Source organism: Egbenema bharatensis FJBBOT/2019, assembly GCF_048077055.1.
Classification (GTDB): domain Bacteria; phylum Cyanobacteriota; class Cyanobacteriia; order Elainellales; family Elainellaceae; genus Egbenema; species Egbenema bharatensis.
Map to the genome: position 1 here is coordinate 4,697,304 of NZ_CP182236.1, position 461,373 is coordinate 5,158,676.

Annotated in this window: 401 protein-coding genes, 2 tRNA genes, 2 other RNA genes, 28 pseudogenes and 1 riboswitch (2 of these 434 running past the window's edge); of the genes and pseudogenes, 196 read left to right on the forward strand and 237 right to left on the reverse strand. The window is 50.6% G+C overall.

Going from position 1 to position 461,373, the window contains the following annotated elements; all coding sequences use genetic code 11:
- The 9 genes from ACM1PF_RS21675 to ACM1PF_RS21715 form a co-directional block, all read right to left on the reverse strand.
- A protein-coding gene (locus ACM1PF_RS21675; RefSeq protein ID WP_416666774.1) for a type II toxin-antitoxin system HicA family toxin crosses the window boundary here: on the reverse strand, positions 1 to 53 show its start. 133 nt of this gene lie to the left of the window's left edge; the window shows 53 of its 186 coding nt (coding positions 1-53); the start codon lies at positions 51 to 53; its stop codon lies beyond the left edge, outside the window.
- A gap of 392 nt (positions 54 to 445) precedes the next feature.
- On the reverse strand, positions 446 to 652 hold the full coding sequence (locus tag ACM1PF_RS21680; protein ID WP_416666776.1) for a hypothetical protein: 207 nt from the start codon (positions 650 to 652) through the stop codon (positions 446 to 448).
- A 4-nt stretch (positions 653 to 656) separates the two neighbouring features.
- Positions 657 to 1,034, reverse strand: coding sequence for a GIY-YIG nuclease family protein (locus tag ACM1PF_RS21685; RefSeq protein ID WP_416666779.1), 378 nt, complete (start codon positions 1,032 to 1,034; stop codon positions 657 to 659).
- A 70-nt stretch (positions 1,035 to 1,104) separates the two neighbouring features.
- Complete coding sequence (locus ACM1PF_RS21690) at positions 1,105 to 1,386, reverse strand: GIY-YIG nuclease family protein (RefSeq protein WP_416666780.1); 282 nt, start codon at positions 1,384 to 1,386, stop codon at positions 1,105 to 1,107.
- A gap of 182 nt (positions 1,387 to 1,568) precedes the next feature.
- Positions 1,569 to 1,838 (reverse strand): ParE family toxin-like protein, encoded by a 270-nt coding sequence (locus ACM1PF_RS21695; RefSeq protein WP_416666783.1) that lies wholly within the window; start codon positions 1,836 to 1,838, stop codon positions 1,569 to 1,571.
- A complete protein-coding gene (locus ACM1PF_RS21700; protein WP_416666784.1) occupies positions 1,835 to 2,053 on the reverse strand; it encodes a hypothetical protein in 219 nt (72 codons plus the stop codon). Before ACM1PF_RS21700 ends, ACM1PF_RS21695 begins: the two co-directional genes overlap by 4 nt.
- A 185-nt stretch (positions 2,054 to 2,238) precedes the next feature.
- Entirely contained in the window at positions 2,239 to 2,778 is a 540-nt protein-coding gene (locus ACM1PF_RS21705; protein WP_416666786.1) for a hypothetical protein, read from the reverse strand.
- A gap of 211 nt (positions 2,779 to 2,989) precedes the next feature.
- Entirely contained in the window at positions 2,990 to 3,319 is a 330-nt protein-coding gene (locus ACM1PF_RS21710; RefSeq protein ID WP_416666788.1) for a hypothetical protein, read from the reverse strand.
- A 248-nt stretch (positions 3,320 to 3,567) separates the two neighbouring features.
- Positions 3,568 to 4,194 (reverse strand): Uma2 family endonuclease, encoded by a 627-nt coding sequence (locus ACM1PF_RS21715; protein WP_416666791.1) that lies wholly within the window; start codon positions 4,192 to 4,194, stop codon positions 3,568 to 3,570.
- A gap of 507 nt (positions 4,195 to 4,701) precedes the next feature.
- Between ACM1PF_RS21715 and ACM1PF_RS21720 the strand changes: the two genes are divergently transcribed.
- Entirely contained in the window at positions 4,702 to 5,664 is a 963-nt protein-coding gene (locus ACM1PF_RS21720; RefSeq protein WP_416666794.1) for an integron integrase, read from the forward strand.
- 105 nt (positions 5,665 to 5,769) lie between these two features.
- On the opposite strand, the gene ACM1PF_RS21725 is transcribed toward ACM1PF_RS21720, so the two are convergent.
- Positions 5,770 to 5,955, reverse strand: a complete 186-nt coding sequence (locus ACM1PF_RS21725; RefSeq protein ID WP_416666796.1) for a ribbon-helix-helix domain-containing protein — start codon at positions 5,953 to 5,955, stop codon at positions 5,770 to 5,772.
- A gap of 127 nt (positions 5,956 to 6,082) precedes the next feature.
- Between ACM1PF_RS21725 and ACM1PF_RS21730 the strand changes: the two genes are divergently transcribed.
- Both ACM1PF_RS21730 and glpX read left to right on the forward strand, forming a co-directional pair.
- Positions 6,083 to 6,361 (forward strand): hypothetical protein, encoded by a 279-nt coding sequence (locus ACM1PF_RS21730; RefSeq protein ID WP_416666798.1) that lies wholly within the window; start codon positions 6,083 to 6,085, stop codon positions 6,359 to 6,361.
- A 148-nt stretch (positions 6,362 to 6,509) separates the two neighbouring features.
- Complete coding sequence (gene glpX, locus ACM1PF_RS21735; RefSeq protein WP_416666801.1) at positions 6,510 to 7,544, forward strand: class II fructose-bisphosphatase; 1,035 nt, start codon at positions 6,510 to 6,512, stop codon at positions 7,542 to 7,544.
- 169 nt (positions 7,545 to 7,713) lie between these two features.
- On the opposite strand, the gene ACM1PF_RS21740 is transcribed toward glpX, so the two are convergent.
- The 7 genes from ACM1PF_RS21740 to lpdA all read right to left on the reverse strand — a co-directional run bounded on the left by ACM1PF_RS21740 (position 7,714) and on the right by lpdA (position 15,460).
- On the reverse strand, positions 7,714 to 9,267 hold the full coding sequence (locus ACM1PF_RS21740) for an FAD-dependent oxidoreductase (protein WP_416666803.1): 1,554 nt from the start codon (positions 9,265 to 9,267) through the stop codon (positions 7,714 to 7,716).
- A gap of 120 nt (positions 9,268 to 9,387) precedes the next feature.
- A complete protein-coding gene (gene cobD / locus ACM1PF_RS21745; protein WP_416676753.1) occupies positions 9,388 to 10,569 on the reverse strand; it encodes a threonine-phosphate decarboxylase CobD in 1,182 nt (393 codons plus the stop codon).
- Positions 10,570 to 10,590: 21 nt separating this feature from the next.
- Positions 10,591 to 10,869 (reverse strand): HU family DNA-binding protein, encoded by a 279-nt coding sequence (locus ACM1PF_RS21750; protein WP_106176147.1) that lies wholly within the window; start codon positions 10,867 to 10,869, stop codon positions 10,591 to 10,593.
- A gap of 294 nt (positions 10,870 to 11,163) precedes the next feature.
- Positions 11,164 to 12,507, reverse strand: coding sequence for a hypothetical protein (locus ACM1PF_RS21755; protein WP_416666807.1), 1,344 nt, complete (start codon positions 12,505 to 12,507; stop codon positions 11,164 to 11,166).
- 116 nt (positions 12,508 to 12,623) lie between these two features.
- On the reverse strand, positions 12,624 to 12,893 hold the full coding sequence (locus ACM1PF_RS21760; protein ID WP_416666810.1) for a DUF5340 domain-containing protein: 270 nt from the start codon (positions 12,891 to 12,893) through the stop codon (positions 12,624 to 12,626).
- A gap of 123 nt (positions 12,894 to 13,016) precedes the next feature.
- Positions 13,017 to 13,901, reverse strand: coding sequence for an indole-3-glycerol phosphate synthase TrpC (trpC, locus tag ACM1PF_RS21765; protein ID WP_416666814.1), 885 nt, complete (start codon positions 13,899 to 13,901; stop codon positions 13,017 to 13,019).
- Between the two features lie 128 nt (positions 13,902 to 14,029).
- Positions 14,030 to 15,460 (reverse strand): dihydrolipoyl dehydrogenase, encoded by a 1,431-nt coding sequence (gene lpdA / locus ACM1PF_RS21770; protein ID WP_416666816.1) that lies wholly within the window; start codon positions 15,458 to 15,460, stop codon positions 14,030 to 14,032.
- A 188-nt stretch (positions 15,461 to 15,648) separates the two neighbouring features.
- Between lpdA and ACM1PF_RS21775 the strand changes: the two genes are divergently transcribed.
- A complete protein-coding gene (locus tag ACM1PF_RS21775) occupies positions 15,649 to 15,975 on the forward strand; it encodes a hypothetical protein (protein ID WP_416666819.1) in 327 nt (108 codons plus the stop codon).
- 67 nt (positions 15,976 to 16,042) lie between these two features.
- On the opposite strand, the gene ACM1PF_RS21780 is transcribed toward ACM1PF_RS21775, so the two are convergent.
- Positions 16,043 to 16,645 (reverse strand): sulfite oxidase-like oxidoreductase, encoded by a 603-nt coding sequence (locus ACM1PF_RS21780; RefSeq protein WP_416666822.1) that lies wholly within the window; start codon positions 16,643 to 16,645, stop codon positions 16,043 to 16,045.
- Between the two features lie 181 nt (positions 16,646 to 16,826).
- A complete protein-coding gene (gene rpmF / locus ACM1PF_RS21785; protein WP_416666824.1) occupies positions 16,827 to 17,009 on the reverse strand; it encodes a 50S ribosomal protein L32 in 183 nt (60 codons plus the stop codon).
- 371 nt (positions 17,010 to 17,380) lie between these two features.
- Between rpmF and ACM1PF_RS21790 the strand changes: the two genes are divergently transcribed.
- Positions 17,381 to 18,277: an ADP-ribosylglycohydrolase family protein gene (locus ACM1PF_RS21790; protein WP_416666827.1), complete on the forward strand. Its 897-nt coding sequence runs from the start codon at positions 17,381 to 17,383 to the stop codon at positions 18,275 to 18,277.
- Positions 18,278 to 18,309: 32 nt separating this feature from the next.
- Positions 18,310 to 18,726, forward strand: coding sequence for a hypothetical protein (locus tag ACM1PF_RS21795; RefSeq protein ID WP_416666829.1), 417 nt, complete (start codon positions 18,310 to 18,312; stop codon positions 18,724 to 18,726).
- A gap of 78 nt (positions 18,727 to 18,804) precedes the next feature.
- Here ACM1PF_RS21795 and ACM1PF_RS21800 read toward each other — a convergent pair whose 3' ends face one another.
- From ACM1PF_RS21800 to ACM1PF_RS21815, 4 genes and pseudogenes are all read right to left on the reverse strand, one after another.
- The gene (locus tag ACM1PF_RS21800; protein ID WP_416666832.1) at positions 18,805 to 19,026 is read right to left on the reverse strand and encodes a YbjQ family protein; all 222 of its coding nucleotides are present in this window, start codon (positions 19,024 to 19,026) and stop codon (positions 18,805 to 18,807) included.
- 16 nt (positions 19,027 to 19,042) lie between these two features.
- A complete protein-coding gene (locus tag ACM1PF_RS21805) occupies positions 19,043 to 19,276 on the reverse strand; it encodes a hypothetical protein (RefSeq protein WP_416666835.1) in 234 nt (77 codons plus the stop codon).
- A gap of 17 nt (positions 19,277 to 19,293) precedes the next feature.
- A pseudogene (locus ACM1PF_RS21810) lies at positions 19,294 to 19,607 on the reverse strand (YbjQ family protein).
- Positions 19,608 to 19,760: 153 nt separating this feature from the next.
- Positions 19,761 to 19,919 (reverse strand): hypothetical protein, encoded by a 159-nt coding sequence (locus tag ACM1PF_RS21815; protein WP_416666838.1) that lies wholly within the window; start codon positions 19,917 to 19,919, stop codon positions 19,761 to 19,763.
- 481 nt (positions 19,920 to 20,400) lie between these two features.
- On the opposite strand from ACM1PF_RS21815, the gene aspS reads away from it, so the two are divergent.
- The 4 genes from aspS to ACM1PF_RS21835 all read left to right on the forward strand — a co-directional run bounded on the left by aspS (position 20,401) and on the right by ACM1PF_RS21835 (position 25,220).
- Complete coding sequence (gene aspS / locus ACM1PF_RS21820) at positions 20,401 to 22,188, forward strand: aspartate--tRNA ligase (protein ID WP_416666840.1); 1,788 nt, start codon at positions 20,401 to 20,403, stop codon at positions 22,186 to 22,188.
- A 128-nt stretch (positions 22,189 to 22,316) separates the two neighbouring features.
- Positions 22,317 to 23,006, forward strand: coding sequence for an SAM-dependent methyltransferase (locus ACM1PF_RS21825; protein ID WP_416666841.1), 690 nt, complete (start codon positions 22,317 to 22,319; stop codon positions 23,004 to 23,006).
- A gap of 411 nt (positions 23,007 to 23,417) precedes the next feature.
- Positions 23,418 to 24,497 (forward strand): class II fructose-bisphosphate aldolase, encoded by a 1,080-nt coding sequence (fba, locus tag ACM1PF_RS21830; protein ID WP_416666843.1) that lies wholly within the window; start codon positions 23,418 to 23,420, stop codon positions 24,495 to 24,497.
- Positions 24,498 to 24,668: 171 nt separating this feature from the next.
- Complete coding sequence (locus tag ACM1PF_RS21835; RefSeq protein WP_416666846.1) at positions 24,669 to 25,220, forward strand: pyridoxamine 5'-phosphate oxidase family protein; 552 nt, start codon at positions 24,669 to 24,671, stop codon at positions 25,218 to 25,220.
- A 48-nt stretch (positions 25,221 to 25,268) separates the two neighbouring features.
- Here the strand turns inward: ACM1PF_RS21835 and ACM1PF_RS21840 are convergent, their stop codons facing one another.
- Entirely contained in the window at positions 25,269 to 25,466 is a 198-nt protein-coding gene (locus tag ACM1PF_RS21840) for a hypothetical protein (protein WP_416666849.1), read from the reverse strand.
- 23 nt (positions 25,467 to 25,489) lie between these two features.
- On the opposite strand from ACM1PF_RS21840, the gene ACM1PF_RS21845 reads away from it, so the two are divergent.
- From ACM1PF_RS21845 to ACM1PF_RS21860, 4 genes are all read left to right on the forward strand, one after another.
- A complete protein-coding gene (locus ACM1PF_RS21845; RefSeq protein WP_416666851.1) occupies positions 25,490 to 25,693 on the forward strand; it encodes a hypothetical protein in 204 nt (67 codons plus the stop codon).
- Positions 25,694 to 25,994: 301 nt separating this feature from the next.
- Complete coding sequence (locus tag ACM1PF_RS21850; protein ID WP_416666854.1) at positions 25,995 to 28,217, forward strand: hypothetical protein; 2,223 nt, start codon at positions 25,995 to 25,997, stop codon at positions 28,215 to 28,217.
- 50 nt (positions 28,218 to 28,267) lie between these two features.
- The gene (locus ACM1PF_RS21855; protein WP_416666856.1) at positions 28,268 to 29,269 is read left to right on the forward strand and encodes a hypothetical protein; all 1,002 of its coding nucleotides are present in this window, start codon (positions 28,268 to 28,270) and stop codon (positions 29,267 to 29,269) included.
- 53 nt (positions 29,270 to 29,322) lie between these two features.
- Complete coding sequence (locus tag ACM1PF_RS21860; RefSeq protein WP_416666858.1) at positions 29,323 to 30,618, forward strand: hypothetical protein; 1,296 nt, start codon at positions 29,323 to 29,325, stop codon at positions 30,616 to 30,618.
- Here ACM1PF_RS21860 and ACM1PF_RS21865 read toward each other — a convergent pair.
- Positions 30,605 to 32,305 (reverse strand): sensor histidine kinase, encoded by a 1,701-nt coding sequence (locus tag ACM1PF_RS21865; protein ID WP_416666860.1) that lies wholly within the window; start codon positions 32,303 to 32,305, stop codon positions 30,605 to 30,607. The genes ACM1PF_RS21860 and ACM1PF_RS21865 overlap by 14 nt on opposite strands.
- Before the next feature lie 448 nt (positions 32,306 to 32,753).
- On the opposite strand from ACM1PF_RS21865, the gene ACM1PF_RS21870 reads away from it, so the two are divergent.
- Positions 32,754 to 33,692 (forward strand): phosphoribulokinase, encoded by a 939-nt coding sequence (locus ACM1PF_RS21870; protein ID WP_416666862.1) that lies wholly within the window; start codon positions 32,754 to 32,756, stop codon positions 33,690 to 33,692.
- A 298-nt stretch (positions 33,693 to 33,990) separates the two neighbouring features.
- Here the strand turns inward: ACM1PF_RS21870 and ACM1PF_RS21875 are convergent, their stop codons facing one another.
- Positions 33,991 to 34,545 (reverse strand): hypothetical protein, encoded by a 555-nt coding sequence (locus ACM1PF_RS21875; protein ID WP_416666864.1) that lies wholly within the window; start codon positions 34,543 to 34,545, stop codon positions 33,991 to 33,993.
- Between the two features lie 399 nt (positions 34,546 to 34,944).
- Here ACM1PF_RS21875 and ACM1PF_RS21880 point away from each other — a divergent pair, with 399 nt between their 5' ends.
- On the forward strand, positions 34,945 to 35,523 hold the full coding sequence (locus ACM1PF_RS21880) for a hypothetical protein (protein ID WP_416666866.1): 579 nt from the start codon (positions 34,945 to 34,947) through the stop codon (positions 35,521 to 35,523).
- A gap of 43 nt (positions 35,524 to 35,566) precedes the next feature.
- On the opposite strand, the gene ACM1PF_RS21885 is transcribed toward ACM1PF_RS21880, so the two are convergent.
- Positions 35,567 to 36,910 (reverse strand): APC family permease, encoded by a 1,344-nt coding sequence (locus tag ACM1PF_RS21885; RefSeq protein ID WP_416666868.1) that lies wholly within the window; start codon positions 36,908 to 36,910, stop codon positions 35,567 to 35,569.
- Positions 36,911 to 37,023: 113 nt separating this feature from the next.
- Positions 37,024 to 38,055: an IS701 family transposase gene (locus ACM1PF_RS21890; protein WP_416666870.1), complete on the reverse strand. Its 1,032-nt coding sequence runs from the start codon at positions 38,053 to 38,055 to the stop codon at positions 37,024 to 37,026.
- 82 nt (positions 38,056 to 38,137) lie between these two features.
- Between ACM1PF_RS21890 and ACM1PF_RS21895 the strand changes: the two are divergent.
- Together ACM1PF_RS21895 and ACM1PF_RS21900 are read left to right on the forward strand one after the other, a co-directional pair.
- A pseudogene (locus tag ACM1PF_RS21895) lies at positions 38,138 to 39,004 on the forward strand (HAD-IC family P-type ATPase); the annotation flags it as partial.
- Between the two features lie 383 nt (positions 39,005 to 39,387).
- Positions 39,388 to 40,557 carry a PAS domain S-box protein gene (locus tag ACM1PF_RS21900; protein WP_416666873.1) on the forward strand — a complete coding sequence of 390 codons (1,170 nt, stop codon included), beginning with the start codon at positions 39,388 to 39,390 and terminating at the stop codon, positions 40,555 to 40,557.
- A gap of 166 nt (positions 40,558 to 40,723) precedes the next feature.
- Here ACM1PF_RS21900 and ACM1PF_RS21905 read toward each other — a convergent pair whose 3' ends face one another.
- The 4 genes from ACM1PF_RS21905 to ACM1PF_RS21920 form a co-directional block, all read right to left on the reverse strand.
- A complete protein-coding gene (locus tag ACM1PF_RS21905) occupies positions 40,724 to 43,591 on the reverse strand; it encodes a response regulator (RefSeq protein WP_416666874.1) in 2,868 nt (955 codons plus the stop codon).
- A 131-nt stretch (positions 43,592 to 43,722) separates the two neighbouring features.
- Positions 43,723 to 44,145: a response regulator gene (locus ACM1PF_RS21910; protein ID WP_416666876.1), complete on the reverse strand. Its 423-nt coding sequence runs from the start codon at positions 44,143 to 44,145 to the stop codon at positions 43,723 to 43,725.
- Between the two features lie 458 nt (positions 44,146 to 44,603).
- Positions 44,604 to 45,464, reverse strand: coding sequence for an SDR family oxidoreductase (locus tag ACM1PF_RS21915; protein WP_416666878.1), 861 nt, complete (start codon positions 45,462 to 45,464; stop codon positions 44,604 to 44,606).
- A gap of 160 nt (positions 45,465 to 45,624) precedes the next feature.
- The gene (locus tag ACM1PF_RS21920) at positions 45,625 to 46,077 is read right to left on the reverse strand and encodes a DoxX family protein (protein ID WP_416666880.1); all 453 of its coding nucleotides are present in this window, start codon (positions 46,075 to 46,077) and stop codon (positions 45,625 to 45,627) included.
- Between the two features lie 452 nt (positions 46,078 to 46,529).
- Between ACM1PF_RS21920 and ACM1PF_RS21925 the strand changes: the two genes are divergently transcribed.
- Complete coding sequence (locus ACM1PF_RS21925) at positions 46,530 to 49,130, forward strand: MFS transporter (protein WP_416666882.1); 2,601 nt, start codon at positions 46,530 to 46,532, stop codon at positions 49,128 to 49,130.
- Positions 49,082 to 49,693 carry a hypothetical protein gene (locus tag ACM1PF_RS21930; protein ID WP_416666885.1) on the forward strand — a complete coding sequence of 204 codons (612 nt, stop codon included), beginning with the start codon at positions 49,082 to 49,084 and terminating at the stop codon, positions 49,691 to 49,693. The genes ACM1PF_RS21925 and ACM1PF_RS21930 overlap by 49 nt, the downstream gene beginning before the upstream one ends.
- A 168-nt stretch (positions 49,694 to 49,861) precedes the next feature.
- Here ACM1PF_RS21930 and ACM1PF_RS21935 read toward each other — a convergent pair whose 3' ends face one another.
- From ACM1PF_RS21935 to ACM1PF_RS21960, 6 genes and pseudogenes are all read right to left on the reverse strand, one after another.
- The gene (locus tag ACM1PF_RS21935) at positions 49,862 to 50,935 is read right to left on the reverse strand and encodes an ATP-binding response regulator (protein ID WP_416676755.1); all 1,074 of its coding nucleotides are present in this window, start codon (positions 50,933 to 50,935) and stop codon (positions 49,862 to 49,864) included.
- Positions 50,833 to 51,918, reverse strand: coding sequence for a GAF domain-containing protein (locus tag ACM1PF_RS21940; protein ID WP_416666887.1), 1,086 nt, complete (start codon positions 51,916 to 51,918; stop codon positions 50,833 to 50,835). The genes ACM1PF_RS21935 and ACM1PF_RS21940 overlap by 103 nt, the downstream gene beginning before the upstream one ends.
- A 41-nt stretch (positions 51,919 to 51,959) precedes the next feature.
- Positions 51,960 to 52,391 (reverse strand): annotated as a pseudogene (locus tag ACM1PF_RS21945) (response regulator); the annotation flags it as partial.
- Between the two features lie 24 nt (positions 52,392 to 52,415).
- Positions 52,416 to 52,874, reverse strand: coding sequence for a response regulator (locus tag ACM1PF_RS21950; RefSeq protein WP_416666889.1), 459 nt, complete (start codon positions 52,872 to 52,874; stop codon positions 52,416 to 52,418).
- Entirely contained in the window at positions 52,865 to 55,120 is a 2,256-nt protein-coding gene (locus tag ACM1PF_RS21955) for a PAS domain S-box protein (protein ID WP_416666891.1), read from the reverse strand. The genes ACM1PF_RS21950 and ACM1PF_RS21955 overlap by 10 nt, the downstream gene beginning before the upstream one ends.
- Before the next feature lie 220 nt (positions 55,121 to 55,340).
- Positions 55,341 to 57,380 carry a hypothetical protein gene (locus ACM1PF_RS21960; RefSeq protein ID WP_416666893.1) on the reverse strand — a complete coding sequence of 680 codons (2,040 nt, stop codon included), beginning with the start codon at positions 57,378 to 57,380 and terminating at the stop codon, positions 55,341 to 55,343.
- Between the two features lie 168 nt (positions 57,381 to 57,548).
- On the opposite strand from ACM1PF_RS21960, the gene ACM1PF_RS21965 reads away from it, so the two are divergent.
- Positions 57,549 to 57,833: a hypothetical protein gene (locus ACM1PF_RS21965; RefSeq protein ID WP_416666894.1), complete on the forward strand. Its 285-nt coding sequence runs from the start codon at positions 57,549 to 57,551 to the stop codon at positions 57,831 to 57,833.
- 136 nt (positions 57,834 to 57,969) lie between these two features.
- Here ACM1PF_RS21965 and ACM1PF_RS21970 read toward each other — a convergent pair whose 3' ends face one another.
- From ACM1PF_RS21970 to ACM1PF_RS21995, 6 genes are all read right to left on the reverse strand, one after another.
- A complete protein-coding gene (locus tag ACM1PF_RS21970; protein WP_416666897.1) occupies positions 57,970 to 58,758 on the reverse strand; it encodes an FkbM family methyltransferase in 789 nt (262 codons plus the stop codon).
- Between the two features lie 589 nt (positions 58,759 to 59,347).
- Positions 59,348 to 60,295, reverse strand: a complete 948-nt coding sequence (locus tag ACM1PF_RS21975; protein ID WP_416666899.1) for a GDP-mannose 4,6-dehydratase — start codon at positions 60,293 to 60,295, stop codon at positions 59,348 to 59,350.
- A gap of 145 nt (positions 60,296 to 60,440) precedes the next feature.
- On the reverse strand, positions 60,441 to 60,785 hold the full coding sequence (locus ACM1PF_RS21980) for a hypothetical protein (protein WP_416666900.1): 345 nt from the start codon (positions 60,783 to 60,785) through the stop codon (positions 60,441 to 60,443).
- A gap of 175 nt (positions 60,786 to 60,960) precedes the next feature.
- A complete protein-coding gene (locus ACM1PF_RS21985; protein ID WP_416666902.1) occupies positions 60,961 to 61,950 on the reverse strand; it encodes a hypothetical protein in 990 nt (329 codons plus the stop codon).
- Between the two features lie 35 nt (positions 61,951 to 61,985).
- On the reverse strand, positions 61,986 to 62,381 hold the full coding sequence (locus tag ACM1PF_RS21990) for a hypothetical protein (protein WP_416666904.1): 396 nt from the start codon (positions 62,379 to 62,381) through the stop codon (positions 61,986 to 61,988).
- Between the two features lie 490 nt (positions 62,382 to 62,871).
- Complete coding sequence (locus ACM1PF_RS21995; protein WP_416666906.1) at positions 62,872 to 63,498, reverse strand: hypothetical protein; 627 nt, start codon at positions 63,496 to 63,498, stop codon at positions 62,872 to 62,874.
- A 334-nt stretch (positions 63,499 to 63,832) separates the two neighbouring features.
- Here ACM1PF_RS21995 and ACM1PF_RS22000 point away from each other — a divergent pair, with 334 nt between their 5' ends.
- Entirely contained in the window at positions 63,833 to 65,983 is a 2,151-nt protein-coding gene (locus ACM1PF_RS22000) for a helix-turn-helix domain-containing protein (RefSeq protein WP_416666909.1), read from the forward strand.
- 23 nt (positions 65,984 to 66,006) lie between these two features.
- Here ACM1PF_RS22000 and ACM1PF_RS22005 read toward each other — a convergent pair whose 3' ends face one another.
- Both ACM1PF_RS22005 and ACM1PF_RS22010 read right to left on the reverse strand, forming a co-directional pair.
- Positions 66,007 to 69,054: an MFS transporter gene (locus ACM1PF_RS22005; protein ID WP_416666912.1), complete on the reverse strand. Its 3,048-nt coding sequence runs from the start codon at positions 69,052 to 69,054 to the stop codon at positions 66,007 to 66,009.
- Positions 69,055 to 69,521: 467 nt separating this feature from the next.
- A complete protein-coding gene (locus tag ACM1PF_RS22010; protein ID WP_416666914.1) occupies positions 69,522 to 71,063 on the reverse strand; it encodes an NACHT domain-containing protein in 1,542 nt (513 codons plus the stop codon).
- A gap of 294 nt (positions 71,064 to 71,357) precedes the next feature.
- On the opposite strand from ACM1PF_RS22010, the gene ACM1PF_RS22015 reads away from it, so the two are divergent.
- Together ACM1PF_RS22015 and ACM1PF_RS22020 are read left to right on the forward strand one after the other, a co-directional pair.
- Positions 71,358 to 71,810 (forward strand): GIN domain-containing protein, encoded by a 453-nt coding sequence (locus ACM1PF_RS22015; RefSeq protein WP_416666915.1) that lies wholly within the window; start codon positions 71,358 to 71,360, stop codon positions 71,808 to 71,810.
- Between the two features lie 213 nt (positions 71,811 to 72,023).
- The gene (locus ACM1PF_RS22020) at positions 72,024 to 73,754 is read left to right on the forward strand and encodes a D-arabinono-1,4-lactone oxidase (protein ID WP_416666916.1); all 1,731 of its coding nucleotides are present in this window, start codon (positions 72,024 to 72,026) and stop codon (positions 73,752 to 73,754) included.
- 436 nt (positions 73,755 to 74,190) lie between these two features.
- Here the strand turns inward: ACM1PF_RS22020 and ACM1PF_RS22025 are convergent, their stop codons facing one another.
- Together ACM1PF_RS22025 and ACM1PF_RS22030 are read right to left on the reverse strand one after the other, a co-directional pair.
- On the reverse strand, positions 74,191 to 74,448 hold the full coding sequence (locus tag ACM1PF_RS22025) for a hypothetical protein (RefSeq protein ID WP_416666918.1): 258 nt from the start codon (positions 74,446 to 74,448) through the stop codon (positions 74,191 to 74,193).
- A 569-nt stretch (positions 74,449 to 75,017) separates the two neighbouring features.
- Positions 75,018 to 75,236, reverse strand: a complete 219-nt coding sequence (locus ACM1PF_RS22030; protein ID WP_416676940.1) for a hypothetical protein — start codon at positions 75,234 to 75,236, stop codon at positions 75,018 to 75,020.
- 202 nt (positions 75,237 to 75,438) lie between these two features.
- On the opposite strand from ACM1PF_RS22030, the gene ACM1PF_RS22035 reads away from it, so the two are divergent.
- Complete coding sequence (locus tag ACM1PF_RS22035) at positions 75,439 to 76,293, forward strand: MBL fold metallo-hydrolase (RefSeq protein ID WP_416666921.1); 855 nt, start codon at positions 75,439 to 75,441, stop codon at positions 76,291 to 76,293.
- Between the two features lie 108 nt (positions 76,294 to 76,401).
- Here ACM1PF_RS22035 and ACM1PF_RS22040 read toward each other — a convergent pair whose 3' ends face one another.
- Positions 76,402 to 77,526, reverse strand: a complete 1,125-nt coding sequence (locus tag ACM1PF_RS22040) for a carboxylate-amine ligase (RefSeq protein ID WP_416666923.1) — start codon at positions 77,524 to 77,526, stop codon at positions 76,402 to 76,404.
- 316 nt (positions 77,527 to 77,842) lie between these two features.
- Here ACM1PF_RS22040 and ACM1PF_RS22045 point away from each other — a divergent pair, with 316 nt between their 5' ends.
- Positions 77,843 to 78,958, forward strand: a complete 1,116-nt coding sequence (locus tag ACM1PF_RS22045) for an iron-containing redox enzyme family protein (RefSeq protein WP_416666926.1) — start codon at positions 77,843 to 77,845, stop codon at positions 78,956 to 78,958.
- An 87-nt stretch (positions 78,959 to 79,045) separates the two neighbouring features.
- Here the strand turns inward: ACM1PF_RS22045 and ACM1PF_RS22050 are convergent.
- The 3 genes and pseudogenes from ACM1PF_RS22050 to ACM1PF_RS22060 form a co-directional block, all read right to left on the reverse strand.
- Positions 79,046 to 81,421 (reverse strand): annotated as a pseudogene (locus ACM1PF_RS22050) (phosphoketolase).
- Between the two features lie 505 nt (positions 81,422 to 81,926).
- The gene (locus tag ACM1PF_RS22055; RefSeq protein WP_416666929.1) at positions 81,927 to 82,064 is read right to left on the reverse strand and encodes an SDR family NAD(P)-dependent oxidoreductase; all 138 of its coding nucleotides are present in this window, start codon (positions 82,062 to 82,064) and stop codon (positions 81,927 to 81,929) included.
- A gap of 3 nt (positions 82,065 to 82,067) precedes the next feature.
- The gene (locus ACM1PF_RS22060) at positions 82,068 to 82,946 is read right to left on the reverse strand and encodes a S1 RNA-binding domain-containing protein (protein ID WP_416666931.1); all 879 of its coding nucleotides are present in this window, start codon (positions 82,944 to 82,946) and stop codon (positions 82,068 to 82,070) included.
- Positions 82,947 to 83,235: 289 nt separating this feature from the next.
- Between ACM1PF_RS22060 and def the strand changes: the two genes are divergently transcribed.
- From def to ACM1PF_RS22075, 3 genes are all read left to right on the forward strand, one after another.
- The gene (gene def / locus ACM1PF_RS22065; protein ID WP_416676756.1) at positions 83,236 to 83,796 is read left to right on the forward strand and encodes a peptide deformylase; all 561 of its coding nucleotides are present in this window, start codon (positions 83,236 to 83,238) and stop codon (positions 83,794 to 83,796) included.
- Positions 83,797 to 84,079: 283 nt separating this feature from the next.
- Positions 84,080 to 84,274, forward strand: coding sequence for a hypothetical protein (locus tag ACM1PF_RS22070; RefSeq protein ID WP_416666934.1), 195 nt, complete (start codon positions 84,080 to 84,082; stop codon positions 84,272 to 84,274).
- A 37-nt stretch (positions 84,275 to 84,311) separates the two neighbouring features.
- Positions 84,312 to 85,718 carry a PrsW family glutamic-type intramembrane protease gene (locus ACM1PF_RS22075; protein ID WP_416666937.1) on the forward strand — a complete coding sequence of 469 codons (1,407 nt, stop codon included), beginning with the start codon at positions 84,312 to 84,314 and terminating at the stop codon, positions 85,716 to 85,718.
- A gap of 356 nt (positions 85,719 to 86,074) precedes the next feature.
- Here ACM1PF_RS22075 and ACM1PF_RS22080 read toward each other — a convergent pair whose 3' ends face one another.
- From ACM1PF_RS22080 to ACM1PF_RS22090, 3 genes are all read right to left on the reverse strand, one after another.
- Entirely contained in the window at positions 86,075 to 86,716 is a 642-nt protein-coding gene (locus ACM1PF_RS22080) for a hypothetical protein (RefSeq protein WP_416666940.1), read from the reverse strand.
- Positions 86,717 to 86,863: 147 nt separating this feature from the next.
- On the reverse strand, positions 86,864 to 88,516 hold the full coding sequence (locus ACM1PF_RS22085; protein WP_416666942.1) for a CHAT domain-containing protein: 1,653 nt from the start codon (positions 88,514 to 88,516) through the stop codon (positions 86,864 to 86,866).
- A gap of 118 nt (positions 88,517 to 88,634) precedes the next feature.
- Complete coding sequence (locus ACM1PF_RS22090; RefSeq protein WP_416666944.1) at positions 88,635 to 89,840, reverse strand: NAD(P)/FAD-dependent oxidoreductase; 1,206 nt, start codon at positions 89,838 to 89,840, stop codon at positions 88,635 to 88,637.
- Between the two features lie 264 nt (positions 89,841 to 90,104).
- Here ACM1PF_RS22090 and ACM1PF_RS22095 point away from each other — a divergent pair.
- From ACM1PF_RS22095 to ACM1PF_RS22110, 4 genes and pseudogenes are all read left to right on the forward strand, one after another.
- Positions 90,105 to 90,948 (forward strand): annotated as a pseudogene (locus ACM1PF_RS22095) (YaaW family protein).
- 43 nt (positions 90,949 to 90,991) lie between these two features.
- Positions 90,992 to 91,624 carry a J domain-containing protein gene (locus ACM1PF_RS22100; RefSeq protein WP_416666947.1) on the forward strand — a complete coding sequence of 211 codons (633 nt, stop codon included), beginning with the start codon at positions 90,992 to 90,994 and terminating at the stop codon, positions 91,622 to 91,624.
- 31 nt (positions 91,625 to 91,655) lie between these two features.
- Complete coding sequence (locus ACM1PF_RS22105) at positions 91,656 to 91,928, forward strand: DUF3143 domain-containing protein (RefSeq protein ID WP_416666949.1); 273 nt, start codon at positions 91,656 to 91,658, stop codon at positions 91,926 to 91,928.
- Complete coding sequence (locus ACM1PF_RS22110) at positions 91,925 to 92,254, forward strand: DUF952 domain-containing protein (protein ID WP_416666952.1); 330 nt, start codon at positions 91,925 to 91,927, stop codon at positions 92,252 to 92,254. The genes ACM1PF_RS22105 and ACM1PF_RS22110 overlap by 4 nt, the downstream gene beginning before the upstream one ends.
- A 58-nt stretch (positions 92,255 to 92,312) precedes the next feature.
- On the opposite strand, the gene codA is transcribed toward ACM1PF_RS22110, so the two are convergent.
- The 5 genes from codA to ACM1PF_RS22135 form a co-directional block, all read right to left on the reverse strand.
- Positions 92,313 to 93,578 carry a cytosine deaminase gene (gene codA, locus ACM1PF_RS22115; protein ID WP_416666954.1) on the reverse strand — a complete coding sequence of 422 codons (1,266 nt, stop codon included), beginning with the start codon at positions 93,576 to 93,578 and terminating at the stop codon, positions 92,313 to 92,315.
- 1,239 nt (positions 93,579 to 94,817) lie between these two features.
- On the reverse strand, positions 94,818 to 96,260 hold the full coding sequence (locus ACM1PF_RS22120; protein WP_416666957.1) for a GAF domain-containing sensor histidine kinase: 1,443 nt from the start codon (positions 96,258 to 96,260) through the stop codon (positions 94,818 to 94,820).
- A gap of 249 nt (positions 96,261 to 96,509) precedes the next feature.
- Positions 96,510 to 97,079: a gamma-glutamylcyclotransferase family protein gene (locus ACM1PF_RS22125; protein WP_416666960.1), complete on the reverse strand. Its 570-nt coding sequence runs from the start codon at positions 97,077 to 97,079 to the stop codon at positions 96,510 to 96,512.
- A 475-nt stretch (positions 97,080 to 97,554) separates the two neighbouring features.
- A complete protein-coding gene (locus ACM1PF_RS22130; RefSeq protein ID WP_416676757.1) occupies positions 97,555 to 99,627 on the reverse strand; it encodes an FAD-dependent oxidoreductase in 2,073 nt (690 codons plus the stop codon).
- Between the two features lie 512 nt (positions 99,628 to 100,139).
- Positions 100,140 to 103,757, reverse strand: coding sequence for a DUF748 domain-containing protein (locus ACM1PF_RS22135; protein WP_416666963.1), 3,618 nt, complete (start codon positions 103,755 to 103,757; stop codon positions 100,140 to 100,142).
- Positions 103,758 to 103,933: 176 nt separating this feature from the next.
- Here ACM1PF_RS22135 and ACM1PF_RS22140 point away from each other — a divergent pair, with 176 nt between their 5' ends.
- Entirely contained in the window at positions 103,934 to 104,500 is a 567-nt protein-coding gene (locus ACM1PF_RS22140) for an alpha/beta hydrolase (protein ID WP_416666966.1), read from the forward strand.
- Between the two features lie 145 nt (positions 104,501 to 104,645).
- Here ACM1PF_RS22140 and ACM1PF_RS22145 read toward each other — a convergent pair whose 3' ends face one another.
- The 5 genes from ACM1PF_RS22145 to ACM1PF_RS22165 all read right to left on the reverse strand — a co-directional run bounded on the left by ACM1PF_RS22145 (position 104,646) and on the right by ACM1PF_RS22165 (position 111,276).
- The gene (locus tag ACM1PF_RS22145) at positions 104,646 to 105,167 is read right to left on the reverse strand and encodes a PAM68 family protein (RefSeq protein WP_416666969.1); all 522 of its coding nucleotides are present in this window, start codon (positions 105,165 to 105,167) and stop codon (positions 104,646 to 104,648) included.
- Between the two features lie 8 nt (positions 105,168 to 105,175).
- Entirely contained in the window at positions 105,176 to 105,445 is a 270-nt protein-coding gene (gene rpsO, locus ACM1PF_RS22150; protein ID WP_416666972.1) for a 30S ribosomal protein S15, read from the reverse strand.
- A 247-nt stretch (positions 105,446 to 105,692) separates the two neighbouring features.
- The gene (gene uraD / locus ACM1PF_RS22155) at positions 105,693 to 106,355 is read right to left on the reverse strand and encodes a 2-oxo-4-hydroxy-4-carboxy-5-ureidoimidazoline decarboxylase (RefSeq protein ID WP_416666974.1); all 663 of its coding nucleotides are present in this window, start codon (positions 106,353 to 106,355) and stop codon (positions 105,693 to 105,695) included.
- 18 nt (positions 106,356 to 106,373) lie between these two features.
- Positions 106,374 to 107,423 carry a diguanylate cyclase domain-containing protein gene (locus ACM1PF_RS22160; protein WP_416666977.1) on the reverse strand — a complete coding sequence of 350 codons (1,050 nt, stop codon included), beginning with the start codon at positions 107,421 to 107,423 and terminating at the stop codon, positions 106,374 to 106,376.
- Entirely contained in the window at positions 107,392 to 111,276 is a 3,885-nt protein-coding gene (locus tag ACM1PF_RS22165) for a PAS domain S-box protein (RefSeq protein ID WP_416666981.1), read from the reverse strand. The genes ACM1PF_RS22160 and ACM1PF_RS22165 overlap by 32 nt, the downstream gene beginning before the upstream one ends.
- Positions 111,277 to 111,493: 217 nt before the next feature.
- On the opposite strand from ACM1PF_RS22165, the gene ACM1PF_RS22170 reads away from it, so the two are divergent.
- Together ACM1PF_RS22170 and ACM1PF_RS22175 are read left to right on the forward strand one after the other, a co-directional pair.
- Positions 111,494 to 111,742 carry a hypothetical protein gene (locus tag ACM1PF_RS22170; protein ID WP_416666984.1) on the forward strand — a complete coding sequence of 83 codons (249 nt, stop codon included), beginning with the start codon at positions 111,494 to 111,496 and terminating at the stop codon, positions 111,740 to 111,742.
- Positions 111,743 to 111,813: 71 nt separating this feature from the next.
- Positions 111,814 to 113,372, forward strand: a pseudogene (locus ACM1PF_RS22175) (hydroxysqualene dehydroxylase).
- On the opposite strand, the gene ACM1PF_RS22180 reads toward ACM1PF_RS22175, so the two are convergent.
- Together ACM1PF_RS22180 and ACM1PF_RS22185 are read right to left on the reverse strand one after the other, a co-directional pair.
- Complete coding sequence (locus tag ACM1PF_RS22180) at positions 113,369 to 113,587, reverse strand: DUF6887 family protein (protein ID WP_416666986.1); 219 nt, start codon at positions 113,585 to 113,587, stop codon at positions 113,369 to 113,371. The pseudogene ACM1PF_RS22175 and the gene ACM1PF_RS22180 sit on opposite strands and share 4 nt — an antisense overlap.
- On the reverse strand, positions 113,587 to 113,763 hold the full coding sequence (locus ACM1PF_RS22185) for a DUF6888 family protein (RefSeq protein WP_416666989.1): 177 nt from the start codon (positions 113,761 to 113,763) through the stop codon (positions 113,587 to 113,589). The genes ACM1PF_RS22180 and ACM1PF_RS22185 overlap by 1 nt, the downstream gene beginning before the upstream one ends.
- Positions 113,764 to 114,226: 463 nt before the next feature.
- Between ACM1PF_RS22185 and ACM1PF_RS22190 the strand changes: the two genes are divergently transcribed.
- The 6 genes and pseudogenes from ACM1PF_RS22190 to ACM1PF_RS22215 all read left to right on the forward strand — a co-directional run bounded on the left by ACM1PF_RS22190 (position 114,227) and on the right by ACM1PF_RS22215 (position 119,497).
- Entirely contained in the window at positions 114,227 to 114,691 is a 465-nt protein-coding gene (locus ACM1PF_RS22190; RefSeq protein ID WP_416666992.1) for a DUF411 domain-containing protein, read from the forward strand.
- A gap of 23 nt (positions 114,692 to 114,714) precedes the next feature.
- On the forward strand, positions 114,715 to 115,413 hold the full coding sequence (locus ACM1PF_RS22195) for a GntR family transcriptional regulator (protein ID WP_416666994.1): 699 nt from the start codon (positions 114,715 to 114,717) through the stop codon (positions 115,411 to 115,413).
- Positions 115,414 to 115,940: 527 nt separating this feature from the next.
- Positions 115,941 to 116,476 (forward strand): annotated as a pseudogene (locus ACM1PF_RS22200) (P-loop NTPase family protein).
- A 109-nt stretch (positions 116,477 to 116,585) separates the two neighbouring features.
- Positions 116,586 to 117,167 carry a dCTP deaminase gene (dcd, locus tag ACM1PF_RS22205; protein ID WP_416666996.1) on the forward strand — a complete coding sequence of 194 codons (582 nt, stop codon included), beginning with the start codon at positions 116,586 to 116,588 and terminating at the stop codon, positions 117,165 to 117,167.
- Positions 117,168 to 117,666: 499 nt separating this feature from the next.
- Entirely contained in the window at positions 117,667 to 118,677 is a 1,011-nt protein-coding gene (locus ACM1PF_RS22210) for a glycosyltransferase (protein ID WP_416666998.1), read from the forward strand.
- A 4-nt stretch (positions 118,678 to 118,681) separates the two neighbouring features.
- Positions 118,682 to 119,497 (forward strand): PhzF family phenazine biosynthesis protein, encoded by an 816-nt coding sequence (locus tag ACM1PF_RS22215; protein ID WP_416667001.1) that lies wholly within the window; start codon positions 118,682 to 118,684, stop codon positions 119,495 to 119,497.
- 35 nt (positions 119,498 to 119,532) lie between these two features.
- Here the strand turns inward: ACM1PF_RS22215 and ACM1PF_RS22220 are convergent, their stop codons facing one another.
- The 4 genes from ACM1PF_RS22220 to ACM1PF_RS22235 all read right to left on the reverse strand — a co-directional run bounded on the left by ACM1PF_RS22220 (position 119,533) and on the right by ACM1PF_RS22235 (position 123,415).
- A complete protein-coding gene (locus ACM1PF_RS22220) occupies positions 119,533 to 120,066 on the reverse strand; it encodes a DM13 domain-containing protein (protein WP_416667004.1) in 534 nt (177 codons plus the stop codon).
- A gap of 179 nt (positions 120,067 to 120,245) precedes the next feature.
- Entirely contained in the window at positions 120,246 to 120,920 is a 675-nt protein-coding gene (locus tag ACM1PF_RS22225) for a Coq4 family protein (protein ID WP_416667007.1), read from the reverse strand.
- A gap of 98 nt (positions 120,921 to 121,018) precedes the next feature.
- A complete protein-coding gene (locus tag ACM1PF_RS22230; protein WP_416667010.1) occupies positions 121,019 to 122,512 on the reverse strand; it encodes a glycosyl hydrolase family 57 in 1,494 nt (497 codons plus the stop codon).
- A gap of 165 nt (positions 122,513 to 122,677) precedes the next feature.
- Positions 122,678 to 123,415: a glutathione peroxidase gene (locus ACM1PF_RS22235; RefSeq protein ID WP_416667013.1), complete on the reverse strand. Its 738-nt coding sequence runs from the start codon at positions 123,413 to 123,415 to the stop codon at positions 122,678 to 122,680.
- Positions 123,416 to 123,521: 106 nt separating this feature from the next.
- Between ACM1PF_RS22235 and ACM1PF_RS22240 the strand changes: the two genes are divergently transcribed.
- Positions 123,522 to 124,187 carry a DUF938 domain-containing protein gene (locus ACM1PF_RS22240; protein WP_416667015.1) on the forward strand — a complete coding sequence of 222 codons (666 nt, stop codon included), beginning with the start codon at positions 123,522 to 123,524 and terminating at the stop codon, positions 124,185 to 124,187.
- A gap of 13 nt (positions 124,188 to 124,200) precedes the next feature.
- Here the strand turns inward: ACM1PF_RS22240 and ACM1PF_RS22245 are convergent, their stop codons facing one another.
- Positions 124,201 to 124,620 (reverse strand): universal stress protein, encoded by a 420-nt coding sequence (locus ACM1PF_RS22245; protein WP_416667018.1) that lies wholly within the window; start codon positions 124,618 to 124,620, stop codon positions 124,201 to 124,203.
- A gap of 291 nt (positions 124,621 to 124,911) precedes the next feature.
- Between ACM1PF_RS22245 and ACM1PF_RS22250 the strand changes: the two genes are divergently transcribed.
- Positions 124,912 to 125,169, forward strand: a complete 258-nt coding sequence (locus ACM1PF_RS22250) for a 2TM domain-containing protein (RefSeq protein ID WP_416667020.1) — start codon at positions 124,912 to 124,914, stop codon at positions 125,167 to 125,169.
- 18 nt (positions 125,170 to 125,187) lie between these two features.
- Entirely contained in the window at positions 125,188 to 125,493 is a 306-nt protein-coding gene (locus ACM1PF_RS22255) for a DUF3181 family protein (protein WP_416667023.1), read from the forward strand.
- 72 nt (positions 125,494 to 125,565) lie between these two features.
- Here the strand turns inward: ACM1PF_RS22255 and ACM1PF_RS22260 are convergent, their stop codons facing one another.
- The 3 genes from ACM1PF_RS22260 to ACM1PF_RS22270 all read right to left on the reverse strand — a co-directional run bounded on the left by ACM1PF_RS22260 (position 125,566) and on the right by ACM1PF_RS22270 (position 129,043).
- Positions 125,566 to 125,943, reverse strand: a complete 378-nt coding sequence (locus ACM1PF_RS22260) for a response regulator (RefSeq protein ID WP_416667025.1) — start codon at positions 125,941 to 125,943, stop codon at positions 125,566 to 125,568.
- A 50-nt stretch (positions 125,944 to 125,993) separates the two neighbouring features.
- A complete protein-coding gene (locus ACM1PF_RS22265; RefSeq protein WP_416667028.1) occupies positions 125,994 to 127,877 on the reverse strand; it encodes a response regulator in 1,884 nt (627 codons plus the stop codon).
- 92 nt (positions 127,878 to 127,969) lie between these two features.
- Complete coding sequence (locus ACM1PF_RS22270; RefSeq protein WP_416667030.1) at positions 127,970 to 129,043, reverse strand: hypothetical protein; 1,074 nt, start codon at positions 129,041 to 129,043, stop codon at positions 127,970 to 127,972.
- Between the two features lie 298 nt (positions 129,044 to 129,341).
- Between ACM1PF_RS22270 and panB the strand changes: the two are divergent.
- Positions 129,342 to 130,120 (forward strand): annotated as a pseudogene (gene panB / locus ACM1PF_RS22275) (3-methyl-2-oxobutanoate hydroxymethyltransferase).
- Between the two features lie 42 nt (positions 130,121 to 130,162).
- On the opposite strand, the gene ACM1PF_RS22280 reads toward panB, so the two are convergent.
- The 14 genes and pseudogenes from ACM1PF_RS22280 to corA form a co-directional block, all read right to left on the reverse strand.
- Positions 130,163 to 132,799 carry a GH116 family glycosyl hydrolase gene (locus tag ACM1PF_RS22280; protein ID WP_416667032.1) on the reverse strand — a complete coding sequence of 879 codons (2,637 nt, stop codon included), beginning with the start codon at positions 132,797 to 132,799 and terminating at the stop codon, positions 130,163 to 130,165.
- 127 nt (positions 132,800 to 132,926) lie between these two features.
- Positions 132,927 to 134,156, reverse strand: coding sequence for a Gfo/Idh/MocA family protein (locus ACM1PF_RS22285; protein WP_416667035.1), 1,230 nt, complete (start codon positions 134,154 to 134,156; stop codon positions 132,927 to 132,929).
- A gap of 83 nt (positions 134,157 to 134,239) precedes the next feature.
- A complete protein-coding gene (rnc, locus tag ACM1PF_RS22290; RefSeq protein ID WP_416667038.1) occupies positions 134,240 to 134,965 on the reverse strand; it encodes a ribonuclease III in 726 nt (241 codons plus the stop codon).
- Positions 134,966 to 134,987: 22 nt separating this feature from the next.
- Positions 134,988 to 135,466: RNase P RNA component class A (rnpB, locus tag ACM1PF_RS22295), an RNA gene on the reverse strand.
- Positions 135,467 to 135,555: 89 nt separating this feature from the next.
- Positions 135,556 to 136,329 (reverse strand): hypothetical protein, encoded by a 774-nt coding sequence (locus ACM1PF_RS22300; protein ID WP_416667041.1) that lies wholly within the window; start codon positions 136,327 to 136,329, stop codon positions 135,556 to 135,558.
- 108 nt (positions 136,330 to 136,437) lie between these two features.
- On the reverse strand, positions 136,438 to 136,890 hold the full coding sequence (locus ACM1PF_RS22305; RefSeq protein WP_416667043.1) for a nitrate reductase associated protein: 453 nt from the start codon (positions 136,888 to 136,890) through the stop codon (positions 136,438 to 136,440).
- A gap of 41 nt (positions 136,891 to 136,931) precedes the next feature.
- On the reverse strand, positions 136,932 to 137,849 hold the full coding sequence (locus tag ACM1PF_RS22310; protein ID WP_416667045.1) for an LPS biosynthesis glycosyltransferase: 918 nt from the start codon (positions 137,847 to 137,849) through the stop codon (positions 136,932 to 136,934).
- 155 nt (positions 137,850 to 138,004) lie between these two features.
- Positions 138,005 to 138,727 (reverse strand): ROK family protein, encoded by a 723-nt coding sequence (locus tag ACM1PF_RS22315; RefSeq protein WP_416667048.1) that lies wholly within the window; start codon positions 138,725 to 138,727, stop codon positions 138,005 to 138,007.
- 479 nt (positions 138,728 to 139,206) lie between these two features.
- Positions 139,207 to 141,219: a transketolase gene (gene tkt, locus ACM1PF_RS22320; RefSeq protein WP_416667050.1), complete on the reverse strand. Its 2,013-nt coding sequence runs from the start codon at positions 141,217 to 141,219 to the stop codon at positions 139,207 to 139,209.
- 437 nt (positions 141,220 to 141,656) lie between these two features.
- Positions 141,657 to 142,915 (reverse strand): annotated as a pseudogene (gene fabF / locus ACM1PF_RS22325) (beta-ketoacyl-ACP synthase II).
- 317 nt (positions 142,916 to 143,232) lie between these two features.
- Positions 143,233 to 143,478: an acyl carrier protein gene (gene acpP, locus ACM1PF_RS22330; protein ID WP_416667052.1), complete on the reverse strand. Its 246-nt coding sequence runs from the start codon at positions 143,476 to 143,478 to the stop codon at positions 143,233 to 143,235.
- 201 nt (positions 143,479 to 143,679) lie between these two features.
- A complete protein-coding gene (locus ACM1PF_RS22335; RefSeq protein WP_416667055.1) occupies positions 143,680 to 144,741 on the reverse strand; it encodes an ABC transporter permease in 1,062 nt (353 codons plus the stop codon).
- 92 nt (positions 144,742 to 144,833) lie between these two features.
- Positions 144,834 to 145,349, reverse strand: a complete 516-nt coding sequence (locus ACM1PF_RS22340; RefSeq protein WP_416667057.1) for an adenine phosphoribosyltransferase — start codon at positions 145,347 to 145,349, stop codon at positions 144,834 to 144,836.
- A 227-nt stretch (positions 145,350 to 145,576) separates the two neighbouring features.
- Entirely contained in the window at positions 145,577 to 146,767 is a 1,191-nt protein-coding gene (gene corA / locus ACM1PF_RS22345; RefSeq protein WP_416667059.1) for a magnesium/cobalt transporter CorA, read from the reverse strand.
- A gap of 276 nt (positions 146,768 to 147,043) precedes the next feature.
- On the opposite strand from corA, the gene dxr reads away from it, so the two are divergent.
- The 4 genes from dxr to ACM1PF_RS22365 all read left to right on the forward strand — a co-directional run bounded on the left by dxr (position 147,044) and on the right by ACM1PF_RS22365 (position 152,813).
- A complete protein-coding gene (gene dxr / locus ACM1PF_RS22350; RefSeq protein WP_416667061.1) occupies positions 147,044 to 148,258 on the forward strand; it encodes a 1-deoxy-D-xylulose-5-phosphate reductoisomerase in 1,215 nt (404 codons plus the stop codon).
- Between the two features lie 611 nt (positions 148,259 to 148,869).
- Positions 148,870 to 150,960 carry a protein kinase domain-containing protein gene (locus tag ACM1PF_RS22355; RefSeq protein ID WP_416667062.1) on the forward strand — a complete coding sequence of 697 codons (2,091 nt, stop codon included), beginning with the start codon at positions 148,870 to 148,872 and terminating at the stop codon, positions 150,958 to 150,960.
- Between the two features lie 32 nt (positions 150,961 to 150,992).
- The gene (locus tag ACM1PF_RS22360) at positions 150,993 to 151,682 is read left to right on the forward strand and encodes a rhomboid family intramembrane serine protease (RefSeq protein ID WP_416667064.1); all 690 of its coding nucleotides are present in this window, start codon (positions 150,993 to 150,995) and stop codon (positions 151,680 to 151,682) included.
- Between the two features lie 699 nt (positions 151,683 to 152,381).
- On the forward strand, positions 152,382 to 152,813 hold the full coding sequence (locus ACM1PF_RS22365) for a response regulator (protein ID WP_416667066.1): 432 nt from the start codon (positions 152,382 to 152,384) through the stop codon (positions 152,811 to 152,813).
- Positions 152,814 to 153,029: 216 nt separating this feature from the next.
- Here ACM1PF_RS22365 and ACM1PF_RS22370 read toward each other — a convergent pair whose 3' ends face one another.
- The 4 genes from ACM1PF_RS22370 to ACM1PF_RS22385 all read right to left on the reverse strand — a co-directional run bounded on the left by ACM1PF_RS22370 (position 153,030) and on the right by ACM1PF_RS22385 (position 156,607).
- Positions 153,030 to 153,221: a hypothetical protein gene (locus ACM1PF_RS22370; RefSeq protein WP_416667068.1), complete on the reverse strand. Its 192-nt coding sequence runs from the start codon at positions 153,219 to 153,221 to the stop codon at positions 153,030 to 153,032.
- Positions 153,222 to 153,786: 565 nt separating this feature from the next.
- Complete coding sequence (locus tag ACM1PF_RS22375; RefSeq protein ID WP_416667069.1) at positions 153,787 to 154,242, reverse strand: VOC family protein; 456 nt, start codon at positions 154,240 to 154,242, stop codon at positions 153,787 to 153,789.
- Positions 154,243 to 154,747: 505 nt separating this feature from the next.
- On the reverse strand, positions 154,748 to 155,488 hold the full coding sequence (locus ACM1PF_RS22380; protein WP_416667071.1) for a histidine kinase: 741 nt from the start codon (positions 155,486 to 155,488) through the stop codon (positions 154,748 to 154,750).
- Between the two features lie 747 nt (positions 155,489 to 156,235).
- On the reverse strand, positions 156,236 to 156,607 hold the full coding sequence (locus ACM1PF_RS22385) for a hypothetical protein (protein WP_416667073.1): 372 nt from the start codon (positions 156,605 to 156,607) through the stop codon (positions 156,236 to 156,238).
- A 344-nt stretch (positions 156,608 to 156,951) separates the two neighbouring features.
- Here ACM1PF_RS22385 and ACM1PF_RS22390 point away from each other — a divergent pair, with 344 nt between their 5' ends.
- Together ACM1PF_RS22390 and ACM1PF_RS22395 are read left to right on the forward strand one after the other, a co-directional pair.
- The gene (locus ACM1PF_RS22390; protein ID WP_416667075.1) at positions 156,952 to 157,287 is read left to right on the forward strand and encodes a hypothetical protein; all 336 of its coding nucleotides are present in this window, start codon (positions 156,952 to 156,954) and stop codon (positions 157,285 to 157,287) included.
- A 268-nt stretch (positions 157,288 to 157,555) separates the two neighbouring features.
- A complete protein-coding gene (locus ACM1PF_RS22395; RefSeq protein ID WP_416667077.1) occupies positions 157,556 to 158,758 on the forward strand; it encodes a ferrochelatase in 1,203 nt (400 codons plus the stop codon).
- Between the two features lie 117 nt (positions 158,759 to 158,875).
- Here ACM1PF_RS22395 and ACM1PF_RS22400 read toward each other — a convergent pair whose 3' ends face one another.
- Entirely contained in the window at positions 158,876 to 159,217 is a 342-nt protein-coding gene (locus ACM1PF_RS22400; RefSeq protein WP_416667078.1) for a hypothetical protein, read from the reverse strand.
- A 73-nt stretch (positions 159,218 to 159,290) separates the two neighbouring features.
- Entirely contained in the window at positions 159,291 to 159,878 is a 588-nt protein-coding gene (locus tag ACM1PF_RS22405) for a prolyl hydroxylase family protein (protein ID WP_416667080.1), read from the reverse strand.
- Positions 159,879 to 159,982: 104 nt separating this feature from the next.
- Between ACM1PF_RS22405 and ACM1PF_RS22410 the strand changes: the two genes are divergently transcribed.
- On the forward strand, positions 159,983 to 161,506 hold the full coding sequence (locus tag ACM1PF_RS22410; RefSeq protein ID WP_416667082.1) for a hypothetical protein: 1,524 nt from the start codon (positions 159,983 to 159,985) through the stop codon (positions 161,504 to 161,506).
- A 121-nt stretch (positions 161,507 to 161,627) separates the two neighbouring features.
- On the opposite strand, the gene ACM1PF_RS22415 is transcribed toward ACM1PF_RS22410, so the two are convergent.
- A complete protein-coding gene (locus ACM1PF_RS22415) occupies positions 161,628 to 162,467 on the reverse strand; it encodes a LysM peptidoglycan-binding domain-containing M23 family metallopeptidase (RefSeq protein WP_416667085.1) in 840 nt (279 codons plus the stop codon).
- 354 nt (positions 162,468 to 162,821) lie between these two features.
- Between ACM1PF_RS22415 and ACM1PF_RS22420 the strand changes: the two genes are divergently transcribed.
- Entirely contained in the window at positions 162,822 to 164,024 is a 1,203-nt protein-coding gene (locus ACM1PF_RS22420; RefSeq protein ID WP_416667088.1) for an HhoA/HhoB/HtrA family serine endopeptidase, read from the forward strand.
- A gap of 161 nt (positions 164,025 to 164,185) precedes the next feature.
- Positions 164,186 to 165,564 (forward strand): annotated as a pseudogene (locus ACM1PF_RS22425) (UDP-N-acetylmuramoyl-tripeptide--D-alanyl-D-alanine ligase).
- Between the two features lie 639 nt (positions 165,565 to 166,203).
- Here the strand turns inward: ACM1PF_RS22425 and ACM1PF_RS22430 are convergent.
- Both ACM1PF_RS22430 and ACM1PF_RS22435 read right to left on the reverse strand, forming a co-directional pair.
- Positions 166,204 to 168,594 carry a hypothetical protein gene (locus ACM1PF_RS22430; protein ID WP_416667091.1) on the reverse strand — a complete coding sequence of 797 codons (2,391 nt, stop codon included), beginning with the start codon at positions 168,592 to 168,594 and terminating at the stop codon, positions 166,204 to 166,206.
- A gap of 88 nt (positions 168,595 to 168,682) precedes the next feature.
- The gene (locus ACM1PF_RS22435) at positions 168,683 to 171,238 is read right to left on the reverse strand and encodes a CHAT domain-containing protein (RefSeq protein ID WP_416667094.1); all 2,556 of its coding nucleotides are present in this window, start codon (positions 171,236 to 171,238) and stop codon (positions 168,683 to 168,685) included.
- A 591-nt stretch (positions 171,239 to 171,829) separates the two neighbouring features.
- Here ACM1PF_RS22435 and psb34 point away from each other — a divergent pair.
- From psb34 to ACM1PF_RS22460, 5 genes are all read left to right on the forward strand, one after another.
- Positions 171,830 to 172,000: a photosystem II assembly protein Psb34 gene (gene psb34 / locus ACM1PF_RS22440; RefSeq protein ID WP_416667097.1), complete on the forward strand. Its 171-nt coding sequence runs from the start codon at positions 171,830 to 171,832 to the stop codon at positions 171,998 to 172,000.
- Positions 172,001 to 172,431: 431 nt separating this feature from the next.
- Positions 172,432 to 172,626: a heavy-metal-associated domain-containing protein gene (locus ACM1PF_RS22445; RefSeq protein WP_416667100.1), complete on the forward strand. Its 195-nt coding sequence runs from the start codon at positions 172,432 to 172,434 to the stop codon at positions 172,624 to 172,626.
- Positions 172,627 to 172,683: 57 nt separating this feature from the next.
- A complete protein-coding gene (locus ACM1PF_RS22450) occupies positions 172,684 to 174,996 on the forward strand; it encodes a heavy metal translocating P-type ATPase (protein WP_416667103.1) in 2,313 nt (770 codons plus the stop codon).
- Between the two features lie 13 nt (positions 174,997 to 175,009).
- Positions 175,010 to 175,537: a cupredoxin domain-containing protein gene (locus tag ACM1PF_RS22455; protein WP_416667106.1), complete on the forward strand. Its 528-nt coding sequence runs from the start codon at positions 175,010 to 175,012 to the stop codon at positions 175,535 to 175,537.
- A 44-nt stretch (positions 175,538 to 175,581) separates the two neighbouring features.
- Positions 175,582 to 176,220, forward strand: coding sequence for a DUF305 domain-containing protein (locus ACM1PF_RS22460; RefSeq protein WP_416667108.1), 639 nt, complete (start codon positions 175,582 to 175,584; stop codon positions 176,218 to 176,220).
- 239 nt (positions 176,221 to 176,459) lie between these two features.
- Here the strand turns inward: ACM1PF_RS22460 and ACM1PF_RS22465 are convergent.
- Positions 176,460 to 178,491, reverse strand: a pseudogene (locus ACM1PF_RS22465) (DICT sensory domain-containing protein).
- 120 nt (positions 178,492 to 178,611) lie between these two features.
- Here ACM1PF_RS22465 and ACM1PF_RS22470 point away from each other — a divergent pair.
- From ACM1PF_RS22470 to ACM1PF_RS22480, 3 genes and pseudogenes are all read left to right on the forward strand, one after another.
- Positions 178,612 to 179,366: pseudogene (locus tag ACM1PF_RS22470) on the forward strand (HEAT repeat domain-containing protein).
- A gap of 449 nt (positions 179,367 to 179,815) precedes the next feature.
- Positions 179,816 to 180,757 (forward strand): LysR family transcriptional regulator, encoded by a 942-nt coding sequence (locus ACM1PF_RS22475; protein WP_416667110.1) that lies wholly within the window; start codon positions 179,816 to 179,818, stop codon positions 180,755 to 180,757.
- Between the two features lie 148 nt (positions 180,758 to 180,905).
- Complete coding sequence (locus ACM1PF_RS22480; RefSeq protein WP_416667112.1) at positions 180,906 to 183,119, forward strand: sensor histidine kinase; 2,214 nt, start codon at positions 180,906 to 180,908, stop codon at positions 183,117 to 183,119.
- Between the two features lie 63 nt (positions 183,120 to 183,182).
- Here ACM1PF_RS22480 and ACM1PF_RS22485 read toward each other — a convergent pair whose 3' ends face one another.
- The gene (locus tag ACM1PF_RS22485; RefSeq protein ID WP_416667115.1) at positions 183,183 to 183,833 is read right to left on the reverse strand and encodes a class I SAM-dependent methyltransferase; all 651 of its coding nucleotides are present in this window, start codon (positions 183,831 to 183,833) and stop codon (positions 183,183 to 183,185) included.
- Positions 183,834 to 183,889: 56 nt separating this feature from the next.
- On the reverse strand, positions 183,890 to 184,126 hold the full coding sequence (locus ACM1PF_RS22490) for a hypothetical protein (protein WP_416667117.1): 237 nt from the start codon (positions 184,124 to 184,126) through the stop codon (positions 183,890 to 183,892).
- 307 nt (positions 184,127 to 184,433) lie between these two features.
- Here ACM1PF_RS22490 and ACM1PF_RS22495 point away from each other — a divergent pair, with 307 nt between their 5' ends.
- Together ACM1PF_RS22495 and ndk are read left to right on the forward strand one after the other, a co-directional pair.
- Positions 184,434 to 184,847, forward strand: coding sequence for a hypothetical protein (locus tag ACM1PF_RS22495; protein ID WP_416667119.1), 414 nt, complete (start codon positions 184,434 to 184,436; stop codon positions 184,845 to 184,847).
- 136 nt (positions 184,848 to 184,983) lie between these two features.
- Entirely contained in the window at positions 184,984 to 185,433 is a 450-nt protein-coding gene (gene ndk / locus ACM1PF_RS22500; RefSeq protein WP_416667122.1) for a nucleoside-diphosphate kinase, read from the forward strand.
- A gap of 133 nt (positions 185,434 to 185,566) precedes the next feature.
- Here the strand turns inward: ndk and ACM1PF_RS22505 are convergent, their stop codons facing one another.
- Positions 185,567 to 186,367: a TerC family protein gene (locus ACM1PF_RS22505; protein WP_416667125.1), complete on the reverse strand. Its 801-nt coding sequence runs from the start codon at positions 186,365 to 186,367 to the stop codon at positions 185,567 to 185,569.
- 159 nt (positions 186,368 to 186,526) lie between these two features.
- On the opposite strand from ACM1PF_RS22505, the gene ACM1PF_RS22510 reads away from it, so the two are divergent.
- On the forward strand, positions 186,527 to 187,453 hold the full coding sequence (locus ACM1PF_RS22510) for a hypothetical protein (RefSeq protein WP_416667128.1): 927 nt from the start codon (positions 186,527 to 186,529) through the stop codon (positions 187,451 to 187,453).
- 97 nt (positions 187,454 to 187,550) lie between these two features.
- On the opposite strand, the gene clpP is transcribed toward ACM1PF_RS22510, so the two are convergent.
- Positions 187,551 to 188,162, reverse strand: a complete 612-nt coding sequence (gene clpP, locus ACM1PF_RS22515; protein ID WP_416667130.1) for an ATP-dependent Clp endopeptidase proteolytic subunit ClpP — start codon at positions 188,160 to 188,162, stop codon at positions 187,551 to 187,553.
- Between the two features lie 117 nt (positions 188,163 to 188,279).
- Positions 188,280 to 188,615, reverse strand: coding sequence for a hypothetical protein (locus ACM1PF_RS22520; RefSeq protein ID WP_416667133.1), 336 nt, complete (start codon positions 188,613 to 188,615; stop codon positions 188,280 to 188,282).
- 579 nt (positions 188,616 to 189,194) lie between these two features.
- On the opposite strand from ACM1PF_RS22520, the gene ACM1PF_RS22525 reads away from it, so the two are divergent.
- From ACM1PF_RS22525 to ACM1PF_RS22540, 4 genes and pseudogenes are all read left to right on the forward strand, one after another.
- On the forward strand, positions 189,195 to 190,022 hold the full coding sequence (locus ACM1PF_RS22525; RefSeq protein ID WP_416667135.1) for a photosystem II manganese-stabilizing polypeptide: 828 nt from the start codon (positions 189,195 to 189,197) through the stop codon (positions 190,020 to 190,022).
- Positions 190,023 to 190,640: 618 nt separating this feature from the next.
- Complete coding sequence (locus ACM1PF_RS22530; RefSeq protein WP_416667137.1) at positions 190,641 to 191,417, forward strand: RNA polymerase sigma factor SigF; 777 nt, start codon at positions 190,641 to 190,643, stop codon at positions 191,415 to 191,417.
- 163 nt (positions 191,418 to 191,580) lie between these two features.
- Positions 191,581 to 192,105, forward strand: a pseudogene (locus ACM1PF_RS22535) (SLC13 family permease); the annotation flags it as partial.
- Between the two features lie 383 nt (positions 192,106 to 192,488).
- Positions 192,489 to 194,087, forward strand: a complete 1,599-nt coding sequence (locus tag ACM1PF_RS22540) for an NYN domain-containing protein (RefSeq protein ID WP_416667140.1) — start codon at positions 192,489 to 192,491, stop codon at positions 194,085 to 194,087.
- Between the two features lie 16 nt (positions 194,088 to 194,103).
- Here ACM1PF_RS22540 and ACM1PF_RS22545 read toward each other — a convergent pair whose 3' ends face one another.
- Together ACM1PF_RS22545 and ACM1PF_RS22550 are read right to left on the reverse strand one after the other, a co-directional pair.
- A complete protein-coding gene (locus ACM1PF_RS22545; RefSeq protein WP_416667143.1) occupies positions 194,104 to 195,324 on the reverse strand; it encodes an EAL domain-containing response regulator in 1,221 nt (406 codons plus the stop codon).
- The gene (locus tag ACM1PF_RS22550; protein ID WP_416667146.1) at positions 195,321 to 198,029 is read right to left on the reverse strand and encodes a hybrid sensor histidine kinase/response regulator; all 2,709 of its coding nucleotides are present in this window, start codon (positions 198,027 to 198,029) and stop codon (positions 195,321 to 195,323) included. Before ACM1PF_RS22550 ends, ACM1PF_RS22545 begins: the two co-directional genes overlap by 4 nt.
- 556 nt (positions 198,030 to 198,585) lie before the next feature.
- Between ACM1PF_RS22550 and ACM1PF_RS22555 the strand changes: the two genes are divergently transcribed.
- From ACM1PF_RS22555 to ACM1PF_RS22565, 3 genes are all read left to right on the forward strand, one after another.
- Positions 198,586 to 199,002, forward strand: a complete 417-nt coding sequence (locus ACM1PF_RS22555; protein ID WP_416667149.1) for a peptide chain release factor 1 — start codon at positions 198,586 to 198,588, stop codon at positions 199,000 to 199,002.
- A gap of 181 nt (positions 199,003 to 199,183) precedes the next feature.
- Positions 199,184 to 199,354 (forward strand): hypothetical protein, encoded by a 171-nt coding sequence (locus tag ACM1PF_RS22560; RefSeq protein WP_416667152.1) that lies wholly within the window; start codon positions 199,184 to 199,186, stop codon positions 199,352 to 199,354.
- 22 nt (positions 199,355 to 199,376) lie between these two features.
- Entirely contained in the window at positions 199,377 to 200,339 is a 963-nt protein-coding gene (locus tag ACM1PF_RS22565; protein ID WP_416667153.1) for a GNAT family N-acetyltransferase, read from the forward strand.
- A 170-nt stretch (positions 200,340 to 200,509) separates the two neighbouring features.
- Here the strand turns inward: ACM1PF_RS22565 and ACM1PF_RS22570 are convergent, their stop codons facing one another.
- The 3 genes and pseudogenes from ACM1PF_RS22570 to ACM1PF_RS22580 all read right to left on the reverse strand — a co-directional run bounded on the left by ACM1PF_RS22570 (position 200,510) and on the right by ACM1PF_RS22580 (position 204,361).
- Complete coding sequence (locus ACM1PF_RS22570; RefSeq protein ID WP_416667156.1) at positions 200,510 to 201,427, reverse strand: histone deacetylase family protein; 918 nt, start codon at positions 201,425 to 201,427, stop codon at positions 200,510 to 200,512.
- 258 nt (positions 201,428 to 201,685) lie between these two features.
- A pseudogene (locus ACM1PF_RS22575) lies at positions 201,686 to 203,327 on the reverse strand (cation:proton antiporter).
- A gap of 102 nt (positions 203,328 to 203,429) precedes the next feature.
- A riboswitch (Fluoride riboswitch) is annotated at positions 203,430 to 203,534 on the reverse strand.
- Between the two features lie 113 nt (positions 203,535 to 203,647).
- Complete coding sequence (locus ACM1PF_RS22580) at positions 203,648 to 204,361, reverse strand: response regulator (protein ID WP_416667157.1); 714 nt, start codon at positions 204,359 to 204,361, stop codon at positions 203,648 to 203,650.
- A gap of 708 nt (positions 204,362 to 205,069) precedes the next feature.
- On the opposite strand from ACM1PF_RS22580, the gene ACM1PF_RS22585 reads away from it, so the two are divergent.
- The 8 genes from ACM1PF_RS22585 (at position 205,070) to ACM1PF_RS22620 (ending at position 218,151) form a co-directional block, all read left to right on the forward strand.
- Positions 205,070 to 208,075 (forward strand): PAS domain S-box protein, encoded by a 3,006-nt coding sequence (locus ACM1PF_RS22585; RefSeq protein WP_416667160.1) that lies wholly within the window; start codon positions 205,070 to 205,072, stop codon positions 208,073 to 208,075.
- A gap of 37 nt (positions 208,076 to 208,112) precedes the next feature.
- Entirely contained in the window at positions 208,113 to 209,927 is a 1,815-nt protein-coding gene (locus ACM1PF_RS22590; RefSeq protein ID WP_416667162.1) for a sensor histidine kinase, read from the forward strand.
- Between the two features lie 138 nt (positions 209,928 to 210,065).
- The gene (locus ACM1PF_RS22595; RefSeq protein WP_416667165.1) at positions 210,066 to 210,497 is read left to right on the forward strand and encodes a response regulator; all 432 of its coding nucleotides are present in this window, start codon (positions 210,066 to 210,068) and stop codon (positions 210,495 to 210,497) included.
- 46 nt (positions 210,498 to 210,543) lie between these two features.
- Positions 210,544 to 211,695, forward strand: coding sequence for a 23S rRNA (adenine(2503)-C(2))-methyltransferase RlmN (rlmN, locus tag ACM1PF_RS22600; RefSeq protein ID WP_416667167.1), 1,152 nt, complete (start codon positions 210,544 to 210,546; stop codon positions 211,693 to 211,695).
- 236 nt (positions 211,696 to 211,931) lie between these two features.
- A complete protein-coding gene (locus tag ACM1PF_RS22605; protein ID WP_416667170.1) occupies positions 211,932 to 214,010 on the forward strand; it encodes a tetratricopeptide repeat protein in 2,079 nt (692 codons plus the stop codon).
- Between the two features lie 353 nt (positions 214,011 to 214,363).
- Positions 214,364 to 216,451 (forward strand): PhoX family protein, encoded by a 2,088-nt coding sequence (locus tag ACM1PF_RS22610; RefSeq protein ID WP_416667172.1) that lies wholly within the window; start codon positions 214,364 to 214,366, stop codon positions 216,449 to 216,451.
- Between the two features lie 179 nt (positions 216,452 to 216,630).
- Positions 216,631 to 217,278, forward strand: a complete 648-nt coding sequence (locus tag ACM1PF_RS22615) for a GNAT family N-acetyltransferase (RefSeq protein WP_416667175.1) — start codon at positions 216,631 to 216,633, stop codon at positions 217,276 to 217,278.
- Positions 217,279 to 217,305: 27 nt separating this feature from the next.
- On the forward strand, positions 217,306 to 218,151 hold the full coding sequence (locus ACM1PF_RS22620) for an alpha/beta fold hydrolase (RefSeq protein WP_416667177.1): 846 nt from the start codon (positions 217,306 to 217,308) through the stop codon (positions 218,149 to 218,151).
- A 43-nt stretch (positions 218,152 to 218,194) separates the two neighbouring features.
- Here the strand turns inward: ACM1PF_RS22620 and ACM1PF_RS22625 are convergent, their stop codons facing one another.
- The 4 genes from ACM1PF_RS22625 to ACM1PF_RS22640 form a co-directional block, all read right to left on the reverse strand.
- Complete coding sequence (locus ACM1PF_RS22625; RefSeq protein ID WP_416667180.1) at positions 218,195 to 218,599, reverse strand: type II toxin-antitoxin system VapC family toxin; 405 nt, start codon at positions 218,597 to 218,599, stop codon at positions 218,195 to 218,197.
- Positions 218,599 to 218,841, reverse strand: a complete 243-nt coding sequence (locus tag ACM1PF_RS22630; RefSeq protein WP_416667181.1) for a hypothetical protein — start codon at positions 218,839 to 218,841, stop codon at positions 218,599 to 218,601. The genes ACM1PF_RS22625 and ACM1PF_RS22630 overlap by 1 nt, the downstream gene beginning before the upstream one ends.
- A 23-nt stretch (positions 218,842 to 218,864) precedes the next feature.
- On the reverse strand, positions 218,865 to 222,854 hold the full coding sequence (locus tag ACM1PF_RS22635; RefSeq protein WP_416667183.1) for an NACHT domain-containing protein: 3,990 nt from the start codon (positions 222,852 to 222,854) through the stop codon (positions 218,865 to 218,867).
- A gap of 165 nt (positions 222,855 to 223,019) precedes the next feature.
- On the reverse strand, positions 223,020 to 223,226 hold the full coding sequence (locus ACM1PF_RS22640; RefSeq protein ID WP_416667185.1) for a hypothetical protein: 207 nt from the start codon (positions 223,224 to 223,226) through the stop codon (positions 223,020 to 223,022).
- Positions 223,227 to 223,474: 248 nt separating this feature from the next.
- Between ACM1PF_RS22640 and ACM1PF_RS22645 the strand changes: the two genes are divergently transcribed.
- Both ACM1PF_RS22645 and ACM1PF_RS22650 read left to right on the forward strand, forming a co-directional pair.
- Positions 223,475 to 223,672 (forward strand): helix-turn-helix domain-containing protein, encoded by a 198-nt coding sequence (locus ACM1PF_RS22645; RefSeq protein ID WP_416676759.1) that lies wholly within the window; start codon positions 223,475 to 223,477, stop codon positions 223,670 to 223,672.
- A gap of 124 nt (positions 223,673 to 223,796) precedes the next feature.
- A complete protein-coding gene (locus ACM1PF_RS22650) occupies positions 223,797 to 225,104 on the forward strand; it encodes an NF041680 family putative transposase (RefSeq protein WP_416666339.1) in 1,308 nt (435 codons plus the stop codon).
- Between the two features lie 104 nt (positions 225,105 to 225,208).
- Here the strand turns inward: ACM1PF_RS22650 and ACM1PF_RS22655 are convergent, their stop codons facing one another.
- The 3 genes from ACM1PF_RS22655 to ACM1PF_RS22665 all read right to left on the reverse strand — a co-directional run bounded on the left by ACM1PF_RS22655 (position 225,209) and on the right by ACM1PF_RS22665 (position 226,229).
- Positions 225,209 to 225,673, reverse strand: a complete 465-nt coding sequence (locus ACM1PF_RS22655) for a type II toxin-antitoxin system VapC family toxin (protein ID WP_416667188.1) — start codon at positions 225,671 to 225,673, stop codon at positions 225,209 to 225,211.
- Entirely contained in the window at positions 225,670 to 225,954 is a 285-nt protein-coding gene (locus ACM1PF_RS22660) for a hypothetical protein (RefSeq protein ID WP_416667190.1), read from the reverse strand. The genes ACM1PF_RS22655 and ACM1PF_RS22660 overlap by 4 nt, the downstream gene beginning before the upstream one ends.
- Before the next feature lie 68 nt (positions 225,955 to 226,022).
- Positions 226,023 to 226,229, reverse strand: a complete 207-nt coding sequence (locus ACM1PF_RS22665; protein WP_416667192.1) for a hypothetical protein — start codon at positions 226,227 to 226,229, stop codon at positions 226,023 to 226,025.
- A gap of 229 nt (positions 226,230 to 226,458) precedes the next feature.
- Between ACM1PF_RS22665 and ACM1PF_RS22670 the strand changes: the two genes are divergently transcribed.
- The 3 genes from ACM1PF_RS22670 (at position 226,459) to ACM1PF_RS22680 (ending at position 227,254) form a co-directional block, all read left to right on the forward strand.
- Positions 226,459 to 226,671 (forward strand): helix-turn-helix domain-containing protein, encoded by a 213-nt coding sequence (locus ACM1PF_RS22670; RefSeq protein ID WP_416667194.1) that lies wholly within the window; start codon positions 226,459 to 226,461, stop codon positions 226,669 to 226,671.
- 86 nt (positions 226,672 to 226,757) lie between these two features.
- Positions 226,758 to 226,976 (forward strand): hypothetical protein, encoded by a 219-nt coding sequence (locus ACM1PF_RS22675; protein WP_416667195.1) that lies wholly within the window; start codon positions 226,758 to 226,760, stop codon positions 226,974 to 226,976.
- Entirely contained in the window at positions 226,973 to 227,254 is a 282-nt protein-coding gene (locus ACM1PF_RS22680) for a type II toxin-antitoxin system RelE/ParE family toxin (protein ID WP_416667198.1), read from the forward strand. The genes ACM1PF_RS22675 and ACM1PF_RS22680 overlap by 4 nt, the downstream gene beginning before the upstream one ends.
- Positions 227,255 to 227,640: 386 nt before the next feature.
- On the opposite strand, the gene ACM1PF_RS22685 is transcribed toward ACM1PF_RS22680, so the two are convergent.
- The 12 genes and pseudogenes from ACM1PF_RS22685 to ACM1PF_RS22740 all read right to left on the reverse strand — a co-directional run bounded on the left by ACM1PF_RS22685 (position 227,641) and on the right by ACM1PF_RS22740 (position 235,711).
- The gene (locus tag ACM1PF_RS22685) at positions 227,641 to 227,874 is read right to left on the reverse strand and encodes a hypothetical protein (RefSeq protein WP_416667200.1); all 234 of its coding nucleotides are present in this window, start codon (positions 227,872 to 227,874) and stop codon (positions 227,641 to 227,643) included.
- 200 nt (positions 227,875 to 228,074) lie between these two features.
- Entirely contained in the window at positions 228,075 to 228,293 is a 219-nt protein-coding gene (locus ACM1PF_RS22690; RefSeq protein ID WP_416667203.1) for a hypothetical protein, read from the reverse strand.
- Between the two features lie 12 nt (positions 228,294 to 228,305).
- The gene (locus tag ACM1PF_RS22695) at positions 228,306 to 228,767 is read right to left on the reverse strand and encodes a hypothetical protein (RefSeq protein WP_416667206.1); all 462 of its coding nucleotides are present in this window, start codon (positions 228,765 to 228,767) and stop codon (positions 228,306 to 228,308) included.
- Positions 228,768 to 228,872: 105 nt separating this feature from the next.
- Positions 228,873 to 229,358, reverse strand: a complete 486-nt coding sequence (locus ACM1PF_RS22700) for an allophycocyanin (protein WP_416667208.1) — start codon at positions 229,356 to 229,358, stop codon at positions 228,873 to 228,875.
- Between the two features lie 632 nt (positions 229,359 to 229,990).
- Positions 229,991 to 230,170, reverse strand: coding sequence for a chlorophyll a/b-binding protein (locus ACM1PF_RS22705; RefSeq protein WP_416667211.1), 180 nt, complete (start codon positions 230,168 to 230,170; stop codon positions 229,991 to 229,993).
- Positions 230,171 to 230,269: 99 nt separating this feature from the next.
- The gene (locus ACM1PF_RS22710; RefSeq protein WP_416667214.1) at positions 230,270 to 230,470 is read right to left on the reverse strand and encodes an NblA/ycf18 family protein; all 201 of its coding nucleotides are present in this window, start codon (positions 230,468 to 230,470) and stop codon (positions 230,270 to 230,272) included.
- A gap of 636 nt (positions 230,471 to 231,106) precedes the next feature.
- Positions 231,107 to 231,622 carry a response regulator gene (locus ACM1PF_RS22715; RefSeq protein WP_416667215.1) on the reverse strand — a complete coding sequence of 172 codons (516 nt, stop codon included), beginning with the start codon at positions 231,620 to 231,622 and terminating at the stop codon, positions 231,107 to 231,109.
- Positions 231,623 to 231,841: 219 nt separating this feature from the next.
- Positions 231,842 to 232,036 (reverse strand): hypothetical protein, encoded by a 195-nt coding sequence (locus tag ACM1PF_RS22720; protein WP_416667218.1) that lies wholly within the window; start codon positions 232,034 to 232,036, stop codon positions 231,842 to 231,844.
- Positions 232,029 to 232,583: a pentapeptide repeat-containing protein gene (locus ACM1PF_RS22725; RefSeq protein WP_416667221.1), complete on the reverse strand. Its 555-nt coding sequence runs from the start codon at positions 232,581 to 232,583 to the stop codon at positions 232,029 to 232,031. The genes ACM1PF_RS22720 and ACM1PF_RS22725 overlap by 8 nt, the downstream gene beginning before the upstream one ends.
- Before the next feature lie 210 nt (positions 232,584 to 232,793).
- Positions 232,794 to 235,091, reverse strand: coding sequence for an NACHT domain-containing protein (locus tag ACM1PF_RS22730; protein WP_416667224.1), 2,298 nt, complete (start codon positions 235,089 to 235,091; stop codon positions 232,794 to 232,796).
- 408 nt (positions 235,092 to 235,499) lie between these two features.
- Positions 235,500 to 235,586 (reverse strand): annotated as a pseudogene (locus ACM1PF_RS22735) (type II toxin-antitoxin system VapC family toxin); the annotation flags it as partial.
- On the reverse strand, positions 235,586 to 235,711 hold the full coding sequence (locus ACM1PF_RS22740; RefSeq protein ID WP_416667227.1) for a hypothetical protein: 126 nt from the start codon (positions 235,709 to 235,711) through the stop codon (positions 235,586 to 235,588). The pseudogene ACM1PF_RS22735 and the gene ACM1PF_RS22740, both read right to left, overlap by 1 nt.
- 6 nt (positions 235,712 to 235,717) lie before the next feature.
- Between ACM1PF_RS22740 and ACM1PF_RS22745 the strand changes: the two genes are divergently transcribed.
- A complete protein-coding gene (locus ACM1PF_RS22745; protein ID WP_416667229.1) occupies positions 235,718 to 235,930 on the forward strand; it encodes a helix-turn-helix domain-containing protein in 213 nt (70 codons plus the stop codon).
- Positions 235,931 to 236,192: 262 nt separating this feature from the next.
- Here the strand turns inward: ACM1PF_RS22745 and ACM1PF_RS22750 are convergent, their stop codons facing one another.
- From ACM1PF_RS22750 to ACM1PF_RS22770, 5 genes are all read right to left on the reverse strand, one after another.
- Complete coding sequence (locus ACM1PF_RS22750) at positions 236,193 to 236,558, reverse strand: rhodanese-like domain-containing protein (protein WP_416667232.1); 366 nt, start codon at positions 236,556 to 236,558, stop codon at positions 236,193 to 236,195.
- A gap of 13 nt (positions 236,559 to 236,571) precedes the next feature.
- Positions 236,572 to 236,736, reverse strand: a complete 165-nt coding sequence (locus ACM1PF_RS22755) for a DUF4079 family protein (RefSeq protein WP_416667234.1) — start codon at positions 236,734 to 236,736, stop codon at positions 236,572 to 236,574.
- A gap of 194 nt (positions 236,737 to 236,930) precedes the next feature.
- A complete protein-coding gene (locus tag ACM1PF_RS22760; protein WP_416667236.1) occupies positions 236,931 to 237,917 on the reverse strand; it encodes a hypothetical protein in 987 nt (328 codons plus the stop codon).
- A complete protein-coding gene (locus ACM1PF_RS22765) occupies positions 237,887 to 240,166 on the reverse strand; it encodes a BTAD domain-containing putative transcriptional regulator (RefSeq protein WP_416667239.1) in 2,280 nt (759 codons plus the stop codon). Before ACM1PF_RS22765 ends, ACM1PF_RS22760 begins: the two co-directional genes overlap by 31 nt.
- A 15-nt stretch (positions 240,167 to 240,181) precedes the next feature.
- Positions 240,182 to 242,296: a recombinase family protein gene (locus ACM1PF_RS22770; RefSeq protein ID WP_416667242.1), complete on the reverse strand. Its 2,115-nt coding sequence runs from the start codon at positions 242,294 to 242,296 to the stop codon at positions 240,182 to 240,184.
- A gap of 406 nt (positions 242,297 to 242,702) precedes the next feature.
- Here ACM1PF_RS22770 and ACM1PF_RS22775 point away from each other — a divergent pair, with 406 nt between their 5' ends.
- From ACM1PF_RS22775 to cofG, 7 genes are all read left to right on the forward strand, one after another.
- A complete protein-coding gene (locus ACM1PF_RS22775) occupies positions 242,703 to 244,151 on the forward strand; it encodes a proton extrusion protein PcxA (RefSeq protein ID WP_416667244.1) in 1,449 nt (482 codons plus the stop codon).
- Between the two features lie 11 nt (positions 244,152 to 244,162).
- Entirely contained in the window at positions 244,163 to 245,542 is a 1,380-nt protein-coding gene (locus ACM1PF_RS22780) for an APC family permease (protein ID WP_416667247.1), read from the forward strand.
- A 138-nt stretch (positions 245,543 to 245,680) separates the two neighbouring features.
- Positions 245,681 to 247,090 carry a protein translocase subunit SecD gene (gene secD / locus ACM1PF_RS22785; protein ID WP_416667249.1) on the forward strand — a complete coding sequence of 470 codons (1,410 nt, stop codon included), beginning with the start codon at positions 245,681 to 245,683 and terminating at the stop codon, positions 247,088 to 247,090.
- Complete coding sequence (gene secF, locus ACM1PF_RS22790; RefSeq protein ID WP_416667252.1) at positions 247,087 to 248,034, forward strand: protein translocase subunit SecF; 948 nt, start codon at positions 247,087 to 247,089, stop codon at positions 248,032 to 248,034. Before secD ends, secF begins: the two co-directional genes overlap by 4 nt.
- A gap of 169 nt (positions 248,035 to 248,203) precedes the next feature.
- The gene (locus tag ACM1PF_RS22795) at positions 248,204 to 248,854 is read left to right on the forward strand and encodes a Uma2 family endonuclease (RefSeq protein WP_416667253.1); all 651 of its coding nucleotides are present in this window, start codon (positions 248,204 to 248,206) and stop codon (positions 248,852 to 248,854) included.
- A gap of 95 nt (positions 248,855 to 248,949) precedes the next feature.
- A complete protein-coding gene (locus tag ACM1PF_RS22800) occupies positions 248,950 to 249,690 on the forward strand; it encodes a DUF561 domain-containing protein (RefSeq protein WP_416667256.1) in 741 nt (246 codons plus the stop codon).
- Positions 249,691 to 249,997: 307 nt separating this feature from the next.
- Complete coding sequence (cofG, locus tag ACM1PF_RS22805; RefSeq protein ID WP_416676761.1) at positions 249,998 to 250,966, forward strand: 7,8-didemethyl-8-hydroxy-5-deazariboflavin synthase subunit CofG; 969 nt, start codon at positions 249,998 to 250,000, stop codon at positions 250,964 to 250,966.
- Between the two features lie 3 nt (positions 250,967 to 250,969).
- Here the strand turns inward: cofG and ACM1PF_RS22810 are convergent, their stop codons facing one another.
- The 4 genes and pseudogenes from ACM1PF_RS22810 to ACM1PF_RS22825 all read right to left on the reverse strand — a co-directional run bounded on the left by ACM1PF_RS22810 (position 250,970) and on the right by ACM1PF_RS22825 (position 256,149).
- Complete coding sequence (locus ACM1PF_RS22810) at positions 250,970 to 252,508, reverse strand: serine/threonine protein kinase (RefSeq protein ID WP_416667259.1); 1,539 nt, start codon at positions 252,506 to 252,508, stop codon at positions 250,970 to 250,972.
- Between the two features lie 564 nt (positions 252,509 to 253,072).
- A complete protein-coding gene (locus ACM1PF_RS22815) occupies positions 253,073 to 253,855 on the reverse strand; it encodes an ABC transporter ATP-binding protein (protein WP_416676763.1) in 783 nt (260 codons plus the stop codon).
- Positions 253,856 to 253,898: 43 nt separating this feature from the next.
- A pseudogene (locus tag ACM1PF_RS22820) lies at positions 253,899 to 255,207 on the reverse strand (branched-chain amino acid ABC transporter permease).
- A gap of 126 nt (positions 255,208 to 255,333) precedes the next feature.
- Entirely contained in the window at positions 255,334 to 256,149 is an 816-nt protein-coding gene (locus ACM1PF_RS22825) for a tetratricopeptide repeat protein (RefSeq protein ID WP_416667262.1), read from the reverse strand.
- Between the two features lie 346 nt (positions 256,150 to 256,495).
- Here ACM1PF_RS22825 and ssrS point away from each other — a divergent pair.
- Positions 256,496 to 256,680, forward strand: a non-coding RNA gene (gene ssrS, locus ACM1PF_RS22830) — 6S RNA.
- Positions 256,681 to 256,859: 179 nt separating this feature from the next.
- Here ssrS and ACM1PF_RS22835 read toward each other — a convergent pair.
- From ACM1PF_RS22835 to ACM1PF_RS22865, 7 genes and pseudogenes are all read right to left on the reverse strand, one after another.
- Positions 256,860 to 258,614: a dipeptide ABC transporter ATP-binding protein gene (locus tag ACM1PF_RS22835; protein WP_416667265.1), complete on the reverse strand. Its 1,755-nt coding sequence runs from the start codon at positions 258,612 to 258,614 to the stop codon at positions 256,860 to 256,862.
- A gap of 93 nt (positions 258,615 to 258,707) precedes the next feature.
- Positions 258,708 to 259,531: pseudogene (locus ACM1PF_RS22840) on the reverse strand (SirB1 family protein).
- Between the two features lie 6 nt (positions 259,532 to 259,537).
- Positions 259,538 to 260,071, reverse strand: coding sequence for a cyclic nucleotide-binding domain-containing protein (locus ACM1PF_RS22845; RefSeq protein WP_416667267.1), 534 nt, complete (start codon positions 260,069 to 260,071; stop codon positions 259,538 to 259,540).
- Between the two features lie 20 nt (positions 260,072 to 260,091).
- Positions 260,092 to 261,654, reverse strand: a complete 1,563-nt coding sequence (locus ACM1PF_RS22850) for an FAD-dependent oxidoreductase (protein ID WP_416667270.1) — start codon at positions 261,652 to 261,654, stop codon at positions 260,092 to 260,094.
- Between the two features lie 70 nt (positions 261,655 to 261,724).
- Positions 261,725 to 261,922: a hypothetical protein gene (locus tag ACM1PF_RS22855; RefSeq protein WP_416667273.1), complete on the reverse strand. Its 198-nt coding sequence runs from the start codon at positions 261,920 to 261,922 to the stop codon at positions 261,725 to 261,727.
- Positions 261,923 to 262,435: 513 nt separating this feature from the next.
- Entirely contained in the window at positions 262,436 to 262,684 is a 249-nt protein-coding gene (locus ACM1PF_RS22860; RefSeq protein ID WP_416667276.1) for a hypothetical protein, read from the reverse strand.
- Between the two features lie 365 nt (positions 262,685 to 263,049).
- Positions 263,050 to 263,696 (reverse strand): annotated as a pseudogene (locus ACM1PF_RS22865) (L-threonylcarbamoyladenylate synthase).
- A 45-nt stretch (positions 263,697 to 263,741) separates the two neighbouring features.
- On the opposite strand from ACM1PF_RS22865, the gene larC reads away from it, so the two are divergent.
- Positions 263,742 to 265,307, forward strand: a complete 1,566-nt coding sequence (larC, locus tag ACM1PF_RS22870; protein WP_416667278.1) for a nickel pincer cofactor biosynthesis protein LarC — start codon at positions 263,742 to 263,744, stop codon at positions 265,305 to 265,307.
- Here the strand turns inward: larC and ACM1PF_RS22875 are convergent.
- Positions 265,258 to 265,728 carry an ATP-binding protein gene (locus ACM1PF_RS22875; RefSeq protein ID WP_416667280.1) on the reverse strand — a complete coding sequence of 157 codons (471 nt, stop codon included), beginning with the start codon at positions 265,726 to 265,728 and terminating at the stop codon, positions 265,258 to 265,260. The genes larC and ACM1PF_RS22875 overlap by 50 nt on opposite strands.
- Positions 265,729 to 266,612: 884 nt before the next feature.
- Between ACM1PF_RS22875 and ACM1PF_RS22880 the strand changes: the two genes are divergently transcribed.
- Together ACM1PF_RS22880 and ACM1PF_RS22885 are read left to right on the forward strand one after the other, a co-directional pair.
- The gene (locus ACM1PF_RS22880) at positions 266,613 to 267,404 is read left to right on the forward strand and encodes a WecB/TagA/CpsF family glycosyltransferase (RefSeq protein ID WP_416667283.1); all 792 of its coding nucleotides are present in this window, start codon (positions 266,613 to 266,615) and stop codon (positions 267,402 to 267,404) included.
- Between the two features lie 281 nt (positions 267,405 to 267,685).
- Positions 267,686 to 268,327, forward strand: coding sequence for a hypothetical protein (locus ACM1PF_RS22885; RefSeq protein WP_416667286.1), 642 nt, complete (start codon positions 267,686 to 267,688; stop codon positions 268,325 to 268,327).
- A gap of 264 nt (positions 268,328 to 268,591) precedes the next feature.
- On the opposite strand, the gene ACM1PF_RS22890 is transcribed toward ACM1PF_RS22885, so the two are convergent.
- The 6 genes from ACM1PF_RS22890 to ACM1PF_RS22915 all read right to left on the reverse strand — a co-directional run bounded on the left by ACM1PF_RS22890 (position 268,592) and on the right by ACM1PF_RS22915 (position 271,883).
- Positions 268,592 to 268,708, reverse strand: a complete 117-nt coding sequence (locus tag ACM1PF_RS22890) for a photosystem II protein Y (RefSeq protein ID WP_416667289.1) — start codon at positions 268,706 to 268,708, stop codon at positions 268,592 to 268,594.
- Between the two features lie 85 nt (positions 268,709 to 268,793).
- Positions 268,794 to 268,928 carry a hypothetical protein gene (locus ACM1PF_RS22895; protein ID WP_416667292.1) on the reverse strand — a complete coding sequence of 45 codons (135 nt, stop codon included), beginning with the start codon at positions 268,926 to 268,928 and terminating at the stop codon, positions 268,794 to 268,796.
- Complete coding sequence (locus ACM1PF_RS22900; RefSeq protein ID WP_416667294.1) at positions 268,928 to 269,863, reverse strand: MBL fold metallo-hydrolase; 936 nt, start codon at positions 269,861 to 269,863, stop codon at positions 268,928 to 268,930. Before ACM1PF_RS22900 ends, ACM1PF_RS22895 begins: the two co-directional genes overlap by 1 nt.
- A gap of 424 nt (positions 269,864 to 270,287) precedes the next feature.
- Positions 270,288 to 270,800, reverse strand: coding sequence for an inorganic diphosphatase (locus tag ACM1PF_RS22905; RefSeq protein WP_416676765.1), 513 nt, complete (start codon positions 270,798 to 270,800; stop codon positions 270,288 to 270,290).
- Between the two features lie 135 nt (positions 270,801 to 270,935).
- The gene (locus ACM1PF_RS22910) at positions 270,936 to 271,466 is read right to left on the reverse strand and encodes a DinB family protein (RefSeq protein ID WP_416667297.1); all 531 of its coding nucleotides are present in this window, start codon (positions 271,464 to 271,466) and stop codon (positions 270,936 to 270,938) included.
- Between the two features lie 108 nt (positions 271,467 to 271,574).
- Complete coding sequence (locus ACM1PF_RS22915; protein ID WP_416667300.1) at positions 271,575 to 271,883, reverse strand: hypothetical protein; 309 nt, start codon at positions 271,881 to 271,883, stop codon at positions 271,575 to 271,577.
- A gap of 439 nt (positions 271,884 to 272,322) precedes the next feature.
- Between ACM1PF_RS22915 and ACM1PF_RS22920 the strand changes: the two genes are divergently transcribed.
- The 4 genes from ACM1PF_RS22920 to ACM1PF_RS22935 all read left to right on the forward strand — a co-directional run bounded on the left by ACM1PF_RS22920 (position 272,323) and on the right by ACM1PF_RS22935 (position 276,465).
- Positions 272,323 to 273,801 carry an aminotransferase-like domain-containing protein gene (locus ACM1PF_RS22920; RefSeq protein WP_416667303.1) on the forward strand — a complete coding sequence of 493 codons (1,479 nt, stop codon included), beginning with the start codon at positions 272,323 to 272,325 and terminating at the stop codon, positions 273,799 to 273,801.
- A gap of 127 nt (positions 273,802 to 273,928) precedes the next feature.
- The gene (locus ACM1PF_RS22925) at positions 273,929 to 274,375 is read left to right on the forward strand and encodes a single-stranded DNA-binding protein (RefSeq protein WP_416667305.1); all 447 of its coding nucleotides are present in this window, start codon (positions 273,929 to 273,931) and stop codon (positions 274,373 to 274,375) included.
- A gap of 249 nt (positions 274,376 to 274,624) precedes the next feature.
- A complete protein-coding gene (locus ACM1PF_RS22930) occupies positions 274,625 to 275,827 on the forward strand; it encodes an urease accessory protein UreH domain-containing protein (protein ID WP_416667308.1) in 1,203 nt (400 codons plus the stop codon).
- Between the two features lie 2 nt (positions 275,828 to 275,829).
- Entirely contained in the window at positions 275,830 to 276,465 is a 636-nt protein-coding gene (locus ACM1PF_RS22935; protein WP_416667313.1) for a hypothetical protein, read from the forward strand.
- Positions 276,466 to 276,558: 93 nt separating this feature from the next.
- Here ACM1PF_RS22935 and ACM1PF_RS22940 read toward each other — a convergent pair whose 3' ends face one another.
- The 3 genes from ACM1PF_RS22940 to ACM1PF_RS22950 all read right to left on the reverse strand — a co-directional run bounded on the left by ACM1PF_RS22940 (position 276,559) and on the right by ACM1PF_RS22950 (position 278,693).
- Positions 276,559 to 277,431 carry an Rpn family recombination-promoting nuclease/putative transposase gene (locus ACM1PF_RS22940; protein ID WP_416667315.1) on the reverse strand — a complete coding sequence of 291 codons (873 nt, stop codon included), beginning with the start codon at positions 277,429 to 277,431 and terminating at the stop codon, positions 276,559 to 276,561.
- 60 nt (positions 277,432 to 277,491) lie between these two features.
- Complete coding sequence (gene tadA, locus ACM1PF_RS22945; protein ID WP_416667317.1) at positions 277,492 to 278,013, reverse strand: tRNA adenosine(34) deaminase TadA; 522 nt, start codon at positions 278,011 to 278,013, stop codon at positions 277,492 to 277,494.
- A gap of 149 nt (positions 278,014 to 278,162) precedes the next feature.
- Positions 278,163 to 278,693 (reverse strand): DUF4330 domain-containing protein, encoded by a 531-nt coding sequence (locus ACM1PF_RS22950; protein ID WP_416667319.1) that lies wholly within the window; start codon positions 278,691 to 278,693, stop codon positions 278,163 to 278,165.
- A 227-nt stretch (positions 278,694 to 278,920) separates the two neighbouring features.
- Here ACM1PF_RS22950 and ACM1PF_RS22955 point away from each other — a divergent pair, with 227 nt between their 5' ends.
- Positions 278,921 to 279,412: a CU044_2847 family protein gene (locus ACM1PF_RS22955; protein WP_416667321.1), complete on the forward strand. Its 492-nt coding sequence runs from the start codon at positions 278,921 to 278,923 to the stop codon at positions 279,410 to 279,412.
- 16 nt (positions 279,413 to 279,428) lie between these two features.
- On the opposite strand, the gene ACM1PF_RS22960 is transcribed toward ACM1PF_RS22955, so the two are convergent.
- Positions 279,429 to 279,896: a hypothetical protein gene (locus ACM1PF_RS22960; RefSeq protein ID WP_416667323.1), complete on the reverse strand. Its 468-nt coding sequence runs from the start codon at positions 279,894 to 279,896 to the stop codon at positions 279,429 to 279,431.
- Positions 279,897 to 280,041: 145 nt separating this feature from the next.
- On the opposite strand from ACM1PF_RS22960, the gene ACM1PF_RS22965 reads away from it, so the two are divergent.
- Positions 280,042 to 280,257 (forward strand): DUF2283 domain-containing protein, encoded by a 216-nt coding sequence (locus ACM1PF_RS22965; protein WP_416667326.1) that lies wholly within the window; start codon positions 280,042 to 280,044, stop codon positions 280,255 to 280,257.
- Between the two features lie 84 nt (positions 280,258 to 280,341).
- Positions 280,342 to 281,762: pseudogene (locus ACM1PF_RS22970) on the forward strand (amidase).
- Between the two features lie 12 nt (positions 281,763 to 281,774).
- Here the strand turns inward: ACM1PF_RS22970 and ACM1PF_RS22975 are convergent.
- A complete protein-coding gene (locus ACM1PF_RS22975) occupies positions 281,775 to 282,614 on the reverse strand; it encodes a pentapeptide repeat-containing protein (RefSeq protein ID WP_416667330.1) in 840 nt (279 codons plus the stop codon).
- A gap of 457 nt (positions 282,615 to 283,071) precedes the next feature.
- On the opposite strand from ACM1PF_RS22975, the gene ACM1PF_RS22980 reads away from it, so the two are divergent.
- Entirely contained in the window at positions 283,072 to 284,484 is a 1,413-nt protein-coding gene (locus ACM1PF_RS22980) for a pre-peptidase C-terminal domain-containing protein (protein ID WP_416667333.1), read from the forward strand.
- A 59-nt stretch (positions 284,485 to 284,543) separates the two neighbouring features.
- Here the strand turns inward: ACM1PF_RS22980 and ACM1PF_RS22985 are convergent, their stop codons facing one another.
- Positions 284,544 to 285,497, reverse strand: coding sequence for an NAD-dependent epimerase/dehydratase family protein (locus tag ACM1PF_RS22985; protein ID WP_416667336.1), 954 nt, complete (start codon positions 285,495 to 285,497; stop codon positions 284,544 to 284,546).
- 378 nt (positions 285,498 to 285,875) lie between these two features.
- Here ACM1PF_RS22985 and ACM1PF_RS22990 point away from each other — a divergent pair, with 378 nt between their 5' ends.
- From ACM1PF_RS22990 to ACM1PF_RS23030, 9 genes are all read left to right on the forward strand, one after another.
- Entirely contained in the window at positions 285,876 to 286,151 is a 276-nt protein-coding gene (locus ACM1PF_RS22990) for a DUF1830 domain-containing protein (protein ID WP_416667339.1), read from the forward strand.
- A gap of 542 nt (positions 286,152 to 286,693) precedes the next feature.
- On the forward strand, positions 286,694 to 288,352 hold the full coding sequence (locus ACM1PF_RS22995) for an ABC transporter substrate-binding protein (RefSeq protein WP_416667341.1): 1,659 nt from the start codon (positions 286,694 to 286,696) through the stop codon (positions 288,350 to 288,352).
- A gap of 77 nt (positions 288,353 to 288,429) precedes the next feature.
- Positions 288,430 to 289,443, forward strand: coding sequence for an ABC transporter permease (locus tag ACM1PF_RS23000; protein ID WP_416667344.1), 1,014 nt, complete (start codon positions 288,430 to 288,432; stop codon positions 289,441 to 289,443).
- 12 nt (positions 289,444 to 289,455) lie between these two features.
- On the forward strand, positions 289,456 to 290,349 hold the full coding sequence (gene nikC, locus ACM1PF_RS23005) for a nickel transporter permease (RefSeq protein ID WP_416667347.1): 894 nt from the start codon (positions 289,456 to 289,458) through the stop codon (positions 290,347 to 290,349).
- Positions 290,350 to 290,484: 135 nt separating this feature from the next.
- Complete coding sequence (locus tag ACM1PF_RS23010; RefSeq protein WP_416667349.1) at positions 290,485 to 291,495, forward strand: ABC transporter ATP-binding protein; 1,011 nt, start codon at positions 290,485 to 290,487, stop codon at positions 291,493 to 291,495.
- A gap of 107 nt (positions 291,496 to 291,602) precedes the next feature.
- Positions 291,603 to 292,628, forward strand: coding sequence for an ABC transporter ATP-binding protein (locus ACM1PF_RS23015; protein WP_416667351.1), 1,026 nt, complete (start codon positions 291,603 to 291,605; stop codon positions 292,626 to 292,628).
- Positions 292,629 to 292,774: 146 nt separating this feature from the next.
- Complete coding sequence (locus ACM1PF_RS23020) at positions 292,775 to 296,179, forward strand: ATP-binding protein (RefSeq protein ID WP_416667354.1); 3,405 nt, start codon at positions 292,775 to 292,777, stop codon at positions 296,177 to 296,179.
- 191 nt (positions 296,180 to 296,370) lie between these two features.
- On the forward strand, positions 296,371 to 296,922 hold the full coding sequence (locus ACM1PF_RS23025) for a DUF4242 domain-containing protein (protein WP_416667356.1): 552 nt from the start codon (positions 296,371 to 296,373) through the stop codon (positions 296,920 to 296,922).
- 173 nt (positions 296,923 to 297,095) lie between these two features.
- Complete coding sequence (locus ACM1PF_RS23030) at positions 297,096 to 298,169, forward strand: class I SAM-dependent methyltransferase (RefSeq protein ID WP_416676766.1); 1,074 nt, start codon at positions 297,096 to 297,098, stop codon at positions 298,167 to 298,169.
- On the opposite strand, the gene ACM1PF_RS23035 is transcribed toward ACM1PF_RS23030, so the two are convergent.
- Positions 298,166 to 298,420: a hypothetical protein gene (locus tag ACM1PF_RS23035; RefSeq protein WP_416667358.1), complete on the reverse strand. Its 255-nt coding sequence runs from the start codon at positions 298,418 to 298,420 to the stop codon at positions 298,166 to 298,168. The two genes, ACM1PF_RS23030 and ACM1PF_RS23035, sit on opposite strands and share 4 nt — an antisense overlap.
- A 287-nt stretch (positions 298,421 to 298,707) precedes the next feature.
- On the opposite strand from ACM1PF_RS23035, the gene ACM1PF_RS23040 reads away from it, so the two are divergent.
- Together ACM1PF_RS23040 and ACM1PF_RS23045 are read left to right on the forward strand one after the other, a co-directional pair.
- On the forward strand, positions 298,708 to 299,124 hold the full coding sequence (locus ACM1PF_RS23040) for a hypothetical protein (protein WP_416667360.1): 417 nt from the start codon (positions 298,708 to 298,710) through the stop codon (positions 299,122 to 299,124).
- The gene (locus ACM1PF_RS23045; protein ID WP_416667363.1) at positions 299,114 to 299,269 is read left to right on the forward strand and encodes a hypothetical protein; all 156 of its coding nucleotides are present in this window, start codon (positions 299,114 to 299,116) and stop codon (positions 299,267 to 299,269) included. The genes ACM1PF_RS23040 and ACM1PF_RS23045 overlap by 11 nt, the downstream gene beginning before the upstream one ends.
- 184 nt (positions 299,270 to 299,453) lie before the next feature.
- On the opposite strand, the gene ACM1PF_RS23050 is transcribed toward ACM1PF_RS23045, so the two are convergent.
- Genes ACM1PF_RS23050 through ACM1PF_RS23060 form a run of 3 tightly spaced genes read right to left on the reverse strand, consistent with a single transcriptional unit; the run spans position 299,454 to position 300,339 of the window.
- Entirely contained in the window at positions 299,454 to 299,801 is a 348-nt protein-coding gene (locus ACM1PF_RS23050; RefSeq protein ID WP_416667366.1) for a type II toxin-antitoxin system RelE/ParE family toxin, read from the reverse strand.
- Positions 299,794 to 300,108 (reverse strand): UPF0175 family protein, encoded by a 315-nt coding sequence (locus ACM1PF_RS23055; protein WP_416667368.1) that lies wholly within the window; start codon positions 300,106 to 300,108, stop codon positions 299,794 to 299,796. The genes ACM1PF_RS23050 and ACM1PF_RS23055 overlap by 8 nt, the downstream gene beginning before the upstream one ends.
- Before the next feature lie 27 nt (positions 300,109 to 300,135).
- Complete coding sequence (locus ACM1PF_RS23060) at positions 300,136 to 300,339, reverse strand: hypothetical protein (protein ID WP_416667370.1); 204 nt, start codon at positions 300,337 to 300,339, stop codon at positions 300,136 to 300,138.
- A 151-nt stretch (positions 300,340 to 300,490) separates the two neighbouring features.
- On the opposite strand from ACM1PF_RS23060, the gene ACM1PF_RS23065 reads away from it, so the two are divergent.
- Positions 300,491 to 300,736, forward strand: a complete 246-nt coding sequence (locus tag ACM1PF_RS23065) for a helix-turn-helix domain-containing protein (RefSeq protein ID WP_416667372.1) — start codon at positions 300,491 to 300,493, stop codon at positions 300,734 to 300,736.
- 255 nt (positions 300,737 to 300,991) lie between these two features.
- On the opposite strand, the gene ACM1PF_RS23070 is transcribed toward ACM1PF_RS23065, so the two are convergent.
- The 3 genes from ACM1PF_RS23070 to ACM1PF_RS23080 are packed head-to-tail and all read right to left on the reverse strand — an operon-like array spanning position 300,992 to position 302,885.
- On the reverse strand, positions 300,992 to 301,177 hold the full coding sequence (locus tag ACM1PF_RS23070; protein WP_416667375.1) for a HEAT repeat domain-containing protein: 186 nt from the start codon (positions 301,175 to 301,177) through the stop codon (positions 300,992 to 300,994).
- A gap of 25 nt (positions 301,178 to 301,202) precedes the next feature.
- A complete protein-coding gene (locus ACM1PF_RS23075; RefSeq protein WP_416667378.1) occupies positions 301,203 to 301,550 on the reverse strand; it encodes an HNH endonuclease family protein in 348 nt (115 codons plus the stop codon).
- 12 nt (positions 301,551 to 301,562) lie between these two features.
- A complete protein-coding gene (locus ACM1PF_RS23080) occupies positions 301,563 to 302,885 on the reverse strand; it encodes a DUF262 domain-containing protein (protein WP_416667381.1) in 1,323 nt (440 codons plus the stop codon).
- Positions 302,886 to 303,028: 143 nt separating this feature from the next.
- On the opposite strand from ACM1PF_RS23080, the pseudogene ACM1PF_RS23085 reads away from it, so the two are divergent.
- Positions 303,029 to 303,292 (forward strand): annotated as a pseudogene (locus tag ACM1PF_RS23085) (type ISP restriction/modification enzyme); the annotation flags it as partial.
- A gap of 205 nt (positions 303,293 to 303,497) precedes the next feature.
- Here ACM1PF_RS23085 and ACM1PF_RS23090 read toward each other — a convergent pair.
- Positions 303,498 to 305,243: an RluA family pseudouridine synthase gene (locus ACM1PF_RS23090; protein WP_416667384.1), complete on the reverse strand. Its 1,746-nt coding sequence runs from the start codon at positions 305,241 to 305,243 to the stop codon at positions 303,498 to 303,500.
- Between the two features lie 118 nt (positions 305,244 to 305,361).
- On the opposite strand from ACM1PF_RS23090, the gene ACM1PF_RS23095 reads away from it, so the two are divergent.
- Positions 305,362 to 306,477, forward strand: a complete 1,116-nt coding sequence (locus ACM1PF_RS23095) for a pentapeptide repeat-containing protein (protein ID WP_416667388.1) — start codon at positions 305,362 to 305,364, stop codon at positions 306,475 to 306,477.
- Between the two features lie 78 nt (positions 306,478 to 306,555).
- Positions 306,556 to 307,005, forward strand: a complete 450-nt coding sequence (locus ACM1PF_RS23100) for a MarR family winged helix-turn-helix transcriptional regulator (RefSeq protein WP_416667391.1) — start codon at positions 306,556 to 306,558, stop codon at positions 307,003 to 307,005.
- Here ACM1PF_RS23100 and ACM1PF_RS23105 read toward each other — a convergent pair.
- The 8 genes from ACM1PF_RS23105 to ACM1PF_RS23140 all read right to left on the reverse strand — a co-directional run bounded on the left by ACM1PF_RS23105 (position 307,002) and on the right by ACM1PF_RS23140 (position 311,519).
- Entirely contained in the window at positions 307,002 to 307,376 is a 375-nt protein-coding gene (locus ACM1PF_RS23105) for a DUF1823 family protein (RefSeq protein WP_416667394.1), read from the reverse strand. The genes ACM1PF_RS23100 and ACM1PF_RS23105 overlap by 4 nt on opposite strands.
- A 106-nt stretch (positions 307,377 to 307,482) precedes the next feature.
- A complete protein-coding gene (locus ACM1PF_RS23110) occupies positions 307,483 to 307,902 on the reverse strand; it encodes an ExbD/TolR family protein (protein ID WP_416667396.1) in 420 nt (139 codons plus the stop codon).
- A 33-nt stretch (positions 307,903 to 307,935) separates the two neighbouring features.
- Positions 307,936 to 308,346 (reverse strand): ExbD/TolR family protein, encoded by a 411-nt coding sequence (locus tag ACM1PF_RS23115; RefSeq protein WP_416667399.1) that lies wholly within the window; start codon positions 308,344 to 308,346, stop codon positions 307,936 to 307,938.
- 41 nt (positions 308,347 to 308,387) lie between these two features.
- Positions 308,388 to 309,068: a MotA/TolQ/ExbB proton channel family protein gene (locus ACM1PF_RS23120; protein ID WP_416667401.1), complete on the reverse strand. Its 681-nt coding sequence runs from the start codon at positions 309,066 to 309,068 to the stop codon at positions 308,388 to 308,390.
- A 265-nt stretch (positions 309,069 to 309,333) separates the two neighbouring features.
- The gene (gene ureA, locus ACM1PF_RS23125; protein WP_416667404.1) at positions 309,334 to 309,636 is read right to left on the reverse strand and encodes an urease subunit gamma; all 303 of its coding nucleotides are present in this window, start codon (positions 309,634 to 309,636) and stop codon (positions 309,334 to 309,336) included.
- Positions 309,637 to 309,650: 14 nt separating this feature from the next.
- Positions 309,651 to 309,722 (reverse strand) — tRNA-Gln (locus ACM1PF_RS23130).
- Between the two features lie 316 nt (positions 309,723 to 310,038).
- A complete protein-coding gene (gene mraY / locus ACM1PF_RS23135; RefSeq protein ID WP_416667407.1) occupies positions 310,039 to 311,136 on the reverse strand; it encodes a phospho-N-acetylmuramoyl-pentapeptide-transferase in 1,098 nt (365 codons plus the stop codon).
- 143 nt (positions 311,137 to 311,279) lie between these two features.
- Positions 311,280 to 311,519, reverse strand: a complete 240-nt coding sequence (locus ACM1PF_RS23140; protein ID WP_416667410.1) for a DUF3134 domain-containing protein — start codon at positions 311,517 to 311,519, stop codon at positions 311,280 to 311,282.
- Between the two features lie 274 nt (positions 311,520 to 311,793).
- Between ACM1PF_RS23140 and ACM1PF_RS23145 the strand changes: the two genes are divergently transcribed.
- The gene (locus ACM1PF_RS23145; protein ID WP_416667413.1) at positions 311,794 to 312,381 is read left to right on the forward strand and encodes a PAP/fibrillin family protein; all 588 of its coding nucleotides are present in this window, start codon (positions 311,794 to 311,796) and stop codon (positions 312,379 to 312,381) included.
- Between the two features lie 214 nt (positions 312,382 to 312,595).
- Here ACM1PF_RS23145 and ACM1PF_RS23150 read toward each other — a convergent pair whose 3' ends face one another.
- Together ACM1PF_RS23150 and ACM1PF_RS23155 are read right to left on the reverse strand one after the other, a co-directional pair.
- Positions 312,596 to 312,817: a BrnA antitoxin family protein gene (locus ACM1PF_RS23150; protein WP_416667415.1), complete on the reverse strand. Its 222-nt coding sequence runs from the start codon at positions 312,815 to 312,817 to the stop codon at positions 312,596 to 312,598.
- Positions 312,818 to 312,821: 4 nt separating this feature from the next.
- Positions 312,822 to 313,115 (reverse strand): BrnT family toxin, encoded by a 294-nt coding sequence (locus ACM1PF_RS23155; protein WP_416667418.1) that lies wholly within the window; start codon positions 313,113 to 313,115, stop codon positions 312,822 to 312,824.
- 262 nt (positions 313,116 to 313,377) lie between these two features.
- Here ACM1PF_RS23155 and ACM1PF_RS23160 point away from each other — a divergent pair, with 262 nt between their 5' ends.
- Positions 313,378 to 314,175, forward strand: coding sequence for a PD-(D/E)XK nuclease family protein (locus ACM1PF_RS23160; RefSeq protein WP_416667421.1), 798 nt, complete (start codon positions 313,378 to 313,380; stop codon positions 314,173 to 314,175).
- Between the two features lie 75 nt (positions 314,176 to 314,250).
- Here the strand turns inward: ACM1PF_RS23160 and ACM1PF_RS23165 are convergent, their stop codons facing one another.
- The gene (locus ACM1PF_RS23165; RefSeq protein ID WP_416667424.1) at positions 314,251 to 314,535 is read right to left on the reverse strand and encodes a TMEM165/GDT1 family protein; all 285 of its coding nucleotides are present in this window, start codon (positions 314,533 to 314,535) and stop codon (positions 314,251 to 314,253) included.
- 20 nt (positions 314,536 to 314,555) lie between these two features.
- Positions 314,556 to 315,032 (reverse strand): TMEM165/GDT1 family protein, encoded by a 477-nt coding sequence (locus ACM1PF_RS23170; RefSeq protein ID WP_416667427.1) that lies wholly within the window; start codon positions 315,030 to 315,032, stop codon positions 314,556 to 314,558.
- Positions 315,033 to 315,366: 334 nt separating this feature from the next.
- On the opposite strand from ACM1PF_RS23170, the gene ACM1PF_RS23175 reads away from it, so the two are divergent.
- Complete coding sequence (locus ACM1PF_RS23175; protein WP_416667430.1) at positions 315,367 to 315,909, forward strand: hypothetical protein; 543 nt, start codon at positions 315,367 to 315,369, stop codon at positions 315,907 to 315,909.
- Positions 315,910 to 315,994: 85 nt separating this feature from the next.
- Here the strand turns inward: ACM1PF_RS23175 and rppA are convergent, their stop codons facing one another.
- Positions 315,995 to 316,675, reverse strand: coding sequence for a two-component system response regulator RppA (gene rppA, locus ACM1PF_RS23180; RefSeq protein WP_416676767.1), 681 nt, complete (start codon positions 316,673 to 316,675; stop codon positions 315,995 to 315,997).
- Between the two features lie 386 nt (positions 316,676 to 317,061).
- On the opposite strand from rppA, the gene ACM1PF_RS23185 reads away from it, so the two are divergent.
- The 4 genes and pseudogenes from ACM1PF_RS23185 to ACM1PF_RS23200 all read left to right on the forward strand — a co-directional run bounded on the left by ACM1PF_RS23185 (position 317,062) and on the right by ACM1PF_RS23200 (position 321,845).
- A complete protein-coding gene (locus ACM1PF_RS23185; protein ID WP_416667433.1) occupies positions 317,062 to 318,252 on the forward strand; it encodes a hypothetical protein in 1,191 nt (396 codons plus the stop codon).
- Positions 318,253 to 318,470: 218 nt separating this feature from the next.
- A pseudogene (gene acs / locus ACM1PF_RS23190) lies at positions 318,471 to 320,440 on the forward strand (acetate--CoA ligase).
- Positions 320,441 to 320,661: 221 nt separating this feature from the next.
- Entirely contained in the window at positions 320,662 to 320,883 is a 222-nt protein-coding gene (locus ACM1PF_RS23195) for a hypothetical protein (protein WP_416667435.1), read from the forward strand.
- 623 nt (positions 320,884 to 321,506) lie between these two features.
- Positions 321,507 to 321,845: a P-II family nitrogen regulator gene (locus tag ACM1PF_RS23200; RefSeq protein ID WP_416667438.1), complete on the forward strand. Its 339-nt coding sequence runs from the start codon at positions 321,507 to 321,509 to the stop codon at positions 321,843 to 321,845.
- Positions 321,846 to 321,909: 64 nt separating this feature from the next.
- Here the strand turns inward: ACM1PF_RS23200 and rdgB are convergent, their stop codons facing one another.
- Positions 321,910 to 322,518, reverse strand: coding sequence for an RdgB/HAM1 family non-canonical purine NTP pyrophosphatase (gene rdgB, locus ACM1PF_RS23205; protein WP_416667441.1), 609 nt, complete (start codon positions 322,516 to 322,518; stop codon positions 321,910 to 321,912).
- Between the two features lie 98 nt (positions 322,519 to 322,616).
- Positions 322,617 to 323,066, reverse strand: coding sequence for a hypothetical protein (locus ACM1PF_RS23210; RefSeq protein ID WP_416667444.1), 450 nt, complete (start codon positions 323,064 to 323,066; stop codon positions 322,617 to 322,619).
- Positions 323,067 to 323,353: 287 nt separating this feature from the next.
- Between ACM1PF_RS23210 and ACM1PF_RS23215 the strand changes: the two genes are divergently transcribed.
- Complete coding sequence (locus tag ACM1PF_RS23215; RefSeq protein ID WP_416667446.1) at positions 323,354 to 324,448, forward strand: glycerate kinase; 1,095 nt, start codon at positions 323,354 to 323,356, stop codon at positions 324,446 to 324,448.
- 243 nt (positions 324,449 to 324,691) lie between these two features.
- On the forward strand, positions 324,692 to 325,474 hold the full coding sequence (locus tag ACM1PF_RS23220) for a CAP domain-containing protein (protein WP_416667450.1): 783 nt from the start codon (positions 324,692 to 324,694) through the stop codon (positions 325,472 to 325,474).
- Between the two features lie 59 nt (positions 325,475 to 325,533).
- Here the strand turns inward: ACM1PF_RS23220 and ACM1PF_RS23225 are convergent, their stop codons facing one another.
- Positions 325,534 to 327,687, reverse strand: coding sequence for a hypothetical protein (locus ACM1PF_RS23225; protein WP_416667453.1), 2,154 nt, complete (start codon positions 327,685 to 327,687; stop codon positions 325,534 to 325,536).
- A gap of 665 nt (positions 327,688 to 328,352) precedes the next feature.
- A complete protein-coding gene (csaB, locus tag ACM1PF_RS23230; protein WP_416667455.1) occupies positions 328,353 to 329,408 on the reverse strand; it encodes a polysaccharide pyruvyl transferase CsaB in 1,056 nt (351 codons plus the stop codon).
- A 212-nt stretch (positions 329,409 to 329,620) separates the two neighbouring features.
- Here csaB and ACM1PF_RS23235 point away from each other — a divergent pair, with 212 nt between their 5' ends.
- From ACM1PF_RS23235 to ACM1PF_RS23245, 3 genes are all read left to right on the forward strand, one after another.
- Positions 329,621 to 330,001: a DUF2499 domain-containing protein gene (locus ACM1PF_RS23235; RefSeq protein WP_416667461.1), complete on the forward strand. Its 381-nt coding sequence runs from the start codon at positions 329,621 to 329,623 to the stop codon at positions 329,999 to 330,001.
- Between the two features lie 50 nt (positions 330,002 to 330,051).
- On the forward strand, positions 330,052 to 330,342 hold the full coding sequence (locus ACM1PF_RS23240; RefSeq protein WP_416667463.1) for a DUF3593 domain-containing protein: 291 nt from the start codon (positions 330,052 to 330,054) through the stop codon (positions 330,340 to 330,342).
- Between the two features lie 555 nt (positions 330,343 to 330,897).
- The gene (locus ACM1PF_RS23245; protein WP_416667466.1) at positions 330,898 to 332,955 is read left to right on the forward strand and encodes a protein kinase domain-containing protein; all 2,058 of its coding nucleotides are present in this window, start codon (positions 330,898 to 330,900) and stop codon (positions 332,953 to 332,955) included.
- 19 nt (positions 332,956 to 332,974) lie between these two features.
- Here ACM1PF_RS23245 and ACM1PF_RS23250 read toward each other — a convergent pair whose 3' ends face one another.
- Entirely contained in the window at positions 332,975 to 333,784 is an 810-nt protein-coding gene (locus ACM1PF_RS23250; RefSeq protein WP_416667469.1) for an RMD1 family protein, read from the reverse strand.
- A gap of 31 nt (positions 333,785 to 333,815) precedes the next feature.
- A complete protein-coding gene (locus ACM1PF_RS23255; protein ID WP_416676768.1) occupies positions 333,816 to 334,034 on the reverse strand; it encodes a hypothetical protein in 219 nt (72 codons plus the stop codon).
- A gap of 494 nt (positions 334,035 to 334,528) precedes the next feature.
- Between ACM1PF_RS23255 and ACM1PF_RS23260 the strand changes: the two genes are divergently transcribed.
- The 4 genes from ACM1PF_RS23260 to ACM1PF_RS23275 all read left to right on the forward strand — a co-directional run bounded on the left by ACM1PF_RS23260 (position 334,529) and on the right by ACM1PF_RS23275 (position 338,153).
- On the forward strand, positions 334,529 to 335,716 hold the full coding sequence (locus ACM1PF_RS23260; protein WP_416667473.1) for a hypothetical protein: 1,188 nt from the start codon (positions 334,529 to 334,531) through the stop codon (positions 335,714 to 335,716).
- Entirely contained in the window at positions 335,713 to 336,711 is a 999-nt protein-coding gene (locus tag ACM1PF_RS23265; protein WP_416667474.1) for a pentapeptide repeat-containing protein, read from the forward strand. Before ACM1PF_RS23260 ends, ACM1PF_RS23265 begins: the two co-directional genes overlap by 4 nt.
- A 331-nt stretch (positions 336,712 to 337,042) precedes the next feature.
- On the forward strand, positions 337,043 to 337,915 hold the full coding sequence (locus tag ACM1PF_RS23270) for an oxygen-dependent tRNA uridine(34) hydroxylase TrhO (protein WP_416676769.1): 873 nt from the start codon (positions 337,043 to 337,045) through the stop codon (positions 337,913 to 337,915).
- 73 nt (positions 337,916 to 337,988) lie between these two features.
- A complete protein-coding gene (locus ACM1PF_RS23275) occupies positions 337,989 to 338,153 on the forward strand; it encodes a hypothetical protein (protein ID WP_416667476.1) in 165 nt (54 codons plus the stop codon).
- Between the two features lie 244 nt (positions 338,154 to 338,397).
- Here the strand turns inward: ACM1PF_RS23275 and ACM1PF_RS23280 are convergent, their stop codons facing one another.
- The 4 genes and pseudogenes from ACM1PF_RS23280 to ACM1PF_RS23295 all read right to left on the reverse strand — a co-directional run bounded on the left by ACM1PF_RS23280 (position 338,398) and on the right by ACM1PF_RS23295 (position 344,955).
- The gene (locus ACM1PF_RS23280) at positions 338,398 to 339,225 is read right to left on the reverse strand and encodes a WecB/TagA/CpsF family glycosyltransferase (RefSeq protein WP_416667478.1); all 828 of its coding nucleotides are present in this window, start codon (positions 339,223 to 339,225) and stop codon (positions 338,398 to 338,400) included.
- A 985-nt stretch (positions 339,226 to 340,210) separates the two neighbouring features.
- Positions 340,211 to 343,542 (reverse strand): annotated as a pseudogene (locus tag ACM1PF_RS23285) (glycoside hydrolase family 15 protein).
- Between the two features lie 343 nt (positions 343,543 to 343,885).
- On the reverse strand, positions 343,886 to 344,551 hold the full coding sequence (locus ACM1PF_RS23290) for a 5'-methylthioadenosine/S-adenosylhomocysteine nucleosidase family protein (RefSeq protein ID WP_416667481.1): 666 nt from the start codon (positions 344,549 to 344,551) through the stop codon (positions 343,886 to 343,888).
- Between the two features lie 194 nt (positions 344,552 to 344,745).
- Complete coding sequence (locus tag ACM1PF_RS23295) at positions 344,746 to 344,955, reverse strand: ribbon-helix-helix domain-containing protein (protein ID WP_416667484.1); 210 nt, start codon at positions 344,953 to 344,955, stop codon at positions 344,746 to 344,748.
- Between the two features lie 149 nt (positions 344,956 to 345,104).
- Between ACM1PF_RS23295 and ACM1PF_RS23300 the strand changes: the two genes are divergently transcribed.
- Positions 345,105 to 345,287, forward strand: a complete 183-nt coding sequence (locus ACM1PF_RS23300) for a hypothetical protein (protein ID WP_416667487.1) — start codon at positions 345,105 to 345,107, stop codon at positions 345,285 to 345,287.
- Between the two features lie 58 nt (positions 345,288 to 345,345).
- On the opposite strand, the gene ACM1PF_RS23305 is transcribed toward ACM1PF_RS23300, so the two are convergent.
- The 4 genes from ACM1PF_RS23305 to ACM1PF_RS23320 form a co-directional block, all read right to left on the reverse strand.
- The gene (locus ACM1PF_RS23305) at positions 345,346 to 346,521 is read right to left on the reverse strand and encodes an IS982 family transposase (RefSeq protein ID WP_416667490.1); all 1,176 of its coding nucleotides are present in this window, start codon (positions 346,519 to 346,521) and stop codon (positions 345,346 to 345,348) included.
- Positions 346,522 to 346,667: 146 nt separating this feature from the next.
- Positions 346,668 to 347,069 carry a type II toxin-antitoxin system VapC family toxin gene (locus ACM1PF_RS23310; protein ID WP_416667493.1) on the reverse strand — a complete coding sequence of 134 codons (402 nt, stop codon included), beginning with the start codon at positions 347,067 to 347,069 and terminating at the stop codon, positions 346,668 to 346,670.
- Positions 347,047 to 347,274 carry a hypothetical protein gene (locus ACM1PF_RS23315; RefSeq protein ID WP_416667495.1) on the reverse strand — a complete coding sequence of 76 codons (228 nt, stop codon included), beginning with the start codon at positions 347,272 to 347,274 and terminating at the stop codon, positions 347,047 to 347,049. The genes ACM1PF_RS23310 and ACM1PF_RS23315 overlap by 23 nt, the downstream gene beginning before the upstream one ends.
- Before the next feature lie 379 nt (positions 347,275 to 347,653).
- Positions 347,654 to 347,791 carry a hypothetical protein gene (locus tag ACM1PF_RS23320; protein WP_416667497.1) on the reverse strand — a complete coding sequence of 46 codons (138 nt, stop codon included), beginning with the start codon at positions 347,789 to 347,791 and terminating at the stop codon, positions 347,654 to 347,656.
- Positions 347,792 to 347,913: 122 nt separating this feature from the next.
- Here ACM1PF_RS23320 and ACM1PF_RS23325 point away from each other — a divergent pair, with 122 nt between their 5' ends.
- The 6 genes from ACM1PF_RS23325 to bchB all read left to right on the forward strand — a co-directional run bounded on the left by ACM1PF_RS23325 (position 347,914) and on the right by bchB (position 354,668).
- A complete protein-coding gene (locus tag ACM1PF_RS23325) occupies positions 347,914 to 348,078 on the forward strand; it encodes a ribbon-helix-helix domain-containing protein (protein ID WP_416667499.1) in 165 nt (54 codons plus the stop codon).
- 59 nt (positions 348,079 to 348,137) lie between these two features.
- Positions 348,138 to 348,332 (forward strand): hypothetical protein, encoded by a 195-nt coding sequence (locus tag ACM1PF_RS23330; protein WP_416667501.1) that lies wholly within the window; start codon positions 348,138 to 348,140, stop codon positions 348,330 to 348,332.
- A 130-nt stretch (positions 348,333 to 348,462) separates the two neighbouring features.
- Positions 348,463 to 348,561: a type II toxin-antitoxin system RelE family toxin gene (locus ACM1PF_RS23335; protein WP_416676770.1), complete on the forward strand. Its 99-nt coding sequence runs from the start codon at positions 348,463 to 348,465 to the stop codon at positions 348,559 to 348,561.
- A 61-nt stretch (positions 348,562 to 348,622) separates the two neighbouring features.
- Positions 348,623 to 351,220 (forward strand): efflux RND transporter permease subunit, encoded by a 2,598-nt coding sequence (locus tag ACM1PF_RS23340; RefSeq protein ID WP_416667505.1) that lies wholly within the window; start codon positions 348,623 to 348,625, stop codon positions 351,218 to 351,220.
- Between the two features lie 209 nt (positions 351,221 to 351,429).
- Complete coding sequence (locus tag ACM1PF_RS23345; RefSeq protein ID WP_416667507.1) at positions 351,430 to 352,665, forward strand: LL-diaminopimelate aminotransferase; 1,236 nt, start codon at positions 351,430 to 351,432, stop codon at positions 352,663 to 352,665.
- A 476-nt stretch (positions 352,666 to 353,141) separates the two neighbouring features.
- Entirely contained in the window at positions 353,142 to 354,668 is a 1,527-nt protein-coding gene (gene bchB / locus ACM1PF_RS23350; RefSeq protein ID WP_416667510.1) for a ferredoxin:protochlorophyllide reductase (ATP-dependent) subunit B, read from the forward strand.
- Positions 354,669 to 354,838: 170 nt separating this feature from the next.
- On the opposite strand, the gene ACM1PF_RS23355 is transcribed toward bchB, so the two are convergent.
- The gene (locus ACM1PF_RS23355; protein ID WP_416667513.1) at positions 354,839 to 355,663 is read right to left on the reverse strand and encodes an MliC family protein; all 825 of its coding nucleotides are present in this window, start codon (positions 355,661 to 355,663) and stop codon (positions 354,839 to 354,841) included.
- Between the two features lie 404 nt (positions 355,664 to 356,067).
- On the opposite strand from ACM1PF_RS23355, the gene ACM1PF_RS23360 reads away from it, so the two are divergent.
- Together ACM1PF_RS23360 and ACM1PF_RS23365 are read left to right on the forward strand one after the other, a co-directional pair.
- A complete protein-coding gene (locus tag ACM1PF_RS23360; RefSeq protein ID WP_416667515.1) occupies positions 356,068 to 356,208 on the forward strand; it encodes a hypothetical protein in 141 nt (46 codons plus the stop codon).
- 283 nt (positions 356,209 to 356,491) lie between these two features.
- Positions 356,492 to 358,309, forward strand: a complete 1,818-nt coding sequence (locus tag ACM1PF_RS23365) for an ABC transporter ATP-binding protein (protein ID WP_416667518.1) — start codon at positions 356,492 to 356,494, stop codon at positions 358,307 to 358,309.
- A gap of 262 nt (positions 358,310 to 358,571) precedes the next feature.
- On the opposite strand, the gene ACM1PF_RS23370 is transcribed toward ACM1PF_RS23365, so the two are convergent.
- Complete coding sequence (locus tag ACM1PF_RS23370; RefSeq protein ID WP_416667520.1) at positions 358,572 to 360,476, reverse strand: tetratricopeptide repeat protein; 1,905 nt, start codon at positions 360,474 to 360,476, stop codon at positions 358,572 to 358,574.
- Between the two features lie 135 nt (positions 360,477 to 360,611).
- The gene (locus ACM1PF_RS23375) at positions 360,612 to 362,540 is read right to left on the reverse strand and encodes a protein kinase domain-containing protein (protein WP_416667523.1); all 1,929 of its coding nucleotides are present in this window, start codon (positions 362,538 to 362,540) and stop codon (positions 360,612 to 360,614) included.
- A 318-nt stretch (positions 362,541 to 362,858) separates the two neighbouring features.
- Here ACM1PF_RS23375 and ACM1PF_RS23380 point away from each other — a divergent pair, with 318 nt between their 5' ends.
- Positions 362,859 to 363,026, forward strand: a complete 168-nt coding sequence (locus ACM1PF_RS23380; protein ID WP_416667526.1) for a hypothetical protein — start codon at positions 362,859 to 362,861, stop codon at positions 363,024 to 363,026.
- Between the two features lie 16 nt (positions 363,027 to 363,042).
- Here ACM1PF_RS23380 and ACM1PF_RS23385 read toward each other — a convergent pair whose 3' ends face one another.
- A complete protein-coding gene (locus ACM1PF_RS23385) occupies positions 363,043 to 363,513 on the reverse strand; it encodes a hypothetical protein (RefSeq protein ID WP_416667529.1) in 471 nt (156 codons plus the stop codon).
- A 299-nt stretch (positions 363,514 to 363,812) separates the two neighbouring features.
- On the opposite strand from ACM1PF_RS23385, the gene ACM1PF_RS23390 reads away from it, so the two are divergent.
- Complete coding sequence (locus ACM1PF_RS23390) at positions 363,813 to 364,415, forward strand: hypothetical protein (RefSeq protein WP_416676771.1); 603 nt, start codon at positions 363,813 to 363,815, stop codon at positions 364,413 to 364,415.
- Positions 364,416 to 364,508: 93 nt separating this feature from the next.
- On the opposite strand, the gene ACM1PF_RS23395 is transcribed toward ACM1PF_RS23390, so the two are convergent.
- From ACM1PF_RS23395 to ACM1PF_RS23405, 3 genes are all read right to left on the reverse strand, one after another.
- Complete coding sequence (locus ACM1PF_RS23395) at positions 364,509 to 364,847, reverse strand: P-II family nitrogen regulator (RefSeq protein ID WP_416667532.1); 339 nt, start codon at positions 364,845 to 364,847, stop codon at positions 364,509 to 364,511.
- A 279-nt stretch (positions 364,848 to 365,126) separates the two neighbouring features.
- The gene (locus ACM1PF_RS23400) at positions 365,127 to 366,101 is read right to left on the reverse strand and encodes an S-layer homology domain-containing protein (protein WP_416667535.1); all 975 of its coding nucleotides are present in this window, start codon (positions 366,099 to 366,101) and stop codon (positions 365,127 to 365,129) included.
- Positions 366,102 to 366,229: 128 nt separating this feature from the next.
- Positions 366,230 to 367,099, reverse strand: coding sequence for a DUF1350 family protein (locus ACM1PF_RS23405; RefSeq protein WP_416676773.1), 870 nt, complete (start codon positions 367,097 to 367,099; stop codon positions 366,230 to 366,232).
- 335 nt (positions 367,100 to 367,434) lie between these two features.
- On the opposite strand from ACM1PF_RS23405, the gene ACM1PF_RS23410 reads away from it, so the two are divergent.
- Positions 367,435 to 369,141, forward strand: coding sequence for an ABC transporter ATP-binding protein/permease (locus ACM1PF_RS23410; protein WP_416667538.1), 1,707 nt, complete (start codon positions 367,435 to 367,437; stop codon positions 369,139 to 369,141).
- Here ACM1PF_RS23410 and ACM1PF_RS23415 read toward each other — a convergent pair.
- The 4 genes from ACM1PF_RS23415 to ACM1PF_RS23430 all read right to left on the reverse strand — a co-directional run bounded on the left by ACM1PF_RS23415 (position 369,029) and on the right by ACM1PF_RS23430 (position 373,861).
- The gene (locus ACM1PF_RS23415; RefSeq protein WP_416667540.1) at positions 369,029 to 370,627 is read right to left on the reverse strand and encodes a GUN4 domain-containing protein; all 1,599 of its coding nucleotides are present in this window, start codon (positions 370,625 to 370,627) and stop codon (positions 369,029 to 369,031) included. The genes ACM1PF_RS23410 and ACM1PF_RS23415 overlap by 113 nt on opposite strands.
- Positions 370,624 to 371,775, reverse strand: coding sequence for a hypothetical protein (locus ACM1PF_RS23420; RefSeq protein WP_416667543.1), 1,152 nt, complete (start codon positions 371,773 to 371,775; stop codon positions 370,624 to 370,626). Before ACM1PF_RS23420 ends, ACM1PF_RS23415 begins: the two co-directional genes overlap by 4 nt.
- A 507-nt stretch (positions 371,776 to 372,282) precedes the next feature.
- On the reverse strand, positions 372,283 to 372,768 hold the full coding sequence (locus ACM1PF_RS23425) for a hypothetical protein (RefSeq protein WP_416667546.1): 486 nt from the start codon (positions 372,766 to 372,768) through the stop codon (positions 372,283 to 372,285).
- A complete protein-coding gene (locus ACM1PF_RS23430) occupies positions 372,686 to 373,861 on the reverse strand; it encodes an FAD-dependent oxidoreductase (RefSeq protein ID WP_416667548.1) in 1,176 nt (391 codons plus the stop codon). The genes ACM1PF_RS23425 and ACM1PF_RS23430 overlap by 83 nt, the downstream gene beginning before the upstream one ends.
- Before the next feature lie 84 nt (positions 373,862 to 373,945).
- On the opposite strand from ACM1PF_RS23430, the gene ACM1PF_RS23435 reads away from it, so the two are divergent.
- The 8 genes from ACM1PF_RS23435 (at position 373,946) to ACM1PF_RS23470 (ending at position 379,319) form a co-directional block, all read left to right on the forward strand.
- On the forward strand, positions 373,946 to 374,308 hold the full coding sequence (locus tag ACM1PF_RS23435) for a hypothetical protein (RefSeq protein ID WP_416667550.1): 363 nt from the start codon (positions 373,946 to 373,948) through the stop codon (positions 374,306 to 374,308).
- Positions 374,245 to 374,973 carry a sensor histidine kinase gene (locus ACM1PF_RS23440; RefSeq protein WP_416667552.1) on the forward strand — a complete coding sequence of 243 codons (729 nt, stop codon included), beginning with the start codon at positions 374,245 to 374,247 and terminating at the stop codon, positions 374,971 to 374,973. The genes ACM1PF_RS23435 and ACM1PF_RS23440 overlap by 64 nt, the downstream gene beginning before the upstream one ends.
- Before the next feature lie 77 nt (positions 374,974 to 375,050).
- Positions 375,051 to 375,647 (forward strand): transglutaminase-like domain-containing protein, encoded by a 597-nt coding sequence (locus ACM1PF_RS23445; protein WP_416667554.1) that lies wholly within the window; start codon positions 375,051 to 375,053, stop codon positions 375,645 to 375,647.
- Between the two features lie 170 nt (positions 375,648 to 375,817).
- Positions 375,818 to 376,264, forward strand: a complete 447-nt coding sequence (locus ACM1PF_RS23450; RefSeq protein ID WP_416667557.1) for a hypothetical protein — start codon at positions 375,818 to 375,820, stop codon at positions 376,262 to 376,264.
- A gap of 45 nt (positions 376,265 to 376,309) precedes the next feature.
- Positions 376,310 to 376,675 (forward strand): YtxH domain-containing protein, encoded by a 366-nt coding sequence (locus ACM1PF_RS23455; protein ID WP_416667559.1) that lies wholly within the window; start codon positions 376,310 to 376,312, stop codon positions 376,673 to 376,675.
- Positions 376,676 to 376,686: 11 nt separating this feature from the next.
- The gene (locus tag ACM1PF_RS23460) at positions 376,687 to 377,292 is read left to right on the forward strand and encodes a hypothetical protein (protein WP_416667561.1); all 606 of its coding nucleotides are present in this window, start codon (positions 376,687 to 376,689) and stop codon (positions 377,290 to 377,292) included.
- A 484-nt stretch (positions 377,293 to 377,776) separates the two neighbouring features.
- Positions 377,777 to 378,580 carry a TPM domain-containing protein gene (locus tag ACM1PF_RS23465; RefSeq protein WP_416667564.1) on the forward strand — a complete coding sequence of 268 codons (804 nt, stop codon included), beginning with the start codon at positions 377,777 to 377,779 and terminating at the stop codon, positions 378,578 to 378,580.
- A 109-nt stretch (positions 378,581 to 378,689) separates the two neighbouring features.
- Complete coding sequence (locus tag ACM1PF_RS23470) at positions 378,690 to 379,319, forward strand: precorrin-8X methylmutase (protein WP_416676775.1); 630 nt, start codon at positions 378,690 to 378,692, stop codon at positions 379,317 to 379,319.
- 22 nt (positions 379,320 to 379,341) lie between these two features.
- Here ACM1PF_RS23470 and ACM1PF_RS23475 read toward each other — a convergent pair whose 3' ends face one another.
- Both ACM1PF_RS23475 and ACM1PF_RS23480 read right to left on the reverse strand, forming a co-directional pair.
- Positions 379,342 to 380,031: an ATP-dependent Zn protease gene (locus ACM1PF_RS23475; protein ID WP_416667567.1), complete on the reverse strand. Its 690-nt coding sequence runs from the start codon at positions 380,029 to 380,031 to the stop codon at positions 379,342 to 379,344.
- Positions 380,012 to 380,914 (reverse strand): M15 family metallopeptidase, encoded by a 903-nt coding sequence (locus ACM1PF_RS23480; RefSeq protein ID WP_416667569.1) that lies wholly within the window; start codon positions 380,912 to 380,914, stop codon positions 380,012 to 380,014. The genes ACM1PF_RS23475 and ACM1PF_RS23480 overlap by 20 nt, the downstream gene beginning before the upstream one ends.
- A 470-nt stretch (positions 380,915 to 381,384) precedes the next feature.
- Between ACM1PF_RS23480 and ACM1PF_RS23485 the strand changes: the two genes are divergently transcribed.
- Entirely contained in the window at positions 381,385 to 382,419 is a 1,035-nt protein-coding gene (locus ACM1PF_RS23485; RefSeq protein ID WP_416667572.1) for an AEC family transporter, read from the forward strand.
- Positions 382,420 to 382,452: 33 nt separating this feature from the next.
- On the opposite strand, the gene ACM1PF_RS23490 is transcribed toward ACM1PF_RS23485, so the two are convergent.
- The gene (locus ACM1PF_RS23490; RefSeq protein WP_416667575.1) at positions 382,453 to 382,926 is read right to left on the reverse strand and encodes a hypothetical protein; all 474 of its coding nucleotides are present in this window, start codon (positions 382,924 to 382,926) and stop codon (positions 382,453 to 382,455) included.
- 529 nt (positions 382,927 to 383,455) lie between these two features.
- Here ACM1PF_RS23490 and ACM1PF_RS23495 point away from each other — a divergent pair.
- Positions 383,456 to 384,871 carry a phospholipase D-like domain-containing protein gene (locus ACM1PF_RS23495; protein ID WP_416667577.1) on the forward strand — a complete coding sequence of 472 codons (1,416 nt, stop codon included), beginning with the start codon at positions 383,456 to 383,458 and terminating at the stop codon, positions 384,869 to 384,871.
- A 304-nt stretch (positions 384,872 to 385,175) separates the two neighbouring features.
- Positions 385,176 to 386,197: pseudogene (gene gap, locus ACM1PF_RS23500) on the forward strand (type I glyceraldehyde-3-phosphate dehydrogenase).
- A gap of 134 nt (positions 386,198 to 386,331) precedes the next feature.
- Here gap and dapF read toward each other — a convergent pair.
- A complete protein-coding gene (gene dapF, locus ACM1PF_RS23505; RefSeq protein ID WP_416667580.1) occupies positions 386,332 to 387,174 on the reverse strand; it encodes a diaminopimelate epimerase in 843 nt (280 codons plus the stop codon).
- Positions 387,175 to 387,475: 301 nt separating this feature from the next.
- Between dapF and ACM1PF_RS23510 the strand changes: the two genes are divergently transcribed.
- Positions 387,476 to 387,691, forward strand: a complete 216-nt coding sequence (locus ACM1PF_RS23510; RefSeq protein ID WP_416667582.1) for an Hfq-related RNA-binding protein — start codon at positions 387,476 to 387,478, stop codon at positions 387,689 to 387,691.
- A 280-nt stretch (positions 387,692 to 387,971) separates the two neighbouring features.
- Here ACM1PF_RS23510 and ACM1PF_RS23515 read toward each other — a convergent pair whose 3' ends face one another.
- Positions 387,972 to 388,145 (reverse strand): nucleotidyltransferase family protein, encoded by a 174-nt coding sequence (locus ACM1PF_RS23515; RefSeq protein WP_416667585.1) that lies wholly within the window; start codon positions 388,143 to 388,145, stop codon positions 387,972 to 387,974.
- 103 nt (positions 388,146 to 388,248) lie between these two features.
- Positions 388,249 to 388,321 (reverse strand) — tRNA-His (locus ACM1PF_RS23520).
- Positions 388,322 to 388,438: 117 nt separating this feature from the next.
- Here ACM1PF_RS23520 and ACM1PF_RS23525 point away from each other — a divergent pair.
- Entirely contained in the window at positions 388,439 to 388,828 is a 390-nt protein-coding gene (locus ACM1PF_RS23525) for a DUF4359 domain-containing protein (RefSeq protein ID WP_416667588.1), read from the forward strand.
- On the opposite strand, the gene lnt is transcribed toward ACM1PF_RS23525, so the two are convergent.
- Entirely contained in the window at positions 388,825 to 390,219 is a 1,395-nt protein-coding gene (gene lnt / locus ACM1PF_RS23530; RefSeq protein WP_416667591.1) for an apolipoprotein N-acyltransferase, read from the reverse strand. The genes ACM1PF_RS23525 and lnt overlap by 4 nt on opposite strands.
- Before the next feature lie 53 nt (positions 390,220 to 390,272).
- Complete coding sequence (locus ACM1PF_RS23535) at positions 390,273 to 390,575, reverse strand: hypothetical protein (RefSeq protein ID WP_416667593.1); 303 nt, start codon at positions 390,573 to 390,575, stop codon at positions 390,273 to 390,275.
- Between ACM1PF_RS23535 and ACM1PF_RS23540 the strand changes: the two genes are divergently transcribed.
- Positions 390,574 to 391,911, forward strand: coding sequence for a serine hydrolase domain-containing protein (locus ACM1PF_RS23540; RefSeq protein WP_416667596.1), 1,338 nt, complete (start codon positions 390,574 to 390,576; stop codon positions 391,909 to 391,911). The two genes, ACM1PF_RS23535 and ACM1PF_RS23540, sit on opposite strands and share 2 nt — an antisense overlap.
- Positions 391,912 to 392,048: 137 nt before the next feature.
- Here the strand turns inward: ACM1PF_RS23540 and ACM1PF_RS23545 are convergent, their stop codons facing one another.
- From ACM1PF_RS23545 to ACM1PF_RS23555, 3 genes are all read right to left on the reverse strand, one after another.
- Positions 392,049 to 392,735 carry a uracil-DNA glycosylase gene (locus ACM1PF_RS23545; RefSeq protein WP_416667598.1) on the reverse strand — a complete coding sequence of 229 codons (687 nt, stop codon included), beginning with the start codon at positions 392,733 to 392,735 and terminating at the stop codon, positions 392,049 to 392,051.
- A gap of 326 nt (positions 392,736 to 393,061) precedes the next feature.
- The gene (locus ACM1PF_RS23550) at positions 393,062 to 393,625 is read right to left on the reverse strand and encodes a DUF1499 domain-containing protein (RefSeq protein ID WP_416667600.1); all 564 of its coding nucleotides are present in this window, start codon (positions 393,623 to 393,625) and stop codon (positions 393,062 to 393,064) included.
- Between the two features lie 38 nt (positions 393,626 to 393,663).
- Complete coding sequence (locus tag ACM1PF_RS23555) at positions 393,664 to 394,065, reverse strand: VOC family protein (protein WP_416667603.1); 402 nt, start codon at positions 394,063 to 394,065, stop codon at positions 393,664 to 393,666.
- A 238-nt stretch (positions 394,066 to 394,303) separates the two neighbouring features.
- Here ACM1PF_RS23555 and ACM1PF_RS23560 point away from each other — a divergent pair, with 238 nt between their 5' ends.
- The 4 genes from ACM1PF_RS23560 to ACM1PF_RS23575 all read left to right on the forward strand — a co-directional run bounded on the left by ACM1PF_RS23560 (position 394,304) and on the right by ACM1PF_RS23575 (position 398,514).
- Complete coding sequence (locus ACM1PF_RS23560; protein WP_416667606.1) at positions 394,304 to 395,470, forward strand: pyridoxal phosphate-dependent aminotransferase; 1,167 nt, start codon at positions 394,304 to 394,306, stop codon at positions 395,468 to 395,470.
- Positions 395,471 to 395,589: 119 nt separating this feature from the next.
- A complete protein-coding gene (locus tag ACM1PF_RS23565) occupies positions 395,590 to 396,192 on the forward strand; it encodes a hypothetical protein (protein ID WP_416676777.1) in 603 nt (200 codons plus the stop codon).
- A gap of 23 nt (positions 396,193 to 396,215) precedes the next feature.
- Positions 396,216 to 396,962 carry an ABC transporter ATP-binding protein gene (locus ACM1PF_RS23570; RefSeq protein ID WP_416667609.1) on the forward strand — a complete coding sequence of 249 codons (747 nt, stop codon included), beginning with the start codon at positions 396,216 to 396,218 and terminating at the stop codon, positions 396,960 to 396,962.
- 121 nt (positions 396,963 to 397,083) lie between these two features.
- Positions 397,084 to 398,514 (forward strand): GUN4 domain-containing protein, encoded by a 1,431-nt coding sequence (locus ACM1PF_RS23575; protein ID WP_416667612.1) that lies wholly within the window; start codon positions 397,084 to 397,086, stop codon positions 398,512 to 398,514.
- Positions 398,515 to 398,739: 225 nt separating this feature from the next.
- Here ACM1PF_RS23575 and ACM1PF_RS23580 read toward each other — a convergent pair whose 3' ends face one another.
- Positions 398,740 to 400,020 carry an aminotransferase class I/II-fold pyridoxal phosphate-dependent enzyme gene (locus ACM1PF_RS23580; protein WP_416667615.1) on the reverse strand — a complete coding sequence of 427 codons (1,281 nt, stop codon included), beginning with the start codon at positions 400,018 to 400,020 and terminating at the stop codon, positions 398,740 to 398,742.
- 277 nt (positions 400,021 to 400,297) lie between these two features.
- Between ACM1PF_RS23580 and ACM1PF_RS23585 the strand changes: the two genes are divergently transcribed.
- On the forward strand, positions 400,298 to 400,480 hold the full coding sequence (locus ACM1PF_RS23585; RefSeq protein WP_416667617.1) for a hypothetical protein: 183 nt from the start codon (positions 400,298 to 400,300) through the stop codon (positions 400,478 to 400,480).
- Here the strand turns inward: ACM1PF_RS23585 and ACM1PF_RS23590 are convergent.
- Positions 400,428 to 401,594, reverse strand: a complete 1,167-nt coding sequence (locus ACM1PF_RS23590; RefSeq protein WP_416667619.1) for an aromatic ring-hydroxylating dioxygenase subunit alpha — start codon at positions 401,592 to 401,594, stop codon at positions 400,428 to 400,430. The genes ACM1PF_RS23585 and ACM1PF_RS23590 overlap by 53 nt on opposite strands.
- 262 nt (positions 401,595 to 401,856) lie before the next feature.
- Between ACM1PF_RS23590 and ACM1PF_RS23595 the strand changes: the two genes are divergently transcribed.
- Positions 401,857 to 403,551, forward strand: coding sequence for a GH3 auxin-responsive promoter family protein (locus ACM1PF_RS23595; RefSeq protein WP_416667621.1), 1,695 nt, complete (start codon positions 401,857 to 401,859; stop codon positions 403,549 to 403,551).
- On the opposite strand, the gene ACM1PF_RS23600 is transcribed toward ACM1PF_RS23595, so the two are convergent.
- Together ACM1PF_RS23600 and ACM1PF_RS23605 are read right to left on the reverse strand one after the other, a co-directional pair.
- Complete coding sequence (locus ACM1PF_RS23600; RefSeq protein ID WP_416667624.1) at positions 403,487 to 404,692, reverse strand: MFS transporter; 1,206 nt, start codon at positions 404,690 to 404,692, stop codon at positions 403,487 to 403,489. The two genes, ACM1PF_RS23595 and ACM1PF_RS23600, sit on opposite strands and share 65 nt — an antisense overlap.
- A gap of 59 nt (positions 404,693 to 404,751) precedes the next feature.
- The gene (locus ACM1PF_RS23605) at positions 404,752 to 405,720 is read right to left on the reverse strand and encodes a cupin-like domain-containing protein (RefSeq protein WP_416667627.1); all 969 of its coding nucleotides are present in this window, start codon (positions 405,718 to 405,720) and stop codon (positions 404,752 to 404,754) included.
- A gap of 485 nt (positions 405,721 to 406,205) precedes the next feature.
- Between ACM1PF_RS23605 and ACM1PF_RS23610 the strand changes: the two genes are divergently transcribed.
- Entirely contained in the window at positions 406,206 to 407,462 is a 1,257-nt protein-coding gene (locus ACM1PF_RS23610; RefSeq protein WP_416667630.1) for an MFS transporter, read from the forward strand.
- 112 nt (positions 407,463 to 407,574) lie between these two features.
- Here the strand turns inward: ACM1PF_RS23610 and ACM1PF_RS23615 are convergent.
- From ACM1PF_RS23615 to ACM1PF_RS23625, 3 pseudogenes are all read right to left on the reverse strand, one after another.
- Positions 407,575 to 408,168: pseudogene (locus ACM1PF_RS23615) on the reverse strand (hypothetical protein); the annotation flags it as partial.
- 1,254 nt (positions 408,169 to 409,422) lie between these two features.
- Positions 409,423 to 409,563, reverse strand: a pseudogene (locus tag ACM1PF_RS23620) (DUF4912 domain-containing protein); the annotation flags it as partial.
- A gap of 101 nt (positions 409,564 to 409,664) precedes the next feature.
- A pseudogene (locus ACM1PF_RS23625) lies at positions 409,665 to 412,253 on the reverse strand (DUF4912 domain-containing protein); the annotation flags it as partial.
- A 176-nt stretch (positions 412,254 to 412,429) separates the two neighbouring features.
- Here ACM1PF_RS23625 and ACM1PF_RS23630 point away from each other — a divergent pair.
- Positions 412,430 to 412,864 (forward strand): pre-16S rRNA-processing nuclease YqgF, encoded by a 435-nt coding sequence (locus ACM1PF_RS23630; RefSeq protein ID WP_416667632.1) that lies wholly within the window; start codon positions 412,430 to 412,432, stop codon positions 412,862 to 412,864.
- 133 nt (positions 412,865 to 412,997) lie between these two features.
- On the opposite strand, the pseudogene ACM1PF_RS23635 reads toward ACM1PF_RS23630, so the two are convergent.
- Positions 412,998 to 415,204 (reverse strand): annotated as a pseudogene (locus ACM1PF_RS23635) (glycosyltransferase).
- 739 nt (positions 415,205 to 415,943) lie between these two features.
- Between ACM1PF_RS23635 and ACM1PF_RS23640 the strand changes: the two are divergent.
- Positions 415,944 to 416,681, forward strand: coding sequence for a DUF4079 domain-containing protein (locus ACM1PF_RS23640; RefSeq protein ID WP_416667634.1), 738 nt, complete (start codon positions 415,944 to 415,946; stop codon positions 416,679 to 416,681).
- 87 nt (positions 416,682 to 416,768) lie between these two features.
- Positions 416,769 to 418,196 carry an NCS2 family permease gene (locus tag ACM1PF_RS23645; protein ID WP_416667637.1) on the forward strand — a complete coding sequence of 476 codons (1,428 nt, stop codon included), beginning with the start codon at positions 416,769 to 416,771 and terminating at the stop codon, positions 418,194 to 418,196.
- Positions 418,197 to 418,425: 229 nt separating this feature from the next.
- Here the strand turns inward: ACM1PF_RS23645 and ACM1PF_RS23650 are convergent, their stop codons facing one another.
- Both ACM1PF_RS23650 and ACM1PF_RS23655 read right to left on the reverse strand, forming a co-directional pair.
- Positions 418,426 to 418,563 (reverse strand): hypothetical protein, encoded by a 138-nt coding sequence (locus ACM1PF_RS23650; protein WP_416667639.1) that lies wholly within the window; start codon positions 418,561 to 418,563, stop codon positions 418,426 to 418,428.
- A 1,525-nt stretch (positions 418,564 to 420,088) separates the two neighbouring features.
- The gene (locus tag ACM1PF_RS23655; protein ID WP_416667641.1) at positions 420,089 to 422,752 is read right to left on the reverse strand and encodes a C45 family autoproteolytic acyltransferase/hydolase; all 2,664 of its coding nucleotides are present in this window, start codon (positions 422,750 to 422,752) and stop codon (positions 420,089 to 420,091) included.
- A gap of 356 nt (positions 422,753 to 423,108) precedes the next feature.
- On the opposite strand from ACM1PF_RS23655, the gene ACM1PF_RS23660 reads away from it, so the two are divergent.
- Complete coding sequence (locus tag ACM1PF_RS23660; RefSeq protein ID WP_416667644.1) at positions 423,109 to 423,474, forward strand: hypothetical protein; 366 nt, start codon at positions 423,109 to 423,111, stop codon at positions 423,472 to 423,474.
- Positions 423,475 to 423,558: 84 nt separating this feature from the next.
- On the opposite strand, the gene ACM1PF_RS23665 is transcribed toward ACM1PF_RS23660, so the two are convergent.
- From ACM1PF_RS23665 to ACM1PF_RS23690, 6 genes are all read right to left on the reverse strand, one after another.
- Positions 423,559 to 423,783, reverse strand: coding sequence for a hypothetical protein (locus tag ACM1PF_RS23665; RefSeq protein ID WP_416667647.1), 225 nt, complete (start codon positions 423,781 to 423,783; stop codon positions 423,559 to 423,561).
- A 202-nt stretch (positions 423,784 to 423,985) separates the two neighbouring features.
- Positions 423,986 to 425,668 (reverse strand): efflux RND transporter permease subunit, encoded by a 1,683-nt coding sequence (locus ACM1PF_RS23670; RefSeq protein ID WP_416667649.1) that lies wholly within the window; start codon positions 425,666 to 425,668, stop codon positions 423,986 to 423,988.
- On the reverse strand, positions 425,632 to 427,245 hold the full coding sequence (locus ACM1PF_RS23675) for an efflux RND transporter permease subunit (RefSeq protein ID WP_416667652.1): 1,614 nt from the start codon (positions 427,243 to 427,245) through the stop codon (positions 425,632 to 425,634). The genes ACM1PF_RS23670 and ACM1PF_RS23675 overlap by 37 nt, the downstream gene beginning before the upstream one ends.
- Before the next feature lie 12 nt (positions 427,246 to 427,257).
- The gene (locus ACM1PF_RS23680; protein ID WP_416667654.1) at positions 427,258 to 427,485 is read right to left on the reverse strand and encodes a hypothetical protein; all 228 of its coding nucleotides are present in this window, start codon (positions 427,483 to 427,485) and stop codon (positions 427,258 to 427,260) included.
- Positions 427,486 to 427,490: 5 nt separating this feature from the next.
- Positions 427,491 to 428,504, reverse strand: coding sequence for an efflux RND transporter periplasmic adaptor subunit (locus ACM1PF_RS23685; RefSeq protein WP_416667656.1), 1,014 nt, complete (start codon positions 428,502 to 428,504; stop codon positions 427,491 to 427,493).
- 340 nt (positions 428,505 to 428,844) lie between these two features.
- The gene (locus ACM1PF_RS23690) at positions 428,845 to 429,393 is read right to left on the reverse strand and encodes a hypothetical protein (protein WP_416667659.1); all 549 of its coding nucleotides are present in this window, start codon (positions 429,391 to 429,393) and stop codon (positions 428,845 to 428,847) included.
- A 765-nt stretch (positions 429,394 to 430,158) separates the two neighbouring features.
- On the opposite strand from ACM1PF_RS23690, the gene ACM1PF_RS23695 reads away from it, so the two are divergent.
- Together ACM1PF_RS23695 and ACM1PF_RS23700 are read left to right on the forward strand one after the other, a co-directional pair.
- Positions 430,159 to 430,386, forward strand: a complete 228-nt coding sequence (locus ACM1PF_RS23695; RefSeq protein WP_416667662.1) for a hypothetical protein — start codon at positions 430,159 to 430,161, stop codon at positions 430,384 to 430,386.
- A gap of 100 nt (positions 430,387 to 430,486) precedes the next feature.
- Entirely contained in the window at positions 430,487 to 431,044 is a 558-nt protein-coding gene (locus tag ACM1PF_RS23700) for a response regulator transcription factor (RefSeq protein WP_416667665.1), read from the forward strand.
- On the opposite strand, the gene ACM1PF_RS23705 is transcribed toward ACM1PF_RS23700, so the two are convergent.
- From ACM1PF_RS23705 to ACM1PF_RS23715, 3 genes and pseudogenes are all read right to left on the reverse strand, one after another.
- A protein-coding gene (locus ACM1PF_RS23705) for an IS1 family transposase (protein ID WP_416667667.1) occupies positions 430,988 to 431,691 on the reverse strand; the annotation gives its coding sequence in 2 pieces (ribosomal slippage) (positions 430,988 to 431,353 and positions 431,356 to 431,691; 702 coding nt in all). The two genes, ACM1PF_RS23700 and ACM1PF_RS23705, sit on opposite strands and share 57 nt — an antisense overlap.
- Positions 431,692 to 431,723: 32 nt before the next feature.
- Positions 431,724 to 431,936 (reverse strand): annotated as a pseudogene (locus ACM1PF_RS23710) (SDR family NAD(P)-dependent oxidoreductase); the annotation flags it as partial.
- 97 nt (positions 431,937 to 432,033) lie between these two features.
- The gene (locus ACM1PF_RS23715) at positions 432,034 to 432,561 is read right to left on the reverse strand and encodes a universal stress protein (protein ID WP_416667670.1); all 528 of its coding nucleotides are present in this window, start codon (positions 432,559 to 432,561) and stop codon (positions 432,034 to 432,036) included.
- A gap of 357 nt (positions 432,562 to 432,918) precedes the next feature.
- Here ACM1PF_RS23715 and ACM1PF_RS23720 point away from each other — a divergent pair, with 357 nt between their 5' ends.
- On the forward strand, positions 432,919 to 436,086 hold the full coding sequence (locus ACM1PF_RS23720) for an AAA family ATPase (protein WP_416667673.1): 3,168 nt from the start codon (positions 432,919 to 432,921) through the stop codon (positions 436,084 to 436,086).
- 25 nt (positions 436,087 to 436,111) lie between these two features.
- Here the strand turns inward: ACM1PF_RS23720 and pflA are convergent, their stop codons facing one another.
- Together pflA and pflB are read right to left on the reverse strand one after the other, a co-directional pair.
- Positions 436,112 to 436,888 (reverse strand): pyruvate formate-lyase-activating protein, encoded by a 777-nt coding sequence (gene pflA, locus ACM1PF_RS23725; protein WP_416667675.1) that lies wholly within the window; start codon positions 436,886 to 436,888, stop codon positions 436,112 to 436,114.
- Between the two features lie 223 nt (positions 436,889 to 437,111).
- Positions 437,112 to 439,391 carry a formate C-acetyltransferase gene (gene pflB, locus ACM1PF_RS23730; protein WP_416667678.1) on the reverse strand — a complete coding sequence of 760 codons (2,280 nt, stop codon included), beginning with the start codon at positions 439,389 to 439,391 and terminating at the stop codon, positions 437,112 to 437,114.
- 549 nt (positions 439,392 to 439,940) lie between these two features.
- Between pflB and ACM1PF_RS23735 the strand changes: the two genes are divergently transcribed.
- The 4 genes from ACM1PF_RS23735 to ACM1PF_RS23750 all read left to right on the forward strand — a co-directional run bounded on the left by ACM1PF_RS23735 (position 439,941) and on the right by ACM1PF_RS23750 (position 444,136).
- Positions 439,941 to 441,083, forward strand: coding sequence for a cyclic nucleotide-binding domain-containing protein (locus tag ACM1PF_RS23735; RefSeq protein ID WP_416667681.1), 1,143 nt, complete (start codon positions 439,941 to 439,943; stop codon positions 441,081 to 441,083).
- Between the two features lie 362 nt (positions 441,084 to 441,445).
- Positions 441,446 to 442,156, forward strand: coding sequence for a hypothetical protein (locus ACM1PF_RS23740; protein WP_416667684.1), 711 nt, complete (start codon positions 441,446 to 441,448; stop codon positions 442,154 to 442,156).
- Positions 442,157 to 442,285: 129 nt separating this feature from the next.
- A complete protein-coding gene (locus ACM1PF_RS23745; protein ID WP_416667685.1) occupies positions 442,286 to 442,531 on the forward strand; it encodes a hypothetical protein in 246 nt (81 codons plus the stop codon).
- 234 nt (positions 442,532 to 442,765) lie between these two features.
- Positions 442,766 to 444,136, forward strand: a complete 1,371-nt coding sequence (locus ACM1PF_RS23750; protein ID WP_416667687.1) for an 8-oxoguanine deaminase — start codon at positions 442,766 to 442,768, stop codon at positions 444,134 to 444,136.
- Positions 444,137 to 444,186: 50 nt separating this feature from the next.
- On the opposite strand, the gene ACM1PF_RS23755 is transcribed toward ACM1PF_RS23750, so the two are convergent.
- Positions 444,187 to 445,116 (reverse strand): NAD-dependent epimerase/dehydratase family protein, encoded by a 930-nt coding sequence (locus ACM1PF_RS23755; RefSeq protein ID WP_416667689.1) that lies wholly within the window; start codon positions 445,114 to 445,116, stop codon positions 444,187 to 444,189.
- A gap of 274 nt (positions 445,117 to 445,390) precedes the next feature.
- On the opposite strand from ACM1PF_RS23755, the gene ACM1PF_RS23760 reads away from it, so the two are divergent.
- From ACM1PF_RS23760 to ACM1PF_RS23810, 11 genes are all read left to right on the forward strand, one after another.
- A complete protein-coding gene (locus tag ACM1PF_RS23760) occupies positions 445,391 to 447,352 on the forward strand; it encodes a bifunctional serine/threonine-protein kinase/formylglycine-generating enzyme family protein (protein WP_416667691.1) in 1,962 nt (653 codons plus the stop codon).
- A gap of 161 nt (positions 447,353 to 447,513) precedes the next feature.
- The gene (locus ACM1PF_RS23765) at positions 447,514 to 447,948 is read left to right on the forward strand and encodes a hypothetical protein (RefSeq protein WP_416667695.1); all 435 of its coding nucleotides are present in this window, start codon (positions 447,514 to 447,516) and stop codon (positions 447,946 to 447,948) included.
- 166 nt (positions 447,949 to 448,114) lie between these two features.
- A complete protein-coding gene (locus ACM1PF_RS23770) occupies positions 448,115 to 448,918 on the forward strand; it encodes a hypothetical protein (RefSeq protein WP_416667696.1) in 804 nt (267 codons plus the stop codon).
- Between the two features lie 110 nt (positions 448,919 to 449,028).
- Entirely contained in the window at positions 449,029 to 450,195 is a 1,167-nt protein-coding gene (carA, locus tag ACM1PF_RS23775; protein ID WP_416667698.1) for a glutamine-hydrolyzing carbamoyl-phosphate synthase small subunit, read from the forward strand.
- Positions 450,196 to 450,354: 159 nt separating this feature from the next.
- Positions 450,355 to 451,332, forward strand: coding sequence for a bestrophin family protein (locus ACM1PF_RS23780; protein ID WP_416667701.1), 978 nt, complete (start codon positions 450,355 to 450,357; stop codon positions 451,330 to 451,332).
- Between the two features lie 304 nt (positions 451,333 to 451,636).
- Positions 451,637 to 452,200 carry a Dps family protein gene (locus ACM1PF_RS23785; protein WP_416667703.1) on the forward strand — a complete coding sequence of 188 codons (564 nt, stop codon included), beginning with the start codon at positions 451,637 to 451,639 and terminating at the stop codon, positions 452,198 to 452,200.
- Positions 452,201 to 452,376: 176 nt separating this feature from the next.
- The gene (locus ACM1PF_RS23790; protein WP_416667706.1) at positions 452,377 to 453,177 is read left to right on the forward strand and encodes a sirohydrochlorin chelatase; all 801 of its coding nucleotides are present in this window, start codon (positions 452,377 to 452,379) and stop codon (positions 453,175 to 453,177) included.
- Positions 453,178 to 453,317: 140 nt separating this feature from the next.
- A complete protein-coding gene (gene cobA, locus ACM1PF_RS23795; protein ID WP_416667708.1) occupies positions 453,318 to 454,079 on the forward strand; it encodes a uroporphyrinogen-III C-methyltransferase in 762 nt (253 codons plus the stop codon).
- Between the two features lie 29 nt (positions 454,080 to 454,108).
- Positions 454,109 to 455,053, forward strand: a complete 945-nt coding sequence (locus ACM1PF_RS23800) for an RluA family pseudouridine synthase (RefSeq protein ID WP_416667710.1) — start codon at positions 454,109 to 454,111, stop codon at positions 455,051 to 455,053.
- A gap of 351 nt (positions 455,054 to 455,404) precedes the next feature.
- Positions 455,405 to 455,950, forward strand: coding sequence for a L,D-transpeptidase (locus tag ACM1PF_RS23805; RefSeq protein WP_416667713.1), 546 nt, complete (start codon positions 455,405 to 455,407; stop codon positions 455,948 to 455,950).
- Between the two features lie 155 nt (positions 455,951 to 456,105).
- Complete coding sequence (locus ACM1PF_RS23810; protein WP_416667715.1) at positions 456,106 to 456,900, forward strand: PhzF family phenazine biosynthesis protein; 795 nt, start codon at positions 456,106 to 456,108, stop codon at positions 456,898 to 456,900.
- An 89-nt stretch (positions 456,901 to 456,989) separates the two neighbouring features.
- Here ACM1PF_RS23810 and ACM1PF_RS23815 read toward each other — a convergent pair whose 3' ends face one another.
- Positions 456,990 to 457,676 (reverse strand): glutathione S-transferase N-terminal domain-containing protein, encoded by a 687-nt coding sequence (locus ACM1PF_RS23815; RefSeq protein ID WP_416667717.1) that lies wholly within the window; start codon positions 457,674 to 457,676, stop codon positions 456,990 to 456,992.
- 402 nt (positions 457,677 to 458,078) lie between these two features.
- On the opposite strand from ACM1PF_RS23815, the gene ACM1PF_RS23820 reads away from it, so the two are divergent.
- The 4 genes from ACM1PF_RS23820 to ACM1PF_RS23835 form a co-directional block, all read left to right on the forward strand.
- Entirely contained in the window at positions 458,079 to 458,543 is a 465-nt protein-coding gene (locus tag ACM1PF_RS23820; protein ID WP_416667720.1) for a MarR family winged helix-turn-helix transcriptional regulator, read from the forward strand.
- A 15-nt stretch (positions 458,544 to 458,558) separates the two neighbouring features.
- Positions 458,559 to 459,380 carry an ABC transporter ATP-binding protein gene (locus ACM1PF_RS23825; RefSeq protein WP_416667723.1) on the forward strand — a complete coding sequence of 274 codons (822 nt, stop codon included), beginning with the start codon at positions 458,559 to 458,561 and terminating at the stop codon, positions 459,378 to 459,380.
- Complete coding sequence (locus tag ACM1PF_RS23830; protein WP_416667726.1) at positions 459,337 to 460,182, forward strand: ABC transporter permease; 846 nt, start codon at positions 459,337 to 459,339, stop codon at positions 460,180 to 460,182. Before ACM1PF_RS23825 ends, ACM1PF_RS23830 begins: the two co-directional genes overlap by 44 nt.
- Positions 460,183 to 460,428: 246 nt before the next feature.
- Positions 460,429 to 461,373, forward strand: the 5' portion of a protein-coding gene (locus tag ACM1PF_RS23835) for a COP23 domain-containing protein (RefSeq protein WP_416667729.1). 6 nt of this gene lie beyond the right edge of the window; 945 of the gene's 951 nt are visible here — the first part of the coding sequence; the start codon lies at positions 460,429 to 460,431; the stop codon falls past the right edge of the window.

A 461,373-nucleotide genomic window follows, 5' to 3' on the forward strand; every position in this document is an offset into this window, starting at 1 on the left:
GCCAAATACCACCCATCTTGCTCGATTAGTTTGATTATATCCCTGACCTTCATGCCCTAAGCTGATGGAGGCGGTAGGGGATTGTCAATGGAATTAGGCGTAGCTCAGGCTTCTAGCAATCAAAACGCAGGGTTATGGAACGATCGCAATATCGAGATCGGCATTATCCAACATAGTTCTGCAAATGTTTAACAGCTCTTCCATAACAACCCCAGATGGTTGGTGACTACTATCATTTCTAATTGTCCACAAGTAGCTCCAAAGTGTTGCCTTTTAGCAATCTTGAACATCGACAGACAAGCTCTCAACTATGCCCACAGCAGTAACTGGAGCCGCATAACGGTTCGCTTGAGCGGCTGAAAATAACCTTGAATACAAAATTAGGATCTATCGCTAGTCCGCTCCAAGCGAATTGTTAGACCGCGCAATCCCTAACAACAAAGCTCTACTGTCCACGCCCTGGCTTGCAATCTGCAAAACCCAACGCCTCTGAGTCAAGGAAACTTGCGATCGCCATCTCAATCACTGCTTCAATTGGATACTCAATCTCAGTAGCACGATCAATCAGAGCCATCCGAATTCGCTCAGGCAACCGCCCTAAGATGACTTCAGCGTCAGCCGGAGACAGTTGCTCTTGAAGTTTGGCTTGCATAGCATCACCTTTCAGTGGGAATCTGGGCGTTGTAAGGGGGTTCAGTGGCTCTTAGAATAATGGCTTCTAGCTCCAATAATAGCGCGGGGTTTCCCCAATGCGAAATGACCTGCACTGCGATCCGCACATCTTCATCGTTGTACTTATCAAGCCATGCCCATAAAAAAGCTTTATGCCCACCAGTAAAGCGACCGCGTAAACTCTTGGTTTTTCCGATATAGAGCAGCCCATCAGTCTTGTGCCGAATTGCATAAATACCAGGACGCGCAGGAATACTACTAAACTCACGGCTTAATGGTTGGCACTGCTCAAAGGGGATAAAGGCGATCGCATCTAGAATATTTCGGGCTTGAGCTTGCAACTCAGAATCACTTGTTGGCATGAGAATCAAAACTCTGACCGCACAAAATTATATTCCCAATCTGGACTCAGCGTAAGCATTTGTAGAGTTTCTAGCCATTGAATTTAGGTCGTTGATTGTAGCCGATGTTAGGATCGTTCGCTCTAAACAGCAGAATATATTCTACTTCCTTCGCATTAACCTCTTGATTGGAAGCTGTTTCTGACTCCCAAAGTATTTCTTTTCTAATCACAAAGTCTCTTCTTTGTTCCCTTGTAAAATCTTTTTCAATCAATTTACTATTAGCACTTCCAAAATAGTTAATACTATCTGTCAAATCTTGCCCAATATAAATTTTCCCATTTGGATAAGTTATTTTATAAATTGCTTTCATGCTTCGAGTTGAAACTACAAGAGTAGCTAGTAAATAGCTGATTCACACACAGACAAGCCTCAAGCTGCGTCCCAACCGAAATTCAGCGGTCTAACGATCCCAATCACCCGCCGCAGACAGCTTTAGGATCCCACCGATAACTTCTCGACGGTCGGGTGCATTGGGGTTGTTATGCTGTATTGCTATATCTGCCCTAGCAATCGCTCATACTCTGTATGTGAACCGATCCAAAACCAAATCACTGTATCTCCCTCTACTTGACCAATTGCTCGGTAGTTCTTGTTGATGCGGGCAGAGAAAATTGGAAGTTCTGGATGCACTTTCTTGAAACGCAGGCTTGGATAGCTTGGATCTTGTTGAAACTGACGATAAGCTGTACGGGCTTGTTGTTGAACCTGCTGAGGCAAATCAGCAAACATTTTACGGAATTGAGCGGTAGTACGTGACTTCACAGCTTCTCTGGATCAAGTTCCTGGGTTTCACCATCGTGGTACTCAGCCATTGCTGAAGCAGCAAGCCTGGCGAGAACGTCCTGAGAACGCGAGAATAACTCGTCCCATCGCCTTTCATCCTCAATTTCCTCTAAGATAATTGAGGCAATTGCGTTCTGTTCACTTTCAGTCAAGGTTTGCAATCTAGCAATCGCACGCTCAAGTAACTCAGTCATTGCTATTTTACCCAGAGCACAACTATACCCTCTCTATTATCTCTGTTTTTAGGTAGATTGAGTAACGTCTGAGGATAGGTTGATATAATCACACAATGCAAGGGTAGCATTAGCCCTCTTTTGGGCAAAACACCTCTGTTAGTTCATTGTCTATTACAGTCAGGTGTTAGACTGCTTTGACTGTCTCAAAGAGCTGATATATATAAATATCCGTTCTGATAACTCTTTTTTTTGCTTCTTGTATACTTGGCTAAATAATTGCGTATTTCAAGAACTTCTCTGATGCCTGAAATATATGAGTTATTGTCGTCAGACAGAAAGTTTTCTGTGGAAATTTTAGAATAGCATTCCTGAAAATAGCTTGTGAGATCAGAACAAATTCGAGCAAGAGCTTCTTCATTCAATTCTTTCGACTGACAGATGTATGCTTTGCCAGATATGCCTTTCAAAACAGTAGACTTAGCGGTTTGCATTGAATCAACTGATTCCTTTTGACCGATGTCACCTTCGTTAGCTTTCTTTTTAGTATGGGCAGAATCATTTTTACTTGAAGGCTCCTCAACCACGCCCACTTCCTCAAAGACCGTAATGAAATGCTCAAGAGCTTTGACAATTTCAGGTATAGATATTGCAATAGGATTCTCAGTAAATCCTCCCTTATCATAGACAATGCAGTGATGATCGTCACGGTCTAGCTTTAATGAGAAGTTGAGAGTATATTTCATGATTCTTAAGAAGTTTGTTCTCTAGCTACAATTGTGATTCTGACACTATATGAATTAACTTCCTCATATACCGTTTTTGCGGCAGACCTACATCGAATAATAATCTCAGTCGCATCTGGGACTGCGCGAAGTTGGGCACCCACAATTTGATCTAACATCGGACGAGTTAGATGGCGATCCTTAAATTCCAAAGCGATTTTCTGCTGAGCCATTAATAGTCACCCTTAACAAGGATATTTCTAATTCGGGTTGCTACATTTTTAGCTCCCCTTTCAGTTGGAGCAACAATGTGAATTACACAATCAATTCCGCCGTCTTTACCAAAACGCTTGTCAATACTCTCGGCTGTGAGTGTTGTGCCGTACACATCGGTAAAGTCAACAGTCTCAAAACGCTTGAGCCTAGTCATAAGGCGTTTTAGCTCATCATGTTCAAAATAATAACCCATTCGACTGGGCGTAACTGTCTCGACCGGTTTGAACTCCTCTACCTTAGAGAAATCAAAGAAATCTCTAACCCAGCCGACTACAAGTTGAATCATATTAGTTAGCTCCAGAAGTGCTATGGCTATAACTTATTGTTCCCAACTTTGTAGTTGAGTTAGTTATACACAAGCTCTTTGGAGTAAAGATATGTGAAAAGCATTTGCCACGAGTATGTAAGTTCCGAGGACTGTCCAATCGAATGTTCAAGCAGCATAACGTTCCCAACCAGCGGCGGTAAATAATCCTTGACCCATCACCAGTCGCTTTCGCCCGTCCGCTGCGTTGGGGTTGTTATGCTGCATCGTTACCTATTAGCACTCAAAACTTTCTCAGCCGTTAGTTTTAACTCTGGGAAAGTTCGAGAAACGATAGTCTGACTCTCTCGGAGCTGCTGAATTTCATACTCTCCATCCACTAGTGTACAGATGGAAAGGGTCGGCTGTTTGGGTTTTCCAATGTGTCGAGTACCCCCCAATCCTGCGTAGTCAGCAATCCAATATTCTGGGATACCTAAAGCTGCGTAGTCTTCGACCTTACGAGCATAATCATTCTGCCAGTTGCTACTCACAACTTCCGCCACAAATTTAATTGAGCTGCCTAGAGTTAGAATTGACTGGTCAGACCAAAACGGTTCTTTAATCAATTCATCTCGATCGACAACTGCAACATCAGGTCGAAACGCTGTCATACCAGTATTAGAAGGGCGCAATAGTCCTCGCTGAAGTACAAACCAAGGTAAGCCTGCTCCCTCGATCTGGACACAGATTTTTGCGGTGATGAAGGCAGCAACTTCTTCATGCTGACCTGTTGGTTCCAAATAGAACACCTCTCCATCAATCAGTTCGTAGCGGTTATCACCGCCATACTGGGCAAGGAACTCGTCAAAGCTGAGTAGCTTTTGTTGTATTAGCTGGTTGATCGCAAGAGCCATAGGTCAGCTTAGCCTAATCAATACCTTCAGTCTACCAGATTGGATTTTTGCTAGATGCACAGCGAATTAAGCCTTCCTTTGCCTTGCCTCACGATATTGACAGATCATCAGCTTTCGGCTGAACCTTCACTAAGGCTCTGCGTCATAACTACTGTTTATGCTGACTCCCCTGCCTAAATTCCGTCTAACACCCCGTAGCAAGGTAGTTAGCCAGAATCAAAGTTGCATATCACCTCCTCTGAAGGTAGTTATACCGAATATTGTCCGCATAACTGCCCAAATCGGAATGTTATACAGAACTCTATCGGGCTATCTACCCAAATTCAGGTGTTATACCGAATCAAGTCGTGATAATTACCCTTATAGAGGTATTTATCTAGATCTTGCTCTGCATAATACGCCGACTAAGGGGTGTTATGCCGATCGCTTCAGCAAATCTTCATGGTCAGTACGCAGGCTAAGGATGTAGTATTTAGTACATTAATACTACTGCTCTACCTTCTCGTTATGGAATCCCGACCCAGAAAACTGCTTGACCAAGTCCGCGACGCGATTCGTCTAAAGCATTATTCCTATCGAACCGAGCAAAGCTATGTCGGCTGGATTCGCAGGTACATCTTATTTCACAACAAGCAGCATCCAAAAGATATGGGCAGGGCAGAGGTCGAAGCATTTTTGACCCATCTGGCTGTAGAAGGGCAAGTATCAGCCTCAACTCAAAATCAGGCACTTAGTGCCTTGTTGTTTCTGTATCGCCATGTGCTTAACCAAGATCTGGGGGCATTAGATGCAATTCGGGCAAAACGCTCGAATTATCTGCCTACAGTGCTGACTAAAGGTGAAGTTCGCTCTGTTCTAGACAACATTTCAGGGGTTCATGGGCTGGTGATCAGGGTTTTATATGGCAGCGGTTTGCGGCTCAGTGAAGGGCTAGGTTTGCGAATTAAGGATATTGATTTCGCCCAGCGCCAAATTGTGGTTCGTGACACCAAGGGGAACGAAAGTCGGGTGACCATGCTACCCAATAGTTTAATTGAGCCACTGCAAGAGCACCTTCGCAAAGTCAAGCGTCTACATGAGTTGGACTTAGAGCAGGGCTATGGCTCGGTCTATCTGCCCTTTGCCCTAAAGCGTAAATATCCCCATGCCGATCGCGCCTGGATATGGCAGTTTGTATTCCCTTCGTCGGGGCGATCGCGTGACCCGCGCAGTGGAATCATTCGCCGTCACCATCTGCATGAGAGTGGATTGCAGAAAACGTTAAAGCAAGCTGTTCGTGCAGTTGGCATTGCGAAGCGGGTTGGGTGCCATACATTTCGCCATAGTTTTGCCACCCACTTACTGGAAGATGGCTACGACATCCGCACGGTGCAAGAGTTGCTGGGCCACAAGGATGTGAAAACCACGATGATTTATACCCACGTGTTGAATCGAGGTGGCAAGGGTGTTCGCAGTCCCCTGGATGTCTAAACCCGATCGCCTGCCATTAATTTTCCATTACCTATCTTTGTCTCGTCTCGATCGCGGCACAAATTCTTTCTTATCGATCGCCGCTCTCAACCCAGACTCAAACGGCTAATCCCCTTTTGACTTAGAGGGTTTATACTCTCCGCTTTGTTTCCCCTGCCTTAATCCCAGTTCAATCAGGAACGTTGCAAGGTTAGCAACAGGTCTGCCCTGCTGCTCTGCCCAATCTTCTAATTCTGCATAAGCTGCATCTGGCAGCGTTACCGTGATGCGCTTCATATTCACACTATTCATTTTCACCTTACCTATCCTAAGGGCTTGATCCTGAAGCCTGAAAAAAACATTCTAAAAACATCTTGTAAGATGCTTATAGTATGCAATATGCTAAACCATATCCTCAAAAAATATTTGGAGAAGCCCAATGGCTCCGATATACCTGCGTGTGTTAATTCCCTGTTGGATCCTCGAACAAGCCGAACTGGGTTCGATCGAATATCAGCAAGACCTATGTGCCTACTGCGGATTAGACGAATCCATCCTGACCCTGCCCAACCTGCCACCGATCGGCACCAGCATCACTGTCAAAACCGCCACAGGTGACATTCCCCTCAAAGTGGTTCACCTCAAACTAGAAACCCAGACCAACCTGATTGGAGCTGACCTGGGTGTCGTATTCGCCGTGCCCGAAGACTGTTTCTGAAGCCATTTCCAAAGATGAGTCCGTAGTCCCTGGCTGTTTTGTCGCACTCACCTCGGCCATTCCCCCATTCCCCAGCGATCCCCAGTCTGGTAGACTTTTAGACTAAAAGCTCACTTAAAACGCACAGCAGTTGGGAGGCTAAAATCCGGTGGAAGCAACACTTGGTCTAGAAATCATCGAAGTGGTGGAACAGGCAGCGATCGCCTCGGCTCGCCTGATGGGGAAGGGAGACAAAAATGAAGCGGATCACGTTGCCGTAGAAGCAATGCGGGAGCGGATGAACAAGATCCACATGCGCGGCAAGATCGTGATTGGTGAAGGGGAACGGGATGATGCCCCCATGCTTTACATCGGTGAAGAGGTTGGAATTTGCACTCGTGAAGATGCAGCAAATTATTGCAACCCAGATGAATTGTTGGAAATCGACATTGCCGTTGACCCCTGCGAAGGTACGAACCTTTGCGCCTACGGTCAGCCCGGATCAATGGCCGTACTGGCCATTTCCGAGAAAGGGGGACTCTTTGCCGCGCCAGACTTTTACATGAACAAACTGGCCGCTCCTCCCTCCGCCAAGGGTAAGGTCGATATCCGCAAATCTCCCACGGAAAACCTGAAGATCCTCTCCGAATGTTTGGATCGGGCGATCGATGAATTGGTCGTCGTGGTGATGAAGCGCGATCGGCACAATGAATTGATTAAAGAAATCCGGGAAGCGGGGGCAAGAGTTCGGTTAATTTCCGATGGAGACGTTTCAGCCGCCATTTCCTGCGGTTTCTCCGGAACCAACACCCATGCCCTGATGGGAATCGGAGCCGCTCCGGAAGGAGTGATTTCGGCAGCCGCCATGCGTTGTTTAGGGGGACACTTCCAGGGGCAGTTGGTCTATGATCCGGCGATCGTGAAGACAGGATTAATCGGGGAAAGCAAAGAAGCCAACGTTGAACGCTTGCAGTCAATGGGCATCACCGATCCCGATAAAGTCTATGAATCTGAAGAACTGGCTTCCGGCAGCACCGTTCTGTTTGCCGCCTGCGGTATTACTCCGGGAACCCTAATGGAAGGCGTTCGGTTCTTCCACGGTGGAGCCAGAACCCAAAGTCTGGTCATTTCCAGCCAGTCCAAAACCGCCCGATTCGTAGACACGATCCACATGTTTGAAAAGCCGAAATACATCCAACTGTAATTTGGTTGTAGTAATCCGCTGTAGGGTGGGCACTGCCCACCTTCTCGTGGAGGAATGACGCATCATGCCACCAGGGGGCGCACAGCTGTGCGCCCTTACAGGAGAGCCCCTGGAACCGTTTTGCATTTTCTAAAATCTATCTTTTGGGCTTCAGCCCCCTGAGATTGTCCTAACTTTTCCATCCGTTGCCAGCTTTCATCAACCGCCGATCGGTTTTCCACTGGTCAACTAACCGGGCCAACACCTCCGAAAATGAAGGAGAGAGACACATTGATGGATCGATCGCCCCCAACTTGATCCGCCGCTGCATGGCTAGAGCAATCAGATTGATCCATTCCGGGGCATTCGCTCCCATACCCTGCGCTCCCAAAATCTCCCCATCTGAGCGAACAACCACCTGGCAAAAGCCGATCGCATCCGGCTGAAGATGGGCCATCAACAACGGTTGATAGGACTGCCGCAGTACTCTCACATCACGAGTAAACCGTCGCGCCTGGTGCTCCGTCAGCCCAACTTGTACCAGGGGCGGATCCGTAGGGATCATCCAGGGAATCGCGCGATAGTGAACCGACTTCTTGGGGAAAAACAGGGCATTATGCAACGCCACCTCCGCTTCATGGTGGGCAAAATTCGCCAGCACATATCCCCCTAAGCCTTCTCCACAGGCATACACCCGTGGTTGAGTCGTTTGTAGCTGCGTGTTCACTGCAATGCCCTTCCGGTGATGTTGAACGCCGATCGCCCCCAGGTTCAGAGCTGCCAAATTTGGATAGCGATCGGTGGCCAGGAGTAAGGCATCCGCTGTCAGACGGTGGGTTCCTAAATGCAGTTCAAGGGCGTTCGAGCCTGAGGTCGTCACCTGAGTCATGGTGGTTTCAGTCAGAATATCGATTCCTGCTGCTTCCAGCACTGCTTGCAGGAGGAACGCTCCCTCTCGATCGACCGCTGCGACAATTTGACGATGTGGAGTCACCCACGTAACCTGGGTTCCCAAGTAGTTGAGCTGTTGCGCCAGAACCAAGCCTCTGGGATCTGACCCCACAATGACCAGGCGATCGGGTAAGGTTGACCAGGGATTCTGCCAGAGGGAATCGATCGTACGATAATCCACCGCTTCAATGCCCGCGATCGCTGGAGCCGTCGGAATTGACCCCATTGCCAGCAGGTACGCCTTCGATCGCAAAATCCGCTCATTCACCACTAGGGCAAAATCCTGAGGCGATCGGGTGGTTCGTCGCTGCCGTTCAAACAATCCCTCCCCCACCACCACATCTACCCCTGCTGCTGCCAGTTGAGCATGGGAAGGAAAGACATCTTCATTATTGAATAATTCAGTCGTTCGTTTCTGACTGGTTTGAAGCCACGCCCGCCATTGTTGCGTACCATTCTGCCCTGGCTCTGCTCCAACTGAACCCGCTGATAGAGCCGTCCTCATCTGCCCTCCCACCTGACACCACAGATCGACGAACGAAGATTGGCTCCCTTCCGGTTCCACCAGAGCCACCCGCGACTTTAAGCGACCCGCCTTTGCCGCTACCGATCGCGCGACTAAGCTACCGCCAATGATTACCAGATCGTAGTCGAAGGACATGGGGAGTGGGGAATGGGGAGTGGGGAGTGGGGAGTGAGGAGGGGGAGTCGGAGCGAAGCCTGAACTCTTGTGGGGTAGGCAGCGTTTCGACTGAGCTTTCGACGGCTCGAGTGAGCGTTCGACTGAGCTCACGCCGAAGTCCTCGCCGAACTCCTGAGCTCACGCCGAAGTCCTCGCCGAACTCCTGAGCTCAAGCCGAAGGGCTCAAGCCGAAGTCTTGCCCGCCCAATCATACCCTGTTCCCCAGCCCATTCACTCAACTCTCAATACATCTGCTAATCCCGCCAACAATCTCTGATTCTCTGCCTCAGTTCGTACGGCTACCCGAAAGAACCGATCGCCTAGTTCTGGAAAACTGAGACAGTTGCGAATCAAAATCTGGTGCTGGCGGAGGAGCTGTTCTTGCAGGGGAACCACTGGATGGTCAGACTGGACTAACAGAAAATTGGCGGTGCTCGGTAGCGGATGTAATCCGGGCAAGGCTGCCAATCCCTGTTCAAGCTGCGATCGAGCGGTGTCCAGCCATTCCCAGGTTTGCTGTTGAAAGGCATGATCCTGGAGTACTGCCATTGCTGCTGCTGCCGCCAACACATTCACTGACCACGGATCGCGCCACTGCTGCCACCGTTTCAGCCGATCGGGATGGGCAATGGCGTAGCCCAGCCGTAACCCTGGCAAACTGTAGAATTTGGTCAGCGATCGCAGAATCACCAGATTGGGATAATCCTGAATCACCTGATCCAGGCTGGATTGGCGATCGGGTGGCAAAAAGTCCATAAATGCCTCATCCACCACCACCAGAGAGAATTGCTCCAGCAGGGGCAGAATGGCTTCCTGGGTAAACAGTTGCCCGGTGGGATTATGAGGGTTGTTCAGCAAAAATCCAGCATCATGAAAGGCAGGCAAGGGTGAGGAGTGAGAGGTGGAAAGAAGATCGTGAGTTTGCAAGTCTGAGTTTTGAATCAGCGAAACCAAATCAGAATTAAAAACTGATGCATGAAAACGTTCTTCACACCCCTGATCCCTGACCGCTAAACCGTCCCGTTCAAGGCTCAATGGACAACGGACGATCGCCGCACCAAAGGATTGCAACGCCCGGAAGTAATCCCCAAATCCAGGAGTCAGCAGGTACGTGGTCGATCGCTCTGCCAATTCCCGCCCTGCCCAGGTGAGCAACTCCGCCGACCCATTCCCTGGCAAAATCCAATCCGCACTCACAGGATGCAGATCGCTCAAGGTCTGACGGAGATCCCAATAGTCTGGATCGGGATAGTGGGGCAAGGCAGGGAAATGGGACTGAATTGCCTCGATGGCTGAGGCCGGTGGCCCCAGGGGATTAATACTGGCTGAAAAGTCGAGAATCGCACGGGGAGAACAGCCTGCTAGCGATGCTGCCCAGGACAGATTCCCTCCATGCGACACATTACGAGCCAATTCTTGCACCGATACGACCTATTACTTAGGTGCCACCATTTCCTTAAACAGTTTACCCGCCGAGAAGGCAGGAACTTTCGTTGCCGGAATTTCCATTGCTTCTCCGGTTTTGGGGTTGCGACCTTCACGAGCCTTACGTTCACGAGGCTCAAAGGAACCGAAGCCCACCAGCGTTACTTTGTCGCCGTTGGACACCGCTTCCATGATGGAGTCGATCGCCGCCGACAACACTGCATCTGCCTGTTTTTTAGTGACATTTGCCTTTTCAGCGACTTTATCCACCAATTCACCTTTATTCATGGGTATCTCCTTAAATTGCACTTCAGCGATAAATGAGATGTCAGGATCTCTTCGAGGGGGATTTTCAACAAAATGGCTGAAACTCCCATAAACTCGAATTTTCAATGCTCTATTCTAAGGGCTAGTTCAAAGATATGGATCGATGAAACCTTTAATTTATGTGGATTTGAGGGGTTTTTTCGGAAATTTTTTAACTTCAAGCACAAAATAATCGATTCTAGTCTATGGATAGACAGAAATAGATGGCAAAAAATGCATTGTTCGTAGATCCTTTTGGGATGCGGATAGGCGTTCTTACCCACCTTGTTCTCGCACCTGGCTCCGCCGCCGCACCAGAAAGTCGGGGAGTTCTGGAGGGTGCAGCCGAGGTAAAGCAAGTCCACCTGCCGCAGGAAGATCCTTCGGTTCAGCCGGTAGAACTGCCAGCATCGTATTGAATAAGTCCAAAAGGGCAGGATTGTTTTCGATCGCCCCTGCCTGCTGCATCAAAGTCTGTTCCACCAGATCCCGCAGATGGGAAACCTGCCGTGAATTGTTGCTATAGCGGTCTTTCCAGTACTGCACCGCCGTTTCGTACTCAGTGGCTTGCTGGGCCTGATGCAAAATTTGCTCCTGCATTTCCGCCGTTTGCTGCTCCAGGCTGGTCAAGCGAGTTTGGAGCTGATCACGCTCTTCCTCCACCTGCTGATGGCTTTGCTGCCAGTGGCTATGGAGGCGCACCTGTTGAGCTAGCTGGTTTTCTAAGGTTTCAATCCGGCGATGGGCCAGGGTTAGCTCCTGGGACACAGTTGCCAATTGAGTCGAGAGGGCGATCGACGGTTGGGCTTTGGCCGCGGCATGGGTACGTTCCTGCTGCACTTCAGCTAACTGGGTTTCCAGTTGGGCCCAGTCTGCCTGGTGCTGGCGCAATCGTACCGTGAGATCTTTAATTTGCTGTTGGGCCGTGGCGAGCTGTTCCCGCAGGCTGGCCGTCAGGGTACGTGCCGAAAGGGTTTCTGATTCCAGTTCGGAGATCCGCTGCTGCCGGGATTCCAGATTGGTTTGCAGTTCTCGAATTTGCTGCCCTAAGAGATGGCGATGATTTTGTCCTTCCACCTGATCCTGGGCAATGTAGGATCGCAGTCGCTCCAACTCCTGCTGCTGGGCCTGGGTCATGGATTCGATCGTCGCCATTAATTCTTGAATCGCCTGATCCCGCTGCTGGGTTTCGAGAACCTGCACATCTAGAACTTGCTGCTGTTCTGTCAGTTGTAGCTTCAGACGAAGAATCGCCTGCTGTTGAACATGGGAGTATTGCTCTGTATCGGCTAGCTTTTCTTCCAGGAAGCTCTGATCGTTTAACTGCGATCGCAGCTCCTCTAAGCACACGAGGGACTGATCCAGGGCTTGCTCCAGGTGATGAATCCGGTTCACCCGCTCCCGATCCAGTGTCTGGGCCGCGGATAATTCATCCAGCAGCCCCTGATAATCAGCGGGAGTCAGGGTCAGTCCTAAGTCAACCGGATCAACTATGGACTGAACATTCAGCGGACTGGCAACTCGCTGCTCTAAGGGAGTTCCATCCTGAACTGTATCCTGAGTTCCATCCTGAACTGTATCCTGAGTTCCATCTAAATGCGTTGCGTCTGACTGTCCCACTCCAAACCTCCAAAACCGTACCCACCCTTACCGGAGAAATCCTCTCGCTCCTCAGGTCTAATTCGGCTGGGTACAGTCTACCGAATGAAATTTAAGTTGGCAGAGTTTTTTGGATTTTAGATTTTGGACTTTGGCACCTGATCAGAGTTTTCTGGATTTGCAGTCACATGGTTCAGGGCCCAGCGATAGTCGATCGCCAACTTCGCCCGTTCACAGCTTTCTTCCAGGTGCTTTTGCTGAGACAACGCTTTGCGCAGCGTCACAATCAACTCCTGTACCTGCTCTTGCTGCGGCGAGTTGTGCCCGACGGCCAACATGGTCTGCCGTTCCAGAAGCTGTAACAGTAGCTCGTAGTGGATGTGAGATGGAAGAGGAATAGGTTCCATGCAGCCTGCGGTACGCAAAGTGTGAACTGGTTTTCTGTGAACTATTTTTAAGTATGACCCTAGTATGCACCCAAATTGGCATTAATGCGAGGTTGTTTTCGGAGATGTGCCTATGGGTCAGGATCAACCTGGGAACAATGCGGCGATTGCCTGAGCTGGATCAGGTTGTTTGACCAGAGACTCACCGATTAAAACGGCTCCTGCCCCTGCTTGCTGCACAAACCGCAAATCTTCTGGCGTATGAAGACCGGATTCACTCACAATCAGTGCCCCCGACTTCTGCCAGGTCTCCTGCCTGGACTCCAGTAGATGCCTGGTGGTGTGCAAATCCACCGAAAAATCCTCCAGGTTGCGGTTGTTAATTCCCACTAGCCTAACACCCTCTAACCCTAAAACTCGATCGAATTCCTCCAAAGTGTGGACTTCCACCAGAGCCGCCATGCCTAAAGCTTTGATAATTTTCAAAAAGTATTGCAGATCTCGATCGGGTAAAACCGCCGCAATCAGCAGCACTGCATCCGCGCCATTTAACCGCGCCATGTAGATCTGGTAGGGATAGATGATGAAATCTTTACAGAGTAGGGGCAGATCCACCGTCTGGCGAATCGATCGCAGGTAGGCAAAGCTACCCTGGAAGAACTTTTCATCCGTCAGCACCGAAATGCAGGAGGCTCCCCCCGCTTCATAGGACTGAGCGATCGCCTCTGGATCGAAGTTTTCGCAAATTACTCCCTTACTGGGCGAGGCTTTCTTTACTTCGGCAATCAATGCCGGTTGGGTTCGTCCCTGCCGCAGAGCTGCCACAAAATCTCGCACGGGGGGAGCTTCGGAGATTTTACTCTGTAACTCAACCAGCGGCATCCGTTCCCGCAACAGGTCAACTTCATTCTCCTTATGCCAGACAATTTCCTCCAAAATATGCTGCGGCTCCACTCCGGGCACATTGACCTGGTAGCGCATATATTCAACAGCAACGGCTCGATTGGGAGGACGACGACGAATTTGCATGGGTCAGTGAGTTGGGTAGGTAAATGGGTGAAGGGGTAAAGGGTGAAGCAAAGATGGGAGCCGATGAGAGGCAGCAGGGACAGGAGGGTTTCCCCTACTCCTCACTCTTCACTCCTCACTCCTCACTTTCAAACTTCCATCGCTCGCTTATAAGCCTCATCCAGCACCTCCGACAGGGTGGGGTGAGTATGTACATAGAAAGCGAGTTCATGGACAGAGGCACGTTGAGCGATCGCATTGGCTGCTTCCTGAATCAGGTCAGAGGCATGGAAGCCGAAGATATGAACCCCCAGGACTTCCCCCGTATCTTCCCGGTAGATCACCTTGGCCAGCCCATCGGTTTCCCCCTCGGCGATCGCTTTGGAGTTGCCCTTAAAGTAGGAACGAACGGCGGCCACCTTAAAGCCTTCTGCTTCTCCCAGTTCCTTAGCGGCGGGTTCCGTCAATCCGACGAAGCTAACTTCAGGATGGGTAAAGGCGGCAGCGGGAATACTGCGGTAGTCTACGGTACGCGATCGACCGCAGATGTTTTCAACGGCAATCACCCCCTGGGCTGAGGCCGCGTGGGCCAGCATCATTTTTCCAGTGGCATCCCCGATCGCCCATAGATGCGGGACAGGTTGACCATCGACCAGGACAGCCATTTGATCGTTGACGGGAATAAAGCCGCGGCGATCGAGTTCCACGCCGACGGATTCTAGACCCAAATCCTTAGTGGCCGGAATCCGTCCCGTGGCCACCAGGCAGGCATCCACCTCCAACACTTCCACCACTTCTTTGGTCTTGGCATCCGCCAGTTCAATCACGACCGGAGAACCAGGGGTGACTTTCTTCGCCAGGAGTCCCACTCTCGTTTCAATATCGCGGGGCCCAATCAGCACCCGCTGGGCCAGTTTGGCAATATCGGGATCAAATCCTGGCATCAGTTGATCGAGGGCTTCAATCATCGTGACTTCACAGCCCAGAGCCGTATAGATATCGGCAAACTCCAGCCCAATGTAGCCACTGCCGACGATCGCCACCCAGTCGGGCAGCCAGCCCAGCTTCACGCCATCATCGCTGGTGAAAACAGTCTTGCCATCGGTTTCAATGCCCGGTGGAATGAAGGGAACCGAGCCAGAGGAAATCATCACATCCTGAGCCGTAATGGTTTTCTCCCCGGATGCCGTTGTCACCGTGACTTTTTGAGGCCCGGACACCCGACCACGACCCTGGATGGTTTCCACCCCTAACCGCTTGAGGCTATTGGTCAGGTCATCGCGGATTTTTAAGACTAAATTATTAGCGTGATCGGCGATCGCCTGCTGCTCGTAGGAAACGTTTTGGACTTGAATACCCAGTGCTTTGAGGTGATGGGCATCCCGCAGTTCCCGCACTCGCCCAGAGGCCGCAAGCAGAGCCTTCGAGGGAATACAGCCCCGGTTAACGCAGGTTCCGCCCATATCGGCTTCTTCAATAATGGCGGTTTTCAAGCCAGCCCGCACCGCATGGAGGGCCGCTCCGTGGCCGCCAACGCCAGCACCAATTATCACCAAGTCATAATCAAGTCCGTGACTCACTGTTGCTCTCCCTCTGGGTAATGCCTTAACTCTTAATTTTCTTTAATTTTCGATGTTGACGGGGCAGTTAGACAACACCCCACCCGGATTTATCCCGCATTCATCATAAATCCGCGTTTCCACTATGCAGCGATCGCGCTCTAAATGGGAACCCTAACCAATGATGATCTTGAAGGCAAATCGGTTTTATGGATCGCAGTCAGCCAGAGGGCATTCGGCAGAATCCATCCCAGCAGAAAGCGCGTCATGCTGCGGCTCAAGCATTCATGGAAGCTCTGGATCAGTTGGGACAACAATTGCAGCCTAGCGAAGACGGGCAATCAAGCTTCCCACCCTCTGTCCAAACATCCCCCAGCCAAACATCCCCTGTCCAGGCTAACCCATCGGCTGCTGTTTCTCCAACGGCTCAACCCCCAGGGCATTCACCCGCCCCCGATCCTCCCTCTGCGATCGATCCTCAGGACTGGGAAGAGGCCGCTGCCGATATTGAAGCCTTCATGCAGACCAGACCGTAGGGGCGATTCGCGAATCACCCCTACCCATATTGCATCGCCCCTACCCATCTCCGGAATCTGGTTTGGCTCAACCCCAGCGGCTGCTATACCGTTCCTCCGCCCAGGGTTCTCCCCGGTGATGGTAGCCATTTCGCTCCCAGAACCCCAATTCCATATCCCCTAGAAATTCCAGCCCGTTGATCCACTTGGCACTCTTCCAGGCATAGAGGTGGGGAACGACCAGTCGCATCGGGCCACCATGATCGGGCGGTAGGGGGTCATCAAAGAGGGTGTGGGCAAAAAAGTTTTCTTCCCGCAGAAAATCCTCGATCGCAATGTTGGTGGTATATCCGCCATAGCAATGCTCCATGACGTGAACCGCTTTCGGGTCTACCTCCAGATACTGCATGAAGTCAGTGACCTTGACTCCGCGCCACTTCACATCCAGCTTTGACCAGGTGGTAACGCAGTGAAAGTCTGCCGTAAACTCCTGCTGGGGCATCGCCATGAAATCGTCCCAGGTAAACGTTTTGGGGGTCGCTAAACCCCAGACTTTGAACTCCCAGGATTGAATGTCGATCGTTGGCGTTTGTCCATAGGTGAGGACGGGAAAACCTTTGGCGAGATGCTGACCTGGAGGGACTCGATCTTGCATATCGGGGCCTGGTTTCTGAAAAAATTTGCCCGGCATAGGGGGTAATGCTCCGCCGAAAAAGGATGAGATTGTTCAGTCAACAACAATGTTCAGTCAACAACAATCTGTTCATTCATCATAGGAAGGCGCATCAGAAATAGCAATTGGCACCGTCGTTACGGGACGATGCCTGCGGGTAGGGATTGAGAGAATGAAGGGGTGAGGCAGAAAGCAAAGCCTACTCTTCGTCTTCTTCCACTTCATCTTGAGGATGTCTAAAGCTCCGATTTTCCTTGGGTGAATTCAGAACAGACTTACCCAGGGACAGAGCCTGCTGGGCAGAAAGAGCCGCCTTGCGCTTCCACACGGCTTTACGCTGATCGCGTTTTGATTTCGAGGTTTTCTTCTTAGGGACAGCCATGACCGCTTGCCGAAATTTTTCACAACCTTTCTATACTAGTCTGCCTGCCCCCAATTTGACATAATTCCCTGACGAAGAATTCCTTGACGAATCGATCGAATATTCTAATAATTGAGAATCAATATCAATTAAAGCCAGTAGGGTGGGCACTGCCCACCATTCTCAGATTTGGCTGCAATCATTCTACCTGTTTGACTGGGCGGGCATCTTGCCCGCCCCACAAGAGTTTCAGGTTATTCGGTTCCGATTCCTGATTTTGCTCTTCTGGTCTTCGATCGCATTCTCGCAATTCAATTAGGTTCAGAGATTAACTTAAAGAAAGATTGATCCAGATGTTGACTCAGCATTGATTAACTTTCCCGATTTGACCCATGCAAGAAATCGAGCGTTTTCGTGGCTGTTTATTAGGATTAGCAGCAGGCGATGCTGTGGGAACTACCGTTGAATTTCGATCGCGGGGTTCTTTTGCGCCAATGACCGACATGGTGGGAGGTGGGCCGTTTGGGCTGCAACCCGGACAGTGGACGGATGATACCTCAATGGCTTTGTGTTTAGCGACCAGTCTGGTGGAAGTCGGTGGCTTTGACCCGATGGATCAGATGAATCGCTACTGTGACTGGTACGACAACGGCTATCTCAGCAGCACGGGAGCCTGCTTCGACATTGGCAACACCACCAGTCAGGCATTGTATCAATACAAGTCTTCTCAAGATCCCTTTAGCGGTTCCACCCATCCTCATGCTGCCGGGAATGGTTCCATCATGCGACTGGCTCCCGTGCCGATGTTCTACGCCTCAGACCGCGATCGAGTCCTGCACTTTTCCGGCGAAAGCTCCCGTACGACCCACGGAGCCGCAGAATGTGTGGATGCCTGTCGGCTATTTGGCGATATTTTGCGCCGCGCTCTGTGGGGAACCGATAAGGCCGCCCTCTTGTTTGACAGCGATCCAGACATCGTGACTGCTCCCGCCATTCAGTCCATTCTCAACGGTGAGTACCGGGATAAATCCATGCATGAGATTCAGGGGACGGGCTACGTGGTACAAAGTCTGGAAGCCGCTCTCTGGTGCTTTTGGACGACTGAAACCTACGAACAGGCCATCCTCACCGCTGCTAACCTGGGGGATGATGCCGACACGACAGCCGCCATTTGTGGACAGGTGGCAGGAGCCTACTATGGCGAAGCAGGCATCCCCTCCCCCTGGCTGGAAAAACTCACCCTGCGTCAAGAAATCACTCAACTAGCTGAACAGCTTTATTTGTTCTAGGGTAGTAGGTAAAACCGGATGGAGGACTTCCGATGAGTGAGTTCAATTCTTCAGAAACGCCCAATCCCGATACCTCTGCGATCGTAGAAGTCAGCCCTCAAACTGATGCCATTGTGGAATCAGAAATGGCGGGTGAGTCAGATGAGGTGAAACGCGAAACCAAAGCCCTGATTGAGGCGATTCGCCAACGGGCCCAAACCGAAACTCAGACCGCAGGCGACTTTACCCGCGAAACCTACTTGAGGTTAATTCGGCAAGCCAGAGAGTCGATCGAACAAAATCAGCTTTTCAATCCCGACGAAATTGAGCGATCGGCGGAACGCTTGCGGGAAGAAACAGAGAAAAATTGGAATGCGCTGGTGCATGAAGTAACTGAGTTCAGCGATCGACTGTCGGAAGCGGCCAAGGCAGCCTGGGAAAAGCTGGTTGAGCCGAGCGATCGAACCTGAATCAGCTGGTCTTCAGTTCCATAGGGGGTGGGTAACGTTTGTTGAATGGGCGGGCAAGATGCCCACCCCACAAGAGCTTTAATAGCTTGAATCCTTTGCCACGCCTTTTGCCCTGACTCCTGTGCCATAGGCAATCATTTCGATCGCCACCAACCCTCGATCGCCTGTTTGTCTGCCGATATTGGAAGTCTCCATGCGGACATTAAGCACCTGATTGGCTCCCCACTTTGCCGCCTCTTCCTTCATGCGGAGTAGAGCTTCCCGTCGGCCCCGTTCCAGCAGACTCTCGTAAACGACCATGCGTCCACCCACCAGATTAATCAGGCTGGCGAGGAACGATCTTAAAATAGTCTGCTGAAATTACCACACTACCCACAAACAGGGCAGACTCTCGATCGGCGGGTAATTCTTCCTTGGCACCAAAGCTCACCACCGATAGGTTGCGAAGCTGATATTCTCGTCGCTGCAACCGGCGAAAGTGGGCTTGTTCCCGCTGAGTTCCGACCCCGTAGCCCAAAACCATCAGTCCCAGAAAAATCATAAATTCCATTGGTGATCCCCCCAGAACTACTCAACAAAAACAGCCGTGCCATAGGCCAATAGCTCGGCTGCCCCTTGGGCCACCGAAGAAGTCGCAAACCGAACATTGACGATCGCATTGGCCCCCATCTGATTTGCCTGCTGAATCATGCGGTTCACTGACTCCTGCCGCGCTTCCTGCAACAGTTCGGTATAACCCGTTAACTCGCCACCCACAATATTCTGGAGTCCCGCCAAAATATCTTTACCAATATGCTTGGCCGAATCGTACTGCCCTGCACTAATCCGTAGTGCCGCACAATTGTACGACCGGGAACGCCTTCGAGAGTTGTCAGAATCATAGGAGGTTTCCTTAAAAGTGAGGAGTAGGGGTAGGGGTAGGGGCGAATTGCGTTCGCCCACGCAGGAAGTAGGGGGTAGGGGTGAAGCGCGTTCACCCACGCAGGAAGTAGGGGTAGGGGTGAATCGCGTTCACCCACGCAGGAAATAGGGAATCAGAAGAGAAGAGGATTGAGGATAAAAGGCTCAAAGGTGAAGGAAAGCATGAAGAAAGCTTGATTTGCCTTCTGCCGCTCACTTAAGACCGATCGATTCCCCTGGGTCAACTCATCCGCCAGATCACCCACGAATAAATTGCGGACTATTAAGATCAAGTCCCTTGAAATGGACTCAAACCCTCTCCAGTCTGATTAGTTAGATTGAGCAGACTTTCTCAGGTATCCCGCGATTCATCTACGGGTGATTGGAAATCGCAGCGAAGATCAAAGCACCACAAAGAAATTGACAAACCCCTTCTTGTGGGGTGGGCATCTTGCCCGCCCAGTCACACACCGGCAACTTCCACTTTACTCTCCTGGCTCCTGATTTCTGACTCCTGGCTCCCTACTCCCCACTCCCTACTTCCCATTCCCTACTCCCCCATACTTCCCAAAAACCGATCGATCACACCCTTGGAACTGGATTCTAACCTTGAGCCTTTAAGAACGGGTAAATTGCAAAACTTCTTACGGATTAATCTCATCCTTCCTGAGATGCTTAAACTGGGGTGAAGGGGTGACACGAAACCGCGCATGATACTGGATAATAGAAAAGTTTTGTTTTCAACCTTTCGCCTTTAACCTTTTGCCTTAGCTTATGCGTACCCATTATTGCGGACAACTCCGAGCCGACCACGTTGGAGAGACAGTCACCCTGTTTGGCTGGGTCGATCGTCGCCGTGATCATGGGGGGGTGATTTTTATTGATTTGCGCGATCGCACCGGAATTGCTCAGATTGTCAGCGATCCGGAACGCACTCCAGAGTCCTACGCCATTGCCGATGATCTGCGGAATGAGTATGTCGTAAAGATTGTGGGGCGAGTCTCCCAGCGGCCGCCGGAGTCCTTGAATCCGCGCATTCCCACGGGTGAAGTGGAAATCTACGCCGATCAGATTGAGCTGCTGAATGCGGTACGGAAGCAGATGCCGTTTCAGGTGTCTACGGCAGAAGAAGAGCCGGTGCGGGAAGATCTGCGCCTGAAGTATCGCTATCTGGATTTGCGACGGGAACGCATGAGCCAGAATTTGCAACTTCGCCATGCGGTGATCAAGGCAATCCGACGATACCTGGAGGATGACTACGGATTTATCGAAGTGGAAACGCCGACCCTGACCCGATCGACTCCGGAAGGAGCCAGGGATTATTTGGTGCCCAGTCGGGTGAATCCGGGGGAGTTTTACGCGCTGCCCCAGTCGCCTCAATTATTTAAGCAATTGCTAATGGTATCGGGCTTCGATCGCTACTATCAGATTGCCCGCTGTTTCCGGGATGAGGACTTGAGAGCCGATCGCCAGCCGGAATTCACCCAACTGGACATGGAAATGAGCTTCATGGATCAGGCGGAGATTCTGGAACTGAATGAAGGCTTGATCTGCCACATTTTCAAGCAGGTGAAGGGCATTGAGATCCCCCGTCCGTTCCCGCAGATGACCTATCAGGAGGCGATGGATCGCTACGGTTGCGATAAGCCAGATACGCGCTACGACCTGGAACTGGTGGATGTGTCTGATCTGATGAAGGACTCTGGCTTTAAGGTATTTGCCGATGCCGTGAAGAAAGGCGGGATTGTGAAAATTCTGCCGATTCCCGGCGGAAATGCTGCGATCTCGAATGTGCGGATTAAGCCCGGTGGGGATCTGTTTAAAGAAGCAACCGAAGCCGGGGCGAAGGGATTGGCCTACATTCGGGTGCGGGATGGCGGCGAAATTGATACGATCGGCGCGATTAAGGACAACCTGACCGAAGAGCAAAAGCAGGAAATCCTGAAGCGGACAGGAGCCACGGAGGGTCACTTGCTGCTATTTGGTGCGGGGGATACCGCTACGGTAAATAAAACCCTCGATCGCTTGCGTCAGGTGGTGGCCAGAGAATTGGGACTGATCGATGGGAATAAGCTCAATTTGCTCTGGATCACGGAATTCCCCATGTTTGAATGGAATGCCGATGAGAAGCGCTTAGAGGCTCTCCATCACCCCTTCACGGCTCCCTTCCCGGAAGATGCCCACGATCTCAAAACGGCCCGCGCCAGGGCCTACGACCTGGTGTTGAATGGCGTTGAGGTGGGTGGCGGTAGTCTGCGGATTTACCAGCACGATTTGCAAGAGCAGGTGTTTGAAGCGATTAGCCTCTCGCCGGAAGAAGCCCGGAATAAGTTTGGCTTCCTGCTGGATGCCTTTGAGTATGGTACGCCGCCCCACGGAGGAATCGCCTACGGGGTCGATCGCCTGGTGATGCTGATCGCTGGGGAAGAGTCGATTCGGGACGTGATGGCGTTTCCGAAGACGCAGCAGGCTCGCTGTTTGTTAACCAATGCGCCTTCCGGTGTGGATGCCAGGCAGTTGAAGGAGTTGTACGTTTCTTCGACCTATAAGCCGAAAGCTTAAGGAAGCGGGATAAAGAGGTACAGCGGTGATTCTTAGTTGACTGGGCGGGCAGGATGCCCACCCCACAAGAATGACAGGTTGTGCTGCATCCAGGGGGAAAATCACTTTTGCTGAAGGAGTGATTCTAAATGAAGCTGAATGAAGTGGTGCCCTGGGGCCGATCGCTTGCAGAATATCGGGCAATGTTTAATCTGTCCGAGGCGGAATTACGCCAGCGGATTCTGGGATGCGGCGATGGCCCGGCAAGCTTCAATGCGGAAATGACGGAACGGGGACGCTCAGTGGTTTCGGTTGATCCGATTTACCAATTTTCCGCCGACCAGATCCGGCAGCGAGTGCAGCAAACCTATGAACCGATCATTTCCCAGGTTAAGCAAAATCCCGATCGCTATGTCTGGCAAACCTTTCGAGATGCCGATGCATTAGGTCAGGCCCGTCTGGCCACAATGGAAAAGTTCTTGCAGGACTATGAGGTTGGGAAAGCCGCAGGACGTTATCTGGCTCAGTCCTTGCCTAATCTGGCGATCGCCCATCCCCCCTTTGATCAACCGTTTGAGCTATGCGTTTGCTCCCACCTGCTGTTTTTGTATTCCGATCAGCTCTCCCTGGAATTTCATATCACCGCGATCGATCAACTGCTGCAAGTGGCGCAGGAAGTCCGGATTTTTCCGTTGCTTCAACTGGACTGCCGATTATCTCCCTATCTGGAACCAGTGATGCAGGATTGGAGCGACAAAGGACTGGAGGTGGAGGTGCAAACGGTGGCTTATGAATTTCAGAAAGGGGGAAATCAAATGTTGCGAATTGTTAAGGATTGATTAGGGGTGTGCAGTCCATTGGAGGGGTTGGGCGAAATGTAGGCAGGATGACTGCGCCACGGGGATTTTCGGGTGTTCTGAGGGATGGGAATCACGGGACAGAAGGATGGGGGAATTGGCGATCGGGGCTGTACAAAATGCGCCATGAGCATTTATACTTAACAATATGTAAATCTTAATCGGTTCAACGATAGAGAAATTCCGATAGTAGACCGCTTTGATTTCGCTCGTAGGAGCGTACTAGGCTCTGCTTAGTGCTTTCGGCGTTTTCAGATGGAGTGTTTCTATGCGTTGAATAATGAAATCCTAAGATACATTTCACCTCAGAGGGAAAAGTATCTTAAGATTATCCTAAGGTTTTTGTTGTACAACGCCGAAGTTAGCTGATCACACCAATTAGGAGGAATCCCTATGGCACTTGTGCCGATGCGACTGCTGCTGGATCACGCAGCCGAAAATGGTTATGGCATCCCCGCTTTCAACGTCAACAACATGGAGCAGATCCAGGCGATCATGCAGGCTGCCCATGAAACTGACAGTCCTGTGATTCTGCAAGCTTCTCGTGGTGCCCGTAAGTACGCTGGTGAAAATTTCCTCCGCCACCTGATTCTGGCTGCGGTGGAAACCTATCCTCACATTCCCATCGTCATGCACCAGGATCACGGGAATGAGCCTGCAACTTGCTACTCCGCCATCAAGAACGGCTTCACCAGCGTCATGATGGATGGTTCTTTGGAAGCAGATGCCAAATCTCCTGCCAGCTATGAGTACAACGTGGCCGTTACCAGTGAAGTGGTAAAAGTGGCTCACTCGCTCGGTGTGAGTGTAGAAGGTGAACTCGGTTGCTTGGGTTCTCTGGAAACCGGCATGGGTGAAGCGGAAGATGGTCATGGCTTTGAAGGCAAGCTGGATCACTCCCAACTGTTGACCGATCCGGATCAGGCGGTTGATTTCGTAGAGCAAACCCAGGTGGATGCCCTGGCAGTGGCGATCGGAACCAGCCACGGTGCCTACAAGTTCACCCGGAAGCCGACGGGCGAAATCCTGGCCATCAGCCGGATTGAAGAAATTCACCGTCGTCTGCCCAACACTCACCTGGTAATGCACGGGTCTTCCTCCGTCCCCGAAGATTTGATCGCTTTGATCAACCAGTACGGTGGAGCGATCCCTGAAACCTACGGTGTACCCGTTGAGGAAATCCAGAAGGGCATCAAGAGCGGTGTGCGGAAGGTCAACATCGACACCGATAACCGTCTGGCAATCACGGCAGCCGTTCGTGAAGCATTGGCAGCCGTTCCCAAGGAGTTTGACCCTCGCCACTTCCTCAAGCCTTCCATCAAATACATGCAGAAGGTTTGCGCCGATCGCTATCAGCAATTCCAAACCGCAGGCAACGCCAGCAAGATCAAGCAAGTGCCTCTGGAAATCTTTGCTGCGAAGTATGCGAAGGGTGAACTGGCAGCGGTCACTAAATCCACTGCAAAGGTGTAGGTTGATCTAGCTGTAGCTCCAATCTGTTTTTTCTAGACGCACTGGGTGGACTAAAATCTGCCCAGTTTTTTGTGCAAAAACTTCCCTAATTAATGAAGGGTGCACAGCAGTGCACCCCTACGGGGAACGTTATTCTGAATACCCTTAACCCTAAACGATCGAGGGCATCCAATGGCCAAGCTGTTTGACTGTATTACCGACGAACTGCAAGCTTTTATTACCCAGCAGCGCATCTTTTTCGTGGCGACGGCTCCCCTCAGCCCAGAGGGACACGTTAACCTTTCTCCCAAAGGGTTGGATTGCTTCAAGGTGCTTTCACCCGATCGAGTCGCTTACCTCGACCTCACGGGAAGTGGTAATGAAACCTCGGCTCATCTCCAGGAGAATGGGCGGATTACGCTGATGTTCTGCGCTTTTGAAAGTAAGCCAATGATTCTGCGGCTCTATGGACGGGGTGTGACCATCCTGCCTGACTCGCCAGAGTGGGATGACTTAGCGGCTCACTTTCCCGCCCTGCCTGGAGTTCGCCAGATTATCATGGCAGAGATCGATCGCGTCCAAACCTCCTGCGGCATGGCTGTTCCCCTATACGAGTATCAGGATCAGCGCGAAGAACTCATCAACTGGGCTGAGAAAAAAGGAGTTCAAGGCATCCAGGATTATCATCAACTCAAAAATCAGGTCAGTATCGATGGACTTCCCACCCCTCTCAAACAAACCTGATCTTCTCTCTTCGTTGTGCCCTTTTCGTTGTGTCCTTTACCCTTGCCCTCACTCCTCCTCCTGCTTCGGCACAATTTTCAGGACTGGCAATCGATTGCCCCGAAATAATTCTTCAGTGGTTTGCCCCATTTCTTTCATCAAAGCAGCTAAGGCCTTACCCGCAATCAAGCCAGCTAAAAGGGGAGCCGTGCCCAGTCCGAGTAAGAGTTTAGCGGGGAGGTTGGGGGGGAGGTTGGAGTGTTTCATGGGTGAGGAGTGAGGAGTGAGGAGTGAGGAGTTGGGAGTTGGGAGTTGGGAGTCGGGAGTTGGGAGTCGGGAGTCGGGAGTTGGGAGTTGGGAGTTGGGAGTTGGGAGTTGGGAGTTGGGAGAGTGAGGAAACTGTAGGGTGGGAAATGCCTACTAGAGTCAAAGCTTTCTACCCTTCCCCCGTCCTCTGTACTCTAACGTATCAAATTCTAGATATCAGCCTGTAGGTTAGACTACCCCCCTTGAACCATTTCTATGAACCACTTCTATGAACCATTTTTGTGCTTGCAGGGTGGATGTCCCATTGGCAGGCAGGATGCCTGCGCTACAGAAATCGCATCATTATTTCATCATTGACTCCCCTTCTGACTCCTGACCCCTGACTCCTCTCTTTCCCTCCTCTCTCCTCTCTCCCCACTCCTCACTCAACAAAAACCCGCCATACATCGTTACAATGGCACAGAACCATTTTGCTGGAGTGCGAGTATGCTATGTGCCTAGGATCAGGAGTGCCTGAAGTCGTAGCAAATGTCAAAACCTGTGGAAAAACAGCCTACCTTTAGATCAGCAGCCCATTCAGGAGAACAAACCCTGGATCAATGGATTTACCAGACCATTGGTGCAGACCCCTCCCTGATCAAATTTCACAGGCGGGGCAATAATTTACACATTCTTCATGAAGGAGAAGACTGTCCCGATCGCATTACTCTGCTAAGGCGACTGCTCCCAGCACTGCAACAAACCGATCTCAATACGCTGATTCCGGCGGACGATCCTCAGATTTACCAGATTCAGTTCTATGCCTGTGTGGCGGGAATGTCCCATCCGTCCTGGTCAACCACCATCTACCTGAACCAACTGGAGTCCCATCTGGCGCAGCTTGAAACCGACGAAGTTGCTGCCACTGAAGCACAGAATGATTCCAGCTCAAACTCCTCTCCGTCCCCTCCACCGGGAACGCTATCTACTCCGGGATCAGCCCTGGCAGTATCCAACCGCAGCCTGGCCCGGCAGGGTCATGAAACAGCGATCGCCTCTTACTTGAGTGAAACCCTGAGTCGCCTGGGGGTCGCAGTCCGGGTTAGCGTCAGAACCATTCCCTTCGCTGCCAGTTCTGCCGTTTACTCCACCGACATTACGGACTCTCCCATTACAGCAAAGCGGCTCTGGGTTGCCTGCGATGCTTCCTACAGCCCAGACCCCTCCCTGATTGGGGAGGCAGTGACTCAAAAGCTGCGTGACTTGGAAATTACAGGCTACCGAGATGCAGTGATCCGGTTTCAGGTGTTTGGCGAAACCGAGCCGGATTGGTTTCTGCGGGTAGACTTAACTCCCCCGGAAGAAATGTTGCGGGAGTGGGCCCGATGGGGAGATGTGGAAGCAATTCAACGGTTACTGAACCAGGCGATCGCCCATTTGGGGTATCGATTGTCGGAGGCAGCGTTGAAGGAGCAGACGCTACATCTGGTTTGTAATACCATGCCAGAAGTTGCGGAAGCGGTTCAATCCGTTGAAGCTGCCGCTGCTGCCGCTGTCCTGGCGGAAATTACTCCCCTGCTGGAATCTATTGCCCCCCAGGGGATTCATGCCGCTGCCGTTTATGGACAAATGAACGATCGCAATGCTCCAGAATGGGTGGAATGGCTGAATTTGCCAGCATCCTTTCATCCTGCCCTCAGTGATTCAGCCGTGACGCTGGCCCAACAGGGAGATTGGGAGGCGATCGCCTTTCTGCTGCATCGTTTGCTTAATGCTGAGTTGGATCAATACCTGGCGACGGGCGGCATTCGGCTTAAGCTTCTGCCCAAGCAAGATCTATTGCACATCATGAGTGAGTCCGTGGTGTGTCCGGATCAGCGGCATCTAGGCTATACGATCGCCCGATTTCTGGAACCATTAAAATTACCTGATTTGGCTGGGGTACGCATTTACGGACGACGATCGGGGCAAAAGCATCCCGTCTGGAGCTATGGGGTTGATTTTGTACCGCGTGGCCGGATTGTGCCGGAAGCAACTCCTGAATTTGCTGCCACCGATGCCTATGTGAATGAGCTAATTACGCCCACAGACGACGCGGCAATTCGTCCCGATCTGACTCCAACGGATCTGCGTCAGGCCTGGACAGCTTTCGTTCAGGGCAATTTCAATCGACTGCAAAAAACGCTGCTGCGATCGCGGTTGTTCATTGGTGAAACTAAATCAACTGAATCCAAACTGGCCCTGCCCAATCAGTCCAGCCATCGGGAACTGTCCTCCATGCTGGCTTGGGGAACCCTGGGAGTCTTGTTAGTGTTACAGGTGAACTGGGTTCTGGCCATTATGCTGCGCGAAAGACCAGAACCCACAACCACGGCTGCTGCCCCCACATCGCCTGCCCTAAATCCCGCTTCACCCGTCTCCCCACCCAATCCGCCTGCCTCCGTTGTTTCTTCCACAAAGCCGATCGAGCCGGAAGAAACCTCTGAGTTTCAGCTTCCTGAACTGCGGTTAAACCAATCTGCCAGTGGGGATGAGGATGCCTTTACGCCTGAAGGCTTTACTGAACCTGCTCCAGACAATCCTCCTTCCCCTGAGGCTTCCCCCCTACCACGACTCAACAACCTGATTCCCCTCAGACGAATCCCAGCCCGACTGCCACCCCCCTACCCTACACCCCCCACAATCCAGCCGTTAATCTGGCACTGGCGGAAAGTCTGGCGGCGGAGTCAGAGATTCCCAACTTCAATAGTCGTCAGTTCAATGACAAGTTAGGTCTGTATTATCGGGTACTGGAAGAAACAGGAACGCCTGATGTTCTCATCGTGGGAAGTTCTAGAGCATTGCGAGGCATCGATCCGGCTGCATTGGAATCTGCCCTGGCGGAGTTGGGCTACGAAGATGTGTCGGTGTTTAACTTTGGTGTGAATGGGGCAACCGCACAGGTCGTGGAATTGTTGCTGCGACAAGTATTGACCCCCGATCAGCTACCGCGCCTGATCCTCTGGGCAGATGGGGCACGAGCGTTCAATAGCAATGCTGAAGATGCCACCTATAACGGCATCGTTGCCTCTTCCGCCTATCAGGAACTGGCGCAGGGAATGCTGGTGCTACCAACGGTAAATCAACCAGGACAGACGGGACAAACGGCAGAGGTTTCCGCCGCCAGAGAACAGGGAATTAACATAACGCTGACGGATAGCTACCAAACCCTCGATCGCTGGGCCAGTCGGCAACTCGCCCGGTTTTCCGGACTGTACGAATCCCGCGATCGGCTCAAGCAGCAGTTTCAGCAAGGGTTAACCACCCTCTTTCCTGCCGACACTTCCACTGTTGCCTCTCCCCCTGGCGGAGTTCAACTCGCCCAGACCGATTTGCCCTCAGACTACGAATTAGTCGATGCCAGTGGATTCTTATCGTTGGGCATTCAGTTTAACCCTGCCACCTATTACCAGCAGTATGCCAGGGTAACGGGAGCTTACGATCGAGACTACAGCAACTTTCGCATTCCTGGTGTCCAGCAGGAAGCCTTACTATCAATTTTGCGATACACCCAGGCGCAACAAATTCCGATCGTTTTCGTCAATTTGCCTTTGACTGATGAATATCTTGATTCGACCCGCATGGACTACGAGCAGGACTTTCGAGAATACATGGTGCGACTGGCGTTGGAGCAACCGGGCTTGACCTTCCGGGATCTAGGTAAACTCTGGACAACCCGCTATGATTATTTTTCTGACCCCAGCCATCTCAACCGCTATGGGGCTTATGCAGTGTCGCAGCAGTTGGCTCAAGACCCGCTCATTCCCTGGAACCGATCGCGTTAATCAGCATCGAATCCGCATCAAAAAGCAAGATCAAGAGGTGAGAAAGTAAGGTGATGGGCATTCGTCGCAAAATTGGACTGTTTTTCTGCTTTGTTTGTGCCCTGCTGTTGGGGATGGTGATGCATCAGCATGGCGGAATTACACGATCGTTGACTGCAAATAGTCAGGCTGTTGTTCATCCAGTCTCCGTCGATACTGATCAAGACTTAATCGAGCAGGTGTCCCTTGCTCCGGCGATGGCGCAGTCCTCCCCTGTTGCAGACTCTGGTGCAGGCTCTGGGATCACTCCTGGCGATGTGGCGGCGGCGGGCCCCTATGCAGCAATCGATGAATACCACAATTATCGCTTCAGTGTGAATGGCGATCAGGTGTTTCGGGTGGGAAACCTACCAGGCACCAGTCTCCGGTTTAACGAAACAGACTTGCTGACGGTGCTGCAAAATACTCAGGCGTATTTCCAGACCTATGCTCAAGAAAATCCGGATGTGCAACGAGAAGGGATTTTAGGAACCCAGGGAGTCACCGTATCCGATGTGCTGAACACCCTGGAGTTTATGATCTCAACCCTTCAGGAAGACATTGCCAATCAGCAACCGATTCGCCTCAAAGATCCCAATTTCATCAACACCCATTTTCGGGTGATGGAATGGACGGCCTACAATCCCGATGATCCAGGACAGCGGTTAGTCCGTTTAACCAAATATGCGGTATTCACCCATCCTGGTTCCCGTACCCCCACGGCGACCTACAACATTCCCCTCTACCGATTGGGGACGGATGCTGAAACCGATCGCTTTTACCTGAACTATACGAAGCAGGATGTGCTGGCGGGGATTTACGAACCGGGGGGACGAGAACATGGGCGAGTGGAACCCTTAGCCTATCTGACGCGGGACAGCTTTGAAGATGCACTGATGCAGGGCACGATACTGATTAACTTTACAGACGGAACCTCTGCTTTCTTCAACGTCGATCGCAACAACGGCATCGCCTACGATCGCAGTATTTCCCCCTATCGGCAGGGACGATACTGGTACTTCCGTCCCGTGAATAGCATTCAGGGGTATGGTCATGAATTTGATGCCAAAATTGCGATTAAACCCGGCGTGACCTTTGCCGGAGATGTACTGAATGTCGGCTTAGGTCGGATTATTGTGTTGGAACACAGCACCGGCGGACAGGCTCAATTGCAACTGGGCATTATGGCAGACACAGGGGGAGCATTCATGCCAAACCTGCATCAACTGGATTTCCTGGCAGGCGTTTTCCGCGATCGCAATGAGTTTTATGCCCAGACGAGTTCCCTGCCGGAATATGCCAGGGCGTATATTCTGGTTAAGAAAGACTAATCGGCAAAAGGACTGTAAACCACGTGCCCTTCTCTTCCTGACTGTGAACCGTGATTTTGCCTTGATGCAGTTCCACACATTGTCGCACGATCGCCAGTCCTAACCCTGTCCCGCGAATGGTGCTGACATTGCCTGCCCGATAGAACAGGTCAAAGATATGGGGTTGATCGGTGGTGGGAATACCAATACCGTGATCCTGAATCACAAATGTGGCAACGTCCTCGGAGCAGTTCAGCGTGAACTCGATCGGCTGATGGACAGGAGAATATTTCAAAGCATTTGAGAGGAGATTCAGTAAGATCGATCGAAGTAAGACTGGATCAACCCGAACCGTATTGCATTCGCCCTGACTGTGGAATTGAATGGAATGGGTTAGATCACTAGAGTTGGCAGTGGCTTCTTCGATCAAGTCCTGGCAAAATCGAGATAAGTGAATTGGAGTGGGTTTGAATTCCAACCTTCCAGCTTCTGCTCGGTTAATGGTCAGTACATCTTCCAGCAGCTGCGTCATGTTGTTAATTGCAGTATGACATCGCGTATAGTAGTCTTTCCGTTTCTCTTCGCTGGCTAGATGGCCATACTTCTCCAACAGTTCGATCGAAGTCCGAATCACAGTTAATGGCGTTCGTAGCTCGTGGGACACCATTGATACAAATCGAGACTTCAAATCATTTAACTCACGTTCCTCAGCCAGGGCGAGCCGAGTTTCGTATTCAATTCGTTGGCTTTCCTTAATTTGTTCTTCGCGTGTCCGAATGCTATCCACCATGCATTCAAGTACTTGAGCTAAGATTGTTAACTCATCAGGGAACGGTTCCTGATGGGCAAAGGAAATATTCAGATCGTAGTCCCCCGACCCAATGTGTTTAGCCGATCGCGTCAGTTCATCTAAGTGCTTCGTCAAAATTCCAGAGAGCAAATATAGCAGCACGCCCAGAACACCATAGGCAATCAAGAACGCAATCAAGACACGATCGCGGATGGCTTGCTGAACTTCCAAAATTCGATCGGCTTCAATATCAAGCCCCAGCACCGCTGCTACATTTCCCTCTTCATCAAACAACGGCATCGCCGCCGATAGCCAACTTCCCCATCGATCTGTGTAAATCTCTGGTTCTTCAACCAATCGCCGTTCCCGCAAGACTTCGTGGGCGGCTGCTCCAGCCCGATCGGATTCCAGAAAATAGCTGGAATGGGTGGGATCATATGCAGCCCACAGATCCACCAGATAAATAATTTCTAGCTCCCCTGGCTGAACTGCCGATGGCCCATAGCGTCGATTTTGCTCCGATCGCCCCACCACATAGGTATAGAGCCAGGCTCGCGGTTGAATCCGGTGAACCTGATCAAACCAATCTAGGACGCGCTCATAACGGGGATCATCTGAAAAACCCGCAGCATTACGATCGCCCTCCGCATACAGAGCCAGCAGTTCATCTACATCAACTCCCTCAGCAGCCCCCTGCAAGGTGGAGCGCATTTCAGTACGCAGGTAGGATAGCGTTCGCTCGGTGGCAAAGGCATAGAACCAGAAAAAGGTGCCCGCAAAAACCAGCGTAAACACAACGCTAAACCCAACTAGCAGTTTAGTTCGCAGACTTATTTGAGGCAGGATTTGGGAATTTCCACCTTCGCGCGTCAATCGGCGATGGGAAGGTTGTTCAGGCTGGCGATAGGAGGAGTTCACAAGCTGAATGGCGCAGATTCATGCGCAGGTAGATGGGATACGGCAGTTGGGAGTCGATTTTGGTTTTTAGTGTGGAATGGGTAAACCGTAAAACCGCCAAGTATCAGATGGCTTCAGGAAACCCGATCGCCGTTGTTTCGATCGCCACTGCCTGGGTTGTAGTGCTATGCCCTGAACCTTCTTTGCACCTATCCAGAAACCCGACCCAAGGCTTGAGATTTCAAAACCTCATAGTGAGTTTTTGGATAGGCACTTTATGAAAACTTGATGAAGAATTCAATCTTAGCGTTTTCCGAAGCCTCAGGTCGTACGTGATTTCCTGCTTGAGTCAATAAGAAACTTGACCTTAACACCGATCCCGCAATCTTCCCGAATACCCTTAGAATAATGAAACTGATTCAGCTTTCATAACTGTCGTCCCAGTCCCAACTTTCGCCCAGGAGGTTCCATGCCCGATCGCCCCATTATTCTCGGCATTGTCGGTGATAGTGCCGCAGGCAAAACGACCCTGACTCGTGGCATAGCTCAGATCTTGGGCGAAGAAAATGTCACGATTATCTGCACGGATGACTACCACCGCTACGATCGCAAACAACGGGCAGATCTGGGAATTTCCGCACTTCATCCCGATTGCAACTACCTGGATATTATCCAGCAACATCTCAGCTTACTCCGCACCGGGCAGTCTATTCTGAAGCCAATTTATAATCACAGCACTGGAGCCTTTGATCCGCCAGAGTACATTAAACCCAGTAAGTTTGTCATTGTTGAAGGATTGCTCGGCTACTCCACGCGGGGCATGCGCAATACCTATGATGTCAAAGTATACCTGGCTCCGCCTGAAGATCTCCGGGCTACCTGGAAAATTCGTCGGGATACTCGCAAGCGCGGCTACACAGAAGAACAGGTTAAAGAACAACTGCGCCAACGCCAACCCGACTCAGAGACATTTATCCGCCCCCAACGCCAGTGGGCTGATGTCGTCGTTAGCTTCTATCCTTCCAACGGTGAGACAGATCAGGACAACTTACTGCTGAATGTGCGCCTTATCCTGCGTCCCACCATTCCCCACCCAGACTTCACTGATATTCTGGATTCCGATGGCAACCACCTGGGGTCAGCAGTACGGTTGGAACTCGATCGAGATATGGGCAAACCCGTTGATGTCTTGGGGGTTGATGGCCATGCCAACGCTGAACAAGTGCGGCAGCTAGAGCGGATGCTGTGTAGCGAAGTACCGTATCTGGGCAAATTCTGTAGTGTGGAAGGGAACGATACCCTGGGTAAGGTGGTAGGGACAACGGGCGAAACCCTTCAGAGCTACCCTTTGGCACTGACGCAACTCCTGATTACCTACCACATGCTGAGGGCCATGCACATTCAATAACCGTTCCAGTTGCCCCCTTGGGTAACTAGACTTGCTATGTCCAGAGCATTACCCTGAAAAGATTGCAGATCACCGATGCTTTGCCTGACTCAAACCCCGTTTCAGGTTTCTAGCCGCTCCTGGTGCAAGTTTAACAACCCTGGACTGGAGCACTGGTACCGAATTTCAGGGGTGAAGGCTAGAAGCCTGCACTACGGATAGGCGATCGAGATCTGATATCGTAGGGCAGGCACCTGACTTGCCGCATTTAGATTCTTACTTAGGTTCTTACTGAGCTACTAGAATCGAACTGGCTTACCTAGAATCGAACCCCAACACCTGCCTGAATGGATGTGGCATTGTTGTTGCTCTCTTTGTAAGCATCAAAGGCAATGATGGCATTGCCAAAAACCACTAGATTACTGTAGGGGAAACTGTAGTCTACGCCGGGCTGCAAGACAAAGGCAGACTGATTACCCAGGGGAGATGTACCGTCTTCACTACTTTGTAAAACCATCCCAGCCCCCAGATAAACATCAGTTTGCCAGTCCAGGGGGATGTCGTAGGATACCGTTGGTACAAAGGCGGAGGTGTCACTAATTAAAACCTGACCTCTCAGAGAAATGGGAGCTTCCAGGAAACGATAGCGCACGGAAATTAGACCACCAGAGGTACTGCCGCCATCAATTCCCCCATCGGTTAGCCCTACGGAACCGCCAAACCCAATGTAGCTGCCATAGGCTGCCTGGGCTGATGCGGAGGAAGCGGTCAGCAATACCCCACCCGCCACCAAGCCCCCTAATGCAATCCCCACTAACGTCGTGCGTGCACGCCTCATCAGTCCAGTTTGATTCGAGTCGATCGGATCGTTCATTTCTTAGACTCCTTCGGACACTGCTAATTTTCTCTAGATACTGGTTAATCACCAAACAATAACTTACGACCACAAAAAATGCCACTGGCTTATTCAAGCAAATTACTGGATTTTCGGCGAAATCCTGTTAAAATTCTTTATGGGAAGTGAATTAGCTGAAGCGGAGTCCGATCGCCAGAACTCAGGAAACAGGAAGGGGCATCGAAAGAGGGCATCGGGAGAGGGCATCCAGAGATGCATTCAGAAATAGCAGAAATTGCTTGCAGATGGATCTCGGTTTTAACAAGTTTTCGATAGTCCCTCTGCAAAATAGGGAATGCTAGCCAGTAAGCAAGCTTAGATCTCGTTCATACTACCGTTTACTCCTGCAAAGTTAAAGCTGTCAGCGCACCCTTAATCATGTGGAAATATCTACGATTTGCCATCCTTTCCGCTGTTCTCCTGGTTCCGTTTTCCGGCGATCGAACCCCTCCCGCAGTCGCCCAGGAACATCAGGGTTGCTTCCTGATTGACTTTGACGGGATATTGATCGATTTATCGCAAATTTGTCCGACTCCCCCCCAACTTCAGGTTGCTGCTCCGGCAGGGGAACCACAACTGGGAACGGGAGACATTCAGGTGACGCTACGCTGGACAAGCACAGATGATTTGGATTTAGCAGTGACCGATCCCAATGGTGAGATAGTTGCCTATTACAACCGAGCCGTACCATCGGGGGGGCAGCTTGATGTGGATGCCAATGCAGGCTGCTTTTCTGATCAAACCTCCAGCCCGATCGAGAATATTTTCTGGCCACCGTCCCAGGCTCCCCAGGGCAACTACACCGTTACGGTCAACCTCTTTACCCGTTGTGACAACTCATCCGGGCCGATTCCCTTTAACCTGACCCTACTGGTACAGGGCAACACGGAAACCCTGACGGGCACAGTGGATGACCAAAACCCGATCGCTACTTTTCCATTCTCACTGCCTCGTTGACTGTGATCTGACTGTGTCTGAACCCCACCAGATCTGAACCTGATCAATCCTGGGAATACTTTGCGGACAGATTTCGGATAGCCAGTCGCCAAAGTAACCCAGCCGCAATCAATCCCAAGCCAACCAGCCAGATTTGTTGATCCACCCAAAACGCCAGAAACAGGCAAGACATTAAGCCAGCCCAGGCGATCCATTTCGGATACAGCCGATCTTCGTCCGGAATTTGGAGGGCTGACAGGTCGGTGAGGGCGTAGTAAATCAGAACCGTGAAGGCGCTGAAGGACCAGGTGATTCTGACATCGCCAATCAAAACCAGAGCGGCAATGGCTCCCCCCATGACTAAAATTGCCATGTAAGGGGTTGTGGTTGAGCCGGACTCCCGCACCCGGGCCACGACGCTGGGCATATCATCCCGCCGACCCATTGCCAGCAGTACCCGCGACAAACCCAAAATCAAATTCAGCAACACGCCCAATGTTGCCGTTACAGCACCGATCGCCAAAATCACGGCACTCCCAGGAACCGCAAAATTCCGTGCGGCCACTTCCAGCGGTGCCACCTCTTCCCGGGTCACATTCCCCAACGTTTCCGCCCCGACCGAACCAATGCCGACGATCGCCACGCCCATGTACAGCGTCATGGTCAGAATCAAGGTGGTGATAATGGCTCTGGGAATTGTTTGACTGGGTTCTCGGACTTCTTCCCCCAGGGTGGCAATTCTGCCATAGCCCGTGTAGGCGACAAACATCAGAGCGGTTGCCTGCAACACTGCCCCCAGTCCCTCCGCAAGACCGTCTGGGGTCTCTCCATTAGCCAGAACAAAGGGCGTAAAGTTATCAAATCCAGCTTCAACCACAAGAGGCAAACCCGCCAGGATAAAGAATACGAGGGACAACAGCGTAATGGATACAATGCCGATGTTGACTATATTCGAGCGGCGAATGCCCAGCAGGATCAGCCCGGTCAGAATCACCACGGCAGCTAAGGCAATTGGCACTAGATAGCCCCGAGCGGCTGAAATACCGAGCAGGTTGAGCAAATAACCCGCAAAACCCAGGGCAGCCGTAGCCGCAGAGGCAGATTTGGCAATCAAAAACATCCACCCTGCCGTAAAGCCTAACCAGGGGTTGAGATAACGATAGCCATATTCATAGGCTCCACCGCTGACTGGATGATTCGCCGCAAGCTGGGCACTGTTCAAACCATTACAGGTGGCCACAAAAGCAGCGATCGCTAATCCAATAATCACTGACGGGCCAGCCACTCCAGCCGCAAGCCCCAGACTGACAAAAACTCCTGTTCCCACGATCGAACCTAGCCCCAGAGCGATCGCACCAGTCATGCCAAGCTGTCTTTTGAGCGATTTTGGTTGATTTTGTTCTGCCATTGCAGTTTCCTGTGAATATTCTTCAGCAACCTCAATGAAGGCTAAAAACTAAATTGGGCCATTTTTAGTATGAAATTTACCAATTTTTCTTGTTCAGGACTTACGCAAAGACACTAAATATGAGGGGTGACGCTGCTCAATCGCATAGGTAGAGTGGGTGACTTCAATTGCTCAATCAAATAGTTCGATAGCAACCGCGTTTTGAGTTGGTACAGCGTGGTTCCCATCGCATCTGCTAGCTGTCTCAACCGAGTCCACACCAGCAGGGCACAGGCAATATGGTTCCTTTGAATCCGTTGCTTGCGACACTGACACGCTTCAATGCCCGTGGTTTGCTTGACTTCCCGATGAAACTGCTCAATCTTCCAGCGCACGGCACACACCTGTTGCGTGTCGTCCGTCGAATCTTGAGACAAGTCGTTGGTGGCGACGTACTCCGTCTTGTCGGTAGAGACAATGACACGGAACAGTTTCACCTTCTTGTCTTTGGGGAATCCACGAATTTTGATGGTCTTGCCCCTGTTCGCTTCTGTGGTGCTCCAGTGCAGTTGGTCAATGCGCTTGTAGGGTTCGCTCCCCCCGCTATCATCGACTAAGCGATTGGTCTTCAAGGGGCAGTAGTACATCTTGCCTAACTCCTCAATCAGCGCCATCAGCTTCTTAGCCGCGTACCAACTGTCCATCAAGACGGTACTGAAGGGCAACTGCTTGGCATAGACCGCCCCTTGCACCATGTCTGCCACATGGTCGAGCTTGCTGTTGCCGTCTCCCTCCGGGTTGTACAACCGATAGTCAATCACCCAAAACTGCCCACTCTTGGACTCGACATAGACACAGCTAATCAACCCGATGCCTCGAATCACCCGATGCTCGTTGCCGCTGTACTGCCGCCTGACCAACTCAATCGACTGGCTAAAGCGTTTGTCTAACACCGTGTCATCAAACAACAGGTATCCGTCCGGGTCGCTGACGAGCAGCGGTTTGACCTGCTCCCACAACAACCGGGGAGTCAGCTTCTCCCCACTCAGGTAGCGATTAATCGTGTCATGGCTAAACGTTTGCAGATGCTCAGCCAAGTGAGTCAGTGTAAAGTTCGTCTGACTGCTCAGTAAGTATTGGCAGTAATCGAGTTTGCTAAAGGTCATCAAAGGGCGATCGCGCTCAGCAATAGCGTTACTGTACGGGTTATTCTCTCGATTGGCTAGTCCCTACCCATAGCGGTCTTGCGTAAGTCCTGAAAAATTACGCCTCGTGGAAGCCTTGCAAGAAAGAGGCGAAGTGGTCGCCATGACGGGTGATGGCGTGAACGATGCACCTGCCTTAAAGCAAGCAGATATCGGCATTGCTATGGGGGTTACAGGGACAGAAGTGGCTAAAGAAGCCGCCGATATGGTGCTGACCGATGACAACTTTGCTTCGATCGAAGCCGCTGTAGAAGAAGGGCGTACTGTTTATGGCAACCTGATGAAAACCATTGGCTTTATCTTGCCTGTTAATGGTGGAGAAGCCATGACCATTCTCGTGGGAATCCTTGCTGCCGCCACCCTACCGATTTTGCCGGTTCAGATTCTCTGGGTCAATATGGTGAGTTCGGTTGCGCTCAGTGCCACCCTAGCCTTTGAGCCAAAATCAAAAGGCACCATGGAGCGATCGCCCCTGCCCCCCAATCAACCCCTCCTTACGGGTAAATTACTATGGCGCATCCTGCTTATTTCCTTCTTCAATCTGATCGCTGTTTTTGGCATGTTTGAATGGATTCTGCGAACCACAGGCAATATCAATCTGGCTCGCACAATGTCAGTTCATACCCTCGTTGCGGCTGAAACCTTTTACCTGCTAAGCATTAGCCAATTTATTCCATCTCTATTTTCTTATCTCAAAGATCGCACGCGCACAGTTGCTTATATTCCTGCGATCGGTGTAGTTTGCGTTTTTATCTTTCAGTTTTTCTTTAGTCAGGTGACCATCATCAACCCATTATTTAATACTCAGCCGCTGAGTGTGGCACAAGCCTTGATTTGCATCAGTGCAGGGATTCCGGTCATTGTTCCGGCTTTATTGCTAAAGCGATTCGCTCCTCTGGGCGTTGGATGAGTACTAAGTTTTGTTAGTGAAGCAGCGATCGTACTGTCAATCAGCCTAGCTATCATCCACATTTTTCAGCGTCTACCGGGAGTTCAGGGCTATGTGAAGTAGATTTGTATTTGAGAAAACAAGTTATTTTTACAAAGATTTAAATTGCTAATCTCTATGATAGAGGCAGAATTCGCCCGTTTCTAATCTATTCCCATAGGAAGTTTAAAACCCAGGTGTGAATGATAGGGTAAAGCAAGACATCGGACAATGAAGACACGGCGTAGCGTGAAATTCGGACAAATCAAAGTAAGAATTTGACGAATGAATAACCCAAGAAGGTGAACTGAGAAAAATCCTTCTAAAAGCGTATTCTTCGAAGTAGCGAAACGGTACAGAGCGATATGAGTAATGTGAACTTACTGAGCCATCGGATAGAAAAGATACGCGGACGATTGTCTGCGCTGTATCAAAATGTTAATGCTTCCACTTTGTCCTCTGCGGACTTATTGCCGACTGCTTTAGTTGAGCTAGGAATTGTTTCTGAATCGCTACAGCTAGCAATGGAAGAGTTGGCACGGCAACAGGATCTTTTTGCCAATGTGCAGAAGAAAGTGGAGGGCGGACAGCATCGATATCAAACTTTGTTTGAATTGATTCCTACTCCTTATCTTGTCACGGACTCAGACTTACAAATTCAGGAAGCGAATCGAGCCGCTGCTGAGTTGTTTAATACCCAACAACAGTTTTTAAGTGGTAAATCATTAGCCCATTTAGTATTAGCGGAAGATTTACCTTTACTCCAGGCTAAACTATCTCAAATTCATCAGCGAAATCGCATTGAATTATCTGGACGGCTGCACCGTTACTGTGGGAATTACTTTAATGCAAATTTAACCATCAGTGCCACCACAGACTGGGAGACGGGAGAAAATGTTTTGTACTGGCTGTTGCAGGATGTAACAGAGTCAAAGCGGGTTGAATCAGCCTTACAGAGTGCAGATTATGATGCCTTCAAAGACCGATCGCTGCATTACTACAGTAAAGGAGAAATTATTTCCCTTGAACCAAGCAAAATCTGGCTTGTTGCCAGTGGTGTTGCAAAACTCACAACTTTATCCGATCGCGGCGAAGAAATGTTGATCGGTTTGGTTCGAGATTCAATGATTTTTGGCTCTAGCTTGACTGCCCTTCAAACCTATCAAGCGATCGCCTTATCCAAGATGCAACTGGTTTCAATTCCGTTAACGGAAATTTCTCAGTCGCCTCGTTTAGCACAGTTTCTATTACCATTATTGGAACAACGCCTACGACAAACGGAAAGCTTTTTATCCATTTATGGACAACTCCGAGTTGAAAATCGCCTGAGCCACCTGCTTTCTCTTCTCAAACAAGAAATTGGTCAGCCTGTGGAAGATGGCGTTCGGTTGCGAGTTCGTTTAACCCACCATGACTTTGCTAGCGTTTGCTGTACCACGCGAGTGACCGTGACGCGGTTACTGGGCAAGCTGCAACAGGAAGGCAAAATTACGTTTGACTCGCGCAACCATATTATTGTGAAGGAAGATGTTTAGTTTCCAGTCAGTTTGCTTCCAGATCATTTAGAAATCCCTTTGCTAACTCAGAAATACCAATTAATTAACCCGAAAATCTTGTGGGGTGGGCAGCGTTTCGACTGAGCTCAAGCCGAAGTCTTGCCCGCCCAGTCAGGGAAGTAGAACGATCGCACAGGGGATTCAATTACCTCGGTGACTGAGTTAGCATGGCGATCGTTCTTACTAATTCGTGGGGCTGAACGGGTTTAGTGATGTAGAGTTGAAACCCGGCAGCCAGGGCTTGCTGTTGATGAATTTCCTCAGCGTAGGCAGTCAGGGCAATGGTGACCGGTAAAGTTTCCTGGGCAGCAGTTAAGGCTTGAATGGCTCGCACTAACTCGCACCCATCCATCTGGGGCATTTCAATATCGCTGATTAGAACATCCGGGTTAGTCTGTCTAAACAGATTGAGAGCTTCGATCGCAGAGCTAGCCGCAAATACGGTCGCCCCTGCATAGTTCAGAATCGAGACTAAAAGTTCTAACGCATCTGGATCATCATCTACCGCCAGGATTTGAATACTGCTCAGGGGTTGAAGGGAGGTAGGAGGAATTGATTCAGATGAAGCATTCAAGCGGGAAGCATTGTCGTTCTGACCTGGTTGACTGTTTGGAATCGGTAATTTGATGGTCAGCGTTGACCCCTGCCCTTCTCCAGGACTGCTCGCCTCAACCGTCCCACCATGCATTTCTACAATATGACGCACGATCGCCAACCCTAAACCCAGTCCGCCAAACTGTCTGGTTGTTTTACTGTCTGCCTGCCGAAAGTAATCAAAAACATAGGGTAAAAAACCAGGGGTAATGCCCTTGCCGGTGTCCGTAACCTGAATCTGCGCACAGGAATCGATCGACTGGAGAGAAACCCGAATTCGTCCGCCTTCCGGGGTAAATTTAACTGAATTGGATAACAAGTTCCAGACAACCTGCTGCAATCGGTTAAAGTCACCCGCTATGCAGTTCACCGCCGGATCAAATCGCGTCTGGATCTGAATTGACTTTGCTTCAGCGGCAAGGCGGATGGTATCTAGCGCCCCTTCAATTACCGATCGCAGATTGACTGAACTGATGTCCAGTTGGAGCTTACCCCGCAGAATCCGGGAAATATCGAGTAAATCTTCAATCAGTTGGGTTTGCAGTCTCGCATTCCGTTCGATCGCCTCTAATCCACGATTAATTACCGATTCATCTTTGCCAGGAGATTGCAGTAATTTTGACCAGCCCAGAATGGGATTGAGGGGAGTGCGGAGTTCATGGGAGAGCACCGCTAAAAACTGATCTTTGGCCCGATTGGCATTTTGCGCTTGCTGATATAGTTGGGCATTGTCCAGGGCGAGGGCTGCCCGGTGCGCCAGTTCATTCGCTAAGGTCAAATCAGCCTGGGTATAATGACGATCGGAATCAGATGTGAAGCAAAATGTGAGTGCGCCCAGGATCCGATCCTGCACAATTAACGGAATGGTCATTAACGATCGCAGTTCTGCCGCCTGCATAAACTGAAGATGTTCAGCACTAAGGGCGATGGATTGCAGCCACTCCTCCGTCACATGGGTAATGAACATCGCACTTCCCTTCAGCAAAGCATAGCTCACGGGATGGTGCTTCACAGACATCGGTGGAATGTAATTGACGATCTGATTCATCCACTCTTGCTTCTGGGGATTGCCATGATGCCAGGCCACTCGCTCGATCGTCTGCTCGTGATCGTCCTTCACTACATCAAAAAAGCAGTAGTCTGCCAAAAACGGTACCACCAGTTGCGCAATTCTTGTCAGCGTCGCCTGATAGTTAAGTGATGTCGCTAAGGCAGAACTGGCTTCAGCCAAAAACCGCTGCCCAGCAACCATTTGTTTAATATCATCAATATCGGTTGCTGTACCGTACCAGGACAATACGTGCCCTTGCTCATCCTTGAGGGGAACAATTCGGGCTAAGTGCCAGCGATAGGTTTGATCAAACTGTTTCAGACGGCACTCCACCTCATAGGCTTCCTTCGCCACAACCGCCCGATCGCGGATGAGGGAAACGGGCTGAAGGTCGTCTGGGTGAATTACGTTGCGCCATAACCCAATGCCCGCAGTCAGATCAACCACTCCGGTATACTCTTGCCAGCGTTGATTAAAAAATTGAATCTTCCCATCTGCATCATTGACCCACAGCAGTTGTGGAATGGCATTACACAGGCTGCGGTATCGCCGTTCCTCCAGGGATAGGGCTTGCTCCATCTGCTTGCGATCGGTGATGTCAAACAGTAATCCATCCCAGACGTTGCCATCGATCAGTTGCTCAGGACGGGCACTACCTTGAATCCATTTCGTCTGCCCAGAGGGAGTGATGATCCGTCCCTCCCAGTGCCATGAACAACCCTGCTGTACTGCCGTGCTCATCGAATCTTTGAAGGATGGAAAATCAACCGGATGAATCTGATTCCAGATCACCCTGGCATCCTGAAGTACGGCTTCTGGGGTCAGTTCAAACAATTCACGAATGCCAGAACTGACATAGGTATAGGTAACGGTTTCCGTATTAGCCTCGCAGGAAGTGAATCGACAAATCATGCCTGGGAGGTTGGCAATCAGTCTTTGAAACTGGACTTCGTTTTCGCGCAGAGCCTTTTCAGCTCGTTGTCGCTGCTGTCGTTCTCTTGCTTCCCTCAGGGCCCGCTGTACGGAGGGAACTAGCCGTCCTAACCGTTGCTTCAGCACATAATCCGTTGCCCCCTGTTTGAGTGCTTCGATCGCCACTTCTTCTCCTAGAGCAGCTGAAACTAAAATAAAAGGAATTTCAGGGCAAAGTGCCTGGGCAAAATCTAATGCAGAGAAACCATCAAAGCTGGGCAATGAATAGTCAGAAATAATCAGGTCAAATACATCGGTTTCTAATGCATTCACAAAATCATTGCGGTTATCTACTCTAATAAATTCGCTGAAGATACCTGCATCCAGGAGAGTGGTTTGAATAATTTCCGCATCTAGCAGACTATCTTCGAGTAAGAGAATCCGCAACGAGTTCATTAATTGTTCCACTCCTTGGATGAAGGGATAAATTGTATGAGATTGCGCAGCGTAAATAGGCATAGTCATTAAACCTGACTAGCTCTTTAGTGCGCTAGCCACTAATTTAACAAAATGTACCGACAGCAACTTTATGGATTTGCATGATGAACCGTTTTATCAATGGAATTTAACGTAACGATCGCCGTAATGAGTTGTTCTGGATCAATTGGTTTGGTTAAACAAAACTGAAATCCAGCCGCACGTATGGTTTGATCGTCTTCCTCCACTTGATAGGCAGTCATTGCAATTGCTGGCGGCAGCTTATGATTCGATCGCGCCCTGATTTGGCTCAGCAACGAATAGCCATCCTCTTGGGGCATCGCAATGTCGCTGATGATGAGATCAGGCTGTAAAGCCTCAAATCGGGATAAAGCTTCTTGAACTGAATTAACCGTCGTCACCTCAACTTGGTACGTCTCTAAAATCAGCGAAACTAATTTACAAGCATCGTCATTGTCGTCCACGACGAGCACCCTCAAGCCTTGTAATCGTTGAATCGGTTGAAAACTCACATTTTTCCTACCACAGTTTTTCCCTTGGCTATAGCCTGAAGCGGTAAAGAGCAAATTTACTATGACCGCATCCAGACACATTTGTACCTGTGTATGCCCAGTTCACTATACCTAAAGATATAAAACATCTATCGGAAGAAATAGTTGAATCAAACTGCGATTTTTTTTGATTGTTATTCGTATAACTTTATATATCTCAAGCGATCGCAAAATCAACTAATCAAAATGCAAGCCTGTTCTACCTGAATGAAAGGTCAGAAAAGAACGGGAGATAGAATAACGATCGCATCATGGCATGCAAGAGATTAGACAGAATTTCAACTGAGGAATAGCTTATTGAATAACCTGCCCAACATTTTACTTGGCTGACAGGGCAGGCAAAATGCCCGCCCCACAAGCATTCCAGAGGATCAAACATCAAATAGATATTCCTGATGCCCCTTATCCTAAAACCTGATTTAGGAATTCACGACGACTCCCCCATTGGGATGCAAAATTTGTCCTGAAATGTAGGAAGAATCATTTGATGCCAGAAATACATAGCTAGGAGCCACTTCCTCAGGTTGTCCAGGACGCTGCATCGGAACTTGTGCGCCAAAACTCTTCACCTCCTCTTCAGGAAAGGTTGCAGGAATCAGCGGAGTCCAAATGGGGCCTGGTGCCACTCCATTGACTCGAATCCCCTTTTTCACGAGGGACTGGGATAACGATCGCGTAAAGGCGACGATCGCCCCCTTCGTTGAGGAGTAATCCAGCAGAATGGGATTACCCTTGTAAGCGGTAACGGAAGTGGTGTTAATGATCGTGCTGCCTTCCTTCAGGTTGGGTAGAGCGGCTTTGGTTAGAAAGAACATACTAAAAATGTTGGTGCGGAAGGTGCGCTCTAACTGTTCCGCGCTGATGTCTTCAATGCTTTGTTGAGGATGTTGTTCAGCCGCATTATTCACCAAAATATCTAAATGACCTAACTCCTTGACTGTTTGCTGTACGGCTCGTTGGCAAAACTGTTCATCGCCAATATCACCCTTTAGCGTGATGCAGCGTCGTCCTTCCTGTTCCACTAACTGCTGCGTTTGTTTCGCATCTTTATCTTCGTCCAGGTAAACGATCGCTACATCTGCCCCTTCCTTGGCATAGACGATCGCTACCGCTTTACCAATGCCGCTGTCACCGCCTGTAATTAGAGCAACCTTACCCTGCAACTTACCGCTGCCCCGATAATTGAACTCCCCAGATTTTGGTTGGGGAGTCATTTCTGATTCACGTCCGGGCTGTTGATTTTGATGCTGGGGAGGTTGCAGCTCTTTTGTTTTAGACATAGCTTTCCTGACCTAATATAGGGCAATCTTTGCTTTTACTGTAATTCAGGGGTTTAGTAGATTGCTCCATCAACAGTAGGAAGCATTGTCTGCTTAATTGGAAAGGTTCTACACAACAAAAGAATGTGATTCGCACAACAGATTAATGATTTGGTTAAATCTATCGATTCAGAAAAGTCTCAACTTGAGCCGCTGTATCTGAAGCCCCAGGTTGATCTTCTGGCCGTCGCGTATACCACCAGGCCCAGGCAATTAACACCGCTTGAAACGGTAGCCGTACCCAATAAAGGGCAGGATGATGCGGAATCCCTTCAATGGGGATACTGTTCATTGCCTGATAAATATTGGCAGGAAAAACGGCAATAAACAAGGCAATTAATCCCCAGGCTGCCGCGACGCTGATGAAGGGGATCAGCAGACCAATGCCGCCCAAAATTTCAAACACGCCGCTAATATAAACTAATCCCACCGGAGAGGGAAGTTGAGGTGGAACAATCCGGGCGTACTGATCGGGACGAATGAAGTGAGTAATACCCACAATGATAATGGCGATCGCAAGGACTCCCCGTAGTATTTCCTTCCGTTGTTTGCCTGAATTTTGACTGACCTGCATTGTACTCTCTAACGATGAATGTTTTAGCGGTGTTAGTTCCGACTTTGCATTTGCCTTGCAGATCTTTTATGGGCAGGCAAGACACTTGCGCTACAGAAACCGATTAGCTTGCACTGATTGTGATTGCACTGAATCACTTTCAAAAACAACGAGTTTTGTGCTGATAGATGATATCAATTTGTGCGATCGAATGGGTCTATCAAAAGGGACAGATCTCTTAAAATCTTGAGGTGTCCAAGTAGACAATCAGACTCGTCCACATCGGTTTGATTGACTAAACTTGCTGATTCACATCAGAGGATTGAACCCGATTTCTCACCAAGGGGTGATGTAAATTTGCGCTACGAAAAGCAGGCTTAAGTCTATGGGGATATTTAATTTCTCTATCCAAGTGCTGTGCCGCATAACTCATGCCTCAACAGCTTGGAGAAGATTTGCTTCTAGGAGAGAATATGACTAATACCACGCTGGCATCGGATCTGCTGGGAACAATGCACTGGATAGCACAGGTCCCTGTTACACCCACTGATCCGACCCTTCCACCCGGCACACCCGTTGTGCCACCTGAAACAACCTCCGTTCTATTTTCAGGCCCACAGTTTTTTATCGCGCTAGTTTCGGGGGTTTTACTAGCGTTTGCCTTCCAACTGGTGCTGACCAACCTCTCGGTAGCGGCTGGGGTATCCTACCTGGGGCAGTCCAGTCACTCCAGCAGCTCAGATCATGACGATTCTGGCGGGGGAGGAATCTCGGTTCGTAAAATCAGCATGGGCGTTGGCATCTGGACGCTGATTACCGTGACGATCGCCCTGTTTGCAGCCTGTTTTCTAGCGGTGCAGTTGAGCTTACTGACCACCGTAGGGCTGGGAGCAATTGTCGGCTTAGTGATCTGGGCGGCTTATTTTTCGCTGTTGGTATGGGTCAGTTCCACCACCGTAGGCTCCTTGATTGGTTCTGTTGTAGGGGCTGCTACCTCTGGGTTTCAAGCCCTGCTGGGAACGGCTACTGCGGCGATCGGGAGTCGGGCGGCAAAACAGCAAATGGTGTCCACGGCCGAGGCTGTAACGGCGGCGGTGCGGAATGAATTGGGTTCGGGGATTGAACCAGAGAGCATTCGGCATTCCCTGGAGGATTATGTTCGTCGTCTGCGCCTCCCAGGTTTTGACACCTCAAGAATTCGGCGAGATTTTGAAGATTTGCTCAATGATCCTGAAATTGAAACCCTGGCCCAGGACGATCGCCTCAGCCAGATCGATCGGCAAACCTTTATTGATCTGATTAGCCATCGCACGGATTTCAGCTACGACGAAGTGAATCGACTGGCAGATTTGCTGGAAGCAGCCTGGCGGCAAACGTTGGGTCGGCGGCGCAGACCGGATTCATCAGCTGAACTGACTGAGTATCTGCGTTCCACTCAGCCTGGACAACTGCAAATTGCTGAACTCAATGCCAAGCTCGATCGGCTGTTGGCAGAACAAAGACAGCAATCCCAACCGGGCAGAATGGCTGGCGGGAGCAGTGGCAGCACGGGCGGCATGATGCAGCAACCGCTTCAGATGGGCATGAACGCGCTGATGGGTATGCTGATGGGTCGTACCGATCTGTCGGATCTGGATCTGGAAAAGATCATTGGTCAACTGAAGAATACGACGGGTGAAGTCACCCATCAAGCCGATTCGGTAATGCATCAACTGAAGGGCGATCGTTCTGAGGAAGCCTACAGTCCGGTACGAGCGGATGTGGAAAATTATCTGCTGAACAAACCCTCCTGGCAGATGACGCAAGAGTCGATCGGCAGAGAGTTCCGGGAAGTGCTTTATGATCCCGATGCCGATCCAGGAGCGGTGGCCCAGCAATTGATGAAGCTGAACCGATCGGTTTTTGTAGACCTGCTGCAATCGCGTGGGGTACTAACTCAGGAAAAAATTCAGCGAGTGGCAGATCAGCTAGAGGCGATTCGTCGAGAAGCCCTGACCGCAGCCCGGACGGCCCAGGAACGGGAAATTGCCCTGGATCTACGCGATCGGGTCAAGGCTTATCTGAGCTTTACGCCTAAGGAGCAACTGCATTCCCAGGATACGCTGCCTGCCCTGAAGGCTTTGTTTGAAGATTCAAACGCAGACTACGAAACGCTGTCCCACCGTCTGGCTCCCTACAAACGCAGTGCCCTCCAGCAAGCACTTGTTCAACGTCAGGACATTTCCGTTGAGGAAGCGCAACCCATGCTGGATGCGATGGAACGGACGCGGGATCAGGTGTTGTTTGAGTCTCAATCGCTGGATCAACAGGCGAAACAGCGTTATGGTGAGACGCGGCAGCGCATGGAGGATTACCTGCGGAATACCCATAAGGATGAACTGGATCCAGAACGCATCAAGCAAGATCTGCAAGTGCTAGCATCTGATCCTCAGGTGGGCATTTCTGTGCTGCGTTCCCATGCTTCTGAATTCGATCGAGATACCTTTGTGCAGCTTCTCAGCCAGCGGGATGACATCTCGGAGGCAGAAGCCCAGCGTATGGTCGATCGCATCGAATCCAACTGGTACAACATTACCCACTCCCCGCAGATCGTGGCAGATACCGTTAAAGATACCTATGATCAGACGGTACATTCGATCGCAGATTATCTGCGAAGCACCGATCTGGAGGAACTCAATCCTGATGGCATCCAGCGAGATTTGTCTCGACTGTTGGATGATCCGAAGCAAGGGACGATCGCCTTGCGGCGGCGGCTGGCCCAGATTGATCGAGAAACCCTGGTGCGCCTGTTAAGCCAGCGTCAGGATCTGACCGAAGCTCAGGTTAATCGGGCGATCGATCAAATTCTGGAAGCCATTCAGCAAATCATCCGCGCTCCCCGGCGGTTGGCTTTACGGGCGAAGGAACAGGTGATCAATTTTGAATCGAGTCTGGAAGATTACCTGCGCAATACCGAGAAGGAAGAGCTGAATCCAGAAGGAATTGAGCGAGATCTAAAATTGCTGTTTCAGGCCCCAATATTGGTGTGCGGAATGTCCGCGATCGGCTTGCTCAATTTGACCGGGAAACGCTGATTGCTTTACTGGCTCAACGTCAGGATATGACCCAGCAAGAAGCTGAGCGGGTGGTCGCCCAAATTGAATCGGTGCGCGATCGCATCTTGTCGCAATTGCAGCAAATCCAGGATCGAATTCAGCAGATTATCGATCGGATCTTTGCTCGCATTCGGAATTACCTCAATTCCCTCGATCGGCCTGAACTCAACTACGATGGCATTAAGCAGGACATTCGGACGCTGTTTGACGATCCCCAGGCTGGCTTTGATGTCCTCCGCGCTCGCTTAAGTCAATTCGATCGCAATACGTTGATCGCATTACTGAGTTCCCGCAAGGAAATTTCGGAAGCTGATGCAAATCGGATTGTTGAGCAGATTGAATCCGCCCGCAATAACGTCCTTCAGCAGGCAGAACGGATCCAATCCGAAACGCAGCGTCGCCTAGAAATGGTGAAACTGGAAGCCCAACGCCAGATGGAGGAAACGCGGAAAGCGGCTGAAACGGCTGCATGGTGGCTGTTTGCTACAGCGTTACTCTCGGCGGTGGCATCGGCTGGGGCTGGCTCCCTCGCCACGTTTTAAGGTTTTACTTTTGTGATGCGCTGATGCCCTTTCCCTCCGGGGGAGGGGCTTTTTTGGTGAGGAGTGGGGAGTGGGGAGGGGGGTGTGGGGTGTGGGGTGTGGAGATAGAAAGGGGTAGGCAGTGTCAAGGCTGGTAAAGCCGATCAGATGCGATTTGATTGCAGATCCCTAACTTTGGTTGCGGGTTAGGTGCAAAATGGTGTTGAGCAGTTCAGTGGAATTAACGGGTTTGGCTAAGTGGGATTGGAATCCAGCATCAAGGGCTTTTTGCCGATCCTCCTCTCTGGCATAGGCGGTTAGAGCGATCGCAGGAACGGTTCCACCTTGATCAGTGGGGAGTTTGCGAATGCGGCGGAGGAGCGAATAGCCGTCTTCCTGGGGCATGCCAATATCGCTGATTAAAATATCTGCGGGCCATTCAGCAAAGGCGGTAAAGGCTGAATCTGCTGCTTCAAAGGATTGCACCTCGGCATTATGCTGTCTGAGTAAAAATGACAAAAATTCGCGGGTATCGAGTTCATCATCGACCAGGACAATCCGCAATCCCTGGAGGTCGAGGGTTGAGGGGGCTGTACAAGAACTCTCTGCTTCAGTGTCTTCTGGCTCATCGGGTCTGGAATCCCGTTTCTGGAACGGTAGTAGAACGGTGAAGGTGGCTCCCTGCCCCTCTCCAGGACTTTCAGCGGAAACTGTCCCCCCGTGCAGTTCCACCAGATGATGGACGATCGCCAGTCCTAACCCTAATCCCCCCTGGGTTCGGGTCATGGAGCTATCGGCCTGCCGAAAATACTCAAAAATGTAGGGTAGAAATTCGGGGTTAATCCCTTTCCCCGTATCCTTTACCTGAATCCGGGCTTGATTGCCCACCGTATCCAGGCGAATTTCAATTCGTCCCTCTTCGGGTGTGAATTTGATGGCATTGGAAAGTAAGTTCCACACCACTTGCTGTAAGCGTCCTGGATCCCCCATCACCCATCGGACGTTTGGCTCGATCGTGGTTTCTAGATGAATGGATTTGCTTTCAGCCGCCAGTCGCATGGTTTCGATCGCCGCTTCAATCGGGGAAACTAAATTGACTGGCAGCACCTCCAGGCTGAGTTTGCCCCGGAGAATCCGCGATACATCTAGCAAATCTCCAATCAACTGGGTTTGCAACCGGGCATTCCGCTCAATGGTTTGCAGGGCGCGGGTGGTGGTTTCTGGATCAAACTGGCGCGAACAGAGGAGTTTGGCCCATCCCAAAATGGCGTTGAGGGGCGATCGCAGTTCGTGGGAGAGCATGGCCAAAAATTCATCTTTGACGCGATTGGCTCGCTGGGATTCCTGGTAGAGCCGGGCATTATCAATCCCCAGGGCAATGCGATCGGCCAAACTCTGCAAAAAGTTCTGGTCTTCCATCGTATAGTCTTCCCCCCTCGATCGCGGAACATTGCCAGCGTGCCGACTGCCCGATTCCGAACGCAAAGGGGCGCGACCACAAAGCTTGCAATGCCAACCTGCTCCAGGTAGGGGATGGCGGCGTTAGAGGGGAGGTGCGACTGTAATTCTTCTGGGGAAGTGATTGAAACTGACAGCGGTTCTCCCATATCAAACACCCGGGCGTATACACCTTCATTCACTGGCTGCTGGGCTTCTACCAGTTCTTCAATCAGGGCCAGAGCTTCTGGATTGCGATGGTGTGCTGCTGCCAGATTTAACCACTGGCGATCGTTGGATAACAACCGAATGAGGCAACCATCCCCAATCAGATTGGCGGTGTATTGAGCGGTGGTTTCCAGCACAGACTGAAAGTCCAGAATGGTTTCTGAAAAAGCCTGGGAAATTTCTGCCAGAATTTGGGAATGAATCGCCTGTTTGCGGATCCGTTCTTCTGCTCGCTTGCGATCGCTGACATCCACGTAGGCCCCAATCACGCCGCGCACCTGATTTTGCTCATCCCGGAGGGGAACCGCTTTGCCGTAAATATGGCGAACAAATCCATCCTCAAACACCAGTTCCGCTTCTTCTTCCACGGGCTCCCCCGTGCGTCCTGCCTTTTTCATCGACAATTCCTCAGTGGGAATGTCCTGTCCATTGCGTCGTAATCGAAACGGAAATGGATAGGTGTGTTCCACTGGAATTGCAGACACTGCATCTGCACCAGGTTCCATTCGCATAAACTCGTAGGCAGTGCGATTGGCGGAAATGCTTCGGCACTGCGGATCATGGGCAATCCAAACCCCCACTGGCGTAATTTCTAAAAAAGCCTCCAGTTCTTCCGCCCTGCCCGGGACTGAAGTTCACTTTGCCGCAGTGCTGCCTCTGCCCGTTTGCGCTCCGATCGCTCCCTGAACTCGCGGAGGGCCCGCTGCACTGAGGGAACGAGCCGCCCCAGCCGCTGTTTCAGGACATAATCCGTTGCACCCCGCTTCAAGGTTTCGATCGCTAATTCCTCGCCTAAGGTGGCAGAGACAAAAATGAACGGAATCTCAGGACATTGTTCATGGGCCAGATCCAGGGCGGCAATCCCATCAAAGGAGGGCAGAGAGTAATCGGCCAGAATCAGATCCAGTTCCAACTCTGAGAGGGCGTTCCGAAACTGCTCCTGGGTTTCTACGCGCACCAATTCACACTGAATTCCTCCTTCATTCAGATGGGCCTGAATCAATTCAGCGTCAATTGGACTATCTTCAAGCAAGAGGATACGCAGATGCTGCATAGGGTTTTGATCCTGAGTGACAAACTAACTAGCGCGGAGGGGAGGCAAGGAGCCAGGGGGAGGTTGGTTAATCACTGCCCAAAACAATCCCAGTTCTCTAATGGCATTGACAAATTCATGAAAATCAACGGGTTTTACCACATAGGCATTGCTTCCTAAACCATAGCTGTGCAACAGATCCTGTTCTTCGCAAGAAGAGGTCAAAATTACCACTGGAATCATCCGGAGCTTGGGGTCAGCCTTGATCTGACCTAAGACCTCCAGTCCATCGACTTTGGGCAGTTTCAGATCCAACAAAACGGCGATCGGGTTGCCTTCCATCCGCAGGCGGTACAGCCCCCGCCGAAATAAATAATCCAGAGCTTCTTCGCCATCTCGCACCACGACCACTTCATTGGCCAGACGATTCTGATCCAGGGCAGTCAGAATTAGCTCAATATCATTGGCGTTATCTTCCACCAGCAAGACCCGCTTTAAATCCATGAAGCCACCTCCTGGGACACAGGGAGCGAGAAGTAAAATGTTGCCCCCTCACCGACTGCCCCTTCTGCCCAGACTCGCCCACCATGCCGATGCACAATTCGCTGTACGTTGGCCAATCCCACACCCGATCCTTCAAACTGCTCCGATCGGTGCAACCGTTGAAAAATCCCAAACAGTTTATGAACGTATCGCATATCGAACCCAATCCCGTTATCGCGCACAAATATAATGACTTCATGATTATTATCAGTGTTTGTGCAACCAATTTCGATCGTGGCTTCAGTTTGTTCACGGGTATACTTCACTGCATTTTCCATCAAGTTGTAGAGGGCTAGCCGGAGTAGGGTCGGATCGCCCTTGACGACAGGCAATTCCCCAATCTGCCAGTCAATGTTGCGTCCACAGGTATCTAACTTCAGGTCACGTTGTGCTTCCTGCACAAGCTGATTCAAGTCGATTGTGGCATAGTGCATTTCAGTCCGCCCCATCCGCGAGAATGCCAGGAGGTCATCAATCAAAACTCCTGCCTGCTTGGTGGTGTCAGCAATGATATTCAAATACCGTAGGCTCGTTTCATCCAGGGGGGGAGACTGCGTATGTTTGAGTAGCAGGTCTACAAATCCATGAATATGGCGCAAGGGAGCCCGTAGATCGTGGGACACCGAGTAGGAAAATGATTCCAGTTCTTTATTGGCTGCCTCCAGTTGATCATTGGCGGCTTCCAGTTGGGCCGTCCGTTCCTGAACGCGCTGTTCCAGGGTTTCATTAATTTCCGCCAGCTCATTTTCCAGCCGTTTTCGATCGCTCAAATCCACTACAAACCCAATCACCTTTTGGCGATCGTCCAGCAGGGTTGAACCCAGCAGAATTGGCACTCGCCTACCGTCTTTGCGGATGTATTCCTTTTCAAAGGGGGTACAAACTCCCTTGGCTTGCAGTTCCAATACTGAGTATTTGCTGACCTCAGCATATTCCGGTGGGGTCATTTCCCGCCAGCGAATTTGGTTTTCGTTTAATTCATCCCGCGTGTAGCCAATCATGTCTAAAAAGGCATCGTTGGCTTCCAGAATAGAGCCATCCATATCCGCCACAATCACGCCAATAATATTAGATTCCACTAGACGGCGCACTTTTGCTTCACTGTCGCGCAACTCTTTTTCCAATCGCTTTTGCTCGGTCATATCCAGCGCAATGCCCGCCAGCAGGGTTTGACCTGATGCATTGGTAATGGGAAATTTACAGGACAGCCAGTGGCGTTCTCCATCGGGATGGGGTGAGGTTTCAAACTGTTGCAGGGGTTGCCCGGTTTCTAACACTTTTCGATCGTGTTCTCGCCACTGCGATGTGGCATCAGTTGGGAACAAATCAGCATCAGTTTTACCTAATAAATTTGCCGCATCCTGTCCTAAAAGCTGCTCGAAGGCACGGTTAACAAAGATGTAACGGCCCTCTGCATCTTTGACAAAGGCAGTCGTTGGGCTATAGTTCATGAAATTGCGAAATAATGCCTGACTTTCTTTCAGGGCAACTTCAGCTCGTTTGCGATCGGTAATATCGGCTGCTGCGCAGGTGACTCCTACGATCGATCCATCCCGGAAGCGGAGCGGTTCGATGATCAAATCATAAGTGTAAAGTTGGCCCTTGAGGGTACAGGTGAATTCTTCCCGTGCAGGATCTCCGGTTTCCAGAACTCGTCGTTTGAGTGCGGTGAGAACGTCTGCTTCTGAGTCCGGCAACAAATCCCGATCGGTTTTGCCCAAAATCATATCCGTTGATTGCGATCCGGGCGGGTTATGAATCCACTGATAACGCAGGTTCTGATCTTGCTGAGAGAGGGTAATAAATGAATTACTGAGGGCTAAACGAAAGCGTTCTTCACTGGCTTGAAAATTTAATAAATTGAGTTCGGCTCGTCGTTTTGCTACCCTTAATTCGGAATTCAAAGAACTGATCAGCGATGCGACTAAAATAAATACGCCAAGATATAAAACTGTACCGAAATTGGCAACCTGAAAGGAGTTGAACGGTTCAATAAAAAAATAGTTGGCAAACAAAACCGATAAAAATGCACTCAACAGTCCTGGGCCTAACCCACCGTAGCGCGTTGCAATCACCACAGAGCCATAAAATGTAACAAATATCGCAGGTGCAAATACCTGTCGCAGCAGTACGGTTAGCAAAAATGCCACAAAAACATTGACAACCGTGATGCCATAGTGAAACAGGGGGTGACGAGCTGGAAGCATGGAGTCCACAGAAGCGGCATTTGCTAAAACAACGAACGATTATTGAACAACTGCTACAGGATAATGAGCAACTGTCATTCACCTTAGGGCAGATGTACGCCCTTGAGTATACGTCTTAAGGACTATTTTTGAATCATCCTGGTGTTGATTGGACTTAGGTTGGGAAGACAAAAAAAGGCAGCCCTCAGGCTGCCCTAACCTCAGCAATGAACACTCAAAACTAGGATGGTTGATGGGCCAGAGTCGTCGTCTTGGCTGAATCGGGCAATACTGCTGGGTCATCATCGATCGACAGCAGGAACTCAATTAATGCAGTTTGTTCCTCTGGCGTATATCCAGCCTGGCGATCGACCCAGTACTCATGCCCTCGTCCATCTACATTAGCTCGCTGTAGATCAGAACTGGCCCGGTTCGCTGCCACCATCGGCTCCCGCAAATTGCGATCGAGCAACATCCGTAAACTTGCCCCTGGATCAGGCTGAATGCCGCGCATCAATGTGCCCACACTACCGATTTGTTCTGGATCGACGATCGTGTAATAGCCATCCTCATCTGGTTTCAACGCATTCGCACTGGCTGCGACTCCACCATCGTGCAGGTAGGGCATATGCAGGTACAAGCCAATCAGCTTGATCACCTTGTAACCGCCCTTCGGATCACTCATGGCATAGGCCAGCTCAATGTCCTCCTGCGGGAAAATATCCGTGGGAACTGCCAGCACAGGCGGATCAGAGGGCAACGGCACAGACACATTGGGTGGGTAAGTGTCCGGCGGGACAAAATGTTCGGCAAAGTCCTTAGAGGCAGGGGCACGAACCGGCTGAGTCTTGACTTCCCGTTGAGGAATCACGCGATGGTTAGTAAAGTACCGACCGCTATGGCAACTGGCGCAGTTTGCCTGATCAAAAATGGCGGCCCCTTGCTCCAGGCTGGCCAGAGCAACGTTCGATTCATAGGGAGGAGGAGCCAGAGTGTTTTGCCAGGCAGACATCCCATTGAGTTGGGCAGCCACCGGATAGCCGGGAGAAGCAGCCATCAGCCCATTCTGCATAAATAGCGTTCCCTCTGGGTATTCCGGCATCTGGATCGTTTCATTAATTCCAGGCGAGTTGGGAGTTGGGTCGATTTGATCAACAAATTCACTGGGTTTGGCCCCTTCTGGCAATCGGAGATCCGATCGAGAGGCATTCTGGAACATACTGCCCAGGTAGGTTTCTTCATCAATTCCCAGCACCGCTTCAGCGGCATCGGCAGTGGTCGTAGGATCGGCATTCAAGCCGAACACTGCATTATTTAACGTGGTCAAACCATGAAACCAGCCGATCGAAGCGACACCGCTCCAGGCATAGGGCCAGGCTTCGTGGGTGTAGGAAGAGGGAACCTTGGCGGAATTATTAACCAGATCCCCATTGGAAACAAAATTACCAGGGGGCCAGGATAGCACCGCAGCATCTACGGCATCTTCGAGCAGTTGTGAATCGGGCAGGTAGTCCTGTTCTCCCTCACTATTAATGTAGGCGTGTTGCCCCGATGGAATGTCCGTTGGGTTCACATCGGTTTGACGGAACAGGGCGGACGTATTCGATGCAAACGCCAGCAATGTCCCTAAATTCACATCAATATTGGTTGCACCTTCCGCAATCAGCCCTGTTTCTGGATTGACCGTGGCGTGGCACAATGCACAGGAGATCCCAACCTTGGGTTGAGCATGATCTATATGAGTGACCAAACCTAGAGGGAACGGCGAACCCTCAGGGACATCCAATCCAGTATTAATGACTGTCCCTGCCGCAAAGGTGCGATCGCCCACCGTAATATCCTCATCCAGGGTGACTTGCAGGTTATTCGTGGGTTTCCCCTTGAGGGCCAGAACGGCCTTGGACAAACGGGGAATATTCAGCGGCCCATCCAGAATCCCGATCACATCGGTAAACAGGACTTCATTGCCAAAGGTTTCGGTGTAAAAACTTTTGCGTCCTAAATCCAGTAAGTCCTGCGTAATTTCCACTGCACCGTTGTCTGGAGAGAGTAATTCACGACCCTCTTCCGTTTGCAACAAAGCATCAGCTTCTGTTTCATCCACAACATATCCCAACACATCATAGGAACCAAGACCGCTGGGGGCTGGTTGCGTCTGGGGAGTGTAGGTACTACTGAGCTTCGGTGGCCCTGTTGGCAAAGCCAACTCCGCTTGATAACCAAAGAAGCCTGCAACAACCAGCAAGACCAGCAGAATAATTGTTGTCCTTAGAAATGACATGATATTGCTTCATCTAAACGATCGATACTTTATGTGAATGGAAATACAGAGGGACATAGAACAGTCCCCCTAACAACTGCTGTTCATCCTGCACTTTTCACGTTAGAAAGCTCAGGCGCGAAAGCACTTCTTAACCATATTTGTTGATTGCAGTGATTGCAGAAAACTATGACACTCTCTTCAGAAAGGCACGAACTGCATCGCCATCCACGCGACTTCATCTTAGAAAGGGTGCATCCAGTTATCGTCTATCAGATGATGGAGATATCATACAGAAATAAAAATTCAGAAGGTTCGGATCACATCGCCTCATGGTGGCTCAGTCTCGATCGCTGGAAAGGCTATCTATATCTCAGAAGTATTCTCTGGGGCATCCAGGTTGACGGATGTTTATCGGAGCGATCGTCATCTGAAAACCATCAATCCTTCCCTGATCTAAATACGGTTTGTTAAAGCTTGGTGTAAGGAAGAATGCAAAAATTGCTAAAAAGGGGTTTGGAAATGCGAACTCAACCGAATCTAATTGTTCATGGTACGGATCTGACCTTGTTCAAGCCGAAAATCTCCTAAAGGAATCGATCGGCTTGGTTTAAGCTTCTTTAGGAACCGCCAAGAAGTTAAATGCTTGAAAAGGATACTGCATCGACTCCAGAAATTGCTCACAACTGAGGGCATGTCCCTGAGCAAGCCAATCTTTCATCAAGAAAATGCTATAGGAATGGGTTTGGAAGAAGTCATAGACTGCCGTAGGAGAAACTTCATGGGCATCTAACCCAGACTGGGTACACTCGAAAATAATTGAAGGATGGCAGCGATCGAGGACGGTTTCTCCACCCTGAAGAACCGATAATTCTCCTCCTTCCACATCAATTTTGATGAAGTCAATTGAGCGATCGGAGGGAACAATTTCATCTAAGGTTGTGCAGGGCACCTGTAGTCGTTCGATCGACTGCTGTTCTACTCCATTGGTATGAAGCCGAAGTCCGCTAAACCCCGACTGCTGCGATTGCAAAAAGAATTCAACTTTCCCAACAAAATCGCTGATGGCAGTTTGTAAAATTCGTACTGAAGGAAACTTTTGCTTCAACCAGTGAGACTTATACGGAATCGGTTCGATCGCTATATGCACACCGTGGGGCGAAAAGGTTTGCATCTGGTTCAGCACAGATCCTAAATGTGCGCCAATATCAATACAATTCATTGAATCAGTAATGACCTGAGCCATGACCATTTCCATTCGGGCTGATTCAACGTAAATCTCTTCCAACTCAGGATGTTTTATCCGCTGCGGTAGTTGAGCCATCGATCGGACTGTATAGGCCATTCTCTCTAAAGGCGTGCCAATGCAGCAATGAATCATGTATTCTTTAAATCGCATTTTCATCTCTCCAAGATCTTTACTGCTTCAAGCACGGTGTTAAAAATTGAATCTATAAACCGTCACTTTTGTGAGTGATAACAAGATTCATCTATTGGCTGCACCGTTCTAGAGGCAGAGAACCGTTACTCGGTGGATCTGGGCAAAGGCGAAAGTCTATTGCTGAAAATCTCCTAAGGAACGCGGATTGAATAAAATCGAAAATTTAATCTCCAGAAGGGGCGCACAGCTGTGCGCCCGTACAGAAAAAATCGGAGTTATTTAATTTGCGTCCCTAAGGGGGGTTGAAAAGCATGAAATGTCCTGTGTTTGCTCCCCAACCCTGGGGGACTTCTGACCCAATCGATCGGTCAAAGTCCTCCAAAGTAAGCCCTAGCGGGCATTCAAGCAAGGGGGATTTAGGGGGCGGTTCGGATCGCAACTGGCACTTTTAAACCATCCTCTAAGGAGTAGGATTGCTGTGGAGGAAAAACAGAAGGATTCGCAGCAAACTATTGGCGATAAAGGCAACCAACACAATGAAAATAATTACATTAATCGCGTCGCGTAGGGTTTTCATGGTATCTCGAATCTAAAGTTTAAGGTGGCACTACATTGCGTCCACCATCATGTATGCTACTTCCTTCATGGTGTATTTGGCTTGCCATCCCAGCTTTTCTTTCGCTTTGGCCGCATTCCCCCGGCTCACAGCAATGTCCGTTGGGCGGAAGAGGGTGCGATCGACTTCCACATACTGCTGCCAGTCCAACCCCAGGTAGCTAAACACTTCCGCCACAAATTCCTCTAGCTTATGGGTGGCTCCCGTTGCAATCACATAATCATCGGGCTGATCCTGTTGCAGCATCCGGTACATGGCCTCCACGTACTCCGGCGACCAGCCCCAGTCCCGCTGAATTGAAACATCGCCCAGATGTAGCCTGTCCGATCGCCCATCGGCAATATCCAGGGCTGCCGCCACAATTTTTTGGGTGACAAAGCGTTTGGGACGCAGGGGAGACTCATGGTTAAACAAAATCCCAGAGCAGGCAAACAGATTGTAAGCCTCCCGATAGTTTGCCACCTGCCAGAAAGCGGCGGATTTAGCCACGGCATAGGGACTGCGGGGACGAAAGGGAGTTGTTTCGCTGGCCGGAACTTCGCCCGTATCCCCAAAACACTCACTGGAACTGGCGTTGTATAGCTTAATCGGTCTGCCTATAAACCGAATCGCCTCCAGCAAATTCAGCGTGCCCAGCGTGATACTCTCCATGGTTTCCACAGGCAACTCAAAGGAGAGTCCCACCGAGGTTTGCCCGGCCAGATTGTAAATTTCATCCGGTTGAACTTTGCTAATCACCTGCAACACACTCCGAAAGTCATTCAGAGCCATGGAGCAAGTCTTGACTCGATCGCGGATACCCAATCGCACCAGGTTACGAAAGGTGGAAATTTGAGCATCCCGTGAACTGCCGTAGACGGTGTAGCCTTTACCCAGCAGCAGTTGCGCCAGGTAAGCTCCATCTTGTCCAGAAATGCCGCAAATCAGTGCTGTTTTCATGAGGGAGGAGGGAGGAGGGAGGAGAGAGGAGAGAGGAGAGTCCTTTAGAGTCGTTTGTAGGTGAGCATTGCCCACCGGTCTGAACTCTCGATCCTTAAGATTCCCTCTAATCCGTCTGTTCTCCCATCCCCTGATTGATCCCAGCTTAAGGTTTGCGGATCGTGAAGGAGATCGATCGCGTTGCGGGTGAATCTGGGTAGGCCGGTGGGTGGGTAGGAGGGTGAGCGGGTGGGTGGGTGGAGGAGGGGATGACTGGATCAGGGGTAGGCGGTTGCAGGGGGGCGGCGGCAGTGGTGTCTGGCGATCGAGGTGTGATGGATAGAAGAGATCCTTTGAGGGGAAATTTATCGGCATTGGAAGCTACAGCCAGGAGGGCACCCGCGAACACGAAGGCGGGCATTGGTAGGGAAATACCCTGAATCCACTGGTAAAACTCGGCTGCGCCCAAAAACAATAGAAAACAAACGAGCCAAACTTGCATCGATTTCACTTGATCACTTCCACGGCAACCCTTTTAGGATAAACGAGTGTACTAATGATGGCGCGTGATGGTGCAGAATCCTTTTTATCTGGCAGGCAAGATGCCTGCACTGCGGGGGAATCAGGAATTTGGGGCTGGAATTCCCCTTTGGCTGTTGCTAGGGTCTGGATTGCCGATTGCTGGATTACCGATCGCGTCCTTCTGGTTTCTCCCCGGTCGAACGAACTCGAATCACGCGGCTGAGTAAGTCAAACCAGAAAGTCGCTCCCATTGATAGAGCGATGCCCGTAATCAGCCAGCCCAGGAGCGGACGCAGGATGGGAATCCTCCAGGCTCGACTGTTTCCTTGTTGGGCGGTACGATTCGCTTCACCCCAGCCAATAGGTAAGGGCACCTCGTTTTGGAGTGGACTGACTGCCTCTTGAGTCTGGGTTTGAGTTATGGTGCTGCGAAGGGCATGATCTCTGGATAAGCGATCGACCATGTGGAGCGTATCGGCATTGATGAGGATGGCCGTCAGGAACCCAATCAACAGGGCTATCCCTTTGGCATTTCGACGATACACCCCAGAGGCCCGTTCCATGGACTGATTGAACCAGTGGGCGATTTCTTGTTCAATTTGATAAAACTCCGATTCCAGGCTGTTTGTCTTGCTACGGGCTTGTTCTGCCAGGCTCAGTAGGTTTTGCTTCAGGGGACTCGGAAGTCTGGCGATCGTTCTGACCCATTCAGGGTTTTCTTTATTTAAATGTGCCACCACTTCAGCAGCCCAGGGGGAAAACTTGAGGTCGTAGGGGTCTGACTCGGACAGGATCAGGCGTAAAACCTCCGTCAGGGTAGGCTGGGGAGGTCTACGGGCAATGCTGCGTTTGAGGTAAGCCAATCGTCGCCGCACGACTTCCTTGCAGGGATTTTCATCGGACAAAAGGGCATCTGCGTTGTCAATAAACAGAATCAGTTGTTCGGCAATATGTTCTAAACTGTCCGACAGGGAAGCCCGCCCGTTAATGAAATCATCCACCGATCGATCCAGGTTGTCCTCCAGCTTGTGAAATTCCCTGGACATTAATGATCCATCCCCCAGAGAAAATGGATCATTGCCAATGCTCATCCGCAAATCTTCCAAAACATCGCGCAATGCATCCAGGTGTTCATCCCGGAACTGTTGGGTCACTATCTCGCTGATGGTTTGGCTCAGATCCTGCAAGTTCAGAGTTTGCAGCAGGGCGATCGAAAAGTGTCTGACGGAATGTAGGATGGGCCGCTGGTTTGCTGATCAAAGACATTCCGCGATCGGGTGAGTTGCCGAAATAAGAAAACAATGCCCCTGCTAATGGAGCGAAAGAACTGTGCCAGGGAACCTCTGGCTTCTTGATTTAGACTTTGAATCAGGGGATTGTTGTAGAGTTCGCTCACAAACTTTGGAGCGGTCAGTTCGCTGCGCAGATCGCCCTCCAACAAATTTTCGATCGATTTCCTGAGGTGTTCTGCCCTCCACTGGAGAACCGTCGCAACGAGTTCTTGAATTTCAGAGGTGAGTAAACTCAGGATCAGGTAGATGAACACTAACCCAAGGGCGATTTCAACGACGAGGGGTAGACTCATCTTTACCGCAGGCTCCCAATGGTTCTATACAGGCTCAAAACCCTAGCATAAGGCGATCGATGCGAGAAATTACTTGTTTCGGCAAATAAATTAACTGAATTTGTCCTCTAACCTGCTATAGGTAAGATTCGATCGACTTGAGGGAGCAGTTGGGAGTAGGTTGACTCAGATCTTGCACCGGGTTATCCCACCCGCCCTGCAATGAATTGCGGGCTAATAGCTCAAACCCATTGAAATGGGTTGAAAACCTTCTTTGTCAAGGGTTTTAGTCCGTTTAAACGGACTTCAGCGATTAGCCCCGAATTGATTCGAGGGCGGGGGATTGGGAAAGCCGCAAGATGTGAATTGACTAAAAAAATTGGGGCGATATTTCTACCGCCCCTGCAAGCTGAATCAAGGAGAATAGCCTGAATTAAGGCTGGTGGGCAATGCCCATCCTGCGAGACAGGACGCTCAACGATTCAAAATTGCTGATATTAGTATCATTCGATTAGAGGACACCGTTATCCCTGTCCCTTGCATCTAAGACTGGTTGGCCACCAAATCGCAGTTCTTCTATGGTTCTGCGATCGCTGACAATGTCATGGCGAGGGCTATTGGGCTGCCAGTCGCGCTCATGATCTCTGGGGTTGTACTGGTTCAGCACCCGCATGGTTGGTAGGCTTCGCCCTTCCTGTCCCATCATACCAGGCTGTCTCTGAACCCCAGGCTGCTGAACGCCGGGCTGCTGCATCCCAGGCTGTTGCATGTCGGGTTGGGGAGTTTGAGGCTGCTGAACGCCAGGTTGGATTCCAGGTTGAGGAGTTTGAGGGGGCTGAACGCCAGGTTGCTGGGTTCCGGGTTGCGTCCCTGGTTGAGGCTGTGCCTGTCCGATCTGCTGCGTATCAACCGCTGTGGTGTCCGTCCGTACGGTGATTGCCTGTCCAGGATCGGTGTGGGCGTTGTTGGGCTGCCAGTTTGTGTCATTGTCACGAGGATTGTACTGATTTAACACTCGCATGGTTGGCAGACCTGCTTCAGCCTGTGTAGTGGTGGTGTGCGTTCGGGCATTTGCGACTGGAGCCAGCAAAGCTGAAAGCAACAGTGCTGAAAAACTGGTAAAGATTAGTCGATTCATAAGTGTCTCCCTTCCTTCCGTCTGAAAACATGATTAGCAAGGATTTTGCAACACAATTGAATGAAATGTGCAAACCTGAATTTGCTGCTTCAACTCTTCGATTTCACCATCGGTTGTAACCGTGTAATGACTCGGATTGTGAATGCAAATCTCTTGCCTTTAAGAAAGGTTACAAAGAATATTGGGGAATACGCATTTACCAATCGACGGAGATTGATTTCCGTTTCATCCCGACTTTTGGGGGGAACGATCGCCAGGAAAATGTAGTGTGGATTACATTTTTTCTTCTGTGACTTCTCCCCACCCTCCGCTACACTAAGGAGACTAATTCAGATTGTTCAGATTTGTAGGAGAACCGATCGCAGTGATGCGGAACCATCCGTCCTCAGCAGACCCGTTCATTTACACCTTTAACTCTCCTGTTGACCAGGGGCTGGAACAGGGGGCAGCAGAGCCGCCCGATCGCTACATTGTGTTGGGAGAGGAAAGTGCTGACGATGCGATGATTTCCGTTGAACGGTTGAAATCGATTGAAGAAACCGAGCAACTGTTACAAGCATCCAATCCAAGTCACCCGTGGGCGACTTTAATTCAGGCAATTTTAACTCCCGAATATCTGCATCAGTTTATTGAAATTCTGCGCGATCGATCGCCTCTGCCGGAGTTGGTAACTCACCAACTGTTTCAGCACTTACTCAAGGTCTACCAACATAAAGTCGAACTGCTGATCCAGGCGCAGGGGATTGAAGCGATTGATCCTCGATCGCCCCACCTTAAGCTGGTGAGTTGCCGCAAAACGGGCACGAAGCGGTTGGAATTCGTTTTTAACGATAGCCAGATTAAAACCTACCTCCAACAATCGTTGTCCAGATTCTTTGCCCACGCCGAATTGTGGCAAGAACTGGCACGGGTGATTGGAGCCAACCTGATCCTGCAAGCGATCGCCAGCCTGGAAACTCGGATGGGCACTGAGGTATTTGAAGCCCTGTCTCCTGAGGCATTGAAGCAAGCGATTCAGGACTATCTTGTCACCCTGGAACCCCCTCTGCTACAAGAACGCCTCGACTTTTTTGCCCAGATCTACTGTCCAGATGTGGCCAAAACGATTATTGACGGCTTCAACCTGCCCCATTGCTCCCTCCACGATATTGAAAAGTTGATGGGATTGAAACAACGGCCTCCCGTCAGTAACCAAACCAGTCTCAGTCTTGATCCGGTGACAGTGATTCCCACTGCAATTCCGATCGCCAGCAGCATCCGCGCCCAGCTTCGCCCCGATCTATGGCAACAGGATCCCAACAAGCTAGCCGTTTTCCACTATCGCAGCAAAAGCAATCCCAACAACTACATCGAGCATTACATCACCAATCCCGGCGATATTGCCCTGCTACCGTGGGAAGCTGCCGACCAGATTATTAACAAATTTGGGTTCGATACCGTCAAGCTGCAACTGATCTTTGCGGCGCGGGCCATGGAAGAATACGAACCCTGGAGCAGTACGTTCACCGTCAAAGCCACGGATTTGATTCATCTATTGGGTTGGGATAAAAACCACAGCACCAGCCTCCCAGAAAAGCGCAGTGCCGTTGCCAGTACCGCCTATGCCCTGTCCTGCCTATTAGTCAAATCTGTCTGGATTGAAGGACGCGGGAATCGTACCGTGGATGCCAGCACCCCGATCGGGCGGATGTGGGATGTGTTGATTGACCCCCACGGGCAGATGGATTGGGTCACGGGCAAGATTGAAAAGCCGGATGAGGTTTACATCACCGTCAGTCCGGGTTTATGGACAAAACACTTCCTGAACCGGGCGGGAAGCAAGGCGAAAGAAGCCCTGTATCAATTCGGCTATCTGGCCAAGGATATTCTGCGGATCGATCCTTATCACCATGAAATTGCCCTGCGGCTGGCGATTCAACTCACCCTGGATGCCAGAGTTCGGGTGAGAAACCAGAGTCCCTATGACTATAAGGTGATTAACCTCCTGGAAGAGGTACTGCCTCAAGTTGAAATAGATAAAGCTTTGCAGGACAAACACCGGGCCAGGGATTTGAAGAATCGCTGGAACAAAGCCCTAAAACTATTGAGTAGTCTGGGCTGGCAAATTGAATTTGATCCCGAAACTTACCCCGACTGGCTTCAACCTGGCAGCGATGCCGCCAAACCAGAAGATTGGCGCAAGATCAAGGTCATTGAGCGACTTTTCCAGGCGAAACTCACCATCAAGCCGCCCCATCCCATTCCAACCCTCCTCGCCAAGCTCACCACTGAACCAAAAAAGCCGAAGCCCCCTGCCCTACCTCCCCGTGAGGAACTAACAGGGGAACAAATCAGGCAGGGACGGGAGGCGATCGGCTGGAGTCGTAAACAGTTGGGGGGATTTCTGGATCTCAGTGCTGATTACATTGGCAAGCTGGAACGGGGCGATCGCATCATTACACCAGAACTGGAGGTGAAGATCCGAAGATTATTGAAGCTTGCCTAGCGCAGTAGTAGCTGTGTGTATTTTTAATTCCAGAAATTGAACCCACCAGCAGCCAGAATACCGGCGATCGTCGCGGTTGCCACTGAAGTCAGAGCCGTGCCAAAGAGCCACCAGGCTGCGGATGCTACGGTTTTTTGGACTTCCTCCGCCTGTTCCTTAGCTTGATGCTTTAACTGCTTGAGCTGGGCTTCAACTTTTGTTTGAATCCGTTCTGCCCGTTGCAGCGCACTATCCCGGGCCGCTTCGATCTGATCAATGACTTGGTTGACCTGCTCCTCAGAAAGATCCGTGCGGGAACTGAGGAGATCAACCAGCGTTTCTCGATCGAACTGACTCAACCGATCGCGCAGGGCACTCAATTCAGCTTCGGGATCATCAAACAGTTTGCGGACATCGTGCTGAATATCTTTGTAACTGGATTCCAGAGCATCACGGTATTTGCGAGTTTGGTCAGAAACGGACTGAGCCGTATCCTGAATCTGATCTTTTGCCGATTGCGCTTGTTGAACCAGACGATCGCCGATCGATTCGATTTGTTCAACAATCTGATGGGCATTTTCCTCGGAAATATCTTCCCGTTGCGTCAGGAGGGCAATTAAGGTATTGCGATCGACCTGAGAGAAGCGATCGAGTAACTGTTCTGCTCCAGCTCTGGGTTGCTTGAAGAGCCGCTGTAAATCTTGCTGAATTCCTTCTGGATTAAGTTCTTCTCGATTTGTATGCCGCAGATAATTTTCCAGTTCTGTCTGCAAGTCTTGAACCCGTTCCTGAGTGCGATCGGCCACTCGTTTGGGAGTGCGAATGATCTGGCTAAATGCATCCTGAACCTGATCGATCGCTTGATTAATCTGCTCCTCACTGAATCCATCCTGCTGACTCAATAAGTTCACCAGCGTTTCCCGATCGAGGTGCTTTAACTGGGAACCCAGTTCGGAAAGATTGGCTCCAGAGTCCCGCAATAATTGTCGTAGATCCTGCTGAAGGTTTTCTGGATTTAATTCGTCGAGATTGGTATTGTTCAGGTATTCCCCAATCTGCTGCGTTAGGCGATCGGCTTGTTCTTTAGCTTGTTCCGTCAGTTCCTGGGATCCGTGGAGAATGCCATCTCGAACCGATTCAATTTGATCAATTAACTGATCAACCTGTTCTGAATCAATATCATCTCGTTGCGACAGGATTTGTTCTAACGTGGGGCGATCGATCTGGTTTAATCCAGATCGTAGGGCTAATAACCCGCCTCCGGGAGCCTCCAGCAGCATCTGGAAGGTTTGGCGAATTGCATCTGGGGTCAACTCGGTTAAATTGGTTTCACGGAAATAGGATTCGACCTGTTGCCGAAATTCCTGGGACTGGGATTGCAGTTGCTCCCAACTTTCCCGCGACTGATTCAAAAACCGATCGCGTGACCCTTCTAATTCATTGAGAATCTGCTCGGTTTCCTCCTGGCTCAAATCCTGTCGTCCTGCCAGCAGCATTTGCGTCAGGGTATCCCGATCGAACTGGATTAACCGATTGCCCAAGGATTCATAGCTGGCACCGGGATCCGCCAATAAAGCGGTAAACTCCTGCTGAATTTGCTCGGCATTCAGGGCTTCCTTAGGGGCAGATTGGAGGTAGGTTTCCACCTGATGGCGTAACTGCTGCGATCGTTCCTGGGCTTCGGCTTCCCGTACCTGATCTAAAACTTCCCGTCGAATCAGTTCCAGTTCATCGGCAATGTCATTGATTTGTTCCGATGCGATCCCCTCTCGCCGATTCAGCACCTCGACAAAGTAACGACGGTCTAACCGGGTCAACTGTGGCAGAACGAGGCTGGCATCAGCTTCTGGATCCAGCAGCACCTCCCTGAACCCGCGATCGAGGCTTTCAGGACGCAAATACCAACTAGGCGAATCGAGCAAATAGGTTTCAATATCTGAGCGAATCACCTCAGCCGGTGAAGACGTTTGATTCACGGCTTCCTTTGCCTGTTCACCCCCTTGCTGTCCCAGGGAGCTAAGGGTCTTCTTCAAGGATTCCAGATTTTGCCCAGAAAATCCACTTTGTTCCAGCAGGGTTGTCACCAGGGCACTGGTACCCATTTGTAGGGCGCGTTGCTGTAAGCCTACTCCGCTCGATCGGCTTTGCTCTCCACCAGAAGATTGCCCATCATCCTGACTACGCTCATTTTCGTGTCCATTGCCATTCCCCTGGCTCAACCCCAGGAGTTCAGTTAACCGTTCCCGCAGTTTGCCGGATTCTAAGTCCTCTGGCGTTGCGGTTTTGATCAAATTAAACAGTTCTGAACTATTCCCAGGGAGAACGTTGGTTTGGCTCAATAACTCCAGTGCTTGGTTTGGCCCATTATCCAGGTTCTGACCCAGGTTTGGTTTGGGCAGTTGGAGCGATAAAACGTAATCTTGCAGATTTTCCCGCAGCCGATCGGATGCCAGTTCCGAGGAGAGAACGGATTGCAGCTCGCTCGATATCGTCTTGGCCGAGGCTTCTACCGTATTGGTAATCTGCTTGCTGGCACCCCCACCCCCCAATGCAGTAGACACCAGAGCCATGACTCCCTGAACGCCAGAACTAGCAGTATTTCCCACAGCACCCGCGACGGAACCAACCGCCCGGGAACTGACCCACAAGAGCAGCAAGAAATAAATTGACCAGATCACCACAGCGACGATCGCAGCTAATCCCATGTTTTGAATCAGGGTGAGCTTAATTGCTAAAAAACAAGCGACAAACAGGGCAGTATTAACAATAAACAGCGTTGTGCCACCTACTTTCGCTTCAATCCGACGGATTTTACTGCCCCATCCCTCTGCATCAGTTTCAACAGGATTAATTTCCCCTGAAATGCCAACGGCGATCGTCAAATTGCTCAAGACAAATTGAAAGGCAAATGCCATGGCAATGCCAGCAACTAAGGCAACAAAAAATTGCGTTCCCGAAAGAAATTCTAAAGTCGGAAGTTGGCTAGAAGTATGCACTTGAGCCAATGAAAAATGATTTAAGAATTGAGTCCCATCGGATGGAGGCTGAATTGCTTCCAGACTCATTTCAAATTGCTGAAATGTATAAAACATACGCTTGAACCAATGAATTGCTTACCTGAATGCCAGCCGCATTGGATGTTTGTATTTTGATGAAATGCGATCGTCAATTTTGTACTAATTACTGATCAAAATTGATGCTTTGAAAAAATCAATTTGAGAAAATTACAAAGCGATCGATACCGTACAAAATAACCTTTGACATCTGCTATCAACCTACTGGTTATAACTAGCATTACCCTCTACTCAAGGCATAGGGTTCAGGGCTATCAAAAGAGGGAGGTTTTGTGACGGGCAATTAGTAATCTACTTAACTGAGACATTTTTTCTCATCAGTGGTGTAGCAGTTGATTAGAGAAAATTACAATAGCTAAAATTCTTGTAGGTGGTGTTTTGAATAAACGAGGGGTTCGACAGGTAGGGGCGTTTGCGTAGTGTGTGCTTCGCACTCAGCATTTGTGTAAAAATTTTTATAGTGATGCTCGACCAGGTGATAAGTATTAACAGGCAGTATCGCAGGATTCGGTAGAGGTTGGTGTCGTTGGCGGAGGGTGGGTCAGTGATGATCTTTCCTCTGGAATTAAACGGGGGAATGAGGGCGGTGAGGTGAATAACTGTAGAGTATTTGCTGGGGCTTGTTCACGTACACGATGAGACCCTATCTGAATAGATGTTCTGAGATAGTCCCTTAACAAGGGTTGTAGAAAGAACTGTGAATCCGTTTGTTCAACCAGCGATCGAGCTTTGAGAAGTTTGAGGGATTGAATCAAATCGGTTGTGGTGAATGTGGTGGAGAGGCGCGATTGCAGGTCGGTGAATGATAGAGGTGTTGGTTGAGCCACCAATAAGTGGATGACTGCCTGTGCTGAAGCGATTAATCCCTCAAGCTGTTGATCTAATAGCTCCCGAACATTCTCACAAATCAGGGTATTTTGCCGGAGGAATGCGGTAAGGTTGCCCGCAAACAAGCGCTGAACGGTGGTTGCTACTGTTTCTAATAGGAGAGGATTACCCTGGTAATAATTCACCAATTGCATCCAGTCGGCTGGTGTTCCCTGAAAAATTCCCCTGGAGCTGATGATCTGCTGGATCTCTGCCACCTGCAATCCCGGGAGGGGAAGAACTCGAACGCAGGCATTATCACCAGAGAGTTGCTGAATTTGTTTCGGTTCTTCTCGGCTGGTTAAGAGCAAACAGCTTTGATGTCGTCCCTTCCCCACTTGCTGTAAAAATTCGCCATACGCCTCATAGCCCGATCGATATTCGGTAACTCCAGAACCAGAGGCGGTTTGAGGAGGACATCCTTGCAAAATGGCATCAAAATTATCGAGCACTAACAAACAGCGATCTCGGCTCAAGCTATCCAGGAGGTACAGCATTTTAGCGTGGCTTGTGTTAAGGAGATTAAGCTTGGGGGGAGAGGGGAAGTGTTGCAGGAGATCGTCTGCCAGTTCGCTGAAGGAAAGTGGAGGATGAGGGGGCATGGAGCGTAAACTGCGCCAGATCACGATGTTGAATTCTTGTAGCAGTTGCTCGGTGAGTTTTGTAGCAGCCCAGGTTTTACCGATGCCACCCATACCCAGAAGAGTGACGATGCGGCAGCGGTCTTGGGAAATCCATTGTTGTAAGGTGTCGAGTTCTGCGGTGCGTCCATAGAACCGGGAAACATCGGGAGCAAGTCCCCAACTGGGTGAGGATGGCAGGGGAGGCAATTCTACGACACACCCATCGTTCAACCCCTCAGGAGAAACAGACTGGGTTGTTTCCCTTTTAACGGGTTGAAAATAATCATTGGGTTCCAGAGTCAAATTTAAGGCATTGAAATAGCGAATGAGCGATCGCAAATCCACTCCTGCTTTGCGGTTGTGAATTTTGCTGAGAGTGTGAGGCGATAGCCCCGTAGCTTCACTCAAGGCTTCCAGGGTAGAAGCCTTAGTGGAGTGGGTCGAGAATTGGAGCTTGAGTTTTGCCGCTTCTAGCTTTTGCCATCCCTGAGGGGTTAGGATAACTGTCTTTCGGTAGCGTAGATGAGATGGGGGCATTTTTGGGAACCTAAGCAGTGACGTATAGGCTTACACAGGCTTATATGAGCCTAAATGCAGATTAATGCAACGTCTTGAAAAATTGGTGAAAACCGGAACTTTTACATGAAAGTTAATAATTCGATCGAGTGTATTGGCTCTCAGTGATTTTACTAAAGTGCTTAATGTTGTTGGACTGGAGGGCGATCGATCCTTAAGTTGCCTTAAGTTGCTGCTTAATTTCTCAAACTTCGATGGTGTTTGCAGAGTTGAAGTGGCTTAATAAACATTGAGCAAACTATCAAGGAGAAACAAATGAAAGTCAAGCATTACAGCCCGAACCTGAATGGCAATCAAACCGAAAGACAAGATGAGGTGATTTGTGATGATGCCAACATATATGTAAATGGGTCAAGTACCTTAATCATCGCTAATCTAATCAGCACCGGCGCAGTGTCTATACATTGTAATTCCTCGTCTACCATTATCATTGACCGTATTACCTGCGATTCTCTAGATTTGAATAATAGCTATTCAAGTACCATAAGGTTGTCGGGGATGGACTGCCAAACCATGAGCATTAGTGTCAGTTATTCAAGTACTTTAAATATTCCTTCTGGCACTATTGGCAACCTCACTGGAAGTGTACAATGGACGAGCACTGTCAAAAATCTCGCACAAGTCAAAAATCTAGATGTCTGGGTTGACAATCCTAAGGATAAAGCACCGATATCGCATTTTTTTGCTTCATCCTACTACAATCAATAGTACGGCAAGAAGCAAGGTTCAAAGCAGCAGAGCGACCGGAGAATATAAAGCGTTGGGATTGCATTTATTCCAATGATGATTCTATTTCCAAACTTGAAATAAATCGTTCGAGCACTACCTAATTTAATAACATATGCTGCTCTTACCCAAAAGATTTTTGAGGCTAGAAGCAGCATATGATTTTTTTGAATTTCTTATGAGGTTCATACGTTAATGTACTTCAAAAATATGACTGGGCATGATGTATGGCTAGGTGTATACAATCTTCAAGATGAATTGTATGTTGCCACACTTTTTGCTTGGGGAAAGCGAATCCAGATAAAGAATAATGAGACCTGGGTAATGAGCCAGAAGGAGCTTTCCTGGGGAATATCTGAGTTCCCCTCGTTGGTACAAGTGATTTTTTGGTCTTCCGGCGCATTGGGCAATATGTATACAAGACTAAAATCTGTATCTTCATCTTCAATGGAAGTTTGCATTACGCAAATTGATGAAGATAACTATTATCTCAAACTTGATAATTCTCTTTTTTATCACAACATTGCAATTCCCTATCCTACAGTAGTAGAAAATCCACATTCGCTTAATGAACTTATTTACTACATATCAACTGCCGCTGAACAAAGACTTAAAATTCGTGCAGTTGGGGGTGGATACTCTTTTTCAGATGTTGCTCACACAGATGGGGCATTTCTTTATACACAAAATCTAAACAAAGTACTAGTGCTCGACAGTAGCATGCTTCATGCAGGTTTAAGCCAAGAAAATTTGTGGAAAGTTGAAGCAGGTATTAGTGTTCAGGCATTGAACGAAATTCTTTGGAATGAGGGGAAAGCCCTTATCAATCAAGGAGGGTATGATAAACAGAGTATTTTTGGTGCTCTCTGTACAGGGACTCATGGTAGTGGCATTACTCTTGGTTCCATTGCATCGACTGTTCGTTCCATGCATATCATTACCTTAAATGATAGATGGGAAATACGACAGCTACAAGTTGAACCGTCCAATGGTATTACCAATCGGTCGGCACATCTTAAAAAGTATCCTGACATCGAACTGATACAAGATGATGAAGTTTTCTATTCATGCCTGGTTAGCTTCGGTGTCATGGGCATTACATACTCAGTTGTAATTGAGGTTCGCAACGCATACTGGCTTAAAGAGGATCGTGTCAAACAGTTGTGGAGTAAGACAAAGCAACAAATGCTGAGCGGGTTAGTTCATAATGTTCAGTATCGGCATATAGAAATGCTGGTTAATCCTTACAAGGAAACGGTTGTCTTGACGCTTCGTCAGGAGGTCGATGCAACTACACCATCCGGAGCAAGAAATATTGTACAGTCCGAATTTGCCAAGATTAAGTTTTTAGCTGACAAGATTCAAGCTCTGGCTAACTCAAACCCAGAAGGAATCCCCGACTTGATTGAAGCCGCTCTAGATGGAACAACAGATTCAGATGTGATTAACCGTTGTTATAAAATCTTGAACATTGGACCAGCTAACGAGTTGCCAGTTGTCTCTAGTGAGGTCGGCATTGATGCTACAGATATAAGTAATGTTATTAACGCAGTGGATGACATCATCATCTTCCTCCAAAGGATATCAAACAGTCATAGGCGATATATTACAGCACCATTTGCGCTACGTTTCGTAAAGGCTGATGAAAGCTTCTTAAGTATGGCCTATGGTCGTGACACATGCATGATAGAGACACCTATGCTAAACGAAACCAATGGACTGGACGATACCCTCCACGAACTGCGTGAGCTACTTAAGCAAAAATACGATGGACGACCGCATTGGGGACAACTGCTTGAGATTACGACTGATGAGGTTAAAAAGATGTATCCGAAGTTTGATCTTTTTAAGAGAGTTTACGAAGACTTAAATATTAGTGGAGCTTTCAGGAGTGCGATGACAAAACGAATTGGATTAGATGATTAATTGCTCTTATCGCACTAGTGGGTCATTTGGCATGAGCATCGCCATTCTCAGAAGAGGGAATGGCTTAGATAAGCGGATTTCAGCGATCGAGTAATGGCTATATCCGAGGCAAATGACCCACTAGTGATCGCAGATCTCGTAGGGTGTGTTAATGAAGTGTATCGTACCCTATTTGCTTTCTTTCAAGTCGATCGGTTCTATATCTCGCATCAAAGAGGGTGATCTCATGTTAACGATGAGGGAAAGGACGATCGGATGGGGTGATGGGGGAAGAGACGATTACACGATGCAACAAAAGGCGATCGCGCTTGAAAGAGAAAAGGGGCGATCGTTCACATCCTGAAAAGAGACGATCGGCTTTGAAACTAGTAGAGAGGTGATCGTCGTTTGATTATGAGTGGAAAAACGATCGCGTTTTGAAGAACGAGCGATGCAATCATCTAACAATTTCTGACGATGTATCCTGATCTTCGTTCAGAAGTAAACCGATCTGAGGCTTACAGTCTGTAAATGTTAACGAATCAGGATCGAGAAAATCGGCGAGCGCCATCTCCAGTACCATTTCGATCGAGTAGCCGATCTGCTTTGCATGATTTAGATAAGCACTGCGGATGTGTTCTGGTAACACTGCCAACAACATCAATGCGGCATCATGGCTGAGATGTTTCCTCTCGGTTTGTGGCAGAGCTTGCATGATGATGACCTTTAATCTCTAGTAGGATATCTCGCATTGTATGGAGGTTGAGTCGCATGAATCAGAATGCTCTCTAGCTCATCTCCCAATTTTAGAACATCAATCATTGAGAGTGGTGCGAATGAGATTACAACCTCTCGATGGTCATAATCATCCAACCATGACCAGGTACAGGCTTTATGTCCACCCCTAAACCGATCTCGGAGCTTTTTCGCTTTACCGAGATAAAGCAACCCATGCTGACGATGCCTAACAGCGTACAGTCCAGGTGATAATGGGAGGTCTCGAAACTCGCGGGTAATCAGCGCACAGGATTCAAACGGTATGGACAAGAGTGTTTGCAGCAGTCTTTTAGCTTGCTCCTCAAGTTCATTCAAAATCAGTCCTCAATCTTTAATCTTTTCAACTGATCAACCAGTTTCATTTTAAGACAATGATTGGGAACTGAGAGAACGAGCGATTTCCCGATGAGAAGGCTACACCAATGTAGGATTGCAGCAAGTTGCGATCGCGCTTGAAAGAGAAAAGGGACGATCGGGTGATTGCGAAAAAGGGTGATCGCTGAGAAATTAGCACACCATTTCTAACTTTGCGATCGGGGTGGCAATCGACAAAGCTGATCGTATGCGGATCAAGATAGCCTGCGATCGCGTCTCGTGCCCTGGAATATCTCGCCAAACACTATACTGGGGCAAAGAAGACAAGATAGGGTTTAGGAGCGATCGTCCATCATGCAATTGGAAGACTACTTTGATTTCCTGAGTGACGATGATATTCGCCTTAAACACACCCGCGTTGGGATTGAAACAAGCTTTGCGAATAAGAATAGATTCATTTTCGATCTACTGAATCTATTGCTACGTATTCAAAATCACTCATCAACTTAGAACAAGTTCTGCCAATTGATGAAGCGGAACTGGCCTGGTGATAGACGTTTAAAGTCGGGGCACTTTTTACGCTAATAGAACGAGGTGAAATCGGTTGGTAATTATGAACGCGGTCAACAAACTTGTCCTACCCGCAGGTGGCAAACGTCCAAACTTTGAGAAAGGTTCCATTTTCTTCGTTGGAAATGCAACTGTGATCCTGCGCTATGCTGGTTTTACAATTTTGACCGATCCTAACTTTCTCCATCAGGGCGATCATGTACATCTAGGGTATGGCATTCGATCGAAACGTCGCACCAATCCAGCCATTGAAATGGAAGATTTACCGCCTCTGGATTTAGTCGTGCTATCTCACATGCATGAAGATCATTTCGATCGCGTCGTAGAGCAAAAACTAGATCCCAATCTGCCGATCGTTACAACAGAACACGCTGTTAAAAAGCTTCGTAAAAAGGGATTTAAAGCAACCTATCCCCTAAACACCTGGGAAACTCAGCACATCATTAGAGGAGATGCCCATCTCTATATTACTGCCACACCCGGACTCCACGGCCCCAGACCCCTTCAAGCCCTGCTACCGCCCGTTATGGGAAGTGTTTTAGAGTTTCAAACGATTGCTGAGGAAACGAAGCTTCGCCTTTACATCAGTGGTGATACGTTGATTCACAAAGAGTTCCACGAAATCCCCCAGCGTTATCCAGTTATTGATCTGGCTCTGATTCATTTAGGAGGAACAAAAATTCTGGGGATCTTGTTAACAATGGATGGTAAACAGGGTATCAAGGCGATTCAGATTCTGAATCCCAAGCAGGTCATTCCGATTCACTACAATGACTATACGGTGATGAAGTCCCCGTTAGAGGACTTTGCCAAGGCAATATCTCAGGCTGGGTTAGAGCATTGTGTTCATTACCTGAAGCATGGCGATACCTATGAGTTTCAATTCCCCATTCAATAACGTCTGCTAAGGATCGTGGACTAAGGAACCTGTGCAACGTTTTGCTTCGCTAACTGGGCAGGCAAGATGCCCACCCCACAAGAATTCCAGATTATTAGATTCGCATTCCTAAGATAACCCCGTTCCTTTTGCTGTTTCCTGCACCAGTAAATCAACGATCGCCTTCAGTGAGCTGGTTCGTTCGTAAATTGTTCGCTGGCGAGCAGCACTACTGCCCTGCTGTAAAGTGATTTGCACCAGGGCAGAAACCTCATCCCAGTCCCCCAAATCTTTAAGGGCAGGACGAACAAACTCCAGCAGCGTTTTAATTTGCTCCTGAGCTGAGACATTTTGCTGGGATTCAGTATCAATCAACGTCTCAGATAAGCTGAAACGGGCAGCGTACCAGTTTGCAGCCAATAGAAGCTCCGATCGAACCGGAGTATACGGTTCATTAATCCAGGCTTGCTCGTAGCACGTTTTGACCAGGGCCCGAACTAGCCCAGCGATCATCACCGTTTCATTGATGGTGGTGCAGGCATCGGTAATGCGAAATTCGAGGGTCGGAAACCGTTCTGAAAGCCGGATATCCCAGCAAATTTGGGTCGGAGCTTGAATGGTTTGAGTAGCGACCAATGCATCCACGACCGATCGATATTCCTGATAGGAGGAAAAAAGCTGGGGAGGGCCAGCCATCGGTAGACGATTCGTTAAAGTAGTGCGGTAGCTGGCATGGCCTGTGTCCGTCCCCAGCCAGAAAGGGGAAGAGGCGGATAAAGCCAGGAGTGGAGCTAACCAGGCCCGCGATCGGTTCACGACTTGAACGGCAATTTCTCGATCGGCAATCCCAATATGAACATGGCACCCAAAGGTCACCAGTTCCTGCATCAGGCGGCGATACCGTTGGGTGAGGTTCAAATAATCTGGCTTAGGAGTCACGGGTTGATCCTGCCAGTGGGAAAAGGGATGCGTTCCAGCCGAAGCAATTTGATATCCATTCTGCGCTGCTGCTGCGATCACTTCTCCCCGCAATCGGGTTAGCTGAGAACGAACCTCCTGAAGCGATCGACACACGGGTGTTGCAATTTCAATTTGAGACTGTCGAAATTCAGCTTGTGCGATCGTATCATTGAGATTCTGGTGAATGGTAGCCAAAACCTCTTGTGCATTGGCACAAAGTTGCCGGGTTTGAGGATCAATCACTTGATATTCCTCTTCGACACCAATTGTAAAATCCTCGTTTTGAGGGGACATACCAAGCGTCTCCTTTTGCCCAGATGCCGTTATCTAAATGCCATATCGATCGGTTGAAACATGATGCTTCTATTGCTCAGAAAAGCTTAAAAGTACCAATTGCCGCTATCTACCTTTAGAGATATTGCGGTCAGGAAGTAGCACCAATTTTCTAACTTTCCCGACAGAGATTGCGGATTTTCTGCCTCTTTCGGGAATCAGTTTACCCAAAACATCCTCTAAGGTGGATGAAACAACCGCATGATATTGCTCACAATTGGGCTAGGTAATCTAAAAAGCTGAAAGAGCGATCGTCAAAATGATACAAAGTGAACTTATGGTCTCTAAACTTACTAGTACGAACTCAGCAGTAAAAGCGTCCTTCAGTGATTCCGTCTTAACGCAAGATGATTGCGATCGCGGCGAACAACAATTTATCCAACTTCTGGATACGGAAGCGTTAGATCAAGCGTTAGCAGATCAATCCGTTGATCCCGATGAATTTGAGCGGGTATTGGGGAACGCTATTGAAATTGCTTACGAAAAGGAAAATGTAGAACGGAAATCGATCAACCATGCAGCCCATCGGTTTTTACAGCGCATTCTTTACCGGATTAATCGGCTGAAGCTATTCTGGTATGACGATCTACGCAATTATACGAACGAACGATCGTCTTATCTGAGACAAATTCGCGATCGAATTGAGGATGCTTGGCAGCAGTGGGAAGCATCCCATCTGGATTTGTCTCTCTACCAGGGCATAGATGTCCAACAGGCCTTAGTTGAACGCACCACCAGGGATGTAGATCCGCCTATGTCAAAGGAGGGGCTGTACTTCCAGCAGCAGGTGGAGTTGGCAGGCTACCGTCAGTTGGTGAAAATTGCCTCGCTGGATGGATTAGTGGAAGCCAGTCAGCTTTCCCGGACGCTGGGTGGTGTGGCCAATGAAGTTCATTCGGTTCTGACTCGCCTGTTGGTCGAAGAATACGGTGCGGGTCGTCTGGGGCGAAAGCATTCTTCCTACTTCACAACCATGCTGGAGGAATTGGGGTTACAAACAGAACCGGAAGCCTATTTTGATGATGTGCCGTGGGAAATTCTGGCGATCATTAACCACAGCTTTCTCCTCACCGAACGGAAGCGGTTCTTTTTGCGCTACATCGGCGGCTTGTTGTATGGCGAATTGACTGTTCCTGCATCCTTCCGTTACTATCAGGCAGCCGGTCAGCGGCTGGGTCTATCGGACTCCGCCATGAGCTACTGGAATTTACACATTAAAGTAGATGAACTCCACGGTCAGTGGATGCTGGACGATGTGGCGATACCCTTGATCGATCAGTATCCTGACGATGCCTGGGAAATGGTGTTTGGCTATGATCAGCAGCGGTTCATGAGCGATCGCGCTGGTGCAGCCGTGATACAAGCAGTACAAGCCGCCGATCGGGCAGATTGATTAAACCTTGAAAACCAACTATCTTGTGGGGTGGGCATCTTGCCCGCCCAATAACGGATATGTTATTTGTCGCAGCCCCCTAACTGCTTAATGATGCCATTGCCAATCTCGGATTTCGGGCATATCTTCCCCATACCGAGTAATGTACTGCTTGTGTTCAATTAACTTTTCTTGAACAAATTGCTTCGTGTAGGCCGCCTTGTATCCTAGCTTCGGTACTCGATCGATCACATCGTTGACCAAATGGAAGCGATCGATCTCATTCAGTACAGTCATGTCAAACGGAGTCGTAATCGTTCCCTCTTCCTTGTAGCCACGCACATGAAGATTCTTGTGATTGGTGCGACGATAGGTGAGGCGATGAATCAGCCAGGGATAGCCGTGAAACGCAAAAATAATTGGTTTGTCCGTGGTAAAGATCGAGTCAAAATCCTTATCCGGTAGTCCGTGGGGATGTTCGCTCTGGGGCTGAAGGGCCATCAGATCCACCACATTGACGACGCGCACCTTTAATTCAGGAAATTTTTGCCGCAGCAGATCCACAGCCGCCAGGGTTTCCAGGGTTGGAATATCCCCTGCACAGGCCATCACCACATCGGGTTCACTGCCCTGATCGTTACTGGCCCAGCCCCAAATCCCCAAACCCGTTGTACAGTGCTTGATCGCAGCCTCCATATCGAGGTACTGCAAGGCCGGTTGTTTGCCCGCCACAATGACGTTGATGTAGTGACGGCTCCGCAAGCAGTGATCCGTGACCGATAGTAACGTATTGGCATCCGGGGGTAGATAGACTCGCACCACCGAGGCCTTTTTATTCATCACCACGTCAAGGAAACCTGGATCTTGATGGGTGAAACCGTTATGATCCTGTCGCCAAACGTGGGAGGTCAGCAGATAGTTTAAGGAAGCCAGAGGTCTGCGCCAGCCAATGTCCCGCGTCATGTCGAGCCATTTAGCGTGCTGGTTAAACATGGAATCCACAATGTGGATGAATGCCTCATAGCAGGAGAAGAATCCGTGCCGTCCCGTCAGAATATAACCCTCTAGCCAACCCTGGCAGGTGGTTTCACTCAAGATTTCCATCACCCGTCCAGAGGGATTAAGGTGTTCATCTTCTGGCAAAATTTCCGCGGTTCAGGCGCGATCGGTGGACTCCAGGATCGGATCTAGTCGATTGGAAACCGTTTCATCCGGCCCCATTACCCGAAAGTTACGGCTTTCCTGGTTCAATCTCATCACATCCCGCAGAAAACGACCCATGACGCGGGTGGCTTCCACCGAAGTGGTTCCGGGCTGCAATACCTCTACAGCATAATCCTGGAAGTTGGGTAACTTCAAATCCTTCAGCAGTAAACCGCCGTTAGCATGGGGATTCGCTCCCATCCGCCGATCGCCCCTGGGAGCCAGTTCAGCCAGTTCAGGTTTCAGTCTGCCCGTTTCATTAAACAATTCTTCAGCTTTGTAACTCTTGAGCCAGGATTCTAGCCGTTCGATATTGGTTTTTTGCTTCATATCGGACAGAGGAACCTGGTGCGATCGCCAGAAGCCTTCCACCTTTTTACCGTCCACTTCCTGCGGCCCAGTCCATCCCTTCGGCGATCGCAGAATAATCATTGGATATTCCGGTAAATGGGTAAACCCGTGCGATCGAATATCTGCCTGAATGTCTTTGATTTCCCGAATTACAGTGTCTAACGTGGCAGCCATCAATTGATGCATCGTTTCCGGATCGCTGCCTTCTACAAAGTAGGGCTTGTACCCATAACCGACAAACAAATTTTCAAGCTGTTTCCGAGACATCCGCGCCAGGATGGTTGGATTTGCAATCTTATAGCCATTCAAATGGAGAATCGGCAGTACGGCTCCATCATGTTCTGGATTCAAGAACTTATTGGAATGCCAGCTTGTCGCTAACGGGCCGGTTTCTGCTTCTCCATCCCCCACCACACAAGCCACAACCAGATCTGGATTATCAAAGGCCGCACCGTAGGCATGGGTAAGGGAATAACCGAGTTCTCCCCCTTCATGGATGGAACCCGGCGTTTCTGGCGTGCAATGACTGCCAATTCCCCCTGGAAAGGAAAACTGCCGGAACAGTTCCTTCATCCCTGCCTCATCCTGGGAGACATTGGAATAAAATTCGCTGTAGGTTCCTTCTAAATAAGTATTCGCCACCTGCGCCGGGCCGCCATGACCTGGTCCAGCAATGAAGATCATATCCAGATCCTGCGCCTTAATCACCCGGTTCAGGTGAGCATAGATAAAGTTCAATCCTGGAGTGGTTCCCCAATGTCCCAATAGTCGGGGTTTAATATGTTCTGGCTGGAGCGGTTGCCGTAGAAGGGGATTATCTAACAGGTAAATCTGTCCAACAGAGAGATAATTTGCCGCACGCCAATAAGCATGAATCCTTTGCAAATCTTCCGTGGAAAGGGGCTTGGGGGAAAGGGTTGCTTCTACCATACTCATCCTATAAATACACTTATTTGAATAAACGGCATAGGCAACGATGAGGAGCGAATGAACGAGTGATGAATGAACGGCGATCGTCCCTTTCTGCTGTTTATCCCAACGATTTTTGGTTTGATAACTGATTTGATATTGCTTGAGCGTTTGTCAGTACCCTAGCGTTTTCTGTGCGGGTGCTGCTCTACCTAAAGCAAGGATTTTGTATTAAATAGCAATGTGTAATGCAATTCTATTGACCAATTATTGACCAATTTCCATAGCGCAGGCATCTTGCCTGCCAATGAATCATCTTTAAACACCAGCAAATGAGGGAGTAAACCCTTGCGCCACCTGAGGCTAGTGTCCCACCCCAGTTGGAACTGCGAGAGCTTGGGGATCTGCAATTAAATGGCATCCCATTTTTTGAAAAAATCGGCTGTAAGGGTGCACTGCTGTGCGCCCTTACCGGATGCGTTATTTTGCCACAACTCCCTTACCGCTCCAGGAATTAAATTAGGGATTAAACTTCCGCCGCGATCGCTTGCAGGCGATCGGGTTGCCGTGTTGCCAAAACGACATCGTCACCCTTCTGGGCAAACAACTTTGCCGTCGCTTTGCCACTCCCTTGAGAAGCTCCCGTGATCAGAACCACAGGCATGGTCTACTCCACTCCCCGGCTATTCAAGTTGTTTCTGGCTTTTTCCGCCCGCAGTTCCGCTTCTGCCATCACATCTGCCATTTTTTCCAGCATCTCGCCGGGGAAGTTCTCCAGGACTTTCGTAGACAGGGATACCCGTTTTCTGGAGTCGTCAATGTCAATAATCAGGGCTTTGATGGGTTGTCCCAGCTCAAAGGTAGATTCAAGGGAAGAGACATAGTTTTTGCTGATTTGGTTAATGTGCAGCAAGCCCGTCGTGCCATCAAAGTCTACAAATACCCCAAAGGGCTTCATGCCGACGATCTTGCCCTCTACCAGTTGACCGATTTCGAGCTGGCTGAGACTGGCGGCCTGGGTAGCGAGGCGTTGGGAAAGCACCAGGCGGCGGCGGGCTGGATCGACTTCGATTAAGCTGACGGTTAGAGCTTTGCCAATCAGGGCATCTGGATTATCCCGATCGACCAAATGCGATCGAGGAATAAAGCCCCGGATTCCCTGAACATCCACTGTCACACCGCCCTTGTTCACCCCACTGACTCTCGCTTGAACCGTTTCATTATTCTCTTGAAGATCGGTTAACCGTTGCCAGGCTTTCTTAATTTCCAACTGCCGCAGCGATAGCGTCACCTGACCATCCCCATCCTGCTCACGGATGATCAGAAATTCCCTTTCTTCTCCAGTGGGTAGGAATTGTTCAATATTGGCAACACGCTGGAGGGAGACTTCATCGCCTGGCAGAAATGCTGCCGCCTTGCCCCCAATATCAACATAAACACCATCAGAATCGTAGCTGACTACCTTTCCTCGAATGACCTGTCCTCGCTGAAAGTTGTAGTCATGCTGCTCAAGTGCTTTTGCAAAATCATCAGTGGAAAAGGACAACGTGAGCCTCCTCGAAGTGAACCAAATCTCGATCGCCAGTAAGCAAGTAATGCTCCATGCTTTATCGTACTCTCTACTTCAAGATGTGGCAGGGAAAACGAAGAAGTATGTAGAGGGAGAAGGTTGAGTGGAGAGTGCTCCTTTGACCTTCCGACTTCTGCCTTTCACCTTCCATTTTCCGCCCGCCCCCTCCCCCGACGCACTCCCGATTCACTATTATGGAAATAGGAAAGCAAAATTTAGTAGCATTTATTTACATCGTCAACGCAAGTTTGCCAACCAGGAGATCATGTCTGCACCAGTTTTAGTTGAAAAGAAAAAATTAGCCAACCCTCCCCTCCAGCTACACTACCTGGGCGATCGAGTGCTGCGTCAACCTGCCAAGCGCATTTCCAGGGTAGATGATGACATCCGTAAGCTGGCGAAACAGATGTTGCAGACGATGTACAGCGAGGATGGGATTGGTTTAGCAGCTCCTCAGGTTGGGATTCACAAGCAGTTAATCGTCGTGGACTGTGAGCCAGATGAAGCTGCAACCCCCGCGATCGTCTTAATCAACCCCGTCATTACCAAAGCAAGCCGCGATACCTGCGTCATCCAGGAGGGCTGTCTCAGCATTCCCAAAGTTTTTCTGGATGTGACTCGCCCTGAAGTGATTGAAGTATCCTACAAGGACGAAAATGGCAGACCGCAGAAAATAACGGCGAAGGGGCTGCTGTCTCGGGTGATTCAGCATGAAATTGACCACTTAAATGGGGTAATGTTTGTCGATCGGGTAGACAACACCCTGGCAATGAATCAAGAACTCTCCAAGAATGGATTTTCTGCGAACGCAGTTAAACCTGTGTAAGTATCGCACGGTATCAGTTCCAGGTTGAGTTAAAGTAGTGGGGTAGCGGAATCACGCAAGGTGGTTCTGCCTCCCTTATTTTGGTATGGTTTGGTTTAGACAAAACGCAGGCTCGGATTGTCTCAGACCGCTGTAAAAACTTCATCCGGTTTATGGTGGGATAGAAGGACAGTTTGTCAAGTGTCCTTGTCCCGTTGTCCTTGTCCCATGGTCCTTGCCCTGTTGCTCAAGGTTCCATACCGCCCAGTTGCCCCAGTCTAATCGATTAGTGAGGTGTTGATCAGTGACTCCAAAGAGTGGTGTATTGTTAGGAGGCTCTTGTGTAGCCGCTATTGCCGCGGTTGGTTCTGTTTTTGAGTTATCATCAGGGACTCCTCAGCTTGGAACTCTAGTAACGGGCATTATTCTGACACTAACCATCCCGCTTACGGTCATCCTGTTCTATGCGGCTGTACAAGACGCGAGAGCAAACCAATAACTTCCCCCCATCCCTACCTATTGCGGCATCCTCAACGATGACCGAATCTACCTCTCACGTTGCAGTTCTTCGGCAGGTTCCTTCCCCAGATAGAACCCCATCGGCGATCGTCCTTCCCGCCCCCTACGTGCTTAATCCGGCTGAATCGGTCTTAATCGGCCGCGATCCCCGATGTCAAATTGTTTTGGGTTCACAAGCCTATGGCGGAGTGTCGCGTCAACACGCCCAGTTTGTCCCTGCTCCCAGTTCTCCTTCCGGTTGGCAGATTTGCGATTTGGACAGCGCGAATGGGACTTATATCAACGGTTATCGAATTTATGATTGCCAGCATTTGCAGTTTGGCGATCGCATTACCCTATCCCAGGATGGGCCGCAGTTTGTTTTAGAGCTTCAGCCAAGGGGAACATCGCCGGTTAATTCTGGACTGGCAGCGGCTCCTCCCCCTGCTTCAGCCCCCGTCGCCTTCTCCACCACTCAATCTCCTAGCCGAATTCAGCCACGCCATCCTCCTAGCCCGGATTCTGTCACCTTTAGCCAGCTATTTCCGATCGTTTCCACTGGGCGCGACCTTACCCGCAAAGCCTACCTGATACCGGGGATTCTAACGGTCGTCTTTGTGGTGCTGATGTTTGTCACCAACGGTATTCCGCAGTTATTCAATCTACTACTGGCTGCCTATATTTCTGGGGCTGCTTACTATTACGTCTATCAACTCTGCGGCAAACGCAAACCCTGGTGGGTACTGTCCGCCTCCGCAGTCATGACAGCAGCTTTGCTCTTCAGTCCAGTTTTACTGCTGTTTGTCGTGGTTTTTCGGGGAATCTTGCCCGGCAGTATTCCAGAAGATCCTTCATCGATCCATATTGCTGAATTCTTCGTCAATATGCTGTTTGGGGCGGGTTTGATGGAGGAGTTGCTGAAGGCTATTCCAGTTCTGCTGGCCTACTGGGTGGGGCGAACCCTGCGATCGCCCTGGCGCGAACGCATTGGCGTATGGGAACCCCTGGATGGCATTCTGCTGGGTACAGCTTCAGCAGTAGGCTTTACGCTAATTGAAACCCTGGGGCAGTACGTACCTTCAATCATCCACGATGTCACCCTCCAGGCTGGCGATGGCGGAACGGGACAGTTAGTGGGACTACAACTGCTGATTCCCCGAATTCTGGGATCAATTTCCGGTCACATGGCCTATAGCGGCTATTTCGGCTATTTCATTGGATTGAGTGTCTTAAAGCCGTCGAAGCGGTGGCAAATCCTGGGGGTCGGTTATCTGACTGCATCCGTGCTTCATGCGCTTTGGAACACGACGGGAGCGATTAATTTGCTGGTTCTGGCAGCGGTGGGTGTGGTTTCCTATGCCTTCTTAGCAGCAGCGATCTTGAAAGCCAGGGCACTTTCGCCAACTCGGAAGGAAAACTTTGCAACACGGTTAGATTTGCATTGATCCCATTGCATTGATCCCATTGCATTGATCCCATTGCATTGATCCCAACTGGAAACGACAGGGTTATGGGGGCTGTGGTGGCTGTGGCTGTGGGGGGGAAAGCAATCATTCAAGAATGATTTCGGTACAAATCAATACGAATTCAGGAACTCCACGTAGGTTGCTGCTACTGAAAATCGCTGAGAGCAGCTTTAGTTAGATCTCTGGAATCCAATCTCTGGAATCTGATCTCTGGAAAATTTTTGGGGGCAATCCGAGTCAAACGTCTGGAAAGAACTGCAACGTTGGCGATCGACCGCTGCAAAAAAACGGATTCAAACAAAAAGCTCAGAGTCCAGACCATTTCAGACTCCGAGCTATTGATCATCCGTATGGGGAGCATGAATGATCGCATAGCGGGCAATCACCAAACTCAGTCGAGCTTGTTCAATTTCCGATAGCTCTGTCCAATGATCGGCACGAATGGATTGAAGCGTAGATTCCAGGACTTCTGTTTCAGGCGAGCGCATTTGAAACGCCAGCGGCCGGGCAAATACTTGCAGGTCGTCTTCCCCCCAGTTGGGCAAACACTCTTGCACACACAACACCAGTTGATCGGCCAGAGAGAGGTTTTGTGAAACGACCTGCTGGGCCCGCTGCGCAATAGTTTGTAATAGCTGTTGGGGAACCCGTGCTGCAAATCGCTGGAACAAGGTTGAACTGAGTTCGTCTACTGAGGCATCCTCTACAGCCGATGGAAACGAAGACCACAGTTGCTCAACGCGATCGGACAGGATTTGCCCTTGTTCGGATAAATCTTCCATAGACCAGCCTGCCGCCAACACCTCTTGCTCCAAAGTCTCAAAGTAAGACTCGGCTTCTGGATCCAGTAGATTGTAGGGATAGGAAATGGACTCCGCCATCTCCAGGGTTTCCATCTCAAAAATAATATGCAAGAGTTCCAATTCTGCCAGAGCCGGAATTGAAGATCCAAGAGGACGATTGGGGTGGTTGGTCATTGCTACTACTCTCCTCGAAAGTTGGAAAACAAGCCTTAATTACTTGACATTTGTTAACTACACCTGCATCTCAGCCAGTTCCGTAATTGGCTATACGTTCTAATTCAGTTTTTTTCAGATCTCATCCTTGCTCAGTTTCTCAGTTTCTCAGTTTTGCAGTTGCGAGTTTGCTCCCTCAATCACAAACTCCAGAGCCTGTCCTCGAATATCGCCGAATTTTAGCTGAGTTTTGGATACCAGCGATACTTCATCTCGGTGGATTCGTCGCCATCCATCCGTCCCACCGGGCTTCAAAATCCAGGTTCCATATCGAGAAATATCCTTTAACCAGTAGGTAGACTCATTGCCCCCCGTAGGAGAAGACGTATCTCGGTAAAAAATTTCGGCATGTTCGCGGGAGACTTCTATCCGCTGAAGCACTACATCGTTGCGCTCTCCCCGTCCAACCCGCAGTACGCCGCCTCGCACCGGCCAGATCCGTGGTGGGGTTGTGATCGATCGCAGATAAGCAGGAGGATTGCGCCCCAACCAACTTACTGAAGGATCGGGAATTTCCGTCACCCCTTCAGCCGGTGGACGAATCAGTTCCCCATCAAATTGGGGGTGCATATAAAGGACGGGCAAGGTCCAGGCGGGTTGATTAAACTGATACAGACTGAGGAGTCGCTGCCGGGCAATGGCCACCGCTTCATCAATGGGCGATCGCTGGGCCAGGGTTTTGGCAAATTCCTGAATAAAGCTCACTGCTTCATGGTTGGCGATCGTATCTCGCATTCCCAGAACAGCCGGAACTCCATGATGGATCAGCACTTCTGCCAGACTACTCCGAGGAATAGACTGCTTCCCGTGACGATCGGACTGCGCTCCCCAACAGGCGTTAAAAACAGCCAGCTTCACCTGACACCGCACCAAAACATGGGCTAACTCTGTACCATTAATGCGGGCATCAGGGCGTAAAAAGAGCAATCCACCATCGGGGGCGGGAATCCCATGTCCTTCATAAAACAAGACGTTGTAACTGCCTTGCTCCAGCTTTTCGATCAACTCTGCCGGACTGGGTTGAACCAGGGTCGTGACATGGCAGGGAGCTGGAAGGGCCATATTGCGGGAGTTTGCATTTTCTGCGGCCTGCTGCAAAAGCTGGGCCAGGGCTGCGGCCTCTTGCTCTAGATTGAGCTTTGCGCCAGGTTGAGGCGTACCAAACGATCGACTGGCTTCAAAGTCGGAATCCTGACCCAAAACCAGAAGAATGTTGAGGAACTGATCCGAACGGAGAGGCGGTAGGGGATCAACATCACTGGTGGTGCGACTGAACAAAATTTGCTGGTTGTTGAGCGACACAGCCTGCCTGCCGGAATCGGGCTGCATAATCTCCCAGGGTAGGGTAATCAGTTCTGGATCACGAACCTCCAACCGCAGCCGCAAGGGTAAAGACTGCCCAATTGAAATCCCTTTACTCTGGCTCAGGCTGGTGGAAATGGGCCCCTCAAACAACCACTGCCACAGACTCATCCCCAAATGCTGCATCACGCGCACTGTATAACTCCGCGTTTGTCCCCGGATTTCGCTGTCTTCTAAAGGGGGTAATGAAGGCGGAATAGAAGACACTCCTGTTAGATTATGCGGCGCAAAGAAGCTTTGCCAGAGTTGCCATGACTGATCCAACGAAGCCGTCCAGGGGCGATCGTAGTGGACATGCCCTCCAGGAAAAGGAGCCTCCCACACCCAAATTGCGTAGTGTCGAGGTTCAACGGCTTTGAGGCGTTCGATTGCCAAACTTAAGCAAGGATTCGGAGGCATCTAACTTTAAAAGTTTAAAACGTTAAACATACCAATTTTTGATTTTGGCAGCTAATCCATTCTTATCAGTCTATCTGGTAAGTGATATATGCCACATTTAAGTATGCCGCATGACACTTTAATTGTTTTTCCCAATTCCTGCGATTATCTCTGCCAACATAGCTGCTATTTCCAGGTTAGACAAGTTGGCTACCTGAAATGATGCAGTTTGCAGCGAGGCACCCTGGAGGCAGAGGGCAATTTGCTCGGCCGCCGATACCCCCGATCGCAGAGCAGATTCAATATCATTACCACCACACCAGTCTCCGCCACACACAAGCGGTAGTGGGTCCTCTGTTGCGATGCAGTGATCCGATAGGGATTGCGATGCAAAGGCATACCGCCACCGATGAACCTGCAAGATTGCAGGGGAGGCTAACCAGGGAGCTAAGGCATGCGCTGCGCGATCGAGTAAATGTTGCCCGATCGGCTGCAAATCAGCGGTTTCCAAGTGATCCTGCGCTAACCGGGGCGAACTCTGGACGACGACAACGGGATCAGGGGCTTCTGGCTGCTTGCTACTGTCAATGGCCACCCAGTCCAGATCGGGATCATCCAGGAAGCGCACGGCTTGCCAGGGTGAAGTTGCCGCGATCGATCGTTGGGCAGCCGCGTAAGCAGCAATGGCGGTGATGCAAGGAGCAAACTGAACCGATCGAACCCTTTGCACCAGTTCTGGAACTAGACCCTGCTGGAGTAGCGGTTCCAATAAGGTGAGGGCTTGGGGAGCAGGAATGGTCATTACCAGGGATTTGGCAGACAATGGCGGGAAAGCCTGTTCTCCCACAGGTTCTAATCTCAGATTCCAGAGGGATTCCGGTGTGGTAGTAACTACCTGAACTCGTTGACCGCGCCAAATTTCTAACCCGGAGCCTAATGCCTTGGCAACGGCAGTGATTCCCAGCTTTGCCGCATAACGTGCCTGAGGTTGAGATGGGTGCAGCCCCGTCCGATCGAAGATATGAATCCGATCTAACCAGGGCTGGAGGATTTGATGGGCAGAGCAGCGATCGATCAACTGCTGCGTCAATAAACCCTGAGCGTCTAGATAGCGCACCCCATGATCCGCATGGCTGTTGGGCAACCGTCGTGTCGCCATTCGCCCTCCCAGCCCCCGCGATTTTTCCACCACAATCACGCGCAGTCCTGCCTGCTGTAACCGTTGGGCGCAGATTAATCCAGCTAACCCTGCCCCAATTACTGCTACATCTGCGATCGTTCTATCGGTTGACGGTTGTGCATTAAGCGTTTGCGTTGCTGCGGCTTGCTGTACGGTATTGGCCATAGGTGGAGTGTTTCCTGATGCGATCGGGCTTGAACCTTGTACTGAACCTTGTACTGAACCTTCTAAAGAATTCTGTAGAATATTGAACATTAGGAACAACCCACTCTGATTGAATTGTCTCTTCAATCTAAAGGAGGTTTGCGGCTGGTGAAGTCGTCGGTTTGAGCGTTATCCTAAACAATAAAACCACATACAATTGGTTTGGGATATAGATTTAGATATGGTAGGGTCAAACATTATTCGATCGCGGCGGAGGTACTGGCGTTGGATGAGTTAAGAGATGCCCTGGAATTAGCAACTGAGGAAGAATTACGGTTGCTCACTGAAATTTTATTCCGCCGCAAATTTAATCCCCTGGATTACGTCTACACACCAGAACCCATCAGCATCCAGAGTCAGGATCGTTGGAGTTGGATTGATTCACTGGAAGATCGATTTCGCTTTTTGGCCGCTGATGGAGTCACCATCCTTCGGGGCAAGACTGAGCAAGTCAGCTATCGGCAAGTTCTGCTACAGGTGTGTCGCTATTTGAAAATTCCCTGTAATCACAGCTTTTCAACAGCGGAATTAGAAGCTGAGATTTTTCTATATCTGCTCGATCGGGCCTGGCAAAAACTTCCCGCCAGCGAGCGTAAGTATCTGAACGGGGAGTTGCAACGTGCTCTATCGGAAACGGATCTGGCTGCCCAGCTTCCGCCTGCATACCATAACGATCCCGTTGGTTTGCTGCTCAAAGGGGGGAGTGCTCTAGCGGTGACTTCAGTAGTCCGTCCCATGATTTTACAAATGCTGGCCCGGCAGTTAGCCATTCGAGCTGCAACCTATCAGGTGGCCAAGCAAGCTGCTGTGAAGGGGGGCGGCCATTGCAACGCAGATTCAAACCAAAGTGGCATTACAGTCAGCCTATCGGGGTGTGACTATTAGTGCGGCCCGCTATGGGGCGGTACGAACGCTGTTTACCTTCTTAGGCCCGGCCATGTGGGCCTGGTTTTTTGCCGATTTAGGCTGGCGGGCGATCGCCACAAACTACGGCCGAGTCATCCCCGTCATCTTTACCCTGGCCCAGATTCGCTTAACTCGTACAGAATGCTTCTTTGAGCCTGCCTAGCACCGCTGCATCATAAACCCCTGAAGGAGGAACGGAGGATCGAATGTCAGAGGCAAAGTCGGCTCCGACATCTACTGCTCCAACATATTACACTCGGTTGAACCTGCATCCGTCGGCATCTGCCCAGGAAATCCGTCGGGCTTACCGAGAGTTGAGTAAGCTGTATCATCCCGATACCACGACCCTGCCAGCCGCCATCGCAACGGAAAAATTCCACGAAATTAACGAAGCCTATGCCACATTGAGTAGTCCTGAGCGGAGAGTGACCTACGATCGGAAAATTGGCTATTCCAGGGTTCCCGTCATGCAGTCTCGGCTGGATTTAAACCGTCCTGTTTCCCAGGCGCGCCAGTATCGCTCAACGGCTTATCTTGACCCTACCGATCGCCCCCTGTCCTCTGGGGAACTGTTTGCCCTGTTTATGATTGGCGTCACCTTTATTCTTTGCGTCGGCCTGGTGATTTTCGTAGGACTGACTCGTGGAGACGTAGCGTTTCAGTCTCTCCAGCTTCAGGGGGATGATGCCATAATTTACAACCTGACTGTTTCTCAGGATCAAGCTTCTCAGGATGAGATTGATCAGGATGAGATCGATCAGGATAAGACATACCCGAATGAAGCATATCAGGATGAGACCTATAGCGATCATTCCTCACAAATGCCTAGAATACAGTAGGCTAACTTTATCTTTCTTAAACTTTGTGTTCATGTCACTCCCGCCCGTCGATACTCCTCTGTACAATCACCCGCTACCCGCGATCGAAGACTGGCTCCGTTTGAAGGGATGCCAGCAGGACAAAACTAACCTCCACCACTGGTATGTGCAACGATCGAACTGGGAGGCCGAACTCTGGTTAGAAGTTGACTCACTGGCAGTGCGCTATATCGCAGCGGGATTGGGTGGAAAGGATATCCAGCGATCGTTTAAGTATTCCTTGAGCCGCAAGGATTTGGAAGACGCTATCTTTTCAGGGCCATGATTCTCCATATCACCGATCGCCAGCAGTGGGAACAGGCAAAGGAGAAGGGAATCTATCGCTGCGAGTCTTTAGGAACCGAGGGATTCATTCACTGCTCAACGCCGGAGCAACTCACCGCCGTTGCCAATTCCTTTTTCAGGGGACAGCAGGGATTAGTTTTACTCTGTATTGAGGTCGATCGGCTTCAGGCTGAACTCCGCTACGATCCGGTTGAAAATCAGCTCTTTCCTCACCTTTATGGCCCGCTGAATCTGGATGCTGTTATTCAGGTTTTGGACTTTACTCCCGATGCGATGGGATTTCATCTACCACCAGAGTTGCAATAGGTTGGTTTGGCGAAGAGGAAGTCTGGGCGATCGAGTCAATCAGCCTGTAGTCTCAACGCTATTCCCCTTTCCACTGAGAAACTCCAGGTTCCGTAGAGGCCAGCAGTTTGCCCTGGGAAATAACATACCGTACGGCTGCCCGTCGGCGAATAGCATCATAGGGACTTTCAGCATCCAACACGATCAGGTTAGCTGGTTTACCAACCTCAATGCCGTACTGATCTTGAATATGTAAAGTGTTTGCACCGTTCCACGTCACCATCCGGTAGCAGGCATCAATTTCAGCCGTTCCCGTCATCTGGCAGACATGAACAGCCATATTAGCTACATCCAGCATATTGCCAGTGCCGAGGGAATACCAGGGATCCTGAATGCAGTCATGCCCCAAACTAACATTCTGTCCCAGTTGCCAGAGTTCCTTTACCCGCGTCACGCCTCGCCGCTTGGGATAGGTATCAGTGCGTCCTTGCAGGGTAATGTTGATCAGAGGATTTGCAATAAAGTTGAGGCAGGTACGCTGCAAAAATCCCATCAGCTTAAAGGCGTAGGCATTGTTGTAGGAGCCAAATGCAGTCGTGTGGCTGGCGGTCACCCGCATTCCCATATCGGCTCGAATGGCGCAAGCAGCAACCACCTCTAGAAAGCGAGACTGATCATCATCAATTTCATCACAGTGAATATCAATCAGGCGATCGTACCGCTGAGCCAGGTCGAAAATATGATGGACTGACTGCACCCCGTCTTCGCGAGTCAGTTCGTAATGGGGAATCCCACCCACGACATCTGCTCCGAGTTTCAAGGCTTCCTCCAGCAATGCAGCGTTTTGGGGACTACCGTATACACCGTCCTGGGGAAACGCGACTACTTGAACCGTGATCCAGTCCTTGACCTGATCCCGAACCTCTAGCAAGCCTTTCAGAGCGATCAGGTTTTTCTCGCTAACATCGGCATGAGTCCGTACAAACAAAACTCCCTGCATTGCTTGCTGCTTCAAAGTGGCGATCGCCCGCTGCTTTACATCTTCCAGGGTTAGATCTTGCTTGCGATCGCGCCAAATTTCGATTCCTTCAAACAAAGTTCCACTCTGATTCCAGCGAGGCTCTCCAACCGTTAATGCTGAATCCAGATGAATATGAGACTCTACAAAGGGCGGACTGACGAGCTGCCCCTTTAGCTCCAACTCTAGACGAGCCGCTTGGTTCAACTGAGGGGTAATGGCAACAATCCTGCCACCTGTGATTGCGATATCGACGATCGCAGAGGAACCAGACGGTTGGAGCAGCCTACCGTGACGTAAGGCAATATCGTACACTGGGGAAGACATAGGATAGCCGTAAAAACTGAATACCAGCTATCAGCATAGCTTCCTCCCATATACTGTTGCTGTCAGCAGCGGGACAGTGGGATTTTACCAAAGGTGCGCTGGTGAAGCTTTCAACCAACCTTTTTGGGGCTTAAGCAACTTTAAGGAACTAGCAAGTAGCTATTTGGTCAACTCACCCACCCAGAGCAGATGGCGGGCGTAGTTATATGATATGCCTGACCTAATGTATGTAGTACTAACCTAATATCTATCTATCTATCTATGAGTATTGTCATCCATCAACCTCAGGTAGGGCGATAGAGGGGAAACCAATGCGGGAGATATGCAGGCGGACTCCCTGTAAGCGTAATATCCGTGGGCTTATGTAGGCGCGACTCTATGTATGCGCGACTCTATGTATGCGCGACTCTATGTATGCGCGACTCTATGTATGCGTGCAGGTTTTATTTATGTGTACAGGTAAGTATGCGTGACTTTATGTATGCGTAACCCTTATGTATCAGTAATCTATGGGTGAGGCCTATCTACGTAATATGTAGGGTAAGTATGCGTGAGCTTACGTATGCGTCGCTTATGTATGTAAGGTATGTATGCAGGAATTATTTATGAATTAACAATCGTCAATTAAATGACGTAAGTATGAATTAACTGGGTATGAATTAACTAAGTTGAATTAACTGAACCACAGGTTGGCTAACTATGCGTGTTTAATGGAGTAGATGCGACGTTTTCAATCAACTCTATTCTTAGCTACGAACCCTGACTTCTCCTTTCCTGACAGCTCATCAAAACTTTAAATTCAGCTTCTTGAGCTAGTTTTCTCGATGATGCAATGATTCCATGAGATATCTTTGCCAGGCATCACCCATCAGTATGAACTCTTTTTTCATCAGAGAGAGTGATGGCTAACCATTCCTGGTTGTGATTTCGGGATGGTAGTGGGGTGATGAAACACCATAGGTAAAAGTGAGCTACATCACTGGATGAACAAAATCTTGATCGACGGATAGTAAGGCTGCATCAAGCTTGTCCAAAACCAGTGATTGAATCACTTTGCCCAAAAGCACTTTGCCCAAAACCGGGAGAAGTTACAGGCATTTCAGGCGATCGAGCTGGTTTAATGAATAGAAACGGGCGTGAATCTAGTAACCGTAGAGCGGGCATCTTGCCCGCACAGGCTGGAAGCCTGTACTACGAGAGTGGGTGGATTGCTGTGAGATCTCTGGATCTCTACTGGGGTCAGGAGTCATTGCCCGCTTTGTTACCAAAGTACGGCAGTTTGATCACGTATCGATATCCCTCGGATGCTGAACCCTGAACGGTAATACATCCCCCATGCAGATCCGCAAGTTGACGGCTGAGGGTAAGTCCCAACTGTTGACGAGTTGTTTCAGCTTTACTGGGAGTCACGGTGTTCGCAGAGGTTGGCAGATTGGATGGGTTCTCATGCCAATCATCATCTCCCCACCCCGATAGGGTCGATCGATCGCTGCCTCCCCCTGGGTTTGCCACTGCTAGCTGACTGAGGAGCTGATGGGCCGGAGCCTCCATATGAGGCAACCCTTCCCCTAGCCAGGGATGAGAAGTCCATACAACCAGGTTCAGGTGATTTTGTCGGCGAGAGACGTGAATTCGCACAATGCTTTCTGGGCTGGCAAGTTCCATTACGCTGAAGATCAGGTGGTAAAGCATTTGCCGAACTTTATCCTTATCCAATAACCAGATCCGAGGGCCTGGTTCTACCGTCAGCTGAATCTGTTGATTATGCCGGTGCGCTGCTTGCTTCAAAGTAGCGATGGTTTGCTGGCAAAGCATTTCAATATCGATCGGACTCAATGCCAAAGCAGTGACATTTTCATCCAGCGTGCCCAGATCCATTACTTCATTAATCAGGGAAGACAAATACTGCCCGCTATTATGAATGATGTCAATATATTCTCGCTGTTTCTCCGTTAACGAACCGTAGATTCCCTGACTGAGTACCTTGGCCATTCCCAAAATTGAAGTCAAGGGAGTACAAAGCTCCTGAGTCATTTGAGAAATTAAACGGACTTTAACTGCCGAAACCGAATTCTCTAGCTGAGTTTCAGTGGAATTGACCAGGGCAGCCGTCGAGGAAGAAGCTGGTTTTGGCAATCCCCCAGAGGGCTGTGATGACGTTTGTGTATGGGTGAGAAGCCGATTGCGCTCAAATTCACTAATACTCCAACGAGCGATGAGCTGGAGCATCTCAGCTTCTTTATCAGTAAAGTCACGGGGAGTTAAACCCATGACGGACAGTGTGCCCAGGCATTGTCCATTCGAGGCAGTTAGCGGCACCCCCAGATAGGAGCGAATACCATACCGTTGCACCAGTAAGCTATGGGCAAAGGCAGCGTCAGCCATTGCATCAGGAATCATCAATACCTGTTGACTATCTATCACATAAGTACAAAATGACTCGTGGTGAGGTAGCTGACGGGATGAAGCTAGATCATTCATTAAGCCAATGCGGGACAAACCTACGGCAGATTTGAACCAGAGCCGATCGGCATCCAGCAATCCTAGAATACAGATCCGCGCATCCAAGACATGGGCTGCGGTTTGAGTTGCTTCATCAAAAATTGGGACGCTTTCAGGTTCGAGTAACCCTAGCTCTCGTAATGTAGATAGACGGCGCTGTTCATACGTTGAACCAGGCATTTGATCAAGGCGACAAAACAATCTCGCTTCAGGGCTTATCATTCCAACCCCTTCCATTCCCTAAATTAGGCTTCAAAACGGACGAATGCTATGGACATTCATTACACTCCAGAATGCCCGTCCGATCTGTTTAGCAAACAAAAAATTGTTTAAGACGTTAAACTTCAGCATTTTCATGGCTGCTGAAGAGAGGTGAATTTAAGTTATTCTCCGTAAAATTACGGAATAATATCCTCTTTATTTGTGCTGTTAAGCCGATCGCCACTGGGGAAGTTGTTCATAGTCAGCCTGCTGAAGCTGATGCATATGGTGAAATAACTGCCAGCAGTACTGTTCGGGTAAACCACAGGTTACGGCTCCCCGCAGGACGACATTAAAGTACCAATCGTTGGGGGCGTGTTCTTCAGTCAGCTTTTCAATCACAGTGTAGGTACGAACGTTCGTGTAGGGTTGTCCATTGCACCCGACCGTAATGATCTCGTGGCAATAGCCTTCTTCGCGTTCATCGAGGCGATCGCTTAAACGTAGCGGTAAGCGATACAAAACACCTTCGACCGTTGCCGTAGGATCTTTGACAATATCTAATACACCGCAATTTCGTAGCCGAGATTTGCGGAAAAACCCTAACCGATAGCCCTGGAGGGTGGCTGGGCCAATCACGTAGGAGTGGGTGCGTTCTCCCAAAGATCGTTTCAGATCCACCGGACACATGCAGGAGCCGTAAGCAAAGTAGTAGAAGCACGGTTCAGGTTGATGAAGTTCGTCAAGATCGATCGGTTCTACTAATGTCCTGGTTGAAGGCTTTGCGGGTAAAGTCATGGCTCCATCAAGTTTTGGCGAAGGTGAACGCGATATTCTCATGAATAAACTTTGCAAGCACCATACCAGGTTAAATCAGGGTATTTCTGTGAATGGCATGGTCACTTTGCCACGGTTAACCTCAGTTGAGGTTATTTGAATGAGTGTATTCTAGCAGACTTCCTTTAATATACTCGCTTATTCCGAGGGGGAAGCCGTAGATTTAATCTTTCCTTTGCCTATGGGTTGAATGCCTATGGGTTGAATCTTGCCTGTAGATTGCCTGTAGATTGGAGTTTGACGACGGGGTGTAGCCCATTGCTGTGCCGATCGCACTTTGAGGACTGTGCGATCGGTGGTTCAACAACTAGAGCATCGGTACAGTATTTCTAGAGGCAGGTTGGAAGCCTGGGCTACGGGAAATTTTCCGTTCAGATCTTCAACCCGTTCAGACCTTTAACTCGTCCAGATCAACCCGCATCGCCCCATCTGAGAGTTACCAGACGCGCCAGTCTTCCCAGTCCAAATTAAAGATCGAGGTATCTGGGAATGCCGTGGGGTTGCCGTTCCCCTCTAGCTGCTGTTGCAGTTGGAAGAGCAGTGGTTCGGGATTGGGTAAGTCATCCACCAACTCATAAGGTAAAACTCCCTGGGTCAGGGCAAAGGAAGCTGTGGTTCCCGCTGCCGCTCCTGCTGACCATTCAAAGGAATGCACCCGATAGGCCGCTGCTGCAATAAAGCTCGTGGCAATACTCTTACCCGCCACCAGCATATTGTCCACCCGTTGGGGAATCATGGCTCGCAGGGGAATTTGAGCCGGATAGGCCTGACCGTGGGAGCGACGCACACCTTCCCGTTCTGTATTGCCCGGTGCTTCTGGGGGATAGAAGGACATACAGGGATGAAAGTCGATCGCATACTGGGCAATGCCCACGGCATCGGGATAGATCGTCGATCGGGTGCGGCGAGAGATTTGATCTGGTGGTGTTCCCTGACGAATCACGCTAGCCGCTTCTAACCCCGCCAGAGCCACCCAAAGCTGCCGGAACATGGCAGGAGGGAGGGTTTCTTCGTAGAAGGGATCGCGGTAATCAACGCGAGAAATATCCAGCTCGGAAACGGTGAAACCATCAGCATAACCGTAGGCGGGACGACCAATGATCCGTCGGCCTTCCCGGATGTAGGGATGCTTGGATAAACCGTGTTCCGTACCCATCGGGGCATCAAAACCGCTCAAGAAGCGATGATCGGGAGCCGGTTCCTTCACCTCATCATCTAACTGAGAGTCGGTCGTCCCTTTCACCAGCCAGTAGTAGTAGGCCAGGGCATTTTCTTCCCCACGCCGCAGGGTTTCCGTCCGCAGTCCACCCAGCCAGCCCCCCGGTTCCAATTGTCCCAATGCTTCGAGCTGCTCGTGGGTGTAGATCAAATTATCCCGCGAGGTGCCTGGACGATAATCATTACCCCAGGTCCAGTTCTGCATGGAAATATCGCCTGGTTTGGGAGCCGATACGCCAAAGACGCGCTGCTCCGATCGCGGATCTGGACTGGAGATCCGGCGGTAGGTGAAGACGAAATCGAAATAATTGATATCCCCCCGATCCTGCTCATAGCTGAAGTAGGGTTCATACTGTGGGTAGAATTCCGGCATCTCCTGGGGTTGGGGTTCCTCGGTGCGCTCCATCGCAAAGGTATAGGTGAACCCCTGAGTGCAGTAAGGGTCAGCCGTTTCCGTCGGCGAAGAGGGATTGAGGTGGGAGCGGGGATCCAGCCCTAACCGATAGGGCACATCCGCCAGGGCAATCAGTTCGCCGGTTTCCGTTGCATCAACCACAAACCAGAGGGAATTCCAGTCTTCCTGGCTGAGCATAGCCGATTGGGGTTCGGTGGGCGTATCCTGACGACGCGATCGCCTGCCTCGCCTTTCCTCCTGAGGTTCTCTCACCTTCGGCACAAACTGAATAATTTGCTTGGTGAAGCGAGCGGAATCTTCGTAGCGGTAGGCATCTTCGATCGTTTCGGAGAGGGGATAGGTATTGAGGGGGGATGCGCTAGGGGCGGGGGTATGTTGAATCCCGATCACCGTTTCAATCATGGAACCATCAGCATTGAGTTCCAGATCTTTTACCACAGTGGAAGGAAACCATCTCAGTTCGCCTCTGCCCTGCCGCGCCGCATCCTCCAGCATTTCCGTCAGAATCTCATGGGCGTTGTAGGGCATGAAGCAGGACACGCTGACCCAGCAGTCTCCCGGATTCAATCGTCCATAGCGTTGCTCAATCCGCTCTCGCAGTTGGTTGTATCCCTGGGAGTAAAACAGCAGGGCCCGTTGCCGTTGGGCTTCATCCAGGGCAGAGGTTCCCTGGGAGGAAATTTGTCCCCCCACCCAGTCGGTCAGTTCTGTCATGCAAACGGTGCGTCCGGTCAACAGCGACTCGTAGGCCGTAGCAGTTCCAGCCAGTCCTCCACCGACAATCAGAATTTCACAATCCACCGTTTCATCGGGGGTTCTGGGCAAGCGGGAGAGCAGATCAGAGCCTTCAGTCGTCTGGGCTTGAGCCGTTTGCATCTGAGCCAGGGCGATCGAAGTCGGCAACGTTTCCGGTAGTCCTGTGAAAACTGTACCGAGGAGTAGAGCCATCAAAGGGCGATATATGCGTCGAGTCATCGTGATCTATAGGTCCAACAAGAGATGTCCAACAAGAGATGTCCAACAAGAGATGTTCAACAAGAGATGTTCAACAAAAAAGTTCAACAAACGCTAAATCAATAGTCAACAAACACAAAATCCAGCAAACATTAACAAACAGCTCATCCCATACATCTTCAACTGGATGAATCTTCAACGATTGATTTCACCCCCTGTCGGTGGTGGGATTGCCAATCGAGCCATTTGTCTGGTGAACAATGCCTGAAAAAGGACTATAACATTCCTTTGAGCGGGTGTATCCCCATTCATTTTGCATTTATAGGTCATCTATCGGGCAGGCAAGATGGCTGCGCTACAAATTTAAAGATGGCTGCGCTACGGAAATTCATCAATTTGCATCTTCGATCGCTGGCAGACAAGCCGATCGTCGTTCAATCGATCACCGTCCAATCCTGCAATCGAAATTGATGGTTACGATAGCTAAAATCAATCTGCAAATTTTTAATTTCTCGCTGATTCAGGTGAACATTTAAAACGGCGATCGTGCCATTGATATCGGGATTAAGGACATCACCAGCCAGGGTAAAAGTTCCCTCCGCAAAACCTGTCAGTGGAATGGGAAGATTCAACCAGTGACCGACGAGAGCAACTGGAATCGCTTTTACCTGGAGTTCTCCGGTTTGCCCCTGTCCGACTTGCCCGGAGAAGCTGAGACGAGTTCCATACTGTCGGGGCGGGCGATCGAGGGGTTGATGCACCAGTCCCTGTAGCAGGGCGGAGGAGAAGGAGAGGCTCGTCCCGTCAAACCGTCCATCGGCAATGTGGATCTGGCGAACTCGATAATCTTGCCAAGTCCAATCTTCGCCTTGCAGGTTGAAAGCGATAGATAGTCCGGTTTGGGGGGAATGGTGCAGGGCAATGTGGGTGGCAAAATTTCCCTGTTGCGGTAGGAGGGTGCGGAGATTGACGGCAGGGGAGGACGGCAGGGAGAAAGGTAGAGCCGGAGTCGGTGGAAGAGTCGGTGGTTCCAGCGGGGAAGTGGGCAGAGAATCGGGCAGGGCAGCGGGCAGAGCAGCGAGGAGGGGTTCCCAGGTGGTTTCTGGAAGGCGGGACTGGAGTTCTTCGAGGTTGCCAGAGGTGGTCGAAAGCTGGGCGGTGAACTGCGGTGCAGCGATCGGATCAACTGGAAGCTGAAGCTGGCTGGTGAGATGGTATTCGCCAGTTCCCAGATGGAGGGTGCCTGCCGTTAGGGCAAGGGTGCGATCGCCATACTGCACCGTTCCAACAAAGCGATCGGAATTTGGGGGGGAATTGGTATCGGCATCAGTGCCAGAACCGCGATTCCCAGGGGCATCGGTATCGGACTCCAAACTGGCATAGACAGCTCCAATCGCCGGACGATCGATGATGATTTCCCCTGCTACACGGGGATCGGTCGCATCGGTTAAGTTCAGGGCAAACTGTCCCGATAGGTTGCCGCTAACGGTTCCGAATGCCTCGAAGGGGGAAAGGTTGAGGGTTTCCAGGGGAAAATCTTTCAGCGTTGCGAGCAGGTGATGGGGCTGGGGGAAGGTGGCAGGAGCCGGAATGACCTGAGCGATCGCCTGATCAATCTGCACCGTCAGCATTGCCAACCGTTGCTGATCGTCCAGTACCAGGGCAATGCGATCGCGGTTTCCGGCCAGATCCAGGGAAAGTTGGCGATCGGGCGTGAGGGTGAGAGGGCCGCGCAGATCGGGGTCGAGGGCAAAGTGGTTCAGGGCAAAATTCTGTAGATGCAGCGTTCCATCCAACTGCGGCTGGGTCGGTGTTCCAGTAATGCGTCCCTGAAAGTTCGCTATCCCCTGGATGGGAAGCGGCAAATCGGGCAGGGGTAGGGTTTCCAGGTCATAGTCGTCCAGGTGCAGATGCAAATCGACTGCGGTGATTTGGGGCGATCGATCGGCAAAGTCAGAGGATACCCACCCCCTTGCTTCTAAACCCGCCATTGAAAGCTGCTGAATATGGAGCTTACCGGCATCCCAGCGAAAGGCTGTAGCCAATGGTTGATTCAAGATGGCTATCTCTGAGGAAATGCCCTGCAAAAGCTGAAGCTGACCTGCGGCCTGAATGGTTTCAGGACTCCAATGGGTTAAGGAACCCGCTAGATTCACCTCTCCCGTTAACAAGCCTGAGTAGGCAGGAGATAGGTTGGCCATGTCCCAATCATCACTTTGAATCAAGGCTTGCCATTGGCCCTGATGCAGTTGCCCTGCCGCCTGAATCATGCCTGCATCGGATTGAATTTGGGCCTGAACCGTCCCCTGAGCCGTTTCGATGGGGCGATCGACCGATCCCGTCAGATTTAATTTGCCTGCAACCTGATGCTGATCCATCCCAGCCTGAACCAGGACGATCGGCTGACTTTCAGCAGTAAGCTGCCAGCGTCCCTGGTCTGTCTCTTCCCTGGCGTTCCGCATCTCTGAATGGGGCTGGCTGGGCAATTCTCGAAACCGCAGCGTTCCCCCATCCAGGGCAAAGGTTCCCTGGGCAGGAAAGCTGCCCTGACTCAGATGCCAATTGCCTTGCAGATAGGGAATCTCATTAAAGACTTGAATCTGGGATTGGGCGTTGATTGTGCCGATCGCTGCTGGAAGAGGAATATCGTAGAGTTGGGCAATTTGATCCCCCGATAAATCCCGCACTTCAACGGACAGATCCACATCATCTGGTTCTCCCTTTGCGGCTTTCCCAACCCTGACTTCCCCCTGAGCGACCACCTGCCCACCCAGAGTTGGGCTGAACTGGAGTTCGTGAAAGGTGAGATGTCTGGTACGGGTGTCAAAGGTCAATTGGCCTTGAAAGGCAGATTGGAGGCGATCGGTTTGAATCAGTTGATGGTGATGGGCGGCACCTGAAAAAACGGCGGACTTGAGTGTTCCGGTGATTTGCAAATCGTCTGCCCGAATGCTGCCCCCTACGGTAAACGGTACAGCCAGCTTGAAGGTTTGCAGAATCTCAGCCACGCCCGCCTCAGCCACCTGGGCCCGCAGGTCTAACCCCGTTTGGGAATCGATTGTACCCGTAACCTGGGCGATCGGAATTTGGCCGTAGATAAGGTTGGCGGATTGAACGGTGATCTGCTGGCCCTGGAATTGCACCCGACCATTCACCTGGGTCAACAGATTCGGTTCTCTGCGCACCTGGGCTGCCAGTTGATCGACCCTGGCCGTCCCCCAGAGGGAAGGAAGCTGATCGGGCTGAATCTGGATCTGCATACGGCTGCTGAACGTCCCGGCATCCAGGCGAGCAGAGGGAGGCAGGAGAGGATTGAGGGCCGTGGCCGCTAATTGGTGGCAACGCACCTGGGCGATCGCCGTTTGTTGATTGAGATTGGCTTTCCCGCGAATGCTAAATCGTCCCCCTGCTTCAGCCTGCCCCCTCAAGGCAAACTGGATTGGGGATTCCCGATCGGGCAGAGTTGCCTTTAGATTAACCCACTGGAAAATGACCCGTCGAGGCGCAACTGGAATCCCCTGAGCTTCTGGATTCTGCACCAACGATCGCATCGGTTTCGATCGCGGCATCAATTCCACCGTGGCGTTCCGCAGCCGAACTCGCTCTATTTCGACAAGTTCCTCATCTGACCGGGTCATCCTGGTGTTTAGCCATTGCCCAGCTTCATCCTGCTCTAAAAAAATTGTTGGTTGAATCAGCGTAACGGTGAGCTTTACCTGGCGTTGAGACAGCAATTTCCAGAGATTGAGCTGCATCTCAATGGCTTCAACCTGCATCTGATTGCGATCGATGCCGGTCGGAGGAATAGCAGAGGCTCCTAACCGAATTCCTGTGGGCGAGATGCGCTCAACTGAACCAAGCTGGACTGGGCGATCGATGGCTTGACTGAGCAGATGGGACAGCCTGGGAGTTAGATTTTCCTGGGTATAGACTACGCCCCAGTTAACGCCTGTGACCCCACACAGCAGCACCGATCCACTAAAAACACTGAAAAATAAACCCGTGCGCGATAAGATAAAACGCCAGGGTTTGATTTCGTGGGTTAATTTCATTGAACGATCGCCCCGGTTGTTCTCTGTTGAGTTGAACTGTTCGCTCAGTCTCTAGCCCGTCTAGCGATTCTAAAGTAGGGATAAAAATTAGGCAGCCGTTCTTGATGTTTCTTGATGATGCGCTGGAGGGTGCGCGGCTCAATTAATCCAGGCTTAGTTAATCCAGGATAAATCGAATGAATGGGAACCGTGTGAGTAGATTATTGTCCCGATCGAATCGTATCTTTACTGCCCTTGGTAGCACAATCCTTCTCTGCTTGGCAAGCCTGATCGCTTCACCTGACCCAGCCCATGCTGCCGATGAACTCATTCTCACCTATGGCGTTCTCCAGGCTTCGATCGATGTGGCCGATCTGGAAAGGCTGGCTCAAACGGGGGAAGTGGCCAGGGGGCTGAATTTTTACTTAAACTTTGTCAATTTGGATCCTGAGGTTCTGCGCCTGATCCTGACGACTGAGTTCACGGTTGATCCGATGCTGCTGGATAGTCTGTTCAATTCTGAGGGCGGTGAGTATCTGCTGTCAGAAATGACCCAGGTGATTCATACGCCTTCTCAGCAGGCAAATATTCAGGCGTTGCGATCGGCGATCGTTCTCACATCCCAGAGCCATCAGACAGTGACGCTGTTGGGGATACTACAAAATTACCCAACCCAGCAAGTCTACATTAACGGAGTGAATTTGCTCCGACTGGCGCGTGAGTTGGGGGTAGAAAGACTGACGAGGGAAGTCAGGGATGAGTGACGCTGTTCCCCAATTTACCAGGCCTGGGTTCGTAGAATTGGAGAACCGAGGCGATCGGGGTCGATCGAGCCAATAAAAACAAAAAACAAGTGGGCGGACAAGATGCCCACCCCACAAGAATTTCAGCTTGTTGAATTTGCCTGTCTCAGGATTTCTTTGCTGCGTCTCGCTGTTCCTGACGTGATGACTTCCACGCTCCCGTCATCCGCCCCAGGTTCGTCGTAAATTCTGACCAACCCAGACTACCCCCAGCCTCTTCATCCCAGGATGCAGATATGGCTCCATAGCTTAAACCCAGCACCCCCAACCCAAAGAATCCCAGGCTTACAAGCAAGACTGCATAGGTTGGGAGGTCGTAGATTCCCCTGGAGACAATGAAGTAGCTGACGATGAAGGTGGACATACCCAAAGCAGTGGGGATACCTGAAAATACGGCCATCCGCTTGACCATCCGCCGACTGACGGAGTCTGGAATCCCGGCAGAGACAGGGGTACGAGTACGCGCTGATTTTTCTGCTTTGTTCGGGGCAGCTTCAGGGGTCTTCTTCGCCTTTGTGCTTGCTTTTTTCTCTACCTGCTTTCGGCTTTTCGCAGGTTCAAAGGGCAATGCTTCTCGCGCTGACGAGTCTTGAGCAGACGAATGATCGCGTTGTGGCTTGGAAGACATGGCAGTTTCTAACCCCGAATACCCAAACGGCTGATTAAGGCACGATAGCGTTCCTGATCTTGCTTCTGAATGTAAGCCAGTAACCGCTTACGCTGTCCGATCATTTTCAACAGTCCTCGACGGGAGGAGTGATCTTTTTTGTTCTGTTGCAGGTGAGAACTCAGACGGCTGATGCGCTCTGTCAACATCGCCACCTGAACATCTGCCGATCCGGTATCAGTTTCGTGGATCTGATACTCCGAGATAATCTCTTGCTTACGCTCCTGAATTAGTGCCATGAATAGGGATTCTATCTGATACAAGTGCAGTCAACCATCATATCATAACTGGACTGGGAGATGGATAGGTAGTTCTGGTGTTCTGATGGGTGATATTTGTGCGTCCCTAATTGTGTGCCCCTATTGTGTGCCCCTGGAGGTATGCGGAAAAATAGCGTACCCGGAACGTACCCGGTAGGGGCGCACGGCCGCGCGCCCCTACAACAGATTTCTGCCAAGGTTGGGATGCCATTTTATTGCAGATCTCCTACCGGAGCCGTTCTTCAACGAGATTCATCAGGCGAAAGTAAGCGATCTGGTTAATTTCATCTAGAGCCTGGTTTTTTTCAGCATCTACTGCATTTTTTAAGCGTCGATCGAATGCTTCCAGAATACTGGCTTTGGTATGGTTCTTTACTGCCACGATGAACGGAAAGCTGAATTTATTTTTGTATGCCTGATTCAAGCTTTGAAAGCGATCGAATTCCTCTGGAGTGAGTCGATCCAGTCCTACCCCAGACTGCTCCTGCACTGAGGCCTCTGCCATTTTTGTTTTACTGCCCAAATCGGGGTGGGCTCGAATTAAGTCCAAGGTTTCATCAGGACTCATTTGCTGCACGATCGCCACCATCGATTGATGTAAATGATGGACATCCTGAAAAGGGCGTTGGGTCCAGGCTTGAGTTGCGATTGAGGGGGTATGTTCGTAAACCGCTCCAAGTACCTCGGTGAAGGTATCCTGGCTCATTTGGTTTAGCTCTGCGATCGTGTAGTAGGTCATAGGCGTGAATGAAGGCGTATCGTTGGCCCGATGGGATGCACCAGGATCAACCAGCGAGGAACTTTTTGGCAGCGATCGATCGGACAGCTTGCAGGATCGGGCTGAGGATCTGGCTCTATCAGTGCCATGCTTCAGGGAAGGCAGACTCAATTATAAACGTAGACTCAATCATACCGGTGCAGCGTAGAGAACAACCTGATTGCGTCCATGCTGTTTGGCTTGATAGAGAGCTGTATCGGTGGCAATAATCAAGTCTTGGCAGGAGGCAGTTTGGGAGGGTATCAAGCAAGCAACTCCGGCACTCAAGGTAATGTGATCGGCGATGGTGGAACCTGCATGGGGAATCTTCAAGGTGGCAACGGTAGAGCGGATTTCCTCTATGATCGCCACTGCCCCCACCTGATCCGTATTCGGTAAGATAATGGCAAACTCTTCCCCACCGTAGCGAGCGACTTGATCGGCTGGATGCTTGATACAACTGGAAATTGCCTGGGCCACCTGCTGCAAGCACGTATCGCCAGTGGGATGCCCGTAGCAATCGTTGTATTGTTTGAAGTAATCAATATCGCAAAGGATCAGGGATAGCGGTTGATGATCTTGCTTGAGGCGGCACCATTCCTGATTCAGGGTTTCATCGAAGCATCGCCGGTTTGCCAGTTGGGTCAGGCTATCCGTATTAGCCATACGCTGTAACTCCAGGTTGACCTGCTGAAGTTTGAGTTCCGCCTGTTCGCGCTGAAGGATCTCTTGGCGCAGTTGACAATTCTGGATGGCAAGCTGCTGTTGTTGCTGTAAAAGCTGTTGCTGTTGCCGCAGGATGGTGATTTGATGGCGCACCCGAGCCGATAATTCTTCCATCTGAAAGGGCTTTGTCACATAATCGGCTCCTCCCACCGCAAAGGCCTGCACCTTATCGCCCGTATCATCTGAAGCACTCAGGAAAATGACTGGAATTGTGCGCGTTGTCGGGTTTGCTTTGAGGCGTGTGCAAACCTCGTAACCACTCATATCCGGCATTCGCACATCTAGAAGCACTAAATCTGGTGGGGCAATTTGAATCGTTTCCAGTGCCATCTCACCGCTTGTGGCTTTTCTGACGTGATAGCCCAGTTCCTCCAGCAGCAGGGCCAACGATCGCACGTTGTCAAGATGATCATCTACAACCAGCAGCGTCGCGTGATTCACGTCACAGTGGATTGGATTGGTTGTTGATAACATCTGTCTGAGTATGACCATCTGTAGCCCCTGACATGGTTAGACTGACAATGGATTTGAAACAGTAGGTTTGCGCCAGTTGGCGTAATCCCTGAATTAAGGATTCCTGGCTAGCCGGAACTTGCTGAACTAAATGCTCTATCCGACTGTCATCGCACAATTGGGCAGCGTCGCGGAGGGCAGTAATCCAATCAGGGGGCATGACAAGCAAATCAGTAGGATGCAGCGTGATAGCAAGACTGGGGCATATTCCGTCTATTTCACCCATTTGCTCTCCAGCATATAGGTATTTTAGCCCCAAGTGCTCCGCCATTTTGCTGAATAAAATTTCTGTTTGAATTGGCTTACCAAGGTAATCATTACAGCCTACAGCAAGGGCGAGGGTGCGATCGTGGCTGGAGGCTTGTGCCGTTAGCGCAATGATAATCGGGAACTGTTCCTGCGAGGTAGCCCGAATTTTTCGAGCCGTTTCATACCCATCGACGAGAGGCAACCGTAGATCCATGTAAATCAGGTGAGGTTGCCATTGTTGCCATTGCGCAATTGCTTCCTGCCCATTAGCGGCTTCTCGGACTTCCAATCCCAACGGCGCAAAGAGGCTAACCAGTAGTTGGCGGTTTTCTACCTGATCATCAACAATGAGAATTCGATAGAGGGGTTGGTTTGGAGCCAGACTGATCACCTGCGGCCGGGGCAAAACCATAGATACATCTGTCGATCGCGCTGGACGAACGGGAAGGGTGAAGCTAAAGGTGCTGCCCTGCCCCAACGTACTCTGAACCATCAGATCGCCCCCTAGCATTTGGACAAATTTGCGGCTGATGGTCAGTCCTAAGCCTGTGCCCTCCGGCAAACTCTTGCCGGCTTGCGTCTGGACGAAGGCATGAAAAATACTTTCAATCTCAGAAGGAGCAATGCCAATCCCCGTGTCGCTGACGACAAATCGTAGGGGAGTTGACGCGGACGATGATTCTTCATGCCTTTCCCTTTGCTGTCCTGCTGGTTCATCTGATTCCACCGTCACTCGTAGGGTGATCTGCCCCTGACGGGTGAACTTGATCGCATTGCCCAGCAGGTTAATTAGAATTTGCCGCAGCTTATTAGCATCGATCGTGACGTATTGCGGTAAATTCGAGTCCAATTCCAGGTGCAGTTGTAACCCTTTAGACGCTGCACGGTGATGGAACATTTGTCTGAGCGATCGAAGTAGATCGATCAGGTCAATCGTGTTTTCATCTACGGTCAAATGCCCAGCTTCAATTTTGGACAAATCTAAAACGTCGTTGATTAAACTCAGCAAATGATCGCCACTGCGTTGGATAATGCGCAGGTTTTCCTGCTGTTCTGGGGTCAGTCGTCGATCGCGGTACATCAACTGGGTAAAGCCCAAAATGATATTGAGCGGCGTTCGGAGTTCATGACTCATATTTGTGAGAAAAACGCTTTTGGCCCGGTTGGCGGCCTCCGCTGCTTCTTTGGCTTGCTGTAGGGCTTGTTCAGCGAGTTTAAGGCTTGTGACATCGGTGGTGGCTCCAGCAATGCCCATAATGTTTCCATCGGCATCAATCAGGGGATTAATCACGGTTTGATACCAGCGCACTTCACCATTGGCAGAGGAGATGGACTCGGCAAGGCTAGTATGCGGTTGTCGGGTTCGCATGACCTGCTGGTTGATGGCTAAAAGCCCTTCCAGTTGTTGAGTAGTGAAATTGGGATTAAAGTCCGTTTCGCGCTTGCCGATCATGGCTTCTACGGTGGTTCCGTGCATCATGGCCCCAGCCCGGTTCACCGTCACAATTCTTCCCTCTCGGTCTTTGACAAAGATGATATTGGGCACTACCTCCATGACCTGGCGCAGGAATACTTGCTGGGTTTCCAGTTCAACCTCTGCCCGTTGTTGCTCTCGCAGGGCTGCCTGTCGATCGCTAATATCGCTAAAAGTACAAACCACTTGCTGAACCTGGCCCGTTTGATCCAACCGAGGTTTGGCATCAACCAGTAGCCAGACGCGATCGTTCTGCTGGGGCCGATGAACGCCCATAATGATATTGCAGATGGGTTGACCGGTAACGATCGCCTGTACGGAAGGATAGTCCTGGGCAAGAAAAGGTGTGCTATCTTCACGGATGACATCCCAGGTTGGATCAAATAACGTTTTGCCCTCGAATTGCGATTCTGTCAGTCCCAATAATTCCAAAGCTTTGGCATTACCATGCAAAAATTCAGCCTGATGATTCAGCACAATGATCCCAACCTGTAAATCTTCGATCAGGGTTCGGAAGCGGGTTTCACTGTCTCGCAGGGCTTGCTCCATGCGTTTGCGTACGGTAATGTCCTGAACCTGGGCAATAAAGTCCAGGGGTTCATCGTGACTGTTGCGAACCAGGGAAACGTTGATCAAGACCCAAACGAGATGCCCCTGCTTGTGGAAATAACGTTTTTCCATCTGGTACGACCGAATCTTACCCGACAACAATTCATCGATATAGGCCAGATCGGTTTGCAAGTCACCGGGATGGGAGAGTTCCTGAAACGTGAGTTGGGTTAGCTCCGCTTCACTGTAGCCAACAATGGTGCAGAACGCGGGATTCACCTTGAGCCAGCGTCCGCCTAAATTATTCAGAGCCATGCCGATTGCCGAATCATCAAAGGCTCTACGAAATCTTTCCTCGCTCTCTTGCAGGGCAGCGGTGGTCTGCTTTAATCGAGTAATGTCGGTGGCCACTCCAAAAAGATAGCGGGTTTGACCATCAACGGACACAAAGGGCTTACGGCTAATTTGAAAGTGCTGAACCTTTCCTGCTAAGTCGGTGAAGCTTTCTTCCTGATGCAACAAAGGCTGGAGGGTTTCCATGATCTGGCGATCGATCTGTAAATGTCGCTCAGTCTCAGTTGTACTGACGCTAAAATCAGCTTCTGTTTTACCAATCAGGTTCTCAACGGTGGTGTTGTAGGCTTCGGCCAGGGCTTGATTGGCTAACGTAAATCGACCGTTCCAATCTTTGACAGAAATCAGGTTTGGGTTAATGTCAATCACCTGGCGCAAAACGTGCTGCTGTTCTTGCAGAGCGGCTTCAACTTGTTGGCGATCGGAAATGTCACGCAGGAATACAGTCAGGATTTGCTCTCCTGCAACTTCTAACCTGGAAATGGAAGCCTCCGCCGGAAACTCAGTCCCATTTTTACGACGACCGAAAATCTGACTGCGATCGCCCATGTGTCGCGTCTTTCCCTCCTGCAAACCAAAATTTTTGACATACACAGGATGAAGAGTGGTAAATTGCTGGGGCAATAAAAGACTCAACGGTTGGCCGATCGCTTCGTCTGCTGTATATCCGAATATTTGTTCAGCCGATCGATTAAACAATGTAATGTGTTGATCTGCATCAATTGAAACAATGGCATCACTGGCAATATCAAGAATTCCCGCAAAGCGAGTGTGAGCCAGTTTTAACTCTTCGTTGAGCTGTTGTAGTGTGTCAGGGCTGGGAAGTAGCAGAGCCTGGGGAATTAACAGCAAAAGTTCCAGGGCTGTGAACACGGAAACTAAAGCAGTGAACGCCTTGACCCCGCCAGAGATCCAGTAGTCTGGATGCCAGAGTGTCCAGACCTCCAGAATGTGCGTTGTTCCACAGGAGATAATGAATGCGCCAAACAGCAAAAATATCCACTTGAACGGCAGGTCTTTGCGCTGACAAACGAAGTAGAATAACGCGATCGAGATGGAATAGTAGGCAAGGGCAGTCAGAACATCAGCGGTGATATGCAGCCCAACTAATCCCGTTTTCCAAAGGTAGCAATGTCCATGAGGCATGAAGGAAGCCAGTCCAAAGATGACTTTGAAGGAATGTAGCATAGCATCGAGATGCTCCGGGGATGGGACAGCAGGGGGGCAAGCTTCAGTGTTCCCACTCTGGATGTTCATTTAGCGTAAGAATCTCAACCGAATGAAGTAGGTCAAGGCATCAACCTGTGAGATACGATCGCTTCAGAATGTTGAGAAACCAGACGTTCAAGGCTGAATGCAAGCTCAATCTTGAACAAGTTCTGAACGATATCCATCAGGAGGACTCATGGCTGCAACCCCACTCACCGGATCCGAACTGATTGACTGCGCCAGAGCGAACAGTTCCAAAGGACTGGAAGTCACTGCTTCCCGCTGCGGCTATGGGAATGATTTGGACTCCTTTGAGGCTGCCCTGCGAGATGCTGGAACGCATATTGGTGTAGAGATCGATCGGTTTGAAGATTTAACGAAACCGCCTCAGGAACAACAGCAAACTGGGGTAGAAGTTGCGCCAGATTCATTGAGTGAACTGTAAATAGTTAAATTCGTAACCGATCGCCGTCATGATCCATTACTGTATAAATTGACCTTCACGCAGTACAGTTCATGGCTCAGGTGTTAAAGCGTCCGTCGGTGGTGGTGGTCGGGGCTGGATGGGCCGGGTTAGGCGCAAGCTACCATTTGGCACGGCAGGGGTATGAGGTCACCTTACTGGAGGCAGGGGCCTATCCAGGGGGATTAGTGGCAGGTTGGAAGACGGCCCAGGGACGATCGATCGAAGCGGGAATACACGGGTTCTGGTATCCCTATCGCAATATCTTTTCTCTGGTGAATGAACTGGGATTACAGCCCTTCACAGCATGGACGCGATCGTCTCAATACTCTCCAGCCGGATTAGAAGTAGAATCTCCGATTTTTCAGACTGAACCACTTTTGCCCACACCGTTAGGAACGTTCCTCTATACCCGCTTTCAGCGAATGCCGTTGAGCGATCGGCTCTCTGCCCTGCCCCTGCTGTATGCACTGATTGATTTTGATAACTCTGATCAAGCCTGGCGACGCTACGACCCGGTAACGGCAAGGGAATTATTTAAGCAGTTTGGGGTGTCTGCGCGGCTGTATAAGGAATCCTTTGAGCCTATGTTACTGGTCGGATTGTTTGCCCCCGGTGAGCAATGTTCAGCAGCAGCGGCCCTGGGAATGCTGTATTACTTTATCCTGGCGCATCAGCCGAATTTTGATGTGGTCTGGTGTCGGGGTACGGTGGGTGAGATGATTTTCGGCCCTGGGTAGAGCAGATTGAAAAAATGGGAGGCCGGGTGCTGACGAACCGCCGCGTCACAGATTTAGTGATAGATACTCAGGCAAACACTCATACAGACACTCAGGTTAAGACTCAAAGTGCAAAACCACGAGTGACTCAAGTTATCTGTGGTGATGAGTCCTTTGAGGCAGATGCGGTGATCTTTGCGGTGGGCGTGACGGGGATGCAGAAAATTATTGGCAATAGTGATACCCTGCGCCAGTTTTCAGAGTTTCGCAATGTGATGAATCTGGGGGCGATCGATGTCCTGGCGACACGGCTCTGGTTCGATCGTAAGGTGAATGTCCCCCTCCCATCTAATGCCTGCTTTGGGTTCGACCCGACCACGGGATGGACGTTTTTTGACCTGAACGCACTTCACGATGAATGGCGGCCAGAACCGGGAAGTGTGATTGAAGCTGACTTTTACCATGCCAACCAGCTCTTGCCCATGACCGATGAACAAATTGTGGCGAAGGTACATCACGATTTAGCCGTCTGCGTTCCCGAATTTCGATCGGCCAGGGTGATAGATCACAGCGTGGTTCGTCTGCCCAGAGCCGTGACCCACTTTTCCCCCGGCAGTTATACCTCAATGCTGTCTGGCACCACCTGCGTTGAAAACCTGCTGATGAGCGGTGATTGGATTGTGAATCGACATGGTTCCTGGTCACAGGAAAAGGCTTATGTGACGGGGCTGGAAGCGGCAAATCGAGTCATCGCCCAGTTTGGCATCGGTCAACCCGCAACGATTCTTCCCGTCGAACCGGATGAGCCTCATATTCAGGCTGCCCGCAATGTCAACCAAACGTTGAGGGGATGGGGGCGATCGATCTTGCCAAATTGGGGAGGATTGGATTAACCCGTACTGCCCCCCTCATACTCTGCCATCTGGCGTTGAATGGCAGCCTGAATTTTGCTATCAAAGTCTGCGTCATGAATGGTTGTAATCACAGGCTGAGAACGCTCTCTACGCCTTGCTAAATAAGCCTGAAATGCCGCAGTATCTTCCCGATGGGTCAGAAAATAGTGCCTCAATTCTTGATCAGTCATTGCTGCATAATTGATTAAACTCATTACAGCACCTCCCCCCCTGGAGTAATTTCAAACTCGATCTCTTCGTTTTGCCCAGCCAAGATATATAAATTTTGAGTCCGGCCATCCACACAAACGAGATGGATTGGTTGCAACATTAAATAGGTCAAACGATAGCTAATTCGATACAAACACCCTAGCTGCGCAACGGTTGGCATCTATCACCCTTGCCAAAGAAGTTTTCTTAGTATAACAAGGGTCTCTACACCGATTGCTCAACTGTTTCCAAATCCGATGGGTGAAGGTAATAGCATTGCTCCACCGTTGAACTAGACGTAATACTTCTTGTAAGAGCAGATTGCGAACGGCCCTTATAGCATCTGTCTCCCCCCTTTGGGGAATCGGTATAAGTTAAACTAACGGTGTAATTGTTGGGGGATGTTGAATCGGAATGGCTCCTTTCAAATTGAACCTGTGCCAAATGGGCTGCATCAGATTATTCAGAGCCTTTGGAGCCAATCAATTTAGGACGCTCAGGATCGTGGATTAAATAACCTGTTCACCGTTCTGCTTCTTTGACTGGGCAGGCAAGATACCCACCTCACAAGAGTTTCAGGTTATTAAATTTGCATTCCTTAATAAACGGTCTATCTGTTGCATCGAATGGTATTAAAGATGGGAATGAAGGATTGGATTAAACGGTTGGCGATCGGGTTGATCACGCTTGGTGCGGTGTTGATGCTGGTGGTATCTCCCAGTGTGGCAGAGGCTTCTAACATGACGGTTTACCGCGATCCCTCTTGCAATTGCTGTGGCGGTTGGATTGATCATCTGGTGGAGGAAGGGTTCCAGCCGACTGAAATTTCAACGGCTGATGTCGAAACCGTCAAGCAGCAGCACCATGTACCCGAAAACTTTACCTCCTGCCATACTGCGATCGTGCAGGGCTATGTGATCGAGGGTCATGTGCCGGCAGCCGATATCAAACGCTTGTTAGCAGAGCGTCCAGAGGTGGCTGGAATTGCAGTGCCAGGCATGCCCGTGGGAACGCCAGGCATGGAAGATGGCGATCGACGAGATTCCTTTACTGTGTTTTCATTTGATCAGGCAGGAAATACGGCTATGGTTAATCAATATTCGTTTTAATCTTCGCTTTAAGTTTTGGGGATATGCCGCAACAACGGGACTCTAAGCGCACCAAACCGCTATACGAACAGACCTATGAAGCCCTACGGGCAGCGATTCTGAGCGGTGAAATTTTGCCCGGTGAGCGGCTGATTGAAAGTAATCTGGCAGAAAAATTGGAGGTGAGCCGCACTCCAATTCGGGAAGCCCTGCGGCAACTTCAGCTAGAGGGACTGGTTCAGGTGGATCGGCAGGGGGGATTGTCCGTGACGCGCTTTGCTCCGGCGGATATTGTGCATCTCTACGAATGCCGCATTGCCCTGGAACGAGTCGCAGTGTCAGGAGCCTGCCGCCATGCCACCGATTTAGAAATTAAGGCGATCGACATGGTGTTGACTCAAATTGAAAGTGCGATCTACGACAATGCCCTGAAGCTCGATCGCCAGCAAATTCTTGACCTGAACCGCAGGTTTCATCGACTGATCGCGGAAAGTTCTGGGAATAAGTGGCTGATCTCATTGCTGGAGCAAGTTTTAGACAAAATTCTGCTCTTTCGAGTCCAACTCCACCGTCAGGATGCGGATGTGCGAGAAATGCACGTTCAACATCGGCAAATCTATACGGCGATCGTGCACCGTGATATTGAAAAGGCAGTGCATTTGATCACCGCCCACCTGATGACGGATCAAGAACGAGGGCTGCGTCGCCTGCAAGCCCTGGAAGCGCAAGAGCGATCGAGCTAACCTGTTCCCCGACTGTCCGCCTACGGTGTACACACAAGTCATCTGCTCTAGCCACGACTGGGTTTGATCCTCCCTAACCCTCCTTAAAAAGGAGGGAACCGGATTAGAAGTCCCCCTTTTTAAGGGGGATTTAGGGGGATCTATCAGGGTTTGAGCCTCTCAGTCAAGATCTGTGTACACGGTAGGACTCTCCGCAGGGACGGAAGGGTGGCTGAAAAGGATATCTGCCCTCACCTACTCACCTACTCCCTACTCCCTACTCACCCCCCCACCTACTCACCTACTCACCCCCTTACCCCCACTCACCCCCGCTACTCCCAATTCCCAGGCTCTCGTATATGTAGCGTTACTTATCCCAAAGATCTGCGCCATCACGCTATATTTTGTTTAGACTGTTCTTGCAGCCAGAAACGATCGCACGAATGTACTACTAACCCACCAGACTGCGGTATAAATAAAGAAATTCAGTGGTGCCCTTCTTCGATCGTCTTCTTGTTGCCCATGTACTGATAGACACTAAACTCCCCATGGTTTCCCAACTCGACGCGCCCCTCCGCGATAGCAGCCATTCCCTGCCCTACTCTGTCGAAGGCTTGCTGCAAGTCTTCACCTGCTCTCACCGCAGCTTTTTTACCAGCGTCATGGCCCAGGCGTTGCGGATTGCTGGACAGGGTACTCCCGTTCTGATTGTGCAATTCCTCAAGGGTGGCATTCATCAAGGTCACAATAATCCGGTTCAACTGGGACAAAATCTGGATTGGATCCGCTGTGATTTGCCTCGCTGTATTAATACCCCTGAGTTTGCTGAAGAAGAGACGATCGCCCTCAGGGACTTGTGGCGGTACATGCAGGCGGCGGTATCCCAGGGCAGGTATGCGATGGTGGTGCTGGATGAACTGAGTTTGATGATGAATTTTGGGCTGATTTCAGAGGCGGAGGTTTTAGCCTTTTTGAAGAACCGTCCAACCCAGGTGGATGTAATTTTAACCGGGCAGAGATGCCCGAATCGATTCTGGAGATTGCCGATCAGATTACGGAACTGCGCCGCACCCATCGACCTTAAAATATTGGGAAAATATTGGGTTTGGGAAAATATTGGGTATTTTGTGTCACATTCTGAATTCGAGGTTAAACTCAGAACTCAGATTTTCAGCTTCTTCCCATTCTTAACCATGATTAAAAACGATACCTGGATCTCGGAAATGGCGGCTCAAGGGATGATTGAACCCTTTGAACCGCAACTGGTTCGGCACGTTGAGGGTTTGCCCGTCATTTCCTACGGCTTGAGCAGCTATGGGTATGATCTCCGGTTGTCTCCATCAGAATTTCGGATTTTCCGCCATATTCCGGGTACGGTGGTCGATCCGAAGAATTTCAATCCGGCGAATCTTCAACCTGTAGAGCTTCACAGCGATGAAAGCGGCAGCTATTTTATCCTTCCAGCGCACTCCTACGGTTTAGGGGTAGCCCTGGAGCGGCTATCGGTTCCCGAATACGTTACGGTGATTTGTATCGGCAAGAGCACCTACGCGCGAGTGGGGTTGATTGCGAATTTGACCCCTGCCGAAGCGGGATGGCGAGGCCATCTCACCCTGGAATTTTCCAACTCCTCCAGTGCGGACTGCCGGATCTACGCCAATGAGGGAATTGTGCAGCTTCTCTTCCTGGAGGGTGCGCCCTGTGCCGTGAGCTATGAAACACGGCGCGGCAAGTACCAGGATCAGCTTGAACAGGTGACTCTGGCGCGGGTCTAGGGATAATTAGAACATGAAGTAAAAGATTGTTCCAATTAATTTGGGTGCTCTGCTCAAACTGTCCTGAAGTAGGGCGTGTTCTGAGGAAAAGGGTAGAGCGATGAATATGGCGGATCAAGTTGGGACAATCAAATCGGGACAATCAAGGTTGCTGAAGCCGATAGGTGTATCTCACTTTTGGATTTGCATGACGAATCGTTCACTGGCAGGCAAGATGCCTGCGCTACTCTTGTGGGGTGGGCATCTTGCCCGCCCAGTCAACAAAGCAGAATAATTGACAGGTGATTTAATTCACAATCCTCAGTCCTGTGTCCCATCTCCAGGTTGTTATCTGCTGCCTGCCCTTTTCATCTACCCTTCTCGATCGCCTTTAACAAACTTACCTTTTGCCGGCTCTTCTTTATTGTTCTTCATACTGTTATATTTTTAATCTATGTCGCTTTGGATCGATCGCTCTGTATAGGTCGCTGGACAATTGGGTGAGGAGGCTTGTCGCCGCATGAATACATCACTACTGCCGGAAGAATTTCGATCGGGTGCATCCCTGCTGCCCGTTGAGTTGCAGGTTTCGGTGGTTGTGCCTATCTACAACGAGGTTGAAAGCATTCCTCGATTGGTGGAAACAATCAGCACGACCCTGAAGGACAGCGGCATTGCCTACGAAATCATCTGCGTCGATGATGGTTCCAGCGATGGTTCCTCTAAACTGTTGCGGGATCTGGCCCTAACGCGAACCGATCTACGGGCGGTGCTACTCCGCCGCAACTATGGGCAAACGCCAGCGATGGCGGCCGGCTTTAACCACGCCAGGGGCAAAGTGATTGTGACATTGGATGGCGATCTGCAAAATGATCCACGCGATATTCCCGTGCTGATGGCCAAGCTGGAGGAAGGCTACGACCTGGTGAGCGGCTGGCGGAAAAATCGACAGGATGCCATGATGACGCGGCTGGTTCCCTCCAAAATTGCCAACTGGTTAATTGCCAGGGTGACGGGGGTGAATCTGCATGACTATGGCTGTTCCCTTAAAGCCTATCGATCGGAACTCGTCACGGATATGAATCTTTACGGTGAGCTACATCGCTTCATTCCTGCCCTGGCCTTCATTGAGGGAGCCAGAATTGCTGAGGTGCCTGTTCGTCACCATGCTCGTCAGTTTGGTCATAGTAAGTATGGGTTGGGTCGCACCTTCCGAGTTTTGATGGATTTGTTCACCATCTACTTTATGAAGCGGTTCCTGACTCGCCCCATGCACGTTTTTGGGCTGTTTGGACTGTTTTCGATGCTGTTGGGCTTTGGGCTAGGGGCCTATTTAACCATCTTGAAGTTAGGGTTTGGCGCACAGATTGGCGATCGTCCCTTACTGATTCTCTCGGTAGTCCTGTTCCTGACCGGAGTGCAGCTCTTTAGCTTTGGACTATTGGCAGAATTATCGATGCGAACTTACCACGAGTCGCAAAACCGCCCGATTTACCGAGTCCGGGAAGTGGTAGAACCAGGACGGAAATAAGGGTATGGTGACTCCGCGTCCCATCCAGCCGATCGTTCAGGTGGATGCTTTTACCGAAGAACCCTTTCGGGGGAATCCAGCCGCCGTTTGTGTCCTATCAGAGGAGCGATCGCCGGAGTGGATGCAGGGGGTGGCTCAGGAGATGAACCTGTCGGAAACAGCATTTTTGGTGAAACAGCCGGATGGTTACGGATTGCGGTGGTTTACCCCAGAGGCAGAAGTTCCCCTGTGTGGTCATGCCACTTTGGCCAGTGCCCATGTGCTGTGGACAGAAGGCTATTTATCAACCGATCAATCGGCTGTATTTCAGACTCAAAGTGGTGTGCTGATCGCTCGGCAACAGGACGGCTGGATTGAATTAAACTTTCCGGTCGTACAGACAAACGAAACAATCGACCCACCGCCGCTGGCTGACATTCTGGGCGTTCCCATTCAATCACCCATTCTCAACTATGCAACGGGATATTTAGTTGCAGTGGATTCCGAGGCGATCGTCCGACAGGCAAACCCTGACTTTGCCCGACTCAAACAACTTCCCCTCAAAAAAGCGATTCTGACCAGTGCTGCCGATTCTGATTCCCCCTATGATTTTGTTTCTCGCTTCTTTGCCCCTGGCGTTGGCATCAATGAGGATCCTGTGACGGGTTCTGCCCACTGTGCCCTGGCCCCGTTCTGGCGCGATCGGCTGCACAAAAATGAGTTTCTGGCTTACCAGGCTTCTCGTCGGGGAGGCACACTCAAACTGCGTTATGACGGGGGCGATCGGGTTTACCTGATGGGACAGGCTGTAACCGTGATGCGGGGAGAATTAGTGAATTAGATCAGGTACGATAAAGTGAATAGTAGGGACTATTACTAACGTAACATTGCCGCACCAAAGGTTGCATTAAACTGGCGACACCAGATGGCGACAGAGGCATAATCCTCCAGGTTAATATCAGCAGGAATTTCATAGCTTTGAGTGCCTGCGGGGGCAGCCAGAGGAGCCAAAATTACATAATCCCCTTCGGCGATCGGGTAATCGGGGGGTGTGGTAGAACCAATCACATCGGGCGATCGATGGAGGATGACAAATAAATCCGGGCCACGTGAGGTTTGGAAAGAATCACCCAACTCGACGATCGTCCTGCCCTCTTGCTGGATAATTTGCACCGTTCCCTGGGTCGGATGTTCCCCTGACTCAAACTCACCAGAAGTCACCACTTCCGCCGCTACCTGAATTGGTTCAGAGGCAGCTACAGGTGATTCCGCAACCTGAACGGGATCACTTTCCTGGAGGCTGATAGTCTCCTGAATAGGTTCACCCTCGGCAGGATCGGCTGCAATCTGCCCCGCACAACCCATCACGACCAACGAAACAATTCCCACTAAACAAAGTTTGACGTTCATTATGTGATTCCTATACAAGGTTGGCTGCGATCGAGTTCTAGCTCTTGAAACGCAACCCCTTAGAACTACCCTTTCATCCTGAACGATTTCCAAAAATGATAAATGATTTTTCCCTGAGAAGTTCTCTAGAAGATCCTGAGAGAGTTTGGTAATGGGTCAGAAGTTCACTGTGATTCTTCCTAAGGAACGTACACTGACATCGGTTCCACATTCAATTCAGTCCGCCATTCCGCTAAAGGTTTCTCCCAATGATCCTCCCATTTCTGCGCTAAAAACGGCTTTGCCTTTGCCCCAGTCCGATAGCCGATCGCAATTTGATCCAGCAATCGATCAAGCTGATCCGGCGTTTTGAATACTGTACGCAGTAATCCACCCGCTATCAGGATCGCGGCTAACGGACGATGGACCTGGGCAAGTTCAAATGCTTTGAGACCCAACTCAGCATTCACATCTGGCTCAAAACCAGCGACCACATGCCAGATATCGTGAGTTTGCCGCATCCGCATGAACATATAGGTGACATCATCTTCCACTTTGCCCACCCGGTAAAAATTAGGGTCAAATCCATGCTCCATAATGTAAGTCGCATAAACATGACCCAGGGAACCAGGCGGCAATTGCTGCAACGCATCCATATCGGGCGGAGCGGGAAGATATCGTTCTGCGAAGATTTCACTCACCCCTGGCTTAGACTTGGCAAACTCCACGGCTGCTTCCGCCGCTTTGGTATGCCGCAATCCATCCTCCACATCGAAAACTGAATTGGTTTGCTCTGGATCTCGCATCAGGGTAACGACTCCCTTGAGCGTAATCAGAAAATCAAGATTCAGCGCACGCAGATCATCCAATCGCATAGAAGTCTTAAAGTTAGAACGCTATTTGGGTTAACCCATATTGTGGCAAGAGATTGACAAATCACCGCTCGATCGCAAGCAAACTTCATCACTAACCGCTACATCAGGGCGGCTTCCCCCAATCGATACAATTCCCGCGCATAATCCGTCCAGGTTCCCTGCCCCCAGTAGCGGAAACAGCTGGTTTGCAGCAGCAAATTGTACAGTAACGCCGCTTGATAGTTTGGTGTTCGGGTGATGGACGGATCGGCTTGCACCTGGGAGTCGTAGGTTTGGTGAAATTTTGCGCTCAGTTGGTTCATCGGTTCCAGGACATTTTCGTAGCCTTTTACCCAGCTAATGTCATTCGTCCAGGATGCACCATCCACATGGAACTGTGGATCAGATGTATTCAAATCAGCGATCGCCTGTTCCACTGCGGCTGGAGTGGCTTGATCCGGATCAACGCGCTGCCAGATCTTATGTTGACCGATCGCCTGACAGGTGGGATAGTCGTCTGGATGGATGCCAGATGCTTCGATCAGTTCGATATATTCCGTGCCGTTGACTCCCGCTACCCCGGTTGTATTTCTGCCATTTTCCTTGATTTCATACCATACGGGCAAAAAGTCACGGGGAAATTCGTTCATCATCACGCCACCATTCTCGCCATCGGCAATTTGCGTAACGCAGGAAGGGATAGAAACATTCCCGATCGCCTGCCGTCCCCGTCCTTTGGCTTCGTGGTAGGGCTGCATTTGAGCGACTAATTTCGTATCCGAACCCTGGGTTTTAATCAGTGCAGTAATGGAAATCGTTTCACCCTGAGAATTGCGAGCCACCAGTTGATTGGGAATATATTTATCATCCTGATGCAGAGCCGAACCGTCCAGGCGTTCCACCGAATGTTCCTGCACCATCAACCAGCGATAGCCACACTCCTTCAACGCTTTGATGTACTCGTACAGCGTATCGGGATGGTTGGGCAAGTGCATTTCGGGAGGAGAGAACCCCTTAACTCGGCGCAGGGCATCATAGCCAAAGAGCGATGCAAAATGGTGCTGCCAGGCTTGAATGTGCAGCTTCAGATCGGGAATTGGCGTAGAGGGAACCACCGCATGGCTCCACATCGTGCCTAACCACTCCACATAGGGGTAATACTGAGGATCACAGGTAATCCGCCGCAGGTTGTTGAGAATATCCGATCGCCCCATTTGACTAAAGCTCCAGAGCAAATTCCCTGAATAATCCAGCATAATCCGGGGATTACCGCCATTGCTCACAATTTCTGGAATAAAGTCTCCCATCCGCCCATAGCACCAGGCAAACACACCCGCATTGTGGTTGTCGCCCATGTGGGGATGCTCAAACATATACTGTAAATGCCCAATCAACGCTCCATCCGCACCTGCCGGAATGGTGGGCTGATGCATATGCAGGGCGCAGGCAAAACCCGCTGTAATTTGTTCTAAACGCAGATTGGTAACAGGCAGAAAGACTGGATCTGAGTGATTGACCACCGATCGAATCTCGGCTTCCCAACCGCAGAGATTTGGTAAACCCGATCGAAGTGCCTCCAGAGTGGGCAGTTGAGTAGGGGTCGTTGCGGTCATGGGCGGTTTCCTCATAGTGCCACTGATGACATCCTACAACCCATTGCTTGAGGCAACCCATTGCTTGAGGTATTTCACCCATCCATTCAGATGACCTACGGATGAATGGTGCTGAATTGAAGCGGGTGGGCATCGCCCACCCTACGAGCAATCGAGCCTCTAACCCTATGCCGCACTACCCAGATAGGCTTCCAGGGCTTCCGAACCGCCAATCAGCTTGCCATCGATAAACACCTGCGGCACTGTGGCTGCTCCCGTTGCTGCCCGGAGCGATCGAGTGGTCGCATTTTGCCCCAGTACAATCTCTTCGTAGGACAATCCATATTGCTCCAGCATGGACTTAGCACGAGCACAGAAAGGACAGCCGATCTTACTAAACAAAGTCACACACTTAGGCTTTTGCGCCTCTGGATTAATGTAGTTGAGCATCGTGTCAGCATCGGACACCTTAAATGGATCGCCTGGCTCCTCTGGTTCGATGAACATTTTTTCGACCACACCATCCTTCACCAGCATGGAATACCGCCACGATCGCTTCCCGAAGCCCAGATCGGTCTTGTCCACCAGCATTCCCATCCCGTCCGTGAACTCACCATTCCCATCCGGAATTAAGGTGATATTATCGGCTTGCTGATCTTTAGCCCATTCGTTCATCACAAACGTATCGTTTACCGACATACAAATAATGTCATCTACGCCATTTTCTTTGAACACGCCGGCCAGATCGTTATAACCCGGAAGGTGGGTGGATGAACAGGTGGGCGTAAAGGCTCCCGGTAAGGAGAACACAATCACCGTCTTGCTTTTGAACAGCTCATCCGTTGTGATACTGACCCATTCATTGTTCTGGCGCACACGGAAGGTGACATCAGGCACTTTCTGTCCCTCACGATTGGGCAGCATAAACTAAACTCCTTAAGAAAAAGACACATTCTCAAACTATTAAAGCGTACTCGTAATGAGTATGAATTGTCAATAAGATTGTCAACAAGGAAGTTGGATCGAATTTATGCAGGAACCGAGGAAATCCCAGGATGCTCGCCAATCAGCCCCAGCAACCCAGCGAAATCGGGAGCCAATTCTCAGCGTTCTGCGCCAGGTATTGCCGTCAATGGGCACGGTGCTAGAAGTCTCAAGTGGAACCGGAGAGCACGCAGTTTTTTTCGCGCCCCATCTCCATCCCCGTCAATGGATTCCCTCCGATCCCAATCCGATCGCCCGGGAGAGCATTGCCGCCTGGAAGCATTACTGTGCAGGGGAAAACCTGGCAGGGGAAAATTTGCTGCCGCCGATCGCCCTGGATGCCCGTGATGCGGTTTGGCCTGTGGAGCAGGCTGACTTTAGGGCAGAACTCCAGGAACCTATCACCGCGATCGTCAATATCAATATGATTCACATTGCCCCCTGGGAAGCCTGTCTGGGGCTGATGGCAGGCGCAGGGCGAATTCTACCGCCTGGAGGAGTTTTATACCTCTACGGCCCATTTCGGCAGGAGGGCAAGCATACAGCCCCCAGTAATGCCACGTTTGATCAGAGCTTACAGCGACAAAATCCTGAATGGGGAGTGCGAGATCTGGCTGATGTCAGGACTGCAGCTCAGGCAGAAGGTCTGACATTTCAACAAATTTATCCCATGCCTGCCAACAATCTCTCTATGGTGTTTCAAAAGGAGTGACTCAGCCCATCCCCTACGGCACGATCAGCACCGGACAGGGCGACAGATTAATGACTCGGTTCGTCACACTATCAGCCATTCCCTCCTCAGTTAACCCCAAACCCCGACAGCCCATGATGATCAAATTCGCGCCGATCTCATCTGCCACATCGCAGATCACAAAGGCCGGTTTACCTTCTCGCTCCAACACTTCGGCTTCAATACCATGATTGTGGAAGGCGGTTTTAGCACTCTCCAGCAGTTGAGCGATCGCCTCTGGGGAAGACATGGTTCGTTCCGTTGCCGTACTGGGTTCGCCGTCATCGTCAACCGTTTCTACGACCGACAAAATGATCAGACGACTGTTATAGGTCTTGACGATATTTGCCACCGTATCAGCAGCCTCACGAGACTCACGGCTCTGATCAACGGGAAAGAGAACTTTTTTAAACATAGAGCTTGCCGAAAAATGGGGTCAAATGTATTGATAGCAAAATTCGCTACGGATTGTGGATGATTGCAATCGTCATTAATGTTTGGTCAAAATATTTAGCCAATATTTGAACGTTGGGCTACCCATCACCATTGAATTAGAAATAGGTAAGGAGTTGGTAGTAGAGAAACCCGCTCCGACCCTGAGGAAACCCGGATTGCTCTATCGTTTGGTGAATTGCTATAAGCTAAAAGAGCAGCTATACTCAGTCTTCGGTATCGCTATCCATTCCATTCCATTCTGTTCTAACCTATGCCTCCTCGCTGGCCTCGTCAACCAACCCGCCAAGATCCGGCTTTTCGTAAGTTGGACGATCGCATGAATTTTGCTGTCCACGTTGCTATATTTGCGGCAGTGAATTCTGGAATTTGGTTCTTTCGCATTTTTCTGCTGGCCGCGTGGGGGTGGACGGTCTGGTTCACGGGCATTTGGGCCCTGGGGTTAGTGGCCCATGCTCTATACATTTTCGCAATTGCTGACTATTCTGACTCTGCACCCTCTAAAGGATGAACCGGGAGCGATTGATCGATGGCATACACTTCCAGCGAGGCGATCGAAAAACTAGCGGCTTCGATCGGTGAGAATGTTTACATTGACGTAGCCAAATGGCATCTTTACCTGCGAGATGCCCATCTCCATACTGCTTTAGCTGAACAGTTTTATCCTTTGCTGACTAAGGGAATGCCCAGCGAGGATGAAGTGTTGGGGCTGTTGCAAAAAAACTCAGTGAAATTAGGGGGTGGCAAGTTGGAAGTCCCCCTGGCTGATTTACTGCCGATGCAGTCTCAAGTTCATCTGATGGATGTACTGGAAGAGTTTCAGCGCGATCTGTAGACAGGCTGGGGCAGACCTATAGAGTCAGTACTGCTCACCCAGCCAAACCATTACCATAATCAGCCCAGGTGCTCAGTCCGGCCATCCCAGAATGTTAGCGATCTCTTCAGCAAAAGACATCGGGTCAAACGGTTTGCTAATTACTCCGGCGATCGCCATTGCTGAAAATTGGTTTTTGTCCATCGGCTGCACTTTGGCCGTGAGTAAAATAACTGGGATCGATCGCAGTGCCGGGTCGGACTGGAGATGCTGCAAGAAAGTGAAACCATCCATCTGAGGCATAGAAATATCCAGCAGAATGGCATCAACCGATTCTGCTTTGGCTTGCTCCAGTCCCTGCTGTCCGGATCCTGTGGAAAAAACAATCCAACCGGCCAAATCTTCCAGGCATGCACGCACGACCTCTCGAATGCGTTCTTCGTCGTCAATCACCAAAATTCGTTTTGTCATAGATCTAATCTCAGGATCTCTAGCCTCAGGATTAAGGTCTAACCTCAGGATTAAGGCATTCCTCGACGCGATCGATTGCGCTCAATCCGGCTCAAAATACGGGTCACCAGTTCTGGCCCAACGACGGGTTTGGCAATGAAATCATCCGCTCCAGCCGTGAAAACTGACCGAATCGAGTCGGCATCTGTGTGGGCAGTCACCACCAGAATGGGTAAATTTCCCCATTGCGGATCATGACGCACAACCTGACACAAATCAATGCCGCTAAAGGTCGGCATTTCCAGATCAAACACAACTACATCCGGTTTAGTCAATACCAGCATCTCCCAAAACTGCTGCGGATCATTCAGCGTGGTAACGTCGATTCCCCACGGTTGCAGTAGATGACTCAAGGCTTCCAGGACGATCGGATCATCATCCACAATCAGAACTTTGGCATCGCGGGTGGGTTGAGTCGCCAGAGTATGGGTAATAGTTTGCAGAATCTGGTGAACGGGCATGGATTTGGACAGAAATGCTCTGCCGCCTAGCCGGGAAACTTTCACGCGATCGGCTAAACTGTCCCGTCCTGTAAATACCAGGATAGGCAGAGTGGGATATTGGCGGGTTAACTCAGTCAAGAAAGTCAGTCCGGTTTCGGTGGAGTTGGGAAAGTTCAAATCCAGCAGTACCAGATCCGGAAAATCTTGAGCCATGACCTGACGCGCAGACATGGGGCTAGACGCAGTTTTGATGGTGAGTTCGTATTGGGCAGCGATCACTTGCAGTTGTTCAGTCAGGGACTGATCATCGTCAACGACTAGCACCAGGGATTGGGCAGAAGGTTGAACTGAACGGGAGGCTGGCTCCAGTGCCGCAGGGGGTGCGGTCTCTAGAATTTCGGCGGAGGCAGGGGGTTGGTTTCCTATTTCCTGAAATAGCTCTGCCACTAACTCTGAAAATTGATGGCTGATGGCTGAATCCAGGAGATCGGTATTCAGCAGCAATTCAGCTTGTCGAGCCAATTCCGAGCCGTGCGGATAACCAAAAATACCTAGTGACCCTGCCAGTTTATGGGCTTCCTGGCGAGCCTGGGTTTGCAGTTCTGCTGTAAGGGTTTGAGCCTGGAGGGCGTTAGCAACCTGTTGCAGGGTCTCAACTTGCTCGATAAAGGTATGCTTGAACCGTTCGAGCACCCGAGCGATCGAATCCCCTTTCTTGGGTTGGGCAGAGGGTTGGGCAGAGGGTTGAGCGGGGTTAGGTTGAGGGCTGGGTGATACAGGGGGCGGTTTGAGTCGGTATCCTAACCCATAGACTGTTTCAATGAGTTCACCCGTTACACCACCATTCTTTAACTTCTGGCGCAGATCTTTAATGTGGGTGGTAACGGCACTTTCAGCCGGAGAATCTTCCATCGACCACAGCCGATCGATAATCGTCCCTCGACTGAACACCCGTTGCGGGTTCCGGAGCAGTAATTCCAGGATGCTGAATTCTTTAGGCGTGAGGGCGATCGGGTCAGCGTCGTACATTACTTCATTGGACACGGGATCAAGGGTGAGTTGTCCCCAATGCAACGCCGATGAAAAGGAAGTCTGTCCGCGTCGTAGCAAGGCCCGAATTCTGGCCCGCAATTCCTCCAGGTCAAACGGTTTGACCACATAATCATCCGCTCCCGCATCCAGTCCGGCAATTTTATCGGTTTGGGAGTCTTTAGCTGTTAGGAGCAGAATCGGCATCTGCTGGCCTTGCGATCGAAGCTGACGGCAAATACTAATGCCATCGAGCTTGGGAATCAAAATATCCAGCAGAACCAGGTCATAATCATAGGTTTCTGCCAGGGCCAACCCCATCTGCCCATCGGTTGCCACATTAATCACATGGCGATCGTCCGTTAAAGCAGACTGCAAGGCCGCAACAATGGATTCGTCATCTTCCACCAATAAAATTTTCATGGTGGGATTTCCTTAGACGATCGCAACAACTGACTCTCCCAAAATTCATTCTCCCAAGCTCCACTCTACTGAATCAGGGATAGCAATCCTTATTATCCCCCGATCGGTTGCCCCGATTCCTGACTCCTCACCCGGCGGTAAATAACCATCTTGTCACCCACCACGGGACTTCGGGCTAACCGTTCTCCCTCTCCATCCGCCAGTTGTAATGCCTCAAAGTCTAATCGACGCGCTCGTTTTAAGATGTCATTGGCCAGACTATCCTGACGAGTTGAAGACAGATCGTACCACCCGTCGCCAATCTTCACTGTGAGTTGTCGATCGCCAAAGTTCGCCTGAACCGACTGAATCAATCCCTCCGTATACTCATCGGTGACGCTGGCAACCTGTTCCTGAATCTTGGTAATTAAAGCGGGATCGGGGGTGGGTTCCGGTTGAGGGACGTTGGGAGCACTGACGGCAGGGGGGCGATCGCCCAGTTGAGCGGGAGCTTTTGAGGGCAGCAGCAGGGTCGTAATCCATAGCACCAATGCCAGCAGCAGTACCGCCACTGTGGTAATCGTCCAATCGGGGAGCTTATTCCAGCCTTCTGGCAGCACCGATCGAATGCGCGGCAGTAAGAATTTCCAGCCTTTCCAAACCCACGAAGCCAGCAGTTGCAGCAACCGCCAGAGGGTTCGTCCAATCCCGACTATTACCGGAGCCAGAGCCAGCCCAAGGGCCCAGACCTGCTTGAAAAGTTGCACAATCACAGGGGGTTTTGAGGCTGCTTCACTGCCCGTAGATGGGGAAGTCGGTTGTTGATCTGAAGGGGAAGCCGGGGAACCAGAACGGGTTGCCGTCGCGGGTGGCTTGCCGGAGGGTTCAGCTCCTTCATTGGTCGTTGAATGCTGGGTGGCATCGGTCATGGCCACCGATTCGATCGGTTCTGGATTGGCCGCTTCCGGTGCTTCAGATTGCAGATTATCAGGTTGCAAATCCGGTACGCCCTCTAGAGGGGAGGAGGGTTCGATCGGTTCTGGAGTCGGATTCGGAGCGGATGACGGTTCTGAAGCCTCAGCATTGGTTGGCTGAGAATTGGTCGGCTGAGAATTGGTCGGCTGAGAATCTGGGGGTTGGGAGTTAGAAGGATTTGGTTCCAGGGGATTGAAGGGGTCTTGTGTCATGGATGGTTCCCAAACGCAGCAATTTTGTCTAAACGGTATTTTTTATCGGTTCTATCGAAAAGATAATAAAGATAAAGGCGAATGAGGGTCGTTAAGGGGGTGTAAAGGGAATTGTGGTTAACCCAAATTTACCGTTGCTGTTCCCATCTTGCCCTGTGGTTTGAATCAATGGCAGTTAAGAAATTCATCGGTACAGTTCGCTACCCTGAATACATCCCCCACTCTAATTCCTCACAGAGCTTTTTTCTTTACTCCGCTTATTTTTTTTACAACGTACATTCACAATTGGGTGAAGACTATGGCAGTCACAATTCCGCAACTGATTCGCTACAAAAAAGAAGGACGCTCGATCGCGGCCTTGACTGCCTGGGACTACCTTTTAGCCCAAGCTCTAGACCAGGCAGGTGTAGATTTAATCCTGGTGGGCGATTCCCTGGCAATGGTGGCCCTGGGATATGAAACGACACTTCCCCTTACCTTAGACGAAATTTTGCACCATGCCAAAGCCGTGCGTCGGGGGGTGAAGCAGGCCCTTTTAGTGGTCGATCTACCGTTTTTGAGCTATCAGGAAAGTCCAATTCAGGCCTTACAGACCGCAGGGCGTGTCCTCAAGGAAACGGGAGCGCAGGCGGTGAAACTGGAGGGGGGCTATCCGGCAATGGCAGAAACGGTGGCCCGGCTGGTGCAGACAGGAATTCCGGTCATGGGTCATGTCGGACTTACGCCCCAGTCAGTCCATCAGTTTGGTGGTTATCGCAAGCAGGGCAAAACCCCGGAGGCGGGCGATCGAATCCTGGCAGAGGCGATCGCCCTGGAACAAGCTGGAGCCTTTTCCATTGTTCTGGAGCATATTCCCTCAGCACTTTCCCTGCAAATCACCCAAAAGCTCAGGATTCCGACGATCGGCATTGGTGCGGGACCCACTGTGATGGGCAGGTTTTAGTTACGTCTGACCTCTTGGGTTTATCATCCTGGAGTCCACCGTTTGCCAAAGCCTACGCCAACCTGCGGGAAGCAACGATGCAGGCCGTTCAATCTTTCTGCGAAGAGGTCAGAAGCAACCAATTTCCTGAATAAAATGAATACAGTGAATACAACTTCTCCAGTTTCAAGGCGAGTTTAAAAGCCCGTCAAAGCACCATAAATTCCCCAAATCGCCATTGCCCGCAGATAATGACTGGCGCGAAAGGTTTGTCTGGCTGTAATTGCCTCTGGAGTGCGGAACTGTAAGCCATGCTCATACACTTGCTGCACCACCGCCTCCGTCAATTCAAACGCCTCCTTTTGCATCCCCATTTGCACCATAAATGCCGCTAATCCGAAGTTGATCCCTGTCCAGACCTCCAGGGGATGGGTGTCATTCGGGTTGACTGGGGAACCGTCGGGACGAACCCCGTTGGCCGCTCCGATCGGGAGTGAGGAGTGAGGAGTCAGGAGTGAGGAGTCAGGAGGTAGGGGCGAATCACGATTCGCCCTTGCAGAAGATGGGGAGAGCGCAGGAGCATTTTGTTGGATCCAGCGGTTGAAGTTAACGAAACAGGATTCGTAGACGGTTTGGAGGGCTGAGTGGGCACAGTCGATCGGCACAATATCCGGCAGTCCCAACAGACGGGCATAGAACTGGCCACAGAGCTGATCCGCCATCACCACATCGGAACCACTGCCGCTATCCAGGCGGTAATATTTGCCATTCCAGAGGGTTTCCTGATAAACCGATTGCGCTTGCTCCAGCCAGGTTTGATACATCGGCATGAAAGCTTGAGGTGCAGGACTCACGGCTGTCCCTCCTTCCCCACTCCCCACTCCCCACTCCCCACTCCCCAAAATCTCCCCGATCGCAATCGCCGCCTCTAACGCTGCAATCCACAATCCCCCACAGTAAGCACTGACTCCCTGAAGTCGCCAATCATCAAAGGTTTGATCCGGCGCACCAGAGTTTTCGGGAATGCCGTCATTATCCAGATCAAAAGCCTTGAGGTAATCCAGGGTTGCGGTAATGGCGGGCCAGCAATCAGCTAAAAACTCGTAATCGGTACTGCCCGTGAGCTTAAAATCTCGGTAGACCTGTAGGACAAAATCGCTGCCCAGATCCTTCCAGAGGTTACAGTCCTGGTAGCTGGTGTAATTCGTTTTTTCCCAGACGTGCTCATTCGGCGCGCCAAGATCGTGTGGGGTGGCGTTTTTCGCTTTGCGGAGAGCCTGGGGACTGGGTTTGCCGATCGTGTAATAGTAGCCGATGGTGCGGGTGCGGGTGTCCTCAGCGGGAATCGCTCTGGCAAAGGCGCGTAGCACTGATTTATCCAGTTCAGGAAACAGCATCAGCAGGGCAAAGGAGCCGTAGAGCCGCACATCCAAACTTTCATACCAGCGATAGTCGAGGCATTCCAGCACCGCAAATTGCCCGATCGCATCCTGTTGGGTCGCCGCACTCCACAAGGTTCCACCACTAGCGAGGTCGTAGAGTTCATTAAACAGGGCCATCTTGAACCAGTTGGGTAAATCCCTGCGATCGAGAATCGGCTGCTGCCAGTGCTGAATTTGCTGTTGCCAGGTTTTGTAGTGCTGAAGTCCCGTTTGGGCGATCGTCCAGGCATTTTTACCACTGCGACCGAAAAAGTCCGTATAGCGACGGTCATACTTCACCCCTTCAGCAAATTCTGTTACGGGCAGATCCCACGCCAGAACAAAGGGAATTTGTTTTGTTTCCCCCGGAGCCAGGGTAAACCGAAGGGCCAGCGCGACTCCCACTTGCTCCTGCTCCTCAGCCGGAGTCTCATCCTCAAGATTAGGTAACGAACCATCCTCAGCAAAAGCATTCCAGATTTCTGCACCAGACCCGATCGGATTCCAGCGGGTGTGATAGAACACTTCTCCAATGTTTGCATGGGTTGCGATCGCCCACTGACCCATGCCTTCCTGGGTTTCAGCAGATTCCTGATCAGAACTGACTGGATCAACCTTTGGACGATCGGGACTCAGCCGATCCATCACACAGCCCACCGCTCCCTCCTGCTGGATCCACCGATTAAGGTTCCCGGCACTCTCCCTCAAGCGCGGCTGATACTCATACACCGGACTGCCATCATCCCTGACCTTGACTTCCGGTGACTTCAACGCATTGGTAAACCAGCCCACCATATTCTGCCAGGTCAGTAAAATGCTCAACGTCATCGATCGATCGCTGGGATTATGGGCCGTCCATTCAAAAATGGCGATCGGATAACTACTCTCCTGATAATTCTCTGCCCAGATCGGTGAAAACTGTTCACAGGTCAACTCCGCCTGAAAGACATTGCGATAGACAAACCAACTGCGGGGATACAGCGCGAAATATTCACCTGAATCAGAGCTTTCTGTCTCTCTTCTCTCTCCTCCCTCCTCCCTCCTCCCTTCTTCCTCCTCCCTTCCCGGATACCACTGCCAGGCTTCCAGGCTCCCATCTTCTGCGGGTTCCGTACAAAGGGCATAAGCCTGAGTCAAGGCATTTTCCGGATCATCAACCTGTTCAAACAGGCTAAATTGACAGGCTGGAAAGGTTTGAAATACGTGCTCCCCACCGTCGATATGCCAGAGGTTAAAGTCTCCCCTCGAAGACCGCCCGATACAGCCCGCCCCCAATCCGCCCAACGGCATTCCGTGCCACGGCCCATCATCAATATTGCTGGGATAGCGGACGGTATATGGTTGAGTCCAGCCTGCTCCGATCGAACGGCTCCAGGCACAGGCAGGAATATGGGGCAAAGACGGTGAAGTCATAGGTACAGTGGCAAACAACCGCAGGGTAATGAAATAGAAGTGATCGTTAACTATAGCAGTCGGTCTGCAAGTCCGAACCATTCACCCTCACAATCCCTCTGTCGCCCCAGCCACTGAAGGTGTCCAGCTAGACCCTAAGGTGAACGACTTCACCCGTTTGCAACGATCGCGTCAACGCTGCGAGAATCTGCACCAACTCTGCCCCTAACCAACCCGAAGAAATCGAGGACGGCTGATTCTGCTGAATGCAGGTCAGGAAATGGGAACAGACTTGCTGTAAGGGTTCCAGGGGTTCAAACAGGAGTGCTTCTGTCTGCTGATCAACCGGAACAAAGAGAGGTTGGGACGAATCGGGATGGGTCTGGCGATCGAGCCGTCCCTGGATCAAGCTCAGGGGAGCCGCCGCCAATTCATCGAAGACCAACGTACCCTGGCTCCCTACAACGCTGAGTCGTCGTTGCTTATCCGGGTTCGACCAACACAGGTGAATGACTGCCTGGAAACCGTTGGGGTAGGTCAGGGTCAGCCAGACCAGATCGGAGTGGGGAGTGGGGAGTCGGGAGTCGGGAATCGTAGGGGTGATTCGTGAATCGCCCGCGCAGGAGGGCATGGTAGGGGCGATTCGTGAATTGTCCGCACAGGAGGGCATGGTAGGGGCGATTCGTGAATCGCCCGCACAGGAGTAAGAGTTAGCAGAAAAATTGTGTAACCAGTTAGTCCCCTGAGCTTGAACCGCGATCGGGGTTTGATTAAGCCAGGAGTTAAAAATGGCAATATCGTGAATAGCCAGATCCCAGAGAGCATCCACATCCTGACGAACCGGGCCGAGGTGGGTGCGGGCGGCGTAACCATAGCGAGGGCTGCCAATCTGTCCCTGTTGAATGACTTCTCTGCCCCGTTGGACAGCAGGATGAAACAGATAAGTATGATCAACGATGAGTTGGCGTTGCTGTTGAGCGGCGAGTTGACAGAGTTCGATCGCTTCCTTTCCATCCAGCGTAATCGGTTTCTCGGCCAGCACATGGCATCCCCGTTCCAGAGCCGATCGAATTAACCCATAGTGGGTGACGGCAGGAGTGGCAATTACAACAGCTTCAACATCTGCTAAGGATAGGGCAATATTCCAGTCGGTGGAGAGTAGGATGTCGGGAGTTAAATCAAACCGGTTAGATAACTGCTCCAATCTTTCCAGGCAGGGATCAACGATTGCGACAACTTGAGCTTCAGGCAGAGCGAGGAAATTTCGCAACAGGTGACTGCCCCAGCGACCGACACCGAAGAGGGCAAGCTTGAGGGGAGTGGGAAGTGGGGAGTGGAGAGTAGGGAGTGGGAGAGAGGCGATCGCGGACTTGTCCATAACGGGTTCAGTAGCGAGTATGAAAGGATACAGCTATAGAATTCCCGAAATCCCACAGGACGAAACGAAACCCCTACTCCTTCCTACTCCTTCGATTCAAACGCGTCCTTGAGTGCTAAAAATGCAACCCTCGCAGCAGACTGTTCTGCGGCCTTTTTAGATTGTCCCTTGCCTTCCCCCCATCGCTTGCCTTGCAACCAAACCTCTGCAACAAATCGCTCCGTATCTCCGTACACTTGCCCCACTTCCTGAACTCGGTACTCTGGCAAGCTTTGATGGTGAGCCTGGGTCCAACCCTGAAGGGCACCCTTGTAATTGTGTAGTGCAGGATCCTGCCGAATCATTTCTGAAGATTGGTATAAATGCGGTTCCAGCCAGGGAGCGATCAAGCTTAAATTTTGCGTACTTAGATACAGAGCGGCTAAAACCGCTTCAAAGGCTGCGGCAAGTCGAGTTTCCTGTCCCACTCGATCGGCCAGGGCACTGTTTGCCATCAGCAGGAAGCGATCGAACCCATACTGATCGGCAATCTGAGCCAGGAGGCGATCGCTCACCATGACGCTCCGAAGGGCAGAAAGTTCACCATCACTGGCATTCGGGTAGGTCGTAAATAAAAATTCTGCGGCGGCTAATTTCACAACTGCATCCCCAACGAATTCCAATCGCTCATAGTTGGCTGTAGCGGAGGCGGTTGGATGGGTCAAGGCTAAATCCAACAAGTCCCATCTCACCGGTGCTTGTTTGGGTAAGCCTAATCGCTGGATGAACTGATGGAGTTGTTTCTCGCGGCGTGGATCAGAAAGGGGCATCGTTGAGGAATAGGAAAATGGAGAGGGAAGAGGCGGACATAAGCCGGGTTCTGTTCCCCCAGTGGAATAACCCACCAGGAGGGCAGTTATCTATCTGGGATGCCTGTTGCCAGACACCTCTAGCGGATTACGCAGGAGTAAATACCCCTACCCGGAGCAGGAAAAAGACCAACCCTTGCTCCTTCGACCTTGCTTCCAACCGGGGTTTACCGAGCCAACGCCTCTCGACGTTGCTGGTGCGCTCTTACCGCACCCTTGCACCCTTACCGTGCTAGTTCTGAGTGCCAAACGCTGAATGCCGAGCAAAACTCAGTCCTCAGTCCTCAGTCCTCAGTCCTAACTTTGGCGGTATGTTTCTGTGGCACTATCCTCACGCTCACGCGCACTGGGCGTTACCCAGCAGGTCTGATCTTTTGGAAGCCCGGACTTTCCTCGGACGATCGCCGCTCCTGGGAAAAATCCTCTGAGAGCTTGATCCTCCGCAACCGCCTGCGCCTCCTCTTCCCTTGATTCCAGTCTAATGTGTCCTGCTCCAGGCGAATAGCGTGGATTGATTCGGATAACCAATCATTTGAGTTTCGGAAACAGGACTATTTTTTGGGATTCCAGGGGAGTTGGTCGTGCCAGGGCATACTGGTCATCGTGAATTTACACTGAATTGGGTACAGTCTTTCGATCGCCTCATCCTCATTCAAATCCAGCAACCGCAGCATCAACAGCAGGGAAAACTTCAAAGACTCATCTCGATCCTCAAATGCCGCTAGTTTTTTCTTCAGCGACTCTCGAGCTGCTTTGGGAGCTTTTTTGTTTTCGGAGCCTTTTTTGATGCTATTAAGATTGAGAATTGGGGCGGTGGGTTCCAGAATCGTTTTCGCTTCATCTAGCTTCAGGAGTTCTTCCGCCGTCAGGTTGCCACTAAACTTCATTCCTGGGCTGACGGGGCTGGCTTCTTGCTTTTTTGGAGGCACCATATCTCTGATTTGGCGGTTGGCATCTAGATGAATCACCCGTCGAGATTCGTTTCCATGGTCGGTTAAGGTACTTTTGTCCCAATACACGTAAACATAGATCTCTCGATCGGTTTTATTGGAGATATTTTCAATGCTGAGAGCAAGCGATCGAGGCGTTTTGTCATCCTCGACTTTGTCAACACTGTATTTGTAGCGTGAGTCCAGCTTGAAGCTGATTTTGACAATGTCTTTGAGCTTAATCCCGTTAAATTGTTTCGCGTCTAGCTGCTGCTCAATATCTTTGTTGTCAACCTCAATTTTGACCTGCTTCTCAACCGAACTGATGGCCTGCATGACAACATAGGTCGTAATGATGAGAAAGACCACAACAATAATAAGATCGAGTTCATTCATGACCTGTCATTCACGACCTGAAGGAACCGTGCAACGAAAAATAACAAAAATAAAGAGGAAGAAGCACCGATCGCGCTTCACCCTGTTTGATTGTAGAACCTGAGTTCTCTATGCGATCGAGAATTCCCTCAAGGCAGGCAAAAAGTTTTTGTTTTCGTGTTGCGAGCGGCTCAGTTTAATCAGGGCAAATCGCTGAAGCGGAGTTAAATGGGCCCATTGGGTGGAGTTAATTTGCACCCCCACAGATTTTCCCTGTTCCTGCACACTCTCTGGCACGATCGCCCCATTCAGCCAGGCAGGATCGGGATCAATGGGCAAATCTGAGGGAACTTCTCCCATCTGCGAATGCACAACCTGATGCAGGTACGATCGATAGGACTGAATTTCAGCTTCAGTGGTGCAGGGTTGCTGTACCAGGGTTTGCCGTTCCTCCGGGGATAAATGGTTCCAGTGAGTGAGCTTTAACTTTACGCCGCAGGTATCCAGCTTGTAGCGCACCTGCATAGGAATACAGCGCAACGATTCAGCAAAATCAGCTTCAAACTCAAAAATCTGGGACATGAACGATTTCCTTCTCTGTCAGTTCTCAGGGGGGATGCTGCTTACAGATCCATTTTGACGGGTTTTGGACAATCTGCTGATGGAAACACTACTGCATCGGCAGGCAGGAGAAAATCGATCGCCCACTGTCGCTGAATTGCAAACCGGAGTAACCGCAGCGGAACGCTGGAATGTTGGATCACTCTGGGTCTGAGGAATTTACCTAACCCTAGACGACCGATGCCTTTAATGCGAGCCTGAAGCCTGATCCGCCAATAGTTCAAATACTGCAAAGGTTTATTTTGTCCAGCATAGAGCGGTATAAAGGCGAGCTGTCCGTACAGTACATCAGCCCGATGTGCTGAACTCAGTCCATGTTGCCGATGCTCTGGATTCGGTCGTCCCCCATGTTCACCATAGTTGCGGAAGGGAATGTAGTTCTTGAAGTGCCGATCGCGCAGGAAGCGATCCACCTCTGAGTCCCAGGCTGAATACTGGTTTGTGCCGATCGTTTGTTCGATCGTTTGCGCCAGTTCCAATAAACTGTTTGCGCTTTGAGGGGTGACGATATAAGCCACCATCGCCGTCGAGAACCCTTCTGCATATCCAGACGCAGATACGCTGTAAACCTGAGCCGCACAGGCATAGAGCCAGGCAATCCCTAAGTTGGGCTGACTGGCATCGTAGGGCAACGGTAACTGACTCAATCCCACTACAGGGACAAAATCCGCCTCTAAAATCAACGAAGGTTGCGACAACTGACTGGCTTTTTGCCAGGCCCGGCAATGGTTTAACAAGCAGAGATAACTCCGGGAAAACCCTTGAAATTCTGGCGGATGCACTTGCCTCAGCACCTCATACTTCAGTCCTTCTGTAGTCAGGGTTTGCTCAAGCTGCTGCGTTGACTCCCTGTGAGCCAATACAAAAACTGTGCCGATCGAATCGGTCAAAGTGCGAAAATTTTGGCAGGAGGCAACCATAGTAAGAGAAGAGGCTTAAAAACTGCTACACCCATTCCCCACGGAACAGGCAATGCCCGTAGTTTAAGCAACTCAGCCGGGGTCAGTCCTGCGAATTTTTACCGAAAATTTGCATTACTCAGCCATAGCTTGTAAGACTTAAGCGTGATTCGCTGCTATTCCCATTCTTTCCACAGCGCAATTCCGCCTAATAATCCGGTAACGTTAGGAATGATTTTGGTATTGGCAGGCAAATCAACATCAATTTTTTTAGCATTGCCCCCGCCAATGTAGAGGCAGTCATAGTTAAACAAATGGCCCAGGGTTTCTACAGCTCTCTCCAATCGTCGGTTCCACCGCTTCTTGCCCACACTATCCAACGCGGGTCGCCCCAGCTGCTCCTCATAGGTTTGCCCCTTCCGAAAGGGATGATGCCCCATCTCCAGATTGGGCACCAGTCGCCCGTTCATAAACAGAGCCGAACCAAAGCCCGTCCCCAGAGTAATGACCAGTTCCACCCCTTTTCCGGCGATCGACCCCAACCCTTGAATATCCGCATCATTGGCCACCCGAACCGGCTTACCCAGATGTTCTGCCAATGCCGTGGCCAGGTCAAACCCAATCCAGCTTGAATCCAAATTCGCCGCCGTTTCAATCACACCTTCCCGCACCACTCCCGGAAAGCCCGCAGAAATGCGCTCAAAGGATTTGTCTGCCGCCAATCGATCGATCGCTGCCAGAATAGCGTCCGGAGTCGCAGGCGTTGGAGTCGGTTCTCGATCGCGATCCGACAGCGGGTTGCCCTCCAGGTCTAACACCATGACTTTGACTCCACTCCCGCCAATATCTACTGCCAGGGTGTGACATTGCTGTACGGAGGGATGATTTGCCACCACCATTTCAATTCCTCATCTTTAAGATCATCACGATTCAACCCGAATACACAACGCAAGGGGCGGGTCGATACGGGCTAGCCGATTCATTGTAGTAAAAATCCTGGGGAGATCCGATCGAGAAAATTTGAATTCTTTATTACAAAAAAGGGACGATTCGTCGATCGCCCCCAGAAATTGAATTGCTTTTTTTCAAACTCAGGGTGAGGTCGGGAGCATCCCAGCTTTGCAACCTTCCCCCTCAATCCCATTCCCCATCAGGGCGATCGGATATCCAGAGGTCTGGTGGCATCAGACATAGGAACCCACCCCTAACCCCTCCCAGGAGGGGAAACCCTTAGAAATTCCCGCTCAACCAGGAGAATGTCTATCAAATCCCCTCTTGGGAGGGGCAGGGGTGGGTAAAATCCCCTCTCGGGAGGGGCAGGGGTGGGTTAACCTTTACCTGTTACAAAGTGGGAGGCTCCCAGTCAAGTCAAGTCGCCTTAGCCAAGAGCCTTCGCTTTAGCCACCACATTTTCCACCGTGAAGCCAAATTTCTCCAGGCAAACGCCGCCTGGTGCTGAAGCCCCAAAGCGATCGACTCCCAGAATATCGCCTTCTGCTCCGGCATACTTGCACCAGCCGAAGGTGACCCCTGCTTCCACCACCAATCGCTTCGTGACGGACTTGGGCAACACGGATTCCTTATAGGCCGCATCCTGAGCTTCAAACAATTCCCAGGAGGGCATGGAAACCACCCGGACTTTCTTGCCTTCACCCGTCAGTTGTTCTGCGGCTTGAACACAGAGATTTACCTCAGACCCCGTGCCGATCAGGATCAGGTCTGGTGTGCCGTCGCAATCCACCACGGCATAGGCTCCCTTCTCGACTCCTGCAATGGAGGAACCAGCCAGGTTGGGTAAACCCTGACGGGAAAGGGCCAGCAGGGTGGGACGGTTTTGGTTGGCGTTTTGAATCGCAACTTTATAGGCTCCAGAGGTTTCCGTACCATCCGCTGGACGCAGCACCGTCAGGTTAGGAATGGTGCGCAGAGATGCGATCGTTTCCACAGGTTGGTGCGTCGGCCCATCTTCACCCAGGGCGATCGAATCATGGGTCATCACCCAGATCACCCCAGCCCGCGAAAGGGCAGAGAGCCGGATCGCAGCCCGCATGTAGTCCGTGAACACCAGGAAGGTTGCGCCGTAGGGAATCAGCCCAGAACCGTGAAGCGCAATCCCGTTACAGATTGCCCCCATGCCGTGTTCCCGCACGCCAAACCGGATGTTGCGATTCTGATACTGCCCTGGTTGGAAATCACCAAAGCCTTTCAGCTCCGTCAGGTTGGAGTGGGTCAGGTCAGCCGAACCTCCGATTAACTCAGGAAGAACGGGAGCCAGAGCATTCAGGCAATTCTCAGAATGCTTCCGGGAAGCCAGGGTTTTGTCTTCGGGGGTGTAGGTCGGTAGCACCTTATCCCAACCGTCCGGCAACTTACCGCTCCACAGCCGCTCTAATTCCGCTGCCTCGTCCGCATATTTCGTCTTGTACTGCGCCCAGGCTTCATTCCACTCCGCTTCCAGACTGGCACCCCGTTCCACAGCTTTCCGCATATGATCCAGAGCATCATCGGGAACCACGAATGGCTCGAATTCCCACCCCAGATTTTCACGGGTTAGCTTGTTCTCATCAGACCCCAATGGCGCACCGTGAACCCCTGCCGTATTGTTCTTATTCGGTGAACCATAGCCGATCGTCGTCGTCACTTTGATCAGGGAAGGCTTGTCGGTAACTGCCTTAGCCGCTTCGATCGCCTTAGCAATCCCTTCTAGGTCGGTATTTCCCTCTTCAACGTGCTGAACGTGCCAGCCGTAAGCTTCAAACCGTTTAGCCACATCTTCGGTGAACGCCAGATCGGTAGACCCATCGATCGAAATATGGTTGTCGTCGTAGAGGGCGATCAGTTTACCCAACCCCAGGTGTCCTGCCAGGGAGCAAGCTTCGCCGGAAACCCCCTCCATATTGCAGCCATCGCCCAGGATGACGTAGGTGTAGTGATCCACCAGGGTCAGGTCAGGCTTGTTAAACTTGGCAGCCAGATGCGCTTCGGCCATGGCCAGCCCCACCCCGTTACAAATTCCCTGCCCTAAGGGGCCTGTCGTCACTTCAATTCCATCGGTTTCAAAGTTTTCGGGGTGTCCGGGCGTACGCGATTCCCACTGGCGGAACTGCTTGATGTCGTCGATCGTCACACTGTCATAGCCCACCAGGTGCATCAGGGCGTACTGCAACATACAGCCATGACCTGCTGACAGGACAAACCGATCGCGGTTAAACCACTTGGGATTTTTGGGATTAAACCGCATGAACTTGTCCCACAGGACAAAGGCCATCGGCGCAGCCCCCATCGGCAGTCCGGGGTGACCTGATTTGGACTTTTCAACGGCATCAATTGCCAGAAAACGAATGGAATTAATACAGAGTTCTTCAAGAGAACGGGTTGTTGCAACAGCCATGAACTTCCTCTACTCAACAACGGCTTGGCATTTGGATAGACTTCGGACAGAAACGAAAATGACGAAACGCAAAATGTAACCCCAAAAACAGTAGGTAACTATACCTAATGAGTATTGTTTACAGTTTATAACTTAAACTGCCAATGATCTATCCCTGGGGCGATCGATCCTCGATGATCCTCAACATGATTCTCAGCCATTGATCTCCCGGTAGCGTTTCTACTCATAAATTTCTACTCATCAATGAGTACAACTCAAGTGGGTAGACGCTTAGGAGCATGGATTGAATAACCTGTGCAACGTTTTACTTCGCTGACTGGGCGGGCAAGATGCCCACCCCACAAGAATTCCAGATTATTAAATTCGCATTTCTGAGAGAAATAGCTTGAGTGAATACACCTGGGGCATGGAAGGGGCATGGAAAACGTTCGATGAACCTACGAAACGAACTTTTTGAAGGCCAGCGTCACGTTATGCCCTCCAAAGCCAAACGAGTTAGAAAGGGCAACCTCCACCGGCTGCGATCGGCTCTGGTTGGGCACATAGTCTAAGTCGCAGGCTGAATCAGGATTCTCCAGATTAATGGTAGGAGGCACCTGATCCTCAGCAACCGCCATCACCGTCGCAACCGCTTCAATTCCGCCGGAACCCCCTAGCAAATGTCCGGTCATCGACTTCGTAGAGCTAATCGCCACTTTGTAAGCCTGTTCCCCTAAAGCCGTTTTAATGGCCGCCGTCTCCGTGGAATCGTTGGCGGGGGTACTCGTCCCGTGGGCGTTGATATAGCTAATCTGATTAGGGGATAATCCGCCATCCTTGAGGGCAAGCTGAATGGCTCTGGATGCCCCCTCGCCGCCTGGAACGGGAGAGGTAATGTGATAGGCATCGCAGGTCATGCCATAGCCAACGACTTCAGCGTAAATTTTGGCTCCCCGACTCAAGGCGTGCTCTAATTCTTCCAAAATCAAAATGCCAGAGCCTTCTCCCATCACAAAGCCATCTCGATCGCGGTCAAACGGCCGACAGGCGTGGGCGGGATCCTCATTTCGGCTCGATAAAGCCCGACAGGCTGCAAACCCAGCCAGGGAAAGGGGAGTGACCGCCGCTTCCGTCCCACCACAAATCATGGCCTGGGCATAGCCCCGTTGCACTAACCGAAAGGCATCGCCGATCGCATTGGAACCTGCTGCACAGGCCGTTACCGTGCAGTTGTTTGGCCCTTTGCCCCCAGATGGATGGCCGTTAACCCAGCCGCCATGTTGGCAATCATCATTGGAACCATGAACGGGCTACAGCGATCGGGCCCTTTGGTGAGGTAGATTTCCTGCTGGTCTTCCATGACCTTCAACCCACCGATACCCGTACCAATCACCACTCCGACCTGTTCCGCGTTGAGATCGTTGATGGTGAAATTAGCATCCGCCAATGCCTGCTTACTGGCAGACACCGCAAACTGGGCAAACCGATCCATCCGCTTTGCCTCTTTCCGATCCATATATGCCTGCGGATCAAAGCCTTTGACTTCGCCAGCAATCCGACAGTCGTGGCGAGATGCATCAAACAGGGTAATTGCACCAATACCATTGCGACCACTTAATAACCCTTGCCAGTATTCAGCCAGGGTATTCCCAATGGGCGTAATTGCACCTAATCCTGTGACTACAACCCGCTTCAATTGAGAACCAACACTTGTCATGACAGCAGTTTAGGGGTTAACCACCCAGTACAACAGCTTAGAATAATCCTGAAATGGTTTAATTCTTGTGAGCCAAATTAAACCTGTTAACCGAGCCAAATGTGAGCTAAACCTGTTCACCCATCAAACGGGTCAAACCGATCGCACTTGTTAATCAGTTGAGCTTGAAAAGGGGCAAGAGACGGATAATGCAGGCTGCAAAACAGTTAGATTGACGATCGAACTTGGCATCGAATTGACTTCTTCCGCCTTCACGCCCTTCAAACTGCTCTCACCTCATCACCCAGCCCCTTGCCTCAGCTCCTAGCTTCTGGCATCTAGGCAGCCGCTTTGTCTTGAATGTAATCGACAGCCGCTTGAACCGTTGCAATGCCTTCGGCAGCTTCATCGGGAATTTCGATGTCGAATTCTTCTTCCAAAGCCATAACAAGCTCAACTGTATCCAGGGAGTCAGCCCCTAAATCGTTTGCAAAGCTGGCTTCAGGTGTAACTTCTGCCGGATCAACACTAAGTTGATCTGCCACAATTTTCTTAACTTTCTCAAAAATCTCTTCCTTGCCCATATGACTCTTCTTGCCTAGCTGCAAATAGCGATCTGAACGAATAGTTAACTCAATCGTTTCTCCAGAACTTTAGGCTAAGGTGACAAACCATTTAGCCAAAATTTGAGCGATTGCGATCGAGCATTTCTTCATCTTACGCTATAGGGAATCCTTCTCAAAATCGTAAATAGTTACACATTTTTTAGATGCCTCGCTCTACGGTTAATCCATCTCTGCTAACTTAATGCGAGGATCAACCGCTTTCAAAGCCAAATCCGCTAGAAGATTACCGACAATCAGCATCACCGCCCCAATCATCAAGCTCGCCATGACCACATAAAGATCCTGCGCCTGGAAGGCCTGGAGAATCAACCGTCCCAATCCCGGCCAGTTGAAGTAGGTTTCCGTGATGAAGGCTCCACCGAGCAGACTGGCAAACTCAAAGCCCAGCAGGGTAATCAGGGGATTTACGGCATTGCGGAGGGCATGGACGTAAATCACGCGATTTTCTGGCAAACCCTTAGCGCGAGCCGTTTGGATATAGTCCTGCCGCAGGACATCCAGCAGTTCTCCCCGCATCAGGCGTTGCAGTCCGGCAAAGCTGGTGATGCTGAGGGCCAGGGTCGGTAGAATCATGTGCCAGCCAATGTCCAGAATTTTGCCGATCGGAGTCAGGTCGGCATGATTAATGCTGGTCATTCCACCCACGGGAAACAGCGGCGAAGTCAATTGGGCAAAGAACAGCAGCAGCAAACCCGTGATCAGGGTCGGAAAGCCCTGTCCCAGGTAGCTCACAAATCGTAATATTCGATCGGCGAATTTATTTTGATGAACGGCTCCAATAACGCCCAGTGGGATCGCAATCATCCAGGTGACAATCATAGAGGCGAGCGATAGTAGGATCGTTGCTCCAGCCCGCTCCCAGATTAAGGATGAAACTGGACGTTGATAGGCAAAACTGACCCCAAAGTCTCCCTGCGTCAGCACCCGCCTCATCCACAGAAGATACTGCTCCAGAGGGGGGCGATCGAGACCAAACTGTTGCCGAAACTGCTCGATCGTCTCCTGGGAAATTTGCGGATTTTCCAGGTAGGTATCAAGGTAATCCCCAGGAGCAAGCTGAATAATGAAAAAGCACATCAGCGAAGCCAGCAGCAGGGTGGGGATCGCCTGAAGTAGCCGCTTGAATGCATACACGACCATTTCACTGGTGATAAACCCAGTCAACCGATCGCGTATGGTGTAGAGTCGCTGTTGAAATGAAGTGGCTCTGGTAGTAGTCATGGGGAGGAGAGAGGGCTGAGAGAGTAGGGTGGGCATTGCCCACCATCTATTGGGTTGAGTTGCCTAATACATGAACCTGATACTGAATCAGGCTAATACTGAATCAGACTGACGATGGGAACTTCCTCTGGTAAATTTTTGCGCCCTTCCAGTCCAGTTAGCTCGATGATAAACCCAAACCCCACCAGATCGCAGCCTGTTTGCTCCACGAGTTGAGCAGTCGCCGCCGCCGTACCGCCCGTCGCAATCACATCATCGACCACCAGTACCCGGCAGGAAGGATGAAAAGCATCCTGGTGAAGCTCCAGGCGATCGGTGCCATATTCCAACTGATACTCAACGGAATGAACCGCTGCCGGAAGTTTTCCAGGCTTGCGGGCAGGGACAAATCCAGCATCTAGTTTGCATGCCAGAGGAGTCCCAAACATGAAGCCGCGTGATTCGATACCAACTACATAATCCACCGAGAGGGGAGCAACCTGTTCATACATGGCATCGATCGTGTAGCGCAGTCCCTCTGGATTACGCAGCAGGGTCGTAATATCCCGAAATACAATGCCTGGTTTAGGAAAGTCAGGAATGTCTCGAATCAGCGACTTTAGATCCATAGTTAGGGAATTTTATTTGACATAAATTGTAATCGTAGCGATCGTACCAGACCAGCGCAATCAGGACTGAGAGGACTTTAGGTGGATGCAAATTAAGCTATTCAGGCTCTGCAATTATAATGGCATGCCAGTTTTTGAAAAAATCGACTGTAAGGGCGCACTGCTGTGCGCCCCCTAACGCCCCCCAGTAAGGGCACACTGCTTGCGCCCCTAACGGACCCCCAGGGCTAGTCCCTGGTGTTGGAGAAATTGTCGAACCAGCCTCGCCGTTTGAAGTAGTGAACCAAGGAAATGGCGATCGTCAGCATCACTCCCAGACAAATCCAATAGGCATAGGGAAACTCCAGTTCTGGCATATTGCCAGCAATGTGGGGATCAAAATTCATGCCATAGACCCCCGCAATAAAGGTCAACGGAATAAAAATGGTCGAAATAATCGTCAGAACCTTCATGATTTCATTCATTTTGTTACTGACGGAAGACAAATACACATCCATCAGGCTGGAAGCTAGCTCTCGATAGGTTTCCAGAATGTCCAGAATTTGGATGATGTGGTCGTAGCAATCCCGCAGATAGACTCGGACTTCTGGGCTAATCAGAGCATTCCCATCCCGAATCAGGGAATTAATGGCATCCCGCTGGGGCCAGACTGCCCGACGGAGGGTAAGGAGTTCTCGCTTAACTTCGTGGATCCGTTCCAGGGTTTGGCGAGTCGGACAAGCCACCACTTCATCTTCCAGTTCTTCCAGTTCTTCGCCATATCTCTCTAAAACTGGAAAAAATCCATCAATGATCCCATCCAGCAGCGCGTAAAGCAGATAATCCGTACCGTGCTTGCGGATATTTCCCTTACTCATCCGAATCCGTTCCCGGACTGGCCCAAAGCAATCATAGTGGGGTTCTTCCTGCACCGTGAGTAAATACTGGCTGCCCAAAATAAAGCTGACCTGTTCACTGAAAAAATTTCTGCCATCTTCCCTCAACGTCACCATCCGCAGAATCAGCAGCAGTTGATCATCGTACTCTTCCGTCTTGGGGCGTTGGGGCACATTCACAATATCTTCCAGCACCAGCGGATGCAGTTCAAACACCGTTCCCAGTCGCCGCAGAATATCTTCAGACCCCAACCCCTGCACATCAACCCAGGACACCGACGGCGTATGTAGATGTGGAATACATTCCTCCGGGGTTTGCACCTTAATCCGACTGGCAGTCTCTGGGTTGTAGTCAATCAGAAAAATAATCGGCTGCGGCGCATCGTCATCGATCGTCAGGGTTCCTGGCGCGCTACCCGGCTGATCAAAGAAGTAATCTACGTAATTATGCTCATCCTCATCTGGGGCTTCCCTGAGATACGAATGCTGTTCAGAGGAGAACCATTCCAGGCGATCGGCTTTGCTGGGAGAACGTTTAGTCATCGGTGAAAGGGGAAGAGGGGTAACAAGGGAAGAACGATTATCTGGTATCTCGAAAAGTGAGAACAATCCAGATACCTGCAATCCACAGTCAAAGAAGCAGAACGGTGAACAGGTTATTGAATCCACGATCCTAAGGGAGCTTCGTACTGCTATGCGGCTTCTATTACTGTTTCCATTATTGGTTCCATTATTGCCATTCCGCCCACCCTGCTTCACTTCATGCTTTTTGATCCCCCAGCATCTTATAGTGGAATTGCTGCGAGTTCTTAAATCATTGTGAAAGCGATCACCCTGCTCGGCTCTACAGGTTCTATCGGCACGCAAACCCTCGATATTGTGGAGCAGTACCCTGACCAATTTCAGATCGTGGGTTTGGCGGCGCGGAGTAATGTTGAGTTGTTAGCCCAGCAAATCCGGCAATTCCGCCCTCAAATTGCGGCCATTTGTGACGCAACTCAACTGCCTCGGCTCCAGGAAGCTCTGGTGGATCTCACCCCTCAGCCCATCCTGTTAGCGGGAGAGGAAGGGGTCGTCGAGGTGGCGCGTTATGGCAACGCAGAAGCCGTTGTAACTGGGATTGTGGGCTGTGCAGGGCTGCTCCCGACGATCGCAGCGATCGAAGCGGGTAAGGACATTGCGCTGGCCAATAAAGAAACCCTGATTGCGGGTGGCCCGGTGGTCTTACCGTTGGTGCAACGGCATGGCGTGAAGCTCCTCCCCGCTGATTCAGAGCATTCAGCGATTTTTCAATGCTTGCAGGGGGTTCCAGAGGGGGGACTGCGGCGGATCCTGCTGACGGCCTCCGGGGGAGCCTTTCGGGATTTGCCTGTAGAACAATTGGCAAACGTAACAGTGGCAGACGCGCTCAAGCATCCCAACTGGTCCATGGGGCGCAAAATTACGATCGACTCTGCCACGCTGATGAACAAAGGGCTGGAGGTGATCGAAGCCCACTTTTTGTTTGGGTTGGATTATGACCACATCGACATCGTGATCCACCCGCAGAGCATCATTCATTCCCTGATTGAACTTCAGGACACCTCTGTGCTGGCCCAATTAGGCTGGGCAGATATGCGATTACCCCTGCTCTATGCCCTGTCCTACCCAGAACGCATCTCTACCAATTGGGAACCGCTTGACCTCGTGAAAGCTGGAAGCCTCACCTTCCGGGAACCGGATCACCAGAAGTATCCCTGTATGCAGTTAGCCTACGCCGCTGGCCGGGCTGGGGGAACCATGCCTGCGGTGCTCAATGCGGCCAACGAACAGGCAGTTGCCCTCTTTCTGGAGGAAAAAATCAGTTTCCTCGATATTCCTCGCTGTATTGAAACAGCTTGCGATCGCCATCATGCTCACAATCGCTCAGAGCCAACTCTGGCAGACATTCTGGAAGCCGATCGCTGGGCCCGACAGGAAATTCTCAGGGTTGCCAGTCAATTAATCGGGAAAAATGTCGCCAGTGATACGGTTTCTCCGGCTTCTGTTGCCTGATGGGGGGCAATCTTTTCAGAATAGATAATAATAGAGGCAATATATAAAGGGCAGGCAGTTATTCTGGACAACAATGTCCTGTCTGATTTGCCCGGTTGTTTCGCCTTGTGTTTATTGTGTTGTTCCAGATTATTGTCGTTCGACTCATTCAGGCTCATCTTATTCTGCAATTGCTAAAACCCTTTCCCTATCAGCCACTCACTGCCCAATTGTTGGGATGTCCACTGAATTTCGGGTCAACCCTATGAACACGATAGGCATCAGGGACACAGTGGGTAGGGGAGTTTGGGTGAGTGAGTATTAAGATTAGAATCAGGTTGAGCTAAACGCGAAACATCTTTCAGGGTGACTGAACACGCAGCTTCAGGGAGAGTGAACGGAAAGCAATCTTCCTTCCAGGAGGGTTGTACATGACCTCGCATCTACTCAGTGACGGGCACAGGTGAATGGCTGCAACGGCCAAAACCGCACAAACCTGCAACTGCACAGAGAATGTCTGGAATAGGGCAACATATTCTGGAGAATGTCTGTCAGTGAAGGCTGGCGGCAACGCTTGTGACTGGTTTTCTTTGGTTGAATCATAACTGAGCTATGGTATTACCCCATCAACTATGAGTCGTTCTATTCCCCAGATCAACTCAAATAGACCTCTGGGCGGACGCTACAAAGTCATTCGGCAGCTAGGAGTAGGCGGGTTCGGTCGGACGTATCTGGCCGAAGATTTGCACTTGCCTGGGCATCCTCAATGCGTAGTAAAACAGCTAAAACCGCAGTTTCGTAGTGATGATACCCTGCAAATGGCAAGGCGTTGTTTTAATACGGAAGCTCAGGTTCTGTATCAACTGGGAAGCCATAGTCAAATTCCTCGGTTACTGGCGCACTTTGAGGACAATCAAGAGTTTTACCTGGCGCAGGAGTTTGTTGAAGGTATTTCTTTAACTAAAGAATTAGTAGAGGGGCAGCCCTGGTCAGAATCTCAGGTGGTCGCACTGCTGAAGGATGTGCTGCAAGTCCTTACCTTTGTCCACGAAAAGCAGGTGATTCATCGAGATTTGAAGCCATCCAATCTGATTCGGCGGCAGTCAGATGGCAAGATTGTCCTGATCGACTTCGGGGCAGTGAAGCAGGTCAGTTCTCAACCCCAGACGGATTCAGGTCTGACGAACCTGACCATTTCAATCGGCACCCAAGGGTATATGCCCAACGAGCAGCTAGCTGGAAAACCCCGCTTTAGCAGTGATATTTATGCAGTGGGTGTCCTGGGGATTCAGTGTTTAACAGGAATTCACCCCAAACATCTAGACGATGATGAGAAGGGGGAACTGTCCTGGCATCATCGGGCAGTTCATATCAGCGATGCGCTACGGGAAATGCTCGATCGCATGGTGCGCTACGATTTCCGCGATCGATATCCCTCGGCAATGGAAGCCCTGGAGGCTTTGAATAGTCTGGTAACGGTGTCTGAGGAAATTCCACCCGCTTTTCAGGTGTTGCCCAAAGCGATCGAGGATGCGAACCCAGAATCCCACCGACTGAACAACCTTGATCCCCGCGATCCTGACATCACGGCTCCTCATCTGGTTCCTGAAGATGAGTTTAGTGGAGTCGATCTGACGCTTTCGAGTGATGAAGGAGGAGCAACGGCAATTTGGGATCAGGCGGATTCCCAGCGATCGACGTTGATGCTACAAAATTCTGCCGGTAAGCTCATCAGTGATACGGCTGGAAGCACCAGCAGCGATCTCTCGCCGCATCATTCTTCCCCCGCTCCTTGGGGCCATTCGGTTGATAGATCTGACCAGACTGCCGATCGAGACAAGCCCGGGGAACCTTCAGAGTTTGGTCAGAGGCCCTTGCAGGATGTCGTCCGAACAGGACTCACTCGTGCAGTAGGCGGCCATCGTCCTGATCAAGAACCCCGATCGCCGTTGCTGAAATCTCCCTCCCCTCGGCGTAAGCGGGTACAGTTTCTCCTCAAGTTTTTCTCGGCTTTAGGAATCATCACAACCGCTGTGGCAGCCTCTCTGGCAGTCCAGACGGTGATGCCCCTTGGTGGGAATCAATCTGATTCAGGCAATGGCAGTATCACCCGTCCATCCCCACCTGACGAGGGGGTTCCTCCCTCCCTGGACTCTACTAATTTCACTGAAATACTGGACTATGCGCATCAGGCGATGGGCAAAAAGCAGTATGAAACCGCATTGCAGTACTACAACCGGGCGATTACGCTCCAATCTGATTCTGCGGTCGCCTATGCAGGACGGTGTGAAGCGTTGAATCAACTCCAACGCCCAGAATCCGCTATGGTGGCCTGCAACGATGCCCTAGCCTACGATCCAAATTTGACGGTTGCCCTTTGGAGTAGAGGGAACGCCCTGATGTTACAAAATCGCACCTATGAAGCCCTTCGCACCTACGAAGATGTTACTTTCTTGCAGGGGGATTTTGCACCGGGCTGGATCAAAAGAGGGGTGGCCCTTCAGGAGTTAGGGCGTTCCGCCGAAGCCCTTCAAGCCTTAGATCAGGGTATTATGCTGAATCGAGATTCCGCTGAAGCCTGGCAAACTAAAGGAGCCGCCTTACTGAACCTGCAACGCTATGAGGAAGCCATTGTCGCATTAGACAAAGCTTTGCAACTGGAGCCGGATAGCCCAGAAACGATCGCTCTGCGCGAAGAGGCGATCGGTCGAGTGAGACGCTAATCCTTGAGGGCATCAGGCATATGGAAGCTGGTATGGCGGTAGGGCTGGGTCAAACGCTTTATGAGGCAGGGACAAGTCTAAGTTGGCTGACCGGCTCCGGTCATGGGCTGGAACCTTCCCTCCTCCCAAATCACCTGCTGGCAGTCACCCGCTATTCCAGGGAAGTCATTACCGATTGGCGACCGCGCTTCATGCTACTGCGGGATATATTGCTGGTGGTGTGGGGCTTGAACCTGGTGAACTGGCTCCTGCTGGGGGGGGCATTAAGACATTTGTGCATTCCTCGACGGACGATCGGCTTAATTGCTGTCCCGATTACGCCCCTGGTTCATGGTGATCCAGATCACTTGCTGGGCAATTCCCTTTACTTTTTTGTCTTTGGTTGGCTGGTTTCGCTGCGCGGCATTCCTGATTTTTTAATTGTGACGATCGTCATTGCCCTGGTAGACAGTCTGGGAACCTGGTTATTTGCCGAACCCAGTCCCAATTTTGGAGCCAGCGGCATTGTTTATGGCTATTTCAGTTTCTTGCTGTTCAGCAGTTTTTTCGATCGAGATGTGATTTCCCTGTTGCTGGCGATCGTGGTGTTCATGCTCGATCGCGCCATGCTGCGACGACTATTCGTTAACCGTCCAGATGTGTCGCTGGAAGGGCATATGTTTGGCTTCTTTGGCGGAATTTTGGCAATCCTGCTGTTACCGGCTTTAAGAGCTACATTTTAATACCAATTTGATTGGCAGAAATTGCACATCCTGGTACGGGTGAACTGCTGTGCGCCCGTACTGGCAATCTATCTGCCGTGCAAACGATTTGAATCGGTATAAGATCTGGGCAATGAAATTTGATGAAACGTAAACTCAGCCTGAAAATCATCCTGAATCCCGCCTAAATCTGAGAAGTTTGAAAAGATCTGAAAAATTCGCCTGATGCGGATGTCAATTGTGACAAAAAACGTTATTTTTTATTGATATATTCTATACGCTAGAGTATTCATAGGCATAAAAGGGGAGTTTATCGCAGGCATTTTAGATCTTGCTGATTCTTAGATGTATGGCAAAGTCTCAATTTGCCTGTCGCTGAAGGTGATCGTTCCAAGGTTGCATGTTTGCAGACAGGATTCTTAGTTCTTAAACAGTGGCTTTGAGCCATCGGCTTTGAAGCTGTGCGTTTTTAGGTATATCTATATATATTTCTCTGAGTTGTCATGATCAATTGAGTTGCCCACGGGGTTCTCTAAGTTCTCTAAGCAAGGATCGACGAGCAAGGTCGAGCGGCGTTTCAACTTGCGGGATTTCGAGCATCATATTCTGTCTTGCCTCAATTCAGTTTTAGTTACATCTTCATTTCGTTCCCTATTCATGATTTTGAAGTCCCAATTTGCTAACGGGACGAACTAGTTGCACAATGGCGAAAGAACGCAGATGATATTTACTGTTCCAGTACCAACTCGGCAAGCTGCACAGGTGGATGTGAGTTCTCGAACTCGAATTCTTTTGATTGAAGATAACGATACAAGCCGTCAATTGATGGGCGAGTATCTGGAATATCATGGCTATGAGGTTTGTAGTTTGTCGCGTGGAAACTGTGCCAACTCCACGATAGATTGCTTTCGCCCTCATGTCATCTTGCTGGATTTAAAACTCCCAGATGTGGATGGCTTCACCTTACTTGAACAGTTTCAACAGCGTCCAGATTGGGGCTTGATTCCGATCATCGTTGTTTCTGCTTTTGCTTTTCAATCCGATCAACAACGGGCTTTGGGTTTGGGAGCATGCCGGTATCTAGTTAAGCCCGTGAATTTGTTGCAACTTAGACGCACGATCACGGATGAATTGAGTCTGGTGCCCTATTAAATACTTACTCGAAAACCGAGGGTTTTGCAGCAGTTTTCCTACGGATTTTCGGATGGAGCCTTGGAGCGAACGTTGTAGCGCGTTAATTCGGTAGAAAGCCCTGTCTGTTTGTAGGATGCGTTGGCGATAGCGTAACCCGTTCAAAGTCTCACGGGATGGTATGTTACAACTTCGCCTAATAGCACCCCACAGCATCGTTTATTGCCATCCACCTACTTAGTCGCCATTGGGCGATCGTCTTTGTTGGGCAACGAATTCTTCAATTTGTTGGCTCAGAGTCTGAATAGTTCTTCCAGCTTCTGAAAGTTGAACCTCCAACTGGGCAACCATGAGCATTGCCGTTTGTAATTGGTTTAAGGTTTGCTCAAGTGTAAAGCGTGTTTGTGACTCAAACTCGTTCAGGTTCATAGAGGGTAGATTAGTTCGATTGGGAACATAAAGATCGCCGACAAGTGTAGATGCTCTCCATTAGCATCCTGCTCTCTAAACAATAAGTTAATTAGGGTTTTAAACTAAATTAAGCTGAAATGGGCTGTTTTAGAGAAGGATGCACTGATTTTCTGATTCAACCAGCAACTTTGGCAATCCAATCTATGGGAATGCCAACCTGTGGAAGTTTTAACTGAATCATCGACAGGGTAGTTCAATTGGTTCTTCAATTGAACTAGATCTACTGTAGCACAGCTCATGTATAAATGCGTTAGTTGATATGTGCTTACCTAAGTAATTTTACGTAAATAGTAAGTTATTTTTGATTGTTGGAAGCCGCCCGAACGAAAATGAAAAAACTCAGGCTCCTTGTCCTGCCAGGTTGCAGGTAAGATGTCTGAGTGATGGCATTTGGGGATAGGGATTGGCAGATCGAGAGCAGGTACGGGTACTGATCCCTATCATTGATACTTGTAATGTAGATACACTGGATATAGCTACACGGTGATATAGCTATATAGGGAGTTAATCTCCCAATCTGAACTTAAGCGTAAGTGACTTCTCCTGCGTCTTGGGATTCTGGTTTAGCAATCGGCATGGACATGAACCAGTGATGCCCAAATGGATCAACAAGCTTGCCGTAGCGATCGCCCCAAAACATATTTTCCAGAGGCATGGTGACGGTTGCTCCAGCCCGGATAGCTCGTTCAAACCAGGCATCTACATCCTCTACCTCTAAATGCAGCGTAACAGAAGAGCCACCTAAGGTATTGGGGGACATACTGCCCATATCTGGGTATTCATCATTCAGGAAAATATAGGAATCACCAATCTTAATCTCAGCATGCCACAAACCCTCACCATTGGGAGCAGGCATCCGATACAACTCTTCGGCTCCGAACGCAGTTTTGTAAAAATCGATCGCTTGCTCCGCACCTCGAACAGTCAGGTGAGGAATAACGGTGTGGTATTCCTTTCTAGAGGCAATTGCATCAGCCATAGTACCATCTCCTTAAAAATCAGGTTGATGAATGGAATTTGCGGCTCGTAAACGCAGGCTATAACGCAGGCTATGATGTGGGCTATTGCACAAAATAGTTGTATGTACAAACCACTTAGGCTGTACATGACCCGTTGAGTTGTAAAAGCTTGGTGAAGAGGCGTGAAACTCACGCCTCAGAGTAAACCCAGTTGTGATACCCCATGTAGGAGCTTGAGGAAGTACGCCTTAGTACATCCGCACCATTAGACTACCATAGGTCAGCTCAGATTAGAACCCTTGTACCATAGATATTTGTCTAGGAAAATATGTAGAACTATAGATGAGCGGCGTGAAGTCAGGACGGGTAGGCGATGCCCCTCAAAAAGAAATCAAGGCTATCAAAGAAAACCTGACTCCAGTAAAGTTCGACCCAAAAACAAAGAAAAGCAGGATGAGTATCAACCCATCCCGCTCTATTACTCATCTACTCAACTGAACTTTAACAAAACCGTAAAAGCCTGATTTATCGACCCCGGTTGCGCTTGTCAACCACAACTACATCTGGATCAGTCGCGGTACTAGTATCACGAACGTCAGTACTACGGACACCTGTTGTGGTAGTAGCACTTCCCTTGCGAGCAGCGGCTTGTTCAGCATCCAGCGTCGAAGAACCGTTCGCCAAATCGGGGGCATCGTAAATATTGAAGTCAGCTACGTTCCGATCGCGCATAATAGATTCTACGCGGTTCACATCAGCTTCTGTTCCACTGACCAAAAGTAGGTACTGACCTGCTTTGACACGATCATTGTACATATTGGCATGCTCTTCAGGGATACCCAATCCCACCAAAGCTCCAACAATACCACCCGTTGCAGCACCAATCCCGGCACCTGCTAAGGTAGAAGCGAGCGCATTAATTTCGGCTCCTGCGGCTAAAATTGGGCCAACACCAGGAATGGCAAGTACACCCAATCCTACTAGAAGTCCGCCAACACCACCCAGGACGGTTCCTGTCGATGCACCGATTCCAGCCCCTTCTTGAGCCTCATTGTCGCCGCGATCGGTAATTTCATCTGCGCCTTCCACGTTGTCAACGTGCCGAGCAATTAAGGAGACTCGGTTCATATCAACGTTGGCATCTTTCAGGGCACGAATTACAGCTTCCAAATCTTCACGCCGCTCAAATACACCGACTGCGCGCTTGTATTGTCCACGCACCTGAGTACTTTGGGTACTTCTCTGAGTTTGTTTCTCGTTAATCATAGGTTTCCTCTAAGGCAGTTCAACGGTTCAAAACCAACCAGGCGAAAAACTAACTTAGTTCCATTGACCTGCTTTCTCGACAAGAATGTACAGCATTAAAGGGAATACCGTCAGATTGCCGAATCAAAACGTTAAACACGATCATTATCGCCGCTGCAATTCACTGGTTTGGAACGCAGTTTTTCACGTTGAAATTTATTCAGTTGGTTAATCTAAATCTATCGCTTTATTCAATATCATGACTTCTATCAACAGGATGACATTGAACTCAGACAAATTACAGACTTAGGAAAACCATATACTGATATCGTACTAATATCGAGCAAAGCAACCATCAAAGCAGTTAAGACGATTATTGAGGAATTAAAAGAATCAAGTGAGTGCTGCACCAGTCACTTGTATCACTTGGAATAATTCGCCGTTTGAGGATGCAATATCTTGCGATGGAGAAATACAATCCTCGACAAGGAAAAGATCGATAGCAGAAGCGATCGCGCTGTAAGTGCATTGCACCACAAACACATCACTTGACTACATCGCTCTGTAAATATTCACCCTGGAAATGCAAAGATGAGATACTCCAGGCTAGTCGAGCACTCAAACTTCTTAGCAGAATTGATTTAAACTGATACCCTTCCCGAATTAACGGGAAGAGATAAAAGGTTGCAGAAGTAGGGTGATTGCCCCCACAATAACAAACGAGAGCGTAATCCAAAGCAGCATTAGATTGAGTTTCATAACCTACCCCTATGCGAGAAGTCTATTCCAAAGCTCGTAATTTACCTCTGTTTTAGGGACATAGTAGTGATCTCGACTCGCTTCCATATCTCCCATCGCCATGAGCTCTGGACGGCTTCGATCCATTAAATCAATGTAGGTCGCTCCTTGTTTCAAACGGCATCCCTGGGGAACAACAGGAATTTGCTTTAACTCCTCATCGTTGAATTCAGGTAGATAGTCGTGGAGGAGTTTAATGTCGTAAGCAGTGGGAGCTTCTTTTTCGAGTTGGGAAGCATGCAGCCCTGTATTCTGCACTGCGGTTAAATTCGGGTTAAAATCCTGCTGCCATTCATCTGGTTGGCGATCGTTCGGTTGTCCAGATTTTTGTACTTCAGTCACCAAACTCTCCTGCACTCACAAGTTCTGCATTTAATAGCACGAGCTGCTTCAACTATGTTATCGAGATGCTGGAAAAATCTATTCTGCCAAAGTGCAGAAAATAGTTAAAACTGCGATGTGTTGAGCAACACAAAAATATTTCGGTACTTCTCCAGGTACAGAATACATGGAGTGTCAAAAAACCGAAAAATAGTAAACAGTTAATTTGTAAAAGAATACACCTTTTGCTAGAGGAATCAAAACAGATTTATTAGTAGATTTGCTTATGTATGAAAAATTGGAGAATTACAACAATGAGAACGGTGATCGATCAAGTAACTGCAAATATAATTTCTGTCCTAAAAATGTTTAGTCCGAAGCGAATTTTTGCAATTGCCCTCGTCGGCTTCGTGGTATTTACAACTGCGGTTGACCTTGCTCAAGCGGATGAAACCTTAGGGGAAAGAATGCGCGATCGAATTGAACGAGCCGATCGCAATTCCGATCGCCCCAAGACAACAGGTGAATTCTTAGATGAAGCGCGGGGAGATGTGCCATTGGATGAACGGATGGAAAATATTCGGAGAGATTCAGCAGAATCATTAAAGCAGTTTGGTCAAGAGTATTCCATCGGGGCGCAGGAGACTGCCCGTGAGCTAGGTGAACGAGCCGAAGATGCAGGCGATGCTCTAACGGACTAATGATGACCGATCGCAGTCGATCGCAGTTACAAAAATAGCTCATCGTGAGGCAGGCACCTGAGTCTGCCTCATTCTCGTATAGTTGAGCGGAATGCTTCCTGAATCCGAGCTTGTTTTGTCAGATAACCGTGCTATGCCCCAGAGGGGGATGCTACCCTAGGGATTGGGAACGCAAGGAGCGATCGGGCAAGCCGGGGTCGGTTTGCTTTACCCGTTCTCGATGCAGTGACCCAATACCAAAGACTTGAAAGAATACCGAGGTGCAAGCGTGGTTGCGACTCCAGAAAAATTGCAGCAATCAACTCAAGATTCCAGCTCCGGCAGCGATACGACTAACGCTACACTCCGCGATCGGGTCGCCGTTCTGTTGATGGGCTATGGGGAAGTTGAAAGCTATGAAGACTTTGCCAATTACAACGAGCAAGCTTTGAATTTGCTGACCGCTAAGTTTGCACCAGTACCCACCTGGGTTTATCCTCCTCTGGCAAAGCTTTTGGCAGTTTTTGACTTGCATGAATGGCAGCATCAGCATAATCACTTTATTTCTCCTCACAATGCCATTTTTGAACAGCAGCGAGCTGGAATTGAGCAGCACCTTCAGGAAAAGTGGGGCGATCGGGTGCAGGTATTCAAAGCCTTCAACTTCTGCGCGCCGTTTTTGCCAGAGCAAGTGCTGACAGAAATTAAAACTCAAGGTTTTGATAAGCTGCTGATCTATCCATTGCTCGTAGTAGATTCGATTTTTACCAGTGGGATTGCGATCGAACAGGTCAACAAAGCCCTGGGAACTCTGTCGGATGAAACCGAGCACTGGGTGAAGGGTGTGCGCTACATTCCCTCTTTCTACAATCAGCCAGACTATATTGAACTAATGGCTAGCATGGTTGAGGAGCAAATCGCCAAAAGTCTAGCCAGTGCCTATTTACCCTCCCAGATCGGCATTGTGCTGATGAATCATGGTTGTCCCCACAAGGCGAAGGGATTTACCTCTGGAATTGACGAAAGCCAGGCACTCTACGAATTAGTGCGGGAACGGCTAATTTATCGCTATCCTTTGATTTCAGTGGGCTGGCTGAATCACCAAACTCCTTTAATTGAGTGGACTCAACCCAACACAGAACTGGCCGCCAAAAACTTAATCGACCTGGGGGCAAAAGCTCTGGTATTTATGCCGATCGGTTTTGCCACTGAAAACCACGAAACCCTGTTGGATGTTGAACACATCATTCACGCCTTACGCCGCAAGCATGCCGATGTCACCTACGTACAAATGCCCTGCGTTAACGACAATCCAACCTTTCTCAAAATGGCAGCCGATTGGGCTGATGAACAGGTTGCAGCCCTGCTCTCGGAGCAAGCTTTAGCGGTCAATCCTTCCCTTGCCCCCATTCAAGGAGCGGTTCACAGCCACAGCCACAGTCATGATCATGATCACCACCACCACGGGCACGATCATCACCATACCCATTAAGGAATACAACTGAATAATCTGAAACTCTTGTGGGGTGGGTATCTTGCCCGCCCAAAAAAAGTAGGGTGGGCACTGCCCACCAAAAGTTAAGCTGCCTGCCTACAGAGGCTGAACGGACTAAAACTCCTTCGGAGCCGATCGCTCCATTCCCTCCTCCGGCGGGTTGCCATTGACTGAGCTGAGTTGTTGGCGAACATCGTCGATCGCATCATTCAGTTGAGCGATTTTGTCTTCCAATCCCCGGCGAGCAACCTCAATATTTTGCTCCGTTGAGGCTCCCAGTTGACGTTTTTTGTTGCCTTTACTTTGCTTGTCTAAACCCGGTAGGGCATTTTCAGATTCCAGTTCCTCTTGCTGAGAGAGGCGAGAAGCCACCAGTACACCCACCACACCGCCGACCAGCCCGCCCACGACAGAACCGAGTAAAAAACCACCGGCAAAATTACCTTGCTGACTCATAATTCCAGAACCCTCATCCTTGAAGTGAAATTCACCCATTTTGAAGATACTACAGCTTGGTTGAGTCAATGGTCTAATGAAACAACCAGCTTGTAAACGCATATTTCTCGCCCTTTGTTACTGGCAAAGACTCGTGAGGATGGGTGAAGTAGGCAGGGAAAACCAGAATGGCTCCTGCTTCCGGTTTCACCTTAATATTCTGGCGATCGAAGTAGGTTTCTCCCCCTTCAAAATCATCATTGAGATAGCCGACGATGCTGATATCGCGGGTCGGAATCCCTTCATCCACTTCTTGAAAGCGGCTGGAGAGCAAAATATTATCGACGTGGCGTTTGTAGAACTGCCCCTCCTGATAGCGCAGAATTGAACAGGGTTCAGCGTAGGGAAATTTGACTCCATAGGTTTGAAAGAGCAGGTTTTGAACGATCGCCAGTTTGCTAAACAGCAGTTGGTTGGTGGAGTGCAGCAGCGGATCAGACCCACCCAACTCAATCACATCACTGCGACGAACGGCATTATCGACGGTGTTGACCAAAATCCCGGCTGCATTAAACGTGCAGGTTTTGGTAATTTCTAACAAATGTTGACAAATCGTGGAGTCTAGCGCATTTTTAACCAAGTAGATTTCGCTTCCCAGGGGGGTAAGGGCAGGAATCGTCATAGAGTAGCCTGAATAGATTAGCCTGACTGGAAGATGACACAATAGGAGGGTTCCCTTCGAGCGGACGAGTCCTATCACCTACTGTTTTCACATCTCACTCGCATATGTTCAAACGATCGACTAAAAACCTGGATCGCACGGCGCTAACGCTGATTGTGATACTGAGTTTAGCCATTGGGTTCTTGCTGACTCAGAGCGGTCAAGCCATTGCCAGGGTGCGAGACTTTACCTGGCAAGCTCGGCAGGTGGGAGCCGCTGACTCTGCATTTATTCTCAGCTTTAGCCGCCCGATGGATAAGGCCAGCGTTGAAGAGAACCTGCAAATTGATCCGCCTTTACCCGGTAAGTTTAGCTGGGCTGGGCGACGCATGGCCTACACGCTGGAGTCACCGATTCCCTACGGACAAACCTTTGAGCTGAGCCTGAAGGGAGGGAGAGATCGGTTCAGTCCACCGGATGATGCTCGCTTGCAGATGCGGCCCTTTACCAGCGAGTTTCAATCCCGCGATCGGGTGTTCGTCTACCTGGGAGTAGAAGGGGATGAGGCAGGACGACTGGTGCTGTTGAATCTGACTCGGCAAGAACAAAAGATTTTGACTCCGCCCAATCTGCTGGTGATGGACTTCAAGCCCTATCCAGAAAACGATCGAATTCTATTTTCGGCGATCGAGCAAAGCAGTGGCACCCGGCGTAGTTTGGGCGATCAACAGCTCTATACAGTCTCTACAGGGATTAGAATTCAACCTCCCGATAGTCTGATTGGCGCCGTTTCCCAACGGGCAGAACGGAACGCAACCGCTACCCCCCAATCGGCTGGCGTGGTGGAATTGGTGCTGGACAACCGGGATTACCAGAACCTGAAGTTTGATCTATCCCCCAATGGCAAAACGATCGTCGTGCAGCGGGTCAATCAACAAAACCCGGCTGATTTTGGACTATGGATTCTGCAACCGGGGGAACCTGCCAGACCGATCGAAACGGAACCGGGGGGAGATTTTCTGATCGCTCCAGACAGTCAATCGCTGGCAATGTCTCAGGGACAGGGGATGGCGATCTTGCCGCTGGAATCAGGAGCCGATCCGTTAGACTTTTTGCCCCGCTATGGCATGATTCTTAGCTTTGCCAGGGATGGTACGGCTGCTGCGATGGTGCGCTTCAACCGCAACCCAGAAAACCCGACGCGATCGCTATTTTTGATCACCAACCAGGGCACCGAACAAGAACTCTTAGAAATTGATGGCTCGTTTCTGGATGCTCAATTTGACCCGAATAAACGTAACCTGTACTGCCTGCTCACTCGACGAATTCCAGGGGATGTTTATCTGGAGCAACCCTACCTGACGGCGATCAATCTGGACTCTGGGGAAGTGGTGGACTTGTTAAAGTTGCCCATCCAGCAAGACATTCAGATGAACCTATCCCCCGATGGGTTAGCCGTTCTGTTCGATCAGGCCATTTCTGATGCAGATGTGAATGCCGATGGAGTGATTCGGGGTCGAGATGGCAAAGCGATCGCCTCCAGCAAACTCTGGATTCTGCCGATCGTGGAAGATGATCAGGGAATTCCCTTACAGGCTCAACCCCAGGAAGTGGGCGTGGCTGGGTTGCGGCCGCGATGGCTGCCCTAGGGTCAGCAGGGTTGCGTGAAGAACATTGGTTGCGATGGTTTATCCAACAGGCAGGATGCCTGCGCTACGGATTGTTCGATCGCAATTTAATCGCAATCAATTTGATCGCATCAAATCTTCCCTATTCGGGAACTTGCCGTCGCCGTACCGGGTCAACCGCTCGAATGTCGGGAATGTAGGTGCCAGGATCTTGGGCCACCCAGCCGATGGCTGAATTCGATCGCACTTCAAACCACAGGAAGGCGGGGCTGGAGTCCGTCAGTGCGACTGTGCCAATTCGATCGCCTGGATTCACCTGTTGTCCCACCTGGACAGAGATGCTGCTCAACTGGGCATAGCGGGTCTGTAGTCCATCACTGTGGTTAACCACCACCAAATTACCGTAGGCGGGTTGTTGTCCGGCAAAGGCGATGGTTCCGGCTCCCACCGTTAAGACGGCTGCACCTGGTTCTGCTTGCAGGGTCACACCACTTTGAAACACATATTGTTCGGTGCTGGGATCAATTTGCCAGCCATAGGTGGTCAACACTTCAGCGATCGTGGGTAGGGGATAGCCCCTCAGCGGATGGGTCGTTGCAGCAGTGCTGGATACAGTAGGCGTTGGCGACCAGTTGACCCCCGGAATGAAGGCCGTGCTGGGGGGAGTGTCCTGACAGCCGTTGACCTCAAACAGGGCATCGGCGCGAACCCCATACTGTTCCGCCAGATCCCGCCAGGTTGTCCCTGATGGCACCTCAATGCGAATGCCGTTAAAGGGGGGAATGATCAATTCCGCACCGACGGGCAGTTGTCCTTCCCGCAGTACCGCGTTAAATCCCAGGAGCGTGGCTGGAATCAAGTTGTATTGCTGGGCAATGCTGTCCACCGTTTCTCCGGGGGCGATCCTATGGCGAGATAGGCGAGACAGGGCTGGAGGGGGACAGGCGGACTCTGCTGGAACTGCCGGGTCAACTTGAGCCATTTCAAAAGCGGATGGAGCAGCTATAGCTGAACTAACCACGCTAAACCCAACAAAACACGGCAAAATAGGGGTAAGGGAAAACATAAGTCGATGTAGAGGCGAAATTTTCATCCCTGATTCCTACTCCTGACGTTCATTAAAATTCTGACAAATTTTGAGGATACTTAGCGGCATCAAATGATAAAGCTATTTTCTTGTTCGGTTTTACTGGTTTCTGTTCAGGAGAGATTTGGTTAGATTGGAATTAGTCGTTTCTGCTCGTGCATCTGGGATTAATTTTAAGAGTGCAATCAGTCGTGCAGGGCGATCGCCTCTTGTTCAGCAGTGATTTCGCCTGGAGTGAAGGAAAAACCTATGAGTAGAGCGATTCAGCAAATTAGCCTTTATGCTGTACTTCTGGCGATCGGAGGCGGAGTCGGCTGGGCTGGAAGTCGTCAGTTTTATCCCGTTGCCGATCGTTCTGTCGCTCAGGAAGAGGAACCTGCTCCGGTGGCAGTTGATGTTGCCGTGCGGGAATCCCCGATCGCTCAAGCTCCCCCGCCAACCTTTGAGCAAATTAATCAAAACTTTATTGCTGAAGCTGCCGAGAAAGTCGGGCCAGCAGTCGTACGGATTGACTCTTCTCGTACGGTTAGCAGCATTCCCGATCCCCTGCGCCGGTTCTTTGGCGATGATTCACCGCTTCCTCCTTCCCAGGAACGAGTGGAACAGGGGACTGGCTCTGGGTTTATCCTGACCGAGGATGGCCGAATTGTGACGAACGCCCATGTGGTGGAAGGATCCAGCACGGTAACGGTGACGCTGCGGGATGGTCGCACCTACGAAGGGCGCGTCCTGGGGGTTGATAATGTTACCGACGTAGCCGCGATCAAGATTGATGCCGAGGAATTGCCCACTGTTACCCTGGGGCGATCGGATGAACTCATTCCAGGTCAGTGGGCCATTGCGATCGGCAATCCCCTGGGGCTAGACAACACCGTAACCGCCGGTATTATCAGTGCCACGGGCCGATCGAGCTTAGATGTGGGAATCCCCGATCGGCGGGTGCGCTTCATTCAAACCGATGCGGCCATTAATCCCGGTAACTCAGGTGGCCCATTACTCAACGATCGGGGCGAAGTGATTGGCATCAACACGGCAATTCGGGCAGACGCTCAGGGATTGGGCTTTGCAATTCCCATTGAAACCGCTTCCCGGATTGTGACCCAGCTTTTTGATGATGGTAAGGCGGAACATCCCTATCTGGGCATTCAAATGGTGGATCTAAGCCCTGAATTGAAGGAGCAGATCAATCAGGAACGCCGGGTGGATGTCACGTTGACCGCCGATGAAGGGGTTTTGATCCTGCAAGTGGTACGAAATGCGCCTGCGGAGAGTGCAGGGATCCGTCCGGGAGATGTAATCCGTCGGGTTAACAATGTCGAGGTGCAGTCCGCCTCTGATGTGCAGGAACAGGTAGAACTGACCAGTATTGGGGAACCTGTATCGGTTGAAATTCAGCGCGGCGATGAGCTGCAAACCCTTGAAGTTCGCCCAACGGCATTTCCTGATAGTTAAAGGCTGATAGTTAAAGGCTGATAGTTAAAGGCTGATAGTTAAAGGTTGATGATTCAGTCTGCCAGAACTCTGCTCCCCGCTCGCCCGCAAAGAACTATCGATCCGGGCTACACAAGCGATATGATGACAGCGAATCAATTTCGTTTGTTTGCAGTCGTTTCATGGCTTTAGCTCCTCTGAGTCAGTTGGTTGATTTGCTCATGGCGCAACCGCTGCATTTATCGGATTCTGATCTTCAATCGATCGCCACGGGTATCAGCACAGATAGCCGTCACGTTCGTCCTGGAGAAGTCTTTCTGGCACTACGAGGCGAAAACTTTGATGGGCATCGCTTTGTGGCAGGGGCAATCGAGCGGGGGGCAATTGCCGCGATTGTGGAGCAGATTCCGCCGATCGACAAGATTCCTCAGAGGATGTTGCTAAAATCCCGCTGATCCGGGTCAAAGATACCCTGCAAGCCTATCAGGCGATCGGGCGATGGTGGCGCGATCAGTTCACGATTCCCGTGATTGCCGTCACAGGTTCCGTGGGCAAAACGACGACCAAAGAACTGATTGCCGCAGTGCTGGCAACCCAGGGTAAGGTATTAAAGACCCAGGCGAACTACAACAACGAAATTGGCGTTCCTAAGACCTTGCTGGAGCTAGATTCATCCCATGATTACGCTGTGATTGAAATGGGAATGCGCGGGGCGGGTGAAATTGCCCTGCTGACCCAGATTGCCCGTCCCGATATTGCCGTGATTACCAACGTTGGTACGGCCCACATCGGCAGGCTGGGTTCCGAGCAGGCGATCGCCAATGCTAAATGTGAACTCCTCCAGCAAATGCCCCTCACGGGAATGGCGGTACTGAACCACGATAATCCCCGCTTGATGGCAACGGCGGCGCAAATCTGGCAGGGAAAAACCGTCTCCTATGGGTTGACGGAGGGTGATCTTCAGGGGATGTTAATCGACTCCCAGACGCTGCGGGTAAATGGTGTTCAGCTTCCCTTACCTCTTCCAGGACGGCACAATGCCCTCAACTATCTGGCGGCTCTGGCAGTGGCTCAACTGCTCCAGCTCGATTGGACTTGCCTCAAGCAGGGGTTGACCGTAGAACTGCCCCAGGGACGGGCCCGACGCTACACCTTACCCAACGACATTGTGATTCTGGATGAAACCTACAATGCCGGGTTGGAATCCATGACGGCTGCCTTACAGCTTTTAGCGGAAACCCCTGGCACCCGCCGAATTGCCGTTCTGGGCACGATGAAAGAACTGGGCGATCGATCGCCGGACTTTCACTATCAAGTTGGGGCAGTGGCCAAACGACTCAACCTGGATGGCTTGCTGATTCTGGCGGATCCTGCTGAACGTCAGGCCATGGCCGACGGGGCCGCTCCCCTTCAGGCAGAGCAATTTACCCGTCATGAACAGGTTGTGCAACGACTGCAAGCACTGATTCAACCGGGCGATCGCCTGCTGTTTAAAGCTTCACGGGCGGTGGGGCTAGATCAGGTCGTCGATCGGGTGCGAGAGTGGTGGGTGGAAGAGTGAAGAATAAAGAGTGAAGAACGGGATCGAGATCAAGATACGATTCGCACTCTGAATTGTGAATGGCTCTCCTGGAATCTTAGGGATAAGGATAATGCCATATTCCTGTAGGGCGGGCATCTTGTCCGCGCAGGCTGGAAGCCTGCACTACGGTTTCCACCATCATTGCGGGAGAACCTTGTGAATTAAACAGCCTGTCGATCATTCTGCCTGGTTGACTGGGCGGGCAAGATGCCCACCCCACAAGAGGTTCAGATTATTCAATTTGCATTCCTACAGTTGGCTTTTACCTATTGCCTTTGGCGCAAAGGAGACAGACAAAAATCTGGGAAAATTCAACTGGACGATCGACCCATCTGAAGACACAAACGCTGAAAAGACGTGCATGCCACCTGGATAAGTTTGCTCGATTGACCGTTGAATTCCCAGATATCGCCAGGGAGTTTTACTGTTCCTCAGAAATAACAGTTTAGAAACCCCAAAAACGTCTGCCCCAGGGCTAATTCTCCTGTAAAGGCCCATTGTGATGATTCATACTGCTGCTGATTTCCTCGCGGGCCGTTTTGCGAACCCATACAGCGTTTTTCTCAGTCAACTAGATGCAATGCGGTATGGCTCAAAATTCCTCAAACCTACTCAAACCTATTCAAACCGCTGCTGCTGGGCTGACCATTGGCGAATCTGGTAGCTCTCGCCGTTGCGGACAATCAGGGCAGGGGAATTGCCGGGATGCAAATCGACGATCGCCTGGAGGGTTTGGCTGGGGGCGCTCAAGTCACTGTACAGGAGGGTGCCCTGGCTGGAAAAAATCAGCGTTTGAGTGGAACCCGGCAGGTCAGGATTCGCGGAAATCGTTGTGATTTCACCGGAGGGTGAAGGGGTGGTCAGGGTCAGAACGCCCTCCAGTTGTCGATCGCCGGTCACATCCATCAATTGTACGGTTCCAGAGCCAAACTCCTTCAGTAAATGACTTGCAGGCATAACCTCAGGAGAAGCCGCAGGCGGTAAGAGTCCAGCTTGCTGCAAGGCTTGAGCGAATTCTACCAGGAGTGAGGTTGTCCACTGGGGATACTGCTGATTCAAGCTATTTAAGGTCAACACTTCCACGGGCTGGAGCCAGGATAGCTGGGATGGGGACAGGGCCAGCGCAACCGGGGCAGTGAAGGCTGAAGCCTCGACGGTGGATAATAGGCGCAGACGACCCTGATGAAACTGCATAGCGCGAATCGGGGCTGAGGTCGTTTGAGCTGAGGCATTTTCCGTCCAGGCAATTAGCTGAATTTGCGCCTCCTGATTCAGACCCAACTCCATCCAACGCGATCGTCCCGTTTCAGCACCATCAGCATTCCCGATGGAACCTTGAATTCCAGGCTGCCAGCGTTGGCCATCCTGAAATTCCACCTGAATTTCGTACCAGGTTTGGTTCGTGCCCAGCGTCAGAGGTACCTCCGGGTCAGGATTGAACCACTCCTGCGGGGTAATACTCGATCGCCGTACGGCCGTCCCCAGGAACAGATGCATGGATTGGGATGGGGCTGCTGAAGCGAGGGCAGGGGCATTCGTCACCTCTACAGACGTTGGAGAGGCAGCCACAATGACTGGAGAAGTGGGGGTTTCCAGGAGCGACAACAGTTCTTGCAGTTCTGCCTCACCCACCGCCACCTGAGATTGCTGATTCAACCAGGCGATCGCCGCGCCGCGATCGTCCTTCAGTGCTGTCAACAGGATTCCCCAGGATTGCAAGGTGGAGTCAGGCGCAACGCGCAATGCCGTTTCTACTCGCTGCCGAAGCCGTTGGGTGGGATCGGATAGGAGGGATTTCAGGGTGTAGCCATTGGCATGAGCAGTTCGCAACAGCGTTAAAGCCTCTGCCCACCGTCCGTCGATCAGCAGGGCAAGGATTTGTTGCCGGGGACTGGCCCAATCTCGATCGGCTTGGGTTTGGGTCACTTGGGCATGGAGCTTGATCAAGTCGAGTTGGGCCTGCGCGGCGGGAGTCCATGATGAACCGGATGCATGATTCGCTTGACTGGCTTCCAGTTGCCGTTGAGCCATTGACCACAGCCCATTTCGAGCCAGCAGTAATCCATGTTGATAGGCGCGATCGTCCAGTCCTGCTTCTGCCAGGGTGATGGGCATCACTTGCAGGGGGCGAACGGGTGAAGGGAGGTGTTTAAATTGATACACCTGAAACTGGGGTTCTAGCCCAATGGATTGATCAACCACCAGATCTGCGGCTGTGCCAGTCACAACTTGCCATTTGGGAATCTGTTCTGCCGGACTTGTCCAGGTTTCCAACGGCTGCAACCGTCCCCGGATGGGATCATAGCGAATCACCTGCCCATACACAATGCGATTACTGCCCCGCTGCCATACCCCACTGAGATGAATCCAAACCCCATCCAGGGGAGCCGAGCCATCAATAAACTGGATGGATTGGTAGGCAAGTTTTCGGGTGGAACCCCGATCGGCGATCGAAGCATTCACCAGGGGGGCAACAACAGCGTGTTCTTCCAACCCAGTCACGGGCAGACGATCGATCAGTTCCAATCCCATTTCCGCCTGTAGCAAGCGGCGGGGGGCTGACGGCCGATAGATTCTCACTTCAACGAGTCGCTGGCAGTTAGACAGAGCTTCGTTTTCACAAAAAGGCTGCGGTTGATAGAGCGGCAATAACCAATCATCAAATCCCGTTTCTCCCCTGGATAAATCAGGATAGGTATTGAGGTAAATCGGATTACCCACCAGTAATCCAGCCTCTGTGGCGGCTGCGCGAATTTCCGATAGCATTTGGGGCGGTTGCCCCATCAGCGGGGATTGCTCCCAATCGGGGAGTAGCCAACTGATCCAGCCCACCGATCCTGGATTAACAATCAGCCGCATCGCCAGGCTAATTCCACTGATCGCCGCCAGCAACAGACCGACCATTAGCCCCAGCAGCAGCAGGGTGACTGGCCAGCTTCGTCGCCTGGGCCGGTCAGCATCCTGCACCCACACCCGCACTCGCCCTGCCGATCGCCCCTGCTGCTTCATGCCGCCCTGCCCTGATTTCCGGACTGTATCTGCCTAATTTATTTTATATCTTCACGAAATTTTATTTGAATCAGTCATCTGAATCAGTTCATCGATACTGACCCAGGGTTTCCCAATCTTGAATGGCTGCCTCAGTCCACAACCAGTTGCGGCGCAGAGCTTGAGGCTGGAAATTATGCGGATCTTTTTGCTGCACCGAGCGATATAGATCGATCGATCGGCGGAGAAAGCTATTCTGCTGGCTAATGGGCTGATCGCTCGCTGCTTTCCACAATGCCAGGGACAATCCAGCATAGGTCGTCAGCGTCCCATCTGGACTTGATTCAGAACTCACGTTCAGAGCCTGGGTCGCAGCTTGCTGGGCAGACATCGGCTGATCTTCCAGGAGGGATAGGGTTCTGGCCCAGGTCTGCATGGCCTGCATTGGGTTATTTTCTGCATAGTAAGCAAACCCCAGGGCTTCCAGGTACATCGCATTCTCGGGTTCCGCACGGACGGCTCGTTCCCAATAACGACGGGCATTGGTTACGGTGTAAACCGGGTTCCCCGTATCAATCCCTTGCCATGCCAAACGTCCCCACAGGAAATTGATATTGGCTGAATCAACGCTGGTGGGCACACTGGCCAGTGCTTCTGCGGCATCTCGCAGGTTCCCGCGATCGAGCAAAACCGCGACGGCTGCTTCTCCTTCGTCATAGTTACCCCGTCTGAAAGAGTTCACAGCCACCGTTTTGACTTGCTCAGGCTCAGCAGTTTGTAGATCTGGGGTTCCTCCCAGCAACGGCAGGGAACTGGTTTGGGGAAACTGTAAAATACTGCTGTCTTGCACCCTGGCCAGCGACCAAACCCCTAACACAGCGATCGAAATTGCCCCAGCCAGCCCAACGGCCGAGAGGAGTCGGCGCGATCGGGAAATCTGGCGGACAAGGGGTTGGGGTGGAGAGGAAACGGTTGCAGAAGCTCCAGAATGGATTGAGCCATCTCCCCCCCCCGGCACAACCGGAACCAGTTCAGGAGTCCCTGGAGGTTCCATATCCGGCTGCGTATCCATTGGAGCCACGGGAGTAACCGTAGACCCAGGGGAAGATAAACCCGGCTGCTCCGGCGGGGTCAGTTGTCGTAACAGTTCCGCCATGATCTGAGCTTCGTTGTCACTTTCCTCTAGATCCCCAAACCCAGCTCCCTGCCCCCGGCTCAGGGCATCGCGCTCCGAACGAGCCAATTCTCCAGGCTGCCAATTCCCTGAAACCGAAGTTGAGGTGGGGGACTCCAGGGGGGCGATCGCTTCTTCTGTGGACAGAATGGGCAGAGCACTATAACGTTGCGGTACCAGAATCAGTTGATCAGCCAGATTGGACGCACGATTATCGGTTGTGAGGTAGCCATCAAAGTTGGGGTGCAGGTAGAGAATCGGCAAAGCCCAGTAAAGCTGGTGGGAACCATAGGCTGAAATGAGTCCTTGACGGGCGCGGCTCAGGCTGAGGTCGATGGGATAGCCCAACTTGAGATTGCGATAAAACAGCCAGGTCAGCGTCAGCGCAACATTGTCGGGAATTTGCTCGGCCATGGCCAGGACTGCTGGAATCCCCCGGCTAACCAAAGCTTCGGCCAGGTTCCGTTCTTGAGTGTGATCCACAGATGCAGCGGTGTAGGCTCCTCGACAGGAGTTGAAGACAGCCAGCCGAATGCCGTTATTGACGAGCAATCCCGCCAGATCATCGCCACTCAAAATTTCGCTGAGTCCCGTTCGACGATTCACTAGGTAAAGGCTACCCCCAGCGGTTCCGAGATCACTGTGCCCGGCGTAATGAAGTACTTGATATCGTCCCTGCTCCAACGCCTGGGTAAGCTGTTCTCGTCCAGGTTGCTTCAGAATTGTGAGCTGAATATCGAGTTGCGATCGGTGGTCGGAGCGATGGGTAGATGAGGGACTCGTGGAATCATCAACCGACTGAAGTTCTTGCTGAAGCTGATGGGCTTCCCGTTCCAGTTCCAGACGTTCTCGATCGGTGGGCGCGGCAATCACCATCAACACGCGCAGGGGTTGTTGGGGGTCAATATGACCCGATAGGCATTGAGTGGCTAACCGAGCATTGGGCTGATAGCGCGAAAAAATCACATGGGTGCCTGTAGCGAGCGGTCGGGCAGCGGGACTCAAACTACCTGAACGAACGCCAGTCGGGGTCGGCGTATCATTGCCATACAGCACTTCCCAGGGCAACCGGGGCAACTGTGGGCCTTTTAAGCCCAGTCGTAGGCGCAGTGACTCATTGCGATTTTGAGCAATTCCCTGAGCGGTGACCCAACTGTCTCGCAGCATGCCTTGAAATAGGGAGCCATAAAACTGCTGCCCTAATTCCACCAGGCTTAAGGGAGGCTGATTGGGGTTGGGTTGGGCGAAGGGAGAAAGATTGTCTGCCTGCATCAGTTGGGCGCGATTGCCCACTGCCCCTGATGGTGAACTGCCCTCCAGAAGCCCGATGAGGGGGTCATTCATCAGTTGACGAGCCTGGGCCAGCCAGTTCCCCACTGGCCAAACCACCTGCTCTTCTGCCAGGGGAACGCCTGGTGCAACGCGCTCCGTCCGCACCAGATATTCATCTTTTCCCACCGGGGTTACAGAGATATGAAACTCCTGAGTCACTGTTCAGCCCACTCCTAGCTCTTGTACGAATTGTGTGCCGCTTTAGGCCACTCCTGAAGAGCATCACGGGATCAGTCCTATTCCATAGTTCCGATCGCGCCGACACTTTCAGGAAACTTTTCAGGCTGCATCTACCCTAGGGTACGATCAACCTCTATTTACCACATCGCTTTTCATTCAATTATCGCAAGCCCATCCAACCCCTTCATCTGAGTTTTACATTCCAGGGAGATTAGCTGCCTGCTGCAAATCCTTTCAAACCTGGTAGAAAGTTTAGAAAACTCAACAATCTGCTCCAGGTTGAACAGGTACTTAGATTAAATACAGCTCTAAAACGTTGCTTCCCGCAGGATTGCGGATTTTCCAGGAACTAATTTTTTTTGAACCCTGCAAATTTTCCGGATATTGCCTCCCTCTTTAAGAACAGTGAAGTGGTAGATGCACCCTGATTCAATGTCCCTGGCTCATTCGAGTTGGGGGCTTTTTGTTTGAACGGGAACCCGGTCAGTCTGCCCCTAAATCCGCCGATCGGTATTTCCTCATTTGTAATCCTTTGTTACAATTACTCAAAGTAGCTAAAGGATTTGAAATATGCCTTATACGACTGAAGATGGCGGACGGTTGAACAACTTCGCGGTGGAACCGAAAGTTTATAAAGCAGAGCCTCCCAACAAAAAGCAACAGATTCAATACATCGTGATGGGTGCTTTGGGCGTTGCCCTGATTGGTGGCTTGATTGCCATTGCAGTTTCGGTCTCTTAGAAGTTCGATCACGCCTTCACTATTACAAAACTATAAAAAGCTTTGATAATTAGCAGTAAACCAGGCTACAAGCGAGCCTGGCTTTTTTGTTGATAGGAACCACCCTGCAAGAATCTGAGGGAGCCATATAGCTCTCAGCACAAAAAGAAACTGGGTCGGGAAACCTGCTTTCCCAGGCGAATAAACTACAGGTTCTGAGCCTGAATCTGGCGATCGTGGCCATTTTTGCCGCAGAGGAAGGTGATTGGCCCGCTAATCGAACTACCGATTATGGTTTTAATTTCTCAGCTTTTACGACGCATTCAGCCCCACTGGAAAACCAATTAGCCGTTTTTTTGGATCGTGGGTTACTTCCCGCTTGACTCTCCATCCAACTGGAGACTCTAGGATAGAGTCAGTTGTGTAAAACAGTCGATCGGACTGTCAGTGAGATGACCCTAGAGTTTAAAGTTCCCGATATGGCCTGTTCTGTCTGTGCAGACAAAATCACCAAAGCGGTGAAGACGATCGATCCAGGGGCCGATATCAACGCAGATACCAAAACCAAGCAGGTGAGCATTGCCACCCAGGCGGATGAATCCTCCGTGAAAGAGGCGATCGTTTCGGCGGGATACACGATCGCCTAGGGAATGTTTCCCAACAATGGGTTCAGGTTGGTCGGCAGAATTCTTGGGTGAAAAGTAATGGAAACTGCAACGCTAAAACTGCGGGGGATGAGCTGTGCATCCTGCGCTACTAACATTGAGCAAATCATTCGATCGGTTCCGGGGGTGAGGGAATGCAACGTCAACTTTGGAGCAGAGCAGGCGATCGTGACCTACGATGCGGATAAGACGGCAGTTGCAACGATCCAAACGGCGGTTGATGAAGCGGGCTACACCGCCATCCCGTTCCAGGATCAAGATCCCCTGGGGGGAGAAGATGATGAGGAACGCGCAGCCCGACAGGCAGAATTGAGGGACTTAAAGCGACGACTCATTTTCGGGGGAGTCGTCACTACGATCCTGGTGATTGGAGGACTGCCGATGATGACGGGACTGCATATTCCCTTCATTCCTGGCTGGCTCCATCATCCGCTGCTTCAGCTCGTTCTGACGGCTCCCATTCAGTTCTGGAGTGGCGAGTCTTTCTACCACGGAGCCTGGAAATCCTTCAAGCGACGCACCGCAACGATGGATACCCTGGTGGCCCTGGGAACCAGTGCGGCATTTTTCTATTCTCTCTTTCCCACTTTTTTCCCAGAATTCTTTTTGTCCCAGGGATTAGAACCTGCGGTTTACTATGAAATTTCTGCGGTGGTGATTACCCTGATCCTGCTGGGACGATTGTTGGAAAGCCGAGCCAAGGGACAGACTTCGGAAGCGATTCGGAAATTAATGGGATTGCAGGCGAAGATGGCCCGAGTCATTCGGGATGGCAAAGAAGCAGATATCCCGATCGCTGAAGTCATGGTGGGCGATCTGATTCTGGTGCGTCCCGGTGAAAAAATTCCGGTGGATGGCGAAGTGGTGGAGGGCAGTTCCACGGTCGATGAGGCGATGGTGACAGGGGAAAGTCTGCCGGTGCAAAAGCAGGTTGGGGATGAGGTGATCGGAGCCACGATCAACAAATCGGGTAGCTTCAAATTTCAGACCACACGAGTGGGCAAAGATACCTTCCTGGCTCAAATTGTCACACTGGTGCAGCAAGCGCAGGGTTCTAAAGCTCCGATTCAAAAACTCGCCGATCGCGTCACGGGATGGTTTGTGCCTGTGGTGATTGCCATTGCGATTGTCACTTTTTTAATCTGGTTTAATTTCACGGGCAACGTGACGATGGCGTTAATTACTACCGTCAGCGTCTTGATCATTGCCTGTCCCTGTGCCTTAGGACTCGCTACGCCCACCTCAATGATGGTGGGAACAGGGAAAGGAGCAGAGAACGGGATTTTAATTAAAGGTGCCGATAGTTTGGAACTGGCGCACAAAATCCAGACGATCGTTCTCGACAAAACCGGAACCCTGACAGAAGGTAAACCAACGGTCACGGATCTACTCACCGTGAACGGGACAGCCAACCAGAATGAATTGAAACTGCTACGTTTAGCCGCTTCAGTGGAACGGGCTTCCGAACATCCCCTGGCAGATGCAGTGGTGCAGTACGCCCGATCGCAGGAGATTGAGCTGACGGAGGCTCAGGACTTTGAGGCAGTTGCGGGAAGTGGAGTACAGGGATATGTCTCCGATCGCTTGATTCAAATTGGCACAAAGCGGTGGATGACGGAGCAGGGCATTGATGTCGCAGTCAAAACCATAGAGGCAACGCTGCTGGATGAAGTGGCTCAGGAGTGGGAAGCTCAGGGGAAAACGGTCGTCTGGATGGCAGTGGATCACCGTATTGAGGCGATTATGGGCATTGCCGATACCCTCAAGCCGTCCTCTGCCAGCGCCGTTCAGGCATTAAAACGAATGGGCTTGCACGTTGTCATGCTGACGGGAGACAATCGCCGTACCGCAGAGGCGATCGGCCGTGAAGTGGGGATTCACCATGTCGTTCCTGAGGTTCGTCCCGATCAAAAAGCTTCGGTTATTGCCGATCTTCAGCAGGAGAAACGATCGAAACAATCTCGCTCTGCCAAACCTCAGGTTGTGGCAATGGTGGGGGATGGCATTAATGATGCCCCTGCTCTGGCTCAGGCGGATGTCGGAATTGCGATCGGCACTGGAACGGATGTGGCCATTGCAGCCAGTGATCTGACCCTAATTTCGGGTGATCTGGCAGGAATTGTAACGGCGATTCAGCTTTCCCGCGCCACGATGCGAAATATTCGCCAAAATCTCTTCTTTGCATTCATTTACAATGTGGCTGGCATTCCGATCGCCGCTGGCATTTTGTTTCCACTCTTTGGTTGGTTACTGAATCCCATTCTGGCTGGAGCAGCGATGGCCTTTAGTTCCGTTTCTGTGGTCACGAACGCATTACGGTTACGGAAATTTCAGCCGAAACAGTTGATGTAAGCGGGAGGAAATAATGAATCAGCGAGTGGTAGGATTACTGGCAGGACTGGGGCTTCTTTGGGGAACCGCATCGGGGGCACTGGCACTGACTCCTCATGAAATGGAGCATCATTCTCCCACGGGACAGTTTGAGCAAGTTGAGCAACCCTTAGGGGTAAAAATTGGAGTAACCGTTGGTGGACTTGCGTTGATTGGACTGGAACTCTGGTGGTTTCTACTTAGTAAACCTAAGGCTCAACAATCCAGGTTAGAAGCAGGACGACAAACCCTGACGATCGAGGTGGATGGTGGATATAGTCCCAGCCAGGTGGTAGTGAAAGCAGGACGGCCTGTACGGCTCAGGTTTCATCGCAAAGATCCAAATTCCTGCCTGGAGCAGGTGTTGCTGCCTGATTTCCATATTGCAGCCGATCTGCCGATGAATCAGACAAGAACTATCGATTTTATTCCAGAACAACCAGGCGAATATTTCTTTACCTGTGGCATGAATATGTTTCGTGGTGTGATTAAGGTCGAAGCATCAAACGACAACGTAGTTTAGAAAACAATCTAGAAGCCTGAAGGAATATCAAAAGGAGTATAAAAATGCAGATTAGCAAGATAGCATTGATTGCGTTGGCAAGTCTTGGTTTAGTCGCATCCGGTGCGATCGCCCGACAGTACCGGCATTATCCAATGGATCATATGCCAATGTCAGGAGACAGCGTGCATCACGGTAGAATGCATCACGGTAGAATGCATCACGGTGGCATGATGCACGATATGCACGTAGAAAGCGAGTTTGAATATCTGAGCCACATGATTCCCCATCATCAAGAAGCGATCGACACGGCTCAAATTATCCTGGAACGGAGCGATCGACCCGCAATGCAGGCTTTTGCCCAGGAAATTATTGCCGTACAAACCGCAGAAATTGAGCGGATGGAAACCTGGTTGAGCCAATGGTATCCCAGTCAAACTGCTGACTACTCCTATACACCCATGATGCGCGATCTGAGTAATTTACAGGGAGATGAACTCGATCGAGTCTTTCTGGAAGACATGATCATGCATCACATGGGAGCCGTCATGATGTCGCAAATGTTGCTGAATCGCAATCTGATTGAGCATGAGCCAGTGCGTCCTTTTGCCCAGACCATAGCATCAACTCAGCGGCAAGAGATCCATCAAATGCGGGCCTGGCTGCAAGACTGGTTTGGTGCGTCAACCATACCAAACGGTTAGGAATGCGGATTGAATAATACCAATTTGATTGGCAGAAATTGCACATCCTGGTAAGGGCGCACAGCAGTGTGCCCCTACAGGCAATCTATCTGCCGTGCAAACGATTTGAATCGATATAATCTGGAATTCTTGTAGGGTGGGCATCTCGCCCGCCCAGTCAACGAAGTAAAATAAGGGCACAATTAAATAAGGGCACAATTATTTAATTCGCAATCCTTAGAGGAACAAAGGCAGAATTCCTAACGCCGACTCCTGGCTTTCGATCGCGTCTTTTTGCTGCCTGTGCTGCTACGGCCTGTATTGTCCATTGAGGCAACAGGAGCAGGAACATTGCCCCCATCTTGCGCGATCGGCAATGTAAAGTGAAACTGGCTACCCTGGTTTCGCCCAGCGGATTCTGCCCAGATTTGTCCACCTAATCCCAGGACAATCTGCCGACAGATGGCCAGACCTAACCCAGTCCCCCCGCCGTGCGCCGCAGGGCCCCTCCTCCTGGTAGAAGCGATCGAATACTGCCTCCAGGCGGTTGGGTTCAATGCCGCGTCCCGTGTCGGTGATCGTGACTTCCAGCATTTTGCCCCCATTGGATTTGGCTTCAATCACCACCTCACCCTCTGGCTCTGTAAACTTGCAGGCATTATCCAGCAACTTCGACAGAACTTCGACCAACCATTCTCCATCAGCCCGCACCGGAGGTAATTCCAGGGGAACCTGGGCCCGAATTTGAGGCAAGGTATCGCTGGTAAGGCGAGTCCGAATGCTGCTGAGAGCCAGATCAACACACTCATCCAGGGCGATCGGCTCTAGATGCCACTGCACCCGACCACTTTCTAAACGAGATAAGGTAATAAAGTCCTGAATTAATTTCCGCATTCGTTCCGCGTCCGACAGGGCTGTGTCCAGCATGACCTGCCGTAACTCTGGTATCATATCTGGCTCATTGGCCAGACTTTCTAAACAAACCTGAATGGTTGAGAGCGGGGTACGAAGTTCGTGACCCGTAATGGCAATTAAATTACTGCGGGTGCGCTCCAGGGCTTCTAGCTGCTCATTCAAATCTTCCAAATTGGCGAAGGATTCTGCCTGAATCAAGGCTACCCCTAGCTGTGTCGCCACTGCTTCCACCAGTTCGATTTCATCGCCATCCCAGGTATGGGGAACTGTCTGGCAGTGCTGAAGTTCTACCATGCCCAGCAGTCGTCCCTGGTAAAGAACTGGAACCATCAGCCAGGAGCGAATGTTCCAGCGTTCCAGCCGATCGCTCAGGGACGACAAATCCAACGGCTCAGGCACTTGTGTGTTGGGAACCGCCACAGCTACCTTCCGTTCCACTACGGCTTGAAAGAGGGGATTATCCTGGAGTGTCCAGGTTTGTCCCACCAAAGATTCCAACTCTGAAGTCGATCGAGATTCGTGATGAATCAGGGTAGTAGAGTCGGTGGATTTGCAACGGTATATCAGGCAACGACAAACGTGCATCGCTTCGCCCAATTCAGATACCGCCACCCGAAAAATCTCATCTGGATCCAAAGATTGCCGCATCGCGCCTGTGATCAAATTCACCAGCCGCTCTCGCCGTTCCTGGGCCGCAATCGAGCGGTAGGCCTTGAGGAGCTTGTACTGTCCTGCTTGCAGGTAGGTGACTAACCGTTGGGCAAACGGATCGGGATCCACCTCCTGCATCCGCGATGGTGTTTTAACGACAAAATTCTTTTTAGCTTGCTGAATCTTACGCTTCAGTTCAGGACGGTAAACCAAAATTCGATCGAGCAAAATTTCCGCCGCATGACAACTCACCTGGCGATCGAATGTCCAGATGCCTTCAAACCGTCGAGTCTGATCCATCGCAGGCAGATCAGTATGCTCTTTTGCTTCAGAACTGGGTAAGGGCGATCGTTCCTGGCAAACCAGACAAGCTGCATAGTTTTGCCCAATTACCACCAGATGCCATTCCCGACTGAGTTGATCTTCGGGGTCAAAGGCGATCGTTTCATAATCGTTGGAGGCATTCGTAAAACTCGTTTCAGGAGCAGCCAGCACATAGACATGGGAAGTCAGTGCCGCAATCCGTCCGTAGCGATGGGCTTCCTGACGATAAAATCGTTCTCGCTGGAAGCTAGCAATCACTAAGGGAGGCTGTGCGCCACCAGCCAGCACTTGATCCTCCATCGCATGCGAGAGCGCAGTCAAAGAGGATTTGAAGTAAAGCTGAGGGCGCAACTGAGGCGATCGGTGCAGAAGGTCTTCCAATACGGAAGTTTGAATGCTCATCGGTCATCTATTGTCCTAATGACCACTATACACGGGGAGCGATTTTAGATTTTAGATTTTAGATTTTAGATTTTGGATTTCAGCTCCATAAGGGGATTAGCTTTGCTGTAAAGTGGCAATATGTATGACAACGACGATCTCACTGTACTCAACGCTGAAATTGAGCTGGACCCCCTTGACCAAGTGGGAGCAGAGGATGCTGAATCCGAAACGGTCAAACCTGATCCAGAGGTAATGCTGGTGTTGCTGGAATCAGCTGATAATCAACAGCGGATGATTGCGACCCGGGCCTTCTGTGAATTGGAGGATCAACGGGCCATTCCGCACCTGATTCGGCTATTAACGGATGCCTGTCCCCTGATTCGGGTCAGTGCTGCCTATGGGTTGGTCGAAATCCCGATGAATCTGCGGTGGAGCCATTGATCGCTCAATTGCAGTGGGATTGGAATGGCTACGTTCGGAAGGGGATTGTCTGGGCGTTGGGAAATTGCCGCGATCGTCGTTCGTTGGAACCTCTGGTGGATGCCCTCAAAACCGATGTCTCTGCCGTTCGCCTCTGGGCTGCCAGCGCGTTGGCACAGATGTCCTTCGTGGGCTACGAGGTGACGATTAATGCTATTCCTGCGCTGATTGAAGGATTGCGACGAGATCCGGTGGCAGCAGTCCGAAGTAACTGTGCCTGGGCGATCGGGCAACTGTGTCGAGAACTGCCCTCTAATGTAGTTTATGCTACGGCGATCGATGCGCTGATTGAAGCCTTTGTGGAAGATGAAGAAATGGGTGTGCGGGAAGATGCCAGGGCGGCCGTTCTCAAAGTGGGCGATCCACGGGGATTGCAGGTGGTGGAAGAATTAGAACTGGAAGGGTTTTTGTAGAAGCCTTTGCTCTATCTTGATCTATATTGATCTAAAATTTTGCATTTTAGGGGGTTTGGTGTGGTCGAACCCCTATTGTGTTGGCAAGGTCAATTGAATGCTATTTCCTAGAATGAGTTTTGTACTACCGTTGCTCCAGGAGAAGTGGCTCCAGGACAACAAGGATGGCTCAGAGAATGGAGTAGCATAGCGATCGCCAGATTTAGAAATCAGGATAATACCCTATTGCTGTAGGAATCGGGAGATGGAGCATCACCGGATCTAAAATCTTGCTACGCTATGCCACACCAGCTGGAAGGGAACTCGATATCGTTGCTATTGCCCTCCATCTTAACGGTATAATTTATAGATAAAAATCACTAGTTGTGATATTTATGATAGACTTGAATCTATAAAGAGCCGGATGTCGCTGAATTTTGTTGAAACACACATCTTAGGAGATAAAACTGTTGATTCATGCCACTCTGCACCAACTCAAGGTTTTTGAGGCAACGGCGCGTCATGGCAGCTTTACGCGGGCGGCAGAAGAGCTGTTCCTGACTCAGCCGACTGTCTCTATGCAGGTAAAGCAGCTCACAAAGGCGATCGGTTTACCCCTATTCGAGCAGGTTGGCAAACGGCTTTACCTGACCGATGCTGGACAGGAGCTGTTCTCTACCTGCCAGGACATTTTTCAAAAGCTGGAGCAGCTTGAAATGACTGTGGCAGACCTGAAAGGCATGAAGCAGGGGAAACTGCGCCTGGCTGTAATTACCACCACTAAATACTTTATGCCACGTCTACTGGGGCCCTTCTGCCAGAAGTATCCTGGTGTGGATGTGTCGTTAATTGTCACCAACCATGAGCGGGTGATCGATCGCCTGTCTAATAATCAGGATGACCTGTATGTGATGAGCCAGATTCCCGAAAATGTTGATGTTAAGTCCCATGCCGTTTTGGAAAATCCACTGGTAGTGGTAGCTCCGCTCCATCATCCCCTGGCGAAAGAGAAAAATATTTCCCTGAAGCGACTGGTGGAAGAACCGTTCATCATGCGGGAACCAGGATCAGGCACGCGGCGAGCCTTTCAGCAGTTATTGGATGCCCACAAGCTTTCAGTGAAGGTGCGGTTGGAGTTGGGCAGCAACGAGGCCATCAAGCAGGCGATCGCTGGGGGGTTAGGGCTATCGGTGCTCTCACGCCATACATTGCTGACGGATAACAGCGAAGTTACGGTTCTGGACGTGGAGGAGTTTCCGATTGAGCGGTACTGGTACGCTGTTTATCTCTCTAGCAAGCAACTATCCGTGATTGCCAGCACGTTTTTAGACTATCTCCAGACGGCAGCGGCTGAGTTAGCCGAGGGGTATGGGCTAAAGGGGGGGGAATGGCTAAAGCAGTTGCAGGATTGAGGCAGTTGCAGGATTAAAACCTTTCAAACTGCACTCAGAGACTGGAAAAGTTTCCAGGAGAAGTGTCTGAGAAGTGTCAACATGAGAAGTTTCCAAAGGTTGTGGGAACCCTGAAACCAAACTTCATCCATACGGCCCTTCTCCCGCTATGCAATCCCACTATTCTAAATTCAAACTCAGACAGGGATTCCCCCTACAGCTTGTTTTGGTTGTCCCCTTCGTGTTGCAAATTTTCGGAGCGGTGAGCTTGGTGGGGTACCTGTCCTTCCAAAATGGTCAGCGGGCAGTGAACGATCTGGCCGATCAGTTGATGGAACGTACCAGCCGTAAAGTGAATCAGCACCTCGACACCTATTTATCAATGCCGCAGCGAGTCAGCCAAATTAACGCGGGTGCAGTTCAGATCGGGGGGTTAGATGTGAGCGATCGAGAAACGGTCGGTCGCTTTTTTTGGCATCAAATGCAGTCCTATGATGTCAGCTATATCGGGATTGGCTTAACGACGGGGGAAGGGGTTGGAGCTGCCCGGTATGACGGTACGACCATTACAATCGATGATTGGGAAGCCCGTCCTCCCAGTAACTGGACGAGCTACGCGCTCGATGAACAGGGGAATCGAACGGACGTTTTAGAAGTTTTAAATTGGGATAATTTCAGCGAACCCTGGTACACAGAGCCGATTCGGGCCGGTCAGCCTACCTGGTCACCCATTTTCGTGATTGACTATCCCAACCACCCCTACATTGCCACTTCAGCTGGTCGCCCTATCTACAATCAGCAAAATCAACTGCTGGGCATGGTGAGCACAGATGTGTCTCTGCTGAAACTGAGCGATTTTTTGCAAAGCCTATCCGTCAGTCGCGCCGGGCATATCTTCATTTTGGAGCGGGACGGGATGCTGATCGCCAATTCGGGAAATGAGCCACCGTTTCGGCATGAAGGAGATGAAATTGAACGATTACGGGCGATCGACAGCCCGGATCCCATCATTCAGGGGGTTGCCCGCCAGCTTCAGCATCACTTTAACGATTTTGCATCCGTTACAAAAGCAGACTATTTGCAATTCAACCTGGAGGGCAAGCCTTATTACGTTCAGGCACATCCCTGGCGGGATGAATATGGGCTGGACTGGTTGGTGGTGGTTACTGTCCCTGAAAGCGAATTTATGGAGCGCATTGATACAAACACTCGTTTGACCGTTTTGCTCTGTCTGGGGGCGTTAGGGGGAGCAACGGCTTTAGGGCTATTGACCTCCCGCTGGATTACCCAACCCATTCTGCGGCTAAATCAAGCCAGTGAAGCAATGGCGGCAGGAAACTTAAATCAAGTGGTGAAAAACAGCGGTATCAGTGAATTCAATGCTCTTTCCGGTTCCTTTAATCATATGGCAGGACAACTGCGTGAATCCTTTGCAGCCCTGGCGAAGAGCAATGAGGAACTTGAAGACCGGGTAGAGGAACGCACGATCGAACTGAAGGAAACGCTAAATGAATTGCAGCAGACTCAGGCGCAGATGGTGCAAAGTGAGAAAATGTCCAGTCTGGGACAGTTGGTTGCCGGAGTTGCGCACGAAATCAACAACCCGGTGAACTTTATTCACGGTAACCTTTCCCATGCCAGACAGTACGCACAGGACTTACTGGAGTTTATTCAGCTTTATCAGCAGCATTACCCTGAGCCAAACGCAGCCATTCAGGATGCTGCCGCAGAAATCGACTTGGAGTTTATCCAGGAGGATCTACCCAAAATATTAGCCTCAATGCAGATTGGCACCGATCGCATTCGGCAAATTGTCCTCTCCTTGCGAAACTTCTCCCGCATGGATGAAGCTGAAATCAAGCCCGTTGATCTGCATGAGGGCATTGACAGCACGCTGATGATTTTGCAGCATCGCCTCAAAGCCAAATCGGAACGCCCGGAAATTCAAGTGCTTAAAGACTATGGCGATCTACCACTGGTGGAATGCTATGCCGGACAGATGAATCAGGTTTTTATGAATATTCTGACGAATGCGATCGATGCTCTGGAGGAGAACCGCACGAACCGCACGTTTCAGGATATGCAGGAAACCCCAAACTGCATTACCATCCGTACCTCTGTGATCCAGTCACACTGGGTGCAAATTGCCATTATAGATAACGGCCCAGGCATGCCCAAAGCCATTCAACAGCAAATCTTTGATCCCTTTTTCACCACTAAACCTGTGGGTAAAGGAACCGGAATGGGGATGTCCATCAGCTATCAAATTATTACTGAAAAACATCACGGCAAGCTGCACTGTTGGTCGAACCCTGAGCCGGGAGCTGGTCAGGGAACAGAATTTGTGATTCAAATTCCGGTCAAGCTTACGCTACCGACATGAAGTAGGAAGATCCGGTGGGCAGGCAAGCGGTCAGCCCCACCAGAGTGACCAACGACTGAATGCTCACTCCTTGGCGTTTTGGAGCAAGAGTTGACAGCCACATGCAAACGGATTGGGGCTTTCTACCCGATCGTCTCGCACCACTTTAAGGGGTAAATGGCTGTCGTAAATCAGGCGATCGTAATCCATCAGGGCATTCCACTTCACCTTGCCGGTTGGGAAGCCAACTTGCAGGGCGGCATCAGCAATCAAACCCTGCCATCTCTGCACCTCTGGATTGCGGGATAGACAATAATCCACAATGCCGATCGGCGCGCCGGGTTTCGTCACTCTGAGAATTTCTTGCAGTGCTTGAACCGGATCCGCCACCACACAAAGGGTAAAGCCGGAGGCCGCTGCATCAAAGGTGTTGTCTGGAAAATCCAGGCTTTGCAGATCCATGATTTTGAAAGTGACCTCTGCTGAAACCGGCTTTTTCTGTGCCTCCGCTATCATCTTTTCAGAAAGATCAATCCCAGTGACGCTAACTTCAGCCGGATAGCTGGGAAGATTTAGCCCCGTGCCAACGGCAGCGTCTAAAACCATGTGACCCGGCTGAAGCTGCAAAGATGCAATGAATGGCGATCGATCGACAAACCAGTAACGGTGCATGATGGCATCATAATCCGCCGCCCCGTGATCGTAGGACTCAATGACGTGTTGCGATTCTGGCATTGGGTTCTTCTAATTGGTTGAGTGGTTCTAGGCAAACTTCTCCTCGGGGGGCTACTTCAAATGAAGCATTTTACGCGATGCCACTGCTTTGCTTCATCCTGGCAGTAGTAACATCCTTCCCACCAGGTGCAGCGAACGTAGGACATATCCACCTGGCGGCTTTTGGCAGGTTGCTCATCGCACAGCAAATCAACAACCTCGTTTTTGCGATCGCCCATGTTTTCAGCGATCGAATTCAACGTCTGCTGAAGTGCTTCAGGAACAGCATTTGGCTCGACTTGGATCTTAATCACCGCTAGATAACCTCACAATTTTTACTGATACGTTTGGAATTAACCCATGTAAATAGCACTATTGAAAGCCACTGTACTTAGTTCTACAACTCAGGGGCTGGGTTATTCCGGCTTTTTAAGCATTACTTAAACTCTATGATTAGCATACGATCCCTCAGGTTCCCCGGTAATAATCAGGTCGATCGAGGACTGGAGTTTCAGACTGGAAGGGCAAATTCGCCTGCAAAGACACAGATCTTCCCTTGATAAAAATTCAAAAAGCTCACAATAATGTAATAAAGCGACAAACCTTTTTCAGGAGATCAGCGTGACAGGATTCATTCGGGGAATTTTCCGTTCAAAGCCGAAAGCAGACGTTGAACCGCAGCAAGACAACACGCCGCAGCCTAAACCTCAGCCCAAGCCCAAGGCCCAGCCACGCCCCAGAACTAAAGCTGAAGCCTACTACCTCAGCCCAGATGATGCCAAGACCTACGGCGATATCGATTTCATGCGTATGGCTAAACAAACCCGACGGACTTTCCCCAAGGCGAAGTTTGGTACAGAGAATGAGTTTATTCAAAGTCTGTCTTCGGTGGAAAAATCCAACGGCACACCGATTGTGATCACTCCCACTTCCGAATCAAAACCGGCAGCAAGCTCAGAAATCAACGAGCGGCGGCGGACTGACACCAGCATGGATATGTTCCGCAACATGGCCAAAGAGATCCGGAAGCGTTAAGCGCGGTTGAACAAATTTTCATCACTGTGGGGTGAGTTTGACTCATCCCATTTTTTTTGCAAAAAATAAACGCTTCCTTAAACCTTCTGGGCTAATCTGGAATCTGGACGCGTTAGTCAAAATTTAGGAGTCATCCTTGGAACGGACATTTATTGCAGTAAAGCCGGATGGGGTGCAACGGGCACTCGTCGGTGAAATCATTCAACGATTTGAAGCCAAAGGCTTTACCCTGGTGGGGCTAAAGCTGCTGAACGTCAGCCGAGAACTGGCAGAACAGCACTATGACGTTCACAAAGACAAGCCGTTCTTTTCAGGCTTAGTTAACTTCATTACCTCTGGGCCGGTTGTGGCAATGGTTTGGGAAGGGGAAGGAGTCGTCGCCTCGGCTCGGAAGCTAATTGGCGCAACTAACCCCCTTTCCGCCGAACCTGGAACCATTCGTGGTGATTACGGAGTTAGCATTGGCCGCAACTTGATTCATGGCTCTGATGCCGTAGAAACCGCTCAACGGGAAATTGGTCTGTGGTTTACCGACGGCGAGTTGGCGACCTGGCAACCGACGATCGCACCCTGGTTGTATGAGTAAGGAGTGAGGGGTAAGGGGTGAGGAGTGGGGCAGACCCGTAGCGCAAGCATCTTGCCTGCGATTGAACGATCAAAGCTTAAAACTCTTCTCCCTTCCCCTACTTCTTTCCACTCCCCTTCAGTGCGCCCCGTCTCTAATCCGCTGAAACTTCCTGCGGCTCCTTCGCAGAGATGGGGCTGGATTCGACTTCTTCGATCGATGTAGATTGGTTCCCATTCAAAGATGCATCCGCATTGCCCTGGAAATGTTCGGTGCGTTTGGAGAAGCCCCAGGCAAATAGGACTGCAATCAGCATCACCATGATCCATTCGGGGGGAACGAATTCCGGGTTGATCACTCGCAGCAATAGACGCAACCCGACAAACGCAACGGTGACAAAGCCTGCATCTTCTAAATGCTCAAATTCGTCCAACCAGCGAATAAATAATCCCGCCATAAATCGCAGCGTAATCACACCGATCATGCCGCCCGTAATAATCAGCCAGGTTTCACGGGAAATGGCGATCGCAGTAGTGACACTATCGAGGGAAAAGGCCAGATCCGTCAGGGCAATCATCGGAATGGCTTGCCAGAGGGACGCAAACCTGGGTTTATGGTGATGCTCTCCATCAGGGGAGGGATCAGGCTCATCATCGGGAGAAAAGTGTTGATAGACCAGCCAGAGCAAGTAGACAGCTCCCATTAGCTCAAACTGCCAGAACCGCAGCACCCAGGTTGCAGTTAAAATCAGGGCAACTCGCAGACAAAAGGCGATTACCAAACCAAAGTTCAAGGCTCGGCGCTGCTGGTCGTGGCCATCCAGTCCCTGAGCAATGGCTGCAAGGGCGATCGCGTTGTCTGCGGATAGTACGGCTTCTAAAGCAATTAACACCGGCAATAAAAGCAGCGTATCAACACCAAGATTTGAAGAATATTCAAGCAGTTGATCTAGCATTAAAGCGGAGTCCCAGATACAAAATAAAAATTGGTGCAGCTCACCAACTTTGCAAACTCAGATCACAAAGAGAGAATTGAAAAAAAAGTAATGATCTCTCCTCAGCTTAACGTCTAAACTATCTAAGATTGTTCACGAGTCTTTACCTTGCTGACAAATTTGGCTTCCATTCAAACGCTATTGACCCAGTTTCAAACGCGCTATCCGTTGGGTAGTGTGACTTCTGAGCTTTTGACGATTTATGAGGGCAGTTTTGTTGTGCGAGCGGTGATTCAGGTCGGTTCTACAACACTGGCAACGGCTATGGCTGCCGCAACCGATATTGAACAAGCGGAAGATCGGGCTAAAGTGCGTGCCCTTTCGGCATTGGGGATTGGCTCATCGTTTGCAGGTAATATTGCGCCTTCAGGGTTAGCCTATCCCTTGCCCCCGTCTACATCCTTTGAGCCAGCTCAAACCTTAACCGCACCAGAAGCTCCGGTTCCCAGTCCGATCGCTCCCCAACCTACTTTTGCCGATCGCCCTGCCAGCGACCCACTGACCGTGCCGACTCCCCCCCCTCAACCGGTACGAACATCAGAACCATGGTTCCCTGAAGAAAGCCGTGCAGCACAGGATATGGGCAGTTCCACGAACGAATTATTTCAACCCACTGCTCCCCCTGAATCCGGTCGTTTACCAGAAGCCGCACCAGATTTGGACTCGCCCTCTCCCAGCATCGTCGAGCTGGACTTTTCCCCTGAACCTGCGCCTGAACAAGATCCCGCTCAACCTGAACGACTGCCCGAACCAGAGCCAGCCAAACCCACCAAATCATCTTCAAAAAGCAAATCTACCAGACGGAAAGAACCGGCTGAAGAGACTGCGGCTGAAACTCCCCCCCCTCAGGAGATTGTCGATCGCTCTGATGTGAATGCCAAGATTGGGGTTGAAATGAAGCGGTTGAGCTGGACGGTTGAGCAGGGGCGAAATCATCTAAAACGAACCTATGGTAAGCGATCGCGCCAGGAGTTGGAAGATTCGGAGCTGCTGGATTTCCTCAACTATTTAGAGGCTCAACCCATGCCCGCTAATTCGCCCTTTTAACCACCCGAAGAGTCACTCTAAACTTCCTAAACAACTTCCTAAACAAAGAGGGACAGCTTGATGCCATCCCCTCATTTTTACTGAATTGATAGTCCGCTCAATTGGTGGCGGTCGCCAGGGGACGACTGCCTACGGCCCGCCGATCGATCACCTGATCGATCAAACCATATTCCATTGCATCCTTGGCAGACATATAAAAGTCCCGCTCGGTATCTTCAGCAATCCGTTCGATCGGTTGTCCCGTATGATTGGCCAGAGCTTGATTCAATTGCTGTTTCAGGTACAGAATCTCTTTCGCCTGAATTTCAATATCGGTGGCCTGTCCCTGGGCTCCACCAAGCGGTTGGTGAATCATGATCCGGGAATGGGGCAAGCTCATCCGCTTCCCTTTGGTTCCAGCACTCAGGAGGAACGCCCCCATGCTGGCAGCCAACCCAACACAAATCGTACAAACGTCCGGGCGGATATGGTTCATCGTGTCATAGATGCCCAACCCCGCCATCACTGAACCTCCTGGAGAGTTGATATAGATGTAGATATCTTTCTCTGGATCTTCAGCCTCCAGATAGAGCATCTGGGCAACCACTAAGTTGGCAAGTTCTGAGTCGATGGCCTGTCCCAGGAAAATGATGCGCTCCCGCAGTAAGCGAGAGTAGATATCAAATGCCCGTTCGCCACGTCCAGACTGTTCAATAACGGTAGGAATCATGCGGAGTTCTTCACATATTTTTCTATTATTTTAGCGACTTCTGCCGATTCCGAGGGGCGAGGTTCCCGTCCGGTTGAAGGAGGGTAAGACGGTTCGGCGCAGTTGCTCTTTTATCCCTCATGGCCGGAAGGGAGACTCACTTTCTGGTTCTTCAGGTAAATGGGACAAAAACGCCTGAAGTTTCATGCGATGAATATAGGGCCAGCCACCATCGTTTTCAATATCGCGCAACAGGGCATACAAAGCCTGGCGATTGTCTGGCAGTGAATCCTGAAATAATCCATCTCGGATTTCCTGGTGAACCGCCTCCAAAACCCGCAACAAAGCTAGCAAATCATGGCTCTGATGCTTATATTCATAGGCTGTTGACCGAATGAGTCTAGCGATCGACTCCAACTCTTCCTGCAATTCGGCTGGTAAGTGATTGCCTGTTTGACCTGCACCACCATTCATACGTACCTCCTATTGACCGCTGCCGCGTCGTCATCTTAAAAAATGAAGATAAAAAATGTCATCGTTGTATTGTCAATCTACAAAGGTTTATTACACAACTGTAAAGCCAGGTTCAACTTTACGCTCTACCCCCCTGCCCTGCCTGCGATCGTCGAAGCGAGTCGTTACAGCTTACGGTAAGCGGTCAATCCCAAGGTGTCGCCGTTTTAGCGATTCTCAAATTTTTAAGCCAGGTAATGAGGTTGAACTCAGGGAGAAACCAGTAATCAAAGAGAAAAGGGCAACAAGGTCTTGTAAAATTCAGTATGGAATCATAAATCAAGCCACTCCAGTCTTTCCTGGATGGGATTGTACTTGCCGATGTGAGGATTGCAACGAATCTGTCAAGGATTCAATGCTTGCCGTTTTTTAAACCTCCCGATGCTTAATGCCTATCCAAACATTTCCCCAGGAGGTTTGGATGTCAAAAATTCTGTTGAGTTTTGGCATAGCGTCCTAGGTATTTCGCTTCGGGCGATCGGTCAATTAATTTTAAAATCACACTGGTAGGGTTTCACATTAAATATCTAGAGGTTGATCATGAGGTATCGTGCTTTAATTGCAGCAGTCCTGGCGATGTGCCTGGGTTTGCTCACAGCGTGCAGTGACGGTTCACCCGACTCTACGGCTGCACTCACCTATGAACAAATTCGAGGTACGGGTCTGGCAAATACTTGCCCCAAAATCGAAGAAATTCGCCGTGGTTCGATCGCCCTCGATGCAGGCGAAACATACACTATTACTGGTTTGTGCTTAGAGCCTACTAGCTTTTTTGTTAGAGAAGAACCTACAAGCAAACGTCAAGAGGCTCGGTTCATTGCAGGAAAGCCCCTGACGCGACAAACTTCGACCCTGGATCAGGTCAGTGGTTCGCTGAAGGTTGGTTCTGATGGCACTTTAACGTTTATTGAAGAAGACGGATTTGATTTTCAGGCCATTACGGTGAAACTGCCCGGTGGAGAAATGTATCCGTTCCTCTTTACGATTAAAGACCTGGTGGCTGCGACTCGCCCTGGCTTTACAGGCATCAATACATCTACTGATCTGATTGGTCAGTTTAAAGTACCGTCCTACCGCACCTCTAACTTCTTAGATCCGAAGGGACGAGGTTTAACCGCAGGCTACGACAACGCAGTGGCACTTCCTTCGCGGGCTGACAATGAAGAACTGGTGAAGGAAAACCTGAAGTCTTTCCAGGTGGGTACGGGGGAAATTTCCTTACAGGTGGCTCAGGTGAATGGGGCAACGGGGGAAATTGCAGGCACGTTTGAAAGCATTCAGCCGTCTGACACTGATATGGGCGGTAAAGAGCCGGTAGACGTGAAGATCCAGGGCATTTTCTATGGTCGGGTTGAACCCACTTTCTAGTTGGTTCTCACCGCTATCCGCACGTTTTGATCAAAACTTAAGAATGATTTAAACGGGGAAGATCGGATCTTCTCCGTTTTTTTACGCTTGTTTTCTGCGGTTTATTTCCTTGCCATCCCTCGATATAATCGTTGGGACGTTACTCCACCCCTACGGTTTTCTCCGTAGAATCCGCAGTTGAAGCAACAGTTAGTCACAATTTCTGGATGCCTGATGAACTGGACATTTCACCCCCTATTCCCTTGCAAATGGATGATTGATTTAAGGGCAATTCGGCAAGATCGGCAGAGGTTCCGTGAAAATGCAGTTGTTGCAGATCTGTCTAAACGAATACGGTTAATTTGCAAGTTCAGAAGTCTAGTTTTTTGAAAGCGGAAGATACAACCTTAAATTCCTGTCTCTGGTTTAGTGTTCCTGGCTTAGTGTTCCTGGTTGATTGTCTCCGGTAGTTGATGAGTCGATCGCTTTCGTAATGAACAGACACATACCTCTGAAACTCAGCAAAGGTTCTTGCCAATCTGAGTCAAGCAAAGCCCCTGTAAATCATCGGACTCTTGCTCTGACCCAGAATGACCGAACTTCTGTACTGTTTAGTGCCCCATACTACTGGATCTCGTCATGCTTACCCCAGTCGCTACTGAACTCAAAAGTGAAAGCCTGCAACTACTGCGGGAGTACTATAAGAATCCTTCTGCCGCACTTCGGAATCGTCTGGTTCAGCTCAATTATGGACTTGTTAGAAAAGAAGCTCACCATTGGGTCAATCAATGTACCGAAAGCTACGACGACTTACTGCAAGTCGGTAGTATGGGTTTGATTCGGGCGATCGAACGGTTTGATGTTTCCAAAGGTCACGCCTTTAGCTCCTTTGCCATTCCCTACATTCGAGGCGAAATTCAGCATTATCTCAGAGACAAAGGCTCTCCCGTCCGGATTCCCCGGCGTTGGCAAGCCCTCCAGCATCAGGCTGCGAGTGTGACGCGCGAACTACAAGTTACCCTGCGGCGATCGCCAACGGATGCAGAAGTGGCTGAAGCTTTGCAAATTTCGTTGAATGAGTGGCAAGAAATTAAGCTCGCCTATCGCAACCGCGCCCCCCTCAGTCTGGATGCACCGATGCGGGATGAAGATGAAGGCTCGACCTCACTGGGAGATCTGGTTCCCGATGCCCAATACCATAGTTTTCAATTGGCTCAGGAAGATCAAATTCGCTTACAGCAAGCCCTGGTGCAACTAGAAAACCGGACTCGTGAAGTATTAGAGTTTGTTTTCCTCCACGACTTGACCCAAAAAGAAACGGCAGAACGCCTGGGAATTAGTGCTGTAACGGTTTCTCGTCGAGTCAAACGCGGGCTGAAGCTGCTGAAAAAGATGATGGTGGGGCCAGCCGTCTAACCTCTGGTTAAGCCGTGAATCCCTTAGCGCGATAAACGGGGGATGAAGGTGAATGTGAGATGAAAAAGTGTGATGAAATAGATCCCATAATGACTCACGGTGCGACAGATCGCCTGCTGGGGTTTCGTCCACAGCCGCTCTCCTATCAACCACAGCCACTATCCTGATAACACTCGTACGCTATCTTATTATTGTCCTCAGCTATATTGGGCTGGGATTGGGTTCACTCCCTGGACTCCGCATGAATCGGGCAACGATCGCCATTGCAGGGTCGGCTGGAGTGATTGCCTTAGGAACGCTGTCACTCAGTGAAGCCTGGGCTGCGATCGATCCAACGACGATCCTGTTTCTCCTCAGTACGATGATCGTCAATGCCTATCTCAGCTATGCGGGATTCTTTCAGCTTGCCCTGTCCTATTTAACTCGGATCACGACCAGCCCCTTTGGTTTGCTGGTGACTTTGACTCTGGGTAGTGGGACCCTTTCAGCCATATTTTTGAATGACACGATCGCCATTGTCTTTACACCGCTAACGGTTGGCTTGGCGCAGGCACTCAAACTGAATCCCATTCCCTATCTTCTGGCCCTGGCTGCCGCCACTAACATTGGCTCAGTAGCAACCCTGAACGGCAATCCTCAAAATATTCTAGTGGGCGCGTTTTCAGGAATTGAGTACCTGTTTTTTGCCCAAACGGATTATTTGGCGCACTTGAATATTGTCTGTTCCCCATCATCCCGGACATTATCCTAATCTGTGCCGCAATTGCAAATTGATTTTCTGTGAGTTATAACGTGATCTAATTAAACGGCTATGTTGGGGGGCAAAAACTAATTTGACAGCCCTTCAGATGTCCAGGAAATAACGTTAGTTCAACAATGCTGAATCAACAATTAGTAACAGTAGGGATTAGTACGCTAGTCATGGGTACCATCACCTCTATCGCGCTTCCTGCTCAACCGATCGCTGTCGTTGCTGCCAGTACAGCGGGTGCAGTTGGAGGGGGGTTACTGACGCGATCGCAGCGATCCCATTCTACAAAATCCAGGGCAGAAGTCTTGCTTGAAAGTGGAATGATTGATGCATTATCCAAACTGGAGGATCTCACCGTTCAAAACCATGCTGAGTTAAGCCTTTTGAAAGAGCAAGTTAATCAAATTGCTAATCCGTCTAAATCAGTCAGTTTATCTCCTGAAATCAACCAGCGACTCATTCGGATGGAGAATACATTAGAACAACTTTCAGTCCAGTGGGGAGATGAGCTAATAGGTTTAAAAGAACAGATTGGTCATATTAAACCTGGCAGAGTTACAGCCAAAACAGCAGCGATTTTCTATGATCTTGAAAATCTATTGCGGGGATATAGTCGTTTAAGTGGAACGGCAAATCGTATATCAATTAAGGATATTCTTAAGGCTATCCAGGAATTAAAAACCGTTGAAAAAATTGCAGTTCAAAAAGCCTATGCAAATTGGAGTATGCCTGGGCTGAGAAGTATTCGCAGAGAAATAAACGAGCTGGGTATTGAACCTGTTCAAGTTCTGGGATTCTCCCATGAACCTACAAAAAATGCTGCGGATTTTCAACTGGTCATTGATGCAATTAATCTGTCCAACACTCGTCCATCTATTGAAGTCTTCGTGATTGTTTCTGGAGATGGTGGTTTCATGTCTCTGGTGAGTCCCCTCCGGGAACGGGGAAAAACCGTGATTGGTTGCGCCTATCAAAGTTCTGCGAGCCGATATTTTCAGAGTGCCTGCGATCACTTTATTGCCCTACCTGATCCCCTAGAGACGGAGGGAGAGGAACCTGCCTTACCGATCGCAACCCAAAGCACTCCGCCCCTAATGACTCCGAGTGCTCCCGATACTCTCTACCAACTGGATCCCCGTAATGTGCGGCTGGCGCAAAAAATTAAACGCAGGGTTCCCGCCTCACCAAAAGAAGCTGTATCGTTTACGCAAGATGTTCTCAGGTGGTATAGCACCGATCAGGAGTGTCGATCGGCTCTCATTGAAACCGGTCTTTTCTTATCATTTATTAAACAGGGAATAGGCTATACGATTCCAAAACTCAAGAAAACGCTTCATTTAGGCTTTCCCAAGTTTTCTGAGTATATGCAATATGTTTGTAAAGACACAGAGTTTTGTCTGGCTCGTCTTTCTGCATCCAATTCAAACATAGCGGTATTTCTTCGCACTTCAATTTCCACAGAGGCTGAAATCCTGCCTGATTTGGAGAAGAGAGAAATTCATTCAGTCGAAACCTATCTATCCATTTTAGGAGCAGGAAAACCGATCTATCAATTTCCTTCTCCAACTGAACTATATACAATTTCTGCCTGGCTGATTGCCCATCCCAATAGACAAACTGATCTAGAAACTCTGGCTCAAAGGATTGTTAGTGGGTTAAACGGAGAAATTTCATTAGAGGTTGTGAAACAGACTGTGCGTAGTTTGATCTCAGCAGAAATGTTTATTCAAGACCCTGAAGGCGTTCCCATTTTAGAGCAAAAACTATCGCTTAAAGAAGAGATAGTGAGCTTAGAAACAGTGATTGACATTCTCAGAGATACGGCTGCGCAAAAATTATCTGATGCCTTCTCCGATTTTAATGAAGACGTAATGTATGACGAAGAGATTCTGCAACAAATTCTGCCGGATGCAGTTTAGCCCCTGAGGGCATGGTTCATCCGGGCTGGGTATCGTGAGGAGTCGTTGCCCAATTGGGTTTCTGCCAGCTAAAAGCTTGAGCTGCGGGCATTGGGCGGGCAATGAAATAGCCTTGAGCTAGATTACACCCCACGTCCCGCAAGAATTGTAGGGTTGGCTCATTTTCTACTCCTTCCGCCGTTACCCGCAACCCCAGGCCGTTGCCTAGGCCCACGATCGCCTTAATAATGGTGCGGGATTCATCGGACTGCATGGCTGTAGTGACAAACATTTTGTCAATTTTCAGTTCGGAAAAGGGCAGGCGCGCTAATTGAATCAGGGATGAGTAACCGATGCCAAAGTCATCAATTGAAAGATTAAGTCCCTTCAGACGGAAGCGAGTCAATACATCCAGGCTAGCTACCGGGTCACTCATGGCACTGGTTTCTGTGACTTCAAGGATGATCTGCTGCGGTTGTACTCCTTGATGTTGGCAGAGAACTGCAACCCGATCGGCGAAAAGAATATTGCTGAGGGATTTGGCGGAAATGTTGAGAGACAACAGCTCTTCAGGACTGCTACAGCGCGTCGAAAACCACCGCAAGGCCTGAGTGAGAATCTGCTCCGTGAGAGGCTCAATCGCTCCACACTCCTCTGCCAGGGGAATAAAGCGATCGGGCATGACCAACCCCAGTTCGGGATGATGCCAACGAACCAGGGCTTCAAATCCTGCGAGCTTTCCTGTTTGGCAAAAGATCTTAGGTTGATACCAGACATCAAACTGGTGGCGGTTAATCGCCTTGTAGAGGGTGTCTGGTGTAATGGTCAGTCGTTCAGGCGAAATAGAATGATTGTGCAGGGGAGATTTATTGACGATGTTGCAGGTTAGCAAGCGGCGTAAATCGTCAGAGCGAAATGGTTTTGAGGCAGTCCCCAATACATTTAATCCCTGTTCCATTGCCAAGCGATAGGCCGCATCCAGAATCCGACTGCCCACACCACTGGTAATCACGATCGCCACCTGGGATTGTTGTTCTCCCAAACGGCGCATCACCTCAATGCCATCCACCTCAGGCATAACCAAATCCAGCGCGATGTGAGTGGGCTGCCACTCCGACAAAACCTGGAAAAAATCTGCGGCAGTTAAAGTAGCACGAGTTTCAAAGTTCAGGGTTGCGGCAATAGCGGCGATCGTCATGCCGACAGCAGCGTCATCATCCAGGATTAGCAGGCGATATTGCTTCTCCGTAGCAGTCACGTGATCCCCCCAACCATCAGGGCTTGACGTACCATCCGAGCCAAATCCCGCAGACGATAAGGTTTACTCAGTAAAAGTACACCTGGATCAAGACGACCCTGATGCACAATGGCATTTTCCGTATATCCAGAGGTATATAGAACCTTGAGTTCCGGTCGTAGTTTTCGGACGCGATCGGCCAGTTGTTTGCCATTCATGCCACCCGGCATCATCACATCAGTAAATAACAGATCAATGGTGGGGTCTTGGTGAATGACCTGAAAGGCTGCATCACCCGTTTGCACGGCTATAACGCGGTAGCCCAGACTGCGGAGTTGTGTTTCAACATAGGATCGGACTAAGTCATTGTCTTCAACCACCAGAATCGTTTCGCTGCCTCTGAGAATGCCGGTCATGTCATCTAAAACAGGGCTGGATTCTGCTTGAAGCACTCTAGGTAAGTAAAGCTTAACCGTAGTGCCATCCCCTAACTCTGAATAGAGTTTGATATGGCCACCCGATTGCTTAACAAAGCCGTAAACCATACTCAAGCCTAATCCAGTCCCTTTTCCAGCCGCTTTGGTTGTAAAAAAGGGATCAAACACCTGATGAAGATGCTCTGGAGAAATGCCTGTTCCTGTATCGGTGATGGCGATCAAAACATACTGACCGGCGGTGACTTCAGGGTGTTGCTCGGCATAGGCGTAGTCCAGGTGGGCGTTAGCGGTTTCCAGGGTCAGTTTGCCGCCATTGGGCATAGCATCTCGTGCATTCAGACAGAGGTTGAGCAGGGCTGTTTCAAGTTGCACCCGATCGATCAGACAATTCCATAATCCCCCTCCTTGAACCAGCTCGATAGCAATGTTGGCCGTGAGGGTTCGTCGTAACAATGGGTCGATTCCAGTCAGGAGGGAGTTAACGTTAACGACTTGGGGGGTGAGGGCTTGACGACGGGCAAAGGCGAGCAGGCGATGGGTGAGGTCAGCTCCCTGTTGGGCAGCGGATTGAGTCATCTCGGCCAGGATGTGCAGATTAGGAGAATTTTTCAGTTGTTCAGCGAGCAAGTCGGTGTTACCCAGAATCACGGTCAATAGGTTGTTAAAGTCGTGTGCTACTCCGCCTGTGAGTTGACCAATCGCTTCAAGCCGTTGGGATTGGCGCAGTTTCTCTTCCAGGAGAAGGCGTTCGGTAATATCAGTCATGCCTCCTACAAATCGCACGGGTTGACCATCATCATCGAAAATTAAATACCCACGATCGCTCACATTTTTCCACGAGCCATTTTTGTGGAGAAACCGATATTCCCCTTCCCAAACGGACTGGTGCGTCTTGAACACCTGATTCATCTCAGTCATGACTCGATCCAGTTCGTCTGGATGAACTCGCCGTGTCCAGGACTCTAACCCTGGTTCAATCTCTGCACTAGAGTACCCAAAGACAGTTTGGAAGCCTTCATTCCACCACACCGTATTGTCTCTCAGGTTCCAATCCCAAATGACATCAGCCGTTGCGCGGGCAACCGCTCTAAACCGGGCTTCACTCTCTCGCAGTTGGGTTTCGATCAGACGGCGATCGTGAATATCCAATCCTGTACCATACCACTTGCTAATCTGTCCTGATTCATTGCGAATGGCGGTCGCTGTGACTAAATGCCAGCGATACTCCCCGGCTCGGCTCCGAACGCGAAACTCGACCCAGTAAGGATTGCCACTGTTAACAGCGGTTTGCCAGGCAGTGATACAGGCTTCTACGTCGTCTGGATGAAGATAGGTTGACCAGTTTTGTAAAACGTGATGAGCATTGCGGTTCTCTCCCAGGTAGTCGTAAAACGCTGCATTGGCATAATCTACCGTTCCGTCTGGTTCAGCAGTCCAAACAATTTGCGGCAAGGACTCGGCCAGCAAACGCACCTGCTGCTGACTGAATATCAATGCCTGTTCCGCGTGTTTCTTCTCAGTGATGTCTTGAAATGCCCCCTGGACTTTGACAATGGTTCCGTTTTCATCTCGAACCGGCTCACCGATCGTCCGTACCCAGATCCGTCGCCCTTTAGCAGTGATGATTTGCAGTTCTTCATCATAGGGAATGCCCTGCTCGGCACAGGTCATAAATAGATGGCGGATTCGATCGCGGTATTCTGGGGGATAAAAGTCAATCCCTGCTGTAAGGACAGGGGCAGGACTATCCAGGGGGACTTCGTGAATCGCATACACCTGAGGCGACCATTGAATCTGTTGTGTGAGCAGATCCACTGACCATCCTCCCAATCGGGCGATTCGTCCAGCCAACTGTGATAAATATTTGCTTTCCTGAGCTTTTGCTTCGGTCTGCCGTTGCTGGGTTACATCCCGTGCGATTACCATTGCAGCGCGTTGCCCACCAAACTCCAGGATGTGGGTCATAATATCCACTAAAATGACGCTGCCATCTGCCCGACACTGCGGCTGAACTCCCGCGTGATTTAAGCCCATCTCCTCTGTAGGGATATACTCCTGTAGGGCAGACCCATCGGCGGAAAGGCTAATGTCGGCAAGGGTCATGGACAAAAACTCGTCACGGGTATAGCCATAATGATTAATCGCAGCTTGATTGACTGCCAGGAATTGCAGAGTTTCCAGAGCGTATACCCACATGGGTTCAGGATGTACCTCAAACAGCCGACGGTAGGCTGAGTCATCATTGGAGGGCGATCGCTCTCCCTGAAAATCAGAATTAGACTTCGCCATTATGGTCGTTTTTTGATGAGTGCTGGTTTGTGCTGCCTGCCTGAGTTATTTCTATTATGTTAGAGATTATCCTTGAAAATTCAGGACTGACAAAATGGCTGATTGAGCCAATCCCTTCAGGGTATGCACTCAGTTTCAATCTACCCGTTGGAGATGGATCCGCAATACAATGGCATCCTAATCTTTGCAGAAATCTGCGGTCAGGACGCACAGTCAAGACGCACAGTCAGGGCACACGGTCAGGACGCACAGTCAGGGCACATAGTCAGGACATACAGTCAGGACGCATAGTCAGGGCACACGGTCAGGGCACACAGGCACATAGTCAGGACATACAGTCAGGACGCATAGTCAGGGCACACGGTCAGGGCACACGGTCAGGGCACACGGTCAGGGCACACAGGTGCATAGTCAGGGCACACAGTCAGGGCACACGGTCAAAACGCACAGTCAGGGCACACAGTCAGGGCACACAGGTGCATAGTCAGGACGCACAGCAGTGCGCCCCTACGGATATGTTATGTTTCTGCCTACCTTTTACTCCTTCCATTTTCCTATGAGCAATCCGCTTCGCCAACTCAAATATTTACCCTGGCTCTCCCTGGCTCTGACGGGATTTGCCACAGCCCTGATGGTCTTTATTGGTGAGGTGATTTTGCTGGTAAGTGCCCAGTACGTTCCGGGGGTTGCCAATGTGCTGCAAATTCTGTTCTCGCCTGTACTGGTGATGGTTGTGTGGTTTGCGATCGCCTTTGGGATTGGGACGCTGGCGGTGTACTGGCTGGAGAAAGTTTATCCCCGTCTTGTGATTACGGCAGGGGTGCTGTGGGCGTTGGTGTTGTGCGTCATCCTGGCGATTTTGGTGAAGTCGCTTTTGCCGCTAACGGTGAATTTGGTGGGCGTGGATCAAATTTTAATGGCGGGGATTCTCGTGGGAGTGTTCTGGAAGGGGCGACGGTACTGGCGGCGGTAGAGGGACAGAAGCCAGGGATTGATTCCTAACAATTTAGAGCCTTGATTGCTTAGAGCCTTGATTTCTGTCCGGGTGGGTGCTTACCCGCCTTAATTCAGTGCCATTCAAATTAAGTTGGTTCTGTTCTGGAATCGTCTGTAGTCGATTGTAGTACCTTGTATTACAATCGGAGGATGAGCAAATGCTGCTCTTTGTTCACCGACTTCATCGTCCAAAGCGGAAACCTGCTTCTCCTCAGAAGCCAGATCAATTCCAGCAACAGCCTTTAATAGATGCCGCCCACAAGAATGCAGTTGAGCAACTTCACCGAGTTCAGTCCAATTATTTCTTAGAGCGCGGTTTGTTTCGATAATCGGTCATTGAGGGTTTGACTCATGGCAACTTTAACGATGCGTCCTTATCAGGGCGAAACTGATTTACAACCGATCGTCAATTTGCTCAACACCTGTGAAGCGATCGATCGGGAAGATATTTACTACACCGTTTCGAGCCTGAAGTTGGAGCTGACATCTCCCAATCTGCGGCCGGAACTGGATGTCAAATTATGGTACAACGATGCGGATCAACTGATTGGCTTTGGTCAGATTTGGCTTCCCGATCCAATGGTGGATGAGGTGGATGCTTATCTCTGGTTTCGGGTGCATCCCACCCTGCGTCATCAAGGCTTAGAACAGGACATTATCACCTGGGCTGAAGGTCGAACCTGGCAGGTAGGGCAAGAACAAAATTTGCCTGCAAAGTTATCGCTTAGCTGCCGAGATTATCAACGGAATCAAATTGGGCTATTTGAGGCAACGGGTTTTACCTGGGAACGATCGTTTTTCCGCATGAAGCGATCGCTCACTGAGCCAATTCCTGAACCCATTTTCCCGAAGGGATATACCCTCCTGACGGGGCAGGAGTTTGAAGTCTCTGCCTGGGTGGAAATGCATAATCAAACCTTTATTGACCACTGGAACTTCCATCCCATGACCCTGGAGCAGGCGAACCACTGGCTCTCTGATCCTACCTATCGCCCCGATCTCGATCTGGTGGCGGTGGCTCCCGATGGAACCTATGCGGCCTTTTGTCATAACCACATTGACCCGGAGGAAAACCAGCACCGCAAGTGTCTGGAAGGCTGGGTGGGGATGCTGGGTACACGACGCGGCTATCGACGGTTGGGATTAGGGCGGGCCATGCTGTTGTCTGGTTTACATCGTCTGCAAGCAGCAGGTATGGATACGGCCTTCCTGGGAGTAGATAGCCAGAATCCAAATCAGGCGTATTCTCTGTACGAATCGGTGGGATTTCGGCGGGTGTATTCGTCCTTTTGCTACAGTAAGGCGATCGAGTAAATGATGGAAGGGTGGGCATTGCTGACCCTTCTTTGACTAAGGAGTGTGAATCAAATAATGTGCCCCGTTCTGCTTCTTTGACTGGGCGGGCAAGACTTCGGCTTGAGCTCAGTCGAAACGCTGCCCACCCCACAAGATCAGATGAGTGAATTTGCATTCCTAAAACGGGTTTATAACCTGTACTGACGAAATACATCACTGGCGACGCGATGGAGTAACGAATGGCGATACACAAGTGCATTCATATCGTCTGCATAACCACCCCCAATGACGCAGGCAACTGGATACCCTTGAGAGATACAGGTTTGCAATACTTGCATCTCTCGACAAAAAATTCCCCGATCGCTCAAGGCCAGCTTACCTAGCCGATCGGCTGAATGAACATCTACTCCTGCATCGTACATCACCAGATCGGGCTGAGTCTCGGCTAATAGATCTGTTAAATACGCGGCTAAAGTCTGTAAGTATTCGTCGTCTTCCATGCCTTCCGGTAGGGGTACATCCAAATCACTGCTCTGTTTAGTACCAGGAAAATTAACCGCACAATGCATTGAAAAAGTGAATACTCTAGAGTCTTGCTGAAAGATGAATGCTGTACCGTCTCCCTGATGGACATCCAGATCAATAATCAGAACAGACTGAACTCGTTTCTGCTCTAATAAAACTCGTGTGGCGATCGCTATGTCATTAAAAATGCAGAACCCTGAGCCATAGGAGGGAAAGGCGTGATGAGTCCCGCCTGCGGTATTGCAAGCCAGCCCTGTTGCCAACGCTAGTTCGGCTGTCAGCACAGTTCCGCCCACTGCAATACAAGTACGGTTCACCAGGGACGGACTCCAGGGTAGCCCAATCCGTCGCTGCGCTTTATTCTCCAGGGTGCCCTCATAGTAATTCTGCACGTACTCCGATGTATGCACCAGTTGTATCCATTCACGGGGGGGCAATGTGGGCGTATGAAATTGGGATGGATGGGCAATCTGATCGGCAAGCAGCGTTTCATACAATTGCCCAAATTTTGCCATGGGAAATCGATGCCCTGGCGGTAAGGGCGAAACATAGTCAGGATGGTAAACGATCGGTAGATCCATTGAGTTTTGAGAGCGAGGGATGGGATTGACAGCAGTTTTCAGAGGGATAGACCACAGTGGGAGTGGGGAGTAGGGAGTGGGGAGTGGGCTTCCGCCGTGAGCGTCAGCCGAACGGGAGTAGGGAGTGGGGAGTGGGGAGTCGTGTGGCTTAACTCATTGTCACTGTCCTGCCGAGATCCAGCAACTTAGACGGACTCCATAGCCAATCAGGGTCAAAAACGGCTGGACAATGCCCTACCGTGCCTACATCAGGACTGACTATGCCGCAGGGTGTCTGGTTGCAGGGTGCTGATCGACCAGGATGACTGGAATTGGACTTATTTCTAAAACAGTCTGAGAAATTGAACCGATAAGTACATCTTCCCAGGGTTGATGGCTGCGCTTGCCGATCACGATATCCGTCACCTGCCGCGCTTCTGCGACTCGAACAATTTCCTCTGGAACCACTCCGGGTTGGATCAGGACTTCATGGCGAATGTCAGCCAGGATTTGTTTGCTTTGGTTTTGTATCTGAACTGCAACCTGCGCCTCTCCGATCGCATCTACGTACAACACGATGACATTCCCACTACTGCGGCGGGCCAGGTCGGCGGCTTTGCGGAGAACAAGGGGGGTGAGGGGAGAAGCGTCTACGGCTGCCAGGAAGATGGGACGACCCGATACTGCCACTTTAGTGGGATCGACTTCTCCTTTTTCCAGCAGTTTGGGGGCAAAAAACTGGGTGGCCCAGGCTCCGATCGGGGCCGTGGTCAGAATGGAGAGGGCGGCAATGGCCAGAATAATTTCTCCTCCTGCAATGCCGGCCGCCAGGGGTAATGCTCCAATGGCAGCCTGTACCGTCGCTTTCGCCATGTTTCCCGGTAATAGAAATACCCGTTCTGACCCCGTCCAATTACTACCCAGCGTGGAAAGATACCAGCCGATTCCCCGTCCTACAATCAGCCCGATCGCCAGTAGCAGCAATCCTGGTAAGAGAACATCTCCAAGCACCTGAAGCTGAATGGTCGCTCCCAACAACACAAATAAAACAATTTCTGCGATCGTCCACAAAACATCAAATCCACTGCGGATGATCCGGCCAGGGGAGCATCTAATTCAATTAAAAAGAAGCCCATCGCCATCACTGCTAGATAGCCAGAGTAATAGGGAAAGACATTGGGGAAAATCACTAAAAACAAAGCAATACTCGCAGCAATGATCGTATCTTGAACGGCATTACTGGTCCAGTTTTGCTTGACTAACAGCAAGATTAATAACCGGGCGGCCAAAAAACCCGCAACTAATCCCAGGAGGATTTCCAGAATCACCTGAAACGGTAAAAGCTGAAGGGGAGAGAGGGCTATTCCTCCGGGTAAAGACAGGGTTTCTGTCCCGCCCTGCCCAGGAAATTTAGCAGCAGTTCAAATACAAGGAGCAGTAGAACATCCGATAGGGCACTGCCCGTTAAAATGGCATCGGGAATCCCTTTCGTTACGCCCCAACCCTGACTTTTGAGCCGCAGCATTCCGGGTACGATCACCGCTGGGGATTCTGCCCCTACAACACAGCCCAGGAGTAGCCCCGTCAAAACATCAAAGTTGAACAGGAAAATAGCAACGATCGCCACTACGATCGCCTCTATGGATGCAGGCAAAAATCCCAGCCGGAGAGCGACTGTACCCTGCTGCGATAGCTTTTCTCGATCGAGTCCCAGTCCGGCCTTGACCAGGATAATCATTACGGCCACCAACCGCAGATCGTCTGCGGCATCCAATACTTCAGGGCTGATGAAATTTGCCACCTGGGGCCCAATGGCAATGCCAATCAAAATCATGCCAATCAACGGGGGGGCGCCCAAGCGTCGGGCTAGTTGACCGGCAAAAAAGCCCATGAGCAGAATCCACAGGGCACTCGTTAACATAACATGCTCTTCTCCTTGCTGGTAGAACAGAACGCAGGTGTCATGACCAGAGGAGTAACGGAGCATTGAAACAACAAAACCCCTACTCTCTGGCAGCAAACCAGAACAGTAGGAGCCATCAGCCATCAGCCACTAGCGAAGCACTATCAGCGCATCAATCACCCGTGATTTAAGGCGGTTAGGGTGAGCTCCATCACCCATTCAAGGTTTGTGATCTACTGAACTTGACTAAAAAGGGTTTGGCAACGATGTCAAACCCTTCCTGCTTATATCCCGATCGACTCTACTCAATCGAGCCTCAATTCCTGGACAGGCTTTTACTAACCAATTAAACCCGATCGCAAGGCCAGAACTGCCGCCTGAGTTCGATCATCCGCACAGAGCTTATTGAGAATGTTGCGGACGTGGGTTTTGACCGTACCAACGGTAATGTATAGCTTTTCGGCGATCGTGGCATTGCTGCATCCCGCTACGATGAGTTCCAGCACTTCCAGTTCGCGTTCGGTCAGTGGCGCAGTTTCAATTAACTGCTCATATTCTGGTTCCACCCCGTGAATTGCTACTGTTTTTGACGAAGCTGCGGTCTGTTCAGAAGATCCCCGTACCCGTCGCAGCACAATTGTGGCGATCGCTGGATCAATCCAGGAGTTCCCATCGTTGGTATACTTCAGGGCTTCCGTCAGCCGATCGATGCTAATGTCCTTCATGCAGTAGGAATCTGCCCCTGCCGCAAAAGCAGCCAGCACTGAATCTTCGCTGTCATGCATCGTTAAAATTAGCACACGGGTTCCACACCCTTCGTTTTCCGCCTGAAACTTTCGGAAAGCCCGCGTTAGATCAATACCATCCATATCTGGCAGACCGATGTCAACGATCGCCACATCCGGCTTGAGATTTTCCAACAACCTTAAGCCCTGCGTCGCGTTGGCAGCCTCCCCAAGGACATTGATTCCGTCCTGGCGCTGTAGTGCCGTCCGTAAACCAACACGAGTCAAATCATGATCTTCAATAAGAGCAACGCTAATTTCGCTCATTTCTGTCAACTGGTGCGTCAATAAGTAGTAATTGTCTTAGCAATCTCAAGAATCTGCATCGCTCCATTGCATCGGAGATCCATACAGAAGAGATCCACATCGATCTGATGCATTGTAGAGCTAGATGGTCAGACCTGAGGTGGGGCGAAGATCTAGAACTCTAAAGTAAAAATTTAGAACTTTTAGCACTTTGAGAGTTTAGAACTTCCTGGAACGCTTTTAAGCATTCTCTATAATTTAGAACCTTCCACGAAGTAGAATCTTCTAAAAAATAGAACTCCAAAGATGCTCTACACCCACCCTAATCCGAATTATGGAAGATGCATCGGCAAGGAACATCCCTCTGCGGTATTAGATATCACTGACTGAATGTTTTAGCCGAAGTCTTCGATAATTTCCTAATACCATCCAATCATAATATAGCTATCCTCCGTAGGATTTGAACGGGTTGCAGGGGTAAAACCCTGGCATGGGGGCGTTGCCCCTACCCCCTTGTTCATAAACAATTTGTGAACGCTATAATGCCCAAACCATCAGGTTTGACCCTAACAACAATAGCCTGATATTAGCTCACCCTGAGTTGAGCCGATCGCCATAAATCTAACTCCAGATATATTTCTTGCGTTTCACCAAAGTTTATAGTTTGGCAAACTACCGTTTTATGCGCTCTGCTATCTCAACTTTATTGATCCATCCATATACATTGGTATGAGCTACGCCTCCCAGTATGCATCCACTTCGCGCCGCTCCCTGGAAAACTACTATATTCAATTGGAGCAGGAGCTAGCCCAGTTGAAGCAGCGGTTAGACGCTTACGAAGCTCAGGTGACTGACGATTTACCGTATTTTTGGACATTCGATCAAGCCTCTGAATCGCTGGCCCTGCTTGACCTGGAGGGCAGGCTGCTGAAGGCAAACCGGGCAATGCTGGATTTGATGAGAATTTCGGCGGTGGATGGGCAACAGCTTCCTGTATGGCAACTGCCTGGATGGTCGGATTCAGGTGAATTAGCCCAACGGTTGAGGTGGGGAGTGGCTTGTGCTGCGTCGGGGCAGTGGGTGGAACAGGAGCTTCAGGTTGATGCACGGATGTCTGGTCAATTCGATGATCAGCCCGACGATCCGTCCAATGGTTCAGCCAACCGTCTGGCTCCTAATCATCTGCTCACGATCGACTTTTGCTTAAAGCCACTCCACAACCAGAACGGTGAGATCGTCTATTTGTTAATGGAAAGCAAAAATGTTACCAAACGTAAGCACATCCAGGCTGAAGTTCAACAGCTCACCGTAGAATTAAAGCAACAAATTGCTGATCAAGCGGTTCAACTCGAAATTTCAAGCCGTCAAAGGGACGAAGCATTGCTGAACGAACAACAGGCACGCCAGCAGGCAGACTTTGCCCAGGAGCAGATCCAGCTATACGCCAATGTTTTTGAAAACTTGCCAGTTGGTCTGAGCATCTGGCATTTGGATGATCCGACGGACTCCCTGTCGCTGCGGTTAATTGCCACTAATCCAGCCGCAACCCAGCTTTCTGGCATTCCTCTGCAAGACTACATCGGGCAGACGATCGGTGCATGTTTCCCTGTGGCATTGGGGAAACGCTCTGACCTGGATCTATACGCGGCTGTCGCCCTGTCGGGGCAAGCGATCGACAAGCATGAGGTGGTTTACCAGAATCCGCAGACGGGCAAAGTGTTTTTCCACATGAAGGTTTTTCCTTTGCCCAATCAAACCATCGGCATTGTGTTCGAGAACATTACGGAACGCAAGCAGGAGCAGCAGGCCCTTCAGTCCAGCGAACGACGTTATGCTGCCCTGGCCAAGGTTTCTCCAGTGGGAATTTTTCGCTGTGATGCGCAGGGAATTTGCCGATACGTCAACGATCGCTGGTGTCAGATGGCGGGTTTGTCGCCAGAGGCGGCTATGGGAGCAGGTTGGCTCAGTGCCATTCATCCAGACGATCGATCGCGCACCTGGGAAGAATGGCAGCAGGCAACACGGGGCGATCGCACCTTTCGTTCAGAATATCGATTTCTCCGAGCGGATGGCAGCATCACCTGGGTCATGGGGCAAGCTGCACCCGAAACCACCGATCAGGGGGAGGTTCTTGGTTTTGTCGGTGGCGTGATGGACATCACGAACTTAAAGTCAGCTGAGGCGGCTCTCCTGGAAAGTGAACATCGTTATGCCACCCTGGCCCAAACTTCCCCAGTGGGCATATTTCGTTGCGACCTGGAGGGCAACTGTCTCTATGTGAATCAACGCTGGAGTGAAATTACTGGCATCAGCTACCAGCAGGCTTTAGGGAATGGTTGGGAAGCCTCCGTCCATCCCGATGACTATGAGCGGGTGCAATTTGAGGGAAAACAGGCCGCAGCCCAGGGCACATCGTTCCGCAGCGAGTTTCGGTTCCAACGCCCCGATGGAACGATCCGCTGGGTTTTTGGCCAGGCCGTTCTGGAAACTGGGATTTATGATGAGCCGATCGGATTTGTCGGAACCCTGACGGATATTACCGATCGCAAAGTGGCAGAAATGGCTTTACAGGAGAGTGAAGAGCGGTTTCGGGTCACGTTCGATCGGGCGGGCGTGGGAATTGCCCATGTGGGCTTGGATGGTCACTGGTTGCAGGTGAACGATCGACTGTGTGAAATTGTGGGGTATAGCCGCGAGGAACTACTGCAAACCACTTTCCAGGCGATTACCTATCCCGATGATTTAGAGCTTGACCTGAAGTACGTCAACCAGTTGCTGGCCGGTGAAATCCCGACCTACTCAATGGAGAAGCGCTACATTTGCAAAAATGGGATGCCTACCTGGATTAACTTGACCGTGGTTCTGGTGCGAGAGACTTCCCTGGCAGAGGACGGCAGCCTCCATCAGAGCACCCCCAAGTACATGATCTCAATCGTTGAGGATATCGATGCGCGGAAGCAGGCTGAACTTTCCCTCCAGGAACGGGCCCAGGAACTCAGCCAACTCAACACCATCCTGACCCGCACCACGGCACTGCTGGAGGAACGGAATCGGGAACTCGATCGCTTTGCCTATGTCGCCTCCCACGACTTGAAGGCTCCCCTGCGGGCGATCGCCAACCTGTCGGAGTGGATCGAAGAAGACCTGGAGGGGCAACTGCCTGAGGAAAATCAGCAGCAACTCAGCCTACTCCGGACGCGGGTGCATCGGATGGAGGCATTAATCAATGGCTTACTGGAATATTCCCGGGCTGGACGGACTCAAACGACGATTCACACCATCTCCGTCGAGAACTTACTCCATGAGGTGATCGATTCCCTGGATCCACCCAACTCCTTTGAAATTACGGTTCATCCCGAAATGCCGACCCTGACCACCCGGAGTTTGCTCCTGCGGCAGGTATTCGCTAACCTGATCGGTAATGCCATCAAGCACCACGATCGCTCTGATGGTCATATCCAGATCGGGGTAGAGGACAAAGGCTGGCTTTATGAATTCTCTGTGTGCGATGATGGGCCGGGTATTGCCTCAGAACACCACGATCGAGTCTTCGGCATTTTTCAAACGCTGGTGTCCCGTGACGTGAAAGAATCTACCGGAATTGGTTTGTCGATTGTCAAAAAAATTGTGGAAACTGAAGGAGGCAAAATTACACTTGAGTCTGAACCCGGTCAAGGAACCACGTTCCGCTTTACCTGGCTCAAACAGCCCAAGCAAGTTGCAGGTACCTCATAGCAGTTTTGGCAATCGTTAGACAATAATGGGATTCTCTTTGCTCCGAAAAGCACGCAGGCAGTGGCTCCAATTACCCGTTCGTCATCGAGGTGCTGTAGTCGTAGCCATTCCGGCAACGTGCTTACTGATCACCTTCGGAGCCTGGATCTGGTCGCGCCAAACTGCCCTGGTGGCCCAAACCACCACCGATCAGACGAGACAACTGATTGCAGAGTCCACGGAACTGCTGAATGATCTGATCGATGCTGAAACGGCCGTGCGCGGCTATGTCCTGACCCAGCAAGACGATTTTCTGGAACCCTACGAACAGTCGGTGGTTGAAATCCCCCAAACGGAAGCCCGCTTGCAGAACTTATTGCAAGCATACCCGGATGGGCCTGAAACCTTTGAGCGATTTCAGCAGCTCTCCCAGCAGCGGATTAGCACTTTAACTGAAATCCTGACCCTGGTTGAAACCAGCATCGAAACCGGAATTGAGCCGCCTGAAGATGAGATAGAACGCCTGCTGTTTGAAGGCAAGGTGGTTATGGATCAGGTGCGATCGGATATTGCTCAGTTTCAGGATCACCAGCAGGCTGTCCTGGAAAACTATCTCCAGGAGCGGGCACTTCGGCAGGAACGCACCACTATGCTGCTATGGTTAACCCTGGCCGTCAGCCTTTTAGGATCGTTGGCATCTCTGTACCTCTTCCGCAGTCTGGATTATGAACTGGAGAACCGGGAACTGCTGCTGCGAGAAAACAAATCTCTGCTGCAAGCGATCGTCAGCCATGTCATTGATGGCATTGTCACCCTGGATCGAGAGGGCAAGATTGAGATCTTTAACCCCTCTGCCTCCCGAATGTTTGGCTACCAACCCTATGAAGTGATTGGGCGAGAATTAGATTTTTTGCTAGAAGATGAGGGGGGTGTGGTTGACCCAGCAGGCGATTCAGAGATTTTGCCCAACCGCAAGTGGCAGACTAAAGGATTGCGTCGGGTGGGTACGCCCTTTCCGGTTGAAATTTCTGTTAGCGATATGCAGTTAGACGATCGCAGTATTGCCATCATTCGGGACATTACTGAATTTCAGCAGTCGGAAGCCAAGCTGCAAGCCCGGGCCGATGAGCTGGTTCGCTTAACCGCCGTTCTGGCCCAAACTAATGCGACCCTGGAAAGCCGAAACAAGGAACTGGAGCAATTTGCCTACGTCACCTCCCACGACCTCAAGGCCCCGCTGCGAGCGATCGCCAGCCTTTCAGAATGGCTAGAGGAAGACTTGGAAGGCCAGTTGCCAGAAGAGAACACTAAACAATTGCAGCTTTTGCGGGGACGAGTGCTGCGGATGGAAGCCTTAATCAACGGCTTACTTGACTACTCCCGTATCGGCCGCATTCAGACTGCAACCGAGCGAGTAGTGGTGGAGGAATTGCTGCGAGAAATCCTCGATTCCCTGGCTCCCCCAGCGTCCTTCAGGATTGATATTGCCCCCGATATGCCAACGTTGATCACGCGGCGTATGCTACTGCGGCAAGTCTTTGCTAACCTGATTGGCAATGCCATTAAACACAGCGATCGACCCGATGGACACGTTCAAATCTCAGTTCACAGACGAGAAGATGCCTACGAATTTGTTGTCGCCGATGATGGCCCAGGCATTGCTCCCGAATATCATGGGAAGATCTTTGCCATTTTTCAAACCCTGACTGCCCGTGATACTAAGGAAAGCACAGGTATTGGTTTATCCATTGTGAAGAAAATTGTAGAAACGGAAGGTGGAGCAATTTGGGTAGAATCTCAAGAAGGATTAGGAACCGCATTTCACTTCACCTGGCTCAAGCAAGCCCCTGCGGTAGAGTTTCAAAATACGTAGAAAATATCGCTGTTATTAGGTAATCTTATATAGCGATTTCCTACTCGTGGCTGAGGTCACAGCCATTTGGGGCAGCTTAAAATGGTGACCAATGTAACAGATATTTAATTCTCTAGAGAAGCTTGAAAACCACCTGCAATGGACGAAAAGATGATCAATATTTTGCTTGTTGAGGATGATGAAGTCGATGTGATGAATGTCAGGCGGGCATTCAAGAAAAGCAACATTTCTAATCCACTTTTTGTCGCATCCAATGGTTTAGAAGCGCTTGCGATGCTCCGCAGCCAGAAAGAAGGAATGCCGATGGTTCCAGCGAATCGTCGTCTGATCCTGCTGGACTTAAACATGCCTAAGATGGGCGGCATTGAGTTTTTGCACGAATTGCGGGCAGATCCCAACCTCAAAATGACTCCCGTAATTGTCTTAACCACCTCCAATCAAGACCGCGATCGAGTGGAGGCTTATCAACTCAATGTCGCAGGCTACATCCTGAAGCCGGTCACCTTCGCTAATTTTGCGGAAGCTATGTCTACGCTGAATAAATACTGGATGCTGTGTGAGCTACCCTGACCGGGGTTCGTTAAGATGGAAGACTAAGCCAATTTCAGATGTTGCTATGTCTTCTTCCGGTTCCCTTGACGCAATTCATGTTCCAGATGGTAATCCTTTAGCCAGTGATGCGCTGGGTGAACAAATACCGCTGCTTGGGCAGTCCCTTTCTGATCTAACAGATTGGGTGCAGCAGCAGGGGCAACCCGCCTACCGGGGTAAACAGCTTTATCAGTGGCTTTATCAGCAAGGTGCGCGATCGTTCGCTGACATTTCCGTTTTCCCCAAGCCGTGGCGGAAACAACTGGCAGAGTTTCCCATTGGGCGATCGACGCTTCACTATCGCGCTGCGGCCGCCGACGGCACGGTCAAATATCTGCTCCGCCTCACCGACGGTCAAATCATTGAAACGGTTGGTATTCCCACTTTTTCCCGCACTCTCCCCTCTTCCCGCTCCCCTTCCCACTCCCCCCTTCCCTCCCTCGATCGCCTCACTGTCTGCGTTTCCTCTCAGGTGGGCTGTCCAATGGGCTGTGATTTCTGCGCGACTGGCAAGGGAGGATACCTGCGTAATCTGGCAATTCACGAAATTGTGGATCAGGTTTTAACCGTACAGGAAGATTTTGGGCAAAGGGTGAGTAATGTTGTGTTTATGGGCATGGGAGAGCCATTGCTGAATCTGGATCAGGTGCTGGGGGCAGTGCGATCGCTCAATCAAGATGTCGGGATTGGGCAACGGCTGATTACCGTCTCAACGGTGGGCATTCCTGGACGAATTCGGCGGTTCGCAGAACACAAACTTCAGGTGACTCTGGCGGTCAGCCTTCACGCTTCCAATCAACCAACCCGCGAACAGTTGATTCCCAGTGCGCGCCAGTATCCTCTGGAAGCCTTACTGGATGAATGTCGTGAATATGTGCAGATCACAGGACGACGGGTGACGTTTGAATACATTCTGCTGGCAGGCTTGAATGATGAACCAGACCATGCAGCGGAACTGGCCCATCATCTGCGCGGTTTTCAGACCCATGTAAATTTGATTCCCTACAACCCGATTCAGGAAGTAGATTATCAACGTCCCGATCGCCATCGGATTCAAACTTTCACTGATATGCTGAAACAGCACAATATTGCTGTCAGCGTTCGCTACTCTAGAGGACTGGATGCCGATGCCGCTTGTGGCCAGTTAAGGGCGAACAAGCTGAAGTCAGGAGATTAAATAACCGGACATTGGGGGCTGCTAGACTGGCTTTAAACTGGTCTTTAATACCAGGGTTTGCATCGAGGGTGCTACTGCTCATTCCGGCAATTCTTATTTCTTTGCCGAAATTTCTTCGGGTCATTCTGTAGCATCCAGTAGTTTGCTATTGATCGTTGCTTTGATCGTTGCTTTGATCTTTGTCATTAGTCGCGTTATTCCCATTCATCTGAGCTTGCAGGGATTTCGAATCAGTCATGAGCTACTGCCTCAACCCCCAGTGCCCCAGCCCCCAAAATCCTCCAGGCATGAATTACTGTCAAACTTGCGGGACATCCCTGCTGCTGCGAGGGCATTACCGTGCAGTGCGTCCTCTGGGTCGGGGAGGGATGGGCAGAACGTTTTTGGCGGTAGATGAAGATACGCCTTCCAAACGTAACTGCGTAATCAAACAGTTTTGCCCTGCTCCCGATATTCTCAACAATCCAGCCGCGTTTCAGAAATCCCTGGAACTCTTTAAGCGAGAAGCCGAAACCCTCGATCGGCTGGGGGATCAATCTCATCAGATTCCTCACCTGCTGGCATATTTGGAGCGAGAACAGCAATTTTATCTGGTTCAGGAATTTATTGACGGGGAGAATTTGCTGGAGCACCTGTCCCACCGAGATGGCTACAGCGAAGCGGAAGTGCGTCAGTTGTTGCAGAGCCTTTTGCCCGTGCTGGATTTTGTCCATCGGCAGGAAGTCATCCATCGGGACATTAAGCCAGAAAACATCATGCGCTGCCAGAATGGCCGGATTGTCTTAATTGACTTCGGCATTTCTAAGCAGTTGGATCAAACCATGTTACGTCCGGGAACCCGTGGGGGCACTCAGGGCTATGCTCCACTGGAGCAACTCGTTTATGGAGCCGCCTATCCATCGAGTGACTTGTACGCCCTGGGAACCACCTGCATCCATTTGCTCACCAAACGGCCTCCCCATGACCTGTTTGATCACTTCAAAAAACAGTGGATTTGGCGCAGTGTCTTGCAAACGCAGGGCAGAACAGTGAGTCCCGCGCTGGGGGAAGTTTTAGACAAACTACTGCAAGAAGATTATCAGCAACGCTATCCTTCGGCAATGGCCGTCATGGCAGCTCTGGAACCCCCTCCCACCATTATTGCTCGATCGCCCGTTGCATCGCCGATTTCGTCTGCTTCTGCTTCTTCCCCTTCTGCTCCTTCCCCTTCTTCTTCCCCTTCCCACTCTGACACTACCGTCAGCCCCCTGGTTTCCCAGCCAACTCGCCCGTCAGGCAGCGGCTCAAAGCAGCTTTTCCGCAATATTGGCATTGGGCTGATTGTCAGCGTCCTGGGGCTGGGAATTGTGCAGATTAGCAACTCTTCTCGTTCAACAGATCCCCGCTTTGAACCGATTGATCCGCTGGTTTCTGCAACGACTCCCTCAGCCAGTCCCCTATCCGTTGCTGCCTTGATTGAGCAGGGGGATCAGTTTAGTCAGGCAGAACAATGGGCAGAGGCGATCGATGCTTACACTCAGGCGATCGAGCTTGACCCCAACAATGCAGATACTTACTACAATCGCGGATTGGCTTACCACAATCAAGGCGATTCGCAAGCGGCTCTAGCTGACTACAGTGAGGCGATCGAGCTTGATCCCAACTATTCCTTTGCCTACAACAATCGTGGCAATATTCACTACGATCAAGGCGATCTCCAGGCGGCGTTAGGGGATTACAATCGGGCGATCGAGACGGACTTCAATAATGCGATCGCTCATTACAATCGTGGTAATGTTTACCGCAATCAGGATAATCTGCAAACTGCAATTTCTAACTATACGCAGGCGATCGAGCTTGACCCAGATTATGCCGATGCCTACTTCGAGCGTGGACTTGCATATCATGACCAACGGAATCTGCCAGCAGCGTTAGCGGATTATACCCAGGTGATTGCACTCGACCCAAACTATACAGTGGCCTACTACAATCGCGGCAATATTCACTACGATCAAGGCAATTTGCCAGCGGCCATCGCAGACTACAACCGGGTGATTGACCTCGATGCAAATTATATCGATGCTTACAACAATCGGGGATTGACCTACCGCAACCAGGGGAATCTGCCAGCGGCTCTGGCGGACTATAACCAGGCGATCGAGCTTGATTCCAACTACGCCCATGCCTATTTCAACCGAGGACTTTTGTTTGAACAGCTAAACCAGCGGCAAAACGCCATTCTGGATCTCCAAAGAGCAGCTTCACTTTACGATCAGCAGGGAGATGCGGACTCTGCCCAGGATGCACTGGCAGAAGTTCAGCGGTTGCAGCAGTGAGCGGGATTAAGTCATGGTTAGTGGCAATTTAGATAGCAATTTAGATGACAATTCAGAAATTTAATCGTTTTATCTGATTTCAGACCAAGGACTTAACCCCAGCTTAGTCCTCCGATAACCTTGTGCCTTTACTATACAGAGCGGACTTTGAGATTACGCGGTGTCCTTAATACATCGCAGGCTTGACATCCGTTGAGCAAGAAACATTGAACACTAAATCCCCGATCTGATGGTGTTTGAGTGATTGGGAGCAGGCTGGCTGGTTTGTAATGGCAAACATTTCAGCCTGATACACCTTCAGGATGACCCATTGGATTGGTGACAGGGTAAGCAACACAAGAGGAGAACTAAACGTGAGTAGCAAACGAAGCCTGCGGCAGAAGTATTCCCAACTTGCCAAAGGAAGCGTTGATCCAAGGAATACAACAACCGATCGTCAGTTCGTACATGGCGATGAGCCAGTCTGCAATCGTTCTAACAACCCCCTTTTTTCATCGATTCTCAGTACGCGCTTGCAGCGTCGTCAGGTGCTTAGAGGAACCCTGGCTGCGGCAGTGACTACCATGTTTGCGGGTCCAGTGTTGGACGGGTTAAAAGCTCGTCCTGCAAATGCAAGTAGTCCGATGCTGGGATTCAAGGCGGTTCCCGTCAGTGAAGCCGATACGATCGTGGTGCCAGAGGGCTACAGTGCCCATGTTCTAACGCCCTGGGGTGAGCCGATTACGGGCAGCTATCCCAGCTACAGCCTCAATAATACGGGAGCTGAGCAGGGCATGCAGGTGGGTCAACACCATGATGGGATGCACTTTTTCCCGATCGAGGGTAACTCGCCCTACGAAGGTAGCTCAGTGGATGGCCTGCTGGTGATGAACCATGAGTATGTGGAACCCCGCTATACCCACGCAGCCGCGATCGGACAGGCACTTGGACGGGACGGCTACCCCGTTAAAGCAGACGGCACCCGTGAAGCGGATCAGGTGCTCAAGGAAATGAACGGTCATGGCGTGAGCATTGTTCGCGTATCGCAGCAATCTGACGGTCGTTGGAGCGTTGTCCAGGATCGGCTGAATCGTCGCGTGACGGCCCTGACCCCGATGGACATTCAAGGCCCCGTGCGGGGATCGGATCTGGTCAAAACCAAGTATAGTCCGGATGGAACCAGAACCCGTGGAACCATCAACAACTGCGCCCACGGGGTCACCCCCTGGAACACCTATCTGGCCGCAGAAGAAAACTGGGCAGGTTACTTCCGCAATGGTGATGAAACCATCCCTCGTGAACATGAGCGGTACGGGGTGAGTACCGAAGACTCTCGTTACGGCTGGGATCTAGCAGATAGCGGAGCAGATGAGTACATTCGCTTTAATGCCTCTACTCAGGCCGCGAGCGCGACGGAAGACTATCGCAATGAGCCGAACACCTTTGGCTGGGTGGTCGAAATTGATCCGTTCAACCCCAACAGCACGCCTGTCAAACACACGTACCTCGGACGGTTTGCCCATGAGGGTGTGGTGTTCCAACCCCCCGTGGAAGGACAGCCGATCGTCTGCTACTCTGGCGATGATGCGCGGTTTGAGTACATCTACAAATATGTCTCGACTCAACCCTATTCCCAGGCAACGGCAAGCGGTGCGTTGTTGGATGACGGAACGCTCTATGTTGCACGGTTCAACGAAGATGGTTCAGGGGATTGGATCGCGCTGACGTTTGGTGAGAACGGCCTGACTCCGGAGAACGGCTTCCAGGATCAAGCAGATGTGTTGGTCAATACTCGTGCAGCGGCGGATTTTGTTGGGGCAACCAAGATGGATCGTCCCGAATGGGGGGCAGTCGATCCGAATACTGGCGCAGTTTACTTCACGCTGACGAACAACACGAACCGCGAGTTAGAACAGGTGGATGCGGCTAACCCACGACCTGAAAACCGCTGGGGACAGATCATTCGCTGGAACGAGGTTGGTGGTAATCCAACGAGCGCATCCTTTGAGTGGGATCTGTTTGTACTGGCTGGCCCAGAAGACGATAGCCGTAAACTGTCCGGTCGCACCCTCAATGAAGAAAATATCTTCTGCTGTCCTGATGGATTGTGGTTTGATGCCAGCAGTCGCCTGTGGATTCAGACTGACATGGGCGAAGGCGACATGAACAAGGGCGATTTTGTGCAGTTTGGTAATAACCAGATGTTGGCAGCTGACCCAAACACAGGTGAAATCCTCCGTTTCTTGACAGGGCCGATCGGTCAAGAAATCACAGGTGTGGTCACTACGCCGGATCAGCGCACAATGTTCATCAACGTTCAGCACCCTGGCGCGACTACAACCGATGAAGCGTTTGCCGCAGGTGACATTAACTCACGCTGGCCCGATCAAGATTCATCTATCTATCCGCGATCGGCCACTGTAGTGATCACCAAAGATGATGGCGGCATCATTGGAACCTGAGTTCGATCGCTGATTTCAGTTCCACAGGTGATTCCAGAGCGGTTCTGAATCCTGTGATCTGGATACTGTGATTTAGATACTGTGATCTGAATACTGTGAATATAATGGCAGGAGTTTCATCGCTCTTGCCGTTTTTTCTTGACCGCTCCATCAGACTTCATCAGAAAGCAATCAAAATCATGCAGCATCACCCCTGGGACGCACCAGACTATATTCAACTCAACGGTCAGTTTGTCACCCTGAAGCCGCTTGTGCCCGAAAGAGATGTCGATGCCCTCTATGCCGCATCCCATGGTACACCTGAAAAAGAGGCGATCTGGAACTATATGCTGTATGGCCCGTTTGAGACTGCCTCTGCCATGCAGACCTGGATGGAAACCGACATGGTGGGCAAATCAGATCCCCTACCCTGGACGGTGTTTGACAACTCAAGTCAGTCTCCGGTGGGGATTGTGGCTTTACTGGCGATCGTCCCGAATCATGGTCGGGCAGAAATTGGTCATGTCTGGTTTGTTCCAGCGGTTCATAAAACGAAGGTCAATACCGAATCCCAGTTTCTCTTACTTCAGCATTTGTTTGACCACCATTCTTACCGCCGAGTGCAATGGAAATGCGATGCCATGAACCATGCCAGCCGGACTGCTGCAACGAGAATGGGATTCTTGCATGAAGGACGGTTTCGCCAACATATGTTCGTTCGCGGTCGCAATCGGGACACAGATTGGTTTGCAATGACAACGAAAGAATGGGAAACCTGTAGGGCAAATTTTCAGAAGTGGCTTTACTCTGGTGAATCCCTCTCATTGATGCAACTGAATAATGGTTAATTTAACCGCCAGGGAATGAGGTAAAAGATGCTGACCGAACTGCCAACCGATCGCTACATTCAAATTGATGACATCAATACTCGCTACTGGGCATTGGGTGAGCAAGGCTCGCCTGTGCTGCTGATTCATGGGCAGGCGGGAGCGATCGACTACTGGTACAAAAACGTCTTTGCCCTGGCACAACAGCATCGGGTCTACGCCCTGGATTGGGTCGGCTCAGGTCGGTCTGACAAACCTCAGAAAACTTACACGATCGATGATATTAGCCAGTTTATTCTTCACTTTATGGATGCAGTCGGCTTATCCCGTGCATCTTTAATTGCAGGCTCGATCGGCGGTGCGATCGCCCTCAAAATTGCCCTGGCGGAACCTGGACGGGTGGATAAGCTGGTGTTGATTGGATCGGGGGGCTTGGGTAAAGAAGTGGCATTTCCGGCCAGACTGACTTCCCTGCCGATCGTGGGTGAACTGCTTAATCATCCCAGTCCGGGTGCAGCGAAGTTTATGGTGCAGCAATGTCTTTATGAGCCTGCTCCTTATCTAAACGACAGCGAATTTATGGATCTGGTATTGCGGAATATGGCATCAGACATTTTGCAGTTTCAAACCCGGACGTTTCGGACGATGGGTAACTTCTTTGGCATCAAGCCAGATTTTTTACGAACTATTAGCGATCGTCTGTCTGAGATTCAGTCCCCCACGCTAATCCTGTGGGGAAAACAGGATCGTGCCTTTCCCATCCGTCATGCGGAAGTGGCTCTGAAGGGAATTCCGAATGCCAAACTCCAGATATTTGACCCGTGTGGTCATTTGCCGTATCTGGAATGTGCGGAGGAGTTTAACCGTTCCGTGCTGGAGTTTCTGGGTAGTTAGTCAGATCACCGGATCGATCGGGTTAAAGACAATCTCGTACCATCTAAGATTTTCGCCAATTTGCGGTCTGTAATCCAGAAATTCGCTCAAATTCCCGTTGGTTTGCTGTAACCATAATCAAGTGATGTTGAAGTGCAGTAGCTGCAATCAGGACATCGTAAGCACCGATGGGTTGCCCTTGAGATTTGAGAGCAGCACGGATTTGAGCAGCCTGTTGAGCTTCTACAGCGCCGAATGGCAGAATAGTGACAGAAGATAGAATGCTGGCGATCGTAGGTTCAATCTTGAGGGCACGTTGCGGATTCAGTGCCAAGCCATAGTGTAATTCCATGACTGTAATTGCTGAGATCGCAATCTCATCCGGTGGGGTTTGCTTGAATCTGACTGTCGTTCCGACTTCACCTTTGATGAAGTCGCTGATGACGCAGGTATCGAGGAGATAACGCATCAAAATAGCTCCGGTTCACGGGGCGGCAGAAGTTCGTCACGGTAGGATTCAAATGCAGGAAAGTCAGGGTTGCCCGTGTAGGACAAAATAGCTTCTGACCATTGAGCAGTGGGAACATGGGGCGTTTGAATTGTCTGACGTAAGGCTTGCAAAATCAGGGTTTGCAGTGGAACGTTAGATTGGGCTGCCTGGCGCAGCAGGTCTTGTTCTAAATCTGGTGGTAGGTCGATCGTGATTTGCATGGCTCTATTTCTCTGAAGGTTATCTAATCGGTCTGCTGCGTAGAATCCTGCTGAACTTGAGGAGAAAAAATACGATTGAACCATTGTCTAAATTCTTCGTTAAATGCGCCGCTGACCATCATGCCAGCTAAAATTCCGATCACAGCAAGCCAGTTTCTCCAATTAATTCCTTTTTTGGTATCGGAACTAGCAAGGGTCACATTGCTGTTAGTTACACCACTTGTGCCAACTGGAGCATTGATCGGTGAATTTGGTGAATTTGATACGGTAATTTTATTTTCGATTTTTGGTTCATCTTCCATTTTCTTGGTTCTCTTATCTATTTCACCAATTTGCTTAGACAAATCTGAATTTGAAGGTTCTTGGCTGATTACAAGCTGAAGGAATTCTTCTGGTTTTAGCGGTTGCCAGGTTTGACGACGCATATTCGCTTTGGCTTCAATCAACGTTTTCCCAAGCCAGGAGATATCCGGCAATTCTTGGATAAGACGTTGGATTTCAGCACATGCTTCTGGAGTTCCTCGTTCCCTCAACTGTAATAAAGCACTATCTCTCAGGCTTGCGATACCGTCTCTAGCTGTTACAGAATAAGCCATCACTTCATTGCTATGGTCAGGATCTTCGTCGTAGGGGTAGTGATGTACTAGCCAAATATACAAGTCAGCCAATTGTACTTCAGTTAGATTTAGCTGAATTCCATGTGAGAAGCGATAGGCAACTGATTCTAGGATTTCACGTCCAAATGATGAATCTTGTTGAATAAATGTCCAAATAAAAGCCCAATCAGATGGATTTGAATTTTCAACCAGTATTCTAGCAGCAAGCAGAGCCTTTTCACGCTCAGCCTCAGCAGATGGTAGTGGAAAATAAATTAGGTCTTTTGCAAACTTTCCAGCCTCGGAAAATTCCTGCTTTAAGAGTTCTTCAAGTAGCTGCCCAACACATTTAGGTTTAAGTACAGGATCTTTAGCCTTATCTAACAAAGCTAGCTTCAGTTGATCGTCCCAACATTTTTTGAGGCGATCGATCACAAACAGGTAGATATGCTCTTGATTTTCTTTGTCAATAAGCGTTTCTAGCGTCTTGATAAATTCTTGGGAAGCATTTAGATAAGCGCACTTAACTAATTCCAAATAGCAATCTTTGTGTTGATTACTACTGGGGACAGCAATAATAACAGGTGCCCAAACCTCCCATATTTCCGGAGAAAGACTTCCTAAGAAATATGGGCTTTCTTGCAAAAGAAGTAGGAAAGCCCTACAGCCTGCTAATGCAGGTCGATCGAAAGCGTTTGTCCCTATCCACTCATGAGATATATTGTTTTGTTGCTGAATGTATTTCTTCGCGCCTTCAATGATTCTTCTTTGAGTAATTTCGTCTACCTCTTGCCATCCGGGAAGTTGAGTTAAATCTAACTCAAACTCATCACCATAATATTGGCTCTCAGGCTTCAAAGTCATTTCCATGTTCAGTCGCCACCAAGCGGACAAATCCCCAAGCTCTAACTCATCTAAGCATTGAAGTACTCTTTTCTTGGGCGGTGGCTCTAAAAGAGAATTATGTTGTCGAGTATAGCTTTGCCAAGCCTGATCCTGCCAATAATTAGTATAAACCTTAACCGCTCTAGCTGAATTCAAGTCTATTGTCTTAGTCCAATATGAGAATTCATCACATAGAATCCAATTTATTTGACTATCTTCGAGAATCGCTTTTGCTTCCTCAGGCATAGATTCCGGATGCCGAAACAGTCTTCTGATTAAATTAGCCCAGATTTTTTGTTCTTGTTCAGAATCACATTCTCTGATGTGACTAAGCATCCATAATATGTCTTCTCGTATTAAAATGCTTTTATCCAGAGAGTTAAGCAATAAATGCGAATTTTCTTCAACTTTTGAAATTATTAAAACTGTCTTTTCAACTAACCTATGCCGCTTTTGACTGTTGTGCAAAAGTGACGCTATAAATTCTTGTTCTAATTTGCCGTCATTAGTAATAATTTTTTGATGTTTCTTCCACTGCATTAGAGCTAATTTAATAAATCCTTCTGCTATTCCGGGTAAATCAAGGTTTTCCCATGCTTTGAAGAGAATAGCATCTCCGAGTTGCTCAAAAGGATGCCCAAAGCGTCTAACACCTTGGGAAGCAAGCCAGTTTAGAGCAACTACCAAATCACGAGGCTGAAGCTGTGGAAGCATTTTATAATCAAGAAACATTTGATAGCTCCCAAAAAACATTCTTCTCTTGGGTGGAGTCAGGTTTTGAAACAATTCTTCGGCTGTCAGATACTCCGGCCAAAGTGCTTGAAACACGTAGCCTTTAAGCCGATCGTCTTTATCTTCTGGCAGTTGTTTTGTCACAAGACGCTTTAACTTTAATCTTGTAGCTTTATCACCAACTGCACAAATTGCTTTGGCTGCGTTCGCTCTCAAATAAATTGATTGTGTTGAGTCACGAGCGAGTTCCGTCAACTCATCTTGAAGCTCAGAAACTTCACAAGCTCTGGCAATGTCAATCGCCAGATTCCGTGCATCATCCTGTTTACTAGGATTACAGATATAAGGACGTAATTGCTCAACTAACCCAGGATGCTTGAGTTTCTCGTAGTAGCGATAGTTCTTTCTATCTCGATCAAACAGTTTTCCTTCTTCGTACTGTGTCAACAAGTTCTCTACAATTGCGGCTCGAACACCAGCATCAGTTGGCACATCAGATTGTAAAAGAACATCTGGATCAGTTTTGATGATCGTCTGAAGAACATCTTCTAATCTCATGCTGGCTAACCATGCAGCCGTCTCATGAAGTTGAGGGATTAACTTATGATCTGGATCTTCGGATGAAAAGATTAATTTTTTTATCTGTGCTAGAGGTATTTTGTGCTGTGTTAAATACCAGGCAGCTAAAAATTCAGCATAGGTTTGATGTGCCCATCCCATGCGATGTAATCCACGGGACGAGAACAAACCAGTATCTAAAACTTCTTTAACTGCTTCCTTAGTAATCTCGAATTCCCTTCCATTTGCTTTTTCGTAACTGAAACATAACCTCTGAAGAAGGACATCTCCATCGGGTACATCCCCCTGAACAATACCAGTCCACACAGCAAATTGATTAGTAAAGATCGTAATAGCTGCAATTCGAGCCGCAATGATTAAACGTTGAGCAATATCTAGGTTGCCCACACGATTTGAAGCTTGGCGACTTTTACTCACTTCCTCACAGAGAAGTTTGCAACCTTCAAGATAAAGTTCATGAAGTTTTTGATCGGCAGGAAATTGACCATGATAGCTATGGTATGTATTCAGCAAAAACTTTAGAGTAATTGGTTTGATCGCCAGCGGCACAACATCTTTCTGGTTAATTTCCTTTAGAAGATCATCAGAAGAAAGACCTTCGACTTTCGCAGCTTCAATAACGTCTACACGACGAAGCGGAGCTAGTTCATAAATTGCAAAGTTAGATTTTTCCCAAAGCTCCTTCAATCCTTCTTCTAAGATTGCTGGAAATACAAATGTTCGACATGCTAAACGGATATGAAGTCGATCAATGTGATTTTGGTATTTTGGTCTCCTAAGCTCATCAATTAAACCTGTCGCCAACATTGGGACACTCAAAAGCCCCTCGTCAAGGCTATCTAGAAACAAATAGAGGTGATAGCTACCCTTTAACCAATCAGTAAAAGTTTCATCTTTAAACAAATCCTCTTTCAGATGGGTGCAGGATCGGAGATTCAGTTCTAGGACTTGACTGGAAGCGCAAATTTTCTTTTCTGTAAAGATTTTCAGGTTTTCTAGTTCACGAGATTTGCCGATACCGGGTTCACCTAACAAAACCAGGCATGGAACATCAGCGATCGCCTCTAGGCTCACTAGTTCTGGATTGTGCGCCTTGCCCCATTCTGTGTCTGGATCATCCAGATAGCCACCATCAGCTAGGTGAATACTACCTGACCGAGGGCACCAAAACCGTTTCCAGCCATAGTCCTTGTTCGACATACTCAGCAGCGATGAAGGCAAAACTCTTTCTCAAGGATAGCCTCCCCTACAGGGTTTGATGCTCATACCTGCTGACTTAAAGGATGGGTTTGCTAAGTCGCTTCTGATGAGTGCATTCCAGTAGATACGCCTTAAAACAGTTCAACCGACAGTCCAAGCAAGTTGGCAACCGTCTGAGCTTCTGAGTCAGCTCACCGGATCGATCGGATCAAACACAATTTCATACTGTAAAGTCGGATTCAGTCGTTTCAAGGCTTGCAAATGCGCCTCTGCATCATTGCGCTTACGAAACCTTGCCACCACCGATGGTCTACGACCTGCCGGAGGCAATCGCTGCATCTGGGGCAACAGCAGGATAATACACCAGGGAGAGAGCCGATTTCGATAGGTCATGATTACCTGCTCCCTACTAATAAACGCGCAGGACGATCGACCGCCATACCAAGCGGCTGCGGGACTGATATCATGGTTCTACTTCCTTGAATGGAAAAATCTGCCCATCGCTCTCAAGTTTTCAGGCTGACGGAGCGATCGGTCTTAGTGATGTAATTACCCAGTGTCGAGATCTCGATATTTGTGGGTAATGACTATTAAAAATCGAGATCTCGATATTGTCAAGACCAGGATGAATTGTGTTTAGGTTGCGGATCAAAGAACTTGCGGCTCAACGAGGATGGACACTGAAGCAAGTTGCTGAACAATCTGGACTTCCTTACAGTACTGTTGCTACCTATGCCAATTCACCGGGAATGGTGATGGTTAATTTGATTTCAGTTCTCAAAATTTCACGGGTGTTTGATGTCACAGTTGAGGATCTGGTCGAGGTCTTGGAGGAGTAGGGGCGATCGGCATTCTTTCCTACAGTTAATTTGATACTGGAGTTTAGACTAATTGGGAAAGAAAAGCAGCCAAACCCGACGGTTTGGCTGCTTAATGGTCATGTTGCATCAATAATGATTGACCATGACTAATTTTGACCGCTTGAGGGCGTTTCGACATAAATCCTACATGCTGATTGGCAACGGCAAGGATGCTCTCTTCGACCTGATGGATGCCGTGCTAGTGAGCCGCAGTGTGTACTCCTTTGCCGAACTGTCGGTTGCCCCTGTCTTTCGACGCCAATGGCCGAGTTTGTATGAAGCCCTACAGGATAGCAACCCGCCTCGACTGGAGTGGATGGGGTTGTACCTGGAGCAAATGCCCCAGGACGAACGGGTTGTCTTAGCGGGAGACCACACGGCATGGTCAAGGTTACAGGCACAAACCCTGCGAGAACGGACGTATGAACATCAAGCAACTCCGATGAGTGGAGCCAAACCGGTGACGTTGGGACAAGGATATAGTACGATTGCGTGGATTCCAGAGGAGCAGGGCAGTTGGGCATTACCGTTGCTGCATGAACGCATCACTAGCGCAGAGAGCCCCATTAGCAAGGCAATAGTGCAATTGCGTCAGGTGTGTGAGCAGTTCCAGGTTCGTCCCTTATCTTTGTGGGATGCCGAATATGGCTGTGCCCCATTCCTCAATGGTACGGCGGATATTGCTTGTGACAAGTTGATTCGGTTGCGTTCCAATCGAGTACTGTATGGACCACCGCCTGTTTATAGCGGAACGGGTCGTCCTCGGCAGTATGGGGAGAAGTTCAAACTTAACGATGCCACCACCTGGTGGTCATCTGATGCCGAACTCCAGGTAGAAGAGTCCCGGTGGGGACGATTACACGTGCGGATGTGGTCATCAATGCGACTGCGACGCGTTGCCAACCAGACGATCTGGTTAATTCAACTGCAACGCCTCCATGACTCTGCCCTCCACCCCGCCAAACCTTTGTGGCTAATTTGGGTGGGACAAGCACCACCCGACTTAGAGACGGTGTGGCAACAGTATTTCCGTCGCTTTGCCATTGACCACTGGTATCGCTTCGCTAAGCAACGATTGCACTGGACGTTACCCCAGTTGGCAACGCCCGAACAATCCGAACGCTGGAGCGATCTGATGCCCTTGCTCACCTGGCAGTTGTGGTTGGCTCGTTGCCACGTCCAGGACTCCCCCCTGCCCTGGCAAAAGTCATCTGCTAAGCTATCTCCGGGACGAACCGCAAATGCCTTTGCCTCTGTTTTAGCGTTGATTGGCACACCTGCCCCCCCGCCCAAACCACGCGGAAAGTCACCGGGGTGGACTCCAGGGCAACCCCGTTCCCGCCGTATTCGCTATCCAACGGTCAAAAAGCGCTTCACCAGACCCAAGAAGGTGGCGAACAAGACCGCTTAACCACTAAATTTTTCCCAATCTTCAGTCTCGCTCAATCCAGATAAGGGGGTTGGGCTATTTCTGCTGTGATTAGTCTAAACTCCAGTTGATAGCTGAAGACCCATTTAATCTTCCTCAATAGCACCTTGCATCAAGACCTCACGGGGGTCGATCGCCGTAATTTCAGCGAATCGCTTGAAGTCATCAGTATTGAACGTGAGCAGGTGAGTAATCTGATGGGTGAGCATAGCCGCCACCAAACGGGTATCGTGCGCCTGCTTACCCATTACTTGATGCTGCACAACCAATCTCTCCCATTCAACCATTAGTCTTGGAGTATCAGGTTGAAGCGTGAAAATACCCTTCAATTCCGTTAGTTCTGCGATCGCCTGGGATAAGGACAAGCCCAAGCCATTGACACCCACAGGTCGAGTGGCGACTGCCCAAAATTCAATGAGATTTTGTAAGGTGATGCAAAGCTCTTTGCCCTGTGTTAAAAGCACCTCAATCGCATTGACAGCCGCATCATTCATCGGATGAGCTTCTTCAACGCTTCGTAGCAATACATTGGTGTCAACCAAGTACCTCATCGCTGCTGATCTTCTCGTTCACGGTAAATGCTTTCGCGACTAATCGCTTCATCCGAAAGTGGCGGTGCTTGAGTTGAATGACTCCTCGCCCAATTGACAAACTTTTCTGCCCGTTCTTTCGGTGAGAGAACAAATGAGGATGATGTTTCAGATGCATCTGAAGCCGCAAGCAAGGTGTCAATCGTTGCTTTTAATAATTCTTCTACTGATATGCCCCGGACTTCAGCTTGAGCGATCAGCCGGGCTTCAACATCTGGGGGAAGTTCAAGCGTAATGCTCATTTTGATGATCCTCCAACCTAATCTGATTTGATTGTATGCCAGGAATAACAAACGCTGGAGCGTCTGGATCAGATCGCCGGATCGATCGGGTCAAACACAATCTCATACTGCAAAGTTGGATTCAGTCGCTTCAATGCCTGTAAATGGGCCTCTGCATCATTGCGCTTACGAAACCTTGCTACCACCGATGGTCTACGACCTGCCGGAGGCAATCGCTGCATCTGAGGCAACAGCAGGATAATACACCAGGAAGAGAGGCGATCTCGATAGGTCATCTTCCCCTCCCTACTAATAAACGCGCAGGACGATCGACCGCCATCCCAGGCGGCTGCAAGACTGATATCATGGTTCTACTTCCTTGAATGGAAAAATCTGACCATCGCTCTCAAGTGTTTAGGCTGAGAGGGCGATCGATTTTAGTGTTCGTTAATCGCTTATTGTTGCATACGCATCATGGGCGTATTAAGGATTATCTGATGCATACGCAACATTGTCAACTGCAAAATGGGTTACGTCCGGCTGCGAATTAAAGAACTGGCTGAGGCAAGGGGTTGGACGCTCAAAGATGTCGCCGATCGTGCCGGAGTGAATTACAACACAGTCAGAAGTTATGTGCAGCGGGGCGAACTCAATACCGTTGATCTGAGTGCGGTTTTTAAGATTGCTCGTGCTTTTGATGTCACAGTCGAGGATCTGGTCGAGGTCTTGGAGGAGTAGGGGCGCTCGTTATCCAATGAGTAGGAGTTAGACTAAACCTAGATAGGTCGAATTCCCCATCATTGGTGATTACTTGGTGTTTGAGTATGGCAAACCAAACCTCAGCTTTTCAGCAAGCGATCGATGCAGTAGAGGCGCTCTCTTTAGCAGATCAGGAAATGCTGTTAGATATTTTGCAAAAGCGACTAGCATACCATCGGCAAAAGGTATTACTTCAAGAAATCGCTGAAGTGCGTCAGGAATATGTTCAGGGAAATGTCCAGTTTGGAACTGTTGCCGATTTCCTGGCGGAGTTGGATGATTGAAAGCGATTGGATGGACACCCAAATCTCTGCGTGCCTTTAAGCGGATGATTCGCCGTAATCCTCAACTGCGTCCATTGATTGAACAGACACTCACGCAACTTGCAGAAGATCCCTTTCATCCCAGTCTGCGAACCCACAAACTCACGGGAGAGTTGTCCGGCATCTGGTCTTGTTCGATCGATTACAAACTTCGCATTTTGTTTGAGTTGGTGCAAAGTCCGGAGGGAGAAGAGGCGATTTTATTGCTAAATCTGGGTTCTCACGATGAGGTTTACTAACATTTACGAAACCTTGCTACCACCGATGGTCTACGACCTGCCGGAGGCAATCGCTGCATCTGGGGCAACAGCAGGATAATACACCAGGAAGAGAGGCGATCTCGGTAGGTCATCTTCCCCTCCCTACTAATAAACGCGCAGGACGATCGACCGCCATCCCAGGCGGCTGCAAGACTGATATCATGGTTCTACTTCCTTGAATGGAAAAATCTGACCCTCGCTCTCAAGTGTTTAGGCTGAGAGGGCGATCGTTATTCAATGAGTAGGAGTTAGACTAAACCTAGTAGGTCGAATTCTCCATCATTCAGTAGAAGCACTCTCTATTTCTAGAGAAGACTCAGAATTCCACCTACACCAAGCGGTCTTCTGGTTCTCATAATTTTACGTTACTCGTTTGATGTTGAGTGGGATGTCTCGACGATGGGTTGATGTCCTAAAGCCTTTTCAATCTCACTAATCTCGCTGTTGGCATCCTTACCTTGCCCAAACGATTTCCAGGCATTAGCAATTAAGCTGTCAAGAGATTGCAATTCTTCAGGAGATAGATAATCAAAATCACCAACATCAAATGCTTGGGCGATTGATGCTAGGTATCCTTTTTGCTGGTCTCGTTGACTCATGACTAACCTCACTTTTTCTCACGGCTTGTTAACGCGGCACATTTTCCATATTTTCCCAGAGGTCATAAACCTGTTCCCCAGAACAGGTCACTTCCACTTCTAGACTACAATCATCGTAACGTATCAGCCCTTTCTGACTGGACACACCAGAGATAGTTAGTGTTTAATCGACTGAGTTCAGCCAATGAGTTTAGCAGAAATTAAGCTATCACCTCAATCTCACTGCGACTTAACCAATGCCGATTGCTGCCGTGAACCACCTCAACTTCTCCGGGCATTATAAAAACAACTCGTAAAATATCATCATGAAATCGCTCGATCGACTGTTTGTTGTGTCCGCAGTATTTCACAGAATCATTCACACGCACGGGTTGTCGTGAGCGAACGGCAGAATCTTGTTCGTAGGGTGTTTTACTCATAGAAATACTCCATTATTTTTCTTGTAACCATTTCAGTCCATCGGTCAGGGCTTTCCATTCATCCGGGTGGTAACACGCTTTCAGCTTGCGGAATAGGTTCTTCCACACCTCTAACGGTAGGATTGTCCAATAGGTTCCTTCAAACGGAAGATGGTGAACAGCCTGTAACACCTGAGAGAGCGGTAAGGTATATTCTGTACCCAGTGCAACATGGAACCTTGCCAACATTTCCAACTGCATAAATAATGCTTTCCAATCTTCAGCTTTTAGAATGACCGAAGGCTTGTTTTCGTAGCTCAAGATTAGAAATCTGAATCCCTTTTTAGCACTGATGCTATCTAGGGGCGATAAATCAGGGCTGCCCGGAGTCCCTTCAAGATGATGCTCTAAGAGGGCTGGTGCTTCCCACCATTGCACAGATTCGCCTGGACTCAGACTTTGGATTAAACTCAACGCCTCTTGATTGGTATACATCTGTTTCACCTCTACCTTGACCCTGATTCTGTTCTGAGCTACCGGCGATCGAGTGAGGAAGAACCAGAGCCGTCATTCTTCTCACTCGCCTCCAGGGAGGACAATTCATTGAAGTGCTGCAATCAGATAGTCAAAGTAAGTTCCGACTTCGTTCGCATCCTCGGTAGACATCATGCTAGAGGTAATGTTTTTCATTGCCCGAACTCCTGCCGCCACAGATTCGATTGGCGTACCCAGCGATCGATACATTTCACGCACACCCACTACTCCAATTTCCTGAATCGGTGTGGTTTCGCCCGCTGCCACACTGTAGGTAATCAAGCGCAGATAGTAATCCAAATCCCGCAGGCACGTTGCGGTCATTGCCTCACCATAGGCATTACCCCCCGGAGAGACAAGATTTGGACGTTGCTGGAAAAGTTGCTCTCCCGCTTGCTTGATAATGCGCTCTCGGCTTCCGGTTAAGGCTTGCACCAGATGTACCCGCCGATCGCCACTCTGCACAAAGAGCTTGATCTGCTCCAGTTCTCCAGGGGTTGGATAGCGAACTTCAGCATCTGCATTCACGATCATTTTGGTGATAATACTCATTTGTCAACTCCTAATGAATTAAACTTCGACATGACTGGTCGCTTGAACCTGCTTCAGTAAATGGTGCAGGGTTTCACCCTCGAAGGAACTTGTCTATTTAAGGGAAATTAAATGCTTGATTTCCCTATAGTATGACAGTGTTATGTTGCAGTTCTAGAATGATTTGATGAATTACGATAAGAAAGTTAACAAATGGGTGCCTCATCTGCTCGCAATGGATAAGCGAGTCTGAAGTGGAACTACAGAAACATGATCAGCGACTTTGAACAGTGATTGCGGCAACATGGATCAATGATCATGAGACTGCAAGATATTTGCGATCGCAATCGAAAACTATTGTGGATAAAGTGAGCACGGACTGTGGATTAAATAATAACTGCAATCGTTCTGCTTAGTTGACTGGGCGGGCAGGACTTCGGCTTGAGATCAGTCGAAACGCTACCCACCCCACAAGAATGACAGTTTCAGTCGATCGAAAACGAATGTATCTTGGTGTCAATGTCTGCGATCGACTCCCCTAAATCCCTCTTATAAAGGGAGATTTGAAGCACCTTTGGCTCGGTTCCCCTCTTTTTTTGAGGGGAGCTAGGGGGGATCTCAACAGGATTTGTGTTCTACTGAATCCGGCGACTTTATACCAGACTCCAGAAGTGCAAAACCCCCTGGCTTGTTAACAACTCGATCAAGACTGCGGATACAAAACCGATCATTGCCAGGCGACCATTCCAAATCTCAGCCTGGGGAGTAAAGCCCCAACGCCAGGCATTGCGATCGTTGATGGGTGTAGAGGCAGTGTTTGGGGTACGGGACATTGTGGTAACTCCAGATTCGTAAGTGCGTTTTGTGATATGTTCGTAGCGATAGTGGCAGTATCAGGTTCAATACTGCCAATCAGAAATCACTTTTTAGTTCTACAAAGAAGCAAAGTCTAGATCTAACTTCCATTCGTGCTTCAGGAGATCCTGATACATTTTCTCTCGGATCATCATGTGTCGATTTTGCAAGACCAGCAGGTTTTGAGCTTGCTCAAGAGACATTTGCTGCACTTGATCATTAAATGATCTAAGGCTGAATTCTTGCTCCAGTGTAAGTTCGATCGGTTGGTCTGTCATAATATCCTCCTATACCCTGGTTAGGGTAAAAACCCGTTGCTTGACCTGATTGCTTGATCCGGCACTCCCTATCTTGAGCCGTAGGTTTGAAGTTGCACCGTTGACTGCATTTAACGCCTGACTATCAGCAAAAGCAGTTAAGGAAATCGGCGTAATGAACGGAACAACAATGAAAGTTTTAAACTTGTTATAGTGCTGTTCCTGATTGCCTGACAAAACTCCTGAGACCTTGACTCTCCTGTAGGTTGGGTTAGCGATAGCGTAACCCAGCAGAACATAGACTGGCGTTGGGTTTCACGTTATTCAACCCAACCTACGGAAAAAATTTTGTCAGTCAACCAGGTGCTGTTCTTCAAACGGAGCAGACTTAGAGGGGTGAATTATTCTCTACCACACAAGTAAACAGTCAGTTTTTGTCAAAGCTTTTTTGTTGATTGCGTTAGGGCTTTATCTTTTCTCGTTATTCCGTCGTATGTAAACTATCATAACAAAGTATTTACAACTGTGACGGTTTTGAGTGGTAATGCTGTTTTTTGTCGGCTTAACGATCGTTGGTGTCGTTCAAACTCAGGTACAGCAAAAATTTGAAGAGATAGACTTAAAGAGACGGAAGGGGCACAAGTTGTCGTCTAAAGCTTAAGTCGCCTCGTACAGCACATGACTCGAATTTAAAGCGGGTTGCAGAAGCGGTTGAAAAACTTGCCCTGTTAGAGAACCGATCGCCCTGTCAGGGGATTGACTCAGCACTGAATGAACTAGCACCGCAACGAACTCATCCAGATCTAGAGGCTTAGTCAGCCATTGGTCAAAGCCTGATGAGAGTGCCCGCTGACGCATTTCTTCAGCTACGTAAGCCGTTACTGCAATCACTGGAACCTCTTTTCCCCACTTGCCAGTCAGGGTTCTCACTGATTGCACCAAGGCAAAGCCGTCCACTGCTGGTAAAGCAATTTCGCTGACTAAAACATCCGGTCGCCACTGCACGAGGAGTTTCAGCACTTGTCTTGTTAAAGATGCCGTTTTTACTTCTACGCCGTAGGGCTGTAGCAGCAGTGCAATCAAATCGCACGAATCAACATGATTGTCCACCACAAGAACTCGTAGTCCTTGGAGGGAAATAGAATGAGAAGGAAACCTATTGTTTGAATACATTGCGGTTCTCCTTAAGTTTCAATGCACAATCATCGTTAAAAAAATTGGCAATCCCGTTACGGGATTGCCAGGTACGAGAGAATGATAACTTGCTGATTTCCCTACAGTATGACAAAAGGTTGTTTTGTTTCTTGTCTGATTTCTTGTCTTGTTTGATTAACAGAAGTATGAAAAACAGAGGAAATGAAAAACTTGTTTGTTCATATCATTAGTCAAACATCAGAACTCAAAGACTGCAATCGCTGCGTCCACATGCCCCTGCCAGATCGGTCTACACCAAGGAGTCGGAAATCTCTGCTCAGGAGCTTCGGGCTTCAGAACATAGAAAAGCCGACCTGGAACACGATGGAAATGCTCGATCGCCCCTGGAAGCGGCCCCTCAAAGTTACTGAAACACTTACCCAGATTAGTCATGAGTTGTGCCATCAGGCATCTTGGTATGACTCATCTCTGTTCTTCTAAAATTTCCCCCCTGAATGTCTGCACCGGTCAGATCCGCTTCACCCAAATAGGCTCCATCTAGATTTGCCCCTCCCAGCTTTGCTTCCTTCAAGTTGGCTCCACTCAAATCAGCACCTCGTAAATCGGTACCTGCTAGGTTGGCTCCACTCAGGTCGGCACCTCGCAAATTTGCCCCCCCTAGATTTGCCCCACTCAAATCCGCCCCATTTAAATCGGCATCTGTCAGGTCAGCTCCACTCAAGTCTGCCCCACTTAGATCAGCATGGGTTAAGCAGGCTTGAATCAAATCTGCGTCTGCTAGCTTGGCCTGATTCAGAGCTGCCTGCTCAAGGTGCGCCTTGGTCAAGTCGGCTCCTCGTAGATCTGCACCAATGAGATGGGCACCCATCAAGTGAGCACCAATTAAGTTCACATTGGTCAAACAGACCTGAACTAGGCTGACTCGGCTAAAGTCCCGTTCTCCTGCTGCATATCGTTTTAGAATCTCTTGAGCATCCATATTCTTGGCTCCAAAATATGCAAACAGATAGGTAAAAAGGAATTCTTAGCTAGGGATTAGTCTTCATTCCTTCTATTTAAAGCCGTTCGCAATGACTGTGATACAAATCTGATTCAGTGAAGTGTCATATCTTCATTATATTAGATAGACAAATATATTGGATAAACTCATTTCGTTTCTCATTCTATAGAGAATTTAAATTCAGAAGCTTTAGACTCGCCATTCTCGTTCCTCAATTTCTTTTTGGGGCAACAACAGGGCCGCTTCAATTTCCTGCCGCACTGCCCCCGTGACTTCACAATTGCTGTTGAGGCAATCGAGCAACAACTGGTTCGCATCGTAATAGCGTTGCAACACCTGCTGTTGTTCTGGGCTGAAGTGCCAGTTCTGTTGCAGGTTATGATGCTCGGCGATCGCCCCTTTCAGTTGCTTTGTCCACGCCAGATGATTGGCTTGCCACCAATTCTCAAATTGAGTTTTATCCTGGGTTGGGTCAGGCAGTTGGTCTTTCAAGTGTTGCAAGGTTTGCTGTAATCCAATATCTAGAACAACCACCAGCGCATTACTCAAAGCATCAGCACAGGCATGGGCATGGGCAAAATCGGGACTCGAATCCATCGCGCATTCTAGCAGCAGATCATCTAAGGCGATATCCAGAAACATTCCCTGATCCAGGGTGCAGGCGAGGGCAAAGTGGGAGGCAAGGTGCGGCGATCGAGTCAGGGCTAAATAAAACGCGCGAGTGGCAGCCGGAGGAGTGGGCGGAGTCCGGGATTTCTGGCTGGCCCAGGTCAAAAACTCCTGGAGATAGGAATCTTGGGCTACGATCGCATCGATGTGTTGCTTCATCAAATGCACTAAAGAATCGGCACTACGCAACATCGCAGCAGTGAGCAAAAAGATTTCGCGCCATCGCGGTTCGGTAATGTGGTTGACTAAGCGTTCCAGGGCTTGCTCTAACGCTTCTAAGTTGTGGCTGGCAACAATTTTTCGTGCCATGAAATATTCTTGAAACGCCAAATAGGAAAACGAGAAAAGCCCCCGGACGCGCTCTGTTAACAAACCGTGTTGCAGCTCGATCGCCTTGAGTATCCCTTCACTGTCAAGTTGTAGTTCTTCAGGTTCAGTGGGTGCATCCGGTAGTTCCTGAACGTAATCACTAATGTATTGCTCAATCTCTTGCTGTTCAAAGAAGTGATGTCCTTGTTCAAACGTTGCGGCGGCAATTTGACTCATTAGCCTGAGCTTTTGGGGCAGTAAAAACCCCCGGTAGATCTCATCCCGTTGGATGCCTCTAGACTCGTCCCATTTGCCCAGAAGTAAGTCTAAACATTGCTTATAAAACTGCGCTCCTTTTGTGGGAAATTTTTCTTGGCGATGGAACACCCAGCAAGCCAGATGCAAGAATAAAGGATTCACCACCAGGCGGCGCAGGTGCAAGTTTTCAGGGCGGTCTAATTTCTGGATAAACTGAACCCCGAGTTCCTGCTCAATGGGAGCGTGAGTCAAGGTAGTGAACCACTTCTGAGCAAACGCAGCAATTTGGTCTTGGGTGAACGGAGCAATCTCCACGTCCGTAAACCGTTGGATTGTGTAGGATTTAGCTGCTGTTCGACAAGTCACCACAAACAGATTTTTTTGATAATTCTCGGAAAAGCGACGAATTTCATTGATCACCGCTTTGCTCTCTGGCTGAAGGACTTCATCCAGTCCGTCTAGCAGCAACATCACTCTACCCTGACACAGCAAGGTTTCCAGCACCGATCGCTCTGTAATGCCTGAGGTGAGAAATTCTGCCTGGATATATTGCAATAAGCTGTACTCGCCGGATGTTTTTGCCTCGCCAGCAAAATCCCTCAAGGTAATAAAGATCGGTACCCGATCGGCGGCAAAGTTGCCTTGATTGCACTGAATCGCTAGATGCTGTAAAAAGGTCGTTTTTCCAGATCCTGGTTTACCCAACACGCGCAGTTTGGAGGCGGTTTCAACGGCACTGATGCCTGGAATTTGCTTTAAAGCAACCGCACCTAAGCCAACGCGATCGAACTCTTTGGGTGGCAGATCTTGCAGGTTAGTGAGTTCTAGCCACTGCTGGCTAGGGATTTCTTCCAGAATATTGACATCAATATAAATATCATCAATGCTCGCCGGGCGATTGATATCGAGTAGTTGCAGCGTTCCACACTGGTCTTGGATTTTCCCCTGCCGTTGCGATCGCATCTGTTGCACCAGAATGTCTATACCTCCACTCTGAACCGGTTCTCCAGGCTCAACAAACTCGGCTGGCGGATTTTCGGCAATCGCTCGCCAATCCAGTTCTAAAACAGAACACAGTTCAATAAACGTATGGCGTTCGATCGGACGACCCGTAAAAAATCTCCAAACGGGCTGACGGGTCTTTAAATTCACTTCGCCTGCCAGGTTCTCCTGTGTCCAACCCTTGCGGGTGAACGCTCGTCTGGCTTGTTGAATTCCAGGTTGGGAAGCATGGAGCGATCGTTTTGCCATGAGAAGAGATGCCCCAATTTTTTGCTGAAGAAATATGATCTAACCCTGTGCCATTAATACTGATCTTATACCCTTCTTATACCCTCAGGAGTTAAGCAGTTGGAGGAGCACAAGACAAGGCAGGTTTGAGGATCAGGCTCAAACACTGATGCTGACCAATCATACGTAACGGTGAGTCATAATCGCTCGTCTGTACCAGTGCGACTTTTGCCGCATCGAAGATGGGTCAAGACCTCTACCCTTCTCGCAAATTCAACCAGCCACCACTAAAGAACCGGGTGAAATTATGCGGATCGATGTGCGATCGATGTGCGATCGATGTGCGATCGATGACGCTTTAAGAGCAATATGATCAACTATCTCTGGAAGATACTGATCAAGGATAGTGGGCATTGCCCACCTACGATGCGGGTGGGGTTGTTTGAATCTGACTGTCGTTCCAACTTCACCTTTGATGAAGTCGCTAATGACGCAGGTATTGAGGAGATAATGCATCAAAATAGCTCCGGTTCATGGGGCGGAAGGAGTTCGTCACAGTAAGACTCAAAAGCTGGAAAGTCAGGGTTTTTTGTGTAGGACAAAACGGCTTCTGACCATTGAGCAGTGGGAACAGATGGCATTAGCGAATGGGGTTAATTCGGCTAAAAATTCGAGAACTGGCAGAGGAGCGAGGCTGGACGCTGAAAGAAGTCGCTGAACGATCTGGCTTGAATTACAGTACTGTCAAGAACTATGCTCAACGCGATGCCATGACGATGACCAATTACACTGCCATTCTTCGATTAGCTCGTGTGTTTGATGTGGCGATGGAAGAACTGGTCGAAGTCTTGGAGGAGTAGGGGCGATCGAATTATGGTTGATTCATGCCCAAGAAAATTCGTGAGATGGGAGTGGTATTTCGTCAAGGATAGAAAAAAAGCCTGATTTCGAGAGCTTTGTCTGGTAAGGATTCTGAAAATGACGATTATTCTCCATTCTTTAAGAAATAGGACTACCTCTCATCGTTCTATCTTTGTCATCAGTATTCCATTCATCCAGTAAATGGGATCAAGCAAATGGAGAATTAGACATTGGATTTTCTCTTTGGAATTTCAGCTTTTGCTAATGGGTTGGCAATCCTGCTTTTTTCCAGGCGATCATTCCGCCTGTGATGTTGAACACCTGGGTGAAACCTGCATCCACCAGGGTTTGAGCTGCGATTGGACTGCGGTGAGCGGTTAAACAAATAACAGCGATCGACTGATCTTTGGAAAACTGCCAAAACCACTTTGGGAGTAACCACGTGCAGAGGAAGGGAACCTGAATCATTAAAATGCGGGGCAAACTCAGGTTGATGGCCGTAGGAGCGTGGAATAAATTGAATTCAAGCCGACTCCTGACATCGATCAGTTGTGGTGGTTCGGCGAGTTGAACAAATTCTTCTGGAGTTAGATGAGTCACGTTTGGTTTGAGCGTAGATACAGACATTATGCAATTCTCTCTATTTCATCAGGTCTTTCTTCAGATCACCCTCTGCGAGCCTTGCCCGCCGAACTTTAATCCCCAGATACATTGCATAAAGTGAAATAACGGCTACAACTCCCATGGCAATGGGATGTAGGAGGCTAAGGTAGGGTTTGAGAGCCACTAAACTATCCGAATTCATGATGGTTCTCTCTAAATCACTTTTATCTTACAATTACTTTACCATTGTATAGCTAATTAGTTATATTGAGGAGGGATGCAAAAAACTTCGCATTGCAATTGCCGTGAAATCATCATGAAGATGGACATACCCATGAAGGTGAGTGTGGATGTAACCAGGCATAAGGTTCTGTAGGACAGTTTTTCAGATCAGCCCTATTTGAACTGTTCAACCAATCGATCGATCGCCCTCTGGGCCCTTACACTCAAGGAACGTCGATCGACCTGGGTTTGCAGAAACTTGAACTGAGTTGCGGCGCGATCGGTTTCCCCCAGAGCCAGAGCTGTCTGGACTAAGAGGGTTCCCGCCAGGGTAATTTCGCAGGGTTGATTGATGGATTGAGCAGTTTGGAGGGCGGCTTCTGCATGGGTCATGGCTCGTTCCAATTGTTGGTGATTCAGATCAACCTCAGCCGCTCCCACCAGCACGTAGGCCAGCATTCGTTTTGCATCCACTTGATACAGCAAATTAATGGCTTGCTCCAGGTCTACTGCTGCTGCCGATTGCTGAAGTTGATAGTTCGCCAGAGCCGTCAGAGCCGTTGCGATCGCCCCTTCACTGCCCTCTTCCGGAGTTTTCGCAGCGACGATCGCCATTTCATGACAGTAGGGCAGGGCAGCGGCAGGATTTCCGACTTCCAATTCCAGCATCGCTAAATAGCTGAGTACATTACACTCACGCCAGTGATCCTGTTCAGCTTGAGCCATTTGCAACGCCCGTTGTAAGCGAGGTTGCGCTTCTGCATAATTGGCTTGATAGGCATACACACAACCCAACCCACATACCAGATCGATCGGTTCGGCTCCTACTCTGTCTGCCAGGGATTCTGCTTCCAGTAACAGGGCTTCAGCCCGGTTCATATCCTGCCGAATTTCAGCCAGACAGGAACCGCTATAGGCTAACAAACGGGCCGCAGTGACGGGACTGGACACCCGGCTAATCTCGGCGGCGCGAAGGGAATGTTCATGAAGCTCGGTAAAGTTGCTCCGATTCACATTCATCATCATCAAGGTTTCCAGCCCAATGCCCTCCGCTTCCTTCAGTCCTAACCGAACGGCTGCCTGAATCAGTTGCTGTACCTCCTGTTCCAGTTGAGTGGCCCGATCGCCTGTCACCCCTGCAATGGCACGCACCCACAGCAAGCTGAGATGTAGTCGAATTCGGGTGCGATCGTCCAGGTAGTTGCAATGTTGAATTCCCCTTTGGCCAGTTCTGCTGCTTCCGTGTAGGCAAACAACTTTAAGCATTGCTCTGCGGCCGCTAGGGCAGTGGAGGCCGCCAATTCATGATCGCCTCCCAGGGACGCGTGATGGGCAATATCGCTGGCCAGGCTGTGGGCTGCATTCATCTGGATGCTGGATTGGGTGCTGGATTGAGTGCTGGATTGAGTGCTGGATTGGGTAAAGCGTTGAACGGATAAGAACTGTTGATACAGTTGATGGGCAATTTGCAAATGCACCAAACAGCGTCGCGGTTCGGAAAGCTGTTCGTAAACTACCTGGCGCACGATGTCATGGGCAAAGTCATAGCCCCGTTCCCGGCTTCCCCCCGAACTCCATTCACTGCCAATTGCACCACTGGGCCGAATGATTGCCTGCTGTTCCAACTGCTCGATCGCCATCAGCAATTTCGACAACGGATAATCGGCAATCTGTCCAACAATAGTGGGTTGAAAGCTCCGACCAAAGGCCGCCGCCCAGGACAAAAATTCCCGCGCCGACTCATCCAACCGTTGCAGCCGATCGTGAATTAGGCTCTCTAACGTATCCGTTTGAGTCGGGTGATGATCCTGAGCCAGGGCCCGAACCACTTCCAGGGCAAACAGGGGATTGCCACCACTGTCATCAAACACGCGATCGGCCAGTTCAATGGAGAGATCGATTTTGCTCAGTGGAGGAGCCTTGCGAATCAGTTCCAGGGTTTGGGCCCGATCGAAGGGTTGCAATTCCAGGGTTTGCAGCCGCTGCTCTCGACGGAGGGCTTGCAGGACTTTTGCAATGGCAGCATTTTCCTGTAATTCTTTAGAACGTCCTGTGTAGGCAAACTGGATGGGGACATGATGCAGTAACCGAATGGCATAGTGCAGCAATGCGGAAGAGGCTTCATCCATCCACTGAATATCATCAAACAGGATGACAATTGGGGCTTGAGATGCCCATTCGGACAGAAGCTGCACCACTGCATCAAATAAATGACTGCGATGACCTCCGGTCGGTCGTAGACCGGGGGGAGTATGTCCTGCCTGCCCCACTTCTGGCAACAGCAAGCCCAGCTCTGGGGGGAGCGGGTGAGTGGGTAGGGTGAGCGATGACCTCCGGTCGGTCGTAGACCATCGGAATGCATCAATCCAAACGCCATAGGGACGCACCATTTCTGGGGCAAATCCCCGTCCCCACAAGACCTGCACGGATTCAGCCTGCAAAAGCTCTTGTAGTTCTTCCAGAAGGCGCGTTTTGCCAATCCCCGGTTCCCCCTTCAGCAGTAATACAGGGGCAGCTTTTTGGGTTGCAGAGGCATGATCTCGGTTCAGGATTGGACTGGCCCAGGTTTGGATGACTTCCCATTCTCGATCGCGTCCAACCAGGGGTAATTCCGGCGAGTTTGAATCAATCTGAATGGAGGGTTTAGTCCGTGCTGAGAAAGGAACAGTAGATGGAGAAATTGGCTCATCTTCTCGCAATAGCTGTTCATAAAGTTGTCGCGTTGTCGTACTGGGATCAACTCCCAATTCTTCCCGCAACACGGTCATACAGCGGTGATAGACCTGAAGCGCATTCGCCCGATCGCCACTCAGACCATACAGTTGCATCAGGGTACAGTAGGTGGCCTCGTTGAATGTATCCAGGCGCAGCAATTGTTGGGCACAGTCCAATGCTTCCCGGTAGTTTTGTTGGGACTCTGCCAAGTGAATTAACTGCTCTAAGACTCTGGCGTATTGTTGCTGCAGCCGATCGCGCTCCAGGACAATCCATTCATCCTCACAGCCGGGCAACAACTCTCCGCGATAACTTGCCACAGCCTGTTGCAGGATCGATCGGGCTTGCTGAGGATCAGCGGTTTGGGCAGCGGTAATTGCCGCTTCAAATTGAGCCACATCCAACGTCACGGGAATTTGGGGTTGCCAGTGCAGGGTTTTAAAATCTGTCACAAGCAGTTGATCGGCGTTGGGCAGGGTGTGGCGGAGGTGGCTCAGGGCTTTACGCAGTTTGGTGCGGGCCTGGGTGTCCGTGGAATCGGGCCAGAGTTGGCAGGAAATTCGCTGTCGGGATTGGGGGGTGTCTGGATGCAGGAGCAGATAGGCCAGTAACGCCTGCGATCGGTCGGGGAGGGAGCCGATCGGTTGATCATCATCCAGGAGGGAAAATTCTCCTAACAGGCGAATGTATAGCATGGGAGGAGGCAGGAGTTAGGGGGAGGAAGAGGCGGAAACCGTCAGGGGTAGGGCAGCGTTGACCAGGGAAAGCAGCGAGCCAGTCTGTTCCTGTCCGTTGGTGGCCAGTTCACTGTAGCAGAGATAAACTCTTTCTTCGGCTCGGTAGAGTAAATCCAGCACCTGCCGTTCTAACCGCCGCTGATCGGCTTCCAGGGTATCAGCAGCCGTCCAGGGGCGACCGTGCCACTGTTGCAGAAATAGGGGTGCGCCAAATAAAACGGCTCCACCCGTCAACCAGTAGGGGGAACCCGCATCCAGCCAGAACTGCCACCGATGAAACCGTCGATCGCTGCGATACTGATAGATCGTTGCTAAAGTGACTGCCTGACTGGTTTTGCCCATCGGCCGCACCGGATAGGGATCGGCGGTAATCGTCCCTTCCCGCAGCAGCCGAATAAACTGTTCCACCGTTGGGGCAGCCAGACCGTCCGATCGGCTATGTTGCCGCAATCGCGCATCCACTTCCCAGTAATGCTGGGCCGTTTCCATCAATTCCCGCAGCGCAGCGAGTTGATCATAGGGCAAATGACTCCCGCCGTAGAGAAACCGTTGAATGGCCCGATCGAGGAGAACGACCGGCGTGGGGATCAGCCGTTGCTGCTGCTGATCTTTTTGATCGGCAATCCATGCCCGCAGGTTCTCGTAGGCTTGAGTGGACTGATGTCCTAAGCGATCCCAGCGGGGAAATGTCGTGGCTGGTAACAAGTGAGGCTGATTTGGATCCGGGACAAAGCAATGATCGGTTAACAGTCCAGCCCGCACCGGATCGATCGCTCCCTGTACACCTGGGGTTTGACTTAATAACACCAGCATTTCCGCCACCGTTTCCCGACTCAGTAGTCGGCCCAAACCAGGATAGATCAGGGCTAGCAGGGTCAGCAGGGCGCGGATCAGGGGAGAGCTGGCCAAAGGATGCTGATCGTTGAGGGAGAGAACGGGGATGTCTCGACGGGTGAGAATTTCGCGGAGGGTGTAGCGAGCGATCGCATCTAAACCGGGGGCAATGACGGCAATTTCCTGGGGTTGAACCTGCCCAGACTGCACTGCATCCACGATTCGCTCCGCCGTTTGCCGCAACAGTTCTGCCCTGGAGGTCGTTTGCAGGGTTTGAATGGAGGCGGGTAATTGGGGCAGAATCATTGGCTGCTGTAACCATTCCACCACCGTACTACCCCAGGTGGCTCCGACACTGCGATGACCTCCGGTCGGTGGTAGACCATCGGGATTCTGGGTCAGGGTTTCCCCCTGCTGGCAGCGATCTGCCAAACTATTCAGGGCATCGGGATCCGCTCCTAATCCAACTCGAACCCCGCCAACTGGGTTGAAGGTGAACAGAATGGGAATTTCATGGTCAAGGAACACCTGAAACAGCGATCGCATCACCGCTGGATATTCATCGACATCATCCGCCAGAACTGCATGGTAACGCCGCTTCAGATGGTGCTGATAGGTGGAGTGGGGCAGCAGATACCGCCAGTAGAGTTCGGTAATGATCCCATAGGTGAAGATCCCCCGCTCCATGCACCAGTGCCACCATTGCGCTAACGCTTCCCCCATTGCCTCCCACAGTTCTGGGGCATCCTCTAGCTGCCCAAAGCCTTGAGCCAGGATCAGGGGAATGTCTTCATGGGGAATGCCTGCCGTCGCCGCCAGTTGTAGTAAATCCAGGGTGCGCCGCACCACAAAGTATTCCTGAACCCCCGGTTGCTGGAGTCGTCCTGCATCCAGGGCGGGTTGCCAGAGTTGGGTAGCGAGTTGCTGTTCGGTTTCCGGTCGCAGGCGAATGGGGAACTGGGTTTTGAGCTGGAGGGTTTCGACGATCAGGGGCAAGAACAGCGTCACCTCATCCTGGAAAAAGCCCAACGGTGTGGCAGAGTCCACGCGGTACTGGCCCTGGGTTACAGCGGCGATGCGATCGTCCAGTTCCAGGCGATTGTCTCCAGTGGCAGCAAAGACTAAAAATGTAGAGAAGGGGCGAGCGGGAGAGCGAATGGTGGGGGTTTCAGCCCAGGTGCAGAGTTGCTGAATCAGGCGGTGGGTCTTACCACTGCGGGTTGCTCCATAAATCCAGATAGAATCCCGATACACCGATTGCCCCTGGGTAAATTTGATATGATACTACGTACATTTAAACCGATAAACCCAATGCTCTAAAGCAAATTTAAAGAGAAATCTTCAGCCTCATCCTTGCTCCCTCGACCTGGACTGCCAGACTGGTTCTATTGATGGCAATCTTGCGGGTATTAATTCTGATATTCAATTAATGTCATTTCTACCTATTATAATCCGTTATGTTTTTAAAATCCCAGAAAATTTTTGGGGAATGTAGATAGAAATTGACGTAAATTGAACAGCAGCCAAATAATTTTTACCGTCTAATTTTGTCAGCCAATCTCGATCGAGGTGGCGATTGATCCTGAACTAAACTAATCCTAATCCAAAACGCATCACCAGGGATGATCTATTAATTCGCTCTGTAATTCATACATTCATAATGAGAAGCAGTGTTTTAGACTCGATTAAATCCTATTTTCGGACTGCAAATCGCTGGTTTCTGAGAACGCCAGAGCGGGCACTGGATGAAGCCTATGAAGCAGCGCAGGCAATTCGACGTTTGGAGGAGGAACGGTTTAATGGCAGCCGGATTCCCACCGATTCGGGTAGCTATGGCCGCATTGCCCAGGGCTATTTCCAATCGGAGCTGAAAAAGAATCTGGACATCATCAAAATCCGCATCTCCGAATTTCGGATCAGCAGCGCGATTTTCCGTCTTTCCAGCCGGGTGATTACGGAAATCCCCGTTGAAGACAATACGGCAGATTTGCAAAACATCAATGTGATCGATCGCCAGGCAGTCATTCTCCGAAAGCTACAGCTCATTGATGAAATTCTCAGCCGCTACGGCATGGCACAACCCGACCCAGCCTCGGTGATTGTTATCTCTGAGCAAAATTCCGCAATCCCTGAGCCGGAAGCCTCGGTCGATCGCCCTGCCGCTCTTGAACGCCCCGTTAGACGATCGCTGCGAAATTCTGTCCCTCCAGGATCAAATGGTCAAATCACTGGAGCAACCTCTGCAAATTTAAGCAATGCCAAGATGAACGATCCTGCCGCCCGAAAAGATCTGCAATCCAATAAGTCCATTACTGAAAAAACGGGTGTTTTGCCCCGATCGATCCTGGAAACCGTCGATCGCATTAAGCGAGAACTGGATCCAGAGGCTGAACAGCAGGTTGTCCGCGATTTTCGTAAATCTAAGGCTCGCACTATCATTTCCCTCAGGCTGGTTTTGTTTCTGATTATTATTCCACTCCTGACCCAGCAGGTAACTAAGACCTTTTTAGTTGGGCCAGTGGTCGATCGCTTCAGAAGTCCGGAACAGGCCACGGTATTTTTAAATGAAGACATGGAAATGGAGGCACTGGGAGAATTAGAACGATTTGAACAGCATCTACGGTTTGAAATTTTAGTAGGACGCATTCAACCGCAATCAGAAGAAGAAATCGCCGATCGAGTGCGGGAACGGGCCCAGGAATTAGAAACTGAATTTCGTCGTTCCAGTTCGGATTCTGTTAAGAATGTATTCGCTGATATGTTCGCCCTGGTTGCTTTTACTTTGGTGCTGGTTAATAGCCGTAAAGAAATTGAAGTTTTAAAGTCATTTATTGATCAAATGATCTATGGACTGAGTGATAGTGCCAAAGCATTTGTCATCATTTTGTTCACCGATATGTTTGTCGGGTTTCACTCGCCCCATGGCTGGGAAATTCTGCTGGAAGGCGTTTCTCGCCATTTTGGTTTACCCGCCAACCGAGATTTTATCTTCCTATTTATTGCTACCTTTCCGGTGATTCTAGACACCATTTTTAAGTACTGGATTTTCCGCTATCTCAACCGCGTTTCTCCGTCTGCCGTTGCCACTTATAAAAACATGAATGAATAGCGAATGCTGTTATGCCTCCCAAACCTTTAACGACGGATAAGCTCTCTTTTGTGGTTCCCATGATGACCGGCAGTTTATGGCAGGCGGTTGGGGCAGGGATGGGAGCAATGATTGGGGCGGGAATTTTTGTTGGGTTGGGGATTGCTGCAGAAGAGGTCGATCGCCATTTGCTGGAATCTCTGCTGTTGGCTGCCCTGGTCGCACTGGGCAGTGGACTCAGCCGATCGCAGTTAGTCTCTTACCACCGACAGGTTTATACCCCGATTACGCAGGGTAAATCACCCCATTCCGATGTCTACGGCTACAGCGAGGGACTGCTCAACTCCTGGTTAGGGTTTGCCGCAGCCTGGTCTTTGGCACTGGCACTGGCTGCAACGGCTGCAACGGCCGCAATCGGCGCATCGGGCTATTTGTTCGTGCTATTGCCTGTGGATCTGGTCTGGCAGATCCCGATCGCCCTGCTGATCGTGTTTAGTCTTGCAGCGTTGCTCTGGAGAGGATTACGCCCCCTGCAACAGTTCAAGCGGATTTCAACGGCGATTGGCGTTCTCACCTTACTGTTCTTTACAATTGCTGGGCTGCGGTCAGTCGGGATAGAGGGCGTGGAAAGTACCTTTCCGGTGGAGGAATCTGGTGTTGGAGCCTCCTCGGCCGTTGGTCTGGTTCAGGTGTTTCGAGCCACTAGCCTACTGGTGGTTGCCTTTGCTGGATATGGCCAGATCGCCCGGTTGGCCCAGACTCCTCAAACACCGCGCTGGAGCGTGGGGAAAGCCTCAGGATGGACGTTAATTATGGTGCTGCTGCTCTATGGGGGAGTGGCGATCGCTGCCGTTGCGGCCATTGGTACCGTTGGGTTAAGGGATGCGGTTGAAGCCTATGGCGCACCGTTGGCCATTGCAGCTCGAACGTTTACTATACCGGGAAGTCTGGCGATCGTGGCGGTTGGAGCCAGTTTAACCCTGCTGGGGACGGTCAGCTACCTGCTGGTGGAGTTGGTGCGCGTTCTGTGGATGATGGGGCAGCGACGCGATTTACCGAGATCCCTGGCCCAAATCAATTCGGTTCGTGCTTTTCCACCCTTTGCGGTTCTCTGGGCGGGGGGAAGCATCGCCTTCATTGTTCTCTCTAGCGACCTCCAGTCCATCTGGAATTTTGCTGCCTTTGGCTTTTTGCTACACACGGCAATTACTAATCTGGCGATGGCACAACTGCCTGCAGGTGCTCACCGATATCTGCGCTGGTTTGCTCTGATCAGTGTGGCCCTATGTATCTTTTTGATCTTCTGGTTGGACTGGCGCGTTTGGCTGCTGGGAGCTGGACTGGTAGTTGTGGGGTTGGTGTGGCGTGGGATTAACCTTTGGGTCATAGAGCAGTCTGATGAATCGGGCTAGGATGCGATTTGCTGCTCTTGGTGATCAGCTTGGTGAGCAGTTGATGATCAGCCTGATGATCTGGTAGAGCAGACAGATCGGGCGGGCTAGTTTCCTCAAATCCAGCTATCATAGCGTTTGTTGCAGCGACTACAAAGTATGGGCAGACAACGTTCACTCCTGGCATTAATTTTGATCCTGGCGATCGCGGCGATCGTCGTCCTGGCCACGATTCCAATTCAGTTGGGACTAGACCTGCGGGGTGGTTCTCAGCTTACCCTTCAACTGCTCCCCACCGAAGCGGTGCCGAATATCACTCCAGATAAGCTGGAGGCGGTGGAAAGTGTGATCCAAAACCGCGTCAATGGTTTGGGAGTTTCAGAGGCGCAAGTGCAAACCGCTGGGCAGGATCAATTGATCGTGCAGTTACCAGGGGTGAGTGATTCGGCCCAGGCCGAGCGCGTACTGGGGGGAACGGCCCAACTCGACTTTCGACAGCAAATTCGCGGTACGGAAGCCGAGCTACCAGTAGAGTTTAATCTGCGATCCCAGGCGGCCGCAGCGTTAGAACGAGCCAGAGAAAGCGGTGATCCAGCGGCGATCGAGGCGGCTCAGGCTGAGTTAGGGGTGCGGGATGCGGCCATTGCGTCCCTATTCCAAAAAACGGACTTGACGGGGGATCGGCTGCGGGATGCTAGGGAAACCTACGACAGCTCAACGGGAACCTGGCAGGTGAATCTATCCTTCAATGCAGAAGGCGGCGATCAATTCGCTGAAATTACCCGCAACGTGGCTGGAACCGGGCGTTCCCTGGGGATTTTCCTGGACGATCGCCTGATCAGTGCTCCCACGGTGCAGGTGCGGTACGCTGAAACCGGAATTACAGGGGGACAGGCCAGCATTTCTGGGGCGTTTACGACTCAGGAAGCCGCAGACCTGGCGATCCAACTGCGCGGCGGTGCTTTGCCCGTTCCAGTGGAAATTGTGGAAAACCGGACGGTAGGCGCAACTCTGGGACAGGACAGCATCCGACGCAGTATTTACGCTGGGGCAGCGGGGCTGATCCTGGTGTTAATCTTCATGGTGGTGTATTACCGTTTGCCAGGACTGATTGCTGACCTATCGCTGCTGGTCTATGCTCTGTTGACCCTGGCAGTGTTTGACCTGGTGGGCGTGGTGCTGACTTTGCCAGGAATTGCTGGATTTATCCTCAGTATCGGGATGGCGGTGGATGCGAATGTGCTGATTTTTGAGCGCACCCGCGAAGAATTGCGATCGGGCAAAACGCTATATCGCTCGGTGGAAGCTGGATTCTATCGCGCTTTTTCCAGCATTTTAGACAGTAACGTGACGACGTTGATCGCCTGTCTGGCCCTGATTTGGCTGGGGGTAGGGCTGGTGAAAGGATTTGCTGTCACACTGGCGATCGGGGTGGTGGTGAGTATGTTTACAGCCCTGAGCTGTAGCCGTACCTTGCTGTTGTTCGTCTTGAGCTTCCCCCAATTCCGTAAACCCGAACTATTCATCTCCCAACGTCCTTCTCCCCTCCAAGCTGAGAAATCATCATGAAACTGCATATTATTCGAAAGCGATCGTTGTGGTGGACGATTTCCGCTCTTGCTATTCTGAGTGGCATTGTCGCCATGTTCATCTCCTGGCAGCAAATTGGCACGCCGCTTCGACCGAGCCTTGACTTTGTCGGGGGAACCCGGATTCAACTGGAGCTAGACTGCACGCAGCCGAATAACTGCGATGAGCCAATCACCCCTGGAGCAGTGCGGGACGTTCTGGCACGACAAGGGTTAGAAGGAAGCTCGATCCAAATCCTGGATGACTATGGCGTTTCGATTCGGACTTCTGGACTCACCGCCGATCAACGGGTACAACTCCAGGAGGATCTAGCGGCGGAAATTGGCACCTTTGACCCTAACCTGACGCTGATTGATTCCGTTGGGCCCACGATCGGACGACAAATTTTTACCGCTGGCTTACTGGCCCTCATCGTGGCCTTTGCTGGCATTACCGTTTATCTGAGCTTCCGATTTCAGCTCGACTATGCTTTCTTCTCCCTGGTTGCCCTGTTCCACGATGTGCTGGTGACGCTGGGAGTGTTTTCCATTCTCGGTTTACTCCTGGGAGTTGAGGTCGATAGCTTATTCATCGTGGCTTTGCTGACGATCGTGGGTTTTTCCGTCAACGACACGGTGGTGATTTACGATCGCATCCGGGAAACGATTCAAGTGAACCCCGATCGGCCGATCGACGATATCGTGGACGATGCGGTGAACCAAACCCTGGCACGCTCCATCAACACAACCTTAACGACCACGCTGCCCCTGATTGCCATCTTCTTCCTCGGTGGTGATACGCTGAAATACTTTGCCCTCGCCCTGATCATTGGCTTCATTGCCGGAGCCTATTCCAGCATTTTCGTCGCCAGCACCCTCCTCGCTTGGTGGCGAGAACGCAGTGAGAAAGCCATTCCAGCAGTGGTAGATGAGGTAGAGGGGTGAAGGGAAGTAGGAAGAGGGAAGAGGGAAGAGGGAAGTAGGAAGAATAGAACATTTGACTGCGCTTTCCATCTCTATCCTGCTCCCTTTTCCACTTTCAGCTTTCACTCTTCATCCTTTCTCACCCCCTCTTCCGCCTTCCTTACTTCCGGACTTCCGCCTTTTATGATCTATGGGCAAAAAATCAGTCACTACCGAACAGCGCGTCGTCCTGTCAAACGTCAGTTGGACTCAGTTTGAGGAACTGCTTCAGGAGTTGGGCATTGAGCGACAGGCTCGGCTCACCTACCGGCGGGGACAGTTGGAACTGATGACTCCCATCCCAGAACACGATCGCTGCCATAAGCTGCTGGAGTCCTTCATTATGGTGCTGGTGGATGAGTTTTCTCTGCCTGTGACAGAGGTGGCTCCCGTCCTGCTGACTCATGTTGAGATGGGGTATGCTTCTGAACCCGATGCCTGCTATTACTTCCGGGAAGAACCTGCTCTGAAAAACCAAACAGAAATTGATCTCACCCGCTTGCCTGCCCCTGATCTCGTCGTAGAAGTGGCGTTGACCAAAAGCAACATCGAAAAACTGCCTATTTATGCAGCTTTAGGGATTCCGGAAGTCTGGCGATACATTACAACGGCTGGAGAAAAAGTGCTGGAGGGCAAGCTTTTGATCTATCAGCTTCAGGATGGTCAGTATCAACAAACTCCGACCAGTCGCCAATTTTCCTCCGTCAACCACGATCGCATTACCCTGTTCATTGAACACAGCGATTCCATGAGTCTGGCCACGGCGATCAAAATGCTGCGTGCCTGGGTGAAGGGAGAATAAACCAGGATTCCCGATATCCCTGCTTCCCTGCTTTCCATTGGCGTGGCACAATGAAGTGATTTGATTCATGATGCTTTGTTGAGCTTAGAACCCTCATGACTATTCATTCCACACTTCAATTGGCTTTCACTCAGAAAAACGCCCTCAAGGTCATTAGTGGTCTGACCAACTTCAACTCAGACCGGGTAGCGGCGATCGTCAGAGCGGCTGATCAGGGAGGAGCCACCTTCGTTGATATCGCAGCGGATCCTGCCCTGGTTCAATTGGCTAAACAGTTGACCAATTTACCTATCTGCGTATCCGCCGTTGAACCAGAAAAATTTGTTGCGACCGTAGCTGCCGGAGCCGACCTGATCGAAATTGGCAACTACGATGCTTTCTACGCGCAGGGACGACGGTTTGAAGCCGCAGAAGTGCTGGAATTGACCCAGCAAACGCGATCGCTTTTACCAGAAATCACGCTCTCCGTCACCGTTCCCCACATCCTGGAACTGGATCAGCAAGTGCAGTTAGCGGAAGCCCTGGTGGATGCCGGAGCAGACATCATCCAGACCGAAGGCGGCACCAGCAGCAGCCCTATCCATGCCGGAACCCTGGGATTAATTGAGAAAGCCGCTCCCACCCTGGCCGCAGCCTACGAAATTTCCCGTGTGGTTACGGTTCCCGTCCTCTGTGCCTCTGGTTTGTCCAGTGTTACTGCTCCCCTGGCGATCAGTGCCGGTGCATCGGGGATTGGAGTCGGTTCTGCCATCAACCAGCTCAACAGCGAAATCGCCATGGTTGCAGCCGTTCGTAGCCTGGTAGAAGCGTTGGCAGGTCGTCAGGTTGCTGTGTAATTAGGCTGTGTAATTAGGCTGTGTAATTAGGCTGTGTAATTAGACTGTGTAATTAGGCTGTGTAATTAGGCTGTGTAATTAGGCTGTGTAATGAGGGAATGAAGCATTTGCGTGGATTCCTGAGCAATCCATCTTGGCGCAAATGCTTCTACTCGTCTAGAACATCAGCTTCAGGGGCAAACCAACTTTCTACTCGCCCTCCCACCGATCGTCGCTTTTCGGTTTATCTGTGAAGTATTCAGATTCCACTCCCCCCTCCCCCCTTCCCCCTCCCGACTCCCGACTCCCGACTCCCGACTCCCGACTCCTGACTCCCGACTCCCCCCTCTCCATCACCTACAGTCCCGCCTACACCCTCGTTCCCACCTACGAATGCTTCAACCGCTGTACCTACTGCAACTTTCGCGTTGATCCCGGACAGGATGATTGGCTGACCCTGACCCAGGCAGAACAGTTACTGCAAGCCATTCGATCGCAGGGGGTGATTGAAATTCTCATTTTGAGTGGTGAGGTACATCCCCGCAGTGCCCGGCGATCGGCCTGGCTGGAGCGAATTTATGCCCTGGGCGAATTGGCGTTGCAGTTTGGATTTTTGCCCCATACCAATGTGGGCCCACTCCAGTATCAGGAAATGGCGCGATTACGGCAGGTGAATGTCTCTATGGGATTAATGCTGGAGCAAATGACTCCGGCCCTACTTAAAACTGTGCATCGAGCGGCACCCAGTAAAGATCCAGCCTGGCGACTCCAGCAGCTCCAGTGGGCGGGGGAACTGCGGATTCCCTTTACGACGGGGTTACTGCTGGGCATTGGTGAAACGGCAGCCGATTGGGTAGAGACACTGGAAACGATCGCCCAGGTGCATCAGCAGTGGGGGCATATTCAGGAGGTGATTTTGCAACCCCACAGTCCTGGCACCACCCAGTCCATGCAGGGAGAAGGATTTCCGATCGCCCAACTGGTTCAGGTCGTAACGATCGCCCGGCAAATCCTGCCGCCTGAGATCACGCTCCAAATCCCGCCTAACCTGATTCCCTCTGCATCACAACTGCTGGATTGTCTCACCGCTGGAGCCAGAGACTTAGGTGGAATTGGGCCCAAAGATGAAGTGAACCCAAACTACCCCCACCCCCACGATGCCGCATTAGCCTACACCCTCCAGCAAGGCGGCTGGCAACTGTGTCCTCGCTTACCCATCTACCCCCAATACGATGCCTGGCTCCCTGTATCCCTGCAAACTGCCGTTCACCAGTGGCGCGATCGGCTGCCGCGCTGAATCCTATAGCAGACTCGTCAGGTCGGTGCCTGCATCGTAGAGACTTTCCAGCTTCATCAGAATTTTGGGTTTTATGTTTTCCAATGCTCCCCGCAAATGTTCTTTACTGACGCTGGGATTGGGGTTGAGGGGAGAAATTTGGCCAATCATTGCCCACTCCTGTAGAAGTTTGCATTGGTTGGCAGCGATCGATGAAGTTTGCACCGTGAAGCAATGCCGGGGATTTTCCTGGGCAAAAAACAGGATGCGATACTGGCCAGCCTGCCCTAAAAGCCTCGCCATCTGTCGTCCCTGCGGGGATTTCATGTCCAAAAAGCAGGGCAGCCAGCGAGATTCATGTTCCCGGTTGTACAGCACTGTGAGCCACAGGGCCATGGGATGGGGAGTTTCCATGAACATGAACTGGTTGTAGCGCGTACAGCGCATCCGCTTTTGAATTTCCCGCATGGGCAACATCACCCAGAGGGTGGGAATGACACCTTCTGTACAGTTGAGGGGTTTGGGAAAGACAATCTCTGCGATCGGCATATTGCCGGGCCAGGTCGTTACCCGACAGGCTTCATCAGCGGAGAGAAGATTCGGATCCTGTAAGGTGGAAGGCGCAGGCATTCGGGATAGAGAAGCTCCAATGCGCTGGGCGATCTGACGGCCAGTGCCATAACGCTGCTCCAGGGGAGCCAGGGCACTGAGCACCTCAGCAATACTTTGGGGACGATCACCTGGGGACTTCGCCAAACAACTCATGACGATCGTTTCCAGATTCTTGGGCAGCTTCAGGCTGGAATTGACCGTATCAAACGATCGAGGCGGCTGAAAATGGTGGGCCTTGTACCAGCCTCCAAAGCTATGGGTATCCGCGTGGAGAGGCATTCGTCCCGTGAGCATCTGGAACATCATCACCCCCAGGCTGTAGATGTCAGAACGGGCATCTAATTCCTGTCCTTCCATTTGTTCCGGGGAAGAGTAGGCTAATGTGCCCATAAAGCAATTGGTCTGACTCGCTTCCGCCTGTAAAACTTTGGCAATACCAAAATCCAGAATCTTGATCAATTCCCCAAAACTTTCGCTTTGACTGACCAAAATGTTGCTGGGCTTGATATCTCGATGGACGATCGGGTAAATCTCTCCATCAATCTGAATTCCAGCATGGGCACACTGCAACCCCAGACAAATTTGCCGGGTGAAGTCCAGAAACCGCGGAATGGTCAAGGGTTGGCGGTTAATGACCTCACTGAGGTTTTCCCCCTTCAGGTGTTCCATCACGTAGAACGGAATCCCTTCTTCATTAACGCCATAATCCATCACCCGGACAATGTGAATGCTGCGCTGTCCCAGTTGGGCACAGGTTTTGGCTTCTCGCTCAAACCGCAACTTCATTTTGCCGTTCAGCAGCGTTTGAGACAGAAACTTCACTGCAACCAGCACCCCTCCCAGGGTGACATCATTCGCTTCATAGACACGCCCCATGGAGCCTTGTCCAAGGAGTTGAACAAGCTGATAGCGATTACTTAAAACACGACCAATGTTAGGGTCAGTCATCATTTCTCGACTCCCTAAGCCAGATAACCCATAACAGCAGGTTTACAAGGGTGAACAATTTGCCAGCCTAGCCTGGAGCGTACACTCAGAATCGATCGCTGAATCGTTCGCACAAATCTGGTCTAAGTGTAGTTCCAGAGTTACTTTCAGCCTCCAAAGGCATGGCACTCTTGAATCACAGCAAACACAATGGGCACTGATTCGATCGAATCTGACTCGGGCTTTCCAGTTGCGCTTTAGAAAATCACGCTCTGGAAAGACACGCTTTGGAAATTCCCACCTTGAAAGAGGGTTTTCCTTACGGTTCATTCTAACGATTTACTCCGCTCAGACGACCAGGACTGGTGTTGAGGTTGGGTAGATATCGACCCTGATGCAGTTTCGGTTCCTGAATAGAACACTACAAAACACTACAGCTTGAAAGTTTGTAACTCCTGACGGCTTCTATTAGTTTTTCCCTATTCAGGGATTCTTATCGGGAGAACAGTTATTCCCAGAATGCCCAAATTTTCCAGGTTTGCAACAACGGCGGTTTCCACATTTGCGATCGTGGTGTGGCTTAAGCGGCTATTGCCCTAAATAAGCTTCCAGCACCTGGGGGTTGCGCTGGATTTCGGTAGGGGTGCCGACGGCTAAATTCTGCCCCTCTGCCAATACCCAAACTCGATCGCACAGGGACATGATCACATCCATATTGTGTTCAATGATCAGAAACGTCAGGCCTTCCTGGTTCCACTGAGTAATGTGTTCACAAATCTGGTTCATTAAGGTGGGGTTAACGCCCGCTGCGGGTTCATCCAGCAAAACCAGCTTGGGACGCACCATCAAGGCTCTAGCAATTTCCAGGAGCTTGCGCTGCCCGCCCGATAGGGATCCAGCATAGGACTGAGCCATGTGGGACAGGCGAACCGACTCTAAAATTTCGCTGGCATACTCCCGCTGCTGCCGTTCCTGTCTCAGGGTTTGCCCTGGTCGAAACCAGACGTTCCAGAAGTTTTCTCCCGCTTGCTGCTGTGCTGCCAGCAACATATTCTCCATCACCGACAGCCGGGACAGAACTCGTGCCACCTGAAAGGTGCGAACCATCCCCTGCTGCGTAATTTGATGGGGTTGAAGATGGTGGATCGCCTGGCCAGCAAAGATCACTTCACCCCGATCGGGTCGAAGGAAGTTGGACAGCAGATTAAATAACGTGGTTTTTCCAGCCCCATTGGGGCCAATCAACCCCGTAATACTGCCCTGCGGCACGTCGATCGAAGCGCGATCCACTGCTCTGATTCCACCAAAGCTCTTAGATAGTTCCCGTGCCACCAGGATCTGTTGGGTTGAGGCAGGCGATTCTGCTTCAATCCTTTGTTCTATCGCTGCGGGTTCTAGTGCCTCAGTCCGTCGTTCATCGACCAAGGGTGAGTTCCTCCTTCTTGCCTAAAATACCCTGGGGCCGCCAGATCATCAAAACCATCAAAATTAGCCCAATCACCATAATCCGAAATGCACCCAGGCGAGAGTCTTCCAGGGGGACAATCTCTCGTAAGGCGAACCGGGTGATGGTGTCATATCCCCAAAAAATCGCCGAGCCGAGCAACGTCCCAGCATTACTGCCAGCCCCCCCCAGCACCACGATCGTCCAGGCGTTGAAGGTCACCAGGGGCTGAAAATTATCGGGAAAAACGGTCGTGAGTTGCCAGGCGTAGAGGGCCCCTGCAATTCCCGCGATCGCCCCTCCCAACATCAAGGATTGCAGCTTATACCAGAACACATTTTTACCCAGGGCCGACTTCCTCATCTTCTCAAATGGCCTTCAGGACACGGCCCCAGGGAGACTGCACCAGTCTTTCCAAAGCCCAGTAGATCAACGCCACCACCAGCACTGCAATAAACATTAACCCCGTTTTAGAAGGATTGCGATCGTACTGATAGAGGGCCCGGACTGCAAACTGAGCCAGCCAAACGCCTAAACCTGCCAGGAGCAGGTGGCAAACCAGGGTAAGTCCCGTAATCCAGGTGGACAGCCTGGGCATGACCGATCGGGCCAGCCAGACGTATAGCCCAATGAAGCCGATGGTTGCTCCCAACAGTCCCAATCCCAGTCCGACTGGCGGTAGCCCATTCGCTTGTTTGAGGGCACGCGCCGTTGTGCCAATCCCGTACATCAGTAAAGCCCCAGACCCAACGTAGAGCAAAGCGGCGATCGAACTTTTGAGCAGACTCTTTCCAGCGACAGCCCGAACTCTTTGCCTGAGCCATTGCCACCATTGCCAGTAGCCCAGCCCCAGCACACCCACCAGCACGACAATCATCCCCACCCGCACGGGCAGGGCAGGATTAAAGTTTGCCAGGGGCAGGGGGAACCGCTGAATGCCGAAGGTGCCGCGCGTCAGCCAGGTTTCGTTAACGGCCACCAACCGCAGCATTTCTGATACGCCGATCGTTACGATCGCCAGATAGTCGGTACGCAACCGCAGGGTCGAAAGCCCAATCAACAAGCCCATGACAGCCGCCACGATCGCACCGATGAGCACTGAAAGGAGGAGGGGAACCCCCTGAAGGCTGAGGAGCACGGTTGTATAAGCCCCCAGAGACATGAAGGCAACGTGCCCAAAGTTAATCAGCCCGGTGAAGCCCCATTGGAGATTCAGTCCCAGCCCAAAAACCGCAAAAACTGACGCGAAGATAATCAGGGAAACGACGTAACCTTGCATAGTTCATAGCGATAGGTTGTTTTGATTGTAAGCAGGCTCTGAACCAAAATTCTAGCTTTGCACAACGTTTCTTCGCACAATTTCTTCTTCGCACAATTTCTCTGCCCATCTCCCTGACCAGGCGGTTTATTGGCTGCGCATGAGTTCCTGAAAGGCTTCAGCATCTCGAACTGCGTCAAAGGCGGAGTCGGTTTGGGCCATGACCCGGTAAAGGTTGGGACTGAGCAGAATTGCCCGATGCAGGTTTTTGACCGTTAGCTCCAGATCATCCTGGGCCGCGTAGACACAGGACTTGCCATACCAGGCATTGGGATTGTCCGATCGATAGCGCAGGGATTTTTCAAAGCTGGCGATCGATTCCGGGTAGCGTTCCAGCTTGGTCAGCACCATGCCACGATAATTCCAGGCGTAGTAGCAACTGCGTTTCAGGGTGAGCGTAGTATCCAGGCAGGTGAGGGCATCGTCATAACGACGCAAAGAGGCCAACGCCACAGCCCGGCTATACCAGGCGCGATAATTGTCGGGTTTCAGCTCGATCGCCTTCTCGAAGCATTGGGACGCTTCTTTATAGCGATAAAGGTGCAGATAAGTGTGGCCCTGGTTGTACCAAATTTTGGGATTCGCCGCATCAAACTTGAGGGCCCGGTTAAAGCTGACGATCGCATCCTCATGTCGCCCTAGTTTTGCCAGAGCAATGCCCTTCCCATGCCAGGCCAGCGCAAATTTCGGCTTAACCCGAATGGCCTTTTCAAAACTATTCACCGCCTCTTCATAAAAGCCCAGTTCGTACAGGGCGAAACCGCGCTCACTCCAGGCTTCGTAATGATCCGGTTTAAGCTTAAGAAACCGATCAAAACGGGCAACGGCCCCTTCATAACGTCCAACTCGATAGAGGGCTTGACCTTGTTCGTACCAGGTTTGTAGCTTTTGATTTTGACTCATGGTGCTGGTGAGCCTGAGGTGATCCTGAATGGGTCTAAGAAACTGTAGGTGCAAGGAAACCGTAGATGCAAGTCAGATGCAAGATACCAGGCAGTGGAAACCGTAATTTCCGTACCCTGGTTGAAATACTCATTTCTTTGTTTGAGAAATGTAAAGTCGCAGAACGCCCTGATGGATTGACTCAGTATGCCCAGATTTAGGGACTGAAGTGAAATTTGCTGCATCTCGATCGTCGGCTCATCCCTTTGAACTCGGTGGATTGATTCGATCGCAAGGTGAATTTTCCGAATTTATCACTGATCCCCCTTGCGCTCAACTTGTCTTTCGTGGCTAAAATAGAAGACGAAGCTCACTACAGCGTTGGTGACTGCCAATAACGTTTTATGATCTATGTTGTTTCTATAAGGGAATCACTGAATGCTTGGCGGCAGTAGGCCGAGCTTGTACTCGGAAACTTAAAGCCAAGAAGGCGATACCCACCTGGAGTATTCCAGGTCAGAAACTGAGGTAAGACGGCGCTGCGGTGGGCTTTCAATTTAAACAAACCCCAAAGGGTAAGAACTGGGAAGGTTTAAGACCGTCGGCTAGTAAGGTTGCTTACAGCCTTTTGGTTTCCAGGTTCTATCCTTTATTTTTTTGCCTGATGATTTTTTGCCTGATGATTCTATTCGCAATCCTGCCCTTCCCCTACCTGCGGCTATGCGGCTGATTCAGCTTTTATTCAGCTTCTCTAACAGCGGTGCAGCTCCCAAGAGAGTCCGGGTATAAGGGTGTTGTGGCTTGGTAAATAGTTGTTCCGTTTCCCCTAGTTCGACGATTTTGCCCGCATTCATCACTGCAATGCGATCGCACAAAAATCGGGCTACCCACAGGTCATGGGTAATAAACAGGTAGGTCAGATCAAACTCCCGCTTCAGTTCCAGCATCAAGTCCAGCACCTGAGCCTGAACGCTGGCATCCAGCATACTGACCGGTTCATCGCAGACCAGCAGTTTAGGACGAGTAATCAATGCCCGGGCGATCGCCACCCGTTGCTGTTGGCCACCCGACAATTCCTTGGGATAGCGATGGTAGAACGCCTCCGATGGAGTCAATCCCACCCGCTCCAGCATTTCCTTTGCCTGAGCCTCAGCCCCTCCAGCATCCGCAAGCTGATGGATGAGTAATGGGTCGGCAATACTTTCCCCCACCGTCATCATGGGGTTCAAGCAGGCATGGGGATCTTGAAACACCATCTGCATCTGTCGTCGCTGCTGCCGCACAGCCTGCCGGGAGAGCTGCGTTAAGTCCTGTCCTAAAAACTCCACCCGGCCCTGAGTGGGACGAATCAACTGCAACACCGTGCGAGACAGGGTACTCTTGCCGCAACCCGACTCTCCCACTAATCCCAAAATTTCCCCTGGATAGAGTTCCAGCGATACCCCATCCACTGCCCTGATGGTGGTATCCGGACTCCGCGCCAGCAACCGCGCCACAAAATTTTGCTCCAGGCTGTAATGCTGATACAGATTATCGATTTTCAGGAGAGGCGATTTAACCAGAGAAACACCAGCCAACACCCCATCCGGCTCCCGACTCCCAACTCCTCCCTCCTCTCTCCTCTCTCCTCCCTCCTCTCTCCTCTCTCCTCTCTCCTCTCTCCTCTCTCCCTTCCCCCCCGCCTGCAAATGCAGCGCCGATCGCAACAAAGACTGCGTATACTCGTGCTGAGGCTGGGTCAGAACCGACTGAACCGTTCCCATTTCCACCATCTTGCCCTGGTACATCACCGCAATCCGATCGCAGTATTCCCCGACCATCGCTAAATCGTGGGAAATCAGCATCAATCCCATTTGCCGCTCCTGGCACAGGCGAGTCAGTTCATCCAAAATTTGGGCAGACACCGTCACATCCAGACTAGTCGTCGGTTCATCCGCCACAATCAGCTTTGGATCAAGCAGCAGGGCCAGCGCAATCGCCACCCGTTGCCGCATTCCGCCGCTAAACTCATGGGGATACTGCGCCCAACGATTCGCCGGAATTTTCACCGCTTCTAGAGTCTGAATCGCCTGTTCCCTGGCCTGCGATCGAGAAAGCTGAGGCTGATGGGCCCGCAGGGTTTCCAGGCAATGTTCCCCGATGGACATCAGGGGGTTCAGCCGCGTCATTGGATCTTGAAACACCAGCGCGACCGCTTCTCCGCGAAACCGTCTGAGTGCCTGCGGTGACAAGTCAAACACCGACTTTCCCTGAAACCAGACCTGCCCCTCAATATGAGTTGAAGCAGGCAGCAACCGCATCGCGGCTCGTCCCAGGGTAGACTTACCACAGCCCGACTCTCCTACCAACCCCAACCGTTCCCCCGCATTCAAGGTCAGGGACACTTGATCTACCGCCCATTCCTCTGCTGGAGATTGACCACCCTTGCCCCAGCGTTGAGGGTAGGCGACTCGGAGGTTTTCAATGTGAAAAAGGGGCTTGGTCATAGGTGCTGAGGGCTGAGGGTGTTACCGCAGAAGGCAGGATCGTCGAGTGGACACTGCCCACAAGTTTAGTCGATCGCAGGTGCGATTTCTGTTTCAGTCCTCACTTCCAATTCGCCGCAACAACTCCCGAACTGCTGATGCATCCTCGGCGGCGGGCATTTGATGCAGATAATTTTCCAGATCTTGACTGGCTTCTGTCCAGCGTCCGGTCTGGTAATAGAGCAACCCTCGATCGCGCTGTTCCATCGGGGCATTGGGGAACAGAAGCAAAATCCGTTCAATCACGCTCAACGTCCGGCGGAGATCTCCCTTTTGAATATAGATCGCCTTCAGATTCATCAAAATTCGGGATAGGAAGTGACGGGCATCAACGGCCTGCAAGAACTCTGGACGCAGGGCAACGGGATGACCGTAAATCTGGCTCAGGCGTTCCTGACAATCTTCCGTGAACATGACTTCGCCCTGGTGAAAGGCATCCACAAAAACCTGCATATCACCTACGGTAGGACGAATCAGGAAATGACCTGGCATCCCAATTCCTACCATCGGGAAGTCGATGCGTCGGGTGATTTCTAAATAAATTAATGACAGGGTAATGGGAATTCCCAAACGCCGATCGATCACCTGGTTTAGATAACTGTTGGAGGGATCGTAATATCCATCGGTATTGCCGCGAAATTTCAGGTCTTCAAACAAATACTGGTTGACAATTTGAATGACGCGAAGCGGATACCGTTCAAAAGGTAACCGTTCTTCAACTTCAACGGCCATCATGTCCAGGGCGTTGAGGTATTCTTCAGGGTCAAGATCGGGGTATTCTTCCTGGCGAAATACAGGGCGGCACGGGCTAAACTAATCTGCTCCTCGGGTTGACGGATTTCCTGATAGAACCGCTGTCTTGCTAGGGGAAAATCCATAGAAATTTAAGGGGCTTCCTTCAAACGATTCAGCAACCAATCTAGTCTAGCCTTAGCGAGTTCCAGGTTGCTGATAACCTGCGGATTTGGATCCTCATCTTCATCCAAATTACTATTTTTGCTGTAGCCTAACCGACTGACGGTATCCCGCAGGCGATCGGACAGGAAGACGGCCACGGCATGGTAAAAGTGAGCTGCAAACTCAATATCCTGGGAGAGTTTGGCGTTCAGCTTCAAACGAGGAATTTTCCAAACGGCAGAATCCGTGACGGCTTTCACCGTGGCCGAGGGGCGGCGCGAGTCCACGAACGACATTTCGCCAATCACTTCACCACTGCCCAGTTCAGCGATCGTCTCTCCGCCAAATGCTTCGACACAGACTTCCAATCTGCCGTCCAGCACAATGTATAGCGCATCCGTTGGCTCCCCCTCCCGAATCAAGGGAGTGCCAGCAGACACGGACATCCTTTTCCCTTCCCGCAGCAGCCACTCAAAGTCTCGATCGCTGAGCTGAGCCAGCAGATACAACGCTTTTTTCATCACCCATTAATCCCTGTAATCTAATCCCTGTAATCATTCCCCGACCCATACTGCCACGCCTCCAACCATCGATCGATGTAATACCTCTGAACCGGCGAGAGACTTTGGGAGAGGGGCTTAATAACGGTTTGCCCGATCGGATGTAGCCCTGCGTACAGTCCCAGATTGCCGAAATGAAGCATCCATTCTAGCAGAGCCGGAAGTCCTACCTGCGGGATGACCTGAAGGCCCAGCAGCGGCTGAGAAATTGCAACCTGCGCCAGGGTTTGCAAAAGGGCTGGAAACTGCACCACATCCTGGAGAAAGGGCTTCAGCACTGGGTCGCCCAGTTGGTTCATTTCCTGAAATACTCCCGATAGCAGCGTGTTGATTTGCTCTGGAGGAACAGATTGCCCCACCCGCACACTCATAGCCTGCTGAAACAACCAGGTCACGGTCAGGCTGGGCTGATAGGGCTGCAACAAGGACAGAGCCTGACGATCGAGGCGATCGGTTTCTAATGCAGCATGGATCCCCGTCGTCAGCCGCTTGAGATGACGAATCATGGCTCCAAACCCCCCAAAACTTAAGGGAGACTGGCTGCCACTGCTGTCCCCGATCGGCAGAATTCGATTCCACCTGGAGCGCAGGGGACTTTGGCGATAGCAGGGAAAGAAGCCAAACAGCGCACGTTTGATGTCCAGGTCTGCGAGTTCAACCTGCTGATACTCTGGCAACAGCCGCCAATAATCATCGAACAAATTCTCCAGGCTAGGGCGATCGGGGTGGGCATCAACATAGGTGAATAAATAGGTTGTGCGGCCATCGCGGGCGGGAAAGGCTTCCCAAAAGGATTGGCGATACTCCTGGGTGGGAGTGAAGGAGTAGAACAGATCGCCGGTATCATTGGCGGGAAATCCCGTGGCGCAGGTTCCCACAACCATACAGACTGCATCTGGCGGTTTTCCCTGACGGGCCTGGCGGGAAATGGGAGAGAAGTGACCCATTGCATCCAGCAGCAGGCGAGTGGTGAGGGGGGAGTGGGAAGGCGTGGAGGTGGGGAGGCTGATGCCGTTGGAATGGACGATCGCCCGTTCAAAGGCAGTCTGTTCCAGGAGGGTTCCGTCTGCGCTGAGGAATTTGGCTTTAAGGGTGTCCAGCAGGAAGACCGGGTCTACGCCAATGTTGAGAACATCTTCGACCCACAGTTCAACGCCTTTGTGAAACCCAATGCGAGCGGGGTTGTATTCCGTGGCGATCGCCTGCTCCAGTTCAGATGGAGTGAGTAAATCCAGCTCCACTAGGGTTTGTAGCTCATGCCGCGAAATATTCCATTCCTGATCCCGTCCGCGCAGGGTTCCCCGTTCAATCACTGCCACCCGCCATCCCTGTTGCGCCAGGGCTGCACCCAGCATAATTCCCAGCGTACCGCCGCAGATGATCACATCCCAATCGGCCTGCTCCAGTGGGTCTGAACAGGTTTGAACTACGTCAGGAACGGATAGGGACTGCTCTCGATAAGCACGCCAGAGGGCATCGGCACGACGCAATCCTTCCAGGGGATTACCTGGAAGCGCGGAGAGAAGGGATTCGGTTTGGCTCATGGTCATTTAGCGCAGGACAACGGCAGATAGGTGTTATCTCCGATCGTAAAACGAATTTTTCCCCTGGGGCTTAACCAATTATCCAGAAGCCGTTATTGCGCCAGTATTGTTCCTGCAAAGCACTGGCAAGATGATCATTTGAGATCAGCGATCGTTCGATCAACACTTCACCCAAGCGACACTGCATGGAAGCCTGTCGCTCAAGGGCCTGATTTAACTGTTCTTGCGAAATTAACTTTTTCTTGACGAGGAGTTCGCCGAGTTTCATAACCGTCTCCCTTTCAATTAAGTAGCACCAAAGAAACACACGTGGAACAATGCACCATAATCTAGATACAGCGCGCTTGCAGCAAATTCCGTGATATTTGGGAAAAACTGATTGGCTTGAACGCCATCCGACGATTCCAGAGCGAATTCCCGATTATTGGATAGCGATTACTTCGGCAATTCAATAGGCGGCAGGATAGTTTAGATCGCATCGCCAATCTACTCAAACAACGATCGCCCATGAGAACGTGAACAGGATGATTTTAGGATTGCAAATTGGATAACCTGCGCGATCGATTTACACGGTAAAATAGGCGAGCAAGATGCCCACCCCAACCCGGTAGGGGCACACTGCTGTGTGCCCTTACATCTGTGTGCCCTTACATCATGCCCCTACATCTGTGCGCCCTGGCTTAGGAACGCGGATTAAATAAAATCGAAAATTTGATCTCCAGAAGGGGCGCACAGCAGTGCGCCCGTACAGAAAAAATCGGAGTTATTTAATTTGCGTCCCTTAGAGGGTCATCGATCGCACGTAGATTCGCATGATTTCACCTGGTTCTTTGATTGTCGCCTGCTGGATTTGCGAGAAGGGTAGGGGTCTTGACCAGTCCTCGACTCGGCAAAAGTCGCACTGGTACAGACGAGCGATCGTGATTTCCACATCATCGGGTTGACCGATCATCAGGATTTTTACCGATCGTCGGGCAGGGGAAATCAGCCGATCGCCACTGGGGGGCTGACCGAATCGTTTGTCAGACATGATTTGTGAATCTCCTTGTGTTCCAGGGTTTGAAGAAACCCTAGAGACTAGCCCTCGTTCAGACAGGGCAAGCGGCAGACATCGGGTGTTATCATACACCCTAGCCTGGACTAGCCTCGATAGTCTGGGTTAGGAGATCGAGCGTTTTGCTTGGGCGCGGACGCTTGACCTCCGCTAGAGAATTCGCCTCTAGGTAGAGTCGCTATCTCCCAGGTCAGGACAACCCAAAAGACAGCTATAGCTGATGAGCGTACCATCAATCGATCGGGCAAATCAAGTCAAAATCGCTACTAAAACCGGAATCGATAGCACCCTGGTCTGAACGCAGTCCGTCCCTGGACAACGCCCCATTGCTGTGCCAAATCTCAACTTGCCAGTTCTCCCACCCAGTCTGCGACCGCTTCCCAGCCTAAGCCCTGGCGTACCACCACGGGTTCATTCTCAGTTAAATCCAGAATGGTTGAGACTTTGTACTGCACCGGAGATTGATCATCAATGATCAAATCCACTAGCTTGTCCAGGCGATCGAACAATTCTGCCTGGGAGAGTCGCATTTCCTCAGCATTATCAATGGTGGTGGCAGACGTTGAAATAATTGGATTCCCCAACGCTTCCAGCAGAGATTGACAAATGGCGTGGTCAGGCACTCGGATCCCCGTTGTTTTGCGTTTGGGATTCAGCACCAGACGGGGCACTAGCTTGCTCGCTGGCAGCAAAAAAGTGTAGGGGCTGGGATTAAGTGCTTGATGAGCCGATAGGACAAATCGCTAACCTGAGCGTACTCAGAAATATTGGACAATGATGAACAGAGAAATGTGAGCGGTTTATCATTTGACAATTGCTTAATTTGGCGGACTCGCTCCACTGCCGACTTAACATTGAGATCGCAGCCGATCGCATAAACCGTATCCGTTGGATATAGCATAACGGCCCCATTCCGCAGGGCATCTCGAATTTTCTCAACCCGACGAGTTTGGGGTGTTTCTGGGTGAAGCTTGTAGACAACGGCCATATATAACTGTTTCCTTTAAAGTCACACATGATACGAGCAGGAAAAATGACAAAGGTAGCATATCTGGAATGTCCGACGGGAATTGCTGGGGATATGTGTTTAGGCGCACTCGTTCACGCCGGGGTGCCAGTGGACTACCTGGCTCAGATGTTAAATCATCTGGGAATTGGTCATGAATATAACCTGTGGGCAGAGTCGGTACTGCGCAACGGTCAACAAGCGACAAAGATTCATGTCGATCTGCTCAGCCAGTGTTCTGATCCACAGGAAAATCATCCGTCCTCAGAGAAGCTGGTTCACTTCTCCGATCCTAATCGATCAGGGGAGCATGATTCCGCCCAGCAGTCTGATCACCCCCATTCCCACAATCACGACCATCCTCACGATCACCCCCATCCCCACGATCACGACCATCTTCACAACCACGACCATCTTCACAACCACGATCGCCCTCACTCCCACGATCACGACTATCCCCATCCCCACGATCACAATCATCCCACCCACTCCCCCACTCGCCACCTACCCGAAATTGAATCCCTGATCCAATCTGCCCACCTACCCGAACGGGCCGCAGCCTGGAGTCTAGCCATTTTTCGGCAACTGGCCGCCGCCGAGGGAGCAGTACACGGCATTTCACCCCAGGAAGTCCATTTCCATGAAGTCGGTGCAACCGATGCGATCGTCGATATTGTCGGCACCTGTTTAGGGTTAGATTGGTTGAACATTGAGCAGATCTACTGTTCGGCCTTGCCGACTGGTGGTGGAATGATTCGGACCGCCCACGGACTACTTCCCGTTCCAGCCCCCGCAGTCCTGAAACTCTGGGAAATGCGGCAAATTCCCCTCTACAGCAATGGGATTCAGCGCGAACTCGTGACTCCTACGGGGGCAGCGATCGTCACGACCCTGTCCACCCACTTTGGACCTCCTCCTGCCATGACCCTGCAACGGGTTGGGCTAGGGGCGGGATCGCGTAACCTGGAAATCCCCAACATCCTGCGCCTGTGGATCGGCGATCAGCAATCCGGTTCAACCCTGCAAAAACCGGGATCAGCCCACCAGACACACTTCCATACGACAGAAACCTCACTCCCCACTCCCCACTCCCCACTCCCCACTCCCCACCAAACGATCTCCATTCTCGAAACCCAAATCGACGATCTCAGCCCCCAGGCAATCGGCTATCTTTACGACCCTCTGTTTGCTGCCGGAGCGTTAGATGTATTCACGCAGGCGATCGGCATGAAAAAATCTCGGCTTGGGGTTTTATTGACGGTCATTTGTCTGCCCGAACAGGTGGATGCCTGTGAAGCAGTGATTTTCAGAGAAACGACGACGCTTGGAATTCGCCGCTCCATGCAGCAGCGATCGGTTTTACCCCGCACCTTTCAAACCGTTGAAACGCCCTATGGAGCAGTGCGGATTAAAGTGACCGATCGGGGCACCCAAAGCATCACCAATGGTCATCCGGAATACGAAGACTGTGCCCGTCTGGCGCGTCAAGCCCAGGTTGCCTGGCAGGAAGTGCATCGCCTGGCCCTACAGTGCTGGTATCAGACTATTGAAATGAAGACTGACGCATGGAAGACAGAAACGATCGACCCTTGACCTGCTTACAAAGCCTGAGTTCTGTCCCACTATGATTCCAATGAACTTGATCAAAAATCTGGTGCAAAATGTATAGACCGCGACCGCACTCTCCGATATCGTTAATGTCCTGGCTATGGGCATCTAAATCGCCAGCGCAAGAGCATCCAGGGGAAAACCCAGCCCCCTGATCGGAGATAATCCACCAGTATTGATCGTTCAGTACAAAAAACTCAACCAGCACCTTTTTCGCCGGATCCAGGTTGTTGCCATGCTTCGCTGCATTGACCAACGCTTCCTGAAGCCCTAACCGTAAATCATCACGACACCCATCTGGAACCTCTGCCAGCAGGAGATCCAACACCGGACATAAATGCAACGTAGAGGCAAAACTTATCGTGCCCCATTTGCGACCCGATGGACGCAGTGAGATAGCAATCACTCAGACAACCTCAAAGCTTTCAAGCACATAAACTCTATTCCTTAAGGAGTACGTTCATTAGTAGTAGATCCAAGAAATCAGTATGTTGACTTACACTTACTGAACCCATAGCCCTACTGTAGGGTTCGCAGTCATATCGCCGATAGGAGTCGGAACTTCAGAATATTAGCCAGTTGCGAATGTTTGTTTGTGCTGCAAATAACCTAAGGTAAATCATTCACTTGTGAAATTTAGATTCATGCCTTAAGTTTGATGTTTATGGGCTTAATCCATCATAACATACGACTTGAGATGCCCCGTTGCACAGTCCCACGCGCCCTCAGAATTGACCGGACTTTGAATTGACTAACGGGTTGATTGGACTGAGTTGATTCGGCGGGTCAACCGATGAACTCCCCCGAAGGAGTGAAGATTTTTGATGGGACGAAGGTACGAGCAACTCCTGCATGCAGGGTTAACGTTAGCCTAATATCAAGCTTTTATGAAGTGCTCAAACCCTTTATGCATACGCAGAATATGGCTTTCTACCAAATTGCTTGAAGTTCCGTAGTTTATCGTTCTATGCCCTAAGCCACGATGTAATTTTTCGGTGAACTGTCCGTAGAAGTACTAGCCTTCAGGGGTGGAAAAATGCCACTCTATAGAAACCGAAGGGTGCTCTCAGTGATCGTTCTGACAGTGACTTTATCAGTGCCCCAGGAGAGCCATGTTTTACTTTATACGTGTTTTCCTTAGTTATATGGATTTTGCTAGAGGTTTTGATGCCAGTCCCATCTGATTTCCGGGATCACAAGCAATCGAACAGGTCAACTTCAGGTTCACAAACCCACCCACTGATACCTAATCCAAGAAACGTTACGGATATAAGGGGAGAAAGGCTCCAGATGAGAAAGGTTAAGCTTCTAAACGTGTCTGTTGATAACTTATCGATGGCAGAACTGCTGGCGAATCTGAAGCAGGGAGTCATTTTCACGCCAAATGTCGATCACCTGGTCAAGCTACAATCCGACCGGGAGTTTTTTGAAGCTTATAACTCTGCGGACTATCGAACCTGCGACAGCAAAGTCTTGTTTTACGCTGCTCGCTTAGTTGGTTGTCCATTCAAAGAAAAAATTTCAGGCTCAGATTTATTTCCTGCCTTCTGCGATTACCACAAAGACAACGAAGAAATCAAAATCTTCTTGCTGGGTGCGAAGGAGGGGGTCGCTGCAAAAGCTCAGGAAAACATTAATGCCAGGGTGGGTCGAGAGCTGGTGGTCGGTGTGCATTCTCCTTCCTTTGGGTTTGAGAAGCATGAAGATGAGTGTCAGCAGATTATTGACCTGGTTAATCAGTCAGGGGCCAATGTGCTGGCGATCGGAGTGGGTGCGCCGAAGCAGGAAAAATTCATCCACAAGTATCGCCACCAGTTCAAGCACATCAAAATCTTCATGGCGGTGGGTGCAACGATCGATTTTGAAGCTGGAAACGTCAACCGTGCCCCCAAGTGGATCAGCGAAATGGGTATGGAGTGGCTGTATCGGTTGGTATCAGAACCTCGCAGACTTTGGAAGCGTTATCTGATGGAAGGCCCAACCTTCTTCTGGTTCCTGCTCATGCAAATGTTAAAGCTGTACCGTGACCCGTTTGAAGTGGTAGAGCAAACTAGCGATTCTGAGTACAAAACAGCCGGTTAGTCGATACATCATCCGATTCTGGTCGTTTCAACGGTTCGCTACCTACCCCATTTCATCCCCTTAAATTTAATCATTCACGTTTTGTGGTTCCAATCCTGGCGATCGTTTTGCGTCAGGATTGTTTAGTTTTGCCTACATGATCATTTCCTGCTCATGAATCAGGCAATTTCTGGGAAGTATAGGATTATCTGCTCAAAGCAGTTCAAAAGAGTTCAATCTTTGAATTCTACCCAAACTTGCTAAAATATCATCCGCTTCTCCCAGCCACAGCGTTCCCTTCCATGTCAATTCAAAAAATTCCTTTAGACACGCTCAAAAAGGTTAGACAATATATTCAAGTCACTCTGTCATTATCTGAAGCAGAGCAACAACCTAAAAATTGGGCTGAACTCAATGAAGACAACGAACCCCCGGAACCTGAATCTTTAGATGCCCTGAGTGGCATTTTCACGTTTGGTGGGCTTTCTGAAGAAGATCTTTCGGACTCAACCTCACGGGATTGCTGGTTCATCAGTACAGTCAATCCAGCGAACGCATTACTGAAACTTCCTGGTCTTTCCCTGAAGCCAACCCTTCGCCTGGTTAGCTATCTTTATCGGGCAGGGGAGGATGGAATGGGGCTGGTGTTTGCCGTTCCCGAAGCCTCCAGCACAATGGCCGTTCTGGAAAAACCGCTGCAACACTGTAAAGATATTACTCAGCTGCCCCAACCCGACCACGCTCTCCCTCAGTTCATGGATGCGATCGCTGGCGATCGATCGCCCCTCTCCTTTGCGATTGCTTCGGTGTTTCGCCGGGAACTTCAGGAATTTGGGCCCTGGGAAAGCGATGTCAATGGCACCATCATCGATTTATGGATGCGCTCCCCCCGCAGTCTCCCTGTCAATGGCGGGTTGAGCCACCGCCTAAGGATTTTTCGGTAAAGGTCAAGGTTTTACCAACAGGGCAAGCTGCGGTCGAATTTTTTACTTACCGCCTGGGCAATCCGATCGTAGTTTATCGGCATCTTGATCAGTATCCCCCCCAACAATATCAACCCAGCAGCATCGACAAACCAATTGGACTGATCAAACGTTAGGACATACCGTCGGTTCATCCTATCCCTGCAATAAAATAACCGATCCCTCTCAATGAGATTAATCCGAGAGGCGATCGGCTGGATGAAATGCTAGTAACTAGCCCTAAGCCTAGCTCTTGTTCAGGAAAGCTTGAGCCTGTCTTAGCGCAATTTGACCGATGTTGTAGATTGCCCAGCTACCTGCCAGGATTACAGGCAATAGCACCACCAAGAGTCTCCAGTCCATAGGTTGTAGATCCTCCTAATAAAGATTTATGAATGGCTCTCATCTTTACTACCATTTTGCAGTGATTTGGGCGAATTTACCAGAGCTAATCTAAAGGAATATTACAGAACCCCTGCTGATCTGCCCTGCGTCCGATCGATCGCCGACTGCCATAGGAAACGGACATCGGCTGAATCCCGCTTCCAGGGCTGCTGTCAGATTGAAAACGATTAAGCTCCATTATTGAGCTGAACCGTTATTCGCTGACTGTGGGGCAACATGGAGAACCATACCTTCACGGGCTAATCGGACATTGGAAAAACTGGACTGTACTTCTGCTTCCACCTGATCCAAAAAATCATCGTCGTGGGCAGGATCATGATGAAATAAGACGATTTGCTGAACATTGGCAGCGATCGCCACTTCCACTCCGGCATACCAGGCCGCGGGTTGTCCATCTGCCAGTTCGGGACTCAGGCTATAGAAAGCATGATCCGCGTAGGCTGCATCGTAAATAAGCAAATCGGCTTGATGGGCCAGATAAAGCAACCCCTGATCGAGCTGTTCGGGAATGTGTTCGGTGTCCGTGGCGTAGACCACCGATCGCCCATTCCAGGTAATCCGATACCCCAACGCTCGATTCGGACGATTGAGGGAAATGGTTTCAATTACCACATCATCTAAGGTAATGACTGAACCGGGTGAAATGTCATGAAATTGTAAGTTCGATCGCATCACCTGGAGTGGAATGGGAAAATTGGGGCGCAGCATCTGATCGCAGAGACGTTGCTTAATTGATGCCCCATTTTGTCCCACAGGCCCATGAATATGAAACGTATTACCTTCCACGAATGCAGGCAGGAAAAATGGAAACCCCTGAATCCGATCCCAGTGGGTATGCGTGAAGAACAGGTGGGCATCCAGGGGCAACTCCTCCATCAAGTGCTTACCCAGCACCCGTAGCCCTGTCCCGCCATCAAAAATGAGTAATTTTCCAGCGACTTTAATTTCAACGCAGGCCGTATTGCCGCCATAGCGAACCGTTTCTAGCCCAGGCGTAGGGATACTACCCCGAACGCCCCAAAATCGCACCGTAAACTCGTGGGCTGACTGAGTTGGAGTGTCATCACTGGCACTAGCAGAAGAGTAATTTGCAGAGGAGTCAAAGCCTGACATTGTGGTGGATTAAACCCTTTCTTAGCTGATTATTTGAAGTTGCATCAGTAGGACTGAGTGGACTTGGGGCAATTCAGGCAGATCTGAAACTGAGGGCTTAGACGATAACAATAAAACATACTCTATAAGTTATGCTTCCCGAATCACCGAACAGATCATCAATTTTCCTCCAGACATCTGCTATAGCTATCCTCCGTAGGATTTGAACGGGGTGCAGGGGTAAAACCCTGGCGTGGGGGCGTTGCCCCTACCCCCTTGTTCACAAACAATTTGTGAACGCTATATTCGTGAGGATATCGGCTGATTCAAACCAAAAGGAGCAATCTTTGGGTAAGCTTCTATTCAATCATACAAATAGGGGTGAACAGCGGTTCACCCCTAAGAATCTGCAAATATGAAATGGTAAAGGCTGGGCTAAGAGCGGTTACTTTTTCGCCGCAGCAATGCAGGTGTCCACTAAGGCAGCCACTTCATCAACATCTTTCCAACCCAGAATTTCAGTGACTTTTTTCTCCAGGTTTTTGTAGGATCTGAAGAATTCGGCAATTTCCTCTAAGCGGTGCGGTGCAATGTCTTTAATGGATTTCACTTCAACAAAGCGAGGGTCTTTATCTGGCACACAGAGAATTTTCTCATCCCGATCGCCGCCATCCACCATTTCCAGCATTCCAATCGGTCGGGCTGGAATCACACAGCCAGGGAAGGTGGGTTGATCAATCAGCACCATACCGTCTAGTGGATCACCGTCATCTGCCAGGGTGTTGGGCACAAAGCCATAGTCGTAGGGATATTGCACTGAAGAGTAAAGCACCCGATCGAGGGCAAAGGCGTTCAAGTCTTTGTCAAACTCATACTTGTTTTTGCTGCCTGCCGGAATTTCAATCAAAACATTCAGCACACCCGGCTTGGGCTGGGGTGGAATCAGTGTTAAGTCCACAGCGTTTCTCCAAATTGACAGAACCAGGATACAGCCAAAATCGATCGCATTGGCAAAACTGGCGATCGTCATAAATGGCTGTTCTCCCGAATAGCATTGTAGGAGAGTTCGGAACCCATCACAGTAAGGTTCTAGTCAAGTTTTTTGCAACGGGCTATCTTCAGCAACGGCATTCAGGCTCGGCATCCAGGGTAAGTCGGTGATGCCTGGGTCGTAGCCCATCTGTGACAGGAGGGTCGTCAATTGCCCTCGGTGATGGGTCTGGTGGTTGAACATATGGGTGACGAGCAGCCAGGTGGGTAAAATTCGCGTTTTGCCATACACATTGCTGTGATAGGTGAAGGTTCGGCTCAACCACTCTGGCGTTAATGCCTCTGCCCATTCTAAAATTTCTCGATCGGTGATCTCCCGCTGTAGCCGCAATTCCTCAAAGTCAGCATACAAATCCTCACCCATTTTCCGGTAATAGGGTTGTCCCACAAAGCGGCCCATCCAGGCTCGATCGCCATACAGCAGGTGATTCAACGTGCCATGAATTGACTTGAAAAACGCTCCGCGATCGGCTTTGCGCAACTCATCGGGAATTTCTGCACAGAGGGCGTAGAGCTTCTGATTCATCCAATGGTTGTATGTGGCCATTGTGGTGTAGGGGGTGAGGTTGGGCATGGAAGGGGAGTGGGGAATCGGGAGTGGGGAATGGGGAGTGGGGAGTGGGGAGTGGGTGAGAATTATGGTTCAGGATTACGGGCTTCACCCAGCTTCGTAAACAGCACTCTAACGGTAGTATCGCTGCTCGATCCAGATACGGACTTCCTGTTCGGATGCGAAGGTCGCAGTCAGGTGAGTATCAGGATCGTAAACCTGAAAATAGGTGTTGCCGTGACGATCGCGTTTACGACGAATGCTGGGTTCGGGCGTTTTACTGAAGCTATCCAGCAGGAAATTCCAGAGGCGATCGAGGTTTAAGCGAGTGCCTTGTGGGTGGGGAGTAGGTTGGGGAACGGACTGAGGGTGGGCAACCCATGATTCCAATTCTTGCGAATTCACTAAAACGTAGTTGGGGTCTGAGTTGTAGGTTTTCATGGGTCTATCTCTTTGTGGAAGTCAGGAGTGGGTTTTTAGCTTTGAATGCTGGTGGGGCGGGCATTTTGCTTCCCCTTTAAAAGAAGTGGAACTGAAATTTGAGAAAAGTGAGCCTTGGCTTGAGAAGTGATGTCCTTACTGTATGAGTCGCCTCAGGAAGATTCAAAAACAGGGGCAGATATGTTTTATGAAAAAAATTGATAGAAGGTGGAGGCGAATGAACCCATTGTGAGACAGAAACTATAAACAAAACAGAGACAATTAATGTGAATTGTTACGGTTACAGTTTTGGTTTTGAGAACTGTTATGCTTTGTTTGAGGGGAAACTGTGTTCTTTGAGGGAAGGAGGGAAGGAGGGAAGGAGGGAAGAAGAGGGGGATCGGGAAAAATCCAAGATTCAAAACCAGAATCCAAAACCAACATCCAAAACCAACATCCAATGAATCTCAACGTTGATAATTTCCAGGACAAAACACTGTACGAGCAAGTGGCCGATCGCATTCAAAGGCTGATCGCTGAAGGAACGTTGCAGGTGGGCGATCGGTTGCCATCTGTGCGCCGATTACACAAGCAGCTATCGGTGAGCATTTCTACAGTGCTGGAGGCTTATCGGCTCCTGGAAGATCAGGGCTTGATTGAGGCGCGGCCCCAGTCTGGGTATTTTGTGAAACGAGCTTCCCTGATTCATCTGGAAGAACCGCAGGACTCAACACAACCGCAACAACAGGCTCCGATCGAAGTGTCGCTCGCATTCCGGGTGAGTAATCATATGCGCCATAGCGATCGGGTGAATCTGGGAGCGGCGGTTCCAGGGACTGAACTGTTGCCGATCGCCACGCTGAATCGGTTAATGGGGCAGGTGATTCGAGCGAATGCGGATGATGTTCATGCCTATCAAGCCTCTAAGGGGTGTGAGCCTTTGCGCCATGAAGCTGCAAAACGTTTGATGGATGCGGGGTGCTCAGTGACTCCGGGCGAAATTGTGGTGACAAATGGTACGACGGAAGCATTACACCTTTCTCTGCGCGCCGTCACTTGTCCAGGGGATACGGTAGCGATCGAATCTCCAACGTATTACGGTTTATTAGAGGCTCTGGAATCGCTTCACCTGAAAGCTCTAGAAATTCCAACTCACCCTAAGGAAGGGATTTGCTTAGAGAACCTGGAAGCAGCGTTGCAGGCGCGGAAAGTCACGGCTTGTGCCCTGGTGTCAAATTTCAGTAATCCCTTAGGAAGCTGTATGGGCGATCGTAAAAAGCAGCAGCTTGTAGAGTTACTGAACCGCTACGAATTGCCCCTGGTAGAAGATGACATCTATGGTGAATTACAGTTTGAAGGCTCGCGTCCTAAAGCAATTAAAGCGTTTGATACGGAAGGTCGCGTCCTGTACTGTACCTCCGTTAGTAAGACCCTTTCCCCTGGACTACGGGTGGGTTGGGCAGTTGCCGGACGTTATCAGGTCAAAGTGGAACAACTGAAGATGTCACTCAACTGGATGACCTCTGTTGCGTCCCAACTCACAGTAGCCGCATTCCTCAGTAACGGGGGATTCGATCGTCACCTGCGTCATCTGCGCCGCGCTTACCAATCCCAACTGCATCGCACCAGTCAAGCCATCTGTGAATGGTTTCCGGCTGAAACCAGAGTTTCGCGCCCAGAGGGAGGGTATGTACTGTGGTTAGAGATGCCACCTTCCTTCGATGCAATGGAGCTTTACGAAGAAGCTAGCCAGCACAACATCAGCATTGCTCCAGGCATCATGTTTTCGCCCTCAGGTAGCTACCAAAACTGCTTTCGGCTCAATTGCGGCATTCCCTGGTCAGAAGAGGTGCATCAAGCGATCCAGAAATTAGGGTACTTATCCAAGCGGCAGTTAGCGGCGAGGATGCTGGGGATGGAAGACTCCAGAATAGTCTAGGTATAAAATATAACAAGAAATAGAGTGAGATAAGTTTGTTGAACTGCTTGTTTTAAGTTACTGGATGCCAGAATCTGGGAACTCTGTGGAGACAGCTACAGAGATGTTCATCTACCTAGGAAAATTTATGGCAAGTGTTAATTTAAACAAGTGGGTTGTCAGTGGTAATTTGGCTGCGGACGTTGAGACTAAGACAGTTACGCTCCGAAGTGGAGAAGAGGCTGAGGTGGCAAGTGGTACTCTGTATGTCCAGAGAGGCCGAAATCGGGAAGAGTCTTTTACGGTCTCTTTGAGTATCTGGCAGAAGTCCAACGCTTGGCGGCTTTTGCCTTACTTGAAAAGGGGGTCTCTCATCATTTGTACGGGTAATGTAGATGTGAATCCCTTTATTTCCAAAAACGGCAATGTGCCCAGAGCTGGATTAGAAATGACTGTGCTAGACATTGATCTTGTGAGTGTTCGTAACAGCGAATCTTCAGTTTCAAACTCCGCTTCAGGTGCAGAACCCGTTTTAGACACTCCTACAGCCTCGGAAGACAAATTGTTGGTTGCAGCCTTCCCAACGGAATTTTGAGGAGGCAATGAAATAGAAAATGCAAACTGCATAACCTGAAGTTCTTGTGGGGTGGGTAGCGTTTCGACTGAGCTTTCGACCTGAGCTCAAGCCGAAGGGCTCAAGCCGAAGTTTTGCCCGCCCAGCTAAATTCTAAGTTTGACAGCCTGTCTTTTGACAGAAGTTTCCCTATCCTTCAACATTATGAGCACTGATTGTATAGGGTCATCGATTCAGGTGACAGTCGAGAGTGAAGTTCCATAGCCAGTAATGCTAGATTTGCTGTTGGTTGCCAGTTTAGGTTTTTTGGGCAGTTTCGGGCACTGCGTCGGTATGTGTAGTCCGATCGCCATTGCCTTTTCGCTCTCCCAAAACCAGGAAAAGCCAACCCTGTGGCAGCAAGTTCGATTTCATGGATTGCTTAATCTGGGCCGAATTCTCAGCTATGCCATGGTAGGTGCAGCGATCGGACTTTTAGGATCAGTTCTGATCGCTGGAGGACAGTTTGCTGGCGTAGGAAGTGGTTTGCGGCGAGGGATGTCCCTGTTTACCGGGGGACTGTTGATCTGGATGGGATTAACTCAAGTCAGTCCGGGTTTATTCCCTAAAATTCCTTTGCTGAACCCCATGGCCAAGAGCGATTTACACGATCGCCTCAGTCGTGTCATGGTGAATCTCTCGTTTCAGGATCGCTGGTGGACTCCAGCCCTACTGGGCATTTTTTGGGGACTGATTCCCTGCGGGTTCCTCTATGCTGCCCAAATCAAAGCCGCTGAAACCGGAGACCTATGGCAGGGCTGTGCCACAATGCTGGCCTTTGGATTCGGAACTTTTCCCATTATGCTGGGGGTCGGGGTTTCCATCGCTGCCGTCAGCCACGATCGGCGCAGTCAGCTTTTTCGGTTAGGGGGCTGGTTTACCCTGGCGATTGGCATTCTGACGCTGATGCGTACGGGCGATACGATGGTGGACTACACCGGACACGCTGCATTGATTAGCTTAATCATTGCTCTGATCGCCCGTCCAATTCGTTCCGTTTGGGCTGCTCCTTTACGCTATCGACGAGTCATTGGAGTTGGGGCATTTGTCCTGGCGATCGCCCATACTGTTCATATGGTGGAGCATACCTGGGGCTGGAATCCGCGAGCCTTTCAATTCATGCTGCAACAACATCAGTGGGGGATTGCCTTAGGGGGAACCGGGTTACTGCTCATAGCTCCAGCCGCCTTTACCAGTTTCGATCGCGCCCAAAAAGTTCTGGGACACCACTGGCGATCGATTCACTTACTGACGGTTCCTGCCCTTATCCTCTGTACCGCTCACTGCATTCTGACTGGCTCCCACTACCTCGGCAAACTCCAACTCAACTGGCTTAACTGGGTACAGACGATCGGTTTAATAGCGGTGGTGCTGGGGGTATTGGGGGTGAGGAGAGTGAGCAAGATAAAGAGTCAGGAGTCAGGAGTCAAGTAACTATGACCATTCAAAAAACGATCGCCTTTTGGGGAGTCAGCACATTATCCATTTCAGCCCTCCTGTCCATCCCAGCGATCGCTCATCAAGTCCAGATTGCGGGAGACGTGGGTGGCACGATGCACATTGAACCCAACGATAACCCACGGGCAGGAGAGCCGAGCCTGGCCTGGTTTGCATTAACTCGCCAGGGTGGAGAACTGATTCCCCTGGAAGCCTGCAATTGCCAACTGACGATTTATACTCAGCCAGGGGCGATCGTTGAATCTCCTTTGCTAGAAGCGGTTTCAGCCGAGGGATACACTGGCATTCCTGGAGCAGAGGTTACCTTTCCTCAGGTGGGTGCGTATGAACTAGTGCTGCAGGGGGAACCCGTTACGGCGGATGACTTTCAGCCCTTTGAACTGCGGTTTCCAGTGACGGTAGCGGCTGGACAGACAGTTCCCAGTCCTCCGGCTGAACCCGATGTAGAGAGCAATGTTGAAGACGAGCAAGTTCCCTCTGAATCGGACTCGGTGTCCGAGGCACCACAACCCTCTGCAGCGGACAACCAGGTTTTTTGGCGGGCTGGAATCGTTCTAGCCCTGGTTGGAGGGACGATCGCTTTTCTTTTAGGCAAAAGCAAAACTAAAAAGTGAAGCTCAATTTCAACGGATGCGGTAAAAGGACGAGTGCAGTTGAAGCAACCCCTGATCCCCTGGAATCCGCTTGGAATGATTTTGCAAAGGTAATTATGCGTTGTGTTCTAACCAGGTTGTTACCTCGTTCAGATGAGTAAAGTCCAGGGAGGCTTCGCCCAGGGCTTCCAGTTGATCAGTGGAGAGCGATCGGATTTGTGTCTCTACCTCTGGTTCCAAGTCACCGAACCGATGCTTCAGCAGCCGCAGCAATAGCGTGGCTTCTCCTGTTTGTACTCCTTGTTGGAGACCCTGTTGGAGACCTTGTTGGAGACCTTGTTGGAGACCTTGCTGTAGCCCCTGTTCCAGGATGTCCTGATAAATCACCGACTCTTTCACAATCTCCTCCCGCAAGATTTGCCGAATCACCGTTTTCTCTAATACTAATCCTGCCAGAACCGAAGTGGCTGCCGCGACATTACTTTTGGTAATTGGATTGGGCAAGGCCTCAACCTGTTGAGCAATCTGTTGCAGGGTTTGGGTCTTGTCCTCGGTGTAGCCCAGGATCGCCAGGGGTAATAAGCCAGGATATTGCAGCAGGTTGGCGGTCGGCACTTCCCACAGCCGAATCACTTCAAACTCATGGCGCATCCCAGGAATGGCAAACACGGTCTGCTGCAACAGCTCTGAACCAGTGGGCTTGAGGTAGATCACCACCTGACGCATAGCTTTGTGGGGATAGCGACGGTAGAGGCGCAGGCGGTAATCCGCCATCCTAAAGGGGATGTCTGGGTCGGGTTGGGTTTGAAACTCCAGATGGAGGACAACCTGTTCTGAAGCCAGGAGGATCAGGGCATCGGCTCGAATCGGGGCAACGGATAACTCAGATGGATCAAGTTGGGTTAAGCCGATCGATTCTCCCAGGAGCCATTGAGCAAAGTCCTGGCTGTAGCTTTCGGCGAGAAACTTGCAGACGTTATCGTACATACCCAGTTCCTACAAGTCCGATTGATCCTCACTCAGGTAACTATTGTTCCCATACAACGACTATCTTGATCGCTGCCGCCGTTGCCTGAACCAATCCTGCAACTGCTGCCGACAGGGTTCCTCCAAAATGCCGCCGATCACGGGTAAGTGATGGTTAGAACAGGCACTGTCAGGAAGATTCACCACTGTACGAACGGCTCCAGCCTTTAAATCATCGGCTCCGTACACCAATTTGCCCAACCGCGATAGGACGATCGCCCCAGCACACATGGGACAGGGTTCCAGCGTCACGTACAGCGTACATTGCTCTAAATGCCAGGTGCCCAGCGTTTGACCCGCCGATCGCAGTGCTACTACTTCCGCATGGGCAGTTGGATCATGATCTCGTTCCCGGCGATTTTCCCCCGTTGCTATGATCTCGTCTGCAGCATCCACAATCACCGCACCCACCGGAACCTCTCCCGCTACCCCTGCTGCTGCGGCCAGCTCGATCGCTCGAACCATCCAACGATAGTGGCGCAGATAATCGGGGTGATCGATCGCGGGTGGGGGAATGAACGGTAGGGCGGAGAATTGATTCACTTAGGATAGTGACTTAAATAACCTGTCAATCATTCGGACTCGTTGACAGGGCGGGCAAGACTTCGGCTTGAGCTCAGTCGAAACGCTGCCCACCCCACAAGAATCTCAGATTATTCAATTTGCATTCCTTAGAGGGTTAGAAAGACTAGTTAATCTAAGATCCGAACTCCAACCACAGGCGCATTAAAGCGATAGGTTTGCCCTTCTAATTCCATGGGTGTGCCCACCTTGATTTTGGTATTGCCCAGCACTGGGCCATCATCCAGAATTTGAGCATTGCCACCTAAGGTCACCATCATGTCGATCGTGTAGTTTAGCTCTGGGCGCGGGTCAGGACGGGAAATCACTGTGCCATCGGGTTGGGGAACGGCCACACTGCGAGGCAGCGAAACCACATCCAGCACATCCACCTCACCATAGGGTTGATTCCGAATGATGATTCTCGTTTTTTCCTCTTGTTGCAAATTTTCTAAAAGAGCTTGCGGTTCACGTACCGTCAACCCCCGCACCATCACATCCACTTCGATCGGCTTTGTGGCTGTACCGACCTGGGCAACGGAACCCGATGTACCGGGAAACAGGAAGATACCCGCGACAACCATCAAAATGATGAGTCCAGCACCGATATCTAAAACGCTGATTTTACCGAACAAGCGACCTTTGGAATCTAAAATGGCCATTGTGAAAGGCTCCCATGAACCGGCAGATAAAAAATTTAAGTGTGCAGCTTAAATCTCAGATAGCACTCTAGCAATAAAACTGCCCAATCGATCACTGAACTTGTCTACTGAATTGCAAAATTTCTCTAAATTTCGGTAGAACTAACTCAGCTTGAGGGGTATGACTCCTGCGCCATCAAGCCTTTTCATAACGTATCCTCGGAATGCTGCAAAGTATAAATTTGGTCATGACGAAAAGATTACAAGCTCTGCAAATTGATGAAGATACCGTGATTTATGTAGAGACGATCGACGATGTGGAAGTACCTGCGGTTATCGAGGAACCAGAGGAGCAGACCCGTGGCGGACAGAAGGGCTGGAGCAGAAATCCTTCTGAGCAAATGGCCCAGAGCTTTAAGGCGATCGAATCCACTATCAAGGTTTACACGAAGCATACGCTGAATGCCTTCCGAGATGCAGCCCTGGCAGATGTGCAAAAGGTGACGCTGGAGTTTGGTGTCAATGTGAGTGGAGTCGGGGGAGTGCCCTACATTGCGACTGGCACAATGGGATGTAATATCAAAGTAACGGTAGAGTGCGCCTTCCCGCAGCGCAAACCGCCCGCTTCAGCCCAGTCTGCCGTTCCTCAGTCGCAACCTCAACCCCAATCTCAACCCCCGATCGCTCAACCGCTCCCTCGACAGCCTCACCCCAATCACCCTACCCAGCAGCCTACTTAAGCTTGTACTGCTGTTGCTAGACTCCGATCGTCAGATTGATCTGCCAATCTGCCTTTTCCAGATCACTTCGAGAATAAGTTTGATAGCCATTTGCCGCGCCCGGAATTTCAACCTGAAAAATCTGAAGATCTTGGGGAATATCTTGCAACACAAAATCAAAAGAGCAAAAGACAGGAACCCCTCGGTTAGCTCGATCGAGAGTTTGGCGTAGCGACTGTTCTTCCTGTTCTGGAAAACCTTCCAGGGCATAACGCGATCGTCCTGGCTCCAGCCGACTGACGGCAACAATTTCGCCTACACTGTTCCGCAAAATCACTTGAGAACCTGACTTGACATCTCGGAACCGTTCTGGTGCGAGACAATCTCCACCAATTTCTGCTTCAGTTGAAACAAATAGCTCTATCTGCTGGATAATCAATCTTCCTTTCAAAGTTGGGTTGGCTGGGATAACTTCTGCAACGATCGGTGCCGGAGAAGGGGACACAGAAATTTCTGCTGACTTTCCAGAATTTGCACAGCTCGTCAGTAGAATTAAAGAGACTAAGCACAAAGCTCTTTTCATGGTTTAACTCCAAAGTTTCCCTTAGTGTTCCCAACCTCGTTGAAAACTCTGTAGTCTGCTAAGAACCATGAAAATTCAGTACTTCCCAGAAACCGATACTTTGTCCATTCGCTTGAACCGTAATCCCAGTACCGAATCAGAAGAGATTGCTCCGGATGTGGTGATTGATTTTGATGCGGATGGAGCCGTCGTAGGGTTGGAGATTGATCTAGCGTCCTCAAAGGTAGACATGAAACAGTTAGAGCTGCAAGGGCTTTTGATCCCAGAATTGCTTTCACGTTAACTCAACAAGCAGGAGTATTGTGGGAATCGAACAACCCATTATGATGATGGAGCAGTTCTAGCGATCGGAGAAGAAATTCGAGGCATGAACCAAACGGATCTGGCATTTGCATCGGCACTAGAGCAGGCGCATCTCATTCGGAGTCAGCAAATTTCGCCGTTAGAGCTAACCCAGCTTTACCTCGATCGCATTCAGCAGTTAGATGGAGCATTAGGTAGCTTTTTTACAGTTATTGCTGATGCCGCGATCGCTGATGCTACTGCCAAAACGGAAACCCTGGCTCATGCTGAACCTGCGGAATTGCCTCCTTTCTTTGGAGTCCCGATCGCCATTAAGGACTTGAACTCGGTGGCGGGAGTCCCCTGTACCTTCGGCAGCAAGGTGATGCGGGAGAATATTGCAACCTATGATGATGCGGTCACGGCTCGCATTAAGCAGTCCGGCTTTGTGATTTTGGGTAAAACCGCCACTTCAGAAGTCGGCTCTCTGCCCTACACCGAACCCGAAGGCTTTCCGCCCACTCGCAACCCCTGGAATTTGGACTATACGGCAGGCGGATCTAGCGGGGGGGCAGCGGCAGCAGTGGCAGCAGGACTGTTACCGATCGCGCAGGGATCCGATGGTGGGGGATCGATTCGAGGGCGGCCTTTTGCTGTGGACTGGTGGGAATCAAACCTGCACGAGGTCGGGTGTCCTATGCGCCGATCGGGGATGCGATGAATGGAATTGCGGCGAATGGCTCGTTGGGACGAACGGTTGCCGATGCAGCGGCCCTCTTGGATGTGCTATCGGGTTACGTGACAGGCGATCCCTACTGGTTGCCCGATCCAAATCCATCTTTTCTAACGATCGCCCAACGGTCAGCAAGTTCGGAGGTTCAACCCCTGCGGGTTGCCTACAGCACGACGATCGCCCCGATTGGTAAAGCGGATGCCGTTTGTGCCCAGGCGGTTTTGGATACAGTGAAGCTCCTGGAAGGATTGGGGCATCAGATGGAGCAAAATTGCCCTGACTGTAGTGGGCTGGAAGATCCATTTACGATCGTCTGGCGCACTGGGATTAGCGCATCGGGTTTACCTTCAGAAGTCCTGGAACCCTTCAATCGCTGGCTGTATGAACATCGAGATTCCAGTGGAGACTATCAAAAGGCTGTATGGGCAATGCAGGCAATTTCTCGACGAATCGTTGCTTTTTTTGAGCATTATGATGCTTTGCTGTTGCCTACCTATCTGCATCCCCAAATTCGGATCGGTGAATGGGCTAATTTGAGTCCAGCCGAAACTCTAGAGAAAATCATTCACTGGATCGCACCCTGCCCGATCGCCAATGCCACTGGACTTCCGGCGATCGCCATTCCCACCGGATTCAGTCCTGATGGCTTGCCGATCGGGATTCAGATCGTTGGTCGTCCGGCGGATGAAGCCACTCTGATTGCACTGGCAGCTCAGATAGAGTCAGTGCGATCCTGGGGTGGAGTGCGTCCGGCATGGGCAGCGCCAGGGTAAATTCAATCAATCCTACCCATACGTCGCCCCACTTGGCATAATCGTCCCCGTCAAATCCGCATTATGCAGATTAGCTTGATTGATATTGGCATTGATCAGGACGGCTTCGCTTAGATCGGCTTCACTGAGGTTAGCCCAGCCTAAGTTGGCACGGTATAGATTGGTGCGTCTAAGGTTGGCTCCCCGTAATGTAGACCAACTGAAACTAGCCCCCCGACCATTCGCCCGTCCCAGGTTGGTGTTGATTAGATTCGCGCCGACAAATTTGGCTCGGCTCAGATCCGCTTCTCGCAGATCGGCTTCTTCTAAAATCGCGCCGTGGGCAGTCACACCAATTAAATTGGCTCCCTCAAAAATGGCGTTACTGAGGATCGCGTTGGATAGGTTCGCCCCTTCTAGAATGGCTCTCGTTAAATCTGCCCCAATCAATTTGGCGCGGTGTAGTGCTGCACTGTTCAGATTCGCTTCAACCAGGGTGGCTTGATTCAAGCTGACTTCTCCTAAATTGGCATCCACCAGAATGGCGCGATCGAGGTTGGCTCCAATGAACCGAGTTCCTCGCAATCCGGCTCGGCTGAGGTCAGCATCACAAAGTTTGGCTTGAGCCAGGTTTGCTGAAATCAGATTTGCTTCAATCAGGGTCGATTGAGTCAGGTCAGCCTGAGTTAAGTTAGTTTCTCGAAAGTTGGCGGAACTGAAGTCTGCACCTCGTAAATTTGCCTGGCTCAGGTTAGCTCGTCGGAAGTCAATCCCTCTTAGATCTTTGCCACTCAGATCGATTCCTACTAACACTGCGTTCTGGAAGTCTCGTACTCCTGCTGCGTACTGATTCAGCAGTTCTTCAACGTGCATGGTCATTAATATAAAATGTCCCCCATGGCGGATTGCTACACCGCAAATTTAGACTTAGATTGCCCTAAATCTACCGTTAGTCTTCGTTTTTTCATCTTACTTTCTGTGTGAGTGGATAGAAGATTGATGGCAAAGATTTTTGTCGCTACAGGCCTTGCTTATCCAAAATTGCGCTGGTGGTTAGACCAGTTGTCAGATTTGTGGACGACATTAATTGCTTGAATTTTTGATATCATCGTGAGTCTCGCTGACTGAGTTTGAGTGCAGTCATTGAAGTTATCCAACCTTGCCCAAAGGAAGCATTAGAAGATTTAATACTTCATGGAAACTTCATGAAGTCCATTTTTGCCTCTGAAGAATGAACCACGTCGTTGGGGTGGTTTTCTCACAAAAACCCCTGGACGCTGTACTCCAATCTTGTGTCGGAGTTTGTTCATTAACGCTTGAGGCGATAAGAATGGCTTCTTTCTTTAATCAGGTGCAGCCTTTAAAGGGTGCATTCAGTCAGCTGCGTTCGTCTGCTCGTCATGCCAGCTTTGATGGGTTCACTGATTCCGGTAGTGGGCGATCGTCCAGTCAGTTCAACCAGGCTCGATCAGCCCTACGGCTGCGGCGATCGGCAACACAAGCGCTTACAGGTCTGTCGGTTCGATCGGTTGCGGCGAGTACGGCTAATTCAACCACTCCGATCGGCACTCCCAGGGTTTTCAACTCCCCTACGTTTTCTGTATCCGATCGCGTCGATCGCACTAATCCTACTGATTTCTACCGCTTCACAGCGAACCAATCCGGGGTATTTACAGCCAATCTCACAGGATTAACAGGAGATGCCGATGTCAAGTTAATTCAAGATCGCAACAACAATGGGCAAATCGATCAGGGGGAAGTGCTGGCCTGGCAATGGGAACGGGGAACCCGCAATGAGTCGATTCGCCGCTTCCTCAGTCCTGGCACCTATTTCGTCAAAGTCGTGAGCTATAACAATCAAGCCGCCAACTACTCCCTGGCCAGCAATTTTGCAGCGGCAACCCAGGATAATCGTCGATTTTCAATTCAACTCAACTTTGGGCAGGGCTTACAAAATCTGAACGCTGCTGCTCGTAATGCCATCACTGAATCTGCCCGCTTCTGGGAACAGGTAATTACCCATAGCTCCTTCGATCGCCCTCAAACGCTGACCGTCAACGTTCAGGGTACATTTCGCAATGACAGTGTTCTGGCCTTCGCCGGGCCAACTCAGGTTTCTGCCACCTCAGCGAATCGCCGTTTACCCACTTCTGGCTCTGCAACGATCAACACTCGCTACAGCACTCAATACAACAATACTCCCAGTTTTCTGCGCGATACGATGGTGCATGAGTTGGGTCATGTGCTGGGAATTGGGACGCTCTGGGAAAGTGTGGGGCAGAACTTGATCGATCGCGGCAGTATCACCTATCGAGCCAATTCCAATGCTGGCTGGGCCTATGGTGAATTGCTGGGCACCTTCAACCAAACGGCTATTCCCGTGGAACCCAATGTGTTTGGCCACTGGGATGAAGGACGGTTTAGAGCCGAATTGATGACCCCGATCGCCGAAGCCCCTGGAAACCCCACTCCCCTAAGCCAACTGACGATCGCCTCGCTGCGAGATTTGGGTTGGAATGTCAACTACGGCGCAGCTACCCCCTATGCCCTGACCCAACCCTCCACCTCAACCCGCACTATCAGCCGAATTGGATCCTCCCCGACCCCGATCGCCGCAGCAACTTCACCCTCTGCCACCTCGATCGATTCTTCGCTCCCCGTTCGATGTGGTTGTTCCATGCATCTGGCCGCATCGGGCTTGAACACCCTCAATTCAACCCATCTATCTGAGTTAATTGGATGAGAAGGCTGAAGGTTTAACCGATGGGTAGGGGCGATTTGCGAATCGCCCTGAGGGCAAATTCATCCCAAACAGTCCCGCAGGGTTTGCTCCACCGATCGCGGATTCCAGCCAAGTTCCTGCCTGGCTTTGGCAGCATCCACCCGGACACAGCGATCATAGAGATAGTGAACCCGTTCACGGCTGATCGGCGGATTCCAGGAGATGGCCCGTCCGATTAAATCCAGCACCGTTCCCGCTACCCGAACGATCGGTTCAGGAATTTCCCTGGGAACTGGAACGCCCGTTTCCTGGCTGAGGAAGGCAAACATCTCGCGGGTACTCAGTTCGCCTGTAGAAATGATGTAGTGGGAACCTGGAGCGGCCTTGTCCGCAGCCAGCAGCATGGCCGCCACCAGATCATCCACATGGACAATCCCCGTGATCCGATCGCCTCCTGCCCAGACTTTCAGCTTGCCGTTGCGGTAGTTGGTCAAAACCGGGCCAAAGTGCGGATCATCGGCTCCAAAAATTCCAGAGGGCATCACACTCACCACGGGAAACCCGTCTGCCGCTGCCTGATCCACAAGCTGCTGGGCTTTGTATTTGGTGGAATCGTAGGGAGAGGAAAAGTCTTGCTGCTCTCGTTGAAAGGTTTCGTTGATCACGCGCCCCTGGGTATCCCCATAAATGCCGATCGTACTGCAATACACCATCTTGGCGACTCCAGCATCCCTGGCGGCTGATAAAACGGCCCGCGTTCCTTCGACGTTGACCCGCTCCATTTTGGCCGCATCTACCAGTCCTAATTCCACATAAGCTGCCGTATGGAAGACCACGTCTACTCCCTCCATTGCTGTTTTAAGAGCCTGGCGATCGGTGATCTCACCGGAGATTCGCTGAAGATTAGTACACTCTAAGCGGGATAGATCGCTGGTTTGACGCACCAGCCCCACGACCGTATCACCACGCTGCTCTAATGCTCTAACCAGATGGGAGCCAGTAAACCCGTTTGCACCAGTAACGAATGCCTTCATGTTTTTCTTATCTACACTGCCGAACGTCTACGGGAAATCCCGATCGAGTTTTTGCAACTAAAATCTCTGCTGGGAATTTGGATCAGTTTTCAGTGCAACATTATGACCTTTGAAGCGTGACCTCTTCCAGCGGCAAGGACATATTGCTCCAGAAACCCCTTTGCAGCCCTGAATTCAATCCCTTTCCCAAGATAGACGTATACGCGACGAGAACTGAATAAAATCTTAATATTGTTTTAAGTGTTGTTAACTCACTTAATCTTTTTCCGAAATCCTGGTCGGCGTTTTGGATCTAAAACTCGATCGAAGTCTCGGATAGTTTTTATCAAGCGGAGATCAGCACACGGGTCAATCGTGCCCAATGGAGCAACTGCACTAATGAATCAAGTCTTTACAGCGCGTCCTCAAGAACATCCTGAAAAGATTCTTTGCTACTACGTCAACGCAACTTCAGGAATTCAAGTCGTCAAAATTCAAAATCCCAATCACTTTTACTTTGAGCGGGTTGTCTTCCCCGGACAGCGACTTTTCTTTGAAGCACTGCCAACGGATCAGCTCGAAATCTATGCAGGGGGAGCAGCCAGCACAATTCTCGCAGATACCTTGCTTTGCCAGAATTTGCAGGTCGAACCAGAAATCCCTGTTCTCACCTAAATTGCAGGGAACGCGCCCCTGGTTTCCTTGCCCATAGGTGTTTGAACAGGATGAAATGTCCTGAATAATAAATGTCCTACATTCGCCCTCTAACTCCCCAATTTTGGGGGGCTTCCGACCCAATTGAGCGGTTAAAGTCCTTCAACGTTAAAGGATTTAGGGGGCGATTTGGCTAGCAACTGGCACGTTTGGTCATGCTATTTCGTAAAAGTCGTTAGAAATGCTTCGTATAGATTTGCATAGAAATGCTTTACGGTTGATAAAACTCAACCAACTTTGATCCATCTCCCGTGCTGTGGTTCAATTGTGGGGTGGTATACTTCCCAAATATCTAAATTTCACCTTTCAGATAGTTTGTTACTCACTTTGCTTGCAGTGACAGAGTGCAAAGCAGTCTATGCTGAATCAGCGTTCGATCAGCACAGGCAGAGGGCGATCGGTATCTTTAATTACTAAAGGAGGGGTGAAGCAATCCCTCACGTCGTCATGTTTCCGCACCCCTGATTGCGTGATTTTTGAACTGCTAGAAGGTACGGATAAAGATGTTACAAACATTCCTCAAAACTTGGACAAGCAAAATTGTCCAGCGATCGGTGTCCAGCGCAATGTTGTTTGCCCTGCTGTTGACTGCCTGTGATGGCAACCAAACCGCAACGACTACCGAACCGGATGATACCGACACGACTGCTCAGACCGATACCACGCCCCCTCAGGATGGTGGAACCCTGATCTGGGCAAGGTATGGAGATGCGGATTCCCTTGATCCCCACCGCACGACAACTACCCTGTCCTGGCAAATTTTTGATCAAATCTACGACACATTATTAGCATTTGATGACAATGGCGAAATTGTGCCGAATCTGGCGCAGGAATGGGAGGTGAGTGAGGACGGTACGGCGGTTACATTTACCCTGAATGAGGGCATTACCTGTCACGATGGCACACCTTTTGACGCAAACGACGTAAAGTACACGGCCGATCGCGCTCTGGATGATGCCAATCCCAGTGTTACCAGTGGGGCATGGGGGCCGATCGAATCGGTCGATGTCGTTGATCCGCAAACCGTCACCTTCCAGTTCTCCAGTCCCTTTGGGGCATTTCTGTCCTTCATGGCGGATCCGTTTGCCAGCATGATTTGCGATAGTAACGAGGAATTTGGTAATCAGTTTGGGGTATCGCAGGCGATCGGAACCGGTCCCTGGCAGTTTGTGAGTTGGACGAGGGGAGATGAAATTGTCCTGGAACGGAATGAAGACTATACCCGCTTTGGTCGTCCAGTGGAGAATGAGGGTGCCCCTTACCTGGAACGATTGATTGTCCGCCAAATTCCAGAGGCGCAAACTCGTCTGGCAGGTTTGCAGACCGGCGAGGTGCAACTGATTGTGAATCCGCCATTGGATGATCTGGATGTGGTGCGGGATGATCCCAACATGGAGTTGCACGTTGCTGAAAACACGGGACAGAACTTCTTTTTTGAATTCACAATTTCCCGTCCTCCCTTCGATGATATCCGGGCCCGGCAAGCAGTTGCGTATGCGGTTGACGTAGATGCGGCCATTCAAACTGCCTTTGGGGATGATCTGGTACAGCGAGAACAGTGTCCCATCAGTCGGGGGGTGTTTGCGAACGATCAGGAGTTCTGCGCTCAACATGGTTATGAACATGATCCCGATCGCGCCAGAGAACTGCTGGAAGAAATAGGTTACAGCGAAAATCAACCCATGGAAGTGATTCTGATGACTTCCACAGGTGACAACCGGGAAAGAATGGTGCAGATCTTCCAGAGTCAGCTTGCCCAGGTGGGAATTGATGCTCGGCTGGAAACAATGGACATCGGTACATTGAATGCGCGGGTGAAGCAGGAGAACGAACGCGCGACTGGAACCAGCACCTTCGACATGATGGACTGGGCCTGGTTTGATCCCGACATTTTACATCAACTCTGGCATTCTCCCGGTGCTTACAGTGGATACCAGAGCGATGAACTAGATGCACTGTTGCAGGAAACTCGAACGACGATCGATCCTGAAGAACGACGAGCGGCGGTTGAGGATGTGATGGAGTATCTACTGACGAATGCAGTTCACATTCCCCTTTACACCCCCGGTTCTCTCTGGGTTTATGCCACACGGCAGGAGGTACAGGGCTTCAGGATTGGGCCGTTTAATCGTCCGGTCTTTAATGATGTGAGATTGCAGTAGGAAAAATTTAGGGGCGAATTGCGTTCGCCCTTAAAAGGATCAGGTCAGTGTCCAGGTGGTAGGACTGGGCGGGCAAGATGCCCACCCCACAAGAGACCTTATCCCCACTCCCTGTACGGGCGATTCGCGAATCGCCCCTACCCAATCCCCACTCCCCTCCTCCTCCCATGACTCGCTATCTCATCAAACGCATCCTTGCTGGACTGTTTACCATCTGGATTACAACGATCGCTGTGACGTTGCTGATCCATCTGGTTCCGGGTGATCCGGTGCAGATTATGTATGCCCAGTCGCAATCAACCACCCCTGAGCAACTTGAGCAAATTCGGCGTAACCTGGGACTCGATCGCCCGATTTATGAGCAGTATTTTCTGTATATGAGTCGGATTTTGCGAGGGGATTTTGGCACAACGATTCGGGGCAGTCAGCCTGTGTTTGATCTGCTGATGGTGCGGTTGCCGAATACGTTGCTGTTGGCACTCAGCAGTTTGTTAATCACAATGGTGGTGGGCGTAACGGCTGGATTTTTTGCAGCCTATAAGCGGGGAACCTGGTTAGATACCCTCCTGATGACCGGATCGATTATTGGTATTTCGATTCCTAGCTTCTGGTTAGGCTTGATGTTAATCTATGTGTTCTCAATTCGACTGGGTTGGTTCCCCGTATCGGGTACCAATTTGCCTAATTTAGTTCTGCCTGCCATTACCCTGGGACTGGCCAATGCTGCATCTGTTGCCCGTTTAACGCGATCGTCTATGATTGATGTGTTGTCGCAGGACTACATGCGCACGGCGCGGGCTAAGGGACTCCAGGAAACGATCGTGTTGTCTCGTCATGCGTTTCGCAATGGCATGATTAATGTCGTGAATATGCTGGGGTTACAGTTCACCTACATGATGGGTGGAGCGATCGTCGTGGAGAATGTCTTTGCCTGGAATGGCATCGGGCGGTTGGCGATTCAGTCAATTTTTCAGCGAGACTATCCAACGATACAGGGATTTATTCTAATTTTTGCTACGGTTGTGGTTCTGGTTTCGATTTTTCTGGATTTAATCTACGTCTGGATTGACCCTCGAATTACCTATCGTTAAACAGTCGTCCCCATGACTCAACAAGTTTCTACACCAATTCCTCCCGTTGCGCCGCTGCCGACTAAGAGTCAGGAGTTGCAGCAATTTCTGCGGGTGTTGCTCCGCAGTCCAGGTGCGAAGATTGGAGCCTTGATTTTGGTGGTACTGATTCTGGTGGCCCTCTTTGCTCCGGCGATCGCTCCCTATGGCCCCAGTGAAATGGGAGTTGGCGGTAATTTACAATCGCCCAGTGCCGAGCATTGGTTTGGTACGGATGAATTTGGGCGCGATCTGTTTAGCCGGATTGTCCACGGCAGTCGGCTGACTTTAATGATTGGCTTCATTGCAGTGGGCATTTCCATGACGGCTGGGACTTTGATCGGGCTGGTGGCGGGTTATGCCGGGGGGTGGCTGGAAACGATTTTGATGCGGGCGATAGATGTGCTGTTTTCCTTTACGGAAATTCTGATCGCGCTGGCCACCGTCGCTGTGTTGGGCCCCAGCCTGACCAACGCCATGATTGCTGTCGGTATTAGTTCCATTCCGTTTTATGCCCGTGTCACCTATGGAGCGGTTTTAGTTGAAAAAAATAAAGAATACTTCAAAGCTGCTCAAGCCGTTGGAGCCAGACACCATCGCCTGCTGTTTCGCCATATTCTGCCCAATATCCTTTCCCCTATCATCGTCGTGGCCACGGTTGGTGTCTCGATCGCCATCCTCTCCGCTTCTGCCCTTTCCTTCCTGGGACTGGGGCCCCAACCTCCCTCTCCCGAATGGGGAGCCATCCTCGCTGCCGGACGTGACTTCTTCCGTCGTGCCCCCTGGATTACCACGTTCCCCGGTGTAGCCATTGCCCTGGCCGTTCTCGGTTTCAACCTCTTAGGTGATGGACTGCGTGAGGCTCTAGATCCCCAACAGCGATCGTGATTAAAATCTCCTCATACGGGCGATTCATGAATTGCCCCTAACCCATTCCCTGTACGGGCAGATCACCATTTGCCCCTAACCCATTCCCTGTACGGGCGATTCACGAATCGCCCCTACCTTACCCCCCACCTAACCATGACTTCCCTTCTCGATGTCCGTAACCTCCAAACCCAATTCTTCACCGATCGCGGCGTTGTTCATGCGGTGAATGGGGTCTCGTTCCAGGTGAATCCAGGGGAGACCGTCGGGATTGTGGGTGAGTCAGGGTCGGGGAAGAGTATTACTGTGCTGTCGGTGATGCGGTTGATTGCCTCCCCACCGGGCAAAATTGTGGGTGGGGAAGTGTGGTTTGAAGGGCGGGATTTGCTGAAGCTGAAGCTGAGAGAAATTCAGGCATTGCGCGGTAATGAAATCTCGATGATCTTTCAAGATCCGATGACTTCCCTGAATCCGGTACTGCGGATTGAAAAGCAGATGACGGAAGCGATCCAGACTCATATGGGGCTGTCTGCATCCGCTGCCAAGAATCGGGCGATCGAACTCCTACAGCATGTGGGAATCCCTGGAGCTGCCGATCGAATTCGCAACTATCCGCACCAGTTTTCGGGGGGAATGCGACAGCGGGTGATGATTGCGATGGGATTAACCTGTAATCCAAAATTGCTGATTGCCGATGAACCAACCACTGCATTGGATGTGACGATTCAAGCCCAAATTGTGGAGCTGGTGAAACGCATTAAACAGGAGCGGAACATGGCCGTGATCTGGATTACCCACGATCTATCCCTCCTGGCCAGTTTAGCCGATCGCATTTTGGTGATGTATGCGGGGCAAATTGTCGAACAGGCTCCCCTCCTCGACCTCTACCAGAATCCCCGGCATCCCTACACCATTGGACTCCTCCAGAGCATTCCCCGGCTGGATGAACAGCGTCAGGCTCGCCTGAAACCCATCCAGGGACTTCCCCCCAATCTGGTCAACTATCCCCAGGGTTGCCCCTTCGCTGCCCGGTGTGAGTATGCGATCGATCAGTGCCATACGGAAGATCCGCCCCTGGAATCCGTCACGGCGGAACATCAGGTTGCCTGCTGGGTGAAACCGTCTGAACCGGATATTCGCTCCACCTCTCAAGCCTCGATTGTCTGAGCCACTGGGCAATGGGCAGGCAAGATGCCTGCGCTACGGTTTATTCTTGACTCCCGCCTCCCGCCTCCCGACTCCCGACTCCCGCCTCCCGACTCCTAACTCCCCCCATGACTCACCCCCAATCCCCCCCCACGCTCCCCCATCAGCAAACGGACACTTTGCTGAAAATCGAAAACTTGAAAGTGTACTTCCCCATCATGCAGGGAATTCTGCTGCAACGGCGGACGGGCTGGGTTAAAGCCGTCGATGGGTTAAATTTCACCATTCAGCGGGGGGAAACGCTGGGGTTAGTGGGAGAATCCGGCTGTGGCAAAAGTACGACAGGGCGGGCCATCCTGCAAATGGAGCGTCCTACGGAGGGGAAGGTGCACTTTGAAGACCAGGATCTAACCACGTTACAGGGAGAAACCCTGCGGCAAATGCGGCGACGGATGCAGATGATCTTTCAGGATCCCTACGCTTCCTTAAATCCCAAAATGACCGTGGGTAATATTGTGGCAGAACCGATCGAGGTCTTTGAGTTGGCGAGTGGCAATGCTAAGCGCAATCGAGTCCAGCATTTATTAGAAGTGGTGGGGCTGAGTCCAGAATTTATTCACCGCTATCCCCACGAATTTTCGGGAGGGCAACGGCAGCGGATTGTGATTGCGCGGGCTTTGGCCGTCAACCCAGATTTTATTGTTTGTGATGAACCGATCGCCGCACTGGATGTCTCGATTCAGGCCCAGGTGGTCAACCTGATGCAGTCCCTTCAGCAGGAGTTTGGTCTGACCTATTTATTTATTGCCCATGATCTGAGTGTTGTACGGCACATTTCCGATCGCATTGCCGTGATGTACCTGGGCAAAATTGTGGAACTGGCCGATCGGGTGTCCCTGTACGAAAATCCATTACACCCCTATACTCAGGCTCTCCTATCGGCTGTTCCCATTCCCGATCCAGTGGTAGAAGCGACGCGAGAACGAATTGTGCTCCAGGGGGATGTGCCCAGCCCAACGAACCCACCCAAGGGATGTCGGTTTCACACGCGCTGCCCGATCGCCGTTGAAGCCTGTCGGCACGACCCTGAACCAGAGTTTCGGGATGTGGGCAACCAGCATTATGTGGCTTGCCATTTAGTTGAATCGGCCTAATCAACTTCTCTCTCTAGATAGTTGCTGCGGCAAGGCAATTCACTTAATCCTGAAGAATTACAGGGCGCATCATCCCATTCGTACTTGATCTTGAAACGGTTTTGTTCTACTAACATTTGTTCTCTAGAACTGCTTATGCTGAATGCATGAAAAGACTGATCCGCATTGATACGCTGCAATGGTTTATTGGCGGCTACATTGCCCTCCGGGGTGCGCTGATGCTAGTCGCACCTCATACTTTGACGGCACATGTATTTGTGCCCATTCAGCCCTATTTGCCCTGGCTGGGAAGCCTGCAAGTGATTGGAGGGGCTGCCCTGATTGCTGCAGCGGCCCTTACCCCCCGACGATCGCTGGTTCAGATCGCCCATCTTTTAGCAGGGATATCCTTGCTTCAGGCATCGATCGGGCATACTCTGGCAGGCACCTGGACTGGCGCAGCCGGGTTTGGAGTCTTGGCCCTGGGAACGGCGATCGCCCCGTTTTTAGCCCGTACCCAATGGCACACCCCTAGAGTCAGCGATGTTGATTGGTTTGTCTGCCTGATGGGGATGCGGCTCACCCTGGATGGGCTACTCATGCTTTTCCCGTTCAATCAACAGTTTGAGGCTGCTCTCTACGATCCGATTCGTACCCATATTCCGCTCTACGGCATGGGGCATCTTGCGGCGGGCATTTTACTGCTGGTAGTGGTTAGATTTCCCGTGCAGCGACGCTGGGAACAGGGGGTTTACCTGCTGGCAGCGGTTGTTCTCTGGTCATGGACACTGGGGTTAGGGATTCCCACCTGGAATTCGTTTTTGTATTCCGGTGGCTTAGGAACCGTTCTCGCCCTTTCTCCCTGGTTGCGATCCCAATTGTCGCGCCTGAATCATGCCTCCCTGCAAACCCAGTTGATCATGACGCTGGTGGGTATTGTGACGCTTCCCCTGCTGTTTGTCGTTGCCTGGGTGACATTTCCCCAGGAGCAGGCTGTGACTGACCGAGCTTTAACGGTGCAGCAAACCCTGGCTGTAGCCCTGGCGCAAGACACTGAGAACTATGTTGCCCTCCATCAAGCTGCGATCCTTGCCCTGGCCAATCAACCCAATCTAACGAATCTGAGTGTAGAGGAGCAGCAAGAACAGCTCCAGGTTTTCAATCAAGCCTACCCTAACCTGGTGGTGTTCAGTACTTTTGATGCTGAGGGAAATGCGATCGCCCGCAGTGATACCAACCCGCCTGGCCCATCGATCGCTGAATTACCCCTTTATGATCAGGTTCGTCGCACCGGGGAACCCGCGATGGAAATTAGAGTCGGACGGGTCATCCAGGAACCCTTGCTCGTCTTTGCGGCTCCGATTTCAGGCAGCAATGGTGAATTTGCTGGGGTGGCAACGGGCGCGATCGAAACCCGCCGCATTGCCGAACAACTGGCCCGGGCGAGTTTTAATGCCGATGTCACCGCCTATCTGGTGGATGATCAGGGACAGCTCATTGCTCATTCCGATCCCACAGGTGTTGAATCTTTGACGGATGCTGCCGATCGACCTTCCGTTCAGGCAACCCTTTCTTTCAATGAAACAGACAATGAAACAGAAACTGGAGAGTTGAAGTACTGGAATGGTTCAGCCTGGAAACTGGCCGGTTATGCTCGAATTCCGGTATTTAATTGGAGCGTCGTCGTAGAACGTCCCCTCGATCATGTTTTAGCCACCGTCAACCGAGGGCGCGATCGAGACTTTGGCATTCTGCTGTTAGTGACGATCGGGGCTTTGCTCGTCGCTTCTCTGCTCGCTCGTCGCTTAACCCGTCCTCTGACGGTGCTAACCCATGCTTCTACCCAATTTGCAGTGGGCGATCCCTCAGCCCCTCTCCCCCGCAGCAACATCACTGAAATTACCCAGCTCTCCACGGCCTTTGGAGAAATGCGAACTCGCCTGGCCCAGCGTACCGCCGAGCGAGATCAGGCAGAAGTGGAATTACAGCGGAGTGAAGCCAAACTGCGACGGTTGGTGGAGTCCAATGTGATTGGGGTGATGGTCGTCAACTTTGAGGGGATGATTCTGGAAGCCAATGATGCCTTTCTCAATATGGTGGGTTATACCAGTGCAGATCTCCAGCAGGGACGGATTAATTGGGCGGCCATGACTCCCCCGGAGTATCAGCCGCAGGATGAAGCAAAAATAGCAGAAATTAAACAGACTGGAGCCTGTACGCCCTTTGAAAAAGCATACTTTCACAAAGATGGGTATCGAGTGCCGATCCTGATCGGCGTTGCCCTGCTGCCCGATCGCCAGGATAGCTGTATTTGCTTCATTCTTGATCTGACTGCACGTAAACAGGCGGCGGAAGAAGTTTTGAAGCTGAATCAATCCCTCGATCGCCAGGTGAAAAAGCTGGAAACCTTGCTGGAGGTGATCCCGATCGGCATTGGAATTGCAGAGGATCCGCAGTGTCAGGTGATTCGGATTAATCCCAGTTTTGCCGAACAGTTGGGAATCTCTTCTAAGATTAATGCATCTTTGAGTGCAGCCCCTGACGCTCGACCCACCACCTTCAAGGTCTATCAGGACAACAAAGAACTGGAGCCAGATGAACTCCCCATGCAGTATGCTGCTCTCCACGGCGTAGAGGTACGCGATCTGGAATTGGATGTGGTGCGAGCGGATGGGAAGGTGGTGAAATTGCTGGAATATGCCGCGCCTTTATTTGATGAGGATGGCCAGACGATCGGCAGTGTGGGGGCCTTTGTAGACATTACGGCACGGGTGCAGGCAGAGGCAGAAATTCGCAAGCTGAATGAAACCCTGGAGCAACGAGTCCAGGAGCGCACGGCTCAGTTGGAGGCTGCCAATAAGGAACTAGAATCTTTCTCCTATTCGGTGTCCCATGATCTGCGTGCTCCTTTGCGGCATATCGATGGGTTTGTCAAACTTTTGCAGGTGCGGTTGGAATCAACTCCGCTGGATGCCCTCAGCCAACGCTACCTGAATATCATCACGGAAACGACTCAGCAAGCGGGCAGATTGATTGATGATTTGCTGTCTTTCTCCCGCACTGGACGGACTGAAATGCGGTGGATGGCGATCGATCTGAATCAGTTAATGAAGGAAGTCCAGAAAGAAATGAAGCCTGAAACCGTGGGGCGAAACATTCACTGGCGCATTGCATCCTTGCCAACAGTGAATGGCGATCCGTCGATGTTGCGGTTGGTGCTGCAAAATTTGCTGGAGAATGCGTTGAAGTATACGCGATTGCGTTCTGAAGTTGAGATTGAAGTGGGTACATTCAGCCGAGAGCAGGATGATGTCATTTTCGTCCGCGATAATGGGATTGGCTTTGATATGCGATATGTCCATAAGCTGTTCGGAGTTTTCCAACGCTTGCACAACGATACGCAGTTTGAAGGAACCGGGATAGGGCTGGCGAACGTTCAGCGGATCGTTCATCGACATGGTGGGGAAGTTTGGGCAGAAGGGGCGATCGACGAAGGGGCAACGTTTTACTTTTCGCTTCCCCGATCTGAAGCCACGCATGCATCCCTTGTAGGCAGTGAGGGAGTAGGATGAGTCGCCTTCAACGGGGAGTGATTGCTCCTCTGAAAAGAGGCTACAATGGGTGAGCATTTTGAGATCTAAAAGCGATTGAGGTGGCGTGCTCAATGGACTGGATCAGCAAGATGCTCACCTGACAAACGTTGCGATTTGATCAGTGCTGACGCTTTTACCCAGGAGATCCCCATTCCTTCTAGAGGTGAATCATGTCCCTAGTTGTTGTTGAAACCCAATACGATGAACCAACTAGTTTTGAGCAGATGAGTGCAGAAGAGGAGCGGCTAACTCCCTGCTTAACGGCCCGTCAGGCAACATGGCAGTATTCGTTGCTCTCAAAAGATCGTTGTCGCATGATTTGTATCTATAAAGCCCTCGATGCAGAATCTGTTCGCACTGGATATCACACTGCCAGGGTCTTTTTTAGTCGCACCTGGGGCGGGGAATTACTCGAACCCCAAAATCGTCAGTCCCAGACATCCGAAATTTCCCGCGTTGTGCTCGAAGCAGCCTACCCTGCCCTCAGTCCGGCGGAATGGGCTGAGATTCAAAGCAAGTTGCTGCACATTTTCTCACAATCGGGAATTACGGGGAAGGCTTATCGGTCGCTGGATCGCAGCACAGTGGTTTGGGAATTGTCGGGGACTGAAGTGGAGCCAATCCAGGAGGCACTGAACCAGGCAGACATCCGCTACAACCGCATCTGGACAGCCGATTTGCTTAATCTCGAAACATGGGCCAGCCTTAGTTCCGCTTCGTAGGAATTTCATCGTATCCCATCCTTCTGCCGAAAACTATCGCTGCAATGTCATTGTGTAGGGACATCTGCGGAACGCTTTGGGGACGCTTTGGGAACGCCTCGATCGCTAGTGTAGGTTCAGATGCCAAACAAAGGCATTCTATCCTGAACTTTACTCTTTGATGCGAGGTAATGATGACGACTCAAACCATTGATCCAACCAAAGCAGAAGCCTTTGCCGAACGGATGATTGACATTTTGAATAGTGGTGCGGTGACGCTGTTGACCTCGATCGGTCATCGTACGGAACTGTTCGACACCATGGCGGAGCTACCCCCTGCTACCAGTCCGCAAATTGCCGATGCCGCCGGACTCAACGAACGCTACGTCCGGGAATGGCTGAATGGTATGGTAACAGCCCGCCTGGTGGAGTATGACCCGATCGCCAAAACCTACTGCCTTCCGGCTGAACATGCAGCTTTTCTGACCAGAGCCGCAGCTTCCGATAACATTGCCCCCTTCACTCAATACATTGCTTTGATGGGAACCGTGGAAGACAAGGTGATCGACTGCTTTTACAAAGGCGGTGGCGTTCCCTATTCTGAGTACAAACGCTTCCATGAAGTGATGGCAGAAGATAGCGGTCAAACCGTTGTGCCTGCCTTGTTCGAGCACATCCTGCCCCTGATTCCCGGACTGACGGAAGCATTGGAGCGAGGGATTGAGGTGATGGATTTGGGTTGCGGTCGAGGTCGCGCTCTGGTCAAACTGGCTGAAGCGTTTCCCAACAGTCGGTTTACAGGCTATGACTTTTCTGGAGAAGCGATCGCCTATGCCAATTCCGCAGTGCAACGTCGGAACCTGAGCAATGTCCAGTTTCAGGTGAAGGATGCGGCCACCCTGGAAGAGTTCGATCGCTACGACTTGATCACCACCTTTGATGCGATTCATGATCAGGCCAGACCCGATCGCGTGTTGCAAAACATCTACCATGCTCTGAAACCGGATGGAGTGTATTTGATGCAGGATATTCACGCTTCTACCGATGTCAGTGGTAACCTGGAACACCCCGTTGGGACATTACTCTATATGCTTTCCTGTATGCATTGTATGACGGTTTCCTTAGCCTATGGGGGTATGGGTTTGGGAACGATGTGGGGACAGGAAAAAGCATTGCAAATGTTAAGTGATGCCGGATTTACTCGAGTGGAAATTAAACAGTTGGCGCACGATTTTCAGAATGACTACTATATCATTCACAAGAACTAATTTTTCTCGGAATAACCCAGTGCAACACTCCCGTCCGATCGCCCCCCGATCTCCCTACCATTTAGGAGCAAGTACCCATGTGTCAAATCTGCACGATTGCCGTCCGCTATTCCCGTCATCCAACCGATCGCCCCCAACTCAATTCTCAGGTTTTCACTCAGGTCTTCAATCTCAGCCAGTTTTCCTCTGCAATGGATGGAAGGCGATCGGGTGAGGCGATTCAAACTCATGCGAGGAGTGGCGTGGGCCATCCATCCCCCCTGATTTTAAATTACAGTAGGGGGAAGCAGGCTCAGTTCCATCCTTCCAACCATACTTTTCTCCGCCCCTTCTCCATACTTTAGATCCATACTTTCCTGTAAAGACAATCACCAGACGGCACTTTATGGTTGTAGATGTCGATGATTCTGATTCAGTGGAACAGTAATATCAATCCCAATCAATTGAACGGTTGATATTTTGTCCTGGAAGTCGTAGCGATCGTTTCCTGAGAAGTATTTAACTGATTCTGCTCTTTTGCCAAAGTGAGATCTGAGCCATGCGTTTCCTCAATTCAGTTTGCATCACGATCGCTATCCTATCCGCTGCTTTTATCGGGGGGCATCTCACTGCGGGGGAAGCCTGGATAGAGACGGAGAGCTTTTTTACCTGGGAAACGGTTCCCAATGCACTGGGTAATCCTGAACCCGGTAATCCTGATGTTGCGTTGGAACCCTGGTACATCAACACTCGCCTGGTGATTCGTCGCGGAGATTTCGTTACCTTTGAAGCGGCCAGCCCAGATGGGCAATATGTCCAGTTTTATGGCAACTGTCAGACTACTCAGATTCTGCCGCAGTTCGTTGGAGAATTCCTGAGCCTGACTCGGGTTCGCTATTATCCTTCCGCAGCAGAGTGGCAGGTAGCAACCGATTGGCAAGCGGGTTTACTTCAGTTCGCCTGTAATGCAACTTAGCGTGCCGCTTCGGACTTACCAACGCTGGATTGCTGGAAAGACGAAGGCAAAGCTCACGCCGCGCCAGTGGAAAGCCCTGATGCAAATTTTGCAGTTTCAAGTTGGGGATATTCCTGATGATTTTGGCCCGGTTGAGCCAGAGTAGGGGAGGCGATCGGTTCTGTCATCCAATCACCCGCAGATGAATCGCGGGCTATCTGAGAAAGTCCACTGAAGCTGGACTGGGGCGATCGCCAGATGAAGCAGGATTTTAACCCATTTACGGGCGTTAAGGCGCGTGGATTAAGTACCCTGACTATGGTTCTGCCTCTTTAACTATTCAATTGCCACTATAGATCTTGGTTGGCAATAATTTCTCGAATCTTATCGACTGCGATGGTGTGCTGATCGGACTTGGAGTAAATCGTCACCAGTAGGATGGAAGCGGAACCTTTAAGCTGGTAGATAAGGCGATAGCCTGCACTCTTACCTTTTTGAATATCGCTGTTTTTGAGCCGAACTTTGAAGACCGTATAACCCGTTCCAGAAATTTGATCGCCAATTAAGTTACCAGATTGAAGACTATCGATTAAGGGTTGAAGGTCGGTTTGAATGCGCCGATATCGTTTGGCCAGGGTTCGCAACCGATCTTTGAATTCGTCAGAGAAGAGAAGTTCAAATTGAGCACCATCAGACATCAATACCATCCCACAGTTCAGAGATGGGGTGAGTTTTGCCTTCACGAATTTGTTGAAGAGAGGTGCGGAGGCTTTCTAGGACAAGTGCTTCGGGTTCGTCATCAGGATCGGCTACGATCGCCGCAGAGATATGAATATTGCGGTTGGTCAGGAGTTGTTGAAATTCGGAATGGGAGATTCCTGCAAGTTGAGTAGCCTGGTCAAATGTAATATGTTGTTGTTGGAGAAGGGCGATCGAAATTTCTTGAGTCAGAGTTGCCTGATCCAATCGGGTGAGATCGTCGGGTAGGTCGATCGTGATTTGCATGAGGGTTATCGTCTCTACAGTTCTATTTTAGGAGCCAAATTTGTTCTGATGTTGCGGCGATCTTTCCACCTCAAAGACGATCGCATATTCTGCCTGGGGTTGCAGGCGTTTTAGCACTCGCAGATAGTTGTCGGCTTGGCTGCGATGCCGGAAGCGATCGACGGTGAGGCGTTGGCAGTTGGGTAGAAGTTGGTAAATTACCCAGGGATGCAGGGAATCTTGGTAGCTCATAAGTTGCGGTATGTCGATAAAATAAGGCATTGGAAAGCAGGGCGATCGAACAGCCAGAGGGTTTTCTGGTTGCTTGCCCTTCATTTCTATTTGATTACGCCATTATGGCGCGCCAAAGATTTTGTGTCAATATGGCGCGTCAATTCTGTAAATGAAAAGAGATCGACGACCTCAAGAGCCTGAATCTTTAATTGAAACGTTAAGGATTGAGCGGACTAATTTGTCGCAAGCTGAGTTTGCGGTACATTGTGGTGTGCCACTTCGGACTTACCAACGCTGGATTGCTGGAGAGACGGAGGCAAAGCTCACGCCGCGCCAGTGGAAAGCCCTGATGCAAATCTTGCAGCTTCAAGTTGGGGATATTCCTGATGATTTTGGCCCGGTTGAGCCAGAGTAGGGGAGGCGATCGGTTCTGGCATCCAATTACCCGCAGATGAATCGCGGGCTATCTGAAGAAAGTCCACTGAAGCTGGACTGAGCGAGTGAATTACCGAATGAAGAGTTAGAGGCGATCGAGGAGGACGGTGATTCAAGTGGTGCAGTTTGAAACATTAAGATGTTACTCGGTTGGACTTACCTCGTAATAAGGCTTGTCCGATATAGAAATTATGATTTTCGGCAAGATCGTGGGTGCCTGTTTCTAGACTGCCAATCATCCATTGATTGGCTCAAACTCTTTTGTATCTATAGATTCCGTTGTAGATACCTGAGCTAGAGCAACGATCGCTGCTTCTGTACCAATTTTTCTGAGAGCTTCTGCCACACTTTGGAGAACATCAAAATTTTGATCATGCAGCATTTGGAACAATACCGGAACGGCAGCTTCCGCTTGAGGCACAAAATTCAGATGGATGAGTTACTATCTATCTTGGCCAAACTTGAATTGCAATTTCTGCCAAATGTTGACCTCGACGTTGAATCTCAGATGCATTCCAAGAATTCACATTGCGAAAGTATTGATTAAGTGAGAAACTGCTTTTTTCGCTTAGATATGCTAACTTTCCTGCAAACGGTCTATTGGACAGTTCGGAGTTGTATGCAGTTAAAGTTAAATTTCCTAATGTATGTAGCCACTTTTCATATTGCTCATCTGCATTTGCACCAAGCATAGCTCTCCATTCTGGAGTTAGTGTCTGTGGCATTATATGTTCCACTGTAAGATTTTCAGGGTTAACTTGTTCTTTGGACAAATTCTCAGCTAAACTTTCCAAAATTAGCTTTATTCAATCATTACGTCTGTCTGTATATAACTTCTCTTCAACAATACTACGCCTCAATGAATCATCATTTGGCCAAACCTGAGTCCGCTGCAATCCCAGCATCATCTGACGCAACGTGCTGACTATATCACCAGACCATTGCTCTTTTAGATCACGATACAGAACATTAAAGACTTTATCTAGTGCATTAGAAGGCATACCACATAGCAGTCTACGTACGAAGTATGATTCTACGTATCTCAAAGCTTGCTCAAACTCCCCTAACGATATTTGTTTCCTCCTATAATCGTGATACAGATTTAGAATGAGAGGATAACAAGTTGTGAAATCAAGCCTTTTGAATCTTTTAAACCACCGAGCTAGTTTAGAATCAGCCTCAGTTTCGGGGAAATGGATCTTGCGATAGTATTCTGCAAATTCAATTACTTGTTCTAACTCTTGTAAGGCATTGTGTTTTTTCTTTTCAAACTCTTGTTTGAATACTTGATAGATTTGGCTTTGTTTTAGAGACAAACCATCTTTACGAAGATAATGCCAAAAAGCCAAGGTTAATTCATCAAGGTATTTGCCTCTAGCAACTGTTTTGAATTCTTCCTGCAATGGTAGCCAAAAGTTATTGTAAACATCATCATGTTTTTGCTTAGGTACTTGCAAGAAGAAGTAGTTGCGAATCAAATCAGCTTGAGTAAGAGGTGCACCTTTATAATTCAAGCTTTCAAAAATAAGGTATGGATTATCATCTTCATTTAGTGTGATACTGACTAGAGTTAATCGCTCTAGAACAATGGTTTTGAATCTAGACAAATTCAGAGAAATGATAGATTCGGTCGTTTCAAGTCTCTCTAGCTTTCTTAAAAAAAATGAATAAGCATCGTAGATTCTTCCACGTTTCTCTACATCTGTAGCTTGAACAATGTGTCGATAAAAAGTTCGATCCGCTTGGGTTGGCAAAACTTTGTAAAGATCTTCTCCTTTCTTGAACTTGTTAATTAGATACAGCTCATGTAGCTCTTCTGCTAGTTCTGAGTCTTGTCTCTTCAATAGATCTCTTAAAGCAATCAACATTAGCGTAAGAGTTGTTAAACGTTGTTGCCCGTCAATTAAAAGATATGGGGAAATTCCGTCGGGTGTCCCTGGTTCTGCAAGCGTAACAATAGGGCCTAAAAAGTGATAACCCTCAACTCCATCAACGTACAAGGTCATCAGATCATCCCACAGCGTCTCCCAATTGTTCTTATCCCAGGAGTAGGGTCTTTGAAAAAGAGGTACCTTAAATTGCTTACTACCTTCCAGAAGATTACGGAAACTTGTTTCAGATGCTTTCATGTTCTTTATGCTTGATTGTCTGGATATTGAATTTCTGAGGTAGTGCACACCATCTCTGTTTTAGCAAAGGATTATGTATTTAAGGTCAAATTTCTGAAAATGAGAGATATTCAGCATCTGTGTTCTCATCCCCTTGCATCTTCAATTCCGTTCTCCTAGATGAAAACACCACCCTCAACGGCATTTCCTCGATCGCCTGGGAATACAAACTAGGGAATCGATCGGCACTGGAATGGATACTCGACCAATACAAAGAAAAGAAACCCAAAGACCCCACCATCCGCGAAAAGTTCAACACCTACCGCTTTGCCGACTACAAAGAACAGGTGATTGATCTACTGCAAAGAGTCTGCACCGTCAGCGTTCAAACCATGCAAATCATCCAGCAAATGTCACCAGAATGCTGAATGATGATTCCTTACATGAGTATCGCCCTCTCCCCCTAAATCATCTACCTCCAGTCCCCAAGCCCGATCGCTCCTCCAATCACAACCCCAAGGAATGCAAATCTAATCACCTAAAACTCTTGTGGGGTAGGCATCTTGCCTGCCCAGTCAACAAAGTAAAACCATTCCCGGATCATCAGCTTCACGATTCCCCAAACCGATCCGCCTAAAAGGGCGTTTCACAGTGTAACTCAAGCAGTTCTCCCGTTTGCGGATGAACACACCGCAGCTCCCTCGCATGCAGACATAACCGATCGCCCTCCTGCCCCCCACCATAAAGCCGATCGCCCAAAATTGGTATCCCCAATCCCTGAGGAGCCGCCGCATGGACTCGAAGCTGATGGGTGCGTCCCGTCAGGGGAATAAACTCAACGCGAGTCTGGTTTGATGTTCTGGCAATCACTCGAAAGTTCGTCTGGCTGGGCTTCCCATACTGCCCATTCACCGTTTGTAGCGGTCGTTGGCTGGGATCGCGCCAGAGGGGTAGATCGATCGTCCCCTGATCTACCGACAAACTCCCTGCCAGGAGAGCTTCATAGACTTTTTGCACCCGTCGCTGTTGAAACTGGCGGCTGAGGTGGCCGTGGGTTGCCGCATCACGAGTGATCAGCAGAATCCCCGATGTTCCCAGATCCAGCCGATGAACCACCCTCAAATTCGCCCCATCCCACAGCGCACACTGCAACCGCCGCAGCACACTATCCTGGCGATCGACATAGCGACCAGGCACCGACAGCAACCCAGAAGGTTTGTTCACCGCAATCAACCATTCATCTTCGTACAGAATGACCAAATCGCTTGAGATGGCACGATCGGATGGGGGAGATACGATCGCATCCGACAAAGACAACCCCGACAGCAAAAATCCCATCAGCGGTTGACAGCGTTCCGCACAGGCTTCATAGAACGCACCAGGGATTTTGTCCGCAGTGGCCGTTCCCCACCAAAACTCAGCCATAGCGATCGGCTTCAGTCCATGCGTGGCCGCATAGTGGAGTAACTTTGGCGCACAGCAATCCCCCGTTCCCGTCGGCATCGAGCCATTAGCAACCACCTCCTGGAGCGATCGAGTTTGCCCCATAAAGTTGGTCAGGGCATAGGCCGCGTGAAGTTGGGTTTGCAGTTGCCGCGATAAGGCTTTCCGCAGAGTTTTTAACTCCTGAATTCGAGCATCAGCCCGTTCTAAAATCGATCGCAGGGGTTGGAGTTCAGCATCTCGTTGTCGTTTCAAATCTCGCCGCTCCATACCATCCCGACGGCTCTCATCATCCAGGGCTTCCAGGGCTTGAGCTAAAGCTGCCCTCGTCAAAGTAGCTTGTGCGGTTTGCCGCCGTTGCTGCCGGGATTGTTTCCGCTGGGCATGGCGATCGGCCAGAGTCTGCAACTGAAGGGCAAAATCCTGGGTCAAAGTTTCATACTGCTGTCGTTCAGGAAGCTGCTGCAGGGCAAGCAGTTCTGTTTTAATTGCCTCAAGGGCTGCTAAAGTTTGTGACTCCGCCTGGGCAACCCTGGTTCGTCCCGGAATCGGTGGCACCCAGCCCTCCCGTTCTGCCTGGCCCTTCAGCAAACCCGAAAAAGCCTGCAACACCCCCCGATCGCCAGATGCATCTGCCACCAGTAACACCCCGTACATCTTCCCCTCACCAGCAAACGCCTCATCCTGGGCCAGCCGCTGCATCAGGCGATGGGCGATCGTTTCCACAAAGGCAGTCCGGGGCAGTTTCAGCCAATTCCCAGTTCGAGGACAGCGGCCCTCATACCAGTAGGCGGGCACCGGCTCCAGCTCAACACCGTCAATAAAATTGCTATCCTTGACACAATTTTTTGCATCAGTTTTATCGTTATCCCTCAGAAACGCTGAAAGTGGATGAACCCCTTTAATCCCTGTCTCTAGAATTGAACTCAATTGCATTCAGCCCCCCTGACAACGACTGAGATCACTGCCAGCCCCCATTCCCCTCCTCTCGTCCCCGGATTAATCAAAATCGGCGGGTATAGTAGCATAAGACACTTAGTCATCGTTCCTGTCCATGACTCATCCCCAGCATCCTCTCCCTGCATCCAACGGCGATCGTCCGGTTCGCCCGCCCGCCAAGCGCTCCCGTTTGTTTTCAGGCATCCACACCCGCGTTAGCCTGTGGCGAGGGAAAAAACAGTTTCGCGGCATTAATCTTAAGGGCGCAGATTTGACCCGGATTGACTTCGTTGGAACCGTGCTGCTGTGGGCTAATTTTGTTTGGGCAATTTTGCTCTGGACCATGCTGAGAGAGGCAGGGGCGATCGGCATCATTTTGATCTGGGCAAATCTGCTGTGGACTATTTTAGTTTGGATTAACCTGCGAGAATTAAGCCTGCGCCAGAGTGAAGAGGGGGGAAACAGCCTGAAAAACCCCGTCCTGATTGGCATTATTCTAATCTGGGCCACGCTGATTTGGTCGATGTTGCTTGCCTCTGGCTCCAGTTCCGGGCGAGGGGCACTCGTGCTGTGGGCGAATCCCAATATGGCTTTTATTCTTTGGGCAATTTTCGGTAGGGTTGACCTGAGTGATGCTGATTTACAAGAAGCCAATTTAAGCCGAGCCAACTTAAGCCGGGTCGATTTTCGAGATGCCAACCTGAGTTACTCGAATTTGCGCGGTGCGAATTTGCGAGAGTGCATTATGCGGGGAGCGAACTTAAGTTACGCCGATCTGACTGGGGCAGACTTGAGTGATGCGGCTCTCAGTCAAGCCGTGCTGCGGGGGGCTATCCTCAGCGGTGTAGATTTGAGCAGTGCCGACCTGACGGATGCCGATCTACGAGAAGCAGTTCTGGATCATGCCAATCTCAGTGCTGCAAATTTAAGCTGGTCAAAATTGGGCAAAGCAAATCTCAGTTCCTCAAACCTTTGCTGGGCTAACTTGAGCAAAGCCAAGCTGATGAGTGCAAACTTGAGTGATGCCGATTTGAGCGGAGCCGACTTCCGGGAAGCTTTGCTAAATGGTGCGGATGTGAGCCGTGTGGATCTGAGCGTGGTGTTAATTCGAGGAGCCAGGTTTGGTCACAACGTTGGGTTGAAGGTGGGTGAAAAATTTAACCTGAAGGCGCGAGGGGCAATTTTAGATGAATCTCCACTTTTAGGGATCGAAAATCTGGAGACGAAGTAAAATTCAGTATCAAACTGTTTGAGGACGAAAGATTTGATCCCCAGTCAGGTGGAAAATTTCACCCAGAGAAAGGTTCCGATGAGAGATTTAGCAACGGTATCTGCCGCCTCGGAAGCGTTTGTGCCAACCATGCGGGAGTTGGTGCGAGCGTACCAGGCCTTTGATTCTTACACCGAGCGTCATATTCGACAGCTTGGATTGACTCCCCCGCAGTTTGATGTGATTGCCACCCTCGGCAACACGCCTGGACTGAGTATGGGGGAACTGGCGGAGAAAACCCTGGTCACTAAGGGAACGCTGACTGGAATTATCGATCGCCTGGAAGCCAAGCATCTGGTGCGACGGGAAGTTCCAGAGGGCAATCGCCGCAGTTTTACAGTGCTCCTCACCCCGGAGGGAGAAGCCGTTTTTCGGGAGGTGTTTCCCATCCACATCGCCCACCTAAAAAAACGGTTTGATCACCTCCAGCCCGATGAGCTAGAAAACCTGCGGGAATTGCTACAAAAACTCCGCAAAGCCTTTGATTAATTTGCTTCAGCTTCAGTTTGCTTACGATAGCTCAACAACCAGTTCACGATCGTAGCCCGACGAGTCTTTCGCGGCACTAACTCATTCACCTGATAACCGGCAAACCCCAACTCTTCCTTCAATAATTGCTTGTGCGCCTTGGGAATCGATCGCGTTAATTTCACCGTTGCCGGACGGCTATCAATAAAATCGGGTGGTTTCGGATACGCATCTCGCCACTCATCCGCAACCGCTCCATTCTCCCATTCCTGCGTTGCCTCGTTGTACTGATACCCCAAACCCTGCCAGACCAGTTGATTCGCAGTGCGATCGTCCAGTTCATCGTTCAGGATAGCCCAGAGGGTTTCGTTGGTCAGGGGAGGAAGGTGCATGGGTTAGGGAGTGAGGAGTGAGGAGTGAGGAGTAGGTAGCGCAGGCATCTTGCCTGCCAGTCCAGCCAGGACTACAAACCCCGATCGAAAGCCAGTCCAACCAGAACTACGAACCCCGATCGAAGGCCAGAGATACCTGATTACCGCCAATATCTCGCATCGTTTGCAGTAGGGCATTGACCTCGCTGTAGTTGAGCGATCGATCGGCTTTCAGGAGAATTCGACCTTCGGGATTTTCAGATAGAAAGGACTGCATTTGCCGGGTCAGTTGCTCCAGGCTAACCACCTGATTGTCCAACAAAATGTCACCCTGATCACTCAGACCCACAATGAATGGCTCTGCTTCTACCATCGCAGAGTCGGACTCGTTGCTCGCCTCCGGCAACCTGACATTGGCAAGCTGCTGCCCGCGCAGGGTCATGGAAATGATGATGAAAAAGGTCAATACCGTCATCAACACATCCATCATCGGCACCAGATTCACTTCGGGTAAATCAGAGCCTCGTGGTCGATTCTTAAAGCGCATGGAGATCCAACATCTACTTGAGTGTAAGTTCTGCTAGTCGATCGCCAGAGACACCTGTTCTCCCCCGATCGCAGACATCTGACTGAGGAGTTGCAGGACTCGATCGTAGGGCACATCTAGCTCCGGTTGCAGGGCGATCGTACCCTCTGGATTGGCTGCCAGATAAAGCTGCATTTGCTCTTCCAGTTGGGTGTCGGCAATGGGCTGCTGGTTGAGCAAAATTCCCTGGGTGGTCAGGTTGACGATCAGCGGCTCAGGTATGTCTGGAGGCGGACTAGGAGCGGTATCTGGATTGCCAGGTAGCTCAACCTGCACCCCTTCCTGCGCCGTGAGCAGCATGGTAATCATGACGAAGAAGGCCAGAATGCCCATCATCACGTTGAGCATGGGAGTTAGATTGACTTCGGGAATGGAAGCCGCTTGCCGTTGGTGCTTAAACCGCATGGGTTAGATTGGGTGCATTCGCTAGAGGTTATCCGTAGAGGTTATCCGTAGGGGGTTGCCACTTGGGAGGGGCGATCGGGTTCCTCTAGTAGGGGTTCATACCAGGTTTGCCGATAGATCAGCTCCAGTTCTGTGCCAACCTCAGAGAAGTAATCAACCTGCCGAGCCTGAAGCGTGACCAGGACACGGAAAATCAGGAGTGCCATGATGGCGACAATCATTCCAGCAGCAGTGGTAATCAGGGCTTCCCCGATCCCAGAGGCGGCCTGAGTGGCTTGCTCGGTGGTGCCCCCTCCACCAATGTTTAAACTGCTAAAGGTGACAATCAACCCCGTTACCGTGCCCAGTAATCCCAGGAGCGGTGAAACGGCCACCGTAGTTTCCAGCAGCTTGTCTCCCTTCCGCATTTGCACAAACTCTCGATCGCCCGCCGCTTCCATGGCCAGGCGAAAGGTTTCAGGGGTGGGCTGTCTGAGCCGCAGGGGAGCCAGCAAAAATCGACCGATGGGTAATGTTTGAGCCTGTTCCGCAATCCCTCTGGCTTCATCCAGGTTATGGTGAGCGGCCGCCAGAACATCGTGTACAATCCGGTCTTCCTGGCTGAGAAGCTGATACCAGAACCAGGATCGTTCCAGGGCACAGGCGATCGTGGCAACAGAGAAGCCCAGAATCGGAATCATAACTGGGCCACCTCGGACGACTAAATCAAGCAAGTTAGACATCGTTAAATCAGGACTCCCAGTTCATCAGCAGGATTAATAGGGATTAAACCTCCAGCCTGCCAAAAGCGATCGTTCCAAAAGCGATCGTTTTCAGGCAGGGGTAAAGCTCAACCAAAAGCTCAATAGAATACAACCAACAGAATATAGGATCTCGTCGGTTCACTGGAAGTGTGCTGGAGACAAACCCACCTGATTTTTGTAAGGGCGCACTGCTGTGCACCCCTAACGGGTATGTTAGTTTGCCGCATCCCCCTTAACGAATGGTTTAACGAATTGGTTCATGTACCGTTACCAACTTCGTTCCATCCGGAAAAGTCGCTTCAACCTGAACTTCGTGAATCATCTCAGGAATGCCTTCCATGACCTGATCGCGGGTTAACAGCGTTGTCCCGTAGGTCATCAACTCTGCAACGGATCGGCCTTCTCTTGCCCCTTCCAAAATGGCTGCTGAAATGTAGGCAACCGCCTCTGGATAATTTAGCTTCAGACCCTTTTCTTTACGCCGTTCAGCCAAAAGAGCAGCCGTAAAAATCAGCAGCTTATCTTTCTCTTGCGGGGATAGTTGCATAGTGTTTTGTTTAACTGGGGTGCTAGGATTCGAACCTAGGAATGGCGGGACCAAAACCCGCTGCCTTACCGCTTGGCGACACCCCATCGCATCAGCCTTAATATCTTAGCAGTTGAAATACGATTAGTGTCAAGATTTTTTTCGAGATTCTGCCAAATTTTTTTGGCGATCGATAAAACCGTGTCGGCAAGGGCAATCGAGGGAAATGATCGGGCGATCCAGGCTCGTTCAAACAGGGGTTCTGGAAGCCAGGGCTTATCCTTCTTCAGAACGGACTCGATCGGTGGCGGTCAATCGTTCCAGGGTGGAGGACTTCGCCAACTTTTCTAATGCAAAGAGCGCAGGAGACTCCCCACGCTCTAGTCGTCAAACATCATCGTTCTGGTGTGCTCAGAATTGGGCTCATTGGGGCAGGAGGAGGGTGATCAGAGCCAGCAGAGTGCCGATCAGGTAAAAGCGGGAAACAACCTGCGTTTCTGACCATCCCACCAGCTCAAAGTGATGGTGCAGTGGAGCCATTTTAAACAGACGCTTGCCAATGCCTCGATCGTCTTTTGTTGCCTTGTAATAGCCAACCTGAGCCAAGACTGAAAGCGATTCTGCCAGGAAAATGCCGCTTAGAATCAACAGTCCAAACAGGGAGTGACTGAGAATGGCTACTGCTGCCAGGGCTGCTCCCAGGGACAGAGAACCCGTGTCGCCCATGAAAACTCGGGCTGGATTGTGGTTGTGGGCTAAAAATCCCAGACACCCACCTGCCATGCAGGTTGAGAAGATTGCCAGTTCAGGAGAAGTCGGCACAATCAGGGCTGCCAGTCCCAGAAGGGCGATCGCCCCTGTTCCTGCGGCCAGTCCATCCAGTCCATCAGTCAGGTTCGTAGCGTTGCTTTCTGCCACTACTGCAAAGCCTGCCAACACCCAAAACAATCCTCCCAGGGGCAAAGCGAGTCCGAGGGGGAGAGCCAGGGTGGTCAGATCAGCCGATTGGGTGGAAGCCAGCCAGAAGCAGAACATTGAAGCAAAGGCAATCTGAAGCCCCAACTTCATTCGAGGAGAAATTCCTTTATTGGATTTTTTACGCAAAATTTGCCAATCATCCAGCCAGCCGATCGCACCGTAGGCCAGGGTCAGGGCAGATACCGCCAAAACGCTGGGCGCAAACCCAGACCAGACGATCGCCAGCACCACTGCTGTGGGCACAAAGAAGATCCCCCCCATCGTTGGCGTTCCCGCCTTCTTATAGTGGGCTTGGGGCCCTTCCTGACGAATCACCTGCCCGGCCTTCAACGCGCGCAGCATGGGGACAACCCAGTACCCTAGACCGGCAGTTGCCAGAAAAGAGACAACGAACGGTAGGGTCAGACTGACTCCCGATAGGAGCGATCGTCCAGCGAACCAGTCCAGAATCAGTGCCGCTATGCTCAGACCTGTACCCAGGGCGATAAATAACTGATTTCCTGTAAGCCCTAACTGCTTATCAGGGATTAACTTTGCATCCACAACTTACATCACTCCACACCACAATTTTGCCAAGGAACATTCTTCCCAAGATTTTGTTCTCTAGAAACGCGCTCCTCAGAACATCTAGTTCGTCAAATAGCGACATTTCTTCACACCTCAACACTTCCACACTATAGAGAAGATCAATCGTCTAAATCAAGGGAATCATCATCGTCATCGTCTATATCAAACGAATTGTCATCGCCTGACATCAGTTCAGTGATCTCCTGATCATCATCGGTTGAAAGCTCTAATTCACTGACCTCACGGGATAAGAGCCGACCGGTACCCTCTAACCAATCCAGGATCGATGCATCTTGCTGCATTGGAATGACGGAAGCATGCTGCTTGCGAGGTTGTTGATGTAGCGCAGGATTACGCATATGTTCAACTGATCTACTTTCTTATAGTTTGGGTTTACATTTACTACGATGCGAAAACGCTCTAGCCTACTTAGAGTCAACCTTTGGGCAATACCACCAGTCAACTAACACTGGATAGTAGTAGCCTGAAAATGAGTAGATGTCAAGAGTTCTTTAGATCTTGCGAATCTTCCTAACTGTCGCCAAGTGTATTGGCAAATTCTAGTCATGAACCTCAAGATCTATTACAAGATGTTGACTCTCAAATATTAGTTTAGGGCGGAGGTGAGCAAAAATGCTGGGTAAATCCACATTATTAGAAATGATTCAGGGAAAAAATCGAGGAATTCTCACTGATGACTCGCAACGACAGGCCATTGCAGCGGCGATCGCGCAATTGGAAGATCGCAACCCAACCCCGCGTCCCCTAGAAGCCCCTGGAAAGTTAAATGGCAATTGGCGACTGCTTTACACGACTAGCCAGGAATTACTACAGATCGATCGCTTCCCATTCCTGAAACTGGGGCAAATTTATCAGTACGTTCAGGTGGAGAAGAGCAAAATTTACAATGTGGCGGAGGTTTCCGGGATTCCCTACCTGGAGGGCATTGTCAGTGTGGCAGCCCAGTTTGAACCCGTTTCCGAGCGTCGGGTCAAGGTGATTTTCCAGCGGGGTATTGTCGGACTCCAGCGGTTGATTAATTACCGTTCCGTCAGCCACTTCATCCAGGAAATTGAGGCAGGGCAGAAATTTAAGGCGATCGACTTTAATATTACGAACCGGGAGCAGAAGGGCTGGCTGGATATCACCTATCTGGATGATGACCTGCGGATTGGGCGGGGGAATGAGGGGAATCTCTTTGTGTTGACAAAGGCGGAGTAGGGAGATTTTGGATTTGCGATCGATTTTTCTACAGTGAGGGTGGGGGGATCGATCTGTTGCTTCACGTTACCGTATTCAAACTATACTGTGGCTGTCAGATCGAGCAGCGTCGACAAGAGATTGTATTTGATGCACAGCAGGCGATCGAAACATTTCGCTTAGGACAAACTCAGTCCCTAGTCCGTTGATGAGATCATCACAGAACTGTATCAGTTCAGCGGTCTTGATGAGCGGCTGCATAGATTCTGAGAGCTGCATTGATTCGGTCTTGATAAGCTTCTCCCTGAGCTTTAAACCATTCCAAGACCTCTGCATCAACCTTCAAGGTGACAGAGACTTGATGCTGAGAGGATTTTGGTATTCTTAGCTGTGCGGTGGCAAAGAAAGAGTCATCCAATGGCGGAATATCAGAGGTATCGATGTCCTCATCCGTCATGGCATCAACCCTTTCCCAATCGGTTTCGGAGAAATTGTTCGTATTGGCGGTGCTCATGTTTTAATGCCTTTCGCAGAGAAATAACTCGGATTGTGTTTTCATCAGGTTCAGTGAAGACTACTGTAACAACTCGATCGCGCAGTACACCGATTCCAACCCAACGGTCTTCTCCATAGTCCTCTCGATCGTCTAAATTAATCACCATCGGAAATTCAAAGATTTCCCAGGCATCTACGAAACTGAAGCCATGCTTGCGAATGTTAAGCTGGTTCTTCCTTTCATCCCACTCAAAGCGCATTGGGTATTCTACTGGTTAGTCTAGATCAACGTGCCCAGAATGAGAGGGCGATCGATCGTCTTTCGCTATAGGCGATCGGTTCTTCTGCAGTGAAGGTGAGGCGATCGACTTTCACCCAGATGCCCCATCACCCATCACCCATCACCCATTACCCACTCCCCGGTTATCTCGGTAGACAAACGGTAGACAAAACGCCTGATTTAGTCCATCCTGTCAGGCAAGATGCCTGCGCTACGAAAATTATTTTCCATTCACCTCTCCCATGCTTCATCTTTCTCAAGGACAGCTCAACCTGCTGCAAACCTGTCCCCGTAAATTTCAGCATATTTATATTGAGCAACTGGGATTTCCGATCGCCCCTGACCACCAGGATCGGCTCAACTGGGGGCAACAGTTTCACCTGTTAATGCAGCAGCGGGAATTGGGACTGCCGATCGATCGCATTTCAGCCCCCCTGCATCAAACCGTAGAGTCCTTCGTTCAGGCGGCCCCAGAGGTATTTCACACCCCTCCAGACACACGCCAGAGTGAACATCGTCGTTCCCTGGAGTTTCAGGGCTACCTGCTCACCGTGATTTATGATCTGCTGGTCATGGACGATCGCCAGGCACAAATTCTGGACTGGAAAACCTACCCTCGCCCGCAGCAGTCAAGCTGGCTGAAACAAAACTGGCAAACGCGGCTGTATCCCTTCGTCCTGGCGGAAACCAGTGAGTACGACCCTGACCAAATTTCCATGACCTACTGGTTCATTCAAAACCAAGCTGCTCCAGGCATCCCTGAGCCAAACCAATCCGATCGCCCCTGCCAACCTGAATCCATCACCTATTCCTACAGTCACCAGCAGCACCAGCAAACTCACCAGGAGCTAACCCGCCTGCTCACCCAGCTCACCCATTGGCTCGATCGCTACCAGCAGGGAGAACCCTTCCCCCAGGCTCCCACCTCCAGCCCCCACTGTGACACCTGCACCTTCACCATTCGCTGCCAACGCACGAGTTGGATTCCTCCCCAACGCCTTCCCGACTTCACCACGATCGAAGAAGTCCGCTTTGGATGAAATAGGGGTATAGCGAATCCTCCTATTGGGGGGATGGACTCAGGTTGTACAACTCTCACGAAGACTTGGCGCGCCCTACTCCGTTGTTCCTTCCCCAAACCATAGGAGCTTGATCGCCATCACTGTAAACCCGATCGCTGCGATCGTTTTCACCCAATGGGTGGGCAATACCTGAGACACACCCTCACCCAAAATTACCCCCAGGAAGCTGGCCAGTAACAGAGCGGCTGAAGTTCCCAGAAAAATCGCCCGTAAAGATTTGCCACTGCCACTCAGGGCGATCGTTGCCAACTGACTTTTATCGCCCAACTCTGACAGAAATACCGTTGCAAAACTCAATCCCACCAAATGCCAATCCATTGTGTCCTTACCTTTTTCCTTTAAGCCTGCACGACATCCCAAACCAGCATGAGCGATACAACCAACAGCAGCACCGCCGTCGCAACTTCCAACGTTCGTGGAGAGACTCGCTTCGACAACCAGTGCCCCATCAAAACCCCCAGCAGGCTTGTAGCGACCAATGCCATTCCTGCCCCAGCGAACACCAGCCAGGGTGAATCAGACTCCGCACTCATGAGCAGTGTTGTTACCTGAGTTTTATCGCCCAACTCTGCGAGAAAGATGGTGACAAATGTAGAAAGGAAAATCCGAACTTCTCCAGTTAAGTTGACGGATTCAGTTGCATCAGCCTGGAATGGTGTATCCTCAGCAGGCGGGTTTTCAAGCTGCGCCTGGACGCACAACACCTCAGAGGGCGAATTGAATTGAGAGACAGTTTCAGGGGAAGGGCTGGGATTGTCAGCTGGATCGTGTGCCAACGGCAGGGGAGATGGGAAAGTGACAGAGGATGGTTTCACAGAGGTCAATTTACAGATGGTGATTTCACATTCTTTTCATTTTCTCTGACTTTTTTCTGAAACGCAAGTCATTTGGATCAGCTTAAACCAGATCATGAATGATTCTGGCTCAAAATCTGCTCCAGCCAGCAGCCATTCTTCAATGTCTCGTTTTGAATGAGAAAAGTTCAGAGGGGCAGGATTTGTCCAAAATGCAAAAGGGTGAATCAAATCAGCAATGAGATACTCCTCTGGTATAGTTGCTTATCTACAATTCGGTAGATTAGGATAAACTTTGAAATTCCTGTTTTTTAAGGAATTTTGATTAAAACCTGAAGAAAAAGGACTAAGAGCAATGTCTTTTCATATAAAAGCACTAGCAGGTACCGCCTTAATCGCCGCTCTGGGTCTAGGATTTGCTCAATCTGCCCCTGCATCTACCTTGCCTCAAACAGGTGATTCGCTGATCAGCCAAACGCCTGTGGAAGGGGAAACACCCGTGCAAGCCCCAGCAGAGGGTGTAACCCGTGTTCCCGCTAGAGTAATAAGAGTATTTGGTAATGACTATGCTCAGGTTGAACTCCTTTCCACAGGAGAGTCCCGCCCGATCGAATTTCGGTATTTAGGAGATACTCGTCGCATTATTCCCGGCACCTATCTCATCATTGATTACGAAGCCAATGAAGTGGTGGGCACTGAAATTGTCACTGAAGATGAAGCAAATCAGCTATTGGTCGAGCTAGAAACGACTCAAACCGCTGAAACGCAGGTAGAGCAGCAACAGGTCGAACAGCAACCCGCTCCGACCGCACCCCCTGCCACGCAACCTGCACCCACTGCACCCCCTGCCACTCAGCAGCAACCTGCACCCACCCAACCCGTTCCGGCTTTGTGGTAAGTCACCCTTTCATCCAATTCCTGTAAATGAATCATTTCCTCCCTGTTGCTTCGGCAATGGGGATTTTTATGGCAGGGTATTGAATCTACGCAGAGCCAAACCGATAGCCCTTACCGTAGACACTGTGGATCAGGGTGGGTTCCCCCTTCGCCTCCACCTTACGCCGCAACAGCCGGACATGCGCTGCCAAAACATTACTGCCGGGTTTTTCACCCTCCCCCCAAACCTGCTGATGAATTTGGTCATGGGTCAAAAGTTGATTGGGATGGCGCATAAAGTAGGCGAGCAACTGAGTTTCTTTCTCCGATAGCTCGATCGCCCGGTTTTGTCGATAGGCAACTTGATTGTCCATATCCAGTGCTAGATCAGCAACTTGCAAACGTTGGGAAGGGGTAGATTCCAGCGTAGGCGGACGACGCAGCAAAGCCCGGACTCGGGCCAATAGTTCTCGCAGCTCAAAGGGTTTGACGAGGTAATCATCGGCTCCGGCATCCAACCCATCGACCCGATCGTCTAAGGTATCCTTTGCAGTCAAAAATAAAACAGGGGTTTGATCACCCCGCGATCGAAGCTGCTGGCAGATTTCTAACCCAGTTTTATGCGGCAACATCCAGTCTAAAATCAACAAATCATAGGTCTGCTCGATCGCCAACCGACTCCCCTCATCCCCACTGTGGGCCACATCAACCCGGTAGCCTTCGCGGTTCAAAATTCGGCTCAGGGGTTCTGTGAGTTCCCGTTCGTCATCTACCAGCAAAATATTCATGACCTGCGTTGCGATCGGTTTCAGTGGGTCGAGCTTCAGTGGGTCGAGCTTCAGTGCATTTATAACCATCACTTCTATTACCTTCAGTTGTAAAGCATTATGGAGTCCGATCGGCTAAATCCAGGATAGAATTTACCGCTGACAGCCTTCTTAATTCACCTGCATTCTCTGGAACCTATCCCTGCGAACTTTTGCGGAACATTTCGTTTGGTTCGATCGTGAAACAAATAGAGTTTTTGGAAATCTACTGTAGGGGCGCACTGCTGTGCGCCCCTACCTGACACTGCGTGCCCCTACGGTTCTTTGGTTGTTACGGTTCTTTGATTGTTGACTTCCCCTGTATTGATCTACCATTGCCACTTCACACGATCGAAGGTCATTGTGATATGCGTTATCTCAAGCACCCCTCTGCTATCGTTTTTGCCCTGTATGCTATTGCCGCTACAGGAACTTTGCTGTCCGTCCAACCGGCCCTGGCTCGGATGAATCGGGTAGAGGCGTTAGAGCAAATGGATGCCTCAGAGCCGGATGCTTTAGATCTGGATGCTTTAGAGCCTGTGGACTTTCTGGAGCCGATCGAGCCGATCGAGTCGCCCGATGCGCCAGTTCGATCGATCGACCAGATTCAGCAAATGATTGATTCTGCGGAGCAGACCGAACCAACCGATCCGGATCGGCATCAGGATGAGCTAACGCAAGATCAAGATCCATCCCCGCAGCAACAAATAACTGCCTGGAATCAAAACCTGCACAATCGCGCCAGAACAGAGCTAACAGAGGAGTTTTATACCCTTTATCGGCTGGTCGATCGGCTGTCTCGCGCCAATCAGTTGGATGGGTCTTCCTGGCAGGTGAATCTGGTCAATGGGGAGATTCAACCTGGCTCCAGACAGCGGGCAAACCGGATCATGATTGACAGTGCCCTATTTGACCAATTGCAGGGCGATGTTCATGCTCTGGCTTGCATTGTGGGGCGCGAAATGGCACATACGGTACAAAACCATACGTTCATCACAGCCGCAGAACGCGATCGGGTGCTATCCGAATTGCAAGACGAAGTGGTGGCTGAGGTGGAGCAGGAATGGGGAGTAGAGACGCAATCCGATCGCCGAAATTCCCTGGGTGGAACGGTGTTGAGGGGCGTGGGACGGTTGTTTGGCGGTATTGGCACGGTCGTCACCAGCGTAGCGGATTCCCTGATCGACAATCATCGTTCTGATCAAGCCGCCGAACGGGATGCAGAACGGCAGCAGGCAATGGCAGAACGGTATCAGGCAAGGAGGGACGAAGTAGAACAGCAATGGGCAGAACTCGCCCAGCAGCAAACCTTGACTGCCGATCGCTATGGCTATGAATACACGATCGCAGCAGGTTTTGACCCCCAGGGCTGTATTCGCGCCATTCAGATCATGTCCTCAGAACCTCCCATCACTGCGGCAAATGGTAATTCCGATGTCGCCGATCGCCTGGCCGCCCTTCAACCCCTGACCGAACCAACAGGAACAATGGAAAACCCAGGGGCAAGCCAACCTGGAAACCAGTGCCCAGTCCCTAACCTACGAAAGCTTTGGCTCTAATCAGCTTCGGGTTCACTCCCGCTTGCAGCAGCAGGGAATCGATCAGATTTTGGAAAATTAGGCACAAAACGACTGGCCCTGAGAAAAAGGTTCCCCTTCCCCTCCATCCCCTGCCCGATCATGTTGAAGAAAACCTAACTTCTGGATCAATTGACCATCAAAAAAAGTATGGTTTGGAAAGATAGAAAACAGTTTAGGTTAGCTTTACGACAAGATCTATGACAGAAGCGACGATCGAATCGATCCTGCATGAAAATCGCTCTTTCCCTCCACCGGCTGAGTTTTCGCAGCAGGCCCAGATTAAGAGTCTGGAGGAGTATGAGCAGCTTTACGAAAAAGCGAAAGCAGATCCAGAGGCATTTTGGGCAGAATTAGCGGAAAAGGAATTGGATTGGTTCCAGAAGTGGGATACGGTGCTGGATTGGCAGCCCCCCTTTGCGAAATGGTTTGTCAACGGCAAAATCAACATTTCCTATAACTGCCTCGATCGCCATCTCACCACCTGGCGACGCAACAAGGCAGCACTGATCTGGGAAGGGGAACCCGGCGATTCCTGTACCCTCACCTATGCCCAACTGCATCGGGAAGTTTGCCAGTTTGCCAATGTGCTGAAGCAACTCGGGGTAAAAAAAGGCGATCGGGTGGGAATTTATATGCCGATGATTCCCGAAGCGGCGATTGCGATGCTGGCCTGCGCTCGGATTGGGGCCCCCACTCAGTGGTATTCGGTGGCTTTAGTGCAGAAGCCCTGCGCGATCGCCTGGTGGATGCGGAAGCGAAGCTGGTGGTTACAGCGGATGGCGGCTGGCGCAAAGATACGATCGTCCCCCTCAAAGAACAGGTCGATCGGGCCCTGGAAAATAACAGTGTTCCCTCGGTTGAGAATGTGCTGGTGGTGGCCAGAACCAGGCAGAACATTCCTATGGAACCGGGGCGCGATCACTGGTGGCACGACATCCGGCAGGGTGTTTCAGCGGATTGTCCAGCCGAGCCGATGGACAGCGAAGATATGCTGTTTGTGCTGTATACTTCCGGCAGTACGGGCAAGCCGAAAGGGGTGGTGCATACCACAGGCGGCTACAACCTCTATACCCATGTCACTACCAAGTGGATCTTTGACCTGCGGGACACCGATGTGTACTGGTGTACGGCGGATGTAGGTTGGATTACTGGCCACAGCTACATCGTCTACGGGCCGCTATCCAACGGGGCCACAACGGTGATGTACGAAGGGGCACCCCGGGCATCCAACCCTGGCTGTTTCTGGGATGTGATTGAAAAGTATGGGGTTACGGTGTTCTACACGGCTCCCACAGCCATTCGGGCCTTTATCCGCATGGGTGAGCATTTACCCAAAGCCAGAAATCTCTCTTCCCTGCGCCTGCTGGGAACGGTGGGTGAACCCATCAACCCCGAAGCCTGGATTTGGTATCACCGCATTATTGGCGGAGAACGCTGTCCGATCGTCGATACCTGGTGGCAAACGGAGACGGGCGGCATCATGATTACACCCCTTCCCGGAGCCATTCCCACTAAGCCTGGATCAGCGACTCGCCCCTTCCCCGGTATCCTGGCGGAGATTGTTGACCTGGAGGGGAATGCTGTCAGTTCTAGTGAGGGCGGATACCTGGCGGTGCGTCACCCCTGGCCCGGCATGATGCGGACGGTCTATGGGGATCCCGATCGCTTCCGCCGCACCTACTGGGAACATATTCCGCCTAAGGATGGGCAGTACCTTTACTTTGCGGGCGACGGGGCCCGCCGGGATGAAGACGGTTATTTCTGGGTGATGGGTCGGGTGGATGATGTGATTAACGTTGCTGGACATCGCCTGGGCACGATGGAGATTGAGTCAGCCCTGGTCTCCCATCCCGCCGTAGCAGAAGCCGCCGTAGTGGGCAAACCCGATGAGGTGAAGGGCAATGAGATTGTGGCATTTATCACCCTTGATAGTGCCTTTTCTCCCAGCGATGAACTGACTAAGGAGCTGAAGCAGCACGTCGTGCAAGAGATTGGCGCGATCGCCCGTCCAGGAGAAATCCGGTTCAGCGATGCCCTACCCAAAACGCGATCGGGCAAAATCATGCGGCGACTGTTACGTTCCCTGGCAGCGGGTCAGGAAGTTTCAGGGGATACCTCTACCCTGGAAGATCGATCGGTGCTGGATAAACTCCGCAGTGGCTCATAACTCTAACGCTTGTAACCTCAACGCTTGCAGGTACTCTCTTGTGGGGTGGGCAGCGTTTCGACTGAGCTTTCGACGGCTCGAGTGAGCCTCGTCGAACCCCTGAGCTCAAGCCGAAGGGCTCAAGCCGAAGTCTTGCCCGCCCAGTCCAACCCGCCCCACCCTCCATTAGTTTTTGAGATAGCGTAGATATAGGGAAAGCTTAAAATCTGGAAGGATGTGATATGGCTATTGAGCGCAGAATGTCCAGAAATATGTTTCAACCGGGTGAAGTGGTTGAATTGCGGCAGATGTGTTTTACCCCTGGACGGCTATTTGAACCCGGAAAGTATTTGGTTGGAGACTTACCCGATCTGGCTTTTGAAATGGGCTTAGTCGATCGCCTGCCCCCCGTACGCGGGAAGAGTGCTGAACTGGACTCCAATCAGGAAAACCCAGAAGCTTGAACTCCTGCATCACGCTTCACAGGCAAAGATGGCGCATGGATGTAAGTGAATCTAAGGGACGCAAATTAAATAACTCCGATTTTTTCTGTACGGGCGCACTGCTGTGCGCCCCTTCTGGAGATTAAATTTTCGATTTTATTTAATCCGCGTTCCTAAGTGAAAAAGATCTATGCATCATGGATTAAATACCTGTCTCCCGTTCTGCTGCTTTGACTGGGCAGGCAAGACTTCGGCTTGAGCTCAGTCGAACGCTCACTCGAGCCGTCGAAAGCTCAGTCGAAACGCTGCCCACTCCACAAGAATTTCAGCTTATTAAATTTGTATTTCTAAGGGAACACAGATCCAAGGGCGATCGCCCCGCGCTCTCAATGATTACGGCAGGATAAAGATTCCACAGAACCGTTACTTCTGGTGGCAAAATGAAAAGTTGTTACTGACAGCAGTAGCTAACGCTACAAAATCTGCCTTCTGAGCGGTGATAGAAACAAGCAGGTTACTTAGAACCTACCCCAAAAACCCGTCAGGGGTTTTGGATTCCAAAAGCTCTAGTGAGTTTTTGGATAGGCACTTAGCTCTCAATTAGGCAAACAACTGAAATTTAGACTGATGGAGTGACGGAGTCAATGAGAAAAGTTGAAGCAATTATCCGCCCATTCAAGCTCGATGAAGTCAAAATTGCTCTCGTGAATGCGGGCATTGTGGGGATGACGGTTTCCGAAGTTCGGGGCTTTGGACGGCAGAAGGGGCAAACGGAACGTTACCGTGGCTCAGAGTACACCGTCGAGTTTTTGCAAAAGCTCAAGGTGGAAATCGTGGTTGAGGATGAGCAGCTCGATATGGTGGTTGAGAAAATTATTGCTGCGGCTCGCACGGGCGAAATTGGTGACGGAAAGATCTTCATTTCACCGGTTGAGCAGATCATCCGGATTCGGACAGGTGAGAAGAATCAGGAAGCGATCTGAGGACTGCGGGCCGTTCGCGCCGCGTAGGCATTAGGGGTATGCAGGGGCGCACTGCTGTGCGCCCTTACAGCAGGTTCGCTGACTCAGAGGATGATTGCGGGGAAAGCGATCGCAGTTTTGGGAGAAGTGCCTGGAACGCAACGCCTCGATGGCTGACGGTGTGCTTCAGTTCAGGAGGCATTTCGGCAAAGGTGAGTTGATGTTCTGGAACGTAAAAGATGGGATCATAACCAAACCCCTGATCGCCCTGGGGAGCCTGCAAAATTTCGCCCTGACAAACGCCTTCCGCCTCCAGAGCGATCGTGCCATCCGGACGGGCAAGGGCAACAGCACAAACGAATTGGGCGGATCGATCGCTGGCGGCTCCCAGTTCGGACAGTAAACGGGCAATGCGATCGGCATCCGAAGTGCCATATCGGGCCGAGTAAAGCCCAGGTGCGCCGTTAAGGGCATTCACTGCCAGCCCAGAATCATCAGCGATCGACCATTCACCCAGAGCCTGCGCCACTTGAGAGGCTTTTAAGCGAGCATTTTCCATGAAGGTTTGCCCAGTTTCTTCAATTTCCAATTCCGGCGGCTTCAGGCGTAATTGCCAATTGGGCTGATCGAGCAAATAGGACTGCATTTCTTTGAGCTTACCGGGATTGCTGGTGGCAACGATGAGTGGAGGCATGGGAGAGTACAGAGTGCTGTTCGTGGAGAGTGGACGGTGGGAGCATCCCACTTTCGTAGCCTGGTGAAGATGAACCCACCCCTTAAAGGTCAATGTTATTAGAAATTAGGTTTTTTGAAGAAACTTTCCTCAAGATACTTTGTATCTAATAAAACGAAATCTTCCTCTTGCTCAAATGATGCCATTAATGGAGCCGAACTAGAATCCTCTTTCACAAAATTTACTAATCTCTTAGGTCTTTTTCCTCTGAAATACAATTTTTCTTCTTTGAACACGATCACTTCTACGACATCATTGTCCATCTCGGCCACAATTGTGTCATATTCCTCAACACCAAATTTTCTCAAGCCAACGACTACCGAGTCATTATTGCTGCTAGAAGCATCAAGTAACTTGACGCTAGAAATTGGTAAGTTAGATGGAGAATCTTGCTTGCCCACATCGATCGCTTTTAATTTTGCGATCGCTCTAGCACAACCATTGGCGGTGCCACCTGTGCAAGTATAAGATGTTTTCCCATCACTTGTAGTGCATACTACTGTTGCCATAGTAATCCTCGTTTTGTAAGTTTTTCCAGGCAAAAAATGAAATTCTTTCTGCTTTGGCAGATAGGTTCTTTCAATAGTTAGATTATGGAAGATTCAGAACGGATCTGGCAGTACCCATACGGGTAGTCTGTTTTGGTAAAATTCAATATCCCGAGAAGATAGAGTACGTTAGAACACTTTTTGTACAGACATTATTAAGTTATCGTCTTACATTTTGTTTCAGCAAAACCTTGGATAGACTCGAACCCGCCACCTGAAATATTGCTTGTACCTTTTTTATCGTCCAGATGACAGCGACTGATCCCTCCCAGTTCTCCTTCAACAACCTATTGGCAGATTGGCTAGCGGATAGGATGACCACACCGCAGATTCAACCGATCCTGGAACAACGGTGGCTCTCCTATCCGTGGCGCACAGATGCCCAACCGATCGCCAACTCTCCCAAACCCATTGGCGCAGTAGCTCAGACAATTCAAGCCCAACTAGACCAATTTCGATCGCTGGCTCCGAAACTACATTCCTTCTGTCAGGACTCCCTGGGATGGCAAACATTCCCCCTGGACTTAATGTGGGATCTCTGGCTGCCCTTAGCGAATCGACTGGTAAGTTGGCAGCGGGCCGTTGGGCATCCCTTGATTCAGGGACTCATTGGAGGGCAAGGAACCGGAAAGACCACTCTGGCTCAAATCTTAAGCTACATTCTCGAACAGCAGGGTTTGCAGGTTTGCCGTCTGTCCATTGATGACCTGTACAAAACCTATGCCGATCGCCAGCAGCTTCAGCAAACCGATCCACGATTTCGGTGGCGTGGCCCACCCGGAACCCATGATGTCTCCCTGGGACTGACCGTACTGGAGCAACTCCGTCAGGGCAATGCCTCAGTTCCGATCGCTATCCCTCGATTCGATAAATCCTTACACCACGGGGCAGGCGATCGCATCGACCCAGAATGGATCACAGGTGCAGACATTGTGCTGTTTGAAGGCTGGTTTGTGGGAGTCCGACCCATTGATCCTATTGCCTTTGAAACCGCTCCTCCCCCCATTTGCTCTGAAGCCGATCGCGCCTTTGCCCGTGAGGTGAATACTCGCCTTCAGGCATACCTGCCCCTGTGGGAAAAGCTCGATCGGCTGATTTTGCTGTATCCCGTAGATTATCGCTTCAGTCAGCAGTGGCGACAGCAGGCAGAGCAGAACATGATTGCCTCTGGTAAATCGGGAATGTCGGACGCAGAAATTCGTGAATTTGTCGAGTATTTCTGGAAGTCGCTGCATCCAGAGTTATTCATTGCCCCAATGCGACATCAATCAAATCAGGTTGATTTAGTGATTGAAATCAATGCGGATCATGACCTCGATCGGATATATTGCCCAGCAGCCTGAGTTACTTCAATCCGTATTGCGTGTGATTACTGAGACAACTGGCTCAGGATGCTTATCTTCACTCGTTAACCTAAAAAGTTTTACTGAAACCCATTTCCTTCAAAAAAAAATTATTGGACATATCAGTAAAAACCCGTAATGTATTCATTTGATGTCTAAATTTAGACATAACTACTGACAGTTTTTAGCTCCATTGAGTCAACAATAGCTATGCCATCTGTGGAAAGCGGAGAAGCATAGTCTATGAGCTTGAATGATCAACTAAAAACAGCCAAACGGCTTCGTCCCTCGAATGGCGGAAGTAACGTTTATTCAGGAAAAGTGGGCGGTAAAGAGTCGAGTCAGTTTTACCAACTGCGAATTAATCGGGCAAGTAATGTCAACCTTGATCTAGCCAGGGTCAAGGCAAACACAAACCTTTCCTTGCTAAATGACAAGGGTAAGGTGTTAAACCGTTCAGTGCAAAATCGCCGATCGAATGCGGGAGTGAGTCAAGTTCTGCAAAAAGGAACTTACTACATTCGGGTGGGACGACAGCAGGGCAACACCCGCTATCAACTCAGACTCAGCGTTGCCAATATGCCGACCTCCTCTGGATTACCCCGTCAGGCAAATCTCAACTCCGTGACCAATCGCGTTCTTGCCCTGACCAATTTTCATCGACAGCAGGCCGGGCTTGCCCCTCTAAGAAACAACGCGATTCTTACAGCCGTTGCCCAGTCCCATACGGAAAATATGGTCGTCAGGGACTTCTATTCCCATCAAGCTCCCGATGGTTCTAGAAGTGCCGATCGCATTCGTCGAGCTGGCTATAACTATTCCCTCGCCGCTGAGAATATTGCAGCCGGGTACGATTCAGCCGATGCAGTTGTGCAGGGTTGGATGAACAGTCCCGGCCATCGCGCCAATATTATGAACCCCAACCTGCAAGAGATTGGGGTGGGTTTCTACTTCATTGCCAACGATCCGGGAACCGTGAACTACCGCTATTACTGGACGCAAAACTTTGGTACACCGGGTCGGTAGGGAGGGGCGCGCAGCAGTGGGCCTGACTCAAAGATTGGGATACTTTTTAGTGCAAATCCCTACGTGGGCAACGGCCCCGGTTCCTGCTGGAGAAACGACGGTAAATCGACTGCTGCCAACGATCGCCGCTTCTTCGCAGGACGAAGGGGATAGACGACTGGAGAGGGCCAGCTTGGATTGGAGCCGATCGGAGGAGTTGGAGCCGATTGCGGTTGAGGGGCGGATTGGGATGCAGCAGCGTGGGATGCAGCAATATCCGGTTCAACTGGCTGACGCGGTTGGGCAGTATGACCCGATCGCCCTGGAGCCGTTTTTGGAGTAAATGCACTAACGGAGCGGGATACCTGAGGGGACGGAGATAGAGGAGTGGGGAGGTGATCCGGGGAGGGTTTGCCTGAATCTGCCTCTGAATTGGTTGATTCGATTGGTGCAGTTTCCGCCTGAGCTGCCTCAAAGTTAATCGACTCGAAGGCAGACACATCTCCTGAAAGGCTGGCCTTGACAATATCTTCCGTAGAAACATCAATCAAGCGAGCCAGATCCTGCCACAGGGCATCCTCCGCTTCCGCCATGACTGAATTGAGCAGTTCCTCATCACTGGAATGGGAAACCGGGGAAGGCTCGGCAGGGAATTCATCCAGGGACTCAGAGTTCAACCCCTTTGCGATCGCATCAACCTGATCGCCCCTCGATTCAGTTGTTCCTGAGTCTGGTAGTCCCAACTCAGACATTAAGGATTGGGACTGGGTGAACACCTCAGCCTCCGATGGGCGATCGGACAACATCGCCTGAGCCAGCATATCCGCCAGGGGTTGAACGGCTGCATCCAGCTTTTGTCTCAGTTGTTCATCGGGAATTTCCGTCGAGGCAGGCTGACTGGCAAGAGACTGGCCGGCAGGAGACTGGCCGGCAGGAGACTGATTCGCCGGACGAACCGCAGCGCCATCGATCGCCGCAGGATGAGCCGTCGATCGGGGAATGGGATTGCCAAATCCAGGCAGCTTAACGACAGAAGGACGAGGTTTCGCAGGGGGAGGGGCAGTGGCTTCAGGGCTGGGTTGGGGGCTGGATTGCGGTAAAGTTTCCAGGAATGCTTTGAATTCTTCCACCTGATTCACTTCATCGCCTGCGCTCACCTCATCACTTCCCTCATGACTGCCCTGATCCAGATCGCTCGCTGAGAGCTTCATCCAGGGTAGATGGGCCGAGGATTCCTCCTCAGGAACCGCCCAGGGTTGAATGCGTTGGGCTTTGGGCAGGAAAAAGTTTTCGCTGGCGTTAACGGCTGCCACGGCTGCGGATACCGATTCAAACGGTGGTGAGGACACCTCCAGGCTTTTCTCCAGGGCGGCCTTGAATTGCAGGGTGTAGCGTTGTTGCCGATGCAGTCGCGCCTGTAAATCTCGACAGCTATTTTCGTACTGGGTCAATACCTGAGACTGTTCGTTGTAGCGACGCTGCACCAGAGCTGCTTCCCGTTCCAGATGCGCCACTCGCTCCTGGCTAGCTTCCAATTCTCCGGTGAGGGTTTCCACCAAAATCTGCTGACGTTGGCTGGTTTGATGCACAAATTCAAGCTGCTTGTACAAATCCATGATCTGTTCTTGCGCCGCCGAGAGTTCCTGAACCGCCACCACTCCATCGGGACTAAATTGGGTAAAGGCGGGATGGTCTTGCGATCGCTGCACTTCGTTTTTCAGAGCATTCTGGCTCCGTTCTAAGGCTTCCTCCAACTGGGAGACGCGATCGAGCAAGATTGTATTGCACTGGTTCAACTCTTGAATCAGGCTAATTAAATCACTGAGATTGGTGGAGTCCGAAGTGGCAACCCAATCCTCTGCGCCAGGGTTCAGGGTGACGCTATCCGAAGAACTGACCGGGGAAGAGGGAACCGCCGCAACAGGGTTCGTACTCTCCGGGACGGGCAGGCGATCGGACGATGCTCCAGAAGCCCCGGATACCGAATCCAGCGCATGATTCCGAAGCATATCATCCAGGAAAACATCATCCAGAAGAACATCATCTGGGGGAACACTACCCTCATCACCAGGGCGGCCAACCGGCTCTGCTGCCGCTGCTGCCAAATCCTCCTGCCGCTCAAATTCATTCATGGCATGGATAAAGGGATTGGCATGAGACTCCGGCTGGGCAGGGAGGTTGTTTTCCTCGGAATTGGGTTGCTGGCGATTGGACGGGGCGTTTGCTTCACTCATAGCTCTAACTCGAAGGCGGTCGTGGATAGATAAGCGATTTCCGGTCAAAGGATTGAACTTGCTTGAATCGCACCTCTTACAATCACAGATTGAAACACAGATCAAATCACAGATAAATCCTGTGGAGGGTGCTGCAAGGGGGTGGCTAACGGATACATGATGGCACTAAGCAGTCTGACACTAAGCAGTCTTAATTTAGTCCCAGTTGGGTTCGCACATTAAACCCGAATTGGGCGAGTTCACGTCTGGCGAGACTTTTGGCAAGATGACATCTGGCGCGTACAGACTGGTAGAGTCATTCTGGCAGAGTCATTCTGGCAAGGTCGGCTTGCCCCCTGGTTAGAGCGATCGAGTTCAACTTTTGTGAGTCCGCTTTTTGACCCTGACGCTCGATCGCCATCCAACATTTTGTGGACGGTAGATGTTTCTCATCGAACTCTCATCAACACTTAACTTACTAGCACAGAAAATCAGTTTAGAGACAATTTTTAAGATAGTTAACTATTCAATGAATTCTGGCTCTGAGTCGGGATTTTGTAGCCGTTGTAACGCTTCCCATGATCAAGATTTTGTAGCCATGATGACGTTTCTTGATGAACAGCAACAACCGCTTGAGTAGTAAGCTTGATCGCCCAAATGGACGGTTGCCTGAGTCGCTCTACCCCTTAGCCACTGGCTCCAGAATTAACCAAAGCCTTCTCCAAAACCTCCCGATGAATCAAGGCGCGATCGACTATAGCAGAAATCTGATGAGACGAGAGAGAACTTCCGTTCGCATAGAGTTCCATCCAATCTCGACAAATCACAGCCGGGTCTGAGGGCATCTGATCGATCGCCCATCCTCTGAAGTCCAACTCTTGCATCAGTTGACGCACCTTGGGGTCATAGTTCATCGCAAAACAGCGACATTCTGCTGCTGCCGCCATAATTAATCCATGAAATCGCATCGCAATCACCATTTCTACACCGCGAAATACGCCCCTCAACTGCCGGGGCTGGGTTAAGGTCAGGATTTGGCTCACATCTGGTAGTGCCGCATGAAGGGTTTGGGCAATGGCGAGATCTTGAATGGGCTGGAATGGGATCAACAATACGAAGGTTTGTGTCGCTTTTTGAAAATCGATCAAGGCTTTTGTAAAGATATGTAGCCGTTCTGAGGTCAAGTACGGATGAGGCCGCAGCGCGATCGCAATTCGAGGGGCAGGGAGATCCCACAGTCCAGGAACGGGTTCAGGTTCCAATGCCCATACCGGGTCGGGAGCCAGGATGAAGGGAATTCCCCACTCCGCCACCAGGGAGGCGGATCCCCCATCGCGGACGCTCACGGCTGTACAGTGCTGCAAACTGGTTCGGGTGATCCAACGGGTTAAAGACCGATTGAGGGGCCCAATTCCCTGAGCCCAGGCGATCGTCCGTAATCCCATTTGCTGGGCCAACCGCATTACACCACCATAGTAGAGCGGACTCATGGGGCTGGTGACATCCTGCATCAAACTCCCACCCCCCCAGATGAATGCCTCAGACTGACGCAGGGCTTGTAATACCGCTGAAGCTGAAAATCGATCGCAGGCGGGCACGCCATAGCGCAACTGCGTTTCCTCCGGATTGCCCGACAGCACCAACGGCTTCACCTGAGCTGGCAGCATCTGAAGCAACGTCGCCAATAATGCCTCATCCCCACCATTTCCCTTCCCGTAATATCCGCACAATACAGCCCGCATTCTTCCCTCTGATAATCTATTGATTGATGGATTGGATTGTTTGACTCATCAACGTATAGCAGTCCAAAGCCCCCTTAGGGCAGATTTGGCTCGCTCAATCTCTCCGGTTTAGATCGCCCGTACCGAGATTGTCCTAAACTTTAACTTTCCATCTGTTGTCCTACCCGTTGTCATACCATTAGAACCGGCGTATATTACCGCTGCCCATTCCCATGCACGCATTGTCAATTCCTACCTGGATTATCCATGTCTCTAGCGTTATTGAGTGGATTGCTGCCATCTGGCTGATCTGGATCTATAGCGAAATCAGTCAAAATCGAGCCTGGCGGATGCTTTCCCTGGCAATGCTGCCGGCCCTGGTCAGTGCCATGTGCGCCTGTACCTGGCATTTCTTCGATAATCCCGCTAGCCTGGAATGGCTTGTGACTCTACAAGCTGCGATGACGTTAGTGGGAAATTTCGCTCTCTGCGCGGCGGGTTGGTGGATCTGGCGATCGGTGAAAGGGCTTCCCAAAGGAGCAACTGAAGGAGCAACCGAAGGAGCAACCGACTTCCTGAATGAAAAATCGATCGAGGCTTCAGACCAGGTTTAACGGGATCGTCCCATTCATGCAAATGATGCAAATTGATCAAGTTCCTCCCCATGTCTAAAGAAACCCTTTTCGCCCTCTCCCTGTTTCCCTACCTTGGCTTCCTCTGGTTCCTGACCCGCAGCCAGCAAACTCCGCGCCTGGCCCTGATTGGGTTTTACATGACCCTGGTATTTGTGGCAATTACAATTCCGGTGGGCATTTATGCTCAGGTTGCCTATGGAGAAGCCCTGGCAAATGTTGACTTTTTGCATGGTGGAGCCGAGTTTTTCTTGACCCTGGCCAATATTTTGGTGGTGTTGGGATTTCGGCAGGCAATTTTAGAGCGGCGATCGGCTGATTGACGTTTTCACCCAGAATCCGCCTTCAAACATTGAATATTTCTGAATATTTCAATTTAAGATTAAATATATAGGATGAACAGGAGGCAGTGCGTTTGACTTACTGCCAAAGTTTGCCGAATTCTAATTTTTTACAGCTTACAAAACTTAATTTTTTTAAAGCTAAATTTTTTAGCCCTTTCTCAAATCCGTTATTCTAAAGCTCGGCTTGCTAGATCCAGTGTCCTGCGCTGATCCATTAGACCTTGATGTCCCAGAAGGGGTTCGAGCAAGGTGTTCGATGTGAGCAACCTGATTTGCTAGACTCCTTCAAAATGAAAAATGTGCAGCACTCGCTTGTATAGATTCACCTGGTTGATGAACTGGGTTCATCCCAAAGACTGCGATCGGTGTTTCCCTCTGACTCTGCAAACTCTGCAAACTCTGCAACAAAGCGATCGACTCTTGATAACTTTGCTGTTGATGTTGGCTCGTTTCGCCCCATCCTCTCTAACTGAGTACTATTCCGTCCAGTTAGGGGGAAAACTCTGATCATTCACCCTCAGTGCGCTACCAGACATGATTTGCTGCCTCAATCCCCGTTGCCTTAACCCCTTAAACTCTGACGATGCAACTACTTGTCGCGCTTGTGGTAAACCCCTGACCCGGCTGCGGGGGCGATATCGTACCGTAGAACCGTTAGGGCAGGGTGGATTTGGCAAAACCTATCTGGCCCTGGATGAGGATCGCCTCAATACCCGCTGTGTCATCAAACAGTTTTCTCCCCAACTTCAGGGGACAAAATCTCTGGAGAAGGCAATTCGGCTGTTTAACCAGGAGGCAATTCGGCTGGATGAATTAGGAGAGCATCCCCAGATTCCTACCCTGTTGGCCTACTTTGAGCAAGAGGGCTTTCTTTATCTGGTGCAGCAGTTCATTGAGGGACAAAGTTTACTTCAAGAAATGCGGCAGCAGGGGGCGTTTAATGAGCGGCAAATTCGAGATGTGCTGTCGGATGTTCTGCCTGTATTGCGCTTTATCCATAAGCATCAGGTCATCCACCGAGACATTACTCCAAACAACATTCTGCGTCGCCCAGATGGCCGCCTGGTGTTAATTGACTTTGGTGTGGCCAAACAGCTCAACGATGATCCTTCAGGTGATGCTGGAACCCGTGTCGGAACCGAGGGCTATGCCCCCATGGAGCAATTTCGGGGTGGAAAGGCCTTTCCTGCCAGCGATCTCTATAGCCTGGGGGCAACCTGCCTGCATTTGATGACGCAGTCCCGCCCTGATAATCTGTACGACCCGCTCAACGGTCGTTGGATCTGGCGAGAGTATTTGCTGGAACAAAAGGGGGTTGCGGTGAGTGATCAACTGGCACACATTCTGGATCAGATGCTGAAGGATTTGGTGGGTGAGCGCTATCACTCGGCGGACGAGGTCATGCGGGATTTAAATGCAGACTCTTTTTTGCCTGCACCTCAGTCGGTTGTGGTTTCCTCCCCCAAAGTAATGCCCTCCTCACCCTCAAATCCACCCTCTCGACCCCCTGCTCCTCCCAGAGCAGCGACCTCTAACCCCCCTGCTCCCCCTTCTCGTCCGCCAACGTCTCAACCGCCAACGTCTCAACCACCAACTTCCAAGCCGCCGACCTCTAAACCTCCGACTTCCCCATCTCCTGCGCCTCGTCCTTCTCTCTCTGCTCCACCTGTTGCCACGCCTTCGGCACGTACTGCCAATCGATCGCTCCGCTGTATTCACACGCTGATGGGCCATTCCTCCTGGGTGACATCAGTGGCTCTTAGCCCGACCGCTCCCCTGGCCGCCAGCAGCAGTCTGGACGACACCATCAAGCTCTGGAACTTAAATACGGGGGAAGAGTGGATGACCCTGACTGGACATACCAGAGGAGTTAACACGATCGCCATTAGCCCAGATGGTAAGTTGCTGATTAGTGGCAGTGATGATTACAGCGTTAAGGTATGGAGTTTGCAAAGTGGGGCGTTGTTGGGAACGCTTTTAGGGCATACGCGAGATGTCAATGCCGTTGCTGTGAGTCCGGATGGCAAACTGTTTGCTAGTGGAGGCGAAGATCGGATGATTCGGTTGTGGAGTGCTTCAACAGGGGCGTTAGTTAAAACCCTGTCGGGGGTTGCTGGAATGATTAAGGCCCTCGCAATCAGTCGGGATGGCAGAATCTTGGCCAGTGGTGGGCTGGATAACAAAACAAAGCTCTGGGATTTGCACACGGGCGAGCAGTTCCAGACGCTAATTGGTCATGTTAATTCAGTCAACGCAGTTACCTTTAACCCCGATGGTCAATTTGTGGTGACAGCCAGCAAAGACAAAACGGTGCGAGTCTGGAATGCGCGATCGGGGGAGCTGTTGCGAACCTTAGCAGAGCACATCCGTGATGTCAGTGCTGTGGCGATCACTCCTAACGGCAAAACTATCATTAGCGGCAGTAGCGACACCACCATCAAGCTCTGGGATTTGTCTGGCGGTAGAGTCAGCTATACCTGGACAGATCATTCTGATACGGTGAATGCGATCGTCACCAGTGCCGATGGTAAGTACATGGTCAGCGGTAGTTCGGATAAGACTGTGAGAGTGTGGCAGTTGCCGCCAGCCTGACCTCAACCTTGAACCGATTTCATACCTTAATGAATAGGTCATAGAGCGAGAGCAGGATTTCGACCACAATCAGGATGACCACATACCACTCCACTCGAAGGGCGGTGTTGTGTTGGAGCAAATCCAGTACAGTCTCGGCGGTTCTTGAAATTAAGTCTAGCTTGCGCTCCAGGGCCAGATGGCGTTCCCGAATTTCATATTCATTCTCCAGGCGCAGGTAAAGCCGTTCTAACTCTGGCGCATCCCATAGCAATTCAGGCTTATCGATGATTTCGACTCGTCCCACAATTTTGTGCTGGATGGACAGGGTTCGCCCCAGTTGCCGGAGGAGTTCCTTGCCCCATCGCTCATTTTTGGTCGATCGTTGCAGGGTATCCGCAAACGGTTCAATCTGCTCAAATACCTTACCAGTGCCAATTTCGTAGTGCGCTAAAACAACGCTTTTGGCCAGTACATCGCCTACAATTTGCAGCCGTTCAACACTGAACGCTTGTAGCCAAATGGTGCCATTCTCAACCCGTCCACCGCTTGTTTCATCGTGCTTTAAGATTACCTCTTCCGTTTCAGGTGCGGAAAATGGATCAATGACAAAGGGTTTGAGATGGGTCAGGAATGAGGCTTCCTCTACTGGACTCAGCCCGAAAATAACCACCGCTCCGTAGCGAAATAGCACCGCATACCCTTGTTCTCCGGCTCCAACGACCAGGGGTTGGGTAGCAAAGTAATCGGTTGTTTCCAGGGCTTTCAGATCCAGACGTTCTCCCAGAAAAAGGGCGCGACCGTTAACCGTTTCTTTGGCTGTAAGGTCAGGTTTTGAAATGGTTTGCATAAAATCATCAATTGGCACAAATCGTAAGAGCTTAAGACTCTGATTGGTAATAGTCCTGGGGCTGAACTGAACCGATCGCCTCCTGGTCGCGGTTGATGCAGCCAGGTTTATCGGTATACTTGCAGACCCTTGCCCAGAGCATGGCCCGGGTTCCGGGTGGGCCAGCAGAAAATAGGACTCGATCGCCACCGATGATCTTAAGAATCTTCACTCCGCACACCGGGCAGACTTGGGCACCATTTCCAGACATCATCTCAAATTTCCAAAATCAATATTTCAGCTCAAAAGCAGAATTTTAAAAAATAACCTATCCGTATCGTCCAGTTTGCCTTAAACCTTCCTCTTTTCACTATAACCTCTGTCACTGTGACAGTTGCTCCTGGAACGGTTTGTTAGAGATTCTACCTTGGAGATGCACAGGGTAAACCACAGGCTTCCAGTAGAGTTACAGAAAAAAGAGGGAGTTGATGTATTCGATGGCACAAAACTGTTTGTGGGTGAGCTGGTGGAGGAATCAGGAAATTTGTGGAGCAATTCATGGGGCAATTCATGGGGAACTACGCGCTCATCCATTTGAGGGGCTGAACGCTGATTCAATGGGCATTCCCGTATTTTTACCAGGTAAAAAGATACCAACTCTCGTTGATCTTGCTTGTCCAATGGGCATTCTAGGATTAGTGCATCTTTCTTCACGTTGAGCGTTCATCCATCATGGTTCTTGGTGTTTCACCTCCAGTAAACTCTGTGATTTCTTCACCCCAACTCGATGAAGCCATTCAAATCCTGGTCACTCATCCAGATGAGATTCGCATCAAAAAACTTCTGATTTTTGCCTGTACGCAAACCTGGGAAAGTAACCCCAGTCGGGTGAACGATGCGAACCTCCATCAACTCATCCCGGCCTTGCTGACGATCGCTCCAACGGTTGAACGGTTGCAAACGTATCTCATTGGGGTCGCCCAATCCCTCAACAAAGCCACTGAATATACTGCCATTGCCCAGCAGGTCATTGCTGCACTCAGCCTCATCGTCTCGGAACCCGCTCCCGTGGATTCACCCGCCCAGCAAGCTTACCCTGTGATCGCCACGTTACTCCAGGCTGATCCACAGAGTCTGCGCATTAAAAAGCTGTTGATTTTAGTGACCCAAAAGCAGTGGGTGAGCGATCGTCAGCAGCTTGATGCAATGGATTGGCTTGCTTTAGTCAAAACCGTACATCTCCTTGCCCCAACCCAGGATTATTTGCACCAGGTTTTAACCAGTCGAGTCAGCAAACTCAGTAAGGCCGCAGAATATACCTTGATTGCTGAGCGCATTATTCAGGAGTTTTGCATCTGTTACGCAGCTAATCCTCCCCAAGTCGAACCCACTCCTGAAGCCAGCGATCCCGATGCCACTGAATTACTTACTCAACTGAATACGCAACCCGCCGCTTCCTCAACCCTTCAAACTGTCCCCACGTCCGGCAATCCATCTCAGCTTGAACTGCGATCGGTGAGCCTGCCGTCTTCCAAGTCATCCAGGGGGTTGGATCTGTTTGATTTGCGATTAAGCCTGATGCGATATACCAATCCTTTTCGTGCTAAAGTCCTCCTATTTTCCCTATTACATGAACCCTTTCAATACACACCTGAACATCGATCGATGATCCGCAATCATGAATTAGATGAACTATTAAAACTGTCGATTCAAACCCATCGGACAGTGAATGATTTAGAGACGGATTTAATTAAAACTGTAACATTGCTAGATGAAAGCGATGAGTATCAGCAAGTTGCTCGATTCATCATTGAAATGGTAAAGCCAATCTATATCAGTCAATCTCTTGAGCAGAATACATCTCAGCCTAATTTAGACAGTGGAACCAACTTTCTTCAAACATTTGTATCGCAGGGAAACGCCACGCAACCGGAGCAAAGTCAGTTACCATGAATGCCAGTGAACTTCTGAAACGCTATGAAATGGGCGAGGTTAACTTTAGCGGTGAAAACCTGACAGGAATTAACCTGAGCAAAGCGGATTTGATTGGAATTCACTTCACTAAAGCGGATCTTCATAGTGCCATTTTGACCTTTGCCTACCTCAATCGCGCCAAGCTGAATCAGGCAAACCTGGTTGCCACTCAACTCTGTGGTGCAAATCTGAGTCAGGCAGATTTAGTGCGATCGAACCTGAAGGATGCCGATTTGCATGGGGCCATTCTCCAGGGAGCAGATTTGCGGAGTGCCGATCTGACGCTGGCCAATTTGTTGGATGCCAACCTGATTGATGCCGATTTACGTCATACTAAGCTGGGCGGCGCGAATTTATCCGGTGCTTGTCTGCGGGGAGCAAACTTACGCGAGGAAAACCGCCATTATATTGCCAACCTGCGAGGTGCGATCTTGCGCAAAGCCGATCTGCGGGGCGCGAATTTAACAGGTGCAGATCTCATGAAGGTTGATCTACGAGGAGCGAATCTGAGTGAGGCAACTCTGCGAGGGGCCAATTTATCTGGAGCTGACTTGAGTGAGGCGAATCTGAAGGGAGCATTTCTGACGGAAGCGAACCTATCCCAGGCAATTCTGCGGAGAACTAACCTGGAAAATGCCAAGCTAGAACGCAGTGATCTGACGGAAGCAGACATGGCAACGGTTAACCTTCAGGGCGCATTGTTAGCGGATGCCAAACTGAGTCGCGTGCACCTGGCCAAGGCCAATCTGTATCGATCGCGGCTGAACCGAGCAGATTTGAGCCGGGCGAATCTGTGGGGGGCAAACCTGCAGGAGGCGTATTTAATTGATGCCTACTTAGCCAGGGCCAACTTAACCAATGCCAATCTGTCGGCAGCCAATCTGGTACGGGCAGAGATGAGCAGTACCAATCTGACGGGAGCCATTTTCCGGGAAACGGTATTTCCCGATGGCACCCTGCGGGGAGAAGGGTAGGAGTCGGGAGTCGGGAGGCAGGAGTCGGGAGGCAGGAGTCGGGAGTCGGGAGTCGGGAGTCGGGAGGCAGGGGGTACCATTGCATTTGCGCGATGGATAGTTTATTGGCAGGCAAGACTTCGGATCTCGGCGTGAGATCGGTCGAACGCTTGAGCCCTTCGGCGTGAGCTCAGGAGTGCGGCGAGGACTTCGGCGTGAGCCCAGTCGAACGCTCACTCGAACGTTGCCTGCGCTACCCATTGCGATCCCCCACTCCCCATTCCCCACTCCCCACTTCTCACTCCCCACTCCCCACTCCCCCTATCCCCCCCAAACAGGGCAAAATAAAATCATGATGATAGTCGTTGTAACTTTCTACAAATTCGTGAAGCTGCCCGATGCTTCTGTCCTTCGATCGTTGATTCTCTCCCACTGTCAGTCCCAGGGAGTGCGGGGAACGATTCTGCTGGCCCAGGAAGGGATGAATGGCACGATCGCTGGAACCCGTGAGGCGATCGATTCAGTGCTGGCTTTTCTCCGGGCGGATCCTCGGTTTGCGGATCTGGAACATAAGGAATCCACAGCAGATACCTCCCCCTTCGATCGAATGAAGGTCAGGCTAAAGCGGGAAATTGTCACCTTAGGCTTGCCGGAAGTAGATCCAACTACCCAGGTGGGAACGTATGTCAGTCCAGAGGAATGGAATGCAGTGATTGCTGATCCAGAAGTTGTGGTGATTGACACCCGCAATGCCTACGAGGTCGGGATTGGGACGTTCAAGGGCGCGCAAAATCCGCAGACGGACTCATTCCGGGAGTTTCCAGACTACGTTGAGCAACATCTTGATCCCAGCAAACATAAAAAAGTAGCAATGTTCTGTACGGGTGGGATTCGTTGCGAAAAGGCTTCATCGTTCATGCTGGCTCAAGGTTTCCAGGAGGTGTATCACCTGAAGGGGGGCATTTTAAAGTATCTGGAAACTGTTGCTCCAGATGAAAGTCTCTGGCAAGGGGAATGCTTTGTGTTTGACCAGCGCGTGACGGTTCAGCACGGATTGGCTTCAGGAACCCATAGCCTGTGTTGGGGCTGTGGACATCCCATTTCCGAAGCCGAGAAAGCTTCTCCCCAGTATGAAGTCGGAGTGTCTTGCCCCCATTGCTTCGATCGCCTCACGCCAGAAAAACGCGATCGGTTGCGGGAAAGATTGAGGGGACGTGCCCGTTAAGGCGAACTGCTGTGTACCCCTACCCGGGACATTTGTGCACCCCTTGCCGGACTGTGAAAGTCCGGCACTGCCCATGGAACTGGAACACCGGGTAATTGGAACACCGGATCCCTGGAGCACCAATACAGTATTCCAGGAACGCAAGCTAGAAGTTTGCCCTACGGAGAGGCGATCGGGATTTGATACCGTAGGACAATCTTGCCTGCCGCATTTAGATGCTGTACTGGCACTCTTCTAGAACCTATGCCAATCGGGGTATTCCAATTTTGCATTTGCGTGACCGATCGCTCACTGACAGGCAAGTTGCCTGCACCACGGCAATTGATCCATTTGCAACCATTGCAACCATTGCAACCATTGCAACCATTGCAACCATTGCAACCACGGGATACTCCCTCTCAATCAGCAGGCTTAATCAGTAGGCGAGGTGGGCATTGCCCACCCTACAAAGCTACAAAGCCTGGCTGTTTTAGCAGAATGAGTTAAAAAACTCTAGCATGCTGATCGATGGTTCTCGGTTCAATAATTGCTGTTGCTTTGTGTGTTCTACCGAGCCAGAAATTAACGACTTGCTTAGTGGCTAAATAGAGGAAAGGCGGAATTGTCGTGAAGTAGCGTTTCCAGAGCCGGCGAGGTTCTTGAATCAGTCGATAGAGCCATTCAAAACCAGATTGACGAACCCATGATGGAGCGCGTTTATGAATGCCTGCATAAACTGGAAATACTCCCCCTAATCCAACCATGACTGCATGGATTTTGCCTTGATGTTGATTCATCCAAATTTCTTGTTTAGGACAACCTAACGATACAAAAACAATCCCTGCTCCACTCTGGTTGATTTTGTTAATGATTTCCCGATCTTCAGCCGGGGTAAGGGGTCGGAAGGGCAAAGGTTCCATACCTGCAATTTGTAAATCGGGAAATTCTCGATTGAGCCGAACCTTCATCTGCTGCAGGATTTCTGGTTCCGATCCAACAAAGAAAACGCTGATATCACGGGATGAAATTTCTTGGCATAGGGCAGCGAGAATATCCATTCCAGCTACTCGATCCTGACGTTTTCCTAAGAGATTCATCAGCCAAACTAAGGGCATGCCATCGGGAGTCACCAGATCAGCATTTAACAAAGTAGAAGCAAAGTCAGAGCTGGAATGAGCCTCCATTAGCATATGCACATTTGCCACACAAACGGTTTTGCTGGTGCGCTGTTTTGCCCATTTGACCATCATCCGAATTTGGTTATCAAAGGGCATTGCTGTGATGGGAAACCCAACTACACTTTGGATTGGAAGTGAAATCTTTAGAGCCATAGATTTGTTCATTGTTGTAGCGTTTGGCAACTTAAAAACCAATAAATGGGGTTTACGAGTGGTAGATGCCATCAACGCTGAACCTACATGCTCTAATTGGCTAAATGCAGGTGCTCGTTATGATGATTCAGGACAACGATCGATCGATGTCCAGGTCGCTTACTTCTGAGCCAAAGCGCAGGCTAAAGCGCAGGCTAAAGCACAGAGTCATAGCGCATGAAGAAACTTTATCGGTTGGATTGGGAAACAAAATCCAACGCAAACTATTCGCAAATCATTGTCATACTGGGATGATTGCGGATACCTGGCATTTGCCAGGTTCTACCCAACTTACAAAGAGCATCAGTCGATCAGAGTTGAAAGAGTCAATTGAACATCCGACAAAACAGTTCTGAAAGGAACGAACATTGAGAGAATCGACTTGCTCTAACCAGTGCTGTTTCTGCTGTGTCTTGATTAATTAGAACTGAGTTGGGACCCTCAGACAAAATGCAGAATTCTTGCACCAAAGTGATTCTTCAGGTTCTACGAGTTGGAACACCAAATCAAAAAATGTTTATTTGCCGGGTCATTAGGTTGCATTAGATCGTGTGCCGCATACTGCTCATAAACAGGCAATCACTTCATTGAGTTATTCCGTCAATACACAACTAAGGTAGATGACTTGCGGAGCACTCCAGGTTGTTTTAGACGGTAGATGCCAGCAGATTGTTTCTGCCGGTAGTCCAGTATAGCTTTAGATCTTGAAACAGGAGTAAATTCATGTCCGAGTCAAAGGAAAGTGATATCGGAATAACTAGCTATCTTTACAGTAACTTGATGGAACTTCAGGAAGGTTTGACTGTTTTTTTTGGGCTAGATGCAATTTCCACACTTTCGACTTTTACGTTCTGTTAAGCCCTAGATTGTCACAGGAATCAGCAAAGTGCAAGACTCGTTGTCACAGCTTAACGATTCTTTACAATTGCCGATGTTGTGTCAATCTTTATTTCTCTGCTTGGGTAGGTGACTCCTCTGCCACCTCTATTTCCATCTCCAATTCCATCTCCAGATTTTGTCCCAATTCCATCAAGAACTGCAATGCCCTGGCAATATAACTGGCTCCCAGAGAGGGAGAGGTTTCATAGAACGATCGCCAGGCCATGCCCTTGAACCGATCGTAGGTGTCTGCATGATGGGGATGCTGTTCCAGCCAGCCAATCCGCACGCCATGACCAATCAAAACATCCAGCACAATATAGTCATCAATTTGCAAATCGGGGTTTTCTTCGACGATCGCCGCTAATTCCATCAGGGCTTCAACATTCGCCTGCCGATATTCGGGAGCTTGAATCTTATTAAGCAAGTGCTCAATCCGCAGGGCAAAGTTTTTCTCGCCAGGGGTCATTTCCGACAGGATCAGACGGCTATCCAGGCGGTTGCGGCGATCGAGCTTGTCGCCAATCACCAATCCCTTGCAGTGCTGCATCACCTGCCAGACCTGCGGATAAAACCCTTTGGGAACTCGGTTTAAGGCTCCTTCTCGCTGGCGGTAGTGCCACCAGTCCGTTTGCTGTTCCAGTTCAGCTTCCGTCGCCTTGGCTTCCGAGGAAACGACCCACTGAATCGGCTGCTGCTGTTTGAAGTGGAGGGATTCTTGCTGGAGGAGTAAAGTGTCCAGGGAGTTATAGCCGACCAGCACTTGTTCCAATTGCAGCTTGAGGTCAAAGGGACTCAGTTGCATCAAAGACTCATAGGCTTCATCCCGCGTGACATTCAGCTCCCGCGCCAGCTTACTGGTCAGCATCAAAATCAAATAGCCCACTCGCAGGGTGAGGAGTCCATCAAATAAATTCGGTTCTGTTTTGATTAAGACACTGAGGTAAATTAGAATCTCTTGCGTCAGCGGTCGTTCCCGCACATCATTACTACAAAACTCCTGAATCTTGCCGACAATTTCCTGGGGTGAGATGGGGCGATCGACTAAAGAAGCCTCGCTATAGGCTTTCCCAACGGAGATTTGCTTACCCCGAATCAAAATCGACGTTACGGCATCGGCCAACCCCATATCAATTTTGTTGAGCAAACCGGCAGCGCGACGAATGACTGACCACAGCCGCAGTTGGCTGGCTTGTTCATAAACCTCATCGAGTAGATCGGCGATCGTCACTGGCATGGCATCACCGAACCCAGTATCGAAATCCAGACCACAAAGCTGGCTGAGGGTCGTCAAGACATCGATTTGTTCGTAAATATTGCAGGTTTTTTGTAATCCGGCTAGAAGTTTAGCAACATTAGTTTCGTATTCCAGGAAGAATTCCTGGGTGTTGCTGAGGGGAATGTTGCAGGAGGCATCAGAGCTGAGGTATTTGGGTTTCGGAATGGTATCCTGAACTGTGGTCTGGGAAAATTCAAACTCATGGATGAAATCGATCCGTTCTGTCCCTGCGGTCAGGATAAATTGATTGATGTGTCCCAGTTTGACGGCAACCCCATTACACTGGCCATCTCGCAGTTCCTTCAGTAATCCCAGTACGGGAGATTGAATATCCCCTTGCTCATCCTCAAACATGGCATGGGTCAGGAGCAGGGTGAGGGTGGGTCGTCCCAGATGGAACCAGTGCCGCTGGACGTAAACCAGTTCTCCCTTAATTTGGGAAACCAGAAAGTGATAGTCCAGGGTGAGGTAAAACTGCTGGGGATCTAAGAAAGAGGGCAGAAAAACGATCGTCTCGCCACGAATCCGAAAAATCCGAGAGGTCGTGAGCGATCGCAATCGGCGAATGGGTCGTCCAGTGAGGTTCAGCTTATCGTTGCGGCCAATCTGGTAGTAAATCGCAGACAGTTCTTCCGCCCGACGCACCTGAATTGGCGAGACTTGATTCGGGGTTTGGGCCTCAATGCCATAGGTCGCCAACTGGGCTTGCAGGTCTTCATCTTCTGCCAGCAGGGCAATCTGCACCAATGGTTTGCGACGGTTGCCTAAACGCAAATGCCGACCGATCGGATCCACATCGGCAACGGTAATTAATTGATCCCGCAGTAATTGCCCCAAATAATACAAACTCTGGGCCCAAACCAGGGGGACATTGGCATTGGGTAAGCGGGGCTGACTTTGGGGAGCCAACCGCTCTGCTTCGATCGCCGCTTCAGGGACGTAATATAACTCTGGCAGCAGCTTACAGCCATTGCGCTCCACTAAAAGCGGCTGGAGTTTTTGGTAGTATTCCTCTGCCTGAACCCGATCGCCCCGGAATAATGCATCCAGCATCAAATAGGTAAAAAACAGCGGCCATTCACATTCAATATGTTCAAACTGCTTTAGCTCCCAGGGTTCATAGTGCAGGCGGGTTACATCTTCAATCACGGTTTGGTGGCCATCGCGCAGAAATCGCTTGCAGCCATACTTGCCCTGAAGTTTGTTGATAACGTTATTACGGGTGCGATCGCACAACGCAGCATCTTCCACGGCAAAGGCTGGGAAGCCAATCACGCTGAGAAGGGCGGCATCCACTTCTTTGGAGCTAGATTCTCTGGGCAAGAGGGATTGCAGGGTTGTGCGGGTTCGGGCAATTTCATCCAGCAAGACATGAACTACAGAAGCCTGGCCGCCGCAGACCCCAAACAAATCGCAATTGTTCATTGCCTCCAGGGCCGCCTTGGCCATCCCGACTGAACTGGCGTTTAGCTCAGGATTGCCGTGGTTGATCTTGTTGCCCCGCTCCCAGATGCCATAGTCCGGCGTACGGTAGGCGCGTCCAATGTAGTAGACCAGATTTTGGACGAAATTAACTTCATCCGTGGTGTAAATAATCCGCAAGCCGGATGTGGTCATCTGGGCCAGCATCAGCAGGTACAGCGAGGTGGCATCTAACTGGAGGTGGCCCCACTGATCGTCATCAACGACGGTATCTCCGGTATTGGTATCGTACTTGGCATGGAGGGCATCCAGGAGATTCTGCGTTTCCTTGAAGGTTTCCACTTTATGGGCCTGCCGCATCATGGCAAACAGCAGGCCCCGCATCAGCTTAATGACGCTATGTTCTAGCTCGTAGGTACGCCCCTGATCCACATCCAGCTTGCGGTAGGCCAGGCCAATCCCCACACTGCCAAAATGCTGTATACATTGTCCCGCACCCAGGCATCGGTGTAGTCACCATGCTCATTTACCGCCGTACTGGCAGGCAGCAGCCCGGTAATTGGATTCTGGCGCGACAGGATGACGGTCTTGATTTCCTGATAGTAGGCATCCAGTTGAGCCTGGGGACTGAGGGTAGGGGCGATCGGGGGTTGAGTGGGTGAACCGGAATCAGCAGTGTGAGAAGCGGAAGCGACCATGAGATACCTTGGAATGCAAGTGGGCAGAACCTAAACCATAAAAGGACGCGGCTTAAGTTTCTGTTTGTCCAGATCGTTTTGCCTGGAACACTGATTCATCAAGTTATGAATCAACATCTGTTTATCAATAACGCGGTCAGATGAGAAGCGTTCTTCCCGGTTTCAGCAAATAATTTATGGTAAGTTAAAAAAAAATTGAAGATCAGGTAATGATTTTATGATCGGTTCGGTGGCAATCGCAAGAATTCTCTCTCAAGGAGGATGCAAATCATTCTTAAGCGATCGCCTGGATTTTATAACCCCAGTCTGCCCCCAGTCTGCCCCCAGTTTGAGGAACTGTGGCTCAGGAAAATAGGATGGTTGTGGCGGTTTGCAGGGTTTTTAGTCCTTTGAGGGAACCCCGAATCAGACGAGTGGCGGCGATCGGCTGACGGATCATCCCCCATGCCATTGGGAGGGGTCGCAGGGAACCGTTAGCATCGATCGCACGGTTCAAATCAGGTAAATCGTGGTGACAATCATCGCTCACTACCCGAAGCGTTGCGATCGCCAGGTTCATTCCCTCCAGCGTTTTGAGAATTGCGGTTCCTTCCATGTCTACTATGTCCGCTCCAGAGGTTTGCGCCAGAATTTGCTTGTCCTGAGCTGAAGCAATCAGTCGATCGCTGGTCAATGCCTGCACCAGAGGAGCTTCCAGACGAGATTGGATCATTGCATTGAGGGTGCGATCGCCCTGCCAAAGGTTGCGTTGCTGATCCAAACAATTCTCGTACAACACGACATCTCCCACACCATAGGACGGATTTAGGCTGCCGCAAAGCCCCATGATCAGAACAGTATAGATGGATTGCAAGTCTGAATGCTGCTGCCAATGCTGTAAATACCGCGTCACGGGTTGAATTCCGACTGGAATGGCCACAACCTGCGGGATAGGCTGCACCACATGAGTGAGTCCTTTACAAACGGACTGATATTCTGCACCTTGGGGAACCAGGATGAGGTCAATCACAATGGGGCGATCGGGTAAATTTGAGATTCAGAATAGCACTGGGAGTGGATGGTGCGTCAGGAAATACCGATCGCCCAAATTATAAGCCCCCCAACGAAGTCGATCGCAGAGGGGCGGTACTCATAAGAGATTCAGTTAACGCTTTGCTATATCCAGATCTACAACTGGGCTGAGACTGATTTCGGAAAGGTTGACTAACCCTGCTGATCTTCGTGATTTTTTCGCTGCAATCGTCCATCTGTTCTGGCACGAGCGATCGACTCTTCGATGAGTAGGGCAGCCATTTGAGACAAAGAACGCCGTTCCGCATGGGCAAGCTGTTCAAGCTCTGCCTTGATTTCTTCAGATAAATAAACCGCAATCCTGGGAATTTTAGCAGGCACATCAAACCAGAAATCCTTCATTTCAATCCTAGTCCTCAGAAGCACATCAAGTTTCATTTTAGCTTTAGGTGTGTCTCGGAGTGCTACCGAGTGCTAAACTTGTTGAACGATCGCCTTTTTGTGAAGCGGAGCTGGCGATCGGTTTTCTAATCGCGTTTGAGAGAAGTTGTATGAACTGCGGTGAAGGCAATTGGATTGTGGTGATCTATCTCCCGAATCTGGCAAATCAAATCGTTGCGCGTTATCACCTCCGCAGCGAAGCTGAACACCACGCTAGAAAACTCAAGCGGATGCTGGGCGATCGGTATTCGGTTGAAGCGGTTTTCGATCTGCAAGTTGCTGAAACCAATTGATTCAGTCTGATTCAAACCCGTTCTAAAATCACGCCTAATGTGAATTAGACAGAGCAGTTTAAGACTGTTGGAAGGTTAACACATGGATGCCAAACTGCTGTTTGAGCAATAACCGCAGGGTATGGCTTGCCAGTTTAGCTGCAATGTGGACACAAAAGCCCTCTACGGTCTTGTTGAGCAAGCGTTCGGGGTTACGTCCAGTGTTTTGAATTTCATGAAACACCCCTTCAATGCGCTGACGCACTTTGGAGATGAAGCGATTGAGGGATGGGGGATGCTGCTGTTTCTGATTTTTGCGCAAGACAGTCCAAATCTGATTGCCGGTGCGCTGCTGCACTTGGAGTTGCCAGTCCTGGTCGATAAACCCCTTGTCACCGTAGATGGTGCACCCTCGGGCGACCGCTAAGAGCGACTCAATGGCAACCCGCTCATCGGTGTTGGCTGGGACTAAATCATAGGCAATCGGAATCCCGTTCCAGGTACTGAGTAAGGCGAGTTTGTAGCCGAAGTAATACATCTGGCGCGACGCACAATAGCCAGGGGTTGCATTGCCAGAAAAATCACTGCGTGTCTTGTCCCGCTTGAGTCCCAGTACGGGAATCGGTTTGGTGTCCACCAGCAGATGCGTTTGCTGGGTCGCTCCTAATGCCACGACCCAACTGCGTCGCAGTGATTCCAGCATCCCATCTAATTGGCGTAAGCGCCGATTGAATTGACTCTGATCCAACAACTGTGGAAACCAGCAGAGATAGTTGGCACGCATAAAGCCGAGAAACTGGGTTTCACCCGGAAAGGGCAGATAGTCCATCAGCAGTGCTAAGGTCAGCATTTCGCTATCACTGCGTGTCTTGTCCCGCTTGAGTCCCAGTACGGGAATCGGTTTGGTGTCCACCAGCAGATGCGTTTGCTGGGTCGCTCCTAATGCCACGACCCAACTGCGTCGCAGTGATTCCAGCATCCCATCTAATTGGCGTAAGCGCCGATTGAATTGACTCTGATCCAACAACTGTGGAAACCAGCAGAGATAGTTGGCACGCATAAAGCCGAGAAACTGGGTTTCACCCGGAAAGGGCAGATAGTCCATCAGCAGTGCTAAGGTCAGCATTTCGCTATCACTCAATTGCGCTTGTACTCCTGGTCGGGGGCAGTCTAACGGTGCAATCTGCTGGCGATACCAATCGTCTACCAGAACAAAAATGGTGGTCATCAGGCTGGGAAAGTCTATGCTAGTCATGGGAGAGGTGAGCTTCAAAGGTGGTACTTCGATTCTCAACCTCTCCCACCTTTTTGTCCAATTCACATTAGACGTAAATCCCAAAAACTACAACTCTTGTGGGGTGGACATCTTGCCCGCCTAGTCCCTAGCAAATCTTGATCGCATCACAGCAAAGAGTGAAAACCTGCTTGGGTAAAGTGCTGATCAAACGACAACACTTGCACAATGTCTGCCTCTTGCATTACGACAAAGGAAAGACAGTCCACCAAACTCCAAGCTTTATCTTGATACTTTCTGTAAAGTACAAGTGCTTGATTCAAAAGCCTGGCATTGAGGTGAACCACTTCCACCTCTACTGAAGTCAGGAAATATTCAATAATCGCTGCGGCTTCTTGCTTATGGCTGCGTGAGAGGGCATTACCAATTTCCAGCAAAACTGCATCAGTTGTCAGAAGGGGAGAGTTTTCAAAGCGATCGGCGAGTTGAAGTGCCTGATTATGGTATTGATCTCGTTGATTAATCAGCGCAATCACAAAGCCTGAGTCAACGAAGATCCGATTCGACACGCTTTTCTCCGCTCAAATATAAATCAAGATTGGCAGCGAAATCTTCGGGAGCCTCAATTTTAATGGTTTTTAGTTTTGCCATGAGACTCTGTGGCTTGCCTTTTTGTCTGGATTGCACAAAATCCTGCACCAAGACATACAACTCGTTCAGGGCCGCATCATCCAAGTTATCAATTTCAGCTTGAATTAATTCTCTTGCAGTCATCGTCTTAGTCTCCGATCGGATTCTGAGAATGCTTTTCTAGTCAGGTTAGGCAATTTGCTCACTGTTTCTTCATTCTACGATCGCCGCAAATTATAAGCCCCTCAACGAAGACGATCGCAGAGGGGCGGTATTCATAGAGATTCACTTAACGCTTTGCTATATCGAGATCTACTACTTGTTTACCTGCGATTCCAGATTGAGTTCATTTATTTGCCTAAATCGTTGCTTAAGAACGTGAATTAAATCATCTGATGGACTGGGCGGGCAAGACTTCGGCTTGAGCCCTTCGGCTTGAGCTCAGGTCGAAAGCTCAGTCGAAACGCTGCCCACCCCACAAAAATTTTGGATGATTCAATCATCATTACTCCAGCAGGTCAAACTACTGGGGGCGTTTGGATAAAATCACCAGACAGCTTGCAATTTTTCGCTGGTAGGTTCCCTGGAGCAGAATTTCTCGGCTCAGTTGAATTAACAGTGCCTTGATCTCGTTTGCCTCGGCTTCGGTCAGCATAATCATAGATTCACCTCGTTTAGTAGTACACCTTTTCTGATGTAGAGTAGCGTCACCCTAGATGTACCATAACTTTACATTGCGATCTTATGATTTGTCCAGATGCTTCCAAGATTGCCTCCAAAGTTGTGACAACCAATAAGGAACGAGTTACCCTATATATTCCGGGTGAGCTTAAAGAAAAGCTCGTCAAATTGGCAGAGAAAGACAGACGATCGCTGTCGGTATATATAGAGGTTCTCGTTAGAGATGCCTTAGCGCGTAGGGGCATCACGGTAGAAGAGGAGGAATGAAATCGATATTGCCCCTGATGATAGGTTGAGACTGGGCTATATGTGATGAGGCGAAAACGATGCGTGGTGTACAGTTTGTAGTGAATGAGGCTGGAGAAAAAACAGCTGTGCTGCTAGATTTGCAGGAATGGGGCGAACTCTGGGGCGATTTTTACGACATCTTAGTTTCGCAGGCTAGAGCGCAGGAGGACACCGTTTCCTGGGACAAGCTGGAAGCAGAAGGAGTAGACAGTCCTTGTCATGATGATGACTAAGGAATGAAAATTTAATAATCTGAAATTCTTGTGGGGTGGGCATCTTGCCCGCCCAGTCAACAAAGAAAACCGTTGCAGGTTATTTAATTCATGATCCTGAGTATGCAGTTTAGTTCAAAGCTTCAACTACATTCGTGTTGGCGATTATCGGATCGTTTATGAAATTGACGATCGCGCTCGAAGCGTTCAGGTCACAAGGGTCAGACACCGTCGTGATGTTTACGAATAGACTGTTCCATTCCCTACGTCTTACAGTAGTTGTAGTGACATCCGTAGGATAATCATCGCTCATGGTAGAGCCACGTCCAAAACCCTCCCTGCGAGAACGGTTCAATATTTCTCGATGGGCGATACAATCACCCTGGCTAACCATCAGCTTCTGGCTGGCGGTATCCGTCGCGGGACTGTTCGCCCTCAGTTCATTGCGCTATGCTCTGTTCCCTGATGTCACTTTTCCCGTGGTGGTGGTAAACGCCTCAGCCCCGATCGCCTCTGCCCTGGACACCGAATCAACTCTGACGGTGCCGATCGAACAGGAATTAGAGGAAGTGGCGGGTGTGACGGATGTGGACTCGACTACCTATCCAGGACGATCGGTAGTCAGTCTACGGTTTCAGGTGGGCAGCGATCTGGCGGCATCCACTGAGGAAGTAGAGGCGGCCTTAGCGGATCTGGAATTTGATGCAGAAGCCAGCTTTTCAGTCATTCCAGTCAATTTGAATGAAGCGTCGGTGGCCAGCTATGCCATTGAAAGTGAGACGCTGGATTTAGAGGAACTATCAGAAATTACTGAAGCGGAAATTGTCCCGGCGATCGAAGCCTTACCGGGGGTCTTGCGGGTAGACCTGTTGGGGGTGCCAGCGGCGATCGATCCGACTCAACCGCCATCAATTGAGCAACTTTTGACTCAGGGAGCCACGATCGTCCGGTTTAATGGCAATTCCGCTCTGGCGATTCAGATCATTAAAGAAGGGGCGGCGAACACGCTGGAAGTGGCGGATGCAGTGGCGGATGAAATCAACGTCTTGGGGACAGAATTGCCCAATGTGCAATTAACCCTGGCCGCAACCCAGGCAGACTACATTCGATCGGCAACTCAGGCAACGATTCGGGCCCTGATTGAAGCAATTATTCTGTCGATTTTGATCATTTATCCCTTCCTCCGCAATTGGCGAGCCACCCTAATTTCGGCCCTGGCGATTCCGATCTCCCTGCTGGGTACATTTATCGTCATGGCAATCTACGGCTTTAACCTGGAAACCATTACCCTGCTGGCCCTGGCGATGGTGATTGGGATTCTGATTGACGATGCGATCGTGGATGTGGAAAATGTCTCCCGCCATATCGATCGCGGCGAACCTCCCCGCCAGGCGGCCATTGCCTCAACGAACGAAGTTGGGTTAGCGGTGATTGCGACTACGGCGGTAGCAGTAGCGGTGTTCCTTCCCATTGGCACTATGCGTGGGGTATTAGGACAATTCTTTACCCCCTTTGGCATTACCATTTCGGCGGCTCTGATCATTTCAACAATGGTGGCCCGCACCCTCTCTCCCTCCCTGGCAGCCTACCTGCTGAAACCCCGGCGATCGCCTGCCCCTGAAGCTCCAGACTCCACCCCTCCACCCTCGACTCCCCTCGCCAACGGCTATCACACTGCGCTGTCCTGGGCCCTGCACCACCGGGGGATGGTGATTTTGCTGGCCCTCCTCAGCTTTATCGCCGGGTTAGCTCTGATTCCCCTGATTCCCACTGGCTTTATTCCCCAGCTCGATCGCGGTGAGTTCAACATCCTCTACACCACCCCTCAGCCGGAGATTCCCCCAGAGTTTTTGACTCCCCAACAGGCTCCTCCCCAACTACCACCCGGACAGCTTCCTCCCCCCACCCTCCTGTTCGATCCCCTGGCAGAATCCCTGGAGGTCGCGGAAGAACTGGATGAATTTGTCCTGGAATCGTCAGAAGTTGAGACTGTCTTTACCATCGTCGGTTCTCGTCAGGGAGAAACCAACCGGGGCAGGATCTACGTCCGCTTGAGGGACGATCGCACTCTCTCCACCGCAGAAGTGCAGGCCCAACTACGGGAGGAACTGCCCGATATTCCTGGAGTTGTAACCAGCGTCGAGGACATTCAGTTTGTTGATACGGGGGGCGGTCAGCCCGTACAAGTCCGCATTGTTGGTGAAGATCTGGAACAGCTCGACGAAACCGCCCAGGCAATCGAGGCGCGACTATCCGAAATTCCCGGCTTTGAAGATGTCACCGCAACTCAAATTCTGGATGATGACGATACGGTCGTGGCCATTACCCGATCGAATGGAGAGCGGATTGCGACCATTGGTGCCAACCTGGGCCAGGGCTTTACCATTGGTGAGGCGGGCGATCGAGCGACGCAGGAAGTGAACGCAATTCTGCCAGCGGGAATTTCCCTGGAATTAGGAGGGGATTCGGCCCAGGTGGATGAAGTCCTGGAGGGTTTCCGCTCTGCCCTATCCCTATCGCTAGTTTGTATCCTGCTGGTGTTGCTGGTGCTGTTCCGCAGTGTGGTGGATACGCTGGTGATTTTCCTGTCTCTGCCCCTGGCGATCGTGGGAGCGATGCTGGGATTGTTATTAGTGCAAAGCGACTTCGGCATGATTTCGCTGATCGGAATTATTTTCCTGCTGGGCTTGACCAACAAAAACGCCATCCTGATCGTGGACTACATCAAGCAATTGCGGAAGTCTGGGATGGATCGTCGTCAGGCTATCCTGGAAGCGGTTCCCACCCGCCTCCGCCCCATCCTGATGACCACTGCGTCAACGATCCTGGGAATGCTGCCCCTGGCACTGGGAGTCCGAGCTGGTGTGGAATTACGGGCCCAATGGCGGTGGCGATTATTGGCGGATTGATCACCTCCACGTTGCTTAGCTTACTGGTGGTTCCAGTGGTTTACGATCTGCTGGATGATGTGCGATCGAGGGTTTTGAAGCGGGGGTAGAGATTGGAGAACGGTATCTACCGCCAATCCCCTCCAGATTCCTGATCCTGACCTTCGTTTAGCGGTACACTGTCTGATCGAACGTAGCGATCGTGTAGCGGCTCCACAGGAAAACTGACTATGGCAACCATTAACGACAACTATTTAAAGCTGAAGGCGGGTTACTTATTCCCGGAAATTGCGCGACGGGTGAATGTGTTTGCAGAGGCTAACCCAGAGGCGCAGATTATTAAGCTGGGAATTGGCGATGTAACGGAACCGCTTCCCGAAGCTTGCCGGACGGCCATGATCAAAGCCGTGGAGGAAATGGGCGATCGGGCCACGTTTAAGGGCTATGGCCCAGAGCAGGGCTATGGCTGGTTGCGAGAAAAGATTGCCCAGCATGACTTCCAATCGCGGGGGTGTGAGGTAGATGCTTCGGAGATCTTTATCTCGGATGGATCGAAGTGCGATACGGGGAATATTCTCGATATTTTTGGCGATGATAATACGATCGCCGTTACCGATCCCGTGTATCCCGTGTATGTGGATACCAACGTCATGGCCGGACATACGGGCGCAGCTAACGATAAGGGAGAATTTGGTGGATTGGTTTATCTACCGATCTCGGCGGAAAACAACTTCACGGCGGAAATTCCCTCCCAAAAGGTTGACCTGATCTACCTCTGCTTCCCCAACAATCCCACGGGAGCCACCGCCAGCAAGGAGCACCTGAAGGCCTGGGTGGACTACGCCAAAGCCAACGGCTCGATTATCTTCTTTGATGCAGCCTACGAAGCTTTTATCACCGATCCCGACCTGCCCCACTCCATCTACGAAATTGAGGGTGCGCGAGACTGTGCGATCGAATTTCGCTCTTTCTCCAAGAATGCCGGATTTACTGGAACCCGATGTGCTCTGACGGTGGTTCCCAAAACCCTGACTGCTACTGCGACCGACGGTTCGGAGGTGGAACTCTGGAAGCTCTGGAATCGTCGTCAATCCACCAAGTTCAATGGGGTGTCCTACATTGTGCAGCGGGGGGCAGAAGCCGTTTATTCTGAAGCAGGACAGGCTCAGACGAAGGCATTGGTAAGTTTTTACCTGGAAAATGCCAAAATCATTCGAGAAAAGCTGACGGAAGCCGGAATTCAGGTCTACGGTGGCGTAAATGCGCCCTATGTTTGGGTAAAAACGCCCAACGGTTTATCGAGCTGGGATTTCTTCGATAAATTGCTGCAAACCTGCCATGTGGTCGGTACACCCGGATCGGGCTTTGGTGCAGCTGGAGAGGGTTATTTCCGCATTTCTGCCTTCAACAGTCGGGAAAATGTGAATGAGGCCATGCAGCGCATCACTGCTAAATTCAAGGCATAAGGGGGATGCGGCAAAATAACATACCTTAGGGGCGTACTGCTGTGCGCCCTTACAGCCGATTTTTTCAAAAATTGGGATGCCGTTTGATTGCAGATCCCTAAGTTCAAGGGATAGGTTCAAGGGATAGACCGCTCAAGCCGAACTCCGGGTGCTGTAAGGCATTTGCCTCTCGATCGCTCACCGCTTTTGGTGAGAACAGGTCGCGCTTTCGCAAAATGCATTGCCTGCAGGAAGTGCTACGAACCGTTAAGAATCACTACATTACATCAATGGCAAAACCCTGGAGAAATCGCTCTATCCCTTGCCTGGCAATTGTTTGATCGATCGCCTTCCCCGTTCTTCCCTCCTGACTCCCCACTCCCCCCATTTCCCTATCTTTGCGAAAATCGAAAACAGCCTGAAACCTCAACCTTAAGACCTGTAGCCAACTCCAGCCTCCTTGGAGAAACGCACATCACACATGGAGATCCACTGATATGAAATTGGCTTACTGGATGTATGCCGGCCCTGCACACATCGGCACACTTCGCATTGCCAGTTCGTTTAAAAACGTTCATGCCATCATGCACGCCCCCCTGGGGGATGATTACTTCAACGTGATGCGCTCCATGCTGGAACGCGAGCGGGACTTTACGCCTGTGACTGCCAGCATTGTCGATCGCAACGTTTTGGCACGCGGTTCCCAGGAAAAAGTGGTGGAAAACATCACCCGCAAAGATCAGGAAGAACATCCCGATCTGATTGTGCTGACTCCCACCTGCACCTCCAGCATTTTGCAGGAAGATTTGCAGAACTTTGTCGATCGGGCCCAGCTAGAGGCAAAGGGCGATGTGATGCTGGCGGATGTGAACCACTATCGCGTCAACGAACTGCAAGCTGCCGATCGAACTTTGCAGCAGATTGTGCAGTACTACATTGAGAAAGCCCGGAAGAAGGGAGAACTGCCGGAAGGGAAGACTGAAACGCCCTCAGTCAACATCATCGGTATGTCAACGCTGGGATTTCACAATCAGCATGACTGCATGGAACTGAAGAAGTTAATGCAGGATTTGGGAATTCAGGTGAATGCAGTGATTCCCGAAGGGGCATCGGTGCATGAGTTGAAGAACCTGCCTCGCGCCTGGTTTAATCTGGTGCCCTACCGGGAATTGGGATTAATGAGTGCGAAGTATTTACAGGAGCAGTTTGGCACACCGTTTGTCGATATCACGCCGATGGGTGTGGTGGAAACGGCGCGATGCATTCGAGCTATCCAAAAGATTCTGAATGACCAGGGTGCAGCTGTCGATTACGAATCGTTTATTGAAGAACAAACGCTCTACGTTTCGCAAGCGGCCTGGTTCTCAAGATCGATCGACTGTCAGAACCTGACTGGAAAGAAAGCCGTTGTATTTGGTGACAACACCCATGCGGCAGCTATGACCAAAATCCTGGCGCGGGAAATGGGCATTCATGTCGTGCTGGCGGGAACCTACTGTAAATACGATGAGGAATGGTTCAGAGAACAGGTGAGCGAATACTGCGATGAAATCCTGGTCAGCGATGATAATGGAGCCATTGCTGATGCGATCGCCCGAATTGAACCCTCTGCTATCTTCGGCACTCAGATGGAACGCCATGTGGGCAAGCGCCTGAATATTCCCTGTGGTGTCATTGCTGCACCGATCCACATTCAGAATTTCCCGATCGGCTATAAGCCTTTTCTGGGATATGAGGGCACGAATCAGATGGCCGATCTGGTCTACAACTCCTTTACGTTGGGGATGGAGGATCACCTGCTGGAAATCTTCGGCGGGCACGACACCAAGGAGGTGATTACCAAGGGCGTTTCGGCGGATTCTGACTTGAACTGGGCGAAGGATGCTCAGGCGGAATTGAACAAGGTTCCTGGATTTGTCCGCGGCAAGGTGAAGCGGAATACTGAAAAATTTGCCCGGGAGCGGGGAATCACAGAAATTACGCTGGAGGTGATGTACGCCGCCAAGGAGGCGGTTGGAGCTTAGGAAGGCAAATTTAATAGCTTGAAACTCTTGTGGGGTGGGCATCTTGCCCGCCCAGTCAGCAAAGTAAACTGTTGTGCAGGTTCTTCAATCCGAGATCCTTGAGGTTTCTGATGACAACTAATGATTCAATCCGGCAGGCAAGATGCCTGCGCTACAGATGGTTAGGCGAATTACCAGAGGGCCCGAACCGGAGTGGGAGGTGCTGAGTTGGGAGGGGGGCTAGACATCGCTGGAGCGGGGGCTGGTTCTACGGTGGCTTGCGGGGTTTGGGTTGTCGTTTCGATCGAAGGCTGCGTTGGGGTTTGAGCATCCGATCGCTCTACGGCAGATTCCTCTGCTTCTACCGGATCGGCTTGAGCCAAACAATTTTCGTAAACCATTTCGCCTTCCACTTCCACAAAGGCTGCATCCCCTCGGGTTGCCAGTAGAGTTTGCCCATCACTGTACTGTGCGCCTGATGCTGCGGGGATTTGCATCAGCGTGAGGGTTTCGTCTGCCCGGATCAGGGTTGCTTGATCGGGCGTAAATTCTACCTGAAAGGTCAGGTTATCATCACAGACAAAGGTGATGGGTTGAACAATGGGTTCTGCCATTACGCCTTCGTGTGCTGCGCCATGCATCTCTGAGACTGCGATCGGTTCTCCTACACAGTCTTCGTAGATGATGTGATCGCCCATCTCCACAAAGGCTTCTTCTCCCTTGGTATAGAGGGTAACTGTGCCATCCGAGTACCTGGCTCCCGATGCGGCGGGAGTTTGAGTCAGCCTTAAGGTTTCGCTTTCCAGGACGATCGTTGCTAGCTCCAGGGAATATTCAACATCAAAGGTCTGTCCCCCAGCACACTGATAGCGATAAGTTCTTGTATCAGGTGTAATGATGGTGGGATCGGTTGGATCGGGATCGAGAGCAGGCGATGGCTCTTGGGCGGTTGCGGGTAAAGCAGCGATCGTCAGGGCGATCGGCAATAGAAATCGACTTAGGGGGCTGATTTTCACGGCTATTGACCTCAACAATTTAATAAGACCTGATTTGAAAACGTGGGAAGGACGGGAGATGTCCAATCCTCACCCCGTTTTAGATGAGTAACAATCATTTGTTCGCAAAGGTTTGCAAAATGTTCCCAGGTTCAAAGTTTCCATTTCTTGAAAGCAAACGTCAACCGTTCCTGAGAGCAACGCAGCCCAGTTCAGATCTGAAGTCAGCAGGAAGTAAAAAGATCCTAAAAGTGTGTTGGTTGACGCAGGATTTGTCAAGTGTCTAGCTAGAATGAATGGGGAAGATTGGCATATCTTATTTCAGCGATCTTCTCGCGTTATAATTCAGCGCGTTGTCAATTCGGATCGGCTCAAATCATTAGGCTTAACCCATCTACGCCTTCTAGCAAAAGGAATAGATCACTATGACGGACATGAATCGAGGAATTATGAAGTTTAAAGGCGCGGACAGCACGCCTGCGGTGGCTCTCTCTGGGCTGCTGATTATCGGAGCGATTGTCGGACTCATTCTCTGGGCGTTGGAGTCAGCCTACGCTTTCAGCTAAATCGGACTGCACCTTGAATACACCACGTTGGAGGAGATGCTGCGGTGTCTCCTCTTTTTTTGCTAATGAATTGTCGCTGCGACAGTTACGCCTGGCAGTTCGTATTACAAGTGTGCTACATTTGTAACCACCTGTGCTCCATTGATTTCTTCAAGTCTCGTTTTCCTCAGGTCATCACCTGGGGCGATCGCTATGCAGTTTTTCAGCTTTTCTAACTTTTCTAACTTTTCTAACTTTTCTAATTTTTCGATTTTGATGCCCCTGGCTTGCAAGAGGTCTACCGATGTCTAAATTACTCGATATTGCCCGCTACTTCCGATCGTACTGGGGATGGTCTGTCTTCAGTATTGCCATGAGCAGCCTGTTTGAAATTGTTGATCTGGCGGTGCCCTATGCGATCGGACAACTGTTAAACGTCCTGTCAGGGCAGGCGGTTGACGCACCGATTCAGGCGATGACGGCTCAGGTAGCCCGAATCACGCAGCAACCTACAGGACAAACGCTGTCGGTAGTCGTTTTACTGGGAATCATTTTTCTGACAACTGTGGTGCGGGCCCCGGTGCAGCCCTGGCTCACCCACTGGTTTCACTGGGATATTGCCCTGCGATCGCGCCGAGATCATACCGGACGGACGATCGCCAAGATTCTGACGTTACCGCTGGAGTTTTATGATGAAAATAATGCGGGACGGATTGCCGGACGGGTGGCCAGGGGGGTGTCTAACCATACCTGGGCCTATCCCGAAATTGCCGGACAAATGATTCCCAAAATCATCCGGGTGCTGGGAATTTTTGTGGTGATTTCGCTGATCGAATGGCGGATTGCGCTGCTATTTTTGCTGTCCTTCATCTTCATTTTCAGCTTCACCATGAAGACCCTGAGATGGTTGATCGACAAGGAAGAAATCCTGGAAAAGTACGAGGAAAACACCGAGAGTCGGACGGCTGAAATTATTACCAACATCAAAACCGTTAAGGCATTTGCCACGGAAGCCAATGAGCTAAAGCGGCAGAAACAGCGGCTGGAACGGGAGTTTAAAGTCGTAGACGATCGCATTCACCGAGGCTATACGGTTCTGTTTAGCTGGCAGCGATTGGTGATTCAATCCTCTGTGTTTGTCGTCCTGAGCTTAACCCTATGGGCAACGGTACAGGGACAACTTTCCCTGGGGCATTTTGTCACAACCCTGACGGTATCCAGCATGGCCTATTCAGAACTAGAACCGATCAGCAGTCTGGCGGAGGTGTTTGCTCGACGGCTGGCTTCCATGCAGCGACTCCATGAATTTATGCGGTTACCCCTGGGAACGGATGCGGCTAACCTGGCGGATCATCCGGATGCAGTACGGCATTACGAGTTTTCTGGGAAGGTGCATTTTGAGCATCTGCGGTTTGGTTATGATTCAGAACGTTCGGTGTTAGAGGACATCAATCTGTTGATTCACCCGCGTCAAACGGTGGCTCTGGTGGGGCGATCGGGATCTGGCAAATCCACTCTAGTCAAGCTCCTGTTTCGCTATTTTGATCCCCAAAGTGGCCGAATTCTAATCGATGGTCAGGACATTCGATCGCTCGATATCACAGGATACCGGAAGCGGCTGGCGATCGTGCATCAGGAGGTGGATGTGTTTAACGGCACGCTGTTGGATAACCTGACCTATGGGAATCCCACGGCCACCTTTACAGAAGTGGAAGCGGCCTGTCAGATTGCCCGAGTAGACGAATTTATCCATCTCCTGCCTAATGGCTACAAGACGGTGGTAGGGGAACGGGGAGTGCGTCTTTCTGGCGGTCAACGGCAGCGATTGGGAATTGCCCGCGCCCTGCTGGTGAACCCGGATGTACTGGTGTTTGACGAAGCCACTTCCAGCCTGGACTATGAATCAGAGCGATCGATCCAACTGGCAATGCAGAATATCCTGGGCACTCGCACCACGCTGATTATTGCCCACCGCCTCAGTACGGTGCGGGAGGCAGATCAAATCGTGGTGCTGGATCAGGGAAAAATCGTCGAAGTCGGCAGCCACGAGGAACTGCTGAATCAGGGCGGGATCTACCATCGTCTGCACATGCTTCAGGAAACCGGAGAGCTGATTGCTTAGGCGGAAGCAGCAAAGAACGGCAGTAAATCTACCTGCCAATCTTCCTAACTCTTGTGGGGTGGGCATCTTGCCCGCCCATTCAACAATGCAGGCTTATGAGGTAAGCATCTCCTATCCAGTCCATCTCTTGTGGGGTGGGCATCTTGCCCGCTCACTCAACAATACAGGATAGTTGACAGACGATTTCATTCACGATTCCAGGAGGGATGCAAATAACATACCCATCAATGTGCCTAAATGGGATACTCCCGATCGCAAATGCCTATTCCACCCGCGTCCCCAGGCTAAACCGTCCCTCTCCTGTGGCATCGTAGGAAGAAATGATCAGCAAATACTCACCATCCTGGGGAAAGGTGACAGTAACTTCAGAATTGAGATTATTGGGCGATATATCGTCATTTTCTACCAGAATTCGACCATCGGGCGTAGTGACATACAAATAGGTGTCAAAGTCCCGGCTGATGACTCGAAAGGATACAGTCTGGTTGCGTCTAGCAGGGTAATACAGCACATGGCACAACCGATTATTGGGCTGCTGTCCAGAGGTGGCATAGTCCTGGCAATCCAGCCGATCGTTGCCCTCGGCCAAGGCTCTGCCCCCAGGACGACGCAGCACCCCCTGTTTAGGACTATCAAATCCTTCCAGGTATAGCTGTTCCGTTTCCAGGGCTGCCAATTCTGCCCGTTCCGCGCCTACTTGATGTCCCATCTGACTGTACAGTTGCTGCGCTCGGCGGAAATTAGAAATGGCGATCGGATGCTCTCCATAGGAGCGTTGCAGATAGCCCAGCCTCTCTTTTTCGTAAACTTCCACAACCGTTTCTGCTCCTGGATTGGTGCGAGCGATGTTTAATAATCGGTCTACCTCCGTCGCATCGGTCTGGAATCGGCTGTCTCCCGCAAAGGCATACCATGCACCGCGCTCAATCCGGGCTTCCACATAGGTTGGATTGATGGAAATGGCGCGATCGAGGTCACTGATCGCTGCTTGAGGGTTAGGCTGGGTGCGGCTGCGCCAGAAGTAAGCAACGGCAAAGTCTGGATCGAGGGCAATCGCGCGATCGAAATCTGCCTTAGCCTGAACGTAATCATCCCTGAGAAAGTGAAGCTGTCCACGGGCAATGTGCAGAATTGCGTTGTCAGGATAGCGGTTGAAGCCACCCTGGAGAAAATCATAGGCAAAGGACACGGCTCCTAAGTCGAAGGCAATTCCACTAAAAATCACCGAAGACCAGAGATCGTCAATCCGGTTGCGATTAATAATGAAGCTGAAATCCTCATCTGCTCCAGCAATGTTTCCTACGGCATAACGAATATCGGAGCGAGTAATGTACGGACGAATATAGTCGGAATTACCATTAGCCTGGGCGATCGTGATGGCTTGGGTATAGGCTTCCTCAGCTTCCTGCAAATTGCCCAGGGTGCCATGAGCCTGACCCAAATGCCAGTAATCTTCAGGATTATTTGCATCAGGTGTGAGCGTTAAAACCCTGGCGGCAGCTTCAATGCTGGTCAAATAATCCCCCAGAACCAACGATCGAGAGATCCCATACTGGGCAATGATGGACAGGTTGTTTGGGGCGAGTTCGGCTGCCCGCCTGAGGTTTTCTAAGCCTGCCCTGGATTGATTGTGCTGTACCTGAACAAAACCCAGACGGTAGAAACCATCTGCGAATCCTGGACTGAGCCGGGTGGTTTGCGCTAAATCCTCGATCGCTGCCTGGAAATTACCCAACTCGTAGTAAGCTAGTCCCCGATTATAGAAGGAAAGACTTCTGATTTCCCTCAAGGTATCGAAGGCAAGACGCGGATACAGATTGCTGGCTTGGTTCGCATCGTCCGGAATCAGAGAGAGGGCTCTGGTGTGATCTGCGATCGCATCTTGATGTCGTCGATTGCGTCCATGCAGTAATCCCCTCAGGTAATAGGCTGGGCCAAATCGCTCGTCTTCACGAAGGATCTGGTTGACTAATTCATTGGCGCGATCGTTGTCCCGGTTGTTGTAGCTGGAGAGGGCTTGCCCGTATTGTTCAATAACGCTACTGCTTTGGGCAATGTGAGTGGCAGGTTGAACGGTCGAAGGTTGAAACTCGGAAGTTTGCGCAAAGGCAGGTGCAACTGTACCTAACAGGGTTGAGGTCACCAAGAGGAAAAGCTTAAATTTCATGGAACTGAAAACAAGGATATTTAGGATTAGTGATTCAGCTAGAACGAACTTAATTAGCAAGATTAGATTGAGCAATCAACATTAAAACGGGAGACTCGTCAAGCCAGCTATAGCGTTGAGTTCAACCCATTCGCTTTAGTCCACCGGGCCGCCCCCCGTGGGAATGTCAAAGGTGACAGGTGGTTCTGATTGAACCGGGGGTGGGGCTGGAGGCTGTTGTACAACCGGAGGTGGCGGCGGAGCGGGCGGAATGTATACAGGCGCGGGAGCCGTGTAGGTGGGAAGGGGAGCTTCGGGAATTCTGGGCGCGGCAACCGGAACGGGTTCCACCACAGCAGGACGCGGTCGGGCACTGGCAATTTGAGTGCGGAGGGCTTGCGATCGATTGCGCCAGTAAGGGGTATCGGGAAGATCGTTCAGGGCGGTATCTGCTGTCTCCCAATAGTTGCCCTCCTGGGCTTCTAAAATGCTTTCTGCCTGTGCGATCGCTGCGTTTCCCGTTGCAAGTTGTTGTTCCCAGGTGGATACCTTCGTCCTGGCATCCTCAGCCGTAGATGCGAGAGCCGGAATAGTTACTGCCAGCGAGATCACGACCTCCGCCTGGGCAATGGACTCCTCCAAATTTTCTGCCTGCCGATTAGTGGCTCGCTCCACAATTTGGGTGGCGGATTCTGTAATTAGGCGATCGGCTTCTGGGCGCAGGGCGTGATCGGTGGGAATCGCGTTTGCGGTGGTAATGGCAGACTGGAAGCTACTGGATTCTGCCGCTGCCTTGGCATTGCTGAGTAGGGTTGAGGCGGATTCATTGATCAACGTTTGGGCCTTTTCCCCATAGTCTGGATGATCGGGCTTCACCGTTTGGGCCGCCAGAATGGCCTCTCCAAGCAGTCCATCACCCACCAGTTTCTCGGCTCGCAGAAATGAACAACCGCTCTGAATCGCTTCAATTTGGGGATGGGGCATGAGCATACTGGTGCGATCGAGGCATTCCTCATATCTGCCCTCACTGCGGAGTAGTTCCAGTTCAGCTAAGTTCGATCGAAGTTGCAGCATCTCAGTTCCGCGCCAGATTCCCAGCCCACCTAACACGGCAACAATGGCTCCAGCTCGAATCAGCCAGCGTTTATTAGACATCAACCGCTGGGTGACTGGGGGTGAGGTGGGAGGAGCAGCAGGGGAAGGAGGGAGAACGGTAGCGACGGCTGAACTGAGCGATTCGGCTCGGATAGTGCGGAGATCGTCTAAAACCTGTTGAGCACTTTGATAGCGTTGCCGATAGTTGTGGCAAACCATGCGATCGATCAGATTCCCCAGGGCGGGACTGATTTCAATCAGGTGTCGCCACATCACTTCATCCGTATCGGGATCATCCTGAAGCATCCAGGGGGCAGTTCCCGTCAACGCCTGAATCGCAATTTTGCCCAACGAGTAGATATCACTGCAAAATTTGGGTTTACCGCAAGCCAGCTCTGGGGACATATACCCCTTCGTTCCTACCGCCACCGTCAGGGAAGTCTGTCCGGTTGGGGCAAGCTGGGTGCCAATTTGCTTGACGACACCAAAATCAATCAACACCAGGGCATTATCCTGCGATCGACGCATGATGTTAGAGGGTTTGAGATCCCGATGAATTACCCCGTTCTGATGGACAAAATCTAGGACAGAGAGGGTATCTTCCAGAAATTGCTGCACCTCCACCTCCGACATCGTTTTACCCGGCATAATTTCGTGGCTGAGGTCGTGCCCGTCCACGTATTCCTGCACCAGGTAAAATTCTTGTCCTTCTTCAAAGTAGGCAGCCAGAGATGGAATTTGGGGATGGCTCCCCAATTTGCTCAATACAACTGCCTCGGAATTGAACAAACGACGAGCAATTTCTAGAGAAGCCGGATCGGTTTGCTGCGGTTGCAGTTGCTTCACCACACACAGGTTAGAAGCTCCCACCCCTGGCATATGGATATCCTCAGCGAGGTAAGTGTATCCGAAAGCACCGTTGCCAATTCGTTTAATAATTTTATAGCGATCTCCGACAACCTGACCCTGAGTCAGTCCTACCGCTTGCATAACGCACTTGCCCTAGTTTTTACTTAGAACATAACATGGATATTCCGGCGGAGGTAACACATTTCAATAAATATGAAGTTGCTATCGTGACGCTGTTATGGTGACGCTGTTATGGTGAAAAATTTGCGATAAAACGGCATCCAATTTTGAAAGGACGCACGGCGGTGCGCTCCTACGGGGGTTGATGTAATAAAGACCTGTGGTTAACTTATCCAACCGCAACAGGTACAGCCCTGCCGACTCCAGGGTTCTGCTGGCGGGGAAAGCGGATGTTGGCAACGAGGACAGTAGGCGAGTGGTTCAGGAATAACCGTTGGCATGGAAATCGGCTGGCGATCGTGTCTGATTTGTAACCATAGGGATGCGATCGCAGAACCAGGGTTGACCCTATCGTCAGCAGGAGATTTGGGAGTGGAAGATGAACCGTTGGAGGCGATCGCACCGGGTAGGGGAGAGGGAATGGGGAGTGGGGGAACTGCCTTCTGAGGGAGAGGAGCGTTGCTCAGAAGGCGATCGACTTTCCCTCCAAATCAGCCATCCTGGGAATCAGGACTTCTAGTTGAGTCAGGCGGTGCGCGAGGCGATCGAGGGCTGCGGTCAGGTTGGGGGGCAAGTCCTGGGGAGGCGGATGATCCGGTGATAGATGATGGGTGAGCAAATCTGAAATCGCATCTGAAGTGGTTGCATTGCTCGGAGAATTTGCAGTGCCTGGAGGATTGGAAGCGATCGGTAGACTTGAAGTGCTTGGCGGACTTACAGCCTCGGAATCTGCCCTTTGCTGCTGCCCCAGGACGGACTGCAAAACCTCCAGAATTGCCTGAGTCGCCGTTTCTCCGGGTCGGCAGTGCTGATGGATCGCGTCAACTAGCTCACTCGGCAATTCCACTGTAGTCAATGGATTGGAGGGTTCGGGAGGAGTCAAGTTGTCTTTGGGATCAATCTCCTCCGGTAAAGTTCTCTGCTTGTCAGTCATATCTTGCCTGCACCAAAAGACTTATACTCAGCCTGGACTGATGGTTTGCCCGAATGATTTGCACCGATAATTTGTACAACACCCGATCGCAGACACCCGACTCAGATCAAGTGGATGCTGCTGAATTTAGGATGCCCGTCTCAGGCAGGGAACTAACCGCGCCGAGGGGGATTTCGGATTTTAAATTTTAGATTTTGACCAGACTGGCTACACTAGGAAATTATTCGGTGGAATAATTTTGAGTTAGAGGGGAGAAGCGACCTATGGTGTTAGGAATGGCAGCAGGAACGGAGTTAGGAATGGAGTTAGGAAAAGTTGTCAAGTCCAACTCCCACTGTGATTATGTGGTGCAAGTCCACGATCGCATGGCGGTCAGCAGTCCTCCAGGAGCGGATGATTTTGGCTTTGGCTGCTTTGTCAAATTGGCAGATTGTGATCGACACTGGGCGATCGGGGTAATTTACAATTCCCAACTTTTTAATCCCTCGTTTCTCAACAATGGCCCCCGCCTGACCAGTGAACCCGATCCGTTATTTACCCCAGACTTAATTACAGAAACCCGGACGCTGTTAGGAGTGGTACTGATTGGTTCAATGGCTGAGACTGGCGATCAAACCTATGGCGTTCACGGTATTCCTCGCGTCATTGTTCCAGTCAATACACCGGTTTACTTAATGAACCAATCCGAAGTCTACCAGTTTCACCTGAACGAACAGCAACGACCTCAGTTTTGCTACTACAGTCATCTACTGCGCTGTGGGGGAGGCTTTGCAGCCCAGCTCACTCAGCAGGTGTTGATGGAACTTGCAGACAGTCAGCTCTTTTCCGGGGCAGAACAGCGGGCCCTGGAGATGTTGTGTAAGGAGTTGGCTTGGAAGAATACGATGGCGGTGATGAAGTGAGGAGTGAGGAGTGAGGAGTGTTCGCGCAGCCTTTAGGAGTGAGGAGTGAGGTAGGGGCGAATTGCGTTCGCCCGTGCGGGGAGTGGGGTGGGGCTAAAAATTAATGTCATCAATCAGAGCTTCGATCGGCTGACGGTAGGCAAAAATGGCGAAATCAGTTTGTTGTTCCTTGAGAACGTGCAGGATGACCTGAGAGAGTTCCTGAGAGACGATCGCCCGAATTTCCAGGCCAGTTTCGACAAAGCTAGATGAAGTTTCAGGATCCGCCGATCGCCGCATATAGCGTCCTTCTCCCTGAACTTCGCTGACGGTATAGCTTCTAACCTTCAGGTCTTTCAGCAGCATGATCAGGCTATCCTTCAGGACAGATTCACTGATAACGGTGACAAGATAGGCGGGTTCTACGAGGGAGAATTGATCGATGTCGAGCATGGAGGAGTGAGGAGTGGGGAGTGAGGAGTGGGGAGTGAGGAGTGAGGAGTGAGGAGTGGGGAGTGAGGAGTGGGGAGTGGGGAGTGAGGAGTGGGGAGTGAGGAGTGAGGAGTGAGGAGTGGGGAGTAAATCTGCTTTTATGGGGCAAATAGCCTGCTCTCCTGTTGGACGAACATCTTACCCCTTGTGAGATAAACATTCTCCCCTCTTGTGGGATGGGCATCTTGCCCGTCCTGCCTGGTAAGGTACATTGCCCACACTGAACTGAATGCTATGCCGCTACGGGCGCACAATAAACTCAGACTGGATCGGCTCAACTTGATTAGCAGTCTCCAACGCCTGATAAATCAAAGCTGCAATTTCAGCGCGAGTGACAGGGGCTGCTGGCGCGAGGGCACTGGGTTCTGGGTGATTGACAACTACCCCCGATTCTGTCGCTGAGGCAACGATAGGCACAGCCCAGTCTGAAATCTGATCGCTATCTTCGTAAATGGCTACAGATTCCTCTGGATTAGAAACTTCCGGTAGCTGGGCACCATTTGTCAGTGATACCAGTACTTGCTGTTTGGAAATCTGATCATTGGGAGCAAAATTGCCCTCAGGGTAGCCGCTCAGAAATCCAGCTTGAACGGCTTCATCGATCGCAGTCCTGGCCCAGAAATCTTCGGGAACATCAGGGAAGTCGATCGCCTCAGCGCGCTGATCCGGTGGCAGGATATTCTCAAGCAGGGCAGCGTACTCCGCCCGACTGACAGGCGTTTCTGGCTGGAACGTACCATCGTCGAACCCAGTGATGATTCCCCGGCGGCTCAACTCAGCGATGAAGGGATAGGCCCAGTAGTCTTGGGGGACATCTGTAAATTCCACCGCTTCACCCGTGGCAGGGGGGGCGACTACAACGGGAATCGGCGCAGGGACGACCGTTCCAGTCGTGGTAGGAGCCAATGCCGTTCCAGGTTGGACGGCCCTGGGAGAGGGAGTCACCGTCTGGACACCGGGAGTAGGGGTTGTCCTCACCTGAGGAGAGGGGGCAGGTAAGCGAGTGGCTTCTGGAGATTCGGAAAGGAGGAAGGGCCTGCGTTCTGCGGTGGTGGGACTGGGAAACAGTTGCAGATCAGCAAATCGGAACCCTGCATCTCTGCGGGTGAGTCCCCAAAACAAAATAGAACCGATCGCCGCCAAAGAAACCAGAATGGCAATGAATTCGTCAAAACCCAGATCACGATCGCGGGAGGGAGGGGGTTGTCCAGTCATGATTAGATTCAGCTACAAAACTCAACAGCACCGACAGGGTCATCGCAGATCATGCCGCAAATAAATAACACCTTGGTGCTGAGATTACCACAGGAATGCGGAGATAGAACAAGTTTGTGCCGATCAATTCACTCTAAATCTCCCGTAAAGGCCGAAAACGGATCGAGCCACATCAGCATGATTCGCTTCAGTTGGTTCATATCCCGGTACACTTCCTGCTTGACAAACTGCCCGATCGCATCCAGAGGTGAGAATTCTGTCCCACTTTGCCAATTCACATCCTGTCCTAACGGAGTTAAATGATTGCCTTTGAGGATTTGGACTGCGGTTAGCTTGGGAAACCGTTCTTGCAAAATGTCATGCAGCGATCGAGTTTGATCGATATCATCGTTGGTGAATTTAACTAGCAGGTTGCGTTGAACCTGATATTTGTCCAAAACCAGTTGAAATGTTTGCTCTGGCGATGGGGTGAATTCCACATCAAACTCTGGTACAGCAAAGGGAGGTAAGGCTTGGGTCGAAAATTGGGCTGCTACCTGCGAGACAAATCGAGTTGCAATTTGCGAAGTAAAGCGGGAGAAATCTGTCATCTGTTCCAACATGGGAATAGAACGTCGGGCTGGATAATTGTTGAATGAAATCAGGATATTTCCGGCGCGCTCCTGCGGATACAGACTACCAATCAACAAATGCAGTTTACAGCCCATGCTATGCCCCACACCATAGATGGGTAAGGAACCTAAGTTCAGGTCAGCCTGTAATTGTTCGAGTGCCAGATTCGATAACCGCATCACCCGCTGGGCGATCGTCGTATGATCCAGGGTATTGACAAACGGAGTGGCCACGATCGCGTACCCTTGAGTTGCCAGGTGTTCCAGTAAATTGCGATAGGTCACCTGGGGAGCGGTCGCCACAAAAGCTCCACCTAAAAAATGCACAATTGCCTTGGGCTGGGACGGAACCAGAACCCAATTTCCGTAAATTTCGCGCCATTCCATAGCTAGAGCCGATTGATTGATATTCACATAACTTTAGATAAAGTCTAACGAATTCCAGCGTGCCGTAGGGTAAGCACTCACTTCCCTCATCTTCTGACCCAATTCACCGATCGCAATCTATACCCATGCATCGATTCAAATTCTGTCAAATCCCATCAAAATCCATTTAGGATCGGGAATTAATAACTTGTGTAACCTTCTACCTTGTTAATTGGGCAGGTAAGATGCCCACCTCACAAGAATTTCAGGTTATGCAATTTTCATTTCTCAGGATCACGGTAGTGCCCGCAGGTTCCGTTTGGCTGATTTGGACTGATTGAAAGGAAAACAGATTGATGGATCGACTGAATTTCAAGGTACTGCACCAGTTTTGGACGATCGCCAAGTCCTACTGGTCAGGGGATGAGAAGTGGCAGGCCAGGGGGTTACTGCTGGGTGTGGTGCTGTGTTTGCTGACCTATACCGGGTTAAGTGTGGTTCTGAACAATAAGCGGGGAGTCTTGATTTCTGCCCTTTCTGCCCAGGATGAATCCCGCTTCTGGCAAACGGTGATCATTTTCCTGGCAGTGCTGGTGATCTACGCGCCCCTCCTGGCGGGCTATACCTATCTGCGCGATCGGCTGAGTTTGCAGTGGCGGCAATGGTTGACCCATCGGTTTGTGAATCAGTACTTTGGCGATCGGGCATACTATAATCTGCAAATTTCGGGTAGTGACATTGATAACCCGGATCAGCGGATTGCTGAAGATGTGCGCAGCTTTACTCAGGAATCCCTGGCGTTTTTGCTGGTGCTGGTGGAATCCGTCCTGTCGGTCATTGCCTTTAGCAGTGTCCTTTGGGGCATTTCTAAACCCCTGGTGTTTTTCCTGGTGCTGTATGCCCTGGTGGGGACTCTGGTGACGACCGTTGTGTTTGGTAGGCCCCTGGTGCGGTTGAACTTTGAACAACTGAAAAAAGAAGCCAACCTCCGCTTTAGCCTGGTGCGAATTCGGGAAAATGCTGAGTCGATCGCCTTTTACCAGGGGGAAGATCGGGAGTCCCATCAGGTGAAACAGCGATTTGCCGAGGTATTTGAAAACGTAAAACGCCTGCTGATTTGGGAGCTAAATCTGAATGTTGTCACCAATGCCTACGAGTTTATTCCCTTTATCCTGCCTGCCCTGGTGGTAGCTCCAGGAATTTTTGCCGGGGAGATCGAAGTGGGGAAGGTGTCCGAGGCGCAGGGAGCCTTTATCCGCGTCTTTTTCTCGCTGAATGTGGTGGTGTCTCGCTTCCAGGCGTTGACGACCTTCGGGGCGGGCATTAACCGTCTATACACCTTTGCTGAATTTCTGGAGCCGGGCGAAGCAGAACCCACCGATGAGTTTCCCAAAATTCAAACCTTCACAGACGATCGCCTCGCAGTGGAACATCTGAACCTGCAAACTCCGAACTATCAGCGGACGTTGATCGAAGATTTGTCTGTGGAGTTGCCCACTGGGGCTGGGCTGCTGGTGATGGGGCCGAGTGGGTGTGGCAAAAGTTCTCTGCTGCGGGCGATCGCCGGATTGTGGAATGCTGGTACGGGAACGATCGTCCGTCCTGAAGCGGATCAGATCCTATTTCTGCCCCAACGTCCTTATATGGTGCTGGGTACACTCCGCGATCAGTTGCTCTATCCCAAGACCCACCTGGAAGTGAGTGATGAGCAGTTGCAGCAGGTATTGGCTCAGGTGAATCTGGCTGGATTAGACGAACGAATGGGTGGCTTTGATGCCGAGCAGGAGTGGGCGGATGTGCTGTCTTTAGGGGAACAACAACGGTTAACCTTTGCTCGATTGCTGCTGAATAAACCCACCTACGCCATTCTGGATGAGGCGACCAGTGCCCTGGATTTGAGCAACGAGGAGCAACTTTACCAGCACCTGAAGGCGATCGGCAGCACGTTTCTCAGCGTTGGTCATCGCTCCACCCTGGCGAACTACCATCAGTCTCTCCTGCAACTGTCCCAGGATAAAACCTGGCAGATGAAATCCCTGAATTATCCATTGAACAGTAATTGAAAAGTGGTGAGAGAGAGTCATGGGTGCGTTTCTGATAGTCAGTTTGTTTGCTGATCCGTTCAACGGTTCGTGTTTCCTGGCGCATCACCAGTTCGTGCGATGCAGTTAAAGCGGTAGGAGCGCAAGCTGTCAGCCGACCGAGCATTGCTTTCATGCCGCCTGCCCAGCACCACCAGCCCACCAGCGGAAGGAGAGGTAAATGACCACAGGGAGCTTCTTCCAGCCAAAAACGAGTTGCATCTGCCTCTGTAATGGCTAAGATGGCGGCGTTGTAGTCTATCCAGGTGTTGCTGTTGCGCCAACCTACACACTGCCCAAATTGGAAAAGGTCATCCTCACTAAGAGCAGGCTGGTTCTTCTGAAAATGTTGCCACACTTGCTGTTGGGCACTGAATCCAAATCGCCCTTCACTTTCGCTTTTCCACAAAATATCGATCGATTGCAGGTCAGCGCAGGGAAAATATTCCAGATCTCTCCAGGTCAGATGCCATCCCCGATGTTGCCATCCCGTCAGCATGAGTTCCAGTTGGGACTGTCTCTCTTCTTCCGTCGTTTGAGTCGAATTGAGCAACCGAATCAGCGTGGGGCGATTTGCTGTCGTGAGTTGATGTTCAGAGGCAGTATTTAACAGGTTCGTTAATAGTCCGACTAACTTCAGCCGATCGTCAACAATGGTTTCCAACAACAATTCAGGTAGTTTCTTAGAAAGCTGTCCTGCTAGTGAGCTGGGAGAATGATTAGTGGTCAGGGAACCGTCCTGATTATCAAATTTTTGATTGAGTCGATTCGATAGAAAAACCACCGTATTCATCAAAATCTCTAGCACCTTAGGCAACGCTGCATCGTTGGCAACGAAGGCTTTCGCTAAAGCTTCAATGTCGGTTTCTTGTAAAGAAAATACCTCTCGCTCCATCAGGAATTTCAACACTTTGGGCAAGATGAACCTGCTAGAGGAAAAGGCTTTAGCGAGCCTGGCAAGCTTCCCCTTTTCCCGGCGGTATAGTGGATATAAGTCAACAATAACTTGCTGTAATCTACCTTCGTTAAAACATAGAAGATTCAATAAATTTTCAAATTCTTCTTCCGTTAATAAGTGACTGTTTTTTTGGTCAATTGATTCCAGGGTAAAGGTAGAGTCTCTAATGATGGCCAATAGATCCAGGGATAAACCTGATTCATCTGAATAAAGTGAATCTGCCAGATTGGAAACATCTTCGCGGGTGAATGAATGGGTTTGATTCAGTCTGTTGATGCGCTCAAGAAAATGCTTAAATTTGTTTTTATGGGTAGATAAGCAATTAAGGCAATCAGCTCCTTGCTCATGGGAAAGCTTGCCAGAAAACTTGAGATCTTTAATGATTTTCTCCAGTTTTTGAATCAGCCGAACATCTCCAAACAAAATGGAGTTCACCTGTTCAAACACTCTACCGGGTTGTAAGCGACGGTATGGATCTAAATCGGCTAATATCTCAAGGGTTTCTGTCAATTCTGCAACGCGAGTAACCGATAAATAATCGAGTAGTTCGTTGAAATTCTGGTAGCTGAGTTCACCTGTAAAAATTGACTGCTTGACTGTTTCCAGGAATAACCTCGATCGCTCAAAACTTCCGGAAGAAACGGCTTCTGCCAGGGCAGAAATCTGATCATCCCCCAGCCGACGGTACGGATCGATCTGGCCAGAATTCTCAGGACTCGCTTGAGTTCATTCACATTTCCATAGGCTAAGTAATTGAGTGCATGAGTCAGCTTTTCTTGATTCAGTTCTCCCGAGTCGGCTAAAGCCCTGAGTCTTCCCAACAGTTCAGCAAAAATGAATTCTTCCTCAGAAAGGGGTTTGCTGGAGAAGGTTTGCGGTTCTGATTTGGCTGGATTGGCAGTGGGATCAAGGGCAGCAAGCAGACCCAGGACATGACTGAAGCTATTCCCTGAAGGTATGGAATTCGATCGCTGGGTCTGGGGGCTTTGATGGGATGCGCCTGCTATTTTGACCGCAGAATAGTCCAGACCTCTGAGTAGTTTCAACTCATCCGAGGATAAAAGCTTTAATAAAAGATACGACTCCGATTGGCAAAATTGATGCGATAAACCAAGCGTTTTTGCTAACTTTTCCTGACTTTCTCGATCGAGCAAAGGCATTAATAACATAATGTCTTGCTGCTGAAATAAACCAAAAGCAGTCAGGGCTAAAAATAGCTTGATTGCCTTTTTTTCCAGCGATCGATCGGTTCGTAAAGTTTGTCGGTAATGACTATAATCTGCATCGCTCAACGCCTTAGTTTCGTGCAATTGGATCAGCAATTCCAGAACGAGTAACTTAATCCGTTCCGGAACCCCCATCCAATCAAGATCAGGCCCCCACTGTTGAAACAAAGCTTCCAGTTCAGCGTTGGATAGCTGGCGTGATACCGCCATTGCCTTCAGTACTTTAAGCCGTCCTGGAGCATCTAACGCGGAAAACAGGATGTGGATATCTTCACGCACCAATCGTCCCGATCGAATCAACACCTCAATCCGACCCGAAGCCTCCAACAACTTCAGAAGTGTCTCTTCATTTGCCTCTTTCCACTGCTTTTTTCGCAGGAAGCGAGCCAGATTGCTGTAATCTACGTCCCGTTCTGAACACCAAACTGTCATGTTGACGCTCCAAAGTGATGAATACCACACCACAATGAGTTTGAGGCAGGCTTAATCAGTAGATACAAGGTTGACGGAAAGGTTCCGGGGGGATAGCCAAATCAGCGTCAAACATTTATATTTCGGCGTTGCTGACCAGGCTGAATAGGCTGAATGTAACGGGAGCATCCCATTGATCGTAGCGCAGGCATCTTGCCTGCCAGTGAGATATTCGTATGCCTGCCAGTGAGATATTCGTAATATAAATGCAAAATTGACATACACCCGAGTGTAACTGCGATCGTTCTGTTTGGTTGACTGGGCGGGCAAGATGCCCACCCCACAAGCGTTATAGATGATTTAATTTCAGTAGATCACAAATCTTGTTTAGATCCCCCCTAGCCCCCCTTGAAAAGGGGGAACTGAGCCGAAAAAGGTTGAAGTCCCCCTTTTTAAGGGGGATTTAGGGGGATCAACCCCCGGTTCACTGTGAAACGAACCCATTTTAGATCTACTGAATTTGCATGCTTAAGCGATCATAATACCCGTTCCCAATTTCTGCTCGAACGCCGCTAGAGCCTGAGCATCCGCCATGTGGGTTTGACCATAGATTTTCGGCAATTGGCCTGTGGCTGCCAGAACCTGACGGACTTCAGCGTTGGTCATATCCGCTAAATTTTTACCGGAGGCCATTGCCATCGCTGCTGCAATTCCCACGCCCTGCCCTACCCCAACGTTGTACTCAACGATCCGACCGGCGGAACTGGCATACCCTTCAAAGCCTGAAGCGGGACTGATGACGGCTAAGTTCGGCACATCCTTCATCAAAGCATGACGAATGCCAATGTTCATCAAGGGCTGTTGGAATTCAATACTGCTAAATCCGTTCGCCGCTGCCGCTTCCCGCAGCCCTCGAATCCCGCCTCTGGCATCAAATCGATAGCCGAAGGTGCCCAGGGCTTCGTGGTTTGGGACTCCCCCCATCAACATCATTGCCCCCGTCAGGGGTTGCACTGCGCCTCGGACATTTCCCGTGTGACGAACATACAGTTCCCTGGCCGATCGACTTGAAGCCCAGGCTGAGGAACCACTTTTCTACATAGCCCAGTTCATTCCACATCTCCGGCGTTGGTTTGGCTTGATTGCGGGCTAAAGCTTCTGCTTCATCGGCATTGACCTGAAACATCAGGGCATTCCAGGACAGATTCCCATTCGGCAGGATGGCAATGTTGGCATTGTCAAAAATAGCGCGGCTTTCGTACTGGGAAAGCTTGGTGCCCCGGAAGGCATGGTAGGCGATCAACAGGGCCCGACTGCGCACGTCAATATAATCTCTTCCCTGCCACATGGTCAGGAATTGGCCGCGTTCATCCCGCCGAGCCAGATCCTGACGTAGTTCCTGAATCAGTCTAGGATCGGACGAGGCTGCTACTTGAATAAAGCGTTGGGCTTCTGTATCTGCCGGGTTATTCATCCGCCGCAAATAATGAGCCTCGATCGCCTTCAATTCGTGAATAGGCAGTCCCTCGGTTTCGACTACCAGCGTCACCGAAAGCGATGAGTTGGGCAGCCCAAAGGTTTCAAACCCCTTCAGCATGGGCACTCCCGCTGCCTGGGCCAGTTCTGCATTCACCGTGGAATCAAAAAACTGTCGTCCGCGATAAATTTCCCCCCGATGGGTTCTAATCCCAGAAAGGCGCGGCCCATCTTTTAATACTGCGGCAATTTCAATACTACTGAGAATATCGGCTCTGACTTCGCTCAACATTTGGCGCAAAACTTGATTTGCGCGAGCATGATCCAGGGCAATTAAAGCCACCCCCGATCGCCGTAAAAATTCTTTATAGAGTGCAGGCGGATCACCAAAATCATCCAGATTATGTCTTTGGCGAATCTCTAACGGGATGCTGCTGCGATCGAGATAGGCTAACCGCCCCCGCACCAGATGCCCTCCCAATCCCAGAGCTGCCGGACTTTTGAGCATGACTAAACTACGGGGGAAGTAGCCAAAGCGTCGTCGATATTCCCTTGCTGCTGCAACAATGGTCAAAATTCCGGGGACTTCATCGCCAAAGCAAATGAAATCATAGAAGCGTTCATTCGTCATGGTGAATCCTGAATTATAAATACAGCGGTTATAACAGTGAGGGTTAGATCACGAACCTGTGGTGACGGTTAGGTAAGTAACATCATGGACTGGACAAATTGGATCATGCTGGGGGCAGGATTGGCAGCCGGAGCGATCGGGGGATGGATTGCTGCGCGGCCAAGTCTCCACAAGATTAGCTCATTGACTGGGGAAAAGCTCGATATTGCTGACTCTGCTACCTCTGGCTCTACTGCACTGCCCCATTCTGCTCCCCCTTCCACCAAGGGGACTCAAATTTCAGAGATGCAGGTTTCAGAGATGCAGGCGTTGGCAGATGAACTACACCGCACCCGACTGGCGTATCACATGGCCAAAGAATTGGGGCAGCTTCAGGCCGGTTTTTGGCCCGCACTTCCCACGAACTGCGATCGCCCATTAACAGCGTTATTAGTTTGCATCAATTGATTTTGGCTGACCTGTGTGAAGATCCAGCAGAAGAACGGGAATTTGTGTCCCAGGCTAATACAGCGGCTCAGAAAATGTTGTCGCTGATGGATCAATTAATTAAGGTGGCGAAAGTTTCCTATGGTTCAGGACAAATCAATCTATCCTCCCTGTGTTTACTGGATGTACTGCTGGAAGTGCATCAGTTTACCCACCTGCAAGCTCAAAATCGGAATTTGCGGCTGAACATTGAATTCCCAGATGAAGCAGTGACAGTGTTGTCCGACTCGGACTGGCTACGGCAGATCTTAGTCAGCTTAATTGATTCATCCATTGCTCTGATGCAGGAAGGCACAATTCGTGTAACAACGGGGATGGATACCGCTTCAGGACTGGTGCAGATCTGGATTGAGGATGAACGATCGCCCGACAGTTGGCAGGAACCGATCGATCTTTTGAAGGCGGATGCCTCAGATTCAACCCATCCAGCAGCACTGAGGACAACTCAGACCATAGAAGAATTAAAAACAGAACTCAATCAACCCCCTTCGCCCGGATTGGTTCTACTGGTCAGCCAGAAACTGCTGGAGCGGATGGGCGGTCGCCTGGAGTTGTTGAGCACTCCCTCTACTCCATCACTGACCCGAATTCAGTGTTCCATTCCGATCGCCAGTTCGGTGGCTTAGGATCTCGATCGAGATAGTTATGGCCAATCTTCAAATCTTGCTGTGAGAGAATAAGGCAATCGGTTTGAGAAACCCCTATGGAAGAGTACTTGTGTTCCAGTGAGGCGATCGACTGGGAGCATCCAGCCATCATAGAGCTTGCCAAGAAGATTGCATTAGAGCATGAAACCCCTGAGGCGATCGCCAAGGCTTGCTTTGAGTGGGTTCGAGATGAAATTCACCACAGCTACGACTATCAGATGAACCCTGTCACCTGGCGAGCTTCTGATGTACTTCGGCACAAAACAGGATATTGCTATGCCAAAAGTCACCTGTTAGCTGCTCTGCTCCGCGCCAATGGTATTCCAGCAGGGCTATGCTACCAGCGATTGAGTATTGACGATAAAGGCGAACCCTACAGCTTACATGGCTTTAATGCAGTGTATTTACCCGGCGTGGGCTGGTATCGCGTCGATGCGAGAGGCAACCGGGAAGGCGTTGATGCTCAGTTCACTCCTCCCCAAGAACAATTAGCATTTAAGGCTCAGTTTTCTGAAGAAGCGGATTTTCAGTCCATCCTTCCGGAACCACTGCCAGTCGTTCTAGAGGCGTTACAAACCCAAACAACCTGGGATGGGCTGCTCCATCATCTTCCCGACATTTCTTTGGTAGAGGCAGAAAAAATAGGTCTATAGTCGCCAAAATGGGCTTTTTGCCATCTGCTTATGCCAACGGTGGAATCTAGTAGGTATGATTGAGCCAGAATCAATGGCTGTGATCAGTGGCTGTGATCAGTATCAAGCTGTAGTAGATATTCTCTGTATTTTGCCAGCGGATTTATTGACAAGACGTTAGCGTGTAGGGCATGGTGACAGTTGTTTTAATTTTCAATAGCTTGTTGGCGTTGCTGTGCTTATACGTAGCCTGGCAAGTTTGCCGATTGCGCAATGCCCTGGCGAATGTGGCGGACGCTTTGATTGCCGCAGAACACACCACTCACCGAGTCTTGCATAATGCTCCGCATCATATTTCTAAGCGGCAAGCCTGTACATATCAACTGCGTCGAGACTACTATCATCTCACCCTACAGATGCAAAAGGTGCAGCAAGTTCTAGCCTTGCTGGGACTGGGGCGATTTCTCTGGCAGCAGTATCAACAGAAGTATACGGTGCGCCAGTGGATCCCCCGATCGTCGTCTGGTTCGGCAGAAGCCACGATAGGGGATGGAGCCATTGCTCCGGGTGGGGAACCGCTACGACCGCGATCGAGGCGAAACAGTGCCAGGAAGTCCTTACGAGAGCGTAGACTATAGGCTGTGGGATAGGTTTGATTCAGTACTTGTTAGGGGTTTGTGGTTATGGCAGATAATCGCTCTGGGTCTTCAGGTTTGTTTATTGGTGGCATGGTCGTAGGGGCTGTGATCGGTGCAGTGGCTGGGGTATTGGTTGCTCCAAAATCGGGACGAGAAACCCGACAACTGTTGAAAAAGTCAGCAGATGCATTGCCAGAATTGGCCGAAGACCTATCCTCCAGCGTGCAGCTCCAGGCCGATCGGCTATCTGAAACGGCATTGCGAAATTGGGATGATACCTTGTCTCGATTGCGAGAGTCGATCGCGGTAGGATTAGAAGCCTCCCAGCGGAAGCGACAAGAACTTGACGCAACAGAGGTGGTTGCGCACACTGAACCCCGATCGTCAGTGCAGGATTCCAGTACAAGGTAAGCGGAACGTTTGTGGTTGATCCTCTGTTTTGGTTAGGTTTATCAATTCTTCTGGTGGCGGTCAGCTTGACGGCTGTACTGGTGGCTGCCTTGCCTGCCCTGAGGGAATTGTCTAGGGCGGCGCGCAGTGCTGAAAAGTTGTTTGAAACGCTCAACCGAGAATTGCCTCCAACCCTGGAATCGATTCGGCTCACTGGAATGGAGCTAACGGATCTGACGGAGGATCTGAGTGAAGGGGTGCAGAGTGCTGGGCGCGTTGCTCAACAGCTGGATCAGAGCATTACCGGGGTCAAACGGCAGGCCAAACAGGCACAAGTTGCTACCCGCAGTATTTTTGCAGGGGTCAGAGCGGCCTGGAAAACCTTGAATCGTCCCACCCCAGTCCGCCGTTCCCGTGAGGCGCAATCTCTACCGCGCAGTCCATCTTCCCCTGATGTCCGCAATGCTTTGACTGCGGATGCCCGTGAACCTCTGAACGAGCGTTCCAACCGGTTTCCTGTAGCGAATAACCGATCGACCTTTGAAGCAGAACTGGAATCGGTTGAGCTAGAAGGCAATCAGCTAGATGACTCCAGAAATTCCCCTAAGTCTCATGCTGATCGCAGCCTGAACGACTGAAGCAGTCCGCATCACGGCAGTATCACAGCAATAATGGCTCCATTTGTAGGTTGATATAGCTATCCTCCGTAGGATTTGAACGGGGTGCAGGGGTAAAACCCTGGCGTGGGGGCGTTGCCCCTACCCCCTTGTTCACAAACAATTTGTGAACGCTATAGTCGATCGAGCAATTTGTAGCAGGCAAGATGCCTGCACTACAGTTTTTCTCTTCCCTGCTCGCCACGAATCTATTCACCTCAAAACTGCTGTAGTATGATTAATATGAAAATTAAGTAAACAAATGTAAAGAAGTGCATACTGATTCCTGACATTTGTATCATTTAGGGATCTGCAATAGAATGGCATCCCAATCCTTGAAGCAATCTGCTGTAAGGGCGTACGATTGTGCGCCCCCATTGAGTACGTTTTTTTCGCAGACCCCGTAGCTCAAAACCGCTTTCCTTGCCTGCACCACCCGATTGTTCAAATACCATTTGAATTCACGATGTTAAACTTCCGTCCTCAACGATCGTTCAGCCTGATCGCCGCTTGCTTGCTCGTACTGTTCACCTGGGCCATTGCACCCGCCGCTTACGCCTACGACAATCCAGAGCTTCTGCCCGATCGCCTCACCCCTGTCATTGATCTGGCGGATTCGCTCACCGAAATTCAGCAGGCTGATCTGGAAAAGCACCTGACCGAGTTTGAAACTGAAACAGGCTGGAAACTGAGAGTGCTGACTCAGTTCGATCGCACGCCAGGACGGGCAGTGAAGGAATATTGGGGATTAGACGATCGGAGTGTCCTGCTCATCGCAGACCCCAGAGGTGGGAACCTGCTGAACTTTAGTGTGGGGGATGACCTGTTTGATCTACTTCCCCGCACGTTTTGGATTGAGCTACAAACGCGGTATGGGAACCAGTTTTTTGTGCGGGATAATGGCGAGGATGCGTCGATTCTAGGGGCGTTGGAATCGGTGGAAGGCTGTTTGCGGCAGGGGGGATGTCAGGTTGTTCCAGGGCTGCCGAGGGAACAGTGGCTCCTGACCCTGATTACCTCTGTAGTGGGAGGGGTGGTCTTTGGGTTTGCCGCTCAACCCCGTGAAGCAGGGAAGTCTTTTTCGTGGCAGTGGGCTTTGATCTTTTCGCCCTTATGGGGAATTTTGTTTATCGCCTTTGGCATTGGCCCGGTCGTCACCCGCACCGCTGATTGGCTGCCTCTTGGGCGCAATATTGCTGGGTTTATCTTGGGTGCCCTGGTTGCCTTCCTGTCTCCTTTACTGAATGCCCCCCCTACATCGGAAACCTGACTCTTTGGCGAACAAAAAAATCTAGATTTATGGATGGAGGCGCGAAATTTCGCGTCTCTTTGTCGCTGGAGTGGCAAAATTAACGTAGTCCAATAGCGATCGGGTAATGATGGAGTGGCACGTAACCGATGCTCAAAGTTTGAGAATCATTGATAGTGAAATTGGCGATCACTCATTTTCTCCGTCGGAATATGAGATTGTGCGTCGTGTGATCTATGCAACAGCAGACTTTGAGTACAAATCTTTAATTCGATTTTCTGATCAGGCTCTCCAGGCAGGAGCCGCTGCCTTGGCTGCACGGAGCACCATTATTGTAGATGTGCCAATGGTACAGGTGGGAATTGCCCCAACCATTCAAAACACCTTTGCCAATCCGGTCTATTGCAGCATGGAAGCCCTCACCCGCCCTCAGCGCGAAAAATCGAAGGCTGCCTGGGGAATTGTTACCCTGGCCCGCCGCTATCCGGAAGGCATTTTTGTGATTGGGCAAGCTCAAACGGCCTTAACCGCCCTGGTTGAACTGATCGAAGCCGAAGAGATCCGACCCGCACTGGTGATTGGTACCCCCGCAGGATTTGTTGGAGTGGATGTGGCTGTAGAACGACTGAAGGATTCCCTGATTCCCCACATTCGGATTGAGGGGCGCAAGGGCAGTGCGGTTGTTGCAGCGGCGATCGTCGATGGTTTGGTCGATCTAGCCTGGCAGGCCTACGGCAAAGAGAATACTGGTATTCGGTAAAGCAGTCTGCCCGCATCAGAGTTCAGAACTCCGATCGTTTCAACTGTTCGATCGCCTGCTGACAATCCTCCACTGAAGCCCGCTGTTCCATTGCAGATACCAGAGCTTCGTAAGCTTCCCAGTGGGATTGGATCAGAGATTTAGCCTGAAAAATGGCCCATTGCTCCTTCTGTTTCCCCTCAGAAGGGGGACGCTGCGTTTTTGACCAGAGCAAGCGAAAATTCTGGCGATCGTCCTGTCCACCCTCTGGTTTGTCATAGCTCAATGACTCTGCCGCGATGCCGGCCATCAACACCGTACAGTAGCGATCGAACAGTTGGGCTGGAAGGGATCCCTGGTTCACTGCCGCTTCAAGTTCCTGCGACCCAAAACTGACTCCACCTAAACCCGGTTTTCCCTGCCGAAACGCTTCCCATGCGCTGAGGGTATAGCCCGTCACGGGAATTTCTAGCAAATGAGCTGCCAAAAAATGTCCCGCCTCGTGCCGCACCACGCGCAGCCGATGGTCAGGAGAAAACTGATTCAACCAATCCACAATCAGAGTTCCCGCTTGACCCTGCCAGCCCAGTGTGTCCACCGTGATGAAGCTCAAGATGCTAAAGGTGGCGATCGCAGGTACCGCAGGCGAGAGGTGGATGAGCGGGCCCAGCAAGCTGGTCATCACCAGGGTGAAAATTGTGATGGCCGTCAGGTTAAGGGTTGTTTGGTTCATCAGAATTGGAATTGGAGGTGAGGGTTCGGGCGCGGTAGAAAGTTTCCAGGCTATGACGATCGCCAACAAATCGCCAGTGCCAGGGTTCGTAGCTTACCCCCTGAGGATTATTTTCTGGAAACGACAGTTCAAAGCTATAGTAAGCCGCATTCTCCTGTAGCCATTCAAACGCTCTGGTATTTTCAAAGCTGCCTCTTAAATTGGCATCCGGGTAGTAACCATCACCAATATCAATGGCATAGCCCGTGTGGTGTTCACTGTAGCCCGGAGGGGCACTGACTTCAGCCCGAATGGTGGCCTGCTGACCGCGCTGGGCTTTGATATCGAAAAAGAGGCTTTCCTGTGTTTCCAGCGATCGAAAACCAGAAAGCGGTACGAGCCTGACCCCATCTGCTCGGGCATCATTCATCATGCGCAAAAATTCCTCGGCAGCGGCTCGGCGGAGCAAAAGCGTACCATCATCGGTGATCGGCTCTAACTCTGAGGTGGGTGCTTCTTCATAGCGAATATGCCCCAATAATTCTTCAAGTTCTCCAGGTTCTCCGATCGCCGCATTACGGTCAGTGCCGACGCTGGATGGTTCTGGCTCAACCACCGCTACAGGCTCAGAGGAGTTACCAGGAGCAAGGGATGCAGAAATGGGTTGCCATTGTGGCCAGATCATTGGTAAGAGGATCGCTGTGAGTAATCCCAAACCACCCAATCCCCACAAGAGCATCGATTGCCGTAACCGAAATTTTGATTTGAGCGATCGGGGTTTATGACCTGGAATTTCTCGGATAGCCTCTGGAATATCATGAGCCGGAGCTGCTGAAAAGTCAGTGAGGTTCTCTGATGAAATGGTCAACTCGTCAGGAGTTTCGGGTAGACCTGTATTATCCACAAGCAGCTCCTCCTGTCATGCACTTAGTCACCTGGATAATTGTAGCGGAGGCGGTTGCCCATAGTGGAGACTTGGGGAAGGGAGAAATGGGAAATAGGAAGTAAAAATTGGGGGGTGAGGGATGAAGGTTGGGAGGTCGGAGGGAATTGGGCATTGGAGCTTAAGACTTTATGAAACTTGCAGTTCCTACAGTATTTCTGCATCACCTGAACTAAACATCCCCCGGTGTACGCATACTCAGGATGTTCTTTATGGTTAGTTGCCCAGTTCATTGCCCAGTTCATTAACCAAACAATTATCCAAATAATTACTCAAATAATTACCCCCAAAAACCTCTCAGGTTGTACCCTTTGCGGCTGCTGATCTTCAGGCAGGAGTGTTAACGTGACAATCAGGCCCATTTCCGACTCCCTCAGTTCTACGGGCTTTCTCCCCGTTCCGCGAATCGTACTCAGCACGCTTCTGCCACCATGCCTGTTTTACAAACCCTTCTCCCGCTCTACATTCCCCTGGTCGGCTGGGTCACGCTAGGTGTAATACTGGGGCGCGTTTTGCCCAGAAGTGTTCCTGAGCGGCTAGGAAAATTTCTGTTTTGGATCGGTGTCCCCGCTAGTATCATGATCTTCTTGCGGCAGGCCGATCTGACTGCTTCTGTGTGGTTAGCTCCTCTGGTGAGCTGGATCGCAGTATTGCTGGGGGCAGCACTGGCGGTGCTGTGGATTAAAGGACAGGTTTATCTGGCGATCGGCAGTTCCCGCAGTTCCCGCAGTTCTCCACGATCGATATCTGTTTCGGCAAAGGCTCGAACGTCTGGATTGAAGTCTCATCTGAGTCATTGGCTTTCCCCCCAACAGCTTCGCCAAAAACCAACACAAGGTAGCTTTCTGTTATCAACGATGGTCGGTAACACTGGCTATTTGGGCTATCCAGTCGCCCTGACCCTGGTGGGGCCACAGTATTTTGGCTGGGCGGTATTTTACGATACCCTGGGCAGTACGCTGGCGGCTTACGGGTTAGGAGTGGTGCTGGCCGCTTACTTTGGCATGAAGTCGAGCCGGGGACGGGAATTGTTAGGGGCGTTAGTGAAAAACCCAGCATTATGGAGTTTCTGGGTGGGGTTATGGCTGAGAACAGTGACCTTCCCTGATGCGGTAGAACTCGGATTGCAGGGTATTGCCTGGCTGATTATTGGACTATCCCTGCTGTTGTTGGGGATGCGTTTGAGCCGAATTCAGTCCTGGCGAAACGTCCAGCAGGCATCGGTTGGGCTGGGCATCAAAATGGTGCTGGTGCCACTGATCTTGGGCTATGGGTTGCAGTTTTTGGGCATAACGGGTTTACCGCACCTCGTTTTAGTGCTCCAAATGGGAATGCCACCGGCCTTTGCCACCTTAGTGATTGCAGAAGCCTATGACCTCGATCGAGAGTTAACGGTAACAACATTGGCCCTGGGTTCCGTAATCATTCTCTTGACCCTGCCTGTTTGGTTATGGTTGTTTGGTTAACCCAGAATTTGGCTCATGCAGTTGATGAGTCATTTAGCCTACCCAGTTTACGTCCCCATCCTTCGAGCCAACGGACGGCAAAGGTTTAGCAATGGGTAATTCCCGCCGAGTGTAGGATTTGTTTGCTGAAGCAGTAGAGGAAACTGCCGATCGCCCAGGTTGAACCGTTGGACTGGTGCCGTTGGATTTGAGCTGATGAGAACCCGTTCCATGGGTCTGCACCGATGCAGGTTGGGCAGGTTGGGCAGGTTGGGCAGCCGCAACCGTTTTTTGGAACCCGTGCCGTTCCGGTTCAACTACCTTCTTCACAATCCATTCGATCGTTTGCTCTTTAACCCAACCCCTGGCCACCACAATCTCCCCAAACCGCATTCCAGTGGACTGTTGATCATTCAGAATGACGCTGACCTGATCAGGGGTCAACAAACCGGCTTCCACCAGATATCCTCCCAGGCGTTTTAGCGGGGATGTAGCAAGAGTTCGGTGATGATCGAATGAGGATTGCATAAATTGTGTTTCCTAAAGGTGACGAACAGGGGAGCATTCCAAAGATTGCTCTGACTGACCAATATGAAGACTAAGGGACACTAGCGACGGATCGAGACGCTACCCACGTCAGTAGTCTGCACCGTTTGCAGATCTCTTGGAGATGAGGCTTCAGGAGGGTTTGGATGAAAGTTGCATCGTTCTACTCAATCAACAAGAGCCGATCGCTTCAAATCGGTTCAAAATCAACCAGACAGGGAAACCGCAGTCATTGTTTAGGATTCAAAGAGTTCAGGATTCAACGAAATCTATGAATCGATCTACGTTTCCGATCAGTATAGCAACTGAGCCAGCCTGAACCACAGCCGTTGATTTGACGAAAATTTGATGAACTTGTCTTTTACCTCAGTGTTTCTACGGGATATAGATACAGTTCATTGTTGAGCGATTTCGTACCCCTGGCGTTAACCCATTGGTAGATTTGGGCACTACTGAGTACAGCAAACCTAACCCGGCTTTAAACTCAGTGCGGTTTCTTTCTTCTATCTGGGTGCGTCTGACCCTTCTATTTCTCCTGGGTGTCCTGCTATTTTTGGGCTTCACCCACTGGCGGCAAAGCTCTGCCCTCAATCCCCAACCTGCCGCAATCCCTCCCCTGCCGCAAGACCCCCTGATTCAGGTTTATTTCAACCAATCGCAGTCTGCCTCCTACACCGATCCCTATCGGCAGCAAGCGCGATCGGGGGATAACCTGGAGCAGGTGATCATCGAGGCGATTCGATCGGCAAAATCATCCGTTGATCTAGCAGTTCAGGAACTTAACCTGCCGCAGATTGCTCAGGCATTGGTGGATCAGAAGCAGTCCGGTGTCAGCGTCAGAGTGGTTCTGGAAAATAATTACAGCCGACCCATGAGCAGCCTTTCTGCTACGGAAGTGGCGCAGTTAGACGATCGCAGCCGCCGTAAGTATGATGAGTTTGTCCAGTTGGTCGATCGAGATGGCAATGGGCAACTTTCCCAGGCTGAAATCAATCAGGGGGATGCCCTGGTGATGCTGCGTAATGCTCAGATTCCCTTTTTGGATGACACCGCAGACGGTTCTAAGGGAAGTGGGCTGATGCACCACAAATTTGTGCTGGTGGACAATACGACTTTGATTGCTGGCTCTGCAAACTTCACACTCTCTGATATTCACGGGGATTTTGCCTCCCCCAGCAGTCGCGGCAACGCCAACCATTTACTCCGCATCAGCAGTCCAGCGATCGTCAAACCCTTTAGCGAAGAATTTAACCTGATGTGGGGGGATGGTGTGGGAGGGCAACCCGATAGTTTGTTTGGCTTACAGAAACCCTATCGATCGCCGCAAACCATTTCCCTGGACAATCATTCATCCATTACGGTGCAATTTTCCCCCACCTCCAGCCGTTTGCTCTGGGAGCAAACCACCAATGGGCTGATTGGTCGCACCCTGAGTCAAGCCAATCAAGCCGTAGACCTGATGCTGTTTGTGTTTTCCGAACAAAAGCTGACCGATGTGCTGGAAACTAACCATCAGCGTGGTGTATCGATTCGGGCCCTGATCGATTCGGGTTTTGCCTACCGGGATTACAGCGAAGCCCTGGACATGATGGGGGTCGCTATGCCCAACAGCCAATGCCGTTATGCAGAAAACAATCGCCCCTGGAGTCGGCCGATCGCCTCGGTGGGAGTTCCTGACCTGCCTCAAGGGGATCTGCTGCATCATAAAGTGGGGTTGCTGGATCGCCGAATGGTGATTACTGGCTCCCATAACTGGAGTGCAGCAGCCAACGAAAAAAATGATGAGAATCTGCTGGTGATTGATAATCCCATCGTCGCAGCCCACTTCCAACGAGAATTCGATCGGCTCTACGCCGGAGCAACTTTGGGGCTACCCGTCCGCATCCAGGAAAAAATCCAGCAGCAGCAGGCACGTTGTGCGTCTTAGGATTCTGGATTCAATGACCTGTAATAACCCGTATTGTCGTTTTGCTCTGTTGACTGGGCAGGCAAGATGCCTACCCCACAAGAATGGCTCTAAGAGCGTTTGCCCCTAATCTTAAGAGAAATGCAGCAGGAACCCCTTCCAGGAAAAGGGAGTGCTAGACTGGCAACGCAACAGCACAGAGCAGATGTATTGAGGGTTTCAAACCTAATTTACATTGTTTGCAAATCTTTGCAAATTCAATCTCTGGTCTGCGAATCGTGTGCTTGTTTATTAATCCAGAAGTTCACTTGTAAGGAGCTTTGATATGGCCGTCAAAGTGGGTATCAATGGCTTTGGTCGCATCGGGCGACTGGTATTTCGGATTGGGTCAAAAAACCCCAATATTGAGTTTGTTGGCGTGAATGATCTGGTTCCGCCGGATAATTTGGCATATCTTCTCAAATACGACTCTACCCACGGCCCCTATCACGGCACGATCGAAACAAAAGAGGATGGCTTTGTGGTCGATGGTCGGTTTGTGCCCTGTATGGCCGTTCGCAATCCCGAAGAGTTGCCCTGGGGCAAGCTGGGGGCAGATTATGTCGTAGAATCGACGGGATTATTTACCACCTATGACGGAGCCGCCAAACATTTGCAGGCAGGAGCCAAACGGGTAATGATTTCGGCCCCACAAAAGATCCGGACAAGGTGCCGACCTTCGTAGTGGGTGTGAATCATCAAGACTTTGATGCAGCCAAGGATACGATCGTCTCCAATGCAAGCTGTACAACCAACTGTCTAGCTCCGATCGCCAAGGTGATTGACGACAACTTTGGTCTGGCAGAAGGCTTAATGACTACGGTTCACGCCATGACTGCCACTCAGCCAACGGTAGATGGCCCCAGTAAAAAAGACTGGCGGGGAGGACGGGGTGCTGCCCAGAACATTATCCCCTCTTCTACCGGAGCAGCCAAAGCTGTGGCCCTGGTACTTCCCAACCTGAAGGGCAAGCTGACCGGAATGGCCTTCCGTGTGGGAACCCCCGATGTTTCTGTGGTAGACCTCACCTTCAAAACCGAAAAATCCACCAGCTATCAAGACATCTGTGCAGCGATGAAAGCGGCGGCAGAAGGCCCAATGGCTGGTATTTTGGGCTACACCGAAGAAGAACTGGTGTCAATGGACTTCCGCACCGATGCCCGTTCCAGCATTTTTGACGCTAAGGCAGGGATGGAACTCAACTCCAATTTCTTCAAAGTGGTTGCCTGGTATGACAATGAATGGGGTTATTCCAATCGGGTGATTGATTTGATCCTGGAAATGGCAGGTAAGGAAGGAATGCTTTAGGAGGAGTCGGGATCCGGGAATGGGGAATGGGTCGTTGGTAGTGGGTCATCGGGGGTATGCGGGAAAACCTGATTGGGGCGCACTGCTGTGCGCCCCTACAAATCCCTCAGGTCGTTGGAGATTCCCATCACCCATCACCCAACCCACTCCCCCACAAACACCCTGGTTGCAGGGCCCGTCATATACAACCGTTGATCATCCGACCATTCAATGTCCAGGCATCCCCCCGGAAGCTCCACCGTTGCCCGTCGGTTCGATCGCCCTGTGAGCACCGCTGCCACCAGAGACGCACAGGCTCCTGTCCCGCAGGCCAGGGTGATTCCGGCTCCCCGTTCCCAAACGCGCATTTTCAAATAATCGGGACTGACTACTTGAATGAACTCAGTGTTGGTGCGTTGGGGAAAGGCCGCATGGTGCTCAAACTGAGGGCCGATCGCTTCCAGGGGAATACTGGCAACATCATCAACAAACGTGATGCAGTGGGGGTTGCCCATACTGACACAGGTGACTTCCCAGGTTTGTCCGGTCACTTCCAGGGTCTGATTCACCACCTTGTCATCAGGCGCAGTTAGAGTGGTTGGAATCTCTGATGCCAGCAGTCGCGGTAAGCCCATATCGACAGTGACTTGACCATCCGCCTGCAACTTTGGCACCATTACGCCTGCCAGGGTGTGAATTTGGTAGGACACGGTGGAAGAACCTTTTCCTTCCAGATCGGCAATAAACCGGGCCAGACAGCGAATGCCATTACCGCACATTTCCGGTTCTGACCCATCCGAATTGAAAATCCGCATGGTGTAATCGGTGCCTGCCTGTCCGGGAAGGGCAAAAATTACGCCATCCGCTCCAATGCCAAAATGCCGATCGCACCAGTCGATCGCCTGTTCAGGGGTAAGGCAGGGGTCTGAACTGTGACGATTATCTACCAGGATAAAGTCATTTCCCAGACCATGATATTTAACGAATTGGATGGACATAAACTGCTCCGATAGAGGGACTAGGGGTTCGAGTGCAGGGCGTAGGCTGAAAGAGATGATTTTGGTTCAGTTTTGGGTTTTCTAGATATTATGCGACTAGGGGTCTTTTGTTATCCACTGTTATCCACTAAGACGGTCAACCGATCGCATCACGCAGTTGGTTTGAATTACGATTCTCTCATTCTGACGTAAACGTTTCACCAAGCTGATTTTTCCTGATGCTTGTTTAGACCAAACTACTCAAACACATCAACACAATTGACGTATTGTTACTGACTTAAACCAATTTTCACTAACTACTATGGCTCCAGAACTTGAAACCGGACTTCCCAGCATTCGCCAAATCCAAACCCTGATTCGGGAAAACCGCGAAGTTGAACTAAAGCTAATCACCAACGATTTACTCACCGGAAAAGTACGCTGGCAAGATCCCGATTGTCTCTGCCTGTACGATCACTACGACCAACCCACGATCGTATGGCGGCAGGCGATCGTCTATATGAAGCCAAAGCTCTAGGGGGCTAACAGGTATCTAATCAGCAGGCTACAAGGGTTGATCCTAGAGAGCATCCGATGTCCATCTAAATCGAGCAATTTCCGTAGCGCAGGCATCTTGCCTGCCTGTGAAATACAGGCAGCTTCTTCAGTCACACCAAAACTCCTTCCTGTTGGACGTTGTTTAGGAAAACGGTGCGCTGTTCCTGAAATTGTTTAGCTGAGACAAATACGTTGCAAATGACAACGCCATATTCCAGGCATAAATCCGCCACTACCTCACCTGTACGCTTGATTTCTGTCTAGGAGTCCACTTCACGATTCAGCACAACCAGGACATCAATATCGGAATCCTGATCAGCATCTTCTCTAGCCTGTGACCCAAATAGAACTAAACGAACCAGCTGTTTGCCGTACAGTTGCTCAAGAGAGCAGCGCAGTTTTTCAAGAATTGCCAGTAGTTCAGGATGTCTCATGCCACGATCGCCCTTTCCTCCTTCAGCTTAACTGACTCTACACAAAGCTGATCTGAGGTATCTTAAGATCTAAAACTATCTGAGAACCGATACATGACTGAAGGGCGAACGATGGGATTCGAACCCACGAATGGCGGAACCACAATCCGCTGCCTTAACCCCTTGGCTACGCTCGCCATAATGTAGATAATATAGCATTTTGTTCGATGATGATCTATTCAGATGATGATCTAGATGTTCTAGGCTAGCCTAGAAGCAGTAAAGGGCTAGAGCGAATTGTAAGCGGCATTGATATGAAAAACCTACGAGGTCTACTTTACGTGGTTGGCGCATCTTTGCTGGGAATTGGTGTGGCAACGGTCGTTACCAATCCCAGGCAAGCGCAGTATGAAGAGTACGCGACTCGACAACTATCGGCTTACCTGCAACAAAACGTTTGTCCCAATGCAGCCATCCTGGATAGCCTGTGCCGATCGGCCGTGAGAGACAATCAGGCTCAAATCCGCGGGCTCATTGCGGCAAATACGGAACGGCAAAATTACCTGTTCTGGAGCGTTTATCAAACCGAGTTGGCTCCGGGTGAGCTGTTGCCTCCCGTGATTGGCGGTACACTACCCGCCTACCACTTTGAATCCGTTGGCGTATTTAGCAGCTTCCACACCTACAGGGCCGATCGCATCTAATCTTCTCGTCGCCCGCCTGACTTCTTGATTTCCCAGAGTTTTCCACCGATCGCCAGCCCAATCAATACCCCCAAGCCCCAATCTCCCCAACGGACGTAGAGCGTTTGGGTCTGACGACGATAGAGGGTGTGAGCATGGATTTCGTAGGTACGGAATCCCGAAATCCACTGGGATCGACCGTGGGGATCAATCACTCCAGACAGTCCCGTATTAGTGGCGCGGGCCGCCCAGCGATCGGTTTCAATGGCTCGCATTACGTCCTGAGCATGGTGTTGGGTCATCATGGCTAGTTCGTAGGGATCATTATTAGAAGCCGTGAGAATAAATTGCCCGCCTGTGGCAGCTTGCTGGCGGAAGAGAAACGAAAAAGCTGAATCAAAACAAATGCCGACGATCGCCTGACCAAAGGGAGTATCAACCTGCTGATCCGGACGGCCCGGAATCATACTGGCTTCCACTGGAGAAAGGCGACTGATGAAGTTACCCAGAAACGCTTCAAAGGGGATGTATTCACCCAACGGTACGGGTTTGATCTTGTCGTACCGACTCAAAATTTGCCCTGTGCCATCCAGGGTAAATAAACTCTGGGTAATCCGCCCCTGCTGAACGCCAACTGTTCCAATCCAGGCCAGTACACCTCGTGCGCGCACCACCTGATCAAACGGATGTTGCGCTCTCCGGGAAGTCTCAATCCAGTGCCAGGGAAAGGCTCCCTCTGGCGTGAGGACGGCATCCACCCCCTGATCGACCAGGACTTCGTACCCTTGGGTATAGTGTTCCAACGACATCCGCACCCCCTCCTCAAAATGCTTGATGCGGGTGGGAACATTGCCCTGAATAATGCCAACATTCAAAGCCGTTTCCGGCGATTCCACCAGGGGCTGACGGTACAAACCCAACCCAACCAAATGCAGCACGACAAACCATCCAACACTCCAAACCAGCAGCCGTTTTGCCCTCGATCGCTCCTGCTGGCTCATCCAGATCCAGGCTTCTGCCAGTAGACCATTCACCGCCACGATCGCCCCGGAGACAAAGGTGGGGCCCGATAGCCTGCCGAGATGGAGAATTGCCAGGTTATGGGGACTCTGGGTAAAGGCAAGGGATGTCCAGTACAGCGGGCCGTGGGACCAGATCGCCTCCAGGGTACACCAGAGGGCAACTGCCATTAGAACCCGCAGCCAGGAGGGTGCAGGAGTAGCGGGCGATCGAGTCAGGAAGGGTTTGCTCTCCGGGGGAGGGTTCCTCTGTAAAAATCGTCGCAGCCATCGTCTTCGGAGCGATCGTCCTGGGATCTCCCCATCTTTGCCAAGCCACAGGAGCAACCCTGCCCAGGTCGTGACCAGTGCTGCTCCCCAGAGGGTGACAAATCCCCACGCGAACAGAGTCACTCCCCAACTCGCCAGCCAGGGAACCCCCAACCAGGTCAGGGGATGCAGTCCGGTCAGCCAGGAGAGGGCAATCCCGTGATAGCCAATGCCCCAGGTGAGGGCGTAGAGGAGGGGGAGGGGGAATTCTCCTGTGACGCGATACGGAGGGAAATTGGGAGATTGGGGACTGGAGGATTGAGGGAAAGGAGAAGCCAGAGGGGGATGAGGGCGAACCAGGCGAGGGGCCAGGCTTTGACAGGGGCAACGGTAAAGCCCATCAGGATGCCTGCCAAAAGGCTGATCGCAAGCCGCCCATAAACGGGATAGCTTAGGAGAAGCGAGGGGAGAACTGTTAACGTTGAAACAAGGGTCTTCATGTTGACAGCATACGAATTTTTAGCCCGATCGCCCAAGCTCCTATCTGAAAATCGTTGCAGGGCTTTCCAGGATGGAGCATCCCACCATCCCACCGCATCATCCCATCACACCATCACATCACGACTTGCAGCTATGAAGTGGATGCTGGCTATAACGACACTCTTACTCACCCTAAGCCTATCAGGGTGTCGGAGTGAAGAAAGCTCCCAATCTCTTGCGGAACAAACTTCACGCCAGCAAGGTGCCGCTGTCATAGGAGAAATTTTAGATACGCCTACTCTGTTTCCCCCGGACATAGAAACGAGTTTACAACGACGGTTAGCCCAGGAGGTGGTGCGCGGAAAAACCCCTGGCATTGCCATGTATGTGGCGACCTCGGATGGCATCTGGATGGGGGCGGAAGGAACCGCAAATCAGGAAACGGGAACGGTAATCAAACCCACCGATCGCTTCCGGATTGGTCGAACAACCAATTTATTCGTTGCGGTGGTTTACCTTCAGTTGGTCGAAGAGGGGATTTTGGATTTGCATACCCCGATCGCGGAATATCTACCCCCCGAAATTAGCGATCGCTTTCCCGACAGTGACACCCTGCAAATTCGGCAACTGCTGAATCATACCAGTGGATTAGCCGATGCCTATACCAACGAGTTTCTGAATGATGTGCGTGCTCAACCCGATCGCTCCTGGACAACCCGCGAGATTTTAGCCTATGCCTACGATCTGCAACCTGCAACGGTGAGGGGCGTTTTTTCCTATTCCAGTACCAATTACCTGCTGTTGGAACTCATTCTAGAAACCGTTACCCAGGCTCCCCTGGCAGAAGTTTTGCAACAGCGAATTCAAACTCCAGCCGGATTAACCAATACGTTTCTGGAACTGCGGGAACCGATTCCTGGGGGCTTTACTCAGGGCTATCAGGACTGGAACAATAATGGTACTTCGGAAAATGTCACCCTGCCCTTAATCAATCCGGGGCTGGGAACTGGCGATCGCGGTCTGGTTTCCAACGCCACTGACCTGGTGAAATTTGTCCATGCCCTGCTCTACGAAGATACTCTGCTCTACAGAAGCTCCCTGGAAGAACTGCTTTCCTCAACCCCAAGGGGAGCGATGGAAGGATCGGGGTTGGGGATTACTCACCTGCTGACTCCCTGGGGAGAAGCCTGGGGGCAAATCAGTTCCGACCTGGGGTTTCAGTCGGTGGTTCTGTACCTGCCGGTGCATGATCTGACGATGGTGCTTTGGGTGAATGAGGGCGATCGTCAGGCGGTCAATCTGCTGGAGGTGGCTGAAGATGCTCTCCGTTTGATTCTGGGCGAACCTAAATTTTGAATGGCTTCAGCAACCAAAATCGACTGTAAGGGCACACTGCTGTGCGCCCCTAACGGGTATGTTATTTTGCCGCATTCCCCTGGGATAGCTGCGCTACGGGCGATCGATTTTCGTCCATTGGCAATGATCATCCCATCTCACTGCAATTCATCCAACTTGGCGCGAATGGTTTGAATATCCTGCCACATCAACCACTTGGGGCTACCCCGCTCCCGCGATTGGTTTCGGAGCAGATAGGCTGGGTGAAACACTGGCATACAGAGGCGACCTTCCCATTCCAACCATTCCCCCCGAATTTTGGTAATCCCTCGCTTATCTCCTACTAACCCTTTCACCGCTGAAGCCCCCGAAAGCATGATGATTTTAGGATCAACCATGCGAATTTGCTCTAACAAGTAGGGGCGGCAGGCATCCATTTCGTCCTGAGTGGGAGTCCGGTTTCCTGGCGGGCGACACTTAACAATATTGCTGATGAAAATATCGGCTTCAGTTAGCTCCACCGATGCCAAAATCTTATCGAGCAGTTGCCCCGCCTTTCCAACAAACGGCAGTCCGGTTTCATCCTCATTTTGTCCGGGCCCTTCACCAATAATCATCAAATCGGCATTGGGGTTTCCCCGTCCCACGACTGCATTGGTTCGCGTCTTGCCCAGGTCGCAGCGATAGCACTGATTGCAATGGACTTTGATTTGCTCCATTGAAGTATAGGTTCCCGGTGGGATTGGAACCTTCGCATCAGTTGGAATCAATTCGGGATCGATATCGGAGGGTGAATCTGCTGCCCCTGAAAGATTGAACAGATCCATTTGGTCATCGCCAGCCATGAGTCTATAGTTCTGTAGCAAGGATCGGTAAATCAAGGCATTTATACTATCGCACGATCGGTCACTGCATCATGCCGCTTCAGAAAGAGTCTAGAAAGAGTCCCAATAAAAAAGTCCCAATAAAAAACCGACAGCCTCCTAAGTGGATTCTGCCGGCAAGTCGTGTGTTCCCTGTTGATGACTCGGCTAGAGTTGAGTCTTCTTAAGTATGCAGTTCTGAACAAAGCCTGAGCACGATCGAGATCATCAATGAACGTGATTTTGATCACAGCTTTGGGCGAAACAGCATGAAGAAACCCTTAAGAATTCTGGGAAATCCTTGATTCTCAAGCGGTAAACTTCGATCGAATTTCTTCAACCCGCTTACGGTTTACACCCAGATCAGACTGCCCCAACCGAGAAGCCGATCGGACATGGATCACATTCGCCGTTGGATCTAGCCAGAACTCGACATCATCCACATAGCCCATCAGTGCCGAGGTGAATTCGGCGTACAAATAATTTTCCGACTCAGAAATGATCTCCGTCCGCTCCATACCCTGAACCACAGATTTGAGAGTGTCCATCGCCTCCGAGGGGGCAGCACTGTAGGACAGCGGGGCAATCTTATGGGCTTCATCAGAATCGGCAGCCTGGCTGCTCACACAGTTAGGAGTCGTGGGACAAGCCGCCAATTTGCCCTCCGTCACACCCAGGTTAGTGGGGCGTTTGCCAGAAAAAGAGAAGAATGATTTTTTTGCCATAGCCAATTCAGAAGTAAATGCAGGAGAAATAGAAACAGGTTGCAACGATACAGAATCCGCCAAGGCGATCGCAGGATAACTGGCTCCAAACCAGCAGGCGATCGTTAAGCAGGAAAGGCAAAGCAGCGAAATCGCAGACTTCAGCATGAATAATTTAACGGGAATAAGCTTTCTCTTAACATTATTTAACAGTTTGGGAATGATTGAGTCTTTGCCTCATGCAGAATCAGGCGGTTTCCGGCTGGATCGTAAGCATAGATTTCTCTGCCGTGGCTCGCTGTCCTGATCTCTCCCGGTGGTGGATACCCCAATTCTGTCAACCGATCGATCGCCCCTTCCAGTTGCTTCACTTCAATACACAGGCTCATCCCGCCACTGGATCCAGGCTCTCCTGGGGAGGGGTAAAACTGCGATCGCTGATCTGCTGCGGGCTGAAAAATTCCCAACCGCAATCCACCCACCCGAAACTCAGCATAGCGATTGGGGCTGTAGGCGATCGGTTCTAATCCCAGCAAATCCCGATAGAACCTGACTAACGCTTCCCCTTCCCCATCGACCAACGTCACAAACACCGCATCAAACTCCATCTTCCCTCCTTATACGGGCGAATCGCAATTCGCCCCTACCCTACTCCTCACTCCCCACTCCCCACCCCTCACTCCTCACTCCTCACTCCTCTCCCCCAAATGTAAGGATCGCTTGACATTCTCCTCCGAACCTCACGCGATCGGATAAGTTAATTGAACTACAGTGAACAAAGAGTTGGCTCGTACCGCTCTGTACCTACACTGGATTATTATTCACGTTGCGTTTTTTAGGTTAAGCATGGAACTGGCAGCACGACTGGGAGAGATTACGCCATCGCTGACTTTGGCTGTAGACACGAAAGCGAAGGCAATGAAGCGAGAGGGTGTGGATGTCATCAGTTTTAGTGTGGGAGAGCCAGATTTTGACACCCCGGCCCACATTAAGGCGGCTGCGGTTACGGCTTTAGAACAGGGCAAAACGCGCTACGGCCCGGTAGCTGGGGAACCCAAACTGCGAGAGGCGATCGCCAACAAACTCCAGACGGATAACCAGCTTTGTTACGGGGTTGACAACATTATCGTCACCAATGGCGGCAAGCATTCCCTCTACAATTTGATGATGGTGTTACTGAATCCAGGGGATGAAGTCGTGATTCCGGCTCCCTACTGGGTCAGCTATCCCGAAATGGTCAAGTTAGCGGGGGGTGTTCCCGTCATTCTGCCCACCACGATCGAGAGCAGTTTCAAAATCAGTCCCGATCAATTGCGGCAGGCGATCACGCCCAAAACGAAACTCTTCATCCTCAATTCCCCCTCCAACCCCACGGGCATGGTTTACACCCCCGATGAAATCCGCGCCCTGGCGGAAGTGGTGGTGGAGAAAAATATCTGGGTCGTGTCTGATGAGATTTACGAAAAAATTCTCTACGATGGAGCCGAACACCTGAGTATTGGGGCGGTTAGCCCAGAGTCCTACGATCGCACCATTATCAGCAGTGGGTTCGCCAAAACCTACGCCATGACCGGATGGCGGGTGGGATTTCTGGCTGCACCTCAACCCATCATCAAAGCAGCCAGCATGGTGCAGGGGCACAGCACCTCCAACGTCTGTACCTTTGCTCAGTATGGGGCGATCGCAGCCTACGAGAACTCTCAGGATTGCGTCAAGGAAATGGTGAAAGCGTTTGCCGAGCGTCGTCAGGTGATGCTGGACTACATTGATGCCATGCCTGGAATTACCTGCCCCAAACCCTACGGGGCGTTTTATATGTTCTTAAATATCAGCAAAACTGGCTTGAAGTCGCTGGATTTCTCCAACACGTTGCTGGACAACCATCATGTGGCGACCGTTCCCGGTGTAGCCTTTGGCGCAGATGACTGTGTCCGCCTCTCCTATGCCACCAGTCTGGACAACATCCACAAGGGAATGACCCGATTCACGGAGTTCGTCCAATCCCAAATGTAGGGGCGCAAACGTAGGGGCGCACTGCTGTGCGCCCTTACCGGGTATTGTCAGATGCCTCCGGCGTTGCACATCCGACTGGGATGATTGATGATGTTTAGAGAAATCTTCAGGCAAAGTCGATCGTGTCTAGCCCTACTCCACCTACCCACCCCTCACAACCTCCCTCCAACGCTGCATCGCCCGCCTTCTCCCCCCGTACCTTCCGCCTATCCATCATCATTCGCAGCACCTTACTGTTGCTCTATATTGCCTTAACCCTACCCCTACCCTTCTTAGCGGAAGTGACTCAGGCTCCCGTGCCTGCCTCTGTTCTATGGGTGGGATTGGCGATCGGCTTCCTGTTGCTCTATGCCGCCTTAACGGAACAGGTGCGGGTGGATGAAATGGGCATTCAAGTCACCTATCCTGCCTGGGTGCGCTGGTTCTGGCGCAAGGGGTGGTCGTTGCCCTGGGCAGAGATTAAAGCCTTGAAACCGCGATCGACGGGGCAGGGGGGACTGGTTTACTATTTCCTCAGTCACTCTTCCGAGCAAGCTTACCTACTGCCCATGCGTGTAGCGGGATTTGCAGAACTGGTGCGGCGGGTGGAAGCCCATACTGGCATTGATACCAGAGATGTCAAACCCCTTTCCCAGCCCTGGATGTACCTGATCCTGCTGGGCCTGACCCTGATCCTGCTGGCGATCGATGCCTGGACGATCCTGGTGGCAATGCAAGCCTGAATTCCCTACTGCGACGACTCCCCATGCCGACTCCCCATCTCCGTCTTCATCAGGTCAGCCTGAACAGTCCGCGCGGTGGCGAACCACTGTTGCAGGATATCTCCTTTGAGGTCATGCCAGGAGAGCGGGTGGCGATTGTGGGTCCATCGGGGGCAGGGAAAACAACGCTTTTGCGGGTGCTGAATCGCCTCAGCGAGATCAGTCGTGGGGAAATTTATTTTGGCGATCGCAACATTCAGCAGATTCCTGTGATTGAACTGCGGCAGCACATTACCCTCGTGCCCCAGGAGTCGAAGCTATTGGGGATGACGGTGCGGCAGGCCCTGGAATATCCCTTACACCTCAGAAAGCTTTCCTCTCAAGCGATTCAGCAACGGCTGCTCACCTGGACAGAACAACTCCATCTGCCAGAGGACTGGCTGGGACGCAATGAATTACAGCTTTCAGTGGGTCAACGCCAGTGGGTAGCCATCGCTCGCGCCCTGATGATTCAACCCAAAATTTTGCTGCTGGATGAACCGACCTCTGCCCTGGATGCCGGGCGGGGAGAGCATTTGCTGACTGTTTTAACAAATGTAGCTCAGAATCAGGAAATGACGATTTTGATGGTGAATCATCAATTAGAGATGGCAGAACAGTTTGCCAGCAGGGTGCTGTATTTACAAGACGGTAAACTAATTCTCGATCGCCCCATTCACCAGATCAACTGGGTTGATTTGAAGCAAAACCTGGTTGATGCCGAAACGATCGCAGCAAATGAGTGGGAATAGTTTATAAAGAGAGAATTATAAATAGAGCCGCTAGTCGGTTCAAGTATAGGTTTAGATCTATAAAGACGATAGTAAAAAATAACAAAAACAAGAATAATGGTCTGGAGGCAGGGGTTGAGCAATGATGGACGCGCGGCAACGATATCTTGACTTTGTAATGCCGATCGTCAAGGAAGGACGGGGGCAGATTGCGACGGAAGATCGAACCTTTCTCGATCAGCAGCGAACCGCGCTCAACCTTTCTCCCAGGCAAGCTGAGGCGATCGAACAACGAGTTCTAAAGGCTTACCAAACTTTTTTACAGCGGCGATCGGGCAGTTCTGCTCAACCTTCCCAATCCGGTGCCTCATCCTGGCAGGAGGATGAATGGAACGATGTCACGCCGCAATCGGGATGGCAGGAGCAATGGCAAAGGGTCGTCCCCCAGGAAAGCTGGCAAGAGCACGAGGGGCAGGAGGAATGGCAAGCCGATCAGTTCCGAGATGTGGAGGAAGCTGAACAGGCAAAATGTCGCTGGTATGAGGAAGAGTTCAGGAAGGCTCTGGAAACCAATCGCTTGCAAGATCCAGAAACCCAGGAACGGTTGGCCGATCTCCAGAACGACCTGCGATTGTCTGCGTCAGATATTATTCGGATTGAACGACAGGTTTATACAACCCGATCGGGATCTGAACCTGCGATCGATGCTGTGCCACCTCCTGGTTCAACCGATCCAACCGATCCAAATGCGACTCGCGTGGTTCACTATACCTCCCCTGATCTAACGTCTGGACAACCCTCATCCCCACCCTCAGAGGAACTTGCTGACACCGAGGTACAATCCCCTCGATCGCACCTATCCACGCCCGAAAATCTGGCATCCTCTGAAACCTACACGGCCCTTCAGCAAGCTTTAACGCAACAAGATTGGCGAGCAGCCGATCGCCTCACCTTTGAACTCTTGCTTTCCCTCAATCGGCCGGATGGATGGTTCGATATTCCCGCCATTGAAAACCTGCCCTGCCTGGAACTGGAACGGCTCGATCGACTCTGGAGCGAAGCCAGCAAGGGCAAGTTTGGCTTCACCCGACAGCTCAGTCTCTACTTCAGTCCGCGTCCCGAAAAGCAGCAATTTATCCGGCTGTATGGCGATCGCTACGAACGGGCCCTTGCGTTCAGTAAATCGGTCGGTTGGTGGCGATCGGGAGCCGAGTTTTATAAATATTACAATCAGCTTCCGTTTGATGCCCAAACTCAACCCGGACAATTTCCTGCCCTCTGGTTCTGGCGGATTCCCTGGTGGAAAGCCCTGCAATTTGGCGGATTTGGCAGCAGTCGCGGCGGCTGTCGGGTGGATCCAGAAACTCTGGATGCATGGATGAATAAGATCCAGAGCTGTCAAACTCAGAAGAAAAATCGAGCGGAGAGTCAACCCGATCGCAATCGTGACTCTACAACGCAATCCCGGTTCAATTTGTCGGCTGAGACGACCGTATCGGAGCCCAAACAAATCGATCGGCGGACGGAACTATCCTCAGCCGAAACCATCCTGCCTGAAGAATCTGACTTTTAAAGGGCTACTGTATACACACAACTTGCCGGTGATGCTGAGGCTTGACCCACCCCATGTCAAAGCCATCCCTACCAAAATCCCCTCCTGGGAGGGGCTGGGGTGGGTAAAACGTCAGGGGTTGCGTTCTGCACTGATCAGTTGTTCTGTTCAGACACCCACCATCGGACTTGTGTATATACGGTAGCTAGGCACTGATCGTTCATCGGACTTGTGTATATACGGTAGCTAGGCACTGATCGTTGTTTTATACAACGCATCTCTTACCTCAGTCATGCCTGTAATCAACCGATCCATTTCATCGCGGGTATGGAGGGCGTTTGCAGTGATTCGCAGACGCGGCTTGGCAATAAACCAGATGGGCGATACCCAGAGTCCGTGATCATGCATCAGCTTCCGGGCAAAGAATTTGGGGTTCAAATCCGTCGGCAGAACCACAGGAATTACGTTGGTTTCACCGATCGCCATGAAATCATTCTCTAACAACCGATCGCGCAAGTACCGCGTATTTTCCTGCAAGCGATGCACCATTTCTGGGTGTTGCCGCACCTGACGGATGCTTTCCAACGCAGCGGCCGTGGTGGGCGGGGGCAGGGAAATCGTGCCGATTGAAGTGGGCGAGTAGTTCAGTATGGGAATCAGTTCCGCGACGTGGCTACTAATGGCTGCTCCGGCCGAAGCGGCAAACTTTGAGAAGGTCGTCATAATCAGCGGAATCACACCCCGCTCGATCGCCTGCTGCGGCAAAAGGCCAAAGTGTTCGTAAATTCCCCGTCCGGTTGCCCCAATCGCACCACTGGCATGGGCTTCATCCATCACCAGCACACTGCCCTCGTAGTTAGACAAAATATCAATCATCTCAGGCAAAGGAGCAATGTCGCCATCCATCGAAAAGACTGCATCGGACACCACCATGATCCGATCGTCGGGACGGGCATACCGCTTCAGCTTACGGGCCAGATCCTCCATGTCGCAGTGGCGGTAAGCGCGAACGCGAACGCGAGGGCTGTGGCTAAATAGCTTACCCGATCGATTTCCGGCATTGGCAATGGCTGAAACAATGCAGCCGTGATTCAAGACATCCGTTAGAATTAGCGTTTCGCGGGTATTTTGAAAACCGGGAACCTGAATCGCCAGATGGCAGAACCCATCCATGAGGGCTTGCATCGCCATCCAGGCATTCAAAAATAGCTGAGTGTGGGGCAAATGCTTGAACTCTGAGATTTCGTTTTCAAGCTGACGATGCAGATCAATTCGACCACTCAATACCGAACAAGAGCTATTGGATGTGCCATAGTGCAGCACTGCATCGATCGCCGCCTGTTGCACTGCCTGATTCTGCACCAGTCCTAAAACATCATTGGTACAGAAGGTCAGGACAGTCCGACGAGTCCCCGTATCTGCCTCCTCAATTTCAACTAGATTTCCATCTCGGCTATGACAGATGAACTCATCAGGGAATAATCCCTGCTCTTCCCCACGCTGAAAATATTCCTTGACAACTTGCACAGTAAACTCCCCTCACCTTATCTAAAATCACTGATTGCATTTGACTCAATAGCAGTGTCCGACTGAGCAAACCCCGCGATCGAACTTGACTGCTGAACACAGAATATACTGAACGTTCCCCATTGACCGATTAACCTATTCCATAACGACCTCTTGTTTGAACCTTTCGTTTGAACCGTCCGTTAAACAGCACTTCACTCAAAACAGTCCGTTAAAAATATACCGAGCTAAAAATTTTACTCATTACTCTGCCATAGCCTGAAAATCTTGGACGGCATTGCTGGTACAGTTGTGCCACAGTCACAGTCATGCGGAACTCCTGCTGCATCCAGTCGATCGCCTGCGCTATCAAATTCAGTGGGACTGGCAGGTCATTGTCCAGGTCATTATCCAGGTCATTGTCCAGATCATTGTCCTTTGCCTGAATGAGGAACAGTCAGCGGTTCGATCGATGAATTAGAGGATTGGTCTTGCCAGGACTCAAAGGGAGGTTGGCTGGCTGGGTTGGCTGGGTTGGATTGACTTGATTGTTGCATAAATTGCTCATATTGCCGGAGAATTAACCGTTGTAGGGCAATAATAGCGGGATTCACCTCAACATACCGCCGTTTAGCATCCTTCTGATAAGTCCGTTGCTCACTTTCCATCATGCCCACGTCCTGTTCTAAAAACGGCATGAAGATAAAGCGCAGCACCAGGGGAACCAGAACGGGTTTAATGGCCCGCAGTAGCCATTTAGGCAGCCGAACCTTGGGTAAAAACAGCAGGGAAAACGATCGGGTTTGATTCGGCCCGACGGGCAACCGCATCAGGTAGAGGGATGACACCCCTTCCATCGTGCTGTGGTAATGGGGGTATTGATAATGAACGGATACATTGCGCGTCGTCACGCCGTCGCTATTGGTGCTTAGACCCAAAAATTTGCTCAGGGTTCCCTTATAAGAAACTCGATAATTTGCCTGGACGGAACTATTGCTATCCTGTAGGTTCAGCAGTACCGGATCAAACCACCCCTGGAGATCTTTGTGAAGAAATCCGTGAAACACATCCATCGTATTTTCGTTACAGATGGAGAAGTGGGCGTTGAATACGCCAGTAATCGGAATCATCAGACAGTTGTGATCGTCATACTCTGGAACTTCTAGAATTGGGCGCGAGTCAGCTAACTGAGGATCGCCTGGAAACACCCAAATGATGCCATATCGCTCTTGAGCTGGATAACTCAACGCCGTAGCACAGGGTAACTTTTGATCAGGTGGAAAGTAGGGAATATGGACACATTGCCCACTGCGGTCAAACTCCCAACCATGATAGGGACAGACCAGCCGATCGCCGTGAACTTCTCCCAGGTGCAGCTCGACTCCCTTGTGGGGACAGGCATCTTCAATGGCGTGAACCTGACCTGCCGTATCCCGGTAAACGGCGATCGATTGTTGCCAAACCACCACTGGAATTACCCGTCCAGGTGGAAGCTGATGGGCCCAGGCAACCGGATACCAATGATTTGGATTAATACCAACTTCTCGCACCCTGTTCTGAATAGTCTGTCCTCTAAGAGCTGCCGTCAGTTCCATTAAGACTCACACCCGACATAAACAAACGATAGGAATTTAAACCATATCGCTTTACTTTCTGTTAGCTGTCTGACTGTGTGCCACTTTAGTATGAACCGTACAAGATCGGCCAAAGAGGGGAAGACCGGGAACAGAAACCGATTAGACTGGAAAACTGGATTTCGATCGTCACTGTTTTATTGTCACCGTTTTGTTGTCGAATTATTGTCGAAGCGTTGCTCCTTTACTTTTTACTCCTTACGCCCCTGTACGTTGAACTGCCATGACCAATTTATTTCTGTCTGCCCTGAAAGCTTATGCTCCTTACGCCAGAACCACCTTTATTCAGAAAACCACGCAACCCATGGCCATTCAGGAGCAATTTCTCCGCAAGCTGTTGCAGGTACAGCAGGGCACAGAATTGGGACAGTATTTTGGACTGAAAGACATTCGCACGATCGAGCAATTCCGTCAGCAAGTTCCTATCTGGTCGTACGCCGACTATGAACCCTACACCGAACGAGTGGCACTGGGTGAACCGAATGTACTCAACCCTGATCCGGTGGTCTACATTAACCTCACAAGTGGTACTACGGGTAAACAAAAGAAAGTCCCTGTTACCCGCCGCTTTCAACGATCGCTCAGTCGGGCCAATGCTGCCAGTTTAGGGTTTTTGCATGAGGCGGTTCAGCGACATTCCCTGGGGCGATCGCAGTCGTTGGAACTGGGGCGTTTACTATCCACCAATTCAGTGCGCGTTCAGGGACAAACCCCTGCGGGCATTGATTATGGACCCGTGACGGTCGGTAGCTATCGGTTGAGTCGTTCAGTATGCCAGCGGGTATTTGCTCAACCGTTCACGGCAATGGAAATTGCGGATGCCGCTAGCCGTCATTATGTTTGTTTATTGTTTGCCCTATGTAATCCTCAAACGCGAGGGATTACGGCTAACTTTCCCATGCAGATTTTGCGAATTTGTCAGTATCTGGAAAAGTTTGCAGACGATTTAGTTCAGGATATTGCAACGGGAAATTTTGCGGAATGGTTGACGATCGATCCGACTATTCGTAAAACCCTGGAACGACTCCGCACTCCCCTTCCCCAGCGGGCCCAACAACTGCGCCGCATCCTTCAGAGCGAGGGACGGCTGACTCCCCGTCGAGCCTGGTCAAATCTCTCACTAATCGGCACTGCCAGGGGCGGAACCTCGGATTTCTACTTCGAGCGGTTCCCGGATTACTTTGAAGATACGCCCATCTTTGGGGGAGTATACGGAACGGCAGAGGGAACGTTTGCAGTCTGCCATGACTTCAACACCGATGGCAGCATTCTGGCCCTGGATAGCGGCTTCTATGAGTTTATTCCCCAGGATCAGTGGGAGGCAGCCCAGCCCCAAACCTTACTGCCCGTTGAGTTAAAAGTGGGTGAATTCTACCGGATGCTGGTGACGAGCTACAGCGGCTTTTATCGCTACGATATTGGTGATGTGGTGGAAGTGGTGGGCTTCTACGGGCAGACTCCCCTGATTGTATTTCGCCATCGTCGGGGGGGGTTACTTTCTTCGACTACCGAAAAGACCACCGAATTTCACGTCGCGCAGGTGATGCAGATGCTTCAGCAGGAATTTAAGATTGGGCTGGATGATTTTTGCATTACCCTATCTGACCATGAGTTTCCGGCGCGATATCGGGTGAATATTGAACTGGCTTCTGGTCATACCCTGGAACAACCCCAGCAGTTTTTGGCCCGGTTTGATGACTGGCTGGGTGAGTTTAACCATCCCTACGCGACCGTGCGATCGGATCAGGTGCCCCCGCCCCAACTGCGGATTCTGGCTCCAGGGAGTTTTGGTATTGTTCGCCAACGCCAACTGTTGCGAGGTACGTCAGATTCCCAACTCAAAGTTCTGCATATCACCGAAGACCGCGACTACTTAGACGGTTTACAGGTACTAGAAGTGATAGACCTGTCAGAATAGCCAATCCGCTGGCAACATAGAACACCGTCGTGACGCTACTCTGGCGCAGCACCCAGCCGAACAGGGTAGGGGAAAAAAACTGTCCCAAGAAATTCATGCTGGTGGCTACTGCCAGGGCAATGGTCTGGAGTTCCAGGGGGGCAACAATGGCGATCGAGGCGAAATGGCTGGTTAGAGCCAGTCCCATCCCGGCTCCAAAGAGTAACGCCGTTGGGAAAAAGTAATCCAGCGTGTGAAGCTGGGGAAAGGTCAGTAGCCCGATCGCCATGAGTCCCAAGCCGCTGATAATGCTGGGAACAGCCCCAATCCGCTGGATTAATCGCTTCACCCCCAGGGCCGCCAGGGCCGCTCCGATCGCCTGACAGGCCAACACCAACCCATTTGTGACTGGATCAGCATTGACGGTCGCCCGGAGATGCATGGGCAAATAGATAATGTTGGCAAACCCGATCGCAGCACAGAGTCCAACTGTCGGCAGCAATCGGACAACTTTGGGATGGCTGAATACCTGCTTCAACAACTGTCTCATGGGGATAGACACTTTTAGAGCACTGGCAGCCCGGCGACGCTGGGGTAAAACCAGTCCTGCTAAGATGCCCAGCGGTAAAGCCAGCCCATACATATAAAAAGCAAACTGCCATTGCCCTGACCCTAACCAACCCGCCAAAAAGGGATAGACGATATTCGCCAGGGTAATACTTGCAGAGGCATAGGTGATGGCCTGCGATCGGTTGGCTGGATCAGCATAGTCCCTGGCTAAAATGCCTAAACTTGCCGCAGCAATTCCTCCCGTTGCCGCTCCCAACAGCCCACGAGTCACCAGCATGGGCAAAAAGTCAGCCGTTAGGGTTCCGGCTGCCCCAAATAGGGCAAAACTAATCGCGGAGAACACCAGCACCCGAATACTGCCAATCCGTTCAGCCAACAGCCCCAAAAGGGGACTAAAGATGGCAACCGTCAGGTAATGGGCACTGACCAGGTATCCCGCCAGGGTGCGATCGAGTTGTAGCTGTTGAATGATGTCGGGTAAAACAGGCGCAATCACGGCTCCTGGCATCGCAGTTAACGATCCCATTGCCAGAAGCACCAGCAATCTCCGGTTTTGTTGCAGGCGATCGACGAGTACCATCGTTCTTGTCACTCAAAAACCCATTCACTTCGGATAGCGAATCTGGTCTACCTTAACATAGCTCGGTGGATCTAAAATATTTGCAAAATTTCCTTGAATCGTTGGGATCGATCGCGGCTCAGAGCGGCTTTGACCAAACTCACTCCTACCGATGGCAGGGCACAGACACTCCCCAAATGGGTACGCCACCGTTGCCAGGACAGCACCGCTCGTTGGGTTGGATAAACTCGCCAGAAGCGATTCACCGAACAGACCATCTCATCTCCCAAGGACTCTACCTCGTGCCACCATCCAGTTGGGATGTACAGCATTTCGCCTGGATTCAGAATTACTTCATACTGATGCTGGAGAGCCTGCCGTAATTTTGGAAAAGCCTCAAAATTGGGACGATTGGGATAAACCTGGCTAAACCACGATCGCAGCTTCATCCCGTGCTTCAGATGGACATACAGCGGGAAGGGATAGAGGTTACTGGTTTGGGAAGGGGGAAATAGGGTGACTCGTTTGGAACCATGCAACTGCACCAGCGTGCCATCCATCGGGTCATAATGTAAGGCTTCGACGTGCCCTCCCGGCCCCACCCACAGGTTGAGGGAACTGGCCGGATGGGTCAGTCCGATGTGTTCCAAATAATTCTGGAGGGTTTGTATCGCTTCAGATTGAATCAGGGGTGTGTTGTGAATCGAACATTTCGCCATATAAATATCGTTTTTGTGAGCTTCCCGACTCCTTAGTAGATCGGCATAGTCCACAAACGGTCTGGTTTTGGGCGGCACACCGCTACCGATGGAAGTCCACTGTCGTTTGTCTTGCTGATAGCGTTCATGGCCGTAGTAACGCAACACAAACGGCTGCATTCCGAGTTGCTGACTCAGATAGTCTAAATTCCAATCCCATTGATGCAGCAAATCTGTGACAATTACAGGTCGTCCTGGGGTTTGGTAAGTCTGAACAAAGCGATCGAGCGTTAACGATCGTGCCGATTCCCTGGGGAGTGATGGGTTTGGTTTTTCGGATGGTTCTGGCGTTTGATGATGCATCCTGTATCGATGTATGCAGCAGGCCCCTACTCTATCAGATTTGCCTTCGGTTGCCAGGTTTCCCCCGAAAACCCCCCGCTTCGCGCTAACATTCGCTGATTTTCCCCCGAAAATCCCCCGTTTTGCGCTAATATTTCAGGCTGATTTTGCGAGTTTCATCAAAGCGGAGGGTAAGGCTCATGGATTAATAACCTGTAGAGCGTTTTACTTTGTTGACTGGGCGGGCAAGATGCCCACCCCACAAGAATTTCAGGTTATTGTATTTGCTGCCCAAAGTGCCTATTCAAAAGTGCCTATTCAAAAATTAGAGTTTTTGGAACCCAAAACCCCTGACGGGGCTTTCGGATAGGTTCTAAAAAAATAGGTTCTAAAAAAATAGGTTCTAAAAAAGAGGACAGTTAAAGGAGAAACTTTGTACTGTCCCAGCCAGTCTGATGAATTACGCCAGAATTTCCTATCGTGGAAAGGTGTTCTAGGAGTGGAATATGCTGCCAGTGGGCAAGTTTTTATCGGGTGGAGTAGCGAAGTTGAATCGATCGATTCAGCAGTCGATCGATCAGTCAACGGCTCAGGAACGGCTGTTACAATTTCTGATTTTGTTAGCAGCAGGCTGTCTGACCACCATGACAGGAGGCTTGATTTCTCCGGTGCTGCCGGAAATGGTAGATCAACTCAGTCTCGATCCGCAGTGGGCGGGAACCCTGGTGAGCATTCACGCTTTCACTTCTGCGGCTTTTACGCCAATCATGGGTTTTGTCGCCGATCGGGTTGGCAAAATGAAGGTGATGATTCCCTGCCTGATGTTATACGCCCTCTTTGGGGTTTCAACTGCGTTTCTCACCTCACTGCCTCTGCTACTGGCCAGCCGGGCTTTACTGGGAGCTGCGAGCGGAGGGGTGGCAGCCGCGACGATCGGGTTACTGGGCACAATGTACGACGGTGAGGCCCGATCGCGGATTTTGGGCTACGCCACCAGCATCATGACCACATCAGCTATCTTTTTCCCGATTTTGGGGGGATGGGTTGGCGGTATCCAATGGCAGTATGCGTTTTTCCTGTATGGATTTGGCATTCCTTTAGCGGTGATTGCCCTCTTTAAGCTACGGGAGGGACAGTCGCAGGCGGGTGCTCTCCTTGCGATGGATCAGCAGGCTCAACTGGGTAATGTCTTTCGCAATTTCAGCGTGCTCTCGCTTTATTCATTTATTGGAATTGCTGCTTTGATTGTCTATGCAGTGGTCATCTATACTCCCCTGTATTTGAGTGAGGCGATCGGAGCCGGGCCGGAGTTAAATGGCATCGTTCTGGCGATTCGATTAGTCGGAGCAGCGGTAATTTCAGCGATCGGAGCCAGCCGGATTGCGCAAAGGTTGGGACGGAATCGCGCCATTTCCTTTGGATTCAGCCTGATGGCTGTCACGCTGGTGACAATTCCCTTCTTAACCGATCTGGTTTTGATTATGCTAACGGCCATTCTCTTCGGTGCAGGCTTCGGCATCATTACCCCCAACCTGTACGATGAACTGGCAAACCTTGCCCCCGATGAACTGCGAGCCACGGTGCTGGCGATCGGCACAGGGTTTAATTCCCTGGGACAGTTTGTTTCTCCCGTCATCCTTGGCCCCATCTGGAAGTCCGCAGGTTTGCCCGCCGTTTTCTATGCCGCAGGAGCAATGGCGATGATGGCGAGTCTGCTCAGCTTGGTGCAGAGTCGGGGGGAACGGGTAATGGATAATGGGTAATCCATCAGTAAGGGCGCACTGCTGTGCGCCCCTGCAAGATACGTTATTTTCCGCTATTGATTGGGGTCTGGCATTCCCTACTCCCTACTCCCTACTCCCTATTCCCTATTCCCTACCCCTGAAGCCATTCCTCGATCGCTTCTTCCGGGGTGTTGGTATATTCCACAGGGGTCACTCGATTAAAGTCCATTTGAACCGATCGAGTTTGCTCTCCATCTGCTGCGATCGCCAGGATGGGATAGTTGATCTCTCCATCGGGGAAGGCAACCTGAAAGCGGAACGTACCATCTGAATTAAGCTGAACGGGGCGATCGCCAACCATTAGGGTTGCATCGGGTTCGGTCGCTCCATGCACGATCAACTCTGCATTGGCAACTAGCCAGAATTTACGGGGACGAATGGGTGGCATTGAGGCGGCCATCCCAGCCCCGGACATTCCGACTCCAGACATCCCGACTCCAGACATTGTTGTAACGCCCGACATTCCAACACCCGACATTCCAACACCGGACATTCCAGCACCCGACATTCCAACACCGGACATGGTTGGAACACCCATTCCGATACCCGACATTCCGACACCCGACATGTTGATACCGGACATGCCAACGCCGGACATTGTAGGAACACCCATCCCCACGCCGGACATTCCGACTCCAGACATAGTAGGAACGCTCATCCCCACACCGGACATGCCAACGCCGGACATAGTGGGAATACTCATTCCGACACCCGACATGCCAATACCCGACATGTTGATACCCGACATGCCAACGCCGGACATGGTGGGAACACTCATTCCAACGCCGGACATTCCCGCGCCAGACATACTGTACATCCCGACCCCAGACATGCCGACTCCGGACATGGGGGGAACACTCATGCCAACGCCGGACATCCCTGCCCCGGACATGCTGTATATTCCCGCACCGGACATGCCAACGCCAGACATGCTGTACATCCCGACCCCGGACATGCCGACTCCGGACATGGTGGGAACACTCATTCCAACGCCGGACATCCCTGCCCCGGACATGCTGTATATTCCCGCACCGGACATGCCAACGCCGGACATGCTGTACATCCCGACCCCGGACAGCATGCCTGCACCAGACATGCTGTACATTCCCACGCCGGACATCATCCCAATACCCGACATAGTGGGAATCCCTGCCCCGGACATGCTGTACATCCCAACCCCGGACATTCCGACACCGGACATGCTGTACATCCCCACACCGGACATGCCAACGCCAGACATTGTGGGAATTCCCATCATGCCCACACCGGACATCCCGACACCCGACATGGTAGGAATCCCTGCCCCGGACATACTGTACATCCCGACACCCGACATCATGCCTGCCCCGGACATACTGTACATGCCAACGCCGGACATCATCCCAATACCCGACATAGTGGGAATCCCTGCCCCAGACATACTGTACATTCCAATGCCGGACATGCTAGGAATCCCCATCATGCCAATACCCGACATGCCAACGCCAGACATAGTAGGAATTCCCATCATGCCCACACCGGACATGCCAACGCCAGACATACTGTACATGCCGACCCCGGACATTCCAACACCGGACATGGTAGGAATCCCCATCATGCCGATATCCGATCGGCCCACACCGGACATACCGACCCCGGACATGCCGACCCCGGACATTCCTACACCAGAAGGAAAGGCATAGGAACTCACTGCCTGTTGGGGAACCTGCTGCATGGAGCCGTAGAGAGAGCCTGCCAGCCGTTGAGCTTCAGCAGACTGAGCCATGCTGAAAATTCGATCGTAGATTGGATTATCGAACGAAGTCCGTTGGTCAGGTGGAACCAGCTTATGAATATTTTTCTCGCGTAAATTAGAATCCCAATCCACATTGAGATATTTTTCTTCCAGCCAATCCGATGGATAAACTGGCGGAATGCGAACCGGAGTCGATCGCGCCATCATCAGCCAGCGACCATCATCTGTGAGATAACCAATTTCGACAATATAATCTCGATCGCTGACGGGAACAGGTAAATACCAATCTCGTGCAAACTCTTCGCAATCATACTGCTGCAAGCTGTGGGGATTCTGGTAATCCAAATTGATTGAGGTGACATCATAGAACCGTAGTGCCAGACGAGTCCCCCCTGCTGTCGAACGGACTCTCTGTAACTGCTAGGAACATCCCAATAGGTGTAGGCCCAGTAGGGGTCACGGGGCAATAAAACAATTTGGCTATCTCCGTAACCGTCGGGGAGATCCGGTAAATACGCATCTACATCAGCCAGTGCTTCACCCCGTAGATCGGTCTGTCCCACATTAAATTTTGCAGCCTCAACGACTTCTTGATCTCCGTTGGGTGAGGCAATGACGGGTGGAGTATCTTCAATAATGGTTTCTCTAGTGGCATCTGGAACATAAACAGGACTGGAGCGAGCCAACAGTAACCATTCCTTGCGATCGGTTAAATAACCAATTTCGGCAATGTAATCCCGATCGACCTGGGGAATCGGCACATGGCGATCGACTTCTGTTTCATCGCAGCGATACTGCTGAACCATGTGGGGAGCCTGTTGATCCAGATCAATTCCCGTGACATCACAAATTCGCAGCGTATACTGCTGTCCGCCCTGCTGTTTCAGAGCGATTTTGCTTTCTTCGGGAACTTCCCAGTAAGCATAGGCCTGCTCTAACGTTCGGGGAACTAAAACAATTTGGCTGGGCTTCGGTTCTTTAGGAGGAATAGCTGCGGCGGCGACACCTGCGGCGGCGATACCTGCGACGGCGACACCTGCGGCGGCGACACCTGCCCCGATTGCCGGAGTCACTGAAGGTGGAGTATCTGGTTGCAGAGTCCTATCCGGTTGCAGAGTCCTATCCGGTTGCAGAGTCGTATCCGGTTGCAGAGTCCTATCCGGTTCAATCTCCGTTGGTAGACTGGCAGCAGGAACGTGAACTGGATTGGAACGTGCTAACGATAACCACTCATTTTCGTTCGTGAGATAGCCCACCTCAGCGACGTAATCTCGATCGGCTTGTGGAATCGGCACATGGCGATCTTGCTCGGCTTCAGCACACTGATACTCGTGGAATGATGATCCCTGGAAGTTGTGAGTTGCCACCTGATCTGGAGCAACCCCCGTTACATCATAAATTCGCAGGGCGTATCGACTGCCTCCCTGATCTCGCAAGGCTGCCCGATTTGCTTCCGGAGCTTCCCAGTAAGCATAGGCCTGATCAGAGGTGCGGGGTACTAAGACAATCCGATTGGGTACAGCCGCCCCAGCCGCCCCAGCCGCAGCCATACCACCTGCGATCGCCCCAGCCCCAGCTAAAGCAGCTCCTCCTATCACGGCTGGATTCAGGTTGGCCTGAGCGAGGGGAGGGGTTGCCATCGAACTGCGATCGGCAGAAATTACAGTTCCAGCCCGGTCTGCCAAAGTCGCGGGTGGAGGTTCTTCAGAGATAGGAGCGGCAGGGGGAATCGCAGCAGGGGGAACCGCAGCAGGGACATCAGGAGAAGTCGCGGCAGTAGCTCCAGCAGGTGGAGTAGTACCAACAGGCGGAGTAGTACCAGCAGGCGGAGTCGCTCCGGCGATCGGTTCTGCCCGACGACTTCTACCCCACAACCATCCCAACAGGGGAACTCCAATCAACAGCGGAATCAACCACCATAACCAACCGGCTGCACCGCGATCGGACTCTGCGGGAGCGGTTTCTGCGGGAGTCGGCTGCTGGGCAAGGGTTGGATCTGTGGCAGCATCACCGGGTGCCGCGTCTGCATCGGGAGAAGCCGCAATGGCTCCTGCGCCCGTACCGATCGCTGGATTAGCTGAATCAGCCGGATCGGTGTCCGGTGCAGCAGTTCCAGGAGTTGTTCCGGCTCCAGGTTGAGCAGTACCGGCTTGAGCTGCAACTATACCCGCATCCTGAATGGCGGCCAATCCTGTTGCCGAGGTGGCAAAGCCCAGGAAAGAAGCGACGACCGGGCTGTCGGCATCCCGATAGACATAGGACATGGGCTGCGAGTAGGGATAGCGAGGATCATCCGGGAGTGTTCCGTGCATAGGGATAATTTTTACCCCTGGACGATCGAACACCTGATTAGCCGTGATGTAGCTAATGCCGTCACTTCCCAGGTTGCCCGTAATGGCTTCTACTGTGTCATCCTCCAGTTGCTCTGCGGTTTCTCCCGTTTCAAAGGGGGCAGTCTGAAAGATTTCATAAAACGAAAGCGTTTGTCGTGTATCCCCGGTTTCTGGATGGTCTACTAAACGAATTGGGCCAGGCTCACCCCCCACCTCCGACCAGTCGGTAATTTCGCCGCGAAAGATTCGGGCAAACTGTTCAAAGGTGAGATTGCCATCAAAGGGATTATCTTCGCCTACGATAATGGCAATTTTATGTCGCCCAACCGGAGTATCAAGAAATCCTTGCGTTCGCTCCTCTTCCGTTAGAGGACGACCGATCGCCGCCAGATCAATTTCACCGTCTAATAAGGCTTGTAGGGCCGCAGGGGTTCCACCATAGCTGAGTTCAACATCAGTTCCGGCATAATCTGCCTCAAACCGTTGTTTGAGGGACTGGTTGATGGCGGCCATGCTATTTGAACCGTCGATTCGCACGGTTGTGCCCGTGGGGACGGAGGCAGGTAAAGGGAACTCAGAAACACTAGACTGCGCCAGAATAGGGTCAGATGAACGAAATGCTGCCGTGGGTCTGGGGACGGCAACAAGGGTAAAAAGTAATGCGAGAGCAACTACCGAGGAACTTCTGCTTTGCGACATCATGTAAAGCCTTTGGTAAACCAACCCTAATTTAGGTTAATTTTTGCAAAAGACGTGCCAATTATATACTGCTCGTCAAGGGGTTGTTTGGGTGATGGGTGCAACAAACTAAAGTTCGCCAGCCCCTTACAATCCATCCATTAAAGTCTAGGTCAGGCTTCTAGGACGTAATTGACCCTATGCAACTCTCTCCCACCTCTCCTAATCAGCCCGTGATTCTAGGCTTCGATCCAGGTCGCCAAAAGTGTGGTCTGGCAGTGATGGGCTTAGATCGCAAACTACTTTACCATCAAGTGATTCCAGCCCAAGATACAATCGACACCATTCAAACATTGCGGCAACAGTTTCCTGTCTCACTGCTAGTGATGGGAAATCAAACGAGTTCGGGTGAATGGAAACAAAAACTGACTGAGGAATCCCCTGATCCGCTGAGGGTAATTTTGGTAGATGAACGTTACAGTACTCTGGAAGCCCGCGATCGATACTGGAAAATGTTTCCTCCAGCGGGGATCGCTCGTCTTATTCCCCAACCGCTCCGCACCATTACCCGTCCGATTGACGATATTGTAGCGATTTTATTAATTGAACGGTATTTGGATCGGTTGACGGATTAGGGGTAGGGGGCGCGCTGCTGTGCGCCCTTACAGCAGATTTCCCTTACCTGTAATCAGATGCAGGCGAGGGGGATGTGGAGAAATAACACCCGATCGGGGGCGCACTGCTGTGCGCCCTTACAGCGGATTTCCTTTATATCTGGGAGACGGACACCGCACTGACATCGACATTGCGATCGAACAGGACACGGGGTTTGAGCAGGATGCGGAACAGCAGCCAGAGGGACTGGAACTCGTTGGGAGTATAGCGACTCTTCCACTGACCCGGACGGCAGAACAGCATTTCCACCAGTTGACGATGCTGCATCAGGTTGGTTGAGGCAAAGGTGACTCGTACCGTGGGGAATTCACCGTCAGAGCCAATTCGAATCACATCTCCGTAGAGTACCAGGCCATTTTCCTGGAACTCCAGCCGCATGGGTAGGGTTTCTTCAGGGGCTAAGGGAGAAAATCCGGTTTGGGTGAGAGCAATTTCGGCTCCCACTTCTGACAACATGGTTGTGGTTCCCCAGAAGGTGTGTTCCGTATCATTGCCCGTAATCACCAACCGCACCACGCGCCGGAGGTTGAACCACTCGAAGGGACTGGGGCGAGGCACATCCAGCAGAATCAGTAGGGCAATCCCAATCATGATCAGGTTATAGGTGCTCCAGATCCAGCCTAAACCGATCCCTTTGGCCTGCTCTGCCACCTCTGGGGGCACTGTTTCCATCCAGGCTCCTTTGATCATACAGATACCAAAGTTGACCCACAAACTGATTGCCGTTAAGCCGAATAGCACCAACAGGGGCCAGGCCAGGTTCCAGTTAAAGGAGTAGCGATCGCTGGCAGTTCCTTTGGGTGTCACCTTGAAACCCTTAGAGAAGGGATTGAGCATGACTTGAACCACCGTCAGGGCGAGGGGAATCGCCAACACCAGCGAATAGATATCAGAGAGCAGGGCAGAACGCGATCGATAATTCAGCCAGGAGAAGACGGCTAGCTGTACCAGATAGTAGGGCAAGAAGTAGTACAACAACTCCTCTGCGGTAGCGCGAATGGGAATTACGCCCAGGAAGGAATAGGCCAGGGGCATCAACAAAAAGCCGACCTTGGAAATGCTGGTGAACCAGTGGAGCAAGCCTTCCAGGTGCGCTAACCGTTGCAGCAGATTCAGTCCGGGAATCGTCAGGGGATTGGACTTAATGAAAAAGGCTTGCAGGGTTCCCCGGCCCAGCGCAACCGTTGTAGAGCATGGGCTGAAATATTTTCTGCGGCTAAACCCGCACTGAGCTTTTCATCCAGATACGCCAACCGATAGCCCTGGGCCGAAAGCCGAATTCCAGTAAAGTAATCTTCGCTGAGGGAATCGGTGACAAATCCTCCGGTTTCCTCAAGGGCACTGCGCCGTACTACAAAGGATGTCCCGGAACAAATGACGCTACCTGCCCCATCCCGAATCGGCTGAATCTGGCGGTAAAATACCTCTTCTTCCGGAGTCAGGATATCTTCCAGCCCCAGGTTACGGGCGATCGGGTCAGAGTTGTAAAAGGTTTGAGGAGTCTGCACCAGGGCAATTTGAGCATCCTGGAAAAAGCCGATCGTCCGATTGAGGAAGTTGCGCGTGGGCACAAAGTCGGCATCAAAGACGGCAATCAAATCTCCGGTGGTATGAGCAATGGTATGATTCAGGTTTCCAGCTTTGGCAAAGGAATTATCAGGACGAGTCATATACTGACAGCCCAGCTCAGCCGCCAGGGCTTCCACCTCTGGGCGACGGGTATCATCCAGCAAGTACACCGTTTTGTGGGGGTAATCCATCGCCTGGCAGCCAATCACCGTGCGGCGCAGAATGAAGGTTGGCTCGTTGTAGGTTGGGATCATCACATCCACGCTGGGCAGAAACCGACCTTCCACCACATCCATTGCCAGCCAGTCCGCTTCCCGCCGTCGATCGCGCACCCGCAGCATCAGAAACAGTTGCAGGGTGCCGCTGATAATTAGAATCAGTTCTAAAAAAAACAATCCCAGACTGAAAACCCCATTCAGCGGTGTGCTGAGGTTCAGGGTGAGGTGCGATCGCCAGGCCAGATAGCGGAAGGTCAGGGCGAGCAGAATTCCCACCACTACAAATCTTGACCAGGTGCGCGGTTGCGGTGAAACCTGCATGACGATTAACACAATCACAAACAGCATCACCGTCGGTACGAGCAAATAGGCTCCGGCTACCTGGGGGACTGCTAACCAGAGTGGCGGATTTTCCTGCAACAGACGCAACTGCTCAAAAATCCGGCTAATGGTTCCCTGTCCCGAAAACCAGGCTGCGGCGATCGCTCCTGCTATCAGGACAACGCCAATCATCACCAATGTAGCTACCTGGGGACGGGAAAGCGCGTTTTGCTTGGCGCGGGGAATGCCTTGGGTGTTAAGTGACGGTGAACTGGTGGGGGTCATCACAGAATCCTCTACACAGCGTATTAGGTATAGATAGGAAAAAAATGGGTTGTAGTGCTGACATTAAGATAACCAAAGATTCAGGTTCGATTATGCTCTATGCACTACGAAAGCTTGATGAACACACGGGTTGAGGCAATCTTGAATTGATTTCATCTCATTATGCTGCGCTACTCCGAGGGGAGGCTGAACGCAGCCTGAGAATTTTCTGAGTCCAGGCATCACGAGCCACGAAAACTCTAGTAAAAAACAAAACTTCTGTAAATGCGAAGGGAACATTCGCCAAACGCCTCAGTATCATGCAGCCGATCGCCTCCTTTCTCAGGAAAAAATCATTCTCAGGAAAAAATCATTCTCAGGAAAAAATCATTCTCAGGAAAAAATCATTCTCAGGAAAAAATCATTTTCTTTGGGGGCAAATGCGATAGGGTCATGGGTGAATCATTGCGGTGACAAGCCTTTATCGGAGGGCAAGCGGCAGCAAAAGTTGGGCGACTTAGGTATAGTACGATCGGCTGAGTCGATTGAGTCGATTGAGTCGATTGAGGTATCCGAGCAGATAAGAACTGAGTATCAGTTCAGGGTTGGTGTGCCGGATACTGCGTGAGACCAGGATTTATCTGTAAAGCTTATTTGAGGTTGAGTTATGGTAGAACTCAAGGACTTTCTGGGGTTGATCCATCCTTTTCTGGCTGTAGCATTTATCTTCCCTTTAATTGGGGTAGTCAGTTATTTCTCGTTGCAAACTCGCCAGCGTCGCCTGAGTGCCAAAGAAGACCGGAGCAAGATTCCGGCCAATGTGGGCGGAGAGCATTTGCGGCTGGGACGCTGGTTGAGCAATGGGGTCGTCCTGGTTGCTCTGGTGGGACTGGCTTATCCGATCTACACCAAAATATCCTGGGCGGAGGATAGTTTTCGTGCCGGGTTCATTACCCTGATCTTCGCCGCAACGATCGCCTCGCTATTTTTCCTGAATCAAGCCAGAACTCCTCTGTGGCGAGGTATTTTTGCCACATTAACCGGAGCGGGTTTGGTGATTTTGGGCAGTCAGCCGGAAATTTTCCGACGCGGCTTTGAGTGGTATGTTTCCCACTACTACTACGGGATTGCAGCCTCTCTGCTGATGATTTTTTCCCTGGCGATGTTCCCAGATATTTACAAAGACCGATCGAACCGCTGGCGGAATGCCCATATTGTTTTGAACTGCATTGCCCTTTTGCTCTTTATCGGCCAGGGATTCACCGGAGCCAGAGACTTACTAGAAATTCCCTTAAGCTGGCAACAGCCTTACGTAGAGCAACTTTACATCAACGACTGTCAAAATCAGGAGTGCACGGTACAGCCTGCGGATGCTCCTGATTTGGAAGAATCTCCTGGTTCATGAAGATTTTGTATCATCAGCTACATCTCTTTAGGCGATCAAACGTAGTACTATGAGGCACTTCTGTTTTGATGAAAGGTAGAGTGGTGCATGAGTAGTTCCACTGAGATTGATCAAGAATTACCGCCTAATCCGCCACCCCCACCGGAGGGGGCGATCGCGCGATTCTTTAAATTTGCTGAACTGGGTACAAATCTCCGGACGGAGATCGTAGCTGGAATTACCACCTTTGTTACGATGGCTTACATTTTGGTGGTGAACCCAGCGATTTTGTCCAACGCGATCTTTCTACAAGAGTCTGGTGATCTGTTTGGCGAGTTGGTGATTGCAACGGCTCTCTCAGCCGTGATTGCCACTGTAATCATGGGCATCTTTGCCAACTATCCCTTTGCCCTGGCTCCGGGGATGGGGCTAAATGCTTTCTTCGCCTTCTCCGTGGTGATCGGATTGGGTATTGATTGGCGACTGGCTCTGGGCGCGGTGCTGGTGGAAGGGGTGATCTTCATCCTGATGACGTTTTTCAACGTTCGCGGATTGATTATTACTGCTATTCCAGAATGCTTGAAGCGGGCAACGGCTGTAGGGATTGGTCTATTCATTGCCTATATTGGTTTATCTGGAAATCCTGAAGCCCCCGATTATGGTGCAGGGATTATCGTGGCCTATGAACCCACGATTACCGGACTGGGCGATCTGGGTAATCCGATCACGCTGTTGGCGATCGCTGGCTTGTTGATCACTTCCGCGTTTGTCGCCCGTCGAATTAAGGGAGCTTTGCTCTGGGGCATTCTGGCAACGGCTGTACTGGGTTGGATTCTGGGTGTTTCACCCTGGCCAGAAGGCATTGTGGGGGCACCCCAGTTTCCGGTCGATTTGATTGGGCAGGCATTTGTGGGGCTGGGGCAACTCAGTGCAACGAATTTTGCCAACTTTATTGCCATTACGTTTGTCTTCCTGTTTGTGGATATGTTTGACACGGTGGGAACGCTGACCGGAATTGGGATTCAGGCGGACATGATCAATGAGCGAGGGGAACTCCCGAAGGCTAATCAAGCCTTTATGGCGGATGCGATCGGCACAACGGCGGGGGCCATTTTGGGCACGTCCACTGTTACCAGCTACATTGAATCAGCAGCCGGAGTTTCAGAGGGAGGACGATCGGGCTTTACGGCGATCGTTGCATCTATTTGCTTTTTCCTCTCGATTTTCTTTATCCCGCTGCTTTCTGCGATTCCAGCTTTTGCGACGGCGGCGACGCTGGTGATTGTGGGCGTTTTGATGGCGGGTAATGTTTTGGGAATCAACTGGAAAGATCCAGCCGAATCCATTCCCTGCTTCCTGACGATTTTGCTGATGCCCCTCACCTTTTCGATCGCCGAAGGTTTGGCGGCTGGGTTCATTACCTATCCTCTAATCAAAACCTTCCAGGGTAAGTTTCATGAGGTGGGGATTGGCATCTGGATTCTGGCGGCGATTTTTGTCTTCCGATTTGTCCTGCTGGGCTTGGGAATTGCTTAATTCTGGACTCACTGGATCGATGGTTGGTTTGAAAATCCATGCGCGTTGATGGGGGTGGGCACTGCTCACCCTTGTTTTTTCAGATGGTAGAGGATACTGAGGTGAGGGTGTTCAGCACTGGGCGGGCAGGATGCCCACCCCACAAGAGTTTCAGATAATTCAATTCGTATTCCTAAAGATTCGATCGCATCATTCCATATTTGAATGTTTGTAGATACGCATACCTGGTTTAAGTCGGATGCTTTGAGAGGATGACCAGACAACTGGCAATCCTGCGTCTGTAGGCAAGACTCAGCATGACATCTTGCTGCATCGCCACTAACAGAGATTTGATCTCTGTGACTTCCGCATCGGTTAGCACAATCATAGGCAGTTCCTCAGGTGAGTACGAGTTAATAGTGGGGCATATGCCCCACTTAAGTATCATCTTACGTCAGAATACAGCAGTCAAGTATTAAAAAAGGGAATGGCAGCCAGGCGAGCCGATCAAAAACAGATCAGAATCACTGTGAATGGTGATGTTTATAGCTTGTTGAAACGAATAGCAGGGCTAAAAGAATCCAGCATGAATAAAGTCATTGGTGAGTCGATCGATCGATACCTGGAGAGTGAAGATATCAGGGAAATGATCGATCGTCACAAGTTAGAAGATGAAGAGTAATTCCTTTGGAGCAAAGACTGGCTGAAGAGGATAGGCGATCGCTCTCGACCTTCATTGAAGTGGTATGCAAGGAAGAGGTTAAGCGTAGGCAGAAAAAAGAAGACTAAAAAATCCCCTAAAACCTGTTGTTTTGAGTTAGGGGTTTTTGGCAAATTGTATACCTGTGGGGGTTTCAAGGTGAAATTCCGCATATTGGGGTCTAGTGATAGTGTAGTTTCTTTACTACTATCAACGCCCACTTTCTATACTTGTGCTTTAGAATGCTTTATATGTTCGAGAAGTATTACAAACCCTGAGACCTCAGTAAGATCTATCACATCTTGCCGAGGACTCAAGATTCAATTTGCTTCAAAGAACAGGGATGATTTGCCCTGTGAAGACTGACCCTTTGTATCGACTGCGTATCGTGTAGATACATACTAACGCATGGGTTTTCTTTTTTCAAGTTTGACTTGACACAAAGTTGAGCTGAACCCATATAGAGGTTGGTTTGCAAGGTTTTGACTCCTGAGAGAAAACATATTATTTCCCCAAAGGAGAAAAAATGAAAAGATTCTGTTGTTGGATCAGCATCACTATCACTAGTACCAGTCTGATTGCTCTAGTTCCAACTCAGTTTTCCTTTGAACAGCAAACACCTGATGGAGGTAAGACGAAGATACAAATTGAAAACAATCGCCATCCAAGTCAGATCCCAAAAAACCAAGACGACTTGCTGAAATAGATAGTGAACTGACGACCAAATAATTCTGAATAATTTAATTCTGAATAATTCTAATTGCCATACCCCCAAACAGGTATGGCCTTTTCCATTGGCTATATTATGAGTCTCATCAGACTTGTTCACTGCGGTAAATGAAGGGGCGAAAATTTACAGGCATCTATAAAAAATCCAAGTGTCAGTAACCATCTACTAAGGTACAGCCTAAAATCATTGAAAGCTTTAGAACGTAGACGATCGCCACCCAGCTTCCCAAACTGAACTTGTGGGTTCGAGTCCCATCATCCGCTTTGATTATCCAAAATCTACGATCGACATCAGGGGCAATCAAACCAACAAGCGATCGAGGTTTTCTGGCGGGTGGGTTTGGGATTTAGAAAGAGAGGGGCGATCGCTGTCGCTCTTGCATTAAAATTGACAGCCAAATATGCATCAGCTATGTTTTGAGAGTTGGCTCAAAAGTTTTGAATGCCTACAGGGTTGTGCTCTTGCCTGCTCAGCCCTCTGATCCTACTCGATCGCCGGAGTGGTACAGGGCACAGCATCCGAGAACTCTAGTAATTCACCCAGGGAGAAGCAAACAAAAGGATTTTCAGGGACGGGTGGTTTTCCGGCTGCAACCCAGAAATGAAGCCGTTTGGGATCGTAAATCGCCTGGCGCAAGGAACCATTTCCACCAGGACTGCTGTTATCGTCAAAGAGATCCAGGGGGCTGGCTTCCAGCGTGTAGGGATTGATCCGATCGCGCAAAATCTCCGTCATCTTTTCTGGATCAATGCGCCCATAATAGGAGTGGCTTCCCTCTGGCTCTAGTAGCTGTTTGTAGCGATCGTATCGAGACAAAGTTGAGGCGTTGGGTGGAGCCTGCTTGTCAAACATTTCAGGAGTGACGAAATGATTGGTGGCATATAACACGCCATTTTCCGGGAGTTGCCGCACCGCAAAGTTCCTTCCGGTAAACTCCAAAACCCCTGCCTGCTTAGAATTGCCGTCCGCCACCATAATGATATTGGGATGTACCTTCGGCTGGGATTCCATGTACATTGCAGCGGCTTGAAAGCTCGTTGCCCCTTGCAGAATTTGTGCCATCATTTGCACATTGCTTCCTCCTGCAAAAGCCAATTCATTCGTATCGTTGGTTTCAGCCGTATCCAATCCCAGCGAAATTCCGGCAACATTCAACCCAGAATTGGGCCAGACAACACCGGGATACGTGACAAAAACATGGGGTAAACCCGCCTGGGGTTGCCGCACAAAAACCACAGGATTCTTGATGACGTAATCAATCGGCGTAGAGTTATCGACCGTGCTGCCATGATACAAATAACCATCGATCGTGGCAGCATTCGTTGCAACGAATTGACTGCATCCCTCCCAGAACAACTCTTTGGGCAATGTATACCCAAAGATACTTTGATAGACATCGCCATAGGCCAACATCATACAGGCATCAAAGGTAATGCCCAGATCTTGAGTCGCATCCGTCAGACCTCGACATTCTTCAGCCGCATCCGGGTACGATCGCTGCTTGGCCAGATGTCCCAGTGCCAGACCTCGACCTGCAAAATGCAAGGCGGTGATGACATCTTCCCCGATCGAAGCAATTTCATCATGCAAATACTGTCCATGCTGATAGCCCATCTCGTAGGGCGTACCCTGCAACCAGACGACCTTGATATTGCCGATATCCTCACGATGAGCCGAAACAGGTTGCCAATCCGGCGGTAGGTACTGAGCAACGGTTTCCGGGGCGATCGTGAGCGGCGTAATCACCGTTGGATTTGCGGGTGGTTCATCACAGGTGCAAATTTGTTGGGCGATCGAGGCTTGCACTTCAACCAGCCAATCTTCCAGGCTCACAACCGCCGTTGCTACTCCTCCGGATGCTTCAAACCGGGAGGCAAGCTGCCCCAGTCGGGCTAATCGTTGTCCATCCAGAATCATTTGTTGGGTAGGATAGCGGGCCAGCAGTTCCAGAAACGTGAGGCGGTTGTCTTCCAGGGCGGACAGCACCAGGGCCGATCGCAGGGCTTGAATACTGGCCAGTCTGGAAGGAGTATGGACAATTTGGCTGACCTGATACAGCAAATACTCACCTAGCAAAGAATTCAGGGTCTTGTCCAGAAAACGACCATCCACCTGAATTTCCTGAGTCAGAGCCGATCGCAAATTTTCAGGCTTAATCCTGGCAACATTCAGATAGAACCGCCATCCCGGTGATAAGGTGCCGGTTTCCACAAAATCCGTCAGTTCAGCCAGGGAAATGGATGGACGCAGTGGCCCCAATTGAAGAATCAGTTCTCGGTTGGGAAGATCAGCAGCAGCGGGTTGACGACTGGCAGATGCGATCGATAATTCCGGATGTGTGGAACTCCCTGGAGAAAAACCAGAAGCGGAATCAAAAGCCAAATCGGAGAAGAGGGATGGGATGGGATGGCTCAATTGCTGGTATGTTGGGGCAGAACGGATATCCTTAGAATCAGGAATGCTTCGATGAACAGCGGGAGTCGTGGTTGCGATCGCAGAATGATCTGATGTTGTGCTTGATCCTGCGACTGATGTTGTAACTGATGTTGCGGCTGATGCTGTACCCGAATTCTCACAATCACAAATCAGTTCCGGCAGTAGTTCCTGCGTGACGCTCAACACAGGGCGAATGCGGGTTAAAAATAATTCAACATTGCGATAGATAGGGACTAACTGCTCCAGAGATAAACGTACCGTTGGATCGGGATAGGCTGCTAACAGTTCCATGACCGAGAAAGAGTCATCTGCTTTTGTCGCTTCTCTAAATGCTGTCGCTAACGGTTCCAACCGCTCCCGCCCCAGGGGTTCTCCAATTACTTTGTTAATTTCAATCAGGGCAAACTCATCGGAGATTAACGGCGTTCTCTGCACCGGAATCGGACTGGTGAGGTAGTCCCGGAGGGTGGCAGGTTCCTGTTGGGCTTGCTGGAAGAACTGCTGTAATTCCGGTGATGGTGTGCCGGTCTCAGCAAAGTCTTGTAATTCTGCCAGAGGCACATTGAGGGTCAAATCATAATACTGCAACTGAATTGTTTCTGCAGCATGGGCACGGCTAACCAGGATTAACAAAAACGCTGCCGCCCCCCAAAGGATTTGCCAAAACCGAAATCGCCTCAATCCCTGCATCACCCCAACCTTACTCCACACAGATCACAAGAAATTACATACGAAATGGCCCAGGACGCTGGTGCGAAATACACCCGTTCTGTCCCGACAACAACGTACAGCGAAAAAGTGACAAACCCGGTTAAACGGTGCGAAATCGGATGAAACAACGGTTCGTTAAACCGTTTGCCCTGTTGAATCCATCGTGATTTTCACCAGTTTGTCACCTTATATTTATAGACTAATCGTAATTATTACTTTTGTATTGTCACTTGTATTAATCATTTATTTCTCTACTCATGTCTTTTCAGTTTTCTTCACGAACTCATAAACTGCTTCTTTCCAATTCGCCTGATCACTCCAGTTTGATTGATACAGCACCCCTTACGTATGCTCGAATGTCAAGGCGACGGGATGAAAATTTTAGCATTGGAAACCGATCGTCTTTCAACCGTTCTGACCGAGTCGGTGATCAAGAAGGGCGAGATTATTATCAATTCAAACTACGCCGTTCCTCAAGAGTGCGGATCAAAGTGACCAATCGAGAATTTGTATTTGGTCCTTCTATCGAAATTCGTTTAGAAAAACGGGGCAGTTCTGATCGAATTCGGCGCATTGCTTTGCCTTTGGGAACGGCTGTCATTGATCGCCGCTTTTCCAGGGGAACCTATCAGCTGCGAGTTGATTCGGACGGAGAAAGTGTGCCCTATCGTCTCACCTATCGCAGGCGATCGGATGATGATGATTTTGATTTCTTCAGCTAAAGGTAGCGTTGAGCCTCGTCTAGCATCTGCAACAGCATTGCCAGAGATACCCACCTTTCCCAGCTAGTCTCCTAGTCCAGCATCCTAGCGATTCTGGCGATCGTATTGTTCGTTCAGCTGTTGTACGGCTGAAATAATGCCACCGCCGACAAAGCCGCCGATCGCCCCAATCCAGGGATAGCGACGAGTCAGAGTTGCATACCCCTGATTCTGGTAGGGAGAAGGCGCAATATGGGTAATGGCAAATCCAAACACCGTACCAACCCCGGCACAGACGATCGCAGCAAAGAGTAACCGTTTGACATCCATGGCAGACCTCCACTAAAAGAATTTAAGGATCATGGATTAAAGCATCTGTGCAGCGTTTTACTTTGCTGACTGGGCGGACAAGACTTCGGCTTGAGCCCTTCGGCTTGAGCTCAGGAGTTCGGCGAGGCTCACTCGAGCCGTCGAAAGCTCAGTCGAAACGCTGCCCATCCCACAAGAATTCCAGATGGTTAGATTCGCAGACCTAAGCTGGGCTATCCCCCTCGCTATAGGGCAAAGAGGGAGTCGAGGGAGTCGGCAATTCTGGATGCGCCGGCATGGGGGGACTTGGTTCCGGAATCCCTGAACCTCCGTCGGGTGGTTCGTCGGGACGCTGCCCCCTGCCAAAGATCGTGCTGGTCAGGGTTTTCACCACCACGTAGAGGGCGGGAGTCACCAGGTAGTTCATCACCGTTGCCACCAGCAAACCGCCAAAGATGGCCGTTCCCAACGACCAGCGGCTTGCGGCCCCTGCCCCCGATGCAATCACCAGCGGGAAGAATCCCACCAGCGACGATACTGCGGTCATCATAATCGGTCGAAACCGTTCTGAGGCGGCTCGCATCGCGGCTTTGGGAATCGAAAGTCCCTCTGCCCGTCCCTGGTTGGCAAACTCTACGATCAGAATTGCGTTCTTGGCCGCTAATCCAATCAACATCACCAGTGCCACCTGCGTATACAGGTCGTTAACTAAGCCTCGCAGGGAAACAAAGATTAAGGCTCCCAGGAGTGCCAGGGGAACGGTGAGCAGAATGATGATCGGATCAATGTAGTTTTCGTACTGCGCTGCCAACACCAAAAACACCATCACAAAGCCCAGGGCAAAGATGATGGAGCTTTGTCCACCCGATCGAATTTCCTCACGGGTTAACCCACCCCATTCATAGCGCAAGCCCGGCAGCGCAACCTGATCAAAGATTTGCTGCATGGCCTGAATCGCCTGCCCAGAGCTATAACCGGGTGCAGGCTGTCCCTGAATGGTGATCGATCGGAACAGGTTGAAACGGTTAATCACCGCTGGCCCGGTGATAGGAGTTACCGTCGCCACATTACTCAGACGCACCAGATTCCCATCCCGCGACCGCACCTGGATTTGCTGCAAGTCCTGGGGATCGCTGCGGTAATCGGCATCTGCCTGCACCAGTACCCGATAGCTGCGCTGGCCAAAGGTGAAATCGTTGACATAACGGCTGCCCAAATAGGCATTCACGGTGGAGAGTGCCTCGCCAATATCCACATTTTGAGCATTCAACTGCTCCCGATTCAGTTCCACCTCTAGCTGAGGCGTATTAATCGTGAACTGGGTGAATACACCATTCAATGCCGGGTGCTGGTTCGCCTGGACAATGATTTCCTGGACAGACCCTAAAAACTCTTCAAAGCTGAGCCTGCCCCCAGAGCTATCCTGCACAACAAATTCAAACCCTCCCGTGGCACTAAAGCCAGGCACCGCAGGCGTATTGAACGTCACGACCACAGCATCTTGAATTTGAGCAAATTCGCGGTTTAAGCGAGCGAGAATGTCCTGAACATTTTGCTCCGCTCCTGCCCGCTCTGACCAGTTTTTCAGCTTGGCAAAAAAGGTGCCCCGATTCGCGCCACTGCCCTCTAAACCGAATCCAGAGACAATTAGGGAAGATTCAACCTCTGGGGTCTGCTCCAGGGTTTGATAGATTTGCTGGGCAATGCGATCGGTGTAATTTCGCGCCACTCCCTCTGGAGCCTGGATAATTCCCAGAAAAACTCCCTGATCCTCTTCAGGAATGAAGCCCGTGGGAACCGTCCTGAACATAAATACGGTTGCCGCCAGACCGACCACGAACAGCGCAATCACGATGTATTTGATCTGAATCAAAAATTCAACCAGGCGGCTGTAGCGATCGAGCAACCAGGCAAAGCCCCGATTAAACGCGCGGAAAAACTTGGCCAGGGGGCGGCGGCTTCTCCCTGCCGGGGTCGCAGCAGCAACGCCGACATACTGGGGGTAAAGGTCAGCGCGTTAAACGTAGACACTACGATCGAGAAAGCCATGATCAGCGCGAACTGCTTGTACATGATGCCTGTTGAGCCAGGGAACATGGCCACCGGAATGAAAATGGCAATCAGCACCAGCGAGGTGGAAATGGTTGCCCCCACCAAGGTACTCATCGAAGCCATGGCGGCCTCACGGGGCTTCATGCCGCGTTCGATATTGGCGGCGATCGACTCCACGATCACGATCGCATCATCACACACCACCCCCGTTCCCAGGATGATGCCAAACATGGTCAGGTTGTTGAGGGAGAAGCCAAACGCAAAGGCAAACACCATCGCCCCAATCAACGCAACTGGAATCGCAACAGCCGGAATGATCGTGGCACGCCAATCTTGCAGAAACACAAACAGGATGAGCACCACCAGCCCGATCGCTTGCAGCAGGGTGACGGTGACTTCATTTTGCGACGCTTCAATAAATTCGGTGGTGTCATACACCAGGAAGGATTTCAACCCAGGGGGAAAATCCTTTTCCAATTCCGCTAGCGTTTCCTTTACCTGCCGTCCCACATCAATCGCATTGCTACCCGGCAACTGGTAGATGGCGATTCCGGCACCAGGACTGCCATTGACAAAGCTCTGAACGGCATAGTTTTGCGCCCCTAATTCCACCCGTCCCACATCTTTAACTTTGATTAGGCTACCGTCTGACTGGGTTCGCAGCACTAAATTGGCAAACTCAGTTTCATCTCGCAACCTGCCCTGAACCCGAATCGGTAAATTAAACGGCTGATCAGGCAGGGCCGGTTCACCGCCAAGTGCACCTCCACCAATTTGCAGGTTTTGGGATTGCAGGGCCCGGACGACATCGTTGGAGGTCAGCCCTCGGGATGCCATCGCATTTGGATCAAGCCACAGACGCATCGCATAGGTGCGATCGCCCAGAGTCATTAAGTCTCCAACACCGGGTACCCGTTTCAGCGCATCAACGACATACAAATCCAGATAGTTGGAAATAAAGGTATTGTCGTACGTACCGTTCTCAGCATTAAACCCATAGACCAACAAAATACTCGTAGACGATGCTTTGACAGATACCCCCGTCTGGCGCACCGATTCCGGTAGAGTGGGTTGCACCAGGGCCGCCCGATTCTGAACGTTGACCTGGTTAATGTCCTTATTCGTACCTGTTCTGAAGTAAACCCGAACCTGACTATCTCCAGTATTGCTACTGGCGGAGGTGAGATATTCCATGTTTTCCACCCCGTTGATCTGACGTTCCAGCGGCGCGGTCACGGTATCTTCCACGGTACGGGAATCTGCCCCCGAAAAATTAGCTCCCACCTGAATTTGAATAGGCGCAATATCTGGCAAGTTAACGACCGGCATCAGGGGAATAGCAATACCCCCCAATAGCACAATAATAATAGTCGTTACTGTCGTCAGTACGGGACGACGAATAAATATATCGGAGATCGAAAAAATTGCCATGCTAGACCGCTCCTAGGATTGGGGCTGAACCGGGGCACCATTTCTCAGCCGGAGAATGTTGGATGTTGCAATTTGCTCACCGGGTTGAATGCCATCCAGAACTTCATAGTGATCCCCCTGCACCGTTCCCAAGACCACCGGACGCTGCTCAACGAGCATTTGTTCTGAACCTGTTTCTGATTCTGCTGACGTAATCACATAGACAAAGCCTTGCGACCCAGTCCGAGTAACGGCCGTCATGGGTATCAGAATGCCTGGATTTTGGTCCAGATCACCCGTGACTGAACAAATTGCCCACTTCTGAGTTGACCACTCTGGTTGGGAAACCGAGCCTTGACTAACACAGACTGGGCCTGAGTATTGACATCGGGTGAAATGAAATTGATACTGCCCGTCGCAATTCTCTGTTTGCTATTCGGATCGATTAACTCGACGGGTAAGCCTGCTCGTAGATTCGGCAATTGATTGGAAGGGATGGATAGCCGTAAATCCAGAGCATCGTTTTGGGTAATGGTGGTGATGGTTTGCCCAGTGCTGATCACATCTCCAGCTTGCACGGGAATATCACCCACGATCCCGGCGAGCGGCGAGAGGATTTGCCGGAAGTCCACCCCCACCCTGGCCGCGTCCACCTGGGACTGAGCCTGCTGGATATTCCCCTCCGCCTGCGTGATCCCCACCTCTGCAACTTGAAGTCGCTCCTGAGCTGCGGTGAGACGGTTCCGAGCCGAATCTAAATTATTTCTCGCCTGATCGTACTGCAACTCCCCGATCGCCCCCTGGCCAACGAGATACTGGGCCCGCTCAAAGTTCGTTTGGGCTAATTCCAGATCGGACTGTGCCGTTGCTAATTGCGCCTGGACAACTTCCCGTTCACGCAGAGCCGCTTCCCGTGCCGTTCTGGCATTCTCCAGGGCTGCCAAGGTTCCTTCTAGCTGCGGCACAGATTGATCCGGCCTCAAGGTTACAAGGGGGGTACCTCGTTCCACGCGATCGCCCGGTTGCACCAGAATTTGCTGAATTTGGCCCTGAACTTCGGGTCTGACTTCAACTTTTTCAGCCGCTTCCAGTGTGCCCACAAATTCAGAAACGTCCTGGACTCGTCCCGGTTCAATGGCAAGCCATTGCACGGGAATTGCCGTCGGTGCAGCAGCCTCCTGTGACGGATCAGATTGGCTACAGCCAGTTGTCAGCGACGTAATCGCTAAAAAAGTACTGAAGAGAAGGCTAGAGTAGTAGCCATTAATTCTAATCACCATTTCTTGCGAGTGCTTACATAAAGTAGAACAGTTCGTTAGCCTGGGAAAACGGCAGATTTCGCTGAAAAAATCAGGAATAATCTGATTCAGCGATCGGTTCAGGTTTGCCCAAAAACCTACGTCGGTTTCGTACAAAAAACCGTGCTAGCAGAAAAGTTTCACCAACGTTCTTCGAAGCGACACCTCTAGATTCTGACACTCAAAGAGTGTATTGCAGGATAACCTCATAAAAATTTAATCTGGAGTGTAATACATTACAAGCGAAGTCAAATTATAGAAACTCGCTAGCGCAATGACTATCAAAAAACGGCAAGCTTTTCACATCACAAAACGCTGAACCTCAACGGCAGCCTGCTACTGCTACGGTGTATCTCGCACCCACTGCCTGAATGCCACCAATATTCGTGTTAACCTGGAAGGGGAAAACATCAGTACGATCGGGTGTAACTTCAACCGTTATGGGTTGATTGGCAGGTAGTTGAATTCGCTGTTCTCGATAGAATCGCTGATTGGTATCATCTGGATACTTAAGAAACATCGAAATATCATACTCTCGATTGTTATGAGGCATGAGGATTACCATGTAGCTCTGGTAGGTTTGTCCACCTGAAATAAACCAGTCCGTATGCCAGTTGTTGCGGGTTCCAGCACTTGCAGGGCCCGGTAAGGGAATCCTGACACCTGGCGGGGAAATCTCCTTGGTCACTTCACTGCCTTCACCCCCAACTAAGGGTAGTGCTTCACAATTATCGGGGAAGGCGGGTAACGGAGCATCTGCTACTGATTCTTGTGTTTCAGATTCTTGTGCCTCGGATTCTTGAGCCTGAAGAGGAACACTCAAGCTTGCCAGTAATGTCATTAATACAAAAACACTGATACGAAGAATCATGATGGCTTTCCTCCAGAAACTTAAGAAACAGTTCCTAAGTTCCTTCAAATTAGGTTAAATATTTTTTCATAAATGCTGACGCTGTAATCGATCAGCACTATTCGAGAAGATACCAAGAATTATTGAAGATAGCAAGTATTATTGTGGTGAAGTGGCAATGCTCATTTGAGCGAAAAGCGATTCAAACGATAGAAAGATCGGGATGGTTGATGACCAGAATGGTTGAAAGAACTGAAGTGGTTTGACACTATGGATTGAGTAGGTTCAAATCACTGGGATTTCCGAGACAGCACATTCCAAAATTGAAATTTGTGTTGTCTCAGTTGCACAGCCAGTTTCAGGATGTATCCCAGTTTTGCATTTGCGCGACAACTATCTCACTGGCAGGCAAGACTTGGGCTTGAATCTACCTGCACTGACTTGAGGGAGCATCCCGCTGGATGCAAATTGATCAACTTCCGTCGCGCAGGTAGCGTTTCGACTGAGCACTCAAGCCGAAGTCTTACCTGCCAGTGAGTGATGCCTAATGCAGATGCAAAAGTGGGAGACACCCCTGTGACCTGGATGGTGCGGACAAATTGATGGCACGCCCTAAAATTCTCACTAGAATTGTCACTCGATCGTCACTTTTTCCTGCTAAAGTTGCGAATGCCTTAAATAGATTCAAATCACTGGATTTCTGAGGCATCATCTAATTTGAAGCGCATTTTAGTTCCCACTTTAAACTCAAGTTCCCACTTTAAACTCAAGTTAAGGAGTAGATTCGTGAGTCATTCAACACCTATTTCTTCCAATCCTCAACCGAAAAAAGATCCTAATACCGCCCCTTACACCAATCCCCATCCTGAACCAATGCAAGATCCGAACGTTGATCCCTACACTAATCCCCATCCTGAACCGATAGAAGATCCCAACACTGCCCCCTACACCAATCCCCATCCTGAACCGATAGAAGATCCCAACACTGCCCCCTATACTAATCCTGATAGCTAAGGGATCTGCAATAAAATGGCATCCCACTTTGAAGAAACCTGCTGTTGGGGTGTGCGAATGTTTCAATAAAGGATATGAATTAGCACAGAGATGGGCAGCAATGCGAATCCTTCTGGTTGAAGATGATGAAAACTTAGCAAACGCATTGGCGGTCATCCTCCACAAGCACAACTATTTGGTGGATGTGGCACCGGATGGTGAGATGGCGTGGGAGATGCTTCATATCATTGACTACGACCTCGTGTTGCTGGATGTCAATTTGCCCAAACTGGATGGCATCGGGCTGTGCCGGCGATTACGGGCTCACGATCGCCAGGTTCCCGTCATGCTAATGACGGTACGAGATTCAGTCACGGATAAACTGCTGGGCTTGGAGAGCGGTGCCGATGACTATCTGGTAAAGCCATTTGATATGCAGGAGTTGCTGGCCCGGATTCGCATTTTATCGCGACGATTCAGCGAACCCACCACGGCTGTTCTTTCCTGTGGGAGCATTCGGCTTAACCCCCAGATGCGGGAGATCGCGTATGATGGCACCGTTTTGCCCTTTAGCCGCAAAGAATATTTGTTAATTGAGTTATTTCTACGGGGCGTTGCTGAATCAAGAGATGAACCTCGGAGGAACTGGAACATCGTCAAACCTGAGGTAGTGAAGTAACAACCGAATAGAGTGAGCCAGCATTTCTACGGCTTTGGAGTAGCACAGCGTTTTGCGATGCAGTCGAGCCAGATAGTGCCGCAAGCGAGTGTTCTCACTTTCAACTCGAGTCATATACGTTTTGCTGACAATCTGATCGCCATCGGGAATGAAGCCGGGATACACCGACCACCCATCAGTGACGTAGAAATAGCAGTTCCAGTCCACCACAGTCTGCCAGAGCGGGACAAAGGTTTCAGCACTATGGTCACCCAGAACCCAGCCTAAAATTCCCTTTTTGAAGTGGTCAACGGCTGTCCATAGCCAAATCTTGTTTTTTTTGAGCCGACAAAGGTTTCCAATTCGTCGAGTTCTCCAACTTCGGGGGGCGTTTCCGGTGCATAGGCGTCCGGCAGGCGCGTTGCGACCTGCTGCACCCAGGTAATGACCGTGGTATGGTGTACTCCTTTGACCCGTTCGATCGCTCGAAACCCAGAGCCGTTGAGATACATCTTGATGCATTCGCGTCTGAACTCGTCTGAGTACCCTCGATGCGGGTCGTAGGTATCAATGAACTGACGACCACAAGCGACACAAATGTGATTTTGCTTACCTTTCCTCTTACCGTTTTTACGGATATGAGTAGCCCCACACTCTGGACATTGCATTGCAGATTACTCTAAATCATCTTTTAATTATGCAACGCCGAAATATTGAGGATTGCTCCACCTCCGGCTGCCTCCATATGGGGCACACATAATTGACAAAGATGGAACACCGAAAAAACATTCAATTTGTATGCCCAAATGAACGTATCCATTGGCATATCAAACGGCTTTGGGCCACCACCGCCCGCATTGTTCACCAAAATGGTGATCTTGCCAAAGGTTCCGATCGCTTCCTCCACCAGATTCTTCAATCTCGATCCGCTGCTTGCATAAGGGATCTGCAATCAAATGGCATCTCAATTTTTGAAAAAATCGGCTGTCAGGGCGCACAGCAGTGCACCCCTAAAACGCTGCGATCGATTCGGTGGAGTGGGGTGGTTCATTGTGGGCATCATTCTGAGTGCGTACCACGCGCACCGAGCAAGGAGATTGACCCATGACAGCACGGCTGACACTTCCCAGCAGCCAGCGATCGAACCACGATCGTTGCCGTTGTCCCACCACAATTAAGTCGGCTCCCCATTTGCTGGCGAGGTAGCAAATCAGTTGTCTGGGGTTGCCAATTTGTTGAGTAATCTCAGTGTGAATACCGTATTTTTGAGCTTCTTGAGCTAAACGCTTGAGTTGATTCAGGCTGTTTCGTTCGGTTTCTAGCTTTTGCTGTTCGTAGCGTTGCACTAGCTCGGCACGAGTAATGGAGCAGGAATAAGGAATCAAGCTGGTCAGGGGCGATCGATCGCGCTCATCGGTCGATAGGATGTGGACAAGCATGAGCTGGGCATCTTCCTGTTTGGCCAGGGTCAATGCTTCAGCAAAAATGGGGTTTTGATCTGGGGAATCATCCAGAGCAACCAGGATTCGACTGATCATGGGGCTTCTCCTTATAGCGATCCCATTTACTCCACCGCATCGCCTGGCTACAGCCCAGGTGCCATGGACGTTCAAGGATATATTGAGGTATCTATTTTGAGCGTAGGCGAAGAATTCAACCCGGAAGGGAAGGCCTCAGCAATCCTTAACAAAACTTTCCTGCTGCCCTGGCTTTGGTTTTAGATGTGTTGCAAAAGGTTGAGAAGTGTTGATCGCTGCTGGAATTTTGCCATTTTAAATGATTCGATCGCCCTCAAATTACTACTACGGCATAAAAAATGCCAGAATGGCTGTGTGCATCTGTATTAAAGGGCAAATGTACTGCTAAGTTAGGATCAGGCTAATGGTGCGATCGGCATGATTCCCCTCCAACTCACCCTGAAAAACTTTTTGAGCTACCGTGAAGCCACCCTGGATTTTCGCGGCTTGCATGTTGCCTGTGTCTGCGGTGCCAATGGAGCCGGAAAGTCGTCGCTCTTAGAAGGAATCATTTGGGCTATCTGGGGGCAAAGCCGGGCCCAGGCAGAAGATAATGTGATCCATTTGGGAACTACCGAGGCAACTGTAGACTTTACGTTTCAGTGCCATCAACAAACCTATCGCGTGATTCGATCGCGGTATCGCGGCCAGGCTAGCACGCTGGAATTTCAAATTCAAACGCCAAAAGGATTTCGCAGTCTGACGGAGAAGGGAGTCCGGGCAACCCAGAATTTGATTCTGCAACATTTGCGGCTGGATTATGACACCTTCATCAATTCGGCCTATTTGCGGCAGGGGCGGGCGGATGAGTTCATGCTAAAGCGACCCAGCGATCGCAAACAAATTTTGGCGGACTTGCTCAAGCTGGATCAGTACGATGGGTTGTCGGAACAGGCGCGGGAACAGGTGCGGGAACTGAAGGCAGAAATTAGCTTGCTGGAGCGAAACCTGGAGTCTATCACTGAACAACTTCAGCAACGGCAGCATTTAGCGATCGAAGTGGCAGCTTTACAAACGACGCTTCAGGAACTTCAGCAAACCCAGCAGCGGGAACAGGATCAACTCCGTCATCTGCAAGCCATCCAGCAGCAGCGGCAAGCCTGGCTTCATCAACTCAGCTTGCACCAGGAGCAGCAGCAACACCTGACCCAGGATTGTCAACGATTGCAAAAAGAATTGAACGCAGCCCAGCAACACCAACGCCAGCTAGAGTCTATTCTGCAAGAGGCGGAAACCATCACCAGCCACTATGCCCAGTTCCAGCGGCTCCAGTCCGAGGAAGAGGTGGAGACGGCTAAATTTCAAGCCCAGCAAGCGGCTCAAGCTCGGCGGCAAGAACTGGTTGCCCAACAGGCAGAGCAGGTGAATCAACTTACCGATCGGCTGCACCACATCCAGGCTCAACTTGCTGCCCTCCAGGATCAGGAGCAGGAGATTCAGCAAACTTTAACCAAGACCGCCGAAATTGAAGCCGCCCTGGAACAACTCCATCAGGCCCGATCGCGGTTGACCCATCTGGATCATTTACAAATGAAAGCGGCTCCCCTTGTGCAGCGTCGGCAGCAGGTACAAACCCAGGTCGATCGATCCCAGGCGCGGTTAGTAGCTCGGCTGGAGGAACTGCGCTACCTGAAAGCCCAACTCCAGGCACAACAGCAGCGACAGCCAGCCCTCCAGCAAGCGATTCAAGATATTACCGCCCAGATCGAACATTTGGAGGCACGAAAACTTTATCAGCAAAAAGTGAGAGAGAAAGGAACAGAACGGCGGACATTTTTAGAACGACTTCAGGAACGTCAGCGAGAATTGGAGCAAGAATTTTCTGAGCTGGATCATAAGATTTTGATGTTGCAGAAGGGGGTAGAGCAGAGGGAATGGGGAGTGGGGAGTGGGGAGTCGGGAAGAGTAGACAGGGAGATGGAGCCAACGGAGCACATCGCTATGGCTTCGGAGGTTCAGCCCCAGCGGTTGACTGTTCTGACTTCAGAACAGCCGTCGGTTGCCTATCCGCCCTGTCCGTTGTGCGATCGACCGCTAGATGAGCATCACTGGACGGTGGTGTTAGAGCATCATCGAACCGAACAGCAGGAAATTCAGCAGCAGCTTTGGGTGATTCGGGAACAGTTGACCACTTCCGATCGAGAAATTCGGATTTTGCGGCAAGAGTATCGAGATTTAGATAAAGAGTTGGCGCAGTATGGAGCGACGTTGGAAAAGCGGGGACAGCTTCAACAGCAGCTTCAGGGTGTTTTAGGTGAGCAGCAACGGCTTCAGGATGTGCAGGTGGAAATCAGTCAACTGGAACATGCTTTGCAACAGGGCGATTTTGCCCCAGAGCTACAGGAGGAACTGCAATTACTGGATCACAGCCTGCATCAACTGGACTACGATGACAAAAACCATGCCCTGGCACGGGGAGAGGTCGATCGCTGGCGATGGGCAGAAATTAAGTATGCAGAGATCAAACAGGCTCAACGCCGCCAAACACAGATTAACGAACAAAAGCCGGAATTAGAAAGGACGATCGCTGCACTAGAACAAGAGCTAGAAGCGATGGCTCATTCCCCCCTACAGCACCACATTCATGAACTGGATCAGCATATTGCGGCGATCGGTTATCATCTGGATCAGCACACCGCGATTCGGCAGGCGATTCGGCAAGCTCAACCCTGGCAACTTCGCTACCAGGAACTCCTACAGGCACAACAAAATTATCCCTACGTCCAACGTCAGGTTTATGAATTAATAGAAACCTGTACCCATCGCACCACATCCCTGCAAACGATCGTCGCTCAAGTTGAAGAATTTAACCATTACCTGGAACAAACCCCCGATCCCCAGGCTCAAATTCAGTCGATTGAACAGCAAACTCACCACAATCGATCGCGCTTAGATGAACACCTGGCCAAGTTAGGCAGCCTCCAGCAGCAGCAACAACACCTGGAAACCCTGAGCACTCAACGTACAACTCTGAGTGAGCAACTGCAAACGTCTCGCCGTCAGTACCGCGTCTACCAGGAGCTAACCCAGGCCTTTGGTAAAAACGGGATTCAAGCCCTGATGATTGAAAATGTGTTACCTCAGCTAGAGGCGGAAACAAATCAAATTCTGGGACGGCTCAGTGCCAATCAACTCCATGTGCAATTTGTGACTCAACGGGCCAAGCGCGGCAGTTCCAGCAGCCGTAATTCAGATAAATTAATCGATACCCTGGATATTCTCATTAGCGATGTGCAGGGAACCCGTCCCTACGAAACCTATTCGGGGGGAGAAGCCTTTCGGGTCAACTTTGCGATTCGGTTAGCTCTGGCGCGCTTACTGGCACAACGATCGGGGACTGCCCTACAAATGCTGATTATTGATGAAGGATTTGGCACCCAAGACGATGCGGGATGCGATCGCTTAATTGGGGCAATTAATGCCATTGCGTCTGATTTTGCCTGCATTCTGGCCGTTACCCATATTCCCCACCTCAGAGAAGCATTTCAAACTCGCATTGAGGTGTCAAAAACCGAATCTGGCTCCAGGTTGAGGGTTTTAAGCTAGGGCGAGTCCCATCGTCGTACAGTCCCTACTGCACCGTCAGCCCGTACTTTTGGAAAATAGCAATTGTTGCTCGAACCTGCTCATCGGTGGGGGGGGCAACCTCCTTGAGCTTATACTCATAGCCCATCTGCTGCCACTTATATTCCCCCATCTGGTGAAACGGCAGCACTTCAACTTTTTCAACGCAAGTCAGGCTAGAGACAAATCGCGCTAATCCTTCAACATTGTCTGGCGCATCAGTCAATCCAGGCACCAGCACAAACCGCACCCAGGTACGCTTGCCAATATCATCTAAATAACGGGCAAAATGAAGCGTGGGTTCGATCGCCACACTGGTTACTTTGTGGTAAGTCTGGGGATCAAAAGACTTAATATCCAGTAGAACCAGATCGACATAATCCAGAACGGGTTTAGAACGAGCAAAATCAGGAAAACCAGAAGTATCTAGGGTCGTATGAATTCCTAACGCCTGACATCGCCGGAAGATTTCTCGTACGAATTCCGGCTGTAACAATGGTTCACCACCGCTGATCGTCACACCTCCCCCGGAATAGGTCATGTAGGAACGATACTTTTGAATCTCCTCCATCAATTCATCGACGGTTACTTCCTGCCCTTGATGGGGATCACGAGTGTCTGGATTATGACAATACAAACAGCGCAGCAAACAGCCTTGAGTAAAGATAACAAAGCGAATTCCTGGGCCATCCACCGTACCACAGGTTTCGACGGAATGAATCCGACCGCGATCGGATTGATGTAAGTTTGGCAGAACCGGCTCAGGAAGGGTGTGAGAAGTCATAATCAATGGAACTTACAACGAAAATGGAACTCATACCAATTTGCTTGGCAGAAATTGCACATCCTGGCAAGGGCGCACTGCTGTGCGCCCCTAAAGGCAATCTATCTGCCGTGCAAACGATTGGAATCGGTATCAAAACGAACCAAGAATCTGATCAATCATCAATCTTTTTGGGAGGCGGACAAGTTGCCCGCCCCGTCAGGCTAAACAGCCAGCCCGTCTACTACAACCGATCGTGGAACGTCCGATGAATCACATCCAACTGCTGCTCACGGGTCAGCTTAATAAAGTTCACGGCATAGCCCGATACCCGAATCGTCAGTTGGGGATATTCTTCAGGATGATCCATCGCGTGGATCAACGTTTCCCGGTTCAGCACGTTAATGTTGACATGATGTCCCGTATCGTGGAAGTAGCCATCCAGCATTCCTACCAGATTCGTGGTTTGATCCTCCTTCGCCTTACCCAGAGCCTGCGGTACGATCGAGAAGGTATAGGAAATCCCATCCTGGGCATCTTCATAGGGCAGTTTGGCAACCGATGCCAGAGAAGCGATCGCCCCTTTGGTATCCCGCCCGTGTAGTGGGTTTGCTCCTGGCGCGAAGGGTTGTCCTGCCTTCCGTCCATCTGGGGTGTTCCCCGTTTTCTTGCCGTAGACCACGTTCGAGGTAATGGTCAGAATAGATTGAGTGGGAACGGCATCTCGGTAGGTCTTGTTCTTCCGAATTTTATTCATGAAGGATTTCACCAGATTCACCGCAATCCGATCGACCTGATCATCGTTGTTCCCATATTTGGGATAATCTCCTTCCACCCGGTAATTCACCACTAATCCATTTTCATCCCGAATCACCTTCACCGTAGCATACTTGATCGCAGACAAAGAATCTGCCACAACCGAGAGACCGGCAATACCGCAGGCCATCGTTCGGAAGACATCCCGATCGTGCAATGCCATTTCCAGACGCTCGTAGCAGTATTTGTCATGCATGTAGTGAATCACGTTCAATGTATTCACGTACAGCTTCGCCAACCAATCCATCATGCGATCGAGCTTCGCCATGACATCGGCATAATCCAACACCTCAGAGGTGACTGGAGCGTAAGCTGGCGCAACTTGCAGGCCGTCTTTTTCATCCCTGCCGCCGTTGATCGCGTACAGCAGACATTTAGCCAAATTGACTCGTGCACCAAAGAATTGCATTTGTTTGCCGATGGGCATCGCTGATACACAGCAGGCAATGCCATAATCATCGCCGTAGGTGGGGCGCATCAGGTCATCGTTTTCGTACTGAATCGAGCTGGTGTCAATAGAAACTTTGGCACAGAACTGTTTGAAGGCATCCGGAAGCCGGGTAGACCACAGGACAGTCAGGTTGGGTTCAGGGGCAGCCCCCAGGTTATAGAGGGTTTGCAGGAAGCGGAAGCTGTTTTTGGTGACCAGGGTTCGCGCATCGTTGCCCATCCCGCCAATACATTCCGTCACCCACACTGGATCGCCCGAAAACAGTTGGTTATAGTCGGGAGTCCGCAGGAACCGCACCATCCGCAGTTTCATCACGAAATGGTCGATCAATTCCTGAGCTTCGGATTCCGTTAGCGTCCCGGCTGCCAGGTCACGCTCAATGTATACATCCAGGAAGGTGGAAACCCGGCCCAGGGACATGGCTGCTCCATTCTGCTCCTTAATTGCGCCCAGGTAGCCAAAATACGTCCACTGCACTGCTTCTTTGGCGTTGGTGGCCGGACGGCTAATGTCAAACCCGTAGCGATCGGCCATGATCTTCAGTTCATGCAACGCCCGAATCTGCTCGTTGATCTCTTCCCGCAGTCGAATCACAGATTCATCGATCACATCCGGTTCCAGGGATTCGAGCTGCACCTTTTTGTCGGCGATCAAACGATCGATCCCATACAACGCCACTCGTCGGTAATCGCCAATGATCCGCCCCCGTCCGTAGGCATCGGGCAACCCGGTAATAATGCCAGAGTGCCGCGCCAGCCGCATTTCGCGGGTATAGCCATCAAACACACCATCGTTGTGAGTTTTGCGGTATTGAGTGAAGATCGCTTCCGTTTCTGGATCTAATTCATAGTTGTAAGCTTCCAGGGATTTTTTCACCACCCGAATCCCACCGAGGGGCATGATGGCTCGTTTCAGGGGTTGGTCAGTTTGCAGGCCAACAATTTGTTCAAGGGCTTGATTGACGTAGCCAGACGCGTGAGCCGTGATGCTGCTGGGAACCTGCGTGTCTGCATCCAGGATTTCTTTTTCGCGTTCTTGTCGCATCAGTTCCCGCACTTCCAACCACAGCGATTGAGTGCGATCGGTGGCAGGAGCGAGAAAGCCGGACTCTCCGGTGTAAGGCGTATAATTTTTCTGAATGAATTCCTGGACGTTAATTTCATCGATCCATTTTCCAGGCGTAAATCCACTCCAGGCAGGTTCACGAGCAGCAGAATTGTCAGCGTCAAACGCGAATTTGGGTAAGGTGGAAACCATAAAATATTCCCTCAAACGTTGTACCGGCTGAATCGCAGGGGCAATGACTCAGAGCAATGGGGATCGTCGTGTCGATGAAGTCGTGAAGCGATCGAGTCAAAACACAAATAGAACAAACGTTTCAGACTGTTGAACGTTGTTAAGAAATAAACACTAACGAAAGCAAACGTTACAAGCAAACGTAAATGGACATTAAGTCAATGGACATTAATAGAGCTAGCTGAGATGGATGAGCAAGGGACTTCAAAGTGACGTGATCTCCAGTCAAAATCTCCAGTCAAAGCTGATTCAGGCTGTCAGTAGGTTAGGAAGTTCTACCTACTTAAAGTCTAGCGGTCGATCGAGGATTGCGCTGCAAATGTGTACGTAACTTAAAGTTCTGTGCAGTAAGACCCACAAAGTCAGCCATTCTCAGTCATGAAGTCAGTCACGCAGGCGCTTTACTGAAGTCAGGTTGGAACTCAGCTTTTGAACGTTCTAACCGGCCTGCGCAGGCGAGGGAAAGCTTTAACCGATTGATTTTCTAGCCCCCATCATTTTTATAAAGCGATGACCACCGTAAACATTGCTACAACTTCTGAAGAAAAGCAACAAATTTATCGCTTTCGGTATCAGGTTTATGTCGAAGAAATGCGAAAAAAACCGAAAGCTGCAAACCATACTGCTCGAATTCTCACTGACCCCCTGGATGAAACATCCATACTACTCTACGTCACCCACGCAGATGAAATCATTGCGACCCTGCGGCGTAACTTTCTGGATGCAAGCAAATTACCGGAAACAATCCAGGAAAAGTTATCGATTGCTGACTTTACTCACCCCAAGCATCAGTTATCGATCAGCACTCGTCTGATGATTGCGCCCCAGTGGCGCAGATCCGTGATGGTGGGGGCGATCGTCGCTGAAGCCTACCGGCAGGGGCGGGAACGAGATTTGCAATTTGATTTTGTGCATTGCGCTCCCTGGCTAGTACCGTTCTACGAAAATCTGGGATACCGTCGCTACACGGATCATTTTCTAGATTCAGATACTGGGTTACAAATTCCGATGATTTTGGTAATGGAAGATGTTGAACACCTGCGTACAGTGCGATCGCCCTTTTATCGATTGGCCCGCAAGCAGAAGAACACTCCCCTTGCAAGGGACTGGTTTCTGGAGCATTTCCCCCAGCAGCAACGGTTTTTTAACCACTGCACCCATTCGATCGAAGAAATATGGCAATTCTGGCGGCCCCAGTTCCAATCTCCGGGGCAAACAGCTCCAATATTCGAAGGTATTGGTGATGATACAGTGGCTCAATTGCTTAAGGGCAGCACAGTTCATCCCGTAAAGGCAGGGGATACCATTTTACAAATAGGTGATATCAGTAATGCCTTGTTCCTGCTGCTGGAGGGGGCGATCGAAGTCAACTATCTGGCGGGAACATCCTGCATTTCTACAGAGTTGAAACCGTTTCAAACCTTTGGAGAAGCTGCTTTATGTACGACCTTACCCTCCCCAGAGCAGGTCGTTGCCAAAACCAATGCCCATCTTTTAATTATTCCCAAGCCCACCATCATGAAGGTGATGAAAACATCGCCCAGTACAATGTGCCAGTTCTTTTTGAATGTATCGCGGAGTTTAGGGGATAAGTACGTTCCCAATGTCGAAACCTTTGATCTGGCAGCAAGTCTGGCTGTGAAGGCCGCTTAGGAACATGAATTCAATAACCTGCGCGTTTTACTCTGCTGACTGGGCGGGCAAGATGCCCACTCCACAAGAATTCCAGTTGATTAAATTGGCATTCCCAAGGAGCAGTCTGTCCCTTTTTTCGGCTCGGTCCCCCCTTTTTTAAGGGGGGCTAGGGGGGATCTAAACAGGGTTTGCGATCTACTGATCCTACAAGAATGTCGGGTTATTGAATTTACCTTCCTGAGCAACGCACTGTCTTGAGAGGTTTTGATCCGTTACGCTGTTGCTCACCTATCCTACAAATCGATCGGGCTTTCTACTCATTCTATGACCTGAGGAAGGTTGCTTAAGGATAGGTTTAAGATATCTACGAGGATAATTTTGTGAATGAAATTCTGAGAATTATTGAAGCTTCATCGGATTTACTGCGGCAAAAATTAGAATTGGTTGAGGTTTCTACTGGATTTACGCTGGATCAATATGTGCGTTATTTAACGACGCAGTTTTACCTGACCAAGGATGTCCAGCGGCACTTCTTTACGATCGCCAGCCACTCCAGTCTGGTGGATAAGCCAAAGCTACGACAATTTCTGGTATCTTTTGGGCTAGAGGAAGAGCCGCACTATCGTATTGCCTACAAAGATCTGGAAAATTTGGGACAAGAACTTTTACCAATGCCGATCGATGTCAAGATCTGGTGGATGTATTTTGACTCAATCCTTCTTTCCCGTCCCTTTGTCCGGTTGGGGGCAACCTGCATTCTGGAAAATCTGGGGGCAGGCAGCAAAGACGTGACGCGACGATTGCTCCACCACGCCCCTTTTATTACAGAACGCACATCCCGCTTCATTGAAATTCACATGCATGAGGAACTGCCCCACGGTCAGCAGGTTTTAGCTGCTCTGGAGCAATCCAATCTGACCCCCAGTCAACTGGCTGATTTAGAGGAAGGAGCCAGGGCAGGGGCATTGCTCTATTTGCGCATGGTGGACTGGATGCTGAAGCTGGATTTGCTCACAACAACGCTGCTGGATGATGCCCCACTGCAAAAGACTACTGTTGCGCACGCTGCGGCAACTACCGTTCCGTGTTGAGGGGTTCTGCTCTTTCCACCTTTCGCCAGAGTTTGCAGCCTCCCAAAATCTACCCAGCGATAGTCTGAGATTGGACTCCAATTCGTAAAAATAGATACACAACGCATCTGATGCAGGAGTTAACGATCGATGGCAGACAAAAATCAGGATTCCAAACCCGCTCAACAGCCCTACGACACTGAGAGCGAAGAGTCGTTCGATGCCAAAGTGCTGAGTGAAGAAATTCAGGAAGGCGCGCAGGATGCACCAAAGGTCAACTCGGAAGATGACTATGCTGCATCGAAGCAGTTCAGTGAAGCCCAGGGAAGCGAAAGCAAAGCCTCTGGTAGCCCGGATCAGTTTCGGGATATGGCAAAACAAGTTAAGCGGAAGTAGATACCCAGGGTAGTTTACCAACTTTTTTCTCGACTCGACTCTCGACTAGACTAAGACCTCACAAAGACGAGCTTGACCTCGTCTTTTTTATTGCCGTTTTTAAGGCACAAAATTGTCTTCACTCGCACAGAATGCTTAACTGAGGGTACGTATCCTCAAATCACTCTTTGTTTCGTCCCTACTCTCTGTTTCGTAACCCCTCTTTATCTCGTAATCACTCTTCATCTTGTAACCATGCCAACGTTGTTAGTTAAAAATATTCATACGCTTGTCACTATGGATGCCGATCGCTGTGAACTTCAAAATGCGGCCCTGCTGGTTCGAGATCATAGGATTGAGCAAGTGATTGAGCAAGTCGCAACCCCTTCAGACTTGCCCGAAGCCGATCAAGTCCTGGATTTACAGGGCAAACATATTGTGTTGCCAGGGCTGGTGAATACCCATCACCACTTTTATCAGTCCCTCACCCGCGTGGTGCCCGCTGCCCAAAACTGTGACTTGTTCCAATGGTTGCAAACCCTTTATCCAATTTGGGAACAACTAACGGCTGAGGGAGTGTATGTCAGTGCTCAACTCGCCGCTGCTGAATTGATCCTATCGGGCTGTACTACCGCCAGCGATCATCTATACATTTACCCGAATGATTGCACGCTAGATGACGAGATTCGAGCAATTCAGGAGATTGGGATGCGGTTTCATGCCAGTCGCGGCAGTATGAGTGTGGGGGAAAGTCAGGGAGGATTGCCCCCAGATTCATTGGTGGAACCAGAACCGCAGATTTTGAAAGACTCGCAGCGGTTGATCGAACAATACCACGACAACTCGCGGCACTCGCTGGTGCGAATCACCCTGGCTCCCTGCTCTCCTTTTTCTGTATCGCCAGATTTGATGCGCGAATCGGCTGCCCTGGCCCGATCCTATCCTGGGGTCAGGTTACATACCCACCTGGCGGAAAATCGATCGGATGTGGACTATAGCTTGAGCACCTTTGGATTAGAACCAGGCGACTATGCAGAATCCGTGGGCTGGTTAGGAGCCGATGTTTGGCACGCCCATTGTGTGCAGTTGACCGATGCTGCGATCGCCAAGTTTGCCCGGACGGGAACCGGGGTTGCCCATTGTCCCTGTAGCAATATGCGGTTGGCGAGCGGGATAGCTCCGATTCGTAAGATGTGCGCTCAGGGTGTTCCCGTAGGATTGGGCGTGGATGGATCGGCTTCCAACGATGGCGGCAATTTAATTCAGGAAGCCCGCACGGCCTTCCTATTAGCCCGCGTTCGAGATTGCGATGCCACTGCAATAACCGCTCGCCAGATTTTAGAAATTGCCACGATCGGCGGCGCGAAGGTACTGGGACGGGATGACATTGGTTCCCTGGCTCCGGGTATGGCTGCTGATTTTATTGCCATTAACCTCGATCGCCCCCAACTGGCTGGAGCACTCCACGATCCGGTGGCTGCCCTGATCTTTTGCCAAATCGATCAGGTGGATTACAGTTTCATTAACGGCAAAAAAGTGGTCGATCGGGGACAACTAACGACGATCGACCTGCCCCGGTTAGTGGAGAAGGCGAACCAAATTGCGATCGAGATGGTGAACAAATAAGTAAGGGCGTACAGCAGTGCGCCCTTACCGGGATTGTCTGGCTGATCAACCTAACCCAAGATCTGATCGTCCAGGGAGAAATCCACCTCGATCGCATTTCGTCCAGACTCCAGGTAGTCATTCTCAAAGGAATCCCGCAGTCCGGAGACCAGATCAAATTCTGGAGTCCAGTACAGCTCTTTTTGGGCCTTGTGAACATCGGCAAAAAAGTGCTGCACCCGCATGGGAAAAGCTTTGCGCTTGCCAAAGTCAAACTGTTTGGGGTCGTAGTGAACCAGCTTCAGCGTATCGGGATCTTTGCCAGCGGCTACTGCACAGGCTCTAGCTAAACCGTCGAATGTGACATAGCGATCGCCCGACACATTGTAGATTTGCCCGATCGCCTTACGGTTGCCGAGAACCGCTGCCATTGAGGTGGCCAGGTCTTGAACGTGGCCCAGTTGGGTGATGTGCATGCCATTACCGGGAATCGGGATGGGTCGATCGCGGACAATTCGATCAAAGAACCAGGCTTCCAGGTCGTTGTAATTTTGAGGGCCGTAGATATAGACCGGACGGACGGAGGTGAAGGGAATCCCCTGTTCCTTTAAGTAATTCTCAGTTTCAAATTTGCCCTTGTGACGGCTTTTGGGATCAACGGGATCACCTTCCCGATGGGGCATCTGATCGGACTTGAGGTACACCCCCGCTGAACTGACATAGACAAAATGCTGCACCGTGTCTTTGAACAATTCTATTAACGGCTGTGTATCGCTCAGTTCCCGGCCGTTGTTATCAAAAATGGCATCAAAGGACTGTCCTTCCAGCTTAGCTTTGAGGTCTTCAGGATCGGTGCGATCGCCCTGAATTTGCTCAATTCCCTCGATCGGTGCGGGTTTGTTGCCCCGGTTAAACAGCACCACCTCATGATCTTCGTGATATAGCAGCCGCGTCAGGTAAACGCCAATAAACCGAGTGCCGCCCATAATCAAGATTCGCATGACTGGATACCCCAAATTTGCCTCTTTTCATCCTACGGCTTAATGTCCCTCTTCAATCGCTGTTATTGGGGTTTTATAGGTGAAACCAGAGAAAAATGAAGTTTACCTGAATGATGAGGCTGAATCAAACGATTTTTAGAGAAAATTTAATAACTCTGACCACAGAAATTAGAAAATGGCGAAATGACAAGGTTTTAGGCTGTATTCAAGATAGAGTAGTTTCATAAAAACTGTTATTCATCATCATTTAAGCGAGCAACGCCACAACCGTTATATGACTACGTTATTGCGTGGACGTTATGAAGTTTTAAAAAAACTGGGTGAAGGCGCATTTGGGGAAACGTATCAAGCGAGAGATCGTGAGCGTCCCAGTCAACCTTTATGCCTGGTGAAGCGACTGAAGCCAGTCCATACCCATCAGGTCGTGCGGGCATTTTTCGATCGAGAGGCGAAGGTGCTGGAAAAGTTGGGCGAACATCCTCAAATTCCTCGCCTGCTGGCCCATTTCACTATCGGACAGGAGCTATTCATTGTACAAGAGTTTGTCATCGGTCATTCTCTGAGGCGAGAAATTGCACCGGGAAAACGAATGGCAGAACCGCAAGTGATTGAACTGTTGCAGGATGTTCTGAAAACCCTGGTATTTGTGCATCGAAACGGAGTGGTGCATCGGGACATCAAGCCAGAGAATGTCATGCGGCGGCAGGATGGCAAATTGATGCTAATTGATTTCGGGGTCGTCAAGGAATTGGGTTCAGTGTTTGTCACGGAGAGTGGGGAGATTCAAACCTCTGTGGTGGCAGGAACCCACGGTTATATGCCGATCGAACAACTGCGGGGTAAACCAGGGTTGTATAGCGATATCTATGCTCTGGGTATTATGGCGATCGAAGCCTTAACGGGGATTTATCCGACTCGCCTACCCGATGATCCGGAGACAGGGGAAATTCTGTGGCGCGATTGCCTCCGACAGTCCGGAAACCATCCAGTCAAAGTGAGCGATCGGTTTGCGGCAGTGCTACAACGAATGGTGGAAGTTTTCTATCCCCAACGCTATCCCTCTGCCCTGGAAACCCTGTCTGACCTTCAAGCCATTCTTCGTTCCCGGACTGTGCCCCTTCGCTGGGCTATGCCTGCTGCGATCACCGCTGCCCTGCCTTCAACGGTATCTTTAGGGCATTCATTTGCTTCGTCGCTCAACCCATTATCCGCTGCCGCTGCCCTGGCCCCTGCAACTCCAACGGCTTCCCTGTGGTCGCGTCGTCAGATGCTCCAAAATCTTGGCATTGCTGCCACCAGCATGGTTACGGTCATGATGGGTGGACGGATGATTGAACGACAAAAATCCAATGGACTGATCCACGCTTCCTCATTCCAGTCTTTCCCGTTGCAAACCTTCCGGTTTGAAACTGTCACAGTCGATGAATATGGCAGTATTGTTGATCACCCTCAGAGCCAAGCTCAGTTTTTTGTTGAAGATCTGGGAAATAACGTCTTTCTGGAAATGATAGAGATTCCAGGCGGTACGTTCTGGATGGGTTCACCGGAGGAGGAAAAAGAGCGGTTTACTGAAGAATCGCCTCAAAAGAGAGTGCGCCTGCCCTCCTTCTTCATGAGCAAGTTTCCCATTACCCAGTCCCAGTACATGGCGATCGTCAAGCAGAATCCTTCCCGATTCGTTGGGGCAAATCGTCCGGTGGAAATGGTGTCCTGGCATGATGCGGAGGTTTTCTGTCAAGCTTTGAGCCAACGCACTGGACGGGTCTATCAATTACCCAGTGAAGCTCAGTGGGAATATGCCTGTCGGGCTGGCACCACGACTCCTTTCCACTACGGCAAAACAATCACGACGCTATTGGCGAATTACAACGGCAGTGAATCGATCCTGGGATCTGAACCCACCTATCATCTGGAAACGAAGGGAGAATATCGACAGCACACCACTGAAGTCGGAAAGTTTCCTCCTAACTTGTTTGGGTTGTACGATATGCACGGCAATGTATGGGAATGGTGTCAGGATATCTGGCATGATAACTACCGGGGTTCCCCAACGGATGGCAGTGCCTGGATGATGCAAGGCGATATGCTGCGGCGGGTGCTGCGGGGTGGGTCGTGGAATGCCAGTCCCCGGAGGTGTCGATCGGCAACTCGCATCAGCAACTTACCGAATACGCGAGATATCAATAATGGTTTCCGTGTGGTGTTTCGCCCGATCGGGGTGAACGGGGCTGTTTAACGGAGGCATGGCGGCTCTTTACAATGCGATTAGATAGCGTTTGCATCGATAATCATTCAAGTTAAAATTGATTTTTCTACATCAGTAATATGAAGGGCACTGTAGCTCGCAGAACCCTCCAGTGACGAATATCAGATAACGGCAGCATAATTAAATCAAGTATGGCAGACGGCAACCTAGAACAGCGACTATCTGCACTGGAGACACAAATGCAAGAAATGCGAGCATTATTGCAGCAAACTATTCAATTGCAGAATCAAACCGCAATGAATTTGAATCGACTAGAGGGCAATCTGGATCGATTAGAAGGAAATATCGATCGGGCATCTGGTCGGCTCGATCGAGTGGAGGAAAATCTGGATCGGTTGGAGCAGGCTCAAGCTCGAACGCAGCAGCAGCTTAACCAAACCCAGGATATTGCTAACAGCAATGCTCGATCGATTCAAGCCTGGGAAGCACTCATCAATGAAAACCGTGATGAAGCCGAGCAGGAGCGTTCAGAACTTCGAGTTGCAATCAATGACCTGGTGCAGGTCAGTCGTGAAAATATTGTGCAGCATTTTGAGTTTAGAGAACGCTTTGATCAAGTATTCTGAGGGAACTGGAAGAGCTGCGACGAAGTAGAGGATAGTCCCGATCGATTGGATATTTTGCTGCACGTCTTACTGAATGTAATCTAAATAACACTGAAATGTTCAACCCTGCGGAACTGATCGGGGATGAGTGGAATCAATTAGCTCAGATCAGTACTGGAGATTCCAGATGTATCAAGGGTTAATTGTCATATCACGAGCGGCGATCGGTCTGCTGTTCATCGTTTTGTGTGCAGGCGTTGCTGCATTAATTGCAATGGCTCCTGTGCGGATTGAGGGGGGAATTGCCAGTGTTTATTTGAGAGGGGCAGATCAAGGGGTATGGGTGTCAGGACATCGGTTTACCTGCACTCAAGAACCAACGATCGATCGCTGTACGGTGCAGATTCAGGAACAGCCTTTATCCATGCAAGTGAACTATGGCGATACAGAAAGACGAATCTTTAATGACACAGCAACCTGCCAGGCGACCTACGGCGATCGTCCCGTCAGCTGTGAGGTAAGCTACTGGTACAAGACGGGGCATTTACCCAATTTGCAGATTCAAGAACCCGTGGGGTTGAGTCAGCAAACGCTAGAACAACTCTACCGAGAAAACTTTTTGATTCAGGTGAGCAGAGATGTCCTGATCCGCTGGAGTGGGTTTCTGGCGATTGCTGGCGGACTGTTGGTAGCCCTGAACTTTGCCCTATTCTCTCCGCCCTTAACCCAGGCAGTGGCTGGAGCCATCAATGGTACTGCTGGGCTGTTAGTGGCGTTCGCCACACGAGGCTCGTTTTACTCCTTCCTGGGACTTAGAGAATTCTCGCTGTTATGGGGGGTTGGGTTTGGCACGCTGCTCGGCGTTGTGGTGTGGTCTTGTAGTCGTCAGGTGGCTAGAGTGATTTCCGGTCTGAGCTTGGGGTTAATGCTGACTGGATTTATCTGGGCTTTTTCGCTCATGCTGCTCTTTACCTTGGGCTATGCGGCTTAGCCGTTAATATTACAAAGGTGATCTTGCAAAATCGTTGTGAATGAGACGATCGATTCCTGCCATCCCAGATTAGTATTAGGATCGCTTACTTCATTCTGAATAGGGGGTCTATGCTGTTCTCTAATTCAAAACCCGCGCTCCTCGTTCTGGCGGATGGTACAGCATTTAAGGGTTGGTCGGTGGGTGCATCGGGAACCACCATTGGCGAAGTGGTGTTCAATACAGGCATGACGGGCTACCAGGAAGTGCTGACCGATCCCAGCTATCGGGGACAGATTGTTACCTTCACCTATCCAGAACTGGGCAATACGGGAGTCAATCCTGACGATGAAGAGTCCGATGGGCCGCAGGTCAGGGGATTGATTGCCCGCAATATTTGTCCTCGACCCAGCAACTGGCGATCGACCCAATCTCTGCCCGATTACCTGAAACAGCACAACATTCCTGGGATCTACGGCATTGATACTCGTACCCTGACCCGGATTCTGCGATCGTCTGGAGCGATGAATGGCGGCATTTCCACTGAGGTTCTCGATCCGGCGGAACTGTTGCGGCAGGTGCAAGGAGCCCCCAGCATGGCGGGTTTGAACCTGGTGAAAGAAGTTTCGACCAAAGAAGTCTATGAATGGTCTGATCCCACCAGCGACATCTGGGAGTTTCGCCCAACCCTGACGGCATCGGAAGAACCCCTAACTGTAGTGGCGATCGACTTTGGGATTAAGCGTAATATTCTACGGCGGCTGTCCAGCTATGGCTGTCGGATTATTGTGGTTCCCGTGGACACACCACCCGAAGAGATTCTCAAATATAACCCAGACGGCATTTTCCTCTCCAATGGCCCGGGCGATCCTTCTGTGGTGCTGGAAGGAATCGAAACGGCCAGGGCGTTGATAGCGAGCCAGAAGCCCATGTTTGGCATTTGTATGGGTCATCAGATTCTCGGACTTTCCCTGGGAGCAGAAACCTTTAAGCTGAAGTTTGGCCACCGGGGGTTGAATCATCCCTGTGGGTTGAGCCAGCAGGTGGAAATTACCAGCCAAAATCACGGCTTTGCCATCAATGCCGATACGCTTTCCGCTGACGATGTGGAGATTACCCATCTAAACTTAAACGATCGCACGGTCGCCGGACTGCGCCATAAAACCCTCCCCGTCTTTTCAGTCCAATATCACCCCGAAGCCAGCCCTGGCCCCCACGATGCCGATTATTTGTTCGATCGGTTTGTTCAGTCTATGCGGGAACATCGGCAAGCAACTCGATCGGGAGCGATGGTTTAGAGGCAGCAGGAAAGAAAAGGGAAGAGGGAAGAGGGAAGAGGGAAGAGATAGAATTCAAGTTTTTCGTTTTTCGTTCTTCCTTCTTTGTTATTCCTTTGGGCAAGATAAGTGAGTTGGTTCTTCAGAACGGCTGATCCGTCCTCCCTAATCCTGAAATTTATGCTCCTACGTATCCTCTGGAAGCAGCGTACCTGGTTCTTGCTCGCTCTCCAACTACGCGGTTCGGTTGTTCTTTCGGTTTTACCTCGAACTCTATTCTGTGCTGGGTTTGCTGCGATCGTGGTGGGACTGCATCAAACGGGGAACCTGGTTACTTTTTCGGGGACGGCCAGCGTGATTATGAACATCGTGCTGGGTTTGCTGCTGGTATTTCGGACGAATACAGCCTATGAGCGGTTTTGGGAGGGACGACGGCTCTGGGGAACGTTGATCAACACCGTCCGAAATTTGGCGCGGCAGATCTGGGCGATCGTACTTGAAAAGGAACCGCAAGATCGTATGGCAAAGCAAAATACGCTGTATCTGCTGGTGGCTTTTGCGGTTGCTACAAAACTCCATCTTCGCCAGGAGTCTGTTAACGAAGAACTGAAAGCCCTCCTACCCGCATCCCGGTTTGCCAAGCTGACTCAAATGAACAATCCACCCCTGGAAGTGGCATTTTGGATTGAAGATTATTTGCAGCAACAATACCATCGTCAGTGTGTCAATGTTTATCAATTGACTCAGATGCAGCAGTTGCTCAATGGGATGGTGGATTGTTTGGGAAGCTGTGAGCGCATCCTCAAAACGCCAATTCCCCTGGCTTACGCGATTCATTTAAAGCAATTACTATTAATTTATTGCTTGCTTTTACCATTTCAATTTGTCAATGATTTGAATGGATGGACGATTCTACTAGTAGCAATTATTAGCTTCTCATTGCTGGGAATTGAGGAAATCGGAATTGAAATTGAAAATCCTTTCGGTCGGGATCCCAATGATTTAAAGCTGGATGCTTTTTGTGAAACGATGAAGCGGAATATTGATGACTTAATCACGATCGAACCCATTAGCGCGATCGAAGCTTCCTTACAAAATCATTCTTCTGGACTAGCCCCAGGGGATTACTCCAACTCGCTTTACGAGAACCAGCCTTAAATCGTTGAGTGTTTCTGCCCAATGGAAGAGGTTTTCATCTTCCCCAGGAGGGACTGGATCGTTGATATCAATCTTCACACTCCCTGAGGCATCTTCACTCTTGGGAAAGCTTCTCATTTAATGCTGAGTTAACGAGAATACTTTTCATTAAAACTGTTAGTTAATTTCCTCAAGAATGTTTGCCAAGTTGACGCTTCGATTAAAAATCTATAATGTAAATACTTGTCTATCAAAAGTTCTTGCAAGTCCGCCCGTTTGTAGGATCTAGAAAAGAATTGCGTTGTTCGATAAGGAGAATGTTGATATGGCTATTACCGCGCCCGTATTGCAGCAATTTGATGAAGTCCGCGACAATCCAATTGCCCTCGAATTGAATGTGACGCGGCCTGTTTGCGAAGGTTTCAACGTGGTGTTGTCCAGCTTCCAGGCGTTGTACTTGCAGTATCAAAAGCATCACTTTGTAGTTGAAGGGGCTGAGTTCTATCAACTGCATCAGTTTTTTGCTGAAAGCTATGAAGAAGTACAGGAACACGTTCACGAAATTGGTGAGCGGCTGAATGGTTTGGGGGGAGTTCCGGCGGCGAACTTTGCCAAGCTGGCTGAACTGTGCTGCTTTGAGCCAGAGGGAGATGGAGTCTATTCCTGCCGCGACATGGTGGAAAATGACTTGTTGGCCGAGCAGGCAATCATCCAGGTGATTCGTCGGCAAGCCGGACAGGCAGATAGTTTGGGCGATCGCGCCAGCCGTTATCTCTACGAGAAAATCCTGTTAGAAACGGAAGAACGGGCCTTCCACCTCCAGCACTTCCTGGTACACGACAGCCTCACTCCAGCCTTTACCCTGACCAACGGTGGTAACGTGCGGTAGGGCAGAATTTGCTGTCCTTCGTAAGCTAGTCAGATCCAGATGGGCAGGTTATCGCCTGTAGGGGCGCACAGCAGTGCGCCCCTGTGCGCCCCTATGCGCCCTTACTGAGGCAGATTGATTAAGATCAAGATCTAAACCCAAAGTCAGTCTGTCGTTATTACTGCCAGGAACTACCCTTGAAGCCCTCATCTGCCTACCTGCTGGTATCCCACGGGAGCCGCGATCCCCGTCCCCAAATTGCGATCGAACATTTAGCAAAACTAGTGGCCCAACGATTATCAGGAGTCGGGCTTTCTCTGGCTGCTGCTGGAACGGGGGAACGATCGGGGAGTTTAGCGCAGGCTGCAGCGATTCCCGTTGGGACGGCCGTTTTAGAACTGGGCCCGCTTCCCCTCCATCAACAGATCCAGAATTTTGCGCGAACGATCGCCGCTCAGGGGTATCAACAACTCCATCTTGTGCCGCTGTTTCTGCTGCCTGGAGTGCATGTGATGGAAGACATTCCCCAGGAAGTTCGGCTGGCCCAGTCTGCCTTACCTGCTGATCTATCTGATCTAACGGTGCAAATTTGTCCCTACATCGGTTGCCATCCTCAACTCAAACACCTGCTCATAAACCCCATTGACCCGATCGCCACCTCTTCCAATGCGGGTAAAATTCTCCTCGCCCACGGCAGCCGTCGCCCCAAGGGGAATGTTCCAGTTGAATCGATCGCCGCTGACCTCAATGCGCTTCCTGCCTACTGGTCTGTCCCTCCCAATTTGGAAACCCAGTTATCCCGGTTGATTAAGCAGGGCTATCAGCAGATCGCCATCCTGTCCTACTTTTTGTTTGAAGGCGGCATTACCGATGCCATTGCTCAAGCGGTCGATCGCCTCACCCAGCAATATCCCTATGGGCAAATCCAACTGGGACAACCGATCGGAGCTACACCCGCCCTGGCAGATTTGATTGTGGAAATTATTGCAGCAGAGTAAATCAACTTATGCAACAATTGCATTGATTTGATTCAATGGTCGATCGATTTCAATCGGTTCGTATCAATCATTACGATTTCCCCCCTGGCTCTGAGTCACCCTGGTATGTAGAAGCCAGATCCAAATCGCTCTTCAACCCTATGCAACCATTCGGAAAAGTTTATCTCGTCGGTGCTGGCCCTGGTGATCCAGGTTTATTTACGCTCAAGGGAAAAACCCTGTTAGAGTGCGCGGATGTCGTAGTCTACGATGCCCTGGTCAGTCCCCAAATTCTGGCAATGATTAATCCCCAGGCTGAGCAGATTGATGCGGGGAAACGGCGGGGACGGCACTCGATGCTGCAAGGGGACATCACAACGCTATTGATCGAAAAGGCAGCGGGCCATGCGATCGTGGTGCGGCTGAAAGGCGGCGATCCCTTCATGTTTGGACGGGGTGGTGAGGAAATGGAAGACCTGTTGCAGGCCGGCGTTCCCGTTGAAGTGGTTCCCGGCATTACCTCCGGGATTGCAGCCCCAGCCTATGCGGGAATTCCCCTTACCCACCGGGCTTATAGTTCCTCCGTCACCTTTGTCACCGGACATGAATCTGTCGGCAAATATCGTCCTGCCGTTAACTGGCAAGCCATCGCCCACGGTTCCGAAACGATCGTGATTTATATGGGCGTTCACAATATGCCCTACATCGTCAGTCAACTTCAGCAAGCCGGACTATCCCCCGAAACGCCGATCGCCCTGATCCGCTGGGGAACTCGCTCCGAGCAGGAAGAACTCCGTGGCACGTTAGCAACGATCGTTCAGCAAATTGAGGAGACTAGATTTGAAGCTCCAGCGATCGCAGTGATCGGCGCAGTGGTTAATCTCCACGACACGCTGTCCACCTGCCGTCCTCTAGTGATGTAATTGCGTTCCATCGTTCCACAACAACCGCCTTGCCTTCCCAAATTGATTTAACCGTAACCACCCCCGGACTGCGCCTCGATCGCTACCTGGCTGAACAGCTTCCCGATCTCTCCCGTTCTCGATTACAAAAACTAATCGAACAGGGGCAGGTTGCTGTGAATCAACAAATTTGCACCTCCAAAAAAGCCACCCTGCAAGCGGGAGATGCCATCCAGATCCAGATTCCTGAAGCCGAACCGCTCGAACTCCAGCCTGAATCCATCCCCCTCGATATTCTCTACGAAGACGAACATCTGATCATTCTCAACAAGCCGATCGGATTGGTCGTTCACCCTGCGCCAGGGCATGAAGGCGGCACCCTAGTCAATGCGTTACTTGCCTACTGTGGGGATCAGTTAGCCGGAATCGGAGGCGTGCAGCGGCCCGGAATTGTCCATCGGCTCGACAAAGACACCAGTGGGGCGATCGCCATTGCCAAAACCGATTCAGCCCACCAACACCTGCAAGCTCAATTCAAAACCAAAACCGCCCGTCGAGAATATCTCGCAGTGGTCTACGGTGCACCCTCCACCATTCAGGGAACCATCAATGCCCCGATCGGCCGGCATCCCGTCGATCGTAAAAAAATGGCTGTGATCACCACCGATAGTAAACAGGGTAGATCTGCCATCACCCACTGGTACATCGAAGAAAGACTGGGCAACTTTACCCTGATGCGCTTCCAACTGGAAACCGGACGCACCCACCAAATCCGAGTTCACAGTGCCTACATGGGGCATCCCGTTGTCGGTGATCCGGTCTATGGGGCAGGGCGATCGATCGGGGTCAAGCTTCAGGGACAGGCTCTCCATGCCTGGAAACTGCGGCTGCAACATCCCATCAGCGAAGAGTGGATAGAAGTCACGGCTCCACCGCCAGAAGAATTCGTCAAGTTGCTGAAAGTACTGCGGCGGCGGATGGGGAATGGGGAGTAGGGGCGAATTGCGTTCGCCCTTCTGGGGAGTGGAGGTAGGGGCGAATTGCGATTCGCCCTTCTGGGAAGTGGGGAGTGGGGAGTGGGGGATGGGTTAAAACTCTTGTGGGGTGGGCATCTTGCCTGCCCAGTTAGGGATTGAGAAAAATCTGAACTACAACTTTATTATTTCTTCATAGAAAAATTTATGGATTTTGGTTCCATTCCTGTGCAAAGTTTCTAAAATTTATGTGACCTTATCGATCGACCCGTTGCCAATCAATCGGAGCAGTCATATAAAGGAGGGTTTATTTCCCCTACTTGAATTTTGCCAGCGTGGTTGTGTGGAGCATTTTGATGGAGCATTTTGACTATGAAAGCATTGAGGAACGGTTTGTGGTTGAGACAATTCAATAGCCTGAAGGGGAGTGCATCGTTAGTTCTATTACTAAGCATTTTGTTGCCCACAACCTCCCTGTTTGCTTCAGAAGCACCACTGGTTCTTGCTCGTAGCTCGGCATCCACTGAATGGGCGGCTGGCTGGATTGCTGACCTGAAACAATCCAATCAACGCTGGATTGAAGTGAGGATTTCAGAGCGAACCCTGACGGCCTGGGAGGGGAATACCCCCATCCGAACGTTTACGGTTTCCACTGGACGAGCCGATGAGCCAACGCTGCCAGGGGTGTTTCAGATTGAGCAAAAGCTAGAACGGGCCTGGATGCAGGGGGAGGATTATGAGATCCCTAACGTGCCCTACACCATGTACTATTCCGGGAACTATGCGATTCACGGAGCCTACTGGCATTCTGACTTTGGTTCTGCCATCAGCAATGGCTGTATTAATCTTCCCGTGGGTCAAGCCGCCTGGTTGTTTGATTGGGCAACGATCGGAACGATGGTGGTGATTGAGCCGTAGTCTGGAGGAGTGAGGAGTGAGGGGATGCGCCGGGAAGTGGATGAGTCGGTAGGAGGAATATAGTAAACTGCCTACTGGATTGGGAATTTTTTATTTTCAGAAATTCTTGCTTGTTTTGAGTTACCGTCCACTCTTCATTCTTTCTGGACTCACCTATGGGATTAACCATTTTTCAGGTTGATGCATTCACGCGCACTCCGTTTGCAGGCAACCCGGCGGCTGTTTGTGTATTACCGTCATCGCGCGAAGATAGTTGGATGCAGAATCTGGCTCTGGAAATGAACCTTTCTGAAACGGCGTTTTTGGTGCAGCAAGACGGTGGATTTAGTCTGAGATGGTTTACGCCAAAGGTTGAAGTGGATTTGTGCGGCCATGCAACGCTGGCCAGTGCCCATGTGCTATGGACAGAAGGATTTTTGCCCCCCGATCAGGAAGCTCGGTTCCATACCCGGAGTGGCTTGTTGACTGCTAAACAGGAAGACGACTGGATTTTACTGAATTTTCCAGCCGATCGCTCCAGGGATATTAAAATTCGACCGGAACTGATCAAAGCCTTGAACGCTCCGATCTGCGAAGTGTATGAGGGGTCGATCGGCTATATCGTTGAAGTGGATTCTGAAGAAATTGTCCGGGTAATTCAGCCCAATCTGGGAATCCTCAAAACGCTTCCGGCTCCAGGTTTAATTGTCACGAGCGCAGCGGATGGGACAAAATACGATTTTGTTTCGCGCTTCTTTGCCCCTAATCTTGGTATTGCCGAAGATCCTGTGACCGGGGCGGCCCACTGCGCGCTGGCTCCCTTCTGGCGCGATCGGCTCAATAAGTCTGAATTCCTTGCCTACCAGGCTTCTGCCAGGGGAGGGGTGGTGAAAGTTCGATGCGAGGGCGATCGGGTGGTGCTGGGCGGGCAAGCCGTTACGGTGTTGAAGTCCGAGCTTTTGGCTGATTAGGAAAGAATCGAGTGCCGTAGCGCAGGCATCTTGCCTGCCCATGAGCGATTGGCCATGCAAATGCAAACCTGGGATCCACCCAGGACAGATTAACGCCGACCCTGCCCAAACAGAATGGCCTTTTCTGCATCGGTCATGGTGGAAGCGCGGTTAATCTGTTCAGCTTTGGCGTAGGCTCGTTTGACCGCCGGACGGGACTGGATCGCATGGAACCAGCGGTTTAAGTGGGGAAAATCCTCCAGGTTTTGCCCCTGGCGTTCGTAGGGCACAATCCAGGGATAGGCTGCCATATCGGCGATCGAGTAATCTCCCGCAACAAATTCTCGATCCGCCAGGCGATCGTCCAATACCCCGTAGAGCCGCTCAGTCTCTTTGACGTAGCGGTTAATGGCATAGGGGATTTTTTCAGGAGCGTACTGGCTGAAGTGATGATTTTGTCCCAGCATGGGCCCCAGCCCCCCCATTTGCCAGAACAGCCATTGCATGACTTCTGCGCGCCCTCGAATGTCGGATAGCAGAAATTTTCCAGTCTTTTCCGCCAGGTATTGCAGAATCGCCCCAGATTCAAACACTGAAATGGGTTCCCCTCCGTCTGCCGGAGCCTGATCGACGATCGCCGGAATTCGATTGTTGGGGGAAATCTTCAGGAAATCGGGCTGAAACTGATCGCCTTTGCCGATGTTGATGGGCTTGATTGTGTAGGGCAATTCGGCTTCTTCCAGAAAAATGGTGATTTTGTGCCCGTTGGGAGTGGTCCAGTAGTAAAGATCAATCATGGTAACTCTGTCTAGAAAGCTTGCTCTGCGACACATTCATTATGCAGGGATCTGCTGGTGACTGGACATCCCATTGCAACAGGAAGATTAACCCACCCCTAACCCCTTCCAAGAGGGGAAACGCTAGAAAAATCCCTGCTCAAAAGGAGCTACTCCCATAATCCCCTCCTGGGAGGGGCTGGGGTGGGTTCTTCCTGGGAGGGGCTGGGGTGGGTTCCAGTCCTGCTGAAATTCAACTTACACTTTTCAAATCGATAAGCTACACTAACAGTTAGCTTCACTTACTAAAAAACAGAAATTCAGTTAAACGGTTTGGAAAATCCCACCGTAGGGATTTGATGCCATGCGCATTCCCCAACTCGTTGGCCTGATTCACCTTATGATCCCTCTCCCCAACTGCCTATGCTGACCACCGATCGCCACCCGCCCTCCCTCTCCGATCAATGTGCCGCCCAGATTATGCATGTGATTCCCTGGGTGACACGCTTTTTGCGATCGGAAATTCGCTATCACGGCCAACCCCTTTCCCTCTCGCAACTGCGGGTTCTCAGCTATCTAGAGCGCAATCCTCAATCCTCCCTATCGAGCGTTGCCGAATATCTGGATGTGACCCGCCCCACCATGTCCGCCATGATCGATCGCCTGGTGCAGCGAGGATTGGTCGATCGGGCTGAAGATCCTCAGGAACGACGACGGCTTTTACTCTGCCTGACTTCCGAAGGAATGCAGCAATTTCAGCAGGTGACAGCCGCCACCTGTGCCAGAGTTGCAGATCAGCTGGCTCAACTCACAGACCCCCAATTAGAACAGCTGGCTCAGGGCTTATCCCTCCTGGGAGAAGCGTTCCAGGATGCTCAAACTCTTTAGTTCTTCCCTAACGCAATGGCAATCATTGAAATTCAAAACCTGACGAAACGCTTTGGTTCGATGACCGCCGTGAGAGATGTTTCCCTGGCGGTGGCATCGGGCGAAGTGTTTGGCTTACTGGGGCCCAATGGAGCTGGAAAAAGCACAGTCATTAAAATGCTGACCACCCTGCTTCCGCCCAGCATCGGCACAGCCCTGGTCGCGCAATTTGACATTAACCGGCAACGATCGATGGTGCAGCGATCGATCGGTTATGTGCCCCAGGCATTATCGGTGGATGGAACCCTCACAGGTTATGAGAACCTGTTAATTATCGCCAAACTGTATGACGTGCCGCGTCGCCAGCGTTTACCTAGAGTCCGGGATATGTTGCAGTATGTAGGACTGACGGATGCTGCCGATCGCCCCGTCCGCACCTATTCGGGGGGAATGATTCGGCGGTTGGAAATGGCCCAGGCTCTTTTACATCGCCCCCAGGTGTTGTTCCTGGATGAGCCGACGGTCGGGCTGGATCCAGTCGCTCGTAAAGCCATGTGGGAACTGGTGCAGCAGCTTCAGACAGATTATGGAACCACCGTATTTCTAACCACCCACTTTATGGAAGAAGCCGATACCTTATGCGATCGACTGGCAATCATGCATCACGGACAGATAGTGGTACAGGGAACGCCCGATGCCCTGAAGGCGGCCGTCCGCGATCGTGAATCACGGGATGCCCATCCCCAAGCTTCCACCCTGGATGATGTCTTTATTTATTACACCGGCGATGATTTAGGAGCAGCAGGAGATTATCGTGACACTTCAATCACACGGCGCACCGCTCAACGGCTCGGATAACTTGCCCCAACCCCCCAATTTAATCCAGAGCATTACCGCTTTTGTGCAAAAAACCTTGATTATTGCTGAGTTGGAAGTGCGAAAGCTATGGCATGATCCCAGCCAACTTCTGACTCGTGCTGCCCAACCGACTCTTTGGTTAGTAGTATTTGGTCAGGTGTTCACTCGAATTCGCGCCATTCCCACAGGAGACTTGAGCTATCTCGACTTTATGACTCCCGGTATTCTAGCCCAGAGCATTTTGTTCATGGCAATCTTTAATGGACTATCGGTAATCTGGGAGAAAGACCTGGGCATTTTGCATAAGCTAATTGTCAGCCCTACACCGCGAGCTGCAATGGTGCTGGGAAAGGCGATCGCATCGGGGGTTCGGAGTCTCTCCCAAGCCATCCTGGTGTATGTCATTGCCTCTCTTTTAGCCGTTCAAATTGACTGGCATCCCTTTGCCCTGCTGGGTGTATTAATGGCGGTCATTTTGGGTGCCGCGCTGTTCTCTACCCTGTCCCTGATTGTGGCGTGTCTGGTGAGAACCCATGAACGATTTATGGGAGTCGGTCAACTGTTGACGATGCCATTGTTCTTTGCCAGTAATGCAATTTACCCGATCGAAGTCATGCCCCAATGGTTGCAGACCATTTCCTTCGTCAATCCCCTCACCTACCTGGTTGATGCGTTGCGAGGGTTAATGCTGGTGGGAGAAAGCACGACTTACAACATCGGGCTGGATTTTGGGATTTTGCTGGGAGTGACGGCAATTCTGGCAACCATTTGTGGACGGCTCTATGCCAGGCTGGTAGTCTGACTGAATAGAAGGGCCGCTTGATGAGGGTTGAATAATGACTGAGTAATGGCTTATTAAAGTTTCCGTTTTACCTCTGGCGCAATTTCAACAAGCAAAGGACAATCTGAAATTAGGTAGTCCATTTAATCTCCCAGCTTTGCTAAATTGCTGCGGGTCAAGCTGTATTACCTGTATGAAGATCTATGCCTTCAACGGAGGCTAAACTTTTCGAGTAAGTATTATTACTCATTGTTAGAGGTATACCGAATGAAGTGCCCTGTATTTCTGCGTCGTTTCACCCTTGGAGCTATTGTATCTGTCGGATTGGCGATCGGAACGTCAGTGCCCGTCAGTGCCCAGGAATATAACCTGAACCTGAATGGAACTCCTATCAACGAACGGCTGGATCATACTGATGATTACCTGGTCGAAGATAACAGCTATGTTGATGTCTATCGGTTTGAAGGGCGAGCTGGGCAGCAAGTCATCATTCATATGTCTAGCCAGGAAATTGACCCTTACCTGCTGCTGCTCGATCCAGGCGGGAATGTAATTGCCCAGGATGATGACGGTGGTGGTGGGTTAGATGCTCAACTCGATGTAGTTCTGCCTGTGAATGGGGTGTACACCGTCTATGCCAATTCCTATCGCGGCGGTCAAACAGGTGCCTATACGCTTCGAGCCACCAGTCCAGGCAGCTCACCCCCATCCTCGGTCAGCACCGTCCCCAACTCCATCCCCAGCAATGCTTCTGGATCTTCTACTGCAACCCAGTCCCGCTATTTCTGCGATACATCCAGCGATCGCCTTCCGATCACAATGGCCCGTTCTCGCCATACAGGTCAGATCTTCCCTTTAATCCAATGGACTTCTGACTGGGCCCCGGCTCCCTTCACGCCAGCCGAACGCTGTCAGATTATCTCCTCTCGCCTGCAAGAGATCCACAGTCGTTCCGATCGCCTGATTTTAACCGCAGGCACTCTCAACGGTCAGCCTGTGGTTTGTGCAGCGAATAGCCAGGATGAAGCTCGACGAGGTATCTGTTCTGCCAATGGACTGCTGATTACCACCCAGCATCGTCAGGATGCAGAAGACCTGATTCGAGGGTTACGATCCAGCTTCACGCAAATTGTGGCTGGCACCCGTCCCGATATTCTCCCTGCGACCGCAGAACCCAGCAACGGTACAGTACCCTATGTCGATCTGAGTGAC

Bases quoted from the DNA above. Each gene is read 5' to 3' on its own strand.
- ACM1PF_RS23015 (WP_416667351.1), top strand. From the start codon at position 291,603: ATGACTCACCCCCAATCCCCCCCCACGCTCCCCCATCAGCAAACGGAC.
- ACM1PF_RS23545 (WP_416667598.1), bottom strand. From the start codon at position 392,735: ATGGCTGGCGATGACCAAATGGATCTGTTCAATCTTTCAGGGGCAGCA.
- ACM1PF_RS21925 (WP_416666882.1), top strand. From the start codon at position 46,530: ATGACTAATACCACGCTGGCATCGGATCTGCTGGGAACAATGCACTGG.
- ACM1PF_RS22705 (WP_416667211.1), bottom strand. From the start codon at position 230,170: ATGTCCCGTACCCCAAACACTGCCTCTACACCCATCAACGATCGCAAT.
- rpmF (WP_416666824.1), bottom strand. From the start codon at position 17,009: ATGGCTGTCCCTAAGAAGAAAACCTCGAAATCAAAACGCGATCAGCGT.
- ACM1PF_RS22895 (WP_416667292.1), bottom strand. From the start codon at position 268,928: ATGGAGCTTAATCGTTTTCAATCTGACAGCAGCCCTGGAAGCGGGATT.
- aspS (WP_416666840.1), top strand. From the start codon at position 20,401: ATGCGTACCCATTATTGCGGACAACTCCGAGCCGACCACGTTGGAGAG.
- ACM1PF_RS22995 (WP_416667341.1), top strand. From the start codon at position 286,694: ATGTTACAAACATTCCTCAAAACTTGGACAAGCAAAATTGTCCAGCGA.
- ACM1PF_RS23215 (WP_416667446.1), top strand. From the start codon at position 323,354: ATGACAGCGACTGATCCCTCCCAGTTCTCCTTCAACAACCTATTGGCA.
- ACM1PF_RS23650 (WP_416667639.1), bottom strand. From the start codon at position 418,563: ATGATTGTGCTAACCGATGCGGAAGTCACAGAGATCAAATCTCTGTTA.
- ACM1PF_RS22120 (WP_416666957.1), bottom strand. From the start codon at position 96,260: ATGCCTGGTTCAACGTATGAACAGCGCCGTCTATCTACATTACGAGAG.
- ACM1PF_RS22210 (WP_416666998.1), top strand. From the start codon at position 117,667: ATGAATACATCACTACTGCCGGAAGAATTTCGATCGGGTGCATCCCTG.
- ACM1PF_RS23770 (WP_416667696.1), top strand. From the start codon at position 448,115: ATGTATCAAGGGTTAATTGTCATATCACGAGCGGCGATCGGTCTGCTG.
- ACM1PF_RS22655 (WP_416667188.1), bottom strand. From the start codon at position 225,673: ATGAGGTACTTGGTTGACACCAATGTATTGCTACGAAGCGTTGAAGAA.
- ACM1PF_RS22260 (WP_416667025.1), bottom strand. From the start codon at position 125,943: ATGACAAAACGAATTTTGGTGATTGACGACGAAGAACGCATTCGAGAG.
- ACM1PF_RS22040 (WP_416666923.1), bottom strand. From the start codon at position 77,526: ATGTCCCCTCAAAACGAGGATTTTACAATTGGTGTCGAAGAGGAATAT.
- codA (WP_416666954.1), bottom strand. From the start codon at position 93,578: ATGTCTTCCCCAGTGTACGATATTGCCTTACGTCACGGTAGGCTGCTC.
- ACM1PF_RS23175 (WP_416667430.1), top strand. From the start codon at position 315,367: ATGTCTTTTCATATAAAAGCACTAGCAGGTACCGCCTTAATCGCCGCT.
- ACM1PF_RS23560 (WP_416667606.1), top strand. From the start codon at position 394,304: ATGGAACTGGCAGCACGACTGGGAGAGATTACGCCATCGCTGACTTTG.
- ACM1PF_RS23050 (WP_416667366.1), bottom strand. From the start codon at position 299,801: ATGTCTGATGGTGCTCAATTTGAACTTCTCTTCTCTGACGAATTCAAA.
- ACM1PF_RS21970 (WP_416666897.1), bottom strand. From the start codon at position 58,758: ATGCGATTTAAAGAATACATGATTCATTGCTGCATTGGCACGCCTTTA.
- ACM1PF_RS22255 (WP_416667023.1), top strand. From the start codon at position 125,188: ATGGCATACACTTCCAGCGAGGCGATCGAAAAACTAGCGGCTTCGATC.
- ACM1PF_RS23515 (WP_416667585.1), bottom strand. From the start codon at position 388,145: ATGAGACATCCTGAACTACTGGCAATTCTTGAAAAACTGCGCTGCTCT.
- ACM1PF_RS22690 (WP_416667203.1), bottom strand. From the start codon at position 228,293: ATGAGTAAAACACCCTACGAACAAGATTCTGCCGTTCGCTCACGACAA.
- secD (WP_416667249.1), top strand. From the start codon at position 245,681: ATGGGCAGACAACGTTCACTCCTGGCATTAATTTTGATCCTGGCGATC.
- ACM1PF_RS22950 (WP_416667319.1), bottom strand. From the start codon at position 278,693: ATGGCCATTTTAGATTCCAAAGGTCGCTTGTTCGGTAAAATCAGCGTT.
- ACM1PF_RS22965 (WP_416667326.1), top strand. From the start codon at position 280,042: ATGAAAATTCAGTACTTCCCAGAAACCGATACTTTGTCCATTCGCTTG.
- ACM1PF_RS22265 (WP_416667028.1), bottom strand. From the start codon at position 127,877: ATGAAAATTTTATTGGTGGAAGATGACGAATCCATTGTTGCGGCCTTG.
- ACM1PF_RS23395 (WP_416667532.1), bottom strand. From the start codon at position 364,847: ATGCTCGACATCGATCAATTCTCCCTCGTAGAACCCGCCTATCTTGTC.
- ACM1PF_RS23455 (WP_416667559.1), top strand. From the start codon at position 376,310: ATGGCAGATAATCGCTCTGGGTCTTCAGGTTTGTTTATTGGTGGCATG.
- ACM1PF_RS22365 (WP_416667066.1), top strand. From the start codon at position 152,382: ATGATATTTACTGTTCCAGTACCAACTCGGCAAGCTGCACAGGTGGAT.
- ACM1PF_RS21915 (WP_416666878.1), bottom strand. From the start codon at position 45,464: ATGTCTAAAACAAAAGAGCTGCAACCTCCCCAGCATCAAAATCAACAG.
- ACM1PF_RS21685 (WP_416666779.1), bottom strand. From the start codon at position 1,034: ATGCCAACAAGTGATTCTGAGTTGCAAGCTCAAGCCCGAAATATTCTA.
- ACM1PF_RS21875 (WP_416666864.1), bottom strand. From the start codon at position 34,545: ATGAACGATCCGATCGACTCGAATCAAACTGGACTGATGAGGCGTGCA.
- ACM1PF_RS22415 (WP_416667085.1), bottom strand. From the start codon at position 162,467: ATGGCTCAAGTTGACCCGGCAGTTCCAGCAGAGTCCGCCTGTCCCCCT.
- ACM1PF_RS21780 (WP_416666822.1), bottom strand. From the start codon at position 16,645: ATGCCGGGCAAATTTTTTCAGAAACCAGGCCCCGATATGCAAGATCGA.
- ACM1PF_RS22185 (WP_416666989.1), bottom strand. From the start codon at position 113,763: ATGCCAACCGTTGCGCAGCTAGGGTGTTTGTATCGAATTAGCTATCGT.
- ACM1PF_RS22020 (WP_416666916.1), top strand. From the start codon at position 72,024: ATGTACTTCAAAAATATGACTGGGCATGATGTATGGCTAGGTGTATAC.
- ACM1PF_RS23640 (WP_416667634.1), top strand. From the start codon at position 415,944: ATGGTAGAACTCAAGGACTTTCTGGGGTTGATCCATCCTTTTCTGGCT.
- ACM1PF_RS23195 (WP_416667435.1), top strand. From the start codon at position 320,662: ATGGCTATTGAGCGCAGAATGTCCAGAAATATGTTTCAACCGGGTGAA.
- ACM1PF_RS22935 (WP_416667313.1), top strand. From the start codon at position 275,830: ATGACCATTCAAAAAACGATCGCCTTTTGGGGAGTCAGCACATTATCC.
- ACM1PF_RS22460 (WP_416667108.1), top strand. From the start codon at position 175,582: ATGCAGATTAGCAAGATAGCATTGATTGCGTTGGCAAGTCTTGGTTTA.
- ACM1PF_RS23280 (WP_416667478.1), bottom strand. From the start codon at position 339,225: ATGGCTCTAAAGATTTCACTTCCAATCCAAAGTGTAGTTGGGTTTCCC.
- ACM1PF_RS22740 (WP_416667227.1), bottom strand. From the start codon at position 235,711: ATGCCATCTGTTCCCACTGCTCAATGGTCAGAAGCCGTTTTGTCCTAC.
- ACM1PF_RS22795 (WP_416667253.1), top strand. From the start codon at position 248,204: ATGGGCAAAAAATCAGTCACTACCGAACAGCGCGTCGTCCTGTCAAAC.
- ACM1PF_RS22560 (WP_416667152.1), top strand. From the start codon at position 199,184: ATGCTGCTCTTTGTTCACCGACTTCATCGTCCAAAGCGGAAACCTGCT.
- ACM1PF_RS22930 (WP_416667308.1), top strand. From the start codon at position 274,625: ATGCTAGATTTGCTGTTGGTTGCCAGTTTAGGTTTTTTGGGCAGTTTC.
- ACM1PF_RS21730 (WP_416666798.1), top strand. From the start codon at position 6,083: ATGGCTCCGATATACCTGCGTGTGTTAATTCCCTGTTGGATCCTCGAA.
- ACM1PF_RS23525 (WP_416667588.1), top strand. From the start codon at position 388,439: ATGAAAAACCTACGAGGTCTACTTTACGTGGTTGGCGCATCTTTGCTG.
- ACM1PF_RS21800 (WP_416666832.1), bottom strand. From the start codon at position 19,026: ATGGTCGTTTACGAGAGTCTGCTGGAACGGGGCCGACGGGAAGCTCTA.
- ACM1PF_RS23785 (WP_416667703.1), top strand. From the start codon at position 451,637: ATGGCTATTACCGCGCCCGTATTGCAGCAATTTGATGAAGTCCGCGAC.
- ACM1PF_RS21825 (WP_416666841.1), top strand. From the start codon at position 22,317: ATGAAGCTGAATGAAGTGGTGCCCTGGGGCCGATCGCTTGCAGAATAT.
- trpC (WP_416666814.1), bottom strand. From the start codon at position 13,901: ATGCAAATTCGTCGTCGTCCTCCCAATCGAGCCGTTGCTGTTGAATAT.
- ACM1PF_RS23150 (WP_416667415.1), bottom strand. From the start codon at position 312,817: ATGACGGATGAGGACATCGATACCTCTGATATTCCGCCATTGGATGAC.
- ACM1PF_RS23370 (WP_416667520.1), bottom strand. From the start codon at position 360,476: ATGAAATTTAAGCTTTTCCTCTTGGTGACCTCAACCCTGTTAGGTACA.
- ACM1PF_RS23720 (WP_416667673.1), top strand. From the start codon at position 432,919: ATGATTCCCCTCCAACTCACCCTGAAAAACTTTTTGAGCTACCGTGAA.
- ACM1PF_RS21760 (WP_416666810.1), bottom strand. From the start codon at position 12,893: ATGGAACCTATTCCTCTTCCATCTCACATCCACTACGAGCTACTGTTA.
- ACM1PF_RS23040 (WP_416667360.1), top strand. From the start codon at position 298,708: ATGCGTTTCCTCAATTCAGTTTGCATCACGATCGCTATCCTATCCGCT.
- ACM1PF_RS23065 (WP_416667372.1), top strand. From the start codon at position 300,491: ATGAAAAGAGATCGACGACCTCAAGAGCCTGAATCTTTAATTGAAACG.
- ACM1PF_RS21775 (WP_416666819.1), top strand. From the start codon at position 15,649: ATGGATCGCAGTCAGCCAGAGGGCATTCGGCAGAATCCATCCCAGCAG.
- ACM1PF_RS23715 (WP_416667670.1), bottom strand. From the start codon at position 432,561: ATGATCAGTCGAATCCTGGTTGCTCTGGATGATTCCCCAGATCAAAAC.
- ACM1PF_RS23815 (WP_416667717.1), bottom strand. From the start codon at position 457,676: ATGATTGATCTTTACTACTGGACCACTCCCAACGGGCACAAAATCACC.
- ACM1PF_RS23025 (WP_416667356.1), top strand. From the start codon at position 296,371: ATGTCCCTAGTTGTTGTTGAAACCCAATACGATGAACCAACTAGTTTT.
- ACM1PF_RS22565 (WP_416667153.1), top strand. From the start codon at position 199,377: ATGGCAACTTTAACGATGCGTCCTTATCAGGGCGAAACTGATTTACAA.
- ACM1PF_RS23675 (WP_416667652.1), bottom strand. From the start codon at position 427,245: ATGGCAATTTTTTCGATCTCCGATATATTTATTCGTCGTCCCGTACTG.
- pflA (WP_416667675.1), bottom strand. From the start codon at position 436,888: ATGACTTCTCACACCCTTCCTGAGCCGGTTCTGCCAAACTTACATCAA.
- ACM1PF_RS23060 (WP_416667370.1), bottom strand. From the start codon at position 300,339: ATGAGCTACCAAGATTCCCTGCATCCCTGGGTAATTTACCAACTTCTA.
- ACM1PF_RS21750 (WP_106176147.1), bottom strand. From the start codon at position 10,869: ATGAATAAAGGTGAATTGGTGGATAAAGTCGCTGAAAAGGCAAATGTC.
- ACM1PF_RS23765 (WP_416667695.1), top strand. From the start codon at position 447,514: ATGGCAGACGGCAACCTAGAACAGCGACTATCTGCACTGGAGACACAA.
- ACM1PF_RS23115 (WP_416667399.1), bottom strand. From the start codon at position 308,346: ATGCGGTTTAAGCACCAACGGCAAGCGGCTTCCATTCCCGAAGTCAAT.
- ACM1PF_RS22625 (WP_416667180.1), bottom strand. From the start codon at position 218,599: ATGCGTTATCTCCTCGATACCTGCGTCATCAGCGACTTCATCAAAGGT.
- ACM1PF_RS23105 (WP_416667394.1), bottom strand. From the start codon at position 307,376: ATGCACCTTCCTCCCCTGACCAACGAAACCCTCTGGGCTATCCTGAAC.
- ACM1PF_RS23320 (WP_416667497.1), bottom strand. From the start codon at position 347,791: ATGATTATGCTGACCGAAGCCGAGGCAAACGAGATCAAGGCACTGTTA.
- ACM1PF_RS22080 (WP_416666940.1), bottom strand. From the start codon at position 86,716: ATGACCAACCACCCCAATCGTCCTCTTGGATCTTCAATTCCGGCTCTG.
- ACM1PF_RS23250 (WP_416667469.1), bottom strand. From the start codon at position 333,784: ATGCAAACCATTTCAAAACCTGACCTTACAGCCAAAGAAACGGTTAAC.
- ACM1PF_RS23000 (WP_416667344.1), top strand. From the start codon at position 288,430: ATGCCCACCCCACAAGAGACCTTATCCCCACTCCCTGTACGGGCGATT.
- ACM1PF_RS21840 (WP_416666849.1), bottom strand. From the start codon at position 25,466: ATGAAACACTCCAACCTCCCCCCCAACCTCCCCGCTAAACTCTTACTC.
- ACM1PF_RS21710 (WP_416666788.1), bottom strand. From the start codon at position 3,319: ATGATTCAACTTGTAGTCGGCTGGGTTAGAGATTTCTTTGATTTCTCT.
- ACM1PF_RS21790 (WP_416666827.1), top strand. From the start codon at position 17,381: ATGCAAGAAATCGAGCGTTTTCGTGGCTGTTTATTAGGATTAGCAGCA.
- dcd (WP_416666996.1), top strand. From the start codon at position 116,586: ATGATTAAAAACGATACCTGGATCTCGGAAATGGCGGCTCAAGGGATG.
- ACM1PF_RS23605 (WP_416667627.1), bottom strand. From the start codon at position 405,720: ATGCATCATCAAACGCCAGAACCATCCGAAAAACCAAACCCATCACTC.
- ACM1PF_RS22650 (WP_416666339.1), top strand. From the start codon at position 223,797: ATGACTAATTTTGACCGCTTGAGGGCGTTTCGACATAAATCCTACATG.
- ACM1PF_RS23385 (WP_416667529.1), bottom strand. From the start codon at position 363,513: ATGACTGACAAGCAGAGAACTTTACCGGAGGAGATTGATCCCAAAGAC.
- ACM1PF_RS22745 (WP_416667229.1), top strand. From the start codon at position 235,718: ATGGGGTTAATTCGGCTAAAAATTCGAGAACTGGCAGAGGAGCGAGGC.
- ACM1PF_RS22240 (WP_416667015.1), top strand. From the start codon at position 123,522: ATGCAGGAACCGAGGAAATCCCAGGATGCTCGCCAATCAGCCCCAGCA.
- ACM1PF_RS23145 (WP_416667413.1), top strand. From the start codon at position 311,794: ATGCTGGGTAAATCCACATTATTAGAAATGATTCAGGGAAAAAATCGA.
- ACM1PF_RS23270 (WP_416676769.1), top strand. From the start codon at position 337,043: ATGATGATAGTCGTTGTAACTTTCTACAAATTCGTGAAGCTGCCCGAT.
- ACM1PF_RS23760 (WP_416667691.1), top strand. From the start codon at position 445,391: ATGACTACGTTATTGCGTGGACGTTATGAAGTTTTAAAAAAACTGGGT.
- ACM1PF_RS22800 (WP_416667256.1), top strand. From the start codon at position 248,950: ATGACTATTCATTCCACACTTCAATTGGCTTTCACTCAGAAAAACGCC.
- pflB (WP_416667678.1), bottom strand. From the start codon at position 439,391: ATGGTTTCCACCTTACCCAAATTCGCGTTTGACGCTGACAATTCTGCT.
- ACM1PF_RS23430 (WP_416667548.1), bottom strand. From the start codon at position 373,861: ATGACGAATGAACGCTTCTATGATTTCATTTGCTTTGGCGATGAAGTC.
- ACM1PF_RS22010 (WP_416666914.1), bottom strand. From the start codon at position 71,063: ATGCCCCCATCTCATCTACGCTACCGAAAGACAGTTATCCTAACCCCT.
- ACM1PF_RS23035 (WP_416667358.1), bottom strand. From the start codon at position 298,420: ATGGCCCACGCCACTCCTCGCATGAGTTTGAATCGCCTCACCCGATCG.
- ACM1PF_RS21955 (WP_416666891.1), bottom strand. From the start codon at position 55,120: ATGCTTCCAGCTCGTCACCCCCTGTTTCACTATGGCATCACGGTTGTC.
- ACM1PF_RS23090 (WP_416667384.1), bottom strand. From the start codon at position 305,243: ATGCAATTGAGTTCAATTCTAGAGACAGGGATTAAAGGGGTTCATCCA.
- ACM1PF_RS21680 (WP_416666776.1), bottom strand. From the start codon at position 652: ATGCAAGCCAAACTTCAAGAGCAACTGTCTCCGGCTGACGCTGAAGTC.
- rlmN (WP_416667167.1), top strand. From the start codon at position 210,544: ATGTCTTCTTCCGGTTCCCTTGACGCAATTCATGTTCCAGATGGTAAT.
- ACM1PF_RS22235 (WP_416667013.1), bottom strand. From the start codon at position 123,415: ATGCTGCCCAATCGTGAGGGACAGAAAGTGCCTGATGTCACCTTCCGT.
- ACM1PF_RS22605 (WP_416667170.1), top strand. From the start codon at position 211,932: ATGAGCTACTGCCTCAACCCCCAGTGCCCCAGCCCCCAAAATCCTCCA.
- ACM1PF_RS22985 (WP_416667336.1), bottom strand. From the start codon at position 285,497: ATGAAGGCATTCGTTACTGGTGCAAACGGGTTTACTGGCTCCCATCTG.
- ACM1PF_RS23550 (WP_416667600.1), bottom strand. From the start codon at position 393,625: ATGCTGAAGTCTGCGATTTCGCTGCTTTGCCTTTCCTGCTTAACGATC.
- ACM1PF_RS22505 (WP_416667125.1), bottom strand. From the start codon at position 186,367: ATGCTAGATCAACTGCTTGAATATTCTTCAAATCTTGGTGTTGATACG.
- ACM1PF_RS22485 (WP_416667115.1), bottom strand. From the start codon at position 183,833: ATGCCAGAATCGCAACACGTCATTGAGTCCTACGATCACGGGGCGGCG.
- ACM1PF_RS22285 (WP_416667035.1), bottom strand. From the start codon at position 134,156: ATGGACAAGTCCGCGATCGCCTCTCTCCCACTCCCTACTCTCCACTCC.
- ACM1PF_RS23045 (WP_416667363.1), top strand. From the start codon at position 299,114: ATGCAACTTAGCGTGCCGCTTCGGACTTACCAACGCTGGATTGCTGGA.
- ACM1PF_RS23630 (WP_416667632.1), top strand. From the start codon at position 412,430: ATGCAACTCTCTCCCACCTCTCCTAATCAGCCCGTGATTCTAGGCTTC.
- ACM1PF_RS21835 (WP_416666846.1), top strand. From the start codon at position 24,669: ATGGCCAAGCTGTTTGACTGTATTACCGACGAACTGCAAGCTTTTATT.
- ACM1PF_RS23235 (WP_416667461.1), top strand. From the start codon at position 329,621: ATGCACGCATTGTCAATTCCTACCTGGATTATCCATGTCTCTAGCGTT.
- ACM1PF_RS23185 (WP_416667433.1), top strand. From the start codon at position 317,062: ATGCGTTATCTCAAGCACCCCTCTGCTATCGTTTTTGCCCTGTATGCT.
- ACM1PF_RS22675 (WP_416667195.1), top strand. From the start codon at position 226,758: ATGGCAAACCAAACCTCAGCTTTTCAGCAAGCGATCGATGCAGTAGAG.
- ACM1PF_RS22615 (WP_416667175.1), top strand. From the start codon at position 216,631: ATGCAGCATCACCCCTGGGACGCACCAGACTATATTCAACTCAACGGT.
- ACM1PF_RS23490 (WP_416667575.1), bottom strand. From the start codon at position 382,926: ATGCAATCCTCATTCGATCATCACCGAACTCTTGCTACATCCCCGCTA.
- ACM1PF_RS22250 (WP_416667020.1), top strand. From the start codon at position 124,912: ATGCCTCCTCGCTGGCCTCGTCAACCAACCCGCCAAGATCCGGCTTTT.
- ACM1PF_RS22160 (WP_416666977.1), bottom strand. From the start codon at position 107,423: ATGTTATCAACAACCAATCCAATCCACTGTGACGTGAATCACGCGACG.
- ACM1PF_RS22430 (WP_416667091.1), bottom strand. From the start codon at position 168,594: ATGAAGCAGCAGGGGCGATCGGCAGGGCGAGTGCGGGTGTGGGTGCAG.
- ACM1PF_RS22915 (WP_416667300.1), bottom strand. From the start codon at position 271,883: ATGAAAACCTACAACTCAGACCCCAACTACGTTTTAGTGAATTCGCAA.
- ACM1PF_RS23510 (WP_416667582.1), top strand. From the start codon at position 387,476: ATGGCTCCAGAACTTGAAACCGGACTTCCCAGCATTCGCCAAATCCAA.
- ACM1PF_RS22400 (WP_416667078.1), bottom strand. From the start codon at position 159,217: ATGAGTCAGCAAGGTAATTTTGCCGGTGGTTTTTTACTCGGTTCTGTC.
- ACM1PF_RS22165 (WP_416666981.1), bottom strand. From the start codon at position 111,276: ATGCTACATTCCTTCAAAGTCATCTTTGGACTGGCTTCCTTCATGCCT.
- ACM1PF_RS23200 (WP_416667438.1), top strand. From the start codon at position 321,507: ATGAGAAAAGTTGAAGCAATTATCCGCCCATTCAAGCTCGATGAAGTC.
- ACM1PF_RS22755 (WP_416667234.1), bottom strand. From the start codon at position 236,736: ATGAATTCGGATAGTTTAGTGGCTCTCAAACCCTACCTTAGCCTCCTA.
- ACM1PF_RS23780 (WP_416667701.1), top strand. From the start codon at position 450,355: ATGCTCCTACGTATCCTCTGGAAGCAGCGTACCTGGTTCTTGCTCGCT.
- ACM1PF_RS22075 (WP_416666937.1), top strand. From the start codon at position 84,312: ATGACCGAATCTACCTCTCACGTTGCAGTTCTTCGGCAGGTTCCTTCC.
- ACM1PF_RS23360 (WP_416667515.1), top strand. From the start codon at position 356,068: ATGACGGACATGAATCGAGGAATTATGAAGTTTAAAGGCGCGGACAGC.
- ACM1PF_RS22630 (WP_416667181.1), bottom strand. From the start codon at position 218,841: ATGCAAATCACGATCGACCTACCACCAGATTTAGAACAAGACCTGCTG.
- ACM1PF_RS23160 (WP_416667421.1), top strand. From the start codon at position 313,378: ATGCTTCATCTTTCTCAAGGACAGCTCAACCTGCTGCAAACCTGTCCC.
- ACM1PF_RS21960 (WP_416666893.1), bottom strand. From the start codon at position 57,380: ATGTCATTTCTAAGGACAACAATTATTCTGCTGGTCTTGCTGGTTGTT.
- ACM1PF_RS22220 (WP_416667004.1), bottom strand. From the start codon at position 120,066: ATGAACGTCAAACTTTGTTTAGTGGGAATTGTTTCGTTGGTCGTGATG.
- ACM1PF_RS21705 (WP_416666786.1), bottom strand. From the start codon at position 2,778: ATGAAATATACTCTCAACTTCTCATTAAAGCTAGACCGTGACGATCAT.
- ACM1PF_RS22360 (WP_416667064.1), top strand. From the start codon at position 150,993: ATGGCGGTAGGGCTGGGTCAAACGCTTTATGAGGCAGGGACAAGTCTA.
- ACM1PF_RS23410 (WP_416667538.1), top strand. From the start codon at position 367,435: ATGGATCGACTGAATTTCAAGGTACTGCACCAGTTTTGGACGATCGCC.
- ACM1PF_RS22375 (WP_416667069.1), bottom strand. From the start codon at position 154,242: ATGGCTGATGCAATTGCCTCTAGAAAGGAATACCACACCGTTATTCCT.
- ACM1PF_RS22540 (WP_416667140.1), top strand. From the start codon at position 192,489: ATGATTGATGCATTATCCAAACTGGAGGATCTCACCGTTCAAAACCAT.
- carA (WP_416667698.1), top strand. From the start codon at position 449,029: ATGCTGTTCTCTAATTCAAAACCCGCGCTCCTCGTTCTGGCGGATGGT.
- ACM1PF_RS23295 (WP_416667484.1), bottom strand. From the start codon at position 344,955: ATGAAGGATTTCTGGTTTGATGTGCCTGCTAAAATTCCCAGGATTGCG.
- ACM1PF_RS23055 (WP_416667368.1), bottom strand. From the start codon at position 300,108: ATGCAAATCACGATCGACCTACCCGACGATCTCACCCGATTGGATCAG.
- ACM1PF_RS22925 (WP_416667305.1), top strand. From the start codon at position 273,929: ATGGCAAGTGTTAATTTAAACAAGTGGGTTGTCAGTGGTAATTTGGCT.
- ACM1PF_RS22775 (WP_416667244.1), top strand. From the start codon at position 242,703: ATGAGAAGCAGTGTTTTAGACTCGATTAAATCCTATTTTCGGACTGCA.
- ACM1PF_RS22190 (WP_416666992.1), top strand. From the start codon at position 114,227: ATGAAGGATTGGATTAAACGGTTGGCGATCGGGTTGATCACGCTTGGT.
- ACM1PF_RS22955 (WP_416667321.1), top strand. From the start codon at position 278,921: ATGACGAAAAGATTACAAGCTCTGCAAATTGATGAAGATACCGTGATT.
- ACM1PF_RS23805 (WP_416667713.1), top strand. From the start codon at position 455,405: ATGAAAGCATTGAGGAACGGTTTGTGGTTGAGACAATTCAATAGCCTG.
- larC (WP_416667278.1), top strand. From the start codon at position 263,742: ATGACAAAGGTAGCATATCTGGAATGTCCGACGGGAATTGCTGGGGAT.
- ACM1PF_RS23080 (WP_416667381.1), bottom strand. From the start codon at position 302,885: ATGAAAGCATCTGAAACAAGTTTCCGTAATCTTCTGGAAGGTAGTAAG.
- ACM1PF_RS21885 (WP_416666868.1), bottom strand. From the start codon at position 36,910: ATGGCAGAACAAAATCAACCAAAATCGCTCAAAAGACAGCTTGGCATG.
- ACM1PF_RS22595 (WP_416667165.1), top strand. From the start codon at position 210,066: ATGGACGAAAAGATGATCAATATTTTGCTTGTTGAGGATGATGAAGTC.
- ACM1PF_RS22180 (WP_416666986.1), bottom strand. From the start codon at position 113,587: ATGAGTTTAATCAATTATGCAGCAATGACTGATCAAGAATTGAGGCAC.
- ACM1PF_RS22975 (WP_416667330.1), bottom strand. From the start codon at position 282,614: ATGCACGTTGAAGAACTGCTGAATCAGTACGCAGCAGGAGTACGAGAC.
- ACM1PF_RS22025 (WP_416666918.1), bottom strand. From the start codon at position 74,448: ATGCAAGCTCTGCCACAAACCGAGAGGAAACATCTCAGCCATGATGCC.
- ACM1PF_RS22885 (WP_416667286.1), top strand. From the start codon at position 267,686: ATGTCAATTCAAAAAATTCCTTTAGACACGCTCAAAAAGGTTAGACAA.
- ACM1PF_RS22720 (WP_416667218.1), bottom strand. From the start codon at position 232,036: ATGACTAATCTGGGTAAGTGTTTCAGTAACTTTGAGGGGCCGCTTCCA.
- csaB (WP_416667455.1), bottom strand. From the start codon at position 329,408: ATGCGGGCTGTATTGTGCGGATATTACGGGAAGGGAAATGGTGGGGAT.
- ACM1PF_RS23220 (WP_416667450.1), top strand. From the start codon at position 324,692: ATGAGCTTGAATGATCAACTAAAAACAGCCAAACGGCTTCGTCCCTCG.
- ACM1PF_RS21975 (WP_416666899.1), bottom strand. From the start codon at position 60,295: ATGAAAACAGCACTGATTTGCGGCATTTCTGGACAAGATGGAGCTTAC.
- dapF (WP_416667580.1), bottom strand. From the start codon at position 387,174: ATGTCCATCCAATTCGTTAAATATCATGGTCTGGGAAATGACTTTATC.
- ACM1PF_RS23330 (WP_416667501.1), top strand. From the start codon at position 348,138: ATGCGTGGTGTACAGTTTGTAGTGAATGAGGCTGGAGAAAAAACAGCT.
- ACM1PF_RS21700 (WP_416666784.1), bottom strand. From the start codon at position 2,053: ATGACTGAGTTACTTGAGCGTGCGATTGCTAGATTGCAAACCTTGACT.
- ACM1PF_RS22410 (WP_416667082.1), top strand. From the start codon at position 159,983: ATGTTCAAACGATCGACTAAAAACCTGGATCGCACGGCGCTAACGCTG.
- ACM1PF_RS21890 (WP_416666870.1), bottom strand. From the start codon at position 38,055: ATGACCTTTAGCAAACTCGATTACTGCCAATACTTACTGAGCAGTCAG.
- ACM1PF_RS23745 (WP_416667685.1), top strand. From the start codon at position 442,286: ATGGCAGACAAAAATCAGGATTCCAAACCCGCTCAACAGCCCTACGAC.
- ACM1PF_RS22825 (WP_416667262.1), bottom strand. From the start codon at position 256,149: ATGAGTCAAAATCAAAAGCTACAAACCTGGTACGAACAAGGTCAAGCC.
- ACM1PF_RS23690 (WP_416667659.1), bottom strand. From the start codon at position 429,393: ATGATTCTTCGTATCAGTGTTTTTGTATTAATGACATTACTGGCAAGC.
- ACM1PF_RS22230 (WP_416667010.1), bottom strand. From the start codon at position 122,512: ATGACCGCAACGACCCCTACTCAACTGCCCACTCTGGAGGCACTTCGA.
- ACM1PF_RS22765 (WP_416667239.1), bottom strand. From the start codon at position 240,166: ATGCTATACATTCGCCTGTTAGGAGAATTTTCCCTCCTGGATGATGAT.
- ACM1PF_RS22140 (WP_416666966.1), top strand. From the start codon at position 103,934: ATGAATGGGAACCGTGTGAGTAGATTATTGTCCCGATCGAATCGTATC.
- ACM1PF_RS23450 (WP_416667557.1), top strand. From the start codon at position 375,818: ATGGTGACAGTTGTTTTAATTTTCAATAGCTTGTTGGCGTTGCTGTGC.
- ACM1PF_RS22195 (WP_416666994.1), top strand. From the start codon at position 114,715: ATGCCGCAACAACGGGACTCTAAGCGCACCAAACCGCTATACGAACAG.
- ACM1PF_RS22170 (WP_416666984.1), top strand. From the start codon at position 111,494: ATGGCTGCAACCCCACTCACCGGATCCGAACTGATTGACTGCGCCAGA.
- ACM1PF_RS22335 (WP_416667055.1), bottom strand. From the start codon at position 144,741: ATGACTACTACCAGAGCCACTTCATTTCAACAGCGACTCTACACCATA.
- ACM1PF_RS23485 (WP_416667572.1), top strand. From the start codon at position 381,385: ATGCCTGTTTTACAAACCCTTCTCCCGCTCTACATTCCCCTGGTCGGC.
- ACM1PF_RS22910 (WP_416667297.1), bottom strand. From the start codon at position 271,466: ATGCCCAACCTCACCCCCTACACCACAATGGCCACATACAACCATTGG.
- cobA (WP_416667708.1), top strand. From the start codon at position 453,318: ATGCAACCATTCGGAAAAGTTTATCTCGTCGGTGCTGGCCCTGGTGAT.
- ACM1PF_RS21725 (WP_416666796.1), bottom strand. From the start codon at position 5,955: ATGAATAGTGTGAATATGAAGCGCATCACGGTAACGCTGCCAGATGCA.
- ACM1PF_RS22145 (WP_416666969.1), bottom strand. From the start codon at position 105,167: ATGTCTTCCAAGCCACAACGCGATCATTCGTCTGCTCAAGACTCGTCA.
- clpP (WP_416667130.1), bottom strand. From the start codon at position 188,162: ATGATTCCTACCGTTATTGAACAGTCTGGACGTGGCGAACGGGCATTT.
- ACM1PF_RS23380 (WP_416667526.1), top strand. From the start codon at position 362,859: ATGGAAATCGGCTGGCGATCGTGTCTGATTTGTAACCATAGGGATGCG.
- ACM1PF_RS22860 (WP_416667276.1), bottom strand. From the start codon at position 262,684: ATGTCTGACAAACGATTCGGTCAGCCCCCCAGTGGCGATCGGCTGATT.
- ACM1PF_RS23275 (WP_416667476.1), top strand. From the start codon at position 337,989: ATGGAACTGGAACACCGGGTAATTGGAACACCGGATCCCTGGAGCACC.
- ACM1PF_RS22245 (WP_416667018.1), bottom strand. From the start codon at position 124,620: ATGTTTAAAAAAGTTCTCTTTCCCGTTGATCAGAGCCGTGAGTCTCGT.
- ACM1PF_RS22380 (WP_416667071.1), bottom strand. From the start codon at position 155,488: ATGATTAACGAGAAACAAACTCAGAGAAGTACCCAAAGTACTCAGGTG.
- ACM1PF_RS21805 (WP_416666835.1), bottom strand. From the start codon at position 19,276: ATGGAATTTATGATTTTTCTGGGACTGATGGTTTTGGGCTACGGGGTC.
- ACM1PF_RS22370 (WP_416667068.1), bottom strand. From the start codon at position 153,221: ATGAACCTGAACGAGTTTGAGTCACAAACACGCTTTACACTTGAGCAA.
- ACM1PF_RS23305 (WP_416667490.1), bottom strand. From the start codon at position 346,521: ATGACTAGCATAGACTTTCCCAGCCTGATGACCACCATTTTTGTTCTG.
- secF (WP_416667252.1), top strand. From the start codon at position 247,087: ATGAAACTGCATATTATTCGAAAGCGATCGTTGTGGTGGACGATTTCC.
- ACM1PF_RS22550 (WP_416667146.1), bottom strand. From the start codon at position 198,029: ATGGCGAAGTCTAATTCTGATTTTCAGGGAGAGCGATCGCCCTCCAAT.
- def (WP_416676756.1), top strand. From the start codon at position 83,236: ATGTCTGCACCAGTTTTAGTTGAAAAGAAAAAATTAGCCAACCCTCCC.
- ACM1PF_RS22855 (WP_416667273.1), bottom strand. From the start codon at position 261,922: ATGAAACTCGGCGAACTCCTCGTCAAGAAAAAGTTAATTTCGCAAGAA.
- ureA (WP_416667404.1), bottom strand. From the start codon at position 309,636: ATGCAACTATCCCCGCAAGAGAAAGATAAGCTGCTGATTTTTACGGCT.
- ACM1PF_RS23340 (WP_416667505.1), top strand. From the start codon at position 348,623: ATGGTAGAGCCACGTCCAAAACCCTCCCTGCGAGAACGGTTCAATATT.
- ACM1PF_RS22835 (WP_416667265.1), bottom strand. From the start codon at position 258,614: ATGACCAAGCCCCTTTTTCACATTGAAAACCTCCGAGTCGCCTACCCT.
- ACM1PF_RS21690 (WP_416666780.1), bottom strand. From the start codon at position 1,386: ATGAAAGCAATTTATAAAATAACTTATCCAAATGGGAAAATTTATATT.
- ACM1PF_RS23660 (WP_416667644.1), top strand. From the start codon at position 423,109: ATGTCAAGGCGACGGGATGAAAATTTTAGCATTGGAAACCGATCGTCT.
- ACM1PF_RS23680 (WP_416667654.1), bottom strand. From the start codon at position 427,485: ATGACGGCCGTTACTCGGACTGGGTCGCAAGGCTTTGTCTATGTGATT.
- ACM1PF_RS23810 (WP_416667715.1), top strand. From the start codon at position 456,106: ATGGGATTAACCATTTTTCAGGTTGATGCATTCACGCGCACTCCGTTT.
- ACM1PF_RS22530 (WP_416667137.1), top strand. From the start codon at position 190,641: ATGCTTACCCCAGTCGCTACTGAACTCAAAAGTGAAAGCCTGCAACTA.
- ACM1PF_RS22105 (WP_416666949.1), top strand. From the start codon at position 91,656: ATGTCACTCCCGCCCGTCGATACTCCTCTGTACAATCACCCGCTACCC.
- ACM1PF_RS23405 (WP_416676773.1), bottom strand. From the start codon at position 367,099: ATGGAATGGCGCGAAATTTACGGAAATTGGGTTCTGGTTCCGTCCCAG.
- ACM1PF_RS22730 (WP_416667224.1), bottom strand. From the start codon at position 235,091: ATGGCAAAACGATCGCTCCATGCTTCCCAACCTGGAATTCAACAAGCC.
- ACM1PF_RS22555 (WP_416667149.1), top strand. From the start codon at position 198,586: ATGAGCAATCCGCTTCGCCAACTCAAATATTTACCCTGGCTCTCCCTG.
- ACM1PF_RS22810 (WP_416667259.1), bottom strand. From the start codon at position 252,508: ATGATGACTGACCCTAACATTGGTCGTGTTTTAAGTAATCGCTATCAG.
- ACM1PF_RS21795 (WP_416666829.1), top strand. From the start codon at position 18,310: ATGAGTGAGTTCAATTCTTCAGAAACGCCCAATCCCGATACCTCTGCG.
- ACM1PF_RS22640 (WP_416667185.1), bottom strand. From the start codon at position 223,226: ATGACCTATCGAAATCGGCTCTCTCCCTGGTGTATTATCCTGCTGTTG.
- ACM1PF_RS22005 (WP_416666912.1), bottom strand. From the start codon at position 69,054: ATGTTTTATACATTTCAGCAATTTGAAATGAGTCTGGAAGCAATTCAG.
- ACM1PF_RS23820 (WP_416667720.1), top strand. From the start codon at position 458,079: ATGCTGACCACCGATCGCCACCCGCCCTCCCTCTCCGATCAATGTGCC.
- nikC (WP_416667347.1), top strand. From the start codon at position 289,456: ATGACTCAACAAGTTTCTACACCAATTCCTCCCGTTGCGCCGCTGCCG.
- ACM1PF_RS23445 (WP_416667554.1), top strand. From the start codon at position 375,051: ATGGAAGAGTACTTGTGTTCCAGTGAGGCGATCGACTGGGAGCATCCA.
- ACM1PF_RS22750 (WP_416667232.1), bottom strand. From the start codon at position 236,558: ATGTCTGTATCTACGCTCAAACCAAACGTGACTCATCTAACTCCAGAA.
- ACM1PF_RS23245 (WP_416667466.1), top strand. From the start codon at position 330,898: ATGATTTGCTGCCTCAATCCCCGTTGCCTTAACCCCTTAAACTCTGAC.
- ACM1PF_RS22685 (WP_416667200.1), bottom strand. From the start codon at position 227,874: ATGAGTCAACGAGACCAGCAAAAAGGATACCTAGCATCAATCGCCCAA.
- ACM1PF_RS23210 (WP_416667444.1), bottom strand. From the start codon at position 323,066: ATGGCAACAGTAGTATGCACTACAAGTGATGGGAAAACATCTTATACT.
- ACM1PF_RS21995 (WP_416666906.1), bottom strand. From the start codon at position 63,498: ATGAATCGACTAATCTTTACCAGTTTTTCAGCACTGTTGCTTTCAGCT.
- ACM1PF_RS22715 (WP_416667215.1), bottom strand. From the start codon at position 231,622: ATGTATTCAAACAATAGGTTTCCTTCTCATTCTATTTCCCTCCAAGGA.
- ACM1PF_RS23645 (WP_416667637.1), top strand. From the start codon at position 416,769: ATGAGTAGTTCCACTGAGATTGATCAAGAATTACCGCCTAATCCGCCA.
- ACM1PF_RS23240 (WP_416667463.1), top strand. From the start codon at position 330,052: ATGTCTAAAGAAACCCTTTTCGCCCTCTCCCTGTTTCCCTACCTTGGC.
- ACM1PF_RS22305 (WP_416667043.1), bottom strand. From the start codon at position 136,890: ATGTCCCAGATTTTTGAGTTTGAAGCTGATTTTGCTGAATCGTTGCGC.
- rdgB (WP_416667441.1), bottom strand. From the start codon at position 322,518: ATGCCTCCACTCATCGTTGCCACCAGCAATCCCGGTAAGCTCAAAGAA.
- ACM1PF_RS22270 (WP_416667030.1), bottom strand. From the start codon at position 129,043: ATGACACAAGACCCCTTCAATCCCCTGGAACCAAATCCTTCTAACTCC.
- ACM1PF_RS22355 (WP_416667062.1), top strand. From the start codon at position 148,870: ATGAGTCGTTCTATTCCCCAGATCAACTCAAATAGACCTCTGGGCGGA.
- ACM1PF_RS23225 (WP_416667453.1), bottom strand. From the start codon at position 327,687: ATGAGTGAAGCAAACGCCCCGTCCAATCGCCAGCAACCCAATTCCGAG.
- ACM1PF_RS22130 (WP_416676757.1), bottom strand. From the start codon at position 99,627: ATGCAAACGGCTCAAGCCCAGACGACTGAAGGCTCTGATCTGCTCTCC.
- ACM1PF_RS23255 (WP_416676768.1), bottom strand. From the start codon at position 334,034: ATGTCTGGAAATGGTGCCCAAGTCTGCCCGGTGTGCGGAGTGAAGATT.
- ACM1PF_RS23435 (WP_416667550.1), top strand. From the start codon at position 373,946: ATGGACTGGACAAATTGGATCATGCTGGGGGCAGGATTGGCAGCCGGA.
- ACM1PF_RS22045 (WP_416666926.1), top strand. From the start codon at position 77,843: ATGGTCTCTAAACTTACTAGTACGAACTCAGCAGTAAAAGCGTCCTTC.
- ACM1PF_RS23595 (WP_416667621.1), top strand. From the start codon at position 401,857: ATGACCAATTTATTTCTGTCTGCCCTGAAAGCTTATGCTCCTTACGCC.
- ACM1PF_RS22695 (WP_416667206.1), bottom strand. From the start codon at position 228,767: ATGTATACCAATCAAGAGGCGTTGAGTTTAATCCAAAGTCTGAGTCCA.
- ACM1PF_RS23300 (WP_416667487.1), top strand. From the start codon at position 345,105: ATGAACTGCGGTGAAGGCAATTGGATTGTGGTGATCTATCTCCCGAAT.
- ACM1PF_RS22670 (WP_416667194.1), top strand. From the start codon at position 226,459: ATGGGTTACGTCCGGCTGCGAATTAAAGAACTGGCTGAGGCAAGGGGT.
- ACM1PF_RS23540 (WP_416667596.1), top strand. From the start codon at position 390,574: ATGTTGACAGCATACGAATTTTTAGCCCGATCGCCCAAGCTCCTATCT.
- ACM1PF_RS23575 (WP_416667612.1), top strand. From the start codon at position 397,084: ATGATGGACGCGCGGCAACGATATCTTGACTTTGTAATGCCGATCGTC.
- psb34 (WP_416667097.1), top strand. From the start codon at position 171,830: ATGCCTTATACGACTGAAGATGGCGGACGGTTGAACAACTTCGCGGTG.
- ACM1PF_RS22580 (WP_416667157.1), bottom strand. From the start codon at position 204,361: ATGAGCGAAATTAGCGTTGCTCTTATTGAAGATCATGATTTGACTCGT.
- ACM1PF_RS21715 (WP_416666791.1), bottom strand. From the start codon at position 4,194: ATGGCTCTTGCGATCAACCAGCTAATACAACAAAAGCTACTCAGCTTT.
- ACM1PF_RS22125 (WP_416666960.1), bottom strand. From the start codon at position 97,079: ATGACTTTACCCGCAAAGCCTTCAACCAGGACATTAGTAGAACCGATC.
- ACM1PF_RS23375 (WP_416667523.1), bottom strand. From the start codon at position 362,540: ATGCAAGCGGTAGGACTGACTCAGGGTCAGGTTGTCGGAGATCGCTAT.
- ACM1PF_RS23345 (WP_416667507.1), top strand. From the start codon at position 351,430: ATGGCAACCATTAACGACAACTATTTAAAGCTGAAGGCGGGTTACTTA.
- ACM1PF_RS22585 (WP_416667160.1), top strand. From the start codon at position 205,070: ATGAGCTACGCCTCCCAGTATGCATCCACTTCGCGCCGCTCCCTGGAA.
- ACM1PF_RS23030 (WP_416676766.1), top strand. From the start codon at position 297,096: ATGACGACTCAAACCATTGATCCAACCAAAGCAGAAGCCTTTGCCGAA.
- ACM1PF_RS23685 (WP_416667656.1), bottom strand. From the start codon at position 428,504: ATGGTGATTAGAATTAATGGCTACTACTCTAGCCTTCTCTTCAGTACT.
- ACM1PF_RS23610 (WP_416667630.1), top strand. From the start codon at position 406,206: ATGCTGCCAGTGGGCAAGTTTTTATCGGGTGGAGTAGCGAAGTTGAAT.
- ACM1PF_RS23110 (WP_416667396.1), bottom strand. From the start codon at position 307,902: ATGCGCTTTAAGAATCGACCACGAGGCTCTGATTTACCCGAAGTGAAT.
- ACM1PF_RS22215 (WP_416667001.1), top strand. From the start codon at position 118,682: ATGGTGACTCCGCGTCCCATCCAGCCGATCGTTCAGGTGGATGCTTTT.
- ACM1PF_RS23095 (WP_416667388.1), top strand. From the start codon at position 305,362: ATGACTCATCCCCAGCATCCTCTCCCTGCATCCAACGGCGATCGTCCG.
- rppA (WP_416676767.1), bottom strand. From the start codon at position 316,675: ATGAATATTTTGCTGGTAGATGACGAACGGGAACTCACAGAACCCCTG.
- ACM1PF_RS21965 (WP_416666894.1), top strand. From the start codon at position 57,549: ATGACACTCTCTTCAGAAAGGCACGAACTGCATCGCCATCCACGCGAC.
- ACM1PF_RS22340 (WP_416667057.1), bottom strand. From the start codon at position 145,349: ATGGATCTAAAGTCGCTGATTCGAGACATTCCTGACTTTCCTAAACCA.
- ACM1PF_RS23155 (WP_416667418.1), bottom strand. From the start codon at position 313,115: ATGCGCTTTGAGTGGGATGAAAGGAAGAACCAGCTTAACATTCGCAAG.
- ACM1PF_RS21880 (WP_416666866.1), top strand. From the start codon at position 34,945: ATGTGGAAATATCTACGATTTGCCATCCTTTCCGCTGTTCTCCTGGTT.
- ACM1PF_RS23570 (WP_416667609.1), top strand. From the start codon at position 396,216: ATGCCGACTCCCCATCTCCGTCTTCATCAGGTCAGCCTGAACAGTCCG.
- tkt (WP_416667050.1), bottom strand. From the start codon at position 141,219: ATGGCTGTTGCAACAACCCGTTCTCTTGAAGAACTCTGTATTAATTCC.
- ACM1PF_RS22480 (WP_416667112.1), top strand. From the start codon at position 180,906: ATGCAATCCCACTATTCTAAATTCAAACTCAGACAGGGATTCCCCCTA.
- corA (WP_416667059.1), bottom strand. From the start codon at position 146,767: ATGACTAAACGTTCTCCCAGCAAAGCCGATCGCCTGGAATGGTTCTCC.
- rpsO (WP_416666972.1), bottom strand. From the start codon at position 105,445: ATGGCACTAATTCAGGAGCGTAAGCAAGAGATTATCTCGGAGTATCAG.
- ACM1PF_RS22015 (WP_416666915.1), top strand. From the start codon at position 71,358: ATGAAAGTCAAGCATTACAGCCCGAACCTGAATGGCAATCAAACCGAA.
- ACM1PF_RS22900 (WP_416667294.1), bottom strand. From the start codon at position 269,863: ATGTCAGGCTTTGACTCCTCTGCAAATTACTCTTCTGCTAGTGCCAGT.
- ACM1PF_RS22845 (WP_416667267.1), bottom strand. From the start codon at position 260,071: ATGAAAAAAGCGTTGTATCTGCTGGCTCAGCTCAGCGATCGAGACTTT.
- ACM1PF_RS23535 (WP_416667593.1), bottom strand. From the start codon at position 390,575: ATGAAGACCCTTGTTTCAACGTTAACAGTTCTCCCCTCGCTTCTCCTA.
- ACM1PF_RS21950 (WP_416666889.1), bottom strand. From the start codon at position 52,874: ATGGATTTAAAGCGGGTCTTGCTGGTGGAAGATAACGCCAATGATATT.
- ACM1PF_RS22450 (WP_416667103.1), top strand. From the start codon at position 172,684: ATGGAAACTGCAACGCTAAAACTGCGGGGGATGAGCTGTGCATCCTGC.
- ACM1PF_RS22880 (WP_416667283.1), top strand. From the start codon at position 266,613: ATGAGAAAGGTTAAGCTTCTAAACGTGTCTGTTGATAACTTATCGATG.
- ACM1PF_RS22660 (WP_416667190.1), bottom strand. From the start codon at position 225,954: ATGAGCATTACGCTTGAACTTCCCCCAGATGTTGAAGCCCGGCTGATC.
- ACM1PF_RS23100 (WP_416667391.1), top strand. From the start codon at position 306,556: ATGAGAGATTTAGCAACGGTATCTGCCGCCTCGGAAGCGTTTGTGCCA.
- ACM1PF_RS23420 (WP_416667543.1), bottom strand. From the start codon at position 371,775: ATGACAGTTTGGTGTTCAGAACGGGACGTAGATTACAGCAATCTGGCT.
- ACM1PF_RS22310 (WP_416667045.1), bottom strand. From the start codon at position 137,849: ATGGTTGCCTCCTGCCAAAATTTTCGCACTTTGACCGATTCGATCGGC.
- ACM1PF_RS23400 (WP_416667535.1), bottom strand. From the start codon at position 366,101: ATGACTGGACAACCCCCTCCCTCCCGCGATCGTGATCTGGGTTTTGAC.
- ACM1PF_RS22135 (WP_416666963.1), bottom strand. From the start codon at position 103,757: ATGAAATTAACCCACGAAATCAAACCCTGGCGTTTTATCTTATCGCGC.
- ACM1PF_RS23700 (WP_416667665.1), top strand. From the start codon at position 430,487: ATGCGAATCCTTCTGGTTGAAGATGATGAAAACTTAGCAAACGCATTG.
- ACM1PF_RS23390 (WP_416676771.1), top strand. From the start codon at position 363,813: ATGGAGTTAGGAAAAGTTGTCAAGTCCAACTCCCACTGTGATTATGTG.
- ACM1PF_RS22725 (WP_416667221.1), bottom strand. From the start codon at position 232,583: ATGGATGCTCAAGAGATTCTAAAACGATATGCAGCAGGAGAACGGGAC.
- ACM1PF_RS23120 (WP_416667401.1), bottom strand. From the start codon at position 309,068: ATGTCTAACTTGCTTGATTTAGTCGTCCGAGGTGGCCCAGTTATGATT.
- ACM1PF_RS22570 (WP_416667156.1), bottom strand. From the start codon at position 201,427: ATGGATCTACCGATCGTTTACCATCCTGACTATGTTTCGCCCTTACCG.
- ACM1PF_RS23825 (WP_416667723.1), top strand. From the start codon at position 458,559: ATGGCAATCATTGAAATTCAAAACCTGACGAAACGCTTTGGTTCGATG.
- ACM1PF_RS22665 (WP_416667192.1), bottom strand. From the start codon at position 226,229: ATGACCTATCGAGATCGCCTCTCTTCCTGGTGTATTATCCTGCTGTTG.
- ACM1PF_RS22520 (WP_416667133.1), bottom strand. From the start codon at position 188,615: ATGAATGGTGGTGCAGGTCAAACAGGCAATCACTTACCAGCCGAATTG.
- fba (WP_416666843.1), top strand. From the start codon at position 23,418: ATGGCACTTGTGCCGATGCGACTGCTGCTGGATCACGCAGCCGAAAAT.
- ACM1PF_RS22980 (WP_416667333.1), top strand. From the start codon at position 283,072: ATGGCTTCTTTCTTTAATCAGGTGCAGCCTTTAAAGGGTGCATTCAGT.
- ACM1PF_RS21850 (WP_416666854.1), top strand. From the start codon at position 25,995: ATGTCAAAACCTGTGGAAAAACAGCCTACCTTTAGATCAGCAGCCCAT.
- ACM1PF_RS21900 (WP_416666873.1), top strand. From the start codon at position 39,388: ATGAGTAATGTGAACTTACTGAGCCATCGGATAGAAAAGATACGCGGA.
- ACM1PF_RS23465 (WP_416667564.1), top strand. From the start codon at position 377,777: ATGTTAAACTTCCGTCCTCAACGATCGTTCAGCCTGATCGCCGCTTGC.
- ACM1PF_RS22390 (WP_416667075.1), top strand. From the start codon at position 156,952: ATGTTTAGTCCGAAGCGAATTTTTGCAATTGCCCTCGTCGGCTTCGTG.
- ACM1PF_RS22710 (WP_416667214.1), bottom strand. From the start codon at position 230,470: ATGACAGACCAACCGATCGAACTTACACTGGAGCAAGAATTCAGCCTT.
- ACM1PF_RS22035 (WP_416666921.1), top strand. From the start codon at position 75,439: ATGAACGCGGTCAACAAACTTGTCCTACCCGCAGGTGGCAAACGTCCA.
- ACM1PF_RS23165 (WP_416667424.1), bottom strand. From the start codon at position 314,535: ATGGATTGGCATTTGGTGGGATTGAGTTTTGCAACGGTATTTCTGTCA.
- ACM1PF_RS23470 (WP_416676775.1), top strand. From the start codon at position 378,690: ATGGAGTGGCACGTAACCGATGCTCAAAGTTTGAGAATCATTGATAGT.
- rnc (WP_416667038.1), bottom strand. From the start codon at position 134,965: ATGCCCCTTTCTGATCCACGCCGCGAGAAACAACTCCATCAGTTCATC.
- ACM1PF_RS22780 (WP_416667247.1), top strand. From the start codon at position 244,163: ATGCCTCCCAAACCTTTAACGACGGATAAGCTCTCTTTTGTGGTTCCC.
- ACM1PF_RS22920 (WP_416667303.1), top strand. From the start codon at position 272,323: ATGAATCTCAACGTTGATAATTTCCAGGACAAAACACTGTACGAGCAA.
- ACM1PF_RS23735 (WP_416667681.1), top strand. From the start codon at position 439,941: ATGACCACCGTAAACATTGCTACAACTTCTGAAGAAAAGCAACAAATT.
- ACM1PF_RS22225 (WP_416667007.1), bottom strand. From the start codon at position 120,920: ATGCGATTGGATGATCTGCGTGCGCTGAATCTTGATTTTCTGATTACG.
- ACM1PF_RS21990 (WP_416666904.1), bottom strand. From the start codon at position 62,381: ATGAGTCTACCCCTCGTCGTTGAAATCGCCCTTGGGTTAGTGTTCATC.
- ACM1PF_RS22620 (WP_416667177.1), top strand. From the start codon at position 217,306: ATGCTGACCGAACTGCCAACCGATCGCTACATTCAAATTGATGACATC.
- ACM1PF_RS23265 (WP_416667474.1), top strand. From the start codon at position 335,713: ATGAATGCCAGTGAACTTCTGAAACGCTATGAAATGGGCGAGGTTAAC.
- ACM1PF_RS23365 (WP_416667518.1), top strand. From the start codon at position 356,492: ATGTCTAAATTACTCGATATTGCCCGCTACTTCCGATCGTACTGGGGA.
- ACM1PF_RS22110 (WP_416666952.1), top strand. From the start codon at position 91,925: ATGATTCTCCATATCACCGATCGCCAGCAGTGGGAACAGGCAAAGGAG.
- ACM1PF_RS22890 (WP_416667289.1), bottom strand. From the start codon at position 268,708: ATGGACTGGAGACTCTTGGTGGTGCTATTGCCTGTAATCCTGGCAGGT.
- ACM1PF_RS23020 (WP_416667354.1), top strand. From the start codon at position 292,775: ATGAAAAGACTGATCCGCATTGATACGCTGCAATGGTTTATTGGCGGC.
- bchB (WP_416667510.1), top strand. From the start codon at position 353,142: ATGAAATTGGCTTACTGGATGTATGCCGGCCCTGCACACATCGGCACA.
- ACM1PF_RS22090 (WP_416666944.1), bottom strand. From the start codon at position 89,840: ATGGCCAATACCGTACAGCAAGCCGCAGCAACGCAAACGCTTAATGCA.
- ACM1PF_RS22700 (WP_416667208.1), bottom strand. From the start codon at position 229,358: ATGAGTATTATCACCAAAATGATCGTGAATGCAGATGCTGAAGTTCGC.
- ACM1PF_RS22315 (WP_416667048.1), bottom strand. From the start codon at position 138,727: ATGGTGGTGGCAAATCATCCCTCCGTACAGCAATGTCACACCCTGGCA.
- ACM1PF_RS23590 (WP_416667619.1), bottom strand. From the start codon at position 401,594: ATGGAACTGACGGCAGCTCTTAGAGGACAGACTATTCAGAACAGGGTG.
- ACM1PF_RS23555 (WP_416667603.1), bottom strand. From the start codon at position 394,065: ATGGAGTTTGATGCGGTGTTTGTGACGTTGGTCGATGGGGAAGGGGAA.
- acpP (WP_416667052.1), bottom strand. From the start codon at position 143,478: ATGGGCAAGGAAGAGATTTTTGAGAAAGTTAAGAAAATTGTGGCAGAT.
- ACM1PF_RS22455 (WP_416667106.1), top strand. From the start codon at position 175,010: ATGAATCAGCGAGTGGTAGGATTACTGGCAGGACTGGGGCTTCTTTGG.
- ACM1PF_RS22100 (WP_416666947.1), top strand. From the start codon at position 90,992: ATGTCAGAGGCAAAGTCGGCTCCGACATCTACTGCTCCAACATATTAC.
- ACM1PF_RS22300 (WP_416667041.1), bottom strand. From the start codon at position 136,329: ATGAATGAACTCGATCTTATTATTGTTGTGGTCTTTCTCATCATTACG.
- ACM1PF_RS23750 (WP_416667687.1), top strand. From the start codon at position 442,766: ATGCCAACGTTGTTAGTTAAAAATATTCATACGCTTGTCACTATGGAT.
- ACM1PF_RS21870 (WP_416666862.1), top strand. From the start codon at position 32,754: ATGCCCGATCGCCCCATTATTCTCGGCATTGTCGGTGATAGTGCCGCA.
- ACM1PF_RS23755 (WP_416667689.1), bottom strand. From the start codon at position 445,116: ATGCGAATCTTGATTATGGGCGGCACTCGGTTTATTGGCGTTTACCTG.
- ACM1PF_RS22850 (WP_416667270.1), bottom strand. From the start codon at position 261,654: ATGAGCCAAACCGAATCCCTTCTCTCCGCGCTTCCAGGTAATCCCCTG.
- ACM1PF_RS22280 (WP_416667032.1), bottom strand. From the start codon at position 132,799: ATGACTTCACCGTCTTTGCCCCATATTCCTGCCTGTGCCTGGAGCCGT.
- ACM1PF_RS22055 (WP_416666929.1), bottom strand. From the start codon at position 82,064: ATGCCTGTGGTTCTGATCACGGGAGCTTCTCAAGGGAGTGGCAAAGCG.
- ACM1PF_RS22085 (WP_416666942.1), bottom strand. From the start codon at position 88,516: ATGCCTCCGAATCCTTGCTTAAGTTTGGCAATCGAACGCCTCAAAGCC.
- ACM1PF_RS21920 (WP_416666880.1), bottom strand. From the start codon at position 46,077: ATGCAGGTCAGTCAAAATTCAGGCAAACAACGGAAGGAAATACTACGG.
- ACM1PF_RS21860 (WP_416666858.1), top strand. From the start codon at position 29,323: ATGGGCATTCGTCGCAAAATTGGACTGTTTTTCTGCTTTGTTTGTGCC.
- ACM1PF_RS21720 (WP_416666794.1), top strand. From the start codon at position 4,702: ATGGAATCCCGACCCAGAAAACTGCTTGACCAAGTCCGCGACGCGATT.
- ACM1PF_RS23665 (WP_416667647.1), bottom strand. From the start codon at position 423,783: ATGGATGTCAAACGGTTACTCTTTGCTGCGATCGTCTGTGCCGGGGTT.
- ACM1PF_RS21905 (WP_416666874.1), bottom strand. From the start codon at position 43,591: ATGAACTCGTTGCGGATTCTCTTACTCGAAGATAGTCTGCTAGATGCG.
- ACM1PF_RS23010 (WP_416667349.1), top strand. From the start codon at position 290,485: ATGACTTCCCTTCTCGATGTCCGTAACCTCCAAACCCAATTCTTCACC.
- ACM1PF_RS23315 (WP_416667495.1), bottom strand. From the start codon at position 347,274: ATGACTGCAAGAGAATTAATTCAAGCTGAAATTGATAACTTGGATGAT.
- ACM1PF_RS22445 (WP_416667100.1), top strand. From the start codon at position 172,432: ATGACCCTAGAGTTTAAAGTTCCCGATATGGCCTGTTCTGTCTGTGCA.
- ACM1PF_RS22940 (WP_416667315.1), bottom strand. From the start codon at position 277,431: ATGTACGATAACGTCTGCAAGTTTCTCGCCGAAAGCTACAGCCAGGAC.
- ACM1PF_RS23475 (WP_416667567.1), bottom strand. From the start codon at position 380,031: ATGAACCAAACAACCCTTAACCTGACGGCCATCACAATTTTCACCCTG.
- ACM1PF_RS22420 (WP_416667088.1), top strand. From the start codon at position 162,822: ATGAGTAGAGCGATTCAGCAAATTAGCCTTTATGCTGTACTTCTGGCG.
- ACM1PF_RS23140 (WP_416667410.1), bottom strand. From the start codon at position 311,519: ATGCGTAATCCTGCGCTACATCAACAACCTCGCAAGCAGCATGCTTCC.
- ACM1PF_RS22405 (WP_416667080.1), bottom strand. From the start codon at position 159,878: ATGACGATTCCTGCCCTTACCCCCCTGGGAAGCGAAATCTACTTGGTT.
- ACM1PF_RS22990 (WP_416667339.1), top strand. From the start codon at position 285,876: ATGAATCAAGTCTTTACAGCGCGTCCTCAAGAACATCCTGAAAAGATT.
- ACM1PF_RS22525 (WP_416667135.1), top strand. From the start codon at position 189,195: ATGAGGTATCGTGCTTTAATTGCAGCAGTCCTGGCGATGTGCCTGGGT.